Annotated in this window: 348 protein-coding genes, 9 tRNA genes and 2 pseudogenes; 215 read left to right on the forward strand and 144 right to left on the reverse strand. The window is 50.9% G+C overall.

Translation table 11 applies throughout. The features are described from left to right. From ACSTTO_RS07300 to ACSTTO_RS07310, 3 genes are all read left to right on the forward strand, one after another. On the forward strand, positions 1 to 1,137 hold a 1,137-nt coding region (locus tag ACSTTO_RS07300; protein ID WP_439272505.1), incomplete at its 5' end, for a porin. A 288-nt stretch (positions 1,138 to 1,425) separates the two neighbouring features. Further along, on the forward strand, positions 1,426 to 2,352 hold the full coding sequence (locus ACSTTO_RS07305) for a tyrosine-type recombinase/integrase (RefSeq protein WP_439272831.1): 927 nt from the start codon (positions 1,426 to 1,428) through the stop codon (positions 2,350 to 2,352). Between the two features lie 219 nt (positions 2,353 to 2,571). Continuing rightward, positions 2,572 to 2,931 (forward strand): DUF423 domain-containing protein, encoded by a 360-nt coding sequence (locus tag ACSTTO_RS07310; protein WP_439272506.1) that lies wholly within the window; start codon positions 2,572 to 2,574, stop codon positions 2,929 to 2,931. A gap of 228 nt (positions 2,932 to 3,159) precedes the next feature. Here ACSTTO_RS07310 and smpB read toward each other — a convergent pair whose 3' ends face one another. Both smpB and dapA read right to left on the reverse strand, forming a co-directional pair. Next, entirely contained in the window at positions 3,160 to 3,636 is a 477-nt protein-coding gene (gene smpB, locus ACSTTO_RS07315) for an SsrA-binding protein SmpB (RefSeq protein WP_439272507.1), read from the reverse strand. Positions 3,637 to 3,940: 304 nt separating this feature from the next. Beyond that, positions 3,941 to 4,822, reverse strand: coding sequence for a 4-hydroxy-tetrahydrodipicolinate synthase (gene dapA, locus ACSTTO_RS07320; protein WP_439272508.1), 882 nt, complete (start codon positions 4,820 to 4,822; stop codon positions 3,941 to 3,943). A gap of 613 nt (positions 4,823 to 5,435) precedes the next feature. Between dapA and ACSTTO_RS07325 the strand changes: the two genes are divergently transcribed. Further along, complete coding sequence (locus ACSTTO_RS07325) at positions 5,436 to 7,550, forward strand: lytic transglycosylase domain-containing protein (RefSeq protein ID WP_439272509.1); 2,115 nt, start codon at positions 5,436 to 5,438, stop codon at positions 7,548 to 7,550. Between the two features lie 43 nt (positions 7,551 to 7,593). Here the strand turns inward: ACSTTO_RS07325 and ACSTTO_RS07330 are convergent, their stop codons facing one another. Next, the gene (locus ACSTTO_RS07330) at positions 7,594 to 8,289 is read right to left on the reverse strand and encodes a uracil-DNA glycosylase (protein WP_439272833.1); all 696 of its coding nucleotides are present in this window, start codon (positions 8,287 to 8,289) and stop codon (positions 7,594 to 7,596) included. A 37-nt stretch (positions 8,290 to 8,326) separates the two neighbouring features. Beyond that, positions 8,327 to 8,899 carry a LabA-like NYN domain-containing protein gene (locus ACSTTO_RS07335; protein ID WP_439272510.1) on the reverse strand — a complete coding sequence of 191 codons (573 nt, stop codon included), beginning with the start codon at positions 8,897 to 8,899 and terminating at the stop codon, positions 8,327 to 8,329. Positions 8,900 to 9,630: 731 nt separating this feature from the next. On the opposite strand from ACSTTO_RS07335, the gene rpoZ reads away from it, so the two are divergent. The 11 genes from rpoZ (at position 9,631) to acpS (ending at position 21,726) form a co-directional block, all read left to right on the forward strand. Further along, positions 9,631 to 10,026 (forward strand): DNA-directed RNA polymerase subunit omega, encoded by a 396-nt coding sequence (gene rpoZ, locus ACSTTO_RS07340; protein ID WP_439272511.1) that lies wholly within the window; start codon positions 9,631 to 9,633, stop codon positions 10,024 to 10,026. A gap of 272 nt (positions 10,027 to 10,298) precedes the next feature. Then, positions 10,299 to 12,539 carry a RelA/SpoT family protein gene (locus ACSTTO_RS07345; protein ID WP_439272512.1) on the forward strand — a complete coding sequence of 747 codons (2,241 nt, stop codon included), beginning with the start codon at positions 10,299 to 10,301 and terminating at the stop codon, positions 12,537 to 12,539. Positions 12,540 to 12,547: 8 nt separating this feature from the next. Continuing rightward, a complete protein-coding gene (pyrE, locus tag ACSTTO_RS07350; RefSeq protein ID WP_439272513.1) occupies positions 12,548 to 13,126 on the forward strand; it encodes an orotate phosphoribosyltransferase in 579 nt (192 codons plus the stop codon). 269 nt (positions 13,127 to 13,395) lie between these two features. Continuing rightward, positions 13,396 to 14,058: a helix-turn-helix domain-containing protein gene (locus ACSTTO_RS07355; protein WP_439272514.1), complete on the forward strand. Its 663-nt coding sequence runs from the start codon at positions 13,396 to 13,398 to the stop codon at positions 14,056 to 14,058. 110 nt (positions 14,059 to 14,168) lie between these two features. After that, a complete protein-coding gene (locus tag ACSTTO_RS07360) occupies positions 14,169 to 15,752 on the forward strand; it encodes a peptide ABC transporter substrate-binding protein (protein WP_439272515.1) in 1,584 nt (527 codons plus the stop codon). 307 nt (positions 15,753 to 16,059) lie between these two features. Continuing rightward, positions 16,060 to 17,628 (forward strand): cytochrome ubiquinol oxidase subunit I, encoded by a 1,569-nt coding sequence (locus ACSTTO_RS07365; protein WP_439272834.1) that lies wholly within the window; start codon positions 16,060 to 16,062, stop codon positions 17,626 to 17,628. A gap of 21 nt (positions 17,629 to 17,649) precedes the next feature. Then, the gene (gene cydB / locus ACSTTO_RS07370) at positions 17,650 to 18,798 is read left to right on the forward strand and encodes a cytochrome d ubiquinol oxidase subunit II (RefSeq protein ID WP_439272516.1); all 1,149 of its coding nucleotides are present in this window, start codon (positions 17,650 to 17,652) and stop codon (positions 18,796 to 18,798) included. 33 nt (positions 18,799 to 18,831) lie between these two features. Then, entirely contained in the window at positions 18,832 to 19,002 is a 171-nt protein-coding gene (gene cydX / locus ACSTTO_RS07375) for a cytochrome bd-I oxidase subunit CydX (protein ID WP_439272517.1), read from the forward strand. After that, a complete protein-coding gene (gene hemN, locus ACSTTO_RS07380; protein ID WP_439272518.1) occupies positions 18,999 to 20,336 on the forward strand; it encodes an oxygen-independent coproporphyrinogen III oxidase in 1,338 nt (445 codons plus the stop codon). The genes cydX and hemN overlap by 4 nt, the downstream gene beginning before the upstream one ends. Positions 20,337 to 20,748: 412 nt before the next feature. Beyond that, positions 20,749 to 21,315 (forward strand): DUF2062 domain-containing protein, encoded by a 567-nt coding sequence (locus ACSTTO_RS07385; RefSeq protein ID WP_439272519.1) that lies wholly within the window; start codon positions 20,749 to 20,751, stop codon positions 21,313 to 21,315. Between the two features lie 12 nt (positions 21,316 to 21,327). Further along, complete coding sequence (acpS, locus tag ACSTTO_RS07390; protein ID WP_439272520.1) at positions 21,328 to 21,726, forward strand: holo-ACP synthase; 399 nt, start codon at positions 21,328 to 21,330, stop codon at positions 21,724 to 21,726. 20 nt (positions 21,727 to 21,746) lie between these two features. Here acpS and ACSTTO_RS07395 read toward each other — a convergent pair whose 3' ends face one another. After that, positions 21,747 to 22,196, reverse strand: coding sequence for a GNAT family N-acetyltransferase (locus ACSTTO_RS07395; RefSeq protein WP_439272521.1), 450 nt, complete (start codon positions 22,194 to 22,196; stop codon positions 21,747 to 21,749). A gap of 312 nt (positions 22,197 to 22,508) precedes the next feature. Here ACSTTO_RS07395 and lepB point away from each other — a divergent pair, with 312 nt between their 5' ends. From lepB to recO, 4 genes are all read left to right on the forward strand, one after another. Continuing rightward, a complete protein-coding gene (lepB, locus tag ACSTTO_RS07400) occupies positions 22,509 to 23,300 on the forward strand; it encodes a signal peptidase I (protein WP_439272835.1) in 792 nt (263 codons plus the stop codon). 54 nt (positions 23,301 to 23,354) lie between these two features. Beyond that, positions 23,355 to 24,059, forward strand: coding sequence for a ribonuclease III (gene rnc, locus ACSTTO_RS07405; RefSeq protein ID WP_439272522.1), 705 nt, complete (start codon positions 23,355 to 23,357; stop codon positions 24,057 to 24,059). A 70-nt stretch (positions 24,060 to 24,129) separates the two neighbouring features. Next, complete coding sequence (gene era, locus ACSTTO_RS07410; RefSeq protein ID WP_439272523.1) at positions 24,130 to 25,074, forward strand: GTPase Era; 945 nt, start codon at positions 24,130 to 24,132, stop codon at positions 25,072 to 25,074. A 13-nt stretch (positions 25,075 to 25,087) separates the two neighbouring features. Beyond that, positions 25,088 to 25,816, forward strand: a complete 729-nt coding sequence (gene recO, locus ACSTTO_RS07415) for a DNA repair protein RecO (protein WP_439272524.1) — start codon at positions 25,088 to 25,090, stop codon at positions 25,814 to 25,816. Positions 25,817 to 25,825: 9 nt separating this feature from the next. Here recO and ACSTTO_RS07420 read toward each other — a convergent pair whose 3' ends face one another. Further along, entirely contained in the window at positions 25,826 to 27,058 is a 1,233-nt protein-coding gene (locus ACSTTO_RS07420) for an MFS transporter (protein ID WP_439272525.1), read from the reverse strand. 369 nt (positions 27,059 to 27,427) lie between these two features. Between ACSTTO_RS07420 and nadA the strand changes: the two genes are divergently transcribed. From nadA to panB, 5 genes are read left to right on the forward strand one after another with little or no spacing between them, the layout of a single operon-like run. Beyond that, complete coding sequence (gene nadA, locus ACSTTO_RS07425) at positions 27,428 to 28,504, forward strand: quinolinate synthase NadA (RefSeq protein WP_439272526.1); 1,077 nt, start codon at positions 27,428 to 27,430, stop codon at positions 28,502 to 28,504. 10 nt (positions 28,505 to 28,514) lie between these two features. After that, entirely contained in the window at positions 28,515 to 30,065 is a 1,551-nt protein-coding gene (locus ACSTTO_RS07430; protein ID WP_439272527.1) for an L-aspartate oxidase, read from the forward strand. After that, complete coding sequence (nadC, locus tag ACSTTO_RS07435) at positions 30,065 to 30,925, forward strand: carboxylating nicotinate-nucleotide diphosphorylase (RefSeq protein WP_439272528.1); 861 nt, start codon at positions 30,065 to 30,067, stop codon at positions 30,923 to 30,925. Before ACSTTO_RS07430 ends, nadC begins: the two co-directional genes overlap by 1 nt. Before the next feature lie 41 nt (positions 30,926 to 30,966). Continuing rightward, positions 30,967 to 31,824: a pantoate--beta-alanine ligase gene (gene panC, locus ACSTTO_RS07440; RefSeq protein ID WP_439272529.1), complete on the forward strand. Its 858-nt coding sequence runs from the start codon at positions 30,967 to 30,969 to the stop codon at positions 31,822 to 31,824. A gap of 48 nt (positions 31,825 to 31,872) precedes the next feature. Further along, entirely contained in the window at positions 31,873 to 32,682 is an 810-nt protein-coding gene (gene panB / locus ACSTTO_RS07445) for a 3-methyl-2-oxobutanoate hydroxymethyltransferase (protein WP_439272530.1), read from the forward strand. A 5-nt stretch (positions 32,683 to 32,687) separates the two neighbouring features. Here the strand turns inward: panB and ACSTTO_RS07450 are convergent, their stop codons facing one another. Genes ACSTTO_RS07450 through ygfZ form a run of 3 tightly spaced genes read right to left on the reverse strand, consistent with a single transcriptional unit; the run spans position 32,688 to position 35,219 of the window. Beyond that, entirely contained in the window at positions 32,688 to 33,692 is a 1,005-nt protein-coding gene (locus ACSTTO_RS07450; protein ID WP_439272531.1) for an NUDIX hydrolase, read from the reverse strand. Next, the gene (locus ACSTTO_RS07455; protein ID WP_439272532.1) at positions 33,685 to 34,305 is read right to left on the reverse strand and encodes a YfbR-like 5'-deoxynucleotidase; all 621 of its coding nucleotides are present in this window, start codon (positions 34,303 to 34,305) and stop codon (positions 33,685 to 33,687) included. Before ACSTTO_RS07455 ends, ACSTTO_RS07450 begins: the two co-directional genes overlap by 8 nt. Then, positions 34,305 to 35,219: a CAF17-like 4Fe-4S cluster assembly/insertion protein YgfZ gene (gene ygfZ, locus ACSTTO_RS07460; protein WP_439272533.1), complete on the reverse strand. Its 915-nt coding sequence runs from the start codon at positions 35,217 to 35,219 to the stop codon at positions 34,305 to 34,307. The genes ACSTTO_RS07455 and ygfZ overlap by 1 nt, the downstream gene beginning before the upstream one ends. A gap of 104 nt (positions 35,220 to 35,323) precedes the next feature. Here ygfZ and ACSTTO_RS07465 point away from each other — a divergent pair, with 104 nt between their 5' ends. After that, positions 35,324 to 36,658 carry a dihydroorotase gene (locus ACSTTO_RS07465; protein ID WP_439272534.1) on the forward strand — a complete coding sequence of 445 codons (1,335 nt, stop codon included), beginning with the start codon at positions 35,324 to 35,326 and terminating at the stop codon, positions 36,656 to 36,658. A 90-nt stretch (positions 36,659 to 36,748) separates the two neighbouring features. On the opposite strand, the gene ACSTTO_RS07470 is transcribed toward ACSTTO_RS07465, so the two are convergent. The 4 genes from ACSTTO_RS07470 to ACSTTO_RS07485 all read right to left on the reverse strand — a co-directional run bounded on the left by ACSTTO_RS07470 (position 36,749) and on the right by ACSTTO_RS07485 (position 39,134). Then, a complete protein-coding gene (locus tag ACSTTO_RS07470) occupies positions 36,749 to 37,585 on the reverse strand; it encodes a hypothetical protein (RefSeq protein WP_439272535.1) in 837 nt (278 codons plus the stop codon). A gap of 93 nt (positions 37,586 to 37,678) precedes the next feature. Then, the gene (locus tag ACSTTO_RS07475) at positions 37,679 to 37,936 is read right to left on the reverse strand and encodes a hypothetical protein (protein ID WP_439272536.1); all 258 of its coding nucleotides are present in this window, start codon (positions 37,934 to 37,936) and stop codon (positions 37,679 to 37,681) included. Between the two features lie 329 nt (positions 37,937 to 38,265). Beyond that, positions 38,266 to 38,661 carry a TIGR02301 family protein gene (locus ACSTTO_RS07480; protein WP_439272537.1) on the reverse strand — a complete coding sequence of 132 codons (396 nt, stop codon included), beginning with the start codon at positions 38,659 to 38,661 and terminating at the stop codon, positions 38,266 to 38,268. Positions 38,662 to 38,708: 47 nt separating this feature from the next. Then, complete coding sequence (locus tag ACSTTO_RS07485) at positions 38,709 to 39,134, reverse strand: NUDIX hydrolase (protein WP_439272538.1); 426 nt, start codon at positions 39,132 to 39,134, stop codon at positions 38,709 to 38,711. A gap of 90 nt (positions 39,135 to 39,224) precedes the next feature. Here ACSTTO_RS07485 and ACSTTO_RS07490 point away from each other — a divergent pair, with 90 nt between their 5' ends. From ACSTTO_RS07490 to rarD, 6 genes are all read left to right on the forward strand, one after another. Continuing rightward, positions 39,225 to 40,013: an SOS response-associated peptidase gene (locus tag ACSTTO_RS07490; RefSeq protein WP_439272837.1), complete on the forward strand. Its 789-nt coding sequence runs from the start codon at positions 39,225 to 39,227 to the stop codon at positions 40,011 to 40,013. A 39-nt stretch (positions 40,014 to 40,052) separates the two neighbouring features. Beyond that, positions 40,053 to 40,667 carry a LysE/ArgO family amino acid transporter gene (locus tag ACSTTO_RS07495; RefSeq protein ID WP_439272539.1) on the forward strand — a complete coding sequence of 205 codons (615 nt, stop codon included), beginning with the start codon at positions 40,053 to 40,055 and terminating at the stop codon, positions 40,665 to 40,667. A 539-nt stretch (positions 40,668 to 41,206) separates the two neighbouring features. Then, positions 41,207 to 42,721, forward strand: a complete 1,515-nt coding sequence (cysS, locus tag ACSTTO_RS07500; protein WP_439272540.1) for a cysteine--tRNA ligase — start codon at positions 41,207 to 41,209, stop codon at positions 42,719 to 42,721. Further along, entirely contained in the window at positions 42,703 to 43,200 is a 498-nt protein-coding gene (locus ACSTTO_RS07505; protein WP_439272541.1) for a GFA family protein, read from the forward strand. The genes cysS and ACSTTO_RS07505 overlap by 19 nt, the downstream gene beginning before the upstream one ends. Before the next feature lie 25 nt (positions 43,201 to 43,225). Further along, positions 43,226 to 44,839 carry a citramalate synthase gene (gene cimA, locus ACSTTO_RS07510; protein WP_439272542.1) on the forward strand — a complete coding sequence of 538 codons (1,614 nt, stop codon included), beginning with the start codon at positions 43,226 to 43,228 and terminating at the stop codon, positions 44,837 to 44,839. Between the two features lie 120 nt (positions 44,840 to 44,959). Then, a complete protein-coding gene (gene rarD, locus ACSTTO_RS07515; RefSeq protein ID WP_439272543.1) occupies positions 44,960 to 45,898 on the forward strand; it encodes an EamA family transporter RarD in 939 nt (312 codons plus the stop codon). Between the two features lie 88 nt (positions 45,899 to 45,986). Here the strand turns inward: rarD and ACSTTO_RS07520 are convergent, their stop codons facing one another. After that, positions 45,987 to 46,592, reverse strand: coding sequence for an LOG family protein (locus ACSTTO_RS07520; RefSeq protein ID WP_439272544.1), 606 nt, complete (start codon positions 46,590 to 46,592; stop codon positions 45,987 to 45,989). A gap of 343 nt (positions 46,593 to 46,935) precedes the next feature. On the opposite strand from ACSTTO_RS07520, the gene ACSTTO_RS07525 reads away from it, so the two are divergent. The 5 genes from ACSTTO_RS07525 (at position 46,936) to ACSTTO_RS07545 (ending at position 52,741) form a co-directional block, all read left to right on the forward strand. Then, the gene (locus ACSTTO_RS07525; RefSeq protein ID WP_439272545.1) at positions 46,936 to 48,315 is read left to right on the forward strand and encodes an Ig-like domain-containing protein; all 1,380 of its coding nucleotides are present in this window, start codon (positions 46,936 to 46,938) and stop codon (positions 48,313 to 48,315) included. Between the two features lie 279 nt (positions 48,316 to 48,594). Beyond that, complete coding sequence (locus tag ACSTTO_RS07530; RefSeq protein ID WP_439272546.1) at positions 48,595 to 50,481, forward strand: ABCB family ABC transporter ATP-binding protein/permease; 1,887 nt, start codon at positions 48,595 to 48,597, stop codon at positions 50,479 to 50,481. A 302-nt stretch (positions 50,482 to 50,783) separates the two neighbouring features. Next, entirely contained in the window at positions 50,784 to 51,482 is a 699-nt protein-coding gene (locus ACSTTO_RS07535; protein WP_439272547.1) for a phosphatidylserine decarboxylase, read from the forward strand. Next, complete coding sequence (pssA, locus tag ACSTTO_RS07540) at positions 51,482 to 52,306, forward strand: CDP-diacylglycerol--serine O-phosphatidyltransferase (protein ID WP_439272548.1); 825 nt, start codon at positions 51,482 to 51,484, stop codon at positions 52,304 to 52,306. The genes ACSTTO_RS07535 and pssA overlap by 1 nt, the downstream gene beginning before the upstream one ends. A 240-nt stretch (positions 52,307 to 52,546) precedes the next feature. After that, on the forward strand, positions 52,547 to 52,741 hold the full coding sequence (locus ACSTTO_RS07545) for a hypothetical protein (RefSeq protein ID WP_439272549.1): 195 nt from the start codon (positions 52,547 to 52,549) through the stop codon (positions 52,739 to 52,741). Positions 52,742 to 53,287: 546 nt separating this feature from the next. On the opposite strand, the gene ACSTTO_RS07550 is transcribed toward ACSTTO_RS07545, so the two are convergent. The 14 genes from ACSTTO_RS07550 to rpsF form a co-directional block, all read right to left on the reverse strand. Continuing rightward, positions 53,288 to 53,722, reverse strand: coding sequence for a VirK family protein (locus ACSTTO_RS07550; RefSeq protein ID WP_439272550.1), 435 nt, complete (start codon positions 53,720 to 53,722; stop codon positions 53,288 to 53,290). Positions 53,723 to 54,256: 534 nt separating this feature from the next. Beyond that, positions 54,257 to 54,658 (reverse strand): transposase, encoded by a 402-nt coding sequence (locus ACSTTO_RS07555; RefSeq protein ID WP_439272551.1) that lies wholly within the window; start codon positions 54,656 to 54,658, stop codon positions 54,257 to 54,259. Between the two features lie 165 nt (positions 54,659 to 54,823). Beyond that, a complete protein-coding gene (locus tag ACSTTO_RS07560; protein ID WP_439272552.1) occupies positions 54,824 to 55,372 on the reverse strand; it encodes an AAA family ATPase in 549 nt (182 codons plus the stop codon). Between the two features lie 351 nt (positions 55,373 to 55,723). After that, positions 55,724 to 56,464: an SDR family NAD(P)-dependent oxidoreductase gene (locus ACSTTO_RS07565; protein WP_439272553.1), complete on the reverse strand. Its 741-nt coding sequence runs from the start codon at positions 56,462 to 56,464 to the stop codon at positions 55,724 to 55,726. Between the two features lie 185 nt (positions 56,465 to 56,649). Next, positions 56,650 to 58,224, reverse strand: a complete 1,575-nt coding sequence (gene purF, locus ACSTTO_RS07570; protein ID WP_439272838.1) for an amidophosphoribosyltransferase — start codon at positions 58,222 to 58,224, stop codon at positions 56,650 to 56,652. Between the two features lie 180 nt (positions 58,225 to 58,404). Continuing rightward, positions 58,405 to 58,968: a CvpA family protein gene (locus ACSTTO_RS07575; protein WP_439272554.1), complete on the reverse strand. Its 564-nt coding sequence runs from the start codon at positions 58,966 to 58,968 to the stop codon at positions 58,405 to 58,407. A gap of 346 nt (positions 58,969 to 59,314) precedes the next feature. Then, positions 59,315 to 60,715, reverse strand: coding sequence for a DNA repair protein RadA (gene radA / locus ACSTTO_RS07580; RefSeq protein WP_439272555.1), 1,401 nt, complete (start codon positions 60,713 to 60,715; stop codon positions 59,315 to 59,317). A gap of 45 nt (positions 60,716 to 60,760) precedes the next feature. After that, positions 60,761 to 62,266: a replicative DNA helicase gene (locus ACSTTO_RS07585; RefSeq protein WP_439272556.1), complete on the reverse strand. Its 1,506-nt coding sequence runs from the start codon at positions 62,264 to 62,266 to the stop codon at positions 60,761 to 60,763. Between the two features lie 324 nt (positions 62,267 to 62,590). Then, positions 62,591 to 63,289, reverse strand: a complete 699-nt coding sequence (locus tag ACSTTO_RS07590) for a hypothetical protein (RefSeq protein WP_439272557.1) — start codon at positions 63,287 to 63,289, stop codon at positions 62,591 to 62,593. A gap of 189 nt (positions 63,290 to 63,478) precedes the next feature. Next, entirely contained in the window at positions 63,479 to 64,765 is a 1,287-nt protein-coding gene (locus ACSTTO_RS07595) for a cyclopropane fatty acid synthase (protein WP_439272558.1), read from the reverse strand. A gap of 374 nt (positions 64,766 to 65,139) precedes the next feature. Further along, the gene (rplI, locus tag ACSTTO_RS07600; RefSeq protein ID WP_439272559.1) at positions 65,140 to 65,709 is read right to left on the reverse strand and encodes a 50S ribosomal protein L9; all 570 of its coding nucleotides are present in this window, start codon (positions 65,707 to 65,709) and stop codon (positions 65,140 to 65,142) included. Positions 65,710 to 65,751: 42 nt separating this feature from the next. After that, a complete protein-coding gene (locus ACSTTO_RS07605; protein WP_439272560.1) occupies positions 65,752 to 66,711 on the reverse strand; it encodes a DUF2232 domain-containing protein in 960 nt (319 codons plus the stop codon). Positions 66,712 to 66,918: 207 nt separating this feature from the next. Next, entirely contained in the window at positions 66,919 to 67,167 is a 249-nt protein-coding gene (gene rpsR / locus ACSTTO_RS07610; RefSeq protein WP_022712184.1) for a 30S ribosomal protein S18, read from the reverse strand. Then, complete coding sequence (rpsF, locus tag ACSTTO_RS07615; protein WP_439272561.1) at positions 67,167 to 67,592, reverse strand: 30S ribosomal protein S6; 426 nt, start codon at positions 67,590 to 67,592, stop codon at positions 67,167 to 67,169. Before rpsF ends, rpsR begins: the two co-directional genes overlap by 1 nt. 487 nt (positions 67,593 to 68,079) lie before the next feature. On the opposite strand from rpsF, the gene fabD reads away from it, so the two are divergent. From fabD to gmk, 7 genes are all read left to right on the forward strand, one after another. Further along, positions 68,080 to 69,024 (forward strand): ACP S-malonyltransferase, encoded by a 945-nt coding sequence (gene fabD / locus ACSTTO_RS07620; RefSeq protein WP_439272562.1) that lies wholly within the window; start codon positions 68,080 to 68,082, stop codon positions 69,022 to 69,024. An 86-nt stretch (positions 69,025 to 69,110) separates the two neighbouring features. Continuing rightward, positions 69,111 to 69,848 (forward strand): 3-oxoacyl-[acyl-carrier-protein] reductase, encoded by a 738-nt coding sequence (gene fabG / locus ACSTTO_RS07625; RefSeq protein WP_439272563.1) that lies wholly within the window; start codon positions 69,111 to 69,113, stop codon positions 69,846 to 69,848. A 539-nt stretch (positions 69,849 to 70,387) separates the two neighbouring features. Continuing rightward, positions 70,388 to 70,624 (forward strand): acyl carrier protein, encoded by a 237-nt coding sequence (locus tag ACSTTO_RS07630; protein ID WP_002963616.1) that lies wholly within the window; start codon positions 70,388 to 70,390, stop codon positions 70,622 to 70,624. Positions 70,625 to 70,975: 351 nt separating this feature from the next. Beyond that, positions 70,976 to 72,238 (forward strand): beta-ketoacyl-ACP synthase II, encoded by a 1,263-nt coding sequence (fabF, locus tag ACSTTO_RS07635; protein WP_439272564.1) that lies wholly within the window; start codon positions 70,976 to 70,978, stop codon positions 72,236 to 72,238. A 669-nt stretch (positions 72,239 to 72,907) separates the two neighbouring features. Further along, entirely contained in the window at positions 72,908 to 74,092 is a 1,185-nt protein-coding gene (gene mltG / locus ACSTTO_RS07640; protein ID WP_439272839.1) for an endolytic transglycosylase MltG, read from the forward strand. A gap of 121 nt (positions 74,093 to 74,213) precedes the next feature. Further along, a complete protein-coding gene (locus tag ACSTTO_RS07645; protein ID WP_439272565.1) occupies positions 74,214 to 75,146 on the forward strand; it encodes a YicC/YloC family endoribonuclease in 933 nt (310 codons plus the stop codon). Positions 75,147 to 75,425: 279 nt separating this feature from the next. Beyond that, complete coding sequence (gene gmk, locus ACSTTO_RS07650) at positions 75,426 to 76,085, forward strand: guanylate kinase (protein WP_439272566.1); 660 nt, start codon at positions 75,426 to 75,428, stop codon at positions 76,083 to 76,085. Between the two features lie 43 nt (positions 76,086 to 76,128). Here gmk and rsmA read toward each other — a convergent pair whose 3' ends face one another. The 6 genes from rsmA to lptF all read right to left on the reverse strand — a co-directional run bounded on the left by rsmA (position 76,129) and on the right by lptF (position 84,476). Then, entirely contained in the window at positions 76,129 to 76,956 is an 828-nt protein-coding gene (gene rsmA, locus ACSTTO_RS07655) for a 16S rRNA (adenine(1518)-N(6)/adenine(1519)-N(6))-dimethyltransferase RsmA (RefSeq protein WP_439272567.1), read from the reverse strand. Between the two features lie 90 nt (positions 76,957 to 77,046). Further along, the gene (pdxA, locus tag ACSTTO_RS07660; RefSeq protein WP_439272568.1) at positions 77,047 to 78,093 is read right to left on the reverse strand and encodes a 4-hydroxythreonine-4-phosphate dehydrogenase PdxA; all 1,047 of its coding nucleotides are present in this window, start codon (positions 78,091 to 78,093) and stop codon (positions 77,047 to 77,049) included. Positions 78,094 to 78,292: 199 nt separating this feature from the next. Beyond that, the gene (locus ACSTTO_RS07665) at positions 78,293 to 79,252 is read right to left on the reverse strand and encodes a SurA N-terminal domain-containing protein (protein WP_439272840.1); all 960 of its coding nucleotides are present in this window, start codon (positions 79,250 to 79,252) and stop codon (positions 78,293 to 78,295) included. A gap of 549 nt (positions 79,253 to 79,801) precedes the next feature. Next, the gene (locus ACSTTO_RS07670; protein ID WP_439272569.1) at positions 79,802 to 82,186 is read right to left on the reverse strand and encodes an LPS-assembly protein LptD; all 2,385 of its coding nucleotides are present in this window, start codon (positions 82,184 to 82,186) and stop codon (positions 79,802 to 79,804) included. Further along, positions 82,186 to 83,274, reverse strand: coding sequence for an LPS export ABC transporter permease LptG (gene lptG / locus ACSTTO_RS07675; protein WP_439272570.1), 1,089 nt, complete (start codon positions 83,272 to 83,274; stop codon positions 82,186 to 82,188). The genes ACSTTO_RS07670 and lptG overlap by 1 nt, the downstream gene beginning before the upstream one ends. Continuing rightward, positions 83,271 to 84,476 carry an LPS export ABC transporter permease LptF gene (gene lptF, locus ACSTTO_RS07680; RefSeq protein ID WP_439272571.1) on the reverse strand — a complete coding sequence of 402 codons (1,206 nt, stop codon included), beginning with the start codon at positions 84,474 to 84,476 and terminating at the stop codon, positions 83,271 to 83,273. The genes lptG and lptF overlap by 4 nt, the downstream gene beginning before the upstream one ends. 278 nt (positions 84,477 to 84,754) lie before the next feature. Here lptF and ACSTTO_RS07685 point away from each other — a divergent pair, with 278 nt between their 5' ends. The 4 genes from ACSTTO_RS07685 to ACSTTO_RS07700 all read left to right on the forward strand — a co-directional run bounded on the left by ACSTTO_RS07685 (position 84,755) and on the right by ACSTTO_RS07700 (position 88,176). After that, positions 84,755 to 86,242: a leucyl aminopeptidase gene (locus ACSTTO_RS07685; RefSeq protein ID WP_439272572.1), complete on the forward strand. Its 1,488-nt coding sequence runs from the start codon at positions 84,755 to 84,757 to the stop codon at positions 86,240 to 86,242. A gap of 204 nt (positions 86,243 to 86,446) precedes the next feature. Next, positions 86,447 to 87,052, forward strand: coding sequence for a hypothetical protein (locus ACSTTO_RS07690; protein WP_439272573.1), 606 nt, complete (start codon positions 86,447 to 86,449; stop codon positions 87,050 to 87,052). 123 nt (positions 87,053 to 87,175) lie between these two features. After that, positions 87,176 to 87,625 carry a DNA polymerase III subunit chi gene (locus tag ACSTTO_RS07695; protein WP_439272574.1) on the forward strand — a complete coding sequence of 150 codons (450 nt, stop codon included), beginning with the start codon at positions 87,176 to 87,178 and terminating at the stop codon, positions 87,623 to 87,625. Then, positions 87,625 to 88,176: a type IV secretion system effector BspB gene (locus tag ACSTTO_RS07700; RefSeq protein ID WP_439272575.1), complete on the forward strand. Its 552-nt coding sequence runs from the start codon at positions 87,625 to 87,627 to the stop codon at positions 88,174 to 88,176. Before ACSTTO_RS07695 ends, ACSTTO_RS07700 begins: the two co-directional genes overlap by 1 nt. 107 nt (positions 88,177 to 88,283) lie before the next feature. Here the strand turns inward: ACSTTO_RS07700 and ACSTTO_RS07705 are convergent, their stop codons facing one another. Both ACSTTO_RS07705 and ACSTTO_RS07710 read right to left on the reverse strand, forming a co-directional pair. Beyond that, the gene (locus ACSTTO_RS07705; RefSeq protein ID WP_439272576.1) at positions 88,284 to 90,191 is read right to left on the reverse strand and encodes an ABC-F family ATP-binding cassette domain-containing protein; all 1,908 of its coding nucleotides are present in this window, start codon (positions 90,189 to 90,191) and stop codon (positions 88,284 to 88,286) included. Between the two features lie 89 nt (positions 90,192 to 90,280). Beyond that, entirely contained in the window at positions 90,281 to 90,793 is a 513-nt protein-coding gene (locus tag ACSTTO_RS07710; RefSeq protein ID WP_439272841.1) for a DinB family protein, read from the reverse strand. Between the two features lie 373 nt (positions 90,794 to 91,166). Between ACSTTO_RS07710 and ndk the strand changes: the two genes are divergently transcribed. Next, positions 91,167 to 91,589, forward strand: a complete 423-nt coding sequence (gene ndk, locus ACSTTO_RS07715) for a nucleoside-diphosphate kinase (protein WP_439272577.1) — start codon at positions 91,167 to 91,169, stop codon at positions 91,587 to 91,589. Between the two features lie 94 nt (positions 91,590 to 91,683). Here the strand turns inward: ndk and ACSTTO_RS07720 are convergent, their stop codons facing one another. The 6 genes from ACSTTO_RS07720 to ACSTTO_RS07745 form a co-directional block, all read right to left on the reverse strand. Next, the gene (locus tag ACSTTO_RS07720) at positions 91,684 to 92,475 is read right to left on the reverse strand and encodes a YbaY family lipoprotein (protein WP_439272578.1); all 792 of its coding nucleotides are present in this window, start codon (positions 92,473 to 92,475) and stop codon (positions 91,684 to 91,686) included. 400 nt (positions 92,476 to 92,875) lie between these two features. Beyond that, entirely contained in the window at positions 92,876 to 93,394 is a 519-nt protein-coding gene (locus ACSTTO_RS07725) for a molybdenum cofactor biosynthesis protein MoaE (protein WP_439272579.1), read from the reverse strand. 4 nt (positions 93,395 to 93,398) lie between these two features. Continuing rightward, entirely contained in the window at positions 93,399 to 93,656 is a 258-nt protein-coding gene (gene moaD / locus ACSTTO_RS07730) for a molybdopterin converting factor subunit 1 (protein WP_439272580.1), read from the reverse strand. Between the two features lie 12 nt (positions 93,657 to 93,668). Continuing rightward, a complete protein-coding gene (pgsA, locus tag ACSTTO_RS07735; protein WP_439272581.1) occupies positions 93,669 to 94,244 on the reverse strand; it encodes a CDP-diacylglycerol--glycerol-3-phosphate 3-phosphatidyltransferase in 576 nt (191 codons plus the stop codon). A 408-nt stretch (positions 94,245 to 94,652) separates the two neighbouring features. Next, positions 94,653 to 96,701: an excinuclease ABC subunit UvrC gene (gene uvrC / locus ACSTTO_RS07740; protein ID WP_439272843.1), complete on the reverse strand. Its 2,049-nt coding sequence runs from the start codon at positions 96,699 to 96,701 to the stop codon at positions 94,653 to 94,655. A 32-nt stretch (positions 96,702 to 96,733) separates the two neighbouring features. Continuing rightward, positions 96,734 to 97,516 (reverse strand): SDR family oxidoreductase, encoded by a 783-nt coding sequence (locus ACSTTO_RS07745; RefSeq protein WP_439272582.1) that lies wholly within the window; start codon positions 97,514 to 97,516, stop codon positions 96,734 to 96,736. Between the two features lie 435 nt (positions 97,517 to 97,951). On the opposite strand from ACSTTO_RS07745, the gene ACSTTO_RS07750 reads away from it, so the two are divergent. Next, positions 97,952 to 98,602, forward strand: coding sequence for an outer membrane protein (locus ACSTTO_RS07750; RefSeq protein WP_439272583.1), 651 nt, complete (start codon positions 97,952 to 97,954; stop codon positions 98,600 to 98,602). Between the two features lie 396 nt (positions 98,603 to 98,998). Continuing rightward, entirely contained in the window at positions 98,999 to 99,649 is a 651-nt protein-coding gene (locus tag ACSTTO_RS07755) for an outer membrane protein (RefSeq protein WP_439272584.1), read from the forward strand. A 70-nt stretch (positions 99,650 to 99,719) separates the two neighbouring features. On the opposite strand, the gene ACSTTO_RS07760 is transcribed toward ACSTTO_RS07755, so the two are convergent. From ACSTTO_RS07760 to ACSTTO_RS07775, 4 genes are all read right to left on the reverse strand, one after another. Further along, positions 99,720 to 100,322 carry a glutathione S-transferase family protein gene (locus tag ACSTTO_RS07760; protein WP_439272585.1) on the reverse strand — a complete coding sequence of 201 codons (603 nt, stop codon included), beginning with the start codon at positions 100,320 to 100,322 and terminating at the stop codon, positions 99,720 to 99,722. Positions 100,323 to 100,363: 41 nt separating this feature from the next. Continuing rightward, positions 100,364 to 101,203, reverse strand: coding sequence for a ribonuclease T2 family protein (locus ACSTTO_RS07765; protein WP_439272586.1), 840 nt, complete (start codon positions 101,201 to 101,203; stop codon positions 100,364 to 100,366). 5 nt (positions 101,204 to 101,208) lie between these two features. Next, on the reverse strand, positions 101,209 to 101,646 hold the full coding sequence (locus ACSTTO_RS07770; RefSeq protein ID WP_439272587.1) for a phage portal protein: 438 nt from the start codon (positions 101,644 to 101,646) through the stop codon (positions 101,209 to 101,211). 151 nt (positions 101,647 to 101,797) lie between these two features. Then, entirely contained in the window at positions 101,798 to 102,667 is an 870-nt protein-coding gene (locus tag ACSTTO_RS07775) for a 23S rRNA (adenine(2030)-N(6))-methyltransferase RlmJ (RefSeq protein WP_439272588.1), read from the reverse strand. Between the two features lie 188 nt (positions 102,668 to 102,855). Here ACSTTO_RS07775 and ACSTTO_RS07780 point away from each other — a divergent pair, with 188 nt between their 5' ends. Next, on the forward strand, positions 102,856 to 103,707 hold the full coding sequence (locus ACSTTO_RS07780; protein ID WP_439272589.1) for an EamA family transporter: 852 nt from the start codon (positions 102,856 to 102,858) through the stop codon (positions 103,705 to 103,707). A gap of 118 nt (positions 103,708 to 103,825) precedes the next feature. After that, positions 103,826 to 105,982, forward strand: a complete 2,157-nt coding sequence (locus ACSTTO_RS07785) for a molybdopterin oxidoreductase family protein (protein WP_439272590.1) — start codon at positions 103,826 to 103,828, stop codon at positions 105,980 to 105,982. Between the two features lie 93 nt (positions 105,983 to 106,075). Here the strand turns inward: ACSTTO_RS07785 and ACSTTO_RS07790 are convergent, their stop codons facing one another. The 3 genes from ACSTTO_RS07790 to purM all read right to left on the reverse strand — a co-directional run bounded on the left by ACSTTO_RS07790 (position 106,076) and on the right by purM (position 108,657). Next, the gene (locus ACSTTO_RS07790) at positions 106,076 to 106,588 is read right to left on the reverse strand and encodes a DUF992 domain-containing protein (protein WP_439272591.1); all 513 of its coding nucleotides are present in this window, start codon (positions 106,586 to 106,588) and stop codon (positions 106,076 to 106,078) included. A gap of 260 nt (positions 106,589 to 106,848) precedes the next feature. Next, positions 106,849 to 107,517: a phosphoribosylglycinamide formyltransferase gene (gene purN, locus ACSTTO_RS07795; protein ID WP_439272844.1), complete on the reverse strand. Its 669-nt coding sequence runs from the start codon at positions 107,515 to 107,517 to the stop codon at positions 106,849 to 106,851. Positions 107,518 to 107,550: 33 nt separating this feature from the next. Then, a complete protein-coding gene (gene purM / locus ACSTTO_RS07800; protein ID WP_439272592.1) occupies positions 107,551 to 108,657 on the reverse strand; it encodes a phosphoribosylformylglycinamidine cyclo-ligase in 1,107 nt (368 codons plus the stop codon). A gap of 380 nt (positions 108,658 to 109,037) precedes the next feature. On the opposite strand from purM, the gene ACSTTO_RS07805 reads away from it, so the two are divergent. Further along, positions 109,038 to 110,162: an AI-2E family transporter gene (locus ACSTTO_RS07805; RefSeq protein ID WP_439272845.1), complete on the forward strand. Its 1,125-nt coding sequence runs from the start codon at positions 109,038 to 109,040 to the stop codon at positions 110,160 to 110,162. A 204-nt stretch (positions 110,163 to 110,366) separates the two neighbouring features. Next, on the forward strand, positions 110,367 to 111,101 hold the full coding sequence (gene hdaA / locus ACSTTO_RS07810; RefSeq protein WP_439272593.1) for a DnaA regulatory inactivator HdaA: 735 nt from the start codon (positions 110,367 to 110,369) through the stop codon (positions 111,099 to 111,101). A 1-nt stretch (position 111,102) separates the two neighbouring features. On the opposite strand, the gene ACSTTO_RS07815 is transcribed toward hdaA, so the two are convergent. Continuing rightward, the gene (locus ACSTTO_RS07815; RefSeq protein ID WP_439272594.1) at positions 111,103 to 112,062 is read right to left on the reverse strand and encodes a hypothetical protein; all 960 of its coding nucleotides are present in this window, start codon (positions 112,060 to 112,062) and stop codon (positions 111,103 to 111,105) included. Positions 112,063 to 112,518: 456 nt separating this feature from the next. Here ACSTTO_RS07815 and ACSTTO_RS07820 point away from each other — a divergent pair, with 456 nt between their 5' ends. Further along, positions 112,519 to 112,857 carry a COG4315 family predicted lipoprotein gene (locus tag ACSTTO_RS07820; RefSeq protein WP_439272846.1) on the forward strand — a complete coding sequence of 113 codons (339 nt, stop codon included), beginning with the start codon at positions 112,519 to 112,521 and terminating at the stop codon, positions 112,855 to 112,857. Positions 112,858 to 112,949: 92 nt separating this feature from the next. Here ACSTTO_RS07820 and ACSTTO_RS07825 read toward each other — a convergent pair whose 3' ends face one another. Continuing rightward, on the reverse strand, positions 112,950 to 113,564 hold the full coding sequence (locus tag ACSTTO_RS07825; RefSeq protein WP_439272595.1) for a methyltransferase family protein: 615 nt from the start codon (positions 113,562 to 113,564) through the stop codon (positions 112,950 to 112,952). Between the two features lie 463 nt (positions 113,565 to 114,027). On the opposite strand from ACSTTO_RS07825, the gene ACSTTO_RS07830 reads away from it, so the two are divergent. Further along, positions 114,028 to 114,588: a hypothetical protein gene (locus tag ACSTTO_RS07830; RefSeq protein WP_439272596.1), complete on the forward strand. Its 561-nt coding sequence runs from the start codon at positions 114,028 to 114,030 to the stop codon at positions 114,586 to 114,588. A 68-nt stretch (positions 114,589 to 114,656) separates the two neighbouring features. On the opposite strand, the gene ACSTTO_RS07835 is transcribed toward ACSTTO_RS07830, so the two are convergent. Beyond that, positions 114,657 to 114,920 (reverse strand): hypothetical protein, encoded by a 264-nt coding sequence (locus ACSTTO_RS07835; protein WP_439272597.1) that lies wholly within the window; start codon positions 114,918 to 114,920, stop codon positions 114,657 to 114,659. Positions 114,921 to 115,707: 787 nt separating this feature from the next. After that, complete coding sequence (locus ACSTTO_RS07840; RefSeq protein WP_439272598.1) at positions 115,708 to 116,100, reverse strand: GFA family protein; 393 nt, start codon at positions 116,098 to 116,100, stop codon at positions 115,708 to 115,710. 195 nt (positions 116,101 to 116,295) lie between these two features. On the opposite strand from ACSTTO_RS07840, the gene ACSTTO_RS07845 reads away from it, so the two are divergent. After that, the gene (locus ACSTTO_RS07845) at positions 116,296 to 116,493 is read left to right on the forward strand and encodes a hypothetical protein (RefSeq protein ID WP_439272599.1); all 198 of its coding nucleotides are present in this window, start codon (positions 116,296 to 116,298) and stop codon (positions 116,491 to 116,493) included. A gap of 587 nt (positions 116,494 to 117,080) precedes the next feature. Here ACSTTO_RS07845 and ACSTTO_RS07850 read toward each other — a convergent pair. The 4 genes from ACSTTO_RS07850 to ACSTTO_RS07865 form a co-directional block, all read right to left on the reverse strand. Further along, positions 117,081 to 117,157: transfer RNA gene (locus ACSTTO_RS07850), tRNA-Arg, on the reverse strand. Positions 117,158 to 117,180: 23 nt separating this feature from the next. Beyond that, positions 117,181 to 117,486 carry an ETC complex I subunit gene (locus ACSTTO_RS07855; RefSeq protein WP_439272600.1) on the reverse strand — a complete coding sequence of 102 codons (306 nt, stop codon included), beginning with the start codon at positions 117,484 to 117,486 and terminating at the stop codon, positions 117,181 to 117,183. A gap of 109 nt (positions 117,487 to 117,595) precedes the next feature. Further along, positions 117,596 to 117,672: transfer RNA gene (locus tag ACSTTO_RS07860), tRNA-Pro, on the reverse strand. Between the two features lie 154 nt (positions 117,673 to 117,826). Further along, positions 117,827 to 119,005, reverse strand: a complete 1,179-nt coding sequence (locus ACSTTO_RS07865; protein ID WP_439272601.1) for a cystathionine beta-lyase — start codon at positions 119,003 to 119,005, stop codon at positions 117,827 to 117,829. Positions 119,006 to 119,093: 88 nt separating this feature from the next. Here ACSTTO_RS07865 and ACSTTO_RS07870 point away from each other — a divergent pair, with 88 nt between their 5' ends. The 6 genes from ACSTTO_RS07870 (at position 119,094) to ACSTTO_RS07895 (ending at position 124,960) form a co-directional block, all read left to right on the forward strand. After that, positions 119,094 to 119,282 carry a hypothetical protein gene (locus tag ACSTTO_RS07870; RefSeq protein WP_439272602.1) on the forward strand — a complete coding sequence of 63 codons (189 nt, stop codon included), beginning with the start codon at positions 119,094 to 119,096 and terminating at the stop codon, positions 119,280 to 119,282. Between the two features lie 17 nt (positions 119,283 to 119,299). Beyond that, positions 119,300 to 120,076, forward strand: coding sequence for a phosphatase PAP2 family protein (locus ACSTTO_RS07875; protein WP_439272603.1), 777 nt, complete (start codon positions 119,300 to 119,302; stop codon positions 120,074 to 120,076). A gap of 281 nt (positions 120,077 to 120,357) precedes the next feature. Continuing rightward, on the forward strand, positions 120,358 to 121,389 hold the full coding sequence (locus ACSTTO_RS07880; protein WP_439272604.1) for an amino acid ABC transporter substrate-binding protein: 1,032 nt from the start codon (positions 120,358 to 120,360) through the stop codon (positions 121,387 to 121,389). Between the two features lie 366 nt (positions 121,390 to 121,755). Beyond that, positions 121,756 to 122,949 (forward strand): amino acid ABC transporter permease, encoded by a 1,194-nt coding sequence (locus ACSTTO_RS07885; RefSeq protein WP_439272605.1) that lies wholly within the window; start codon positions 121,756 to 121,758, stop codon positions 122,947 to 122,949. A 1-nt stretch (position 122,950) separates the two neighbouring features. Continuing rightward, complete coding sequence (locus ACSTTO_RS07890; protein ID WP_439272606.1) at positions 122,951 to 124,105, forward strand: amino acid ABC transporter permease; 1,155 nt, start codon at positions 122,951 to 122,953, stop codon at positions 124,103 to 124,105. A 48-nt stretch (positions 124,106 to 124,153) separates the two neighbouring features. Then, positions 124,154 to 124,960, forward strand: a complete 807-nt coding sequence (locus ACSTTO_RS07895; protein WP_439272607.1) for an amino acid ABC transporter ATP-binding protein — start codon at positions 124,154 to 124,156, stop codon at positions 124,958 to 124,960. A gap of 207 nt (positions 124,961 to 125,167) precedes the next feature. On the opposite strand, the gene ACSTTO_RS07900 is transcribed toward ACSTTO_RS07895, so the two are convergent. The 3 genes from ACSTTO_RS07900 to ACSTTO_RS07910 all read right to left on the reverse strand — a co-directional run bounded on the left by ACSTTO_RS07900 (position 125,168) and on the right by ACSTTO_RS07910 (position 127,226). Further along, entirely contained in the window at positions 125,168 to 125,530 is a 363-nt protein-coding gene (locus tag ACSTTO_RS07900) for a VOC family protein (RefSeq protein WP_439272608.1), read from the reverse strand. A 110-nt stretch (positions 125,531 to 125,640) separates the two neighbouring features. Beyond that, positions 125,641 to 126,861 (reverse strand): FAD-binding protein, encoded by a 1,221-nt coding sequence (locus ACSTTO_RS07905; RefSeq protein ID WP_439272609.1) that lies wholly within the window; start codon positions 126,859 to 126,861, stop codon positions 125,641 to 125,643. A gap of 104 nt (positions 126,862 to 126,965) precedes the next feature. Continuing rightward, on the reverse strand, positions 126,966 to 127,226 hold the full coding sequence (locus tag ACSTTO_RS07910) for a zinc-finger domain-containing protein (RefSeq protein WP_439272610.1): 261 nt from the start codon (positions 127,224 to 127,226) through the stop codon (positions 126,966 to 126,968). Positions 127,227 to 127,717: 491 nt separating this feature from the next. On the opposite strand from ACSTTO_RS07910, the gene ACSTTO_RS07915 reads away from it, so the two are divergent. Both ACSTTO_RS07915 and ppx read left to right on the forward strand, forming a co-directional pair. After that, positions 127,718 to 129,901: an RNA degradosome polyphosphate kinase gene (locus ACSTTO_RS07915; protein WP_439272847.1), complete on the forward strand. Its 2,184-nt coding sequence runs from the start codon at positions 127,718 to 127,720 to the stop codon at positions 129,899 to 129,901. Next, positions 129,898 to 131,433 (forward strand): exopolyphosphatase, encoded by a 1,536-nt coding sequence (gene ppx / locus ACSTTO_RS07920; RefSeq protein ID WP_439272611.1) that lies wholly within the window; start codon positions 129,898 to 129,900, stop codon positions 131,431 to 131,433. The genes ACSTTO_RS07915 and ppx overlap by 4 nt, the downstream gene beginning before the upstream one ends. Positions 131,434 to 131,491: 58 nt before the next feature. Here ppx and rnd read toward each other — a convergent pair whose 3' ends face one another. Next, entirely contained in the window at positions 131,492 to 132,646 is a 1,155-nt protein-coding gene (gene rnd / locus ACSTTO_RS07925) for a ribonuclease D (protein WP_439272612.1), read from the reverse strand. Between the two features lie 269 nt (positions 132,647 to 132,915). Here rnd and aspS point away from each other — a divergent pair, with 269 nt between their 5' ends. Further along, positions 132,916 to 134,703, forward strand: coding sequence for an aspartate--tRNA ligase (gene aspS, locus ACSTTO_RS07930; RefSeq protein WP_439272613.1), 1,788 nt, complete (start codon positions 132,916 to 132,918; stop codon positions 134,701 to 134,703). A gap of 136 nt (positions 134,704 to 134,839) precedes the next feature. Here aspS and ACSTTO_RS07935 read toward each other — a convergent pair whose 3' ends face one another. Further along, positions 134,840 to 136,069, reverse strand: coding sequence for an aq_1923 C-terminal domain (locus ACSTTO_RS07935; protein WP_439272614.1), 1,230 nt, complete (start codon positions 136,067 to 136,069; stop codon positions 134,840 to 134,842). 257 nt (positions 136,070 to 136,326) lie between these two features. On the opposite strand from ACSTTO_RS07935, the gene parC reads away from it, so the two are divergent. Beyond that, a complete protein-coding gene (parC, locus tag ACSTTO_RS07940) occupies positions 136,327 to 138,582 on the forward strand; it encodes a DNA topoisomerase IV subunit A (protein WP_439272615.1) in 2,256 nt (751 codons plus the stop codon). A 186-nt stretch (positions 138,583 to 138,768) separates the two neighbouring features. On the opposite strand, the gene ACSTTO_RS07945 is transcribed toward parC, so the two are convergent. The 3 genes from ACSTTO_RS07945 to hemB form a co-directional block, all read right to left on the reverse strand. Then, positions 138,769 to 139,530, reverse strand: coding sequence for an arginyltransferase (locus ACSTTO_RS07945; RefSeq protein ID WP_439272616.1), 762 nt, complete (start codon positions 139,528 to 139,530; stop codon positions 138,769 to 138,771). 241 nt (positions 139,531 to 139,771) lie between these two features. After that, positions 139,772 to 140,242, reverse strand: a complete 471-nt coding sequence (locus tag ACSTTO_RS07950; RefSeq protein ID WP_439272617.1) for an RDD family protein — start codon at positions 140,240 to 140,242, stop codon at positions 139,772 to 139,774. A 174-nt stretch (positions 140,243 to 140,416) separates the two neighbouring features. Further along, a complete protein-coding gene (hemB, locus tag ACSTTO_RS07955) occupies positions 140,417 to 141,421 on the reverse strand; it encodes a porphobilinogen synthase (protein WP_439272618.1) in 1,005 nt (334 codons plus the stop codon). A 195-nt stretch (positions 141,422 to 141,616) separates the two neighbouring features. Here hemB and ACSTTO_RS07960 point away from each other — a divergent pair, with 195 nt between their 5' ends. The 11 genes from ACSTTO_RS07960 to ACSTTO_RS08010 all read left to right on the forward strand — a co-directional run bounded on the left by ACSTTO_RS07960 (position 141,617) and on the right by ACSTTO_RS08010 (position 154,024). Then, complete coding sequence (locus tag ACSTTO_RS07960) at positions 141,617 to 142,702, forward strand: enoyl-CoA hydratase/isomerase family protein (RefSeq protein ID WP_439272848.1); 1,086 nt, start codon at positions 141,617 to 141,619, stop codon at positions 142,700 to 142,702. Positions 142,703 to 142,752: 50 nt separating this feature from the next. After that, positions 142,753 to 143,184: a DUF6163 family protein gene (locus ACSTTO_RS07965; RefSeq protein WP_439272619.1), complete on the forward strand. Its 432-nt coding sequence runs from the start codon at positions 142,753 to 142,755 to the stop codon at positions 143,182 to 143,184. A 164-nt stretch (positions 143,185 to 143,348) separates the two neighbouring features. Continuing rightward, on the forward strand, positions 143,349 to 143,948 hold the full coding sequence (locus ACSTTO_RS07970) for a hypothetical protein (RefSeq protein ID WP_439272620.1): 600 nt from the start codon (positions 143,349 to 143,351) through the stop codon (positions 143,946 to 143,948). Positions 143,949 to 144,221: 273 nt separating this feature from the next. Further along, positions 144,222 to 145,529 carry a L,D-transpeptidase family protein gene (locus ACSTTO_RS07975; RefSeq protein ID WP_439272621.1) on the forward strand — a complete coding sequence of 436 codons (1,308 nt, stop codon included), beginning with the start codon at positions 144,222 to 144,224 and terminating at the stop codon, positions 145,527 to 145,529. 481 nt (positions 145,530 to 146,010) lie between these two features. Beyond that, positions 146,011 to 147,318 carry a serine hydroxymethyltransferase gene (gene glyA, locus ACSTTO_RS07980; protein ID WP_439272622.1) on the forward strand — a complete coding sequence of 436 codons (1,308 nt, stop codon included), beginning with the start codon at positions 146,011 to 146,013 and terminating at the stop codon, positions 147,316 to 147,318. 250 nt (positions 147,319 to 147,568) lie between these two features. After that, complete coding sequence (gene nrdR / locus ACSTTO_RS07985) at positions 147,569 to 148,078, forward strand: transcriptional regulator NrdR (protein WP_439272849.1); 510 nt, start codon at positions 147,569 to 147,571, stop codon at positions 148,076 to 148,078. Between the two features lie 117 nt (positions 148,079 to 148,195). Further along, positions 148,196 to 149,359, forward strand: a complete 1,164-nt coding sequence (gene ribD / locus ACSTTO_RS07990) for a bifunctional diaminohydroxyphosphoribosylaminopyrimidine deaminase/5-amino-6-(5-phosphoribosylamino)uracil reductase RibD (protein WP_439272623.1) — start codon at positions 148,196 to 148,198, stop codon at positions 149,357 to 149,359. 119 nt (positions 149,360 to 149,478) lie between these two features. Beyond that, positions 149,479 to 150,087 (forward strand): riboflavin synthase, encoded by a 609-nt coding sequence (locus tag ACSTTO_RS07995; RefSeq protein ID WP_439272624.1) that lies wholly within the window; start codon positions 149,479 to 149,481, stop codon positions 150,085 to 150,087. Between the two features lie 361 nt (positions 150,088 to 150,448). Continuing rightward, a complete protein-coding gene (locus tag ACSTTO_RS08000) occupies positions 150,449 to 150,910 on the forward strand; it encodes a 6,7-dimethyl-8-ribityllumazine synthase (protein ID WP_439272625.1) in 462 nt (153 codons plus the stop codon). A gap of 1 nt (position 150,911) precedes the next feature. Further along, positions 150,912 to 151,418: a transcription antitermination factor NusB gene (gene nusB / locus ACSTTO_RS08005; RefSeq protein ID WP_439272626.1), complete on the forward strand. Its 507-nt coding sequence runs from the start codon at positions 150,912 to 150,914 to the stop codon at positions 151,416 to 151,418. A 374-nt stretch (positions 151,419 to 151,792) separates the two neighbouring features. Next, complete coding sequence (locus ACSTTO_RS08010) at positions 151,793 to 154,024, forward strand: sodium-translocating pyrophosphatase (protein ID WP_439272850.1); 2,232 nt, start codon at positions 151,793 to 151,795, stop codon at positions 154,022 to 154,024. Positions 154,025 to 154,164: 140 nt separating this feature from the next. Here ACSTTO_RS08010 and ACSTTO_RS08015 read toward each other — a convergent pair whose 3' ends face one another. After that, positions 154,165 to 154,677: an outer membrane protein assembly factor BamE gene (locus ACSTTO_RS08015; RefSeq protein WP_439272627.1), complete on the reverse strand. Its 513-nt coding sequence runs from the start codon at positions 154,675 to 154,677 to the stop codon at positions 154,165 to 154,167. Positions 154,678 to 154,766: 89 nt separating this feature from the next. On the opposite strand from ACSTTO_RS08015, the gene ACSTTO_RS08020 reads away from it, so the two are divergent. The 5 genes from ACSTTO_RS08020 (at position 154,767) to ACSTTO_RS08040 (ending at position 159,233) form a co-directional block, all read left to right on the forward strand. Beyond that, entirely contained in the window at positions 154,767 to 155,306 is a 540-nt protein-coding gene (locus tag ACSTTO_RS08020; protein WP_439272628.1) for a ubiquinol-cytochrome C chaperone family protein, read from the forward strand. A 188-nt stretch (positions 155,307 to 155,494) separates the two neighbouring features. After that, positions 155,495 to 156,055 carry a YceD family protein gene (locus ACSTTO_RS08025; RefSeq protein WP_439272851.1) on the forward strand — a complete coding sequence of 187 codons (561 nt, stop codon included), beginning with the start codon at positions 155,495 to 155,497 and terminating at the stop codon, positions 156,053 to 156,055. A gap of 327 nt (positions 156,056 to 156,382) precedes the next feature. Further along, a complete protein-coding gene (plsX, locus tag ACSTTO_RS08030; protein ID WP_439272629.1) occupies positions 156,383 to 157,489 on the forward strand; it encodes a phosphate acyltransferase PlsX in 1,107 nt (368 codons plus the stop codon). 299 nt (positions 157,490 to 157,788) lie between these two features. After that, on the forward strand, positions 157,789 to 158,760 hold the full coding sequence (locus ACSTTO_RS08035) for a beta-ketoacyl-ACP synthase III (RefSeq protein ID WP_439272630.1): 972 nt from the start codon (positions 157,789 to 157,791) through the stop codon (positions 158,758 to 158,760). Positions 158,761 to 158,906: 146 nt separating this feature from the next. Beyond that, positions 158,907 to 159,233, forward strand: coding sequence for an integration host factor subunit alpha (locus ACSTTO_RS08040; protein ID WP_439272631.1), 327 nt, complete (start codon positions 158,907 to 158,909; stop codon positions 159,231 to 159,233). A gap of 136 nt (positions 159,234 to 159,369) precedes the next feature. Here the strand turns inward: ACSTTO_RS08040 and ACSTTO_RS08045 are convergent, their stop codons facing one another. Next, on the reverse strand, positions 159,370 to 159,639 hold the full coding sequence (locus ACSTTO_RS08045) for a hypothetical protein (RefSeq protein WP_439272632.1): 270 nt from the start codon (positions 159,637 to 159,639) through the stop codon (positions 159,370 to 159,372). A gap of 203 nt (positions 159,640 to 159,842) precedes the next feature. On the opposite strand from ACSTTO_RS08045, the gene ACSTTO_RS08050 reads away from it, so the two are divergent. Beyond that, on the forward strand, positions 159,843 to 160,367 hold the full coding sequence (locus ACSTTO_RS08050; RefSeq protein ID WP_439272633.1) for a MerR family transcriptional regulator: 525 nt from the start codon (positions 159,843 to 159,845) through the stop codon (positions 160,365 to 160,367). 93 nt (positions 160,368 to 160,460) lie between these two features. Here the strand turns inward: ACSTTO_RS08050 and ACSTTO_RS08055 are convergent, their stop codons facing one another. Then, positions 160,461 to 160,880: an META domain-containing protein gene (locus ACSTTO_RS08055; RefSeq protein WP_439272634.1), complete on the reverse strand. Its 420-nt coding sequence runs from the start codon at positions 160,878 to 160,880 to the stop codon at positions 160,461 to 160,463. Positions 160,881 to 161,013: 133 nt separating this feature from the next. On the opposite strand from ACSTTO_RS08055, the gene ACSTTO_RS08060 reads away from it, so the two are divergent. The 8 genes from ACSTTO_RS08060 (at position 161,014) to ACSTTO_RS08095 (ending at position 169,330) form a co-directional block, all read left to right on the forward strand. Continuing rightward, the gene (locus ACSTTO_RS08060; protein WP_439272635.1) at positions 161,014 to 161,448 is read left to right on the forward strand and encodes a MarR family winged helix-turn-helix transcriptional regulator; all 435 of its coding nucleotides are present in this window, start codon (positions 161,014 to 161,016) and stop codon (positions 161,446 to 161,448) included. A gap of 205 nt (positions 161,449 to 161,653) precedes the next feature. Further along, a complete protein-coding gene (locus ACSTTO_RS08065) occupies positions 161,654 to 163,330 on the forward strand; it encodes an MFS transporter (protein WP_439272852.1) in 1,677 nt (558 codons plus the stop codon). A gap of 24 nt (positions 163,331 to 163,354) precedes the next feature. Then, a complete protein-coding gene (locus ACSTTO_RS08070) occupies positions 163,355 to 164,401 on the forward strand; it encodes an HlyD family secretion protein (RefSeq protein WP_439272636.1) in 1,047 nt (348 codons plus the stop codon). Positions 164,402 to 164,703: 302 nt separating this feature from the next. Further along, entirely contained in the window at positions 164,704 to 165,306 is a 603-nt protein-coding gene (locus ACSTTO_RS08075) for a hypothetical protein (RefSeq protein ID WP_439272637.1), read from the forward strand. A 249-nt stretch (positions 165,307 to 165,555) separates the two neighbouring features. Next, positions 165,556 to 167,136, forward strand: coding sequence for a sulfatase-like hydrolase/transferase (locus tag ACSTTO_RS08080; RefSeq protein WP_439272638.1), 1,581 nt, complete (start codon positions 165,556 to 165,558; stop codon positions 167,134 to 167,136). A 487-nt stretch (positions 167,137 to 167,623) separates the two neighbouring features. Then, the gene (locus tag ACSTTO_RS08085; RefSeq protein WP_439272639.1) at positions 167,624 to 168,175 is read left to right on the forward strand and encodes an invasion associated locus B family protein; all 552 of its coding nucleotides are present in this window, start codon (positions 167,624 to 167,626) and stop codon (positions 168,173 to 168,175) included. A 143-nt stretch (positions 168,176 to 168,318) separates the two neighbouring features. Next, the gene (locus ACSTTO_RS08090; RefSeq protein WP_439272640.1) at positions 168,319 to 169,029 is read left to right on the forward strand and encodes a GGDEF domain-containing protein; all 711 of its coding nucleotides are present in this window, start codon (positions 168,319 to 168,321) and stop codon (positions 169,027 to 169,029) included. Between the two features lie 224 nt (positions 169,030 to 169,253). Then, a tRNA-Pro gene (locus ACSTTO_RS08095) sits at positions 169,254 to 169,330 on the forward strand. Between the two features lie 176 nt (positions 169,331 to 169,506). On the opposite strand, the gene ACSTTO_RS08100 is transcribed toward ACSTTO_RS08095, so the two are convergent. Beyond that, positions 169,507 to 169,806, reverse strand: a complete 300-nt coding sequence (locus ACSTTO_RS08100) for an XRE family transcriptional regulator (RefSeq protein ID WP_439272641.1) — start codon at positions 169,804 to 169,806, stop codon at positions 169,507 to 169,509. Positions 169,807 to 170,224: 418 nt separating this feature from the next. Here ACSTTO_RS08100 and ACSTTO_RS08105 point away from each other — a divergent pair, with 418 nt between their 5' ends. Continuing rightward, complete coding sequence (locus ACSTTO_RS08105) at positions 170,225 to 171,859, forward strand: phosphoethanolamine transferase (protein WP_439272642.1); 1,635 nt, start codon at positions 170,225 to 170,227, stop codon at positions 171,857 to 171,859. A gap of 267 nt (positions 171,860 to 172,126) precedes the next feature. Here the strand turns inward: ACSTTO_RS08105 and ACSTTO_RS08110 are convergent, their stop codons facing one another. From ACSTTO_RS08110 to ACSTTO_RS08125, 4 genes are all read right to left on the reverse strand, one after another. Next, a complete protein-coding gene (locus ACSTTO_RS08110) occupies positions 172,127 to 173,392 on the reverse strand; it encodes an O-antigen ligase family protein (RefSeq protein WP_439272643.1) in 1,266 nt (421 codons plus the stop codon). 2 nt (positions 173,393 to 173,394) lie between these two features. Next, positions 173,395 to 174,939, reverse strand: a complete 1,545-nt coding sequence (locus ACSTTO_RS08115) for an undecaprenyl-phosphate glucose phosphotransferase (RefSeq protein ID WP_439272644.1) — start codon at positions 174,937 to 174,939, stop codon at positions 173,395 to 173,397. A gap of 263 nt (positions 174,940 to 175,202) precedes the next feature. After that, complete coding sequence (locus ACSTTO_RS08120; protein ID WP_439272645.1) at positions 175,203 to 176,345, reverse strand: glycosyltransferase family 4 protein; 1,143 nt, start codon at positions 176,343 to 176,345, stop codon at positions 175,203 to 175,205. 127 nt (positions 176,346 to 176,472) lie between these two features. After that, on the reverse strand, positions 176,473 to 177,036 hold the full coding sequence (locus ACSTTO_RS08125; protein WP_439272646.1) for a polysaccharide biosynthesis/export family protein: 564 nt from the start codon (positions 177,034 to 177,036) through the stop codon (positions 176,473 to 176,475). A 414-nt stretch (positions 177,037 to 177,450) separates the two neighbouring features. Between ACSTTO_RS08125 and ACSTTO_RS08130 the strand changes: the two genes are divergently transcribed. After that, positions 177,451 to 179,709 carry a Wzz/FepE/Etk N-terminal domain-containing protein gene (locus ACSTTO_RS08130; protein ID WP_439272647.1) on the forward strand — a complete coding sequence of 753 codons (2,259 nt, stop codon included), beginning with the start codon at positions 177,451 to 177,453 and terminating at the stop codon, positions 179,707 to 179,709. A 33-nt stretch (positions 179,710 to 179,742) separates the two neighbouring features. Here ACSTTO_RS08130 and ACSTTO_RS08135 read toward each other — a convergent pair whose 3' ends face one another. Next, entirely contained in the window at positions 179,743 to 180,891 is a 1,149-nt protein-coding gene (locus ACSTTO_RS08135; protein ID WP_439272648.1) for a GNAT family N-acetyltransferase, read from the reverse strand. A 3-nt stretch (positions 180,892 to 180,894) separates the two neighbouring features. Further along, positions 180,895 to 181,107 (reverse strand): DUF2842 domain-containing protein, encoded by a 213-nt coding sequence (locus tag ACSTTO_RS08140; RefSeq protein ID WP_439272649.1) that lies wholly within the window; start codon positions 181,105 to 181,107, stop codon positions 180,895 to 180,897. Positions 181,108 to 181,304: 197 nt separating this feature from the next. Between ACSTTO_RS08140 and ACSTTO_RS08145 the strand changes: the two genes are divergently transcribed. Continuing rightward, positions 181,305 to 182,384, forward strand: a complete 1,080-nt coding sequence (locus ACSTTO_RS08145; RefSeq protein ID WP_439272650.1) for a COX15/CtaA family protein — start codon at positions 181,305 to 181,307, stop codon at positions 182,382 to 182,384. 30 nt (positions 182,385 to 182,414) lie between these two features. On the opposite strand, the gene ACSTTO_RS08150 is transcribed toward ACSTTO_RS08145, so the two are convergent. Beyond that, complete coding sequence (locus ACSTTO_RS08150) at positions 182,415 to 183,251, reverse strand: aminoglycoside phosphotransferase family protein (RefSeq protein ID WP_439272651.1); 837 nt, start codon at positions 183,249 to 183,251, stop codon at positions 182,415 to 182,417. A 21-nt stretch (positions 183,252 to 183,272) separates the two neighbouring features. Continuing rightward, a complete protein-coding gene (gene argC / locus ACSTTO_RS08155) occupies positions 183,273 to 184,205 on the reverse strand; it encodes an N-acetyl-gamma-glutamyl-phosphate reductase (RefSeq protein ID WP_439272652.1) in 933 nt (310 codons plus the stop codon). A 293-nt stretch (positions 184,206 to 184,498) separates the two neighbouring features. Here argC and ACSTTO_RS08160 point away from each other — a divergent pair, with 293 nt between their 5' ends. Then, the gene (locus tag ACSTTO_RS08160; protein ID WP_439272653.1) at positions 184,499 to 185,305 is read left to right on the forward strand and encodes a 5'-nucleotidase, lipoprotein e(P4) family; all 807 of its coding nucleotides are present in this window, start codon (positions 184,499 to 184,501) and stop codon (positions 185,303 to 185,305) included. Between the two features lie 2 nt (positions 185,306 to 185,307). Here the strand turns inward: ACSTTO_RS08160 and ACSTTO_RS08165 are convergent, their stop codons facing one another. The 3 genes from ACSTTO_RS08165 to rplM all read right to left on the reverse strand — a co-directional run bounded on the left by ACSTTO_RS08165 (position 185,308) and on the right by rplM (position 186,973). Next, complete coding sequence (locus tag ACSTTO_RS08165; RefSeq protein ID WP_439272654.1) at positions 185,308 to 185,775, reverse strand: GNAT family N-acetyltransferase; 468 nt, start codon at positions 185,773 to 185,775, stop codon at positions 185,308 to 185,310. Positions 185,776 to 186,029: 254 nt separating this feature from the next. Next, the gene (rpsI, locus tag ACSTTO_RS08170; protein ID WP_439272655.1) at positions 186,030 to 186,509 is read right to left on the reverse strand and encodes a 30S ribosomal protein S9; all 480 of its coding nucleotides are present in this window, start codon (positions 186,507 to 186,509) and stop codon (positions 186,030 to 186,032) included. Beyond that, positions 186,509 to 186,973, reverse strand: coding sequence for a 50S ribosomal protein L13 (rplM, locus tag ACSTTO_RS08175; RefSeq protein ID WP_439272656.1), 465 nt, complete (start codon positions 186,971 to 186,973; stop codon positions 186,509 to 186,511). The genes rpsI and rplM overlap by 1 nt, the downstream gene beginning before the upstream one ends. Positions 186,974 to 187,350: 377 nt before the next feature. Between rplM and ACSTTO_RS08180 the strand changes: the two genes are divergently transcribed. Both ACSTTO_RS08180 and ACSTTO_RS08185 read left to right on the forward strand, forming a co-directional pair. Continuing rightward, a complete protein-coding gene (locus ACSTTO_RS08180) occupies positions 187,351 to 187,767 on the forward strand; it encodes a CoA-binding protein (RefSeq protein ID WP_439272657.1) in 417 nt (138 codons plus the stop codon). A 192-nt stretch (positions 187,768 to 187,959) separates the two neighbouring features. Continuing rightward, positions 187,960 to 189,246, forward strand: a complete 1,287-nt coding sequence (locus tag ACSTTO_RS08185; RefSeq protein ID WP_439272658.1) for an O-acetylhomoserine aminocarboxypropyltransferase — start codon at positions 187,960 to 187,962, stop codon at positions 189,244 to 189,246. Positions 189,247 to 189,373: 127 nt separating this feature from the next. Here ACSTTO_RS08185 and ACSTTO_RS08190 read toward each other — a convergent pair whose 3' ends face one another. The 7 genes from ACSTTO_RS08190 to ACSTTO_RS08220 all read right to left on the reverse strand — a co-directional run bounded on the left by ACSTTO_RS08190 (position 189,374) and on the right by ACSTTO_RS08220 (position 196,961). Further along, complete coding sequence (locus ACSTTO_RS08190; protein ID WP_439272659.1) at positions 189,374 to 190,630, reverse strand: cytochrome P450; 1,257 nt, start codon at positions 190,628 to 190,630, stop codon at positions 189,374 to 189,376. Positions 190,631 to 190,897: 267 nt separating this feature from the next. Next, positions 190,898 to 191,872 carry a class 1b ribonucleoside-diphosphate reductase subunit beta gene (nrdF, locus tag ACSTTO_RS08195; protein WP_439272660.1) on the reverse strand — a complete coding sequence of 325 codons (975 nt, stop codon included), beginning with the start codon at positions 191,870 to 191,872 and terminating at the stop codon, positions 190,898 to 190,900. A gap of 69 nt (positions 191,873 to 191,941) precedes the next feature. Further along, a complete protein-coding gene (nrdE, locus tag ACSTTO_RS08200) occupies positions 191,942 to 194,047 on the reverse strand; it encodes a class 1b ribonucleoside-diphosphate reductase subunit alpha (RefSeq protein ID WP_439272661.1) in 2,106 nt (701 codons plus the stop codon). Between the two features lie 227 nt (positions 194,048 to 194,274). Next, on the reverse strand, positions 194,275 to 194,676 hold the full coding sequence (gene nrdI / locus ACSTTO_RS08205) for a class Ib ribonucleoside-diphosphate reductase assembly flavoprotein NrdI (RefSeq protein ID WP_439272662.1): 402 nt from the start codon (positions 194,674 to 194,676) through the stop codon (positions 194,275 to 194,277). Positions 194,677 to 194,970: 294 nt separating this feature from the next. Next, on the reverse strand, positions 194,971 to 195,192 hold the full coding sequence (gene nrdH, locus ACSTTO_RS08210; protein ID WP_439272663.1) for a glutaredoxin-like protein NrdH: 222 nt from the start codon (positions 195,190 to 195,192) through the stop codon (positions 194,971 to 194,973). 1,546 nt (positions 195,193 to 196,738) lie between these two features. After that, positions 196,739 to 196,814, reverse strand: a tRNA-Val gene (locus ACSTTO_RS08215). Positions 196,815 to 196,885: 71 nt separating this feature from the next. Further along, a tRNA-Val gene (locus ACSTTO_RS08220) sits at positions 196,886 to 196,961 on the reverse strand. A gap of 514 nt (positions 196,962 to 197,475) precedes the next feature. Between ACSTTO_RS08220 and ACSTTO_RS08225 the strand changes: the two genes are divergently transcribed. The 29 genes and pseudogenes from ACSTTO_RS08225 to gltX all read left to right on the forward strand — a co-directional run bounded on the left by ACSTTO_RS08225 (position 197,476) and on the right by gltX (position 233,254). After that, positions 197,476 to 197,552: transfer RNA gene (locus ACSTTO_RS08225), tRNA-Asp, on the forward strand. A 175-nt stretch (positions 197,553 to 197,727) separates the two neighbouring features. Further along, positions 197,728 to 197,804, forward strand: a tRNA-Asp gene (locus tag ACSTTO_RS08230). 645 nt (positions 197,805 to 198,449) lie between these two features. Then, a complete protein-coding gene (locus ACSTTO_RS08235) occupies positions 198,450 to 198,815 on the forward strand; it encodes an NADH-quinone oxidoreductase subunit A (RefSeq protein ID WP_439272664.1) in 366 nt (121 codons plus the stop codon). Continuing rightward, positions 198,806 to 199,417 (forward strand): NuoB/complex I 20 kDa subunit family protein, encoded by a 612-nt coding sequence (locus tag ACSTTO_RS08240; RefSeq protein ID WP_439272665.1) that lies wholly within the window; start codon positions 198,806 to 198,808, stop codon positions 199,415 to 199,417. Before ACSTTO_RS08235 ends, ACSTTO_RS08240 begins: the two co-directional genes overlap by 10 nt. A gap of 14 nt (positions 199,418 to 199,431) precedes the next feature. Further along, positions 199,432 to 200,040 carry an NADH-quinone oxidoreductase subunit C gene (locus ACSTTO_RS08245; RefSeq protein ID WP_439272666.1) on the forward strand — a complete coding sequence of 203 codons (609 nt, stop codon included), beginning with the start codon at positions 199,432 to 199,434 and terminating at the stop codon, positions 200,038 to 200,040. A gap of 29 nt (positions 200,041 to 200,069) precedes the next feature. After that, a complete protein-coding gene (locus ACSTTO_RS08250) occupies positions 200,070 to 200,510 on the forward strand; it encodes a GFA family protein (RefSeq protein ID WP_439272667.1) in 441 nt (146 codons plus the stop codon). After that, entirely contained in the window at positions 200,503 to 201,693 is a 1,191-nt protein-coding gene (locus tag ACSTTO_RS08255; protein WP_439272668.1) for an NADH-quinone oxidoreductase subunit D, read from the forward strand. Before ACSTTO_RS08250 ends, ACSTTO_RS08255 begins: the two co-directional genes overlap by 8 nt. Further along, positions 201,693 to 202,292, forward strand: a pseudogene (gene nuoE / locus ACSTTO_RS08260) (NADH-quinone oxidoreductase subunit NuoE); the annotation flags it as partial. The gene ACSTTO_RS08255 and the pseudogene nuoE, both read left to right, overlap by 1 nt. Positions 202,293 to 202,325: 33 nt before the next feature. Beyond that, a complete protein-coding gene (gene nuoF / locus ACSTTO_RS08265) occupies positions 202,326 to 203,633 on the forward strand; it encodes an NADH-quinone oxidoreductase subunit NuoF (RefSeq protein WP_439272669.1) in 1,308 nt (435 codons plus the stop codon). A 132-nt stretch (positions 203,634 to 203,765) separates the two neighbouring features. Beyond that, positions 203,766 to 205,847: an NADH-quinone oxidoreductase subunit NuoG gene (gene nuoG / locus ACSTTO_RS08270; RefSeq protein ID WP_439272670.1), complete on the forward strand. Its 2,082-nt coding sequence runs from the start codon at positions 203,766 to 203,768 to the stop codon at positions 205,845 to 205,847. An 18-nt stretch (positions 205,848 to 205,865) separates the two neighbouring features. Beyond that, entirely contained in the window at positions 205,866 to 206,912 is a 1,047-nt protein-coding gene (gene nuoH, locus ACSTTO_RS08275; protein WP_439272671.1) for an NADH-quinone oxidoreductase subunit NuoH, read from the forward strand. An 11-nt stretch (positions 206,913 to 206,923) separates the two neighbouring features. Beyond that, on the forward strand, positions 206,924 to 207,412 hold the full coding sequence (gene nuoI / locus ACSTTO_RS08280) for an NADH-quinone oxidoreductase subunit NuoI (protein WP_439272672.1): 489 nt from the start codon (positions 206,924 to 206,926) through the stop codon (positions 207,410 to 207,412). A 210-nt stretch (positions 207,413 to 207,622) separates the two neighbouring features. Continuing rightward, positions 207,623 to 208,243, forward strand: a complete 621-nt coding sequence (locus tag ACSTTO_RS08285; RefSeq protein ID WP_439272673.1) for an NADH-quinone oxidoreductase subunit J — start codon at positions 207,623 to 207,625, stop codon at positions 208,241 to 208,243. Between the two features lie 13 nt (positions 208,244 to 208,256). Then, on the forward strand, positions 208,257 to 208,565 hold the full coding sequence (gene nuoK / locus ACSTTO_RS08290; protein WP_439272853.1) for an NADH-quinone oxidoreductase subunit NuoK: 309 nt from the start codon (positions 208,257 to 208,259) through the stop codon (positions 208,563 to 208,565). A 7-nt stretch (positions 208,566 to 208,572) separates the two neighbouring features. Beyond that, positions 208,573 to 210,555 (forward strand): NADH-quinone oxidoreductase subunit L, encoded by a 1,983-nt coding sequence (nuoL, locus tag ACSTTO_RS08295; RefSeq protein WP_439272674.1) that lies wholly within the window; start codon positions 208,573 to 208,575, stop codon positions 210,553 to 210,555. Next, positions 210,555 to 212,060: an NADH-quinone oxidoreductase subunit M gene (locus tag ACSTTO_RS08300; protein WP_439272675.1), complete on the forward strand. Its 1,506-nt coding sequence runs from the start codon at positions 210,555 to 210,557 to the stop codon at positions 212,058 to 212,060. The genes nuoL and ACSTTO_RS08300 overlap by 1 nt, the downstream gene beginning before the upstream one ends. Positions 212,061 to 212,077: 17 nt before the next feature. Beyond that, positions 212,078 to 213,526 (forward strand): NADH-quinone oxidoreductase subunit NuoN, encoded by a 1,449-nt coding sequence (gene nuoN / locus ACSTTO_RS08305; RefSeq protein ID WP_439272676.1) that lies wholly within the window; start codon positions 212,078 to 212,080, stop codon positions 213,524 to 213,526. An 89-nt stretch (positions 213,527 to 213,615) separates the two neighbouring features. After that, the gene (locus ACSTTO_RS08310; RefSeq protein WP_439272677.1) at positions 213,616 to 214,422 is read left to right on the forward strand and encodes a biotin--[acetyl-CoA-carboxylase] ligase; all 807 of its coding nucleotides are present in this window, start codon (positions 213,616 to 213,618) and stop codon (positions 214,420 to 214,422) included. A gap of 286 nt (positions 214,423 to 214,708) precedes the next feature. Further along, complete coding sequence (locus tag ACSTTO_RS08315; protein WP_439272678.1) at positions 214,709 to 216,418, forward strand: ribonuclease J; 1,710 nt, start codon at positions 214,709 to 214,711, stop codon at positions 216,416 to 216,418. A gap of 216 nt (positions 216,419 to 216,634) precedes the next feature. After that, the gene (locus ACSTTO_RS08320) at positions 216,635 to 216,901 is read left to right on the forward strand and encodes a DUF1467 family protein (RefSeq protein ID WP_439272679.1); all 267 of its coding nucleotides are present in this window, start codon (positions 216,635 to 216,637) and stop codon (positions 216,899 to 216,901) included. Positions 216,902 to 218,104: 1,203 nt separating this feature from the next. Further along, entirely contained in the window at positions 218,105 to 219,433 is a 1,329-nt protein-coding gene (gene proS / locus ACSTTO_RS08325; protein WP_439272680.1) for a proline--tRNA ligase, read from the forward strand. A 143-nt stretch (positions 219,434 to 219,576) separates the two neighbouring features. Continuing rightward, positions 219,577 to 220,803, forward strand: a complete 1,227-nt coding sequence (locus ACSTTO_RS08330) for a lipoprotein-releasing ABC transporter permease subunit (RefSeq protein ID WP_439272855.1) — start codon at positions 219,577 to 219,579, stop codon at positions 220,801 to 220,803. Next, positions 220,803 to 221,516, forward strand: coding sequence for an ABC transporter ATP-binding protein (locus ACSTTO_RS08335; RefSeq protein WP_439272681.1), 714 nt, complete (start codon positions 220,803 to 220,805; stop codon positions 221,514 to 221,516). Before ACSTTO_RS08330 ends, ACSTTO_RS08335 begins: the two co-directional genes overlap by 1 nt. A gap of 1,115 nt (positions 221,517 to 222,631) precedes the next feature. After that, complete coding sequence (gene dnaE / locus ACSTTO_RS08340; RefSeq protein ID WP_439272682.1) at positions 222,632 to 226,132, forward strand: DNA polymerase III subunit alpha; 3,501 nt, start codon at positions 222,632 to 222,634, stop codon at positions 226,130 to 226,132. Between the two features lie 510 nt (positions 226,133 to 226,642). Further along, complete coding sequence (gor, locus tag ACSTTO_RS08345) at positions 226,643 to 228,037, forward strand: glutathione-disulfide reductase (RefSeq protein WP_439272683.1); 1,395 nt, start codon at positions 226,643 to 226,645, stop codon at positions 228,035 to 228,037. 242 nt (positions 228,038 to 228,279) lie between these two features. After that, on the forward strand, positions 228,280 to 229,659 hold the full coding sequence (locus ACSTTO_RS08350) for a class II 3-deoxy-7-phosphoheptulonate synthase (protein WP_439272684.1): 1,380 nt from the start codon (positions 228,280 to 228,282) through the stop codon (positions 229,657 to 229,659). An 81-nt stretch (positions 229,660 to 229,740) separates the two neighbouring features. Further along, positions 229,741 to 230,094, forward strand: a complete 354-nt coding sequence (locus ACSTTO_RS08355) for a diacylglycerol kinase (protein WP_439272685.1) — start codon at positions 229,741 to 229,743, stop codon at positions 230,092 to 230,094. A 79-nt stretch (positions 230,095 to 230,173) separates the two neighbouring features. Then, complete coding sequence (locus ACSTTO_RS08360; RefSeq protein WP_439272686.1) at positions 230,174 to 231,856, forward strand: NAD+ synthase; 1,683 nt, start codon at positions 230,174 to 230,176, stop codon at positions 231,854 to 231,856. 24 nt (positions 231,857 to 231,880) lie between these two features. Then, on the forward strand, positions 231,881 to 233,254 hold the full coding sequence (gene gltX / locus ACSTTO_RS08365; protein ID WP_439272687.1) for a glutamate--tRNA ligase: 1,374 nt from the start codon (positions 231,881 to 231,883) through the stop codon (positions 233,252 to 233,254). Here the strand turns inward: gltX and ACSTTO_RS08370 are convergent. The 3 genes from ACSTTO_RS08370 to dgcA all read right to left on the reverse strand — a co-directional run bounded on the left by ACSTTO_RS08370 (position 233,217) and on the right by dgcA (position 237,983). Continuing rightward, on the reverse strand, positions 233,217 to 233,912 hold the full coding sequence (locus ACSTTO_RS08370) for a hypothetical protein (RefSeq protein WP_439272688.1): 696 nt from the start codon (positions 233,910 to 233,912) through the stop codon (positions 233,217 to 233,219). The genes gltX and ACSTTO_RS08370 overlap by 38 nt on opposite strands. Positions 233,913 to 234,198: 286 nt before the next feature. After that, a complete protein-coding gene (locus ACSTTO_RS08375; protein ID WP_439272689.1) occupies positions 234,199 to 236,547 on the reverse strand; it encodes an NADP-dependent malic enzyme in 2,349 nt (782 codons plus the stop codon). 443 nt (positions 236,548 to 236,990) lie between these two features. Beyond that, a complete protein-coding gene (gene dgcA / locus ACSTTO_RS08380) occupies positions 236,991 to 237,983 on the reverse strand; it encodes an N-acetyl-D-Glu racemase DgcA (RefSeq protein WP_439272690.1) in 993 nt (330 codons plus the stop codon). Between the two features lie 190 nt (positions 237,984 to 238,173). Between dgcA and ACSTTO_RS08385 the strand changes: the two genes are divergently transcribed. The 7 genes from ACSTTO_RS08385 to ACSTTO_RS08415 all read left to right on the forward strand — a co-directional run bounded on the left by ACSTTO_RS08385 (position 238,174) and on the right by ACSTTO_RS08415 (position 245,250). Continuing rightward, positions 238,174 to 239,361 (forward strand): ABC transporter permease, encoded by a 1,188-nt coding sequence (locus tag ACSTTO_RS08385; RefSeq protein ID WP_439272691.1) that lies wholly within the window; start codon positions 238,174 to 238,176, stop codon positions 239,359 to 239,361. Positions 239,362 to 239,431: 70 nt separating this feature from the next. After that, positions 239,432 to 240,328 (forward strand): ABC transporter ATP-binding protein, encoded by an 897-nt coding sequence (locus tag ACSTTO_RS08390; RefSeq protein WP_439272692.1) that lies wholly within the window; start codon positions 239,432 to 239,434, stop codon positions 240,326 to 240,328. Then, a complete protein-coding gene (locus ACSTTO_RS08395) occupies positions 240,328 to 241,323 on the forward strand; it encodes an MlaD family protein (RefSeq protein ID WP_439272693.1) in 996 nt (331 codons plus the stop codon). The genes ACSTTO_RS08390 and ACSTTO_RS08395 overlap by 1 nt, the downstream gene beginning before the upstream one ends. Further along, on the forward strand, positions 241,323 to 241,910 hold the full coding sequence (locus ACSTTO_RS08400; protein ID WP_439272694.1) for an ABC-type transport auxiliary lipoprotein family protein: 588 nt from the start codon (positions 241,323 to 241,325) through the stop codon (positions 241,908 to 241,910). Before ACSTTO_RS08395 ends, ACSTTO_RS08400 begins: the two co-directional genes overlap by 1 nt. Positions 241,911 to 242,190: 280 nt before the next feature. After that, positions 242,191 to 243,963, forward strand: a complete 1,773-nt coding sequence (locus tag ACSTTO_RS08405) for an SLC13 family permease (protein WP_439272695.1) — start codon at positions 242,191 to 242,193, stop codon at positions 243,961 to 243,963. Positions 243,964 to 244,168: 205 nt separating this feature from the next. Further along, positions 244,169 to 244,564, forward strand: coding sequence for an NADH:ubiquinone oxidoreductase subunit NDUFA12 (locus tag ACSTTO_RS08410; RefSeq protein ID WP_439272696.1), 396 nt, complete (start codon positions 244,169 to 244,171; stop codon positions 244,562 to 244,564). Positions 244,565 to 244,860: 296 nt separating this feature from the next. After that, complete coding sequence (locus ACSTTO_RS08415) at positions 244,861 to 245,250, forward strand: DUF2155 domain-containing protein (RefSeq protein WP_439272856.1); 390 nt, start codon at positions 244,861 to 244,863, stop codon at positions 245,248 to 245,250. A 120-nt stretch (positions 245,251 to 245,370) separates the two neighbouring features. On the opposite strand, the gene aat is transcribed toward ACSTTO_RS08415, so the two are convergent. From aat to ACSTTO_RS08445, 6 genes are all read right to left on the reverse strand, one after another. Beyond that, positions 245,371 to 245,985: a leucyl/phenylalanyl-tRNA--protein transferase gene (gene aat / locus ACSTTO_RS08420; RefSeq protein WP_439272697.1), complete on the reverse strand. Its 615-nt coding sequence runs from the start codon at positions 245,983 to 245,985 to the stop codon at positions 245,371 to 245,373. 5 nt (positions 245,986 to 245,990) lie between these two features. Continuing rightward, positions 245,991 to 247,346 carry an acetyl-CoA carboxylase biotin carboxylase subunit gene (gene accC, locus ACSTTO_RS08425; RefSeq protein WP_439272699.1) on the reverse strand — a complete coding sequence of 452 codons (1,356 nt, stop codon included), beginning with the start codon at positions 247,344 to 247,346 and terminating at the stop codon, positions 245,991 to 245,993. 102 nt (positions 247,347 to 247,448) lie between these two features. Continuing rightward, positions 247,449 to 247,925: an acetyl-CoA carboxylase biotin carboxyl carrier protein gene (accB, locus tag ACSTTO_RS08430; protein WP_439272700.1), complete on the reverse strand. Its 477-nt coding sequence runs from the start codon at positions 247,923 to 247,925 to the stop codon at positions 247,449 to 247,451. 197 nt (positions 247,926 to 248,122) lie between these two features. Beyond that, positions 248,123 to 248,572 (reverse strand): type II 3-dehydroquinate dehydratase, encoded by a 450-nt coding sequence (gene aroQ, locus ACSTTO_RS08435; protein ID WP_439272702.1) that lies wholly within the window; start codon positions 248,570 to 248,572, stop codon positions 248,123 to 248,125. 194 nt (positions 248,573 to 248,766) lie between these two features. Further along, a complete protein-coding gene (locus ACSTTO_RS08440; RefSeq protein WP_439272703.1) occupies positions 248,767 to 249,540 on the reverse strand; it encodes a DsbA family protein in 774 nt (257 codons plus the stop codon). A gap of 83 nt (positions 249,541 to 249,623) precedes the next feature. Beyond that, positions 249,624 to 250,946, reverse strand: coding sequence for a M48 family metalloprotease (locus ACSTTO_RS08445; protein WP_439272857.1), 1,323 nt, complete (start codon positions 250,944 to 250,946; stop codon positions 249,624 to 249,626). A 455-nt stretch (positions 250,947 to 251,401) separates the two neighbouring features. Here ACSTTO_RS08445 and ACSTTO_RS08450 point away from each other — a divergent pair, with 455 nt between their 5' ends. Further along, the gene (locus ACSTTO_RS08450) at positions 251,402 to 252,586 is read left to right on the forward strand and encodes a pyridoxal phosphate-dependent aminotransferase (protein ID WP_439272858.1); all 1,185 of its coding nucleotides are present in this window, start codon (positions 251,402 to 251,404) and stop codon (positions 252,584 to 252,586) included. 360 nt (positions 252,587 to 252,946) lie between these two features. Here ACSTTO_RS08450 and ACSTTO_RS08455 read toward each other — a convergent pair. Continuing rightward, positions 252,947 to 255,802 (reverse strand): annotated as a pseudogene (locus ACSTTO_RS08455) (Rne/Rng family ribonuclease); the annotation flags it as partial. A 1,097-nt stretch (positions 255,803 to 256,899) separates the two neighbouring features. Between ACSTTO_RS08455 and ACSTTO_RS08460 the strand changes: the two are divergent. The 3 genes from ACSTTO_RS08460 (at position 256,900) to prfB (ending at position 262,435) form a co-directional block, all read left to right on the forward strand. Then, positions 256,900 to 258,162: an N-acetylmuramoyl-L-alanine amidase gene (locus tag ACSTTO_RS08460; RefSeq protein WP_439272859.1), complete on the forward strand. Its 1,263-nt coding sequence runs from the start codon at positions 256,900 to 256,902 to the stop codon at positions 258,160 to 258,162. Positions 258,163 to 258,597: 435 nt separating this feature from the next. Continuing rightward, positions 258,598 to 261,066 carry a penicillin-binding protein 1A gene (locus ACSTTO_RS08465; RefSeq protein ID WP_439272704.1) on the forward strand — a complete coding sequence of 823 codons (2,469 nt, stop codon included), beginning with the start codon at positions 258,598 to 258,600 and terminating at the stop codon, positions 261,064 to 261,066. A gap of 240 nt (positions 261,067 to 261,306) precedes the next feature. Next, a protein-coding gene (prfB, locus tag ACSTTO_RS08470; RefSeq protein ID WP_439272705.1) for a peptide chain release factor 2 occupies positions 261,307 to 262,435 on the forward strand; the annotation gives its coding sequence in 2 pieces (ribosomal slippage) (positions 261,307 to 261,375 and positions 261,377 to 262,435; 1,128 coding nt in all). A gap of 115 nt (positions 262,436 to 262,550) precedes the next feature. Here the strand turns inward: prfB and ACSTTO_RS08475 are convergent. Both ACSTTO_RS08475 and bcp read right to left on the reverse strand, forming a co-directional pair. Next, positions 262,551 to 262,889, reverse strand: coding sequence for a hypothetical protein (locus ACSTTO_RS08475; protein ID WP_439272706.1), 339 nt, complete (start codon positions 262,887 to 262,889; stop codon positions 262,551 to 262,553). Between the two features lie 286 nt (positions 262,890 to 263,175). Then, positions 263,176 to 263,685 (reverse strand): thioredoxin-dependent thiol peroxidase, encoded by a 510-nt coding sequence (gene bcp / locus ACSTTO_RS08480; RefSeq protein WP_439272707.1) that lies wholly within the window; start codon positions 263,683 to 263,685, stop codon positions 263,176 to 263,178. Positions 263,686 to 264,093: 408 nt separating this feature from the next. Here bcp and ACSTTO_RS08485 point away from each other — a divergent pair, with 408 nt between their 5' ends. Then, entirely contained in the window at positions 264,094 to 267,531 is a 3,438-nt protein-coding gene (locus tag ACSTTO_RS08485) for a YhdP family protein (protein WP_439272709.1), read from the forward strand. A gap of 54 nt (positions 267,532 to 267,585) precedes the next feature. Here the strand turns inward: ACSTTO_RS08485 and tyrS are convergent, their stop codons facing one another. Beyond that, positions 267,586 to 268,839 carry a tyrosine--tRNA ligase gene (tyrS, locus tag ACSTTO_RS08490; RefSeq protein ID WP_439272711.1) on the reverse strand — a complete coding sequence of 418 codons (1,254 nt, stop codon included), beginning with the start codon at positions 268,837 to 268,839 and terminating at the stop codon, positions 267,586 to 267,588. Positions 268,840 to 269,090: 251 nt separating this feature from the next. Between tyrS and ACSTTO_RS08495 the strand changes: the two genes are divergently transcribed. Next, entirely contained in the window at positions 269,091 to 270,227 is a 1,137-nt protein-coding gene (locus ACSTTO_RS08495; RefSeq protein ID WP_439272712.1) for an anhydro-N-acetylmuramic acid kinase, read from the forward strand. Positions 270,228 to 270,264: 37 nt separating this feature from the next. Here the strand turns inward: ACSTTO_RS08495 and ACSTTO_RS08500 are convergent, their stop codons facing one another. Then, the gene (locus ACSTTO_RS08500) at positions 270,265 to 270,939 is read right to left on the reverse strand and encodes an alpha/beta hydrolase (protein WP_439272714.1); all 675 of its coding nucleotides are present in this window, start codon (positions 270,937 to 270,939) and stop codon (positions 270,265 to 270,267) included. A gap of 280 nt (positions 270,940 to 271,219) precedes the next feature. Between ACSTTO_RS08500 and ACSTTO_RS08505 the strand changes: the two genes are divergently transcribed. The 6 genes from ACSTTO_RS08505 (at position 271,220) to ACSTTO_RS08530 (ending at position 278,097) form a co-directional block, all read left to right on the forward strand. Then, positions 271,220 to 272,434, forward strand: coding sequence for a cysteine desulfurase family protein (locus tag ACSTTO_RS08505; RefSeq protein WP_439272715.1), 1,215 nt, complete (start codon positions 271,220 to 271,222; stop codon positions 272,432 to 272,434). Positions 272,435 to 272,669: 235 nt separating this feature from the next. Then, a complete protein-coding gene (gene sufB / locus ACSTTO_RS08510; RefSeq protein ID WP_439272716.1) occupies positions 272,670 to 274,193 on the forward strand; it encodes a Fe-S cluster assembly protein SufB in 1,524 nt (507 codons plus the stop codon). A 90-nt stretch (positions 274,194 to 274,283) separates the two neighbouring features. Further along, positions 274,284 to 275,039 carry a Fe-S cluster assembly ATPase SufC gene (gene sufC, locus ACSTTO_RS08515; protein WP_439272718.1) on the forward strand — a complete coding sequence of 252 codons (756 nt, stop codon included), beginning with the start codon at positions 274,284 to 274,286 and terminating at the stop codon, positions 275,037 to 275,039. Between the two features lie 15 nt (positions 275,040 to 275,054). After that, positions 275,055 to 276,341 (forward strand): Fe-S cluster assembly protein SufD, encoded by a 1,287-nt coding sequence (gene sufD / locus ACSTTO_RS08520; RefSeq protein WP_439272719.1) that lies wholly within the window; start codon positions 275,055 to 275,057, stop codon positions 276,339 to 276,341. A 104-nt stretch (positions 276,342 to 276,445) separates the two neighbouring features. Next, the gene (locus tag ACSTTO_RS08525; RefSeq protein WP_439272721.1) at positions 276,446 to 277,690 is read left to right on the forward strand and encodes a cysteine desulfurase; all 1,245 of its coding nucleotides are present in this window, start codon (positions 276,446 to 276,448) and stop codon (positions 277,688 to 277,690) included. Positions 277,691 to 277,695: 5 nt separating this feature from the next. After that, complete coding sequence (locus tag ACSTTO_RS08530) at positions 277,696 to 278,097, forward strand: SUF system Fe-S cluster assembly protein (protein WP_439272723.1); 402 nt, start codon at positions 277,696 to 277,698, stop codon at positions 278,095 to 278,097. A 71-nt stretch (positions 278,098 to 278,168) separates the two neighbouring features. On the opposite strand, the gene ACSTTO_RS08535 is transcribed toward ACSTTO_RS08530, so the two are convergent. Beyond that, positions 278,169 to 278,957 carry a hypothetical protein gene (locus tag ACSTTO_RS08535; RefSeq protein ID WP_439272725.1) on the reverse strand — a complete coding sequence of 263 codons (789 nt, stop codon included), beginning with the start codon at positions 278,955 to 278,957 and terminating at the stop codon, positions 278,169 to 278,171. A 276-nt stretch (positions 278,958 to 279,233) separates the two neighbouring features. Here ACSTTO_RS08535 and sufA point away from each other — a divergent pair, with 276 nt between their 5' ends. From sufA to clpA, 3 genes are all read left to right on the forward strand, one after another. Further along, positions 279,234 to 279,614: a Fe-S cluster assembly scaffold SufA gene (gene sufA, locus ACSTTO_RS08540; RefSeq protein ID WP_439272726.1), complete on the forward strand. Its 381-nt coding sequence runs from the start codon at positions 279,234 to 279,236 to the stop codon at positions 279,612 to 279,614. Positions 279,615 to 279,983: 369 nt separating this feature from the next. Further along, positions 279,984 to 280,355 carry an ATP-dependent Clp protease adapter ClpS gene (gene clpS / locus ACSTTO_RS08545; RefSeq protein WP_439272727.1) on the forward strand — a complete coding sequence of 124 codons (372 nt, stop codon included), beginning with the start codon at positions 279,984 to 279,986 and terminating at the stop codon, positions 280,353 to 280,355. A gap of 6 nt (positions 280,356 to 280,361) precedes the next feature. Next, complete coding sequence (gene clpA / locus ACSTTO_RS08550; RefSeq protein WP_439272728.1) at positions 280,362 to 282,812, forward strand: ATP-dependent Clp protease ATP-binding subunit ClpA; 2,451 nt, start codon at positions 280,362 to 280,364, stop codon at positions 282,810 to 282,812. A 77-nt stretch (positions 282,813 to 282,889) separates the two neighbouring features. Here clpA and ACSTTO_RS08555 read toward each other — a convergent pair whose 3' ends face one another. Further along, positions 282,890 to 283,288 carry a BspC domain-containing protein gene (locus tag ACSTTO_RS08555; RefSeq protein WP_439272729.1) on the reverse strand — a complete coding sequence of 133 codons (399 nt, stop codon included), beginning with the start codon at positions 283,286 to 283,288 and terminating at the stop codon, positions 282,890 to 282,892. 379 nt (positions 283,289 to 283,667) lie between these two features. Between ACSTTO_RS08555 and rpsD the strand changes: the two genes are divergently transcribed. Beyond that, complete coding sequence (gene rpsD, locus ACSTTO_RS08560) at positions 283,668 to 284,285, forward strand: 30S ribosomal protein S4 (RefSeq protein WP_439272730.1); 618 nt, start codon at positions 283,668 to 283,670, stop codon at positions 284,283 to 284,285. Positions 284,286 to 284,439: 154 nt separating this feature from the next. Then, positions 284,440 to 284,955: a single-stranded DNA-binding protein gene (locus ACSTTO_RS08565; protein WP_439272731.1), complete on the forward strand. Its 516-nt coding sequence runs from the start codon at positions 284,440 to 284,442 to the stop codon at positions 284,953 to 284,955. Positions 284,956 to 285,071: 116 nt separating this feature from the next. On the opposite strand, the gene ACSTTO_RS08570 is transcribed toward ACSTTO_RS08565, so the two are convergent. After that, positions 285,072 to 285,704, reverse strand: a complete 633-nt coding sequence (locus ACSTTO_RS08570; protein ID WP_439272732.1) for a MarC family protein — start codon at positions 285,702 to 285,704, stop codon at positions 285,072 to 285,074. A 448-nt stretch (positions 285,705 to 286,152) separates the two neighbouring features. On the opposite strand from ACSTTO_RS08570, the gene gyrA reads away from it, so the two are divergent. Next, the gene (gyrA, locus tag ACSTTO_RS08575; protein WP_439272860.1) at positions 286,153 to 288,876 is read left to right on the forward strand and encodes a DNA gyrase subunit A; all 2,724 of its coding nucleotides are present in this window, start codon (positions 286,153 to 286,155) and stop codon (positions 288,874 to 288,876) included. Positions 288,877 to 289,179: 303 nt separating this feature from the next. Here the strand turns inward: gyrA and ACSTTO_RS08580 are convergent, their stop codons facing one another. Continuing rightward, positions 289,180 to 289,359, reverse strand: coding sequence for a hypothetical protein (locus tag ACSTTO_RS08580; RefSeq protein ID WP_439272733.1), 180 nt, complete (start codon positions 289,357 to 289,359; stop codon positions 289,180 to 289,182). A gap of 297 nt (positions 289,360 to 289,656) precedes the next feature. On the opposite strand from ACSTTO_RS08580, the gene coaD reads away from it, so the two are divergent. The 5 genes from coaD (at position 289,657) to tgt (ending at position 293,695) form a co-directional block, all read left to right on the forward strand. After that, the gene (gene coaD, locus ACSTTO_RS08585) at positions 289,657 to 290,151 is read left to right on the forward strand and encodes a pantetheine-phosphate adenylyltransferase (protein WP_439272734.1); all 495 of its coding nucleotides are present in this window, start codon (positions 289,657 to 289,659) and stop codon (positions 290,149 to 290,151) included. A 25-nt stretch (positions 290,152 to 290,176) separates the two neighbouring features. Continuing rightward, positions 290,177 to 290,776, forward strand: a complete 600-nt coding sequence (locus tag ACSTTO_RS08590; RefSeq protein ID WP_439272735.1) for a peptidylprolyl isomerase — start codon at positions 290,177 to 290,179, stop codon at positions 290,774 to 290,776. A gap of 54 nt (positions 290,777 to 290,830) precedes the next feature. Next, positions 290,831 to 291,337: a peptidylprolyl isomerase gene (locus ACSTTO_RS08595; RefSeq protein ID WP_439272736.1), complete on the forward strand. Its 507-nt coding sequence runs from the start codon at positions 290,831 to 290,833 to the stop codon at positions 291,335 to 291,337. A 136-nt stretch (positions 291,338 to 291,473) separates the two neighbouring features. After that, complete coding sequence (queA, locus tag ACSTTO_RS08600; RefSeq protein ID WP_439272737.1) at positions 291,474 to 292,547, forward strand: tRNA preQ1(34) S-adenosylmethionine ribosyltransferase-isomerase QueA; 1,074 nt, start codon at positions 291,474 to 291,476, stop codon at positions 292,545 to 292,547. 14 nt (positions 292,548 to 292,561) lie between these two features. After that, entirely contained in the window at positions 292,562 to 293,695 is a 1,134-nt protein-coding gene (gene tgt / locus ACSTTO_RS08605) for a tRNA guanosine(34) transglycosylase Tgt (protein WP_439272738.1), read from the forward strand. Between the two features lie 146 nt (positions 293,696 to 293,841). Here tgt and amaB read toward each other — a convergent pair whose 3' ends face one another. Both amaB and hglS read right to left on the reverse strand, forming a co-directional pair. Continuing rightward, positions 293,842 to 295,377, reverse strand: coding sequence for an L-piperidine-6-carboxylate dehydrogenase (gene amaB, locus ACSTTO_RS08610; RefSeq protein ID WP_439272740.1), 1,536 nt, complete (start codon positions 295,375 to 295,377; stop codon positions 293,842 to 293,844). Between the two features lie 260 nt (positions 295,378 to 295,637). Beyond that, positions 295,638 to 297,029: a 2-oxoadipate dioxygenase/decarboxylase HglS gene (gene hglS, locus ACSTTO_RS08615; RefSeq protein ID WP_439272741.1), complete on the reverse strand. Its 1,392-nt coding sequence runs from the start codon at positions 297,027 to 297,029 to the stop codon at positions 295,638 to 295,640. Between the two features lie 330 nt (positions 297,030 to 297,359). On the opposite strand from hglS, the gene ACSTTO_RS08620 reads away from it, so the two are divergent. From ACSTTO_RS08620 to ACSTTO_RS08650, 7 genes are all read left to right on the forward strand, one after another. Next, positions 297,360 to 298,292, forward strand: a complete 933-nt coding sequence (locus ACSTTO_RS08620; protein WP_439272742.1) for a LysR family transcriptional regulator — start codon at positions 297,360 to 297,362, stop codon at positions 298,290 to 298,292. 411 nt (positions 298,293 to 298,703) lie between these two features. Further along, a complete protein-coding gene (locus ACSTTO_RS08625) occupies positions 298,704 to 299,987 on the forward strand; it encodes an NAD(P)/FAD-dependent oxidoreductase (RefSeq protein ID WP_439272743.1) in 1,284 nt (427 codons plus the stop codon). A gap of 378 nt (positions 299,988 to 300,365) precedes the next feature. Further along, on the forward strand, positions 300,366 to 301,355 hold the full coding sequence (locus ACSTTO_RS08630) for an ABC transporter substrate-binding protein (RefSeq protein WP_439272745.1): 990 nt from the start codon (positions 300,366 to 300,368) through the stop codon (positions 301,353 to 301,355). 11 nt (positions 301,356 to 301,366) lie between these two features. Next, entirely contained in the window at positions 301,367 to 303,067 is a 1,701-nt protein-coding gene (locus ACSTTO_RS08635; protein WP_439272746.1) for an ABC transporter permease, read from the forward strand. Then, positions 303,055 to 304,137, forward strand: coding sequence for an ABC transporter ATP-binding protein (locus tag ACSTTO_RS08640; protein WP_439272748.1), 1,083 nt, complete (start codon positions 303,055 to 303,057; stop codon positions 304,135 to 304,137). The genes ACSTTO_RS08635 and ACSTTO_RS08640 overlap by 13 nt, the downstream gene beginning before the upstream one ends. Next, positions 304,134 to 305,306 (forward strand): MBL fold metallo-hydrolase, encoded by a 1,173-nt coding sequence (locus ACSTTO_RS08645; RefSeq protein WP_439272749.1) that lies wholly within the window; start codon positions 304,134 to 304,136, stop codon positions 305,304 to 305,306. The genes ACSTTO_RS08640 and ACSTTO_RS08645 overlap by 4 nt, the downstream gene beginning before the upstream one ends. After that, positions 305,306 to 306,052 (forward strand): 5'/3'-nucleotidase SurE, encoded by a 747-nt coding sequence (locus ACSTTO_RS08650; RefSeq protein WP_439272861.1) that lies wholly within the window; start codon positions 305,306 to 305,308, stop codon positions 306,050 to 306,052. Before ACSTTO_RS08645 ends, ACSTTO_RS08650 begins: the two co-directional genes overlap by 1 nt. Positions 306,053 to 306,112: 60 nt before the next feature. Here the strand turns inward: ACSTTO_RS08650 and ACSTTO_RS08655 are convergent, their stop codons facing one another. Next, entirely contained in the window at positions 306,113 to 306,832 is a 720-nt protein-coding gene (locus tag ACSTTO_RS08655; protein ID WP_439272750.1) for an HAD family hydrolase, read from the reverse strand. Positions 306,833 to 307,145: 313 nt separating this feature from the next. Between ACSTTO_RS08655 and rpiA the strand changes: the two genes are divergently transcribed. Together rpiA and ACSTTO_RS08665 are read left to right on the forward strand one after the other, a co-directional pair. Further along, positions 307,146 to 307,856 carry a ribose-5-phosphate isomerase RpiA gene (rpiA, locus tag ACSTTO_RS08660; protein WP_439272751.1) on the forward strand — a complete coding sequence of 237 codons (711 nt, stop codon included), beginning with the start codon at positions 307,146 to 307,148 and terminating at the stop codon, positions 307,854 to 307,856. A 183-nt stretch (positions 307,857 to 308,039) separates the two neighbouring features. Next, positions 308,040 to 308,567: a DUF2059 domain-containing protein gene (locus ACSTTO_RS08665; RefSeq protein ID WP_439272752.1), complete on the forward strand. Its 528-nt coding sequence runs from the start codon at positions 308,040 to 308,042 to the stop codon at positions 308,565 to 308,567. Positions 308,568 to 308,707: 140 nt separating this feature from the next. On the opposite strand, the gene scpC is transcribed toward ACSTTO_RS08665, so the two are convergent. Next, the gene (scpC, locus tag ACSTTO_RS08670) at positions 308,708 to 310,201 is read right to left on the reverse strand and encodes a succinyl-CoA:acetate CoA-transferase ScpC (protein ID WP_439272753.1); all 1,494 of its coding nucleotides are present in this window, start codon (positions 310,199 to 310,201) and stop codon (positions 308,708 to 308,710) included. A gap of 454 nt (positions 310,202 to 310,655) precedes the next feature. On the opposite strand from scpC, the gene ACSTTO_RS08675 reads away from it, so the two are divergent. Both ACSTTO_RS08675 and ACSTTO_RS08680 read left to right on the forward strand, forming a co-directional pair. Then, entirely contained in the window at positions 310,656 to 311,426 is a 771-nt protein-coding gene (locus tag ACSTTO_RS08675) for an AzlC family ABC transporter permease (RefSeq protein ID WP_439272754.1), read from the forward strand. Then, a complete protein-coding gene (locus tag ACSTTO_RS08680) occupies positions 311,423 to 311,770 on the forward strand; it encodes an AzlD domain-containing protein (protein ID WP_439272755.1) in 348 nt (115 codons plus the stop codon). Before ACSTTO_RS08675 ends, ACSTTO_RS08680 begins: the two co-directional genes overlap by 4 nt. A gap of 45 nt (positions 311,771 to 311,815) precedes the next feature. Here the strand turns inward: ACSTTO_RS08680 and ACSTTO_RS08685 are convergent, their stop codons facing one another. From ACSTTO_RS08685 to ACSTTO_RS08700, 4 genes are all read right to left on the reverse strand, one after another. Beyond that, positions 311,816 to 312,250: an HIT family protein gene (locus ACSTTO_RS08685; RefSeq protein WP_439272756.1), complete on the reverse strand. Its 435-nt coding sequence runs from the start codon at positions 312,248 to 312,250 to the stop codon at positions 311,816 to 311,818. Continuing rightward, positions 312,240 to 313,424 (reverse strand): GNAT family N-acetyltransferase, encoded by a 1,185-nt coding sequence (locus ACSTTO_RS08690; protein ID WP_439272862.1) that lies wholly within the window; start codon positions 313,422 to 313,424, stop codon positions 312,240 to 312,242. Before ACSTTO_RS08690 ends, ACSTTO_RS08685 begins: the two co-directional genes overlap by 11 nt. Before the next feature lie 196 nt (positions 313,425 to 313,620). Beyond that, entirely contained in the window at positions 313,621 to 314,361 is a 741-nt protein-coding gene (locus ACSTTO_RS08695) for a glycerophosphodiester phosphodiesterase (protein ID WP_439272757.1), read from the reverse strand. Between the two features lie 2 nt (positions 314,362 to 314,363). After that, entirely contained in the window at positions 314,364 to 314,831 is a 468-nt protein-coding gene (locus ACSTTO_RS08700) for a RidA family protein (protein WP_439272758.1), read from the reverse strand. Positions 314,832 to 315,151: 320 nt separating this feature from the next. Here ACSTTO_RS08700 and ACSTTO_RS08705 point away from each other — a divergent pair, with 320 nt between their 5' ends. The 14 genes from ACSTTO_RS08705 (at position 315,152) to lpxB (ending at position 330,773) form a co-directional block, all read left to right on the forward strand. Further along, positions 315,152 to 316,012 carry a cell envelope integrity EipB family protein gene (locus ACSTTO_RS08705; RefSeq protein WP_439272759.1) on the forward strand — a complete coding sequence of 287 codons (861 nt, stop codon included), beginning with the start codon at positions 315,152 to 315,154 and terminating at the stop codon, positions 316,010 to 316,012. A 194-nt stretch (positions 316,013 to 316,206) separates the two neighbouring features. After that, positions 316,207 to 316,974, forward strand: coding sequence for a 30S ribosomal protein S2 (gene rpsB / locus ACSTTO_RS08710; protein WP_439272760.1), 768 nt, complete (start codon positions 316,207 to 316,209; stop codon positions 316,972 to 316,974). 356 nt (positions 316,975 to 317,330) lie between these two features. Continuing rightward, complete coding sequence (gene tsf, locus ACSTTO_RS08715) at positions 317,331 to 318,254, forward strand: translation elongation factor Ts (protein ID WP_439272761.1); 924 nt, start codon at positions 317,331 to 317,333, stop codon at positions 318,252 to 318,254. 426 nt (positions 318,255 to 318,680) lie between these two features. Continuing rightward, complete coding sequence (gene pyrH, locus ACSTTO_RS08720) at positions 318,681 to 319,403, forward strand: UMP kinase (RefSeq protein ID WP_439272762.1); 723 nt, start codon at positions 318,681 to 318,683, stop codon at positions 319,401 to 319,403. Between the two features lie 281 nt (positions 319,404 to 319,684). Continuing rightward, positions 319,685 to 320,245 carry a ribosome recycling factor gene (gene frr / locus ACSTTO_RS08725; protein WP_439272763.1) on the forward strand — a complete coding sequence of 187 codons (561 nt, stop codon included), beginning with the start codon at positions 319,685 to 319,687 and terminating at the stop codon, positions 320,243 to 320,245. A 208-nt stretch (positions 320,246 to 320,453) separates the two neighbouring features. After that, a complete protein-coding gene (locus ACSTTO_RS08730) occupies positions 320,454 to 321,224 on the forward strand; it encodes an isoprenyl transferase (protein ID WP_439272764.1) in 771 nt (256 codons plus the stop codon). A gap of 68 nt (positions 321,225 to 321,292) precedes the next feature. Beyond that, positions 321,293 to 322,105, forward strand: a complete 813-nt coding sequence (locus ACSTTO_RS08735) for a phosphatidate cytidylyltransferase (protein ID WP_439272765.1) — start codon at positions 321,293 to 321,295, stop codon at positions 322,103 to 322,105. Positions 322,106 to 322,138: 33 nt separating this feature from the next. Then, a complete protein-coding gene (rseP, locus tag ACSTTO_RS08740; protein ID WP_439272766.1) occupies positions 322,139 to 323,278 on the forward strand; it encodes an RIP metalloprotease RseP in 1,140 nt (379 codons plus the stop codon). 432 nt (positions 323,279 to 323,710) lie between these two features. Further along, positions 323,711 to 326,053, forward strand: a complete 2,343-nt coding sequence (bamA, locus tag ACSTTO_RS08745; protein ID WP_439272767.1) for an outer membrane protein assembly factor BamA — start codon at positions 323,711 to 323,713, stop codon at positions 326,051 to 326,053. 67 nt (positions 326,054 to 326,120) lie between these two features. Beyond that, on the forward strand, positions 326,121 to 327,167 hold the full coding sequence (gene lpxD / locus ACSTTO_RS08750) for a UDP-3-O-(3-hydroxymyristoyl)glucosamine N-acyltransferase (protein ID WP_439272768.1): 1,047 nt from the start codon (positions 326,121 to 326,123) through the stop codon (positions 327,165 to 327,167). A gap of 1 nt (position 327,168) precedes the next feature. After that, positions 327,169 to 327,630, forward strand: a complete 462-nt coding sequence (gene fabZ, locus ACSTTO_RS08755) for a 3-hydroxyacyl-ACP dehydratase FabZ (protein WP_439272769.1) — start codon at positions 327,169 to 327,171, stop codon at positions 327,628 to 327,630. 92 nt (positions 327,631 to 327,722) lie between these two features. Then, a complete protein-coding gene (gene lpxA, locus ACSTTO_RS08760) occupies positions 327,723 to 328,553 on the forward strand; it encodes an acyl-ACP--UDP-N-acetylglucosamine O-acyltransferase (protein ID WP_439272770.1) in 831 nt (276 codons plus the stop codon). Position 328,554: 1 nt separating this feature from the next. Next, positions 328,555 to 329,448: an LpxI family protein gene (locus tag ACSTTO_RS08765; RefSeq protein WP_439272771.1), complete on the forward strand. Its 894-nt coding sequence runs from the start codon at positions 328,555 to 328,557 to the stop codon at positions 329,446 to 329,448. A 134-nt stretch (positions 329,449 to 329,582) separates the two neighbouring features. After that, a complete protein-coding gene (gene lpxB, locus ACSTTO_RS08770) occupies positions 329,583 to 330,773 on the forward strand; it encodes a lipid-A-disaccharide synthase (RefSeq protein ID WP_439272772.1) in 1,191 nt (396 codons plus the stop codon). Positions 330,774 to 330,856: 83 nt separating this feature from the next. Here lpxB and ACSTTO_RS08775 read toward each other — a convergent pair whose 3' ends face one another. The 8 genes from ACSTTO_RS08775 to moaA all read right to left on the reverse strand — a co-directional run bounded on the left by ACSTTO_RS08775 (position 330,857) and on the right by moaA (position 338,172). Next, a complete protein-coding gene (locus ACSTTO_RS08775; protein WP_439272773.1) occupies positions 330,857 to 331,684 on the reverse strand; it encodes an ABC transporter permease in 828 nt (275 codons plus the stop codon). Between the two features lie 2 nt (positions 331,685 to 331,686). Then, positions 331,687 to 332,421 carry an ABC transporter permease gene (locus ACSTTO_RS08780; RefSeq protein ID WP_439272774.1) on the reverse strand — a complete coding sequence of 245 codons (735 nt, stop codon included), beginning with the start codon at positions 332,419 to 332,421 and terminating at the stop codon, positions 331,687 to 331,689. A gap of 99 nt (positions 332,422 to 332,520) precedes the next feature. After that, complete coding sequence (locus ACSTTO_RS08785; RefSeq protein WP_439272863.1) at positions 332,521 to 333,279, reverse strand: transporter substrate-binding domain-containing protein; 759 nt, start codon at positions 333,277 to 333,279, stop codon at positions 332,521 to 332,523. A 484-nt stretch (positions 333,280 to 333,763) separates the two neighbouring features. Then, positions 333,764 to 334,498 carry an ABC transporter substrate-binding protein gene (locus ACSTTO_RS08790; protein ID WP_439272864.1) on the reverse strand — a complete coding sequence of 245 codons (735 nt, stop codon included), beginning with the start codon at positions 334,496 to 334,498 and terminating at the stop codon, positions 333,764 to 333,766. Positions 334,499 to 334,862: 364 nt separating this feature from the next. After that, positions 334,863 to 335,375, reverse strand: coding sequence for a molybdopterin-guanine dinucleotide biosynthesis protein B (gene mobB, locus ACSTTO_RS08795; RefSeq protein ID WP_439272775.1), 513 nt, complete (start codon positions 335,373 to 335,375; stop codon positions 334,863 to 334,865). 3 nt (positions 335,376 to 335,378) lie between these two features. Further along, on the reverse strand, positions 335,379 to 336,020 hold the full coding sequence (gene mobA / locus ACSTTO_RS08800; protein WP_439272776.1) for a molybdenum cofactor guanylyltransferase MobA: 642 nt from the start codon (positions 336,018 to 336,020) through the stop codon (positions 335,379 to 335,381). A 50-nt stretch (positions 336,021 to 336,070) separates the two neighbouring features. Further along, positions 336,071 to 336,994, reverse strand: coding sequence for a DMT family transporter (locus ACSTTO_RS08805; protein WP_439272777.1), 924 nt, complete (start codon positions 336,992 to 336,994; stop codon positions 336,071 to 336,073). 152 nt (positions 336,995 to 337,146) lie between these two features. Then, a complete protein-coding gene (gene moaA / locus ACSTTO_RS08810; RefSeq protein WP_439272778.1) occupies positions 337,147 to 338,172 on the reverse strand; it encodes a GTP 3',8-cyclase MoaA in 1,026 nt (341 codons plus the stop codon). A gap of 167 nt (positions 338,173 to 338,339) precedes the next feature. On the opposite strand from moaA, the gene ACSTTO_RS08815 reads away from it, so the two are divergent. After that, positions 338,340 to 338,705 carry a gamma-butyrobetaine hydroxylase family protein gene (locus tag ACSTTO_RS08815; protein WP_439272779.1) on the forward strand — a complete coding sequence of 122 codons (366 nt, stop codon included), beginning with the start codon at positions 338,340 to 338,342 and terminating at the stop codon, positions 338,703 to 338,705. Positions 338,706 to 338,797: 92 nt separating this feature from the next. On the opposite strand, the gene ACSTTO_RS08820 is transcribed toward ACSTTO_RS08815, so the two are convergent. After that, positions 338,798 to 340,417 (reverse strand): fumarate hydratase, encoded by a 1,620-nt coding sequence (locus tag ACSTTO_RS08820; RefSeq protein ID WP_439272780.1) that lies wholly within the window; start codon positions 340,415 to 340,417, stop codon positions 338,798 to 338,800. A gap of 332 nt (positions 340,418 to 340,749) precedes the next feature. On the opposite strand from ACSTTO_RS08820, the gene ACSTTO_RS08825 reads away from it, so the two are divergent. From ACSTTO_RS08825 to ACSTTO_RS08875, 11 genes are all read left to right on the forward strand, one after another. Then, positions 340,750 to 342,897 (forward strand): L,D-transpeptidase family protein, encoded by a 2,148-nt coding sequence (locus tag ACSTTO_RS08825; protein ID WP_439272781.1) that lies wholly within the window; start codon positions 340,750 to 340,752, stop codon positions 342,895 to 342,897. A gap of 374 nt (positions 342,898 to 343,271) precedes the next feature. Further along, a complete protein-coding gene (eno, locus tag ACSTTO_RS08830) occupies positions 343,272 to 344,549 on the forward strand; it encodes a phosphopyruvate hydratase (RefSeq protein ID WP_439272782.1) in 1,278 nt (425 codons plus the stop codon). 293 nt (positions 344,550 to 344,842) lie between these two features. Continuing rightward, the gene (locus ACSTTO_RS08835; protein ID WP_439272783.1) at positions 344,843 to 345,172 is read left to right on the forward strand and encodes an FtsB family cell division protein; all 330 of its coding nucleotides are present in this window, start codon (positions 344,843 to 344,845) and stop codon (positions 345,170 to 345,172) included. A gap of 131 nt (positions 345,173 to 345,303) precedes the next feature. After that, the gene (pdhA, locus tag ACSTTO_RS08840) at positions 345,304 to 346,344 is read left to right on the forward strand and encodes a pyruvate dehydrogenase (acetyl-transferring) E1 component subunit alpha (RefSeq protein WP_439272784.1); all 1,041 of its coding nucleotides are present in this window, start codon (positions 345,304 to 345,306) and stop codon (positions 346,342 to 346,344) included. Positions 346,345 to 346,356: 12 nt separating this feature from the next. Further along, positions 346,357 to 347,742 carry a pyruvate dehydrogenase complex E1 component subunit beta gene (locus tag ACSTTO_RS08845; protein ID WP_439272785.1) on the forward strand — a complete coding sequence of 462 codons (1,386 nt, stop codon included), beginning with the start codon at positions 346,357 to 346,359 and terminating at the stop codon, positions 347,740 to 347,742. A 16-nt stretch (positions 347,743 to 347,758) separates the two neighbouring features. Beyond that, the gene (locus ACSTTO_RS08850; RefSeq protein ID WP_439272786.1) at positions 347,759 to 349,102 is read left to right on the forward strand and encodes a pyruvate dehydrogenase complex dihydrolipoamide acetyltransferase; all 1,344 of its coding nucleotides are present in this window, start codon (positions 347,759 to 347,761) and stop codon (positions 349,100 to 349,102) included. Positions 349,103 to 349,161: 59 nt separating this feature from the next. Beyond that, positions 349,162 to 349,800 (forward strand): SGNH/GDSL hydrolase family protein, encoded by a 639-nt coding sequence (locus tag ACSTTO_RS08855; protein ID WP_439272787.1) that lies wholly within the window; start codon positions 349,162 to 349,164, stop codon positions 349,798 to 349,800. A gap of 58 nt (positions 349,801 to 349,858) precedes the next feature. Then, complete coding sequence (gene lpdA, locus ACSTTO_RS08860) at positions 349,859 to 351,328, forward strand: dihydrolipoyl dehydrogenase (protein ID WP_439272788.1); 1,470 nt, start codon at positions 349,859 to 349,861, stop codon at positions 351,326 to 351,328. Positions 351,329 to 351,461: 133 nt separating this feature from the next. Continuing rightward, positions 351,462 to 351,659: a hypothetical protein gene (locus ACSTTO_RS08865; RefSeq protein ID WP_439272865.1), complete on the forward strand. Its 198-nt coding sequence runs from the start codon at positions 351,462 to 351,464 to the stop codon at positions 351,657 to 351,659. Positions 351,660 to 351,862: 203 nt separating this feature from the next. After that, positions 351,863 to 352,828, forward strand: coding sequence for a lipoyl synthase (lipA, locus tag ACSTTO_RS08870; protein ID WP_439272789.1), 966 nt, complete (start codon positions 351,863 to 351,865; stop codon positions 352,826 to 352,828). Between the two features lie 23 nt (positions 352,829 to 352,851). Continuing rightward, positions 352,852 to 353,310, forward strand: a complete 459-nt coding sequence (locus ACSTTO_RS08875) for a type II toxin-antitoxin system RatA family toxin (RefSeq protein ID WP_439272790.1) — start codon at positions 352,852 to 352,854, stop codon at positions 353,308 to 353,310. 119 nt (positions 353,311 to 353,429) lie between these two features. Here the strand turns inward: ACSTTO_RS08875 and ACSTTO_RS08880 are convergent, their stop codons facing one another. From ACSTTO_RS08880 to ACSTTO_RS08890, 3 genes are all read right to left on the reverse strand, one after another. Next, positions 353,430 to 354,164: an SDR family NAD(P)-dependent oxidoreductase gene (locus tag ACSTTO_RS08880; RefSeq protein WP_439272791.1), complete on the reverse strand. Its 735-nt coding sequence runs from the start codon at positions 354,162 to 354,164 to the stop codon at positions 353,430 to 353,432. 71 nt (positions 354,165 to 354,235) lie between these two features. Continuing rightward, the gene (locus ACSTTO_RS08885; protein WP_439272866.1) at positions 354,236 to 354,733 is read right to left on the reverse strand and encodes a CinA family protein; all 498 of its coding nucleotides are present in this window, start codon (positions 354,731 to 354,733) and stop codon (positions 354,236 to 354,238) included. A 17-nt stretch (positions 354,734 to 354,750) separates the two neighbouring features. After that, positions 354,751 to 355,995, reverse strand: coding sequence for a bifunctional 2-C-methyl-D-erythritol 4-phosphate cytidylyltransferase/2-C-methyl-D-erythritol 2,4-cyclodiphosphate synthase (locus ACSTTO_RS08890; protein WP_439272867.1), 1,245 nt, complete (start codon positions 355,993 to 355,995; stop codon positions 354,751 to 354,753). A gap of 183 nt (positions 355,996 to 356,178) precedes the next feature. Here ACSTTO_RS08890 and dusB point away from each other — a divergent pair, with 183 nt between their 5' ends. The 12 genes from dusB (at position 356,179) to lon (ending at position 373,464) form a co-directional block, all read left to right on the forward strand. After that, positions 356,179 to 357,201 (forward strand): tRNA dihydrouridine synthase DusB, encoded by a 1,023-nt coding sequence (gene dusB, locus ACSTTO_RS08895; RefSeq protein WP_439272792.1) that lies wholly within the window; start codon positions 356,179 to 356,181, stop codon positions 357,199 to 357,201. Then, positions 357,201 to 358,316 carry a two-component system sensor histidine kinase NtrB gene (locus tag ACSTTO_RS08900; protein WP_439272793.1) on the forward strand — a complete coding sequence of 372 codons (1,116 nt, stop codon included), beginning with the start codon at positions 357,201 to 357,203 and terminating at the stop codon, positions 358,314 to 358,316. The genes dusB and ACSTTO_RS08900 overlap by 1 nt, the downstream gene beginning before the upstream one ends. A gap of 111 nt (positions 358,317 to 358,427) precedes the next feature. Then, on the forward strand, positions 358,428 to 359,837 hold the full coding sequence (ntrC, locus tag ACSTTO_RS08905) for a nitrogen regulation protein NR(I) (protein WP_439272868.1): 1,410 nt from the start codon (positions 358,428 to 358,430) through the stop codon (positions 359,835 to 359,837). Between the two features lie 101 nt (positions 359,838 to 359,938). Further along, the gene (locus ACSTTO_RS08910) at positions 359,939 to 362,164 is read left to right on the forward strand and encodes a sensor histidine kinase NtrY-like (RefSeq protein WP_439272794.1); all 2,226 of its coding nucleotides are present in this window, start codon (positions 359,939 to 359,941) and stop codon (positions 362,162 to 362,164) included. Positions 362,165 to 362,280: 116 nt separating this feature from the next. Further along, positions 362,281 to 363,642 carry a nitrogen assimilation response regulator NtrX gene (gene ntrX / locus ACSTTO_RS08915; protein ID WP_439272795.1) on the forward strand — a complete coding sequence of 454 codons (1,362 nt, stop codon included), beginning with the start codon at positions 362,281 to 362,283 and terminating at the stop codon, positions 363,640 to 363,642. A 2-nt stretch (positions 363,643 to 363,644) separates the two neighbouring features. Beyond that, positions 363,645 to 365,021, forward strand: a complete 1,377-nt coding sequence (gene trkA, locus ACSTTO_RS08920) for a Trk system potassium transporter TrkA (RefSeq protein ID WP_439272796.1) — start codon at positions 363,645 to 363,647, stop codon at positions 365,019 to 365,021. 50 nt (positions 365,022 to 365,071) lie between these two features. Then, positions 365,072 to 365,872 (forward strand): glycosyltransferase family 32 protein, encoded by an 801-nt coding sequence (locus ACSTTO_RS08925; protein WP_439272797.1) that lies wholly within the window; start codon positions 365,072 to 365,074, stop codon positions 365,870 to 365,872. Positions 365,873 to 366,225: 353 nt separating this feature from the next. Beyond that, complete coding sequence (hfq, locus tag ACSTTO_RS08930; protein WP_022712353.1) at positions 366,226 to 366,462, forward strand: RNA chaperone Hfq; 237 nt, start codon at positions 366,226 to 366,228, stop codon at positions 366,460 to 366,462. Positions 366,463 to 366,713: 251 nt separating this feature from the next. Beyond that, on the forward strand, positions 366,714 to 368,144 hold the full coding sequence (hflX, locus tag ACSTTO_RS08935; RefSeq protein WP_439272869.1) for a GTPase HflX: 1,431 nt from the start codon (positions 366,714 to 366,716) through the stop codon (positions 368,142 to 368,144). 181 nt (positions 368,145 to 368,325) lie between these two features. After that, the gene (locus ACSTTO_RS08940) at positions 368,326 to 368,952 is read left to right on the forward strand and encodes an ATP-dependent Clp protease proteolytic subunit (protein ID WP_439272799.1); all 627 of its coding nucleotides are present in this window, start codon (positions 368,326 to 368,328) and stop codon (positions 368,950 to 368,952) included. Positions 368,953 to 369,453: 501 nt separating this feature from the next. Continuing rightward, entirely contained in the window at positions 369,454 to 370,728 is a 1,275-nt protein-coding gene (clpX, locus tag ACSTTO_RS08945) for an ATP-dependent Clp protease ATP-binding subunit ClpX (protein ID WP_439272800.1), read from the forward strand. A gap of 315 nt (positions 370,729 to 371,043) precedes the next feature. Then, the gene (gene lon / locus ACSTTO_RS08950) at positions 371,044 to 373,464 is read left to right on the forward strand and encodes an endopeptidase La (RefSeq protein ID WP_439272802.1); all 2,421 of its coding nucleotides are present in this window, start codon (positions 371,044 to 371,046) and stop codon (positions 373,462 to 373,464) included. A gap of 83 nt (positions 373,465 to 373,547) precedes the next feature. Here the strand turns inward: lon and ACSTTO_RS08955 are convergent, their stop codons facing one another. Continuing rightward, a complete protein-coding gene (locus ACSTTO_RS08955; protein WP_439272803.1) occupies positions 373,548 to 374,771 on the reverse strand; it encodes a hypothetical protein in 1,224 nt (407 codons plus the stop codon). A 534-nt stretch (positions 374,772 to 375,305) separates the two neighbouring features. On the opposite strand from ACSTTO_RS08955, the gene ACSTTO_RS08960 reads away from it, so the two are divergent. Further along, a complete protein-coding gene (locus ACSTTO_RS08960; protein WP_439272804.1) occupies positions 375,306 to 376,151 on the forward strand; it encodes a fumarylacetoacetate hydrolase family protein in 846 nt (281 codons plus the stop codon). A 149-nt stretch (positions 376,152 to 376,300) separates the two neighbouring features. Here the strand turns inward: ACSTTO_RS08960 and ACSTTO_RS08965 are convergent, their stop codons facing one another. After that, positions 376,301 to 376,552, reverse strand: a complete 252-nt coding sequence (locus ACSTTO_RS08965; RefSeq protein ID WP_439272805.1) for a hypothetical protein — start codon at positions 376,550 to 376,552, stop codon at positions 376,301 to 376,303. 84 nt (positions 376,553 to 376,636) lie between these two features. Further along, positions 376,637 to 377,263, reverse strand: coding sequence for a TetR/AcrR family transcriptional regulator (locus ACSTTO_RS08970; protein ID WP_439272806.1), 627 nt, complete (start codon positions 377,261 to 377,263; stop codon positions 376,637 to 376,639). A 153-nt stretch (positions 377,264 to 377,416) separates the two neighbouring features. Here ACSTTO_RS08970 and ACSTTO_RS08975 point away from each other — a divergent pair, with 153 nt between their 5' ends. After that, positions 377,417 to 377,779, forward strand: a complete 363-nt coding sequence (locus ACSTTO_RS08975; RefSeq protein ID WP_439272807.1) for a DoxX family protein — start codon at positions 377,417 to 377,419, stop codon at positions 377,777 to 377,779. Between the two features lie 20 nt (positions 377,780 to 377,799). After that, the gene (locus tag ACSTTO_RS08980; RefSeq protein WP_439272808.1) at positions 377,800 to 379,212 is read left to right on the forward strand and encodes an MFS transporter; all 1,413 of its coding nucleotides are present in this window, start codon (positions 377,800 to 377,802) and stop codon (positions 379,210 to 379,212) included. Between the two features lie 267 nt (positions 379,213 to 379,479). Here the strand turns inward: ACSTTO_RS08980 and ACSTTO_RS08985 are convergent, their stop codons facing one another. Both ACSTTO_RS08985 and ACSTTO_RS08990 read right to left on the reverse strand, forming a co-directional pair. Beyond that, entirely contained in the window at positions 379,480 to 380,778 is a 1,299-nt protein-coding gene (locus ACSTTO_RS08985) for a glycosyltransferase (protein WP_439272809.1), read from the reverse strand. 305 nt (positions 380,779 to 381,083) lie between these two features. After that, positions 381,084 to 381,159 (reverse strand) — tRNA-Lys (locus ACSTTO_RS08990). Positions 381,160 to 381,789: 630 nt separating this feature from the next. On the opposite strand from ACSTTO_RS08990, the gene ACSTTO_RS08995 reads away from it, so the two are divergent. The 3 genes from ACSTTO_RS08995 to glmS all read left to right on the forward strand — a co-directional run bounded on the left by ACSTTO_RS08995 (position 381,790) and on the right by glmS (position 386,000). After that, a complete protein-coding gene (locus ACSTTO_RS08995; RefSeq protein WP_439272810.1) occupies positions 381,790 to 382,536 on the forward strand; it encodes a cytochrome c biogenesis CcdA family protein in 747 nt (248 codons plus the stop codon). Between the two features lie 150 nt (positions 382,537 to 382,686). Next, positions 382,687 to 384,057: a bifunctional UDP-N-acetylglucosamine diphosphorylase/glucosamine-1-phosphate N-acetyltransferase GlmU gene (gene glmU / locus ACSTTO_RS09000; RefSeq protein ID WP_439272811.1), complete on the forward strand. Its 1,371-nt coding sequence runs from the start codon at positions 382,687 to 382,689 to the stop codon at positions 384,055 to 384,057. 119 nt (positions 384,058 to 384,176) lie between these two features. Then, a complete protein-coding gene (glmS, locus tag ACSTTO_RS09005) occupies positions 384,177 to 386,000 on the forward strand; it encodes a glutamine--fructose-6-phosphate transaminase (isomerizing) (protein WP_439272812.1) in 1,824 nt (607 codons plus the stop codon). Positions 386,001 to 386,056: 56 nt separating this feature from the next. Here the strand turns inward: glmS and ACSTTO_RS09010 are convergent, their stop codons facing one another. Both ACSTTO_RS09010 and recG read right to left on the reverse strand, forming a co-directional pair. Then, the gene (locus tag ACSTTO_RS09010) at positions 386,057 to 386,497 is read right to left on the reverse strand and encodes a universal stress protein (protein ID WP_439272813.1); all 441 of its coding nucleotides are present in this window, start codon (positions 386,495 to 386,497) and stop codon (positions 386,057 to 386,059) included. A gap of 101 nt (positions 386,498 to 386,598) precedes the next feature. Beyond that, a complete protein-coding gene (gene recG, locus ACSTTO_RS09015; RefSeq protein ID WP_439272814.1) occupies positions 386,599 to 388,731 on the reverse strand; it encodes an ATP-dependent DNA helicase RecG in 2,133 nt (710 codons plus the stop codon). 135 nt (positions 388,732 to 388,866) lie between these two features. On the opposite strand from recG, the gene ACSTTO_RS09020 reads away from it, so the two are divergent. Then, positions 388,867 to 389,169 (forward strand): FAD assembly factor SdhE, encoded by a 303-nt coding sequence (locus ACSTTO_RS09020; RefSeq protein ID WP_439272815.1) that lies wholly within the window; start codon positions 388,867 to 388,869, stop codon positions 389,167 to 389,169. Between the two features lie 95 nt (positions 389,170 to 389,264). After that, a complete protein-coding gene (gene mfd, locus ACSTTO_RS09025) occupies positions 389,265 to 392,762 on the forward strand; it encodes a transcription-repair coupling factor (RefSeq protein WP_439272816.1) in 3,498 nt (1,165 codons plus the stop codon). Positions 392,763 to 393,060: 298 nt separating this feature from the next. On the opposite strand, the gene ACSTTO_RS09030 is transcribed toward mfd, so the two are convergent. Next, a tRNA-OTHER gene (locus ACSTTO_RS09030) sits at positions 393,061 to 393,154 on the reverse strand. A 131-nt stretch (positions 393,155 to 393,285) separates the two neighbouring features. On the opposite strand from ACSTTO_RS09030, the gene ACSTTO_RS09035 reads away from it, so the two are divergent. Then, a complete protein-coding gene (locus tag ACSTTO_RS09035) occupies positions 393,286 to 394,602 on the forward strand; it encodes a tyrosine-type recombinase/integrase (RefSeq protein WP_439272817.1) in 1,317 nt (438 codons plus the stop codon). Between the two features lie 87 nt (positions 394,603 to 394,689). Here the strand turns inward: ACSTTO_RS09035 and ACSTTO_RS09040 are convergent, their stop codons facing one another. From ACSTTO_RS09040 to ACSTTO_RS09090, 11 genes are all read right to left on the reverse strand, one after another. After that, positions 394,690 to 396,507 (reverse strand): UvrD-helicase domain-containing protein, encoded by a 1,818-nt coding sequence (locus ACSTTO_RS09040; RefSeq protein WP_439272818.1) that lies wholly within the window; start codon positions 396,505 to 396,507, stop codon positions 394,690 to 394,692. Then, positions 396,494 to 398,044: an ATP-dependent nuclease gene (locus ACSTTO_RS09045; protein WP_439272820.1), complete on the reverse strand. Its 1,551-nt coding sequence runs from the start codon at positions 398,042 to 398,044 to the stop codon at positions 396,494 to 396,496. Before ACSTTO_RS09045 ends, ACSTTO_RS09040 begins: the two co-directional genes overlap by 14 nt. Then, positions 398,041 to 398,349 carry an AAA family ATPase gene (locus ACSTTO_RS09050; protein WP_439272821.1) on the reverse strand — a complete coding sequence of 103 codons (309 nt, stop codon included), beginning with the start codon at positions 398,347 to 398,349 and terminating at the stop codon, positions 398,041 to 398,043. The genes ACSTTO_RS09045 and ACSTTO_RS09050 overlap by 4 nt, the downstream gene beginning before the upstream one ends. Before the next feature lie 137 nt (positions 398,350 to 398,486). Beyond that, positions 398,487 to 400,568 carry a BREX system Lon protease-like protein BrxL gene (gene brxL, locus ACSTTO_RS09055; protein ID WP_439272822.1) on the reverse strand — a complete coding sequence of 694 codons (2,082 nt, stop codon included), beginning with the start codon at positions 400,566 to 400,568 and terminating at the stop codon, positions 398,487 to 398,489. Between the two features lie 7 nt (positions 400,569 to 400,575). Next, complete coding sequence (gene pglZ, locus ACSTTO_RS09060) at positions 400,576 to 403,083, reverse strand: BREX-1 system phosphatase PglZ type A (protein WP_439272824.1); 2,508 nt, start codon at positions 403,081 to 403,083, stop codon at positions 400,576 to 400,578. After that, a complete protein-coding gene (pglX, locus tag ACSTTO_RS09065) occupies positions 403,076 to 406,570 on the reverse strand; it encodes a BREX-1 system adenine-specific DNA-methyltransferase PglX (protein WP_439272825.1) in 3,495 nt (1,164 codons plus the stop codon). The genes pglZ and pglX overlap by 8 nt, the downstream gene beginning before the upstream one ends. Then, positions 406,570 to 407,994: a hypothetical protein gene (locus ACSTTO_RS09070; RefSeq protein WP_439272826.1), complete on the reverse strand. Its 1,425-nt coding sequence runs from the start codon at positions 407,992 to 407,994 to the stop codon at positions 406,570 to 406,572. The genes pglX and ACSTTO_RS09070 overlap by 1 nt, the downstream gene beginning before the upstream one ends. After that, positions 407,879 to 410,110, reverse strand: a complete 2,232-nt coding sequence (gene brxC, locus ACSTTO_RS09075; protein ID WP_439272827.1) for a BREX system P-loop protein BrxC — start codon at positions 410,108 to 410,110, stop codon at positions 407,879 to 407,881. The genes ACSTTO_RS09070 and brxC overlap by 116 nt, the downstream gene beginning before the upstream one ends. Before the next feature lie 3 nt (positions 410,111 to 410,113). Further along, positions 410,114 to 410,719, reverse strand: a complete 606-nt coding sequence (locus tag ACSTTO_RS09080) for a DUF1788 domain-containing protein (RefSeq protein WP_439272828.1) — start codon at positions 410,717 to 410,719, stop codon at positions 410,114 to 410,116. Next, entirely contained in the window at positions 410,700 to 411,320 is a 621-nt protein-coding gene (locus ACSTTO_RS09085; protein WP_439272829.1) for a DUF1819 family protein, read from the reverse strand. Before ACSTTO_RS09085 ends, ACSTTO_RS09080 begins: the two co-directional genes overlap by 20 nt. A 13-nt stretch (positions 411,321 to 411,333) precedes the next feature. Continuing rightward, a partial coding sequence (locus ACSTTO_RS09090) for a transposase (RefSeq protein WP_439271086.1) occupies positions 411,334 to 411,459 on the reverse strand: 126 nt, incomplete at its 5' end.

Consider the following 411,459-nt stretch of genomic DNA (forward strand, 5'->3'; position numbering starts at 1 on the left):
GGCGCTCAGGCTGCCGATGCCATCGTTGCACCAGAACCAGAAGCTGTTGAATATGTACGCGTTTGCGATGCTTACGGCGCTGGTTACTTCTATATTCCTGGCACTGAAACCTGCCTGCGCATCTCCGGTTACGTTCGTTACCAGGCTGCTGCCGGCCGTGATGCTTATACCGCTGAAAAATACGGCTATAAGCGCATTACCGACATTAAAGAAGACGGTGAAGTAACTAAAGAACATAAAGATACCTGGGATAAGCTGGCCCGCTTCACCCTGCGCACCCACACCGCTTCTGAAACCGAACTCGGTACTCTGAAAACCTTCACAGAAAACCGTTTCAACTTCTCAAACGGTTCTCAGGGTTCGCACACGCTGAACTTTGCTTATATTCAGCTCGGCGGTCTGCGCATGGGTCTGGATGAATCCGCATTCCACACCTTCACCGGCTATCTCGGCGATGTGATCAATGATGATGTTGTTGCTGCTGGCGAATACCGCACCAACATGATCAGCTACACCTTCTCCGCAGGCAATGGTTTCTCGGCCGTTATCTCTGCTGAACAGGGCAGTGGCAGCTATGCTGTGCTTGGCAGCAATGGCAATTATGTTGAGTATTATGATCCTGATGCTAACTTCGGTAACGGTGACTTTGTAAAAGCTAAGTTCAGCAACCGTATCGACAGCTATATGCCGCATGTTGTCGCCGGTCTGAAATTTGAACAGGCCTGGGGTTCGATCGCCGGTGTTGCAGCTTACGATTCCAATCTTGAAGAATGGGCCGGTAAGGTTCGCCTCGATGTAAACGTAACTGACCAGTTCTCCGTATGGGTACAGGGCGGCTATGCTTCTTATGAAGAAGCTGTTGGCATGTACGGCAACTGGGGCGGCGATTGGGCTGTCTGGGGCGGTGCCAAGTTCAAGGCAACCGAAAAGGCTACCTTCAACGTACAGGCTGCTTACGAAGATTGGGGTAAAACCGCTGTTGCTGCTAACGTAGCTTACAATCTGGTTCCTGGCTTCACCATCACTCCGGAAGTAACTTACACCAAGTGGAAGAACAGCCATCCTGCACGCCTTGCTAAGGATGTTGAAAACAAAGATGCATGGGGCGCTACAATCCGCTTCCAGCGTTCTTTCTAAGCCATTGGTTTAGTTTAAATAAGTACCAGCGGGTTTTCCCGCTGGTATTATCGTCTCTGATGAGGCGCTCAAGCGGGGACCATCTTTTAAAAAAGATGCGCTTATAACTGATAAATTTGAAATTTTGTAACGGGAAAAGGCGGATTGAGTATCGAAAGGGGGCAGTAAAAGCATTTAAACAGAGTAGTTTTCCCCTATGTTGATTGATCGATTTCACATCCGGCACTTGTTTTATTTTTCTATAAGCTCTAATTTTCTCAGTCATTCTGACGGCTGGGGGGCCTTATGATGGAGCTGAAGAGGGATATTTCTGCTGCGAATGCAGATATTTTCACACCTGTTACCGGTTATAATCTGAGTTTTACATCTGCGAATGTAAAAACACATCGTCTGGTACAGCAATATTCCGTTACTGAATTATCCGAACGCTATCTCAATATTTTGTGGGACGAGGGGTCTCATAAATATAATGTGAGATTGTTTTTGGGTGAGATAAACGAAATTCTGCAAGGCGAGCGTTTCAGTGGCTTCAGCCAGGAAATGCTGGACAGAATTATCGGTACCCTGCGCGAGCGCAATAACAGCAACGCCACCATTAACAGGAAAATGGCGGCGCTAAGCAAGTTACTGCGAAAGGCGTATAAGATGGGGGACATCTTCAGCCTGCCTGAATTTATTCGTCAAAAAGAGCGGGCAGGGCGGATTCGTTTTCTGGAGCTTGATGAAGAAGCGCGGTTATTTGCTGCAATCAAAGCGCGCTGCGAGCATAGCTACAGGCTGGCTGTTTTTCTTGTTGATACCGGCTGCCGCCTTGGTGAGGCAATTGGCCTGACATGGAATGATCTGCAAGATCAGCGGGTTACATTCTGGCTCACCAAATCCAATCGCAGCCGCACTGTGCCGCTCACCAAGCGCGCGCAAAAAAGCTGCCGCATTGCTGCGGAGCGCCATAAGGGGCCGTTTTCTATGCTCACACAAGTGGCCTTTCGCGCCGTGTGGAATGAAGCAAAAATCGAGGTTGGTCTTGGCACAGATGCACAGGTTGTGCCCCATATTCTGCGCCATACCTGCGCCTCTCGTCTCGTGCGTGGCGGCATTGATATCAGGCGCGTGCAGATGTGGCTCGGGCATCAGACCTTGCAGATGACAATGCGCTATGCACATCTTGCGACGAATGATCTGGATAGCTGCGTGAAGGTGCTGGAGATTCGCTGATATTTCCTGTTCAGGCATTTTAGCCTTTCATGAAAATGCTGAAATGCCCCATGTTTTTGTTGTTATGCATTATATTGCATACAAAAAAACTCACATTTTTGCCGGTAATGTTCTTAAAGCTGGTAATGTTCTTAAAATTGCACATTATAAATCTCAGCGCGATTATTGGCCAAAATATCGCGCTGATAAAAGGGTGAAGAATATTACCGGGAACGGGATATGACAGCAAATATTAATCGTTTTTTCGTGTTTTTTGCCGGGCTTTCCGGTGCCGTGGCCATGGCTTCCTATGCGGCTTCTGCCCATGGCGATCATATTTATCTTGGGATTGCTGCGCCGATCTTGCTTGGCCATGCGGCAGCATTTCTGGGTTTTGCATCTCTTGCCGGCCGCAATCGCGCATATTTCTGGTCTGCAATTTTGGTAATGGCCGGTCTTTCTCTTTTTTGCGGTGATCTGATTCTGCGCGATTTTACCGGCCATCGCCTGTTCCCTATGGCCGCACCGCTTGGCGGTTCTGCAATGATCGGCGGCTGGCTGATGACAGCACTTTGCGCCTTCATTACGCAGAAGAAATGATAAAAAATATATTCCGGAGCGGTTCCGCCAAAGCGTATCCGGAAAAATGTGAAGCGGTTTTGAGATGAGATACACGTCAAAACAAAAACAGAGCATTTCTATAATTAAAATTAAACCGGAAATGCTCTGAAAGGCCGGAACCGCTCTGATTATTTGGTTTCTAAATTAGTTTACGAAAACCAATTCATGTTTCTTGTGCGCAAATGCCAAAGATAAGGATAACCGGATTCATCCGCGTTCACGCAGCAGGCGTGATTTTTCACGGTTCCAGTCGCGTTTCTTTTCGGTTTCGCGTTTGTCATGCAGTTTTTTACCGCGGGCAAGGGCAAGTTCCAGCTTGGCTCTGCCGCGCTCATTAAAATAGAGTTTTAGCGGCACAACAGTCATGCCCTCTCGCGCAATGGCATTGGCAAGCCGCACAATTTCGCGGCGGCTGAGCAGAAGTTTGCGCAACCGGCGCGGATCATGATTAAAACGATTGCCTTGCGTATATTCAGGAATATAGGAGTTGATCAGCCAGAAAGCATCATTCTCAAAACTGGCATAACTCTCCGCAATATTGACCTGATTGGAACGTAGTGATTTAACTTCAGTTCCCGATAGCACAAGGCCAGCCTCAATCACATCAAGGATCTCATAATTATAACGCGCTTTGCGGTTATCAGCGATGATTTTGCGCGCAGGCGCGTTTTTTTTCGTGTTCATGGTAGCAATATATATCTGATCCGCATCTTTGCCAGTAGGGCTTGTAAAATTTTCACAATTTCCCGTAATCGCTTGCAGGTCCTGGCATTTTTGCGGGGATAATACAAAAGCCTCAATGCTTTTTCCAGACTATATCGCGCTTTAATCCACCTGTTCAAAACCTGCTGAGGGGCAATCGAAGCGGTGGCTAAAAACAGCCCGATATAATTGCAAGAATAAAGCGCGGCGGATAATCCGCCGTGATTTCAAACAGATAAAAGCGCGTTGTCCGGCCAAAATCTTTATCGGCCGGACATTGCGCATTTTATTTCAATAAACCTGCATGGCGCATGGCCTGATCAATTTTCTCTGCGGTTTCCGCCTCAATCGGCACCAATGGCAGGCGCAGGTGATTTCTGATCAATCCCAGCCGCGAAAGCGCATATTTCGGGCCTGATGGATTGGGCTCAAGAAACAGTGCCTTATGCAATGGCAGCAGGCGATCCTGAATATTGAGCGCAGTTGTATAATCCCCTTTAAGGCAGGCATCCTGAAATGCAGCACAAAGGCGCGGCGCAATATTGGATGTAACAGAAATGCAGCCGCGACCGCCATGGGCGTTAAAGCCAAGCGCCGTGGCATCCTCGCCGGAAAGCTGAATAAAATCTGTGCCGCATGTTATGCGTTGCTCAGAAACGCGCTCAATTTTTCCGGTGGCATCTTTTACCCCGATAATATTTTTATGATCATGCACCAGCCTGCCCATGGTTTCCGGCGTCATATCAATGATTGAGCGCCCGGGAATATTATATATCACCACAGGGATGGAGACCGCTTTGGCAACGGCAGAAAAATGCGCATAAAGCCCGCGTTGATTTGGCTTGTTATAATAAGGGGTTACCACCAGAACGGCATCCGCGCCGGCATTTTCGGCATGCTGTGCCAGTTCAATGGCTTCCACAGTATTATTAGAGCCTGCGCCGGCGATCACCGGCACCCGTTTTTTTGTTTCCTCCACGCAAACTTCAATCACCCGTTTATGTTCATCATGAGACAGCGTCGGCGTCTCACCGGTTGTGCCCACAGGCACAAAACCATGAGTTCCTTCTTCTATCTGCCAGTTTACAAGGCTACGGAACGCTTTTTCGTCAAAGGCACCTTGCTCGGTAAAAGGTGTGACGATAGCCGTGATTGAGCCCTTAAGCATCGGGTACTCCCAAAAAGTTTGCCGTAATAATGTAAAATATTATGCAGCCGGTGAAGCCATCGGCACATAACTGGTTCGGTTTCTGTTTCCGCTTGTCAACAGCTGTGATAATGCGCTGAATAAAGTGGTATGCTGGTGCATTGCCGTTTTGGCGGCAGATGCGGTAATGTTTAATAAGATTATTTAGATTGTCGCGGAGTACAGCTTTTTATATCAGTGCCCCCTTAACAAACTGGCACAGATGTGAGATTGACTTTCTCCCCTGTGCAAGCCGCCGCACCATAATCCTGCTTATTTGTACGGGCAAGCAAATTTATACATATTTACCGGATAATCATCGCAATGCCGTGAATGAAAGGGTTTTTCGGCATATTGACGATATTTTTTAAGCAAAATGCTGATTTTTGAATTATGGGTGATTTGCCTCCCCATGATAGACAACAGCCAATAGCGACAAAATTTTGTTCATGAATATTCAAGGTAAGGCTTCATTAACAATGCCTTCATTGATGTGAAATAAGATCGGCGCATCATAAGCAATCAGGTATCGGGCAAAGTGTTTCTCACAGGCTGCGCCTTAAATTTGCTTCATCATGACTTTAACGGGTTTGTAATGCGTAAATTTGTACTTTTCAGGCAGGGGCCGGTTAAAAAACATGTTCTTTTGCTGGCCGGCGCGGTTTTGTCTGTTGCGGCACCGTCAGCGATTGCCCAGCAGATTGAGAATGTGCCCACACCTTTGCTGCGCCCTTTTGCGCCTCAAGTTTTGCGCACGCCGCCGCCAATGATGCGGCCAGACCCGACCATAACCGCAACAATACCACGCGCGCAGGCGCCTGCTGCTGTTAATGGCAGCCTGAAAACGGCTCTTGATGCGCTTTCATCCAGAGATGCAGGCCGTGCATTGGCCGTTCGCAATTCAATGCCTGCCAATGATCTTGATCGCCATATTCTCACATGGGTGCTCGCGCTTTCTGGTGCGGAGGGGCTGCCAAGTTCAGAAATTGCCCGTGCAGCCGGCGAGCTTGGCGGCTGGCCGGGTATGCCAGCCATTCAGCGCAATGTTGAGCGCGCGCTTTATCGCGAAAATGCGCCGGCAAAAGCTGTTGTCTCCTATCTTGGCAAGCGCCGGCCGCAAACCACTGAAGGCATGGTGCTGCTTGCGCGTGCTTATCTTGCCGGCGGCGATCGCACCATTGCGCGCCGGTTACTGGCGCCATGGTGGGCTAATGCGCGGCTGGATGCCAAGGATGAAACGCTGATATTACGTGAGTTTTCCGGTGTGTTGACGCGCGAGGATCATCAGGCGCGTTTTATACGCATGCTTTATAAGAACCGTCAGCAATCAGCGGCACGCATAGCAGCGCTTGCAGGGGCGGAGTCTTTATACGCAGCCTATGCGGCCGTAAATAAACGTGCGCCGGATGCGGCGCGCAAACTCAATGGCGTGCATCGCACATGGCAGGCCAATCCGGCTTATCTGTTTTTGAAAATTCAGTATCTGCGCCGTTCCGAAAAATTTACCGAAGCTGCGCAATTAATGATGAAGGCGCCACGGGATGCCGCATCACTGGTTGATCCGGATGCCTGGTGGGTGGAGCGCCGTGTTTTATCACGTGAATTGCTGGATATAGACAAGCCGCAGCTGGCCTATCGCCTTGCGGCCGCTCATAGTGCAGAAACGCCGGCAATGGCCGCCGATGCCGAGTTTCATGCTGGCTGGTATGCGCTGCGTGCGTTGAATAATGCAGGTTTGGCGCAAAAGCATTTTGCCCGTATCGCGCAGATTTCATCACGGCCTGTGTCTGCATCGCGTGCTTATTACTGGATGGGGCGGGCAGCCGAGGCTGGCGGCGGCGGTAATGCACGGCAGTTTTTCCAGCGGGCATCATATTACGGTACTGCATTTTATGGGCAGCTGGCGGCGGCGCGGCTGGGCAATGGCGCATTGCAGCTGCCTTATCCAAAGCCAACTGTTGAAGATCGCGCACGTTTTGATTCCCGCGAGCCGGTGCGGGCAATCCGCCGCCTTGAGGCAATTGGCTATGGCAATCGTGCCCAGAGCCTTTATATCAATCTTGCGCAGGAGCTGAGCAGCGTGGGAGAGCTTGCCTTGCTGGCGGTGATGGCCGAGCGTAACAGCAATCATTATCTGGCGCTGCGTGTGGGCAAGATTGCTGCCGGCCGCGGGCTTGATGTGGGGGCGCTTTCTCACCCGATCGGCGCTATTCCTGCCAATGCCAATATCAAGGGCTCAGGTGCAGCACTTGCCTATGCTATTGCCCGTCAGGAGAGTGAGTTTAATGTTTCGGCGGTTTCCGGTGCCGGTGCGCGTGGTCTGCTGCAATTATTGCCGGGCACGGCCAAGGGGGTGGCGCAACGGGCAGGGCTGGCTTATTCTGCCAGCCGCCTGACAACAGATGCCGCATATAATGCAACCCTTGGCGCGCATTATCTGGCTGAGCAGATTGAACGCTTTAACGGTTCCTATATTCTCACCTTTGCCGGATATAATGCCGGCCCGCGGCGGGCGAGTGAGTGGGTTGCCCGTTACGGTGATCCGCGTGGCCGTAATATTGATGAGGTTGTCGATTGGATTGAGCGCATTCCTTATACCGAAACCCGCAATTATGTGCAGCGCGTGATGGAAAATTATGCAGTTTATAAATCACGCCTTTATGGCAAGGCCAATATCCAGCAGGATCTGGTAAGCGGTCGCCGGGGGTAATTTTCAGAGCGGTTCCGGCATATTTATCCTTGCCGGAGCCGCACTATACTGTCTCCAGATATTGCCGCACATTTTTAAACACATCGTGGAACATTGCCTCGGTCAATACGCCTGTATTGGTATTGTAACGCGAGCAGTGATAGCTGGAAAAAATCCGCAAATGGCCGATTTGTGTTTGTGCGCCGTGGCCAAATTTGTGCCGTGATACCGGCTGGCCGAGCGCGCGGATGGCGGATTGATGGGCAATGGTGCCAAGTGTGACAATGGCCTGCAAATTGGGTAAGCCATTGATTACCGGTGTCAGAAATTGCCGGCAATGATTGATTTCAGCGCCGGTTGGCTTGTTTTCCGGAGGCACGCAGCGCACCGCATTGACAATAGCGCAATCATTCAGCGTTAACGTGTCATCGGGCCGCGCCTCAAACAGGCCGGAGGCAAAACCATAAATTTTGAGTGTGGAATAAAGCAGATCACCCGCATAATCGCCGGTAAAAGGGCGGCCGGTGCGGTTGGCGCCGCGCAAGCCCGGTGCAAGGCCGATAATTAACAGGCGCGCCCGCTCCGCAAAGGCGGGCAGGCTGTTTGTATTGACAGATGTTAGGGGATTATCCTGCTGGTCTGTTGGCAGAAAAACCGGAACCGGCGCATTGAACCATGACGGTTCGCGTCCGCGCCAGCCTTTGATAAAATCATGCAGGCGCGGACAGATTGTGCAATCATGAGGCGGTTGCGACTTCAGTGCCATGACAGCTTAAATCTTAATGGCAGTTTAAATCTCAATAGAGGTCTTCTTCCTCATCAAAACGGCGGGCAGGGCGCTCATTGGTATCGCGGCTGATTTCAGGCTTTAATGTCATGAGATCAAGGAAATGATCGGCTTGACGACGCAATTCATCCGAAATCATTGGCGGCTGGGTTGTCAGGGTTGAAACAACGCTCACTTTACGGCCGCGACGCTGCAAAGCTTCTACGAGGCAGCGGAAATCACCATCGCCCGAGAAGATCACGAAATGATCAACGGTTTCTGTAAGCTGCATGGCATCCACGGCCAGTTCAATATCCATATTGCCTTTGACCTTACGGCGGCCTGTGGCATCCATGAATTCCTTGGCGGCTTTGGTAATCACTTTATAGCCGTTATAGTCCAGCCAGTCGATCAGCGGGCGGATGGAGGAATATTCCTGATCTTCCACCAATGCTGTATAATAATAAGCGCGCAACAAATAACCGCGCTTCTGAAAGGCTTTTAACAATTTGCGGTAGTCAATATCAAAGCCCAGGGTCTTCGAAGCAGCGTAAAGATTTGCGCCGTCTATAAAAAGCGCGATTTTTTCGCGTGAATCAAACATTTTGATAATTATCCATTCTTCAGCAAAGTAATATTCAGCTGATTAATTGTCTGTGCTTTTCAATTTTTTAATTTGAAAAAAGCCTCTCCTCATTTGCGTTCTAAGGCTCGCCCACAGAAAGGCAAGCAATCACAGGTTGTTTTTGTTGTTCTTTTTGTAGATATTGAATAAAATTTTTGTTTAAGATATCATAAATATCAAATAAATGAAATATGCCGGCTTTTTGTTGATAAGTATAAACGATTTAAAAGACTTGGTTTTTAAGTTTACAGCGCCCTGAAACATAAAAAGCATTTTCTAATATAATCTGATTCTATGGAAATTTTTATTTGTGTTATGGCCTGAAAATAAACGGCAGAGTTGTGCAAAGGCGTAAATTGATGAAAATTGACCGAAGCTTTAAATTTCTCTGCGGCCATTCCCTGTTTGTATTTTCATATCTGCTAAAGTATAGACGAAGAATTAAGTATTACGAAAACGATATTGCCGGTCGTCAAATTGCTTGTGATCTTGCAGTGTGTAATGCCGGGGAAATGCAGCTTTGCCGATATGTTTGGCGGTGTTGAACGCTTTTCTGTTATGGTGATCAGGCGGGATTTGATGTACTTATACGGGATAATGTGCGAGTTTCATGCTCTTTATGTGCGCTTTTGCTTGTTTTTTGCTGCAACTAGCGTTATTGAAACCGTGAATTCCTGAATTGATTTTTTGAGATATGAAAGGGGCGCTCTATGGCCCGCGTTACCGTTGAGGATTGCGTTGACAAGGTGGATAACCGCTTTGAGCTGGTTCTGCTTGCCAGCCATCGGGCACGTCAGATCTCACAGGGCGGTCAGATTACGGTTGATCGCGACAATGATAAAAACCCGGTTGTTGCGCTGCGTGAAATTGCTGATGAGACCCTGTCGCCTGGTGATCTGAAAGAAGACCTGATCCACTCGCTGCAGAAACATGTTGAAATTGATGAGCCGGAAGCACCTGCGCCATTGCAGATCAGCGGCGCTGTTGATGAGCTGACAGGTGAGCCTGTTGCCGAAGATATTGTGACTTTTGACAGTATGAGTGAAGAAGAGCTGCTTGCTGGTATTGAAGGTCTTGTGGCACCTGAAAAAAGCGACGATTACTGATTGTAATTGAAGCGGCGGCGCTTCTGCTGCCGGCAGAATGTTACCAGCTTGTCTGATTGGCAAGGCGCTGCGGGCTCCGCCTGCGGCGCTTTGTTTTATATATGCCGGCAATTTAATCTTGTCTTTGCTGAAATGTCGCATAAAAAATACCGGAAGATATTGAAATATTGTATGGTTTCAGGGCAGTACCTGTTTTTGTCTGTTGAATGCTTGTGGCAGATCGGCGGCAGGTGCCGCTGGCAGATGAATATGGGTAAGGGGAGTGCAGGCTGATGATGCGCCAATATGAGCTGGTTGAGCGGGTGCAGCACTATAAGCCTGATGTGAATGAGGCGCTGCTGAACAAGGCTTATGTCTATGCGATGCAAAAGCATGGCAGCCAGAAACGCGCCTCCGGCGATCCTTATTTTTCGCATCCTCTGGAAGTTGCGGCCATTCTCACTGATATGCGCCTTGATGAGGCGACAATCGCCATTGCGCTCTTGCATGATACGATTGAAGATACTGATGCCACGCGTGCCGAGATTGATCAGCTTTTCGGGCCGGAAATCGGCAAGCTGGTGGAGGGGCTGACCAAGCTTAAAAAACTCGATCTTGTTTCCAAAAAGGCGGTGCAGGCAGAGAATTTGCGCAAGCTTTTGCTGGCAATTTCTGATGATGTGCGCGTGCTGCTGGTTAAACTTGCTGATCGTTTGCATAATATGCGCACCCTCGGCGTGATGCGTGAGGATAAACGCCGCCGCATTGCCGAAGAGACGATGGATATTTATGCGCCGCTTGCCGGCCGCATGGGCATGCAGGATATGCGCGAGGAGCTGGAGGAGCTGGCTTTTCGTTATATTAATCCGGAAGCATGGCGCGCGGTTACAGACCGGCTTGCCGAATTGATGGAAAAAAACCGCGGCCTTCTTGGTAAGATTGAAGCGGATCTGGCTGCATTATTTGAAGAAAAGGGCCTGAAGGCCAGTGTATCCAGCCGCCAGAAAAAGCCGTGGTCGGTTTTTCGCAAGATGGAAACCAAGGGGCTGTCTTTTGAGCAATTGTCGGATATTTTCGGCTTTCGTGTGATTGTTGATAATGTGGATGATTGTTATAAGGCGCTTGGCATCATTCACCGTACATGGTCCATGGTGCCGGGGCGCTTTAAGGATTATATTTCCACGCCCAAGCAAAATGATTACCGCTCCATTCATACCACGATTATCGGCCCCTCGCGCCAGCGTGTGGAATTACAGATCCGCACCCACGCCATGGATGATGTGGCTGAATATGGTGTGGCCGCCCATTCAATCTATAAAGATGGCCGCAGCAATAATGCGCCAACGGCAATTTCAACGGAATCCAATGCCTATGCATGGCTGCGCCGTACGATTGAAGCCCTGTCTGAAGGGGATAATCCGGAAGAGTTTCTGGAACATACCAAGCTGGAATTATTTCAGGATCAGGTGTTTTGCTTCACACCAAAAGGCCGTTTGATTGCGCTGCCGCGTGGTGCAACCCCGATTGATTTTGCCTATGCGGTGCATACGGATATCGGGGATTCAACAGTGGGCGTTAAAATTAACGGCCGCATGATGCCGCTGATGACCGAGCTTAAAAACGGTGATGAGGTGGATATTATCCGCTCCAAATCACAAGTGCCGCCAGCGGCATGGGAATCGCTGGTGATAACCGGCAAGGCGCGTTCTGCCATTCGCCGGGCAACACGTGCTGCGGTGCGCAAGCAATATTCCGGCCTTGGTATGCGCATTCTGGAACGCGCCTTTGAGCGCAGCGGCAAGGCTTTCACCAAGGATTTGCTGAAGCCGGTGCTGGCGCGTTTGGCGCGCAAGGATGTTGAGGATGTTTTTGCCGCGGTGGGGCGTGGTGAACTGGCATCGGCAGATGTGCTCAAGGCGGTTTATCCTGATTATCAGGATACCCGCATTACCCAGAACAGTCCGGCCAAAAGCGGAGAAAAAGGCTGGTTTAATATTCAGAATGCTGCAGGCATGATTTTCAAGGTGCCTGAAGGCAGCGGCGGTGATGACGAGGGCAAGGCGAAAACCGCACCCGTAAACCGTCAGGCGGTGCCTATTCGTGGTGCCAATTCTGATTTGCCGGTGCGGTTTGCACCCGAGGGCGCGGTGCCGGGAGATCGTATTGTCGGTATTTTGCAGCCGGGTGTTGGTATTACCATTTATCCGATCCAGTCTTCGGCGCTGACTGCCTATGATGATCAGCCGGAACGCTGGATTGATGTGCGCTGGGATATTGACAGTGAAATGCATGAGCGTTTTCCTGCCCGCGTTATGGTATCTGCCATCAATTCACCGGGGTCTCTGGCAGAAATAGCGCAGGTTATTTCTGTCAATGATACGAATATTCACAATTTGTCGATGGTGCGCACCGCGCCTGATTTTACTGAAATGATCATTGATCTTGAGGTGTGGGATCTTAAACATCTCAACCGCATCATCACGCAATTGAAAGAGAGCGCCTGTGTCAGCGATGCGCAGCGCGTTAACGGATAGGGGTTTTTATGAATACGGAAGAAGTGCTGGGCGTGTTTCGAGAGGCAGGTGCCATTCTTGAGGGGCATTTTATTCTCACATCCGGCCGCCGCAGCCCGGTTTTTTTGCAAAAAGCACGGGTATTCATGCATGCGGATAAAACAGAAAAGCTGTGCAAGGCATTAGCTGAAAAGATAAAAGCTGCCAATCTCGGTACAATTGATTATGTGGTGGGGCCGGCGATTGGCGGTTTGATCCCCGCCTATGAGACTTCGCGTCATCTGGGTGTGCCGTCAATCTGGGTGGAGCGTGAAAACGGCGAGTTCAGGTTGCGCCGCTTTGAGCTGCCTGAAGGTTCGCGTGTTGTGATTGTGGAAGATATTGTCACCACCGGCCTGTCAATCCGCGAGACGATTGCGACATTGCGCGATCTTAAGGCGGAGGTTGTGGCCGCCGCCTGTATTGTTGACCGCTCCGCCGGCAAGGCGGATGTTGGTACCAGGCTGATTGCGCTGGCAGAATATGAAGTCCCTTCCTATGATAAGGACGATCTGCCGCCTGAGCTGGCTGCAATTCCTGCTGTTAAACCCGGCAGCCGCAATATTTGATTGTCATATTAAAATCTGGCGTTATTTGACGCAGGCAAGCATGTTATATGGTAATTACAGGCTGTCTATGGCATTACGTAAACGTAAATATGCTGTATTTCTTTCGGTGTATGCTTATATTTACTTATGTTATAACAGAATAATCAACGGCACGCCCGATCGGGCAATAACAGGGCATTATTGTGGTTTCAGTTTTAACTGCTCAGGCATTGCAAAATCAGCACTATCGCACAGCTTGCGGAGCGTGTGCAGATTGCGAAGTCCGTAAAATGGCAATTTGCGCTGCCTTGCAGGGCGAGGAGCTGGCAGCGTTGGAGGCTATCATGTCTTCACGCAAGCTTGAGGCCAATGAGATGCTGGTTGAGGAGGGGGCACGCAAGCTGAAAGTTTTCAGCCTCACCGCCGGTTTGCTGCGCCTTTTCACATTATTGCCTGACGGGCGGCGTCAGATTTCCGGTTTTCTGTATCCTGGCGATTATCTTGGCCTTGCAGATGATGAAACCTATTCGCAAACTGCGGAAGCGGTGGTGCCTTCCACCCTGTGTTGTTTTTCTGTGAGCGAGATGGACGGGCTGATGGCGCATTATCCGGCTCTTAAGGACAGGCTCTATGTCATGACCCGCGAGGCTTTGCGTAAATCGCGGGATAATCAGCTGGTGCTGGGGCGCTTGGCTCCGGTTGAAAAACTGGCTTCGTTTTTATTGGTTTTGTCAGCTCAGGCGGTGCGTATCGGCCATAGCGGCAATCCGGTGCACTTGCCGATGAACCGCACGGATATTGCCGATTATCTTGGCCTGACAATTGAGACTGTCAGCCGCTGTTTTACCAAATTACGCGTGCAGGGGCTGATTCAGCTGCCCGATGCCAATACGGTTAGTATTTTGTCTCATCGTTCGCTTGCTGCGGTGGCCGGCACGGATTTCAGTGCCTGAGCTGCCTTTGCTTGCCGGCATTTGTGGCCTGTATTCTCTTTTTTGTTAGTATTTACTTATTTCAGTGTTAACTTAAATTATGCCTCGTAAATTTTATAATTTAGGAGGCAATGATGTTTCGCCTTGCATTTATTTCCTGTTTTTTGATGTTGTTTTCGCAATTAGCAGCAGCACAAACGGTTCTCAATCGTGGCAATGATGGTGATCCGTCCTCACTTGATCCGCAAATGATTGTAACGGTCGGGGAGGGTAATCTGGTTTCTGACCTGTTTCAGGGATTGGTGGCCTATAACGGAGCGGGCAAGATTATTCCGGCTGTTGCCACGTCATGGGAGATTTCGCCGGATCACAAGTCTTATACATTTAAATTGCGTGATGATGCGCGCTGGTCAAACGGGGATTTTGTTACCGCGCAGGATTTTCTTTTTGCACTGCACCGGATTGTTGACCCCAAAACAGCAGCGCCTTATGTGAGCGTTTTATTTCCTATCAAAAATGCCGAGGCTATAGCGGCCGGCAAATTGCCGGTGGATCAGCTGGGTGTTGAGGCGCCTGATGACCACACATTAAAATTTACCCTGAAAGCGCCAACGCCATATTTTTTGCAATTGCTGACCCATAACACAGCGCTTCCCCTGCATCGTAAATCCGTGGAGAAATACGGAGATAAATTCACTGTCCCCGGCAATCTGGTGAGCAATGGCGCTTATCAATTGGTCAGTTTCACTCCCAATGACAAAATCGTCATGAAGAAAAATCCTTATTATTATAATGCCGATAAGGTGAAGATTGATGTGGTGAACTGGCTGCCTTTTGAAAACCGCGCCAGTTGCATGCGCCGGTTTGAGGCGCGGGAGGTGTTGATTTGCTCTGATGTGTCTGCCGATCAGATGGATTATGTGCGCAAGGCATTTGGCAGCCAGCTGCATATTGCGCCCCAGCTTGGCAGTTACTTTCTGGATGTTAAGGGAGAGAAAAACAGCCCGCTGAAAGACCCGCGTGTACGCCGCGCGATTTCTATGGTGATTGATCGTGAATTTATCGCCCGTGAAGTATGGCGGGGTACAATGCTGCCTTCGTTTTCCATGGTGCCGCCTGGTGTGGATAATTATGTCAAGGGTGGTGTCAAACAGGATTATGCCAATAAGGACATTTTTGAGCGTGAGGACGAGGCAAAGGCGCTTTTGAAAGAAGCAGGCGTTGCGCCCGGCACTCTGACAGTGCAGCTTTATTACAATACTTCAGAAAACCACAAGAATGTTATGGCGGCCATATCCGATATGCTTAAAAATATCGGTATCACTGCAAAACTGAATGAAATGGAAGGCACAACCTATTTTAATTATTTGCGTGATGACGGGAAATTTGACCTTGCCCGTGATGGCTGGATTGCCGATTATTCAGACCCGCAGAGTTTTCTTTTTCTTTATAAAACCGGCAGCAATTTCAATTATGGCAAATGGTCAAATAAGACCTATGATGCATTGCTGGAAAAGGCATCGGTCACCGCTGATATAGCTGTGCGTGCTGCAATTTTGGCAGATGCGGAAAAAATATTATTGCGCGAACAAGCAGTTATCCCGCTTTTAACCTATGCCTCCCGTGCGCTGGTATCAAACCGTGTGGCGGGCTGGCAGGATAATATTGTCAATAGTCATGCAACGCAGTGGCTGTCTCTCAAACCGGCGGGTTGAAGCTGCCTGATCTGCTTAATTTAAAAGACACGCATAATGATATGCGCAGACCGGCAGGCAGTTTTGCCTGCCGGTTTTTGTTTTTTAAAGCGTTGATCACAATCAATGCGCTTGATTCCGGCCTGTTGCATAAAACTGTACGGGGAGGTGAGGCCGCAGGAGGTGCGGTTTCAAAAGAACAAAGGGAATAACCGTTTATTGCAACTCTTTTAGAATAAAAGCATGGAATAAATCTTATCTCGGGAATCCGCAGATAATAATGCAAGTAAAAATGCGGTTTTCCTTATGATAAAAGGCTGGAAATATGATTGACTTTACTGTCGTTGATTTATCAAGATTGCAGTTCGCTGCAACAGCTATGTACCATTTTATCTTTGTTCCCCTGACTCTTGGCTTGTCTTTGCTTATGGCAATTATGGAAACCGTCTATGTAATGACGGGGCGCGATATCTGGCGCCGCATGACCATGTTTTGGGGTGTTCTCTTTGGCATCAATTTTGCAGTGGGTGTTGCCACCGGGATTGTGATGGAATTTCAGTTCGGCATGAACTGGAGCTATTACAGCCATTATGTGGGCGATATTTTTGGCGCGCCTCTGGCTATTGAAGGGCTGATGGCCTTCTTCCTTGAAGCGACTTTTATCGGCCTGTTCTTCTTTGGCTGGGAGCGCATGTCCAAAGTGGGGCATCTTATTGTAACCTGGCTGACCGGCCTTGGCGCAAATTTCTCGGCATTGTGGATTTTGATCGCCAATGGCTGGATGCAAAATCCGGTGGGCTCAACTTTCAATCCCGATACGATGCGCATGGAAGTTACGGATTTTACGGCCGTGCTGTTCAATCCTGTGGCACAGGCAAAATTTGTTCACACGGTCAGTGCCGGTTATGTAACGGGCGCAATGTTTATTATTGCCATCAGCAGCATCTATTTATTACGCGGCAAATATGTGGAAATGGCGCGCCGCTCTGTTGCTGTTGCGGCCTCATTCGGCCTTGCTGCTGCATTGTCTGTTGTGGTGTTGGGGGATGAGAGCGGTTATATCGCAACCGAACATCAGAAGATGAAAATCGCCGCCATGGAAGCCATGTGGGAAACAGAGCCTGCACCTGCCGGTTTCAACCTGTTTGCAATTCCGGGTGATGGCAAAAACAGCTATGAAATCCGCATTCCCTATGTGCTGGGTCTGATTACCACGCGCAGCCTCAATACAGAACTGCCGGGCATTCATGAGCTGGTTGATTTGGCTGAAAAGCGCATTGAAAACGGTATCAGGGCCGCTGAGGAGCTGGATCGCATTCGCGCCAATCCGCAGGATGCGCAAGCCCGTGAAGCATTTAAAAATAACTGGGAAGACCTTGGCTACGGCCTGCTTTTAAAACGCTATCGTGAAGATATCCGCAATGCAACGCCGCAAGAAATCCGCAAGGCCGCTGAAGATACAATCCCGAGCGTTGGCACCTTGTTCTGGTCTTTCCGCATCATGGTGGCACTGGGCTTTTACTTTATTGCTTTCTTTGCCGTTGCCTTTGTACTTTCGAGCATGCAGCGCATCAACGAAAAGACCAATCGCATCTTGCTTAAAATCGCTGCTTTCTCGCTGCCTTTGCCGTGGATTGCCATTGAGGCCGGTTGGATCGTGGCAGAATATGGCCGGCAGCCCTGGGCGATTGAAGGCGTATTGCCGACATTCTATGCGGCTTCCAATCTGAGCATGGCTGATTTGACGATCAGTCTTGGTTTCTTCCTCACTGTCTATACCGCTTTGCTGGTGATCATGATCTGGCTGATGGTGCGTACCGTCAAGGCAGGTCCGAAAGAACCGGCGCGTCCGGATCTTGATCTGGCGCCGGCAGCACTGGCGCACAATAACGGTTAATCGGGCGAAGGAAACAGAAGAATGATGAATATTCCGTTGGATTATGAAACAATGCGCCTGATCTGGTGGCTGCTGCTTGGCATTTTGCTGATCGGTTTTGCTATCATGGACGGCTTTGATCTTGGTGTTGCGGCACTGTTGCCTTTCGCAGCCCGCACAGATGAAGAGCGGCGGATGCTTATCAACCTGATTGGCCCGACATGGGAAGGCAATCAGGTTTGGCTGATCCTTGGCGGTGGTGCGATTTTTGCCGCATGGCCTGCACTTTATGCCGTGTCTTTCTCTGGTTTTTATCTGGCAATGATTGCCATTTTGCTGGCGCTGATCTTGCGTCCTGTCGGCTTTAAATTCCGCAGCAAGGTGGAAAACACCAAATGGCGCTCCACCTGGGACTGGGCTTTGTTTATTGGCGGTTTTGTGCCGGCGCTGATCTTCGGCGTTGCCGTGGGCAATGTGCTGCTTGGCGTGCCGTTTCGTTTTGATGATGTGATGCGCATTTATTATGACGGCAATTTCTTTGGCTTGCTGACACCTTTTGCACTGCTTTGCGGTCTGGTCAGCCTGTTTATGCTGGCTGCGCATGGGGCAACGGTTATTGTTGCCCGTGTTCCGGGTGCGGTTGGTGAGCGTGCGCGCAGTTTTGGCAAAATATCTGCCCTTATCAGTGTGGTGCTGTTTGGCTTGGCGGGTATCTGGCTTGCCTATGGTATTGACGGATATGTGGTCACATCCGTTCAGGATACCGCAGGCCCGTCCAATCCGGTGTTGAAAAGCGTTACCACCGCATCCGGCGCCTGGCTTGAAAATTACAGCAAACACAGCTGGATGATTGTGGCGCCGGTTCTTGGCCTTGCCGGTATGGCGCTGAGCTTTGTGGCCATGCATTGCCGCAAGGGCACGCTGGCTTTCCTGTGCAGCAGCCTTGGTATTTTCGGCATTATCAGCACAGCCGGGGTTTCCCTGTTCCCGTTCTTGCTGCCAAGCTCGATCATGCCGGATGCCAGCCTGACCGTTTGGGATGCATCTTCAAGCCATCTGACCCTGTTTATCATGCTGATTGCAACTGTGATCTTCATGCCCCTGATCCTTGCCTATACGGGCTGGGTCTACAGCGTGATGCGCGGTCCGATCACCAAAGAGAGTGTCGGTAAAACGCCAAATGCTTATTAATTATTTGAAAATAAAAGAAAAAGGAACGTTAGAATGTGGTACTTTTCCTGGATTCTCGGATTGGGACTTGCCTGTTCCTTCGCAATTTTCAATGCCATGTGGCTTGAATTGCGCAACGACATGCTGGTGCGCGCCAAGGCGCCGGCGTCTCAGGCACAAAAAGATGTAAGTCTTCAGGATAGCGGAAAAGGACAACAGATATGACAGAGGTTGCGGCAAGACATTATGCATCTCTTGCCGTACCCCGCTACACATCCTATCCGACCGCTGCAGATTTTACCGCGGCAGTCGGACGGGAACAGTATGAAGCGTGGTTGCGGCGGCTGCGGCAGGGGGAGGCAGTCTCACTTTATCTTCACGTGCCTTATTGCCGTGACCTTTGCTATTATTGCGGCTGTCATGCCAAGATTGCCCGTCGCGATACAGTGATTGAGGATTATGCTGATACGCTGATCCGGGAGATCCGGCAGGCCGGTCAATATCTTACAGAGCGGCCGCAAGCTGTGCATCTGCATTGGGGCGGCGGCACGCCGAGCATTCTGGGCGGTGAGGGGCTGGCGCGTGTAACGCAGGTTTTACGCGAATATTTCGATTTTTCCGATAATATGGAACATGCCATTGAGCTTGATCCGCGCAAGGTGGATAAAAAACTGGCCCGGGATCTGGCGCGGATTGGGGTAAACCGTGCAAGCCTTGGTGTGCAGGATTTTAATCCGGCAGTGCAGGCGGCGATCGGGCGCATACAACCGGTTGAACAGGTGGAGGCAACGGTTAATGCGCTGTGGCAGGCGGGCATTACCAGCCTGAATTTTGATCTTATCTATGGTTTGCCTTTGCAAACAGCAGAAAGCTTGCGCGAGACATGTGAGCGTGTGGGCATGTTTCGGCCAAGCCGCATTGCCTGTTATGGCTATGCGCATTTGCCTGCACGGCGCGCCAATCAAAAGCTGATTGATCCGGCAACATTGCCCGATGCCGATGCCCGTTTTGAACAGGCGCATAGTGTTGGCGAGGCCTTTCTGGCGATGGGCTATGAGCCGGTCGGGATCGACCATTATGCCCTGCCGCAGGATACTCTGGCTGTGGCTGCCCGCAATGGCAGACTGCGGCGTAATTTTCAGGGCTATACTGATGATGACTGCCCGACTTTGCTTGGTTTCGGTGCTTCTTCAATTTCCCAGTTTCGGGAAGGTTATACGCAGAATATTGCGGATATTCGTCAATATGGGGCACATGTTGCAGAAGGCCATGCGCCGGTTATGCGCGGCTATGCTTTCAATGATTCAGATCGCTTGCGGGCGCGGATTATTGAAAAGCTGATGTGTGATTTCAGTGTTGATTTGAATGAATTTGCACCAGCGGCACAGTTTTCTGATGAACTGGCATTGCTGCGCCCTTTGACGGCCGATGGCATTGTAACCGTGCAGGACGGGGTGATTGCCATGGTGCCGCAGCATAAGACGCTGGTGCGGCTGGTGGCTGCGGTGTTTGATGAATTCCGCAGGGAAACGGCACATAGTTTCAGCATGGCTATATGATATCTGCCGCCAGAGCATTGGCGGCGGTGAAATCTTCGCAGAACTGTGTTTGGGTGCAGTTTGTTGCGAAGCAGGCAGAGCGGGGTTGAAGGGGTAAGCTTCAACATAAATCTGCCTTGAAAGAGCATCGCCTGATCTTCACGGGGGCGCGGAGATCAGTGCGATGCTTCTTGTTTCCGGTTTTATGAATAATGTCGCATAAATGGCTGCGGCTATTCAAACTGTTAAAAAAACCTTAATTCTGTATTATGATGATAGCTTCATGGGCAAATTATGCTTATGAAGCGGTTTTGTACTGCCTTTCAGCCTGCCGGTATTCCGGCAGTCTGTTAATATAATGAAAAGATGGCCGGATAAATGGCAGGCAACATAGGCAAGATATGATTGAGATCAGGATGGTGACAGTAGAGTAATGTTGTTCAGACGCAGAGAACCCTTGAGCTTCAGGGAGCGCCTTCGTACAATGATCTGGCCGCGCCGTTCTTTTTCGCGCTCGCTGCGCTATATGGGCAAGCGGATTACCCGCATTACAGCAAGCCCTCATGCTGTGGCGGCGGGGTTGGCTGTGGGTGTTTTTGCAGCTTTCACGCCATTTTTTGGTTTTCATCTCATTTTGGCGGTGGTGCTGGCTTATCTTATCGCCGGCAATATTGCGGCTGCGGCCATCGGCACAGCACTTGCTAATCCGCTGACCATTCCTTTTATCTGGGGCGGCACCTACGAGCTGGGGCGCATGCTTGTGGAAAAACATGCGCATGTTAAGCCTGTGCCGCTGACCGGCCTGCTTGAGAGTGAAGTGTTGCGCCAGATGAGTTTTACCGAGCTGTGGCAGCCGGTTCTCAAGCCGATGCTGCTTGGCTCTCTTGTTATGGGGCTTGGATGCGCGCTGGCTGTCTATGTTGTGACACGTTGGGCAACAATGAATTACCGCCACAGACGCTTGCAGCGTATCAGCATGAGAAAAGTGCAAATCAAATAAAGGCGGGGAATTATGATTATCGGCATCGGCAGTGACCTGATAGATATCCGCCGTATTGAAAAAACGCTGGCCCGCCATGGCAGTCGCTTTACCGAACGGGTTTTTACAGAAAAAGAACGCGCCAAGGCCGAAAGCCGCAAGCTTAAAGCGGCAACTTATGCCAAGCGTTTTGCTGCCAAGGAGGCCTGTTCAAAGGCGCTTGGCACCGGCTTGTCTCAAGGAGTGTTCTGGCGGGATATGGAGGTGGTCAATCTGCCTTCCGGCAAGCCGGCCATGCAGCTAACCAACGGCGCTGCCGCGCGCGTGCAATCCATGCTGCCTGCAGGTATGCAGGCTGTTATTCATTTAAGCATTACCGATGATTATCCGCTGGCGCAGGCCTTTGTCATTATCGAGGCTGTGCCGGCCTGACAGCAGATCAAACGGCAAGGCTAGAGCAATTTGCGATATTGCACAAAGCCGGTTTTATCTGCGATACGGTCATAGAGCTGCATGGCATCATGATTGGTTTCATGTGTCAGCCAGTAAACGCGTGAGCATTTCTGTGCTTTGGCTGCTTTATAAACATGCCCGATCAATGCGCGGCCAAGGCCTTTGCCGCGCATGGCAGGGCTGACATAAAGATCCTGCAAATAGCAATATTGGCCGGTCGTCCATGTGGTGCGGTGATAAATATAATGGACAAAGCCTGCGGCTTGTCCGTCAATCAGGGCGAAAGCGCCGTTCACCGGCTCATTTTCATCCAATATCCTTTTCCAGGTCACATCGCTGACATGACCGGCAATTTCTGTCTTGTAAAACGCCTGATAACCCTTCCATAAAGGCAGCCATGCGGCTTTATCCTGCAGCGTGAATAAACGGATTTCCGGGGAGTGTGTCATGCTTTATGTGCTTCCGTTTTTTGTATTCTCTTCCCGCCTCAAGGCCGGATTGCCCGGCAGCAGGCACAAATTGTGTTTCGATGTAATAATTTGAACAAGTTTCAGGATCAAAACGGCTCGTCTTTTAAGTCATGAAATGCGGGGTGCAAAAGCAAGAGCCGGTATGCCGGTTTCTGTTTAAAAACCGGCATAGTTGCGGGTTTTCTGCATCATTGCAGGGATAGCAGATCATTGTCTGCGAGTTCTTGATTGCTTCATGGCTTTTGAGGCGTTAAGAGTTGCATGATAAAACGCGCACGAAAGCGGAGAAAAATCAGCTTGTCCAGCAAAAGCGAAGTTAAAAAATCAGGCGGTGTCGGCGAACTCGTCAGTATCATTGTGCAGGCATTATTGCTGGCACTGGTCATCCGCACCTTATTGTTTCAGCCTTTCAGTATTCCGTCGGGCTCCATGCGCCCAACCCTTCTTGAGGGTGATTATCTGTTTGTTTCCAAATATGCCTATGGCTATTCGAAATATTCGCTTCCCCTCTCGCCGGATCTGTTTGAAGGCCGCATCTGGGGCGCAGAGCCAAAACGCGGCGATGTGGTCGTGTTTAAACTGCCAAGTGATACCAGCATTGATTATATCAAACGCGTTGTCGGCTTGCCGGGGGATCGTATCCAGATGCGTGATGGCGTGCTCTATATCAATGATGTTGCGGTCAAGCGCGAAAAGGTGGGCGAAATCAATAATCCGGATGTAACAGAGCAGAACCGTCCGGTTGAAGTTTATCGCGAAACCCTGCCAAACGGCATTTCCTATGATACGCTTGATCTGGTGCCCAATGGTGTTGGCGATAATACCCGTGTGTTTGAGGTGCCTGCCGGGCATTATTTTATGATGGGGGATAATCGCGATAATTCACTCGATAGCCGTTTTTCGGTGGGCTATGTGCCTTATGAAAATCTGGTAGGCCGTGCCAATGTGATTTTCTTCTCGATTTCCGGCAAATACAGTCCGCTGGAAATCTGGCGCTGGCCGGAGCATCTGCGTTTCAACCGCCTGTTTGATTGGGTAGGCGCCACGGAAAATCCTAAATCTGCTGTAGCAACAAATAATTGATGTGTGTTTTGACTGATCTGAACGCTGTAAATGCTGCTGGTCGGGAGCTTGCCAATGGTTTCTGAGCAGCAGCGCATAAAAATATTGCAGGAAAAAACCGGCCATATTTTTATTGATCATGCGCGTCTTGCGCGGGCTTTGACGCATTCAAGCGCGCGCCCGCAATCGGGGGCGAATTATGAGCGGCTGGAATTTCTGGGTGACAGGGTGCTCGGGCTGATTGTGGCTGAAATGCTGTTTTCTGCTTTCCCTGATGCGCCGGAAGGTGAGTTATCGGTGCGTCTTAACGCGCTGGTCAGTGCAGAAGGTTGCGCCTCTGTTGCCGATGAAATCGGGCTTGGCGATTTGATTGAGACCGGGTCAGATATTAAAAGCCTGAATGACAAGCGCCTGCTTAATGTGCGAGCCGATGTGATTGAGGCGCTGATTGCTACAATTTATCTGGATGGCGGGCTGGAAGCGGCACGCGGATTTGTGCTTAAATATTGGCAGCCCCGCTCTATGGTGAGCGATGCGGCACGCCGCGATGCCAAAACAGAATTGCAGGAATGGGCGCATCAACAGGGCAAACAACAGGGTAAATTGCAGCCTATCTATACTATTATCAGCCGCTCAGGCCCCGATCATGAGCCTGTTTTTGTGGTTGAGGTGGTGATAGACGGATTTCAGCCGGCCAGGGGCACAGGCCGCTCCAAGCGGATTGCCGAGCAAAATGCGGCGGAAATCATGCTGTGCCGTGAAGGTGTGTGGCAGAAATAACGGTTCACCGGATAGGAAAGCCTGATTGATGCAGGCTTTTGATACAGCATCTGCTTAAAAAGAGATAAAAATGACAGAGATAAACCATCCGCAGGGTGATAAGGCCACAGGTGCAGATGCGCAAACCCGTTCAGGTTTTGTGGCGTTGATTGGTGCGCCGAATGCAGGAAAATCCACCTTGGTGAACCGCCTTGTCGGCACCAAGGTTTCAATTGTGACGCATAAAGTGCAAACAACCCGCGCCTTGGTGCGCGGTATCGTCACCGAGGATCAGACCCAGATCGTGCTGGTGGATACGCCGGGCATTTTCAAGCCGAAGCGCCGCCTTGACCGCGCCATGGTTACAACGGCCTGGGGCGGTGCGCGTGATGCGGATGTGCTGCTGATTTTGCTTGATGCACAGGGCGGATTGAATGAGCAGGCAGCAACCTTGCTGGCCGGCCTTGAAAATATCCGCCAGCCTAAAGTGCTGATCCTTAACAAGGTTGATCGTGTTGATCCGCCAAAATTGCTTGATCTGGCGCAAAAAGCCAATGAGAAAGTCAAGTTTGACAGCACATTCATGATCTCGGCGCTGACGGGCTCAGGTTGCGGGGATTTGTTGAAATATCTGGTTGGCAGAATGCCTTATGGTCCGTGGTATTATCCTGAAGATCAGATATCCGATATGCCAATGCGCCAGCTGGCTGCGGAAGTGACCCGTGAGAAGCTTTATCTGCGCCTGCATGAGGAGCTGCCTTATTCCTCAACGGTGGAAACCGAAAAATGGGAAGAGCGCAAGGACGGATCGGTGCGCATTGAGCAGGTGATATATGTGGAGCGCGACAGCCAGAAAAAAATTGTGCTTGGAGCAAAGGGCGAGACAATCAAGGCAATAGGTCAGGCTGCACGCAAGGAAATTTCAGAAATTCTTGAACAGCCTGTGCATCTGTTTTTATTTGTTAAAGTGCGCGATAATTGGGGCAATGATCCTGAGCGTTACCGTGAGATGGGGCTGGAATTTCCTAATTCCTGAAGGATAGCAGATTATGGAGTGGCGTGACGAGGGCATTATTCTCGGCACAAGGCGGCATGGCGAGACCAGTGCCATTGTGGAGGTAATGACCCGCGCCCATGGCCGCCATCTGGGGGTGGTGCGCGGCGGACGCTCCAAACGCATGCAGCCGATGCTTCAGGTTGGCAATCATGTATCCTTGCACTGGTGGGCGCGTCTTGATGAGCATCTGGGCTCCTATCAGATTGAGCCATTAAATTTTTCTGCCGCACGGTTGATTGATCTTCCGGTGGCGCTGTTTGGTATCCAGCTGGCGGCTGCTCATTTGCGGCTGTTGCCGGAGCGTGACCCGCATGAAAGTCTTTATGAAACCTTGCAGCTTTTGCTTGAGCATTGCGATGCTCCCTTTTCTGCAGGGGAGCTGGTGCTGCGTTTTGAGCTGATATTGCTGGAAGAACTGGGCTTTGGCCTTGACCTTAAAAGCTGTGCGGCCACCGGCGCAACAGAGGATCTTATTTATGTTTCTCCCAAGAGCGGCCGCGCTGTCAGCCGCTCTGCCGGTGCGCCATGGGCAGACAGATTGCTGCCAATGCCGCAATTTGTGCGCAATACACGGCTGCGGGCGGAAAATTTGGATGATATATATGCGGCTTTCCGGCTGACAGGTTTTTTCTTTGCCCGCCATGTCTGGGAGCCGCGCGGGCTGGGGCAGCCGGAGGCGCGCTCCGGCTTTATCGCGGCTCTGAGCCGCGCTGTTTCCTGAATTTTAAAATCATGCTGCGGCCAGTGCAGGGCGCTGCACTGCAACCTCACGGATTGGCAAGTGGATAAGAGCCGCAAACAGGCCAAGTATGATGCTCAGCCACCACACTGCATCATAGCTGTTATAAAGCTGATAGAGTGTGCCGCCGAGCCAGACGCCGATGAATGAGCCGATCTGATGCGAGAAAAACACCATGCCGCCGAGCATTCCCAGATGGCGGGTGCCAAACATGGTGGCAACAAGACCATTGGTTGGCGGAACAGTAGAGAGCCATAGCAAGCCCATAATAGCTGAAAAAATCAGCACGCTGGTGCCTGATTGCGGCAGCAGGATAAAGCCGGCAACCAAAATTGAGCGCAGAAAATAGATCAGCGCCAGCATTTTGGGCTTGGAACTGGTCTGACCAAGAATGCCGGAACCGAGCGAGCCGATAATATTGAAAAAGCCGATCAGCGCCAATCCCCAGACCGCATAATGTTTATCCACGCCGATATCGGAAATATAGGCAGGAAAATGCGTGGTGATAAAAGCAACCTGAAAGCCGCAGACAAAAAAACCGGCAGTGAGAAACAAATAGCTTTTATGGCTCAGGGCTTCTTTAAGCGCCTCAAAAACTGTTTGCGTGCTATGGGTATCCGGCAGGCTGGCATTGGCCGCATTGCCGCGCAGCGGAATGGCAAGCAGCGGCACCAAAAGCATGGCGGCGCTAAGCCAGACCAGAGCATCTGACCAGCCAAACCGCTCAATCAAGCCCAGCGAGACCGGCGCAAAGGCAAACATTCCGGCAGAACCGGCTGCCGTGCCAAGGCCAAAAACAAGGCTGCGTTGCTGTGCGCTGACATGGCGTGCAAAGGCAGAGAGCACAATGCCGTAAGAGCCGGCGGCAACACCAAGGCCAACCAGCACGCCGCCGCCGATATGCAGGGCAAGCGGGGTATCGGCATAAGCCATCAGCAACAGGCCTGCGGCATAAAACAAGCCCGACATCAAAAGCACCCGCCATGAGCCGTATTTATCGGCAATAATGCCAAACAGCGGCTGGCCTGCGCCCCAGAACAGGTTTTGCAAAGCCATTGCCAGGCCGAAAGTGCTGCGATCCCAGCCCTTGTCACCGATCATGGGCAGTTGAAAAAAACCCATTGCCGAGCGGGGGCCGAAGGTGAGAAAGGTGATGAGGCAGCCTGCAATGATGATCAGCCATGGCATGGAAGGACTGCGATAATTTTGCTGTGGTGATGACATGCTGTACGTACTTTCAGCGGATATGCCGATAAAAATATTGTGTAATAGCGATTACAATATTTTTTCTCCGCTTGAAAGACCTTTGATAAAAAATGCTTTTTTCATAGAGCTTAATTATTGATTTTAAAGTCTTATCATAAACTATCAGCTTTCCGATCCTCATCGGATATTATATCACGCAGATTAATTTTGCTCTGTTTGAGCAAAATAATTTCTTGTCATAAAACCGTAAAGGAATTAAAGATTCGCGCCACGGTTCAACTGCTTTATTTTTTACAGGTTCTTTATGCTCTGTTTGAGTATAAATAAGGACAAGCAGTTTCAGGGAAGAGGAGAGGGCAGCTTTGCCGCTGCTTTATGAGGCGCAAAATGACAATAGCTACCAGCGGGGATAATTTGAATGCGGGGGAAATCCGCAGCGCGGCAGAGCGTTTTGGCATTCTGGAAATGCCGTCTCTGGAATATACGCCGCAGATTGCAGCGGAGACCGAGCATCTCTATCAGCGCGTGGCGCATCATATTCCGCGCATTGAATGGCCTGCCTATGCACCTTATGTGGCAGCGATTAACCGTATCAAAAAACAGCGCAATGCGGTTATCCTCGCCCATAATTATCAGACACCGGAAATTTTTCATTGTGTTGCGGATATTGTCGGCGACAGCCTGCAACTGGCGCGGGAGGCTGCCCGTGTTGATGCTGATATTATTGTGCAATGCGGCGTGCATTTCATGGCTGAGACCTCAAAACTGCTCAGCCCCGAAAAAACAGTATTGATGCCGGATATGAAGGCGGGCTGTTCGCTGGCTGAATCCATCACCGGTGCTGATGTGCGCCTGCTGCGTGAGACCTATCCGGGCGTGCCGATTGTGACCTATGTCAACACCTCCGCCGAGGTGAAGGCCGAGAGCGATATTTGCTGCACCTCCGCCAATGCCGTGCAGGTGGTGGAGAGTTTTGGCGCAGATCGTGTGCTTTGCATTCCCGATGAATTTCTGGCGCAGAATGTGGCAGCGCAAACCTCTGTTAAAGTGCTGACATGGAAAGGCCGGTGCGAGGTGCATGAGCGCTTTACAGCGGATGAGTTGCTGGCCTATCGCGCCGGTGATCCGGCAATCCGCATCATTGCCCATCCGGAGTGCCCGCCGGAAGTGGTGGCTGTGGCTGACTTTGCCGGCTCCACCAAGGGTATGATTGATTATGTGCGTGACAATCGTCCAGCCAAGGTGATGTTGGTGACAGAATGCTCAATGGCCGCCAATATTGCAGCAGAAGTGCCGGAGGTTGAATTTGTCAAACCCTGCAATCTCTGCCCGCATATGAAGCGTATTACCCTGCCGAAAATTCTTGATACGCTGGTGAATATGAGCGGTGAAATTTTGGTGGATGCCACTGTGGCTGCCAAAGCACGGCAGGCGGTGGAACGCATGATCAACCTCAAAAACTGACGGCATGATGATGAGCACAAAACCCGACCGGATTATTATTGTCGGCGGCGGGCTGGCAGGGCTTTTTTGCGCTCTGCAACTTCAGCCTTTACCGGTAACGGTGATTGCGGCGGCGCCCGTCGGGCAGGGGGCATCCTCTGCATGGGCGCAGGCCGGTATTGCTGCCGCTGTGTCATCTGACGATACGGTGGAAAACCATGTGCGGGATACGCTGATGGCCGGTGATGGTATTGTGGATGAGGATATTATCCGCATGATGGCGTCATCCGCCTCAGCCCGTGTGCATGATCTTTTGCAGCTTGGCGTGCCGTTTGACCGCGATCTGGCCGGCCGGTTGCAGGTCTCGCGTGAGGCCGCACACAGCCATAACCGTATTGTGCGGGTGCGCGGTGATATGGCAGGGCGGGCTATTATGCAGGCGCTGGTTGCCAAAGTGCGGCAAACCCCATCTGTAACATTGATTGAAAATGCCTGCGCCTATCAGCTGTTAGCGGATGCCAATACTGTCAACGGGCTTATCATCCGCCATGCGGATGGCCGGGATCAGATTTTGCCTGCCCGTCATGTGGTGATTGCCACTGGCGGTATTGGCCATCTCTATCAGGTCACAACCAATCCGGCTGAGGCCAGCGGATCCGGTATTGGTATGGCGGCGCAAGCCGGCGCGCTTCTGGCGGATATGGAATTTGTGCAGTTTCACCCGACAGCATTGGATGTAAAAGCCGATCCGGCGCCATTGGCAACTGAAGCTTTGCGCGGCCACGGCGCACATCTTGTCAATAAGGCCGGTGAACGTTTTATGCTGCGTCATGATCCTGCCGCCGAAATGGCGCCGCGTGATGTGGTGGCGCGCGGTATTTATGAAGAGGTTATGAGCGGGCGCGGCGCCTATCTTGATTGCACAAGGGCAATTGGCAAGAATTTTGCGCAGGAGTTCCCGACAGTTTATGCCTATTGTCAGGCCGCCGGTATTGATCCGGCATATGATCTCATCCCCGTTGTGCCGGCAGCGCATTATTTTATGGGGGGTATTTTGACCGATATGGATGGCCGCACAACGGTTAATGGCCTGTGGGCTTGCGGCGAGGCGGCATCCACCGGCGCGCATGGCGCCAATCGGCTGGCGTCAAACTCCTTGCTTGAGGCCGTGGTATTTGCCGCACGGGTGGCTGATGCGATCAGGCAATTGCCGCAGGGCACATCTGTGTCACAACCTGATATAATGCTTTGCAAGGTGCGGAGCCGGCCGGATTATACAGCCGCAATGCAGCAATTGCGCTCTGTTATGAGCCGCAGTTTTGGCGTTATACGCAGGCAGGATCAGATGTTGCAGGGGCTGCAACAGATCCGGCAGCTGGCACGGCATAATGATAATCCGGTTTTTGCCAATTGTCTTGCCACTGCGGAAGTACTTGCTGTGTCTGCCCTTGCACGCAAAGAAAGCCGTGGCGGGCATTATCGCAGCGATTATCCTGAAAGCTCAGTCATCTGGCAGCATCGCTCGATGATGACACTGGAAGATGCCAGACACACATATAATTTTTTAGCGGAAACTGCCTGATGAAAACTGTTTATCCTTCTGTTCTGCCGCGCCCGCTGGTTGAAGAGGCTGTGCGCCATGCGCTGCTTGAAGATCTGGGGCGCGCAGGTGATATGACCAGCCATGCCACAATTGCTCCGGATAAACAGGCAATAGCAGTTTTGAGCAGCCGTGAGGACGGTGTGCTTGCCGGTCTGGATTTTGTGCGCACTGCTTTCACACAGATTGATCCGTCTCTGGATGTTGCAATTATGGTTGCAGATGCAACCCGCATTAAAAAGGGGCAGGAGATTGCCCGTATCAGCGGCAATGCGCGTGCCATTCTTTCGGCTGAGCGTGTGGCACTTAATTATCTTATGGTTTTATCCGGCATTGCCACTTATACAGCCCGTTTTGCTGATAAGATTGCCCATACGCGGGCAAAAATTTGCGATACGCGCAAAACCATGCCGGGCATGCGCGCCTTTGCCAAATATGCGGTGCGATGCGGCGGCGGTGCCAATCACCGTTTCGGGCTGGATGATGCGGTGCTGATCAAAGATAATCATATTGCTGTTGCAGGCGGGGTTAAACAGGCTGTTGAGGCTGCGCGCGGCTTTGTCGGCCATCTGGTGAAGATCGAGGTTGAGGTTGATACGCTTGAGCAGATGAAGGAAGCCCTTTGCGTGCAGGCTGATGTGATTCTTCTTGATAATATGCCGCCGCAAATGCTTGTTAAAGCAGTGGAAATTAATGCCGGACGTGCAAAACTTGAGGCATCAGGCAATATTAATTTCGATACGGTAAAGGCTGTGGCCGAGAGTGGGGTTGACTATATTTCAACATCAAAAATCACGATGTCTGCACCAACTCTGGATGTTGGGCTGGATATTGTTGTCTGAATGATTAGGCATAGCTGCCATGATGATCAGGAAGTGAACCTATGCAACTGATAAGCAGGATTGCAGATTTACGTGCGGCGCTGCGCGCCGAACGCATAAGCGGCAGGAGCATTGGCTTTGTGCCGACAATGGGTTATTTGCATATTGGTCATCTCACATTGGTTAAAAAAAGCCAGCAGCAATGTGACGTGTCTGTGGTGTCGATTTTTGTCAACCCCACGCAGTTTGCACCCAATGAAGACCTGGCGCAATATCCGCGTGATCTGCCCCGCGATCTGCAATTGCTGGAACAGCAGGGCTGTGATTATGTTTTTGCGCCCGATGTGGATGAGATGTATCCCGATGGCAACGGTAAAACCTCCGCTTATGTGGATGCGGGAGAGCTTTCTTCCATCCTGATGGGACGATTGCGCCCGCATCATTTTCGTGGTGTGGCAACAGTGGTGAGCAAATTGTTCAACATTGTGCAACCGGATAAAGCCTATTTCGGCGAGAAAGATTATCAGCAACTGGCCGTTATTAAACGCATGGTGGCAGATCTCAATCAGCCGGTGGAGGTGATCGGTGTGCCAACCGTGCGTGAGGCTGACGGGCTTGCCTGCTCATCACGCAACACGCTTTTGAGTGCGCAAGACCGCGCTGCTGCGGTTATTCTGTCGCAGGCGCTGCAATTGGCGCAAGTTTTGGTCAATCAGGGTGAGCGTTCGGTTTTTGCATTGCGCGAGGCTGTGATTAATAAATTGCAGCAGGAACCGCGCGGGCAAATTGAGGCGGTAGATATTCGTGATGCTGAAACACTGGCTGAAATTGCGGAGCAACTCACCGCGCCGGCTGTGCTGTTGCTTACTGTGCGTTTTGGCAACACCCGCCTGATTGATCAGCATGTGCTGCGCCTTTAACGCACAGAGAGCAAAGAGGGCAGGCGGGAAAGGCCTGAGGAGAAAAGCATGAGTGTTCAAAAAGAAATTCGCCGCATGACAGTGCCGGAAATCCGCGCCCGTAAAGGTGGTGTGCCGCTGGTATCCCTCACAGCCTATCATGCCCACACGGCTGCAATTGTTGACCGCTATACGGATTTTATGCTGGTGGGTGATAGTGTCGGCATGGTGATGCATGGCATGGAATCAACCATCGGCGTAACTCTGGAAATGATGATTATGCATGGGCAGGCGGTGATGCGTGGCTCATCGCGTGCTCTGGTTGTGGTGGATATGCCTTTCGGCTCCTATGAGGAGAGCCCGCAGGTTGCTTTTCGTAATGCCGCACGCATTATGGCGCAAACCGGCTGCGGTGCGGTCAAGCTTGAGGGCGGCGTGCAAATGGCTGAGACGATCAGCTTCTTGACCAAGCGCGGCATTCCGGTGCTGGCGCATATTGGCCTCACGCCGCAGGCTGTGCATGTGATGGGCGGCTATAAGGTGCAGGGGCGTGATCAGGCGCTGCGGGATTTGCTGCGGCAAGATGCGCAGGCGGTTGCCGATGCCGGCGCTTTCGGCATTGTGCTGGAAGGCATTGTTGAGCCGCTGGCGCGGGAGATTACGGCACAGGTTAATGTGCCGACTATCGGTATCGGCGCATCAGCGGCATGTGACGGGCAAATTCTGGTGCTGGAAGATATGCTGGGTCTGAACGAGAAGCCTGCAAAATTTGTTCGTCAATATGGCGCTGTTGGCGCAGCCATTGATGAGGCGGTAAAGGCTTATGCAGAAGATGTGAAAAGCCGCAATTTTCCCGATGAACGGCATATCTACCGTTGAACCGGTTATCTCTGGGAGAGCGTTACCTTTAATCCCGGTGCGGGGCGCTCTTCCAGAACCGCGCGGCGGAAGCGGTAAAGTGCAGCCGGCCGTCCGCGCTGCTGGCTGAGGCTGGCGCCGGTTGGCTCCACCAGTTCGGCATTTTCTACCAGACGGCGAAAATTCTGCTTGTGCAGGTGGCGGCCGGAAATTGCCTCAACAGCTTCCTGCAAGGCAGTGAGGGTAAAGCAATCGGGCATCAGCTCAAAAATGACTGGCCGGTATTTCAGCTTGGCGCGCAGGCGGGCAATCGCGGTTGCGAGAATACGGCGATGGTCAAACACCATGGCCTTGCCGGTATGGCGTTGCAATGCTTCCAGTCGCGCTGTTGCGCTGACTGTACCGTCAATGGTTGCCTCGCGCACCAAACCTGCTTCATAAAGCAGCTCATAGCGTTCCAGCACCCGCTCTTCATCCCATTGAATGCCATCCGTGCCAAAGGCAAGGCGCAAGCGCGTCAGGCGCGGCAATTGGTGCAGCTCATAGGCAGGGCGGCTGCGCTTGTCGCTTTGCGCCCATTCACGCAAGGCGGGGATAATAAGCTGGTCGATCAATGCAGGCTTGCCATTGCGCCAGTCTTCCCATGGCAAAAAATCATACCAATATTGCCAGTCATTTTCCGGCTGTTCACCACTTTGACGGGTGAGCGCCAGATAGCCGACAGAGATGACATGAATATCATCGCTTGGCGTGGAGGATTTGGCACGGCCGCGATCGCCAAAAGTATAGAGTTGCTCCACATAGCCAAGGCGCAAGGCTGTCTGCGCCTCAACCCATAAGCGCAGCCCCGTCTCCAATGTACGGTGCTTCAGCGGATCAAACCGCCCGTAGGGCAGCGAAAGCGCGGTTGAAACCTCATGGGCAGCGGGCATTTCATGATCATCCGAGCAGAGAATAACCGGCCGGTTATTGCTGATCGTCACAATCGCAGCACTTAAACCCACCTCAACAACAGCGGAAACATCAGCCATGAATTTGTGTCTCCAATGCGTTGAAACGGTTGATAAAAGCCTGTTCTATTTCAGCAGTAGGCCGTGGCGATAAATCAAACTGTCCGGCATGGAAACCGCGTGGACGGCCAAAAAACTCTGCGGCTTCTGCCATGCTGAAACCGGCAAGCTCTGTAGCCTCAAAATAAGCGGCAATAATGTCTGCCTTTTTAATCGCTTTTTTTAAAACTGCAGGAATGTTTGCAGGCAGGGAAAAGCGCAGATGAATAGCAGCTTCCAGCCGCGCTTCAATCTGCTTATAGGCACCGCCCATCACCGCTTTGAAAGGGGATATCATATCGCCGATCACATATTCCGGTGCGTCATGCAAAAGCGCCGATAGCTGATGCTGCAAAGGCGCACCCGGATTTTGCTCGCGGAAAATCTGCTCCACCAAAAGCGAATGCTGCGCCACGGAATAGGCATGTTCACCACAGGTCTGGCCATTCCAGCGCGCAACGCGCGCCAGACCGTGGGCAATATCGCTGATTTCAATATCCAGCGGCGAGGGATCAAGCAGATCCAGCCTGCGGCCGGACAGCATACGCTGCCATGCCCGCACCGGCCTTGTTTTGGAACCGCCGGATAGTGCCATTACTCTGCCGCTCCTTCAGGAAAGCTGAATTTAGCATAGGCAGGGATGGCAAGTTTCACTTCCCTGTCACCGGCCAAAAGCGGAATATTCTTGTCCAGCGCATCTTTGACGCGGTCAATGCGCACAAGAGCAAGCCCGTTGCTGCCATGAACACTGCGCAAGGTTCCTATCTCCTTGCCGTCTGCGGTAATCGGCGTATCGGCATCAGGAAGGGTGGCCGGTGCTGTTGCCTGCAAAATCCGGCGCCGCGCAGTGCCGCGATGCTGCATACGGGAGACAACTTCCTGCCCCACAAAACACCCCTTTTTGAAAGAGACACCGTTAAATTGCTCAAGATTGATATCATGCGGAAAAACATCATTCATGATAAAATCCGCCCCGCCTTCGGCAATGCCGTAGCGGATACGTAACGCTGTCCATGCATCGCGCTCACATTGTGTGGCGGGTGCCGCATTGCCGCTCTCGGCATAATAGCGCAAAACACGGGCTTCTTGCGGGAAGCGTTCATCACGCATGACCTGATAAGTTTCACGGGCAATTGAATCAATTTCTGAAGTGGTTGAATCAGTTTTCCAACCTGTTCTGATAATTGATTCATTTAAAACGATAATTTCCGCTTTGGCACGCAGGCGATAAAGCGTGAGGCGCTTGGCAAAAGCCTCTGCCATATCTTTGGTAATATCAATACGAAAGCCATTTTCCGTCCGCGAGATCAGAAAATCAAACTGGATCTTGCCTTGCGGGCTGAGCAGTGCCGATGCACGCACAATGTTATTTTCAAGAGAAGTCAGATCAGCGGTGAAGATGGCTTGCAGAAAATGTTCTGCATCAGGCCCGCGCACAAGGATTTGCGTGCGGTTGTCAAAATTTCCGGTTATTCCGGTAAACAGAGGTAAAGGTTCTGTCGTTGTCATATCAACTTTCCGGTTTATAAAGCAGTGCAGATGCAATTATCTTGCTATTCGTCATTTTGTTACGTAAGCCGCAGCGCGAGTAATCGCAAGACAGGAGAGCGCGAATGACCACAACATTCGATACGATTTTCAAAGGCGCAACCGTTGTCAATCATGATGGCAGCGCCGTGCGTGATATTGGTGTTAAAAATGGTCGTATCACGGCTATAGGTTTCCTGTCAGAAAATGCTGCTGGCGAGGTTATCAATTGCGCAGGCCTGCATATTTTGCCGGGCGTTGTGGATAGTCAGGTGCATTTTCGCGAGCCGGGGCTGGAGCATAAGGAAGATTTGCAAACCGGTTCGCTTGCCGCTGTGCTCGGCGGGGTGACCTCAGTGTTTGAGATGCCCAATACCAAGCCCTTGACAACCTCAGCGGAAGCACTGGCCGATAAGGTGAAGCGCGGCACGCATCGCATGCATTGCGATTTTGCCTTCTGGGTTGGCGGCACGCGTGACAATGCCAAAGATGTGGCAGAGCTTGAGCGCCTGCCGGGTGCTGCAGGCATCAAGGTCTTTATGGGTTCTTCAACCGGAGATCTTCTGGTGGAGGATGATGAGGGGGTTGCATCCATCCTGCGCAATACACGCCGCCGCGCGGCATTTCACTCGGAGGATGAGTTCCGCCTGCGTGAGCGTGAAGGGCTGCGTGTTGAAAATGATCCGTCCAGCCATCCGCTCTGGCGTGATGAGGTTGCGGCATTAACCTGCACGCAGCGTTTGGTGCGCATTGCCCGAAAAACCGGTGCGCGCATTCATGTGCTGCATATTTCTACCGCTGAAGAAATTGAATTTCTTAAAGATTATAAGGATGTGGCCACCTGCGAGGCAACCCCGCATCACCTGACATTATGCTCAGAAGATTATAAAACACTTGGCAATCTTATTCAGATGAACCCGCCGGTGCGCGATGCACGCCACCGTGATGGCATCTGGCAGGGGATCGGGCAGGGTGTTGTGGATGTTCTCGGCTCTGACCATGCGCCCCATACATTGCAGGAAAAGCAGAAGCCTTATCCCGCCTCACCATCCGGCATGACCGGTGTGCAGACATTGGTGCCGGTCATGCTTGACCATGTCAATGCGGGCCGTCTGTCGCTGGAGCGTTTTGTTGATCTGTCATCCCATGGCCCGAACCGCATTTTCGGCATGGCGCGCAAGGGGCGTATTGCCGTTGGCTATGATGCGGATCTGACAATTGTGGATATGAAGTGCAGCGTGACAATTACCCATGAACAGGCTGGCTCCAAAGCAGGCTGGACACCTTATCACGGCAAAAAGGTAACCGGCTGGCCGGTTGGCACAATTGTGCGCGGGCATAAGGTGATGTGGGAAGGCGAGATTGTTAATCCGGCACTGGGTGAGCCGGTTGAATTTATTGAAGCACTGCCGGCACGATAAAACGGCAGCGGCCAAAGCATCCGGAAGGGTGAAACTTGTTGAATAAAACGAAAACGCCGGAAATTCCGGCGTTTTTATTGTGGTCATTTTTTAGTCGCCGGCCACGAAAAACTTCCACGAGCCATCGGGAGTAATGCCGATGCGGTAGAAAATATAGGCGCCGACGCCTTTCATTTCCTCAAAATCACCGGCGGTGATAATCTGATAAAGCTCAACCATTTGCCGGTCATCCAGCTTGTCCAGCGGATAGGCAAAGAAATATGGCCAGACATACACTTCATTTGGTGTGCCGGCATCAAGATGCACATAGCCGGATTCCAGAAGGTCAACAAGAATAGCCAGCAATTCCTGCCCGTTACTGTCACCGGACAGGCTTTTTAAATAATCCAGCGGTGTGCCGTCATATTCACCAAGCGAGAGCAGAGGCCCTGTCTCACCGCCGTCGCCGAGCAGTGGTTTCAGCGCGTCAATCTTGCCGGATTTGGCAATTTCGAGAATTTTCTTGCGCGTATCCTGCACGGGCTGCGGCAGTTTTGAATAATCATAAAACACTTGCGGAACTGCGCCATCGGCAGAAATATGCGGACGGGTGATATCGCGCTGAACATCCTCATTTTGCTGCGCAGCGCCGGCCTCCGGCGCAGGTTTGAAACTTTCTGTCGGCACCTGCCGGATCGGGCCCGGCAATGGCACCAGTGCCGGATTGGCATTGCTGTCATCATTGCCTGCCGGCACTTCGCTTAAAGCAAGGATTTGCGGGGCGGATATTTGCGGGGCATTGGCGCGCATATCTGCATAGGCGGGCGCAGTGGCAGATGTTACAATTGCTGTAAAAGCCGCTGCAAAAGCTGGCCGGCTGAAAAAAGATGCGCTTAAGGCGCTGCTTGAAGCCGGCACGCCTGCCTTGCGGGAGAAAAAAAGCAACATCGGAAACTCCGGAGCCTGAAATTGAAACCTGCAAATAGCAGTTTTTCCGCACATTATGCTAAATACGGCATCTGGTGCCTAATATGCCGCAGCTTACTGTAAAATACGGTTTGGCAAAAACTCGCCGGCAACAATCCGGTCACGCAGCTTGTCGAGCAGGCTCAGCGCCGCATCCTCGTCACTGCTGCGCAGCAATTCTGTCAGTGCATTGGTAAAAGCGGCTTCCGCAAGAATTTCCGGTTCAATACCTTCTGAAATTCCGTCTGCCCATGCCTCATGCTGATACTCAATCGCTGCCTGTTTTTTCTCATGGGCGATGAGTTCATCAAGATCTGTCGGAATATGATTCATAAAATATCACCTTGGCTACAGGCCGCTTTTTACTTTCAGAACATTTCCGGCAAAGCTGCGGGGCAGTTTTGTATCAGATAATGCAATAACACTCATACACAGAGCGGTTGCAATATTTCTGTTTTAACCGGAACTGCTCCAGACAGAAGACGGGCAGAACATGGAATATTGGACTGACACGGCATCATTCAGGGTAAAACGGCCATTTCAAGGCCGCTTCTTACACTATCATAGCCCGCATCACCATCAATAATTTAATCTCTTGTTAACAGATTGCGAGAGTTTTTGAATGATTGATTGTGGTTTTATTGCAATGAATGAATCTTTGGTTAATTGCCATAATGGGAAATCAGCTCAGCCGAGAGTTGCTCGCCCTGAATTTTAAACCGCTCAATTGCTTTCAGCGCCTGAGATGTGCATTGGTTGTAATTATCCGCATAGGCACGGTAACTGTTATTAAAACCGGAAACCAGATTCTTGCGCCGGTTGGCATCAACTTTTTCAGTGGTGAGCAGCATAGTCATCGCATCACGCCACTGGCTGGTTTTATCGCCGCAGAGATTGCTCAGATAATGCAGGGAGCCCAGTGTTTCTGCCAGAAGGATCATTTTGCTTTCATAGGGCGGGCCGCTGATCTCCTGTACCTGTGTCTGCGCTTGTGCCGCCGCTGTGCCAAGGCCTGCCCAAAACACCACAGGCAGCAGTTTTGCAAAAAATCCGGTCATTCCCGCGCTCCGCATCTGAAACATAAATGTGCAATAATCCGGCAGTTTCAAGTTTCTTCCTGCAAAATACGGCGGGCAAAAGCCAGCGTGCTGGCCGTGACAGTGTGATGGAGCATATCTTCAACAGAGAGCCAGTGCAGCGATACGGCATCATCGCCGGCCTGTTCCTTGCCGCTCAGATCAAAAGCGCGGAAAATACTGAGATTGTAAACCTTGCCATATAGCCCTTCTTTGGAGAGGTCGATCGTCTCGACAAGCCGCAAAGAGGCGCAATGCAGGCCGGTTTCTTCCAGCAATTCGCGCCGTGCCGCTTGTTCTGCCTGTTCACCGCGCTCAACGCTGCCCCCCGGAAATGCAAGCGAACCCTTGAGCGGCTCCTTGCCTCGCCTGACAAGCAAAAAGCGATTTTCCCGGCGGCAGATCAGGGAAACACCATGAGCGATAACGGGATGGAGAGAGGCTGGCTGTGACATAAATTGAGTGGTAGAAACTTGCCGGCTGATTTGCAAGCCTTGTTTGTCAGACGCCTTGACCTTTACGCTAAAAAACGCGACACGGAAAAGATGTGTGGACGTTTTGCATTATTGGCAACAATTGATGAGGTGGAGGCGCATTTTGGCGTGATCGTCGATGCGGCTTTTCCGCCGCGTTATAATATTTCGCCCACGCAGCCGGTTATGATCGTTATGGCGGGGGAAACACCGGCGCCCGGCAGCAACCGGCCAGAGCGCCTTGCCATGCTGGTGCGCTGGGGCTTTGTGCCTTCCTGGACAAAAGATCCGCTGAATTTTCCGCTGATGATCAATGCACGCTCTGAAACAGCGCATGAGAAACCCTCTTTCCGCACGGCTATGGAACACCGGCGCAGCCTTTTGCCGGCCTCCGGCTTTTATGAATGGCGCAAAGCGGGCAATGGCCGCAAACAGGCTTACTGGATCAGACCGCGCAATGGCGGCATGGTTGCCTTTGGCGCATTGATGGAAACATGGGTGAGCGGTGACGGCTCGCAAATGGATACGGCAGCCATTCTGACAACGGCATCCAATGCTGCCTTGTCACATATTCATGCGCGCCTGCCGCTGGTAATCCGGCCTGAGGATTATCAGCAATGGCTGGATTGTAAACGCAATCGTGCAAAGGATGTGCGGCATTTGCTCAAGCCTGTGCAGGACGATTTTTTTGAAGCAATTCCCGTATCGGATAAAATCAATAATGCTCGTTATTTCGGCGCGGATGTTCATGAGCGGGCAGAGGAATTACCGTTGCAACCGGTTAAAGATGCCGCACAGGCCGGAAAAGCCGCAAGCAGAAAGAAAGCGGATGACAATGATGATCAACTCTGTATGTTTTGAGCAAAATTATCGAAAAACATAAAAAGAATCAGGTTCATTATGGGAGCAGCCGCAGTTTCGGGTTTTTTGCTTGGCTTATCGCTTATTGTCGCCATTGGTGCGCAAAATGCGTATATTTTAAGACAGGGGCTGTTGCGCAGGCATGTTTTCATCCTCTGCCTGATTTGCGCGCTGTCGGATGCCGTGCTGATTGCAGCCGGTGTTGCCGGACTTGGCACATTGATTGCACAGTCGCCATCCTTAATTGTTCTTGTAACTGTTGCCGGTGCGGCTTTTTTGCTTTGGTATGGGTTTTCTGCCTTTCGCCGCGCCATGCATCCGGATGGTCTGAAGGCAGACGGCTCCGGTGCAGTGAGCCTTAAGGCGGCGGTTGCAACCTGTCTGGCGCTCACTTTTCTCAATCCGCATGTTTATCTTGATACGGTTGTGCTTCTTGGCAGCCTGTCTGCCCGTTTTGACGGGCAGGCGCGCCTTGCCTATGGCGCCGGTGCGGCGCTGGCTTCTTTCCTGTGGTTTTTCACCCTTGGTTATGGTGCCAGATTATTGCAACCGTTTTTTGCCAAACCTTTTGCCTGGCGTGTGCTTGATTGCCTGATCGGCATTATCATGTGGATGATCGCCCTGAGCCTGCTTGGCCGTTTGCTGTGGCCGTAGAGCTTGCTGCGGCATATAGGAAGTATGCCTGTTCTGGCAGGCGCTGCGTTTGCGCATTGCCATAAGGGCGGCAACAAGTGCTGCCGGGCCGATTGCTCCGTATTGGCCGGTCAGCTGGTCTTTGGGAGCCGGCTGGTTCTTTGGGGGCAAATGGTCTTTTGAGTATGTGTGATATGTCTGTGCCATAATGTTTCCTTCCCTGTGCTGAGCTTTTATTCTCCGCATAAATTGGGACTGAAGCATGGCTGCACAATGCATAAATCAGGGAATTGTTGGGGCATATATATTCTGCTTGTAATGTGACAGAAGATAAAAATATGCAGCCGCTCTCTTGACGTGAGGCAGGATCAGGGAGATAAGTGTGCGCATGAAAACATCATTCGCAACCATCATTTGTATTATTGCGATTATTATTCGCTAGCAGATTGCTGGCTCGGATGTTTTCGTCTTCCCTTTACTTTTGAAGCAGACAGATGCACCGGCCAGCAGGCTGCGCAAATATTGTCTGTTTTTTAGAGCCATAGCTAAAGGGAAGCCAGATGTCTGCCACGCCATTGCGTTTATATAATACGCTGACCCGCAGGAAAGAGGATTTTGTTCCGATTGATCCTGACCATGTGCGCATGTATGTCTGCGGCCCCACAGTTTATGATTTTGCCCATATCGGCAATGCGCGTCCGGTAATTGTGTTTGACGTGCTGTTTCGTCTTCTGCGCCATATTTATGGTGAGGCGCATGTTACCTATGCGCGCAATCTCACCGATGTTGACGATAAGATCAATGCCCGCGCTATGCGTGATTATCCTGATCTGCCGCTCAATGAGGCAATCCGCAAAGTCACCGAGAGCACCAATGCGCAATTTCAAAGCGATGTGAAGGCGCTGGGTAATCTTGAACCTTCAACCCAGCCGCGCGCAACTGAACATTTGCAGGAAATGCGCCAGCTGATCGAGCGGCTGATTGAGCGCGGCCATGCCTATGTGGCTGATGATCACGTGTTGTTTGCTGTTAAAACCATGAATGGTGAACATGGCCCCCGTTATGGTGCGCTTGCCCGCCGCTCACTGGATGAGATGATTGCCGGTGCGCGTGTGGATGTGGCTTCTTACAAGCGCGATGAAATGGATTTTGTGCTGTGGAAACCATCAAAAGATAATGAGCCGGGCTGGCCGTCGCCGGCCGGTATTGCGGTTCACGGCCGCCCGGGTTGGCATATTGAATGCTCGGCCATGTCAATGGCCAAATTACTGGAGCCGTTTGGCGGCGGGCTTAAATGTGAAGATCCGCTGAAGAATATGTTTGATATTCATGGCGGTGGTATTGATCTGGTCTTTCCGCATCATGAAAACGAGATTGCCCAGTCATGCTGCGCTTTTGGCACTGACCGCATGGCCAATATCTGGATGCATAATGGTTTTCTGCAGGTCGAAGGGCAGAAAATGTCCAAATCGCTGGGTAATTTCATCACGATTGATGATGTGCTGAAAACGGACTTGCCGCAATTATCCGCCACAGATGCGCCGGAAGATTTCCGCCGCCATTGGATTGGTCTGGCGGTGCGCTTTTCTATGTTGCAAACCCATTACCGCGAGCCGGTTAACTGGACACAGCAGCGTTTGGGTGAATCGGCTGAGGAGCTGGCAAAATGGTATCAGCTCATATCCGCGCAGCCGGCGAAGCCGGATGCCGGCAAGGCCGCGGTTTTTGCAAAATTGCTGGCTGATGATCTCAACAGCTGGGCTGCAATCACGCAATTGCGCAAGGCCTGTAAGCAGGGTGATGTGGCGGCGCTGGTATCCGGCCTTGATCTGCTTGGTCTTTATAATGCGCAACTGCTTGACGAGGCCGCAGCTTATTTGTTCGGCACACCGGCGGATATTGATACCGCGGCAATCGAGCAACAGATTGCTGAGCGCCTTGCCTTTATCAATGCAAAGAACTGGGCAGAGGCTGATCGTATTCGTGACTTATTATTGGCGCAGAATATTCAGCTCAAGGATGGAAAGGATCCGGCTTCGGGAGAGCGGGTTACAACATGGCAGATAAAACGCTGAATGAAGAACAGGTGCAAAGCGGCGGATGCCAATGCGGCGCTGTACGCTTTCGGGTGAGAGGGGCATTAGGCAAGGCTTCTGTTTGTCATTGCCGCATGTGCCAGAAAGCTTATGGCAATTATTTTGCGCCGCTGGTCTCCGTAAAAAAAGGCACATTGGAATGGACGCGCGGAACGCGCAAATTATTTCGCTCTTCCAACCATGTTGAACGCGGTTTTTGTGCCGGTTGCGGCACACCGCTGACCTATGAGGCAATGGGCGGCATGGCCTTGTCTATTGCCGCTTTTGATCATCCGCAAAACATTGTTCCGGTTTTGCAATGGGGGATGCAATATAAATTGCCCTATCTGGCGCAACTTGATGCCTTGCCGGTTGATCAGGCCGATAGCGAGCCTGAAAATATAGAGTTTTTGCGCACAATGGTGTCTTTTCAGCACCCTGATCACGATACGGAAAACTGGCCGCTGCCGCAGAAATAAATACGGATATGGAGGAAGAACAACAATGAAAAAAGAGCGTATCTATATTTATGATACCACCTTGCGCGATGGTCAGCAGACCCCGGGGATTGATTTTTCCGTAGCCGACAAGAAAGCCATTGCAGCGATGCTGGATGATTTTGGTATGGATTATATCGAGGGTGGTTATCCGGGTGCCAATCCCACAGATACGGCTTTTTTTCAGCGTAAACATACGGCACGCGCAAAATTTGCCGCTTTTGGCATGACAAAACGCCCCGGTGTTTCCACTTCCAATGATCCGGGCATGTCAGTGCTGCTGCAGGCGTCAAGCGACGTGGTGACCTATGTTGCCAAAAGCTGGGATTATCATGTGCATCTGGCATTGGGGTGCACTGAGCAGGATAATCTTGAATCAATCACGTCTTCTGTTACCGCTGCCCGTATGGCGGGCAAAGAATGCATAGTTGATTGTGAACATTTTTTTGACGGATTCAAGGCCAATCCGGATTTTGCGCTGGCTTGTGCCAGGGCAGCCTATAGCGCGGGCGCGCGCTGGGTGGTGCTGTGTGATACCAATGGCGGCACGCAACCGGCCGAGGTGGGCGCTATTATTCGTGCGGTCAAGGCTGTGGTGCCGGGGGAATGTCTGGGTATTCATGCTCATAATGATACGGAGCAGGCTGTTGCCGTGTCGCTTGCGGCTATTGATGCCGGTGTGCGGCAGGTGCAGGGCACGCTTAACGGCATTGGCGAGCGTTGCGGCAATGCCAATCTTGTCACCCTGATCCCGACCCTGATGCTCAAACCTTACTGGTCGGAGCGGTTTGAGCTTGGTATTTCCATGGATGCGCTGGCAGGGATTACAAGATTATCGCGTACTTTTGACGATATTCTCAACCGCGCGCCCGATGATCAGGCGGCTTTTACCGGCAGTTCCGCTTTTGCAACCAAGGCAGGTATTCATGCTTCCGCTTTGTTGAAAGAGCCGAAAACCTATGAACATGTGCCGCCGGAAACGGTGGGCAATCATCGCCGTGTTATGGTATCTGATCAGGGAGGCAAATCCAATTTTATCGCAGAGCTTAAAAAGCGCGGTATCGAGGTTGCCAAAGATGACCGGCATCTCGATACTTTGATTGCGCTGGTTAAGGAGCGTGAGGCGCAGGGCTATGCCTATGAGAGCGCCGATGCGAGTTTTGAACTATTGGCGCGCCAGCAATTGGGAACTGTGCCGCAATTTTTCCGTGTTGAGGCCTTTCGCTGTATGGTTGAGCGCCGCTATGACAGCAATGGCCGCCTGAAAACGGTTTCAGAGGCGATTGTCAAAATTATTATTGACGGCGAGGAACACTTGTCGGTGGCGGAAGGCCACGGCCCTGTTAATGCGCTTGATCTTGCATTGCGCAAGGATCTGGGGCGCTATCAGGAAGAACTGGCTGATCTGGAACTGGTGGATTTTAAGGTCCGCATTCTCAATGGCGGTACAGAGGCAATCACCCGCGTGCTGATTGAGTCGCATGATGCAAGCGGCCGGCGCTGGCGCACGGTCGGCGTGTCAGATAATATTATTGATGCGTCCTTTCAGGCATTGATGGATTCTGTGGTCTATAAGCTGATGAAAAACCGTGAATTGGCGGGGCATATTGCAGCAGAATAGAATTTGTCGTTTGCGGTCATGCGGAAACGGGAGTACCGCTTGTTACTGACATGATTATAAAAAACGGCTCCCGCTTTTTTTTGAAAAAAGCCGAGACCGGAAATCTGAGGATGAGCAATAATGAGTGACCGGTCTCAAACGGGGAAGCCGGAGGCGATGCGCGGATTTATGTTTGCGCTGTTTGCCTATTTGTTCTGGGGGTTGTTTCCATTTTATATGAAGGCGGTTGCGCATATTCCGGTTGTGGAAGTGCTGGCCCATCGCGTTCTCTGGTCCTTGCCGGTTGCCGCAATTATTTTGCTGTTTATGGGGCGCACCAGAGATATCAGCGCTGCATTGCGCAATCCGCATACATTGCTGATGGCTTGCCTCACGGCCTCGTTGATTACGGTTAACTGGGGCGTTTATGTCTGGGCGATTTTTAATGATCATGCGCTGGATGCAGCACTTGGCTATTATATCAATCCGCTGGTTAATGTGCTGCTTGGCGCTGTCTTTCTCAAAGAGCGGCTGACAAAGGCGCAATTGCTGGCTGTGTTTCTGGCGGCTGCCGCTGTGGTGCTGCTCACGGTGGAGCAGGGCGGTTTGCCCTGGGTTTCCATTGTGCTGCCGCTATCCTTCGGCTTTTATGGCTTTTTCCGCAAATCGCTGCCAATCGGCCCTTCGCAGGGTTTCATGCTGGAGGTGATTATTCTGTTTATCCCTGCTTGTGCCTATGCCATCTGGCTTTATTGGCACGGGCAGGATCATTTTGTGGCCGGCACCTCTGCGGATATCATGTTGCTGATGCTGGCAGGGGTGGTCACGGCAGTGCCGTTGATTATGTATGCAACAGGGGCAAAATTGCTGCGCTATACCACGCTGGGGCTGATGCAGTATATTACGCCGACCATGCTGTTCCTGATTGCGGTTTTTGCCTTCAGGGAGCCGTTTAACATGATACAGCTCTATGCTTTTGGTCTGATTTGGGCCGGTTTGATTATCTATACCGGCTCTATCCTTAAAGAAGGGCGCGCAGAGAAGAATATCAGCGTCAAGGCTGAAGCTTCATCAATGTAATGCGCGGATCAAATAATAGAGTGATAATTTAAAACATAAAAACCGCCGGCATTACCGGCGGTTTTTATATATCGTCATTTAAAAATATTTACATACGGGTGATGATGGATTCATCGCCGGCGGCATCACCATTGGCCGCCGTTTCAAGAATATAGGGCAGAATATCTTCCACATGGTCAATCATTTTTGGCTGTACGCGGTGGCCGCTATGGATAAAACCTTCTGCGCGCATATGATCGAGCATGGCAATCATCGGCTGCCAGAACTGATTAATATTGGCAAAAACCATTGGTTTTTTATGATGCCCGAGCTGTGCCCAGGTCATCATTTCCACGATTTCCTCTACCGAGCCAATGCCGCCGGGCAGTGTAACAAAAGCATCCGAACGTTCAAACATCAGCTGTTTGCGCTGATGCATATTTTCAGTGATGATTTGCTCATCCAGAAAGTCGTTTTTCTTGCCATCGGCTTCTTTGTCGAGAAGGAAAGTCGGAATAATGCCGGTGACCTTGCCGCCTGCTTTATAGACACCTTCTGCAACTGCACCCATTATTCCTTTTGTACCACCGCCATAAACAAGGCGAAGGTTATTTTCTGCAATGGCACGGCCAAGCGCCAGCCCTGCCTGCCGGTAAACCGGATTGTTGCCGGTTGAAGAACCGCAATAAACACATATGGATCGAATCTTGCTCATAATTGTTTTTTCGCGCTTCAGGCAATTGTCGTCAAGCGTATATCAACATGCAGCAAGCTATAATTCGCTTTCTCGTTCTGCTTTTTGCGGCTATGATGGAAAACAGAGCTTTTTCTTGGTAACTTTATGAAAATAATCGATAATTTTTAACATATCGCATATTTATAAAAAATATGGCAAATGGCGATTGCGGCTTTCTTTTGCCTGTTGAGTGTTCTTCTTGCTGTTATAATAAAAAAAAGATAATTCTTGTTACATGCCTGCCTGTAAGGGCGATTTTTAAAGCAGGCATAACATGTTATAAAGGTTTTTTAAGGTCAGGGTAAAAGGGAACATACCCGATATGAACAATAGTCGTTACGCATTTGCCGGTTTTGCTGCCATTATTATTGCCGGCGGCCTGTTTGCCTATTACAGCCAGACAGCGCAAAAACCGCAGCCTCAGCCGCAAGCACCGGTACAAAACACAGAACCTGCAGCGGATAAACCCGCACAGGGCGCTGCGCAAACGGCTATAAAAACCAAGAATGAGGCACAGCCTTCTGCGGGACAGCAGCCTGCACCTGCCAATACCGGCCAAGAGCCTGCGGGCGCGCAACAAGAGCCTGCTGGCACACAGCAGGAGCCTGAGGGCGCGCAAAAGGCAGAGGTTACCGTGCCGGTTTTTGATGTTTTGCGCCTTGAGGGGGATGGCTCTCTAGTTGTTGCCGGTAAGGCCTCTCCCGGTGCTGAGGTTGATGTAATTTCCAAAACCCGTGTGCTGGGTTCGGCAAAGGCTGGTGAAAATGGCGATTTTGCCATTGTTCTCGATCAGGTATTAAAGGCAGGTGATTATCAGCTGGTGTTGCGTGCCACGGGCGAGGATAATTCCGTTGCCACATCGCAGCAAACGGCAATTTTATCGGTGCCGGAAAAGCCGGATGGCCAGCTGTTGGCACTGGTGGAAGAGCCGGGGCAGGCCAGCCGTATGATTACTCTGCCCCATGCCGCTAAAGCGGGCGCAATGTCTCATACCGCTAAAGCGGGTACAATGCCCGATGCCGCTAAAGCGGATACTATGCCGCAGGATAAGGAGCCGCAAGCTGATAATAACGGCAATGCTGCCGCAGTTTTGCCGCCTGCATCCGCACAGGGCGGTGCAACATCAGCACATGTTCAGGATAATGTGAGCATTGCTGTTGAGGCAGTGGAGATTGAAGGCAACAAGGTTTTTGTCGCAGGCCATGCCCGCGGCGGGCAATCTGTTAATGTTTATGCCAATGAGACTCAGCTTGGCACCTCACTTGTTACAGCAGAGGGGCGTTATCTGGTGCAGAGTCAGCAGCCGCTGGCGGTGGGCGATTATATTATTCGTGCGGAATTGCTGGGTGAGGGCGGCAAGGTGCTGGCTACAGCGCGTGTTCCGTTCCGCCGCGAGCAGGGTGATAATATTGCAGCTGTTGCCCCTGCAATTGGCGGGCAGGCAGAATTACAGGCCGGTAACAGCAAAGAGGGCGCGGCGGCGCAGCCGCTGGAAAAGGCCGATGGCTCGGTTATCATCCGCAAGGGGGATAATCTCTGGACAATTTCCAAACGCACTTATGGCAGCGGCTTGCGCTATACCACAATTTATCTGGCAAACAGGGATCAGATAAAAAATCCGGATCTTATCTGGCCCGGGCAGGTTTTTGTTATGCCAAAACAACCGCTTAGCGATCAGGATGTTAAACAGAGACTCCGCTGAACAGAGCGGATCGCACAATAAAGTCTGGCGCAATTATCAAGCCTGTAACGGATGAAAAAATTTTGAGCTTGCAGAGGAGGCTTTTTGTCATCCTCACAATATTGTGTGACTGTTTTATGCATATTAGGCGCAAGGTCATGGTAAGACGCCATATCCGGCCTTAATGGCGCATGATATGAGAACAGTCAGACAAAGAGTTTCAGCTGGATTAATTAAAGCGGATGGCTCTGGCAAAATAAAGGCGGCGACTGACAGATCGCCTGTGCGTTAAAGAGAATTATGAGAAAACAGAAAACAGTCTCGGCAGAATCCGGTCAGACCCTGAAAACACTGGCAAAATTGTGGCCGTATATGTGGCCGGCAGAGCGCCATGATTTGAAAATGCGGGTTGTCTGGGCCACTTTTTATCTGGTGATTGCCAAATTTGTGCTGATGCTGGTGCCTTATTTTTTTAAATGGGCAACAAATGCGCTGGATGGATCTTTTAAACCTGACGACTGGGTGCCGCAAATATTTGTCGGCAGCCTGATGCTGGTCGTGGCCTATAATCTGGCACGCATTGTTCAGGCCGGGCTTAACCAGTTGCGTGATGCGCTGTTTGCCAGTGTCGGCCAGTATGCGGTGCGTCAGCTGGCCTATCGCACATTTGTGCATATGCACAAATTATCTTTGCGTTTTCACCTGGAGCGGCGCACCGGCGGCTTGTCCCGTGTGATTGAGCGCGGGGTAAAAGGCATTGAAACCATTGTGCGTTTTACCATTCTCAGCTCTGTGCCGACCTTGCTGGAATTTGCCCTCACGGCTGCGATTTTCTGGTTTGTTTACGGCATAAGCTATTTGATTGTGGTGGCGGTAACCGTCTGGCTTTATATGTGGTTTACAGTCAAGGCCAGCGACTGGCGCATCAATATCCGCCGCGAGATGAATGAATCCGATACAGATGCCAATACCAAGGCGATCGACTCGCTGCTCAATTTTGAGACGGTAAAATATTTTGGCAATGAAGCGATGGAGGCCGAGCGTTATGACCGCTCCATGGCGCGTTATGAGAAGGCCGCAACCCAGACATGGACATCGCTTGGCTGGCTGAATTTCGGGCAGGCGGTGATCTTTGGCGCCGGCATGATGATTTTGATGGTGATGTCTGCCCGCGAGGTACAGGCCGGCACCCATACGCTTGGCGATTTTGTTTTTATCAATGCGCTGTTGATGCAATTATCGCTGCCGCTGAATATGATTGGCTTTATTTATCGTGAAATTCGTCAGGGTCTTACCGATATTGAGCAGATGTTTGATCTTCTGGAGGTGGAGGAAGAGGTAAAGGATAAGCCGGATGCACCGGCCTTGGCCGTTTCCCAAGGGGCAATCCGTTTCAATAATGTCAGCTTTGCCTATGATCCGTCCCGCCCGATCCTGCGTAATATCAGCTTTGAGGTGCCTTCCGGCAAAACAATTGCCATTGTGGGGCCTTCGGGAGCCGGCAAATCAACCATATCCCGTTTGCTTTACCGGTTTTATGATGTGCAGCAAGGCTCTGTAACCATTGACGGGCAGGATATTCGTGATGTGACGCAGGAGAGCCTGCGCCGCGCTATTGGCATGGTGCCGCAGGATACGGTGCTGTTTAATGATACAATCTGCTACAATATTCGCTATGGCCGTCCGGATGCCACAGAAAAAGAAGTGGAGCAGGCTGCAAAACTGGCGCAGATTGACCGTTTTATTCAGCTGTTGCCTGAAGGCTATCAATCGATGGTTGGTGAGCGTGGCCTTAAGCTTTCCGGCGGGGAAAAGCAGCGCGTAGCCATTGCCCGCACCATTCTGAAAGCGCCGCCTATCCTTATTCTTGATGAGGCGACATCGGCACTGGATACGGCAACGGAGCAGGATATTCAGCAATCGCTGGATATGGTCAGCCGCGATCGTACAACGCTGGTTATCGCGCATCGCCTGTCTACGGTAATCGGCGCTGATGAGATTATTGTGTTGAAAGACGGGCAGATTGCCGAGCGTGGCACCCATCGCGCATTATTGCTGGAGGGCGGCCTTTATGCTTCAATGTGGGATCGTCAGCGCGAGGCTGACGAGGCAGAAGCACGCCTGCGTCAGGTTCGTGAAAATGATGAATTGGGCGTGGTTACCCGCGGTGCGCCGGCAGGAGAATAGAGGGTTCAGCCTGCACATATAACAGGATATATGACAGGGTGGTTCTTATCCTTTATGCTGCAGGCTGTATCTGGCCGGTAAAAACAGCTGCCGGCGATAAAAACGGTTGCCCGCGATAAAAACGGCTGGCAATGAGAGCATAGCATCATTTTCCGTAAAAAATGACATGCTTTCATGCTGATCTTCTGTCTGCTTTTTGTCAGGAACAGATGAAATATTGTTTTTTTGTGATGTTGATTGCGCTTAATCATTTTAAACGCGGTTATTTTGCGTTATTGAAACGGAAAATCTGAGGAAAACCGATGAGCTTGTCCGATACTATTCGCAATACTTTTGTCCCTATCCATCAGGAAGGCTACCTGTTTATTGCAGGTTTTTTTGTGGCCTCGCTGTTGCTGGGCTGGTTATGGGCGCCATTGTTCTGGCTGGGGATGGTTTTGACCATCTGGTGCGTTTATTTTTATCGTGATCCCCGGCGTATCACGCCGCTGGATGATAATCTGGTCATCAGTTCGGCCGATGGCAAGGTCTCATCGGTCGGTATGAGTATTCCGCCGGCTGAGCTTGATCTTGGCACTGATCCGATGTTGCGCATCTGTGTGTTTATGAATGTGTTTTCAGTGCATATCAACCGCGCGCCGGTACGTGGCAAAATCACCACGATCATGCATCGCCCGGGAAAATTTCTGAATGCAGAGCTGGATAAGGCCAGCACAGAAAATGAGCGTAACAGCCTGTTGCTCGACAGCACCCATGGCACCGTGGCTGTGGTGCAGATTGCAGGTCTTGTGGCGCGCCGTATTGTGTGCTGGTCAAAGGCCGGTGATGATCTTTCAACGGGTGAGCGTTTTGGCCTGATCCGCTTTGGTTCACGCGTTGATATTTATCTGCCCAAAGGCTTTGCCGCCCGCGTTGCCGTGGGGCAGACAGCTGTTGCCGGTGAAACTGTTCTGGCTGTTTATGATGAAGCGGCAAATGCGCCGACCGTGCGGATTTCCTGATGCTTGAGGCTCCGTTTCCGCCACTTGATCCCAATGGCAATACAGAAGGGCGCGGTCCGCGTCTTTCTGAAATTCCTATGCGGATTATTATTCCCAACCTTATCACGGTTCTTGCCATTTGTGCCGGATTAAGCGGCATCCGGCTTGCAGTGGAGCACCGTTTTGAGCAGGCGGTTGCCATGGTGCTGCTTGCTGCATTTCTCGACGGGATTGACGGGCGTGTGGCGCGTCTTTTGAAAGGCTCATCCAAATTCGGCGCGCAGATGGATTCCCTTGCCGATATTGTTAATTTTGGCGTGGCGCCGGCATTGGTTCTTTATTTATACATGCTTGATCAGGCCGGATCGTTTGGCTGGATTGCGGCGCTGATTTATACAATTGCCTGCTGCTTGCGTCTGGCGCGTTTTAATGTGATGCTGGAAGATCCAAACCGGCCTGCATGGCAGGGTAATTATTTTGTTGGCGTTCCGGCACCTGCCGGTGCAATGCTGGTTTTACTGCCGGTCTATTCCGGTTTTCTCGGCGTGGTGCCTGGCAAAATGCTGGCTTATGGCACATCAGTCTTCACAATTGTGATTGCCTTTTTGCTGGTGAGCCGCCTGCCGGTTTATAATGGCAAGACGGCAGGCAGCTTTATCCGCCGTGATTTTGTGGTTCCGCTTATTCTCGGCGTGGTAATTTATGCCGGTTTTCTTATGAGCTTTACATGGCAGACATTAACATTAACAGCACTTGCCTATCTTATTTTCCTGCCTTTCAGTGCCATGGCATGGAAGCGCCGCTCTGTGGCCGAAGAAAATAAAGCTGCTAAAAATCAGCTTTAATCTCTTCAAATTTGTATGATGCGGTCACATTTATGGAGAAAATCAGCATTTTTTGCATAATATCTAATATATTCATAAGTAAAATTATGTGTTATGTAGTTATGCTTTATTCTAAGATGTAATTGTGGCGTGTTGAAATCAATTATTTATAAGGAGTAAGAATGTTAAATATTTAATTTTTCTCAATACCTTATAATGAACAAGCAGACACAATTAAAAATATTACAACAGGGGCGAGGCTTGGCTGCTATGGCGGTTGTTGCCTTTCATCTTTTCTTATTGCATGGCAATTCCCGCTATTTAAATGATGCCGTTTTTTTAAATTTCACACATCGCGGCAATTTAGGTGTAGATTTTTTCTTTGTTTTATCTGTGTGGCTGATCATCGGAGGATTTATTTTCAATATGCCGATGAGGGATCAAGGTCACCTTTAACAACGTATTTTTCGCTCGCGCCGCAGGCTGTGTACTGTCTTGTATTTGTTTTAACCATTATTTGCGGCTGCCTTGTTTATATATTTGTTGAGCGGCCATTATTGCAATATGGCAGAAAAATGGTTGCTAATAACAACCCTAAGCTTTCTTATCCAAAATGAATTGAGTGATTTCAGTCCGCTTTGTTTCAATCGGATTATTTGGAATTGATGGAGATCAAAAGGGTTTGAACTGAAATCAGCCGGCGACGACATGCGCGAAATGTTCTAGGCTAGACAAATGACATGGCAAAAGCAGGAATAGTATCTTGCTTTTGCTACTTCTGCCATCCTTCAAGCGGATTGGCTATCCGCGCCAAAAGAATATTCAAAAAGTGGTCAGTGCGCTTTATATATTGGGTCGACGGGCAGTCAGTGACAATTTCTGCTCAAGGAGTTTCCGCTGTTCTCTGCTGTACAAAAATACTTCTATCGGTGACGCTACGAAAAAAACATTGCATGCGGCCAATAATACGCTTGTGATGGCTGCACAGGTTCAGGTATTTCACTAAGGCTTTATTTCAATGCCTTCCCCGAGACGACACGCAAAAATCATAGAAGGTGATAATTGCTTGTAGGTCACTGGAGATAACCTGTTCACCGTTACGGTTGCTTCTTCGTTTGATTTAACTCTGTATTGAGTAAACTCAAGTACAGGAGTGCCATCTGGCATTATTGTAAAATGTTTATTTGCATAGGCAATATAAGACTTAGGGCTCGGCAAAATCATAAAATCAGAAATCTTATTACCCCCAGTAGGATTTATTTTCAGCGTTGTTTTTCCTGATTTAATTTTGCACTTACCTATATGTAAGATAGAGACAAGTGGCTCACCTGATGACAGCCGCTGGATTATTTTATCATAGCGTGGCGTGGCAAGAGCATAATTTGCCGTAACAAGAAGCAAGGTTGCAACTAAGGTAGGCTTAATTATATTGTTCATTGTAAATACTCTCTCTTTATGGTGAGAGCATTCTTTTCATAATGATTTGAATTGCTATTCCAATATATAGGTTACTAAAACTGATATTGCACGTTAACGGCTGACATTATTCCGCTTCCTGCTATCGCGTACATATCCAAATTTGCCTTTAAGTTACTGTGAGCTCCGCAGACCTCTTTCCAGTGTGGTCCGGCACGGCCTATCGGTTGAAGAAGAGAGATGCCTGTCTTGAAGAGGGGGGGCTTCGTTTCTGGCGCTTATCACAAGAAGTCAATCAACCTTCAGCCCAGTTCAAACCGGTATTCAAAACGGCCATCTGTCGTTATATTCGCTATAAGCATCTTGCTCGGAAGTCATCTTATCAATAATCCAGCAGATGCCGTTCTCTTTTAACTGGTACATTAAGTAATATATTCGATTGAAAACATCATGATTATATTTAAAATCTTTGCTGCAGTCATCCTTTGAGAGCACGTCTCAAGATTCTAACCTTGCGATACGGCGTGTCATTCTCCTGATCGATGAGATGACCATTCAGGCTTCTGGTGATGCGATCAAGGCTCCCAATTCTTTGCCGGATGGCGGCAAGGGGTGAACCGGACAAAGGTTTGTCCCAAAGGCGCGCCTGGCGCTTTTGATCGTCAGCGCCTCAATAGCGTCACGGCCATCGCCGGTTTTGTGCCAGCATATCCGCCATCGGCAAAGAGTCTCACCATGGTGGGATAGGCTTGGCAATTGCGCCCATTGGCATCCCGTTACTGCGATGTATTGGATTGTGTTCCACAGTTTGCACGGATCATGTTCGCATGGATGGCCGCTTTTACTCATTAGCTGCAAAAGCGGCGCAATGATAACCCATTTATCGTCGGTGCAATCGCTTGTATAGCGCAAACCCTGTCTGGAATAGCTACATCGAACGGTTTCAGTCCAGACCATGGGTCCGAGTGTCTTTGATAATTTCCGGATTAGGCAAGATAGATGAAAAATCCAAAGAACTTCCGAATACTACTTCAAGATTAATGTTTTAAATGGGTGCAACATCCATGATTTTTTACTCTTTCTTTGTTTGATGAGTTTAAATATCATTTGCAATGTTTCTTATTATTTAATGTTTTTAATATTGCCAAGCACAAAATCAGCGCGGGTTTGCACATCACTTTTGGGCAGTTCCAGCAGGCAAAAGCCATAGTTCTGGTAAACCTCCGTCATTGCATAAAAAGTGCGCTCAGCCTCATCTGCCGATTGCTTTCGTTCTTCATCCTGCCGGTAAATCTCCGGCCAGTGTGGCGCGATAAAGACAGTTTTATTATAGGCATATTGGCGGATAGCCTGTTGCACATGGTCAGGAACCGGCAGCCCTGACAGTGTGAGATAGCCTGCAATATCGGCCATGCCGCGATCAAAAAAATAGGGTTTTTCCGAAGAAGTTTCAGTGGCCAATAAATGCGAGCGCATCTCCCATGTCAGCATCATCTCCGCAAAGAGTTGCGGGTTAAGCCAGGGCAAAGCCTTGCCGCCGATTTTTACCTGATCCTGAATAATATACCGGCCGGCTTCCTGGCTATGGTTGCAGCCGCGTGCCCTGAGGGCATTGAGAAGCGTGGTTTTTCCGGAGCCGGGGCCGCCGGTGAGAATATAAAAATGATCCATCACAGATCCTTCTGTTTCATAAAAATTGAGATTTATGATCGTTCAGGGAGGGGAAATGCGGCGGGATAAAAAAGAACCGTGCTTTGCTGCAGGCGAATAAACGAAGCCGCGGGGAAAAATAAATGCTGAAAATGCTTTGACAGGAAAATGCTTTTAAAAAACCGGCAACAGGGCAATTGTTTTTTACAGAAGTGATGCAAATGCCCTGATTTAAATATTTTAGCCCTGATTTTAACATTTACGCATGATAGGCAGGCAAAAACACTTTGCAATCTTATCTTGCTATCATTGCAGAGTAAACATCCTGCCGCAAAATATAATCCGGCCGGATGTTTTTTAAAAAACCTGTAATCAGTCCGGCAGATGATATTTCAAAAACCGGTTTTGGCGCACATCATAAAGCTGGCCGGTAATGGTCAGGGCAGGGTCTGCCAGCCTGACAATTTTAGCAGCAACATCTGCCGGATGGGGCAGGGTTTCCGGATCTTCGCCGGGCATGGCTTTGGCGCGCATCGCCGTGCGTGTGGCGCCCGGATTAACAGAATTAATGCGCAGCGGCATCTGGCGGGTTTCCTCCGCCCAGGAGCGTGCCAGCACCTCCAGCGCGGCTTTGGAGGCGGCATAAGGCCCCCAGAACGCGCGGGCAGTATGGGCAACACCCGATGACATGAGAATGGCACGCCCCGCATCCGAAAGGCGCAGCAGCGGATCAACCGAGCGGATCAGCCGCCAGATACTGGTGAGATTGGTGCTGATGACATTTTCAAACACTTTGGCTTCCACATGGCCAAGCGGTGAAATTGTGCCGAGCACGCCGGCATTGGCAACCAGAATATCCAGCTTGCCCCAGCGGTCATTGATGGAAGAGCCGAGCCGGTCAAGGGCTGGCATATCATTGAGATCAAGCGGCACAAGGGTGGCTTTATTTCCCATGGCCTGAATTTCATCATCCAGCTCTTCAAGCCCGCCAACAGTGCGGGCAACAGCAATTACATGTGCGCCGCGTTTTGCCAGTTCCAGCGCCAGAAAATAGCCGATGCCGCGTGATGCGCCGGTAACCAGTGCTGTGCGTCCGGTCAGGTCAAAGCTCATTGAATTTCACCCGTCTCAATCTTTGATGATGAAAAGTGTCCGGCAGCTGTGTTGCAGCCGCTCCGGCCTGCTACAGCCGCCTTATGTGAGACTAGAGCGGTTTGCCTGTCTTTTGAACTGCTTAAACCGCTTTTGCCTTTTTCATATTGTCGCATACACACCGGCTCTAAGCCAGTGCGCGGCCATCAGCCATTGCTGGAGAGCAGAGCGAAATTGTGAATATTGGATAATTCTTCCCGGTCAACAAGGCGGGTCGGATAATCACCGGTGAAATAGTGATCGGTAAATTGCGGGGCTTTGGGGTTGCGTTTCTCGCCGCCTACAGCCTCATAAAGCCCGTCAATGGAGAGAAACTCCAGTGAATCCGCTCCGATATAACCACACATAGCCTGAAGATCAGGATATTGATTGGCCAGAAGCTTATCAGCATCGGGCGTATCAATACCGTAAAAATCCGGATGATGGATCATTGGCGAGGCAACGCGTATATGCACTTCTTTCGCGCCTGCATCACGGATCATGCGCACAATTTTCATGGATGTGGTGCCGCGCACAATAGAATCATCCACCAGCACAATGCGCTTACCCTCAATGATGGCGCGGTTTGCTGAATGTTTCAGCTTCACGCCGAATGCGCGGATTTGCTGTGTCGGTTCAATAAAGGTGCGGCCGACATAATGATTGCGGATAATACCAAGCTCAAACGGAATGCCGCTGGCCTGTGCATAGCCAATGGCCGCCGGTGTGCCGCCATCAGGAACCGGCACAACCACATCAGCCTCAACCGGCGCTTCCTTTGCCAGATTGATACCCATATTTTTGCGGGCGCTATAAACATTGCGGCCGCCGACAACCGAGTCAGGACGGGCAAAATAAACATATTCAAACAGGCAGAGGCGCTCAGGCTTAGGTTTTGATGCCTTGATGGATGTGGTGGTGATAGAGCCATCAGCCTGTATTTCGCAGATGATGACCTCGCCATTTTCCACATCGCGGATATATTTGGCACCAATAATATCCAGTGCGCATGTTTCTGAACAGAAAATCGGCTTGCCATCAAGCTCACCCATCACCAGCGGGCGGATGCCAACCGGATCACGCGCGGCAATCAGCTTGGTGCGTGTAATGGCGAGAATGGCATAGCCGCCCTCAACCTGACGAATGGCATCCACAAAACGGTCGCTTGAAGAGGCAAGGCGCGAGCGGGCAATGAGATGCAGCACCACTTCGGAATCGGACGTGGACTGGCAGATCGCACCGGATGCAATAAGATGGCGGCGCAGGCTCAAACCATTGGTGAAATTACCGTTATGCGCAATGGCAATCCCCCCCACCTCCAGCTCGGCAAACAGCGGCTGCACATTGCGCAGCGCGGTTTCACCCGTGGTGGAATAGCGCACATGGCCGATAGAAAGATTGCCCGGCAACTGCTTCAGCGTGGCGGGATTGGTAAAATGATCGCCAACCAGCCCCATATGACGTTCTGAATAAAACCGCCCGTCATGAAAGGAAACAATACCGGCAGCCTCCTGCCCGCGATGCTGCAGGGCATGCAGGCCAAGGGCGGTCAGTGTGGCGGCATCCTCATGGCCGAGAATACCGAAAATACCGCATTCTTCATGCAGGGCATCTTCATCAATAGAAAAGGAGAGGGAATTATGAAGTGGTTCCGTGCCACCGTTCTTTGCACGCTCATCAGAGCGGATCATTTGAAAATGATCGGATGAAGACGAGGCGTTTTCACCGGAATGACTGGTCATAGCCGCAGGGCCTTTCGATTGCAGAGCAACAAAAATGCTCTCTATCATAGGAGCCCTTTTGCTGCATAGTCCAAAATCACCGATTTTTGCCGTTTCCGGCTCTGGTAAGTTCATATAATCAGCAAACCCGCCGCAGTTTGTGTGCGACGGGTTTTTAAATTTTGCCCGGTTTTCGTGTTGTTAATTGGCTGGCTGTGTCGGCGCTTCATTTTCCGGAACATCCTGTCCGGCTTTATGGGCTTTAATCCGGTCGATAATAGCACTTTCAGGATCTTCCGGCAGCATATCCACCAATTGCTGGCCAAGCGAATCCAGCATCGGCTTGGATTTGGCATTGGTGATCCAGCCTGGCTGATCGGTTGTTACCAGCCAGTTGAAAAACAGCATGGCAACCACCACCAGCAGCACACCGCGCGCCGCGCCAAAGATAAAACCAAGTGTGCGGTCAAGCGCACCAATGCGGCTGTCTATAATGAAATCGGCAATTTTCATGGTAATGATTGAAACAACAATCAGCGTGACCAGAAAAACCGAACCGGCAGCAGCAATACTCAAAATGGTTTCATTGCTGATATAAGGTTGCAGATAGGGTGTGACAGGCTTGTAGAAAAAATAGGCCGCAAGCGCCGCGGCTGCCCAGGAGGCAACCGAGAGCACTTCGCGTGAAAATCCGCGTACCATGGCCAGAATTGCCGATACAAGCGTTACCCCGATAAGAATTCCGTCAAGCAATGTAATCGGCATACTGCCTTTATCCTCTGTGTCGCTATGTCCGTGCGGACAAATTATTCCATGCAGTTTATGAGAAGACCGATTGTTTATGAAGGATTATCTTCAAACCATTCTATAATATCTGCCGCTTTTGCGACAGGGAAGGTCTCTCAGTTGTGAAAAAATAATCCGGATTTGTTTCACAGATCACTCATTGCCGGAATATTGGCAATACAAACTGTGTTTGCTGTTGCAATAAAAACGGCTTTTCCGCCGGTCTGATAACATAGCGCATTTTTCAGTCAAGCCGCATCGGTATGATAAATGTTATAATATGGGCGGATAAAATACGGGATGATGTAAACAGCCGGTTTGCTCCTTAACCTTTTGAGCGTGAAAGCCCGGTGCCGGAAGCGGCAATACGCGCTACCAGATCGGGCAGGGAGGCGGTTTCAGTCAGCCTAAAATTACGCGGCCTTGAAAGCTCTCCGCCGCCGGCAGGTACAACCGCCTGCCTGAAGCCGAGCTTCTCAGCCTCCTTGATGCGCTGCACCGCATGGGCAACGGCACGCACCGCACCTGACAGGCTGACCTCGCCGAAATAGACGCTATCGGCTGGCAGCGCAATGCCGGCAATGGAAGAGACGAGTGCTGCGGCAACAGCCATATCCGCCGCCGGTTCAGAAATGCGATAACCGCCAGCCACATTGAGATACACATCATGCTGCCCGAAGCGCACCCCGCAATGGGCTTCCAGCACGGCAAGCGTCATGGAAAGGCGGCTATTATCCCAGCCCACCACCGCACGGCGCGGTGTGCCGAGCGTGGAAGGGGCAACAAGTGCCTGAATTTCCACCAGAACAGGGCGCGTGCCCTCCATGCCGGCAAAAACCGCGGCACCGGGTGCTTTCTCATTGCGCTCGCCGAGAAAAAGCTCAGACGGATTGGAAACCTCCCGCAGGCCTTTATCCGACATTTCAAACACGCCGATTTCATCTGTCGGGCCAAAACGGTTTTTAACGGTGCGCAGGATGCGGTAATGATGGCCGCCTTCACCTTCAAAATATAAAACGCCATCCACCATATGTTCAACAACGCGCGGGCCTGCAATCTGCCCTTCTTTGGTGACATGGCCAACCAGCACCACGGCAGCGCCGGTCTGCTTGGCATAGCGGATCATGGCCTGCGCGCCGGCGCGCACCTGCGTAACCGAACCAGGCGCACTGTCGGCCGTATCTGTCCATAATGTCTGGATGGAATCAATAATCACCAGATCAGGGCGCGGCTTGGTATCAATCGTGGCCAGAATATCTTCAACATTGGTTTCTGCAGCCAGTTCCACCGATGTATCAGCAGCCTGCAGGCGTTGCGCCCGCAGGCGGATCTGCGCCACGGCCTCTTCTCCGGATACATAGATGATGCGGCTGCCGCGCCGCGCCAATGCGGCGGCGGCCTGAGTGAGAAGGGTGGATTTGCCAATGCCCGGATCCCCGCCGACCAGCAAGGCGGAACCGCGCACAAAACCGCCGCCGGTCACACGATCCAGCTCGCCAATGCCGGATTGGATGCGTGGCGCATCCTCAATCTCGCCAGAGAGCGTGGTGAGTGCAACAGCACGGCCCTTGCGCATGGCCATCTTGCCGGGTCCGGAGCCGATGCCGCCGGACGTGCCTTCTTCCACAATGGTGTTCCACTCGCCACAACTGTCACATTTTCCTGCCCAGCGTGCATGAACAGCGCCGCAATTCTGGCAGATGAACTGGATACGGTTTTTGGCCAAGTGAAACTCTTTCGCTCATGATTGCAGCCCTGACACAGTCAGGAATTATTCATATTGCTCCGGCAGGTAGGAACTGTCTGCCAGATCGGTGAAACGTGTGAATTCGGATTGGAAGGCAAGTTTGACTGTGCCGGTAGGGCCATGGCGCTGCTTGGCAATAATCACATCTGCCGTGCCCTTGACCTTTTCATAATGCATTTTCCATTCATCATATTTGGGGTCAAACTCATCACGTGGTTCAAGGTTTTTAACGTAATATTCCTCACGAAACACGAAAAGCACCACGTCGGCATCCTGCTCAATGGAGCCCGATTCACGAAGATCGGAGAGCTGCGGGCGTTTGTCATCGCGGCTTTCCACCTGACGGGAGAGCTGAGACAATGCAATGATCGGCACATTGAGCTCTTTGCCCAGCGCCTTAAGGCCCGTGGTGATTTCAGTAATTTCCTGCACGCGGTTTTGTGATGAGGTTTTGGAAGAGCCGGTCATCAGCTGCACATAGTCGATCACCAGACAGTCAAGCCCCCGTTGCCGCTTGAGGCGGCGGGCGCGCGCTGCAAGCTGGGCAATGGAAATACCACCGGTCTGGTCAATATAAAGCGGAATGCGCTGCATGGTCTGGGTGCAGGCAATCAGTTTTTCAAAATCGGTCTCTGAAATATCACCGCGGCGGATTTTGGAGGAGGAAACCTCCGTCTGTTCAGAAATAATACGGGTGGCCAGCTGTTCAGCCGACATTTCCAGCGAGAAAAACCCAACCACACCGCCATTGACGGCTTTCATAGAGCCGTCAGCCTGCTGCTCGCCCTGATAGGCCGCAGCAATATTGAACGCAATATTGGTGGCAAGGGAGGTTTTACCCATACCCGGACGACCGGCCAGAATAATCAAATCGGAAGATTGCAAACCGCCCATTTTGGCATCCAGCGAGTGAATGCCCGTGGAAATACCGGAAAGATGCCCCTCCCGCTGAAAAGCCACGCCAGCCAGATCAATCGCGGTTTTTACCGCTTCATTAAAGGGCTGGAAGCCGCCGTCATAACGGCCGGTTTCCGCCAGTTCAAACAGGCGGCGCTCGGCATCCTCAATCTGTTCACGCGGGGCAAGATCCACCGGTGCATCATAGGCAGCATTGACCATCTCCTCGCCAATGCCGATCAGCGCACGACGTGTGGCCAGATCATAAATGGCGCGGCCATAATCTTCAGCATTGATAACGGTCACCGCCTCTGCGGCAAGGCGCACCACATATTGAAACACCGTCATATCGCCGACTTTGTCATCTGCCGGTAAAAAGGTTTTCATTGTTACGGGATTGGCCATTTTGCCCACACGGATAAGCTCCGAGGCCAGTTCATAAATACGGCGGTGTAACGGATCGTAAAAATGCGGCGGCTTCAGAAAATCCGAAACGCGGTAGAACGCATCATTATTGATCAGGATCGCGCCCAGCAGCGCCTGTTCTGCTTCGATATTATTCGGGGCTTCGCGGTACAGCGTATTTTGAGTGTCCCGTGTATCGTCCAGTTTGTGAACAGCTGCATCTGCCATAAAAAATCTCAAACCTTTATCCGCAGCATTGCGGAATTATCAGGAAGCCGTGTTTCTCTTGCCAAAAAAACCGCCCCCATCAATTATTGCGCCACAATATAAGGCAAATAACAGCCGGAGCCGGCATAAAGCCCGCCGGAATGTTGGTTGCGGATTCTGATCTTGTAACTCTACTCAATCTGTGAGGGCAGTTGAAGGGCTGTTAAGGCACCTGTAACATGATTCACATTTATTCACAGGCTACCGGTACTGACAGCCTGTGAGGAGATGCGTTTTTTCGCAAAAAACCGGTATTTGCGGATTCAAAAAGCCGGTATTTGCCGATTAATGTATTTGAGAACTTGTCTGCGTAAATTTATTGGCCGTTGCCTGAGGGATAAAATGCAGCACCTCATGATAGTGCAGCCGCAATTGCGCGGAAAACAGAAAAATATAGGCCGCCAGTTCACTCAGCTCTTCCAGATTTTGTGCTGCCGCACCCTGCAGGCCGGTTGTCAGCCCCAGATGTTCTTCCGCCGCGGTGGAAATCATCATGCAAAGCGTGGCCAGCAAAAATTCTGTCCAGGGCAGACCGCCTGTGCGCTGTAGCGGCTGCAGCAATTTATGGGAGCCGTTTTTTAGCATAAAAATTGCAAAAAACAGGATAGAACCAATCAGGGCTGGCATAATGGCCGGTTTATACCATAATTGGCGCGAGGAGAAAAACGGCCCTTCATCCGACATGCTGATTGGCTCAAGAAAGACTGCGCCCCAGCTTAGTTCCCGCGCAAAACAGATAAACCAGATCAACGCCGCACCGCGCCAAAGCCATTTCCATTGTTTTGTACCCGATCTTTGATAAAGCAGCGCCTGTATCATGCCCCATAGCAGAACCAATGCCTGAAGATTCTCCACAGGGCCGTTTTCCCATGATACCCAGGATGGCAATATCAGTGCCAGCGGGTAGGCGGCAACAAGGATGATTAAACCGGTAAACAGCGTATAAGATGCGGATTTATCCCGACGCGATAAGATTTTAGACATAGGCGGATATCCCGATAATAATGCGCATTATTGGCCGCTGAATGCAGCAATGCGCCCTTGCCCGTGATATATCTGGCTGCAGCCAGTGCCGGGCAAATGCTTCTTGCGGGATAAGTCTTCCAAAGTGATTGTAATAACAATCAGTAAAACTTCACAATAATTTGATAATATATTTATAAGGGAAAATTTTTAAGCAAAATTTCCGCTTGGCTGATGCTCGGAAGCGATGTTTTTATTGATAGCGAATTTGCGCATTTCCAGTTTTTTCAATCGCTTCTCTTCCTGCTCAATATAATTGCGGGTAAGGGGCACGGCGGTTTGCTTATGTGCCAGCTGGATTTGAAACACCATCATATTCTGCCAGCGGAATGCAGATTCGGAAGCAGCAAGATAGAATTCCCACATCCGGCAAAAACGCTCATCATAAATAGCCTTGGCCTGATCGCGATGTGCCATAAAGGCACTGCGCCAGGCTTTTAATGTTTCAGCATAATGCAGGCGCAGAATTTCAATATCGGTGATAATCAGGCCGGAATTTTCAATATGCGGCAAAACTTCCGACAGGGAGGGAATATATCCGCCGGGAAAAATATATTTGCGGATAAAAGGATTGGTAACAGAAGGCTCATCACTGCGGCCAATAGAATGCAGCAACATCGTGCCATCCGGCTTTAACAGCCGCGCTGCCTGCTGAAAAAACTCTGCATAATGGGGCACACCCACATGTTCAAACATGCCGACAGAGCTGATCCGGTCAAACTGCCTGTCGAGCTTGCGGTAATCCTGCAGCAAAAAACGCGCCTGATGATCCAGCCCGCGTTCTCTGGCGCGCTGATTGGCAATCTGATATTGCTCTTCGGACAGGGTGACGCCGGTCACATCCGCATCCAGAAAATCAGCAAAATACAGGCCAAGCCCGCCCCAGCCGCAGCCGATATCCAGCAATGTATCTTCCGGCCGGACTTGTAATTTGGCGGCAATATGCCGTTTTTTGGCAAGCTGTGCCTCAGCAAGGCTTGATTGCGGGGTTTCAAAATAGGCGCAGGAATATTGCTTGTCCGGATCAAGAAACAGATCATAAAGCGCGCCGCTCAGATCATAATGATGCTGCACATTTCTGGATGAGCGCGATAGTGTATTCATCTGTTGAAAAGAGCGGAACAGCCGGCGTAAACGGTTCAGTGCTCGCATCCATGGTTCTTTGGCGGCGGTTGCACCGGTATTTTCAAAAATCAGCTGCAAAAATGTATAAATATCGCCTTTGGTAAAATCAATTTCACCATCCATGAAACATTCGCCAAGTTTCAGTTCGGGGTCAAATAAGAGCGCGCGTTCAGCCTGTTTGCTGCGTATGATAAGTGACACATGCGGCGGCGCGCCATTGCCGTAGGATCGCACTTGCTCATTGGCATAATGCACATTGAGATTGCCGGTTTTGATCATCCGGTTCAGAACGGAATGCAATATACGGCTCATCGCTCATTATCCTCCAATATGGCAAGAACCGGCAGAAAAAGCGGAAATAAACAGCAAAACCATGCCGCATCCGCTTCAACCACGGTAATTTCGCAGCATTATCCGGCAAAATAGCAGTGATCCCGCCCGTGATAATGCACGAAACAAAGAAAACAGAGTGCTTCCGGTAAGCTCTTTTCAAAATGGAGCAGCTCAAATCAGAATAGTGCTTTTTTCTGATCTGGAAAGAGTTGAGCAAAAAATATTAGATGAGGACAATCATTTTCGTGTGATATGCGGCTGTGTTAATATACGAAAAAAAGCCGCACCGTTTCATACGGTGCGGCCTGGCAATATTTGTCAGAAGAGCAGAAATATCTGCCTGAAAAAGCCGATCAGGCGTTTTCTTCTTCTGCGAAATCTTCGTCGTCAATTTCTTCCGACAATGGCTGTTCTTCAATACCATAGATTGCAGCAGCGGAGGAAAGATCTTCGCCCTGTTCCTGACGCACAGCTTCTTCGGCCGTACGGGCAATATTGATGCTGATGGCAACGGTAACTTCAGGATGCAGAACAATGGAAATCGGATGAATGCCGATTGTCTTGATCGCATGGTTGAGGTCAACCTGATTGCGATGCACGGAGAAGCCTTCAGCTGTTACCACTTCAGCAATGTCACGCGTGGAGACCGAACCGTAGAGCTGGCCGGTTTCGCCGGCAGAGCGAACAACGATAAAGCTCTTGCCGTCCAGCTTGTCAGCAATGGCCTGTGCTTCGGTCTTGCGTTCCAGATCACGTGCTTCAAGCTGCGCGCGCTGGGCTTCAAAACGAGCCATATTGGCTTCATTGGCGCGCAATGCCTTGCCCTGTGGCAACAGGAAGTTGCGGGCAAAACCATCTTTAACATTTACAGTATCACCCATCTGGCCAAGGCGGGCAATGCGTTCAAGCAGGATAACTTTCATGGGACTGTTCCTTGATGTGTTTAAATTCTGAACGGGTCGGGTTTATGTGTTCTGCGGCGGTTTTTGGGAAAGCGGCGCGCCGCGTGATGTATCAAGCAGGCCGAAAACCAGAAAAACCACCGCAGAAAATGCGAAAAGAATAAGCAGAAAATAGGCAAGCCACAGGGCAAGCGGACGCCATGCGGCACCGCGAGTGCGCCAGTGAATAATGGCAAGGCCGGCCATGATGAAACCGGCAGCCAGCGCACCGGCAAAGGTGGTGGCAATCATGCCCGCATAGCCGGAAAGAAACATGGAGCCTGCAAAAGCCAGTGCAAAAACCGCAAGCGCAGGGCGCGGCATCCGCAATGTTGCAGGCCAGTTATCCCGCGGGCGGCGCAAAATACCGGAGCGTTCCGTGATGCGCAAGGCGAGATAAAAATTGCCGGTCAGGAATATCAGGCTGGTGGCGGCCTGTACGGCTGGCAGACCCGTCAGCAGAAAATGCTGCAACATATTGCGCAATTCATCACTTGCTGTGAATGCCGGGTCTGAAGCCTGCAGGCTGGCGATAAGGGCAGCGGTGATCTCACGTATCATATCTTCGCCATAGCCGATCAGCGCACCAACAGCCACAAAGCTTGCAGCAATGAGCAGGGCAAGGCGAAACAGAAGATCAGGCAGCGGATACCAAACCAGCGCATCCTGCGGGCCGCCAAGCTCCTGCGCGGGGCGTGCAAGGCCGGCAAGATAGGCGCCGGTTGCCGCGGGAATAAAACTGGTAAGTGCAATCAGCACCGCCACCATCGGCGCTGCAAAAACAGCAACGGCAATGCTGGCCGTTACGGCGGCAACAAGGCTGGCAACAGTGCCCCAGCCAAGCGCGGCAATAAAAATGGGAAGCGGCGTGAGCACATAGAGAACCATAGCAAGGCCGGATTGAACCAGCACGCCGGATGCGAGCAGCGCGGCTGCAAGCCCCGCCAATATTCCGCTGCCGATATATTTGCTATTGTAATTCATCTTGATCCTGCTGTCCTGCCAGAGTGTTTTTTAAAAACCCTGATGCAGTTAGAGAAAGCCGTTAAAAAAAACGATCACTTCCCAACCTGGCCTTGCGGCCATATTGTCTTTTAATCACGTGTTTCCGGTTTAACCGCTCCGGTGCGGAAAATATGAAATGAAAAGCTGAAAGACGGGGTGTATATGCATACACCCCGAATCAGAATTTTATTTTACCACATATGGCAGCAGGCCGAGGAAACGTGCACGCTTGATCGCCTTGGCGAGTTCACGCTGTTTCTTCTGGCTTACCGCGGTGATGCGGGAAGGAACAATCTTGCCGCGTTCAGAAATATAACGCTGCAGAAGCTTGATATCCTTATAATCAATCTTTGGCGCGTTAGGACCTGTGAACGGGCAGGTCTTGCGGCGGCGATGGAACGGACGGCGGGTCGGGATCTGATTGATATCAACCATTATTCTTCTCCTTCACCGGCTGCATCATTATCGCGGTTGCGGCGTGGACGACGCGGACGTTCCTCATCACGGCCGAAACGGTCTTCACGGTCACGACGATCATCGCGGCGGCTCAGCATGGCTGACTGGCCTTCTTCGTGTTCTTCAACGCGGATGGTGAGGAAACGAAGGATGTCTTCGTTAATACGCATCTGACGTTCCATTTCAGCAACTGCCTGCGCAGGAGCATCAATGTTGAGCAGAGTGTAATAAGCCTTGCGGTTCTTTTTGATACGATAAGTCAGAGGACGCAGCCCCCAGCTTTCAATTTTCCCGACTTTACCGCCATTTGCTTCAAGAACGCCCTTGTACTGTTCTACCAGAGCGTCAACCTGCTGCTGCGAAATATCCTGTCGGGCAAGGATCACATGTTCATAAAGAGCCATTGTCTTTGCCTTTCTTCCAAAATCCATTCTCCGTATCAGCGGCTAAGCCTCTGCGACTTGTCTATATCCGTTGAATACGGAGAAGAAAGGACGCTGGTCGAGACGATCGAGAGCGGAGACACGGGAGGCAGAAATAGTTATATTTCTCCGGAAAAATATCCGGCCTCCGTTCAGCCCCCGGCTGATACCGGACAATGACACTGCGCCTCTTAGTGGGTTTTTTCCTGTTTTGCAACCGCCAAAAGAAAAATGCCAAACCTGCCGCACAGGGCAAGGCAGGAGCTTACACGGCTATTGCAGACGAAAATCACATGAATAAAATGTTTTTCAGAGCATAAATGATGCTTTTTTTAGCGCATACTTGACTTGAAACGCGCTGAAAGGCACAGCTTTGCACAATTATAGATAATTTTTATCGTAACTGCCTGATCATTCTTATATAGAGACGGGCATCAAGGATATGACGAACATTCAGAAAGAGGCTTTCATGACTGTAGCATTTACATTTCCGGGGCAGGGCAGTCAGGCTGTTGGCATGGGCAAGGCGCTGGCCGAAACATATCCGCAAGCCCGCGCGGTATTTGAAGAAGTTGATGATGCGCTCGGTCAAAAGCTCTCAACCCTGATGTTTGAAGGGCCGGAAGACCAATTGACGCTTACCGCCAATGCCCAGCCGGCATTGATGGCGGTTTCCATGGCTGTCATGCGTGTGCTGGAATCACAAGGGCTGAAGCTGCAGGATAAAGTTGCCTATGTGGCCGGTCATTCACTCGGGGAATATTCGGCGCTTTGTGCCGCGGGCACATTCACCATTGCCGATACGGCAAGGCTTTTGCGCATTCGCGGCAATGCCATGCAGGCAGCGGTGCCGGTGGGCGAGGGGGCAATGGCTGCAATTATCGGCCTTGAACATGCGGATGTTTTTGCCGTTTGCGAGCAGGCTTGCGCTGAAGGCCCCTGCCAGATTGCCAATGATAACGGCGGCGGGCAGCTGGTGATTTCCGGCGCAAAACCTGCCGTTGAACTGGCAGCCAGACTGGCTTCGGAGCGGGGCGCAAAGCGTGCTATCATGCTGCCTGTTTCAGCGCCGTTCCATTCTGCGCTGATGGCACCGGCCGCCAATGCTATGCGTGAAGCACTGGCAACAGTGCATAAACAGGCGCCGGTTGTGCCGGTTATTGCCAATGTGCGCGTGGCTCCGGTTCAGGATCCTGCTGAAGTGGCGGATCTTCTGGTTGAGCAGGTGACAGGTCAGGTGCGCTGGCGTGAAACCGTGGAATGGTTTGCCGGCCATGGTGTGACAACACTTTATGAAATTGGCTCCGGCAAGGTGTTGACTGGCCTTGCACGCCGCATCTCTAAAGATGTGAGCGGGGTGACTGTTGGCACAGCTGAAGAGATTGATGCAGCCCTTCAGGCATTGCTTGGTTAAAGCAGCTGATTTTGATGTGCTGAAAATGATGGTATAAAAGCGGGCAATATTGAAAATTATCCGCATAGCAGATTCAAGGGGATTTTATGTTTGATCTGTCTGGCCGTAAGGCTCTTGTAACCGGTGCCACCGGCGGAATTGGTGAAGAAGTGGCGCGTGCACTGCATGCGCAGGGGGCAATTGTTGCCCTGCATGGCACCCGTGTTGAAAAGCTGGAGGCTCTGGCCGGAGAACTCGGTGAACGCGTTCACATCTTTCCTGCCAATCTGTCCAGCCGTGAGGAAGTGAAGGCACTTGGTCAGGCCGTGGAAAAACAGCTCGAAGGCGTCGATATTCTTGTCAATAATGCCGGCATCACCCGCGATGGCCTGTTTGTGCGCATGAGTGATGAAGACTGGGATGCGGTTCTGGAAATTAACCTGACCTCCGTGTTTGGCCTCACCCGGGAATTGACACATCCGATGATGCGCCGCCGCTTTGGCCGCATTATCAATATCACCTCGATTGTGGGCGTTACCGGCAATCCGGGGCAGGCCAATTATTGCGCTGCAAAGGCCGGTCTTATCGGCTTCTCCAAATCGTTGGCACAGGAAATTGCCTCGCGCAATGTAACGGTAAACTGCGTGGCGCCGGGCTTTATTGAGTCGGCAATGACCGATAAGCTCAATGACAAGCAGAAAGACACCATCATGTCGGCCATTCCGATGAAACGTATGGGTAAGGGCGCGGAAATTGCCGCAGCGGTGGTTTATCTGGCAAGCGATGAGGCCGCCTATGTGACAGGCCAGACCCTGCATGTGAATGGCGGCATGGCAATGATTTGATAAATCGGGATTTGATAAATCGGGATTTGATAAACGGGGATTTGATCGGCCTGAGAGCCGGTAAGCCCGGAATTTAACAAATCAGCCGGCCTGATAGAATCCGTGGTGTGTTTTAGTGGGCTGGTGGTTGCGAAAAAGGGGAGCAGACGCGCCTGATAAACAGCAAAAATGTTCTTTTTGCTATTATTTTTCAGGCTTTGATGCAGATTTGCAGCACCAGTCCGGCAAAATAGACTTTGCCAAACAGCCGAACCGTGATAATGCCCCGAATGTTGTTGCGCTGCACATTTTTTGTGTCGCGTAACGTGGCTGCGATAAAATGGGATTGCGCTTGTGCTGCGCAGCAGTTAAATCGCAGCGATGAAAATATATTGTATAATTTGCCTGTAACGCATTCCGGTTTCAGGCATTATGCAGTAGAAATATCCACAGGATGCTTCGTCTTGTAATAATTGTTACAAAGGCAGGCTATCTTAACACTTGATTACAATCAGCCATGCCGCTACCAAGGCTATGGTATTAACAGGTCGAGGTCCGACATGAGCGACACCGCAGAACGCGTCAAGAAAATCGTTGTTGAACATCTGGGCGTAGATGCCGATAAAGTAACCGAGGGTGCAAGCTTCATTGATGATCTGGGTGCAGACAGCCTGGACACCGTTGAGCTGGTAATGGCTTTCGAAGAAGAATTCGGCGTGGAAATTCCGGATGATGCAGCTGAAACCATCCTGACGGTCGGCGATGCTGTTAAGTTCATCGACAAGGCATCTGCTTGATAAATCCTTGATGCAGTTTCAGGAAAAGTGCTTGCCGGTTTTCCGTTTGAAGCTGTGTCAGGTTTAAACAGCAGTCAGATATCGGGCCGGAAGATCATATCTTCCGGCCCTTATCATATGCAGCTTTTGCAGGGATATGCTTGCTGATATGAAGCTGTTTTGATGAAATCTGAGCCGGTCAAACAGAGTATTGTGTGCGGTAATAATTAAATACTCCACAAATACGCTGTAACCATCTAATAATTCCGCGTTATTGGAACCCTTGATCGATTCCGGTTGAGATATGCGGTTGATTAATCTGCGTCTTGTTGCTGAAAGAAATTGAATGATAAGGCGCGGGGAAGGATACATATGAGAAGAGTCGTCATTACCGGCCTTGGTCTGGTATCACCCTTGGCAAATGGTGTTGAAGAAACATGGAAGCGTCTGCTCGCCGGCCAGAGCGCGGCACGCCGTGTAACTGAGTTCGAAGTTGACGACCTTGCCTGCCAGATTGCCTGCCGTATTCCTGTCGGCGATGGCGCGGATGGTACATTCAATCCCGATATTTATATGGAGCAGAAGGAACAGCGCAAGGTTGATCCTTTTATCGTCTATGCGGTGGCTGCTGCTGATCAGGCATTGGATGATGCCAACTGGCATCCGGAAAGTGATGAGGATCAGATTCGCACCGGTGTGCTTATTGGCTCCGGCATTGGCGGTATCGAGGGGATTGTGGAGGCCGGTTACACGCTGCGTGATAAGGGGCCGCGCCGCATTTCGCCATTCTTTATCCCCGGGCGCCTGATCAATCTGGCTGGCGGTCATGTATCAATCAAGCACAAGCTGCGCGGCCCCAACCATTCCGTGGTTACAGCCTGCGCAACCGGCACCCATGCGATTGGCGATGCCGCGCGTATGGTTGGCCTGGGTGATGCCGATGTGATGGTGGCCGGCGGCACGGAATCACCGATCAGCCGCATTTCACTGGCCGGTTTTGCCGCCTGCAAGGCGCTCTCCACCAAGCGCAATGATGACCCTGCAGCGGCTTCGCGCCCTTATGATGAGGATCGCGACGGTTTTGTGATGGGGGAAGGTGCCGGCATTGTTGTTCTGGAAGAGCTGGAACATGCGCTGGCACGTGGTGCTAAAATTTATGCGGAAGTAATCGGCTATGGCATGTCGGGTGATGCCTATCACATTACCGCGCCAAGTGAGAATGGCGAAGGCGCACAACGCTGCATGGAAGCGGCGCTGAAAAATGCAAAAATTGCGCCGGATGCCATTGATTACATCAATGCGCATGGCACTTCCACAATGGCAGATACACTTGAACTGGCAGCAGTTGAACGCGTTGTCGGTGCGGCTGCCGGCAAGGTGTCAATGTCATCGACCAAATCTTCAATCGGCCATTTGCTTGGTGCGGCCGGCGCTGCGGAAGCAATTTTCTCAACTCTGGCAATTCGCGATAATATTGCGCCTGCCACACTCAATCTTGACAATCCTTCGGTGGAAACCAAAATTGATCTGGTGCCGCACAAGCCGCGCGCCCGTCAGATTGATGTTGCCGTGTCGAATTCTTTCGGCTTTGGCGGCACCAATGCATCACTGGTACTGCGCCGTTATCAGGCTTGAAAATGCACAAAGCCGGAACAGTGATTATACTGTTCCGGCTTTGATTTTTATCGGCATTTATAGGTTTGATGCGCGGGGCAATGTATAATAGGGCGTTTCATCGTTTTTATGAAAAACTGAAATAATCTTGAATGGCCGCTTTTATATAAGCGGCTCTTTTTATAGGATATTGCCGCAACCATGTCTGTGATAATAAGGAACAGGCGGGGAAGTTGGATTCTTTCTGTCGAAAGCCTTGTTCACGGGTTGCGGCGCCCGTGTTTTTGCCGCAATTATTGTGCCCAGTTATTGCAGATATTATATGCTGCCAAAAACCGCGCTATGGCCTGTTTGTTACTCTAAAACGGGAATGATTAAAACAGCAGCGGTTTTGTGCGGCATCTGGCAGTCTAAAGAGCCGGCGCTAGCTGCCGGAAGAGCGAGTTGAACCGGAGTGAGAGTGTGACATCGGATCCGTCATCAGAAAAGAAATCTGCGCATAAGCCTGTTACCTCTGATGAGGCTGTTACGGTTGCCCCTGTTGCGCCGCAAATTGCCGCTGCGCCGGCCAGCCCGATGCATGGTGCCGCAGCGGATGAAGCAGCGCATGATCAGGCAGATCAAAAGGCGGTGCAGCATGGTGCCGGATCCGCGACACAAAATGCAGCTTCTGAAGCGGAGCCGCAACAAATGCCGGCGGCAGAGGCTGCACATACAGAGCAATCGCCGCAGCAACCTGCCAAAGGCCCGCTGGTGCTGAAATCGGCAAGTGAGGCCTTGCGCCCTGAGCCCGGCACCCCGCCACCGCCCAAAAAGCGCAAACGCTCCCGCCATGCACGCAGCCAGATTGTGGTTTTTGCCAATTTTATGATGTCGCTGCTGGTTTTTATTGTTATCGGTCTCGGCGCCTTGTTATATTTCGGCAAGGTGCAATTTACCGGTGCAGGCCCCTTGCAGCAGGAGACAACATTTTTTGTCCGGCGTGGCAGCGGTATTCCGGAAATATCGGAACAGCTTGAGCGTGCAAATCTTATCACCGATGCGCGGATTTTTCGTTATGGCGCGCGTGCCTACGGGCTGGAAAAGAGCATGAAAGCCGGGGAATATGCTATTCCCGCCCAAGCATCCATGCGCGATATTCTCAATATTTTTGTTGAGGGTAAGTCCATCATGCATTCGGTTACCATTCCTGAAGGGCTGACAGTGCAGCAGGTTTTTGACCGTATTGCCAATAATGATCTGCTTTCGGGTGATTTGCCTTCAGAATTGCCGCCGGAAGGCAGCTTGATTGCCGACACGCTGAGCTTTACCCGCGGCACGCCGCGTGAAGAAGTGGTGGCACGTCTTAAAAATGCACAGGCCAAACTGGTGGATGAAATCTGGGCAAAACGCCGGGATGGCCTGCCGGTCAAAGACAAAAATGAATTTGTAACATTGGCTTCGATTGTGGAAAAGGAAACCGGCATTGCTTCCGAACGTCCGCATGTGGCTTCTGTTTTTGTAAATCGCCTTAAACAGGGTATGCGCCTGCAATCTGACCCTACAATTATTTATGGTATTTTCGGCGGGCGCGGCAAACCTTCTGACCGGCCGATCTATAAATCGGATATTGAGAAAGATACGCCTTATAATACCTATATTATCAAGGGTTTGCCGCCAACACCAATCGCCAATCCGGGGCGTGATGCGCTGGAGGCCGTGGCTAATCCGCTGGATACGAAGGATATCTATTTTGTTGCAGACGGCACAGGCGGGCATGTTTTCTCAGCAACGCTGAAAGAGCATAATGAAAATGTGCGTAAATGGCGTGAAACTGAACGCCAGCGCAAGGACAAGCCGGCAGAAACAGGGGCTGGCCCATCGCCTGCTCCTTGATCCAGCTCCCTGATAGTGGTTGCAGCGATGCTGTTTTGACTTAAAAAATGCTTACCAAAAAACCGCCCGGCCATATTGGGCAGTTTTTATCAAAATACGCAGATTGATACGGAACTTATTGATGACAGTACAAAGTATGACCGGCTTTGCCCGTCACATAGTTAATTATACGCCGCAGGCAGGCGCAAGCGGTGCGGCCGCGCGTATCAACTGGGAAATTCGTAGTGTCAACGGCAAGGGGCTGGATATAAGGTTTCGCATTCCCCATGGCTTTGATGATCTGGAACAGCAATTGCGCGCCAGCCTTGGCCGTGTATTTTCACGCGGTTCTTTTCAGGTCAGCCTTACCATTGATGAAACGGAAAATCGTGCAGATTTTATTATCAATGAGGCATTGCTGCATCAGGTGTTGCAAACTGCCAAACAGCTTGAGACGCAATATGGCCTTCGTCCTCCAAGTCTTGACGGATTGCTGAATCTGCGCGGTATTCTGGAGCAGCCGCAAGCTTTGCCGGATGATGAGGCCGGAAACGCGTTGAAAACCGTGTTGCTTGCCTCGTTTGAAGAGGTGCTTGGCAATTTGCAGGCAATGCGCCGGCAGGAAGGCAAGCATCTCGCCAATTTGCTTGGCACGCATGTGGACAAAATTGCGGAGCTCGCACAACAGGCGCGTAATGATGCCTCGCGCTCGGCAGAGGCAATCCGGCAGCGTCTGGCAGGGCAGGTGGCGCTGCTGCTGGAAGCGGTCAATGGCAATGGCTCTTCTGGTGTTGTGCTGGATGAGCAGCGTCTGCATATGGAGGCGGCTTTTCTGGCAACCAGAGCCGATATTCAGGAAGAGCTCGACAGGCTGGATATGCATGTGGCAGCTGCGCGCAAATTGCTGGCAGAGGGTGGCGTGATCGGGCGCAAGCTTGATTTTCTTTCGCAGGAATTTAACCGCGAAACCAACACGCTATGCTCAAAATCCAATGCGGCTTCAATCACTGCCATCGGTCTTGAGCTGAAATCTGTTGTCGATCAGTTTCGTGAACAGGTGCAAAATCTGGAATAGTTTCCGGCAGGTGCAAAGCTTGTCAAATTTGACAAAACCGCAAAGTAGAGAATTGCGTTTCAGGTAATGTTTTAATAACTAAGACCATGTTCTGTCCGGTTTGGTGCCGGAATGGCGAAGACATCAGAAAAATCCGGTGTTATCAATCGGCTATTCTGTCATCGTCCATAGCGATTCCGTCTGGCTGCACTATATAATGATGATCATTGCGGGAACGAAACCGCATATTGGCGGGTTATGTACGATCCGGCAGTTTTAAAATTTGGAGCAAAAGAGATTATGGCCATTTCCTTCGTGGAAAACACTGTTGCGCGTCGCGGCCTTATGCTGGTTATTTCTTCTCCCTCCGGCGCGGGTAAATCCACCATAGCACGGTTATTGCTGGAAGACCGGGAAATGGATCTGTCTCTTTCCGTGAGTGTAACGACCCGTCAGCGTCGTGCAAGCGAGATTGAAGGGGTGCATTATCATTTCAAATCCGTGCGTGAATTTGAGCGCCTGCGTGATAGTGATGCGCTGATTGAATGGGCGCAAGTGCATGGCAATTATTACGGCACATTGCGTGAGACGGCGGAAAATGCTCTGGCCGATGGCCGCGATATGCTGTTTGATATTGATTGGCAGGGCGCTGAGCAGCTGCAGGCCAAAATGCCGGCTGATGTGGTTTCAATTTTCATTCTGCCGCCAACCATGAAAGAATTGCAGATGCGCCTCAACCGCCGCGCTGAAGATGCGCCGGAGGTGATAGAGACACGCCTGAACAATGCCCGTTTTGAAATTCAGAAATGGAGCAAATATGATTATATCGTCATTAATGAGGATTTGAACAAATCCTATGCGGCGGTAAAATCAATTGTGATGGCAGAGCGTCTGCGCCGTGATCGCCGCCCCGGCCTGTTTGAATTTGTTAATGGCCTTCTGGAAGAAAAACAGGTTTGACCTTGTTGCAAAAAAACCGCCCTGAGGCGGTTTTTTTATGCCGTTACAGCTGATTGGCCAGATGAACAAACTCTTCAACACTTAAAGTTTCTGCACGGCGTGTCGGGTCAATACCGGCCTTGTTAAGCAAGGCTTCGCCGCCAAGGGGCTTCAGGCTTTGGCGCAGCATTTTGCGGCGCTGGCCAAAGGCTGCCTGTGTTACCCTTTCCAGCATTTGCGGCTGGCAGGGCAATGGTTTTGCGCGTGGCACAATATGCACCACGGCAGAGGTAACTTTTGGGGGCGGGGTAAAAGCCTGCGGCGGTAAATCAAAAGCAATTTTTGCGTTTGTGCGCCATCCGGCAAGCACACCAAGGCGGCCATAGCTGTCATCGCCGGCTTTGGCAACAATACGTTCTGCCACTTCTTTTTGAAACATCAGCGTCATGGAATCATAAAAAGGTGGCCACGGTTCGCTCAGCAGCCAGCCGATCAGCAATTGCGTGCCAACATTATAGGGCAGATTAGCGATAATCTTTGGCTTTTTTGCAGGATCAGGAAAAAGTGCGGCAAAATCCTGCTGCAATGCATCGCCGGAAATAATCTGCAGCCGCCCCGGATATTCTGCGGCAATCTCCTCCAATGCAGGCAGGCAGCGTTCATCACGTTCAATTGCAGTCACAATGCCGCCTTGCGCAAGAATGGCGCGGGTTAACCCGCCGGGGCCAGGCCCCACTTCAATAACCGGCTGATCCTGCAATGCACCAGCCTGACGGGCAATTTTGGCGGTCAGGTTAAGATCCAGCAGAAAATTCTGGCCAAGGGATTTTTTGGCATTGAGTTCGTGACGTTCGATCACATCACGCAGTGGCGGCAGATTATCAATTTGCATTGTTATTTTGTCCAAAGCGCATTTGGCCAGTTATGGTCAGCTCTTAGAAAAATGCGCGGTAAGAAATAAGATCAGAATTTCAGGTCGGGCTCAATTGTTGAAATTGCTCCGGTGCCGGCCAGCCAGCATTGCAGCCAGTTTGAGAGCGGCAATCAGGCTGTCTGCACGGGCAATGCCGCGTCCGGCAATATCAAAAGCTGTGCCATGATCAGGCGAGGTGCGGATAAATGGCAGGCCAAGGGTAACATTCACTGTTTCATCAAAAGCCAGAGCTTTGGCCGGTATCAAAGCCTGATCGTGATACATGCAAATAGCGGCATCATAAGTTGTCAGTGCCTGCCTGTGAAACATGGTATCAGCAGGTAACGGGCCGCGAATATTCATGCCTTCTGCTTGCAAAAGTTCCACGGCAGGGCGGATAACAGCATCATCCTCATGGCCGAGTGCGCCGCCTTCACCGGCATGGGGGTTAAGGCCGGAGACCGCAATGCGCGGATTGCCTATACCAAAACGGTTGCGCAAATCATGTTCTGTAATGCGCACGGTTTCAATAATCATCTCTGTTGTCAGAGCCTGCGGCACCTGATGCAGCGGTATATGAATAGTAACCGGCACGGCACGCAATTGTGGTCCGGCCAGCATCATGACCGGTTGCACAATGCGCCCCAGATGGCGCGATGCGAGATGAGCGAGAAATTCCGTATGCCCGGGAAAATTAAAGCCGGCTTCATAGAGCGGCTTTTTTGAAATAGGGCAGGTGGTGAGGGCACAGGCCTGTCCGGCCAGCACATATTGCACCGCCCGTTCAATGGCCTCAACAATACCGGCGGCATTGGCGGCCTGCGGTACACCGGGCTTGTCGCTCAGACGGTTTTTAAGCGGTACAACCGGCATATAACGGGAGAAACGCTGCAGCACTTGCGCAGGCTGGCAAACAGAAAGAGGAATATCAAGGCCAAGCTGCCGCGCTCTTGCGATAAGCAGAGACGGATCGCCAAGGATAAAAAACGGCGGTAAACTGTGCTTTTCGCGCATTATCCATGCCGACAGAGCGATATCGGGGCCGATACCGGAAGGATCGCCGATACTGAGCGCAATCGGAGCCGGACAAGCTTCACCATGCTGAGGAAAAACCATAGAGGGCTCCGTTTGGCAGTTAGGCAGATAAAAATATCAAAAAGTCAGGGAAGCAAAAGCGGTCTTTTGCAAAATATAAATCAACATGAGGCCGTCATATACACTGTTTTAAGAGCACTTCAGTGTTTTACAGCAAGACTGAAGCGCTCTCTTTTGTTACGCATTTACAAAACAGGCCTTGCACCGGTTTGTGAATGCGTCAGCGATTAATGATCTTGGCCTTTTCACGCAGTTCCTTAAGATATTTCTTGCTGATTTCTTCAGCCTTTTTTTCCTGATCAGAGCTGCTGCCGGTGCCCTCCATCGAGAAGGTCAGCTGGGCTACGCGGTCATCAGAAACTGTGCGCTTGGCGCAGACAGCAAGAAATTCAACCCCTTTATCCGTATCCTGCACCGCAGTCGGGCGGCCCACAGGTGTGGCTTTAACCTGTTTTGACCATTCCGGCGGCAATTGAAGCTCCAGATGCTTACCAAGATCACGCACAGTCACATCCAATATGCCTTTGGTCAGGCTGCGGGTGTTCTGACAGCTTGAAAAACGGTTGCGCAAGGCATTGGCTTCCGCACGGCGTTTGGCCATGGTGGCGGCAGAGCGATTAGCGGCCGGCACAACAAAAATCACTTGTTGCAGGGTATATTCATTGGTGGATGGCTTTTTGCCGCCGTCTTTCAGCATGCGCTGCACGGCATCCTGCTCACTTATCAGCCCTTCTGAACGGAAGCGCGCGCCTATGGCACGGCTCCAGCCCATCTGCACCATGATAAATGTCTTGAAATGTTTAGGCGTGATGCCGGCTTGATTCATCAATTGGTTAAGTTGTGCAACGCTCATCTTGTTGCGCGCGGCAAAACCGGCATAGGCATTGTCAATCTCCTGATCAGACACCACAATGCCGCGTGTTTTCATCTCCACACGCTTGAGCATTTCTTCAACCAGCTCATCCCTGGCAATCTTGTTGAGATTGCCGCCGCGGCGCTGCAATTTAAGAAATGCCACACGATGGGCAATATCAACATTGGTGATTGCATTATTGTTGACGATCACCTTGATCTCGGCAGCATGGGCAGAGCCGGTATAGGCGCCGCTGCCAAGGGCAGTCATGGCAATTGTGCCGGTTAATAATGCTGCAAAGACATGCTTGCTGAATTTTATGCTCATGGTGGTAAAATTCATACCTGTTTCCCGTTGCGCGTTTCAGGACGCGTAAATCTCCGTATATCCGGATGAATAATAAAACAAATTGACTTTGTATCTATCATATTCCGCGAGGATTTCCATTCTTGTATAAATGAGCATCTTGCATGAAACAATGTCTCATCTGTAGCAGAATATGGTTAAACCGGCGATTTTATTCCTGTAATATCTTAAATTGGCACAAATGAGCAGATTTATGTGTCATCTTTGCGGCTATGTATTATTTATTCTGATGAGCCTTGCTGCTTTGCAAGCGGTTTACCGGCCCGATATCGTCAAGCTGATAGGATTAGGCCGATATTGTCACAATAGCCGGATGTCACACAAAATTATGATATTTTCAGGCTGATTATGCGAAAAATTTGCGGCATGCTTCCATTAAAAAGCATCATAACAGATGCTCCGGCCTCTCAATCTGTCAGCCCTTTATCTGCGCATTTTCCTGCCTGTAACGCGATAAGGATGAAGTTTTAAAAAAATCCGGCTTATAAAAAGCCGGATTTTAAATCTGTATCAGAAAGAGCGCCCCGCACTTATATTGCTGCCAATATCCCCCAAGGTGCGGAAGGAAATATTAAAGCCGACTGAATGGGATATTTTATCCTGACCGGGGCTGCGGGTTTGTGTATAAGCCATTGAATATGTGAAACATTCATCATCATAAGCAAGGCCGGACTGGGCACGCACCAGAGTTTCAGAAACAATATCATATGTGCCGGAGCCAAAAACACGCCAGTTTTCCTTAAATCGTGTTGAGGCACTCAGGCTGATTTCCTGACGGTTTTTCTCATAGCCATAATTGGGCTGCTTGGTAATATAGGCATATTTCAATGATGCCTGCACAGTCTGGCCTATATGGCTTGCTTCAACCTCGCCGCGTTTGACATCAAGATTATCCTTGTCAAAACGGCCGCGTGCGGCAAAGGCAAGGCCGGAATCATTGGAAAGGCCAAGCATGGCAACATAATCGGAGCGTCTGCCCTCAAGGCCGGAATCAGCGCCGGCACCAACAAAATCGGCAGCGTCAAACGAATTCAGGCCGCCAAGATGGAAGGACTGGCCGGCAAGACCATGAATCGACCAGCCATTATTCATATTACCGGAATAACGCAGGCCAAAATTGGCGCGGGTGCCGCCTTCAACACGGTCATAACCGGAAAATTTATCACGGGTGAACAGGTTGGTGGCATCAAAGACAAAGCTCTGCGCATCTTCATTAGGCAGACGACCGGCATAAGGCTCATTATTGCGCACAAAAATCTGGGCTGTCGGCTCCAGAATTTGGGTCATACTGGTTGATGAAAACAGAATCGGCCAGCGCAATTCCAGACCGGCCGTTGCCATGCCGCGGAAAGCCTGTGAGCGGATCTCATTGGCGGTGCCAAACGGATCCTGATAGGTATTACTGGTGCTGATGCCGATTGCATCACCGCGCAAGGCGAGCAATGGTGTGATAACCAGCCCCTGTTCAGTAATAAAAGTGCGCTTCCATTCCGCTTCGCTGGTCAGACGGCCGCTGGTACCTTTGATACCCCGCAGAAACTGGCGCATGGTGCCGTTATTATTCAGCAGAAAACTGTCCGAAGTCTCGCGGTAAATCCCTTGCAGATTGGTGGTCAGCGTCAGTTCACCGCCATAAACCGGCTCTGGCACAGTATAGAGATAATCCACACTTGGCAGAACCCATGGTTGTTTGCTGTCCACCGCATTTGCGCTGCCTTTCAGCACATCTTCCTGAACATTGAACTTGTAAAAATTAATATTCAGGTGATTGCGTCCGGACAGACCGCGCAAATAAATATTGGATGTCAGCGTTTCACCGCTATAATCGCTGATCGCATAGGTGCGGCTGAAATTCTTGTCTGTCTGGGCAATAATATCCCAGCCAAAACTCCAGCGCGGATTGATTTTGAAATCACCTTTGGTGGCGATCATGGCGCGGCTATGTTTCTGGGCATCAACTGTTGTGGAGCTGAAAGCGCCGGGGCGCAGCTGATAAATACCGGCCGCGCGGATATTATAGCTGCCGTTTTCAAGACGGTGCCGCCATTCGGTTTCACTCAGGAAACCCTGTTTGCTCATAACAGTGCCGTAAGTGGTGATGTCGTAATTAGGCGCCAGATTCCAGAAATAGCCGCCTCTCACGCCTCCGCCAAGCTCATCCTTATAGAGGAAAGAGGGGAACAAAAAGCCGCTTTTGCGCTTGATGGTCGGATCGGCAATTTCAAAGGCCGGCAGGGCAAACAGTGATTTGCCGAACATTTCAAAGCGCCCGCCTTCAAAGCGCACTGTCTTTTTGGCGCCGTTCCAGATAATTTTCTTTGCTTTTACCTGCCATAGAACAGGCTTGTCAGGATTGCTGGCACAGGCATGACAGGCTGTATAAACACCATTGTTGAAAGTGGTGATTTCGCCATTGCTGCGCTCGGCGCTTTCTGCGGCAAAACGTGTGTCATCCGTGGTTTCCACGCGCAGGCCATTAACAAAACCATCGCGGAAATCGTCCGTCACATCAATTTCATCGGAATAAATCCGGTTGCCGTCCCGCTCAACAATTTCAACATTGCCCTTGGCAATCATGCGCTTGGTGGACTGGTTATAGACAACCTGACGGGCAACAAGGCGGTTGCCGTCATATTCTATCTGCACATTACCGGCGGCGGTAACGGTGTTGCTGTCACGGTCAACAATAAGATTGTCCGCCTGCAACAGCATTTTGGCATCAGGATTGGTCTGATACTGGCTGCCAAAATCATCAGAAGGAGCGGCCGTCTGACTATGGGCGGCAGAGGGCAGGGACAATATAACAGAAGTGGAAAAAATGCACGCAAGAGCAGTCCCGCGTGCAAGACGCGTGATATACTCGGACACAACCGTGCGGGAGCTACTCAATCCCACTAACCATCCTCCTTATGAAGCAAAAAGGAGATTCCAAAAAATGTTGCAATCAATACCGGTACCCATGCCGCCACAAAAGGCGGCACGAATCCCGCCGTACCAAAAGCTTTGGCAAGTACTGTTACGACATAAAGCACGAAGCCGGCAATGATGCCACCCAGAATCATCGTTCCGGACTGCCCGGAACGCACAAATTTTAATGATACTGTTGCCGCAATCAGGGTCATGGCCATCAAAAGAGCGGGCAAAGCCAGCAAAGACTGAAACTGCATCTCAAAAGCATTGGCGGAGAACCCGAAAGAACGGGCAATTTCTATTTTGCGCGGCAATTGAATAAAAGGAACCGTTTCCGGTGAGGAAAGCTTTTCTTCAACATATTCCGGTTTCAACTGAGTCGGAATTTGTTTGGCCAGAAGTTTTTGCGGCTCCTGTCCTTCCCGGATAAGGGTTACATCGGTGAGGTTCCAGTAGCCATCTTCCAGCACCGCATCGCGCGCATCAAAGCGTTCCTTGATTGTTTTGTCCGGATTGAAAACAAAAAAGCTGACATCAGTGAGATGGGAGCCCTGACCAAGAATGCCCTTGGCGCCGATAATTGTTTCATGATCATTTGATTTCTGCCGCAGCCACGGGTCACGTATTGTACTGATTTCATTAACATTGCCGTTGCGCCACAGGGTTGTGATCTCTTCCGATTTGGCAAAGCCGTAGGCCGCCAGCGGATTGATTGCAAAAATAGTAATCAGCCCGAATAAAAATGCGCCAAGGCAGGCCGGCAGCAAAAATTGCCAGGCAGAAACCCCGACAGAGCGGGCAACCACCAACTCATAGCGCCGGTTGAGCGAAATCAGCGTGGCCATGGCAGCGAAAAGCGCCACAAACGGAATGACCTGCTGCATGATGAAAGGAATACGCATGGCAGAAAGGCCAAGTGCCGCCCATGCGGTATAATCCGGCAGATTGGCAAGCCGGCTGGCATTTTCAGTAAAATCAAGCAGCAATGATAAGGCAAAAATCCCCGCCAGAAAATATAGCGTGGTTTTTACATAACGCATGAAAAAATAGCGCCCAAGAGTCCAGCCGATCATGAGCCGCCTCCTGAAGAGCTTCTTTTGCCTGTCAGACGTTGATAAATGCCGCTGAAGCGTTGCAAAACCTGTTCTGTCATATCCTGCAATTTATCATTCCATGAGGCGGGCAGACTGAGTGACTTGCCGCTGAACAGGGCATAGACGCAAACGGCAATCACGCCAAGCGGAATAAGATACATAACCGGCACAAAAGCGGCTTCTTTCTCTGCACGGTCAGAGACAAAATAACCCGCCCAATATACCAGCAGCGACAGGGAAATGGCCGAAAATGACGCCGAAACCCGCGCCTCGCGATGTGAGCGGGCATCACCGGCCAAAACAATCGCAATCATGGCAAAAACAAAAGGATAAAGCCAGCTTGTCAGGCGTTTGTGCAGCTCTGCGCGATATTGTTGCGGTTTGGTCTGATAGATCGGGTCATTTTTATCCGGATTGAGCAGATAGGACAGATGCCGGTCTTTGGCATAAAGAACCATATCGCCGCCTGAATCGGTAAACTGGCTTAAGTCAAAAGCATATTGATCGAATTTAATAATGGAAACGCTGCCGGTCTTGACATCGCGGCGCTGGATTTCACCATTATTCATCAACAGCACATCCCTGCCGTTATTATTGGCAATGGCGCCATTGAGCGCATAATAAACCAGATCCGTATTGGCATCTCTGGAATCGGCAATAAACATGCCGCCAATGCTGCCATCCGCATTACGCTCGGCAATCTGCACATAGAGATTATCGGATAATTTACGGAAACTGCCTTCCTGTATCACCACATTGAGAAGATCCGCACTGGCCTCTGCCAGCATGGAGCGCATATTGTGGCGGGCATAAGGATCCACAAAATTAGCCACCAGAAAAGATGTGACCGAGAGTGCGGCTGCAAACAATAATATCGGGCGGATAATTGCCGTGCGCGGGCTGCCGGAGGCATTGATCACCACCAGTTCTGAATCCTGATTCATGGTGGAGAGCGTCTGTGTGATGGCAATCACCAGCGCAAAGGGCATAACCAGCGGAATGACCGAAGGGATAAACAGTGAAAAAAACTGGATGGCAGCACTGAGGGACTGCCCGCTGGAGGTGAGAAAATTAATGCGCTGCAATACCTGAACCGTCCAGGTAATGCCGATAGCGGCACAAAACACCCCTAAAAACATAATTCCCACGCGGCGCAGGATGTATCGCTCGATCAGTTTCATACGCTGAATTTACACCCTGAAGCCTCGTACAGAACCTGTCATAAATTAATCAATCCGATACCGCTAATATAGCATTTATAACCGGCTCATGATGATTAGCAAATATTTGCCCGGATTTAATATGTTTATAGCGTTGTTCTGGCTAAAAATAGCCCAATAAATACGGTTAACAAAACACTTATTCGTCAAAATCAGTGTTTTTCATCTTGTGGTTTGTGTCGGTTAGCGCCACACAATGATGCAGTGTTGCGACTCTGTTTTTATCTATTGGAGTTATTATGTCGAAAAATCCAGTCATCAAATTCGCGAATTTTTCAGAAAAGCTGAAAAATGTCGTGATCGTTCCGGTTGCCAAAGATGGTTCGGTTGCTGCTCAGGCAAGTCATATCGGCGGTGAGGGCTATATTGCCGGCCTTATTGGCAAGGCGGGTTTCAAAGGCAAGCTTGGCGCAACACTTGAAACTTATTTGAGCGGTGATAGCGGCGCAGAGCGTTTGATTCTCGTTGGTATTGGCGATCCTGCCAAACTGAAAAATGATGACTGGCTGAAAATTGGCGGTACGGCATTTGCCAAAATCGGCAAGAGCAGTGAGGCCAATGCGATTCTGGCGGTCGAGGGGCTGGATATTGCGGCAGATGCCGCAGCTGAATTTGCCCTTGGCGCACAATTGCGTGCTTATCGTTTTGATAAATACAAAACCAAAAAGAATGACGACAAGGCTGAGGCCGGAGATGTCAGGCTGGCCATTTATGTGGCCGATGTATCGGCGGCAGAAAAAGCCTTTGAAGCATTGCAAGAAGTTGGCGAAGGCGTGCAGCTTGCCCGTAATCTGGTGAATGAGCCGGCCAATATTCTGGGCCCTGTTGAATTTGCCGCTGAAGCGGAAAAACTGGAAAAGCTTGGCGTCAAAATCACAGTTCTTAATGAAAAAGATCTGAAGAAACTCGGCATGGGTGCGCTTCTTGGTGTTGCGCAAGGCTCTGTGCGCCCGCCGCGTATGGTGGTGATGGAGTGGAATGGCGGCAAGGCGAAAGACAAGCCTGTTGCTTTTGTCGGCAAGGGTGTGGTTTTTGATACCGGCGGCATTTCCCTCAAGCCCGGCCTTGGTATGGAGGATATGAAAGGCGATATGGGCGGCGCGGCTGCCGTAACCGGCCTGATGCGGGCTCTGGCAGGCCGCAAGGCTAAAGTGAATGTTGTTGGCGTTATCGGCCTTGTTGAAAATATGCCTGATGGCAATGCACAGCGCCCTGGCGATATTGTCACCTCCATGTCCGGTCAGACAATTGAAGTGATCAATACCGATGCTGAAGGCCGCCTTGTGCTGGCAGATGCCCTTTATTATACCGCCAAAACCCACAAGCCGCGCTTTATGATCAATCTGGCAACGCTGACCGGCGCCATTGTTGTGGCACTTGGTACGGAACATGCCGGCTTGTTCTCCAATGACGATGAATTGGCAGGGCGCTTGTTTGAGGCAGGGCAAAAAAGCGGTGAAAAACTGTGGCGCATGCCGCTCACCAAGGAATATGACAAGATTATTGATTCCAAATTTGCCGATATGCGCAATTCATCCGGCCGCCCCGCCGGTTCCATCACCGCAGCGCAATTTCTCAAGCGTTTCGTAGGGGATACACCTTGGGCGCATCTGGATATTGCCGGCACCGCAATGGATTCACCGGCCGGTGATTATAATGAATCCTGGGGCTCCGGCTTTGGTGTGCGCTTGCTGGATCGCTTGGTGCGTGATCACTACGAAGACTGATCCTTATTGCTAAGAGTGGTTTTGATATATGTTGAAAAGCCGGTGCCTGCACCGGCTTTTTATATGTTATCAATATAATTTGATATGTGCCGGGATAATGGTTGTGACTCTTAAATAATTTTATGTTACAGAATTATATCCCGTTAAAAAATCTCCTGTGCCTGCCTTTAAAGGGCACAAATATTGCGCCAGCCGGAAAAATCAGTGTTTCAGTCTTATACCTCCCGCAGCTTTATCAGGCTGTCCTTTGTGCTGCTATTGATTAATGCCATTGTTTTTTATTGCGTGACAGATCTCAACAACCTCGCAGCCGAGATGGGTGAGGAAGGGCTGCTGGAGAATTTGCAGCTGGTTTATCTCGGGCTGGCTGCACTGGCTTTTTTTGTTGCGGGCTTGCGTGATGAAGGGCCGGAGCGCATGTTTGCCATTGGCATGTGTGTGTTAATGCTCATTTTCTTCTTCCGCGAATTAGAGGTTGAGCCCGATGGCCTTTTGACCGGTTATATAAAGTCCCGTGCCTTTCGCTGGCATGAAGCATTTGTGGTGATTGCTGTGGCGGCATTTTATATTTTCCGGCATAAAAACTATGTGCGTCCGGTTATGCATTTTATTCTGAGCGGCAAGGCCTGGCCTTTTTATCTGGCGGCAATGCTTTTGCTGCTGGGCGAGGTGTTTGAAAGAATGGACGGCTTTGCCTATAATGAGTTTCTGGAAGAAGTGTTTGAAAGTTTAAGTTATTTTCTGCTGCTTTGCCTTGGTGTGCGCAGCATTATCTGTGCAAGGGCAACGCATAATTCGATCCCTGCTTGAACTGTGGCCTTTCTGTCTTATTGTGTGGCGGCTTGTCTTATCGGCAGGCCGTTTTGTTTCTGGTTTAAGTTTTAGGGCAAATTGTGCAAAAAAGAGGTTCGGGAGCATTTTCCTGAAATACAGATGGCGGAAATCCTGTTTTATCATCTGACGGAATCGGTGCTTGATGAGGCTTTGCCGGGGCTGGTTGAACGCTCGCTTGAGCGCGGCTGGCGTGTGGTGATTCAAGCCGCATCGGAAGAGCGGCGCGATGAGCTGGATCGGTTATTATGGACATGGAACAACACGTCTTTTCTGGCACATGGCACCGATGTGCAGCCCTATGCCGAGCATCAGCCGGCGCTGATCACTGTCAATGACAGCAATCCCAATGGCGCAACCGTGCGGTTTCTGGTGGAGGGGGCGCCAGTTTCAGAGGCAGAAAACTATGCGCGCCTTGTGATAATGTTTGACGGGCATAATGCCGGACAACTTGCCACCGCACGCGAGCAGTGGAAGGTGCTGAAAGCTGCCGGACATCAGCTTACCTATTGGCAGCAAAATGCCGATCGTCGCTGGGAGAAAAAAGGCTGATGCGTATTTTATGTATCCTGTTATTTGTTGCCGGTCTGGCTGTTGGTGTGATTTGGCCCTGGGCGCAACGCAATTTCAGCGGGCAGCAACTTGGCACATGGGCACTTTATCAGCGTGATAAGGGCTATCAAACAGCGCATGTGCCGCTTGAAGCCGGTGATGCGCTTGTGCGGATTTTTGTGGATGTTGCGCCGGTTCAGGGCACAACCGGCAAACAGCAAGCCACTGTGCTTAATCTGGCTGTGAGCCGTGATGGCGTGCCGGTATTGGCAAAACGGCTGGCTTATAGCCCTAAAAGCGGCAGTGAATTGCGCGATCAGCCGCAAAATGGCGGCATCATTCGCCAGAGTGCGGATTGGCCGGTGGTGAAAACCGGTATTTATGAATTCAGTGTCCGCGCGGTTGAGGATGGCTTGTCATTGCGCCGTGCCGATCTGGTTTTGCGCCGTGGTGCAGAGCCGGTGGATGAAAATATTGTAACCGCAGGCGTGGTGGCTATGGTGGCTGGTCTTTATGGTTTTATGCGCCTGCGCCGCCGTTCCAAGGCCTAGGGAATTTGCATACAAGCCCGAGAATTTGCGCATTAAAAAGAGAATTTGCGCATCAAAAAATGTGAAATCGTTTTGATGCGCCAATATCCCGTTTTTTACTGAAATTGCTATTCAGCCATAGCCTCTTCATATTCGGCAGAATAGGTCAGCCATTTTTCTTCCGCATCATTCAGCTTGCTTTCGGCGGCCTTCAGGTCAATATTGAGCTGCACAGCCTTCTGGGCATCCTTGGTATAGAGTTCAGGGTCTTCCAGTTTGCTCTTCAGAACCTGAATCTCTTTCTGCAGTTTTTGCATTAAAGATTCGGAATCATTAATCTTTTTCTGTAATGGCTTAAGTTGTTCGCGCTTTTGTGCAGCGCGTTTGCGCTGGTCAGCCTTGCTCAGTTTGGGCCCTTCATCTACGGCCAAAGCTACCTGTTGATGGTCTTGCATACTCTCGGGCGAGCTTTTATCGCCCAAAACCAGAGCACGATAATCGTCCAGATCACCATCATAGGGCTGCACAGTGCCGTTGCGCACCAGCCAGAGCCTGTCCATCGTTGCCTCGATCAGGTGGCGATCATGAGCAATGAGTATAACAGCGCCTTTAAAATCATTAAGCGCATGAACAAGTTCTTCACGGCTGTCAATATCCAGATGGTTGGTGGGCTCGTCGAGAATCAGCAAATTAGGGCCGTGAAAAGTTGCAAGCCCCATCAACAGACGCGCCTTTTCACCACCGGAAAGATCTCTGGCCTTGGTCTGCATTTTCTCTGTTGCAAGCCCCATTTGGGCAACACGGGTGCGCACCTTGGCTTCCGGTGCATCGGGCATGAGTTTGCGCACATGCTCAATAGCATTCTCTTCCGGTACCAGATCATCCAGCTGATGCTGGGCAAAAAAAGCCACTTTCAGAGCCGGTGATAAAGTGAGTGTGCCGCTTTGCGGTTTAAGCCGTGCGGAGATCAGCTTGGCCAGTGTGGATTTACCGTTACCATTGGAGCCGAGCAGGGCAATACGGTCATCATGGTCAATGCGTAAGGTAAGATTGCGCAGCACAGCTTTGCTCGGCTCATAGCCAACCTCGGCATTTTCCAGCGCAATGATCGGGGAGGCGGCAACCTTTTCCGCATCCGGAAAGCGAAACGGCTGCACATGCTCGTCATAATGTATGGCAATCGGCTGTAATTTCTGTAAAGCCTTGAGGCGCGATTGCGCCTGCCGCGCCTTGGATGCCTTGGCGCGGAACCGCTCCACAAAGGATTCCATATGTTTGCGGTGCGCTTCCTGCTTGGCGCGCTGTTTTTGTTGTAATTCCAGCATTTCGGCACGCTGGCGTTCAAACTGGTCGTAATTGCCTTTCCAGAACGTCAGCTTCTTGTTCTCCAGATGCATGATTGAACTGGTTGCCGAATTGAGCAAATCGCGGTCATGGCTGATGATGATCACTGTATAGGGATAGCGTTTGATATAATCCACCAGCCATAACACACCTTCAAGATCAAGATAGTTGGTCGGCTCATCAAGCAGCAGCAGATCAGGCTGGGCAAACAGCACGGCAGCCAGAGCAACACGCATGCGCCAGCCGCCGGAAAAGGAAGAGGCTGGGCGCAATTGTGCTTGCGCATCAAAACCAAGGCCGGAAAGAATGGCGCTGGCGCGTGCTTCAGCTGAATGCGCCTCAATATCGGCAAGCCTGATATGAATTTCGGCGATGCGCTCCGGATCTGTTGCGGTTTCTGCCTCGCGCAGCAGTGCCAGCCGCTCCTTATCGGCTTGCAGCACAATCTCGATCAGGGATTCTTCTGTGCCGGGCGCTTCCTGTGCAACCTGCCCGATACGGGTATTGCGCGGCATGGAAATATCGCCGGTATCCGATGATAATTCACCGGTGATAACCTTGAACAGGGTTGATTTGCCCGTGCCGTTACGGCCGACAAAACCCGTTTTCGAACCCGATGGCAGCGTAACACTGGCATGGTCGATGAGGACGCGTCCGGCCATGCGGACAGTTATATCATTAATGATCAGCATAAGCCGGTTTTGCACCGGTTGCAGCCATTGTGCAAGAGGCAAAAACGGCGAAGAATAATCTGTTTGCCGCTTTATTATATCTGCCTATATCAGATAAACGGCCGGCCGGCTTCCGATTTATGGAAGCTGATCATATCGAGATCCGGCGCTTTCTGTTTCAACATGCTGAGAGCTGCATGAACCTGCCCGCGATAATGGGTTTGATGGTTAAACATATGTGCAAGGGCAGGGGCAAGCCGCTGGCTGATAGTGCGCATATCGTTCATATTGAGAAACACAAAACGCCCGCCAAGATCAGCTGGCGAAAGCCCCTCAAGCCATTGAAAAATCCGCATATCCTCCTCAAAACGTGCAGCGCGCAGATCGGCCTGCGCCAGATAGAGAATGGCATCAGCAGATTTGGGGTGATCTCCCGCACCGGTAAAACGCTTCATCCATAAGCGATCATTGCCAAGGATATGGTTGAGCGTGGCATGGATAGATTTGTAATAAAGCCCCGCATCCTGCCTGTATTCGCTCTCGCTCAAACAGGGCAGGGCGCTGAAAAGCTGTTTATTGGCCCAGCTGTTATAGGCGGCAAGCATCAGAAAATGTTGCTTCATCATCACGCTCTCTTCAAATCGGCATATTAAAACCGCCTCAGGCAGAATTTTCTGCCTGATCTGTGGAATCGCAAAATCCTGCCTGCAGGATAACCGGTATTCTCACTGAAAAACTGAAATATCCCCATATGTCAGCTATAATCTACCCTGAAAGACAAGGAGAATAAATAACTCGCATTTTCAGTACCTTGTCATGAAAATGCAGTATCAATTTGCTATCGGGTTCTTATCTGTGAAAACCCATACGGGTTAAAAGGAGCGCTCTTGTCTTTTCTCTTGCATTTTAATGCGCGGTTTTACGATCATATTTGACTGCAAAAGGCTGTGAGGGTATAGAACGGCACCTTTCCTCAAAATATAAACAGGATTACCGATGGCCATCGAACGTACTTTTTCCATGATCAAGCCTGATGCAACCAAGCGCAACCTCACCGGTGCAATCACCGCCAAGCTTGAAGAAGCTGGTCTGCGTGTTGTTGCTTCCAAGCGCGTATGGATGAGCAAGCGTGAAGCAGAAGGCTTCTACGCTGTACATAAAGAGCGCCCTTTCTTCGGTGAGCTGGTTGAAACCATGACATCCGGCCCAACCGTTGTTCAGGTTCTGGAAGGCGAAAACGCCATCCTGAAAAACCGTGAAATTATGGGTGCAACCAATCCTGCCGATGCTGCAGAAGGCACCATTCGTAAGACTTTTGCCCTGTCGATCGGTGAAAATTCCGTTCACGGTTCCGATGCTCCTGAAACCGCTGCTCAGGAAATCGCCTATTGGTTCTCTGCAACTGAAATCGTTGGCTGATTAACAGCATTTTTCTTAATTGAAAAAGGCGCTGCAAAATTTGCAGCGCCTTTTTTAGTCTGTTCGGAAGAAAATTTGATAATCCCGTTAATATTCAGTCACTGGCAAGGCGTGCCAGTTCCAGGCCGTTTTCTCCCAGCAAATACAGCTTGCCATTGGTGATGCTGAAGCGGCGCGTTTGTTTTAACACATCAAGAAACTTGGTTTCCTGATCCATCAGCGCCGGCGGGCATTGCATGAAGGTGGAGCCTATTGTGCCGAAGCTGATTGTCTCGCCGGTAATTGTTGCCTTGCCAAAATAACGGTTGCAGCCACCCGAGCCCGAGACATCGCCGCTTGCTGCAATATTCAATGTGGTCTGTGCATAATCAATCACGCCGGCACCGCGGATATCCTCGGTCAGCCATTCATGGTTTTCCAATGTCAGCGGGGTTTGAATCGCTGCATTTTTGCGCACATTAACCACGCGGATTTCGTAGGATGGTTCAAATTTTTCCGGATCAAAATTATGTCTGGTATCATTGATGAACCATAAAGTGTCGCCCGCACTGATGCGCGCCTGCAAGGCATAGCTGTGGCCGGGGAGCAATTTTGCCTGATCAAACTTCAGGGTAAACGGCACCGGAGAAGATTTGAGATGTTCGATATATTTTTCAGCAATAATCTCCGCCGGTGCATCGGCGAGGGAGACATCAAGCAACTGAACGGAAAGGCCTGCCTCCGGCGGCAATGCAATGCGCTCGCGATAAACGACTGTGCCGCGAATGGTCTTTTCTGATGCCACGCTTTGTGTTGGTATGGTTGAGGAAAGGATCAATGCGCCACCGCCAAGGATGACAAGCCCCAGACAGGCCGCTGCAAAAATCCGTGCTTTACCAATCAACATATTTTGTCCTGTTTATTGCAATAGCTTTAGCCAGCCGTCTTTAGCTGTCATATATTAAAGGCAAATGACTGCTGAGCCATTTTATAATCCTGCCCTTCAATATTGCGTTGCGCACCGGCTGTTTTGTATTTTAGCTTGATGGCGACCTGTCACTTATCGTTTCCGGCCTGCATCAGGCGCGGCTGTTATGCGCAGATCTGTCTGCCCCCTGTGAAACATATATACTGTCTGAACTGATTTTATGGTTTCCTTATGGCAATGCAAGCCTTGGTAAATTATTTAATAAGTTTTTTGTAAGCCTATATTCTTAAACAATAAAACTCTGTCGGCCGGGCAGGTGAAAACTGTTTCGCAAGGCTGCACAGCCGGTAAGGTTTCCTGTAATTTTTCAAGAAGATATTTATTCCGCGTCCCAGCGTTTTTTCATGTCAGAATCGCTGTTTCTGGCTTCCACCCAACTGCTCCGGCCTGTCATGGAGGCGATGGGGCCGGTGATAGAGCCTGCAATGGGAGAGGTGCCGGCAACGGGTTGCACGGGGTGTTCTTTTTTCCAGAATGGCACATCACTTTTAAGATGATCCATCAGAAAGGATGCGGCATCAAATGCTGCCTGCCTGTGGCGGCTTGCTGTTGCCACAAAAACAATTTGTCTGCCAGCCTCAATCCTGCCGGTGCGATGCACAATAATAATGCCCTGTAACGGCCAGCGCGCGGCAGCTTTTCCGGCAATTTGTGCAAGCTGCTTTTCTGCCATGCCTGGATAATGTTCCAGTTCCAGCGCCTGCAAGGTCTGGTTTTCATCGCGGCAATAGCCGATAAAACTCACCGTGGCACCAATATCTGTGCGCCCGCCTGTAAGACGTGCAAGCAAAGCCGCTGCATCAAAATCCTCATGACTGATCAGGATATAGGGCCTCATAAGCCTATCCCCCTGTCATTGGCGGAAAGAGGGCAATCTCTTGCGCATCATGCAGCGGGGCATCATGATCAGCAAGTTCCTGATTGATGGCCACGCGAATAACATCGGAAAAGCGCAGTGCCTCGGCATAGTTCTCACCACGCGAGGCCAGATAGGTTAAAAGTGCGGATACGGTTGTAACATTGGCTGGCAGATCCAGCATTTCACCGGATTTGCCAATTTGTTCCCGCACCCATGCAAAATAAACGAGTTTTACCGGCATAGAGGCATTATATCATATATGTTTGATACCGGCGCGGAAATAATCCCAGCCGGTGTAAAGGGTAAGAAGCGCCGCCACCCACAGCAGCAGAAGGCCTGTTTCTGTGGTATAGGGCAGGATTTTATCCCCCGCAGGTCCGGCCAGAAGAAAGGCCAGCGCAATCATCTGGATTGTGGTTTTCCATTTGGCAAGGCGCGAGACCGGCACGCTCACTTTGAGATCCGCCAGATATTCCCGCAAGCCCGACACCAGAATTTCGCGGCACAAAATGATAATCGCTGCCCAGAGTGTCCAGCCGGCAATGGTGCCGTCGGCGGCAAGCAGCAATAAAATGGCAGAGACCAGCAGCTTATCTGCAATAGGGTCGAGCATCCGGCCGATATTGGATGTTTGTTTCCATATCCGCGCCAGATAGCCGTCAAAAAAATCGGTAATACTGGCTGCGGCAAACAGGCCGAGAGACCACCAGCGGGCAGTATCGCTGCTTTTCAGATGCCCCTCCAGAAAGAAGCATAAAACCACAAGGGGCACAGCGACGATACGTGCATAGGTCAGGATGTTGGGCAGTGATAATGTATGTTTACTCATGGTTCCCTGAAATCCGTATGAAACCCGTATTGCGGATAATTTATCCGCAGGTTGAGCCCGAAGGTCGAGCCGGTAACAGGCGCGGCCGCAGCCGGCATTGGCTCTGTTTAACATTGCGTCCTGCAAAATTGCAGGCAATGTCTCTTTTCTTTTAGAGTATTTCCTGCCGATATTGAATGGCGGAAATACCCTGTCTCTTTGTTCTGTGCATATCTTATGCAAAAGCGTTTTGCATTGTTTCCAATACGCTTAGCTATCATCAACCTTGCAATAATGTAAAAAGCAACATGATCTTGGACTTTTTACGTCTAATTATGTGCATATCGCGCTTTCGTGAATTTTAAATGCAAAAATTCAGCAATCACGGCGTGTGATTGTTTTTATAAAAGCATTGGCCGGCGGTTTTGCTCATTGTTCGCGGAAATGATCATAGATAACTTGTGCCAGTGCTTCAGAAATTCCCTCAACCTTCATCAGGTCGGAAAGAGCAGCCTGGGAAACGGCTTTGGCTGTGCCAAATTGATGCAGCAGTGCTTTTTTGCGTGAGGGGCCAATGCCCGCAATCTCATCAAGCGGGCTTTTGATCATTTCCTTTTTACGTTTGGCTCTGTGGGTGCCAATGGCAAAACGATGCGCCTCATCACGCAGCCGCTGGATAAAATAAAGCACGGGATCACGCGGCGGCAGGGTGAAGGCCGGCTTGCCGCTGACAAAGAAACGCTCGCGTCCGGCATCGCGGTCAACGCCTTTGGCAATGCCGATGGAAATAACATGATCCCCAAGCCCCAGTTGCGCAAGAATTTTCCGCACCGCTGAAACCTGCCCCTGACCGCCATCAATAAAGATCACATCCGGCCATGCAGGAAAAGCATCATCCGGCACGTCCTGTTCAATATGATCCTCTGCCGCAAGAGCTTTTTTCGGCAATGCATGTTCCCTGATCAACCGCCCAAAGCGGCGCTCAATCACTTCACGCATCATGCCAAAATCATCGCCGGGGGTGATGTCTTTTGAGCGTATATTGAATTTGCGATACTGGTTTTTCACAAAGCCTTCCGGCCCTGCCACAATCATGCCGCCCACGGCATTGGTGCCCATAATATGCGAATTATCATAAACCTCGATACGGCGCGGCACCCGCGGCAGTTCAAATGTTTCTGCCATAGCCTTGAGCAGGCGTGCCTGCGAGGAGGTTTCTGCCAAACGGCGCCCCAAAGTTTCGCGGGCATTGGTCATGGCGTGGTCGATCAGGTCTTTTTTCTCGCCCCGTTGCGGAACAATGATCTGCACTTTATGGCCGGCACTGGCTGACAATGCCTCATGGAGCAATTGCTGCTCCTCAACCGGCTCTGACAGCAGGATCAATCGGGGGCAGGGCTTGTTATCATAAAACTGGCTGATGAAGGCTCCCAGAACTTCCGCCGCTGAAAGTGAGGGATCTGCCTTGGGGAAATAGGCGCGATTGCCCCAGTTTTGGCCGGTGCGGAAGAAAAAGACCTGAATACAGGCCATTCCGCCTTCCTGCTGGATGGCAAAAACATCGGCTTCATCAACTGTTTGCGGGTTAATACCCTGATGGGATTGAATATGGGAAAGCGCGGCAAGCCTGTCGCGGTAGATTGCCGCCCGTTCAAAATCGAGCGCTTCGGCTGCCGCAGTCATTTTATCGCGTATTTGTTCCTGAACAGCCTTGCTGCGGCCGGAGAGAAATGCTTTTGCCTGTGTGACGAGGGCTGTATAATCCGCACCACTGATCTCATGGGTGCAGGGGGCGGCACAGCGTTTGATTTGATGCAGAAGGCAGGGGCGGGTGCGGCTTTCAAACATGGAATCACTGCAACTGCGCAACAAGAAAGCGCGCTCCAGCACATTGATCGTGCGTGTTACCGCACCGGCAGAAGCAAAGGGGCCGTAATAATCACCTTTTCCCGAACGTGCGCCGCGATGTTTGAAAATGCCGGGCGCGCGCGTATCACCGGAAATAAGAATATAGGGGAAGGATTTGTCATCACGCAAAAGCACATTAAAACGCGGGCGCAGGCGTTTGATCAGATTTGCTTCCAGCAGCAATGCTTCTGTCTCGGTGCGGGTAACCACAAATTCCATGGTTGCGGTTTCGCGGATCATGCGGGTAATGCGGTTGCTGTGCCCCTGACCGCGCGCATAATTGCTTACCCGTTTTTTGAGATTGCGCGCTTTGCCCACATAAAGCACATCCCCCTCACGGTTGAACATGCGATAAACGCCCGGGCTGTTGGGCAGTTTTTTTACAAAGGCGCTGATCACCTCGGCGCCGGACAGCCCGCTGGCTGCGGCATCAAATTCCGACAGGGCTGAATCCCATCTTATGCTGTCGGCAAGTTTTGCCGCAAGCCCGCTTTGCTCTGCCGCCACTTCATCAGAAGGCGCATTCTCAGCATCAAAATTATGATCAGGGTCAATATCGGGTAAGGGCAGATCAGCGCCGCCTGCACCGCCGGTTATATGTGTCATTCAGAAATACCTGCAATATCCGGCGTTTCCCATGCCAGATGCTGCCCGCCATCAAGGGCAATCATTTGCCCTGTCACTGAGCGTGCATGCCATAGATAATCAATTGTTGCGGCAAATTCATCCAGTGCCGGCGCTTTTTTTAATAATAATGCATCGACCTGTTTTTGAAAATCTTCCGGATTTTGGCGCTCGCTTGGCAGGGTTGGCCCCGGGGCTATGGCATTGACGCGAATATCCGGCGCCAATGCCTGCGCCAAAGTGCGTGTGGCATTCCACAGGGCGGATTTGGACAATGTATAGGAGAGAAATTGCGGATTGAGCTTCCATACCCGCTGATCTGTAATATTGATAATCAGCCCCTGACATTCTTGCGGCAGGGCTTCTGCCATTGCCTGCGCTAAAAATACCGGCGCCTTGAGATGAATGGCAAAATGCTGATCCCATAAATCACCGGTCAGGCTGCCGATGCGGTCATCCTCAAATAGGGAGGCATTGTTGACAAGTAGTTCAACCGGGCCAAAATGCGCCTGCGCAGCCTGCGCCATAGCTGCAAGCTGTGCGCTGTCAGCAAGATCGGCGGCAACGGTTTGGGCTTTCCCGCCCTGATCACGGATGCGCTGCGCCAGTTCCTGCGCCTGACGGGCAGAGCGGTGATAATGGATAATGACCGGATAACCCCGCGCCGCAAGGCCTTGCGCAATATGGCTGCCAATACGTCTTGCGCCGCCCGTGATCAGGGTGACAGGCAAATTTGCAGATTGCATCCGTTTGGCGCTCATGGATAACAGTCTCCTCTTTATCGGCATCCGGCTCTTCCTGCCTGTAGATATGGGGCAAATCAGTTGCAGGGCAACCGATTGTAACACGGAACAGGTCATCCCGATGGATGTGCTTTTAACTTGTAATAAAATTTATAAGTGCAAATTTGATTTTTGTTTTGTGAAATTGAAATTTGCAAAAATTTGGCACATTTTAAAATTTAATTTATATATTTATCTAACTTATTAATATTAAAAGAAATGTTGCCCTTTTGCATCATCATTTTTTGCCCATTTTTATGTCGTTTTTTGATCAAACTTTATGGTTTAAAAGCGGCACTCTTATCAGCTATTGCTGCTTGGGTTTTATGCTTGATAAGGCATTTTATCCGCCTGCAGGCTCTTATTTTGCCTGTGTGGCCGTATATGAACGAGTTAATTTTGCAAGGAAGTTTCATGTCTTATTTTAAAACTTTGCTATTGGTTCCTGCCGTTTTGATGCCAACCGCGGCAACGGCTTTTGCAGCGGATGCAATCCGCTTGCAGCCTGTAGCGCCTGCGCCGGTTGTTGATATTGCACCGCAGGATAGCTGGGCAGGCGGCTATACCGGTCTGTATCTTGGCGGGGCTGCCAATAAATTTCAGACCGGCACAGATGCCGGCACTTTGAAAAATAACAATGCTAAATTCGGTGCCTATGCCGGCTGGAATTTTCAGAATGATAAGATTGTTTACGGTGTTGAAGGTGATGCCGGTTACAATAAGGCCAAAAAAACCAGTGACGGCCTGACCGCCAAAAGCGGCTTTGACGGTTCGCTTCGTGGTCGCCTTGGCTATGACCTTGGAACTTTCATGCCTTATGTAACCGCTGGTATTGCCGGCACACAGCTGCGCTACAGCGATGATGCGGATTCGGCTAAAAAGTTTCGCGTTGGCTGGACAGCAGGTACCGGTGTAGAGGCGCTTCTTACATCAAATGTTACAGCGCGGGTTGAATATCGTTATTCCGATTTTGGCAAGACGAATTTTTCTTTGGGCAACACAGAATTGAATGACAGCAAATTGCAAAGCCATGATGTGCGCCTCGGCGTTGCCTATAAATTTTGAGTTTGCCAATAATAAAATCACACTGTTGTGATTTTTAAAATCTTGGCATACTTTTCAATATTAACTTTGAAAGCCGGAGTCCGCTCCGGCTTTTTATTGTTTTAAATTATATATTTATGCGCGTTTATAACCGCTGTTAAAGCGCATTTTTCAGGCAGGGGATTAACCTTGTCATTTTTCCGACATAATAAGGTCAGGGTTTTTCCATTGTTATGCATTTGTGCTGCCTTATTTTAGCGTCATCTTTTTCTCCGTCAGGCAATCTTCTTTCTTTAAAATAATAAGATTGAAGAGAGGGCGTTATGCGGTCAATTCAGTTGCGGGTCTTGATGAGCCTGCAGGCTGATTTGCAAGCGGCGCTGTTCGATGTTTTAAAAAATTATAAGGACGATGTGTATGCGCACTATCAAATCTATGGCACTTGGCACTGTTGCGTTGCTGCCGTTTTCGGTTGCTGCTTTTGCTGCCGATGCGATCCAGCCACAGCCATATGAGCCGGCACCGGTGGTTGCGGCAGCGCCGCAGAGCAGTTGGGCCGGCGGTTACACAGGTCTGTATCTGGGTTATGGCTTCAACAAATTCAAAACCGACAATACTGTTGGTGACCTGAAAGATGATACAGCCAAATTTGGCGCCTATGGCGGCTGGAACTTCCAGAGCGATAATATTGTTTATGGTCTGGAAGGTGATGCCGGTTACAACTGGGCGAAAAAGGAAGAGCTTGGTCTGACAGCCAAAAGCGGTTTTGACGGCTCGCTGCGCGCCCGCCTTGGTGCTGATATGGGACCGGTTATGCCTTATGTAACCGCTGGTGTTGCCGGAACACAGGTAAAGTTTTCTGATGCCACATCATCGGCAAGCAAGTTCCGCGTTGGCTGGACAGCCGGTGCCGGTGCAGAAACCTTCCTGACCGATAATATCACAGCCCGTCTTGAATATCGTTATTCTGATTTCGGTAAAAAAGACTACCAGCTGGATAGCGGCACCGTTAAGGATGGCGGCCTTCAGACCCATGATATCCGCCTCGGCGTTGGCTACAAGTTCTGAGAACCGCAATATTGCGTTTGAAAAAAGCCGGGCTGTATGCAGCCCGGCTTTTTGTTGTTTTAAAAAAATTTTAAGCGGGTCTTGGCAGTTGTGCGGCAAGCGCCGGATGCAGTTCCGCAAAGCGTTTGAACCAGCGTTTCAGCTTCGGCCGGCCACGCTCCCAGTCATTGCCAAAACGTATATTGAGATAACCGAGCACGGCGGCAATCGCTATATGTCCGCAATGAATTTTGGCGCCAAGACGCGGCGCCGTCTCATTGAGCAGATCAAGCGCGCGTTCAGCCTTTTTCCAGTGCCAGTCGAGTATCGGCTGATATATAATCTCTTGCGGGCGTTTAGTGCGCTCATAAACATGGGCAACCAGCGCATCCGCCAGCCCGTCTGCAAGGGCCTCATATTTTTCCGCATCCAGACGTTTCTCCGCATTGCGCGGAAACAGTTTATTAGCAGAAAGACGGTTGAAATACTGGGTGATAACCCGGCTGTCAAAAACCGCTTTTCCCTCAGGCGTTATCACCGTAGGGATCTTGCCAAGCGGATTGGCGGCAATCAGTTCCGCCGGTTCGTCGCTGGTAACAACCATGTGCTTTTCCAGTTCAATACCGGCATAGACCGCAGCCATGCGCACCTTGGCTGAGAAGGGAGAGGCAGGGGATGTATAAAGTTTGTGCATGTGTGAGATCCTAAAAAAACTATGAGTAACTTGAAAAGTTATCAGTGATTGGGAAGCAGCATAACCGAGCGGCTGTGGCAGGAATTGCGGTCAACCTCGTTGCAGGCGCGGAATTTCAGATTTTTATCCATGCAGATACGCACTTCTTGCAAATGGTTGCGGCTGCAGGTTATGGCAATGGCATTGGCAGGCAGGGCGGGATTGGCGGCGATAAAGGCTTTTTCAATCAGTTGCGGATCAGCGCGGCGCGGTGTCGCAACATTGCGCAGTGCCGGCGGTATGGTAACGGCCTGATAGGCCATGCGCAGCGTGGCAAAATAATCACGCTGGTTTAAACCGCTGCAAGTGCCGTGTTTGCGCCATTCATGGCGCATCAGACCGGCAGAAGGCATAATATCCGAAAGAGCGGAAACCACATCACGCGGTACCAGATCATTGGCCTGATGGTGATTGCAGCTTTGCGGATAGCCACGTTCATATTGCGGCCACAGGCCATGTGCCACAAAGCCATAGGCGCGGCCGGTGCCGCATTGCTGGCGGGCATTGCCGCGGCTGCCATTTTCAGCGCAAAAGCTTGGCGACCAGCTAAGAGACAGCACATAAAAATCAAAATCCGCATCGGATGCACTGGGTATTTCCTGTTGCAATTCCCGGGGAAGGCGCAACGGGGCATGTTGCGGAATTTTATTTTCAGGCCGCAAGGCCGGCTGCTCTTTTTGCAGGGGCGAGAGTTTGTGCAGATCTTTTGCCATATCCTGCAGCAGTTTGTCACTCAAAGGCTGTGCGGTGGCAGCAACAGGAATGGCAAGAGACAACGCTGCAAAACCTGCCGCCCTGCGCAGCATCAACAGCAAGAATTTAAACATCTGGTGCAGAGGCATATTTATCAGCGCAACACGCGGCAGCGGCCATCATAGATAAACCACTTGTCAAAACCATCCACACAGGATTCCACATTGCGCCCGACAGAGGCAAAACCCTGACGATTTTCCACCATATACCACATGGTGCGGTTTTCACCATTGGAGAGCACCGCTGTGGCGCGGCAATAATGGCGCTCAATGCCTGACGGATAGGTTTTTGCTTCAAAATGCGTCGCGCTTACATTGCCGACAGCATTGATGCTGACAGCAGGCATATCCGGAACGCCATGCACCATACGGGAAAATTGCGCAACGGCACTGTTGATCACCCCTTGTTTGTGGCACACGGAATCACCTGCAACCGGTGCGGTTGCGATAAAATCAGCAGCCTGTGCCTGTGAAAGAGAACCGGCAGAGAGGCCTGCAAACAGTGCAAAGGCAAAAGCAATACGTAATGACATGAATCTGTCCCCGTTAAAGATGGTGCTCAGTTTTTGCTTTAATCCTGTTGCGGGTCAAGCCTCAGCTGCGCACAAGAGAGTGATCCGGCTTTAAACACTATGCCTGCAACACTTTGCCTGCCATGGTGCCAATATGAGAATTACATTGTTTCTACTCGCCGGCAATCCATTCAATACCATATCCGCCCTGATTGTTCTCACCAAGGATTTTTGCAAGCCATGGCAAGATTACAGCCATCTCCTGCGGCAAAATATAGGGCGGGTTGACAATAATCATGCCGGTGCCGTCAAGGCGCGGCTCTTGTGAAGGCAGGCGAACGGAAAGCTCAAGGCGCAGAATTTTTGGCAGGCCGGTTTCCTTGAGAGCGGTGATAAAGCGATTGACCTCGCGCCGGTCTTTAACCGGATACCACAGTGCATAGGTGCCGGTGGCAAAGCGGCGATGGGCTTTTACCAAACCTTCAACAAGGCGCTCAAACTCGCCGGCAATTTCAAATGGCGGGTCAACCAGCACCAGTCCGCGCTTTTCTTTCGGCGGAAGATGCGCACCAAGCGCCAGCCAGCCGTTCAGTTCAGTCACGCGGGTCTGGTAATCACCTTCAAACAATGCCGCCAGAGTTTGCACATCCTGCGGGTGCAGCTCCAGTGCCGAAAGGCGGTCCTGCGGACGCATCAAATGGCGTGTCAGCAAAGGCGAACCCGGATAATAACGCAATACCTTATCTTTACAGGTGCTGTTTTCAGCGTCAATCACATCAAGATAAGGCGCAATAAGCGCCAATATTGCAGGGGGAATCTGCCCTTTGCTTCTGGCAGTAATAATCTGTTCAATACCGCTGCGCCATTCCAGTGTTTTGCCGGCCTCCACGCTTTCAAGGTCATAACGGCCAATGCCTGCATGTGTGTCGACCACGCGCAAGGCTGCCTCTTTGTGCTGCATATAAAGCAGCACGCGGGTGAGAACGATATGTTTGAACACATCAGCAAAATTTCCGGCGTGATAAGCGTGGCGGTAATTCATAATCAGTGTGTTCCGGCATTGTTGAAATGGGCAGCTTTGCCAGCAGAATATGCAGGTGAAACTGTGTTGTCACAGCCCTATACCTGTTCACGGATGATTATGCCATAACCTGCAGGGCGGATAGGAAGATCAATCTGATTCCGCTTTGGATCCTGTTCGGTGACAGGCTGATAATGGCCGGTGGTGATATGTCTGGTTTTGTTGTTTTAATTGTGCTTTTTGGCGCTTTGCTGCATGCCGGCTGGAATGTGATCGTCAAATCAGGCACGGATAAATATTTGAATGCTGTGCTGGTATGCGGTGGCGCTGGCGTGATGGCACTGATATTCATACCCTTCATACCGCTGCCTCTGCCGGCAAGCTGGCCGTTTATACTCACCTCCACAATATTGCAGACCATCTATCTGTTTCTTGTCGCTGCAGCCTATAGCAGCGGCGATATGAGCCTTGCCTATCCGCTGATGCGCGGCACGCCGCCCTTGCTGGTGGCGCTGGTTTCCGCACCGCTGATCGGTGAGGTTTTGACTGTCGCGCAATGGCTGGCTGTGGGGTTGATTTGCGGTGGTGTTCTGGTGATGGCTCTGGGCAATCTGCGCCGTCTGGGTGGCGGGCAGGGCGCATCCCGCACGGTGCTGATCGCGCTGACCAATGCCCTGTTTATTGCAGCTTATACCCTTGTTGACGGCATGGGCGTGCGCGCTTCCGGCAATGCGGTCTCCTATATATTATGGACATTCTTTTTCAATGCCATTCCGGTGGTGCTCTGGGCTGTATGGAACTATGGCGCAGGGCTTGGCGCGGCAATCAGACTGCGCGCAAAACTGGCTGTTATCGGAGGAGCCGGCACACTCGGCTCCTACGGGCTGGCTTTATGGGCAATGACCATGGCACCGGTGGCGATGGTGGCGGCACTGCGTGAAACCTCAATTTTGTTTGGTGTTATTTTATCGCTGTTCTTATTGCGGGAACATATCAGCATACAACGCTTGTTTGGCGCAGTGCTGATTGTTGGCGGCACAGTGCTGATGCGGCTTGCGTGAGCAAAAACACCGGATAAAGCACATAATTGTGCAGAATTAAGATTGTGCGGAATTTAGCTTTAGCGCAGCCTGATATTTGTTATATTCTGCACAGTAATGATTTTTCAGGAATATTTTCATGACACTGCGTCTGACACCGCAAATCGGCCATTCTGCCTGCCCGCATGATTGCCCTTCCACCTGTGCGCTGGATGTGGAGCTTCTCGACAGCCATACGATCGGGCGTATTCGCGGTGCCAGGGATAACAGCTATACGGCGGGGGTGATTTGCGCCAAGGTTGCCCGCTATGCCGAGCGTGTACATCACCCCGATCGCTTGCTGAAGCCGCTTTTGCGCAAAGGCGCAAAAGGTGATGGCCGCTGGCAGGAAATTTCATGGGCGGATGCGCTGGATCTGGCGGCGGAAAAATTTTTGCAGGCTGAGCAGAAATACGGCTCTGAAACAGTCTGGCCGAATTATTATGCAGGCACAATGGGGCTGGTGCAGCGTGATTCCATTAACCGCCTGCGCCATGCCAAAAAATATTCCAATATGTTTTCCAGTTTCTGCACCAATCTGGCATGGACAGGCTATATGGCCGGCACAGGTGCCTTGCGCGGCCCTGATCCGCGCGAGATAGCCAAATCTGATTGTGTGGTGATCTGGGGCACCAATGCCGCAGCCACGCAGGTCAATGTGATGACCCATGCGGCGCGCGCCCGCAAGGAGCGCGGCGCAAAGATTGTGGCGATTGATGTGTATGAAACCGCTACAATCCGGCAGGCAGATGTCGGTATTGTACTGAAACCCGGCAGCGACGGCGCCTTTGCCTGCGCGGTCATGCATGTGTTGTTTCGTGATGGTCTGGCCGATTGGGATTATCTCAACCGCTATACGGATGCGCCCAAACAGCTGGAAGAACATTTGCGCAGCCGCACCCCGCAATGGGCAGAGGCGATTACCGGTGTTGCGGTTGCCGATATTGAGGCTTTTGCGCATTTGGTGGGAACAACAAAGCGCACTTATTTTCGCCTTGGCTATGGTTTTGCGCGCCAGCGCAACGGTGCGGTCAATATGCATGCCGCATCCTGTATTGCTGCGGTTACCGGCGCATGGACAGTTGAGGGCGGCGGGGCGTTTCATTCCAATTCCGGCATTTTTGCCATGGATAAAGCAGAGATTGAGGGCGATTCTTATGCAGATCCCGCTATAAGATCGCTTGATCAGTCGAAAATCGGCCGGATTTTAACCGGTGGTAAGCAGGCGCTTTATGACGGGCCGCCGGTAACAGCCATGCTGATCCAGAATACCAATCCTGCCAATGTGGCGCCGGAGCAGCGGCTTGTTCGCCAGGGCTTTATGCGGGATGATCTTTTTACGGTTGTGCATGAGCAGTTCATGACAGATACGGCAAAAATGGCTGATCTGGTGCTGCCTGCCACAATGTTTCTGGAGCATGATGATATATATCGCGGCGGCGGTCAGCAGCATGTGCTGCTTGGCGCTAAATTGATTGAACCGGCTGGTGAAGCGCGCGAGAATATCTATGTTATCAATGAGCTGGCCAATCGTTTAGGCGTTGGCCATCTGCCCGGTTTTAACCTCACAGCCCGTGAACTGGTGAATAATCTGCTCATCAGAAGCAATATGCCGGATTTTGAAACCATGCGTCAGCGGCGCTGGTTGGATAAACAGCCGGATTTTGTAAAATCGCATTATCTTGACGGTTTTGACTGGGAGGACGGTAAATTCCGCTTTCGTGTTGACTGGAAAAAACAGACCTCACCGGATCGCCCGCCCGAGACAATGGGATTGCAGGGGCCGTTTGATACAATGCCGGAATTTCCCGATCACTGGGCGGTTAATGAGGCGGCTGATCCGCAGCATCCGTTCAAGCTTACCACATCGCCGGCGCATAATTTTCTTAATTCCACTTTCACGGAAACGCCAACCTCAAGGACGAAGGAAATGCGCCCGCAATTGCTGATCCGTGATGATGATGCGGCTGAACTGGGGCTGGAGGACGGCGCCCGTGTGCAGATAGGCAATGAGCGCGGCGCATTGATCCTGCATGTTAAAATCCAGCATGCGGGTGATGCATCGGGCGGCAGCAAAAAATTACGGCGCGGTGTGGTTGTTTCAGAAGGCTTGTTCCCGAATTCCGCATTTGAGGGCGGAGAGGGAATTAATATTCTCACCGGTGCCGATGCTGCGGCTCCCCATGGGGGAACAGCTTTTCATGATATAAAAATCTGGATACGCGCCTGTAAGGATAATGTGGTGCAGGCTGCATAATTGAGCGCATAGGTGACCCCGCTTGTATATGCTCTGTACAAACATAAAAAGCCGGTCTTTGACCGGCTTTTTATATATTTCTATGCGGATTAATCAGCCTTCATATTTCAGGCGCAGATTGGACAGGCCGAGTGCTGCATTCAGCCCTTTCTGCCCCTGCAGGGAGATTGGCTGCAGGGAAATATTTTTCCATGTGCCGCCGGTCAGAACATTGGTGCCGATGCCAATACCCACTGTGGCATTGGTGGAGGCGCCGACATAGCTGCCGCGCAGCGCGCCTTCAGGGCGCACGGTTGGTGCCCATACAGCCCAGGCAAGCTGACCGCCATTATAAAAACCAATATCAACGCCGATTTTGGTGATCTGGCCGGAATAACGCTCGGCAGGCGCGCCGCGTTTTGCAGGCTGGAACACGCAATCCATATCCTGACGGCTGCCGATAATGACACCGATTGACGGCTGGAAATCACAGGTGAGAACGCCGACCTCAGAGCGTGGCTGGGTGACTGCGCTGCGGGAAGATGCCAGATCGGCAGCAGATGCGGAAACGGCAAAACTACCGGCGGCAAAAGCGGCCATAAGTGCAACAGATTTACGGAGAGACATAATTATCTTCCTTTTCTTTTTTAAAGCACAGCCTGAAAAACCATAGGCTTATCGGGCAAAATGCATGTTGTGTTATAAATTTAAAGCGTTTTACCGCTTAAAAACCTGTCTGCCGGAATGATGGGCATCATGCGTGCAAAGCCCCGATGGGCATTTTGCCGGAATCAACCGCTCACTTCATGCAGTGCAAAATTGCAATAGAAAGCTATTTAGGGTTTTATCATGGCAGATTAAGGGAAAATTAATAATTCGTTATTTTCTCACAGGCTGATCAGTGCATGTGTTGTTGATTTGCCATGATGCCTTACACAATGATCCCCCGTATCATGATGCGCCGCACCATGATTTGCAGCTGTTTTGCCTTCAGCAAAGCGCCGCAGTGCCTGCGGATAAAGCTGGTGCTCTGCGCCAAGAACCCGTGCCGCCAGCGTTTCTGCCGTATCGCTGTCCTCAATCACAACGGCGGCCTGTGCCAAAATCGGGCCTTCATCCATGCCTTCTGTTACCAGATGCACGGTGCAGCCTGCCAGTTTCATGCCGGCATCAAGGGCGCGCTGGTGGGTATGCAACCCGGGAAATAAGGGGAGCAATGAGGGATGAATATTGAGAATGCGCCCTGCAAAAGGTGCAATAAACCGGCCGGACAGCAGCCGCATATAACCGGCAAGGCAGATTATATCCGGTGCAATTGCTGCCAGTTGTGCAAGGATGGCCTCTTCATGCGCTTCCTTGGAGGCAAAGTCTTTGCGGGCGAAAATATAGGTTTTAATGCCCGCTGCTTCTGCCTTTGCAAGGCCGCCTGCCTGCGCCTTGTCAGAAAACACGCCAACAATCTGCGCCGGATAATCCGGCATTTGTGCAGCGCGGATCAGCGCCTCCATATTGGAGCCGCCGCCGGAAATAAAAATAACAACGCGCTTGCGGGTTATGGTTGCACCGGACAAGGCAATGTCTCCTACTTTTTAAAAAGAAAGTGCGCCCTTATAAACCACGCCCTCATTTTTCTCATGGCTGCGGGCAACCATGCGCCCGAGGGTGACCACGTTTTCACCTTCCGCCTTCAGCGCGTCGGCAACGGTTGCAGCTTTGTCTGCGCCAACAACAACAATCATGCCGATGCCGCAATTGAAGGTGCGCAGCATTTCCGATGCATCCACGCCGCCGGTTTTGGCCAGCCATGAGAAGACCGCAGGCACTGCAATGGCGTCAAGATCAATCTCGGCAGCCAGTGTCTTTGGCAAAACACGCGGAATATTATCAGGAAAACCGCCGCCGGTAATATGTGCCAGCGCCTTGATTGCGCCGGTTGAGCGGATAACCGAGAGCAGGGATTTGACATAAATACGGGTTGGGGTGAGCAGTGCTTCGCCAAGGGTTTTATCATCAGCAAAAGGTGCCGGATCCTGCCAGTTGAGGCTGGATCGCTCAACAATGCGGCGCACCAGAGAAAAACCATTGGAGTGAATGCCGGAAGAGCCAAGCCCCAGAATAACATCGCCCGCCTCAATATCACCGGCAGGCAATAGCTGGCCGCGTTCTGCCGCGCCAACGGCAAAACCCGCAAGATCATAATCGCCTTTCGCATACATGCCCGGCATTTCTGCGGTTTCACCGCCGATCAGCGCACAGCCGGATTGCTGGCAGCCCTCGGCAATGCCCCTGACAATGGCGGCTCCCTGTTCAGGGTCAAGTTTGCCGGTGGCAAAATAATCAAGGAAGAACAGCGGCTCTGCCCCCTGTACCACAAGATCATTCACACACATGGCCACCAGATCAATGCCCACAGTGTCATGGCGGTCGGCATCAATGGCGATTTTCAGCTTGGTGCCCACACCATCATTGGCGGCAACCAGCACCGGATCTTTGAAACCCGCGGCTTTGAGATCAAACAAACCGCCAAAACCGCCAATCTCGCCATCAGCGCCGGGGCGGCGTGTTGAGCGCACCAAAGGCTTGATCTTGTCAACCATGCTGTTGCCTGCATCAATATCCACGCCGGCATCGGCGTAAGTGAGGCCGTTTTTATCTGAACCGGCGGATGGGGCGGATGGGCTTTTTGACTGCGGCATTGGCGGCTCCCGATACACAGCACAACCATCACCCTGTATTGATAAGAAAATGGCAGGGCAGGCTGCTATTAATGCTTGTATTGGGCGCAATGACACGAGAATGCTTTATCCGCAAGCATCTTTCGTCATTTTTAACCGATAAAGCTCATGTTATACCAATATTCAACGCCTGCGCAGCCATATATCATGCCGGATCTGTATTAAACGGGCTATACAGGGGCTTGATCGCGCATGGCAGGGCACCATATTCAGAATTCATCAAGTCAAGGGCGGTTTATATGAGCAAATCCGGAACAAACCCGTCGCAATCGCCTGCCTCGCCGGCCGCCGGAAGTGGCGATGGCAAAATTCTTGTTCAGCAGGTGGTTATACCTGCTGATATGGCAGATGGTAAAAATGACATTCACGTCAATATTCTGGTCAATGGCTTTGGTTCTGCCATGCGCAAACAGGCCATGTTCTGGGTGATTGCCACTCTATTGCTTGTTGTTTTTCTGATTGTTTTCAGTTCCATTCTCCTGCCGTTTGTGGCGGGCATTGCACTGGCTTATTTTCTTGATCCGGTGGCAGATCGCCTTGAGCGTTTCGGCATGTCGCGTTTTGTGGCAACGGTGGCTATTCTCATAGCCTTTGTTTTGGTGCTGGTATTGGGTCTGATCATTATCGTGCCGATTCTGGTAACCCAGCTTGCAGAGTTTATTGCCAAATTTCCGGGTTATTTCACGCAGCTGCAATCTTTGGTTGCGCATCAGGATTCTGAATGGCTGAAAAAATATCTCGGCATGAACAGCACTGTCATTCAGGATAATTTGAGCGGCTTCCTTAAGCAGGGCGCAAGTTTTCTGAGTTCTCTCCTGCAATCCTTGTGGAATTCCGGCAAATCCCTGATTGATCTTGCAGGGCTGTTTGTGGTCACGCCGGTTGTGGCTTTTTACATGTTGCTGGATTGGGATCGCATGGTCAGCAGTATTGATTCATGGATCCCGCGTGATCATCTCAAATCCGTGCGCCAGATTGCACAGGAGATGAATGCCTCTGTTGCCGGATTTATCCGCGGGCAGGGCACATTGTGCCTTATCCTTGGCACTTATTATGCAATCGGCCTGACATTGACAGGTTTGAATTTTGGCTTGCTGATCGGGCTTTTTGCCGGTCTTATCAGTTTCATTCCTTATGTCGGCTCAATTGTGGGGCTTGTGCTGGCTGTTGGCGTGGCGCTGGTGCAGTTCTGGCCGGACTGGATTATGGTTTGTATTGTGGCTGTGGTTTTCTTTGTCGGGCAATTTATTGAAGGCAATATTCTGCAACCCAAGCTGGTTGGCTCATCGGTTGGGTTGCATCCGGTCTGGCTGATGTTTGCATTATTTGCCTTTGGTGCGCTGTTTGGCTTTACAGGGATGTTGATTGCGGTTCCCGCTGCGGCGGCTGTTGGCGTGCTGGTGCGTTTTGCATTGCACCGCTATCTGGATTCACCCATGTATAAAAGCCGCAACCATGAGGGGTAGCCGCAGCCGGCCCTGTATTTTTCAACAGCTTTGTCCACAGGGTTGTGTGTCACGGGGATAAGGGCAGACAAGCGGTGTATTCGTTTCAGGCATACTTTTCTAAAGAAGTAAAAACAGTTACTGCATCGGGAAATGACTTCTGCAGCTTGCGCTCTTGTCTGAAATCATGTGATCTTATGACCGGGTTGGAAATTTTGGGAAATTATGTCTGCTGAGCACCGACAAATGCCGCTCATTCTTCAGCATGAGCCGGGCTTGACGCGAGATGATCTGGTTGTCACCGGATCCAATCGTGCGGCGGTTGATCTGATCAATCGCTGGCCGGAATGGCCGTCGCCTGTGGCGCTGCTTGTGGGGCCTGCAGGGGCAGGCAAGACACATCTGGCGGCAATCTGGTGCAGCCAGAATGATGCGGAAATTCTGGATCCGGGCAATATTGATGCGCAGGCATTGGAAATTGCCAGGCAACGCCCTGTATTGATTGATGATATCGGCGCTGAGCCTTTTGATGAAACCGGCCTGTTCCATCTTATCAATACTATCCGCCAAACTGCCGGCAGTTGTGAAAACGGTCAGTCACAGGCATCCTTGCTGATGACCTCGCAATTGCAGCCGGTGCAATGGAATGTCACTTTGCCGGATCTGGTCTCGCGCCTCAAGGCTGTAACAATTGTTAATATTGCCGAGCCGGATGATTATCTTCTCAGCACGGTGATTTATAAACTGTTTGCTGACCGGCAGGTGAGCGTTGACCCGTCTGTGATCAGCTATATTGTCAGCCGTGTGGAACGCTCGCTGGATAGTGTGATTGTGCTGGTTGACTTGTTGGATCATATGGCTTTGCAGCAAAAAAGCCGCATTACCAAAACACTGGCCACACAGGCATTGCAGGCAATGGCCAGAGCCCTGCCTGATCGTGAGCCACAGGGGCAAGCCTGATTTATTTTTTCGCAACCGGTTGTTGCGGATAAACAGGGGCGACAAGGCTGCTGTTTCGTGGCTTGCCTGTTGTTTGCGCAGGCAGGGCTGATGAATGCCTGCTGACCGGTTGTTTGCTGGCTGGTTGTTTATTGGCGGGATGTTTATTGACAGAGCCGGTGGTAAATGGCGCGTTTCTTGCCGATGCTGAGCGTGCAGGCATCACACCATTTTGCTGGTTTTTGAAAATCAACTGATCTTCCTGCACCCAGCCGATTATATTGGTGGAAGGCACAACCACACGGTGCCAGCGCCCGACCTTGGCATAAGAGCGCATTTCGCGCCCCTTTTCCACCGTGCCCACGCTTTTAGCCTTATCCCATGCTGTTTCGCGTATGGTCAGGGCTTGTCTGGCAATGATCGCTTTGGGTATTTTAAAGGCGCCATTGGCATGGCGGCTGTTATCTGCGGCCGGCTTTCCGGCAGGAGGGGGGAGCGGTTCCGCATGGCTTGCATCCGCTTTTGCTGCAGGCTGGTGCATTGGTTTTGGCACAATGCGCGCTGCAGGCTGAGGCGCTGCCATGGCAAGCTGTTTTTCAGATATTTTGTTTTCAGCCCCTTGTGATTGCCCGATATTAAGCGGCGGCCGGCGCAAAGGAGCCGGTGCAGCCTGTGCCTGTTGCGGTGTCTTTTGCACTTGCGAACGCGCTGGTGCGGTGTTGTGCGGGCGGTTTTGTATCTGTTTTTTATCGTGTGAGGCGGCAGCCCCGCTGCCGGAACCGGCCTTTGAACCGGAACCTGCGGCATTACTGAGTAGCGCCGTTACACTGGATGACGGGCTTTTGCCTTGTGATGTGGCCCAAAGAGCTGTCGCCCCGAATATGAGAATAGCGCCCACTGTAAGCGTGGCTGCCGCTGAATTGCCGGAGTTTTTGCTGCGGGTTGAGCGTTTTTTTCGGGAGGTGGTTTTTCTCGGAGCCATATTATACGCCTTTATAGCGGCGGGTTTGGAAATTGCTGATGCCTGTAATCTGCCGCGCTATGTTTCGAATCTTTTGCTGGTCAGGCTACAGGCCGAATCTTCGTAATTGGTTACTATGCTCACCTTTTGTTCTTTTGAATGGCCAAGGCGGTATCCGGACAGGTTTTACGGGTTATTATATTGGGAGCTGTTTTTATAAAAAACTTATTTTGGGCACAAATCCGGCCAGAAACAGTCTTGATGCAGGTGCAGCATTTGCTTGCGGCTACTATGGCCGTTTTAAGAATTCACGCGGCCTTCTGTTTGCGGGCTTTGTGCCTGCATCAGGGCAGAAGCAATGAGGAGCACATGAAGCCAATGAAAAAGCTTGTTTTAGCATTCAGTGTTTTAATCCTGTCTGCTGCGCCGGTTCTGGCATCGCAGACAGGAACTGCTGCCAGCAAAACCGATGCGCAGATGCAAAAAGTTGCCGAGAAGCTGGCCGGAGGCCCGGGTAAAATGCGGCAAACAGCCAGTGGTAAAATTCTTGTCACGGCAACCGGCCACACGCTTTATACTTTTGATAAGGATAGCAACGGCGTTTCTGCCTGTGATGCTGCATGTCTGAAAAAATGGCCGGCTTATCATGCCTCAGCCAAAGTAAAGGCCGTTGCGCCATGGTCGAAAGTCAAAGCCACCAATGGCAAGGATATGTGGGCTTATGACGGCAAACCGGTCTATACTTTTTTCAAGGATAAAAAGCCCGGTGATGTGAACGGGGATGGTGTTGGCGGTGTCTGGCACATTGTAAAATAAAAACCGGTTGAGATAAAATATTCGCGGCTCCGGTATTGGCCGGTAATGGCAATGCCGGCGCCGCAGAATGATAATTTGCGCAAAGCAATAATTTAATAAATATGCAGCAAAACAGGGATAAAACCTGTGCTCTGCAGATATTCCACCAGTTCAAAAACCGGATAGGCGATAAAAAAGACAAGCCCGTCAACAAAGGTGTTATACAATGTTTTGGGGCGTATAGTCAGGGTCTCCACATCTTGATAACCGCTTATGCGCGGGAAAAAGCGCGGTACTTCCGCTTTATAAGCGCGATATGGCTGGCCGAAACTGTTTTCCAGATAAGTTTCCTCTGCAAGAATAACAAAAAGAAAAGTTATGTAGCATGCAATGGCAAGCAAGAGCGCAATACCAAGGCTGCCGGTCATGCAGCCAATGCCGAAAGCGCCGATGGTACTGAATACATAAAGCGGATTGCGGCTGAGCGAATAAGGGCCGGTGCGGATAATCTGTGCACCTTTATGCCCGCCAATATGTAATGTGCACCACATGCGGCCAAGAATAGCCATAACGATAAAGCCCAGACCGAAAGCCTCAATATATTCATGAATCCCGTGCGGCCACGCAGAACGGATAAAAAGCAGGGCAAGAAAAAGCAGGGCGATAATGACAGCAACCGCCACACGCCTGCGGGCTTGGTAGCGGCTCATTTCTTTCATGGTTTTCATACGGATGACCCGTTATGATAGAAATTGTATTAAACACAACAAATGTTATGCGGCGGGAAGGGAGAACCTGCTGTGTGTTTAACATACGGGAATAATGATCCTAATAATTTTTGCAATATTTTTGCGAGAAAACAGTAATTTTACATTCACAATCATGAGAGGTGATAAAGAAAATTGCGCGATAAAGCGCAGCCGTCACCCTTATGAATTATGGCTCACACACAGGCTGATATTTTGTGCTTTAAACCGGGAGTTTTACTGTATCCGCTATGAGCGGGATATTCATTTTTCGTTCAACTGCAATATTTTATAACAGAAATGAAATTTGATGCTGTGTAATTCAGGCAGCATTATATGATCATAATCCATGCAGAAAATCCGCTATGTTGAAAGCACAGGAGTGAACGGATTTTTTGCTTGAAGAGCAGTCGGCCGGTAACAGGCCTGATAATGAGGAACAAAAATGAAAATAACAGTTTCAGGCAGATATTTTTCCCGTATCCTGCTGCTCGCGGCTGGTATTGCCGGCTTTCATGCCGCTGCCCCTGCAGAGGCTTTTGCGCAGCAATATCAGCGTTGTGCAGCAGAGAATGGCATTTGCCGCCTGCCATATCCGACCGAGGTTATTTATGGCGCGGGGCATCGTGTAACCTCACGTTTTATCAATCAGCCTGCCGTGCGCTGTTCTAACTCGGTCTTTGGTGATCCGGCACGGGGTACTGCAAAAAGCTGTGCTTTTGTTGTGCGTCGCGAATATGAACGCTATGGCCGCTACGACCCTTATGATGGTTATGAGCGCAGGCCGCATGGCCGTTATGGCCGCGATCATGATTATGGCCGCCGGCAATGGGTGCATTGTGCAAAAGAGGGGCAATATTGCGATTTTCAGGGGCGCAAACAGGTGCGTTATGGCACGCGGAGCCGCTTTGTGGAGCGGGCTTTCCGTAATGGAGTGCGCTGTGATAACCGCGTCTTTGGAGATCCGGATCGCGGCGTGGGCAAAAACTGCTTTGTGCTTGAATAAATACCGGCACGCTTTGATTGCTCAAATCTGATCGGGCGGGTTCCGGCTGATGCGGAACCCGCTTTTTATCAGCCTTTGATAATGGCAATCAGCTCATCATAGGCTTTGCAAGCCTGTGAATCATCCTTGCCCTGATATTTGCTGGCAAGCTCCTGAACTTTGGAGGAAAGCTCCTGCATTTTTGCCGGATCTTTGATCATGGCATTTTGCATGGCAGCACCAAGCTCCTGTCCTTTTTGGGACAATAATTCAGGTGTGCATTCCGGCTCCTTGGAGCAACCGGCTATCATGGCTGTTGCAACAACAAGAGCAAGAGTTAAAGCGCCTTTCATTGGCGATCTCCTTAAAAAATACACGCTCTCAAACTTATAAAAGAGGGGCATATAAAGCGGATTGAATTTGATATCTGCCGTTATGCAGCGCTTCATTCAAAGGCCGGAATAATGCACATGGCAAAAATTATATGCAGAATATTTTTAAAAATACTGCATAACAATTCTGTTGTTAAAACATTATTCCATATAAAGATTGTTGCTGCCTGTAGCCATAAATACTTAGTCGAAATTTTAATTTTTCGTCAAGATATATTCCGTCTTGATGTTGTATAAATCATCATGATGTCAATAATTTATATTAAAACTATGCAATATTTGTTACTGCTTTGATGGCGAGGCATATAAAAACCGGCTCTATGCAGCAATTTTCCGCTAAAAAACAAGTAACGATGCGTTAGTTCAGTTTCAAACGCTCACATGCATGAGCGAGCCGGTATTTGCCGCGCTCAACGCGGATGAAAAGCGCCTCATTCTCAGATTTATTATCTGAGCAATTATAGGCCAGATAAGTAAAATATCGGGGATATGACCAGCCGCGTGCAATGCGCCTTACATCTTTGGGAGTAAAAGGCTCTTTTAATGTTCCGTGGATTCTGACCGCATCCCTGATAAGGGGGTAAATGTTTATCTTATCCATATAGGCATTATAAAACTTTAGTATAATGAATGATATCCCCGTAAATAAGGGATATTTTATAATTAAATAATTTTTATGATTTAATCTTTTATATATTTAAATTTATTATTAATGTATATATAAATATAATATATTATTATATTTACTTTATTTTTCGTATCGCGTTTTATTTTCTCTGTTATATGTATAGCGGGTTTTTACCGGAAATTCCGGCAGCCATGATTCACGTCGCGCGGTCCATAATTCATAGCTTGGTACAAACTGATCCGGCTGGTCGAGTGAGCCTAGATTGATTTCAATTTCATCGCCGGTGCAGGAAAAAACAGATGAGCCGCAATGCGGGCAAAAATGGCGGCCTGCATAATCGCGTGTTTCACCGTTAATATATACGTCTTGTTTGGAAAAGATGGCAGAGGCATGAAAAAGCGCACCGTGATGTTTGCGGCAATCTATGCAATGGCAAATGCCGACACGCCAGGGCAGGGCATTTGTTTCTATGCGCACTTTGCCGCACAGGCATCCGCCTTTAACAGGATTCATAGAGTATTCCTCCGCCGTACTTAAGCATAATCTGTAATGTAAATAATATTTTGTTATCAGCAAACGGGCAATTTTATAGGATATGATAATTTCGAGATATTGTTTGTTAGCTGTAAGTGGTAATTGATTACCTTTTAAAGCAATGCATTATGTAAGAGTGAGGTCATATTAGGTTGTAATTTTAAAGAGTTTATTGTGGGGTTTGATTGTGAAAAAATTATTTTTATGGTGGCTGTAATTTTTGGTCTTAGTGCTGGCATAACAACTGGTGCTTATGCGGAAGGGCAAAATGCATCTAGCCAAAATAAAAGTATAGTTGAATTATGTATTAGTGTTTTGGGTTTTAAATGTTGTTTGAATGAACAGCTTCGTTTTGAATGTGGTTCAGTATAGTTTTATTTTTCTGTATTTTATTATGTCCTGCAACTTGAGCCTGTTTCTGTTTATCTGATTTTGTTCAGTCGCGCTAGTATAATACACAAGGGTGAAGTGTTTATGCGGAGCCCTTGTTGTTACTGAACTCTTTATTTGAGCGGTGGCCACGCATTTATTGGGTAAAGTGATTATCTGCTTTTGTTGAAGAGTGGTCTGCTTACCGGATATTGTGCAGGCAGGGGCAGGGGGTGATTTTTAAGTGCAATCAACAAAAAATGATCTGCCTGATTTAAATTGTTTTGCTAATGCACCATGCATAAATAATAGCATGGGAAAATTCATAGCATGGACTGGGTTCCTGTAATTTTCGGAGCATTCAAAGTTATCGTATTGGGAATATGTATGTTCTTCGCCATTAAATGGCATTACGATAAGGATAAGGAAGCAAAAGAGAAAAAAGAAAAAGCGTCGGAATAACCGGCGCTTTTGCGCTTATGGCGACAGGACAAAGCGACCGGCTGTGTGGATGCAGGATAATTTTGCGCTCTGCGAATGAAACATTGCAGATCCGGCTTTTTATAAATTCAAATGCTTGTTGATTTTATTGGCGATCCCGACAGGATTCGAACCTGTGACCATCGGCTTAGAAGGCCGGTGCTCTATCCAGCTGAGCTACGGGACCGCAATGCGATATCTTAAACTGTTTTAATGTGTCCAGGGTTGCTGGCGATCTGCGCGAAAATTATCCGTATAGGAAATCTTCCGGCGTCTTGCTTCTTTCGGCTCCTGCACACGATAAGGGATGCCATATTTCTGCACATAGGCAAGGGCATCTTCCAGATTTTCGAAATTGATGCGGATCTGGCTTTTCATATCACGGGAGGACGTATAACCCATCAAGGGTTCGATCTTGCGGGCGACCTCAGGTTCATATTCCAGAACCCATGTTTCAGTTTTGGCTTTGCCGGACTGCATGGCAGTCTTGGTTGGACGATAAATACGGGCGACCATATTCATAAACCTCGGACATAAAAGCGACCGTAAATCACACGATTCACCGGTCTGTTAAATCTGAGACAGAGCTCACTGAAAACCTTCAGGCCATTATCAATAATTGACATGGTCGGAGCGAGAGGATTCGAACCTCCGACCCCCTGATCCCAAATCAGGTGCGCTACCAGACTGCGCTACGCTCCGTTATCCCGCAAAGGATAGCCCGTGTCTAGAATTTTCGCAGCCCGAGTGCAAGAGGCAAATATGCGATTACACCTGAAAATGCACTTGTGCCGCATGATAAAAACGGCAGCAAACACTTTGTTTTGCCGCCGTTTTAAAAATAGCAATAATTTTGTTATGATACAGCGATTGCTGCCAGCGCCTGTTTCAGGTCATTGATAAGATCCTGAGTATCCTCAAGGCCGATTTGCAGGCGGATAACAGGGCCCTCATATGCCTGTGCGGCTACGGTTCTGTCTGCAAGCCGCACATGAACGGCAAGGCTTTCATACCCGCCCCATGAATAGCCAAGGCCGAAGAATTGCAGATTATCAAGAAATTTACGTGCTTCTTCTGCCCCGCCAGAGGCCAGAACAATGGAGAAAACGCCGCTTGAACCTTTAAAATCACGTTTCCACAATGCATGATCAGGGTGGCTTTCAAGGGCAGGGTGCAGAACGCGCGCAACTTGCGGCTGTTGTTCCAGCCAGCGGGCAATTGTCAGTGCGCTTTGCTGGTGATGGTTAAGGCGCAGCCCCATGCTCCGCAGGCCGCGCAGGATCTGATAGGCATCATCAGAATTTACGCACATGCCAAGTACCGTATTGGCGTCATAAAGGCGCTGCCAGCATTTTTCATTGGCGGAAACCATGCCCATAAGAATATCTGAATGGCCGGAAGGATATTTGGTGGCTGCATGAATGGAAATATCCACACCAAAATCCAGCGCCTTGAAATAAAGCGGCGTTGCCCAGGTATTATCCATCATCACGATAACATCATGCGCATGAGCGGCTTTAACAATGGCCGGAATATCCTGAATCTCAAATGTATTGGAGCCGGGTGATTCTGTGAAAATCACCCGTGTATTGGGGCGGATCAGCCGTGCAATATCCGCACCGATATGCGGAGGGTAATATTCTGCTTCAATGCCCATTTTTTTCAGCATTGTATCGGCAAAACGGCGGGTGGGAAAATAGATTGTATCAACAAAAAGAACGTGATCGCCTTTTTCAAGAAAAGCAAGCAAAGGCAGCGTAACCGCCGAAAGGCCGGAAGATGTCAGCAATGTGCCTGCCGAGCCTTCCAGCCTGTCTATGGCCTTGCATAAAGCGTCTGTTGTCGGGGTGCCGTGGGTGCCATAGGTATAGGGCTGATTATCTGTGGCCATGCTATGCGCATCCTTGAACAAAACTGTGGAGGCGCGGACAACCGGCGGATTAACAAAGCCATAATATTCATGCGGATCATTGCCGCAATGTGTAAGCAATGTGTTGATTCCCGGCTCTTTTGCTGATTTTTCCGACCCGACCATAAAAATGCCTCCTGCAGCCTGTTAAGGCTTTGTTGTTCCGGTGCTTGTTAAAGCTTGTATGTGATGTGAATCTGTAATGCAGACTTGTGTGTTACTGAAACAAGTCATTGCAAAATATGCAACCGGACGAAATGAAAAAAAACGGCTTGCCGAAGCTGGTTATGACAGGGAAAACCGTGAAATTTACTTTTTAAAAGATGTGCCGGTTAATAAAAATGCATCGGCGCAGCCTGCCATGAATACGGATTTCCTGACAGGCGATAAGGGTAAATATTGATAAATATATGAGGTTTGATGTTTTTGAAGAAAGAAATTGCGGATTTATATCTTGTTGTTCAAAACAGTCTGGCTCTGCGCCGGCTGAAACAGGCAGAAAACAGACAAAATCCGCTCTGGCTGCCCGCTATGACGCGGATGGTGATCGGCGTGATTGTGGCAGCCCTGCTGCTCTTGCCATTTGACGGGCAGATTTCGCGTGCGGCGGTTGCGGCGCATATTCTGCCCCGTCATATTCTGAAGATTATGACCGATCTGGTGTTGGCAGCGCCTTATATTATTTTGTTTTCCGTTACTGTTATTGCAGCGCTTATAATGCGCAACAGAATAAGAAAGACCAATATTTACAGCAAGAGCTATCAATACTGGGCAGATATTGCCGGTTATAGCCTGTTTGCAATCTTGTCCCTTTTAAGTGCCGGCCTGATTGTGAATATTGTTAAATATATTATTGGCCGCCCGCGCCCTGTCCTGCTTGATATTGCCGGGCCTTATGCATTGAAGCCTTTTGACTTCACCTATGCTTATGTAAGTTTTCCGTCCGGCCATGCCTGCACGGCGGGCGTGCTGGCAACGCTGCTTGCCCTGTGGTTTCCGCGTTGCCGGTTTGTTGCCTGTGCCGTGTTTGCGGCCATTGCCTGTATCCGCATATTGGTGCAGGCGCATTATCCGACAGATGTATTGATTGGTTTTTTTATTGGTATGTGCACAACCCTGATCCTGGCGCGCGGCTTTGCACAAGGCGGTTTATTATATCGTTTTTACGGCTCGCAAATCTTTCCTGTTCGCCATTGAGAGTATATCTCATTAAAGTAATTTATTATATTTTACGATAATAAAGAGGATTTTTTTCTAAATTGATTGGCATATTTTGCGCTTGTTCAGACTTGACCTTCGCAGAATAATAGCTTTCGATAGGCGCAGGTTGGAAAAGGGGGATTATTTTACAAAAATTACAGCCCTGTGCAAAACAGGCTTACCGGAATGGTAGGGCTGCTTTATCGGGGCGATTGCGCGATTTGCGCAATGAACAGCAATATTGATAATGCGTTTAACGATAAAAGGGTGAGCATCACATGAGAAAGTCCACTTTACTCAAACTGGCCGGTATGGTTGCCGTAACCTTTGCCGCTTCCTCTGCATTTGCAGGCACATTGGATGATGTGAAGAAGAAGGGTTTTGTACAGTGCGGTACCAATACGGGGCTGCCGGGTTTTGCTGCGCCGAATGACAAGGGGGAATGGTCCGGTTTTGATATCGACTATTGCCGCGCTGTGGCATCAGCTATTTTTGGTGACAAAAATAAAGCGAAATTTACGCCGCTTAATGCAAAAGAGCGTTTTACAGCACTGCAATCCGGTGAAATTGATATTCTGATTCGCAATACCACCTGGACAATCAGCCGTGATACATCACTTGGTCTCGAATTTGCCGGTGTGAATTATTATGACGGTCAGGGCTTTATGGTAAACACCAAAAAGCTGCCGGATATCAAATCTGCCTTGCAGCTCTCCGGCGCCTCGATTTGTGTGCAGGCCGGCACCACAACCGAGATGAATATGGCCGATTATTTCAAAGCCAATAAGATGGAATATAATCCTATCGTCTTTGAAAAAATTGAAGAGGCCAATGCCGCTTATGACAGTGGCCGTTGTGATGCCTATACGACAGACCAATCCAGCCTTTATGGGGTGCGTCTGGCGCTTTCCAATCCGGATGATCATGTTGTTTTGCCGGAAATTATCTCCAAGGAGCCATTCGGTATTGTTGTCCGTCAGGGTGATCCGAAATGGGCAGATGTGGCGCGCTGGGTGCATAATGCGCTGCTCAATGCCGAAGAAGCCGGCATTACACAGGCAAATGTTGAAGATATGAAAAAATCTGATTCGCCTGAAATCAAGCGTCTGCTCGGCACTGAGCCGGATACAAAAATCGGCACGGATCTGGGGCTTGATAATGACTGGGTTGTAAAGATTATCAAGAATGTCGGTAATTACGGCGAAATTTTTGATCGCAATATCGGCGCAAACAGCCCGCTGAAAATTTCTCGCGGTATCAATGCCCTGTGGACCAAGGGCGGTCTGCAATACGGTATTCCGATCCGTTAATCAGTTATAGTGTCAAAACATATGCCTGCATCACATCGGGTGATGCAGGCCGGTTTCGTGTAATTTATTTTTAGTTTTATGCCGGAGCATGAGTGTACAAATTGTTTGAGTGTGTAAACTGGTATTGTGCCGCTCCGTGTTCTTTCTTCCGCCGGATGATCGTAATGTGCGCAAAGCCCTGACGGGCAATTCAATAGAGAAAATATTGTACTGCGATCATGTTGCGCCGCTGCGTCTCGCAGCGGCAACTGGCAGCAGAATATCCCTGTTTTCCGGTTTGGTCGGATATCAGGCTTTTATACGGGCAGGGTTACAGGGGGCATTTAAAATAATCCGGTCATAATGGCCGTATATAACGAGGTGCGCATGGCATATCGCAGTGCCGAAACAGGCAGGGGGCAGGAAGCGCAGGCTTCTATCATTCATAATCCGAAAATACGCGGGCTGTTTTATCAGTTTGTTGTATTCTTTGCTGTTTTTATGCTGGTCTACTGGATTATAGGAAATACGGCCGCAAATCTGCAAAAACTCAACATTGCTTCGGGATTTGACTTTTTGAAAAGCCGTGCAGGCTTTGATATCAGCCAGACGCTGATTTCCTATGACGCGGATTCTAATTATGCCCGTGCTTTTGTCGTCGGGTTGCTGAATACGCTTTATGTGGCCGTTCTTGGCATTATTACCGCATCGGCCATTGGTTTTCTGGTTGGTATCGGCCGGTTGTCGTCAAACTGGCTGATTGCAAAAATCTGCACAATCTATGTCGAGGTTTTTCGTAATATTCCGCCGCTTCTGGTAATTTTCTTCTGGTATTTCGGGGTGTTGGCCGTTTTGCCGGAAGTGCGTGGCAGCTATGCCCTGCCATTTGGCAGTTATTTGAACAAGCGCGGCTTTTTCTTTCCGTCCGCTGTTTGGGGCGATAAGGCATGGCTGACACTGGCCGCATTTGCAGTGGCTGTTATTGCTGCCTTTATCCTCCACCGCTGGGCGCGTGTCCGTCAGGCTGCAACAGGGCAGATTTTTCCTTTCTGGCGGGTGGCTGTTGCCTTAATCCTTGGTTTGCCTTTGCTCACATTTTTGGCCACAGGCATGCCGGTCACTTTTGATATGCCAAAACTCGGGTCATTCAACCTGTCTGGCGGCACACAGATAAAGCCGGAGTTTCTGGCGCTCTATCTTGCCCTGTCTTTCTATACGGCATCCTTTATCGCTGAAATTGTGCGCGGTGGTATCAAGGGGGTCAGCAAGGGTCAGTCTGAGGCGGCTTTTGCACTGGGGTTGAGAGCGCCGCAAACCATGCGTCTGGTTGTGGTGCCGCAGGCCATGCGGATTATTATTCCGCCATTATCCAGCCAATATCTTAACCTGACCAAAAACTCCTCTCTGGCTATTGCCATTGGCTATCCTGATTTGATGGCGGTTGGCGGTACCGTGCTTAATCAGACAGGGCAGGCCGTGGAGGTCGTGGCAATCTGGATGGTGGTCTATCTCGGGCTCAGCCTTATCACATCCGGCCTCATGAACTGGTTTAATGCAAAAATGGCATTGGTGGAGCGTTAAGATGAGTAATACGGATCTGCATTATATCCGCTCGCAAATGGTAGCGCCAATGCCTGCACCTGACGGGCGCAAGGGCATTACAGGCTGGCTGCGGGAAAAGCTGTTTTCCTCGGTTAAGGATACGATCCTTACAGTTTTGAGCGTGGCTTTGATTGTCTGGTTCTTACCGGGATTGATTGAATGGCTGTTTATCAATGCGGTCTGGACAGGGCCGGACCGCAGCGTGTGCAGCACAGTGGTGCAGGGCGGTATTCAGCCGGAAGGCTGGTCAGGTGCCTGCTGGGCTTTTGTGGATGCCAAATTCCAGCAATTTCTCTATGGCCGTTATCCGGTTGACGAGCGTTGGCGTGTGCAGCTTGTGGCGTTGGTTTTTGTATTGCTTTTAGCGCCGTTATTGATACGCAAATTACCTTATAAATCATTGAATGCGATATTGCTGTTCATTGTGTTTCCGGTTTTTGCCTATCTGTTTCTGGTCGGCGGCTCTTTCGGGCTGGCACGGGTGGAAACCCCGCTCTGGGGCGGCCTGCTGGTTACGCTCATCCTCTCGGTCGTAGGCATTACAGTCTCCCTGCCCATGGGGGTGTTGCTGGCTCTGGGGCGGCGCTCCAATATGCCGGTGATCAAGGCGCTATGTGTTATTTTCATTGAGGTTATCCGCGGTGTGCCGCTGGTTGCCCTCTTGTTTATGGCCAGTGTTATGTTGCCTTTGTTTATGCCGCCGGGCACGACTTTCGACAAGTTTTTGCGTGCGCTGGTCGGGGTGTCCCTGTTTGCGTCTGCCTATATGGCAGAGGTTATCCGCGGGGGCTTGCAGGCTATTCCCAAAGGGCAATATGAGGGGGCAGATTCACTGGGTTTAAGCTATTGGCAGAAAACCTTGTTTATTATTCTGCCGCAAAGCCTGAAAATTTCTCTGCCGGGGATTGTAAACACATTTATCGGCTTGTTCAAAGATACCAGCCTTGTGTACATTATCGGCATGTTCGACCTGCTTGGAATCGTCAGGCAGAACTTTTCGGATGCCAGTTGGGCAACAGCGCAAACACCTGCAACGGGTTTGGTCTTTGCCGGATTTGTATTTTGGATTTTCTGTTTCTGTATGTCCCGATATTCGCTATATATGGAACGAAGGTTGGATACGAGCCGGAAATAAATTGGGAAATCATCTGCCATAAAATGCGGATGAGAGTGAGGAATAAAAATGAGTATGCAATCGGGCGCTTTGCTGAAACCGACGGCTGAAGAAACGGGAGCAATTATGGAAGTATCCAAGACCGATGTCGCAGTGGACATTGTAGGCATGCATAAATGGTATGGCGAGTTCCATGTGCTGCGCGATGTTAATCTGCGGGTTATGCGTGGTGAGCGTATTGTTGTTGCAGGGCCTTCCGGTTCGGGAAAATCCACAATGATCCGCTGTATCAACCGTCTGGAAGAACATCAGAAAGGGCAGATCATTGTTGATGGCATTGAACTGACCAATGATCTGAAGCGCATTGATGAAGTGCGCCGTGAAGTGGGAATGGTGTTCCAGCATTTCAATCTTTTCCCGCATCTGACTATTCTGGAAAACTGTACCCTGGCACCGATCTGGGTACGCAAAATGCCCAAAAAACAGGCAGAAGAAATTGCGATGCACTATCTGGAGCGCGTCAAGATTCCTGAGCAGGCCAATAAATATCCGGGGCAGCTCTCCGGCGGGCAGCAGCAGCGTGTGGCCATTGCCCGTTCATTGTGCATGAAGCCGCGCATCATGCTGTTTGACGAGCCAACCTCGGCGCTTGACCCTGAAATGGTCAAGGAAGTGCTGGATACAATGGTTAGCCTTGCTGAAGAAGGCATGACGATGATCTGTGTAACCCATGAAATGGGTTTTGCCCGTCAGGTTGCCAATCGTGTGATCTTTATGGATCAGGGGCAGATTGTTGAGCAGAATTCACCGGCTGAATTCTTCGATAATCCGCAGCATGAACGCACCAAGCTGTTTCTCAGCCAGATTTTGCACTGATTTTATTTTCATGCAGAGAAAATACCCGCAGTTCCGGCTGCGGGTATTTTTGTTTATTACAGAGATATTTGCGGGTGATACGCACCGGTATATGCGTTTTTTAAATATTAACTTAAGCCGCAATAATGTGATTAGTTTGATAAGGCGGGGGCAGAAAAGGGGCGCTTTATCTGCGCATTGCAGAGATACGATTATATTTTCCGGTGATCACAGTTTCTGCATCAGTTCAATGCGGTTGCCGAACGGATCTTGAATATAAGCCCGCAAATAGCCGGCCAAAGGTTCGTCCTCGGTTATTGGGATATCATGCTTCGCTAATATTTTCAGAAATGCAGCGAGATCATCAATAAGAAAAGCTGGATGCGCTTTTAAAGCAGGGGAGAAGCTGTGCTCTGTACCAAGATGCAGTTTAATTGCACCATGTTCAAACCAGCAGCCACCGCGTTTTATCAGATTATCGGGTTTTGGCACTTCCCTGAAGCCGAGAATTTGGCCGTAAAATCCGCGTGCTGTGTCTTCACTGTTTGGAGGTATGGCAAGTTGAATATGATCCAATCCGATAATTGGCATCGTATACTCCTGTTTTTGAGACAATCAGAGGCGGTTATATTCAGGCATTTGTGCGCCCAAGCGGTACAAGGCCTGGTATATATGAAATTTTAAAACAAAAGCAGGGGCTTTCAGGCCGCTATATTTGCCGCATCATATTGATAGAGCCAATCGAGATCACGCAGAAAATCTTCCGGCTTGCGCAATTTAAACAGCAGGTTTCTGCCCAGGGCCACAGGCCCGCCGGCATGATAGGCAAAGCGGTTGAGCTTGCCGCGCCGTGCCACTTGTGCAATGCGTGCAAGCCTTTGTTTTTCAAAAGTGTCAAGGGCGGCGCTGTGGTCAGTATTGCGGGGAGAAAGATGCGCGGCAAGACAGGCGGCATCTTCAATGGCCATTGCAGCACCCTGTGCGGCAAAAGGTGTCATGGCGTGCGAGGCATCGCCCAGCAGCACAAAGCGGTTATTGAGCACCAGCCTCGGCTCCGGCATTTCAAACATTGGCCAGAATGTCCATTGCGGGGCGGTTTTCAGCACATCAATCACCGCATCTGACCAGCCTTTAAAACCGCGGATCAGCGCCGCGCTGTCGCCCTTCAAATCCCAGCTGGTGCCGATATCATCACCATTGGTAATAGCCACAAAATTATAGGCTGTGCCACTTTTGATAGGATAGGCAACCATATGTGCACCCTGACCAAGCCATGCGGAGACGGCCTGTTTATCCTGCAAGGCTGAGGTAAAGGATGCTGGCAGCTTTTCTGCAGCCAGAGTTGTGCGCCATGCAATATGGTCGGTAAACCGGGCTCGCTTTTGATCTTGCACGGCACTGCGCTGCGCAGACCACACACCATCACAGCCAAGCAGCATCTGCCCGCTGTAATCACTGATCTGGTCATCCATATCCACACGGATGGTCACCTGATCCTTGCCGATATGATGCGAAAGCACATTGGCGCTAAGATGCAGGGTAATCCGCGGATGATCACGGACAGCTTTGAGAAGGGCAGCCTGCAAATCTGCACGATGGCAGGTAAGATAAGGGGCTTGCCAGCGTTGTGTTGCCGCTGAGCCAAGCTCCATGCGCATTAACGGTTTTGCCTTAACACCATCCATCAGACAGAGCGCATCGGGGGCAACGGCTTTTGCGCTGAGCGCATCCAGAATACCAAACCGCGCCAGAAGTCTGGTTGCATTGGGTGCCAGTTGCAGGCCGGCGCCAACCTCCGACAAAGCCGGTGATTTTTCCAGTATCAGTACATAAAAGCCGCGCTCTGCCAGCACCAGTGCCGCAGCCAGACCGGCAATGCCGGCTCCGGCTATCAGAATTTTCTGCTCATCTGTCTTGTGCATGATTGCCCTTCCCGAAATCCGCCCCAAAACAAAAAATCGTTTTCAGGGCGGCTATATCAATGGTGGATGACGGGGCATTTTCCACCATTGATAGCTTGTACGGCTTATAAGCCAGCAACCGCAACCTGCGGCTCATGATAGGCACAGCCGGCCGGCACGGTCTGATCGGCGCTCAGGGATGCATTATAGCGATAGAGCGTGGAGCAATAAGGGCAGACAACTTCCTCGGCATCTCCCATATCGAGAAAAATGTGCGGGTGATCGAAAGGCGGATTTGCGCCGACACACATAAATTCCTTGACGCCGATCTCAATAGCATTGTGGCCGGCATCATTTTGAAAATGAGGGGTGATATGGTCTGACATGTGACAACTCCAGTGATGGCATCACCTTAATAATATTCATCCGCAGAGGCAAATCCTCCGGCGCATGATTGCGGTAACATAGAAGCGGGAGCGGAAGACATTTGCAGTTCGTTCTGCCGCGCCGGTGCATATTCGGGCTCTGATGTATCGCGAATAAAGCGGGAGCGGAAGTGTTTTTTATCGATTATGCTGTAATCTCTGTTTTGTTATTAAAATGTCATACAGAATACATAAAAAAAACATAACGCAAATATGGCCGGCAAGAATTGCACGGGCTTTGGAGCATAGAGGATAAGGGAGCGGCTGCTTGGCGTCGGCACGGGTTTGCCACACAAAAGCAACTGCTTTGAAACTGTTTTAGGCAATTTCAGAAGGGGGTTGCTGTGGCAAATAAAAAACCGCATGATCAGGTGAGAGAGGCCGAGCCGGTGGGAGGACCGCTGGAAGGAATTGCCACACTGCTTGCCGGAGCGGAAACCGCATCTGCGCATATGGCTGCAATAGCGGCCAATGCAAATGCGCTGCCTGATCTGCGTGAAAGCCCTGAACGGTTTGTAAATCGTGAATTTTCCTGGCTGCAATTCAATAAGCGCGTATTGGCAGAGGCGGTTAACAAGAAGCAACCGCTTTTGGAGCGTGTACGTTTTCTTTCAATTTCTGCAGCCAATCTTGATGAGTTTTTTATGGTGCGCATTGCCGGCCTTGCGGGGCAGGTGCGCGCCGGCGTTGCAACCCGCGCCGCTGATGGCCGCACCCCGCAGGAGCAGCTGGAATTCGTGCTGGCTGAAGTTGCAACATTGCAAGCAGCCCAGCAGGAAACATTGCAAATGCTGCGCCGTGAACTGGCGCAGGAAAATATTGAGATTATCCGCCCCGACCGCCTGAAAAAACAGGACAGAAAATGGCTTGAGCATCATTTTCTGGAGACGATTTTTCCGGTTCTCACGCCTTTGTCGCTGGATCCGGCGCATCCGTTTCCGTTTATACCCAATCTCGGTTTTTCCATGGCGCTGCAATTGTCGCGGATTACCGATAAACATTCAATGGTTGCGCTGCTGCGTTTGCCGGTGGCGCTGAATCGCTTTGTCGAAGTGCCCTCAGCAAGCGGCACTTATCGCTTTATCACGCTGGAAGATGTGGTGAGTCTGTTTATTGAGCGCCTGTTCCCCGGCTATGAGGTGCGGGGAGCAGGGACATTTCGCATTATCCGCGATAGTGATATTGAAGTGGAGGAAGATGCGGAAGATCTGGTGCGTCATTTTGAAACCGCTTTGAAGCGCCGCCGCCGCGGCCGTGTCATCAGCATTGAGTTTGACAGCGATATGCCCGAGGCGTTGCGGGTTTTCATGACAATGGAACTTGGCGTTTCAGAAAGCCGGGTGAGCGTGCTGCCGGGGCTTCTGGCGCTGAATATGATGTCGGAAATTGTCAATATTGCCCGTGATGATTTAAAATTTGTACCCTATAATCCGCGTTTTCCGGAGCGCATCCGCGAGCATGGCGGGGATTGCCTTGCCGCAATCCGCGAGAAGGATATTGTTGTCCATCATCCTTATGAATCTTTTGATGTGGTGGTGCAGTTTTTGCGGCAGGCGGCACTTGATCCCAATGTGCTGGCAATCAAGCAGACGCTTTATCGCACATCGAATAATTCGCCGATTGTGCGCGCGCTGATTGATGCGGCCGAGGCGGGAAAATCAGTGACGGCACTGGTGGAGTTGAAAGCTCGCTTTGATGAAGAAGCAAATATTCGCTGGGCGCGTGATCTGGAACGCGCCGGCGTGCAGGTTGTATTTGGCTTTATCGAGCTGAAAACACATGCAAAAATGTCGCTTGTTGTGCGCCGTGAGGATGAAAGGCTGCGCTCCTATGTGCATCTTGGCACCGGCAATTATCATCCTATCACGGCCAAGATTTATACCGACCTGTCGTTTTTCACATCCGATCCGGAAACCGCGCAGGATGTGGCGCATATTTTCAATTTTATCACCGGCTATGCCCAGCCTGCCGATGGTATGAAACTGGCAATCTCGCCTTTTACTTTGCGCCGCCGCATTCTCAAGCATATTGAAGATGAGATTGAGCATGCAAAATCCGGCCGTCCGGCAGCAATCTGGATGAAGATGAATTCGCTGGTTGATCCGCAGATTATTGATGCGTTGTACAAAGCGAGTGCCGCAGGTGTGCAGATTGATTTGGTGGTGCGCGGTATTTGTTGCCTGCGCCCGCAGGTGCTGGGTTTGTCGGAGAATATCCGTGCCAAATCCATTGTCGGGCGTTTTCTGGAGCATTCGCGTATTTATTGCTTTGGCAACGGGCAGGATCTGCCTTCAAAACATGCGATTGTTTATATCAGCTCGGCTGATATGATGCCGAGAAATCTTGATCGTCGCGTTGAAACATTGGTGCCCATCACCAATGAGACAGTGCATCAACAGGTTTTATCACAGATTATGCTTGCAAATCTCTACGATAATCAACAAAGCTTTGAGCTATTATCAGACGGAACCTCAAAACGGATGAAACCCGTTGACGGGGAAGAAGCCTTTAACGCTCAGGAATATTTCATGACAAATCCCAGCCTGTCCGGTCGCGGCAAGTCTCTGAAATCATCAGCACCGCGTTTGATTGCACGCCATAACCGCGTGCGCGCAGAGCGAAACCGCAACGCATGACTTTATCTTTGGCACAAGGCCGTATCAAAGGTCTGGAACCGGTCGCAGTGATTGATATCGGTTCCAACTCGGTGCGTATGGTGGTTTATGAAGGTATCGTACGCTCGCCTACAATATTTTTCAATGAAAAGATTCTCTGCGGCCTTGGCAAGGGGCTGGCGCAGACCGGACGCCTGAATGATAAATCGGTGGCCAGCGCCCTTGAGGCGCTGCGGCGGTTTCGTGCTTTGGCGCGGCAGGCTGGAGCGGGCAAGATTTACACGATTGCCACCGCTGCTGCCCGCGAGGCGGAAAACGGCCCGGATTTTATCGCGCGGGCTGAGGAGATTCTTGGCGAAAACATCCAGATACTTTCCGGCAGGGAAGAGGCTTATTATTCGGCCATGGGGATCATCTCCGGCTTTCATAATCCGGATGGTATTGCCGGCGACCTTGGTGGCGGCAGCCTTGAACTGGTGGATGTGCATGGCAAAAACTGGGCGGAGCAGCCCGATAAGGCAATTGGCAGCGGCATTACCTTGCCGCTTGGTGGTCTGCGCTTGCAGGATCTGTCCGGCGGCAAAATTACAGAAGCCGCCAAGATCACCCGTAAATATATCGGCACAGTTCCTTTTCTGAAAGAGGGCAAAGGGCGCAATTTTTATGCGGTGGGCGGCACATGGCGAAATCTCGCCAAATTGCATATGAATGCCAAACATTATCCGCTGCATGTGATGCATGGCTATGCCATGGATGCGGAAGATGCCTATAACTTCCTTTATCGTGTGGCGCGTTTTGATCTTAATCATATGCGCGGCATTGAGGCTGTATCCAAAAATCGCCGCCAGCTTTTATCCTATGGTGCCACCGTGTTGATGGAAGTGGTCAAACGCATGGAACCTGCGCAGATTATCTTTTCAGCACTTGGCGTGCGGGAGGGTTATCTTTTCTCATTGCTGAAGAAAAAGGAGCAGCGGCTTGATCCGCTTCTGGCTGCGGCAGAGGAACTGGCGGTTTTGCGTTCACGTTCGCCGCGCCATGCCCATGAACTGGCCGAGTGGACGGGCTATGCTTTCAGTGAGCTTGGCTATGATGAGACGGAGGATGAAAGCCGCGACCGCCGCGCGGCCTGTCTGATGGCTGATATAAGCTGGCGTGCGCATCCTGATTATCGCGGGCCGCAGGCGCTGAATATTATTGCCCATGGTTCATTTATCGGCATTGACCATCCGGGGCGGGCTTATATGGCGCTGGCCAATTATTACCGCCATGAGGGCGTGATGGAGGATGATGCCGCGCCGGAAATTATCCGCATTGCCACGCCGCGCTTGCGCGAAAGGGCGCGGGTGCTTGGCGCCTTGTTGCGGGTGGTTTATCTGCTGTCTGCCTCAATGCCGGATGTTATTCCGCAGCTTAAATGGCGCAAACAAGGCGAGGCGCTGGCATTGGTGGTGCCGCAAGCCTATCGTGATCTGGTTTCCGAGCGGCTTGAAAACCGCCTGAATGTGCTGGCAAAAGTAACAAAAAGGCAGCTGTGTTTCATTGTGGAATAGGCTGATTTTGCTTCAGGATAAGTAAAAGGCCGGATCAGATGATCCGGCCTGATTATATTTAATCCAGTTGCACAGTCTTGATTTTACGGTTTTCAAATTTGATGCCGATTTTGCCATCAATCATTTGCAGGGCCTTTTCACCAAACAGCTCGCGCCGCCACCCCTGCAGTGCCGGTACATTGGCAGCATCGCCTTTAAGCGCAATCTGCTCAATATCATCGGAGGAGGCAATAACTTTGGCCGCCACACCATGATCTTCAGCAATAATCTTGAGCAGCAGTTTCAGCACATCGGCAGCAGCACCTGTGCCTTCCGGCGCATTATGATGTTTGGGCAAGCGCGGCAAATTTTCTTTAGGAATATTGAGGGCCTCATTGATTGCCTCCACCAAACCTTGCGCATGAGAGGAACGCTCCCAGCCTTTGGGGATGGTGCGCAGCCGCGATAAAGCCTCGGCATCGCGCGGCTGTTGCTGGGCAATTTCCTGAATCGTATCATCCTTGAGCACGCGGCCGCGCGGCACATTGCGCTCACGCGCGGCGCGTTCCCGCCAAGCGGCAACTTTTTGCAGCACTGCCAGCTCAACAGGTTTGCGCAAGCGGATTTTCAGCCGTTTCCATGCATCATCAGGATGCGTGTCATAGGTCTCTCGGGCGGTGAGAATGCGAATTTCCTCACCCACCCAATCTGTACGGCCTTCCTGTTGCAGACGACTTTGCAAATAAAGATAGACATCACGCAGATGGGTAACATCGGCCAAGGCATAGTCCAGCTGTTTTTCACTTAATGGGCGGCGGCGCCAATCGGTAAAGCGGGAAGATTTATCCAAATGCACGCCGGTGATGCGGGCAACAAGCTGGTCGTAGGAAATTGCATCGCCAAAACCGCAAACCATTGCGGCAATCTGGGTATCAAAAACCGGCTCCGGTATGAGATTGCCAAGATGAAAGATAATTTCAATATCCTGCCGCGCGGCATGAAACACCTTGGTAATACCGGTATCAGCCATTAGGGTAAAAAAAGGCGCAAGATCGATTCCCGGCGCCAATGCATCCACCAGGGCTGTCGTGCCTGCACTGGCCATTTGTATCAGGCAGAGCTCCGGCCAGAAGGTGGTTTCGCGGATGAATTCAGTATCAACAGTCACAAAATCGGACTTTGACAGCTGTGCTACGGCCTCTTCAAGGCCTTGTGTTGTGGTAATCAGGTTCATTTTTTTTATATAACCAATAGGAAAAGCTTTGTCGCGGGGGGTAAAAGCCTAAATTGCGCATATATTGTAACTTTGCAGTTATGATCTGCGTTTTGTTGGCTGTTTCTGGGCGTTATGACGGGTTATAGGTGTTTTACGCGGAATCAATTTTGGTGAAAATAGCTCTGACCCTTGACTTTTGGCAGCCAAAATGCGCTTGTCCGACAACATAAAAATCAGATTTTCTCTGTGGAATTACGTTAATTTACACTCTTCTGAAGGCAGAAATCATGCATCGTTACCGCAGCCATACCTGCGCAGCCCTCCGCAAGTCGGATGTCGGCCAGACAGTTCGTCTCTCCGGCTGGGTTCATCGTGTCCGCGATCATGGCGGAATTCTCTTTATTGATATTCGTGACCATTACGGCCTGACCCAGATTGTTGCGGATCCGGAAAGTCCGGCATTTAAAATTGCTGAAACCGTGCGCGGTGAATGGGTTATCCGTGTTGATGGTGAGGTGACAGCCCGCAGCGATGATGCCGTAAATCCCGCTTTGCCAACCGGTGAGATCGAAGTGGTTGCTAAGGAAATCGAGGTGCTGGCCGCTGCCAAGGAATTGCCGCTGCCGGTGTTTGGTGAGCCGGACTATCCCGAAGATATCCGCCTTAAATATCGTTTCCTCGACCTGCGCCGTGATACTCTGCACAAGAATATTATGAAGCGCACCAGAATTATCGCTGCCATGCGCCGTCGTATGAGCGAGATCGGTTTCAATGAATTTACAACGCCTATCCTGACGGCTTCTTCGCCGGAGGGTGCGCGTGACTTTCTGGTGCCAAGCCGCTTGCATGAAGGCCAGTTCTATGCATTGCCGCAAGCGCCGCAGCAATATAAGCAGTTGCTGATGGTGGCTGGTTTCGACCGTTATTTCCAGATTGCACCTTGCTTCCGCGATGAAGATCCGCGGGCAGACCGCCTGCCTGGTGAATTCTATCAGCTTGATCTTGAAATGAGCTTTGTCACTCAGGAAGAGGTCTGGGAGACTATGGAACCGGTTATGCGCGGCATTTTTGAAGAATTTGCTGAAGGCAAGCCGGTAACACAGAAATTCCGCCGCATTGCCTATGATGATGCCATTCGCACCTATGGTTCAGATAAGCCAGATCTGCGCAATCCTATTGAAATGCAGGCGGTGACCGGTCATTTTGCGGATTCCGGTTTCAAGGTTTTTGCCAATATGATTGCCAATGACCCCAAGGTGGAAGTGTGGGCTATTCCCGCTAAAACCGGCGGATCACGCGCATTTTGTGACCGGATGAATTCATGGGCACAGGGTGAGGGGCAGCCGGGGCTTGGCTATATTTTCTGGCGTAAAGAGGGGGATAAGCTGGAAGGCGCAGGCCCGATTGCCAAGAATATCGGCGAGGAGCGTACGGAAGCAATCCGCCGGCAACTTGGTCTGGAAGATGGCGATGCCTGTTTCTTCGTTGCCGGTCTGCCATCAAAATTCTATAAATTTGCCGGCGATGCCCGCAATCGCGCCGGTGAGGAGTTGAACCTCATTGATCGTGACCGGTTTGAGCTGGCATGGATTATCGACTTCCCGTTCTATGAGTGGGATGAAGATAACAAAAAGCTCGAATTTGCCCATAACCCGTTCTCTATGCCGCAGGGCGGGCTGGAAGCACTGGAAAATCAGGATCCGCTGAGCATCAAGGCCTATCAATATGATCTGGTTTGTAACGGTTTTGAAATTGCCTCCGGTTCAATCCGTAACCAGCTGCCGGAAGTGATGGTCAAGGCTTTTGAAAAAGTTGGCCTGAGCCGTGAGGATGTGGAAGAGCGTTTTGGTGGTTTGTACCGCGCATTCCAGTATGGTGCGCCGCCCCATGGCGGCATGGCTGCCGGTATTGACCGCGTTGTGATGCTGCTTGTTGGGGCAAAGAATCTGCGGGATATTTCGCTGTTCCCGATGAACCAGCAGGCGGTTGACCTGCTGATGGGCGCTCCGGCTGAAGTAACACCGGCGCAATTGCGCGATCTGCATATTCGCGTAAATCCGCTCAAAAAAGACTGATCTTTTTTAACGCTTAGTAAGTTGCTAAATGCCGCATATTGCAAAATATGCGGCATTTTTATTCAGGCATTTCATATCAGCAATAAAAAACCCGGCCTTAAAAGCCGGGTTTTTAAAATCTGCATATAGTAAATGCTTACTGGTTGGCAGTTACCTTGACCGCCAGAAGGTCAAGCAGTTTTTTAGGATCAGCCGTCGCCGTTGCTGCAATCAGGGCAAAGGAAACAGGCGCTTTGGGCTCGGCTGCAATTTCCAGCGATTTTGGATCATCCAGATAGGCGTTGATTGCGTTTGTTGCCTGCATGGCAAATTCCGCATTTCCGAGATAGCCCACCATCAAAGGTGCAACAGCCTTGATCTGGTTAATCATATCTTCCTTGCTGATGCTTTGTTGCTTGGCATAATAATCCAGCAATTTAGGGGTGAGGGAAGCATCATTATAGCTGAAGGAAATACCGCCGAGAGAAAGCTGCTGGAGCAAGCCCAATATGGCCATTTCGGTTGTATCTTTGTTTTCTTTATCTTCACGCAGCTTTTTATTGGCTTCCATCATGGATTTGATGAATTTTAAATCATAGCCGCCAAGTTTAAGCGTGGTGTCAAACTTGCCAAGATCCGCAATGTCAAATTCAAACTTATCCATCAGGATATCGCCTTTGGCAATATCGAGGCTGCCTTCAGAGTTGATGGTCATTTTCAGTTGTTTATAGCCAAGATCCAGCATCGGATTGGATTCAGAGCTGTCTTCTTCCGTCGCTGATTTTTTGCGCAGTTCATCCATTTTCTCAATATCGAGATCAACGGATTTTACGCCGAATTTATAGGTCAGCGGTGCGCCCTTGCTATATTCCGATGAATTGGCGGCAATATCCTTGATATTCACCAGTTGCTGGCCATCCTCAGCAATGGTCAGGCTGTCAATTTTGATGTCACGATAGAGCATCATCTTGGCAATGATATCTTCTTCATTATCTGCCGCGAGATAGATTTTGCCGATCTCGATGCCCTTGACGTCAATTTTGGTTTTGTCGTCCGTTTTTGAATAATCCTGCAATGTTGCGGTTTCTGCGTTATAGCCGCCTTTGCCATCTTCCGTAACATTGTGCAGCACAATGTCGCCGGCAACCAGCTCGCCGATTTCCGAACTTGGAATGGAAATTTTGGCATCATGCAGGGTGACCGTTGTACCATCTGTATCAACGGTACCAAAGCCTACCACAATATCCTGCTCCGCAAGGCGAGCCTGCAGACGTTTGGCCACGTCATTGCCATCCAGCGCATAGGCGGAACCAGCAAAAATGACAGTAAGGGCTGTGGCAACAGATAACGTGCGTGCAACAGTAAAAAGCGGTTTCATAACCGGCATCAGAGGCTCCTTGGGTGTTTTGCCTGTATTGATAAGCGAAATACTTTTATTGCCCGTATCCTATCGGGCAGTTTTATCTTTTCGTAACAGCCTGTTTCTTTATCGGCAAGTCATGATTGATCAGCGGCGGGTAATGGATGGAAATTTCGTTGTATTTTTGACGAAATAACGAAAATAATGCGGAAAACCCGGCGGATTGATCTGCCGCAAACGCATCTTGACTTGCCGCAGAATCAGCCGCTTGCTAACCATGGCATATGGGAAAAAATCTGATTCCGCCTTCTGGCGGCGATGAACACGTCGAAAAAGTTGATCTTAAATCGGCGCTTGAAGAGCGCTATCTGGCTTATGCCTTGTCCACGATTATGCATCGTGCGCTGCCGGATGTGCGCGATGGTTTGAAGCCTGTGCACCGCCGCATTATGCATGCCATGCGCCTGCTACGGCTTAATCCGGGCAGTGCCTATGCAAAATGTGCGCGTATTGTCGGCGATGTGATGGGTAAGTTCCATCCGCATGGCGATCAGGCGATTTATGATGCATTGGTGCGTCTGGCGCAGGATTTTGCCGTGCGTTATCCGCTTGTTGATGGGCAGGGCAATTTCGGAAATATTGACGGCGATAATGCCGCTGCCATGCGTTATACGGAAGCACGCATGACCGATGTGGCTTCATTGCTGCTGGAAGGCATTACTGAAAATGCCATTGATTTTCGCCCCACCTATAATGAGGAGGATGAGGAGCCGGTGGTTTTGCCGGGGGCTTTTCCCAATCTTCTGGCTAACGGGGCATCGGGCATTGCGGTTGGTATGGCCACCAATATTCCGCCGCATAATGTGGCAGAGCTGTGCGATGCAGCGCTGTTGCTGATCCGCAATCCGCAGGCAAGTGTGGAGGAGCTGGTGCAACTGGTTCCCGGGCCTGATCTGCCCACCGGCGGTGTGCTGGTTGAACCGCAGGAGAATATTCTTGAAGCCTACCGCACCGGACGCGGTGCTTTCCGCGTGCGGGCAAAATGGCAAAAGGAAGAGCAGGGGCGCGGCACATGGGTGGTGGTGATCACTGAAATACCGTATCAGGTGCAGAAATCCCGCCTGATCGAGAAGATTGCAGAATTGCTGCTGGCTAAGAAATTGCCGCTGCTTGATGATATCCGCGATGAATCAGCCGAAGATATCCGCATTGTTCTGGAGCCGAAAAACCGCTCTGTTGATCCTGAATTGCTGATGGAATCGCTTTTCAAGCTTACTGAACTTGAAAGCCGTATCTCACTTAATATGAATGTGCTTTCACACGGCAAGGTGCCCAATGTGTTATCGCTGGGCGAGGTGTTGAAAGAATGGCTGGAGCACCGCAAGGAGGTGTTGCTGCGCCGCTCGCAATTCCGGCTGGATGAAATTGAAAAGCGCCTGGAAATCCTGAGTGGTTATCTTATCGCCTATCTCAATCTTGATGAGGTTATCCGCATCATCCGTGAAGAGGATGAGCCGAAACAGGAATTGATGCGCACATTCAGCCTTAGCGATATGCAGGCAGAATCCATCCTGAATATGCGCCTGCGCTCGCTGCGCAAGCTGGAAGAGTTTGAGATTCGCAAGGAGTTTGACGGGCTTACGGCTGAAAAGGCACAGCTTGAAGAATTGCTTGGCTCCGAGATAAAGCAATGGAAGGCAATCAGCGGCGAAATTAAAAAAGTCCGGGAGGCTTACGGGCCTGAAACAGCTTTGGGCAAGCGCCGCACACAATTTGCTGAGGCGCCCAATCATGATCTGGAAGATATTCAACAGGCCATGATCGAGCGTGAGCCGGTGACGATTGTCGTGTCTGAAAAAGGCTGGCTGCGCGCTATGAAGGGGCATCTGGCAGATTTCTCCGGCCTGTCTTTCAAGGAGGGGGATAAGCTGCATCTGGCATTCCATGCCGAGACCACAGACAAGATCATTGTGGCAACCACGGGCGGAAAATTCTTCACCATCGGCGCCAATACGCTGCCGGGCGGCCGCGGCCATGGCGAGCCGATCCGCATCATGGTTGATATGGATAACGATCAGGATATTCTGACAGCCTTTGTGCATGATGCAACGGCAAAGCTGCTTCTGGCCTCTCATGAGGGCTATGGTTTCATAGTCAATGAGAGTGAGGTGGTTGCCAATACCCGCAAGGGTAAGCAGATCATGAATGTGAAATTGCCGGATGAAATGAAGATTTGCCAGCCAGTAGCCGGCGATACGGTGGCTGTTGTTGGCGAAAACCGTAAAATGCTTGTCTTCCCGCTGGCAGATTTGCCGGAGCTTTCCCGCGGCAAGGGTGTGCGGTTGCAGAAATATAAAGACGGCGGTGTGTCTGATATCCGCACTTTTGCAATCGGGCAGGGGCTGACCTGGCAGGATTCCGCCGATCGCACATTCACCCGCAGCAAGGAAGAATTGCTGGAATGGACGGGCGCGCGCGCTTCTGCCGGCCGCATGGTGCCGAAAGGCTTCCCGCGTAGCGGTAAATTCTCTGCCCAATAATATATTCAGGCGGTGGAAAGCCATCGCCTGAAATCAAAAATATCAGCCTTCCGCGGGTTGCCGGTTTTGCGGCAGATTTGTGAGATAAAGCGCGGTTTAATATGAATCTCTTTAAGAGATTTTTCGTATAAAATATTGAAATTATTATTGTAATATAGTTTTTATATAGTTGTAGCGGAAGCTGGTTTACGCTTTTTCGGTAAGATTTACACGTTGCCAGCCATTGGCTGTCAAATGTTCCTGCGGCTGATAGCGGGTTTTATAGCTCATTTTTTCTGAGCCATTAACCCAATAGCCAAGATAGACATGGGGCAACCCCAGCGCATTGCAGCGCATAATGTGATCGAGAATAATATAGGTGCCGAGCGAGCGGTTGGTAAGCTCCGGCCGGAAGAAGGAATAGACCATCGACACACCATCGCTCATCACATCAGTGAGGGCGGCGGCAATCAGCGGGCCTTCGCCCTTGCCGGTAATCATCGTATTGGCGCCGCGCATCCGGTATTCAATAATCTGCGTGTTGACATGGCTGTCCTCTACCATCATCGCATAATCCAGCACCGACATATCAGACATGCCGCCATTCCGGTGCCGGTGGTTGAGATAATCATGAAACAGCGCATATTGCTCTGAACTTGGCTCTGCCTTGCTGGCAAAGCCGACCAGATCCTGATTGCGTTGCCAGACGCGGCGCATTGAGCGGCTCATTTTAAACTCACCGGCAAGAATGCGCACCGAGACACAGGCTGAGCAATGTTCACAGGCGGGGCGATAGGCAATATTTTGTGAGCGCCGGAAACCGGCCTGTGTGAGAAGATCATTCAGCTCCGGAGCGCGGCTGCCGAGTAAATGGGTAAAAACCTTGCGCTCAACATGATTGTCGAGATAAGGGCACTCACTTGGTGCGGTAAGATAAAATTGCTGTGGCTGCGGCTGATGCTGTGTCATGATTTGCCCTCAAAAACAGCGGGAGTGATAATGTATGCTGCTCCTTGAAAACCTGTTCATTTAAATGTAGCCGGACAGAAAACGGAAAGCCCTGCCATCCATTATGCAACTGAAAATGCTGCGCAATGCTTAATGATAATAGAAAATGCGCTTGTGGCAAATGCTGAATTATAATTGCAGCCGGCGCATAAACCACGCCGGCGCTTATATTAATAATTGTCAGGCCGGTCTGCAGGCCGGATTACAGATTTGTGCGCACAATAACCGCACCAAGCAGCAAATCATGCACGGCACGCTTATATTCCAGAAACAGCGTTGCCAGCAGGATCAGCGGCGTGAGCAGCACATTGGCAGCCCAGAACAATATAGTGTGCACCACAGCATAAATACCATCAACCGGCTTGCCATCCAGCCGCTCAATGCGGATATCCATCATCCGCATACCCAATGTGGCTTTGCGCCGGCCGCCAACGGTGCAATAAACATAAGGCAGCGCCACCAGCGGCAGCAAAATACTATAGAGCATCCAGCCCAGCCCAAATGTGATGATACCCAGTAAAGCGATGATAATCGCAACCGGTATGCACAAAAGCAGCACAATAAAATAATCGATCAAAAAGGCAAAGATACGTCTGGTACGCACACCTTCATAAAGGCGGCGGTCTTCATAGCGTGGCAGAACAATATCATATTTGATTGTCCGGTCGGTCATCAGCCTATGGTTACTCCTTGTCACCTGAAGCTGTGAAATAGGAAGTCCGCTTGCTAAATTCAAGGTTGTATAAGGCGTGCCTTAAATAAAAGGCGCATTTACCGGTGCTGACAGTGTTCACAATGAACACGCATGTTCCGGCAAATGCGCCCTGATTAAGATGAAGAGAGACGTTTAGGCGTTTTTCAGTTTTTCGGCAACATCCAGTGCAAAATAGGTGAGAATACCGTCACAACCGGCTCGCTTGAAGGCCAGCAGGCTTTCCAGAATAATTTTTTCCTCATCAATCCAGCCATTTTGCCCTGCAGCCTTGATCATCGCATATTCACCGGAGACCTGATAGGCAAAGGTAGGCAGTGCAAATTGATTTTTCAGCCGCTGGATAATGTCGAGATAAGGCATACCGGGTTTAACCATCAGCATATCTGCGCCTTCCAGCACATCCTGTTCAGCTTCCCGCACGGCTTCATCCGTATTGGCGGGGTCAAGATAATAGGTTTTTTTGTCCCCCTTCAGCACGCCTGCCGTGCCGATTGCCTCGCGATAAGGGCCATAAAAGGCAGAAGCAAATTTGGTGGCATAAGACATGATCGGCAAATGCTGGAAGCCATTGGCATCCAGCGCATCGCGGATTGCGCCAATGCGGCCGTCCATCATATCCGATGGCGCAATGATATCGGCGCCGGCCTCGGCCTGCGCCAATGCCCCGCGCACCACAACCTCAACGGATTCATCATTGAGAATAATGCCATCGCGCAAAATGCCGTCATGGCCATCTGTTGTAAAAGGATCGAGCGCGGCATCGGTGATAATGCCGATTTCCGGCACTTCCCTTTTGATCGCGCGGGTGACGGAATTGATCAGATTATCCGGATTGGCTATATAGGAGCCGTCCGGTGTTTTGATATGTGCCGGTTCATTTGGAAAAGGCGCAACAGCAGGAATGCCAAGCTTTGCGGCCTTTTCTGCCTGACGCACTGCCATATCCACAGAATAGCGGTCTACGCCGGGCATAGCGGCAACAGGTGAGGCTATATTGCTGCCCTCACATACAAAGAACGGCCAGATCAGATCATTCACGCTCAAACTGTTTTCCTGCACCATGCGGCGCGACCAGTCTGTGCGGCGGGTACGGCGCAGGCGGCGGCTTTGGGTGATTTCGTCAATATTACGCATCATATCTATTCCGTTTTCGGCATATGGCTGCTCTTAAGGCAGCGCAGAATTTGATGAGCGAGCCTTACCACCCAAATGATGATCGGGGGCGAGAAAAACAGTTTTTAGGGTGTGAAACATTGCCGCGCTCAAATTACTCTTTTAGAGTAAGCCGTTGATGGGCATTTTCAATATGGATGAGGAAGACCGGTGAACAGGATGCATCAGGACGCAAAAAACAATAGCGCAGTGCTCAATTTTGGCGGTGATGATGAAATTTCTTTTGCTATTGAGGGGGCTGCAGGGCTGATCCGCCTGACCCGCCCGAAGGCGCTCAATGCCCTGACACATAAAATGGTGCTGGCAATGGAGCGCGCCTTGCTGCATTTTGCTGATCATCCTCAGGTAAAAACTGTGATTGTTGAGGGGGAAGGCCGCGCTTTTTGTGCCGGCGGAGATGTGGTGGCAGCCTATCATGCAGGGCGCAGCGGCGCGCCGGCATATGCGTTTTTTCAGGATGAATACCGGCTCAACCGGTTGATATCAGCCTGTCAAAAACCTTATGTGGCGCTGCTTGATGGCATTACCATGGGCGGCGGCGCCGGCATTTCCGTGCATGGCTCGCATCGCATTGTTACCCAGAACACATTATTTGCTATGCCGGAGAGCGGTATCGGCTTTTTTACCGATGTTGGCGGCAGTGCTTTTTTACCGGCCTTGCCGGAAAAATTCGGCTTTTATCTTGGTTTGACGGGTAATGCTATCCGCTGGGGCGATTGTTTGCGCAGCGGCATTGCCACCCATGCGCTGGAAGCGCCGGCACTGGAAATATTGCGCAAAAGGTTGATTGAAGGTGAGGCGCCTGATGATGTGCTGGCAAGCCTGCCGCTTGCCCGGCCCGATTGGGAAACTTCGGAGGAAAGCCGCAAAATGATTGCCCGCTGCTGCGCTGCCGACAGGGTTGAAGATGTGCTGCAAGCCTTTGATAAGGCCGGTGAGGCAGGTGATGAAAAAGCGGCAGAAATTGCGCAATTGCTGAAGCGCCGCTCCCCCACCAGCCTTAAGGCGATTTTCAAGCTTTTTTGCGATGCAGAGGCATTTATGCGTGCAAAGAGCGGGCTTGGCTACAGCGCGCGCTTGGATAGGCAGTTGCAAATAGAGTACGCTCTGGCGGAGATTCTGTTGCAGGGGCATGATTTTTATGCCGGTGTCGGTGCGGTTTTGATTGATAAAACCGGCAATCCGCAATGGCAGCCTGCCACTTTGGCTGATGTTCATCTGCCGGATTTTATTGGCGAGAAATAATTGCTGCTTATTGATGAGCCGCAGCTGATGCAAAAGGAAAAGAGAGCCGCATGACGGATGATCAGTTGAAACTGCGCACAGGGGAAACCGCCCTGAATGACTGGTTTGTGCTGTTTATTCGAATTGTGGCACTGCTTTGCCTTGCCGGTGGCGTTTATTACTGGTTGCGGCTGATCGGGCTTTACCCCGGGCTGTTATGGCGTTTTGATCTTATGCCCTGGCAATGGCAGGCCGCATGTGTGAGCCTGGCTGTTGCTTTGCCTGTTGTGTCAACAGGTTTGTGGATACGCGCATCATGGGGGGCTGTTTTGTGGGTATTCACTGCAATTGCACAGGCGCTGATCTATACGGTTTTTGCGCGTTTTTTTGAATATTCTCCGGCGCTGGCAGGCTTCAATATTGTACTCTTAATCATTTATACAGTCTTTCGTATTGGCTTGTATTTGCAAGGTAAAAGGCAATTGGCTGCACCGGCGCGTTAAAAATTACCGTTCAGTCTTTTTACGTTCCGGCGATTAATAGCGTGATAAATCTTTGTTAACCCTATGATTTAAGCGGAACTTCACGGCTCTTTTCTAAACTCGCCGCTGCACAGCCTTTATTTCAGCAATTGGATTGTGCGTTTAACAAGGCGGAGACCAGCCGGATGCAATTGCACAAGCCGTTTCAGACAAAACAATGCACAGCAGGGCATAAATATGCCCGTACAGGATGTGATGCCGCACAAAATGCGGATCATAATTCCGGCCTGCAAATATTATGTCTTGAAGTTGAGAGGCAGTTAAACCGGCATTATCGGCGCTTGCTGGGGTTTTTCAGCAGTGCTTTTACTGACAGGCGCGATTATCCGTTAAGTGCCGCTCAGGCCTTGTTGCTGTTTTGTGTTAACAATGGCCTGCGTGATATGGCGCAGCTTTGCCGCACTGCCGAGCCGGTAACCGGACAAGCTGAGATTATTCTCGCAGGTCTTTGCGTGCAGGGCTATATTTCCTGCGCTGCCGATGGCAGCGCGGCTGCGCCGGCAGATCTTATGATGACGGGGAACAGGGGGGCAGATAATGCCGGCCATCATGTGCAGCTTACTGCCAAGGGGCAGGCTGTGGCTGATAGGCTGCATGATTTGTATCATCATGTTTTTATGGAATATACGGGCAGAAATGCTCCGGATGCGGCGCGGCTTGCGGCAATGCATGTTTCGCTGGCACGTTTGCAAGATTACCATGACCGGCAGCATCATCTGGCATGAGTGCCGGAGCGGCGCAGCGAATAGCGGGTATGGTAACTGTTGTAAATTGGCAACAATTGCTGGTCAGGCGCGTTGCTGTCAGTCATTTTTAATCATTGGATAACTATAATCGGCGCGCTGTGATGGCGGCAGACATGTTTAAGCCACAAAACTGTTTATAGCGGTTATTTCAGCAAATATTGCCTGTATCAGGATATTGCTCAGTCCGGCCCGGGCTGGACAATTCTGCCTGCTGGCTGCGCAGCACTGTTGCGATGGATTGAGGATGGGAGAATGAAGCGAAGTGTGAAAGACAGCAAACAGCATAAAACGCCGGATCGCCGGTCGTTTTTGCGTGGAGTCGCCGGCCTCGGGCTTAGTGCTTTGTCGGTTCCGGCAATTTCTTCAGGTGCTTTTGCGCAAGCAGTCGGCCTTAATGAAGTGCTATCCTCCGGCCGCCGTGGCAACTGGAGCGATACTTTTGATGCGCGCGGCAGCGGCGGGGTAAAGGCGGTTGCCACCAATCAGCCGATTATGAGCCCGCCGACACTCAATTATATCACCAGCGCAATTAACCAATATAATATGATTGTTGCCAATGGCGGCTGGCCGGTTGTGCCGGGCAATGAGCCGTTGCGCATTGGTATGAAAAGTCAGGTTGTGCCGGTTTTGCGCCAGCGGCTGATGATCTCCGGCGATCTGCCACAGGGGATTGGCTCTTCTCCCGCTTTTGATACCTATGTTGATGTTGCAGTAAAACGCTTTCAGGCACGCCATGGCTTGCCCGCTGATGGTGTGATGGGCGCAATGACCTATAAGGCGCTCAATGTCAGCGCCGATGTGCGTCTTGGCCAGTTGCAAACCAATCTGCAGCGCCTCTCTTCTCTCGCCAATGTCGATCAGACACGCTTTGTTATGGTGAATATTCCGGCTGCCCAGATTGAGGCGGTTGAGAATGGCCGCGTGGTGCAGCGCCATACGGCTGTTGTTGGCAAAATTGATCGTCAGACCCCGATTTTGACATCTAAAATCCATGAAGTAATTTTGAATCCCTATTGGACTGCGCCAAAATCAATTATCCGCAAGGATATTATTCCTTTAATGCGCAAGGATCCGCAATATCTTACCAAGAATAAGATCCGCCTTTATAACGGGCAGGGGCAGGAAGTGCCACCGGAAAGCGTGGACTGGAATACAGAAGATGCTGTGAAGCTGATGTTCCGTCAGGATCCGGGCAAGATCAATGCCATGGCATCAACCAAGATCAATTTCCACAACAGCCATGCGGTTTATATGCATGATACGCCGCAAAAGGGCACTTTCAATAATTTGATGCGTTTTGATTCATCCGGTTGTATCCGGGTGCAGAATATTCGTGATCTTGATGTGTGGCTGTTGAAAAACACGCCGGGCTGGGATCGTGATACGATTGAGCAGACCATTAAAAGCGGGCAGAACCATCCGGTTCAGCTGGTTGATCCGGTGCCGCTATATTTTGTTTATATCTCCGCATGGTCAACCAGCGATGGTATTCCGCAATTCCGTGATGATATTTACAAGATGGATGGTGCAGCTGAACTGGCCATCGGTACAGCAATTTAAAGCCTCTTATCAGTCAGTTTTTTAAAAAAAAAGCCGCCTTCGGGCGGCTTTTTATATACAGGCCGGCAGATGGGAATATATTGGCCATGAGATTGCTGCAAATGCTGCAAAGAGCCGGATAAAATATAATTTGGCTGTTTTACGTCATCTTATATCGCCTGCTGGCAATGGAGATGCCTTGCCAAATGTGATACTGCCCCAAACAGGCAGTCACAAAACAAGATATTTACAGGCTGAATTATACGTGATTTCTGTGTCGCATTTTGCTATGCGGGCAGGGGGTGCATCCTGTTTCGCCGCAGTGGTTGTGCCGGCGGGCAGGCAGGATGCATATAACAGGCCGGACAGAGATAAACAGCAGGCTTAGGCTTTTGTTTTGCTGTTTATGTCTTTGTGGTGAGAAATTCCATCTGCGCTGCAAATGGGGCGGTGCAAAATGGTGCTGACAGACTTTTGACCGGAAACCGGAAGGGAATAGGATATGTCGCAGGCAAACAGTGCTTCTCTTGAAGCATTCTTTAATAAAAGTCTTGAAGAAGCGGATGCTGAAATTTTTGGCGCAATCCGCAAGGAGCTTGGCCGTCAGCGTCACGAAATTGAGCTGATTGCATCGGAAAACATTGTTTCCCGTGCGGTATTGGAAGCTCAAGGGTCGATCCTCACCAATAAATATGCGGAGGGTTATCCGGGTAAACGCTATTATGGCGGTTGCCAGTATGTTGATATTGTCGAAGAACTGGCAATTGAGCGTGCAAAGAAACTGTTTGGCGCTGAATTTGCCAATGTGCAGCCAAATTCCGGCAGCCAGATGAACCAGGCCGTTTTCCTTGCTCTGCTGCAGCCGGGTGATACATTTATGGGGCTTGATCTCAATTCCGGTGGTCACCTGACCCATGGTTCGCCGGTTAATATGTCGGGCAAATGGTTTAATGTGGTTTCTTACGGTGTGCGTAAGGATGATCATTTGCTGGATATGGATGAGGTTGCCCGTCTGGCGCGTGAGCATAAGCCAAAACTGATTCTTGCAGGCGGCACGGCCTATTCCCGTATCTGGGATTGGAAACGCTTCCGTGAGATTGCTGATGAAATCGGCGCTTATTTGATGGTGGATATGGCGCATATTGCCGGTCTGGTTGCTGCCGGTGTGCATCCTTCACCGGTGCCGCATGCCCATGTTTGCACCACAACCACCCATAAATCGCTGCGCGGCCCGCGCGGCGGTATGATTCTCACCAATGATGGTGATCTGGCCAAAAAGTTTAATTCGGCTGTATTCCCGGGCTTGCAGGGCGGGCCGTTGATGCATGTCATTGCCGGCAAGGCCGTGGCGCTTGCAGAGGCATTGAAGCCTGAATTCAAGCTCTATGCGCAAAATATTGTGGCCAATGCCAAGGCGCTTTCGGCTAACTTGCAGAAAAACGGCCTGGATATTGTTTCCGGCGGTACCGACAACCACCTGATGCTGGTTGACCTGCGTCCGAAAAACGCAACCGGCAAACGCGCTGAGGCAGCTCTTGGCCGCGCCAATATCACCACCAATAAAAACGGTATTCCGTTTGATCCTGAAAAGCCGTTTATCACTTCCGGTATCCGCCTTGGCACACCGGCCGGTACAACCCGCGGTTTCGGCGTCAAGGAATTTGAGCAGATTGGCGATATGATCACCGAAGTGCTTGATGGCCTGAAGGCAGCCAATTCCGATGAAGGTAATGCTGCGGTTGAAGCAGCGGTACAGAAAAAAGTGATTGAGCTGACCGAAGCATTCCCGATGTATTCCTATCTCGGATAAGCTTTGGGCTGCTTAAAAAAATAAGAATGCCGCGCTGCAGATGATGTTGCGCGGCATTTTTGCTAAAAGCCGGTTTATAAACTTTTTGGGCGGGGATAGCCGGACATATATAATGACAAAGCGGTTTATCTGCTTTAGATAATCCTTGTCTGATGAGTTTTCTGATTTTACTGCCGTAAAGCACGGCGCGGGGCGCATTATCTGTGCCATTATGCGCCAGAGTAATGTGCTAGCAAGTGAGAATTTAGCCATGCGCTGTCCGTTTTGTCAGTCTGAAGATACGCAGGTTAAGGATTCCCGTCCGGCGGAGGATGGCTCCGTTATTCGCAGGCGGCGGGTCTGCAGTGTGTGTGGCGGGCGCTTTACCACTTTTGAGCGTGTGCAGCTGCGTGAATTGATGGTGGTAAAAAAGAGTGGCCGCCGCGTGCCTTTTGATCGTGATAAGCTGATGCATTCGGTGCAGGTTGCCTTGCGCAAGCGCGAGGTGGATGGCGAGCGTGTGGAGCGGGCGGTATCGGGCATTGTGCGCCAATTGGAGAGTTCCGGCGAGGTTGAAATTCCTTCTGAAGAAATTGGCCGTCTGGCAATGGAGGCGCTGAAAGGCGTGGATGATATTGCCTATATCCGGTTTGCTTCTGTTTATCGCAATTTCAGCAAGGCGCGCGATTTTCACAATGTTATTGATGAGTTGGGCGCACCGGATAGCGGTACAGAAACGCCACCGGCAGAAACTGAGGATGAAAAACCGTTCAGGGAATAGCCGTGGCGCCAGCCTGCACGAGTGAGACCTGCATGAGTGAAATATGGGTGAAAAAACATTGATTGCTGCTCAGGCTCTGCACAGGTTTTGCGAGCAGTTCGTATTGGAATATGCATTATGAATGAATCCCACAACGCAATAGCCGGAAGCGCCCCTTCCGGTGACGGACATGTTTCGGAACTGGATAAGCGGTATATGGCGGCGGCTATTCGCTTTTCGCGCCGTCATCTTGGCATTACCGGCACCAATCCTTCTGTTGCGACGCTGATTGTGGCGGATAATGGCTTTGGTCCGGTAATTGTCGGGCGCGGTGTAACGGCAGAAGGCGGGCGCCCTCATGCGGAAACGCAAGCCCTCGCAGAGGCCGGCGAACTGGCAAAAGGCGCCACGGCCTATGTAACACTTGAGCCATGCGCCCATCATGGCCACACGCCGCCTTGCGCAATGGCGCTGGTGAATGCGGGGATCAGGCGCGTTGTGGCAGCATCGAGTGATCCGGATCCGCGGGTGGCAGGACGTGGCTATCAGATTTTGCGTGATGCCGGTATTGAGGTTGTAACCGGTGTTTGCCGCGAGCAGGGCGATGATGAACTGGCGGGCTATTTGTCACGTTCATTCCGCAAGCGGCCGGAGGTGATGCTTAAGCTTGCTTTGTCTGTGGATGGTTACGTGGGCTGTGTCGGCCGCGGGCAGATTGCCATAACCGGTGCGGTCAGCATTGCGCAGGTGCATATGCGCCGTGCACAGACGGATGCAATTCTTATTGGCGCGGGAACAGTGATTGCCGATGATCCGGTGTTGAATTGCCGTTTGCCGGGCTTGCAGGATCGTTCACCGATACGCATTATTCTGGACAGCGATCTGCGCATTCCGCTGACCTCCAAACTCGTGCGCTCGGCACGGCAGTTTCCCCTGTGGATTGCTGCCAATAATGATGCCGATCCGGCCAAACGCCGGCAATTGATTGAGGCCGGCTGCCGTATTCTGGCAACGGAATGCGAGAATGATAAAATCGCTCTGCCCGAATTGCTGGATGATCTTGCTGCACAAGGCATTGCCACTGTGATGGTGGAGGGCGGCGCGGTGGTTGCAGGCGCGTTTCTGGCGCAGGGGCTGGTTGACCGGCTGATGATCTTTGACGGGCCAAACCCGATCCTGCCTAATGGTGACGGGCAGGCTTTGGCGGTTGAGGGGTTACAGGCCTTTATTGCGGCAGATTTTGTCAAGACCGGCGAGATGCATTTTGCTTCCGATGTTTTGAGTGAATATAAACGCCGCTGAAATAGATCGCGAAAAGCATGATGCGGTTTTGCGGGCGGATGATGCGTGAAAAATGATCCGGCTGTTTCAGCTCTTGTTAAAAGCTGACAGCCTGTTGCGGTTGAGCGGAGTTAGGCGGAATGTTTACGGGCATTGTAACGGATATTGGCGAAGTTTCAGAAGTGAAAGAGCTGGATGAAGGTATCAGTTTGCGGATTGAGACTAATTATGATCCGAAGACGATTGAAATCGGCGCCTCTATTGCCTGTTCCGGCGTATGCCTGACAGTAACCCGTCTTCCGGATACGGAGAGCAATGCACGCTGGTTTGAGGTGGAGGCCTGGGAAGAGGCTTTGCGGCTGACAACAATCGGTGCATGGAAAGCCGGGCAAAAAATCAATCTTGAGCGCTCTTTAAAGCTTGGTGATGAAATGGGCGGCCATCTGGTTTCCGGCCATGTTGATGCCATGGCCGAGATTGTGCGCGTTGAGCCGGAGGGCGAGGCGGTGCGCTTTACCATCTGCGCGCCGGAGGCATTGGCGCCATTTATTGCACAGAAAGGCTCTGTCGCACTTGATGGCACATCGCTGACTGTTAATGGTGTGAATGGCAATGAATTTGATGTCCTGCTGATCCGCCATTCGCTGGAGGTAACCACATGGGGCATGCGCAAGGCCGGCGACAAGATCAATATCGAGATTGATCAGCTTGCCCGTTATGCTGCCCGTCTGGCTCAGTTCAAAGGCTGAATTTTTTGCCCTGAAAACTTCCCGCAGCTGCATTTTCCCGCTATCGGGCGATAAAAATACCAAAATTCTGCAAAGAGGGCTTACTTTTTTGCGCGGATGCTGTAGAGCAGCATTTCTGCCTTTTCTGCATTGCCTGCCGGCAATGCAGGGGTGGATTTTATAATTATGAAAATCGGCTGAAATAATCAAAAATGTGCCGGTGCTTACATTGTAAGTGCCGCAAGTTTCTATAGAATATATTCCGTGTCTTTTTTCCTGTTACAGGCGTGGCTTGCAGGAAAAATATACGGAAATATATACAGTGTTTTGATCAATAATCGTGGGTACATCCGGCTTGTTGCCGCTGATTATGGAGATTGAGATGACAGGAAATCTGGCTTATCCGCCGCATATTCTGATTGTTGAAGCCCGTTTTTACGATGCGCTTTCGGATGCACTTCTTGATGGTGCCAGGGCGGCACTGGATGAAGCCGGCGCTACCTATGATATTGTGACAGTTCCGGGCGCTTTGGAAGTGCCGGCTGCAATTTCTTTTGCGCTGGATGCCGAGGCCGGCGGCGGCACTGAATATGATGGCTATGTGGCTTTGGGCACGGTTATTCGTGGTGAGACATATCATTTTGATATTGTCGCCAATGAATCCTGCCGTGCGCTGACGGATCTTGCTGTGGCCGAGAGCATTGCGATTGGCAACGGCATTCTCACCGTTGAGAATGAGACACAGGCCTGGACGCGCGCAAGGCGCAGTGAAAAGGACAAGGGCGGGTTTGCCGCGCGCGCCGCCCTGACGATGATTGAATTACAAAGAAAGCTTGGAGTCTGATATGACCGCCTCCCATGCGACGCCGCAAAATGCGCCGCGCACCGCCAATAAGCGAGGCGTAGCCCGCCTCGCTGCCGTTCAGGCACTGTATCAGATGGAAGTGACCGGCACGGGTGTGCTGGATATTGCTGCGGAATATGAGAATTTCCGTCTTGGCAAGGATATAGACGGCGATCAGTATCTGGATGCTGACCCGCAATGGTTCCGCGCTATTATTGCCGGCGTGGTTGCAGACCAGCGCGTGCTTGATCCGATGATTCATCAATCCCTTACCGAGGATTGGCCGCTTTCGCGTATTGATTCGACCCTGCGGGCGATCTTGAGGGCAGGCATCTGGGAATTGCGCAGCAAAAAAGATGTGCCTGTGGCTGTCATTGTTTCTGAATATGTTGATATTGCCAAAGCCTTTTATTCTGAGGATGAGCCCAAGCTGGTCAATGCAATTCTGGACCGGTTGGCTTTTGAAATTCGCGGGGAAAGCCGCGGAGCCGGGCGAAAACCACGCTGATTATGACTGTGCGCCGGCGTTTTTGTTAAAAACCGGCCTGCTTTAAAAACGGTGCATTTTGCACCGTTTTTTATAGGAGGATATGGGTTATTTTCCTGATTTTAAAACAGATGCTTGACCTTTGTCCCGGGCTTTCGCATCCTTCTCAAAGAATACCGGAAGAGAGCCTGAAGCATGCTGATCAGACAGATGCTGAATTGATACCGGACTTCTGAATTAAATTATATTTTTATTGTCTTCTGTTTCTGTCTGGGCAGAGTGAAAATATTTTAAAAAATGCACAGCTGTTTCCTCTGATTGCTGTGGCGTGCTTTGTGCCGTTTTCCGTTTTTAGCATGGTCATTGTCCTCACGGGCTTTGGCGCCATAGAGCAGATGCAGAAATCCGGAACACAGCCAGCAACATCATCCTGCGCGATAGGTTCCGGCAATCCGGTTAAAACCGGAACAACAAGGGGAAGTCGCATGGCAGTTCTTATTTTTATTCTTATCTGCGGGGTGCTGGCATTGATCTATGCCGGCTGGGCAATCCGCTCGGTTATGGCGGCAGATGCGGGAAATGCGCGGATGCAGGAAATCGCCGGAGCCATTCGTGAAGGTGCGCAGGCTTATCTGGCAAGGCAATATATCACGATATTCTTTGTTGGCGCGGCAGTCTTTGCCGTTACATGGTGGCTGCTTGGCGTTTATGCGGCTTTTGGTTTTCTGATCGGCGCTGTTTTATCCGGTGCGGCCGGTTTTATTGGTATGCATGTTTCAGTGCGTGCCAATGTGCGCACGGCACAGGCGGCAAGTCTGAGCCTTGCAGGCGGGCTGGAGATTGCTTTTCGCGCCGGCGCGGTTACCGGTCTTCTGGTGGCTGGTCTCGCACTGCTTGGCGTGGCGGGATATTATACATTGCTCACAGCGGGCATGGGCTATGGCGCGGGAGAGCGCGTGGTGATTGATGCGCTGGTGGCGCTCGGTTTTGGCGCTTCACTGATCTCGATTTTTGCCCGTCTTGGCGGGGGTATTTTCACCAAGGGGGCAGATGTCGGGGGCGATCTTGTCGGCAAGGTTGAGGCCGGTATTCCTGAGGATGATCCGCGCAATCCGGCAACGATTGCCGATAATGTGGGAGATAATGTTGGCGATTGTGCCGGCATGGCTGCAGATTTGTTTGAGACCTATGCAGTCACTGTTGTTGCCACCATGGTGCTTGCCGCAATTTTCTTTACCAATAATGCAATCCTGCCCACAATCATTCTTTATCCTTTGGCTATTTGCGGTTTTTGTATTCTCACATCCGTTGCGGGCACATTTTTTGTGCGTTTAGGCACGGATAATTCAATTATGGGCGCTCTTTATAAAGGGCTTGTTGCCACCGGCTTATTGTCGGTCGCCGGTTTGGCGCTCGCCACCACATTTACCACCGGCTGGGGTGATATCGGCATGGCAGGCGGTGTTCCTGTGAGCGGCACCAGCCTGTTTCTGTGCGGGGTGATCGGGCTGATTGTGACCGGTCTGATTGTGGTTATTACTGAATATTATACCGGCACCAATAAAAGGCCGGTCAATTCTATCGCTCAGGCATCTGTGAGCGGCCACGGCACCAATGTTATTCAGGGGCTGGCTGTCTCGCTGGAATCCACTGCTCTGCCGGCCATAGTGATTGTTTTTGGTATTATCACCACCTATCAGCTGGCCGGCCTTTTCGGCACTGCCATTGCCGTAACCGCCATGCTTGGCATTGCCGGCATGATCGTGGCACTTGATGCCTTTGGCCCTGTTACCGATAATGCCGGCGGCATTGCGGAAATGTCCGGCCTTGATGCGCAGGTGCGCAAGGCAACCGATGCGCTGGATGCCGTTGGTAACACCACCAAGGCGGTAACAAAAGGCTATGCTATCGGCTCGGCAGGGCTTGGCGCTCTGGTGCTTTTTGCTGCTTATTCCAATGATCTGAGTTATTTTGCCGCCAATAGCGAATCCTATCCTTATTTCAGCAATATGGGGGATGTGTCTTTTGATCTCTCCAATCCTTATGTGGTGGCGGGGCTGATTTTTGGCGGGCTTATTCCCTATCTTTTTGGCGGTATTGCCATGACGGCTGTGGGGCGTGCTGCCGGATCTGTGGTGGAAGAGGTGCGCCGCCAGTTCCGTGAAAAGCCGGGCATTATGAGTGGCAAGGAGCGCCCTGATTATGCCCGCGCAGTGGATATTCTGACCAAAGCGGCGATTCGGGAAATGATTGTGCCGTCCTTGTTGCCGGTGCTGGCGCCGCTGGTGGTTTATTTTGGTGTCTTGCTGATTTCCGGTTCCAGAGCCTCAGCCTTTGCCGCGCTTGGCGCTTCTTTGCTGGGAGTGATAGTGAACGGGCTTTTTGTAGCAATCTCCATGACTTCAGGCGGCGGCGCCTGGGATAATGCCAAGAAAAGCTTTGAAGATGGCTTTACCGATGCCGCAGGCGTGAAACATGTGAAAGGCTCTGAGGCGCATAAGGCTTCTGTCACCGGTGATACGGTGGGGGATCCTTATAAGGATACGGCAGGGCCTGCGGTTAATCCGGCAATCAAGATCACCAATATTGTGGCGCTTTTGCTGCTGGCTGTTCTGGCGCATCAATAAAGCGGTTGCGGGGTCTTGAGGCAAAAGCTGTTTTGCCGGAAATGCATAAAACAGACACAAAACAAAAATGCCGGTGAGGTTGCTCACCGGCATTTTGAAGGTTTGGCCTTGCAAATTGCTTTATCTTACATTGTTTTATCTTACATGGCGCCCGGCAGGGAGGTCGGCATTTTGCCAACACCCTGAATAAGCTGGCCGATAAAGCTCTGATCCTTGCCGCCTGTTGGTGTGGTGCGGGAGATAAAATCAAAAACTTTACCATCCTGCAGGCCGTAATGGGCGATTTTCTCAACCTTGCCATTCTTGTTGAAGTAAACAGCAAGAATGCGGCGGTCGATGATTTTGGGCGTCATGAATTGTGCCACACGATAACGCTTCTGCGAAATATAGTAGAAGACTTCATTATCGAATGTGGCGGTTGTTGACGGTGTGCCGAGCGTCAGCAGAACCTGCTCACGGCTGGAACCGACAGGAACAGAATCAAGCGCCTGTTCATCTAGGACGTACCCTTCAGTAAAAACTTCTGAAGGGTTGAGTGTGCTTGCGGCATTGCAACCGGCAAGCGTGAGCGAAAAAAGCATGATTGCGCCTGTGGCGAACAAGCTTTTGCTGCGGTTTTTTGCGAAAATACGCTGCAACGACGACATCTCCATAACCAAAATCCCAACGGTACTTCCGTATCCTGATGAACTTGGGTAAACCACCTTGCATCCGGATGCAACAAAAGCATGGGCGTAAAATAATGATTCTTAATTTATTAAGGCGCAAATCCCGAGTAAATGAAGCAATTACATTGTCCGTTTATGAAAAAATCGTGGCGGCAGCACGACAAAAGCTCCTTTATGCATCGTTTTTTGTGCCCGATACCCCGATCGGCCGTTATGAAATGCTGTCCTTGCATGTTTTTTTATTGATGCACCGGCTGAAATCAGAAAAGCCGGCGCTGAAACAGCTGGCACAGGATATAGCTGAAGAATTCTTCAAGGATGTGGATCATTCCCTGCGTGAACTGGGTATCGGGGATCAGGCTGTGCCCAAACGGATGAAGAAGCTGGCGCGGATGTATTATGGCCGCGTGCTGGCCTATGAAGAGGGGCTGGATGGCGATAATTTACAGGCTCTGGCTGCCGCGCTAACCCGCAATATACGCCCCGATCTGGCAGAAGCAGGCGAAAACTGGCCGCAAAGCCATAATCTGGCTGTTTATATTGTGCAAATGCGCGATCATCTGCATGCACAGCCGGATAGCAGTTACCTTGATGGCAGTTTTGTGTTTTCATAAAATCGGGCTGGATAAATTAAGAAATAAACAGTGCCGGAAAATTGCGCAGTTCTTTGCGAAACATACCGGTGCATCCTAAATATATATAGGCGCATCATAAATATTGTATTATTAACCCCTTAAATTGCGGGCTGATATTGCTGAAATGTCCGTTAGACAGAACTGGAACTGACATGATAAAACATAATGTGCCGGACAAAACAGCATTGGTGTTTCCGGTTTCGGTGGTGCATGTGCCGCCAAAAGGCATTAGCGTTAAACTTGAGGCCAATGACAGGGAGCTGATGCAGCTTGCTGAAAATCATGGCTTATTGTCAGTTGCGTCTTTTGCGGCGGATTTTTTGATTACACCGTGGAAAAAAGACGGAATCAGATTGCGCGGCCATATTAATGCACAGATTGTGCAGGCTTGTGTGGCCACGCTGGAGCCGGTTGATGCGGTGATTGCGCAGGAGGTGGACACTGTTTTTGTTCCGGAGAACTCGCGCCTTGCCCGTATCCGTGTGGATGAAAGCGGTGAAATGCTGATTGACGCGGAAGGGCCGGATATGCCGGAGACTTTTTCCGGAGACAAGATTGATCTTGGTGCGGTTGCTGAGGAGTTTTTTGAACTGGCGATTGATCCTTATCCGCGTAAAAGCGATGCAGATTATATTGAAATGATCGAAGATGAGCATGAGGGGGAGGCAGAAATTATTCGTCCGGATTCGCCTTTTGCCGGCCTTGCAAAATTACGCGATAAAAACTGATATCTTTGTTTGCCCTTTGTCTGCCTGCGCTGCGGCGCGGTGGCGGAAGGCTTAAAGTGCTTTATAATCAAGAACATGGTTTGTGAGCTGCAAGCTGATGAGATAGAAAATAAAAATAAAGTTGTGCGAGCAGGCAAAAAGGCTATTTTGCGCACTTTAAGGGCAGGTTGCTGAGAAAAAAGCGGCAGCACTGCAAATTCTATAACAAGGAATATATTCATTGCGGGCTGTATGGCTTGCGGAATATATATTTTTAAAACATGCCGGCAGGCAGACTTTTTCGGCAAATCCGCTGTGGTTTGCAACAGACCGGTACAGGACGATCAAGTGGTCACAATTTCTATTGACGCTATGGGCGGGGATTTCGGCCCCGAAGTGGTAATTCCGGCTGCAGCCAACGCGCTGGAGCGTCACCCCGATATGCGATTTGTTTTTTACGGGCTTTCAGGGCAGGTTGAGCCCTTTCTTGATAAATTTCCCAAGCTGAAAGCAGCTTCCGTCCTGCATATCTGTGAAATGGCTGTGCAGATGGATGATAAGCCAAGTCAGGCGCTGCGCAATGGTCGTGGCAAATCCACCATGTGGCAGGCAATCGCTGCTGTTAAAAATGGCGAGGCGGATGTGTGCGTCTCTGCCGGTAATACCGGCGCATTGATGGCTATGGCCAAATTCTGCCTGCGCATGATCGCCAATGTAGAGCGCCCGGCCATTGCGGCAATCTGGCCAACCGCACGCGGTGAAAGCATTGTGCTGGATGTGGGGGCAAGCATTGGTGCAGATGCCCGCCAGTTGATTGATTATTCGGTTATGGGCGCCGGCATGGCGCGCGCCTTGTTTGAAATCAAACGCCCGACCGTGGGGCTTCTTAATATTGGCGTGGAAGAGGTGAAGGGTCTTGATGCCATTAAGGAGGCCGGCGCGGCGCTGAAAGCCACACCATTGCCCGGGCTTGAATATAGCGGTTTTGTCGAGGGTAATGATATTGGCAAGGGTACAGTGGATGTTGTGGTTACGGAGGGTTTTTCCGGCAATATCGCGCTGAAAACCGCAGAAGGAACGGCAAAACAGATAGCCTCTTATTTGCGCGCTGCAATGAGCCGTACATGGATGGCACGCCTTGGCTATATTTTTGCTAAAGGCGCTTTTGACCGCCTGCGTGAGAAGATGGATCCGAACAAGGTCAATGGCGGTGTATTTCTGGGGCTGAATGGCGTGGTTATCAAAAGCCATGGCGGTGCGGATGCTGAAGGGGTCTGTTCGGCAATCGAGGTTGGCTATGATATGGTGCGCAACAGCTTATTACAGAAAATCGAGGCTGATCTGACAGCTTTTTACAGCCATTATAATATTGACAGTGCCGCTATTGACGGCACCGCCGGCACCCCAAAGCAAGACCAGACAGGAAAAGACAGGCCGGGACCGTGTGATAGGTGAGGCAATCCGCACGGTGTAAATAAGGGAAGAACCGGCATAGAGGCTTGCAAATGCAGGTGGTGTCTGTTCCAAAATTCGCCATATATGATTTTCATATAAGCGATTATTCTGTCAGCTATCGCCGAACCGGTAGGGTTTTGTTATGACTGACAGAATATATAATATTTTAAACATCAGGCATTTAGAATGATGCGCAATGTTTTGGTATTATAAATGAAGATTCAATCTATGTATCCGGCAATATAAACAGCGCAGCCAATCGCTGGTCTTGGCCGATATGTCAGACAGGAAAATTGTTGATGATCAGATCCGTCGTAAAAGGCATTGGTGCGGCAACACCGGAACGTATTGTAAAAAATGCCGAGCTGGAAGGTGTTGTTGATACATCGGACGAATGGATCATTCAGCGCACCGGCATCCGCCAGCGTTATATTGCCGGTGAGGGTGAAACCACGGTCTCACTGGGCACAAGGGCTGCGCAGGCGGCACTGGATAATGCCGGCCTGACTGCTGCCGATATTGATCTGATCATCCTTGCCACTTCCACGCCCAATCATACTTTTCCTGCAAGTGCGGTCGAAATTCAGAATGCATTGGGCATGAGGCATGGTTTTGCCTTTGATATGCAAGCCGTTTGCAGTGGTTTTGTCTATGCTGTCACCACGGCAGATATGTATATTCGCGGCGGCATGGCACGGCGCGTGCTGGTGATTGGTGCAGAAACATTTTCCCGTATCCTTGATTGGAAAGACCGTACAACCTGTGTTTTGTTTGGCGATGGCGCAGGCGCAATTATTCTAGAAGCCGCTGAAGGCAACGGCCTGACATCCGACCGCGGTGTATTGACAGCAAATCTGCGCTCTGATGGTGACCATCGGGAAAAGCTCTATGTGGATGGTGGCCCCTCAACCACGCAGACGGTTGGCCATTTGCGTATGGAAGGCCGTGAAGTGTTTAAACATGCCGTGGGCATGATCACTGATGTGATTGAGGCATCTTTTGCCACGACCGGCCTGACCGCAGAAGATATTGACTGGTTTGTGCCGCATCAGGCCAATAAGCGTATTATTGATGCCTCCGCCAAGAAATTGAATATTGCTGAACATAAAGTGGTGATCACGGTTGACCGTCATGGCAACACTTCCGCAGCCTCTGTTCCGTTGGCGTTGGCAACAGCAGTGCAGGACGGGCGCATCAAAAAAGGCGATCTGATTTTGCTTGAGGCAATGGGGGGTGGCTTTACATGGGGTGCGGTTTTGCTGCGCTGGTAAAGAGTAAAAAAGCTTTTTAACGGTTTGACAGGGCGAAAGAATAGCAAAACAAGACAAAAGTCTGCTTGACCATCGGCATTGCATCTGTGTAACCTGTTGCACATACAAGAGATTATCACCTTTAACGCTAGCCGAGTAGGTTCATCATGGGGGGTAAGACTGTCACGCGTGCCGATCTGGCTGAAGCTGTCTATCGCAAGGTAGGGCTGTCACGCACTGAATCCGCATCGCTTGTTGAAATGATTCTTGACGAAGTCTGTGATGCCATTGTGAATGGTGAAACGGTTAAGCTCTCATCTTTTGCTACTTTTCAGGTACGCGACAAGAATGAGCGCATTGGCCGTAATCCTAAAACCGGCGAGGAGGTGCCGATCCTCCCGCGCAGGGTTATAACTTTCAAGGCATCCAATGTGCTCAAGCAACGTATTTTGGATCAGCATCTTGCCCGTCTGGGCAAAAAGGCCAAAGCCTGATTGTTGCCTGAGGATAAATATTGCCTGATAATGAATAAGGCGCCGGTTTATTGATAGCCGGTGCCGGTTCATGATCTATATGGTTTGAGATTTTATGGTTTAAAAATTTGGCGCGCAGGCGGGCTCGCTGCCTGTTTTATGTCTGCGGTTTTATCATATTGTGGCGGAATATTTGAAAGCTAAAACAGCATGGCAGCGCTGGCCTTGCATTTTCAATGGTCGTGCCCTGTATAACAGGCCTGCGCTGTTCCTGCTCTAATTCCTGACATTGGGTTTCTTCAGCCTCAGCTTCAGAAAACTGTATATTATCAGCTGCGATGGCAAAAATCGCGCTGAAATCCCTTTTTATGTAATTTATTATACAGTTTAGGCGTTTTGCCTTATGCTTTACAAGAACAAGAATCATTGCTTCTGCTGAACTTTATCCGGCTGAAAGCCGCATAATCCCTGTTGCTGTCAGAATATATCCTTAATTTTACGGCTATAGGGCGTAAGTTCTTGTTTGGAAAAAAACAATGAACCCAGAATTATGACGGCTGACTGATGAGGGTGCGGCTGTTTATAATAGAGTGTGAGTGATCCTCCTTTATAACCGGAAAGGGGCAGTGCATGAATAAAAGTCCTGATGCGTTTAAAACGATCAGTGAGGTGGCAGATGATCTGGATTTGCCGCAACATGTGCTGCGTTTCTGGGAGACGCGCTTTACACAAATCAAGCCGATGAAACGCGGTGGCGGGCGGCGTTATTATCGCCCTCATGATGTGGAATTGCTGAAAGGCATACGTCATCTGCTGTATGATCAGGGCTATACAATCAAGGGTGTGCAGCGTTTATTGCGTGAAAATAATGCGCAATTTATCATCGCGCTCGGCAATGGCGATGTGGCGGCCGTTGAGGCGATAACCCGTCAAAAACAGGCTGCTACAGCGCAAAATGCCGCAATTGAAGATTATGATCCGGAAACGCCGCGCCAGTCTTCCGGCGGGCGCAAATTGTTTGGCCTTTTGCGCGGGGATGAAGAGGGGCCGGTGGGGCTGGATGCCAAACGCCTGAATAAAGATAGCCGCACATTATTGCAGGAGGCGTTGTTTGACCTGTTGGAATGCAAACGCCTGCTTGATCAGGTGCGCTGACATATTTTTCTGAAATAGTATTTCGCAAAAATGGCGGGTTTTACCGCCATTTTTATGCATCGAGGGCAATTTGCCTTTAGCTTTCACGTGTATTCAGCCACGTTTCAGGCGCAAAACCTCGCGGTTTTGGGCATCTGTCAGAATCAGATGATTGCGTTTGATTTTCCAGCTGGTCACCAGCCGCAATGCTGCATGAAAACGGGCATCCTGCTTCATTATTTCTGGCGGGCAGGCCATCATGGTTGCACCTGCCGGTAAAACCCTGATCCTATCGCCTTTGATTTCCATACTGCCCATATAGCGATTGCAACCGCCGGTGCCGGAAATTTTATTGTCATCAGCAATATCCAGTGTGGATCGGGTTTCGCCCTTAATCCTGTGGCCTTGAATACGCTCAACTATCCAGTTGCCATGAATATCCGTATCAGCCGCGGATGCGACGCCGGCGCCGCTGATAATAAGCCCTGCAATTACCGGTGCTGATTTGATAAAAGATCTGAGTTTGGCTGACATTCTATCCTCATGACAAAAAATTGAACATGTGGACGCAGTTTATATGAATAGCCGCTGATTGTAATGAAACAAAAAATATTTTATAGGTCGAATAATTGTTAGCATCCTACTTATTTGTGTGCTTATGGAACATATGATTGCCAGAAAACGGGCGGACTTGCTCACAGATATGTCAGTGGTGGGGCGCAAATTGCGCCGCCTGTTTGATATATTTGCCAAAGAACATGATATGACATTGCCGCGGGCGCGTGCATTATTTCTGCTCTCCAATCATCAATGCATGACACAGACTGAGCTTGCCGCCGCTTTGGAGATTGAAACCCCCACATTGGTGCGTTTGCTGGACGGGCTTGAAAAACAAGGGCTTGTTATTCGCAGTCATGTGGAGGGCGACAGGCGCGCCAAGCATATCAGCCTCACGGAAACAGCCCATGAACAGGTTGCGGAACTGCAGCAGGTGGCTGAAGTTTTGCGCATTCGTATTCTTGAGGGGCTGGGTGAGGAGGATCTGGATGTGGGGCTGCGTATTTTACGCATCATTTTAAAAAATATGGATGCCATCAGTTAGGGCGTGTGGTTGCAGGGCGATGGCGGCTTTTTGCAATTATATCCGGTGTTAGCAGTGTTTTGAGTGGAAAAGAATGGCAGAAACAACCGGTAAAACGGATGGGCGCATTGGCGCCAAGGATGATAGTGACGCAGAGCTGAACCACACCCCGCAAACTATACCAGATGCGGGGCAGGCTGTTGCGCAACCGGAAAAACACAATGCAATGCAAGAGGGGGTGCAGGGCGAAGCGCCGCAGGAAACCGCAGCCCCCACGGAAAAAACGCCGCCCGCAGCTCCTGCGCCATTACCGCCGGCCAAGCCGTTTTTGCTCTCCGCAGCCTTTGTTGCCGCATCTTTTTTGATGTGGATTACCCAGGGTATCGGCATGAATATGGTTGCCGTTAATATTCCGCAATTGCAGGGCGGGCTTGGTGCAACTGCGGCTGAAACCACATGGCTGCTGGCAGCCTATATGGCGCCTAATGTGAGCCTGACCCTGTTTTTGATGAAAATCCGCACACAATATGGCTTGCGCAAATTTACCGAACTTGGGCTTCTGACCTTTGTGATCGCCACATCCCTGCACTGGTTTATTCATGATTTGAATTCAGCATTGATTGTGCGCTTCTTTTCGGGTGCTGCAGCATCGCCCATGTCAACACTTGGCTTTTTCTATATGATTGAGGCTTTTCCGCCGAGCAAGAAGATGAGCTGGGGGCTGTGTCTGGCTTTAACGGGCACAACACTTGGTGCGCCGCTGGCACGGATTATCTCACCCGCATTGCTGGATATGGGATTGTGGAAACAGCTTTACATGCTGGAAATTGGCCTGGCGATGATATGTTTTGCAACAGTCTATACGCTGAAACTCACGCCCATTCCTCATGAAAAAGTATTGGAAAAACTGGATTTTATCAGTTATCCGCTGATCGCGATCGGCTTTGGCCTTCTGGCAATGATGCTGGTGGTCGGGCGGCTATATTGGTGGCTGGAAGCGCCGTGGGTCGGCATCTGCCTTGCTGTTTCTTTTGGCGCGCTGGCACTGGCTGCGGCTATTGAGATAAACCGAGAAAATCCCCTGATCAATATTCGCTGGCTGACAAGCCGCCAAACCTTGACTTTTGCCGGTATGTTGCTGGTTTTTCGTGTGGTTTTGTCCGAGCAGACTGCCGGTGCAACGGGGATGTTTCAGGCGCTTGGTATATATAACGAACAAAGCACCGGCCTCTATTGGGTACTTATTATAGCTTCGCTGGCAGGTGGTATGATCTGCGCAATGGTGATCCGCCCGGGGCGGGAATTTTATATTTATTCAATTGCCCTGCTGCTTATTATCACCGGCGCATATATGGACGGGCATGCCAATAATCTGACACGGCCGCAGATGATGTATCTCAGTCAGGCGATGATATCTTTTGGCGGGGCGTTGTTTTTGCCGCCGGCAATGGCCGCAGGGCTGATGAGCGCACTGAAAAACGGCCCTGCCTATATAACCAGCTTTATTGTGATTTTCATTTTTACCCAAAGTGTGGGCGGACTGTTTGGTTCGGCACTTTTTGGCAGCTTCGTAACATGGCGGCAGCAATTTCATCTGCGTGCGCTTTACGATCAGATTGTGCTTAGCGATCCGGTGGTGGCGCAGCGCATTGCCGCCCTTGCCGGCGCAACGGCCAAGGTCATAACCGATCCGGTTTATGTGCAGGCCGAAGGGGTGGCGTTACTGGGGCGGCAGGTGATGCAGGAGGCAACTGTGCTTTCCTATAATGATTTGTTTTTGCTGGTGGCGGCACTGGCTGCAACCGCGCTGGCCATTCTGGTTGGCCGCCGTGTGGTGCTGCCGGTTCTGGCGGCATGCCGGCACTTTTTATGCAGGCGCAGTTTTGTGCCGGCTAATGGTTGATTTGTTTTTTGGAACACTCTGGAAATGCTAAAAATTTTTCGTAATTCAGCCAATCTTGTTATTTTTGCAATAGGCTTGTGCGGTGTTTTGCTTATTCTTTATGCATGGCAATTGCCGCCGTTCCGCTCTTCAGTTGAGATGACGGAAAATGCCTATATACGCGGGCAGGTTACAATAATCAGTCCGCAGCTTGGTGGTTATATCAAGCAAGTGCCGCAGCGCGATTATCTGCATGTTAAAAAAGGCGATGTGCTGTTTACATTGGATGACCGTATCTATGTGCAAAAGCTCAAACAGGCGCAAGCCATGCTGGAAACCCAGAAAGCAGCCCTGGCCAATTCTGAGCAGGACCGGCTTTCGGCTGAAGCGCGAACACGCGCCGCAGAAGCAGCCCTCAACAGTGCCAAAGCTGCATTGGTGGTGGCTGAGGCCAATTATAACCGTGTCACTCCATTGCGCAAAAGCGGGGTGATGACCCAGAGCAATGAGGATCAGTCCCTGTCTGTACTGGAGCAGGCACGAGGCGCTGTCAGTCAGGCCGAGGCTGCGCTGGATGTGAATAGGCAGGAAGTGCGGGCTATTATTGTGCGCCGTCACTCGCTGGAGGCAGCGGTAACCAGCGCCGAAGCGGCGGTTGATCTCGCAAAAATTGATCTGAGTAATACAAAAATTCTTGCGCCGCAGGATGGTATATTGGGCGAAATTGGCGCAAAACCCGGCCAATATGTGAATATAGGGGCGCAGCTGACGGCACTGGTTCCGGATAAAAAATGGGTGGTGGCCAATTTCAAGGAAACCCAGCTTCATGGCATGAGGATAGGACAGCCGGTTCAGTTCATGGTTGATGCGCTGGAACATGCATCATTGACAGGCCATATTGAGGCGTTCTCACCGGCAACAGGCTCTGAATTCAGCGTGCTTAAGGCTGATAATGCGAGTGGTAATTTTATCAAGGTAACACAACGTTTGCCGGTGCGCATTGCTATTGATGCCGGCCAGCCGGAGGCAGAGCGCCTTGCGCCCGGCATGTCGGTTGTGGTGAAGGTGAATACCGCCGCTTCCGCAGGTTGAATTTTGCAGAGCTTGTAACTTTTGCACGAATTTTTGAAGTGCTGCTATATTGTTTTTGCATAAATATCCGTTGCCGGATCTATGCGGGAATAGCTGGCTATAATGATGTATTCTTAATAGAATAGGTTTATTTTTTGTCTTTAAACGTGCAATAAAAAGAAGATGAGCGGATAAGTAAATATCTGCTCATCCTGTTAATACCGATTAATGCAGCTTGGCTATGTAATACTGGCTGTTGTGCAATAAAAGGGTCTGGCAAAGCCCGCTCGGATTATTGATGAAAGGTATAAAAGGGGGGGGCAATGCAACAGGCTCTGGAAACCGTATCGCATCCGGCAGAGGCTTTTACGCATGTGCGGATGATTATTGGTATTATATTGGGGCTTTGCATTTCGCGTTTGCTGACCGGTGCCGCCCGTTTTATCCAGCATCCGGATAAACACAAAATTTATCTTGTTCATCTGGCCTGGGTTGGCTTTCTGCTGTTATCGGTGGTGCATTTCTGGTGGATGGAATTCGGATTGCGCTCTGTTCCGGTCTGGACATTTGAAAAATATTTATTCGTGATTTTCTATGCAGGGCTTTATTTTATGCTCTGCACATTATTATTTCCCGATAATATTGAGGAATATAGCGGTTATCGGGATTATTTTATCTCACGAAGAAGATGGTTTTTTGGATTATTGGCAGTGCTTTATCTGACCGATATTGGCGATACCTTGCTGAAGGGCTGGAGCCATTATGAATTATATGGTCTGGAATATCCGATACAGGCGGCTGCGTTTATTTTTCTGAGCCTCATTGCAGCAATTACACCCAGCTTAAAATTTCATACATGCTTTGCGCTGGGAGGTTTTTTGTATCAGCTGGGATTTACCTTCAGGCATTTTGTAGTGCTGATTTAATGGTTTCCGCAGATGTAATTGGTTTATTATTTATATAATATAAATACTCATTGCTCAATTACATTTTATTTAAGTAAAATAAATTAGTTTAAAAGATTAAATTTTTTAATTCCGCACAATCTGCGCATGAAATAAAATTGTAACATTTTTGTCATAATTGTCGTTCTTAGAATGTGAGTTGTCGCTTTTCGCGTTGTTTGAATAGAGGGAATTGATAATTGAATTTTTATCAATTTCTTGGGGCGACATATGAGAAAAATTCTCCGCAATATTAGAGATTATTCATATATATCATTACTTTCTGTTTTTAGTCTTTCATTTTCTTTTGCCTATATTGTAAGGCAAGCAGCTCAGTTGCCGAGACCAAGCTGGTGGATATTGGGAATTTTATTTTCTTTTTTGCTGGTCGCTTTTAATGTTCCGTCTAATAATAAAGATAAAAGACCTGTGAGATTTATAATGTCTGCCATACCTATTTTGTGTATGGTGTTCTATATCTGGTTTGAGAAGTCCTTTGGCCAGTTTGATATTGGATCTATATTATTTCATATAGAAATGGGGGTTGAGAATACTGCAGAAGATAATATTTACAGGATTAGTGTGAAATATTTGTTTATTGCATCTATTATCTTGCTTTCTCTTGGGTATTTGGTGCGATATGATGATCGGATAAAGTTGTGTGATCGTTTATTGGCACTGCCGATATTTTGCATGACGCCATTTTTTACTTATTTTGCGGGAAGTATTTTTTATAAAGAAGATAATGCGGCTTTGATGCAATATTATATTCAGCCGGCTTATGGTGAAAACTCACCGCAACTAAACAATAAAAATATTATATTGATTTATGCTGAAAGTACAGAATGGACTTTTGCTGAATTGGAGGGGTCGTCTGATTTCTTTCAGGGAATGATAAATATTGCCTCTCAGGGTATGCATATTAAAGGTATCGGACAGGTTGCTAATACCGGGTGGACAGTTGCCGGATTGATATCATCGCAATGTGGTGTGCCGTTGCAGCCGTTGGGACTCATGAAGGGAAACCGGTTTGAGGCACGTAAAGCGTTTCTGCCGGGAACTGTATGTTTGAGCGATATTGCAAATAGAAATGGCTATAATACCGAGTTTTTGAATGGCTCAAGTCTTGGTTTTGCCGGAATGAAGCGTTTCCTTACCCAGCATGGTTATCATCATACAGGTGCTTATGAGCAAATGATTGCCAAAGTGGGGAGTTATAATAATAGCTGGGGGCTCTATGATGATACTTTATTGGAATATGCCACGCAGCGGATTGAATATCTTCAAGGGCAGGATAAGCCTTTTTTGCTGACGCTAATGACAATCGGCGGACATTTTCCAGAGGGGTATCCAACGCAGACATGTCTGGATGATTTGGGAGAGATAAAGACTGAGAAAATTTTATATGCTGCTAAATGTACCGGATATCACATTGAAAGTTTTATAAAAAAACTCAAAGAAACTGGTCTGCTAAACAATACAATTGTGGTTGTTATGAGTGATCATCTGGCCATGAAAAATTCAGCAACGCCAAGGTTGGAGCAGCATGAAAGAATAAATTTTTTCACAATTCTGGCAGATGATATTACGCCACAAATTGTGACGAAGCAGGCTGCAATGTTTGATGTTTTTCCCACTGTTCTGCAACTGATGGGGTACGCTTTGCCTCAGGAGAGCATGGGGCTGGGTGTTTCGCTTTTTTCAGAAAAGCCTGGTTTAATAAAGGTTTTAGGCGTAGAAAAGCTGAATCAATATATAAAATATGACAGGGCACTCAGCAAAAGAATCTGGAGTTCTCCCGATGCTGTGTAACTTTTAATAAATATCACAAGTGCTGGCAGTTTTGGCCCGGGCAAAAAATGCCCGGGCTTTATGCTTTGATTGATACGGGGGATTCAATCTTGCATAAAATATAATAATACGATGAATATGACTACCAATCCCGTATTTACGGGGGAGGGTGGTAAAATTGTGAGATTTTATAATTTTTTATAAAATTATTTTATTTATAATCTTAATATTTAAAATTTAGTTTCTAAAATATATAATATTATTAAATTTTAATATTATTAATTAAATCTATGAATCTTGATAATTATGTCAGTATCTTTTGCAATAATATTCATGTTTTTTTGCAATGTTTCATGTTTGCAAGCGATAATTGTAATTTTGATCGGTTTTTAAATGGTTCAATTTCAAATTGAACTGCAAAGCCGCGATAAATATTTATTTTATTTAATTATAAATCCACAACCGTTTCATAGTTTTGGTTCGGTAATGTTTGATAGGGAATGCGAATTTGATATATTCTTTTAAATATTACGCATTATTCTCAACTGTTGCTTTGGGCAGTCTGTTCTCATGTTTTTCTGTTTCATCAGTACAAGCCGCAACCACTCTGCCTGGCGGGGCATCAACACTCACAGAAACTTTTTCTAACTGGACTGTTTCCTGCCGTGTTGTGACAAATGCTGATGCAAAAAATGTGGTATGCACCATGCTGCAACAGCAGATTGATGAAAATGGAAGGCGCGCATTAACGGCTGAATTCACACCGGCAAAAAGCGGCCTTGCCGGTGCGTTTTTATTACCTTTTGGCCTTGATCTTAAGGCAGCCCCCCTGTTTCAGGTTGATGAAAACAAGGCAGGGGTAAAAAGCGCATTTTCCACTTGTATGCCGGCGGGTTGCCTTGTTCCGGTCAATTTTGATGTAGCGCAGAGCGATGCGATGTATAAAGGCAAGGCTTTAATTATATCGACCAAATCGTTGGATGGTCAGGAGTTTAAATTTAATGTGCCTCTTGATGGATTTGCAGCGGCATCAAAGAGAATTCAGGAGCTGACAAAATAATGGCAATGGGCTGGTTTTGAGAGATTTTTTTGAACAGACAAAGCCCGATTGTTGAGATTGGTTGTGCACAGATTATAGTTTATTTAAAAAATATGGAATATAGATCCGCTATCAGGAGATGTGTTTAAAACGGGGCGGAGTTGGTGCGGTTTTTTACCAGATTTGTATTGAGGCGCACTGTAATTGTTGTTGTGTGTGCAGTTGTGATATCCGTCCTGATATCCACGGGTGTGAGAGTGATCACCGGCGTAAGGTCTGATGCAATAACTATTGTTCTCAGGCTTATATTACCATTTTTGATTGCCACGCCTATTTGTCTGTTCTGGTTTGCCAGTCTTGAAAGGCTTGAGCATGCTTATCGCAAGGCAATCCGCCGCGCCAATGAGCTGGCACGCATAGCCAGTGTTGATCCTTTGACCGGGCTTCTCAACAGGCGCAGCTTTATTGAACAATTTGATACAGTAAGTTCCGCCGGTGTACGCGGCTGGTTCATTTTGGCTGATATTGATTATCTGAAGATGATCAATGATCAATATGGTCATATTGTTGGTGATGATGCGGTAATTGCAGTTGCTGGAGCCTTGGTAAAAGAATTGCCGGAAGATAGTCTGATAGCGCGTATTGGTGGCGATGAATTTTGTGCATTCATACCTAAATCAGAGAATATTGATATCAGCCAGATCAAAGAACGGCTGAATAAAACCGCCGGGAGTATGTTTCAGCAAAAGCAGCCGTCTGTGCCACATGGCCTTGCATTAACGATCGGCAAAATAGTGCTTAAGCCAAAACAGTCATTTAAGGAAGTTATGTCCGGCGCCGATGAAAATTTGTATCGCAAGAAAAAAGCCAGATAATTACAGCCTATATTATCCGGCGCACTGCTGTTTATGATTGGGATGCCGGTACCTCCGGTCAATGCAAGCATTTCTGATGTCGCTAAATAAAGAAACATTATGGGGCTTTGTGCGGCTGTTTACATTTGGGGCAGTTTCACCATGGCATTTGTGTTTCATATATTCTTTTCACCGTAAAATGGGGCTTGCCAAAAAAGCCTTTATATTCTAGGGGTTCATGTATTCGGAACGTAGCGCAGCCAGGTAGCGCACTTGACTGGGGGTCAAGGGGTCGTGGGTTCGAATCCCGCCGTTCCGACCATGAAAACAATAGCTTAGCTAGATATAGAATTATCACAGCTTTAATGCCGGTTTACAGTTCTGGTTCTGTTTTCTATCCTGTCAACAGCCGCGCTTGATACCAAATAGTGCTTCCTAATTATTGTTTCTGCGTCTTTTTCAGAATGGCCGGAAAAATGCCTCTGTTGCGGCAGGCAATCACGGCACTTCATCATAGGCCGCAATGCCGCCCTCGCTCTCCAGCGTGGAGATGCGCCGCGCTTCGGAGCGGGGGAATTTGAGCCGCACACCAATGCCGCCGCCATTTTCCGGTATAAGAACGGCACCGGCGCGCGCAAGAGCTTGTTCCAGTGCTGCAAGAACCGCAGCATCCGGCGTGCTGAGCTTGCGTTCAAAATTTTGAATAATCTCCACACTGATGCCGGAGAAAGAGGAAAGTCTTTCCCTGCTCAGCTCAATCAGCGCGCGGGCTGCTTTGCATTGTGGTCCGGTAATCATCGCAGCACTCCTCTCCATAAAGTCTGAGCCATATTGGCTGTGATTGACAAAATACAGGCAGAGCCGGTGTTTTACGCTGAATATCAACGGCTTTTACATATGATATTATAGCTCTTGTGCCGCCCGATATGGCAAGGGCTTTTATTGTTGTCTGCCAAATATCTTTATGGCATTTTTTTAGCTTGGTGGGCGGAAAATTTATTCATGGTCATAATTTTGTCCAGAAACAAGTATTGCGCTGAATGGCGCAGACAAATTTTCTGTTCTGAAAATGTAAGGGGCTTGTCTGAAACTTTGACAGGTTTTGTTGTTTTGTGCGTGCAGTAAACTGCATTTTTGCTGAAAACAAATATAAAACACATTATATCTTGATATTTTTGATCAAGATATGCGTTTTAAATATCGCATCAGGTGAACGATGAAGTTCAAAAAAATTTCCGTAAGCAGTAATCTATTATGCCTTATTGTTTCGATATATATAGTCGCACTTTTTAACAGGACTGTTTTTTCTTTTATTTTTAATTACTTATCAGGGGATATCCTGAATACGGCTATTCTCATTGTGGTTATGCTGCTTCTCACATTCAGCCTGACTGTTTTATTTTCCGCGCCTTATCTGATGAAGCCGGCACTGATATTCTTTATCATTGTCTCTTCAGTATCTGCTTATTTCATTGATCATTTTGGTATTATTATTACGCCAAATATGATTGAGAATGCCGCCACAACAACACAGGCAGAATCCGGACATCTTATAACCGGGCAATTTGTTCTTTATGTTTTGCTCTTTGCAATTGTGCCATCCCTGCTGATTGGTCTGGTGCGTATCAAACATCGCCCTTTCTTGCAAAAATTGTGGGTTAACACATTGGTGATCAGCGGCAGCCTGTTGCTTGGTCTTATATTGACGTTGAGTAATTTTGGCACTTTTTCTTCCATGTTCCGTGAGAAGAAGGAAGAGATTGTCGGCCGTCTTAATCCGCTTGCGCCGATCAGCAGCACAATCCGCTATTTTGTGCGCGCGAATATGGAGCGCAATTATGTGGCCGCACCGCTTGGCACCGATGCTGTGCAGCTTCATCCCTATAATGCCGGCGGCGGCGCTAAAAAGCGTTTGACGGTGATTGTGGTAGGGGAGACAGCGCGCGGCCAGAATTATAATTTTAACGGTTATGAGCGCGATACCAATCCGCTGGTGCGTGAGCGTGGCGTGTTTAATTTTTCCGATACATCCAGTTGCGGCACAGAAACCGCAGTTTCCGTGCCTTGCATGTTTTCGCCTTTTCCGCGCACGGAATATAGCAGCAGCAAGTTTCGCCAGTCAGAAAACCTGATGGATGTGCTCAAACATGCCGGCATTCAAACCCTTTGGATAGAGAATAATACCGGCAGCAAACGTGTTGCTGATCGTATGGAATATATTGATCTCAGCCAGCATCAGGCCGGTAATCCGAATTGCGAGGGCGGGGAGTGCTACGATCAGGTTCTGGTCGATACACTTGCATCCCGCCTTGATGGTTTTACCACAAATACGGTGGTGGTATTACATATGCTTGGCAGCCATGGCCCTGCCTATTACCGGCGCTATCCGCAGGATCAGGAGGTTTTCAAGCCAGCCTGCCGCACATCCAATTTTGCAGATTGCACCCACGAGGAAATTGTCAATGCCTATGATAATTCAATCCTTTATACGGATAAAATTCTGGCCGAAGTGATTGATCTTCTGAAATCGAGGGAAAATGAGTTTGCGTCTTCTATGATCTATATGTCCGATCACGGGGAGTCGCTCGGTGAAAAGGGGCTTTATCTGCATGCCATGCCATATTTTCTGGCGCCGCGTGAGCAGACCTATATACCGTTTATCAGCTGGTTTGCTCCGGATTTTCTGAAACAAGACGGCCTGACAGCGGCCTGTATCAGCAGCCTGACGGACAAGCCGGCCTCACATGATAATCTGTTTCATACAGTGCTTGGTTTGATGGGGGTAAAAACCTCGGTCTATGATAATAAGCTGGATATTTTCAGCGCTTGCCGGGCACAGGCTTCAAGTTGACAATGCAAAAGCTTACGCGCTCAAAAGGCGCGTGAGCTGTAAATAGGGCGCGTGCGCTGTAACAGGAGTGCTGAGAGGTGCCGTTTAATCCGGCAATGGGCTAGAAGAAAAAATACCAGATCAGCAGCACAACAAAAATCGGCACGCCCATCATCCACAAAATACCGGCTCGCAGCATAGTTTCCTCCCTTGTTTGATATAGGAAGAAACGCACAGGCAGATGTCAGGGTTCCGCATGATGTCGAGTAAAAAATATGATGCGGTGTTTTATCTTATCTGGCGGCGCTGACGGCGTTGGTAACGGTGCTCCAGGCCGGCGCAGCCCCAGATGATGCCGATGATAAGATAAAAATGACGCCAGTGATCAATATCAATCACATTGCCGATCATGATATGGCCGAGAAGGGCAATATAACTGCATAAAAGATAAGGCTGCCACGGCCTTTGGCGGAACATCAGGCGAAAGCCGAAGGCAAGCGTTAAAACAATCAGGATGAAAAAGGCGATAAAGCCAAGCCAGCCATAATCAAGCAAGGCCTTTAGCCAGATATTATGGGTATCCTCGCCAAACATGGGGCCAAACTCAAGCGGGCCGATGCCAAATGGCTTTTCCATTGCCAGCAGAAAACCCAGCCAGTGGCGGGCAAAGCGCCCGTTGCGTGCACTGTCATAATCCTGCTCAAGGCGGGCGCGCTGCGCGAAGAGATCGGCAATTTGCGGAATTTGCAGGGCGATAAAAAGAATAATGGCCAATACGAGTAATGCACCAATGCTGATCAGCAAAATTTTTCCGCGAAATTGCGTGCTGTTGCTGCGCAAAAACAACAAGGCCGGCACCAGCAGCAACGACAGGGCAAACATGCCCCATCCGGCACGTGAAAACGATAATAATACCCCGAGTGATAAAACAGGCAGCAAAAGCCAATAGAACAGGGCACCTGAAAACGGACGGGTAAAGACCTGATAGATGCACCAGGTGAGCGGCAGGATCAGAAAGGGCGCAAAAACATTGGGATCCTGAAAAGCACCCTTGGCACGGCCATAAAGCGTGAACAGGTCTGAAGCGGGAATGAGGCTGAAATAGCCGGCAATGCCAAGCAGGCTGGTGAGAACCGCTGCGGCCATATAGCCGGAGAAGAGCGGCTGCAATCTGCGCCAGTCACTCTCAATAACAGCCGTGAAAAAAACACTGGTTAAAGCCAGAAAATAGGATATCGCAATATAAAGCGGTGCTTTTTTAAGATCAGCCATCTGGAAGACAGACAGAACACCGCCAATATTGAACAGCGTAAACAGCAATAACAGAGTTAGTGCATAGGTGCTTAGCCGCAAGCCGAATAATGCCCAAATGCTTATCAGTCCGAGCATAAGAATTTCATAAGGCCCGGGCTCAAACAGCACAAAACCGCTGAAAAACACCCCGCTTGCCAGCGAAAAACGCACAATCAATTGCACCAAAGCCCGCTGCCGGTCAAAGGCAGCAGGACTTATATGTGCGGATGCCGTGGAGATCGCAGCGTTTTTAACCGGCATAATCAATAGGCATTTTCCGTGTTCAACAAACGCACAGGGGTGAGAAACAGAATTTTGAGATCAAGCCATAAAGACCAGTTTTCAATATAGCTGAGATCGTATTCCGTGCGCATGACAATCTTTTCCGGCTTGTCAATCTCACCGCGCCAGCCATTGATCTGCGCCCATCCGGTAACGCCGGGCTTGACTTTGTGGCGGGCAAAATAGCCATCAACAACGTCATTATAGAGCATATTGTTGGAATTGGCGCTGACTGCATGCGGGCGCGGCCCCACAAGGGAAAGACTGCCGCCTAAAACATTGAAAAATTGCGGCAATTCATCAATCGATGTTTTGCGGATAAAACGTCCGACACGGGTAACACGCTTGTCATTTTTGGTAACAGCCAGTCTGGCAGTCGGGTCGCACTGATCGCTATACATGGAGCGGAATTTCCAGACATTAATAACTTCATTATTAAAGCCATGGCGCTTTTGTTTGAAGATAACAGGGCCCTTGCTGTCCAGCTTGATGGCAATGGCGGTTATCAGCATTAATGGCGAAAACAGCACAATGCCGAGCAGGCTGAAGACAATATCAAAAATACGTTTTGCGATAGCATCCCAATCATTGATCGGCTTATCAAGAATATCCAGCATCGGCACAGAACCGATATAGGAATAGGTGCGCGGGCTAAGACGCATATTGGCGGCAAGGGCGGAAAGACGGATATCCACCGGCAGCACCCATAATTTCTGCATCAGCGTCAGCACACGCTCTTCCGCTGTAACAGGCAGAGAAACAATGAGCATATCAATATGGGCAATGCGTGCAAATTCAATAAGTTCGGAAATATTGCCAAGTTTGGGATAGCCGGCCACAATCGGCGGTGAGCGCCGGTCACCACGATCATCGAAAATGCCGCATATGCGGATGTCATTATCCGGCTGCTCTTTGAGAGCGAGAATCAGGTCTTCAGCATTTTTGCCGCCGCCGACAATAACAGCGCGGCGCTCCATGCGGCCGCTGCGGGCAAGCAGGCGCATCAGGCGGGCGGCAAGCAGACGCGATATGGTGAGGGCGATAAAACCGATAATCGCAAAACTACTGAACCAGATGCGGGAATAGATTGCCGAAATCTTGAGCAAAAAGGCCGTTATGGCCATCACCGCAAAAACCGCCGCCCATGCAACCAGCAGGCGGCTGATATAACGCAAAGGCTTGCGCAAGGTTGAAGGGCGATAGCCGGAGATGAATTGCGCAAAAACCACATAAACCGTTGCAGCCAGAAGATTGGCCAGCACATATTCGGTTAAATGCACACTATGCAGGCCGACATAGCCAAGATAAACGGCCATGCCGCAAAATACGACCAGCACAAATTCCCACAGCCGCATGAGACCGGTGAATAAAGCGGGAGAAATACTCTCGCTCCGGTAATGGTCTGCAACCTGCAGCGCAAGCGGGCTTAGTGTAACCTTTTCACCAGAGGCAAAATGTGCGTTTTCAGAGGAAGGTTTTTGCAAAATCTTCCTGTCAAGATTTCTTGTGTGTTTTTTCTCAGTCATTGGCTTACCGGCATCATTAAAGCTGTTGCTTATAAGAAAACATCAGCAAACTATCCGTTATGAGAGTTGTGAATTTCTTATTATTTGCAAAAAATAGGGAGTTTCAGCCATTTATAGGGCTGATTTCATATTTCTTGGTTGCCGGAACGTAAATATATTATCCGGAATCCCATGATTTTCATGTTTTACTATTATAGCTCATAAAGATGTTATGGCGATAATTAAATTTTGTAACAAAATTGTTTTAAAGCTGCCGGAGAGGTTTATCCGCTGCGATAAAACTTCTCTGTTGCATGAGCCATGGCTTCCCGGCTGAATTTTTTGCGCAAGTCTGTCTGATTGGGCATAAGCCGGTGAAAGCGGGCCGGGTCACTCAATGCTGCCTGCATGGCAAGGGCAAGTGAGCCTGCATCCGGCTCGCACAGCGCCTTATTGGCATGGCCGAATATTTCTGCAAGCCCGCCCACATTGGTGGCAATAACATTGCGTTGTGCAGCCAGCACTTCCAGCACAATATAGGGCAGGGATTCTGCACGCGACGGCAGAACAAAAATTTTACCAAATGCCAATGCCTCACGCACCGGCATTGCCGGATAAAAGCGAATATTCTCTGCAAGACCAAGCTGTGCAGCCAATGTGATACAGGCCTGTTTTTGTGCGCCATCTCCCACTATTGCAGCCGTTGCCGGTGTTAATCCCTGTGCTTTCTGGCTTATATGCAGCTTGGCCAGCGCCTGAATAAAAAGATCCGGCCCTTTCAGATCGCGCATTGTGCCGGTAAAGAGAAAATCAGCTGCATCCGGTGCAGGTGCAACCGGTGCAAATTCTTCTTCGCTTATGCCGTTGCGGATAATAGCTGTGCGGCAGCGGGGAAGCCCGACCTTGCTGAGATAGGTTTTTTGCTCATAGGCGGAGATAAAAATCAGACCGCTGGTCAGGTTTTCCTGAAAGCGTTCTGCCGTAAACATGACTTTTCCCGCTAGGGTGCCGGCATCATAATGCAGGCTGCCGCCATGGGGGGAGTAAAAGCTTTTGATATATTGGCGCTGTTTCTGTTTGCCGGCAAGGCGGGTACCGATGCGGGCATAGGTGCCGCCTTTGGCGCCGTGGCCGTGCACAATATCCGGTTTGAGTGAGGCAAGCAGCCGTCTTGTGGCCAATAGGGCGCTGATATCGCCAAGCCCGATTTGACGGGCTATAGGAAAACGGTGCAGGCCAAGAGCAAGATCCGGCAGCATGGATGTAAATTGCTGCCGCTCCAATGCGCCATCCTCACATAATTCGCAAATCACGCCCACCTGATGGCCGGCGGCATTCTGCATGGCGGCCAGATCGCGGATATGACGAAACACGCCGCCGACTGGGGCGCGAAAGCAATGAATAATCCGCAAGCTTTGTTGCTGCACAATTGCCCCGCAGATGATTTGAAATAGATCCTGAAAAATTATGAGAATTGTTCAGGATTATGCGAAAAACAAATGATCATAGCGGTTCCGGTACATAAATTTGTCCGGAACCATATAAGAAAGCGGATCAGAACAGCCGCTCACGAACATAAATCGTATCCCCCGGCAGGATTGGATCGGTAATACGCACCCGTCCGGTAAAGATTTTGCCGTTGATCTGGCGGGTGATATCCACGCTTTCCTGATTGGCGCGCGGGGTGAAGCCGCCGGAAGCGGCAATAGCGGTCTGGGCTGTCATGCCGGGCACATAGGAATATTGCCCCGCGCCGCCAACTTCACCCATGATGAAGACCGGGCGGTAACGCGCCACTTCCACGCTGACATCAGGATTGCGGATATAACCGGAGCGCAGCTTGGCAGCAATACTTGCCTCAAGCTGCTTAACGGTTTTGCCGCGCGCAGGCAGGCTGCCCACCAAAGGGAAGGCGATATAGCCGGATTGATCAACAGAATAGGTGTTGCTCAGGCCGGCCTGCTCAAAAACCGTGATGCGCAACTGATCGCCGGAACCAAGAATATAAGGCTGGTTAAGCGCCTCATGAAAGGCAGGCGGAGCAGGACGATAGCCGGAGCAACCCGCCAATGTCAGACAGGCAACACCCAAAGCTGCCATAAAAACACGTGTTTTCATTCTGCTTGATTCCTTATCCGCTTATCCGGCGCGTGCGGCCGCCTGCCGCATATGCCGGATATAAACATCATCCTGAAACAGATGATGTTTTTGCTATCCCGTTTGAAGGAATTATTGAATTGTTAGGGTTAACATGACGTAAAGAATGACCGGCAGATGCATCGCTTTGTTAAAAAAAACTGCGCATTAATATGCGTATTTTATAATATATAATCTTGTTCTAGCCTGATTTATTGCAATTTCAGATACCATTGCTTTTAACGCCGGCAGATCTGCAAGGCTGTTTTACAGCGCGGTTATATAGAGCGGCGAGGGGGCGATAAGCTACAGGGGAGAAATTTATTATTTAACTCTCTGGTTACCTTACTGATTTACCATATTGTCAGGGTCTGGAATATTGGGGTCAGTTTATTCATGCGCGCTGAGGCTGAAAATACGGATATTGATATCGGGGCGTTGTTTGGCGCGCTGAAACGCAATTGGGTGTTCATTTTTCTGGGCGCTTTGCTGTTTGCTGTGGCCGCATGGGGTGTGGCGCAGCTTCTGACGCCTTATTACCGTTCTGAAGCGCGCATACTTATTGAAATGCGGGAGACGGTTTTTACCCGCCCCAATGGTGTATCCGAGGCTGACCGGCCATTGCTTGATCCTGAGGCGGTGAAAAGTCAGGTGGAGCTGATTGGCTCAACGCAGATTCTTTCCAAAGTTGCCGATGATCTTAAACTGGTGGATGATGCGGAATTCCATCCCAAAACCATGTCGCCGGTAAAACAGATATTGGTTGCCCTTGGTTTGCGCCCTGATCCGCGCACAATTCCGGCAATTGATCAGGTGCTTACGCGGATGCGTGAGAATTTGCAGGTTTATAATGTTGCCGGATCACGCGTGATTGTGGTGGAATTTGTTGCAAAAAATCCGCAAACAGCGGCTGATGTCGCCAACAAAATTGCCGATGAATATATTGCCGCACAGGCTGCTGCCAAGCGCCAGCTGACCGGTGAAGCCGCCAACTGGCTTGCACCGGAAATTGAGCGGCTGACAAAAAAGGTACGTGAAGCGGAAACAAAGGTTGCCGATTTTCGTGCAACGAGCGATTTGCTCAATACCAGCAATAATACTTCGCTTGCCACGCAGCAAATGTCAGATATTTCTGCTGAATTGTCCCGGATAAGAGCTGAGCGTGCGGCCAGTGAAGCCAAGGCGGAGAGCATCCGTACGGCGCTTAAAAATGGTGTGCCGGTCAACAGCTTGCCGGATGTGATGTCGTCAGGCATTATGATGCAGCTTAATGAGCGGCGCGGTGCCCTGATGGCCGAGATTGCCAATCTGTCCACAACCCTGCTGGACGGACATCCGCGGCTGCAGGCGCTGCGGGCGCAATTGGCCGATATTGATCGGCAAATCCGCCAGGAAGGCAATACAGTTCTTAAAAGCCTTGATAATGAGGTGATTGCTGCCCGCAACCGTGAGGAAGAGCAAAATCGTGAGCTGAACCGCCTGAAGGCACAGGCCGCGCAGGCCGGCAGTCAGGAAGTGGAACTGCGCGCATTGGAACGCGAAGCGGCAGCCCAACGTGATTTGCTGCAATCCTATCTGGCGCGTTTTCGTGAGGCCTCCAGTGTTGAGGATCGTGCAAATCAGCCGGCAGATGCCCGTATTTTTTCACCCGCCCGTGTGGCCGCAGCGCCGTATTTTCCCAAAGTTTTGCCAATGGTTGGCATGAGTTTTGCTGGCGGCTTGTTGTTTTTGTCGGTTTTTGTGTTGCTGCGTGAGTTGTTCAGCGGCCGCGCATTCGTGCCTGCGGCACCGGCCAGAGCCAGATCAATCTGGGGCGATGACGATGAAATTGCCGCGCAGAGCCCGTCTCTTGCCCGAAATGATATATATGATATATCAGGTAGTGCAAAGCCGGATAATGCGGAAAAGCCGGCACAGCCGGCTGAGGCGGTTAGTGCTGATAAAATGCCGTTTGCCGATACTCCTGAAACAAGTGAGCACCAGATGAAACGTGCCGATATTGATATTGAGACGATCCAGCGTATTTATGACAGCTATACACATAGCACAGTTGCGGAGCCGTCCGGTCAGGCAGTTGAGGCTGCGGATGATCTTTATGCGCCCAACGGCATTGCCACAATTGCCAGCCGCCTCATGTTGCAGGAGCGCCGCCGTATCGTGCTGATTTCACCGGAGGGGGATTCCGGCTCTGTTGGCAGTGTGCATCTCTTGCGCGAACTGGCAGATCGCAGCCTGCGCGTATTGCTGGTCGATCTTACAGGCACCGGCGCAGTGAGCACAGCTATGCTGGATGGCCGCAAGCCGGCCGGCATTACTGATCTTCTGTTAAGTGTCAAACAATTTACCGATGTTATACATCACGATCTTTATTCTGAAGCCGATGTGATCCCTGCAGGTCATTGCGATCCGCGTGAGGCAATGGCTTTGGCCGAGCGTTTGCCGGTGATATTTGAGGCGCTGGAAACGGCCTATGATTTTGTGCTGGTGGAAACCGGTGCGGCAACTGCGAAACAGGTGCTTAATCTTGATAGTGATGAGACTGTGTTCATCATGAATGTTTTTGACAGTGAAAATCAGGATGTGGCGCAAACCGCACTGGCCTTGCATGAAGAAGGGCAGGAAGATGTGATCATTCTGATGGTGCCGCAATCCTGAACCGCCCGCGATCCTGAAACATCAAAGACCTTATCAGGATTTGCGGCGCAGCTTCCGGCGCAGTTTTTTGGCCAATCCCCACAGATGCGGATTGTTTTTAATGCGATAGATGAGTTCTGAGCGTATCCGGCTGAGTGCGGCGTTTATCTGCCCGCTAAAACGCAAGGCGATGTGGCTGTCATAAAGCGCCTGTTCAATATCGCACCAGTCACGCTTGTATTTTTCCTCACCGATGCCGAAGCTGAAATAATCAAGTTTTTCAGCAATGGCCGCGGTGATCATCTCATAAAATAAAAACTCGCCGGGGCTTGCCGTTACCAGATCATCATTGGCAAAAGCGCCAAATTCCACAGTGAGGCCGCGCTGTATGCGGCCTTGCGCATCCGGCACACCTTGCCAATAGGCGCAGCCGGTTATAGCACGCGGTTTTTCTGCCACTTCCAGCACTTGCAGGCGGTATTGCCGGTTTTTCTCATTTTGCGGGTCGGCAAATAACCGGCGAAAAAAATCCTGCACCTTATCTTCAGCAAAACTGTTATCTATGCCCTGCATGGCAAAGCGTTCGCTTTTCATGGCGTAAAATGCATCAAATGCTGCAATATTTTCCGCTTCACCTTGTGCTGTATAAATGCGCCATGAGCCGGCCTCATCATAACGGCGGCCATGCTGGCGGTGTTTCTTGCGTTTGCGTGCAGGGTTGCTGCGCGCCAGAACCGCATCAAAATTATCGGGCAGGGAGGCGATAAGCGCAGGGTTGGGATTACGCTGGTGCTTCAAAGCCATAAGCGGATTGTCAAAGCCAGCCCAGTTGGTTATCTGCCGGGTGAGGGAGAGCAATGCAATATCAGGCCGCTGTTGTTTAAGGCAGTTTATCAGGGCCTCAATATGTGTTTGGTCAATTGCCTCTGCACGGGGTGTAAACAATACCGGAAAATTGCAATTAGCATGGGAACCGCCGGTAAAACGGGCAATCTTTTTGCGTTTATGCCACACAATTTCAAGCGGCAACAGCAAGGCAGGTTGCTCATCAATAAACAACGCCAGAACAATACAATCCTGATTAACGGTCTTTTGCCAGTGTTTGATCCATAATGCGGATTGCGCCACACCATGCACAACAGCTTCATGCTGCCATAGCGGCAGTGCATCTTCTATTGCATTGTAACATGTAACACGAAACATGGCTTAGCGGGCTTTAGGTGGCTGCACCATCCACCATAACAGATACATAGCGGGCAAAATCCATAAAAAGCCGGTAAAAAAGAAATAGGCAAGCTGCACCCATACGGAGCTTTGTCCAAGATGCGCCACGGCAATAATTGTAGCCAGCAGGGCATAAACCGCAATCAGAATGACAAGCAACACGGTTCCGATCAGTTTTTTCAGGCGTACAGGCATATTTTCCTCCGTCTTTGTCGTCTTACAACAAGCTGTTGTGAAACTGAACCTTAAATTGTGCTATTCTTGCATCAGGCACGCAGCCACAGAAAATTGAATGGTCGCGGCTGCTTGTCGCGCGGGGGTTACCTTGTTTTCACCACCTGCATGCGGCATGTATCGCAGATATCATTTTTATCACATAGGCGGAGTTTATCATGATGACGGATTATGCCGCATCTGCAAATCAGGCTGCATTTGCCATGCAGGATAAAAACCGCAAACTGGTGCGCTGGTGGCTTTACGCTGTTTTTATAGTCTTGATCACCATTGTTATGGTGGGCGGCGCCACCCGTATGACCGGTTCCGGCTTGTCTATTACCGAGTGGAAACCAATCCACGGGGTTATTCCGCCGCTTAACCATGCACAATGGCTGGAAGAATTTGATAAATACCGCCAGATCCCGCAATATCAGCAGATTAATAAAGGCATGTCGCTGGAAGAATTCCGGTTCATTTTCTGGTGGGAATGGGCGCATCGTTTACTGGCGCGTTTTGTTGGTTTTCTGGTGGCAATCCCGTTGATTTTTTTCTGGGCAACCGGTCGCTTGCAAGGCGGGTTGAAAGCGCGAATGCTTGCCATTCTGGCGCTGGGCGGCCTGCAAGGGGCAATCGGCTGGTGGATGGTGGCATCAGGTTTAAGTGTTTTAACCTCGGTCAGCCAATATCGTCTGGCTGTGCATCTTACCATGGCCTGTATTATTATGACTGCCGTTCTTTATGTGGCGCGCGGTCTTGCGGAATATACGCAGCAACCAGCCCAAAAGAATATCCAGCGTTTTGCCGGATGGCTGGTTTTTGCCGTGCTGGTGCAGATTTATCTCGGCGGGCTGGTGGCCGGGCTTCATGCCGGATTGACCTATAATACATGGCCGCTGATGGATGGTGCAATTATTCCGGCAGATATGTTTACGCATCAGCCATTATGGCGCAACCTGTTTGAAAATCCTAAGACCGTGCAGTTTATCCATCGTATGTTTGCTTATACGGTGCTGGTGCTGGCTGTTTTACATGTGGTGCAGACACAGCGCCATGCCGCCGGCACAACCCATGCCCGCCGCGCTCTGGTGCTTGCGGGGCTTATGCTGTTGCAGGCGGTTATTGGTATTATAACACTTCTCTCCATGGTGCCGATCCAATGGGGTCTGTTGCATCAGGGTTTTGCGCTGGTGGTGCTAAGCTTTGCTGTCGCTCATTGGCGCGGCTGTAAAGGCGCTTATGCCGTATGTAGTGTTTAAAACATAAAAGCTCGCAATATGCGGGCTTTTTTATGGATAGGCTTCAAAACGTAATTTACGTAAAGCTGATGCTATTTTCAGTTCTCTTGCTTCGTCTTTCGCATTGGCGTCCTCGTGGTGCCATGCGGCAGAAAGACAACCATAGCAAAAGGCATAATCGAGAATATAGGAAGCAGGCTTGCCGGTAGTTTCTGAGAAAATCTCGGCCATGGCCAAAGCCCTGCGGCCATCAAGGCACAGATCATCGCGGTCAAGCGGGTTATAAAACAGATTGGCGCAGTCAAAAGCCGCATCGCCGCATAACCCGTGCGAATCAATGGCCAGCCAGCCACGTGTGCCGCGGATGATATTTTCATGATGCAGATCGCCATGCAGGGCAATTACCTCATGCGGCTGATCGAGCAAATGTAGTGCCAGCTTTGCGGCATCTGCGTAAATGCTATGCACCACCCCGGCCAGATCGAACAGGCTTCTGAAATGTTTGCGCAAAGGCTGTAACTGAGCGGGCAGTGTCTGACCGGAAGGGCGGTGCAAGTCACGGAGCACATCAGCAGTTATACGGATTGCCTGCATATCATGGCCAGCATCAAGATGCGCTTGAAGGTCGTAGTTGCCGGCATATTCCATCAGCATCATGGCTGGTTCAAGGTGGAGGTCATGGAGCCGGATAGCTCCGAGACCGTTTCGTTCTTGCAGATAATAAGCACCGCGCAGTTCTTCATGGCCTGCGGGTTTGAGTATTTTCACAATCACCGGAGTGTTTTCATCTCCGGTGATTGTTGCTTTCCAGATATGGCTGGAATTGGTGTCAGCTAGCAATGTTGCAGAATCAAGCTGCCAATGTGCCGGAAAATCCGGTAGGGTCATTTGCAACTGCTGCATCTGCGCTTAGCTGAGCCCCAGCATCAGGTTCATATTTTGCACCGCAGCGCCGGACGCACCTTTGCCAAGATTATCCAGAACCGCGACGAGATTAACCTGTCCGCTCTCCTCAGAGCCAAAAACACAGAGATTCATGCCATCGGTGCCGGCCAGCAATTCGGCATCAATAAGCGGTAGCGCGGCACTCTCTTCCAGCGGCACAACGCGCACAATCTTCTGGCCGGAATAATGCGCAGCCAATGCCTGATGAACCTCATGCAGTGTCGGTTTGCCGTTGAGAAGGCCAAGATAAAGCGGCACCTGCACAATCATGCCCTGGGGGAAGCGCCCGACACTTGGCGCAAAAATCGGCGCATGATCAAGCCTGCCGTAAAGCTTCATTTCCGGCAGATGTTTGTGCTTGAGTGACAAACCATAGAGAAAATGATTTTCCGCCATATGCTCGGGATGGGTTGCATCTTCCATCCGGGCAATCATCTGTTTACCGCCGCCGGTATAGCCGGAAACAGCATTGACGGTGACAGGATAATCGCTGTTCAGCAGCCCTGCATCACGCAGCGGGCGGATGAGGGAGATGGCGCCGGTCGGATAACAGCCCGGATTGGCCACCAGCCGCGCCTCACGAATGCGTTGCGCCTGCATGGGCTCCAGCTCGGCAAAACCATAGACCCAATCGGCATGGGTGCGGTGCGCGGTTGATGTGTCAATGATGCGGGTCTTATGGCCTTCTAGCAAGGCTGCCGCCTCGCGCGAGGCATCATCGGGCAGGCAGAGAATGGCAATATCTGCCGCGCGCAGCAATTCAGCGCGCAGATCCTTATTGCGTCGCTCTTCTTCCGGAATAGACAGGATTTCCAGATCAGTGCGTCCGGCAAGACGTGTGCGGATCTGCAGACCCGTTGTGCCATGCTCGCCGTCAATAAAGATTTTCGGTTTCATTTGAATTTTGCCTTAATGAATAGAATTCATATGGTTACAGGTTATTGATGAATCAATCTCTAAAGCAGTTGATTCATTCTGTCAGGTATAATTTTCTGGTCTGCTTTCTGGCATCGCAATTTTAATAATGCCTGCCACAGGCAAGAACTGCAATGGTTGATGCGAGCGCTTAATGATGATTTGTGTCTGGCGTTTTGCCGGCTGATTAGCGCAGGATTATCGGGCGCAAAATTGCGGTTGTGAAATTTGTCTTTTTACTCGCAGATAAGTTTTTGTTTATCTGAGGGGATAAGATGAAAAAAACTTTGCGTCGATTTTTTATATTTTCAGGTTTAGCCGTTTTTATGGCAGGTTGTGCAACAGACCAGAAACTGGCGCAGCGGGAACTGGAACAGCAGGCAGTACGCGGGCTGAACTGGGTGCAGCAATCGGGTGAGTATCGGGCGCTTGCCTATCAGGCTTTTAATGCCGCACGTCATGCATTTGACAGAGCAAACATATCTGCCGGGCGCAAAAAAGCAGTTATTGTTGATCTGGATGAAACGATGATTGACAATTCCGCCTATGCGGCCTGGCGTGCGGAGCAGGGCGCCCCCTTTACAAAACCGTCATGGGCACGCTGGATGGCGGCAGAACAGGCTGTTGCCATTGATGGCGCTGTGGCTTTTGCCCGCTATGTGAATACACATAATGGCCGGATTTTTTATGTTTCCAACCGCGATGATACTTCATTTGCGGCAACATTACGCAATCTTAAAAAGCTTGGTTTTCCGGGAGTATCGCGGGAGACGGTTCTTTTGCGCACAACCCAGTCTGATAAGCAGGCGCGTTTTGATAAGATTAAATCCGAAGGCTATGATGTGGTGGTTTATATTGGCGATAATCTCAGTGATTTTGGCAACCAATATTACGGCAAAAATAATAGCGAACGCCGCATGCAGGTTGCGCAAGACCGCAATAAGTTTGGCTCTAAATTCATAATTCTTCCCAATCCTGATTATGGGGATTGGATTAGCGGACTGGCTGCCGGTTATTACGGCCAGACAGCTGCACGGCAATTGGAGATTAACCGGAAGAGTTTGCGCGCCTGGAAGGGGTGAATTTATTTAAAATCAGGAGCCGGAATTTTGTATTCATAACGCATATCCGGTTCCTTTTCCTCGTTGCGGCTGCCGTCACTTGTTTCAACGGCAATGAAATTATGCTTTTCATAAAATTTCCGCGCCTGCATATTGCGCTGAAAGGTCCATAATTGCAGATGTGAAAAACGGTTCAGCGCCTGTTTGAGCAGGGCTGAGCCGATGCCATGCCCTTGAAACCCGGGCAGAATATAGAGCTGTTCTATCCAGCCTTGTTTAAAAGCAATAATGCCGGCCATTTCCGGTGCAAAGGCCGCCCAGACCTCACATTGCGGAAAGATACAGTTTTCATAAAACCATTGATCTTCTTGCGGTGTGTGCAGTCCTTTGAGCCATGGCAGACGATCATCAAATGATGCCCGATGAATACGGGAAGCCTGCGCCATTTCCTGCAAGTCCAGTTGCCGGAGCGTAAAGCTGATTGCCGCCATATATTTAAAAAATCCTGCTAAGCTGAATTGCGGATGAGAAAACACAGGCGTGACCTTATCAGGACAAGCGGTAATAAATACCGGCCATGCTGTCGCAGAAAATAAAAAAGCGGATCCGAAGATCCGCTTTTTTGTCGTTTGTAAGCGATAAAAGATTAGCGCTTGGAGAACGAGGCCCCAGAGCGCGATTAGCGCTTGGAGAACTAGGCCCCAGAGCGCGATTAGCGCTTGGAGAACTAGGCCCCAGAGCGCGATTAGCGCTTGGAGAACTGGAAAGAACGACGGGCTTTCGCCTTACCGTATTTCTTACGTTCTACAACGCGGCTGTCGCGTGTCAGGAAGCCGCCTTTTTTCAGAACAGCGCGCAGGGCAGGTTCGTAATAGGTCAGGGCTTTTGAAATGCCGTGACGAACCGCACCAGCCTGACCGGACAGACCGCCGCCAGCAACAGTTGCAATAATGTCAAACTGACCGGCGCGGTTTGCTGCAACGATTGGCTGCTGCAGAATCATCTGCAGAACCGGACGGGCAAAATATGCGTTGAACTCTTTACCGTTCACAACAATCTTGCCGGTGCCTGGCTTTACCCAGACGCGTGCAATTGCATCTTTACGCTTGCCGGTTGCATAGGAGCGACCCAGAGCGTCGATTTTCTGTACGTGAACCGGAGCTTCAGGGGCAGCGGCTGCTGCAACTGTGCCAAGTTCTTCAAGCGAGTTGAGCTGCTCAGCCATTATGCGTTCCTCTTATTTTTGCTGTTCAGAGCGCCGATGTCGAGGACTTCTGGCTGCTGTGCTTCATGATGATGTTCAGCGCCTGCATAAACGCGCAGGTTTTTCATCTGGCGGCGGCCGAGAGGGCCACGCGGAACCATGCGTTCAATTGCTTTCTCGACAACACGTTCCGGAAAACGGCCTTCGAGGATCTGGCGGGCTGTGCGCTCTTTGATACCGCCCGGATGGCCGGTGTGCCAGTAATATTTCTTGTCGGTATATTTCTTGCCGGTCAGAACAACCTTATCGGCATTGATGATGATAACATTGTCACCGTCGTCAACATGCGGTGTAAAGGTTGGTTTGTTCTTACCGCGCAGAATATTGGCGACCTGAGTGGCGAGACGACCAAGAACAACGCCTTCAGCGTCGATCAGGATCCATTTTTTTACCACTTCTGCCGGCTTCTGGGAAAAAGTTGCCATTGAAGTCAATCCTTGGAATAATCCTTAGTGCTCAGAAAATTCTGAACCAAGGCGTTTTTTGTTGCTTGTGTTCCCCTCAAATGAATGAAAAGAACAGGTAAGCCCTGATATGCATATGCAGGCAGGCTTGCGGCATTGCATTACAGTGTCTTTGGCAGGGCGTCAAGCGTGGTATTTTTGATTTCTTTAAAAATTATCATTTAAAATCAATAATTTAAAATTATGGTATTATATTACCGTATAAAATACCGCCTTTTGCCGCTGTTTTTATCGCTTCTTTACAGGCGTATCGGCTATGCGTTTGGATTGTGCTTGCTTTTAACGGAAAGAAATTGCCCTATATAATAACCAAAGCATAAAAATGAACGGGTGCCCTGATGAATGACAGTGAAATCAAATCCATTTTGCAAAAAACAAAGGTAATTGCTCTTGTGGGAGCCTCTCCCAGAGAGGAGCGGCCAAGCTATGGTGTGATGCAATATTTGCTGGCGCATGGTTATCAGGTTATTCCGGTTAATCCCGGGCAGGCGGGCAAGAAAATTCTCGGGCAAGCGGTTTATGCCTCACTGTCGGATATTCCGCAGAAAATTGATATGGTGGATGTATTCCGCACATCTGAGGCTGTACCTGCCATTGTGGATGAGATTTTAACATTGCCTCACAGGCCGGATATTTTGTGGCTGCAGCTTGAAATCAGCCATCCGGTGGCCGAGGCAAAAGCGCGTGAAGCCGGATTGCAGGTTGTGCATAATCTTTGCACCAAACAGCAGCACCAGCGCCTGATTGGCAAATAACCTGCATCACGGGCAGATAAGGCAGGCAGCATTGCGCAGCACAAGCTGACCTGCCTTTTGCTTGTTATGATATATCCTGTTTTTAAAAGGGTAATTATTTGCGCATATTATCGGTATAAACGGAATTTTTTCTTTGCTTAGCCAGAAGTAACATTCTAACCTGAGCCAAATTTTCTAGTTTGGGAGCAGAGAATGTCTAAGCGCAGCCCTGGTTTTGATACACTTGCCATTCACGCAGGCGCAAAACCAGATCCGACCACCGGTGCACGCACAACGCCGATTTATCAAACCGCTTCTTATGTTTTTGATGATGTTGACCATGCTGCGGCCCTTTTCGGCCTGCAGGCTTTCGGCAATATCTATACCCGTCTGACCAACCCGACCACCGCGGTTCTGGAGGAGCGTGTGGCAGCCCTTGAGGGTGGTACTGCGGCTGTTGCCACAGCATCCGGCCATGCCGCGCAATTGCTGGTTTTTCACAATCTTCTGCGCACGGGTGATAATTTTATTGCTGCAAACAAGCTTTATGGCGGCTCAATCAACCAGTTCGGCAATGCGTTTAAATCTTTTGGCTGGGAAGTGCGCTGGGGCGATGTGGATGATCTTGCCAGCTTTGAAAATCAGATTGATGATAAGACCCGCGCCATATTTATTGAAAGCCTGGCCAATCCGGGCGGCATCGTGGTTGATATTGCGGCAATTGCCGCCATTGCCCATAAACATGGCTTGCCGCTGATTGTTGATAATACGCTGGCCTCGCCCTATCTGATCCGCCCGATTGAGCATGGCGCGGATATTGTTGTGCATTCGCTGACCAAATTTATCGGCGGCCACGGTAATTCCATGGGCGGCATATTGGTTGATGGCGGCACATTCGACTGGTCAAAATCCGGCAATTATCCGATGCTGAGTGAGCCGCGCCCTGAATATGCAGGAGCACAGCTGCATAAGACATTTGGCAATATTGCCTTTGCCATTGCCGCGCGCACATTGGGGCTGCGTGATTTTGGTCCGGCACTTTCACCTTTCAATGCGTTCCAGATTCTCACCGGTATCGAAACCCTGCCGCTGCGTATGCAGCGCCATTGTGATAATGCGCTCAAAGTCGCCCGGTGGCTGGAACAACATGAGAAAGTTTCCTGGGTGCGTTATTCCGCATTGCCAACGGATAAATATCACGCATTGCAGCAGAAATATGCGCCCAAAGGTGGCGGTGCTGTTTTCACTTTCGGTCTTAAAGGTGGTTATGAGGCAGGCAAGATATTTGCCAATTCGCTGGAGATGTTCTCGCTGCTGGCCAATATTGGCGATACCCGTTCGCTGGTGATTCATCCGGCATCAACCACGCATCGTCAGTTGACGGATGAGCAGAAAATTGCTGCCGGAGCAGGGCCTGAAGTGGTGCGTCTGTCAATCGGCATTGAAGATGCAGATGATATTATTGCCGATATTGAACAGGCTCTTGCAAAAATCGCCTGATGGGCTTGCGTGCCTGTTGCGATAAAACAAATATTTGCAACTGTTTTATTGCGATAAACGGCTTTGTATTGCAAAAGACCGCATATTGAAAAATGCCGCGCTTTTATAAAAGCGCGGCATTTTTAATTCACCATTCCAGTTTCAGCGTTTTCATGCCGTGGAAGTGATAGGTATCACTATAGTGCGGCGGCTCGGCAAAGCGGATATTGGGCAGACGCTTGAACAGGGTTGCCAATGAAACCTGCATTTCCAGACGTGCCAGCGGCGCGCCAATGCAGAAATGAATGCCGGCGCCAAATGTTACATTTTTCTGATCATTCCGCTCTGGCCAGAAACGTTCTGCCTGCTCAAAAGCCTGATAATCACGGTTGCCGCAACCAAGCAGCAAGCCCAGCTGCTCACCGGCTTTAAGGGTAACGCCTTCTGCAATTTCGGCCTCTTCATAGGCATAGCGGGTGAACATGTGCAGCGGAGCATCAAAACGCAGGCACTCTTCAACCGTTGCAGCCGTTGCCTGCGGTGTGGCAAACAGGCTGCGGTGATCGAGGCCGCTTTGCAGAATCGTTTTAACTGCATTACCGGTCTGGTTAACCGTTGCCTCATGGCCGGCATTGAGCAACAGGATACAAGTGGTAATCAGCTCATCTTCCGAGAGTTTGGCGCCGTCTTCCTCTGCGGCAAGCAGCAGGCTTAACAGATCATCCCCCGGATTTTTGCGGCGCTGATTGGCATAATCGCGCAAATAATCAGAAAATTCCCGCGCCGCCTGATTGGCGCTGTCTTCCACCTCCCTTGTGGCATTGTGCATATACATATTGACCATGCGATGTGACCAGTCGAGCAATTGCGGTGCATTTTCAACGGGAACACCCAGCATTTCCGCAATTACCACCACCGGAATGGGGGTGGCATAGGCCGGCATCAGGTCAACATGTCCCTGATGTTCAAAACCGTCAATCAGTTCATGGCTGAGTTTTTCAATACGCGGGCGCAGCCGCTCAACCTGACGGGAGACAAAAGCGCGGTTAACGAGCGTGCGCAAACGGGTATGCACCGGTGGTTCCAGCTCCAGCATGGAGTGACGCTCAACGCCGTCAAAATCTTTCAGATGCTCACGATTGGCGGCGTTGGCGCGATAGCCGCCGGGTTCTTCACGGCCAAAGCGGCGGTCACGCAGCAGCTTGTTGATATCGTCGTAACCGGCAAAACACCAGAAGCCATAATCTTCCCAGAAAAATACCCGTGCATTGTGGTGCAGCCATGTATAGGCAGCATAAGGATCTTGCACAAAGTGATGATTATGCGGATCAATCCGCACATGGCGGGTGGCGGGATCAAAATGAAGATAATCGGGTTTGACAGGGGTGGTATGTGGAGTGCTCATAAGATATTTATCGCATTGAATAACTGTTGGGGTGCAGTTGCAGCATTGCAGCTTTTTACAAAAACCATGAACTGTTGCGGTTCGTTGTTTTTCGCATGACAGCATGCAAAACCGTTGCACATTTTGGGCTCATAAAGACTTATACTGACAGCCAATAAAAATTGGCAGCGTGACAAAGCGTGGCACAACACTAAAAAACCCTCCGCAGATCAGGCGGAGGGTTTTGTTTATGCACTGATTTACGGCAGAAAATCTCTGCTTCTTTGATCAGAAATCCCAGTCATCATCTTCCGTGGCCACAGCCTTGCCAATAACATAGCTGGAGCCAGAGCCGGAGAAGAAATCATGATTTTCATCCGCATTGGGTGAAAGCGAAGACAGAATCGCCGGATTGACATTGGTTACAGTGCTCGGGAACAGCGGCTCATAGCCAAGATTCATCAATGCCTTGTTCGCATTATAATGCAGGAACTTTTTAACATCTTCCGTCAGGCCGGTGCCGTCATAAAGCGCTTCCGTATATTTGCTTTCAACATCATAGAGGTCGAGCAGCATGGAGAAGGCAAAATCTTTCAGCTCCTGTTTGCGCTCTTCGCTCTCTTTTTCCAGCGCAACCTGATATTTATAGCCGATATAATAGCCATGCACGGCCTCATCACGGATGATCAGGCGGATAAGGTCGGCTGTATTGGTGAGTTTGGCGCGGCTTGACCAATGCATTGGCAAATAAAAGCCGGAATAAAACAGAAAGCTTTCCAGATAAACACTGGCGATTTTGCGTTTCAGCGGATCATCAGCTTTATATTCATTCACAATCAATGCGGCTTTGTGCTGCAAATGCGGATTTTCTTCACTCCAGCGATAGGCATCATCCACATCCGGTGTGGAGCAGAGTGTGGAGAAAATTGAAGAATAGGAACGCGCATGAACCGCTTCCATAAAGCTGATATTAGAGAGGACAGCCTCTTCATGCGGGGTAACTGCATCAGCCATCAGGCTGATGGAGCCAATAGTATTCTGAATGGTATCAAGCAGGGTCAGGCCGGTGAAAACGCGGATTGTCAGCGTTTTTTCCGCCGGTGTCAGCGTGCCCCAGGACGGGATATCATTGGACAGCGGAACTTTTTCCGGCAACCAGAAATTTCCGGTCAGGCGGTTCCATACTTCCAGATCCTTATCATCCTCAATACGGTTCCAGTTAACAGCCTTGGTGGCGCAGATCAGTTTTGGTTGGGCGTTCATAGCATGCTCTGAATTTGTGATACAGGCCGCCTGCCGCAGGGCAGACGGCGCGGGGGAAAATAAAACGTGTTACAGGGTACAGGAAACGCAGCCTTCAACCTGCGTGCCTTCCAGAGCCATCTGGCGCAGACGGATATAATAGATTGTCTTGATACCTTTGCGCCATGCATAGATCTGTGCCTTGTTGATATCGCGCGTGGTGGCAGTATCACGGAAGAACAGCGTGAGCGATAATCCCTGATCAACATGCTGGGTTGCGGCGGCATAGGTATCAATGATTTTTTCTGCGCCGATTTCATAGGCATCCTGATAATATTCAAGATTATCATTGGTCATGAACGGGGCAGGGTAATAGACACGGCCGATCTTGCCTTCCTTGCGGATCTCAATTTTCGACGCAATCGGATGGATCGAGGAGGTCGAGTTGTTGATATAGGAGATCGAGCCGGTTGGCGGTACAGCCTGCAGATTGCGGTTATACATACCGTATTTCATCACGGATTTGCGCAACTCCTCCCAGTCGGCCTGTGTGGGAATGGCAATACCCGCTTTGGCAAACAGTTCACGCACGCGCTCGGTTTCCGGCTGCCAGAGCTTATCCGTATATTTATCAAAATAGCTGCCATCGGCATATTTGGAATCTTCAAAGCCGACAAAGCTTGTTTTGCGCTCCCTGGCAATATTATTGGAAGCTTTGATGGCGTGATAAGTGACGGTGTAGAAATAGATATTGGTAAAATCAATACCCTCACTGCTGCCGTAGAAAATCCGCTCCCGTGCCAGATAGCCATGCAAATTCATCTGCCCCAGGCCAATGGCATGGCTCTCATCATTGCCGCGGACAATGGAGGGCACAGAATTGATCTTGCTCATATCGGAAACGGCGGTCAATGCACGAATGGCCGTCTCAACAGTTTTGCCGAAATCGGGAGAATCCATAGTCATCGCAATATTGAGCGAGCCGAGATTGCAGGAAATATCCTTGCCGATATGTTCGTAATTCAGATCATCTTTATAGATGCTGGCTTCACTGACCTGCAAAATCTCCGAGCACAGATTGCTCATGGTGATGCGGCCGGCAATAGGATTGGCAGCATTCACCGTATCCTCAAACATAATATACGGATAGCCGGATTCAAACTGGATTTCCGCCAATGTCTGGAAGAAGGCGCGCGCCTTGATTTTCTGTTTGCGGATACGGCCGTCATCAACCATTTCGCGGTATTTTTCAGTGACGGAAATCTCTGTGAAAGGCACACCATAGACGCGCTCCACATCATAGGGCGAGAACAGATACATATCCTCGTCATTTTTGGCCAGTTCAAAGGTGATATCCGGAATTACCACGCCGAGAGACAGGGTTTTGATGCGGATTTTCTCATCGGCATTTTCGCGCTTTGTGTCGAGAAAGCGCATAATATCAGGATGGTGCGCATTGAGATAAACCGCACCCGCGCCCTGACGCGCGCCAAGCTGGTTCGCATAGGAAAATGCATCTTCCAGCAGTTTCATGATTGGAATAATACCGGAAGACTGGTTCTCGATCATTTTGATCGGCGCGCCATGCTCGCGGATATTGGTGAGCGAGAAAGCCACGCCGCCGCCGCGCTTGGAAAGCTGCAGCGCCGAATTGATCGAGCGGCCGATCGATTCCATATTATCTTCCATGCGCAGCAGGAAGCAGGAAACCAGCTCGCCGCGCTGTTTTTTGCCGGCATTGAGGAAGGTTGGCGTTGCAGGCTGGAAACGGCCGGACAGCACTTCTTCCATAATGGATATGGCAAGCGCCTCATTGCCGCGTGCCAGTGCCAGCGCCACCATACAGACACGATCTTCATAGCGTTCCAGATAGCGCAAACCGTCAAATGTCTTCAGCGTATAGCTTGTGTAATATTTGAAGGCGCCAAGAAAGGTCGGGAAGCGAAATTTCTTTTTATAGGCAAGGTTGAAGAGCTCTTGCACGAATTCAAAGGAATACTGATCCAGAACCTCTTTTTCATAATAATTCTGGGTGACCAGATAATCGAGTTTTTCCTCCAGATTATGGAAAAATACAGTATTCTGGTTCACATGCTGCAGAAAATACTGACGGACGGCCTTGCGATCCATGTCAAACTGGATCTCACCATTGGGGCCGAACAGATTCAGCATGGCATTCAGTGCATGATAGTCCATTGCCGGAGTGTCCTTTTTAGAACTCCCGTTGTTTGAACCGAGATTGTTGTTCTTTTCTGTGCGTTCAAGCTCAAGAGTCGCCACGGTTTTTTCCAATTCATTCCTTCGGGGCGTGAGGCGGGATGTATTATTCCCTGTCAGCCCTGTTCATAATATTAGCGGTTTGGCATTATGGTTTATCAAACCTGCCATTTATTTTTGCCATGCCCTTCTGGCGGCTGCAGGCTTCAGGCCGCAGCCCAGAATTTTTGCAGGCCGGTGCGCACATTCATGACATCATCTTCCGTGCCGGCAAGCTCATAGCGATAGAGAAACGGCACCTGACATTTTTCTGCAATTACATTGCCGGCAAGGCAATAAGTGGCACCAAAATTGCGGTTGCCGCTGGCAATAACGCCGCGAATCAATGAGCGGTTGGCACTGTCATTGAGAAAACGGATCACCGGCTTGGCCACAGCCCCGCGGCCGTCACCGCCGGCATAAGTGGCCACCACCAAAACAAAAGGCTGCGTTACCTGCAATAAATCAGCTTTCATGCTGCACGGAATACGCAAGGCAGGCAGGCCTGTCTTGGTGATAAAACGATGCGTGTTCTGCGTGCCGCTAGAAAAATAGACGAGCAGGCTCATTGCCTTTTCCCTTTCGCAACATCACCGGTGAAACACTCAAACACGAACACTTCCTCAATATATAAGATCGTCCTGATATAAATGCAGCGCCGCTATGCGGCTTTGGCATATTATCGTTTTGGAAGGACAGGCACCAAACGATGATCACTGATGGTTTTATATAAAGAGGCGTGTGGTGTGCGGATAATCTGATCAGCTTGTTCACCAGCTGCCCGCTATTTTTAAAGAAAACGGGCAACCGGCAGAGCAAAACCTGAATTACAGGCTCTTTTGATCATTATCCCTTGCGGCTGATCAGGACAGGGCGCTGATCATATCCGGACGGAAACCCGCCCAATGGGTATCACCTGCAACCACAACCGGCACCTGCATATAACCAAGACGCTTTACAGTATCGAGACCTTCCGCATCTGCAGAAATATCAATAATATTGAAATCGATCCCCTGGCGCTCCAGAGCGCGATAGGTGGCGGTGCACTGAACGCAGGCTGGCTTGCTGTAAACGGTAATGGACATCGGCTTCCTCATTTCTTAAGCGGCCAGATTTGCAGTGCTGCACATCTGTGGCCTTCTATGTGTTAAATGCCTGTAATCATGGCCATAATGGCCTTGAATGCAGACATCGCAGCGGGGCTGCTTGCCCGTAAGGGCGTCATGCGGAGCACTTTGCAGTGCTTTATAAATTGCATCTGACGATGCGTTATTTGTTACGCCGGCTGGCGCCTTTTCATTCAGCGCCTTGCGGCACCGGCTGATCTCGCACCCCTTCGCTTTACAGCCCGGGCGCTGTGATTTCTGACGCACAAGGCGCAGATATTGATGTCGTGCCTGTTTGGCACTTATCGGTTTCGGAGCGTTGTGCCCTCAAAACCCTGATTGTGGCGCTACCCTGTTATCTTTCCAGCTTGGCCCGGCTTTTGTTTTCAGAGAGCCGGCAGGCTGAGTTCAAACCCGAATCTTTAAATCGCCTTTGTATTTTGCGCTGATCCGCGCGGCTGTTCTGAAAGCCCAGCCGGCAAAGCCGCACTTTAAATTGCTCGGCAAAGCCGCACTTGAAACAGCCCGGCAAGCCGCACTTGAAACTTCGATGTGAAAATTGCGGCAAACCGCAAAACGCATTTCGAACTTGAAAAACTGTATAACTATTAAGGGCACTAAAGGACGGATATGCCCTTTTACGGAGCGGTCGCTCTGCGAAACAGCCGATCAGGGCTGGTCGTACAGCGCCATCGGCCGCAGATTCGCCGCGGGCGGATGATCTGCCCGCAATAATGCACATGAAGCAGAGATTGCCGCTGCAGGGCGGATGGCTGAACAGGATACTGCGTGTTTCCCGAATGATTGAAAAGCAGCTCTGACCTTGCTCATGATCTGATTCCTGTAGCCTTTAAGATGCATTTTGCAGTGTGAAACGCCTGACCAGCTTGCAGTGTGAAACGCCTGACCAGCACATCTGCCTCACGCATCTTTTCCCGTCTTCAATATTCCGGCGCTTGTTTTTGTTAAACAGGCACCAAATTCCGTACAGGAAATCAGAAAGCCTGAATTCCTGTAAAAAAGACCAGAGCATTGAATGCAATGAGAGCTTTGCATGGGGCGCCTGATCATGCTGTTTCTCCTCTTTTCGGTGCTGTTTTATACAGAATCGAAAATGCGTCAGAAGCACTATATATGGTATATGTTATGAATTTTTCGTCAATACCTATGGTGTTTGATAAAGATTTTTACCCGCTATACACAGCCCTGAAATGACACGGGGAAAGAAAGGGAAAAAACACGCATAGGGCGGCGGAAATTATGCCGCCACTCATATTGATTCTTGCCCCGATCATATAAGATATGAGCGGTTTGGGGGCGGAAACTTTTTTGTTTTTAGAAAATTCTCCGCTTTACAACACAGGAGAAAGCCGGATGTGTGATTCTTTTTTTCACGCAATTGGCCGGATCAGTGTAGAGGAAGGAGAGGTGATTCCGCCCGCGGGAAATATCATGCGCGAAAGATGCCCGTACGTAGGCGTGATTAATCGTTAATACTATATATAGTAGCCGTGAGAAGGTGGGATGGTGGGCGATGAGAGACTCGAACTCCCGACATCTTCGGTGTAAACGAAGCGCTCTACCAACTGAGCTAATCGCCCGCTTGCTTTCGAAGCGGTAAAACTGCCTGAAATCATTTTTTATAAGGCCGGATACAAAGCCTTTAAAAAAATGGTGGGCGATGAGAGACTCGAACTCCCGACATCTTCGGTGTAAACGAAGCGCTCTACCAACTGAGCTAATCGCCCGCTCGCTTTCGAAGCGGCTGTGAGGCTCGTTTAAGGAATTCTTGCTCTGAGTGCAAGAGCAAAAAACAAAAATAAATCAGATTTGTGAATTAAATTATCTGCATATGGCGCTGATGGGGTGTTTAGCCCTTATCAAAATATGATTCTTTGAATTCAGACGCTTAAACTGTGTTTGAAAAAAGCGTTTGTGAATCACTCATTCAGCAGGGCTTGGCCGGTGCGTTGTGCTATGGATGGCCCCCATGCTTTTGATGTGCCGTGAAAGGCATGGAAAAACGGGCACGAACCACTCAGTGCGTTATTCTTATATGTCGCCCTTATATATAAAGTGCGGTATATTATTTTTCGTAGGGTTGTTCCGGATATTATGTGAAAAACTTTTAAAAGCTCGCTTGACAGTTCTCTGTGAACACATTAGACAGCGCCCATACCGGAACAAGAGCCGGTTTCCTGAACGCAGCAGCGTTTCAGGATAGGATAAAAGGTCTGATTGCAGACCATATCTGATCAATGCGCGGGTGTAGCTCAGTTGGTTAGAGTGCCGGCCTGTCACGCCGGAGGTCGCGGGTTCGAGCCCCGTCACTCGCGCCACTTTCTCTTTAAAATTTCGTTTTGGGAAAGTGGCGCTCCCGCTTTTATCTTCCTTGTATTTTTCCTGAAATATTTACTGAAAAGAATTTTATTCAGGCTGTAAAAAACTTTTTAAAACCCTTTGATTTTAAAAAGGAATCGCGATACATACCAATTCGCTTCCTGTAAGCAATGCGCGGGTGTAGCTCAGTTGGTTAGAGTGCCGGCCTGTCACGCCGGAGGTCGCGGGTTCGAGCCCCGTCACTCGCGCCACTTTCTCTTTAAAATTTAGTTTGAGAGAGTGGCGCTCCCGCTTTTTATTTTTCCTGTGATGATTTAACCGGTTTCGGAGCTGGTAATAACTCCTGAGAATTTTGCCTGTATTTGTATGCAAAAGCGGATGCGGTTATTCATGTTCAGCGGATGAATTTTGATATCGGCATCCTAATCATCGGGAGGGTGCTTGGTATCTGATAATTTTGCCTGTTATATGTGATGAAAGCGCAATCTGTAGAGAATATGCGCAGGCTGCTTCATGATGCGCGGTGCTTTTTTTGATTCTTTTTGTATAATAGTGAAGGCGTTTGCGTGCGGATCAGGTTTCGGAGAATCTGATTTTGCACTGTGTCTGCATTGAGAATGCGTTTTTCTGTGTGGTTTTGCAGGCCGGAAAACTTATTAATAAGTGGTTTTTATTAATCATAACCATGTGAGCGCATGGCAGTCATGCACTATAAAGACTTGCGCAATCGGGTTGACTGCGATAACCGTCCCCACACGAACGACTATATTCGCACGGCACGCCATTTGAAGCTGTTTGGGCGAGATTGTATGTAAGGCGCAATGTGTCACATGGCTGTAGCCGTCAAATGGCTTATGTAGTGCACAACTTTACATCTTGAAGCCGGAAATAGGATAATGAACGAGCTTTTAAGTTCCTATCTGCCTATCGTCATTTTTATTGGCGTGGCAATGGTGATCGGAATTGCGTTGCTGGTAGCGCCGTTCCTGGTCGCATACAGACAGCCGGATCCAGAGAAACTCTCTGCATATGAGTGCGGATTTAACGCATTTGACGATGCGCGTATGAAATTCGACGTACGTTTTTATCTGGTATCCATTCTTTTCATCATCTTTGACCTTGAAGTCGCCTTCCTGTTCCCGTGGGCAGTATCTTTCGGTTCTGTCGGTATGTTCGGCTTCTGGTCCATGATGGTCTTCCTAGGTGTGTTGACCATCGGCTTCATCTATGAGTGGAAGAAGGGAGCCCTCGAATGGGATTGACCTCTGACCCGAATAAAATTTCCTCTGGTGCCAATACGGGCGGGACGCTGATTGCTCCCCGTCCAAAGGGCATTATTGATCCTAATACCGGCAAGCCAATCGGTTCGGATGATGCCTTTTTCGGCGAGCTTAACAATGAGCTTTCCGATAAGGGTTTTATTGTTACTTCCGCGGATGCGCTGATTACCTGGGCGCGCACCGGCTCGCTGATGTGGATGACCTTTGGTCTGGCCTGCTGTGCGGTGGAAATGATGCATATTTCCATGCCGCGCTATGATGCTGAGCGGTTTGGTATTGCACCGCGCGCTTCCCCGCGCCAGTCGGATGTGATGATTGTGGCCGGTACGCTGACCAATAAAATGGCACCCGCTCTGCGTAAGGTGTATGACCAGATGCCGGAGCCGCGCTATGTGATCTCGATGGGATCCTGCGCCAATGGCGGCGGTTATTATCATTATTCCTATTCTGTTGTGCGCGGTTGTGACCGTGTGGTGCCGGTGGATATTTATGTGCCGGGTTGCCCGCCCACCGCAGAGGCGCTTCTTTACGGCATTTTGATGCTGCAGAAGAAAATCCGCCGCACCGGTACAATTGAGCGTTAAGGGGGCCTGCAAAGATGAATGAGGAAGCTCTCAACGAACTCGCGGCCTATCTGACGGAAAGCCTTGGATCGAAGATTGAAGATTCGGCGCTGCGTTATGGTGAGCTGAGCATTACCGTGCCGGCATCGCAGATTGTTTCAGTGCTGACATTTCTGCGTGATGATGTGCAGTGTCAGTTTGTTAATCTGACGGATATCAGCGGTGTGGATTATCCGAGCCGCGCCAACCGTTTTGATGTTGTATATCAGTTGCTGTCGCCGCGCCTTAACTTGCGTATGCGTGTTCGTGTTATCACGGATGAGGATGCGTCTGTGCCGTCTGTAACCGGTGTTTATGCCGGTGCATTATGGTATGAGCGTGAAGCATATGACATGTATGGCATTCTGTTTTCCGGTCATCCGGATCTGCGTCGTATTCTGACCGATTATGGTTTTGAAGGGCATCCGCTGCGCAAGGATTTCCCGCTGACCGGTTTTGTTGAAGTGCGTTATGATGATCAGGTCAAGCGCGTGGTTTATGAGCCGGTTGAGCTGCGTCAGGAGTTCCGCAATTTTGACTTCTTATCCCCGTGGGAAGCGACAGATTATGTGCTGCCCGGCGATGAAAAGGCCAAAACCAATTAATTAGCCTGCATTAAATGTGAGGATTGAAAATGTCTGATAGTGCTAAGTTGGAAGGTCGCTGCCTGTGTGGCTCGGTGCGCTTTTCGGCGAAGCCTGTAAATAATGAGATGGGGGCATGCCATTGCTCAATGTGCCGTCAATGGACTGGCGGTGTGTTTTTGAGCGTGGATTGCGGTGACAGTCTTGAGATTACCAATGGCGATGATCTTGCCTTTTATCGCTCTTCTGAATGGGGTGAGCGTGGTTTCTGCAAAGCTTGCGGCGCGTCATTGATGTGGCGCATGCAGGATGGCTCTCATAATGTTGTTTCCATTCAGGCATTTGAAAATCCGGCACAATTCAGGTTCGGAACAGAAATCTACATTGACAAGAAACCTGATAATTACGCTTTTGCCAATCATACGCGCAAAATGACGGAAGCAGAGTTTCTGGCAGCTTATGCCTCTACACAGGATGCCGACAATGGCTGAGACACAAGTAAGAAATTTTAATATCAACTTCGGCCCGCAGCATCCGGCGGCGCACGGCGTTTTGCGTCTGGTGCTGGAGCTGGATGGTGAAGTGGTGGCGCGTGTTGATCCGCATATCGGCTTGCTGCATCGCGGCACAGAAAAGCTGATGGAAGCCAAAACCTATTTGCAGGCCGTGCCTTATCTCGACCGCCTTGATTATGTGGCGCCGATGAATCAGGAACATGCCTATGCACTGGCTGTTGAGCGTCTGCTTGGTATTACCGTACCAAAGCGCGGCCAGCTGATCCGCGTGCTTTATTCAGAAATCGGCCGTATTCTCAATCATCTTCTCAACGTCACCACACAAGCCATGGACGTTGGTGCGCTGACACCGCCGCTCTGGGGCTTTGAGGAACGTGAAAAGCTGATGGTGTTTTATGAACGCGCCTGCGGTGCGCGTATGCACGCAGCCTATTTCCGCCCCGGCGGTGTGCATCAGGATTTGCCGGAACAGCTGGTGCAGGATATTGCCAACTGGATTGATCCGTTCTTCAAAACACTGGAAAATCTAGATAATCTGATTACACCAAACCGTATTTTCAAACAGCGTAATGTTGATATCGGCGTTGTATCTTTGGAAGATGCATGGAACTGGGGCTTCTCCGGTGTGATGGTGCGCGGCTCGGGCGCTGCATGGGATCTGCGCAAAAGCCAGCCTTATGAATGCTATTCCGAAATGGAATTTGATATTCCTGTCGGCAAAAACGGCGATTGCTATGACCGTTATCTGATCCGCATGGAAGAAATGCGCCAGTCGGCATATATCATGCGTCAATGCTGTGAATTGCTGCTCGGAAAAGAGCGCGTCGGGCCGGTATCCAATATGGATAATAAAATTGTTCCGCCCAAACGCGGCGAAATGAAACGCTCGATGGAAGCTCTCATCCATCATTTCAAGCTTTACACTGAAGGTTACCATGTGCCGGAAGGCGAGGTCTATGCCGCAGTGGAAGCGCCCAAGGGTGAATTCGGTGTTTATCTGGTGTCAGACGGCTCCAATAAACCATATCGTTGCAAATTACGCGCACCGGGTTTTGCTCATCTTCAGGCCATGGATTTCCTGTGCCGCGGTCATATGCTGGCCGACGTTTCCGCAATCCTTGGCTCGCTCGATATTGTGTTTGGTGAGGTAGACCGCTGATGTCCGTCCGTCGTCTCGCAGATGATTCTGTTCAGCCTGCCGGTTTTTCGTTTAATGCGGAAAATCTGGCCTGGGCTGAAAAAACGATCAAGAAATTTCCTGAAGGCCGCCAGCAATCGGCAGTGATTCCGCTATTGATGCGTGCACAGGAGCAGGAGGGCTGGGTTACCAAAGCTGCCATTGAATATGTGGCGGCCATGCTGGATATGCCGCTGATCCGCGTTTTGGAAGTGGCAACATTCTATACCCAGTTCCAGCTGAAGCCTGTTGGCACCCGTGCCCATATTCAGGTTTGCGGCACCACACCTTGCATGTTGCGTGGCGCGGAAGAACTGATGAAAGTGTGCAAGCACAAAATCCATCATGATCCGCTCACACCAAATGCCGATGGCACTTTGTCCTGGGAAGAGGTGGAGTGTCAGGGGGCTTGCGTCAATGCGCCGATGGTCATGATCTTCAAAGATGCTTATGAAGATCTGACGCCTGAGCGTCTGGAAGAGATTATTGATGCTTTTGCGGCAGGCAAGGGCGATACAATCAAGCCGGGGCCGCAGATTGATCGTCATTTCTCGGCGCCTGAGGGTGGTTTGACATCGTTGAAAACAAGCAATCCGAAAGCGGAGGGCTGATTGATGCTGGCTGATGAGAATCGCATCTTTACCAATATTTATGGCTTGAAAGATAAGTCGCTTAAAGGTGCCATGTCGCGAGGGGCTTGGGATAATACCCGTGGCCTTATTGAAAAGGGACGCGACTGGATCATCAATGAGATGAAGGCTTCCGGCCTTCGTGGCCGCGGCGGCGCGGGCTTCCCCACCGGTATGAAATGGTCTTTCATGCCAAAGGAAAGCGATGGCCGTCCGCATTATCTTGTTGTCAATGCGGATGAATCGGAGCCGGGCACCTGTAAGGACCGTGATATTATGCGCCACGATCCGCACACGCTGATTGAAGGTTGCGTGATTGCCGGTTGCGCTATGGGCGCCCATACCGCCTATATTTATATCCGCGGTGAATTCATGCGCGAGCGTGAAGCCCTGCAAGCCGCGATTGATGAATGCTATGAAGCAGGTCTTTTAGGCAAAAATAACAAGTGCGGCTGGGATATGGATGTGTTCGTCTCCCACGGTGCCGGCGCTTATATCTGCGGTGAGGAAACCGCACTGCTGGAAAGCCTTGAAGGCAAAAAAGGGCAACCGCGTCTGAAGCCGCCGTTTCCGGCGAATATGGGGCTTTATGGCTGCCCGACCACTGTGAATAATGTGGAATCCATTGCGGTTTCGCCAACAATCCTGCGCCGCGGCGGCGCATGGTTCTCCTCCATTGGCCGCCCCAACAATGTGGGCACCAAGCTGTTCCAGATTTCCGGCCATGTGAACACGCCCTGCACCGTGGAAGAGGCGCTTGGCATTCCGTTCCGTGAACTGATTGAAAAACATGCCGGCGGTATTCGCGGCGGCTGGGATAATCTTCTGGCGGTTATTCCCGGCGGCGCATCCTGTCCTGTGGTCAAGGCAGAGGATATGATGGATGCCGTTATGGATTTTGATGGCATGCGCGAGGTTAAATCTTCCTTCGGCACCGGCGGTCTTATCGTAATGGATAAGTCTACTGATATTATCAAGGCGATTGCCCGTCTTTCGGCTTTCTTCAAGCATGAGAGCTGCGGCCAGTGCACGCCTTGCCGCGAGGGAACCGGCTGGATGTGGCGCGTGATGCAGCGCATGGTGACCGGTAATGCGCAAAAGCGCGAGATTGATATGCTGCTTGATGTGACCAAGCAGGTTGAAGGGCATACAATCTGTGCGCTTGGCGATGCTGCGGCATGGCCTATTCAGGGGCTTATTCGTAATTTTCGCCCTGAGATTGAAAAGCGCATTGATGAATATACCCGCAATGCTGTCCAAAGCCGTAATATCGCTTTGGAAGCAGCGGAATAAAAAGGCAGCGCCGGATTATTCCGGCCTGTCCTTGTTTTAGGAATATGCGGCTCAGGCCGCGGGTTTAAAATATGCGGCTTATGCCGCGGGGTTTAAAAATTATGCGGCAAATGCCGCAGGTTTGGACAAGCGATGGCAAAGATCAAAGTTGACGGTAACGAGATCGAAGTACCCGATCACTACACGCTTCTTCAGGCAGCCGAAGAGGCTGGCGCTACCGTGCCGCGTTTCTGTTTCCATGAACGCCTCTCCATTGCCGGCAATTGCCGCATGTGCCTGGTTGAAGTGAAGGGGGGGCCGCCAAAGCCGGCTGCATCCTGTGCCATGGGTGTACGTGATCTACGTCCCGGCCCGAATGGTGAGACGCCTGAAATTTTCACCAACACGCCGATGGTTAAAAAAGCGCGTGAAGGTGTGATGGAATTCCTGCTGATCAATCACCCGCTGGATTGCCCGATCTGCGATCAGGGCGGTGAGTGTGATCTTCAGGATCAGGCCATGGCTTTCGGCACAGATGGCTCGCGGTTCCGTGAAAATAAGCGCGCGGTTGAAAATAAATATATCGGCCCTCTGGTCAAAACGATCATGACACGCTGCATTCACTGCACGCGCTGTGTTCGTTTCACCACGGAAGTTGCCGGTATTTCTGAACTGGGGCTCATCGGCCGCGGTGAGGATGCGGAAATCACCACCTATCTTGAGCGCGCAATGACCTCGGAATTACAGGGCAATGTGATTGATCTTTGCCCGGTCGGCGCACTGACTTCACGCCCTTATGCGTTTCAGGCACGCCCTTGGGAGCTCACCAAGACAGAATCCATTGATGTGATGGATGCTGTAGGCTCTGCAATTCGTGTGGATACACGCGGCCGTGAAGTGATGCGCATTATGCCGCGCCTTAACGAGCAGGTGAATGAAGAGTGGATTTCCGATAAAACCCGCTTTATCTGGGATGGTCTGCGCACCCAGCGTCTTGATCGTCCGTATGTTCGCGTCAATGGCCGTTTGCAGCCTGCAAGCTGGGCGGAAGCCTTTGCCGCTGTTAAGGCTGCAATTGCCAAAGCCAAGGCGGATAAAATCGGCGCCATTGCCGGTGATCTGGCAAGCGTTGAAGAAATTTACGCATTGAAAAGCCTGATGACATCGCTTGGTTCGGTCAATATTGATTGCCGTCAGGATGGCGCAGAGCTCAATCCGGCTTTAGGGCGTGCTTCCTATATTTTCAATCCGACGATTGAGGGTATTGAACAGGCTGACGCGCTGCTGATTATCGGTTCCAATCCGCGCTTTGAGGCATCGGTTCTCAATGCACGTATCCGCAAACGTCAGCGTCAGGGTGGTTTCCCGATTGCCCTGATCGGTGAACAGGCAGATCTGCGCTATCCGTATACTTATCTGGGCAATGGCTCTGATACGCTGGCTGAACTTGCAAGCGGCAAGAATGCGTTTTTTGACATTTTGAAAAATGCCAAACATCCGCTGATCCTGATTGGTCAGGGAGCCTTGACCGGTGCGAAGGGAGCCGCTGTTCTGGCACAGGCCGCAGCCCTTGCTAATGCTGTTGGTGCGCTGACAGAAGAGTGGAACGGTTTCGGTGTTCTGCACACGGCTGCAGCCCGCGTTGGTGCGCTGGATCTTGGCTTTGTGCCGGGTGAGGGCGGTGTCAAGGCAACCGATATGGTCGGCCGGATGGATGTGCTGTTCCTTGCCGGCGCTGATGAGCTGGATTTGTCCAATAAAGGTTCGAGCTTTGTGGTTTATATCGGCACCCATGGTGATGCCGGTGCCCATGCGGCTGATGTGATCCTGCCAGGTTCCACCTATACCGAAAAATCCGCCACTTATGTCAATACGGAAGGCCGTGTTCAATTGGCCAACCGTGCCGGTTTTGCTCCGGGTGAGGCAAAGGAAGACTGGGCGATCCTGCGGGCATTGTCGGAAGTACTGGGTGCAAAACTGCCCTTTGATTCATTGGCGCAGCTGCGTGACAAACTTTATGCGGATTATCCGCATATGGCGGCAATTGATGAGATTGCGGCAGGCAAAGCGGCTGATATTGCCGCCCTTGGTGCCAAGACTTCAGCGGTTAAAGGTGTTGCCTTTACCTCGCCGGTAACGGATTTTTATCTGACAAACCCGATTGCCCGTGCGTCTGCCGTGATGGCTGAATGTTCTGCACTGGCTAAAAATCAGTTTGTGCAGGCGGCAGAGTAAAGCGAGAGAGACGGAAAAATGGACGAAATTTTTGCAACTTACGTCTTGCCCGCGCTGATCATTGCGCTGAAGTCAGTCGTTTTGCTCGTCGTATTGTTGATTGTTGTGGCCTATCTGCTTTATGCGGATCGTAAAATCTGGGCTGCGGTGCAATTGCGCCGCGGGCCAAACGTTGTGGGGCCCTGGGGGTTGTTTCAGGCTTTTGCGGATTTGTTGAAATTCGTATTCAAGGAGCCGATCATTCCTTCAGGCGCAAACAAGGCGGTGTTCCTGCTGGCGCCGTTTATTTCGGCCTTGCTGGCATTGGCCACATGGGCGGTTGTTCCGGTCAGTGAGGGCTGGGCGATTGCCAATATCAATGTCGGTATTCTTTATATTCTCGCTATATCTTCGCTGGAAGTTTATGGCGTTATTATGGGCGGCTGGGCTTCAAATTCGAAATATCCGTTTCTTGGCGCCCTGCGCTCTGCGGCGCAGATGGTTTCTTATGAAGTATCAATCGGCTTTGTGATTGTTACAGTGCTTCTGGTTGCAGGTTCCTTGAACCTGACCGATATTGTGCTGTCACAAACCACCGGTCTTGGCACATTGCTTGGTCTGCCAAACTCGTTCCTTGACTGGAACTGGCTCGTATTGTTCCCGATGTTTGTGATTTTCTTTATCTCGGCATTGGCTGAAACCAACCGTCCGCCTTTTGATCTGGTGGAAGCAGAATCCGAGCTGGTTGCCGGTCATATGATCGAATATTCGTCAACACCGTTCCTGCTGTTCTTCCTTGGTGAATATGTTGCCATCACTTTGATGTGTGCCTTAATGACCATTCTGTTCCTCGGCGGCTGGCTGCCGATTGTGGATGTATGGTTCTTAAATTGGGTGCCGGGCATTGTCTGGTTCATGCTGAAACTTTGCCTGTGCTTCTTCATGTTTGCGATGGTTAAGGCATTTGTTCCGCGTTACCGTTATGATCAGCTGATGCGTCTTGGCTGGAAAGTATTTCTGCCGATCTCGCTCTTCATGGTTGTGGCAACCGCCGCATTTCTCAAATTCACCGGTCTTGCAGGTTAAGGAGACATAACATGGCTCTTGCTCAAGCCGCCAAATCATTGCTCTTGAAAGAATTTGTCGGAGCATTCTTTCTCTCTATGCGTCAGTTCTTTGCGCCCAAGGCAACATTGAACTATCCGCATGAAAAAGGCCCTGTTTCACCGCGTTTTCGCGGTGAACATGCACTGCGCCGTTATCCTAATGGTGAGGAACGCTGCATTGCCTGCAAGCTTTGCGAAGCGATCTGCCCTGCACAGGCAATTACTATTGAGGCCGGCCCGCGCCGCAATGACGGAACCCGTCGCACTGTGCGTTATGACATTGATATGGTCAAATGCATTTATTGCGGCTTTTGTCAGGAAGCCTGTCCGGTGGATGCGATTGTTGAAGGGCCGAATTTTGAATTCGCCACGGAGACCCGCGAAGAGCTTTACTATGATAAGGAAAAGCTGCTCGCCAATGGTGACCGTTGGGAGCGTGAAATTGCACGCAATATCGCGATGGATGCGCCTTATCGTTAAGGTGGGCAGGGCTCACCGGACCGTTACGGTGTATTGCCTGCCTTAAAAGGGCAGGGCGGAATTTTTAAGTTGGTGCAAATGCCGGAGCCTTTTGACGCTTTTGGTATATGTGCTTGAAGTTTTGCCGCATAAACCTGCACATGGTTGCAGGATATGAGGTGGTCGGACAGGCAAGTTGCCTTGCCAAGTTAAAGGATATTGGGGAACCCCATGCTGACAGGTATAGCGGCGGCGTTTTTCTATTTATTCGCCTTCATCATGATTGCGAGTGCGCTGATGGTCATCACCGCGCGCAATCCCGTTCACTCGGTCTTGTTTCTCATTTTGGCTTTCTTCAACGCAGCCGCATTGTTTCTGCTGACAGGGGCTGAATTTCTGGCCATGATCCTTGTGGTTGTCTATGTCGGCGCGGTGGCGGTTCTTTTCCTCTTCGTTGTCATGATGCTGGATGTGGATTTTGCAGAGCTCAAACAAGGCGCATTGAAACATGCCCCCGTAGGCGCTCTGGTCGGTGTGGTTCTTCTGGCCGAGCTGATTCTGGTCTTCTCTTCCTCGATCTTTTCGCCAAAGATTGCCGACAATGCTGCCTATCCCATCCCTGATGCAGCAACACGCCATAACACAGCGGCTCTGGGCGATATTCTCTACACGGATTTTGTTTTCTACTTTGAAGTTGCCGGTCTTGTTCTGCTGGTGGCGATGATCGGTGCGATTGTGCTGACACTGCGCCATAAGGAGGGCGTGAAGCGTCAGTCGATCCCTGCACAGGTTGCCCGTACGCCGGAAACCGCGATCGAGATCAAAAAAGTGGAAACAGGCAAGGGTATTTAACAGGAGCCTTATGATGGTAGTCGGTATTGAACATTATCTGACCGTGTCGGCAATCCTGTTTACGCTCGGCGTTTTCGGGGTTTTCCTCAACCGCAAGAATGTGATCGTCATTTTGATGTCGGTCGAGCTTATTCTTCTTTCGGTCAATCTTAATTTTATTGCGTTTTCCTCCACGCTCGGCGATCTGGTCGGGCAGGTTTTCGCACTCTTCGTCCTGACTGTTGCAGCTGCTGAAGCGGCGATCGGTCTTGCTATTCTTGTCGTGTTCTTCCGCAACCGCGGTTCCATCGCGGTGGAAGATGTCAATGTCATGAAAGGTTGACGGGCAGATGCTCTATTACGCGATCGTCTTCCTTCCGCTGCTTGGTTTTCTTATTGCCGGTCTTTATGGCAATAAGATTGGCGCCAAGGCCAGCGAATATATTACTTCCGGCTTTCTTGTGATTGCCGCAGTGCTGTCATGGGTTGTATTTTTTAATATTGCGCTTGGCTCATCCGAGCCTGTGCGTGTGCCTGTGTTGCACTGGCTCACCTCTGGCACGCTGGCTTTTGACTGGGCTATCCGTGTAGATACGCTGACCGCGATTATGCTTGTTGTTATCAACAGCGTATCGGCGCTCGTGCATATCTATTCGATCGGCTATATGCATCATGATCCGCACCGCCCGCGTTTCTTCGCCTATTTGTCACTGTTCACCTTTGCAATGCTGATGCTGGTGACCTCCGATAATCTGGTGCAGATGTTCTTTGGCTGGGAAGGCGTTGGCCTTGCATCTTATTTGCTGATTGGCTTCTGGTTTAAAAAACCATCGGCCAACGCGGCAGCGATGAAGGCTTTTGTGGTCAACCGTGTTGGTGATTTTGGCTTCCTGCTTGGTATTTTTGGTATTTTTGTGCTGTTTGGCGCGGTGGATTACACCACGATTTTTGCCACAGCGCAAAATTATGCCGCCGGTGAAAATGCTTCGCAGATTGTCCTGAATTTCCTTGGCTTCCAGCTTGACCGTCAGGGCGCGCTGACCATTGTTGCCCTGCTGCTCTTTACGGGTGCCATGGGTAAATCGGCGCAGTTTTTGCTGCATACATGGCTGCCCGATGCGATGGAAGGCCCGACCCCTGTATCGGCTCTGATCCACGCGGCAACCATGGTGACCGCAGGTGTGTTCATGGTTGCGCGCATGTCGCCGATCTTTGAACAATCTGAAACAGCCTTGCTGGTTGTCACCATTATCGGCGCGATTACGGCGTTTTTTGCCGCAACCGTAGGTCTGGTGCAAAACGACATAAAGCGCGTGATTGCTTATTCCACCTGTTCGCAGTTGGGCTATATGTTTGTGGCGCTTGGCGTTGGCGCTTATGGCGCGGCTGTTTTCCACCTGTTCACGCACGCTTTCTTTAAAGCACTTTTGTTCCTTGGTGCGGGTTCGGTGATCCATGCCGTATCGGATGAACAGGATATGCGCCGCATGGGTGGTTTGCGCAAACTCATCCCAACCACCTATTGGATGATGATCATTGGTACAGTAGCGCTGACAGGGCTTGGCATTCCGGGCACTGTTATCGGTACGGCCGGTTTCTTCTCCAAGGATGCGATTATTGAATCGGCTTTTGCTTCCCACAGCATTGCATCGGGCTTTGCCTTTACATTGCTGGTGGTGGCTGCTGCCTTTACCTCTTTCTATTCATGGCGTCTGATTTTCATGACCTTCCACGGCAAGCCGCGCGCTACTGCCGAGGTTATGCATCATGTTCATGAATCCGGAGCTGTCATGCTGGTACCGCTGTTTATTCTGGCTGTCGGTGCGTTGTTTGCAGGCTTTGTGTTCCACGATTATTTCTTCGGCGAACATTATGATGCTTTCTGGAAGGGGGCCTTGTTCACCGGTGCGCATAATGAACTCCTGCATGAGTATCATCATGTACCGGTATGGGTTAAGTTCTCTCCGTTTATTGCAATGATCCTTGGTTTTGTTGTTGCCTGGGGGTTCTATATCCGCTCGCCGGAAACACCAAAGGCAATCGCCGCACGTCATCCGGGGCTTTACCAGTTCCTGCTCAATAAATGGTATTTTGACGAACTTTACGATTTCCTGTTTGTTCGTCCGGCCATGGCTCTGGGGCGTTTCTTCTGGAAAACCGGTGATGTGAAGATTATTGACGGCCTGGGGCCCAATGGTGTTGCGGCCCGTGTGGTCGACATTACCAACCGCGTTGTTAAATTGCAGAGCGGTTATCTTTATCACTACGCATTCGCGATGCTTATCGGTGTCGCCGCGCTCGTCACCTGGATGATGATCGGGAGCTCTTTCTGATGACCGACTGGCCAATTCTCTCAACGGTCACGTTTCTGCCGCTCGTTGGCGCGTTCCTGATCCTTCTGATCAGGGACGACAGCGAGGCAGCGCGCCGCAATATCCGCAATGTTGCATTGCTGACCACTCTTTTTGTTTTTGTATTGTCTCTTATTGTCTGGGCAGGCTTTGATAATTCTGATGCCGGTTTCCAGATGGTTGAGAAACATGCATGGTTCGGTGAAGGTATTACCTATCACATGGGCGTGGATGGTATCTCCATGCTGTTTGTGGTGCTGACTGCCTTCCTGATGCCGTTCTGTATCCTTGCCAGCTGGAAATCGGTCGATTTCCGCGTCAAGGAATATATGATCGCATTCCTCATTCTGGAAGCTCTGGTTATCGGCGTGTTCTGCGCACTGGATATGTTCCTGTTTTACGTATTCTTCGAGGCCAGCCTTATTCCGATGTTCATCATCATCGGTGTATGGGGTGGTCCGCGCCGCGTCTATGCCAGTATCAAATTCTTCCTTTATACGCTTCTGGGCTCGGTTTTGATGCTCATTGCCATGATGGCAATGTATTTCACAGCCGGTACAATGGATATTCCGACTCTTCTGGCCTATGATTTCCCGGCCTCGATGCAGACATGGCTGTGGCTTGCCTTCTTTGCATCCTTTGCGGTTAAAATGCCGATGTGGCCGGTGCATACATGGTTGCCTGATGCGCATGTGGAAGCACCAACAGCCGGTTCGGTTATTCTGGCGGGTATTTTGCTGAAACTTGGCGGTTATGGTTTCCTGCGTTTCTCGCTGCCAATGTTCCCGCTCGCTTCAGCCGATTTTGCGCCTTTCATATTCTGGCTCTCGGTTATCGCCATTGTTTATACCTCTCTGGTGGCTCTGGTGCAGACCGATATCAAAAAGCTGATTGCCTATTCGTCCGTTGCGCATATGGGCTATGTGACCATGGGTATTTTTGCAGCCAATGTGCAGGGTGTGCAGGGTGCGTTGTTCCAGATGCTGTCACACGGTATCGTTTCCGGCGCACTGTTCCTCTGTGTGGGCGTGGTTTATGACCGTATGCACACGCGTGAAATTGCGGCTTATGGCGGTCTGGTCAACAATATGCCGAAATATGCAGTCGTGTTCCTGATCTTCACCATGGCCAATGTCGGCCTGCCTGGCACATCCGGCTTTATTGGTGAATTTCTGACATTGTTCGGTGTTTTCCAGGCCAATACATGGATCGCCGTGATCGCAACAACCGGTGTTATCCTGTCGGCTTCCTATGCGCTTTATCTGTACCGCCGCGTTATTTTTGGTGCGCTGGATAAGGAAAGCCTTAAGGCGCTGCTGGATCTCTCCGTGCGTGAAAAGCTGATCCTGTATCCGCTCGTCATTTTGACGATCTTCTTCGGTGTCTATCCGGTTCCGGTCTTTGACGCGACTGCGAGTGCCGTTGACGCTCTGGTCAACAACTACAATGCGGCTGTGGCAGCAATTGCCATGCCGATTGCAAATTAAGACGAAGGCATCGAGCGATGTATACCGATTTGATTGCCCATCTTACCCTTGCTGCTCCTGAAGTGCTGCTTACCCTGGGGGCATTGGTGCTGCTGATGGTAGGGGTATTTTCCGGCGAACGCGCCAGCACAATCGTCACAGGTCTTTCTGTGGCGTTGCTTCTGGGTGCGCTCGCGCTTCTTCTGGTTTTCCCGTCTGAAGGCAACGCCTTTGGTTCGGCGCTTGTCAACAACAGCTTCACCCGCTTCATGAAGGTGCTGACATTGATCGGTTCGGTTGTCACACTGATCATGTCTGTGGGCTTTGCAAGAGATCAGAAAATCAACAAGTTTGAATTTCCGGTTCTGGTGGTGCTGTCCACGGTTGGCATGCTGCTGATGGTGTCAGCCAATAATATGCTGGCACTTTATCTCGGCCTTGAAATGTCGTCTCTGGCGCTTTATGTGCTGGCGGCTTTCAACCGCGACAGTGTTCGCTCCACAGAAGCCGGCTTGAAATATTTTGTCCTCGGCGCATTGTCTTCGGGTATGCTTCTTTATGGTATTTCACTGGTCTATGGCTATACCGGCACAATCAATTTTGCCGATATTGCAGCAAGCGTTACCGGTGGTGCCGAAGCGGGGGCAAGACAGCTGGGGCTGGTCTTTGGTCTGGTCTTTATTCTGGCTGGTCTGGCCTTTAAAATCTCCGCTGTTCCGTTCCATATGTGGACACCGGATGTCTATGAGGGTGCGCCAACGCCTGTGACCGCATTTTTTGCCGCTGCTCCCAAAATGGCTGCCATGGCATTGCTGGTACGGGTAACGATGGGGGCATTTGCACCGCTCACTCATGATTGGCAGCAGATTATTGTCTTTGTGGCGCTGGCTTCAATGATACTTGGTGCTTTTGCTGCAATCGGGCAGAAGAATATCAAGCGTCTGATGGCTTATTCCTCAATCAGCCATGTGGGTTATGCTCTGGTTGGTCTGGCCGCCGGAACAGTTGACGGCGTGCGCGGCGTTGCCATTTATATGCTGATCTATCTGGTGATGACACTGGGATCTTTTGCTTTCATTCTGGCAATGCGCAATAAGAACGGCAATCTTGAGGAAATCAGTGATCTGGCCGGTCTGTCCCGCACCAATCCGGTGATGGCAACCATCATGACAATTTTTATGTTCTCGCTTGCCGGTATTCCGCCGCTGGCTGGTTTCTTTGCAAAATGGTACACATTCCTTGCCGCTGTGCAGGCCGGCCTCATTCCGCTGGCAGTTATTGGTATTGTGGCCTCGGTTGTTGGTGCTTTCTATTATCTGCGCGTTATCAAGGTCATGTGGTTTGATGAACCCGCCGGTGGCCTTGAGGCACCTGCCGGTGAATTGAAACTGGTCATGGGCGTTTCAGCAGCCTTTGTTCTGTTTTATGCGCTGATTGCCACGCCGGTTGGCATTTGGGCAGCCAATGCCGCCAGAGCATTTTTCTGACAGGTTGTGGATTAGATATGCTATAAACGCCCGGTTCTGCACCGGGCGTTTTTGTTTTGCAGGCGCAGTTGATAAAAAACGGATAGAGAATGACTTTTGTGTTGAGTGAAAAAACAATTGCTGCCGGTTACAGGGTAAAGGAATTTGAGACAATAGGTTCCACCAATACACAAGCCTTGGCTGATGCGCAGACAGGCGCTGAAAATGCTGTCTGGTATGTCACCAAGGATCAGCGTTCCGGCCGTGGCCGCCGCGGAAGGGAATGGTCAACACAGGCCGGAAATCTGGCGGCAACATTGCTGCTTGTTCATGATTATTCGCTGGAGGTTGCGGCGACTTTAAGTTTTGTGGCCGGGCTCTCCCTTGTGCAGGCGGTTGAAACATTATTGCCGCATAGTAAAACATGTTTTCAGCTCAAATGGCCGAATGACGTGCTGGCCGATGGCGCAAAACTCTCAGGTATTTTGCTGGAATCGGCATTTCTTAAAGACGGACGCAAGGCTTTGGCAATTGGTATCGGCGTTAATGTGCTGCATAGTCCGCTAGGCTTGCCCTATGCGGTTACCAGCTTGCGGCAATGCGGTTACAGGCAGCAAGCCGAACAGGTGCTGCATATGCTCGCAGAGCGTTTTGCGCAAAATTTTGACATATGGAATGGCGATGCAGGGAACGACGGTGCAGAGAATAGCGGTGCAGGCATTGATATTATTCGCACCAATTGGCTGAAATATGCTGCGCGGCTGGGGGAGGTGATCCGCGTGCAAAGCGGCGCGGAATTGTTTGAAGGCACTTTTACAACAATTGACAGTCAGGGACATTTGGTGCTGAGCCTGCCGCAGGGACGCAAACAGATTATCACTGCCGGTGAGGTTTTCTTCAATTCTGCTGCAGTCTGATAATATGCCTTGATAAGAACAGTCCTAAAAGACGGATTAAGCCGCTTGTTATGTGGCATATACACAATAATGCCCGGAATTGGCCATTAAAATTCAGTTTTCTTTTTGTAAGTGGGGAATTTTATACAACTATTCTTGCTTCTCATCTCTTTAGAGGTCATGAAATTAATGAAGTTGAATTTGCATTGCCAAAAGCGGCTCAATGCCTTGCCCTTGCTGTTGACAGCAAGTCGGGGCAGCGATGCTGCTGGCAATGATGTGCGTTAAATTTTTTTGAGGAGGGGGAATGCCCCAGTCCCATCTGGATGACCTGCAACAGGAAGCAGGTAAAGCCGAGCTGGTTTTTCTGCCGTTAGGCGGTGTTGGTGAAATTGGTATGAATCTCGCAATGTATGGCTATGGGCCCGAACATGCGCGGGAATGGATTATTGTTGATATGGGCGTGAGTTTTGCAGGCCCTGAATTGCCGGGCGCAGATCTTATTTTGCCCGATATCCGCTATCTGGAGGCTGAGCGTAATAATATCCGCGCTATCATTATCACGCATGCCCATGAAGATCATTTTGGCTCTCTTCTGGATTTGTGGCCGCGTTTGCGTCTGCCGGTTTATGCCACGCCTTTCACAGCCGGCTTGCTCGAAGCCAAACGGCAGGCGGAATATAATGCGCCGGAAATTCCGGTTACTGTGTTTCGTGCCGGTGAACGTTTTGAGATTGGCGCTTTTCAGATTGAGGCACTGGCAGTTACCCATTCCATTCCCGAGCCGGTATCACTGGCAATTACCACGCCGCTTGGCCGTGTCATTCATACCGGTGACTGGAAAATTGATCCTGAACCGTCGCTGGGCGCGGTGCTGGATGCACAACGCTTTGAACAATTGGGTGATGAGGGCGTGCTGGCTCTGGTTTGCGACAGCACCAATGCAATGCGTGACGGGGAATCGCCGTCCGAACGTCAGGTTTCCCAAAGCCTGCGTGAATTGATTGAAAATGCCAGCGGGCGGGTGGCAATCACCACTTTTTCTTCCAATGTCGGGCGTATTCGTTCCATTGCAGAGGCCGCGCGTGATGCCGGCCGTCAGGTTTTGGTGGTTGGCCGCTCGATGAAGCGTTGCATCTCTGTGGCAACGGAACTTGGAATGATGGAAGGGCTGCCGGAATTTCTCTCCGAAGAGGATTATGGCTATATCCCGCGCGAAAATGTGGTGATGATTTTAACCGGCAGTCAGGGGGAGCCGCGCGCGGCATTGGCCAAACTGGCGCGGGATGAAATGCGCTCACTGGCCCTGACAGCGGGCGATACGGTGATTTTCTCATCGCGTACCATTCCGGGCAATGAAAAATCCATTATTGAAATTAAAAACCTTTTGATTGATCAGGGGATCCGGATCATCACTGATGAGGATGCGCTTGTGCATGTTTCAGGCCATCCGCGCCGCAATGAGCTTAAGCGTATGTATGCATGGGTGCGCCCGCAAATTCTGGTGCCGGTTCATGGCGAGGCCGCTCATCTGACGGCGCAAGCTGCGCTGGGCATGCAGGCCGGTATCCCCGAGGTTGTGCAAATCCGCAATGGCGATATATTGCGCCTTGCACCGGCTGCGCCAAAAATTATTGATGAGGCTCCCTATGGCCGCATCTATAAAGATGGCCGCCTGATCGGCGATGAAGACGAAATGGGCATTACCGAGCGCCGCAAACTGGCTTATGTGGGCCATGTGGCGGTTTCTATCCTGCTGGACAGCCAGTGCAAAATTTATGACGAGCCGGAGATTGTAACTTTTGGCTTGCCGGAAGAAGATGCACAGCGCAATTTGATTGAAGATTTGCTCTATGATGCGGCTGTCAACGCGGTTGAAAGCATTCCGCGTGTGCGACGCAAGGATATTGAACTGGTGCGTGAAGCCGCACGCCGTGCCGTGCGTGCCGCAGCCAATGAAGTCTGGGGCAAAAAGCCGGTAACAACCGTTTTTATAACCCGTCTGACGGATGTTTAAATCTTGTATCAAACATAAATGAACCGCCGGTGTGATATTTACCGGCGGTTTTATTTTGCTTTTAACAAATTTAGCAAACGGTTTTACAGGCTGTATGTGCTTCTGATGCGGGTGTGAAGAAAAGGCCTCGCCAAACTTGTGCCATTTGCTGCGCTGGCATATAGTTTGCGCAAGGGCAGGAGAAATAAAATATAAACGCCCTTGCGAGGAGGAAAAATGTCTGTTGTTTCCGCTATGGCTATTTATTTCATTATCTGGTGGATAAGCCTGTTTGCAATGCTGCCCTTTGGCCTGAGAACACAGGCGGAAGAAAATTATATTGTGCCCGGCACAGTAGCAAGCGCACCGGCGCGCGCACGTATCTGGCTGGCTTTTCTGCGTACCACAATTTTGGCCAGTATCATTTTCGGCCTGTTCTGGTTTATTACGCAGAAATTAGGCTTTGGGCTGGATGACATCCCGCATTTTTTCCCTGAATTATGAATCTATACATAAAGTTTTTTATATAACATATTGAAATAACATAATTATACTAAAAATCTTGACAGGGTTGCCTTGGTATTTCGCAATCGGAACGGCATGGTTTATATCTGTAATAATGCGATAAAATAAAGGAATGAGAGGCAATAAGAATAAGGGCATCGCATTGCTGCAGTGAAAAAAGAGAAATGCTCTTAAAAAAACGATGCAGCGCAAGCCAAACTGAGCGCTGATGCGAGCCGATCCTAACGCGAACCAATCTTAACATTGTGCTCCGTGAAAATATAATCAGCAGAAATTGCAAAGTCAGGCCTGCAGCCTGGTTAAACGAAAGCCTGTTTTATATGTAAGAATAAAAAACTCTTATAATCACACTATATTTGTACTATTAAGATATAAAAAAAAGCAAGGCTGGTGCCTTGCTGATAAAATACGCGTCCAACTCGTATCCTTATTACAGGCGGCAGCGAGAAAACCGCGCCAGAGTTGCATCCTCCCAAGACTTTGACCGCGTGTGAGAGTAGTTAAACCTGCTCTCTGTTGTCGTTACTTAAATGTAGAATGAGAAATATCAGTTGTCACGCATTTTTTTGGCAAAGACACAAAAATGCCATAAGATTTTTAATTTAACGGCTGTTTTGCGGAATTTTAAGCCGGTTCAGGCCGGATTTCGTACCTTGGAGCGATGTTTTTGCGGTTTTTATCAAAAAACTGCATTGATAAAAATTTGTCACAAAGCTGTAAAAATCAGCTGATTCTTATCATTGGTTATAAGTTTTCAGGTTGCAAATTCCTGAAAATATCATTGATCACGATATTTTGAAGCGGGTTCTGCGCGTTTTATAGAATCACACAAGGATAAAATATTGGAGCGCGGTGCGCGCAATAACCTCCTGAAGACTTTGTTTTCAGCCTGTTTGTCGCAAGAACGGACGCTTAATCTTCCGTGCCATAATTTGGTATGTTTTGTTGTTCATGGTTGGCTTTTCCTTGCGTGTATGTTTTTTTACTGGTCTTGTGCAGGCGAAATAAAAAAGAACAGCCACTGAACATAATTTGGGCAGGCTTGCTATGGTGCAAGGCAACAAAGCAGCGCCATGTGAAACGGGTTTTCATTGCCGGGATTAGTGGTTAATAAGCACGGGAGATTTTATGTGTTTTTTCCTGATTCTTTGGGGTCGGGAATAATTTCCGGTGGTTTTTCCCATGCGTATGTCCCGCTTCTTTTTGCCAATCCTTAAAGAAAATCCCAAAGAGGCAGAAATTGTCTCTCATCGCCTGATGTTGCGTGCAGGGATGATCCGCCAGCAATCAGCCGGTATTTATACATGGCTGCCGCTGGGTCTGAAGGTGCTTAACAAGGTCAATACGATTATCCGTGAAGAGCAGAACAGGGCAGGCGGCAATGAAATCCTCATGCCGACCATTCAGTCTGCCGATTTGTGGCGGGAAAGCGGCCGTTATGATGCCTATGGCAAGGAAATGCTGCGCATTAAAGACCGCTCCGAGCGTGAAATGTTGTTTGGCCCGACCAATGAGGAAATGGTCACGGATATTTTCCGCTCTTATGTGCGCTCTTATAAGGATCTGCCGCTTAATCTCTATCACATCCAGTGGAAATTCCGCGATGAGGTGCGCCCGCGTTTTGGTGTGATGCGCTCGCGTGAATTCTTGATGAAGGATGCCTATTCCTTTGATCTTGATTATGAGGGCGCCAAGGCCGCCTATTACCGTATGTTCGTGTCTTATCTGCGCACATTCTCACGCATTGGCGTGCAGGTTGTGCCGATGCGTGCGGATACCGGCCCGATTGGCGGTGATCTGAGCCATGAATTTATCATTTTGGCTGAAACCGGTGAGAGTCAGGTTTTCTGTGATCGCGCTTATCTTGATCTGCCGGTGCCCGGTGCGGATATTGATTTCTTTGATGATGCAGCCATAGCAACCGTTGTTGACCAGTGGACAAAACCCTATGCCGCAACGGAAGAGATGCATGATGAAGCCGCATGGGCAAAAGTGGATGCGGAAAGTCAGGTTGCAGCGCGTGGCATTGAGGTTGGCCACATCTTCCATTTTGGCACCAAATATTCCGAGCCGATGGGGGCAAAGGTGCAAGGGCCTGATGGCAAGGAGCATCTGGTTTCCATGGGCTCTTACGGCATTGGCCCTTCACGCGTGGTTGCCGCAACGATTGAGGCATTCCATGATGAAAACGGCATCATCTGGCCAAAGGCCATTGCACCGTTTGGCGCAGGCATTGTTAATATGAAGCCAGGTGATGCAGCGTGTGATGCCGCTTGCGAAAAGCTTTATGAAGCCCTGACCAATGCCGGTCTTGATCCGCTTCTGGATGATACGGATGAGCGCGCCGGTTCAAAATTTGCCACTATGGATCTGATAGGCGTGCCGGTTCAGATTATTGCCGGGCCGCGCAGTGTTGCCAATGGTGAGGTGGAGATCAAGGATCGCAAGACCGGTGAACGCAAAACCATGACGGTTGAAGCCGCAATCAATTTCCTGACAACGGAGCAGTAATGTTTAAAAAGCCTGCGACAGCTGGAACTCAGGGCAACGGAGGTGTGCAATTGCTTAAGAAATTGCCCAGGAAACAGCCGGAAAAACAGCCTGCCGCACAAGGCAGGCGTTCGGGCACCGGGCCGTTTTCCAGGCTGGAACGCATGATCGCATGGCGTTATCTGCGTTCACGCCGTCGTGAGGCTTTTATTTCCGTGATTGCCGGTTTTTCATTCACCGGCATCATGCTTGGTGTGGCAACGCTTATCATCGTTATGGCGGTGATGAATGGCTTCCGCACTGAATTGCTCAATCGTATTCTTGGCATTAACGGCCATTTGATTGTTGCGCCGATTGATAGCCCGCTGGAAGATTATGACCATATTGTTAAGCGCATGGATGCTTTGCCGGGGGTGAATTTTGCCATTCCGGTGGTTGAGGGGCAGGCGCTTGTGCAAGGCGCAATTGGCGCTGGCACCGGTGCATTGGTGCGCGGTTTGCGTGAGCAGGATATTGAGAAGCTTAAGCTGATCTCGCAAAATGTGAAATCGGGTACTTTTGCCAATTTTGATACTTCTGACGGTGTGGCAATCGGCACGCGCATGGCGCAAAATCTGGGGCTGGCCGTGGGGGATGACATTAAAATCATCTCACCTGATGGCGATGTCACGCCTTTTGGCGTTAATGCCCGTACCAAAGCCTATCCGGTCAAGGCAATTTTTGAAATCGGCATGTCGGAATATGATGCCTCTATTGTGCTGATGCCCCTGTCGGAAGCGCAGTTATTCTTCAATCAGGAGGGGCGTGTACAGTCGATTGAGGTTTTTGCTGATAATCCGGACAAGGTTGATGAGTTGCGCGCCGGTGTGGAAGAGGCGGCAGAGCGCCCTGTGATGCTGACTGATTGGCGCCAGCGCAATGCCACATTCTTCTCCGCCCTGCAGGTTGAGCGCAATGTGATGTTTATGATCCTGACTTTGATCGTGCTGGTTGCTGCGCTCAATATTATTTCCGGCCTCATCATGCTGGTAAAGGATAAGGGGCGTGACATTGCAATCCTGCGCACAATGGGGGCAACACGGGGTGCGGTTATGCGCATCTTTTTGATGACAGGCGCTGCCATTGGTGTGGCCGGCACGCTGGCGGGCGTGGTGCTTGGCGTTGTGGTTTGCCTGAATGTGGAGCGCATTCGTGCGTTTTTTTCATGGCTTTCAGGCACAACCCTGTTTAATCCCGAGCTTTATTTCCTGAGCCAGCTGCCGGCAAAAATGAATCTGGGAGAGACGCTTTCTGTTATCGGTATGGCGTTATTCCTGTCATTTATCGCCACAATTTTTCCGGCATGGCGTGCTGCCAAACTCGATCCTGTTGATGCGCTGAGGTATGAATAATGAGCCGCCAGCCTAATGAACCAATTCTGCAATTGAAAAATGTCTGCCGCAGCTATCATGAGGCAGACCGTGAACTGGTCATTCTCAAGGATGCGAATTTCAGCCTGATGCGTGGTGAAATGGTAGCGCTTGTGGCGCCGTCAGGGGCGGGCAAATCCACTTTGCTGCATACGGCCGGCTTGCTTGAAAAGCCGGATTCCGGCGATGTGATCCTTGGCAAAACCTCTTGTGCGCAGCTCGATGATGACCGGCGCACCGCCATGCGCCGCAATGATCTGGGCTTTGTCTATCAGTTTCATCATTTGCTGCCGGAATTTACAGCATTGGAAAATGTGATGATCCCGCAAATGTTGCGCGGCCTCTCATCCGGGCTTGCTGCACAACGGGCACAAAATTTGCTTGATTATATGCGCATAGGGCCGCGCTCCTCACATCGTCCCTCGGAGCTTTCAGGCGGGGAACAGCAACGTGTGGCCATTGCCCGCGCTGTGGCCAATGCGCCGCTGGTGCTGTTTGCTGATGAGCCAACCGGCAATCTTGATCCTTCCACATCATCTTATGTGTTTCAGGCTTTGGAAGCATTGGTGCGCCAGTCCGGCCTGTCAGCGCTGATCGCAACCCATAATCATGATCTGGCGCGGCGTATGGATCGCTGCGTAACATTAAAGGATGGCAAGATCATTGATCTTGATCTGAAAAAAGCCACGGCCTGATATTGAACTTGTAAGCTTTTCTGGCAGACAAATCATCAGGATGCCGTATGCTGGCTGCATGCGGCATTTTTATATTTTGAGAAAAAGTGTTTGTCCTGAACAGAGCAAAAAAGCCTTGTTCGCTTTATCAGGCATACTGCCAAATTTAAATTGGGCGATTGCCTCTCTTATGCAGGGTTAAGGAACTGCGCTTGCTGCTTCTGTACAAAGGCAAGGCCTTTTCACGGGCGGATATTGATAAAGCCTGAGCGAATTAAGGGGCAAATAATATAAAAACCATGAGGCTGATTGTAATGGCCTCACTCTTTTTTCGCGCCGGCTTGATTCAGAAGGGCAGTAAAGACCGGTGCGCGAACAAAGCCCCTCATTGCGCATAAAAACATCTCACCTTACTTGCACATATCAATGAAATCAGGCCGATTGTTGTAGCAGTTTTTAGTCATGGCAGGCGGGAAGCCGCCCAATCTGTCCACTGCTGGATAGAGGCCGAAAACGCACTGCTTCTTTAGTCTTTGATGTAAAATATTGATATTTAAGCGCATTATTTATTCTTGTTTTGTTCTTGTCTTCTCTGTGATGTGATGATTCATATTTCACTAACTATAGATATTTTTTCGCCGCAATTTAGGGCTTGACTGCAGAACGACAATAGAACAAATTACAAACATACAAGAACATATGGAGTTCAAAACATGTCTGATCTGGTTCGTGATGTTATGTCTTTCATTTCCATCGGTTTGTTTGTAGCAACATTTGCATTATGGCTCAGCGCCTTTTGAAAAGACTGATATGCAGCGTCGCGATAGCCACAATGCCGTCAGATAATTTATGATGCGGCAACAGCCTTTAAAAACATCACAGGCGGCATAACTGCCTGTGTAAGAGCGGTGGATTATGTGCTTATAGCTGGACATTCCCGCGCCATTGCGGGAAAAAGATATTTGTTTCGGCACTTTGCCAGAAGGATGTTTTAAGCGCATCCCGCCTTGCTGGCTGGCTCTGGTTGGCTCAGTTCTGCCGCGATAAAAGGTAATGGCTGCATTTGCAGGCTGTTGCAGTGATATTTTGAAATATAGCGATTTTCCGGCTTTTGCCGCGCCGGTATTATGGTTGCAATGACGGAGAATATACCTTTGTCTTCTGATCTGTCTGCAGTTGGGGCGAATGCGCCGGTTTTTATTCATTTGCGGGTGCATTCTGCCTATTCACTTCTTGAGGGTGCATTGCAGATTGGTAAGATTATCGGTCACGCTAAGGATGATAATGCGCCTGCAATTGCGGTAACCGATACGAATAATCTGTTCGGGGCGCTGGAATTTGCACAAAAAGCCTCGAAAGATGGCGTGCAGCCGATTATTGGCTGCACGGTTGATCTGGCTTTCGGTGATCATGAGGTGGAAGGGCGCGCGGTGAACCGCCGTGATGCACTGGATCTTGCGCCGGTGGTTATGCTGGCCTGTAGTGAAGAGGGCTATGCCAATATGGTGCGGCTTGTCAGCCGCTCCTATCTTGAAACCGAGCCCGGTGATCCGGTGCATATTTGTGCCGGCTGGCTGCCGGATCTTGCAGAGGGCATTATTCTGCTGACCGGCGGAGAGAACGGCCCCGTTGCCCGTGCCTTGAGCAGTGATCATGAAATGCGCGCGCGCAGCCGGCTGGAATTTCTTAAAAATGCCTTTGGTGACAGGCTCTATGTCGAACTGCACCGCCATCGTGGCTATAATCGCGCGCTTGAGGCAAAACTGGTGGAGCTGGCTTATGAATATGAGCTGCCGCTGGTTGCCACCAATGAGGCATTTTTCAAACAAAGCGATGATTATGAGGCTCATGATGCGCTTTTGGCTATTGCCGAGGGGCAGGTCATTGCTTCTGATGATCGCCGCCGGCTTACACCGGACCATTATCTAAAAAGCCAGAGCGAGATGGCAGCATTATTTGCCGATTTGCCGGAAGCTTTGGAAAATACGGTTGAAATTGCCCGTCGCTGCCATTGGTTTACCCAGACCCGCGCGCCGATCTTGCCGCGATTTACAGGGGAGTCGGATGATCCGGAAACTGCCTTGCAGGCAGAGGCTGATGAAATGGCGCGTCAGGCACGGGAGGGGCTTGAGCGCCGTCTCAAGCTCTTTGGCATGGCAGAAGGGCATAGTTATGAGGATTATGTCAAACGGCTGGATTATGAGATTTCGATCATCGTCCGGATGAAGTTTCCGGGCTATTTTCTGATCGTTTCTGACTTTATCAAATGGGCTAAATCACAGGATATTCCGGTGGGTCCCGGCCGCGGCTCCGGTGCGGGCTCTCTTGTTGCCTATGCGTTGACGATCACAGATGTTGATCCTTTGCGTTTTTCCCTGCTGTTTGAGCGTTTTCTCAATCCGGATCGTGTTTCGATGCCGGACTTTGATATTGATTTCTGTCAGGATCGCCGTGAAGAGGTGATCCGCTATGTGCAGGCCAAATATGGGCGTGATCAGGTTGCCCAGATCATTACTTTTGGTACCTTGCAGGCGCGCGCTGTTTTGCGTGATGTTGGCCGCGTTTTGCAAATGCCCTATGGTCAGGTTGACAGATTATGCAAACTTGTTCCCTCCAATCCCGCCAATCCGGTCTCACTTGGCAAGGCAATTGAGGAGGAACCACGCATCAATGAAGAGCGTGAGAAAGAGCCTGTTGTTGGGCGCTTGCTTGACATTTCATTGAAGCTGGAAGGTCTCTATCGCCATGCCTCCACCCATGCCGCGGGGATTGTGATTGGTGACAGGCCATTATCGGAACTGGTGCCGATGTATCGCGATCCGCGCTCGGATATGCCGGTTACCCAGTTTAATATGAAATGGGTTGAGCAGGCAGGTCTGGTGAAATTCGACTTTCTCGGCCTTAAAACCCTGACAGTTCTCAACACCGCCGTTAAACTGATTGCCCGCAAAGGCATCAAGATTGATCTGCAGACACTGCCTTTCGATGATAAGACAACTTATGAAATGTTGTCGCGCGGTGAGACGGTTGGCGTGTTTCAGGTGGAATCTGTGGGTATGCGTAAGGCGCTTATCGGGATGAAGCCTGACCGGATTGAGGATATTATTGCGCTTGTGGCGCTTTATCGGCCGGGGCCGATGGAGAATATTCCAACCTATAATGCGCGCAAACACGGTGAGGAGGAAATAGCCTCCATCCACCCTAAGATCGACCATTTGGTGAAGGAAACGCAAGGCGTTATCGTTTATCAGGAACAGGTGATGCAGATTGCGCAGGTGCTTTCCGGCTATTCGCTCGGGGAAGCGGATTTGCTGCGCCGCGCGATGGGTAAAAAAATCCGTGAAGAAATGGATAAGCAGCGTGTCCGCTTTGTTGATGGCGCGGTGGAGGGCGGGGTCAGCAAGGCGCAGGCCAATACGATTTTTGACCTGCTTGCCAAATTTGCTGATTATGGTTTCAACAAATCCCACGCCGCTGCCTATGCAATTGTATCTTATCACACGGCTTATCTGAAGGCGCATTATCCGGCGGAGTTTCTGGCCGCCTCTATGACCTATGATATGAATAACACGGAAAAACTTAATGATTTCCGGCGTGATGCCATGCGTCTTGGCATTGAGGTTGTGCTGCCATCCGTTATGACATCCTATCGTCCGTTTGAGGTGGGCGATGGCAAGATTTTTTATTCTCTTGCGGCAATCAAGGGGGTTGGTGATGCTGCGGTTGAGCATATTGTTGAAAAACGGAACGAAAAACCGTTTGAAAGTTTAGAGGATTTCTGTGAGCGGGTTGATCCGCGTCTGGTGAACCGCCGCGTGTTTGAAAGCTTGATTAATGCCGGCGCCCTGGATTGTTTTGGCGTTGACCGCTCGGCATTGAGTTCCGGTATAGACAGGCTTATGGCTTATAGCCAGCGCACGCAGGAAAATGCCAATAGCGGGCAGGCGGATATTTTCGGCTCTGGCCTGGTGCCAAAGGAAAAGTTGCAATTACCGGTTGTTACCCCCTGGACTTCGGCAGAAAAACTGCATCGTGAATTGCAGGCTGCGGGTTTTTATCTTTCTGCGCATCCGCTGGATGATTATGCGGATGTTTTGCAAAAAATGCGTGTGCAGAGCTGGGCGGATTTTTCCAATGCCGTGAAAAAGGGAGCCACACATGGCCGCCTTGCCGGAACTGTGATCAGCAAGCAGGAGCGCAAAACCAAAACCGGCAACAAGATGGGCATTATTGCGTTTTCTGATGCAACCGGACAATTCGAATCCGTGCTGTTTTCAGAGGCTTTGCAGCAGTTTCGTGATCTTTTGGAGCCGGGTCGTTCGGTTGTCATCACCGTTTCGGCGGAAAACCGGCCCGAGGGGATCAGTTTGCGGATAGCAACGGTTGTCTCTCTGGAGGATGAAGCCAGCCGTTTGCAAAAGGCTTTGCGGCTTTATTTGCGCAATTGTGAAGCTTTGGATCAGATCGCCCCTTATTTTTCTGCGCGCGGGGATGGTGAGGTCAGCTTTATTGTTATTAAAGATAATGGCCAGCGTGAAATTGAAGTGATGCTGCCGGATCGTTACCGCATCAGCCCGCAAATTGCCGGTGCTATGAAGGCGATTGACGGTGTGGTGGATGTGGAACTGGTCAGTTGACGGGGAGTTGCAATACAATATTCAATAAGGCTGTGATTTTTATGTAATGGCCTGATATGCAGCCGGATGCTCCGCCTTATCTGGTCGTATGCTTTGTCTGGCTGTTTTACATGGCTATAGGATGCTGTGTTTTGGCTGCATTGCAAGCTGATAATGTGAAAGGATTTTTGCGGGTAAATTCTGTCTGTGTAAATTCTGTCTGTGTAAATTCTGTCCAGACGGCGATGAAGCAAAGTTTCGCGTGGTTTCAGCACCGTATTTTATTGCTGCCGCCTTTGGACATTAAACGGATTCGGCTTTGTTCTGGCAGCTATGGTGCATGGTCTTGGCATTTTGCGAAAAGGTTTAAATCGGGGAGATTTAAATTGATATTGCTCAGCTTGTCTTAATTTGTTTCTGCCAAAGAGAAATATACACAAATCATGCTGATTATGCACAGATAGGGTGCTTGTTAAGCAGGGCTTGCAGATTACATTTATCGCAATGCAGGCTGATGAATCGGAGAAAATGATGACCAGTTACGACTATGACCTGTTTGTTATCGGCGGCGGCTCCGGCGGGGTGCGGGCAGGGCGTCTTGCCGGATCTATGGGCAAGCGGGTCGGGCTGGCTGAGGAATTTCGTATGGGGGGCACCTGTGTGATTCGCGGTTGTGTGCCCAAAAAACTTTATGTTTATGCTTCACAATTTCCGGAGCATTTCAGCGATGCGGCCGGTTATGGCTGGACAGTCGGAGAAAGAAGTTTTGATTGGTCTCGTCTGGTCGCCAATAAAGAAGCGGAAATCACCCGCCTTGAAGGCCTCTATACCAAGGGGCTGAATAATGCGAAAACCGAAATTCTGCCTTATCGCGCGGTGCTGAAAGATGCCCATACGGTCGAGCTTGTCGGCAGCGGTAAAACGGTTACAGCCGAGACTGTTTTGATTGCCACGGGCGGGCGTCCGTTTATGGATGAAACTATGCCCGGCCATGAGTTATGCATCAGCTCCAATGATGTTTTTGATTTGAAAACCCTGCCAAAATCCATTGTTATTCAGGGTGGCGGTTATATCGCGGTTGAGTTTGCCGGCATTTTCAACGGCCTCGGCGTGAACACCACGCTGGTCTATCGTGGTAAACAGATTTTGCACCGTTTTGATAGTGATCTGTATCGTCTGGTCAGCGAGGCAATGGCTGAAAAAGGTATTCGCATTGTAACGGAAGCGCAGATAACCGCTGTGGCACAGGCACAGGGGGAAAGTCGCCTTGCTGTCAGCTTGGACAATGGGGAAGTTCTGGCGGCAGATCAGGTTTTGCAGGCCATTGGCCGTGTGCCGAATACCAGAGGCATGGGGCTGGAAAATGCCGGTGTGAAACTGGCCGCTGACGGTTCGGTGATTGTGGATGAATATTCACGCAGCAGTGTGAAGAATATCTGGGCTGTAGGCGATATTACCAATCGTGCGCAGCTCACCCCCGTGGCTATTCATGAGGCCATGTGCTTTATAGAAACTGCATTTAAAAACAATCCGGTGCGCCCTGATCATGAGCTGATCCCGACGGCGGTTTTCTCCCAGCCGGAAATCGGCACTGTAGGCATGTCGGAGGAGGAGGCTGCAAAGCATTATACGAATGTTGAGATCTATCGTGCGCATTTTCGTCCGATGCGTAACACGCTTGCAGGCCGGCAGGATAAAATGCTGACCAAGCTGGTGGTTGATGGTGATAGCCGTAAAGTGCTTGGCGCCCATGTTTTGGGGCCGGATGCTGGAGAGATGGCGCAATTGCTGGGTATCGCTTTGAAGGCCAATGCAAGTAAGGATGATTTTGACCGCACAATGGCCTTGCATCCTTCTGCCGCAGAAGAATTCGTGACCATGTATACACCAAGCTATCGTTTGGTGAATGGTATGCGTGAAGGCTGACGGTTGAAACGCAAATACTTGGCAAAAAAGCACCGGCCGGCAATGGTAAATGCCGGCTTTTATGTTTTAAAATTACAAAAAAGGCCAAAAATCTTGGCAAAAATGACAGCGGAGGCTGTATAGTCTGAATTGCGGCTGGTTAATTGCTTTGCAGTGGACTATATACGCAAGGCTGTTGCCGCAATGGTGTGGCGCAGCAGGGGATAATTTACCAAGATTTTGAAAATAACACAGGTGCTATAATGACGAAGAACTGGACACCGCAATCCTGGAGAGGCATGCCGATACGCCAAGTGCCTTCTTATCCGGACGCGCAGGCTTTGGCCGATGTCGAGGCTCGTCTGCGTACATATCCGCCTTTGGTTTTTGCGGGGGAGGCACGCAAGCTTACCCGGCAGCTGGCCGAAGTGGCTGAGGGGCGCGCCTTCCTGTTGCAGGGGGGTGATTGTGCAGAAAGCTTTGCGGAACATGGCGCGGACAATATCCGCGACTTTTTCCGCGTATTTTTGCAAATGGCCGTTGTGCTTACTTTTGGCGGATCACAGCCTGTTGTTAAGGTTGGCCGTATTGCCGGCCAGTTCGCCAAGCCGCGCTCCAGCGATACGGAGACGGTAGATGGCGTGGCGCTGCCATCTTACCGCGGCGATATTATTAATGGTATTGAGTTCAGCGAAAGCTCGCGTATTCCTGATCCGAACCGCCAGGAAATGGTCTATCGCCAATCGGCGGCCACGCTCAATTTGTTGCGTGCTTTTGCTCAGGGCGGCTATGCCAATCTGGAAAATGTGCACAAATGGACGCTCGGCTTTGTGTCTGACAGCCCGCAGAGCGAACGTTATGCCGCGCTTGCCAATCGTATTTCCGAGACGATGGATTTCATGCGTTCCATCGGCATTACGGCAGAGAGCAACCATGTCTTGCGTGAAACGGATTTTTACACCAGCCATGAAGCCCTGCTGCTTGGCTATGAGGAGGCGCTGACCCGTATCGATTCCACATCAGGCGATTGGTATGGTACATCCGGCCATATGATGTGGATTGGTGACCGCACGCGCCAGATCGACCATGCCCATGTTGAATATTGCCGCGGCATTAAAAACCCGATCGGCATGAAATGCGGCCCGTCTCTGGAGAGCGATGATCTTATCCGTTTGATTGATAAGCTTAATCCGGAAAATGAGGCCGGACGGCTCACCCTGATTGCACGTTTTGGCTATGACAAGGTGGAAGAGCATCTGCCGCGTCTTATCCGTGCGGTTGAGAAAGAAGGGCGCAAGGTTGTCTGGTCGTGTGATCCTATGCACGGCAATACCATCACCGCTGCGGGCTACAAGACCCGTCCGTTTGATCGTGTGCTGAAAGAAGTGCAGAGTTTTTTTGCGGTGCATCAGGCAGAAGGTACCCATGCCGGTGGTATTCATATTGAAATGACCGGTAAAAATGTCACCGAATGCACCGGTGGCGCTCGTGCTATTTCCGCAGAGGAATTGTCCAATCGCTATCACACTCATTGCGATCCGCGCCTCAATGCGGATCAGGCGTTGGAGTTGGCGTTTCTTGTTGCAGAGCTTTTGAAAAAAGACCGTGATTCACATTCTCAAAAAATTGCGGCAACTGCATGATTTTTAATGTATAAAGATATTTTCGGGCGGGATATTTTCCCGCCCGTTTTCTGTTTTTAAATCACATTATTGCGGGGCAATATGGAGCGTCTCTATAAGGCTTTTATCAATTCCATGCGGGCACTGGGGCATCTGGCGCGTCATGAAAAGCCGGTGCAGCAGGAGCTGGTTTTGTTGCTGGTTGCATTGCCTGTGGCATGGTTTGTGGCGGCGGATATGGCGGCCTATATGCTGTTGGTTGGTGCGGTTTTGTTTCTTCTGCTTGTGGAAATTATCAATACGTCTGTGGAGGCCGCCTGCAATGCAATCAGCCGTGATTTTAAGAAAGATATCCAGATTGCCAAGGATTGCGGCTCCTTGGCTGTGCTGATTGCCTCTGTTATATGTGCTGCCATCTGGATCTATCATCTCTGGCCGCTGGTTTTTACCGCCTGAACAGATATCATGCGTTGTGCCATGTTGATTTTGCCCGTTTTGAATTGCAAGAAAATGGCAGGCACGGTAAGGCTTATGCATGAGCACACAAACCACATCACCCGATAAATTACGCATCGCAATTGCCCAGCTGAACCCGGTTATGGGCGATTTGCAGGGCAATCTTGCCAAGGCGCGTGCAGCCCGTAAAACCGCGGCTGAAGCGCAGGCCGATCTTATTCTGTTTACGGAACTGTTTATTTGCGGCTATCCGCCTGAGGATCTGGTCTCCAAGCCGGCATTTGTAAAAGCCTGCGAATCGACTGTGCGGCAATTGGCGCTGGATACGGGCGATAACGGGCCCGGAATAATTATCGGCACACCATTGCAGCGTGAAACCGGATTGCATAATGCGGTAATGGTGCTGGATGGCGGCAAAGTGATTGCCGAACGCTATAAGGTTGATCTGCCCAATTATGGTGAATTTGACGAGCAGCGCAATTTTCAGGCCGGCGCCATGCCGGGGCCGGTGAATTTTCGCGGTGTGCGGCTTGGTATTCCTGTTTGCGAGGATATTTGGGGCGATCTCGGCGTATGTGAAACACTGGCCGAGAGCGGGGCTGAAATTCTTCTCGTGCCAAATGGTTCTCCCTATCATCGTGCCAAGATGGAAGTGCGCCATCAGGTGGTTGCGCGTCAGGTGGCGGAAACCGGCCTGCCGGTGATCTATCTCAACCAGACCGGCGGTCAGGATGAGCTGCTGTTTGACGGCGGCTCATTTGTAATGAACAGCAATTATCATCTGGCAGTGCAGCTTAGGCAGTTTGAGGAACAGACAGAACTGACTGTATGGACGCGTGGTGATGATGGCTGGGTTTGCGCAGATGGTGAACGTAATTGGTTGCCGGAAGGTGCGGAGGCGGATTATCTGGCCTGCATGCATGGCCTGCGTGATTATGTGAATAAAAATGGCTTTAAAAGCGTTGTGCTTGGCCTGTCCGGCGGTCTGGACTCTGCCATTTGCGCGGCATTGGCGGTGGATGCGCTGGGTAAAGAGCGCGTGCATACGGTGATGCTGCCTTATCGCTACACATCTGAAACTTCGCTGAAAGATGCAAAGGATTGCGCTGAAGCACTGGGCTGCCGTTATGATATTGTGCCGATTGCAGCGCCTGTTGAGGGCTTTCTCAATGTGCTGCATCCTTTGTTTGAAGGTACAGACAGCGGTGTGACAGAAGAAAATCTGCAAAGCCGCGCCCGTGGCGTTATTTTGATGGCTATTTCCAACAAATTCGGCTCCATGGTTGTCACAACCGGCAACAAGTCGGAAATGGCTGTTGGCTATGCCACACTTTACGGCGATATGAACGGCGGCTTCAACCCGATCAAGGATCTTTACAAGATGCAGGTCTATGCGCTGGCAGACTGGCGCAACCGGCACTGGCCTGAAGGGGCGCTGGGGCCGGAGGGTGTGGTTGTGCCGCAAAATATTATCGACAAGGCGCCAAGTGCGGAGCTGCGCGATAATCAGACCGATCAGGATTCACTGCCGCCATATCCGGTGCTGGATGCAATTCTGGAGGCACTGGTGGAGCATGAGCGCAGCGTGGATGAGATTGTGGCTGAGGGCTATGAGCGTGATGTGGTGGAACGTGTGGAGCATCTGCTCTATATCGCTGAATATAAACGCCGCCAATCAGCCCCGGGGGTGAAGATTACGACCCGAAATTTTGGCCGCGACCGGCGCTATCCCATCACCAACCGCTTTCGCGACCGGCATTAAACAAAACCAATAAAGAAGAAAATCATGACTGTCATCGTACGTTTTGCACCGTCTCCAACCGGCTATATCCATATTGGTAATGCCCGTCCGGCACTTTATAACTGGTTGTTTGCCTTAAAGCATAAGGGGCAATTCATCCTGCGTTATGATGATACGGATGTGGAGCGCTCCAAAACAGAATATGCGCAGGCTATCGCCCGCGATATTGACTGGCTGGGCATCAAGCCCTCACGTGTTGAATATCAATCGAGACGTTTTGCAATTTATGATGCAGCGGTTGAAAAGCTTAAACAAGCCGGTTTGCTCTACCCCTGTTATGAAACGGCGGAAGAGCTGGAACTGCGCCGGAAAATGCGCCTGACCCGCCGTCTGCCGCCGGTTTATGGGCGGGATGCGCTGAAGCTGACCGATGAGCAAAAGGCCGCCTATGAGGCGCAGGGCCGGAAAGCCCATTGGCGTTTTCTGCTGCCTAATTTCAAAACCTCACCATTTGAGACAGAGCGCACTGAAGTGCATTGGGATGATCTGGTGCGCGGTCCGCAGACTGTTGATCTGGCCTCGATGTCTGATCCGGTACTGGTGCGTGAGGATGGCACCTATCTCTACACGCTGCCATCGGTGGTGGATGATATTGATATGGGTATCACCCATATTATCCGCGGTGATGACCATGTAACCAATACCGGTGCGCAAATTGCGATTTTTCGTGCGTTGAGTGATACTGTGCCGGTTTTTGGTCATCACAATCTGCTCACCACCACCAGCGGCGAGGGGCTGTCCAAACGTTCCGGCGCCTTGTCTGTGGGCTCTTTGCGCGATGCAGGGGTTGAGCCGATGGCGGTTGCATCCTTGGCGGTGCTCACCGGCACATCTGATAATGTTGAGCCGGTTGCAACAATGGAAGAACTGGCAGAGCGTTATGAGCCCTCTCATGCATCAAAATCCAATGCCAAATTTGATCCGGCTGATCTGACCGGCCTCAACCGCACTTTGATCCATCATCTGGATTATGCGGATATTGCTGAGCGTTTGGAAGCACTTGGTATTGCCGGCGATAAGGCTGAAGCTTTCTGGGCGGCTGTACGCGGCAATATTGATTATGTGAAAGATGCAGCCCAATGGTGGGGCATTATCAATCATACAGCACCTTTTTCTGATGCTGTGGCTGATGAGGATAAGGATTTTATTGCGCAGGCTTTTGATCTTTTGCCCGCAGAGCCATGGGGTAAAGATGTCTGGAAAGTCTGGACAGAGGCTGTAAAGGCTGCAACCGGCCGCAAGGGCAAGGCTTTGTTCATGCCTTTGCGCCTTGCATTGACCGGAGTGGCCTCCGGCCCTGAACTGGCCGATTTGCTGCCGCTTATCGGGCGGGATAATACTCTGGCCCGACGCGTCTGATCTTTGGATCCGGCACATAATCAACAGGCTCCGGCATAGGCGGCGGGGGGGTCTCCGCCGTTTTTGTAAAGTTCATAGCCGGTGATGGCGGAATGGTGAGGGCAGAATTATTCTCACCGGCATTGGCCTTGATCGGTAAAATATCTGCTTCTTGTACCGGCATGGGAGATGCAGGCCTTTGACCGGCTTCTTGTACCGGAAGGGGTGCAACCGGTTTTTGCAGGGCAGCCTGCTTTATCGGTTGCGGCTTTTTATAGGTTTGCTTGGTGCGTTTACGCGCTGGTTGCCGTGTTTTGTTGCGGTTTTCTGCTATCAGCCGGTCAAGAGCCTGCGGGCTGCGGCATTTGTAATATTGCATATCTTTATAGATCATTTGCCGCATTCGCTTTTGCTGTGCTGTGGCGGCCTGTGTGCCAAGCATATTCATTGCAGTTTCCAGCCTTTGTTGTGCATGGCGGATATAGCGGCATTCTTCAGAATTTGAGCCTTTGCCAAACAAGCCGGCATGACAGCCAAAACGGGCAGCATCGCGGCGTGCCTGTTGCTGCATTTGCGCTAATTGCTGATAGCGTGCAACCTGATATTTATTAAGCCGGATTGCCTGGTTGATATCTTGCAACTGCTGTTCATAGAGCCGGCATTGACTGTTATCTGCCATTATTTGGGCGCTTGCCGGCAAATAGAAAAACAGAAAAAAACAAGCTGCCAGTAATATATGACAGATAATTCTGTAAAAAATATTATTTGAAAAATAACAGGCAAAAGCCATAAAAATACTCCGCAAATATGGTTTAAAATATAATGCGGAAAGTATGAATAAATTTGGTAAAATACTTGTAAATTATTGATTTAATAGATTTTTATATATTTTAACTAAATTTTTCTGTCATTAAAAAAGCCGCATATCACCTGATATGCGGCTTGTTATTTTTATACATGCATGATTATGCCGTGGTGCGCTGGGCTGCCTCAACCACGGCCAGAGCGGTCATATTAACAATACCGCGCGAAGTGACAGAAGGTGTGAGAATATGCGCAGGGCGCGCTGCACCAAGCAGGATCGGGCCCACATGCAGGGCATCGGTCACAGTTTTAACCACATTCATGGTGATATTGGCTGCGTCCAGATTTGGGAAAACCAGCAGATTGGCTTCCCCTTTCAGGCGTGAATTGGGGAAAACGCGGTCACGCTGCAACTGCGATAAGGCTGCATCACCATGCATTTCACCATCCACTTCCAGATCAGGAAAGCGCTCCTGCAACAGGGCGCAGGCGTCACGCATTTTGGCAGCACTTTTTGAATCGCGCGAGCCAAAATTGGAATGAGAGAGCAGGGCGGCTTTGGGCTCAATGCCGAAGCGGCGGATTTCATTGGCGGCCAGAATGGTCATTTCCGCAATTTCTTCGGCACTCGGATCAAGATTCACATAAGTGTCCGTGAAGAAAAGCGTGCCGCGGCTGGAGATCAGCAGACTGAGGGTTGAAAGATCACGCAGCCCTTCCTGCACGCCGAGAATTTGTTTGACAAGTGTCAGATGGCGTTCAAACCGGCCTTCCAGACCGCAAATCATGGCATCAGCTTCATTGCGCACAATCGCCAGAGCGGCAATCACAGTCGGGTTGGTGCGCACAATGGAACGTGCGGCTTCCGGTGTCATGCCCTGTCTGCCAGTGAGCTTGTGCATAAGATCAACATAATCGCGATAGCGCGGATCATCCTCCGGATTGATGATTTCAAAATCTGTACCGGGGCGGATTTTCAGCGCATAGCGTTTCAGGCGCGTTTCAATCACATTCGGCCGGCCGATCAGAATCGGCTGGGCGATGCCTTCTTCCAGCACCACCTGTGCGGCGCGCAAGACGCGCTCTTCTTCGCCATTGGCATAGATCACGCGTTTCTTTTCAGCCAGGCGCCGGGCAGCGGCAAAAACCGGCTTCATGATCATGCCGGAACGGAACACAAAGCGGTTCAACCGGTCAATATAGGCTTCCATATCCGTGATCGGGCGGGTTGCCACACCGGTATCCATAGCGGCCTGTGCCACGGCAGGCGCAATACGCAGAATCAGACGCGGATCAAATGGCGAGGGGATCACATAATTGGCACCGAAAACCGGAGTATCGCCGGAATAGGCGCGGGCTGCCACATCAGACACTTCCTCGCGCGCAAGGGCGGCAATTGCCTTTACCGCTGCCATTTTCATTTCTTCATTAATGGCTGTTGCCCCCACATCCAGCGCACCGCGGAAAATATAAGGGAAGCACAACACATTATTGACCTGATTGGGATAATCCGACCGGCCGGTGCAAATAATCGCATCTTCACGAACAGCGCGCGCTTCTTCCGGCATAATTTCCGGCTTTGGATTGGCAAGCGCCATGATCAGCGGCGAGGGTGCCATTTTGGCAACCATTTCCGGTTTCAGCACACCAGCCGCCGACACGCCGAGAAACACATCGGCATTATCAATAATATCATTCAGCGTGCGGGCATCGGTATCCTGTGCATAGACCTCTTTCCAGCGATCCATCAATTCGTTGCGGCCTTTATAGACCACGCCTTCCAGATCGCTGACCCAGATATTTTTGCGATCCGCGCCAAGGCTGACAAGCAGGTTAAGGCAGGCAAGGGCGGCAGCGCCGGCACCTGATACAGCGATTTTTGCGGTTTTGATATCTTTTCCGGCCAGCTCAAGGCCATTGAGAACAGCGGCAGCCACAATAATAGCCGTGCCGTGCTGGTCATCATGAAACACCGGAATATTCATTTTTTCGCGCAGTTGTTCCTCAACCTCGAAACATTCCGGCGCTTTAATATCTTCCAGATTGATACCGCCAAAAGTCGGCTCCAATGCCGAGACCACATTAACCATGCGGTTTACATCCAACGTATCCACCTCAATATCAAAAACATCAATATCGGCAAATTTTTTAAACAGGACAGCCTTGCCCTCCATAACCGGTTTGGAGGCAAGCGGGCCGATATGCCCCAGACCCAGAACGGCAGTGCCGTTGGAGATGACAGCAACAAGATTGGCGCGCGCCGTATAATCTGCCGCCAGCGACGGATCATCCTGAATGGCAAGGCAGGGCGCAGCCACACCGGGGGAATAGGCCAGTGCAAGATCGCGCTGGTTGCCGAGGGTTTTGGTGGGTTGAATCTCCAGTTTGCCCGGTTTTGGTGAGCGGTGATAAAACAGCGCCGCTTCTTCAAAATCTGAAAATTGTCTTGCTGCTGGTTTTGCAGGGGCAGTTGCAGCCTTGGTAGTGTCGGCGGATGATTTTTTGGTCATGTATATTTGTCCATTCAGACGATTGGCAGCCGCTATATATGTGCTGAAAAAACCAGGTTTTATACAGGATAATGCGGTTGATATAAATCCTATGAATATTTCAATGTCTTAATCCGGACAGAAAATGTCCGGAGGGGGATAAAAACCTATATGAGATATTCTGTTAACATACAAATCACGACTGTTTTGCAACAGACAAAAAGAACAGGAAATTATGTATTTTTTCAGGTTTTGAGCGCGGATAAAAATTGTACCGGGCTGTAATTATTAGTTTCAAATCAGCCTTGAGAATTATAGGGAATTTTAAAAAAAATCTTAAAAATCAATGAATAAGGGCGGTTTCTTATGCTTCTTCCGCAAAGAATTCCGCCCCTTATTTAAAGCCATGCTGGCAGCGCGATTATGTCTCACATTATGAAATATCGCACTTAACTAAAAACCGGTTAACCCCACAATTCCGGCAATGGCGGTGTTACGGTTGTGCCATCATAATGCAGGGCCGGCTCACGGTCTTTCGCCAATAATAACGGGCCGTCAAGATCGACAAAATCGGCATCTTGCGCAACCATCAGGGCTGGTGCCATTGCAAGGGATGAACCAACCATGCAGCCGGTCATGATTTGCAGGCCAAGGCTGCGCGCTTTGCGCTGCATGATCAGGGCTTCTGTCAGGCCGCCGGTCTTATCCAGTTTGATATTGACAGCATCATAGCGATCTTTCAGCTTTTCCAGCCCTTCCGCTGTATGGGCGCTTTCATCGGCGCAAACCGGCACAAGCCGTTTTGCCTGTGCCAGATAGCTGTCATCAGAGGCTGGCAGCGGTTGCTCAATCAGGCTGATACCGCATTGCGCGGCAACCTGAATATTCTCGTTAAAATTATCTGTGTTCCAGCCCTCATTGGCATCCAGAATAATCTGCGCCTGCGGTGCTGCGGCGCGTACTGCACGGATGCGCTCTGCATCATTATCGCCGCCGATTTTGACCTTGATCAGCGGATTCTTGGCAAGTTTGGCAGTAGCTGCGGCCATTGCTTCAGGTGTATCAATAGAAACGGTAATGGCGGTAATGAGCGGGCGCGGAGAAATGCCGAGCAATCCGGCAACAGTTGTGCCGGATTGTTTGGCCTGTAAATCCCACAAGGCGCAGTCTACCGCATTGCGGGCTGCACCTGCAGGCATGGCGCTTTGCAATTTATGACGCAGAGCCTCTGCCGTGCCGCCTTGTTGTAATAAAGTTTCAACAGCGCGAATTTGTCCGCTCACTGATTCGATGGTTTCACCATAGCGGGCATAGGGCACACATTCCCCGCGGCCCGTGTGAATACCGTTACCCAATTCACACACTATAACAACAGCTTCGGTTTTAGAGCCGCGTGAGATTGTAAATTTTCCCGCTATCGGGTAGCGCTCAACAAGCAGATTGAGATTATATTGCATTGTCAGTGTCCGGTGTTGTGTTAATCGCATAATATTAGATAGTACTAATAAGGCGATTCTCACCTTGGCAGGCGTATGATTGCGTTATGTCTGAAGTCTTGAGCCGGATATGTTTCTGGGAAGCTTTATCGGTATTACCGGAATTGGCTATTGCAGCGAAGGGCAGACAGACTCAAACAATGGAAGATGCATGTTGACCGATAAAACGGCGAAAACAAGTGGCTCTCCGGTTTCAGTTCCGGAAATTACTGTAACTGCTGATGAAAGCGGTGCAGTTATTGCTCTGTCCGGCCGCTGGACATCTTTAAGCATTGCCCGTGTTGATAACCGGATGCGCAAGCTGGAAACTGATCTTGCAAAAAATATCAAGGCGCAGGCCGTGCGGCTGGATATGGCTGCAATTTCCGGTCTTGATACAGCCGGTGCATGGCTTATCGAGCGGCTGCGTGTGGCGCTCAGCAAACAGCAGATCTCAGTTTATATTGAAAATATTCGTCCAAGCTGGGCGCCGCTTCTTGAAGAAGTGGGCGCGGCGGTTGAGCGTTACAAACTGCCGGAAAAGGCGCAGCATCCGTTTTTTCTGCTGGCGTTTCTGGATAAGCTTGGCCGCGCCACCCTTGCGGCACGGGATGATTTTTTGCTTGCCATGCATATTCTGGGGGCAACAATCCGTGGCGCGCAGTTGAAATCCGGCCGAGGCAACGGCATCAGCTATGCGGCGATTGTTAATCAGATTGACCGCATGGGCGTGGGAGCGATCCCTGTCGTATTATTGATGTCTACCATTATCGGCGCAATTATTGCGCAGCAGGGGGCTTTTCAGCTGCGTTATTTTGGTGCGGAAATTTTCGTTGTTGATCTTGTCGGCATTCTGGTGCTGCGTGAAATTGGCGTGCTGCTAACGGCGATCATGATTGCAGGGCGCTCAGGCAGCGCGATAACCGCGGAAATCGGCTCTATGAAAATGCGTGAGGAGACAGATGCGCTGACGGTTATAGGGCTAAATCCGGTGGGGGTTCTGGTTTTTCCCCGTCTGGTTGCGCTGGTGATTGTTTTGCCGCTTCTCACCATTGTGGCTGATCTTGCAGCCCTTGCCGGTGCGGGTTTTGTGGCATGGACCTATTCCGGCATTCCGCCGGAGGCATTTCTCAGCCGCCTGCGTGACGCAATTGTGACCTCAACCTATCTTGCGGGGCTGATCAAGGCGCCGTTTATGGCGATGATCATTGGTATTCTGGCTTCTGTTGAGGGGTTGAAGGTAAAAGGCAGTGCGGAATCACTTGGCCGCCGTGTGACTGCGGCAGTGGTGAAGTCGATTTTTGTGGTGATTGTTGTGGATGGTTTGTTTGCAATTTTCTATGCGGCGATCAATTTCTGAAATATTCATTGTCACGGCAGCCGTGCAGATAAAACGGTTGTTTTAAAAATTCTAACCGGTGCGGATGATTATGGAAGCAAAAGACAAACAGCAGCCTGTATCGCAAAACTCAGGGAAAACGGTGCCTGAAACCGTTATTTCCGTGCGCGATGTAACTGTTGCTTTTGGCCGTAATGTTATTCTGGACAAGCTTGATCTGGATATTCGCCGCGGTGAGGTTCTGGGCTTTATCGGGCCGTCAGGCTCCGGAAAATCCGTTTTGATGCGCACCATTCTGGGGCTTAACCAGAAGCGGTCCGGCCTGATTGATATTTTTGGTCAGGATATAGACAAGGTGAATGAGCGCCAGAAAATGGCCATTGATATGCGCATGGGGGTGCTGTTTCAGCAGGGGGCGCTGTTTTCATCGCTTAATGTGCTTGAGAATATTCAGGTGCCGATGCGTGAATATTTAAATCTTTCGCCTAAACTCATGAATGAGCTGGCACGGCTCAAGATTGATCTGGTGGGCTTGAAACCCGATACGGCGGAGAAATATCCCTCAGAACTTTCAGGCGGTATGATCAAGCGTGCCGCACTTGCCCGTGCCTTGGCGCTTGATCCTGAAGTGGTGTTTCTGGATGAGCCGACCTCCGGGCTTGATCCGATTGGCGCGGCCGATTTTGATGATTTGATCGCGAATTTGCGCGATACAATGGGATTGACAGTTTATATGGTGACCCACGATCTGGATAGTCTTTTTGCAATTTGCGACCGGATTGCGGTGTTGGGGCAAAAGAAGGTGTTGGTAGACGGCACTGTTGAAGAGCTGTTGAAATTTGATGATCCGTGGGTTCAGTCTTATTTTAACGGTAAAAGAGCAAGGCAGATTGATCCGAAGGCCGCTAACCGGCGCCGGAAATCTGTTGAAACAACAGGCCCTGATCTGATGGGAAATAAAGGCCAAGATATGGAACTGGATCGATAATGGAAACAAAAGCCAATTATGTTCTGGTTGGGATTTTTACGCTTGTTATAACGCTGGCTGCTTTTGGCTTTGTTTACTGGGCAGCGCGTTTTGGCGATAAAAATGATACTTTACCGCTGGAAATTCGGATTCCGGGGTCAGTGACCGGCCTGTCAAAAGGCAGTCAGGTATTGTTCAACGGTATCAAGGTTGGCGATGTGCGCCAGCTTTTTCTTGATCCGTTGAATCCTAATATGGTGATTGTACAGACTGAGGTAAACCGCACCACGCCGATTACCCGCTCCACAAAGGCTGAATTATCATCGCAAGGGCTTACCGGTATAAGCTTTGTTGAGCTTAAAGGCGGCAGCCTGATGGAGCCGAATTTGATGGAAGTTGCTGAAAAGGCCGGTTATGTGGCACGTATCAACGCTGATCCGTCGATTTTTACCGACCTTATGGCAACGGCCAAGGATATTTTTGGGCGTACCGAGCGGGTGCTGAACGGGCTGGAAGGCTTTGTGAATGATGCGCGCGGGCCTTTGACTGATACTGTTAACAATGCCAAGACCTTTACTGATGCCCTGGCCAAAAATGCCGATGTGATCAGCGCATTGGGCGATAATGCCCCTGAAGTGCAAAAAACAATTCTGGAAGCGCGGGAAATGATGAGCCGTCTGAATGAGGCCTCCAAACGGGTTGACGGCATTATGGCCAAACTTGATCAGATGCTCTCACCGGAGGATAAAAACGGTGTTGTGGCGCAGGCTCGAGCCACATTATCCTCAATCCAGAAAACTTCAGATAATCTGAATAACCGGCTGGGGCCGATTACAGATAATCTGGCGCGGTTCTCTGGCAAGGGATTGACGGATCTTCAGTCCGTTGTCGTTGACAGCAGCCGCTCAATCCAGCGTATTGAACGCGCTATTACTGATTTGGAACGTGATCCGCAGCGTATTATTTTTGGCGGCTCCGGCACTGTGCCGCAATATGACGGAAGGAAACGTCACTAATGCTGAAGCTGAATTCCCATATGACTTTTTTGGGGCTGGTTGCGCTGCTGGCCGGCTGTACTTCTGTGCCGCTTGATACATACAGCCTCAGCACTGTGCCGCAAATGCAGGTGGCGAAAAAGCGCAAAAATGTGCAAATTCTGGTGCCAACGCCGGCAGCTCTTAAGGCGCTGGACAGTGAAAATATCGTTGTGCACAATGCACCGGGTTCAATCACTTATCTTAAAGGCGCACAATGGGGCGATCGTCTTACCAATCTGGTACAGGCGCGGCTGGTGCAGGCTTTTGAGAACAGCAATGCCATTGGCGGTGTTGGCCGCCCTGGTGACGGGCTGGCAATCAATTATCAGGTTCAGGCGGAGTTGCGCCAATTTGGCATTAATGCCGCCTCATCTCCGCAAACAGGCGTAGTGGAACTGGCTGTGCGTGTGCTGAATGATAAAACCGGCGAGGTGCGGGCAATGCGTGTGTTCAGTGCAACCGCACCTGTTGGCGGGGCAGGGAACAATGCCTATATCCGCGCTCTTGATGCCGGTTTCAACGATGTGACAAAGCAGATTGTGAGCTGGGTTGTCTCGGTAATATGATAGGCTGCCCATAAAACCATGAGCGAAAAAAGGCGGCTTTCAGCTGCCTTTTTTGTTGTATTTATTGTTTGGAGAAAATAATCCTTTTACAAAAGCGATATTTACTCTGATTGGCGCATATTCTCTTTTCTGGATAGCAGGATAAAAATCAGTGCAGGGCTCATTTTATGGCAATTCATGCCCGCACTTTCCCGGACGCGCGCATAGGCCGGTTTGCCAAGTTCAAACCATTATTATAACAGCTCCGGCAGCTGTGGTTTAAACAGGGAGACATCATCATATGACATTGCAGCAAATGCTGGCGCTGGCAGTTATCATTTTGATGATGGCGGTCTTTATCTGGGGGCGTTTTCGCTATGATGTGGTTGCCCTGTGTTCCTTGCTTGTTGCAGTGGGGTTGGGGCTTGTGCCTTATGATCAGGCCTTTTCAGGTTTTAGTGATGATATTGTTATCATTGTCGGCAGTGCGCTGATTGTCAGTGCCGGTGTGGCGCGTTCCGGCTTGATGGAGGCCGCAGTGCAGCGTTTTGTGCCGCAGCTTGAGGCTGTGCGCCTGCAAATCATTCTGCTTGTCAGCGTGGTTACAATCTTGTCTGCCTTTGTAAAAAATGTCGGCGCGCTGGCGATTATGATTCCCGTTGCCATACAATTTGCGCGCCGCTCTGCTGTTTCCCCTTCGGTGTTTCTTATGCCGATGGCCTTTGGCGCCTTGCTTGGCGGTTTGATGACACAGGTTGGCACTTCACCTAATATTGTGGTCTCACGCGTGCGGGCGGAAATGGTGGGCGAGAGTTTCACCATGTTTGATTTCACGCCGGTTGGCGCTGTGCTGGCCATTGCCGGCGTGCTTTATCTGGCGCTGTTCTACAGATTGGTGCCGGAACGCCGGCGTGAGCAGGTCAGTGTTGATGAGGCGATTGAGATCCGCAATTATGTGTCGGAAGCGCGGGTGCCTGAAGGTGTGGCGATCATTGGAAAAAAGGTTACAGACCTGATCAAGCCGGCAGAAGGCAATGCAATGGTAACCTCGATTCTGCGCGGCAAGAAGCGTGTCTCACCGTTGCCGGATATGGTGATTGCTGCCGGTGATGTGATTTTGCTGGAGGGGGATCCGAAGGCGCTGGATGCTGTGGTTAATAATGCGCGTTTGCAGCTTACCGGTGATCGCGTATTGGCTGAAAATGCCGGTTCAGCGGAAATTGAGGCGGTAGAGGCGGTTATTGGCAAAAATTCAGCACTTATAGGCACTTCGGCGCGGCGTATAAATCTTTATGAAAATTATGCCGTTAATCTTTTGGCAGTCAGCCGTCAGGGCGAGCGTATCAGTGAGCGGCTTGGTGAGGTTATACTGCATCAGGGGGATGTGGTGGTATTGCAGGGGCAGCAAGGCATTCTGCCGCCGCTATTGCGCGAGCTTGGCTGTTTGCCGCTGGCGCGGCGCACTATTTTGCTTGGCAGTGTGCGGCGCGGTCTTATCCCGCTGTCTGTTCTTCTTGCGGCAATCATGGCAACGGCTTTGGGCATGGTGCCGGTATCGGTTGCTTTTTTTGCCGCAGCCGTTGCTATGGTGATTTTTCGCGCCATTCCGGTGAGTGAGGTTTATTCTGCCATTGACGGGCCGATTTTGGTGATGTTGGCCGCTCTTATTCCGGTGAGTGATGCATTGCGCACCACCGGCGCCACAGATGTGATTGCCCAATGGCTGACTGTTCTTGCCAGCCAGATGCCGCCCGCAGGCGCGCTGGCGCTCATTCTGGTAACGGCAATGGCGGTAACACCATTTCTTAATAATGCGGCAACAGTGCTGGTTATGGCGCCGATTGCCACCAGCTTTGCTTCGGGGCTTGGTTTCAGACCGGAGGCTTTTCTGATGGCGGTGGCCATCGGAGCCGGTTGTGATTTTCTCTCACCGGTTGGTCATCAATGCAACACGCTGGTGATGGGGCCTGGCGGCTATCGTTTCAGCGATTATCCGCGCCTTGGCCTGCCTTTATCATTAATTATCATTGTGGTGGCCATACCGGCTTTGATGTTCTGGTGGCCATTGCAATAAAAACCTTGCGCCATATCTGCCGAAAAATTGAATATTGCAGGTTTGCAATCTGCAGACAGGGCAAAAATAAGCCAGGCAAGCATGTTCATCTGTTCAAGAGCGTCAACATGACCCTTGCCATCAGCCGCGGATAAGGCCATAAGCAGAAAATAATCTGCATGATCCTTTCCCTTTCGGGCAGGATAGTTCAGGATCTGGAAGTGCTATGAAGAAATTTATCATCCAAGTATTCACCTGGTGGAACAGCCAGACTATCGGCACACGTTTTCATACCTGGCGCAAGGGCAAGCGCGTTGGTGAGGATGAATTTGGCAATGTCTATTACACCGGCGGCAAGGATTCTGAAGGCCGCACCCGCCGTTGGGTGATCTATAATGGCTATAGCGAGGCCAGCGCCATTCCGGCTGGCTGGCATGGATGGATGCATCACCGCACGGATACCCCGCCAAGTGAAGAAAATTATCAGCCGCGGGAATGGCAAAAGCCGCATCAACCTAATCTGACAGGCACACCTTATGCCTATCGCCCGCAGGGTGCGCTTGCTGCTTCAGGCCAGCGGCCTAAAGTAGGCGGCGATTATGATGCCTGGACTCCAAACTGAGTTTTGATGGCAGATATTAACAAGCGGTACAGCTTTTGCTGTACCGTTTTGTTGTGTCCGGTTCTGTTATCCGCATCTTAAGATGGTCTGACTTGGGGAAAACCATGTCCGGAATCGTTTTTTCTTACAAAAGCCGTAAATAACAGGCTAATTTTACGCAAAAGCCGCTTGCGGCTCTTTTTTCAGGCAACCAACCCAAGGGCGTAATACGTATGAATGTTTCTGACAAGGGACGTTTCAGCCAGAAAAAATCAGGCAGGGGGCGCTCTGGCTGCAAGGGATTGGGGGCAAAATGCCTGTTGATTGCGGGGCTCGCTTTAGCCGGCTTTAATGGTGCGCCTTCAGCTTATGCCGAGCGCATTTCCAATAAGGTTGCCGAGTTCTCAGGGCTTGATAAAATTACCGGACGCATCACAACTTTTGATGTCTATATCAATGAGACCGTGCAATTTGGCGCATTGCAGGTAACGCCGCGCGTTTGCTACAGCCGCTCGGATAATGAAGCGCCGCGCACTGACAGTTTTGTGCAGGTGGATGAGATCACCCTTGACCGCAAAATCCGCCGCATTTTCTCCGGCTGGATGTTTGCCGACAGTCCGGGTCTTAATGCGGTGGATCATCCGGTCTATGATATCTGGTTGAAAGATTGCAAGCAAAGCTCAAACGTGCCTGCACCAAAGCAATGATTTAAAAACATTTTCAGGTAAAACTGTAAGACGGTTCCGGTGTTTATAATGTGATAAAACCGGGCTTTGGGGGCACTTGCAGCGATTTTGTTCCGATAAGGGTTTTCCGGCAAATATCGGTTAAAATTCTGCCGGCGCCAAAATGGCTGGCAGGAGAAGATCCTCATAGGCACTGGCAGGAATTTCAATAGCGCCAAAACGTTTCAGATGATCGGTGATAAATTGTGTATCCAGTAACTGAAAGCCACGTTTGCGCAAATGCATAACAAGATGCACAAGGCAGATTTTGGAGGCATCCGTGACATGGCTGAACATGCTCTCGCCAAAAAACGCCCCGCCCAGCGAGACACCGTAAAGACCGCCGACAAGCCTGCCATCCTGCCATGCCTCAACAGAATGGCAATGTCCGGCTTCATAAAGGCTTATATAGGCGTTGCGGATCGTCTGGTTTATCCATGTGCCCACATCGGGATCAAGCCGGTTTGCGCAGCCCTCCAGCACCTGTTCAAAGGCGGTATCCATGCGGATGTCAAACGGGGAGCGTTCGAGTGTTTTTTTCAGGCTGCGGGGGATATGAAAACCATCCAGCGGAATAATACCGCGTAATTCCGGCCGCACCCAGAATATTTCAGGATCATCGGCGCTTTCTGACATGGGGAAAATGCCGGTTGCATAAGCCCGAAGCAAAAGCTCCGGGCTTAAATTATTGGCAGATGTGGCGTTGTTTCCCGCCATGGAATTTACTGACCGCTGGCGGTTTTCTTTTCCAGATATTTTTCAAGCCAGTGAATATCATAATCACCATTGGCAATATCCGGATTGGCGATCAAATCCTGAAAAAGCGGCAGGGTTGTATCAATGCCGTCAACCACAAACTCATTCAGGGCGCGGCGCAGGCGCATCAGGCATTCCACGCGATTGCGGCCGTGAACAATGAGTTTGCCGATCAGGCTGTCATAATATGGCGGAATTTTATACCCGCTATAAACGCCGGAATCGACACGAACACCCAGACCGCCCGGCGTATGAAAATGGCTGATTGTGCCGGGAGACGGTGTGAAAGTGCGGGCATTTTCTGCATTGATGCGGCATTCAATGGCATGACCGGAGAAGCGGATATCTTCCTGCCGGACAGACAGGCCAAGGCCGGCTGCAATGCGAATTTGTTCATGCACCAGATCAATGCCGGTAATGGCCTCGGTAATCGGATGTTCCACCTGAAGACGGGTGTTCATTTCGATGAAATAGAACTCGCCGTTTTCATAAAGGAACTCGATTGTTCCGGCACCGCGATAGCCAAGCTCTGCGCAGGCTCTTGCACAGATCATGCCGATGCGGTCGCGTGCTTCTGCATTAAGGGCAGGGGAATTGGCCTCTTCCCAAACCTTTTGGTGGCGGCGCTGCAGCGAGCAGTCACGTTCACCAAGATGCACGGCCTTGCCGGCGCCATCACCCACAATCTGCACTTCGATATGGCGCGGTTTTTCGAGATATTTCTCAATATAAACCGCATCATCACCAAAAGCAGCGCCGGCTTCTGAGCGGGCAGTATTATAGGCAACAGATATATCTTCTGCTGATTTGGCAACCTTCATTCCGCGGCCGCCGCCGCCCGATGATGCCTTGATGATAACCGGATAGCCGATTTCAGCAGCAATGCGAATAGCTTCCTGTTCGCTGGTCACGCCGCCGTCAGAGCCCGGCACCACCGGAATGCCAAGCCGTTTTGCGGTTTTCTTGGCTTCAATCTTGTCACCCATAATGCGGATATGCTCCGCGGTAGGGCCGATGAAGGTGATGTTATGCGCCTCAAGAATTTCAGCAAATTTTGCATTTTCCGAGAGGAAGCCATAGCCCGGATGAATGGCATCCGCGCCGGTAATTTCACAGGCAGCAACAATCTGATGAATATTCAGATAGCTGTCGCGCGATGGCGGCGGGCCGATACAAACGCTTTCATCTGCAAGGCGCACATGCATGGCATCGGCATCGGCAGTGGAGTGAACGGCAACAGTCTTGATGCCAAGCTCCTTACAGGCGCGCAGCACCCGCAGGGCAATTTCGCCGCGATTGGCTATGAGGATTTTCTGAAACATCGTTGCTCCTGCCTCAGTATAGTCTGACGGGCAAACTATTTATTACGATAAATTGGTAAGCAACGGCTGTGCCGGCCGGCTCCAGCCGCAGTCAGCCGGCAATTATTCGATGATAAGAAGCGGTTCGCCAAATTCCACCGGCTGGCTGTCACTGACAAGAACAGCTTTGACGGTGCCGGAACGCGGCGCGGCAATCTGGTTCATGGTTTTCATCGCTTCGATGATCATGACCGTCTGGCCTTCCTTGACGCTTTGGCCCACTTCCACAAATGGCTTTGCGCCCGGAGCCGGTGCAAGATAGGCTGTGCCAACCATAGGGGAAGGGACGGCATTCTTGGAATTGTCCGCAGCTTTTGGCGCCTCGGCGGCAGGAGCGGGCGCAGCAGCGGCAACAGGTGCTGCGGCAGCCGGTGCCGGAGCATAATATTGCTGAGGCGCAGCCTGCACAGAGAGATTGCGTGAAACGCGGATGCGCAGATCATCCTGTTCGACTTCAATTTCGGTCAGATCGGTATCTTTGAGGATATTCGCAAGATCACGAATAATCGCCTGATCAATACCGGAGCTTTTATTTGTCATGGGTCTGGCCCCTTTACCGCTGATATTATGTGTTTGTTTGCAAGCATATTCCTTGCCGGAAATGCTCAATTTTATTTGCCGCAGTCGCGTTTTAACAGGTTTGCGTCCTGCTCCAACTGCAGTGCAGCATATGCCTGACGGTCAGGGCTCAATATGCTGGTTTATTATGCGTGGCATAATCCACTCTGAAAATCCGGTCAACTTTCAGAGCTTTTTTGAAAACCCGCAAGTGCACGCAGCCCCATCAGATAGCCTTCTGCGCCAAAGCCGCATAAAACAGCTTTGGCAACAGGTGAGACAAAAGATTTGTGGCGGAACGCTTCACGGGCGTGAATATTGGACAGATGCACCTCAACCACAGTAACCTGCGCGGCGCGTATGGCATCAAGCAGGGCGATTGAACTATGTGTATAGGCAGCCGGATTGATCAGAACCTGCGCATTCTGCTGACCAGCCTCCTGAATCCAGTCTACCAGATCACCTTCATGATTGGACTGGCGAAACTCGATCTCAACCCCAAGGCGCTGTGCTTCCTTGCGGCAGTTTTCCGCAATATCATCAAGCGTCAGCGCACCGTAAATCTCCGGTTCCCGCTTGCCGAGCATATTGAGGTTTGGGCCGTTCAGAATAAATATCTTTTGTACCATTGGTTGCGTTGTCGCTTTGTGGTTTCTCTAGATGTTTCTCTGGGCTCTTTCCGGCATTGGCCGGACAGGCTGAATTCTTGTTTCTAATCCCTATAATCGGGAAAGCAGCACTGTTAAAGCCCGTATTTGCTCTTCATACAGGCTTTAACCGCATTTTTGCTACAAATTCCGGATTTTATAGATAAAATTGCGACTTATTTTGTGCCGGATTGTAATTTGCGCTGTTCGGCAATTTGGGCAGCCAGTATATTATGCCCGACTGCACCCGGAACCAGCTCATTGCCAATAATATAAGACGGCGTTCCTGAAATATTAAGCGCCTGTGCAATTGTATAGGCATTCTGGAATGAGGCGATAACCTCCTGACTTTTCATCAACTCGCGCAGTTTTGTCTCATCAGCGCCGAGTTTTTTGGCTGCCGCAATCGCGCTTTCCTCTGTGGAGCTTTTAGGTTCTGACATAAGAATTTCATGCAGCTCCATATATTTTTCAGGCATCATTTTTTTGAAAGCCTGCGCCACAAGGTGGGTGCGCATGGAATCAGGGCCAAGGATCGGGAACTCCTTAAGCACAAAACGTATATTCGGATCTGCCTTCAGCAAGGCCTGCATATCCGGCATGGCGCGTTTGCAATAGCCGCAATTATAATCATAGAATTCAACGATCGTGACATCGCCTTTCGGATTGCCATAAACGGCATCATTGGCATCGTTGAAAATCTTGTCATGATTATCAGCAATGAATTTGGATTGCGTTTCCCGGGCTGCGATGGTTTGTTTTTCTTCCAGCGCATCCTGCACTTCAATAAGCAGTTCAGGATTTTTCAAAAGATAGTCACGGATAATCGCTTCCACCGCGGCCTTGTCGAGCGGTTTGGCTTCCTCGGCACCGGCGGCGGGCAGGGTGGTGAGAATGGCGGCTGCGCTGAACAAGGAGGCAGCAAGGCTGCGCCTGATAATATGAGACATGAATATTTCCGGTTATTTTGGCCTTGTCTGGCCGCTATGAGTAATCATATGGCTGTTATTGTTTATAAAACAACAAAAGCCGGTTATCTGTTTCTGGTTTTGGTGTTGATAATATCCTGTGCGCGCAGCCAGTCCGGCGAGCCGGATTTCAGGCGGGTTTGCGCACGGGTGGCAAAGATCTTTGCTTCATTGATACGGCCTGCATAATAATGCTGATCTGCCGTTGCCAGATCTGCGAGCCCGATCTGGCCGGATTGACCATAGGCTTGCGCAAGATAGCCATAGCCTTCTGAAAATTCCGGATCACGGGCTATGCCGGCTTTCAGTTCACGTATCGCGGTTTCCATATTGGCCTTGTTGCCGGTAAGCATCAGGGCGCGGCCATAGCTCATCCGGATCAGGCTGGATTTGCGCGGATCAAGCGCCGCAGCCTGTTTGAACGCTGCTGCCGCACCTGCAGGATTATTGGCCTTGATCAGTATCTCCCCCTTCATTTCATGAAAATAGGGGTTTTTCGGCTGTTCTTTAATCAAAGCATCAATTTTGGGAATAGCATTGCGGGCATTGCCGTTAAGATAGGTATAGATTGCATCGCCGTAACGTGCGCCCAAACCGCGCGGATTGTTGCGGAATATGCGCTGCAAAGAACCAAGGCCACCGGAATAGGCGGCAATCTTGGCGCGCATCAGATCATGGCGGATTTGCAGGCTTTCGGGGTCTTTCTTATCAAAATAGGGGCTTTGATGGGCAAGTGTCGAGAGATTGGCGATGCGCTCCCGCGGCAGCGGATGGCTGATACGATAGGCATCAACCTGTGTGCCGCTGATCGACAATGCTGTGGCAAAACGCTCAAATGTGGTGAGCATACCCTTGGCGGATTGTTTGGTTTTGTTGAGATAATTGATAGCGGAACGATCAGCCGCCGCTTCTTCTGTACGTTGATAGGAAAGCAGGCTGCGCATGGCCACTTCACCGCCGCCGGCAGCTATGCCACCACCGGCGCCGGCAATGGCGCTGTTGCGGGTGGCAGCACCGGCAATGCCGGCACCAAGGCCAAGCAACGTGCCGATAACCGCCATGGTTTTTGCCTGTTTGAGCTGTTCACGCAGCCTGTCCTGATGGCCGCCTGCAAGGTGGCCGGTCTCATGGGCAATTACGCCAATAATCTCATTGGGGGTTTCTGATTGAAGCAGGGCGCCGGTATTGATGAAAATGCGCCGCCCGTCAACAAAGGCGTTGAAACTCGGACTATTGACAATAATCGTGCCGATGCGTTTTTTGCCAAGCCCTGCCGCACTGAGAATGGGTGTTGTATAATCACTGACAAGTGCTTCAATCTCGGCATCACGTACAACGGGTACAGAGCGCGACTGGGCTGACGCCGTAAAAACTGAAGCCGTCAGCATTGCGGCAGAGATTGTTAAGGCAAGCGGCAGGTTAACCGATTGTGCAAACAGCAGGCGCAGGCTTTTGCGGGCTGTTACCGGAGCCGGTGCAGCCGGTTGCGGCGCAGGGGCTGTGCAGGGAAGAGCGGTTTCGGCCATCAATAAAATCCTGTTTTTCAAAAAACTTATTCAGGCGTGAATCAGCTGTATTGTTATAGCTTTGTTTTGCGCCTCAGAGCCAACAAAATAAGATCATGCAGTTTTTTCAGTGTGTTTTGCAGCTGTTGCGGCATGATGATCCGCATGTTTCAAGCCTTTTTATGGCTTGATTTATTCAAAAATATAATAATTCGCCGTCCAAACACAGTTTTACTGCTTTTTGGCCGGCAAACGGCAATTCTGTCATTTCCTGATTGTCTTCATTGTCTGCTTCGGGCTATGCAGACCTGATCCGGCAAATGGCTGTTATCCGGCAAATGGCTGTTATCCGGAAATATATTTCAGAGGATGCAATTGTGAGAGCTTTTTCCTGTCGTAGTGAGGTTGATCCGTTTCATGCCATGGATGTTCTGGCAGAGGCGAACAGACGCCGCGCCAATGGTGCGCCGATGATTTCCATGGCTGTGGGGCAACCTGCGGATCCTGCACCTTTGCGGGTGCGGGAGGCTGCGCAAAAAGCCCTGATTGATGGCCGTATCGGCTATACGGATGCGCTGGGGCTGATCGGCTTGCGTGAGGCCATTGCTGCCCATTATGCCGATCATTATGGCGTTGAGGTGAGCCCGCAGCGCATTGCGGTAACAACCGGCTCTTCGGCGGCATTTAATCTGGTGTTTCTGAGTTATTTTGATGCAGGTGATCGCGTGGCCATTACCCGCCCCGGTTATCCGGCCTATCGCAATATTCTCAAAACACTTGGTGTGGAAGTGGTTGAAATCGGCACCGAAGGGGCAGACGCCAATCTGACGGCAGAGAGCCTGATTGCCGCCCATGCGGAAAAGCCGCTGAAAGGTGTGCTGTTTGCAAGTCCGGCCAATCCGACAGGTGCGCTTATAGCTGAAACAGAGCTGAAGGCCATTCTGGAAGCCGCGCGGGAGCGCAATATTCGCGTTATTTCTGATGAGATTTATCACCGCCTGACTTATGATCGTCCGGATCAGACGGCATTGGCCTTTGATGATCAGGTTACAGTGATCAATTCTTTCTCCAAATATTATTGCATGACGGGGTGGCGCATTGGCTGGATGGTGCTGCCGGAAGATGCTGTGCGCCCTAATGAGCGCATTGCGCAGAGCCTGTATATTTCAGCGCCGGAATTATCGCAGATTGCAGCCATTGAAGCCTTTAACGCCTCTGACGAACTTGATGTGATTAAAGAGCGTTATGCGCTGAACCGTTCTATTCTTGCCGAGCATCTGCCAAAAATGGGGCTGACATTGGCTGCCCCTATGGATGGCGCTTTCTATGCCTATTGTGATGTGTCGCGCTTTACCAATGACAGCATGGCTTTTGCCCGCAAAATGATTGCCGAGATCAATGTTGCAGCCACGCCGGGGCTGGATTTTGATCCGCTTGAAGGGCATCGCACCATGCGCTTTTCCTATGCCGGTACGGCGGATGAAATGCGCGAAGCCATGCGCCGCCTTGCAGACTGGCTTTGATTTTAAATAAATAATTAAAAAAACCGCGGGAACTCCGCGGTTTTTTTTATAATTGGCATTAAAAATGATTTACGCTTTTGTAGCGTAAAAATTTTAGAAAAAGCCTTTTTTCTGCCACCAGCCGCCACGCTTTGGCTGTTCTGCAGGCTCATCAGACGGGTTGGTCTTGCTGATTTGCGAGGTAACAACCGGTTTGGATGCGGCAGGCGAGGATGTCCTGCGTATGCGGGCAGGTTTTTCATCCTGCGTTTGTGCTGCAGCTTCCGTTGCGGTTTCAGCCTTTTGCGGGGCAGGTTGTGCTGCCGGGGCATCTGCTGTTGCTTCTGCCGTCACAGCTTCTGGCGTGTGCGGCTGTGTGTCTTCAGCTGGTGCGGCTGCTTTTTTGGCACGCGGCTTGCGCGCCGGTTTTTCGGCCTTGGCGGCAGCTTTTTTACGTGCCGGTTTTGCCGGTGCGGCAGCTTTTTCTTCTGCGGCAGTTTCTGTCACGGTTTCACTGGTCGCCGGAGCCGGTTCAGCAACCGGTTGCGGGGCTTCCTCTTCCTGTTTTTTGGCTTTTGTGCTGCGGGGTTTGGCCGCTTTTTTACGTGCCGGTTTGGCGGTTTTTTCTTCTGCCTGTGCGGGCAGGGCGCTATCAGGCGTTGCAGGCGCTTCAACCGGTGTTGCCGTTTCGGTCAAGATTTCAGCTTTTGCGGGTGCTGTTGCCGCGGGCTTTTCAGCCGGCTGTTGAGGTGTAACCGGCGCCGCTGTTTTTTGCGGCTGATAGCCAACAAATTCAGGCGCAGGCAGCGGCATGGCAGCTTTCAGTGCTGCCTGTTTGGCGGCATTCAGGCGAATCAAAGCCTCATCGCGGCTGAAACCGACAAATTCCGCCGCTGGCAGACGGTTTTCATTATCATATTCCCCGCGGCGGTTTTTGCGCCCGCCACGGCGGCCGCGGCGGCGTTTTTTGCGGCGATCATCGGCCGCTTCACCGGCTGAAGCTTCTGCTGCTTCAGCGCCATCGTCTTTATCATCGCTTTCTTCGCCTGTGGCTGCATCATTTTGTGCATCTGTATTGTCGCGCTCGCGCCCGCCACGGCGGCGGCGGCGGCGGCGGCTGCGTTTGCCGCGTTCATCCGTGCTGTCTTCCCGTGCAGTTTCATCGCCTGCGGGAAGATTTTCCTGATCGGTCTCATCTTCAATATCAATGATTTCCGGATCATTTTCCTCATCATAAGGCATGAACTGGATGGTCTGCGGCACAGGATTGACCGGCCCTGCGGCAGGGGTTCCCTTATCAATTGCCAGATGCTGGTGGCCAACGCTTTCATCAATCTGCAATTCAATTGTCAGACCAAAACGGTTTTCCATTTCTGTCAGCAGATTACGCTTATGGTTAAGCACATAAAGCGCCGTGGCCTGCGGTGTGCGCACGGTAATATTATTCTGCGAATTGCGCTGCAAATATTCTTCAATCGAGCGTATCACATAGAGCGCCATTGATGAATCCGAGCGGATAAGGCCGGTGCCCGCACAATGCGGGCAGGGCTGCATGGTGCTCTCAAGCACGGATGCGCGGATGCGCTGACGCGACATTTCCAGAAGGCCGAAATGCGAGATGCGGCCAACCTGAATGCGCGCGCGGTCATCTTTCAGGCAATCTTTCATGCGTTTTTCAACAGCACGATTATTGCGCTTTTCTTCCATATCAATAAAGTCAACCACAACCAGACCGGCAAGGTCGCGCAGGCGCAATTGGCGCGCCACTTCCTCTGCGGCCTCCAGATTGGTTTGCAGAGCGGTTTCCTCAATCGAATTTTCACGGGTTGAACGGCCTGAATTGACATCAATCGCCACCAGGGCTTCCGTCTGGTTGATGATGATATAACCGCCGGATTTCAGCGTGACATGCGGATGCAGCATACGGTCGAGTTGCGCTTCAATGCCATTGCGTGCAAAAATCGGCGTGGTTTCGCGGTAGGGTTGCACAACGCGCGCATGGGTGGGCATGAGCATGCGCATAAAGTCTTTGGCTTCACGATATCCGGCTTCACCGGCCACAAGAATATCCGTAATATCCTTATTATAAAGATCGCGGATTGAGCGCTTGATAAGATTGCCTTCCTCATAAACAAGGGCAGGCGCATGCGATTGCATGGTGAGCTGGCGCACATTATCCCACATGCGCATAAGATATTCATAATCGCGGCGGATCTCGGCCTTGGTGCGGTTGGCACCGGCTGTGCGCAGAATAACGCCCATGCCCTGCGGCACCTCAAGCTCCTTGACAATATCTTTAAGGCGCTTGCGATCCTGAATATTGGTGATTTTGCGTGAAATGCCGCCGCCACGCGCGGTATTGGGCATCAAAACAGAGTAGCGGCCGGCCAGCGACAGATAGGTGGTGAGGGCAGCGCCCTTATTGCCGCGTTCTTCCTTAACCACCTGCACCAGAAGAATCTGGCGGCGCTTGATCACTTCCTGAATCTTGTAATGTTTGCGATTGGCCCGGTTAGCGCCCGGCAATTCTTCCAGCGCATCCTCAGCGCCGATGGATTCAACCTGATCATCCTCTTCATCATGGTCGTCATCATCATCGTCATCATTATCGCTATCGGCGCTGTTGTGGTTTTGCGGCGCTTTTTCACGAATAACAGCCTGATCGGTGGTGGCAGCCATATTGATGCTGTCTTCTGCCATGTCAGCCACAGCCTCATCATGAGCTGCCTCATCACGGGCTGGCTCCTGTTCGGCTTTAAGCTTCGCCTTGGCATAGGCCTCTTGTGCCTGTGCTGCAAAATCACCCACAAATTCAGGATCAGGAAGTTGTGCAACCCTGTCCTTGCTGTTTCTGTGATGGCGATGGCGGCCTGAGCCGCGGCGTTCATTATGGCCGCGGCGGTTGCGGCGCGGGGCTTCCTCACGCTCTTCTTCATCTTCATCACGTGCGGCGCGGGCTTCAGCCTCAAGAAGGGCTTTGCGGTCAGCCTCCGGAATTTGATAATAATCCGGATGGATTTCAGAAAAAGCAAGGAAACCGTGGCGATTACCGCCATATTCCACAAAGGCTGCCTGCAAGGATGGCTCTACGCGGGTGACGCGCGCCAGATAGACATTGCCCTTTAATTGTTTTTTATGCTCAGATTCAAAATCGAATTCTTCGATCTTATTACCGCGCACCACAACAACGCGCGTTTCCTCCGGGTGGGAGGCATCGATAAGCATTTTGTTCGACATATGTGTTTTTCCTTCCGGCGGAAAAACGCAAACCAAGAGGAACTACAGATGCAGCCACAGGAATGCCATGGGCACCGGTTCGTATATTTTTGCGTATGCCGGATAAATTAAGGTTCGCCGGAACATAAAGTGCAGGCTTCACGCGCTGATGCCTTGCGGCAATCGCGATCTTCAGGCCGGCAATGGTCAACATTTCATGACCCATAATGGTTCCGATCGAAACGACCTCGAAAGACCTGTTCAACAGGCCGATTATAACGCCGCATAAACCCCTTGGAAGGCAATATACGGCAATTCAGGAATGTTGCAGCGTCTTTGAACTGTTTCTCAAACAACGCGCGACACCGTGGATAACAGCTTGCGCATTATGATTTCTCACATAATCCGCAATCTTGATAAGCCGTGGGGGGGTAAACCACACCCAGAGCTGAATTCTTTTTCAGTTACATGCCGGTCAATTTTATAAGCCGCTACGGGCGGGATAGTATTGACCTTTGCAACAGGCAGCTATTGCCTGCACCGGTTGCTGTGCTGACCTGCCACGATAAGAGCCTGCGCGTGGGGAAGACATGTTCATATGTCTTGACGCCGGCAGGGAATGATTCCGATGGCGGATCTGTAACCTGATAATGCTTTTAGGACCTCATTTGCCACATGACAAGCAGAATATCATAATGTCTTTTGTGCAGCGGTCGGGCTATGATGCAAAAAACAATGTTATTTCAAGTGTTTCAGTGAAAAACTATTATATTTTTATGATCCTGCGGCTAAAACCTGTTGTTTTGCATATATAGCCGGATAACAGGCATTCAGTGAGCAGAATTTAAGAAATGCGCTTCTGCCCCTTGCTTTATAACCGGCAGCACTAAGATATCTGTTTTATCAATATGGGGATTTGTTGTCTTTTTGCCAAAGCTTCGTTAACCCTGAAAACATATTCTGCTTTAAAGCGGATTTTATAAATACTGCCTGTCATAGCAGCGGCAATGCCGCTGTGTTGCCGCAAAGATAATGGTAAAAGCTATATGGCTGCCATTGCAGGCGGTGCAGTGCGGCAGAAAATTGTGAAAGATAATGTGCGGCATTTGATCGGAATAATGATTTTTCAGCTTAAACAAATAAAAATCAAACTGACAGGCCTGTTGTGCCGCCGCTATTTTGCTGTTGCGGCCTGTTTATTGCTGGCGGCAGCCATGTTCACAAATGTTGCCAGGGCAGAGGGCGGGGCTCAGCCTCAACTCACCGCACTGACTTTTAAAATGGCGGGCGATGATTTGCGTAACCGCGTTGTGGTTATGTTTGACCGCAAACCGGAGGTAAAAACACATCTTCTGGAGCATCCGCACCGCCTGATAATTGATATGCCGGAAGCAAGCTTTGGCTTTGATAAGGAATCGCTGAAGTCGCGCGGCCTTGTTACGGAAGTGCGCTATGGCCTGATTGCGCCGGATAAATCGCGGCTGATCCTCAATGCCAAAGGCCCTTTCAAGGTTGAAAAGCTGGAAGTTTTAAAAAATGAAACATCCGCCGGTTACCGCATGGTTATTGATATTGTGGCCGGCTCGGAACGGGAATTTGCCCGCATGGTGGCCGCACAGGGTGAGGTTGCAGTGGCAAATGCGGGGGAGGCGGCGCCAGCCATCAGCGACAAACCGCAAACAGCGCATCAATTTACAATCATGATTGATCCGGGGCATGGCGGTATTGATAGCGGTGCGGAAAGTGCAGGCGGCACGCTGGAAAAAAATGTCACGCTCGCCTTTGGCCGGGAACTGCGTGATGTTTTGATGAAGAATAAAGACTTTAATGTGCTGATGACGCGTGAGGATGATACATTTTTGCGCCTTGGTGAGCGGGTGCGGCTTGCACGCCAGCACGAGGCTGATCTGTTTATCTCCCTTCACGCCGACACAATTCGCTATAAGGATATACGCGGCGCAACGGTTTATACCCTGTCCGACAAGGCCTCGGATGATGTGGCCAGGGCGATGGCCGAGCGTGAGAACAGTTCCGATGCCAGTGCCGGCATTTATAATGAGGAAGAGCCGGTGGTGCATGATATTCTCATGGAACTGACCCAGCGCGAGACCCATAGTTTTTCTCTCAGCTTTGCCGATAAACTGATCCGCTCACTGCAGGGCGAGGTTAATCTTATCAATAATCCGCATCGTTTTGCCGGATTTCAGGTTTTGCGTGCACCGGATGTGCCCTCCGTTTTGGTAGAGATCGGCTATTTATCCAATAAAGAGGATGAGAAACTCTTGAAAGATGCCGCATGGCGCAAACGCGCGGCAGAGCGTATTTCAGCCGCAGTTATTCATTATTACAGGCTGCGTAATAATTTGCAGGCTGCCCAATAGCCAGTTTTGCCGGCAGACAGGGGCAAGGCCGCAGGGTTTGCGCATTATTTGTACTAAATTAATGAGCCCGTGCCTTAATAGGCCCGTGCCTTAATAGGAATGCAGATTATGGACAGGGCATGTGTATAACGGGGTATGGAACAGTGATAATTGCGTTAAAACCGCCACAGGAATGAATAAAAGATTAAAAATCTTAAAATCATCTTGTCTTTGACGTATTTGCTGTTCACTACCCGCAGAAGTGTTTTTTGCCATGCAGGGGGCAGGTGCAGAATCAGCCGCTTACAAGGTGAAAAATTTTGAAATGATATGTTGTGATAAAGCATGTTAACCGGCAGGCATAGGATAATAGCAGAATTTGCTAAAATGGCCTGTTAAACCTTGCATTGTAATGACATATAAAGCGGATAATCTGAAACGGACACCGGATAAAATATGGTACGGCTCATCGGATATTTTTTCGGCATCGGTACGGTGCTCTTGTTGCTCGTGGCAGGGGGCGCGGCCTTTTATGTCAGCAGCATTAGCAAGGATGTGCCTGATTATGAGGTGCTGGCCAAATATGAGCCGCCGGTAACAACGCGTGTGCATGCGGCAGATGGCAGCCTGATGGCTGAATATTACCGCCAGCGCCGCATGTTCCTGCCGATTCAGGCTGTGCCTGACCGGGTAAAAGCCGCGTTCGTTTCCGCTGAAGATAAAACATTTTATCAGCATCACGGGCTGGATTATCTTGGCCTTGCGCGTGCCATGAGCACCAATATTATCAACAAGCTCACCGGCAATGACCGCCGCCCTGTGGGGGCATCAACAATCACTCAGCAGGTGGCCAAGAATATGCTGCTCACCTCAGAGCAGACCTATGACCGCAAAATCAAGGAAGCCATAGTTGCGCTGCGCATGGAGCGCACTTTTACCAAGGATCAGATTCTTGAGCTTTATCTCAACGAAATGTTTTTTGGCATGGGAGCTTATGGCATTGCCGGCGCGGCGCTGACCTATTTTGATAAATCCGTTAATGAGCTCACGATTGCTGAATCTGCCTATCTTGCTGCCTTGTTGAAAGGCCCTGCCAATTATCACCCCTACCGCTATGCCGACCGCGCGATTGAGCGCCGCAACTGGGTGATCGACCGTATGCAGGAAAATGGCTATATCAGCGCCGAAGATGCGCAGGAGGCCAAGGCTTCGCCGCTTGGTGTCAAGCCGCATAATCCTGACGGGCGTCTGTTTGCCAGCGAGTATTTTGCCGAGGAGGTGCGCCGGCAGATTGTGGCGCGCTATGGCAATGATGCCCTGCTTGAGGGCGGCCTTTCAGTGCGCACAACGCTTGATCCGGATTTGCAGATCAAGGCGCGCAAGGCCTTGCAGACGGGGCTTATCCGCTATGATGAGGCGCGCGGCTATCGCGGCCCTGTAAAACATCTTAATCTTGGTGCGGATTGGGGCGCGCAGCTTGGCGAGGTGCCTGCACTTTCCGATGTGCCGGAATGGCGGCTTGCTGTGGTGCTGGATGCAACGCCGAACGGGCTGGAAATCGGCCTGCAGCCGGGGCGGGATCCGTCAGGCAAGATTAGTGATGTGCGGGAAACTGCCGCAATTGCCACGGCCGATATGAAATGGGCGCTGCGCATGGATATGAATGGCAAGCGTTCCACGGCCAAATCACCTGCAGGTGTTCTGGAAGTCGGCGATGTGATCTATGTGGAGAAAAAAGCCGATGATGGTAATGCCTATCGTCTGCGGCAGATTCCGAAAATTTCCGGTGCGCTGGTTGTAATGGATCCGCATACGGGGCGTGTTCTGGCTATGGTTGGCGGTTTCTCCTATGCGCAATCAGAGTTTAACCGCGCCACGCAGGCCTATCGTCAGCCCGGCTCTTCTTTTAAGCCTTTTGTTTATGCTGCGGCGCTGGATAATGGTTATACACCTGCTTCCGTTGTGCTCGACGGCCCTATCTCTGTTGATCAGGGCGGTTCGCTTGGCGTGTGGAGCCCCAAAAACTATTCCGGTAAATTTGCCGGCCCTTCAACGCTGCGTTACGGCATTGAGCAATCCCGTAACCTGATGACGGTGCGTCTGGCGCAGGATATGGGCATGAAAACCGTTGCTGAATATGCCGAGCGTTTTGGCATTTATGACAAGATGATGCCGGTTCTCTCCATGTCGCTTGGTGCGGGTGAAACCACAGTCTTGCGCATGGTCACCGGCTATTCCATCATGGCCAATGGCGGGCGTTCCATCACACCTTCCATGATCGACCGTGTGCAGGATCGCTATGGTAAGACAATTTTCAAACATGACATGCGCCAATGCCAGAATTGTAATGCCCCTGAATGGAATAATCAGGAAGAGCCTGAACTGATTGACGAGCGCGATCAGGTGCTTGATCCGATGACAGCCTATCAGATCACCTCGATGATGGAAGGTGTGATACAGCGCGGCACTGCACGTATGCTGCAAAGCCTCAATCGGCCGCTGGCTGGTAAAACCGGCACAACCAATGATGAAAAGGATGCGTGGTTTGTTGGTTATACGCCGGATATGGTTGTGGGGCTTTACCTTGGCATGGATCAGCCAAAGCCGCTTGGCCGTGGTGCCACCGGTTCCGGTCTTGCTGTGCCCGTGTTCAAGGATTTTATGACTGTTGCGCTGAAAGGCCGGCCAAAAGTTGATTTTCGGGTGCCGGAAGGCATGACGATGATTGCAATTAACCGGCGCACCGGTATGCGTGCCACACCGGGCGGGCCTGATGTGATTATGGAAGCCTTCAAACCGGGAACCGGCCCTGCCGATACCTATTCGGTGATTGGCGCGGATACCTTCCAGGAAGGTTCACCCGTGCAGCCGCAATCGCCTCAGGCAAATAAAGCCATCAATTCCGGAGCAGGCGGCCTGTATTAAGGCTTGTATTAAGGTTTCTCTTAAAGTCTGTTAATCAGATTACGGATGAGCGCGTCAAAAATATTGACAGGCTTAGTCATAATCTCCATACAGCAGCCAAAGCATAGCCATATTGCATGGCCTGACTGGCAGGGCTGGTGGTGCGTGCTGTGTAAAAAATATTGTGGTGCTGATGATTGAAATCCGGCACTGCATAAACCGGCAAGAGTGCTGAACAGGAATAATAAAGGAGCCGCGATAATGCGTGCCGAGATTGAGAACTTGGTTGATGAAATCAAGCAGGCCATAAGCCTGCTGAGGAGGCATCTTTGACTGGGATCAGTCACTGAAAAAGCTTGAATATCTGAACAGCCGTGCCGAGGATCCGGCCTTGTGGAATGATCCGCAGGAAGCACAAAAGCTGATGCGTGAGCGCCAGCAACTGGATGACAGTATTAATGCTATCCTGAATCTGACCCGCTCGCTCGATGATAATATTGAGCTGATTGCCATGGGCGAGGAAGAGGGCGACAAGTCGATTATTGCTGATGCTGAAAACAGTATCCGCGCGATCAAGGCAGAGCTCGATAAACGCCAGATTGATATGCTGCTCAGCGGTGAGGCAGATGCCAATGATGCCTATCTGGAAGTGCATGCTGGTGCCGGCGGTACGGAAAGCCAGGACTGGGCATCTATTCTGCTGCGTATGTATAGCCGCTGGGGTGAGCGCGACGGCCGCAAGGTGGAAGTGCTGGAAGTGCAGGACGGGGAAGAAGCCGGTATCAAATCCGCTACGATCCTTGTTAAAGGTCACAATACCTATGGTATGTTGAAAACGGAATCAGGCGTGCACCGTCTGGTGCGTATTTCTCCTTTTGATTCCAATGCCCGCCGCCATACTTCTTTTGCCAGTATCTGGGTCTATCCGGTTATTGATGATAATATTGAGGTTGCGGTTTCTGAATCTGATGTGCGCATTGATACCTATCGCGCTTCCGGCGCGGGCGGGCAGCATGTTAACACCACAGATTCGGCAGTGCGCATCACCCATCTTGCCACCGGCATTGTGGTGCAGTGCCAGACACAGCGTTCCCAGCATAAAAACCGTGAACAGGCATGGGCAATGCTCCGTGCCCGTCTTTATGAGGAAGAGCTGAAAAAACGTGAAGAAGCCGCCAATGAGGTTAATTCCTCAAAAACAGATATTGGCTGGGGGCATCAGATCCGCTCTTATGTTCTTCAGCCTTATCAGCTGGTCAAGGATCTTCGCACCGGTGTTGAGAGCACAAGCCCTGATGATGTGCTGGATGGTGATCTGGATGAGTTCATGGAAGCTGCATTGGCGCAGCGTGTTCATGGCACCACAGCCGATATACAGGATATTGACTGATTTTTGAGATTGTTTGAGTGAATAAAAGCCGCCTGCAGGAGCCTGCAAGGCGGCTTTTTATTGAATAAACAGAGCGGTTACAGCGACTTTTTTTAACCACAGCCGCTTTAAAAAATCATCTTGGAACCGGTCCGGTGATAAAAGGGTCAATTCCGGCAATGTTTTCAGGGTTGTTCAAATCGGCCAGACCGTCATGCAATTGCGGATTGTAAGCCTGATCCGGCAGCGGTGGCATTGGTTGCGCTTCTGCGAGGCTTTCTGCTGCGGAAATTTTCAGGCCGGGTTTTGTCAGCGGAGCTTGCGCCGGTAAAAAGGAAGCAGCAAAGGCACCGGCAGAAAGGCCTGAGCCAAGCAAACAGGCAAGAAGCAAAGAACCGGTGCGCTGCGGCAGGCGCTTGGCAGAGGCGGCGATCTGCGCAAGAAAACGGGCGGTATTGTGAAATAGTGCCGGCATTGCCTTACCCCGTAAAACCTGTTGCTATATTCCGCAGCTCATAAAAATTGCTGTAATGCATCATTTTTATGATCGTAACAGTAAGATTGCGTGTTTTTAATGGCAGGCAGGCCATGTTTTCTGCAACGCTCTTTCTGTTCATGCGGAGCATATTTTAACTATAACAAACTGTGAAGAGAAGCAAAACAGTCCTGTCCTGTTGCGCAGATCATACACTGTATCATAGTTAAAAAACTCTTGCTGTTTGCCTCCCTTTTTGTGTGCAGCGCAGTTTGCTTATATAAAATTATTTCTCCATAAGGGCGCGGGCGGCTTCCAGAACGGCTTGCGCATGGCCTGCCACTTTTACCTTGCGCCAGACCTGTGCAATTTTGCCATCCTGCGCAATCAAAAAAGTGGAGCGCTCAATGCCCATATATTTGCGGCCATACATGGTTTTTTCTGTCCAGACACCATAAGCAATGCTGAGCGTTTTTTCTTCATCCGCCAGCAATGCAAGGCTTAGTTCGTGTTTGTTGATAAACTTGTCATGTTTTGCAACACTATCAGGCGATACACCGATGACCTTTACGCCAATGGCGTCAAACTCAGGTTTTAGTGCTGTAAAATCAATGGCCTCACGGGTGCATCCTGATGTGTCGTCTTTCGGGTAAAAATAAAGAACATAGGCTTTCCCCGCAAGGTTTGATGAAGAAAATGTGCCGTTGCCACTCTGCGGCAGGCTGAAAGCCGGTGCCTGATCGCCGGCTTGCAGCGGGTTTGTTTGAGCGGGGGCTTGCTGTGCGGTGCCGGTCATATGTCATCCTTTATCATATGTCGTTCTTTAATTGTGCGGAAACGGTGGCGCACGGGAGAATTTGCGAAAAAGGGCAGGCGCAATGATTGACTGCGGCATCCGCCCCATTGATAACATATAAATGTTTTCACCTTGTGATTCAAAGTGATGATGTGATTATACAGGGAGTGTTTACAGGCGCGGCCCTGTATCGGTATTCTTATTCCTGATTTTAAAAAAGAACACCTGATGAATCCTGCACAAATCAGGTGCAGCCAGACCGGATAGCGATTTAATTTATTGAAGGAAAAGCCAGCAAAAATCCGCTTCAGAAAAAGCGGAATTCAATGCCTTGATCAGTATCCGTCATCAGCCGCGGATGCTGATAATCATGCTGTGTTGAAGTCTTGTCCGGATTATCAGGGTTTGTTGAAGGAGAAGTCTGCATCTGCGTCACAGCGCAGGCAGCGGGTTTTTTTTGCCCGCTGCGGGCGTGTATTGTGCTGGGCTGTTGCGGTGCTGACAATTGTGGCACTTGCCGGTTTTGCCGTTTTGCGGGCAGGCATCAACAGCGATTTTCTGCGGGATGAGGTTCATCAAAGATTGCAGGAAATTTTAGGGCCGGAGGCAGGGCTCAGCATTCATAAAACGCAGATTTCGCTTGATGCCAGCCACCATCTGGCGCTTGAGGCGCAGGATGTGGCTTTGACGGGCGGTTCGCAGGATATTGCCGTTGAAAAACTCGGTGTTGTAAAACTTGGTCTGGCTCCTTTGCCGCTGATAACCGGCTCTGTGCAGGTGGCGCGGGTGGAAATCGGCGATGCTTTTATCCGCATTCAGGAAAATAAGAACCGCGCAAAGCCCTTGATAGAATTGCCGTTTAACGACAGGGGGCTGGTTGATTTTAAGCTTTTGTCACGGGAGATTTTTGCCGGTATTGATCAGTCGCTGGCGCTTCTCGATATGCGCAGCACCAAAACAATTGCGCTGAAAGATGTGACATTGGCATTTCGCGCAATGGATGCAGAACATGAAGTGCTGATCCGTAAAGCGAAAATGCGCAGACGCAACAAAAAGGTAACCCTGAGCGCGGAACTGCTCTGGCAGGGCAGGCCGGTTATGCTGAGCGCTGAGATGATCCGTGCGGATGCTGCTGCAAAGGTTTCGTCTTTTTCTGTGCGGCTTGATGATGTGCCGCTGAACCTCGGCTCGCCGGAGATTGTGCAGCCGCAAATTGCTGACAACCGGCCAAATCCGGCCTATTTGCATATTCGTGGTTCTGCATCGCTGGTGCTTTCCGGTCAGGCAGAAATGGGCGGGCACAGGGAGGTGCTTTCCGGCCGGTTGATTGTGCGTGATGCTGTTACCGATATGGGGCGCGAACGCGGCATAAAGGGTAATCTTGATCTTGCAATTGAGCATGTTGCTGATACGGAAAAGCTGGAAATAAAAGAGCTGAAAATCAATTTCGGCGGATTGAACACGATTTATGAAGGGGCATTCGGCGCCGAGCCGCAAACAACAAATAAATTGCAGATGATTGAAGGGGGCGGGCAAAATGCACAGCCTGAACAGGGCAAAAAAGCAGATATTGCCGCCTTGCCAGCCTATCGTTTTGAGCTTGTCACCAAAATGGCGGTAAGTGCGCCACAAAATTCTGCTGAAGCCGCGTTGCCCTTTGCGGTTAAAATTGCCGGACGGTTCATGCAGGATGCAAGCCGCATAGATTTTAATGATCTTAAAGTTAAAACCGATCAGGGAGAACTTTACGGGCAGGGCAGGATGATTTTTGGCCATGGGTCTCCGGCCATGATTTTTTTGCTGCGTATTCCCTCAATGCCGGTGGCACAAGCCAAACAGCTCTGGCCGCTTAATGTGGCTGATGGTGCGCGCGACTGGGTATTGAAAAACCTTTTTGGTGGTCAGCTTATTGATGGACGGATTGATATTGCCTTGCCTGCAGGGCATTTCAACGGCCCCGGCCTGCCGCCGGATCTTACAGAATCCGATGTCAGGGCGGATTTCAGGGTTGAGGGCACCAGATTTGATGTTGTGGGGGAAATTCCGCCGGTCCGTGATGCAACCGGCACAATTGCGGTACGTGGCGCGCATACGACAATTTTTCTGGAAAAAGGTACCGCTTTTACACAGGCCAACCGCCGTGTGATGGTGGATAGTGGCAGGCTTTTTATTCCATGGGGGCGGCAACGGCCGGTGATTGCCGGTCTTGATCTTGATTTGAGCGGTGAGGCTTCGGCCATAACCGAGCTGGTGGGCTATAAGCCGATTGATGCGGTGCGCAAATTGCCCTTTACCGCTGATGATTTGAGCGGCCATGTGAATGCCAGGGTAAAAGTGGCTTTTTCCGTTACAAAAAACGCACCAAAAGACACGCTGCAATGGCAGGCTGATCTGAATTTTACCAATCTGGCGCTGAAAAAACCATTTAACGGCCAGATGGTTACGCAGGCCAAAGGGAACCTTAAAATTGATGATGATCAGGCAAAAATTGAAGCCAGCGCAAGGCTGAACAATATTCCGGCGCGGCTTTCCTTGATTGAGCCTTTGGGCAACAGCACCGTCAGGCGGCAACAATCTGTGAAACTGGAACTGGATGATAAAACAAGGGCGGCTTTTTATCCGGCGCTTAATGAGATTTTTAAAGGGTCGCTGATCCTTGATCTGGGAGAAGAGCAGGGCGATACGCGCAAAGTCACAGCGGACCTTGGTAAGACAATCGTCAGCCTGCCATGGCTCGGCTGGCAAAAAGGGGCGGGTATTCCGGCAAAATTAACGCTGGAGATAAAACAGCCCAAAGATGGCAAAGGGCCGGTTGCTGTGCGCAATTTTACCTTTGCCGGCAGCGGTTTTCACATCAATGGCGATCTGCTGATTGAAAATAATGAATTATTAAGCGCCACAATCCGCAAGCTTAATCTCACGCGCACTGATGATCTGCGCCTGGATGTGCGCAAATCCGGCGATGGCTATCGTGCTGATGTGCGTGGCAGTGCTTTTGATGCGCGTGCATTGATCCGGCATGCGGTTTCTGGCAATGCGGATGAAAAAAAGGCCGTGCGCAACAAGGCCGGCATTATCCCGCGTATTGTGGTGAATGCGCAGATTGATGAGGTAAAAGGCTTTTATGATGAGAGCTTGCGCAATGTGACTGTGTCTTACGAAGCTGCAGGCGCAAGGCTGTCCGGTATTTCTCTCAATGCCGTAACCGGTGACGGGGCGCAGGTCAGTGCCACATCAAGCAGCCAGAAAGGGGCAAGCTCGCTGGCGTTAAATTCAGCCAATGCAGGAGCTGTGCTGCGGTTTTTTGATTTTTACGACAAGATGCGCGGCGGAAAAATCAGTGTCAACCTGACCTCGCAAGGCGCAGGCCCGCTTTATGGCAATATTGATGCGCGTAATTTTTCTGTCATTAATGAGCCGCGTCTGGACAAGCTGGTCTCAAGCCGCAGCAATGGCGGAAAAAGCCTCAATCAGGCAGTGCATCGCAATATTGATGTTTCCCGCGTTGATTTTGATCGCGGTTTTGCGCAGGTTGAAAAAGGCGCCGGTTATATGACACTTAAAAACGGCGTTATTCGCGGGCCGCTTATTGGCACAACTTTTCAGGGCGTTCTCTATGATCGCAACGGCAATATGTCGGTAACCGGCACATTTATGCCGGCTTACGGGCTCAATCGCCTGTTTGGTGAATTGCCGCTTTTGGGCGCTATTCTTGGTAATGGCCGTGATCGCGGTTTGATTGGCATCACCTATAAGCTGGAAGGAAATGCCAGACAGCCGAATATTATCGTCAATCCGATTTCGGTGATTGCGCCGGGTATTTTCCGCTCGATTTTTGAATTTTGATAATAAAAAGCGCGGATTGCTCCGCGCTTTTTATTCTTTTAACGGGGGTGGCACTTATTCCGGGCGCACCAGAATGTGCTTTTTCTTGCCAAGTGACAATTTAATAATGCCGTCTTCCGTTAGATCAGCGGCAGAGATGCCGGCGCGTTCATCTTTCACGGCGACATCATTAATGCGCACAGCCCCCCCCTGAATGTGGCGGCGGGCTTCGCCATTGGATGAGGCAAGGCCGGCTTTTACCAGCAATGCCTGAACGCCGAGACCGGCAGACAACTCGTCTTTGCCAATGTTCAGGCTTGGCAGATTATCGGAAATTGCACCTTCCTCAAAAGTTTTACGTGCTGTTTCCGCAGCCTGTTCCGCAGCTTCACGGCCATGGAGCATGGCGGTGATTTCAGTGGCCAGAATCTTCTTGGTCTCGTTGATTTCCGAGCCGCCAAGTGCTGCAAGACGCGCAATCTCATCCATTGGCATGGTGGTGTAGAGCTTGAGGAAGCGTTCTACGTCAGCATCCTCCGTATTGCGCCAATATTGCCAGAAATCATAGGCGCTCAGGAGGTCGGCATTGAGCCAGACTGCACCATTGAGCGATTTGCCCATTTTCTGGCCGGATGCGGTGGTCAGCAGCGGCGAGGTGAGGGCATAAAGCTGCGGCGTGCCCATGCGGTGGCCAAGATCAATACCATTGATGATATTGCCCCATTGGTCGGAACCGCCCATTTGCAGGCGCATATCATAGCGCTTATTGAGCTCTACAAAATCATAGGCCTGCAGGATCATATAGTTGAATTCAAGGAAGGACAGCGACTGCTCACGGTCAAGGCGCAGTTTTACCGAGTCAAAGGACAGCATGCGGTTGACCGAGAAATGACGGCCGACATCACGCAGAAACTCCAGATAATTGAGACCGGTTAGCCAATCCGCATTATTAACCATCAAGGCATCGGTTTTACCCTCACCAAAGGTGAGATAATTGGTGAAAACCTTTTTGATGCCGGCAATATTGTCGGCAATGGTTTCAACCGTCATCAATTTACGGGCTTCTTCTTTAAAGGACGGATCGCCGATCATGCCGGTGCCGCCGCCCATCAGCGCAACCGGACGATGGCCGGTTTTTTGCATCCAGTGCAGCATCATAATCTGAATGAGGCCGCCTGCATGCAGACTGGATGCTGTCGGGTCGAAGCCAATATACGCAGTTACAGTTTCCTTGGCGAAGAGTTCATCCAGGCCCTTTTCATCGGAAATCTGATGAATGAAGCCGCGTTCGGAAAGTATGCGTAAAAAATCGGACTTAAAGCCGGACATTGATTTTTCCTGTCTGACAAAGGATTTGTATTAGGGGAAGGCCCCAGAGAGCAGGCCGCGAATATTATTCCGGTGACTGACACAACTGAGCCTTTAACATTATTGCAGGGCAAATCACAATAAAGGTAATGCAGGGCAAAAGATGATTTTAGCGTAAATTGCTGCCATTTTGTGCCATTTGTGTGCTTTATGTAACCTGTTGGCCTCTGCCGCGCGGTTAAAATGCAAAATGCTGGAAACGGAAAATAAAAATGACTGCATTATATCACGCCGTCGGATTGATGAGCGGTACCTCTATGGATGGTATTGATCTGGCGCTGATCCGCACAGATGGTGAGAGGTTTGTTGAGCGGCTTGGTTCCGGCAATATGGCTTATTCCGGGGCTTTTCGCGCCCGTTTGCAACAAGGGCTTACGGATGCGCGCGCCATCACGCAGCGCGATGAGCGCAATGGCATTCTTAAACAACTGGAGCATGACCTGACATTGCTCCATGCGGTGGCTGTGCAGGATTTTCTCTTTGCCAATGGCTTGCAGGCGCAAGATGTGGATGTGATCGGCTTTCACGGGCAGACAGTGCTGCACCGCCCCGATGAGGCGCTGACGGTGCAGATTGGCGACGGTGCATTGCTGGCGCGCGAAACCGGAATAGATGTGGTTTATGATATGCGGGCACAGGATATGCGCTATGGCGGTCAGGGTGCGCCTCTTATTCCGGCCTATCATGCCGCTTTGGCATATAATCTGCCTGAAAAACCGCAAATGCCCGTGGTTCAAATGCCTGTGGTTCTTGTCAATATTGGCGGTATTTCCAATCTCACTTATATTGATGAGGAGGGGCGGCTGGCAGCTTTTGACAGCGGCCCCGGCAATATGCTGATTGACCAGTGGATGGAACTGCACGAGCTGGGGCATTTTGATGCCGGTGGTGCAGTGGCGATGACAGGGCAGACAAATGCGGCACTGGCAGCGCATTATCTTGATCATGTGTTTTTTACCGGAAATCAGCGCCGTTCACTGGATCGCGGAGATTTTACCATACCGGAGAAAAACAGTGTCTCGGTTGCTGACGGTGCCCGCACACTGGCTTATGTGGCGGCGGCTTCCATTGTGCGTTCAGCCGCATATCTGCCGCAAAAACCACGGACTTATGTGGTAAGCGGCGGCGGGCGTAAAAATGCAGCCATTATGACAGAACTGAAAAATCTGGCTGCAACCGGCGGCGCAGTGGTGATTGATGCAGATGAGGCGGGGCTTGATGGCGATTCCATGGAGGCGGAAGCCTGGGGCTATCTTGCTGTGCGCAGCCTTAAAAATCTGCCGCTGACCTACCCCACAACAACCGGTTGCAGGCAGCCGGTAAGCGGCGGTGTTTTGGTGAAGGCATAAAAAAAGACCGGCCGTGAGCCGGTCTTGAGATGTTATATCAGCGCAGGCGCTTCTGGCGAACTTCTGCCAGTTCCCCCATCAAACGGCGGTCGAGATATTCTGAACATTCCGCAATCAACTGATCCCCCATGCCGGAGAAAAAGTGATTGGCGCCTTCCATGATATTCTGGGTGATGGTGATGCCTTTTTGGGTTTTCAGCTTGTCAACCAGAATTTGCACATCCTTTGGCGGGGCTACTTTATCCTGATCGCCATGAATAATAAGGCCGGATGAAGGGCAGGGTGCAAGGAATGAGAAATCATATGTATTTGGTTGCGGCGCGATTGAAATAAATCCTTCAATTTCAGGCCGGCGCATCAAAAGTTGCATGCCGATCCACGCGCCGAAGGAATAGCCGGCAACCCAACAATTTTTAGAATCAGGATGCAGGGATTGCACCCAGTCCAGCGCACTGGCAGCATCCGATAACTCACCTGTGCCGTGGTCAAATTCGCCCTGACTGCGGCCGATGCCGCGGAAATTAAAACGCAGCGTGGTGAAATTGCGGCTCTGGAACATGTAAAACAGATCATAGACGATCTTGTTATTCATGGTGCCGCCAAATTGCGGATGCGGATGCAGGATGATGGCGATTGGTGCATTTTTTTCACTTGAAGGCTGATAGCGCCCCTCAAGGCGCCCCGCAGGGCCGTTAAAGATAACTTCTGGCATATATACTCCGCTATAACCGCCGGCGTGCCCGGCCGGATGGCTCGTGCAGCGCCTCTGTGTTCCTGTTTATATCATAACCTTCTGCAGGCTATGTTTTTACGGCAGAAAAGATGAGCAAATCCTTGACTGTTTCGCTCATAAATCCTAAAACCGTTTTTAGAATCTTTCAAAACTGGAGGGTGTAAAAAACACTCATGCAGCTTAATAGGCTGCTCAGGCCTGAAATTTCAAGATAATTGCGCTTTTAACGCAAATATGGTGCTTTGTGAAAGAGTCTGCAATGGCTAAGTCGCGTCTGTATTTTGATTATAATGCCAGCGCACCGCTGTGTGAAGCGGCGCGTGAGGCTGTGATTGCGGCTTTGCAGATTGCGGGCAATCCCTCTTCCGTGCATCAGGAGGGGCGTGCGGCGCGGGCTTTGATTGAAGCGGCGCGCCGCGATGTGGCGGCACTTTGCAATGCAAAGCCGGAACATGTGTTTTTCACTTCCGGCGCTACAGAGGCGGCCAATACGCTGCTGACGCCATGTTACAAAATGGGGCGCTCGGATTTGCGCCTGTCGCATCTTTATGTTTCAGCAACCGAGCATCCGTGTATGTTATCCGGCGGGCGTTTTGATGCGCAAAATATCACTGTGCTGCCGGTGGATCGTCAGGGTCTTGCAGATCTGCAGGTGCTGGAACAGGCATTAAACGCCCATGATAAATCAAAAGGTTTGCCGCTTGTTGCCGTGCAATGGGCAAATAATGAGACCGGCATTATTCAGCCGGTGGAGAAAATTGGCGCGCTGGTTAAACTGGCCGGTGGCCTGTTTATTGTTGATGCCGTGCAGGCGGCAGGGCGTATTCCTGTTGATATTACAAAAGCATTAGCTGATTATTTAATTATTTCCTCGCACAAGATAGGCGGGCCCAAAGGTGCCGGTGCTGTTGTTGCAGTGTCTGATCTGGTTATGCCTTCGGCATTGATGCGTGGCGGCGGGCAGGAGAAGGGCCATCGTGCCGGTACGGAGGCATTGCCGCTGATTGCCGGTTTTGGCGCTGCCGCGCAGGCGGCGTTGCAGGCGCAGGCTGCAAGTGCAGCAGATGGCAGCAATCAGCCTTTTTGGCCGGATGTGGTGCGCACAGCCATTGAGGAGGGCGTGCGCAAACTTGCTGATGATGTGATTGTGCATGGCGCAGCGGTGGAACGCCTGCCTAATACCAGTTTTATCTCTTTGCCCGGCATGAAGGCCGAGACAATGCAGATTGCGTTTGATCTTGGCGGGATTGCGCTTTCTGCCGGTTCTGCCTGTTCATCCGGCAAGGTGGGGCCAAGCCATGTGCTGGCTGCCATGGGTTATGATGATGAATGCGGTGCGCTGCGGATTTCCACTGAAAGATCGGCAACATTGCAGGACGCTGAAGAATTCCTGAAGATTTTTGCAGGCCTTGTGAAGCGGCGTGATCAGACGCGCCGGCAAGCCGGGGATTCAGCAGGAAAAAGCGCTGCCTGAACGGGCGGCTCTTGAAATTAACATTCTGTCCGGAGGGCGGGCAGCAAAGAGCACACAATAATGTGTTGCAAACCGGGCGGAATGGCAGGTGAAAGTGATGCCGGTCTGAAAAAAAGAGCCACTGGCGCACTTTCACAGCGCAATAGTGCGCATTATATGTTTATGGCAGCAAAATTTTGCTGACATAGCGTTTTTAACTGTCGGGCCTTGACCCTGACCAGGATGGAGAACGAATATGCCTGCAGTGCAGGAGACGATCGATCAGGTCGCCACGCTTGACGTGGATCAGTATAAATATGGTTTTGAAACAACCATTGAGATGGATAAAGCCCCGAAGGGGTTGAATGAAGATATTATCCGTTTCATTTCTGCAAAAAAAGCTGAGCCGGAATGGATGCTGGAATGGCGTCTTGACGCCTATCGCCGCTGGCTCACTATGGAAGAGCCGAAATGGGCGCGCGTTGATTATCCGGAAATTGATTTTCAGGATATTCGCTATTTTGCAGCGCCAAAAAACCAGACCGGACCTAAGTCTCTGGATGAAGTTGATCCGGAATTGCTGCGCACATATGAGAAACTCGGCATTCCTTTGCGTGAGCAGGAAATTCTGGCCGGTGTGCGCAAACAGGGCGAGCCGAGCGAGATTGACGGCAATCCGGCAGATAATGTCTATGCTTCCGGCCGTGTGGCTGTTGATGCGGTGTTTGACAGTGTTTCTGTTGTCACCACTTTCAAGGAAGAGCTTGCCAAAGCCGGCGTTATTTTTTGCTCGATTTCTGAGGCAATTCGTGAATATCCGGATATTGTAAAGAAGTATCTGGCAAGTGTTGTGCCGGTTTCCGACAATTATTACGCGACATTGAATTCAGCGGTTTTCACGGATGGATCATTTGTCTATGTGCCAAAGGGCGTACGCTGCCCGATGGAATTGTCAACTTATTTCCGCATTAATGAGAAAGATACCGGCCAGTTTGAGCGCACATTGATCATTGCCGAAGAGGGTGCCTATGTATCCTATCTGGAAGGTTGCACAGCGCCGCAGCGTGATGATAATCAGCTTCATGCAGCCGTTGTTGAATTGATTGCGCTTGATGATGCGGAGATTAAATATTCCACCGTTCAGAACTGGTATCCGGGCGATAAGGACGGCAAGGGCGGGATTTATAATTTCGTGACCAAGCGCGGTGATTGCCGTGGCAAAAACTCCAAAATTTCCTGGACGCAGGTGGAAACCGGCTCGGCAATTACGTGGAAATATCCGTCCTGCATTTTGCGTGGCGATAATTCCCGCGGCGAATTCTATTCGATTGCTGTTTCCAATGGCCATCAGCAGATTGATAGTGGCACCAAGATGATTCATCTTGGCAAAAATACTTCAAGCCGCATTATCTCCAAGGGTATTTCAGCAGGGCGCTCCAACAACACCTATCGCGGCCAGGTCTCTGCCCATCGCAAGGCTACCAATGCCCGCAATTTCACCCAATGTGACAGCCTGTTGATCGGCAATGACTGCGGCGCGCATACAGTGCCTTATATTGAGGCGAAAAATGCAACGGCACAGTTTGAGCATGAAGCAACCACTTCAAAAATCTCTGAAGATCAGCTGTTTTATGTGATGCAGCGCGGTATTCCGGAGGAAGAGGCGATTGCGCTGATTGTCAATGGCTTTGTTAAGGATGTGATTCAGGAATTGCCGATGGAATTTGCCGTGGAAGCCCAGAAGCTTATCGGCATCTCACTTGAGGGATCGGTTGGTTAAAGGCACAGGCGGAGACGGAACAGCGCCCTTTTAATCAATCTCAACAGAATTTTTCGGATCCTGCGTGATCCGGTATAAAAGGTTATATTCATGTTAGAAATTATCAATCTGCACGCAAAAATCGCTGATACGGATACGGAAATCATTCGCGGTTTAAACCTCACCGTAAAAGCCGGTGAAGTGGCTGCGATTATGGGGCCTAATGGTTCTGGCAAGTCTACCTTGTCCTATATTCTCGCCGGTCGTGATGATTATGAAGTGACGGAAGGCGATATTCTCTATAATGGCGAAAGCATTCTGGAGCTGGATCCGGCAGAGCGTGCCGCTAAGGGCATTTTCCTTGCATTTCAGTATCCGCTGGAAATTCCGGGCGTTGCCACGATGGAGTTTCTCAAGGTTGCAATGAATGCCCAGCGCAAGGCGCGCGGGGAAGAAGAGCTGAAAATTCCTGAATTGCTGCGCCGTGTGAAAGAAGCAGCCGGCGGCCTGAATATGGATATGGCCATGTTGAAGCGCCCGCTCAATGTCGGCTTTTCCGGCGGCGAGAAGAAGCGCGCGGAAATTTTGCAGATGCAATTGCTGGAGCCATCGCTTTGCGTGCTTGATGAAACCGATTCAGGGCTGGATATTGATGCGCTCAAGATTGTTGCCGATGGTGTGAATGCCCTGCGTTCACCTGATCGGGCTGTGATTGTGATCACGCATTATCAGCGTCTGCTTGAATATATTGTGCCTGACAGTGTTCATGTTCTCTATAAAGGGCAGGTGATTAAATCCGGCGACAAGAGCCTTGCACTGCATCTGGAGGAAAATGGTTACGCTGAAATTATCGGCGCAGCTGCTTGACGGGGGAGGATGGTTATGAATGTCCTTTCTCCAAAACCACAGGTGGCCAAGGTCAGAACACCGGCTGAAACCGCATTGATTGATGCATTTGCCGGCCGCGCGGCGGATTTGCCGGGCAATACGGAAGTTCTCAGTGCCCGTGATGACGCGCTTGAAGCATTGAAGGTCAATGGTCTGCCCGGGCGTCGTATTGAAAGCTGGCATTATACGGATATGCGCACATTGCTGCGCTCTGTTGCGCCATTTGATGCAAATGTGCGTGCAAAACCGGTGGCGCCGCTTCTGGATCACGCGCATGTGTTGACCGTTGTTAATGGTGTTGCGCAAAAACCTGCCAAGATAGAAAATGTGCGCATTGAGGCGGTTCGCGATGTTTTAGGCGAGGGTATTGCTGCCCATACGCTGAAAACCCGCGGCTATGATGATGCAATCGGCCAGATCAATGCAGCCTATGTGAGCGATGGTTTTGCATTGTTGATTGCAGATGGCGCTGCGCCTGATCATGCTATTGAACTGCAGAATCTGCAGCCTTCCGGCCAATCGCATGTGCGGTTCCCGGTGCGTATCGGCTCTGATGTTAAGGCAACAATCATTGAGCGTCAGCTCGGCGGCGAGGGCGAGACCTTTGCCACCAGTGTGAGCCATGTGTCTATTGCTGATAATTCAGAGATTGTCTGGGTGATCCTGCGTGAACATACACAACTTTCGACACAGCTTTCACAGATTAATGTGACGCTTGGCGAAAATTCCAGGCTGATCCTGTTTGTAATGAATGCCGGCGGCAAGCTGGTGCGTCAGGAAGTAAATGTGGATGTGAAGGGCAAAGGCTCTGATTTCCAGCTGCGCGGCCTGAACCTGCTTGGCGGGGATACAATGACCGATGTGACAATGAATGTCGGTCATCTGGTGGAAAACACCACCTCCACGGAAATTGTGCGCAATGTGGTGACCGACAAGGCGCGCGGCGTGTTTCAGGGTATGATCCGCGTTGCGCAAGTAGCCCAGAAAACCGATGCGAAAATGGCCTGTAACTCGCTGCTTTTATCGGATGATGCTGAGTTTTCTGCCAAGCCTGAGCTGGAAATTTTTGCTGATGACGTAGCCTGCGGCCATGGCGCTACAGTGCGTGAGATTGAAAAATCGCATCTTTTCTATCTTATGGCGCGCGGTATTCCTGAAAATGAAGCGCGCGGTCTGCTGATCAAGGCGTTTATTGCGGAAGTGATTGAAGAGCTGGAAAACGAAGAACTCGTTGAAAAGCTTGAAGATGTTCTGCAAATCTGGCTTGAAAAACACGCCTGATCCAAAAGGCGCTATGCTTTGTTGCAAATAGGCGCTTTTTGATGCCGAAATCAAAAAGCGGGGTATTTGACCCCGCTTTTAAACGGCCGTTCAAGGATTTAGCTATGAATCAATCACTGTCTGTCCTGCCAAATTATGATGTTGAGGCGATCCGTCGTGATTTTCCTATCCTCTCGCGTGAGGTATATGGCAAACCGCTGATTTATCTTGACAATGGTGCATCAGCGCAGAAACCGCAGGCGGTTATTGATGCTGTGACCCATGCCTATGCCAATGAATATGCCAATGTGCATCGCGGCCTGCATTTTCTCTCCAATGCGGCAACCGATGCCTATGAGCGCGCACGTGAGAAGGTGCGCAGTTTCATCAATGCCGCCTCGGTTGATGAGGTGGTTTTTACCAAGTCAGCCACAGAAGCAATCAATACGGTTGCCTATGGCTATGCGATGCCCAAAATCGGCGAGGGCGATGAAATTCTGCTCTCTGTTCTGGAGCATCACTCCAATATTGTGCCGTGGCATTTTATCCGTGAGCGGCAGGGAGCCAAACTGGTTTTTGCGCCGGTGGATGATGAAGGCGTTTTTCATCTCGATGAATTTGAAAAATGCATTACGCCAAAAACCAGACTGATTGCGCTCACTCATATGTCCAATGTAACCGGTACGGTTCTGCCGATTAAAAAAATCGTGGAACTTGCCCATGCCCGTGGCATTCCGGTGCTGGTGGATGGCTCGCAAGGGGCTGTGCATATGCCGGTTGATGTGCGCGATCTTGGTTGTGACTGGTATATTATGACCGGTCACAAGCTCTATGGTCCCTCCGGTATCGGCGTGCTTTACGGCCGCATGGAAATGCTGGATGAAATGCGCCCCTTTATGGGCGGGGGTGAAATGATTGAAGAGGTGACACTTGAACATGTGACCTATAATCATCCGCCGCATCGTTTTGAGGCCGGCACACCGCCAATTGTGCAGGCTATTGGGCTGGGCGTGGCGCTTGACTATATAAACAGCATCGGGCGTGAGAAAATTGCGGCGCATGAGGCCGATTTGCGCAGCTATGCACATCAGGCGCTTGCGGGTATAAATTCGCTGCGCATTATCGGCAATGCGCCGGATAAGGGGGCGATTATTGCCTTTGAGATGGCGGGCGTTCATGCGCATGATATTTCAACATTGATTGACCGTTCCGGCATTGCGGTGCGTGCGGGCACTCATTGCGCCCAGCCCCTGCTGCAGCGTTTCGGGGTAACATCAACCTGCCGCGCCTCATTTGGCATGTATAATACCCGCTCGGAAGTGGATGCCCTGGTGGCTGCGCTTGAGAAGGCACGACAGTTTTTTGGATGAAAAGAATGGATACCAAACAGCATACGCAGCCGGACGCTGCACCGGATGAAGAAAACGGCGTTTCGAAGGTGTTTTCCGCCTCCGCAATTCCTGAAGAGGAGTTGCTGCGCCTGACGGATGATATTATTGCCGCACTTAAAACTGTCTATGATCCGGAAATTCCGGCAGATATTTATGAGCTTGGCCTGATTTATAAAGTGGATATTGAAGATGACCGCACGGTCAAAATTGATATGACACTAACAGCACCGGGCTGCCCTGTTGCAGGTGAAATGCCGGGCTGGGTGGAAAATGCCGTTGGCGCGGTTGAGGGGGTCTCCCATGTGGAGGTGACCATGACATTTGATCCGCCATGGACACCGGATCGCATGTCTGAAGAAGCGCAGGTTGCTGTGGGCTGGTATTGATTGCAGAGCATTCAGCTTTTTTTTAAAAAAACTGAATGCTCTGCAAATGCCTTGTTTTAAAAAAACGGAATTTACGGAGCGCCGCATTCCTCCGGTACGCTTTTTTCAAGCGATAGCGGTGATTTGGATAAGGTGCCGGCCATAATGGCCATGGGCTTGAATGGCGGCTCGGCCTGCATGGCAGGGTTGCTCATGCTCACCGTGTAGCAACCGGTATAAACCTGCGATTTGCCGTTTTCCAGCTTGGCTTCAATGGCAATCGGCACAGACCAGTAGATCTGGCCGGCACCGGGATCGGGCTGGCTTTCACCCAGTTTTATATTGACAGACTGGGTGTTGGCATAGCCCTTGGCATATTTTTCAAAATCATCGCCTTGCTGGCCTTTGGCATAATAGCTGTAAGCGCGGGCATATTCCTTGCGGTTAATCGCATTATAATAGGATTCCAGCAACTTTTGCGGTGTGCTGCGATCATCCTGATAATCGGGGATAAGCAAGCCTTCAGCGGCCTCTTTGGTGGCTTCCGGTGCAACGGTCTCCGGCTTTTTCACTACAGCATCGTTTTTTTCAGAACCGGCTTTGGCTTTTTCAGCCTTGAGCTTCTCTTCCTCTGAATCTTTGGTGGCAGCTTCTCCTGCTTTTTTCAGTGCTTCCGGTTTTACTTTCTGCTGGCTTGCGGTTTTAACGGGCGTTGCATTTTCTGCCCTTGCATAAAAGACACTGCCGCTGAGAAGGGCAGCACTGATAAGGGTGGTTGCCATAAGGCGCATCAGTATGAGGCGCTGTTGCTGTTTGTGGCTGATCGCGCGGGCAATAGCAGTGGGCGGGGCGGGGTTATGACGGGAAATATGGATAGTCATTTAAATCTCCGCTTGGTTTAAACAGGAAGTCAGTGCAGTGCATCAGAAGGTATGATGATGCCGCTTCTGCGGTTAAGAGTGCAAACAGAAAATGGCAATTTTAAGCGCCGTTTCACCGAGTTTACTTGCAGAGCGGATTGTGCAAGACTAGATAGGAAGAATATGACAGCTGGTTGAAAGCTTTTTTGAAGAAAATTTATACCGGCCGTTATAATGTTCTAATATGTTGAAACTACACGGCCTTGAACCGTGTAACAGATACAAGTGAGAGAATTTATGGGACGCTTTGCCGTAATAACCCTGACGGATGCCGCTGTGGAACGGGTGCGTGAAATTCTGGCAGAACATGAGGATGCTGCGGGGATTCGCGTAGGGGTTAAAAAAGGCGGTTGCGCCGGAATGGAATATACAGTCGCACTGGTAACAGAGCCTAATGCCGCGGATGATCTGGTTGAGCGGGACGGGGCAAAGGTTTATGTCGCGCCGGAGGCGGCTTTGTTCCTGCTTGGCACACAAATGGATTTTGAAGTGACAACACTGCGAACCGGCTTTGTCTTCAATAATCCCAATCAGTCTTCGGCCTGCGGCTGTGGTGAATCGGTTGAACTGACGCCGGTTTCACAGGAGGCGCTCGATGCGGCGCATCGTGCGGCCTGATTTCAGTTATTTACGTAACAAGCTGAAAAATCACTATAATCACCCCGATAGCCGACCAAAGCCGGATTTCGGGGTTTTTATATGATTAGAACCGTATTATTGCGGATAGCTGCCGAATTGCGTTTTCTTTCTGTGCGGGCGCGTGAGGGGCTGAACTTTTTGGAATTAATTCATTTTTTGCTGCTGGCTTTTTGTTGCAGGCGTTATACTCTGTCAAAACGGAGGCGCGGAAATGAACCTGTCAGCTTATTTATTTGCGGGGCTTAACATTGCCGCGTTTCAACCTACATAATAATCTGCAAGCTGCGGCAGAAGCTGCGCTTCAGAATTTGAGAAATACCAATGAGATCAGGACGGATGTGATCGGGAATGTGGGCAGCAGATCATTTTATAAAAGCCAGGCTTTCTGCAGGGGAAGAGGGTGAAGGTGATCATCAGGGAACCGGAAATGGTACAGCTGTTATTACGCGGACAAAAACCCGCCTGAAACGGCCGAGCCTGTACCGCGTCCTGTTGCTGAATGACGATTACACCCCGATGGATTTCGTCATTCATGTACTGGAGAGATTTTTTCAGAAGAACCGTGAGGATGCGACACGCATTATGCTGCATGTTCATAATCACGGGGTCGGTGAGTGCGGTATCTATACATATGAAGTAGCAGAAACTAAAGTAACACAGGTGATGGATTTCGCCCGTCAACATCAGCATCCGCTGCAATGCGTGATGGAGAAAAAGTGAGGTACTATGCCAACATTCTCCCAAAGCCTAGAAAAAGCTCTTCATCAGGCGCTGACCATCGCCAATGAGCGTCACCATGAATATGCAACGCTTGAGCATCTTTTGCTGGCGTTGATTGATGACCGCGATGCCGGTGCGGTGATGCGCGCCTGCAATGTGGATATTGCACAGCTCAGAAAAACCGTGACCGATTATATTGACCGCGAGCTGGATAATCTGGTGACCGGTTATGATGAGGATTCCAAGCCGACGGCTGCTTTTCAGCGGGTGATCCAACGCTCGGTTATCCATGTGCAGTCATCCAACCGCGATGAGGTGACCGGCGCAAATGTGCTGGTGGCAATTTTTGCCGAGCGGGAAAGCCATGCGGCCTATTTCCTGCAGGAACAGCAGATGACGCGCTATGATGCCGTTAATTATATTTCGCATGGTATTTCCAAACGTCCCGGTGCCGGTGATGATCTGGCAACAGGCAAGGCGCATGAGGCCGATGAAACGGCGGCGCCGGAAAATGAAGAAAACAGCAAGAAAAAAATTGATGCGCTGACGGCCTATTGTGTCAATCTTAACGAAAAAGCACGTGCCGGCAAGATTGACCGGCTGATCGGACGGGACAGCGAGATTAACCGCACCATTCAGGTTCTGTGCCGCCGCTCCAAGAATAACCCGCTTTATGTGGGGGATCCGGGCGTGGGTAAAACCGCGATTGCTGAGGGGCTCGCCAAGCGCATTGTGGATGGCGATGTGCCGGAAGTGTTGCGCAATGACACGATCTTTTCGCTGGATATGGGCAGTCTGCTTGCTGGCACCCGTTATCGCGGCGATTTTGAAGAGCGGCTGAAACAAGTTGTCAAAGAGCTGGAAGAATATCCGGGCGCCGTGTTGTTCATTGATGAAATTCACACTGTAATCGGTGCAGGCGCCACATCGGGCGGCTCGATGGATGCCTCCAATTTGTTAAAGCCTGCCTTGTCTTCAGGGCAGATCCGCTGCATCGGCTCTACAACCTATAAAGAGTTCCGCCAGTTTTTTGAAAAGGACAGGGCGCTTGTGCGCCGCTTTCAAAAAATCGACGTGGCAGAACCAAGTATTCCCGATGCTATTGAGATTATGCGCGGGCTCAAACCTTATTTTGAAGACTTCCATAAAGTGAAGTTCTCCAATGATGCTCTGACCGCTGCGGTGGAGCTTTCTGCCCGCTACATTACCGACCGTAAATTGCCGGATAAGGCAATTGATGTGGTGGACGAAAGCGGAGCAGCCCAGATGCTGCTGCCGGAGGATAAGCGCAAAAAGGTAATTGGCGTTAAGGAGATTGAGGCAACCATTGCCACAATGGCGCGTATTCCGCCAAAATCAGTTTCCAAGGATGATGAGCAGGTGCTTGCCAGCCTGGAAAAGGATCTCAAACGGGTGGTCTATGGGCAGGAACTGGCGATTGAAGCACTCAGCTCTGCGATCAAGCTGGCGCGTGCGGGGCTGCGTGAGCCGGATAAGCCGATTGGCTCTTATCTGTTTTCAGGGCCGACAGGCGTGGGCAAGACAGAGGTTGCGCGACAGCTTGCCAGCACTCTGGGCGTGCAGTTGCTGCGCTTTGATATGTCGGAATATATGGAGCGCCATACTGTCTCCCGTCTGATTGGCGCACCTCCGGGTTATGTTGGTTTTGAACAGGGCGGTCTTTTGACCGATGGTGTTGACCAGCATCCGCATTGCGTGTTGCTGCTCGATGAAATTGAAAAAGCCCACCCGGATTTGTTCAATATTTTGTTGCAGGTGATGGATCATGGCCGCCTGACAGATCATAATGGCAAGCAGATTGATTTCCGCAATGTTATTCTGATTATGACAACCAATGCGGGTGCGGCAGATATGGCAAAGGCTGCGATTGGTTTTGGCTCCGCCCGCCGCGAGGGCGATGATATGGAGGCAATCAATCGTCTGTTCACGCCGGAATTCCGCAACCGTCTGGATGCGATTATTCCGTTTGGTCCGTTGCCGGTACCGGTTATTCACAAAGTGGTGCAGAAATTTATCATGCAACTGGAAGCCCAGTTGGCCGACCGCGGCGTGACTTTTGAACTGGATAAAAAATCAATCAGTTGGCTGGCCGATAAAGGCTATGATGAGCGTATGGGCGCTCGACCTCTGGCGCGTGTTATTCAGGAATATATCAAAAAGCCGCTGGCTGATGAATTGCTGTTTGGCAAGCTTAAACATGGCGGTACGGTAAAAGTCACAACCGGCGAAAAACCGGATGGAAAAACTGGTCTGGTGCTGGATGTGGTGAAGGCCAGACCGGTGAAACCGCAGAAGGAAAAAACGGAAGACGAAGCGGAAGAAACAGCAAAAACTGACAACAGGCCGGTCAAGGTTACGGCCGGAGCCGGTTCGGCGGCGGCAGAGCCAAAGCGCAAATCGGCATCCGTGCCAAAAGTGCCGCGCAATAAAGAATAAAGCGTGGTTTTAAAATTAAATTTGCAAAATAACGGCGCTCAACATAGAGCGCCGTTATTTTTTATGATGCGTCAACCTTATTTTTTGAGACTTACGGAAATGGAGCGCACCTTGTTTTTGCTGACAGTGCATTCAACCGTAACGGAATCCCATCCTGTGTCACCACTGCGTTGGCGTGCCTCACCGCTTAGTTTGACAGTGGTGGTGCCATTGGCGTTGCGGCTGGTTTTTACCGCGTCATAATCTCCCTGAGTAAAACCAAACCGGTCATATTTATAGGTTTTGTTTCTGGTCAGGTCATGTGTGGTTGCTGAACAGAGCGCAACCGCCGGTGCAGCCTTGTTATCATTGATGGCAATTTTATAATTGGCTTTGAAATCAGGGCTTTGCTTTGGCAATGTCTCAGCAGCTGCAAGGGTGGAAAGACCAAGGAGCATAAAAAATACAGCTGAACTTTTATAGGTTGTTTTTAACATGAAAAATTCCTGTTTGTTAGCTATAGGTGTTTTTAGCATCGGATTATGGGCAATTTCAGCCTGAACAATGTTGAAAAAGCGTGAAACTATTATGTTTTGTATAATATTGCGCCGGATTTTTGTGCCGGAGCGATGAAATGCGGGCAACTTATATAGCGGGGCTTGACAAGACATGCCTTCACTCCTTAAAAGCCGCCCATGATTTCGGGGCATCCTGCCGGATTCCCTGCGTCTGTTGACGTGTCCCGTGAATAATTGCGGCTTTCGCTGTAGCATTATTCTGTCAGTCTTTCTGAAAAGAAAGGCAGAGGAGGGCGCGTTTCCTTCAGCATGGCGGAGAGGCTGCCATGCGGCTAACATTTATTTTAAGGGAAATGCGATGAGTAAGCGCGAATCTTCCAAATATAAAATTGACCGCCGTCTTGGCGAAAATATCTGGGGTCGCCCTAAATCCCCGGTTAATCGCCGTGAATATGGCCCTGGTCAGCATGGTCAGCGCCGCAAGGGCAAATTGTCTGACTTTGCTATTCAGCTGCGTGCAAAGCAGAAGCTGAAAGGCTTCTATGGCGATATTTCTGAAAAGCAGTTCCGTAAAACTTACGAGGAAGCTGCACGCCGCAAGGGTGATACCGGTGAAAACCTGATCGGTCTGCTGGAAAGCCGTCTGGATGCAGTTGTTTACCGCGCAAAATTCGTGCCAACCATTTTTGCTGCCCGTCAGTTTATCAACCACGGCCATGTTAATGTGAATGGTCGTCGCGTTAATATTCAGTCTTACCGCCTCAAGGCCGGTGATGTTGTTGAAGTTCGTGAAAAGTCGAAGCAGCTGGTTATTGTTCTGGAAGCTGTTCAGCTCGCAGAGCGTGATGTGCCGGATTATATCGTGGCAGACCACAATAAGATGACCGCAACCTACAGCCGTGTTCCTTCCCTGTCTGATGTGCCATATGCCGTTCAGATGGAGCCAAATCTGGTTGTTGAATATTACTCCCGTTAATCCGGAGTATGGCGGTGTTACCGCTATAGGCAATATAGCCGCTGCGAATTATCGCGGCGGCTTTTTTGTTGTGGAAAATTCTATGCAGGCAGGCATAGTTTGCCATGCTTCTGTATGGTAGCGTAAAATATTGAAAAATGCGGAGTGCAGATCTATGGCAGGCTCAGTTAATAAAGTTATTCTTGTCGGCAATCTTGGTGCGGATCCTGAAATCCGGCGCCTGAATTCCGGCGAGCCGGTTGCAAATCTGCGTATTGCAACATCGGAAAGCTGGCGCGACCGCCAGACAGGTGAGCGCAAGGACAGAACCGAATGGCACAGTGTTGTGATTTTCAATGAAAATCTGGCCAAGATTGCCGAGCAATATCTTAAAAAAGGCGCCAAGGTTTATATTGAGGGGCAGTTGCAAACCCGTAAATGGCAGGATCAGAACGGGAATGACCGTTATACAACGGAAGTGGTGCTGCAAAAATTTCGCGGTGAGCTGCAAATGCTTGATAGCCGCGGCGAGGGTGGCAGCCGTTTTGAAGGCGGTTCATCACGCGGCAGTTTTGAAGGCGGCTCATCACGCGGCGGCGATTATGGCAGCAGCAATGATTTTGGCCGTACAAGCCCGCAACAGCAGTCCGGCGGTTTCTCCCATGATCTGGATGATGATATTCCGTTTTAAGGATTGTATGAGATTGCCGGCCTGATGGCAGATTGCTGATTTGCCGGCACTTTGTTTGCAGATTTATATAGTGAGATAAAGCCCGCATCAGTTCAGGTTGCGGGCTTTTTAACCTTTCAGGCGCTGCCAACCAGTGAGCGTACGCCATCTGCCACAAATTGCACCGCAAGCGCGGCAAGGATCACGCCGAGCAGACGGGTGAGGATGGAGCGGCCTGTTTCTCCTAAAAAGCGATCAACGCGCTCAGCCAGCAAAAACACAATATAGGAAATGAGGATACAGGCGAGCAGAATGCCAAGCAGGGCAAGGCGGGTGCTGATTGTGGGAAATGTTCCGCCAAGCAGTACCGTTGCCGAGATGGCGCCGGGGCCTGCAATCAGCGGAATGGCCAGCGGAAAAGCTGCAACATTGCGGATATGATCTTTAGTGATTGCAACCGTGGCGCTTTTTTCATGGCGCTCCTGACGGCGCTCAAAAATCATTTCAAAGGCAATCCAGAACAGAAGCAGGCCGCCCGCCACGCGAAAAGCGCCAAGCGTAATGCCGAACATCATCAGAATTTGTGCGCCGGCAATGGCAAAAAGAGCAAGGATAATAAAACCGATAATACTGGCGCGCTTGGCAACCTGCGCGCGTTCGCGCCGGTCCATGCCCGTGGTGACTGCCAAAAACAGCGGCGCAAGCCCGGGCGGATCAATAGTGACAAGTAATGTAACAAAGGCGCTGAAAAGATTGTCAAAAAAACTCATATATAATTCCGCTCCGGTTTTCCCGTTCAGATTCTTATTGTTATAAATGCCGGGCTGCTTGTGCCGAAAATTTTTTGATATGGCATAGTATGCCTGCCTTTATTGTGAATGTGCAAGACAATGCAAAGGCATATGAACTGTTTTTAAGACAGATACTGATCTTGGTGCAGATTATCGCTCTGTTTTGCTGTGCCGGCACATAGAAAAGCAAAATTACCGTTTATTCTGCTGTACAGATTTTAAAACTGGTGATTTAACACGATTTGATGTGTATGAATGGCACTTGGAAACAGTCGAAATTTCGTGATTTTGATGTTATGCGATAGAGTGCAATCTATCAAAACTAATCGATTCTTTAACGAAAGATTTTTGAATAGTGACAGACCTTACTCCGCCGCCCGGTTCTGAAGATTCTAATGGCATTGAACCGATTTCCATTGTGGAGGAGATGCAGCGGTCATATCTCGATTATGCAATGAGTGTGATCGTCAGCCGTGCGCTTCCGGATGTTCGTGACGGGCTGAAACCGGTTCACCGGCGCATTCTCTATGCTATGAATGAGATGGGCCTTGCCTGGAACCGCTCCTACCGTAAATCTGCCGGTGTTGTCGGCGAGGTGATGGGTAAATACCACCCGCATGGCGATGCTTCGATCTATGACGCATTGGTGCGCATGGCGCAGGATTTCTCCATGCGTGAGCCGCTGGTGGACGGGCAGGGCAATTTCGGTTCCATTGATGGTGACGGCGCTGCGGCGATGCGTTACACCGAATGCCGCCTGGAAAAATTATCCTCCGTGCTGCTTGAGGATATTGATAAGGACACGGTTGATTTTCAGGATAATTATGACGGCCGCGAACAGGAGCCTAAAGTGCTGCCTGCGCGCTATCCTAACCTGCTGGTCAATGGTTCCGGCGGTATTGCCGTTGGTATGGCCACCAATATCCCACCGCATAATCTGGGTGAGGTGATCAATGGCTGTATCGCACTGATTGATAATCCGGATATGACGCTGGAAGAGATGATTGAGATCATTCCGGGGCCGGATTTTCCAACCGGCGGTTTGATTCTCGGCCGTTCCGGTATTTATTCCGCTTACAGCACCGGCCGCGGCTCTGTGCTGATGCGCGGCCGCGTGGCGATTGAGCCCATGCGCAATGAGCGTGAAGCCATTGTGATTACGGAAATTCCCTATCAGGTCAATAAAGCGACCATGATTGAGAAAATGGCCGAACTGGTGCGCGATAAGCGGATTGAGGGCATTTCTGATCTGCGTGACGAATCTGACCGTGAAGGTTACCGCGTGGTGATTGAGCTCAAGCGCGATGCCAATGCCGATGTGGTGCTCAACCAGCTTTATCGTTATACGCCGCTGCAAACTTCGTTTGGTTGCAATATGGTGGCGCTCAATGGCGGCAAGCCGCAGCTCATGACGCTGATGGAAGTGCTGGGTGCCTTTGTGCATTTCCGTGAGGAGGTTGTCAGCCGCCGCACCAAATTCCTGCTGAACAAGGCGCGTGAACGTGCGCATGTTTTGGTTGGTTTGGCCATTGCGGTTGCCAATATTGATGAGGTGATCGCGCTCATCCGTCGTGCGCCGGATCCTTCAGCCGCGCGGGAAGAACTGATGACGCGCCGCTGGCCTGCGGCGGATATCGCGCCGCTGATCCGCCTGATTGATGATCCGCGCCATGTGCTGAATGATGATAATACCTATAATCTTTCTGAAGAGCAGGCACGCGCTATTCTTGAACTGCGCCTGCAACGCCTGACAGCGCTGGGGCGTGATGAAATCGCCGACGAACTGTACAGGATTGGCGAGGAAATTCGCGATTATCTGGATATTTTGGCATCGCGTGAGCGTATTCTTGGCATTGTCAAGGATGAGCTTGCGGCTGTGCGCGATGAATTTGCCACGCCGCGCCGTACTGAACTGACCCTTGGCGGCGCTGAAATGGATGATGAAGACCTCATCGCCCGTGAAGATATGGTGGTGACTGTCAGCCATGCCGGTTATATCAAGCGTGTGCCGCTCAATACCTATCGTGCACAGCGCCGCGGCGGCAAGGGGCGTTCAGGCATGGCAACCAAGGATGAGGATTTTGTTACCCGCCTGTTTGTTGCCAATACACACACGCCGGTGCTGTTTTTCTCTTCACGCGGTATTGTCTATAAGGAAAAGGTCTGGCGCCTGCCGGTCGGCACGCCGCAATCCCGCGGCAAGGCATTGATTAATATGCTGCCCTTGCAGCAGGGTGAGCGTATTACCACAATCATGCCATTGCCGGAGGATGAGGCAAGCTGGGCAGAGCTTGATGTGATGTTTGCCACAACGCGTGGCACGGTGCGCCGTAACAAGCTGTCTGATTTTGTTCAGGTAAACCGCAATGGCAAGATTGCGATGAAACTGGATGAAGAGGGCGATGAAATTCTCTCGGTTGAGACCTGTACGGAAAATGATGATGTGCTGCTTACCGCTGCCGGCGGCCAGTGTATCCGTTTCCGTGTGGATGATGTTCGCGTCTTTGCCGGCCGCAACTCCATTGGTGTGCGCGGTATCAACCTTGCTGAAGGCGATAAGGTTATTTCCATGGCCATTCTGGCGCATGTGGAAGCAACACCGGCTGAGCGCACAGCCTATCTTAAGCGCGCTGTTGCTGAACGCCGCAGCCTTGGTTCCGATGATGTTGAGGATATTACCGTTGTCGGCGAGGAAATTGCGGAAGATGCCGAGCTTAATGATGAACGCTATGAGGAGCTGAAAGCACGTGAGCAGACTGTGCTGACAGTCAGTGAATTTGGCTATGGCAAACGTTCCTCATCGTATGAATTCCGCATTTCCGGCCGTGGCGGCAAGGGTATTCGTGCAACCGATACTTCCAAAACCGATGAGATCGGCAAACTTGTTGCCTTGTTCCCTGTTGAGGCGAATGACCAGATCTTGCTGGTATCTGATGGCGGCCAGCTGATCCGCGTGCCGGTTGACGGCATAAGGATTGCCGGCCGCTCTACTAAGGGTGTAACAATCTTTAATACTGCTGATGGTGAAAAGGTTGTTTCAGTCGAGCGTATTTCGGAAGCTGATGACGAGGAAGACGGTCAGGAGGATGCACCGGTTGCAGAAACTGCGGATGCTTCCCCTGATTTGCCGGAAGAAGGCGCAACAGAATAATCGCTGTTTAATGATTCACTAAGGTCATATCCCCCGCGGCTATCCGGTTGCGGGGGATATTTATTTGGGCAACAGGCGCAATATTGAGCGCGGCATAAATGCGCCACAGAAGATTGATAAAGTGCAGTTTTGATAAAGAACAGGCTGTGATAAAGAAAAAGGCGATGTCTTCTCACATCGCCTTTTAACAAGAGCCTGGACTGGAGGTTCCGGCTATATATATCCTCTTCATTAAAGAGGGATTTTGTATCTAATCGGGCCTGATTGGGGCAAAATCAGGAATTTATTTTACGCAGGCCATATTCAGGCATGCGTAATATGTTTTGTGCGGGGGCGGCTGGCAATGCGCCGCACCGTGCGCAGGTCAAAAGCGGATTGCTGATCATTCAGCCGCCTGGAGGCGCTTTCTTCGATCATCAGGATAATGGTTGCAAACATCATCGCAATGATCATTGAGACTGCGAGAAGAAATAGCATCATCATTTTATCCTTTCGCTTATAATACGCACAAGCGGGACAAAAGTTGCATAAAACAATAAAAGCCGCCGCGTTCAGACACTCCGCATAAATTTGATTTTCAGCCAATATAAAAGCTGTGGGGTGAATTGTTACTGAGTGTCCTATTCATGTTACGTTCATCTTTGCATGGCGTAAATTTATGCTTTTGATGTAAGTCCAAGGCATAAATTGCGTTTAATTGGCCTTGAACAGACTTGTTTATAGAGAATGAAAATGCTCAGGTGATTGAAATCCGTTGCTATAAAGATTAATTCAAAGCCTATGAAAACAGCTCTCTATGCAGGATCATTTGATCCGGCCACCAATGGCCATCTGGATGTTTTGCGCGGCGCGTTGCAACTGGCGGACCGGGTTATTGTTGCTATTGGCATACATCCTGGCAAAAACCCGCTTTTCAGCTTTGAAGAGCGCGTGGCGCTGTTGCGGGAGGCGGGGGCAGAGGCGTTTGGCAAGGATAACAGCCGTATTGATTATACCAGCTTCAGCGGATTGGTGGTGGAGACAGCCAGTGCATATAAAGCAGGCATTATGGTGCGCGGGCTGCGTGATGCCACAGATTTTGACTATGAAATGCATATGGCCGGTATGAATGCCGGGCTTGCACCGGCAATTCAGACCGTGTTTTTGCCGGCATCCCCGCCGGTGCGTTTTATTACTGCCACACTGGTGCGCCAGATTGCGGCAATGGGCGGCGATGTCAGTGCATTCGTGCCGCCTGCCGTTGCAAAAGCACTTGCAGCTAAGTTCAAAAAATAAATCTCACCTTCAAACAGGAAATATCATGTCCCTTTTGCGTAAATTTCTGGCTATCGCTGCCTTTGTCGCATTTTCCGCAACGGCCGCATTGCAGCCGCTCAATGCACAGGCCGCTGATCCTGAAAATACTGTGGTTCTGACCTTGAAAGACGGCGATGTTGTAATTGAGCTGCGCCCTGATCTGGCACCCAAACATGCCGAGCAGATCAAAAAACTGGTGCGTGACGGCGCTTATGACGGCGTTGTGTTCCACCGTGTGATTGATGGTTTCATGGCGCAGACCGGCGATGTGCAGTTTGGCAATGCCAATAAGGATTATAATCCGGGTCGTGTTGGCACCGGCGGTTCTTCCTATGGCAATCTTCCTGCAGAATTTTCCAAAGAGCCATTTGTGCGCGGCACAGTTGGCATGGCGCGCAGCTCGGCTCCGGATTCTGCCAATTCGCAGTTTTTTATCATGTTTGATGACGGTTCATTCCTCAACGGCCAGTATACAGTTATCGGTAAGGTAACAAGCGGCATGGAAATCGTCGATAAAATCAAAAAAGGCAGCAAATCTGCCAATGGTGCGGTTGATAATCCTGACCGTATTGTTAAAGCCGTCATATTGGCAGACCGCAAATAATTTATTTTCAAAAAGCTGCCTCATAGCAGCCTGAAACCCTACAGGAGAAGCCCGATGGCTTATAAAGACCCGGAAAACACATTGGTATTGGAAACCACCAAGGGGGCAGTTGTAATCGAACTCTATCCGGATCTGGCACCGGCGCATGTTGCCCGCATCAAGGAACTGGCACGTGAAGGCGCATATGATGGTGTTGTGTTTCACCGTGTGATTGATGGCTTCATGGCGCAGACCGGCGATGTGAAATTCGGCAAGCAGGGCGGTGCAAGCTTCAATCCTTCACGCGCTGGCATGGGCGGTTCTGACAAGCCTGACCTGAAGGCAGAATTCTCCAATACCAAACATGCCCGCGGCACTTGCTCTATGGCGCGCAGTCAGAATCCGAACTCTGCCAATTCACAGTTTTTCATCTGCTTTGCTGATGCCCCCTGGCTGGATCGCCAATATTCCGTATGGGGGCAGGTGATTGAAGGCATGGAAAATGTTGACAAGATCAAGCGCGGCGAGCCGGTAACCGATCCGGATTCAATCACGTCCGCCAAGATTGCCGCAGATCTTTAATTTATCATTTTGTTGCTTTAAAGGGCGTGTCAGGGCTAATAGCCGCAACACGCCCTTTATTTTTTGCCGGCTGTTCTGTAATGCAGGGCAATGTCAGGTTCTGAATATTTAAACTCCCTGAAATTTGAGGCTTTGGATGCGCGTTGATCTGTTTGATTTTGATCTGCCGGAAGAGCGTATTGCGCTGCGCCCTGTAACACCGCGTGATCATGCAAAATTGCTGCGCATTGTGCCGGATCAGCCCTTGCAGGATCTGCATGTGGGCGATTTGCCGGATTTGCTGCGTGAAGGCGATGCACTGGTCTTCAACGATACCAAGGTTATTCCCGCACAGCTGGAAGGCATGCGCGAGCGTGATGGCTCTGTTGCCTCGGTAAGCGCAACCCTGCATATGCGCACCGGCGCTGACCGCTGGAAAGCATTTTTGCGTCCGGCAAAGCGGGTAAAACAGGGGGAGCGTATTCGTTTTGGCCATTCCGGCTCCAGTTGTTTTCTTGGCACGCTGGATGCAACGGTTGCAGAGAAAAATGACAGTGGTGAAGTGCTGCTGGTGTTTGATGTGTCGGGCGCATTGCTGGATGAGGCTATTGCTGCTGTTGGCCATATTCCATTGCCGCCTTATATTGCATCCAAACGCGCGGAAGATGCGCAGGACAGGCAGGATTATCAAACGGTTTATGCCCGTGAAGAGGGGGCGGTGGCAGCACCAACTGCCGGCCTGCATTTTACGCCGCAGCTTCTGGATCGCATCCGCGCTAAAGGCGTGGAAGAGCATTTTGTAACATTGCATGTGGGGGCAGGCACATTTTTGCCGGTTAAGGTTGACGATACGGATGACCATAAAATGCATGCGGAAATCGGCTATGTCTCTGCGCAAACCGCAGCAGCACTCAACCATGTGCATGAGCGGGGCGGGCGGATTATCTCCATTGGCACCACATCTTTGCGTTTGATAGAAAGCGCGACCGGTGAAGATGGCATTATCCGGCCATGGTCAGGCGCGACAGATATTTTCATCACGCCTGGTTATAAATTCCGTGCGATTGATATGCTGATGACCAATTTCCATCTGCCGCGCTCGACATTGTTCATGCTGGTTTCAGCTTTCAGCGGTTTTGAGACAATGCAGGCGGCCTATGCCCATGCTATTGATGCCGGATACCGGTTTTATTCCTATGGTGATGCCAGCCTGTTAACGCGCCGTGATTAAAGAGTTTGTTTGATATGAGCAGTGAAAATTTTGAATTCAGGGTGCTGACAACAGACGGCAAGGCACGCCGCGGTGAAATTACCATGCCGCGCGGCACAATCCGCACACCGGCCTTTATGCCGGTTGGCACCGCCGGCACGGTCAAGGCTATGTATATGAGTCAGGTCAAAGAGCTTGGCGCAGATATTATTCTTGGCAATACCTATCACCTGATGCTGCGTCCGGGCGCCGAGCGCGTGGCACGCCTTGGCGGCTTGCATCAGTTTGGCGGCTGGCAAGGGCCTATTCTCACCGATTCCGGCGGGTTTCAGGTGATGTCACTGGCGCAATTGCGCAAGCTGACCGAGCAGGGGGTAACTTTCCGCTCTCATATTGACGGCAGGCCCTATGAAATGTCGCCGGAGCGTTCCATTGAAATTCAGGGGCTGCTTGACAGTGATATTCAGATGCAGCTGGATGAATGTACCGCGCTGCCGGCTTCTTTTAATGTGATGCAAAAGGCAATGGAGCTCTCACTGCGCTGGGCAGAGCGTTGCAAGGTGGCTTTTGGCAATCAGCCGGGCAAGGCAATGTTTGGTATTGTGCAGGGCGGCGACAATGCGCAATTGCGCGAACAGTCTGCGCTGGCTTTAAAAGCGATGGATCTTAAAGGCTATGCTGTTGGCGGTCTGGCGGTTGGCGAGCCGCAGGAAGTGATGCTGGATATTCTGGATATCACCTGTCCGTTGCTGCCTCATAACAAGCCGCGTTATCTTATGGGGGTTGGCACGCCGGATGATATGCTGAAATCCGTTGCCCGCGGTATTGATATGTTTGACTGTGTGATGCCAACCCGCGCCGGCCGCCATGGTCTGGCCTTCACCCGCCGCGGCAAGGTGAATTTGCGCAATGCACGCCATGCGGAGGATCATCGCCCGCTGGATGAAATGTCAAGCTGTCCGGCCGCGCGGGATTATAGCCGCGCTTATCTGCATCATTTGGTAAAATCCAATGAGGCGCTGGGCGGCATGCTGCTGACATGGAATAATCTGCATTATTACCAATATCTTATGCAGGGTATCCGCGATGCCATTGAGGCTGGCCGTTTCAATGATTTTTTTGAAGAGACAGTGGCGGAATGGGCCAGAGGAGATATATCTCCGCTATAACGGATATTGCGGATATATCCGCTCTGTCATTGGTAAATAAGGACAGGCTGCCCAAGTATAAGATGCCCGGGGATGAACTGCCATTGTAATAAATGCTGAAAAGCCCGCTCATTGAGCGGGCTTTCTTGTATGATTACTATCTGCAATCAGTCAATATCGAAGGATACGCCCTGTGCAAGCGGCAGTGCCTTGGAATAATTGATGGTGTTGGTTGCACGGCGCATATAGGCCTTCCATGCATCCGAGCCGGATTCACGGCCGCCGCCGGTTTCTTTCTCACCGCCAAATGCGCCGCCGATTTCAGCACCCGATGTGCCGATATTGACATTGGCAATACCGCAATCTGAGCCGGATGCAGAGAGGAAACGCTCAGCTTCCTGCAGGTTGAGTGTGAAGATCGATGATGACAGGCCGGCGCCAACCGCATTATGCAGTTCAAGAACCTTGTCGAAATCGCTATATTTCATCACATAGAGGATAGGCGCAAAAGTCTCTTCCAGAACCGGGCCTGTCTGTTCCGGCATTTCAACAATGGCCGGCTGTACATAATAGGCTGTATCCGGCCCTGCGGAAACACGGTCACCGCCAATAACCTTGCCGCCATGGGCTTTGGCTTCAGCAAGGGCTTTCTGCATACCGTCGAAAGAAGCCTTGTCGATCAGCGGGCCGATCAGTGCAGGGGTTTCCAGCGGATTGCCGATGGAAACGCTCTGATAGGCTTTGATCAGGCGTGGTACCAGCGTATCATATACGCTTTCATGGACAAACAGGCGGCGCAGGGTGGTGCAACGCTGGCCGGCAGTGCCCATGGCACCGAAGGCAATGGCGCGCAGAGCCATATCAAGATCAGCTGACGGGCAGACGATACCGGCATTATTGCCGCCAAGTTCGAGAATGGCGCGGGCAAAACGCTTGGCAAGACGCGGGCCGACATCACGCCCCATACGGGTGGAGCCGGTGGCTGAAACCAGCGGAACCTTAGGATGATCAACCAGAACTTCACCGATTGTGCGGTCGCCGATGAGCACGCAGGACAAACCTTTAGGGGCATCCGCGCCAAAACGGGCCGCGGCACGTTTGAAGATTGCCTCACAGGCGAGGGCTGTGAGCGGTGTTTTTTCTGATGGTTTCCACACAACCGCATCACCGGCAACCAGCGCCAGGGCTGCGTTCCACGACCATACGGCTACAGGGAAGTTGAAAGCGGAGATAACGCCAACAACGCCGAGCGGGTGCCAGGTTTCCATCATGCGGTGGCCGGCGCGTTCTGTTGCAATGGTCAGGCCGTAAAGCTGGCGGGACAGGCCGACCGCGAAATCGCAGATATCAATCATTTCCTGCACTTCGCCAAGGCCTTCAGAGATGATTTTACCTGCTTCGATGGAGACGAGACGGCCGAGGTCAGCCTTGGCCGCACGCAGCTCCTCGCCAAGCAGGCGGATCAGCTCGCCGCGGCGCGGAGCCGGCACTTCGCGCCATTGGCGGTAGGCAGCATCGGCTTCTTCAATCATGCGGGCAGCATCGGCAGCCGAATGAGTTTTGAGAGCGCCGATCTGTTCGCCGGTAACCGGGCTGAATGAGGCAAGATCGCCGCCTGTATAAGCGGCACTGTCAACGCCAAGCTTGGCCAGCAGATCGGCAGCTTCCTGTTTGACGTTCACTTTTTTGTTTTCGGTGCTCATAAATCGCATTCCCTATCTGTTTATCGTTCAGAGCATCGTGGTGAATTCCACCTCCTGTAGCGGGGCAGAATGATGCTCTATCTGGTGCCTGTCCCTGCAATGGCCGCTATGGCCTTTGGCTGCAAAGAAGGCGTTGTCTTGATACGGTTCGGGTTGCGGCCATAATTTAAAAAAACAAACGGCCGCAAGCCTGACCGGTATAAACAGTTTGGCGGCAAGCTGCGGTGAAAGGCAGCTTGCCGCTATATTTATTATTCTAGTTATTCTGCCGCAGCGGTAAAGGCGAGTGCCTTGAGAGCTGCTTCAACAGATTCGCGCTCAATGCGGGCATAATGCTCAAACTCATTGAGAACCTGTGCACCAAGATCAGCTTCAAATCGTTTCTGGTTCGGGCTTTCGGTGAATTCCTGTGTTTCGTCATCGCCCAGATTGGACTGGAAGATACCGGCCGCACTGACCGGCAGGAAATCTTCATAGATAATAGGATCAAACTGGATTGCGCCTTCGGCAATCAGCTTGTCGAGATTGGCGGCAGAAAGCTCGCTTTTGGCTTTGGAGCGGTCTGCTACACTATAGGCGAAATAGCCAAGACCTTGTTTGCGGATTTCTGCCCATGTGTCCGGAAACTCTGCAAAAACTTCGCTCAAAATACGCATATATTCGGCAGCATTTGAGCCATCCGGCGCCGGACGCACGCGCTCACGTGTTTTATTGAGCAGCTTATCATAAAGGCCGCGGCCTTTTGGTGTCAGCGCAATGCCGCGTTGTTCAATTTCGCCAAAACGGGCAGTGTGGGTGCCGGCTTTCCACGTGCCGGATGCATCAATGAAAGACACGGCTTCTTCCAGCGCCTTGAACGAGGTCTGACGCAGCAAAATGGCACATTTGCGGGTTGGCGGGCCTTCCACCACTGCTTTGGGCGAAATATTGCGTTCAGGCATTTGCACCTGCACGGCATCAATATCGAGGGTGCGCGGTGTGAGATGGTTGATATGCGGCCCCTTGAAGGACACAACATCAGCAATCAGGCGATGGGCATCATGCAGGCGCTGGTAAAGCTCTGCACTGACATTGGCCTTGTCATGCCAGCGGAAAGTTTCCAGAACTTCCGCAACAAACTGGTCAGCCTGTTCCTGAGTTAAGCCCCCTTGTTTTTCAGCGGTCTCAATCAGCTCAACCGCGCCGGCTGTGAAGATATTACGCTTGGCAAGGGTTTCTTCAGCCTCTTTGCGCAGGGCTTCATCGGCAATGAGATCAAGGCGCAACAGCGAGGTGAAAACGCGGAACGGATTGATTTTCAGCGAGGCATCCGCAACCGGACGGAAAGCGGTGGAATGCACAGGAACACCCGCGGCTGAAAGATCATAATAGCCGACAGGGAACATGCCCATAACCGCAAAGGCACGGCGCATCATGGAAAGTTCCGCAGCAGTGCCAAGACGAATTGCCCCGTGGCGCTCTTCAGAAATACGATCCAGAGAATCAGTTTCCTGCAGGCGTTCCAGCAATTGCGGCTGGGCTTTGAGGGTGGCAGCATTGACGTCTGCCACCAGTTCCATCAAAGTGCCGTAGGCGGGCACTTCTGTGCGGTACATGGCAGACATGGAAGCCGAAAACGCGGCGCGGATGCTGTCGGCTGATACGAAATTCATTGGGTTGCCTCCTTGGGGGCTTTCCGTGAGAGCGCGCTGCCATGCGGCGGCAGGCTCTGTTTTGTGCCAGTTTTTGCTCTTGTCGCGCTGCCATAAAACAGAATGTGTTTTACGCCTTGCATTGCGGCAAGCTTCAGGATGCGTTTTGCGCAGGCCTTCAGGGCGCACAAAACCATTCCGATGGTTTAAAATGATGCATAATTTCTTTTTAAATCGATTTCGATCGCCGGAAATTTGCATCAGATATTGATATCATGACTAAAATTGATCATATCAGCTCTGGTTACCGCATGATTGCGACGAAACAGACTATGTTTATGCGAGGCAGGAATGAAGCTTAGTCGCCGGCTGATACCGGATATCGCCATTTTGCAGGCTTTTGAATGCGCTGCACGTCACGGAAGTTTTACACAGGCAGCCCATGAGCTGAACCTGACGCAAAGCGCGGTCAGCCGCCAGATCAAGGATCTGGAGAGCCAGCTTGGTGTTTTGCTGTTTGAGCGGATTCGTCAGCGTATCCTGCTTTCTGATGCGGGACGCAAATTTTTGCCGGAGGTGCGCCGTCTTCTTAATCAGACGGAAGATACGATGTTGCGCGCCATGGCCTCGGCGCAATCGTCATCTGCTTTCAGCATTGCCACTTTGCCAACATTCGGCGCGCGCTGGCTGATGCCGCGTATTCCCAATTTTATTGAAGAAAATCCGGGCGTGGCTTTCAATGTCGGCTCCCGCACCGGCGTGTTTGATTTTGAGGAATATCCGTTTGATATGGCTATTCATTACGGCCAGCCGATATGGGCGCATGCGACCTGTAATTATCTGTGCAGTGAAATGGTGGTGCCGGTAGCAAGCAATGCGCTGATTGAAAGCCACCGCATCGTCGAGCCGGAAGATTTGCAAAAAGAGCCCTTGCTGCATCTGACCACACGCCCGAAAATGTGGACGCAATGGTTTGAACTTTGCGAGGTGGATGCGCGCAGTACTTATAGCGGTCATCGTTTTGATCAGTTTTCCATGGTAATTGAAGCGGCGGCTGCGGGGCTTGGCGTGGGGCTTCTTCCGGTTTATCTGATTGAACAGGAATTGCAGGACGGAAGACTGCGTATTTTATTTGACAAGCCGATGCGGACAGAAAATGATTATTATCTGGTTGTGCCTGAAGGCAAACATGAAAACCCGCTGATTCAGACATTTTCCAGCTGGATACGCGGGCAGGTCGGTCAGCATGATTATATGGCGCTGGTGCATCTGAACGCGGAATAACCTTGTAAGTCAGGGGCTAAAAATAAGGTGCGTATAACAGATCATTCCGGAAATGAATGATCTGTTGCGCAGAAATTGCTACATTTACCAAGGCTTTAAAGTATATGGCTTGGGATACGAGTCATAAGAAAAATACTGTTAAACTGACTGACAACATAGCGGATTTATTTTCCGTGTTGTGCTTCAAATTTCAAACACGCAGAGTGTTGTGTGTGTATCCGCATTATATATACGGCGCTCTTTATCTGTTTGGTCCGTTGATCTTTTATTTCGGCACGATTGCGTGATGTGCATTTTTCAGCGCGGTATAATCATATGCCGCAATGTGAAAAATGGTATGATTGTTGCAAGGCGTTTGGTGTCAACTTGCCCGATATAAATGACAGCGTCGTTTTTGAGAAATGAACTGACATGTTGAATAATCCCCGTTCACACGGTCTTTGGGAAAAATCTGCTCCGGCCGCGCCTGTTACCTTAGCTCTTAAAGGTGAAATAAGCGTGGATGTGGTTGTTGTCGGCGGCGGCTTTACCGGTCTTTCAACGGCATTGAATTTGAGTGAGCGCGGCACAAAAGTGGCTGTGCTTGAAGGTATTGAAATCGGTTTTGGCGGTTCCGGCCGCAATGTCGGTCTGGTTAATGCCGGCATGTGGGTGATGCCGGATGATCTGCCTGGTGTGCTTGGCCAAAAATATGGCGACCGTTTGCTGGAAGCACTCGGCAACGGCCCGAAAATGGTTTTTGAACGCATTGAAAAACACGGCATTGAATGTGAGGCAACACGCACGGGTACATTGCATTGTGCTGTTGGCCAAAAGGGCTTGCGTGAATTGCAGGATCGTGCGGAGCAGTGGCAGCGCCGCGGTGCGCCGGTGACATTGTTGAGCGCAGAAGAAACTGCCAAAAAAGTTGGCACCAAAGCTTATACAGGCTCACTTCTGGATATGCGTGCGGGCACAATTCAGCCATTGGCCTATGTGCGCGGCCTTGCCCATGCGGCTATTGCCGCCGGTGCGCAGATTTTTACCCGCTCACCTGTAATCGCAACAGAGCGGCAGGGCAATGACTGGGTGGTAAAAACAGTACAAGGCGCAGTGCGGGCGCAATGGATTGTTGTGGCAACCAATGCCTATACACAAGCGCCATGGCCGCAGATCCGGGCAGAAATTATGCATTTGCCTTATTTTAATCTGGCCACCAAACCACTGACCAAAGAACAACAGGCACAGATTTTGCCGGAACGTCAGGGAGCCTGGGATACCAGGCAGGTTTTGTCGTCTTATCGTTATGATAAATCCGGCCGTTTGGTATTTGGCAGTGTGGGCGCATTGCGCAATACCGGCACCGGCATTCACACTGCGTGGGCCAAGCGCGAGATGAAGCGTTTGTTCCCGCAGCTCGGAGCAGTTGAATTTGATTATGAGTGGTATGGCCTGATTGGTATGACCAATGACAGCCTGCCGAAATTCCACCGTTTTGACAAAAATGTGATCGGTTTCAGCGGTTATAACGGCCGCGGTATTGCCACCGGCACGGTTTTTGGCAATGTGCTGGCGCGTCATATTTGTGGTGAGATCAGCGAGGCTGATTTACCTCTGCCGGTCACTGATCCGGAAAGGCAATCTTTCCTTGGTATCCGCGAGGCTTATTATGAAGCCGGTGCACAGATTGCGCATTTTGCCGGCGCGAGATTTTGAGCGCCATTTGCTAAATGATGCGCGAGATTTTGAGCGCCATTTGCTAAATGATGCGCGAGATTTTGAGCGCCATTTGCTAAATGATGCGCGAGATTTTGAGCGCCATTAGCTGAATGATGCGCGAGATTTTGAGCGCCATTAGCTGAATGATGCGCGAGATTTTGAGCGCCATTAGCTAAATTATGCGCGAGATTTTGAGCGCGCTGAACAGAATTGAGTAAAATTCTCACAGGGCATTGTTGATTCAATGCCCTGTTTGCTTTTGTTTTCTGTGATGATTTTATGCTTTGTCATAAACTTGTAGTGTTCATTGAATAGATGGACGGCAGCACATCGGCTATCCGGTGTTGGGTAAATGCTTTTCAGGGATTAGGAATCATGGTGCAGAAACGCACATCGCAAAACACAGTTCTGGCTACGGCTCTGGCTTTTTTTATGGGGGCGGCAGCGGTAAATGCAGAAACGCTTAATCTTTATACCTCCCAGCCGGAAGCTGATGCGACAAAAACGGTAGAAGCATTCCGCAAGGCCAATCCCGATATTGATGTGCAGGTGTTTCGTTCCGGCACCAGCGATATTCTGAGCAAGCTGGCTGCAGAATTTGCTGCCGGCGCGCCGCAGCCGGATGTGCTGCTGATTGCCGATGCCGTGTCGATGGAGCTTCTGAAAAAAGATAATCGCTTGAAAGCCTATGAGGGTGCCAAAACAGAAGGTTTGGCAGAAGGATCTTTTGACAAGGACAAAACCTATTTCGGCTCCAAGCTTATCACCACTGGTATTGCCTATAATACACAGGCGAAAGCCAGGCCTGAGAGCTGGGCTGATCTTGGCGGGCAGGTATATAAAGGCCAGATCGTGATGCCAAGCCCGCTTTATTCAGGGGCTGCGGCCTATCTTTTATCCGGTTTTGCGCTTAGTCCTGAGCTTGGCTGGGATTATTTTGAAAAACTTAAAGCCAATGATCTTATCAGCGTGCGCGGCAATGGCGCGGTATTGAAATCTGTTGCCAGCGGCGAAAAACCTTATGGCATTCTGGTGGATTTTATGGCGCTTAATGCCAAGGCCAAGGGCTCGCCGGTGGAGTTTGTTTTCCCGAAAGAGGGCGTGCCTGCGGTGACTGAGCCGGTTGCAATCATGGCAACTGCCAAAAATGTTGCCGCGGCAGAAAAATTTGTTGATTTTATCCTTTCCGATGATGGCCAGAAGCTGGCGCTGGAGCAGGGTTATTTGCCCGCAAAAGAATCTGCCGGCCGCCCGAGCTGGTTGCCGGAGGGCACAAAAATTAACATTATGCCGATTGATACGCAGAAAGTACTTGGTGTAACTGAAGCCGATAAAAAGCGCTTTTCTGAGCTGTTTGGCGGTTAAGGCATTCGCAAATGATATTCAGAAAATCAGATCAGAGCCGGGATACGGCTCTGATTTTTCTTGTGGCGGCGGTTGTGTTCTTGCTGTCGCTATGGCCGATGCTGCGGCTGGCCGGTGAAATTATTATACCAAACGGACAGGTTGCAGACAGTGCGCTGCATTCCGCTTTATCCGCATCCTCCACATGGATTGCCACCCGTAATTCGCTGATCACCGGTTTTGGCGGTACTGCGCTTGCGGTTATTCTTGGCAGTGCGGTGGCATTGCTGGTCGGACTTACCAATATTCGCGGCCGCGGTATTTTTGTGTTGCTGTTTGTGGTGCCGCTGCTGATTGCGCCGCAGGTTACAGCTTTGGCATGGCTGCAGCTTTTTGGCCCCGCAAGCCCGTTTCTTAAATTGATTGGCATGGCGCCGGAGCTTGGCAGCCGTCATCCGCTATATTCCGCAACCGGCATTATTGTGTTGCTTGGCATTCAATATGCGCCGCTGGTGTTTTTAATTGTGCGGGCAGGCTTGCGCAAATTGCCGCGCGAGCTGGTTGAGGCGGCTTTAAGCAGCGGTGCCAGCAAATGGCAAGTGGTAACCACTATTATTATGCCGCTGATGACCCCTTCGGTCATTGGTGCTTCAGCGCTGGCTTTTGTCTCCTGTGTGGGTAATTTTGGCATTCCGGCATTTTTGGGCATTCCGGCAAATGTGCTGGTCTTGCCTACATTGATTTACCAAAAACTGGCTGGCAGCGGTCCTTCCGTTTTGTCGGAAGTGGCCGTGCTTTCCCTGCTGATCGGAATTATCGCCATGGCTGGCATTTTCTGTCAGGATTATATGGCGCGCCGCCGCGATTATCGCATTGCATCCACCTCACTGCCTGCGGCGCCTTTTGCGCTTGGGGCATGGCGGTTGGCGGTTGAACTGGCTTGCTGGCTGCTGATTGCCGTGGTGCTGGTGCTGCCAATGTTTGGCCTGCTTCTGACCGCGCTTGTGCCTGCTTTTGGCATTCCCCTGAGCCTGCAGACAGCAACATTGGATAATCTCAGATTTGTGCTGTTTGAGCATGCTGCGGTGCGGCGTGCATTGTTCAATTCTTTCATGCTGTCGCTTGCCGCTGCTGGTTTTGCGGTGCTGTTGGCCGTGCCGCTTGGCTATCTCATAACGTGGCGGGCGCGCTGGTGGACACGGCTGCTGAACCTTGCGGCAGAGCTGCCCTATGCCCTGCCGGGCGTGGTGCTCTCCATTGCGGCATTGCTGATGTTTCTCAAGCCTTTACCGGTTTTGGGGCTGCATCTCTATAATACAATCTGGATCATTCTTTATGCCTATCTGGCGCGGTTTCTGGTGTTGGCGCTGCGCCCCACCATAACCGGCCTGCATCAGATTGACCGCGCATTGGAGGAAGCCGCACAGGTGGCGGGTGCGGGGCTGATGACACGGTTGCGCAGCATTGTGTTTCCGCTGGTGGCACCGGCAACGCTGGCCGGTGGCGTGCTGATTTTTATGACTGCTTTTTCGGAGCTGACAGTTTCGGCGCTGTTATGGTCATCCGGATCGGAAACACTAGGTGTGGTGATTTTTTCTTTTGAGCAGGGTGGGGATTCACCCTATGCGGCGGCCGTTTCTGTGCTGGTCGTGCTGATTACATTCTTGCTGATGCTGGTGACCAATATGTTTGCCAGATATCTGCCTGACGGAGTTCTGCCATGGCGGGATTGAATATTTCACGGATTTCCAAGAGTTTTAACGGCACAAAAGTGCTGCAGGACGTGTCACTGGATATTGCCAACGGGGAGTTCATTGCGGTGCTCGGGCCTTCCGGCTGCGGCAAAACCACTTTGCTGCGCATGATAGCCGGTTTTGAACAGGCCGATGATGGCGTGATTTATGTTGGTGATACTCTGGTAACCGGAAAAGGGCAATTTGTACCGCCGGAAAAACGCCGTGTCGGGATTGTGTTTCAAAATTATGCCTTGTGGCCGCATATGACCGTGGCAGAAAATGTCGGTTACAGCCTGAAAATTACCGGAGTTGAAAAAGCCGAGCGTGCGCGCCGTGTGGAAGAGGCATTGAAACTGGTTGATCTGCAAGGCTATGGCACACGCCGTCCGGCCAATCTCTCCGGAGGGCAGCGCCAGCGTGTGGCCTTGGCGCGTTGTTTGGTTGCTGCGCCGTCATTGGTATTGTTTGATGAGCCGCTGGCCAATCTGGATGTGCATTTGCGCGCATCAATGGAAGATGAGTTTGCCCGTTTTCATAAGCGCACCGGCACAACTATTGTTTATATTACCCATGATCAGGCCGAGGCGATGGCTTTGGCCGATCGTATTGCCGTGATGGACAAGGGTAAGTTAGTGCAGTTTGCAACGCCGCAGACGCTTTATAATGAGCCTGCCAATGCAATGGTGGCCTCTTTTATTGCGCAAGGCATGGTGCTGCCAGCAGAAATTCTGAAGGTGAATGGCAGCGGAGCCTGCGAGGCGCTGGTGCTGGGTGAGCGGGTGCGCCTGCGCTGCCGGCCGGATGAGGTTGTGCGCAAAAATGCGCAAATCTGTGTGCGCGAGGATGATCTTGAAATGGTGCGGCAGGGTGGCTTTGCCGTGCGTGTGCGGCGTTCTGTTTATCAGGGCGGCGGCTCGCGTATTGAGGCATATGCCGTGCAGGCGCCGGAACTTAGCCTGCATTTCAAACGTGCAGATCCCTTTTATCTCAAGGCGGATGATGTTGCGCATTTAACCATCCGTTCCGGCTGGGTATTGCCGCAATCTGTTGCGCAGGCAGGTGCATGATGGAAATTAAACTTTATGGTGGTTTTGGCGAAAAGGGGCGCCTTGGTGCGGGGCTTGCTGCGGGGCAGACCCGGCTGTTGTTTGATATTGGTATCAAGGTCGGGGCAACAGGGCGCGATTATTATCCGCTGATTGAGGCAGATGATATTGCCGCACTGGATGCGGTGCTGCTTTCTCATGCTCATGAGGATCATGTGGGGGGCTTGCTGTGGCTGCTTGAACAGGGTTTTCAGGGGCGCATTTTCATGACTGCGGCAACCGTGGCAGAAACAGAACAGACCCTGAAAAACTATGCAGAACAACATCATCTGGTGCGGGTGGCATTGCCCCGTCAGCGCATTTCATTGTTTGAGGCCGGAGATATTCTGACCATTAAAGATGCACGGATTGCCACAGGCCGCTCCGGCCATGTGGCTGGAGGTGTGTGGTTTTGCACCAGTCTTGAAGGGCGCAGGATTATTTATAGCGGCGATGTGGTGCCGGACAGCCCTGTGCTGAAAATGGATGCTTTTCCGCAATGCGATTTGTTGCTGCTGGATGCCTCTTATGGCGCTGATCCGGTATCAGGGGCAATGCGTGCGCAGCAAGTCCGCGAATGGATTGTAAAAAATCGTGATGGCTGTTTGTTGCCAACCCCGCTTTCAGGCCGTTCACTGGAATTGCTGGCGCTTATGGCATCTGTATCCGGCAATTATGCCATTCACGCAGATATGCGTGCTGCACTGGCCGGCCAGATTGCACAAAGCGATGCGCTGCAGGATAATGCTGCGGTAAGGCTTAAACAATTTTTGCATCAGGCGCAGGATTGGCGGGAAGATCAGGCTTTGCCGCGTTGCCCGCTTTTGACCTTTGATGCTATGGGCCGGGCCGGGCCTTCCGTTTATGCCATGAACCGTGCGGTCAAAACCGGCTGGCCGGTATTGCTGACCGGCCATGTGCCGGAAGATACGCCGGCTCATGCAATGCTGCAGGATGAGCTGGCAGACTGGATACGCCTGCCGACACATCCGACCTTGAGCGGCATGGTGGAGTTGTGGGAACAGGCGGGCAGGCCTGTGCTCTATGGCCACTCCTGTTCTGCGCAATTGCTGGCAGAGCTCAAAGAGCATATAGCTGCCGTGCAGCAGAATGCAAAAAGCGGCGATATTATAAATCTGGGAGCGGTATGATGCGCATTCTTATTTGCAATGATGATGGTATTGATGCGCACGGGCTGACTTTTCTTGCACAAGCCGCCCGTTCTTTAAGCGATGATATTTGGGTGGTGGCACCCGATGGCAAGCGCACGGCTGCTGGGGCATCAATCACTATCGGCAAACCGCTGACATTGGTAAAGCGTGCAGAGCGGCAATATGCCTGCTCCGGCACACCGGCAGATTGTGTTGTCAGCGCAATGACATGGCTGTTTAAAGATCAGGCCAAACCCGATCTGGTTTTGGCAGGGATTAATGACGGGCGCAATGTTGCGGAAGATCTGGCCTATTCCGGCACGCTTGGCATTGCCCGTGAGGCGGCATTCTGGGGTATGGCCGCAATTGGTTTTTCACAGGTCAAGCAGCCGTGCCGCAATGAAGAGGACAGACAGGCGCTGGTGCATCTGTTACAGGAACTTTGGGCACAGCGTGGAGACTGGCACTGCGAAGGCCATTGGCTGAGCATCAATCTGCCCCACAGCCTGCCTGCACCGGTGGCACAACCGCGTATAGGACGGGATAAGATTGCCTCAACCGCAGATGTTATAAGCATGAAAGGTGATGAAACAGTGCTTATGGTGCCGCGCGGCCGCCCGCATTCCTCATCTGAAGGCGATGATAATGATGTGATAGATCGCGGTTTTATCTCTGTTAACCGGCTTAACTGGTTTGGCGGGACGCTGTTAGACGATCACTTTATTAAGGCCTTAGCGCCTGATTAAGGCTTTAGCCTCTGACTGAGAATAACCGCCTGATATAATTCAGGCGAGAAGCCGTTGTTATTATTCTGCTGCTTGTCTGGCCTGCGCCATAAGATCGTCTATCATATCCTGTGTCAGCTCATCATAATGCGAGATGATGCGGCTTGGTTCATAATGCGAGACATGAAGATCCGTATAGCCGAAATCCACCGCAATTACCGGAATACCGGCGGCTTTGGCCGCATCAATATCTGCGCGGCTGTCTCCCACCATAAGAGCCTGATGCGGGTTGCCTTGCGCCAGCGCAATGGTGCTGGTGATATGGCGCGGATCGGGCTTGCGATAGGGGAATGTATCCTGCCCGCAAATGGCGGCAAAACGGCGGGCTTCCCCCATGCTTTCGAGAAGTTTTTTGGCGCTGACTTCAAATTTATTGGTGCAGACGGCGAGAATATAACCTGCGGCATGCAACCGGTTGAGGCAGGCCGCAACACCGGGAAAATAGGCCGAGTGCCCGGGCATATTGCCGTTATAATGCTCCATGAAGAGGGCAAATAATTCCTGTAATTCTTCCCCGTTCAGTACTTTATTCTGTGCCTGACAGGCGCGTTCAATCATGACTTTTGCGCCCGAGCCGACAAATTTGCGCAAGGATACAGGATCTGCCGCTTGCAGGCCGCAGGCAATAAGGCAATGATTGAGGCTATCCAGCAAGTCGGGTGCGGTATCAACCAGCGTGCCGTCGAGGTCAAATACAATAATCGGCTTTGCTGTGGTTGCCGGCGCGGAAGAATGAGACATATCTGCCCCTCATGTCATATTCAATAATTGCTGCTGCATAATATGCAACTCGTTGTCAAACTTATCTGAAATTGCATTTATAGATAGTATTTTGTCATAAATAGGTGAACCATATGCAATATTATATTTGCCGTGCGTGGCGCTCGTGCTACATGCAAGGCAGAAATCACTGTACATTCTGAAAATGTGAAGCGATTTTTGGAAAAGATGCGCGTCGATACCGGAAGACAGGGCTTTGTCCGTGTATTTATATGGACGGAAAAAGCTTCTTAGCTTTTGTTGATGTTTTGCGCTTAGATACGGGAAGCAGATTATGAGTTCAGTTGATCCGCGTCAGTTGAAAATTGCCGCTGCCGCAGAGGCTTTGACCCATGTGAAAAGCGGTATGAAGCTTGGTATCGGCACCGGCTCCACAGCTGAGGAATTTGTGCGGTTACTGGCTGTAAAAGTGGCTGAGGGCTTTGATATTATCGGCGTGCCAACCTCGGAGCGCACTGCGGCATTGTGCCATGAGCTGGGCGTGCCGCTCACAACTCTGGAAGAAACCCCGCATCTTGATCTCACCATTGACGGCGCGGATGAAGTGGACAGCAAATTATCGCTGATCAAGGGCGGCGGCGGCGCTTTATTGCGTGAGAAAATTGTCGCTGCCGCATCCGATGCTATGATTGTGATTGCTGACGAATCAAAAATTGTGGAAACACTTGGCCGTTTTCCGCTGCCGGTGGAAGTGAATCGCTTTGGCCTTGCAGCGACAAAACTGGCTATTGAAAAGGCTGTTGCTGATCTGGGGCTTGAGGCACCGCTGGCCTTGCGCAAGCAGGGCGATGAAGTTTTTGTGACGGATGGCGGGCATTATATTCTGGATGCATCTTTTGGCCGCATTCCGGATACAGAAGCATTATCCGATGCGTTGTTTGCTATTCCGGGGGTTGTGGAACATGGTTTGTTTATCGGGCTTGCCCGTGCCGCAATCATTGCCGGAAAATCCGGCATACGCACCTTAACACCGGCGTGGAGATAAAGCACCAGCGTGAAATTGAGATGCCCGCTGTCTCATATTTGTCAGCGTGGCGGATAAGGATATTGAGCCTGTTCCGGAAAAAGCGCAGGTTTTGGTAATAATATTTCTGTCTGGCAACTGGCAGAACCTGATTTTGCACCGCTGAGCCGGTGCTGCTTGAATAGAAAACGGAGTATGAACCATATGACCAAGGCAATTGGGTATCGCCGTCTTTTTGCGCCGGCACTGGCGCTTACAATGCTGGCAGGTGTCAGTTTCGCACAGGCGCAGGAGGTTTCACAGTCGCATCTGGCTGCTGCGCGCGCTGCGATTTCAGCAATTGGCGCTACGGAGCAGTTTGATGGTATTCTGCCGCGCGCCGCACAGGCGCTGAAGGCAGAACTGATCCAGAAAGACCCGAACCTTGAAGCCATTATCACCAAGACCGTTGATGATAAGGCACTGGCTTTGGCATCACGCCGCGCGGATCTGGAAGCTGAGGCTGCCCGCGTTTATGCTAATTCCTTCACGGAAGATGAGCTGAAGGCGATCAGCACTTTTTACACATCGGAAGCAGGCAAGAAATTGATTGCCGAAGGCCCGATCGTTACCCGTGAAGTGCTGAAAGCTGCTGAAGTGTGGCAAAATGGCGTTGCCCGTGATCTGGCTGTGCAGGTGAGTGAAGTGCTCGCCAAGGCTGCAGGCAGTGCAGCACCGGCTGCCGCAGAATGAATATTTTCTTAAAGCCTGTATAAAGGCTTGAATATTATAGTATGAAAAGGCCGGCGCAGCATCATCCTGCGCCGGCCTTTTATGTGTTGAATATAGGGTGTAAGCCCGCCGGTCTTTTAGCCCGTCAATTTTTTAACCCGTCAACTTTTTAACATTGTGCCGGTTGCTTCACGCAGTGCATACCAGGACATGGCTTCTTCCAGAATATGCGGTGTTTGCCCGCCACGCGCACAGGCACGGGCAAAATAATCACGCAATTGCGGACGATAATCAGGATGCGCGCAGTTCTCAATCACCACAACCGCACGCTCGCGCGGAGCAAGGCCGCGCAGATCGGCAAGACCGTGCTCTGTTACCAGAATATCCACATCATGTTCCGTATGGTCAACATGGGGCACCATAGGCACAACCGAGGAAATTGTGCCGCCTTTGGCAACGGATTTGGTTACAAAAACCGAGAGAAAGGCATTGCGGGCAAAATCGCCTGAACCGCCTATGCCATTCATCATATGTGTGCCGGCCACATGGGTGGAATTGACATTGCCGTAAATATCAAATTCCAGCGCGGTATTGATGCCGATAATGCCAAGACGGCGGATAACCTCCGGATGATTGCTGATTTCTTGCGGGCGCAGGATCAGCCTGTCCTTATAGCGTTCAAAATTTCCGAAAACGCGTTCAGCACAAGCCTGACTCAGAGTGATGGAAGAGGCGGAGGCAAAGCTCAGCTTGCCTGCATCCATCAGGTCAAATGTACTGTCCTGCAGCACTTCGCTATACATGCGCAGGTCGTGAAAAGGGCTGTCCGTAAGGCCGGTCAGAACCGCATTGGCAATGGTACCAATTCCGGCCTGCAACGGGTTGAGCGACAGGTCAAGACGGCCTTTTTGAACCTCACTTTCCAAAAAACGGATAAGATGACCGGCAATAGCTGCGGTCTCGCTGTCTGCCGGCTCAATCAGCGAGGCGCTGTCTGATTGCTCGGTAATAACGATAGCGGCAATTTTTTCCGGCGGAATGGGAATATAAGGTGTGCCGATGCGGCTTTCACAGGAGACAACCGGTATAGGATCGCGGGAAGGGCGCTTGGTCGGAATATAGACATCATGCAAGCCCTCAAGCGTCAAGGGATGGCTGAGATTGATTTCCACAATCACTTTCTCGGCCAGAATGGCAAAGCTTGCTGAATTGCCGATTGAGGTTGTCGGAATAACACCGCCATCTTCATTAATGGCAATGGCCTCCACAATCGCATAATCAACCGGCCCGATCTGATTGGAGCGCAATTGCTCAACGGTTTCAGAAAGATGCTGGTCGATAAACATCACTTCACCGCGATTAATGGCAGCGCGCAATGTGCGGTCAACCTGAAACGGCATGCGGCGGGCAAGCACGCCGGCTTCAGTGAGAATCTTATCAACATCATGACCAAGCGATGCACCGGTGATCAAAGTGATTTTGAACGGGTTTTTGCCGGCCTGTTCGGCCATGGCAACAGGCACCGCCTTGGCATCACCTGCACGGGTAAAACCGCTCATGCCGATGGTCATTCCGTCTTTGATCAGGGCTGCGGCCTTTGCCGGCGTGACAACTTTTTCAAGCAGGGAGGAATTGCGGATACGATCTTCTAGCATGGTAAACCTGTATTCGAAGGATCTTTGACGGGAGGTTCAAAGACCGCACGTATAAGAACGCTGTTAATACGCAATCACGGCGTATTGATAGATGTTCAAAACTAACCTGTACGTAAACTGCGCTGAAATGCTTATCCCTTATCGCAGGCTTTGGCCAGTATTGCTGAAAGAGAAGACGGTTATTATCGAAGAAAAGGCATTTTGTCGCTATTTTACATCTGTTTGTCTTGATTTGAACAGATATAGCAGGATTGGCTGATGCAGTTCATGCCGGTTGGGAATGAATGCTTTTCACTGCGTTGCCAAGTGAGTTTGACGGGTTTAACAATACTGCCAATAAAATGAAACATGCAGCCTGAATGACAGACAGTGCCTTATGCCCGATCATCCGTCCCCGTTAACGCAAGCAACATCACCGGACGTTCAGCCGGCAGATCACTCTTTACAAACTTCTTTGCATAATTCTGGGCATAATGCTGGCCGCGATATCCAGACATCTTTTGCCTTGCGGTTGCGCTGGTTTGGCCGCGGAGCGCGTAATATTTTCAGCATACCGGCATTATTGCTGATCAGTTCTTTTATCGGCTTTGCCGGTGTGGCGATTGAGAGCGGCATCACCATAGGGCAGGCGGTGTTTATGACGCTGACCATCTGGGCTCTGCCGGCCAAAGTGGTGCTGATCGGCGCTATTTCTGCCGGCAGTTCCATTGCCGCAGCGGCGCTGGCGGTGGCTTTGTCTTCTGTGCGGCTGATGCCAATGGTGGTGGCTCTGCTGCCGGAGCTTAAAGGCACACGCTCACGCAAAATCACCTTGCTGCTGCTGTCGCATTTTGTGGCTGTAACCGCATGGGTTATGGCTATGGAGCAGTTGCGCCATATTCCGCGTGATTTGCGCACCAGCTATTTTGCAGGCATCGGCACAATACTGGTTCTAATCAATAGTGTTGTGGTGGCGCTGATCTATCTGTTATCGGCTGGCTTTCCGCCGTTTTTATTTGCGGCATTGTTTATGCTGACGCCCATGTATTTTCTCACCTCCCTGTGGCGCTCATCACGGGAGCAGGCGGGCAAGGCGGCCTTGCTCGGCGGCCTGCTGATTTTTCCGGTAATGCATGCATTCGCACCAGGTTATGATTTATTGCTCACCGGCCTTACCGGCGGCGCATTTGCATTCAGCTTTCATCTTTATGTGCAGCATCTGCGCCGCAAGGAGGCGCAATCATGAATTTTACCAGTTATGATACATGGTGGTGGCCATATTTATTCATCCTTATTGCCGGTGCGCTGGCAACGGATATATGGCGTTTTCTCGGTGTGCTGATTGGCGGTCGCATGAGCGAGGAATCGCAGGCTCTGGTGCTGGTGCGTTGCGTGGCAACAGCACTGGTGGCTGGCGTGATTGCCCAGCTTGTGCTTTATCCGACGGGGGAACTTGCCAATTCCCCGATGTGGCTGCGTGCAGGCTCTGCGGCAGCCGGCTTTGCGGCTTTTTTGCTGACAGGGCAGCGGATGCTTGTGGGAGTGCTTGTGGCAGAAGCCCTGTTAATGGCCGGGCTTCTGTTGTTATAGCAGGCTTTAAAAGCGCAATATAAGAAAAGATATAAACCTTATAAATTAAAGACTTGCGATAATTTTTTGACAATTATCCGCAAGAACAGCCGGATCTTCCATTTTGCCGGTATGGCCGGTAAGCGCAACGCCTTCAAAACGCGGAATAACGTGAAAATGCAGGTGGAAAACTGTCTGCCCCGCTGCCGGTTCATTAAATTGCATAATGGTTACACCATCTGCGTTAAAGGCCTTTTTCACTGCAACGGCAATTTTCTGTGTGGCGGCAATCAGTTTGGCTAAAACGGCGCTGTCCGCATCCAGAAGATTGCGTGACCCCTGTTTGGGGATCACAAGGCTGTGGCCTGTGCCCTGCGGCATCACATCCATAAAAGCATAGACATCATCATCTTCATAAATTTTATGGCTTGGAATCTCACCGCGCAAAATTTTTGCAAAAATATTATCGGCTGCATAAGCGGCTTGCTGATTATCTGGCATGTCTTGCTCCCTGATCCGGTTGATGAATTTTGCGGAACGGATTGTGTTCCGCATAATAATGGCGGGCCATTTCAACCTCCCTTGTTTCGCGGCGCAAATATTGCGCCACCGCATCACGAAAGGCCGGATGGCTGATATAATGCGCTGAATGGGTGGTAACCGGCTCATAGCCGCGGGCTAGTTTGTGCTCGCCCTGAGCACCGGCCTCCACCACAGATAATTTATGCGCTATGGCATAATCAATTGCCTGATGATAGCAAACCTCAAAATGCAAAAACGGATGATCTTCAATACAACCCCAGTGGCGGCCAAATAGCCTGTCGCCGCCAATAAAGTTAATGGCACCGGCAATATAGCGCCCGTTGCGTCTGGCCATGATCAGCACAATATCATCCGCCATACGCTCGCCGATCAGCGAATAAAATTTCCGGTTAAGATATGGCCGCCCCCATTTGCGGTTGCCGGTATCCATATAAAAGGCAAAGAACTGATCCCAGATATTTTCAGTAAGATCGCTGCCTGTCAGCCAGTCAATGCTGATATCATTGGCCAGCGCCTCGCGCCGCTCACGCTTCAGGACTTTACGTTTGCGGGAAACAAGTTCTTCCAAAAAGTCATCATAATTCTGGAATCCGTTGTTTATAAAGTGAAATTGCAAATCCTTGCGATGCAGAAAACCATGTGCTGTCAATGCCTGAATATCAGCCATTTCCGCAAATGTTACATGTGCGGATGAAAGGTGGTTCTGATCGGTAAATTGGGTAATCGCAGTGGCAAGCATTTGCTGCAATTGCGGGTTATGCCCGTTGGTGAGCAGGCGTGCGCCGGTTGCCGGTGTAAACGGAATGCCAAATTGCAGTTTGGGGTAATATTGGCCGCCGGCGCGCTCATAGGCTTCAGCCCAGCCGTGATCAAAAACATATTCGCCTTGACTGTGGGTTTTCAGATAGGCCGGAGCGGCGGCCAGCAAGTTACCTTGCGCGGTTTCAAGGCGCATATGGCAGGGCTCCCAGCCTGTATCGCCGCCAACACAGCCTGAATCCTCAAGCGCGGAGAGATAGGCATAGGATAAAAACGGATTATAGGCCTTGTTGATTTGGGGCGCAGAAGATGCGGGGATAAATTTGCGTGTGGCAGAAAACTGAGCCCATTCCTCACGGCTAAAATCCTGCATTGAGCTGATATTGCGCAAAATGATGCCGGCTTTTTCCTGTGCTTCCTCTTGCATGGCAAATAACCATTTCCGCCTGAAGGTTAACCTGTCTGTTCTCAGGGATTATGAGCACATATTGATAGCGGTTTATACCGGATGGCTCAAATTACGGGAAATGTTTCTGCCGGTCTTGATACACCGGCAGAAACTGCATTGATCAGGCAAATGCACTGTCGGGAATAAAGCCTTCAAAGGTGATTTGCCCGGCATGCAGGTCACTCACCGCCTTTTCTTCCTGATTGCGCACTGTCCATGTGATGACCGGGCGCTTTAATATATCGCGGAAAAAGGTGATGAACGGATTTGGCAAATGGTGGAAATTGTAGGAAACAAAATCCACATCATAAGCGAGCATGGCAAAGTGCTTTTCCATATCCGCTGCGTGAATGCCTTCCGCTGTCAAGCCTGCCGGAATGCCCGGTGCATCGCTGCGGAACCGGCGGATGAGATGGTGATCAAAGGACATGATTGCCGCTTGACCCTGATAATTTTCCAGCTCTTTTGCAACAGCAGCAACAAGGCCTTCATCCTGCCCCTGCACGCCTTTGAGCTCAATCACCAACGGCACGCGGCCGGCAACCAGATCAAGCATTTGCCGCAGCGACGGCGCGTGATCCTGCGTGGTGCCGATTGTCAATTGCTGTGCTTCTGCCAGTGTGAGATCGCAAATGCGGCCTTCACGGCCAGCCAGACGATCCAGCACATCATCATGAAAAACGATAACTCCGCCGTCTTTGGTCAGATGCACATCGCATTCAATGGCATAATTGCCCGCAATTGCTGCGCTGAAAGCCGGGAGCGTATTTTCCCAGACCTGTTTGTTCATATCATGCAGTCCGCGATGGGCGACGGGTCTGCGGGTCAGCCATTGCAGATCAGCTTGCTGCACTGCACTCATGATCAGGCGACCTCGATAACGGCTTCAATTTCAACCGGCGCATTGAGCGGCAGACCGGCCATGCCCACAGCGGAACGGGCATGTTTTCCGGCTTCACCCAGCACATCAATAAACAGCTGTGATCCGCCATTGGCAACCACGTGCTGATCGGTAAAATCAACAACGGAAGCAACAAAAACAGTAATTTTTACAATACGCTTGATGCGGGAAAGGTCGCCGTCAAGTGCTGCCTTTGCCTGTGCCAGCACATTGATGGCGCAATATTTTGCAGCTTCCTGTGCCTGTTCAATAGTTAGATCGCGGCCAACAAGACCGGTGGAAACGAGCTTGCCGTCTTTAAGTGGCAATTGGCCGGATGTGTAGAGCAGATTGCCGCTGCGCATAAATGGCAGATAGGCTGCAGCCGGTGCAGCTGAATCTGGAATGGTGATGCCGAGGTCTTTAAGGCGGGTTTCAATTGTTGAGGTCATGGCGCTCTTTCCGGTTTTTGCCGTCACCGCCTTTTTACGGGCATATGAACGGCAGGGTCATAAATGTGCGGTGATAAAACCGCAGGAATTCTTTATTCTGTTCCGGTTCATTCTATCTGACAGCGCCGGATATAACACGATTATAATATAGCCGGTGCTGCTGTTTTATGCATGGATAGGCTGTGCGTTTTCGGACACGCCAGACATAAAAAATAAACCGAAACGAATAGAATCAGTGGAGCATAGCAAAAGCTGTGATTTTTGCCTCGCTTCCGCCATGAGTTATTTTAACATGGCGATAAATTTATCGGAGAATCTCTATGCGTTTTTTGCAGGCTCTGTCGTTCAGGTCCGGTTTTATGTCTGTTGCGGTGTTTGGCGTTTCGGCTGTGAGTGTGGCGTTGTCGGTCACTGTGGCCAGAGCAGGCAGCACATTGCTGCCGCATCGTGCTGTTTATGACCTGACCCTGGAGCGCGCGGATGAGAAATCCGGTATTAATGGTGTCACAGGGCGCATGGTTTATGAGTTTAATGGTTCTGCCTGTGAGGGCTATACCACGAATTTTCGCTTTGTAACGCGCATCGATATGGAAGATCAGGAGCAGCGCATTACCGACCAGCAGGCAACCACTTTTGAGGCGGGTGACGGCAGCCGTTTTCGTTTTGTCAACAAAACCTTTGTGGATAAGGAACTGGTCAAAGAGGTGCGCGGCAATGCAGTGCTGACAGACAAGCAGACAGATGTTGTGCTGACAAAGCCGGAAAAGAAAAATCTTAAATTGGCGCTTTCGCAATTTCCGACCCATCACATGGAGGAAATGCTCAGAAAAATTGATGCAGGGGAAACCTTCTATCAAACCACACTTTTTGACGGTTCTGATGATGCTGATAAAATTATGGCGACAACAGCTGTAATTGGCAAGGGGCAGACTTTTCCGGCAGATGATGAAACCAAAATTATGGGCGAGGTGGCCAAACAGGAGAGCTGGCCGGTTACGGTTGCTTATTTTGATGATGAGGAAAATGTTGAAGGGCTGCCGGTCTACCGGATTAATTTCAAATTATACCGCAATGGCGTTACCCGTGACCTGAAAATGGACTATGGTGATTTTGCCATGAAAGGCACTCTGGTTAATCTGGAAATGTTCAAACCATCGCCTGATAATGCGCCCTGCAAATAAACCTTTTCCTTGTTGTAAATGGCAGAAGCCGGCCACAAGGCCAGATTGAGCTTGCATTTTGCGGCGATATGCGTTAATCGCCGCATCATTCCACACACGGGATTTGGGTTATGTGCGGGAGAAATCCGCACAACACCTCCGGTGGCACAATGTGCCTCAGCCCGTGGAGGTTCAACCGGAAAAGGAAAATTGACATGGCATTGCCTGAATTCAGCATGCGCCAGCTTCTGGAAGCTGGTGTTCACTTCGGTCACCAGACACATCGCTGGAACCCGAAAATGGCACCTTTTATCTATGGTGCGCGCAACAATATCCACATTCTTGATCTGGCTCAGACCGTTCCTTTGCTGCATAATGCGCTGAAAGTTGTTTCTGACACGGTTGCCCGTGGCGGCCGCGTGCTGTTTGTCGGCACCAAGCGTCAGGCTTCGGAAATTATTGCGGATGCAGCCGGCCGTTCGGCTCAGTATTATGTTAATTCCCGCTGGCTCGGCGGTATGATGACCAACTGGAAAACCATTTCCAACTCGATTCAGCGTCTGCGCAAGCTTGATGAATTACTGTCGGGTGAAGCGCAGGGTTATTCCAAGAAGGAACGCCTGACACTGGAACGTGAACGTGAAAAGCTCGATCGCGCTCTTGGTGGTATCAAGGATATGGGCGGCGTTCCAGATCTGATGTTCATCATCGATACCAATAAGGAAGCAATCGCCATTCAGGAAGCCAAGCGTCTTGGTATTCCGGTTGTTGCTATTATCGACAGCAATTGTAACCCTGATCAGATTGATTATCCGATCCCGGGCAATGATGATGCCGCACGCGCCATCTCGCTTTATTGCGATCTGGTTGCCAAGGCTGCGCTGGATGGCATTATGCGCCAGCAGGGCGCATTGGGCATTGATATTGGTGCGGCTGTTGAAGCGCCTGCAGAGCCGGCGATTGAAGCTGAAGAAAACGCTTAAGCTGTTTTTGATATCTTCCGGATCTTAAACCGGGTCCGGAAGATTTTTTCTTATAAAGACATGATTTGCCGGTGATGACAGGCCTTCAAAAAACTGAAGCTTTTAACCGGTAAACCGGAGCGGGAAAACCGTTTTTGATTCCCATAAATACCGGAATCCGTGTCTTGAATAATGAGAGTCTTTTACGACTCCTGCTATCCCGTTTGTAGAGGCCGGCGCAATGCAGTATATGCGGCGCGGGATGTAATGATTAATCGGTCATTGGTTGAAAAAGGACAGATCAGCTGTCTGCACAATGACCCGTGGCGGGCAGGCCGCTTTGCCGGATGTCTGCTGCTTATCTCAAAGAGGCGACAATGAGCATTACCGCAGCAATGGTTAAAGAACTTCGTGAACTCAGCGGCGCAGGCATGATGGACTGCAAGGCTGCCCTGAACGAAAATAATGGCGATATGGAAGCTGCCATGGACTGGCTGCGCAAAAAAGGTATTGCCAAAGCCGATAAAAAGGCTGGCCGCACTGCCGCAGAAGGACTGGTCAGTGTTGCGTCTGAAGGCAAAAAAGCTGTTGTTATTGAGGTTAACTCTGAAACAGACTTTGTTGCCCGTAATGCGGCTTTCCAGGAAATCGTTGCGAATGTAACCAAGGTTGCACTGGGTACTGATGGTTCAACCGATGCGGTTGCAAATGCTATTTATCCGGGTTCCGACAAAACAGTAACCGAAACCATCAAGGATGCTGTTGGCACGATTGGTGAAAATATGGCTTTCCGCCGTTCCGCTGCCCTGAGCGTGGAAAACGGTGTTGTTGCTTCTTATATCCATAATGGTGTTGCCGATGGCCTTGGCAAGCTTGGTGTTCTGGTTGCCATTGAAACCACTGGCGATGTGGAAGCTGCAGGCGCTATCGGCCGTCAGATTGCCATGCATGTTGCCGCAACCAATCCGCTTGCTCTGACCTCTGCTGATGTTGACCCTGCTGCGGTTGAACGTGAAAAGGCAATTTTTGCTGATCAGGCTCGCCAGTCCGGCAAGCCGGAAGAAATTATTGCCAAAATGGTTGACGGCCGCATGCGCAAATTCTTTGAAGAAGTTGTGCTGCTGTCGCAGGCTTTTGTTATTAATCCTGATCTGAGCGTTGAGGCTGCCCTGAAGGAAGCTGAAAAGGAAATCGGCGCACCAGCCAAGATCACCGGTTTCGTGCGTTTTGCACTGGGCGATGGCATTGAAAAAGAAGAAACAGACTTTGCGGCTGAAGTTGCAGCCGTTAACAAAGGCTGATTTTTTGTAATATGCCTTTCTGCATTTGCGGGGAGTGCAATTTGTAAAGCTTGTTTAAAACGAATGTTTTGCATTCAAAAATGCCGGTCTGGCTCTGTCAGGCCGGCATTTTTATTGTCTTTGCCACAAAACCTGTCAGTTATGCAGGCCGCGGCGTGACAATGGCGCGTCCTTGATGTATGCGGTGCATATTCATGCTTTTTCTTGTCATTTGCGCCGGTCATGCAATTATGCCTGACAACGGCTGCTTGCGGCGGAAAATCAACAGCCTGTTTCATGTTTTTTTTAAAACATTGAAATGCTCTTGAAATATCCGCGCTGCTGCCTGAAATGCCTGCGCAATGATGCAGTAAAAACGCAAAACTGTTTGAGGAACATGTCCGCTTGCCGGTGGGGCAGATCGGGCCGAAAATAAAAAGGGATCCCATGGCTGGTAAGACTTTATATAAACGGGTTCTTCTCAAGGCGTCAGGTGAGGCGCTGATGGGCGAGCAGGGCTTTGGTATTGATGTATCCGTTGCTGATCGTATCGCGGCCGATATTGCTCAGGCGCGGGCGCTTGGCGTTGAGGTGGGCGTGGTTATCGGCGGCGGCAATATTTTTCGCGGGCTTGCCGTGGCTTCCAAAGGCGGGGACCGCGTGACCGGTGATCATATGGGAATGCTCGCAACGGTGATTAACTCGCTGGCACTGCGCACATCTCTGGTTAAGCAGGGCGTTGATTCTGTGGTGCTGTCGGCGATTGCCATGCCGGAACTGTGCGAAAGTTTCTCGCAACGTCAGGCAACGGCCTATATGGATCAGGGCAAGGTTGTGATTTTTGCCGGCGGTACCGGTAATCCGTTTTTTACAACCGATTCTGCCGCCGCACTGCGCGCTGCGGAAATTGGCGCCGATGCCTTGTTTAAAGGAACGCAGGTTGATGGTATTTACAGTGCGGATCCTAAAAAAGACCCGTCGGCAACCCGTTTTGATCGTCTGACCCATAAGGAAGTGCTCGATAAGGGGCTGGCGGTGATGGATGTGACGGCTGTGGCTCTGGCGCGCGAAAATCACATTCCGATTGTGGTTTATTCGATCCATGAAGCAGGCGGTTTTGCGCAGATTTTGCAGGGCAAGGGCCGTTCCACTGTGGTAAGCGATGCCTGAAGATGAATGGCTTGATGGCGGGATAAGTCAATTCAATGCTGCGGGTGCTGCGTTTTTTGCTTATCATTTGCCTCAAGCTGTTTTAAACAAAAGATGAATTATGCGGATATGACCTGTAATCCGCACCATAAACATATCTCCGTTTGCCGGTATTTTGCGGGCGGCGGAGGCTGTGCAAAACGATAATCCGGAGCGGTTGAGATGATTGCTTGCTGTTTCGGCAGTGATAATGCATCCGGATGCTATGAGACGTAAGGCGTGCGTGCCCAAGGAGAAATGATATGAGCGACGCTCTGGATATAAATGATCTGAAACGCCGTATGGAAGGTGCTATTCAGTCCTTCAAGCATGATCTTGGTGGCCTGCGCACCGGCCGCGCTTCGGCAAGTCTTCTGGAGCCTCTGACAATTGAGGCCTATGGTTCGGTTATGCCGATCAATCAGGTTGCGCAGATTACTGTTCCTGAGGCGCGTATGCTTTCGGTTTCAGTTTGGGATAAAAGCATGGTTGGTGCGGTTGAGCGTGCTATTCGTGATAGCGGCCTTGGCCTTAACCCGATTACAGACGGCCAGACTTTGCGCGTGCCATTGCCGGAGCTGAATGAACAGCGCCGCAAGGAGCTGGTCAAGGTTGCAAGCCAATATGCGGAAGGCGCCAAAGTTGCGGCGCGCCACGTGCGCCGTGATGGAATGGATCAGCTGAAAAAGTTGGAAAAAGATGGCACAATCAGTCAGGATGACAGCCGTGTCTTGTCTGACAAGGTGCAGAAAATGACCGATGAGACAATTGCAGAGGTTGATAAGCTTCTGGCTGTGAAAGAAGCTGAAATCATGCAGGTATAATTCTGCATTTGCTTTATTTGCAAAAAATGCGGTTTGCACATCCTGTAAAGAATGTGCAAATCGTGTTCTTTTGTCTGAAAATCGTAACCTGTTGCCTTAAAATGTGACCGATTGCTTTTAAAATAGTGTTTGTGGTGCGACATTTCCGGTTTTAATAAACCATCCGGCGTTTTTGTTGCCCAGCTGCCAAGAAGAGGAAGTGTCCTGAATGTCCGATCCGCGCCACATCGCCATTATCATGGATGGCAATGGACGTTGGGCTGAAGCGCGTGGCTTGCCCCGTGTTGCAGGTCATAAAGCGGGCGTGGAGACGCTGCGTGATATTGTGCGTGCTGCCGGTGACAGCGGGCTGGATTTTTTGACGCTGTTTGCATTTTCTTCTGAAAACTGGTCGCGGCCGCAGTCTGAAGTCAGCGAGCTTCTGGGGCTTTTGAAATTGTTCATCCGTCGCGATCTGCACAAATTGCATAAAAGCAATGTGCGGGTGCGCATTATCGGTGCGCGTGCTGATCTGGCAGCGGATATACGGGCATTGCTATATGAGGCGGAGGCGTTAACCGCCGCCAATACCAGCCTGACATTGGTGATAGCCTTTAATTATGGCGCGCGGGATGAGTTGACGCGCGCCATGCAGGCGCTGGCGCAACAGGTGGCATCAGGAACATTGCTGCCGGAGGCGATAACGCCGGAGCGGATTGGCGCACAGCTTGATACGGCAGATATTCCTGATCCTGATCTGATTATCCGCACCAGCGGAGAAATGCGGCTTTCTAATTTTCTGTTATGGCAGGCGGCTTATTCTGAATTTTATTTTGTGTCGGACTATTGGCCGGATTTTAAACCGGTGCAGTTTTTTTCCGCAATTGAGGAATATCGCAAGCGTGTGCGCCGTTTCGGCGGCCTACCGGAAGAGAATATACCGGAATTTTCTGATAAAGCAGAGGCCGATATTGTGCCATTGCGTCATAGCGCGGGATAGAGGATATAGAAAATTTCAGGCTGCCGGATACTGGCAGATGACATGATATTTCAGGGGCGAGGGTATTTGTGTCCAATTTACAATTGCGTATCATAACGGCGGCTGTGCTGGCACCGGTTACGATTTTGCTGATCTGGCTCGGCGGTGTGAGTTTCCGCATTTTGGCGGTGGCAATCGGTTTTGCGATTTTTTATGAATGGACAACATTGAGCGCCTCAAAACAAACGCGCTCCGGCCTGATTACCGGCTGGGCGGTGCTGATTGTGGCGGCGGCTCTGCTGTTTATGAAAATGCCGGCCATTCAGGTGCTGGCACTTATTGCTGCCGGCAGTGTTTTTCTGGTTCAGCGTGCCAATTGGGCTGCAGGCGGGCTGCTTTATGCCGGCGTGCCAATGGTGTGTCTGGCTATGTTGCGCGGTGATACAACCACAGGCCTGATAGCAATTATTTATCTTTTTGCCCTTGTCTGGGCAACGGATATTGCAGCCTATTTTACGGGGCGCGCATTGGGCGGGCCCAAGCTTGCGCCGCGCTTTTCGCCTAATAAAACCTGGTCGGGCGCCATTGGCGGTGTTGTAGCAGCCATGATTGCCGGAGCTATGGTGAGTTATCTCAGCTTTGACCGCATCAAAATACCTATGATCATTCTGGCTGCCATGCTCTCTGTGGCCTCGCAGGTGGGTGATCTTGGAGAATCATGGGTAAAGCGGCGTTTTGGCGCCAAGGATTCCGGAAAATTGCTGCCGGGGCATGGCGGTGTGATGGATCGTGTGGACGGGCTGATTATTGCCGCTGTGATGCTTTATATTATCGGCGCTCTGGTTACCGGTGCTGATTCACCTGCAACCATGTTTGTCGGCGCGATCTTGCGGCCGCTGTAAGATTTTTGATTATTGAATGACGGGAGACGGATTTTGAGCGATCCCCTGGGATATTTATTCGGCAGTGAAAGCCTGCTGGTTGGTACATTGCTTCCGTTTATTCTGGTTCTGGCCGTAGTGGTTTTTGTCCATGAGATGGGGCATTTTCTGGTCGGGCGTTTGTGTGGCATTGGTGTGCAGGCCTTTTCTGTTGGCTTCGGGCCGGAGCTGTTTGGCTATACGGCACGCAATGGCACGCGCTGGAAAATCTGTGCGATTCCGCTTGGTGGTTATGTTAAATTTGTCGGCGATATCAACGCTGCAAGCGCGCCTGATGGTAAAGCCATATCATCTTTAAGTGAAGCCGATAGCAAGGTGGCATTCCATACGCAGGCCTTATGGAAACGCGCTGCCACGATTTTTGCAGGCCCTGCGTTTAATTTTCTGCTGACAATCGCGATTTTAAGCTTTTTCTTTGCCAGTTACGGGCGTGTGGTCGCTGATCCGACCATCGCGGAAGTGATGCCGGACAGCCCCGCAGCTGCGGCCGGTTTTAAGCCTGGCGACCGCTTTCTTGAAGTGGAAGGCACAAAGGTTGATACATTTTCCGATGTTCAGCGCATTGTAAATGGCCGCAGCGGCGATGAATTGTCATTTTTGATTGAGCGTGACGGACGCAGGATACAGCTCCATGCCGTGCCGGAAGTGAAGGAGCAGACCGATGCGCTCGGCAATAAAATCAGGATTGGCCTCATCGGTGTAACCATAACCAGAGACAGCGGTAATTATCGCCGTGTTGAATATACGCCGCTCGAATCGGTGGGGGCGGCAGTGGTTGAGACCGGTCATATTATCAGCCGCACCGGTACATTTTTAAAAAGAATGGTAATGGGGCGTGAGGATAAGTGTCAGTTAGGCGGGCCGGTAAAAATTGCTAATATGGCAGGGCAGGCCGCACAACACGGCTTTGAATGGCTGGTTCAATTGATTGCAATGCTGTCTGTTGGTATCGGCTTGTTTAATTTATTTCCGCTGCCCCCTCTTGATGGCGGGCATCTGGTGATCTATGCCGGTGAGGCTGTGTTGGGGCGTCCGGTTCCGGTTGCAATGCAGGAAATGTTCTTCCGGGTCGGTTTTTTTGTGGTGCTGGGCTTTATGGGATTCGTTTTCTACAACGATCTGTTTGCCTGCTGAGGCAAATTTGCACCAAAAGCCGGTTGATGGTTGAAGCATAGAGCTATTCATGTTTGCATAGGGCATGAATGCGGGAGATTAAGAGAATCTGCAGCTGTTTGCAGGATTGTGCGCCGGTTTTACTGAGGGCAAAGATGTAAAACCAATGGCAAAGATGCAAAAATGCAAAGCTTTGCGCTGGACACAGCCTATGCTGTTGAATTAAAAGATTAACAAACTGTGTAAACATATCGGGGGATTATACGGAAAGCGCAAGAATTTGTTTACCATAGTGTTGGATTTGCGTGGCAGCTGTGCCACGTTGGCAGATGAAGTAAACAGATTTTAATCGCGGCGCTTGCTTGTATATGAAAACCGGTTATTACAAAAAGCATTATGCACTATTTTCTCGGATTACGGGCCGGGACAACGAAACGAAGGTTAAATAGACCTATGACGGCAAATTCAAAGTTCTTTGGTGCTGCTTCTGCGGTCGCTATGTCGGTGGCAATGCTTGCTTCCGGTACGGCAGCGATCTCTTTTGCCACTGTCAGTGTTGCACAGGCAGCAGTCGTTAATCGTATTGATGTTCGCGGCAATAAGCGGGTGGATGCGGCGACAATTCGCGGTGCAATCAATATCAAGCCCGGCAAATCCTTCACCAATGCTGATATTGATGCGGCTGTTAAGAGCCTCTTCAATATGGGGTTGTTCTCTGATGTCCGTATTCGTCAGGCGGGCGGGGCGCTCATTGTTAATGTAACTGAATTTTCGGTTGTTAATAATGTGCTGTTTCAGGGGAATAAAAAGATCAAGGATGCTGATCTTGCCCGCGCTGTTGAGCTGAAGTCGCGCAGCCCGTTTGATCCGGCGCAGATGGAATCAGATCGTCAGGCTATTGTTGAGGCCTATCGCCATGTCGGCCGCAATGATGCGGTTGTAAATGCCCGTACCATTGATCTTGGTCAGGGGCGCGTTAATGTGGTTTATGAAATCACAGAGGGCGGCCGCACAAAAATCGCCAATATTGATTTTGTCGGCAATGAAGCCTTTGGCGGTCGTCGTCTGCGCGATGTTATTTCAACCAAACGCACCAATCCGCTGTCATGGCTGACCCGTGGCGATATTTATAGTGAAGATCGTCTGCAGGCTGATGAAGAGGCGCTGCGCCGTTTCTACTATAATCGCGGTTATGCGGATTTCCGCGTTGTTTCTTCTAATGCAACGCTTGATCCGGCAACCAATGCCTACACAATCACCTTCACGGTGGATGAGGGACAGCGCTATACTTTTGGTGATGTGCAGGTTGAGAGCTCTATTCCGGGTGTGGATACGCAGGCTCTTGACGGCATGCTGAAGACGCGTCCGGGCAAGGTTTACAGTGCGCGGGATGTTGAGCAGTCGGTTGAAGCTGTAACCGAGCGCGTGGCTGGCAGTGGTTATGCTTTTGCCAAGGTGGAGCCGCGCGGCGATCGTAATTTTGAGAATCATACAATCTCGGTTGTCTATAATGTGGAGGAAGGTCCGCGCGCTTATGTGCAGCGTATTGAAATCCGCGGCAATGATAAAACCCGTGATTATGTAATCCGCCGTGAATTTGATCTGAGTGAGGGGGATGCCTTCAATCAGGTGATGATCACCCGTGCAAAACGCCGTCTGGAGGCGCTGGATTTCTTCCAGACAGTCAATATTTCCACCGCACAGGGCTCTGAGCCGGATCAGGTTGTGCTGATTGTGGATGTGGTTGAAAAGCCGACAGGGGAATTCTCGATTGGTGCCGGCTATACATCAGGCGGTGAAACGCCGGGTGCTTCAGTTGAGGGCTCGGTTGCAGAGCGCAACTTCCTTGGTCGCGGCCAGTTCATTCGTCTGAGCGCAGGTGCCGGTCAGGATAGCGCACGTAACTATGGCTTCTCCTTTACCGAGCCATATTTCCTTGGTCAGCGTATTTCTGCGGGCTTTGATGTTTTCCGCAAATCCTACCGCGTCAAGGATCAGTATGACGTAGAGCAGACCGGCGGCACAATTCGCTTTGGCCTGCCAATTACCGATAATTTCGGTGCCAGCATTGGTTATAATCTGGTGCAGGAAAAATATAAGCTGAAGAGCAGTGATATGAATATCTATGCTCCGGCTTTGATTGAGGCTGCGGAATTTAGCCCGTGGCTGCGTTCCTCGATTTCCTATGCGCTGACCTATAACAATATCGACAATGTGAACAATCCGCATGATGGTCTTTTTGTGCGTTTTGGTCAGGAATTTGCCGGTCTTGGCGGCGATGCGAAATTTATGAAAACAACCGCAACAGCCAGCTATTACAAAACCTTGTTGCAGGAAGCTGATGTTGTAGGTCTGCTGCGCGCCGGCGGTGGTTATATCCATTCCTTCTCTGATGACGGCACCCGTATCTTCGATATGTTTAAAGGTAACACGGATATGATCCGCGGCTTTAAATATAATGGTATCGGTCCTTGGCAGAAGGCAAATAACGGTGACATGTACTGGATCGGCGGTACAACTTATTTCAACGCCAGTGCTGAAGTGCAGTTCCCGATGCCGGTTATTCCAGAGAGCCTTGGTATTCGCGGTGCCTTGTTTGCCGATGCGGCAACGCTCTATGGCACCAAATATGACGATGCTCACGGAACGGGCAGTGCATGGCGCGCTTCTGCCGGTGTGAGCCTGATGTGGGCTTCTCCGTTTGGCCCGCTGCGCTTTGATTATGCAGTGCCACTTAAGAAAGAAGATTCTGATAAGGTTCAGAACTTTAACTTTGGTATGTCGAGCAAGTTCTGATAACTTTGCTTTTTCCTGAGGCGGCTTCACAATCTGTGCCTTCCGCCTCAGGGCAGAAAGTATGTTGATGGCAGATCCTGTATTTTATACTCTGTCCTGCGCACTCAACGTCGCTGATATTGCTCAATTAACCGGTTCTGAATTGCTTACAAAGCAATATGCAGACCGGAAAATTGAGCATTTGGCGTCTTTGGACAATGCAACGCCGGGCTCACTTGTTTTTATTGAAGGCAAAAAGAGCGGCGTGGATCTGGGTTCACTGAAAGCTGCAGCGGTTTTATGTGCTCAGGCGCAGGCTTCCCAGATTCCTGATGGCGTGGCTGTGCTGGTGAGCAATGCGCCGCATCGCGATTTTGCTGCTATTGGCCGCAAATTATATATGCAGGCTGTGCATCCGCGCTCCTTGCTTGGCGTGCCGGGCATTTCCGAACACGCAACCATTCATCCCACAGCTGAAATCGAAGGCACGGTGACGATTGAGCCGGGCGCGGTTGTGGGCGCGCATGTGTCTGTCGGTTCCGGCACAACAATCAGCGCCGGCAGTGTGATCGGGGCAGGCTGCAAGATCGGACGGGATTGTATTATCGCGCCGCATGTTTCTCTCACTTATGCGCTGATTGGCAATCGCGTTTATTTGCATCCTGGCGTGCGCATTGGCCAGGATGGTTTTGGCTATGTGCCGGGGCCTGCGGGGCTTGAAAAAGTGCCGCAGCTTGGCCGCGTGATTATTCAGGATGATGTTGAGGTTGGCGCCAATACAACAATTGATCGCGGCTCATTGAGCGATACGGTGATCGGTGAGGGCACAAAAATCGATAATCAGGTGCATATTGCACATAATGTTAAAATCGGGCGGCATTGCATTATCGCCGGACATTGCGGCATTTCCGGCAGTGTGACTATTGGCGATATGACAATGCTGGGCGGGCGCGTTGGCCTTGCCGATCATATCAATATCGGATCGCGTGTGCAGATTGCTGCGGCAAGCGGCGTTATGAATGATATTCCCGATGGTGAAAGATGGGGCGGTCTGCCAGCCAGACCGCTGAAGCAGTGGTTCAGGGATATTGCGACCTTGCGCAGTATCGGACAATCTAAAAAGGAGAAATCCTGACATGAGTGAAAATGCTGAACGGAGTGCGCTTGGTGCTGCCGATATCCAGAAATTACTGGCAGTGCTTCCGCATCGCTATCCGTTTTTGCTGATTGACCGTATTGTTGATATTGATGGTGATGAATCGGCAACCGGTATCAAGAATGTTACTTTTAATGAACCGCATTTTACCGGACATTTTCCTGCGACGCCGATTATGCCGGGCGTGTTGATTCTTGAGGCTATGGCACAGACTGCCGGCGCAATTTCAATGATGAAACGTGGCCTTGAGGATACCGGTACTGTTTTTTTGCTGACAATTGATAATGCAAAATTCCGCCGTCCGGTTGTTCCCGGTGATCAGATGCTGCTGCGTGTTAAAAAGATGAAACAACGCGGCAATATTTCAAAATTTGCCTGTGTGGCCGAGGTTGATGGTGTTAAGGTCGCTGAAGCTGAAGTTTCTGCGATGACTGGTGAATAGCAGCTTAGTGCTCTGTGCTGCGGCATAATTTTTATAAATAAACCAGAGCTTGTATTTTTGCTCTGATGCAACCAAAGAAAAGCGTGATTTGAATGCGTGAAACCTTTATTCACCCGACAGCCTGTGTGGAAACGGGCGCAAAACTTGGTCAGGGGGTTTCCATCGGAGCGTTCTGCCATGTGGAGGCAGGAGCCGAGATCGGTGACAATTGTGAGCTGATGAGCCACGTTGTTGTGACCGGCTACACGACTTTGGGTGAGAATGCCAAGGTTTTCCCGCATGCCATTCTTGGCTGTGAGCCGCAGAACGGCAAACATAAAGGCGGCCATACCAAGCTGATAATCGGCAAAAACTGTATGATCCGTGAGGGGGTAACCATGCATCGCGGCTCAGATACCAGCCGTGGTTATACTCAGATTGGTGATAACAGCTCGTTTCTTGCCTATGCTCATGTGGCGCATGATTGCGATGTGGGCAATCATGTTACCTTTGCCAATAATGTGATGATTGGCGGCCATTGCGAGATTGGTGACTATGCTATTCTTGGCGGCGGTGCTGCGGTGCATCAATTTGTGCGCATCGGCCATCATGCATTTGTTGGCGGCATGGCTGCTGTTGTGCAGGATCTTATTCCGTTTGGTATGGCTATTGGCGTTCATGCCTATCTTGGCGGCCTCAATATTATTGGCATGAAGCGCTCCGGCCTGCCACGTCAGGAAATTCATGCGGTGCGTCGTGCAACGCGCATGTTGTTTGACCGCAGCAAACCTGTGAAGGATCGGGTGGAGGATCTGCGTGCGGAATTTGCAGATTCTGCCGCGGTCGGGGATATGATTGCGTTTATTACCGCAGATGCCAAACGCACATCATTCACAACGCCGCCTCTGCATGGCAAACATGCAAGCCCGGAAGATCAATCATAATATGATGACGACAGATGCCGTTCCCGCCAAGGCAATTGATGCCAAAGCCCGGACTGCTATTATTGCCGGGAACGGTCTTTTGCCGCAAGTGGTGGCAGAAGCCCTTGAAAAAAAAGGCAACCCGCCTTTTGTAATCTGCCTGAAAGGTGAGGCGGATGAGGCGCTTAAACGCTATGATCATGATACAATTTCGGTTGTGGAATTTTCCCGTCTGATCCGCTTGCTCAAACAGGCAAATATCAGCAATGTTGTTCTTGCCGGTGGCGTGCGTCAGCGGCCATTGCTCAGCGATATCCGGCTGGATATGACAACCTTGCGCGCCTTGCTGTATGTGTTTGGCGCTTTGGGCAAGGGTGATGACGCTCTGTTGCGCGCATTTATCAGGCTGCTGGAATCCTATGGTTTTCATATGGTCGGCGCTCATCAGATTGTGCCGGATATTCTGGCGCCCGCTGCATCGGTGCTGACATCCGTGAAGCCGGATAAAAAAGAACAGCATAATATTGATCTGGCACTTGAGGCCGCGGTGATGCTTGGCAAACTGGATGTCGGGCAGGGCGCGGTTGCTGTTGGCGGGCGTGTTGTGGCGTTGGAAGGCGTTGAAGGCACGGATAATATGCTGTTGCGTGTGCAGCAAATGCGTGGTGAAAAGCGCATTCCGCAGCATGGCGGTGTTTTGGTTAAATGCGCCAAGCCGGCGCAGGATGAACGTGCAGATTTGCCGACAATCGGTGTTGATACTGTGACGAATATTGCCGCTGCGGGGCTTGCAGGCATTGCGATTGAGGCCGGACGTACGGTTATGTTATCCTATCGCGAGACAATTGATGCCGCAAATGCGCAGGGTCTTTTTATTGTGACATTTAACAGTTCTCGCGTGGCGGATACTTTGTGAGTTTTGCGGACAATAAACAGGCCGGATTGGGTGCTGCAATAATGGCAGGCATGGTGCCGCAATATTGACAGGCCGGAAATGTGAAGCGGCTTGGGATGCCTGTAATGCGATAATCTAAAGCGCGGTGACACAAGATGAATGAGAATTTTCCATTAAAAATTGCGGTTGTCGCCGGTGAAGAATCGGGGGATTTGCTTGGTGCTGACCTTATTGACGCATTGCGGGCCGGCACAGATCGCCTTGTTGATCTTGTTGGTGTGGGCGGCGTGCATTTGCAGGAACGCGGCCTGAAAACCCTGTATAATCCTGATGAGATTGCATTGATGGGAATTGGTGCCGTGCTGGCACGATTGCCCAAATTGATGATGCGCATTCGCCAGACTGCCAAAGCCATTGTTGAAGCAAAGCCGGATTGTCTGTTGATTATTGACAGTCCGGATTTTACGCATCGCGTTGCCAAAAAAGTACGTCAGGCTGATCCGTCAATTCCGATTGTTAAATATATTGCGCCCAGTGTCTGGGCGTGGCGGCCGCAGCGCGCCAAGGAAATGCGCAAATTCATTGATCATGTGCTGACGGTGCTGCCTTTTGAGGTTGAGGTGATGGCGCGTCTTTCAGGGCCGCAATCCACCTATGTTGGCCATCGTCTGACAAGCTATGCCCCGTTGCTGGAAGTGGCAAAAGCGCGCAAAAACCGCAAGGCTCCGCATGCGGAAGCTGAAAAGACAGTGCTGTTGCTGCCGGGTTCGCGGCGTTCGGAAATCAATGCCCTGTTGAAAGAATTTGGCAAGACCCTGCAATTGCTTGATGAGAGATGCGGCTCGGTGCAGGCAATTTTGCCAACATTGGAGCGTCATGAACCTTTGATACAGGAATTGACAAAAGATTGGCCGCTAAGGCCGGTTATTGTAACCGGCGAGGATAAAAAATGGGAGGCTTTTGCCAAGGCTGATGCGGCACTGGCGGCATCGGGCACGGTTTCTCTGGAATTGGCGTTGGCAAAAATTCCTGCGGTGATTACCTATAAGGCTGATTTTGTCAGCCGTTTGCTGATCACGCGGCTGATCACAATCTGGAGTGCATCACTGCCCAATATTATTGATGACAGGCCGGTTATTCCGGAGTTTTTTAACGAGTTTGTGCGTGCAGGCATGTTGAGCCGCCAATTGGAGCAATTATTGCGGGAAGGGCCGGTGCGGCAGGCACAGATGGAAGGCTTTAAACGGATTGCAGAAAAAATGCATACCGATAAACCAGCCGGAGAGCTGGGTGCTGCAGTATTGCTGGAACTGGTTGAGAAACACAGAAAAGCACCCGCGCATTAATCAGCAAATTATTGCATATTCTGTTTTTACAAGGATACCGCCGTGGCGGTATCCTTTTTTGTAAAGCTTAGCGGATAAGGTGGCTAACGGATAAGATGGATTGTAATCCTGCGCTCAATCCATTCAATAATATTGCGCAGCACTTCCACAATCAGCAGATAAATGATTGCCGCCCACAGATAGGTCTGGAAATCAAAGGTGCGGGAATAGGCACGTCTTGTTTCCCCCATCAGGTCGTAAACAGTGATAATGGCAACAATAGCGGAGCCCTTAATCATCAAAATCACTTCATTGCCATAGGGGCGCAGCGCAACAACCAGAGCCTGAGGCAGGATGACTTTGCGAAAAGTCTGGATTTTTGACAGGCCGAGCGCATGAGCGCCTTCCCACTGGCCTTTGGGAACACTGAGAATGGCTCCGCGCAGAATTTCTGCCTGATAGGCTGCCGTATTAAGCGTAAAGGCCAGAATAGCGCAATACCATGCCTCGCGGAAAAAGCCCCACAGTCCCAGGCTCTCCAGAACCGGGCGGAATGTGCCGAAACCGTAATAGATCAGAAAAACCTGCGCCAGCAACGGTGTGCCACGGAAGAAGTAAACATAGGCATAGGCGATATTATTGATAAAACGATTATCCGACATACGCGCAAGCGCCACCGGTAATGAGAGCAGGGCACCAAGAAAAATGGATATAGCCACCAGTATCAGGGTGGTTTTTAAACCATTCCAGTAGCGCGGGCCGTAGGTCTCAATAAGGTCAATCTGCCATGCATTATACAGATAAATGGCCAGACCGGCGAACAGCACCAGCCAGAATGCCAGCAAAATATGGCCGGTTATGCGCGCACCTGTCCACGGGCGCGGAGGCTCGGCAGGGCGAAAAACCCGATCAGTCTGAGTATTGTTTGTCATGGTCATGAGCGCGCCACACTTGCTGTTGATTTTTTATTGCTGCCTTGTGCCCAGTTTTCAATCCGGCCGATGAAATAGGACGAGATGATTGCAAGGATAAGATAAAGCAGGCAGGCTACCCCGTAGAACAGAAACGGCTCTTTGGTAACGCGGGCGGCAACCGATGTCTGGCGCAGAATATCGGTGAGGCTGATCACCGAAACCAGTGATGTATCCTTTAAAAGAACCAGCCATAAATTAGCCAGACCCGGCAGGGCTATTTTGATCAGTTGCGGAAAAATGATTTTGCGCATCGTCTGGAAAGAGCTGAGACCAACGGCATAGGCGCCCTCATATTGCCCTTTGGGAATAGCGCGAAAGGCAGATAAAAAGACCTCACTTGAATAAGAGGAAAACACAAAGCCCAGCGCCAGCATACCGGCCGCAAAAGCATTAACCTCAACCGAGCCTTGTATGCCAATGGCGGCAAATAATTTTTGAATAGCCAGCGAACCACCGAAATAAACCAGAAACAGGGTGAGAAGCTCCGGAAGACCGCGAAATATTGTGGTATAGATATTAGAGGCCAGACGCAGGGAAGGTTCTGAGGACTGCTTACCCAAAGCAACAAGGAAACCAAGTAACAAACCGACAGGTAATGTGGCAAGCGCCAGCATAACGGTTGTTAAAAGTCCCCATGCTATGCTCAGCCCCCATCCCTCCGGACCAAAGCCAATCAACACAGCATATTTTTCCATATAATAAATCCCTGTAAGGACGGACAACAAAATGCACTTATAGCCCGTCGAAATCAGTATAAAACCGTATCAGGTAAAGCATATACGGTTTGCGGTTTGTTATTCGCCGTAAATATCGAAATCGAAATATTTATCGTTGATCGCCTGATATTTTCCGTTTTGTCGCAGAGCGATTATGGCCTGATTGAATTTTTCAACAAGATCGCCGCGGCCTTTTTTAACGGCAACACCCACACCAGGGCCGTGAATTTCAAGATCAGCCTTGACTGTGCCAATCAGCTTGCAGCACTCACCTTCCGGTGTTTTTAGCCAATCGGTGAGTGAAACCACATTATCATTCACGGCATCTATGCGGCCATTGGCCAAATCCATGCGTGCCTCATCCGCACTGCCATAGGATTTGATCGTGCTGTCTTTATAGGTATGTTCGGAATAAACAGCATGAATGGTTGATGATTGCACGCCGATGGTTTTGCCGGCCAGATCCTCTGCGGTTGTGCCTTTAAGATCAGAATCTTTAAGTGCGGCAATGCCCGCTGCCGGATTATAATATTTATTGCTGAAATCCACCTGTTCCTTGCGGGCAGGCGTGATGGACATGGAGGAGATCACAGCATCCAGCTTGCCCGATTGCAGGGCGGGGATCATGCCATCCCAATCCTGCACGATGATCTCACATTTTGCCTTCAGCTCCTCACAAAGAGCATTGGCAATATCAACCTCAAAACCGGCAACCGTGCCGTCAGACTTCACAAAATTATATGGAGGATATGCGCCTTCAGAGCCGATTTTCAGCACCAGCGGCTCCTGTGCGCGGGCAGGGGCAGACAGGCTGACCGCCGCGCAAAGCACCATCATGCCGGCTGCAGCAAAATTGTGCAGGACAGCGCGTGAATTGCGGGAAGTTCCCTCGCTTGTTCTCATTCCTTGTTAACCCCCATTATAAGAAACATTTATTTATTTTATCCGCCCGTTGCCCATTTTGTTATTTGTAGAGCGGAAATTGGTTGGCGGCGATAATTCCACTATTCCGGCTCTAAAGGCAAGCCTTGCAAGCAAATTGTACATACATAAAAATCTTGAAAACCGGACATGATATTGCTGAAACCAACTTGCACTCCATTTAAGGTTTTTTGTTTAAAAAATTATTCTATATTATTGTTTTTTATATATTTTAATGCTTTTCACGTTTATTTTCTTGTCATTTTTGGCAATGCTATATCATGCAATAAAGGAATAGGGCTATGATAAAGCATCACCGGACAGCGGCAAAGCCACATCCGGAAATTGTGGTTCAGAATGTGGCTTTGCCTGTTATTCTGCCGCTTTTAACGACAGGTAATCAGTTCTCGGCGCCATAGGCATCGAAATCAAAATATTTATCGTTGATTTCCTTATATTTGCCATTGGCACGGATAGCCTTGATCGCATCATTGAACTTGGCGATCAGCTCCGGATTGCCTTTTTTGAAAGCCACGCCGGCACCCGGGCCGTGAATTTCAGGAACCGGAGGCCATGTGCCAATCATTTTGCAACATGCGCCATCTTCGGTCTTGAGCCATTCAGACAGGGTCACACTGTCATCACTTGCCGCATCCAGCCGGCCATTGGCAAGATCAAGGCGATATTCCTCTGCTGTGGGATAGGCTTTGATCGTGCTGTCTGTGAAGGTCTTTTCGGCATAATTGGCATGTGTTGTGGAAATCTGAACGCCGATGGTTTTGCCTGCCAGATCAGCCTTGGTTATGCCTTTGATATCTGTATCCTTAGGCGCAACGAGCCCCGGAGGGGTATTGTAATATTTATCGCTGAAATCCACCTGTTTTTTGCGCTCATCGGTAATCGACATTGAGGCAATAAAGGCATCAAACTTACCGGCCTGAAGGCTTGGAATAGCGCCGTCCCACTCAATAGTGATGAATTTGCATTCGGCCTTCATCTCTTCACAAAGTGCCCGGCCAATATCAACATCAAAGCCTGAAAGTTCTCCGGAAGCGTTGATAAAATTAAACGGAGGGTAGGCGCCTTCTGTCGCGATTGTCAGTTTCAGAGGCTCCTGTGCCTGGGCAGCACTCATATCAAAAGTGGTTGCGCCCGCAGCAACGAATGCCGCCAGAGCAGATCCGGTAATCATTCTGGTAATTTTCATAGACTTCCTCACTCCGTTAACCCATTCAAGTAAAAATTACAGCCGAAGCGGAACCGGCATTATCTCGATAATTTTGCGCCGGATTCTGGCGTAATTATTGTGCGCAATGATAATCCCATCATTTTTGCGACAAAGGCAAGAACAAAAAATATTTTAAAATCCGGCAAGCTTGCAGAGATTGATAAACAAGGCCGGATTGCGTGTTTTATAAGAGTAATTTAATTTTAAAATATATATAAATCATATTGTTATGATTGTTTTTTTATTTTTTAATTTAATGATGATATAAAAATCATCCGGATTTCAACTGGCAGTAATCTTCCACAAAATCAGCAATTTTCTTAATGTCATCAAGATCAAAAACCGGTACGCTCTGGCCGCTCAATGGTTCATCACAGGTGATGGCGACAATGGAATATTGTTGCGGATCAAGCGGCAACTGTGTCGGGCTCTCTTTGCGGCGCACTTCAATTTTTGGGTGTTTGTCGTTTTTATACCCTTCCACAAGAACGAGATCGCAGGGTTGCATATGGCTGATTATTTCTTCCAGTGGGGGCTCTTCATCGCCGCGCAATTCATGCATCAGCGCCCAGCGGCTGAAAGAAACAATTGCAACTTCGCCGGCGCCGGCCGCGCGATGGCGGTAGGAATCTGTGCCTTCCTTATCAATGTCAAAACTGTGATGGGCATGTTTAACGGTCGAGATTTTATAGCTGCGTAGTGTAAGTTCACGCACCAGCCGTTCTGCCAAGGTGGTTTTACCGGCATTTTTCCAGCCGGTAATGCCAAAGATTTTTTGTGTCATCAGCTATTCCTCAAAATCTGCCGGCTGATGCAATTGCCATGCAGATCTTGCCTGTGCCAGCTCCTGATAGGTGTTGATGTTAAAAAACGGATCAAGTCCGCTGATTGCATCCGGCATATCAAAATCCGCATAGGCACAGCTGTGGCCGGCGGCGAATATGCGGATACTGCGTCTTTTGCTTTGTTGCAGCCAGCTTTCCAGCGGATTGGCTATGGCTGCCGGCCACAGGGCAAATGTTGGGTGTATTTCATTGCCGGAGCGGGCGAAGATAATTTCTGCATTGCTGTCCGTTTGTTTCTGAACCAGTTTTTGCAAAAGATCTTCAGGAAAAAATGGCGTATCAGCAGCAACACTTAATATATGGCTGTAGCCGTGTTGCGCGGCATGGCGGCAGCCGGCCAGAATGCCGGCCAGCGGGCCGCTGCCGTGCCATGCGCCATCATCAATCACAGGAAAGGCAAAACGAGAAAAAAATGCCGGCTCGCTGTTTGCGCTGATAATAATATCAGCAAGCTGTGCCTGCAGACGGGTGCATACCTGATGCAAAATGGAAGCATCGCCCAGCGGGCGCAGTGCTTTGTCGCCGCCGCCAAGCCGCCTGCTGTGGCCACCTGCCAGAATAAGCCCCAAAACCTTATGCTTCATTTCATATCTGCTCCGGAGTTTAAAAAAAGCCGGTTTTTGCAAGAATTGTTTTAATCCGGCGACGGCAGATCTATGGCATATTGCCTGCGTAATGCCCGTTTTTTACGATAGCCGGTGATAGCTTCACGATAAAGCATATAGCAGCCGCTGGCGACCACAATTGCAGAACCGGTTAATGTATTTTGATCCGGTATCTGGTTGAATACAACATAGCTTAAAGTAATAGCCCAAAGCAGGCTGGTATAACGAAAGGGTGAGGCAAAGGAGATATCACCGCTGCGGGTGGCCAGAATAATGCAGTGATAGCCAATAATCAGCAAAACTGCTGCAATGCTGACATGTATAATATCCTGCTTCTGTGGGGAGACCCAGCCGCTATCTGCCTGCATCATGATAAAGCCGGTGATGGTAATCATGGTTGAGGTGATGACAGAAATCAGCATGGTCGGGATGTGCGGATTGATGCGCCGCGTGCTCAGATCACGCAGGGCTGTAAAGCCGATGCCGATGAGAAGAAGCAGCGAATAGGCGCTCATGCCATCGCTTCCGGGGCGGATAATAATCAGCACCCCGATAAAACCCGCGGCAATGGACAGCCAGCGCCGCCAGCCGACCTTTTCCCCCAGAAACAGCACAGCGCCCAGCGTAACGGCCAGAGGCACTGCTTGATAAACGGAAGAGACAAAGGCAAGTGACAAATGGGTAAGGCCGATAAGATAGCAGGTGGTTGCGCCAACCTCGCCAAGGCCGCGCATCAATGTCATTCTGTCAAGCGCGCTGCGCCATTGCGATAATGCGCCCTGCCGCCCTGCCACAAACAGCAACAGGATGATGCACAACAAACCGCGCATAAAAATAAACTGGCCGAGATTAAGCGTTTGTGTGGAATATTTGGTCAGTGCATCACCAATGGTAAAAATTCCCATGCCGAGGCACATATAAAGAGCAGAGCGGATATTGGCTGAAAATGTCACGATGATGATCCTGTAAGGAAGCCGGATCAGGCTTCCTTTTGCCGGATAATGTAGCAATTATTTTTGCGACATGGTTACAGCTTTGCGTCATCTGCAGCCAAATAAATGATAATTTTTAGCGGAAAATCCGCTGCTTGCCATAAACAGGGGCTTTAGCCGCCTGTCACGCTCATATGGCGGGCAAGGGCAGGCGTTTTATTGCGCCGGTCGATGATAAAATCATGGCCTTTCGGCTTGCGCAGAATCGCCTGATCAATTGCTTCTGACAATAATTGATCATCTGCACTTGCACGTAGCGGCTTGCGCAGATCTGCGGCATCTTCCTGTCCGAGGCACATATAAAGCGTGCCGGTGCAGGTGACGCGCACACGGTTGCAGCTTTCACAGAAATTATGGGTCAGCGGGGTGATGAAGCCAAGCCGGCCGCCGGTTTCGGCAATTTGCACATAGCGGGCAGGGCCGCCGGTTTGCAGCGCAATATCTGTCATGGTGAACTGGCGCGCAAGAGCCGCCCGCAATATAGAGAGCGGCAAATATTGATCTGTACGATCATAATCAATCTCACCGAGCGGCATGGTTTCAATCAATGTCATATCCATGCCGCGGCCATGCGCCCAGCGCAGCATATCCGCAATTTCATGATCGTTAAAACCTTTTAGCGCAACAGCATTGATTTTAACCTGCAAGCCGGCATTTTGTGCGGCATCAATACCGCGCAAAACCTGCGCAAGCTCGCCCCAGCGGGTAACAGTTCTGAATTTTTGCGCATCCAGCGTATCGAGAGATACATTAATACGCCGCACGCCGTGTGCTGCCAGCTCATCTGCATAGCGCGCCAGTTGTGAGCCGTTGGTTGTCAGTGTCAGCTCATCCAGATTGCCGGCTTCAAGATGGCGCGCCAGATTGCCGATAAGATGCATAATATTTTTGCGTACCAGAGGCTCACCGCCGGTAAGGCGGATTTTACGCACGCCTTTTTTGATAAAACATGTACAGAGCCGGTCGAGCTCTTCAAGCGTGAGCAGTTCTTTTCTTGGCAGAAAGGTCATATGCTCGGCCATGCAATAGGTGCAGCGGAAATCGCAGCGATCTGTCACTGAAACGCGCAAATAGGTGATTGCCCTGCCAAAAGGGTCGATCATTGGCGGTCGCACATCTTCCATTTGGTTTTTCAGCATAATATTCCCGCCCTGCAACTGTTTGTTATTTTGGTTATCTCAGGAGATAAGATCAAGTTTGCGCTATGTCCAGTTTCATAATGTCACGCAGCCTTGATCTGCCTGTTAAATATTCTGACACAGGAATATACAAGGCATATGGTGCAAACTTATGGCAGGGCTGAATTATGGGTGATATCTGGCCGGAAGAGCTGCGGGTTTCCAAAGACCGCAAAACATTATCTGTAACATTTAATAACGGGCATAATTATTCATTTCCCGCCGAGATGCTGCGCGTCTTGTCACCTTCGGCAGAGGTGCAGGGGCATGCGCCTGAGCAGCGGGTAACTGTGCCGGGCAAGATCAATGTTGAAATTATGAAAATTGATCCGGTGGGTAATTATGCAGTACGCATCACATTTGATGATATGCATGATACAGGCCTTTATACATGGCCTTATTTGCATCAGCTGGGTGAGGAATATGAAACCCGCTGGCAGGCCTATCTGGATGAGCTGAAAGCCAAAAATCTCAGCCGTGAGTCCAAGTTTTAGCGATAGACTTATTAGCGATAGACCGGAAAAGTCGCGATAAAATGTGAGATGAAAGAAAAAGCCGGAGGCAACTCCGGCTTTTTTACAAGATCTTACGAGAGGTTCAGTTCCTTGAAAAAATCATTGCCCTTGTCGTCAATAACGATAAAGGCAGGGAAATCTTCCACTTCAATGCGCCAGATGGCTTCCATACCCAGTTCCGGATATTCAACCACCTCAACTTTTTTGATGCAGTCCTGCGCCAGACGGGCGGCAGGCCCGCCGATGGAGCCAAGATAGAAACCACCGTGTTTTGCGCAGGCATCGCGCACCTGACGGGAGCGGTTGCCTTTGGCCAGCATCACCATGGAGCCGCCAAAAGACTGGAACTGATCAACATAGGAATCCATGCGGCCTGCCGTTGTGGGGCCGAAAGAGCCGGAGGCGTAACCGGCCGGGGTTTTGGCAGGGCCTGCATAATAAATCGGATGATTTTTGAAATAATCCGGCATGGTTGCGCCATTTTCCAGCCGCTCACGGATCTTTGCATGTGCCAGATCGCGTGCCACAATGATGGAACCGGTTAATGAAAGGCGGGTCTTTACCGGATATTGCGACAAGGTCTTGAGGATCTGTTCCATCGGCTGGTTCAGATCAATCCGCACAACATTATCTGATAATCTGCTTTCATCAATATCCGGCATATATTTTGCGGGATTGGTTTCCAGCTGTTCAAGGAAAATGCCGTCTTTGGTGATTTTGCCCTTGGCCTGACGGTCTGCCGAGCAGGAAACGCCCATGCCGATCGGCAGGGATGCACCATGACGCGGCAGGCGGATAACCCGCACATCATGGCAGAAATATTTGCCGCCAAATTGCGCGCCCACACCCAGAGACTGCGTGAGTTTGTGGATTTCCTGCTCCATCTCCAGATCGCGGAAAGCATGGCCGTCCGGCGAGCCTTTTGTCGGCAGGCTGTCAAGATAGCGGGTGGAGGCCAGTTTGACGATTTTGAGGTTTTGCTCCGCCGATGTGCCGCCAATAGCAATAGCCAGATGATAGGGCGGGCAGGCTGCGGTACCGAGCGTCAGGATTTTTTCCTTAAGAAAAGCGATCATCCGGTCATGTGTCAGCAGCGATGGTGTGCCCTGAAACAAAAAAGTTTTATTGGCAGAGCCGCCGCCCTTGGCCACAAAAAGGAATTTATAGGCATCCTCGCCTTCCTGATAAATATCAATCTGGGCGGGCAGGTTATTTTTTGTGTTTTGCTCCTTGAACATTTCCAGCGGCGCAAGCTGCGAATAGCGCAGGTTCTTTTTATTATAAGCATCCATCACACCCTGACCGAGCGCATTTTCATCGCCGCCTTCAGTCCACACGCGGCGGCCTTTTTTGCCCATAATAATGGCCGTACCGGTATCTTGGCACATTGGCAGCACGCCGCCAGCGGCAATATTGGCATTTTTCAAAAGATCATAGGCAACAAAGCGGTCATTATCGGTTGCTTCCGGATCTTCCATAATCTTGGCCAGTTGTTGTAAATGGCCAGGGCGAAGCAAATGGTTGATATCCGCATAAGCGGTTTCAGCCAAAAGGCGCAAGCCTTCCGGTTCAACGGTCAAAATTTCCTGGCCTTTAAAAGTATCGACTGAGACATAGTCCGAGGTCAGTTTACGATAGGGGGTTGTGTCCTCACCAAGCGGAAACATATTGGTATTGATTTGCTCAGTCATTTGTCACCTTGATTTTTCCCTGCGCAATGCAGCAATTCCATGCCGCATCCGGATCAGTGTTTTAAAATAGGATGACCGGCTTTTACCCCTTGTGATCCGCCTTGCCACTGCGGCAGATTGCTCATCCGGCCTGTTTTTAACCGGCATTATGGCTTGTGAAGAAAACTTATGCTTATTGTTAAAAGTTTCTAAATCACCATGATGCATAATTTCTGGCAGTGGATCGCGCCAGAACCAGCCGGACAGCATGAGTCTGAAGCGATATCTTTGCCGGATACGCCGCGTATCCTGATCAATGGCTTTATATTGGGCTGATGAGCTACGGACAAATTATGACTTTTCCGCTGAAAACCCGCTACTCACTTATAACAGTTTCAAAGCGTAAGGCATGCCTTGCCACGGCGCTTGCGCTGATCGGGGCAATGGCCGTTCTGGCACCGGCGCAAGAGGCTGCGGCTGCAAGCAATTTGATGGAATTATTCCGCCAAAAACGGGAAGCCCGTCAACAGGCTCCCCGGCAGGAGATACAACCTGCACCAATGCCGCAGGGTGGCAATGCGGGGCAAAAGGCGCAAATATCCAGAACAGCACCGGCGCCAAAACCGGCAGCTCCTGTGAAGACGGTTACCGTGAAAGGCCCGCAATTTTATGATTATCGGCCGGAAAAGCTGGTCAGGATTGATTTTTCGCCGGTGGATATGCAGCTCACTTCCTCGGTTTCAGAGGATGAAGGGCATGTTGTGGCTGATCAGGCGGCGGCTGATAATGCGCCGCTGTTCTCGCCGGTGCGTATACTGGGTGAGGCCGGGCATCTGTTTGGTGATTTGCAACAACAAAGTGTAAAACTAATCAATCAGGCAGGTGTGCCTGCGCAAGCCGGCGGTTCAGATATTGTTGCGCCAAAGACAGGCGGCAAGATTGATCAGGCGCAGGTTAATGCCGTGCTGGAAGCGATGAAGCTCACCAATGTGCAGGCCGAGCAGCCGGTGGCCGAGGCTATTCTTGCTTTTTACGCAACAGAGCATAGGCTTTTATGGTCAGACGGGCTGCATGTATCGCAAAATGCTCAAAATGTGCTCAATCTGTTTGAGCGGGCTGAAGAGGACGGATTGTCTTCTGCCGAATATGCGGTGCGCGAGCCTGAAGCACAATTTGATATGGCAAATAAAGCGCAGCGTATCCGCGAAATGGCGGATTTTGAACTGCGCATGAGTGCCCGCGCCTTGCGCTATGCGCTGGATGCCGGAGAAGGGCGGGTGATCGCCAATCGCCTGAGTGGTTTTCATGATCTGCCGCGCAACAGGATTAAGCCGGATGTGATGCTGAAAGCTCTTGCTGATGATGCTGATCCGGCCGCAATATTGCGCGGACTTCACCCGCAAAGCCGCTATTACCAGCAATTGAAAGCGCAATTGGCAGCCATGAAACCGGCGCAGGCAGAGGATATCCGTATTGCACCGGATACGCTGATCAGACCCGGGCAGAGCAATCCGGAATTGCCGAAGATTCTGGCGCTGATTTCCAAAAAAGCGCCTGCCGGTTATCTTAATTCCTATCAGGAGATATTTGACCGCCATTATATGTCTGAGCTTTATGATCCGGAACTGGTGGCTGCGGTTAAGGATTATCAGAAGCTGATGGGCAAGACGCCGGATGGCATAATCGGCCGCGCAACCATTGCGGCTTTGCAGGGGGAGAGCCCTGCTGTCAGGCGTGAGCGTATTCTCTATGCCATGGAGCGGTTGCGCTGGCTGCCGCTCGATTTTGGTGAGCGTTATGTTTTTGTCAATCAGCCGGCTTATCGGGCGCAATATTTTAACAAAGGCAAAGAGCAGCTGGCGATGGATGTGGTGATCGGTTCACCACGCAATCAGACGCATTTTTTCTATGATACGATCAGCACTGTGGTGTTTAATCCGTCATGGGGCGTGCCACGCTCAATTGTGATGAATGAGATGATGCCGCGCATTATGGCTGATACAAATTATCTGAGCCGTAATAATTATGAGGTTATCTCCGGCGGAAAATCTGTGCCGGCATCAGCGGTTAACTGGTCGGCGGTGGCTCAGGGCAAGGCGCATGTCGGAATCAGGCAAAAACCTGGCCCCAATAATGCTTTGGGTGAGCTGAAGATCCTGTTTCCGAACAGCCATGATATTTATCTGCATGATACGCCGTCAAAGGCAACTTTTAAACGTGATATGCGTGCGGTAAGCCATGGCTGCATTCGTCTGGCAGATCCGCGCGCTATGGCATCTGCGGTTATGGGGACGGAACAGGAAAAGCTCAGCCGGTATTTTGGTAAAAGCGAGCGTGGAATCAAGGTGCCGCAAGGCGTGCCGATCTATCTGGCCTATTTTACGGCATGGCCGGATGAGGCAACGGGAAAAATCCGTTATTATGATGATGTTTATGGCCGTGATGCGGCACTTGCAAAAGCTTTTGCCAAAACAGGGCAAAGCCGCATGGCGGCAATGTGAACGCAATACGGTTTAAAAACAAAAGGGGCGGGCAATTGAACTGCCCCTTGAGGGCTGTATTGGTATCCGCCTATCAGGGGCAATGCAAACCGCCTCTTTTTTAATTTATGGGGTGTTTTAGTGCTGCAATATCAATGGCGGTTTTATTCTCCACTTTAATATCGTTTTAAATTGCGAAAAATTGCCGTTGTGGGGGCGCAAGGCCTTTGCGTCCGGCGGTATGATTGGTTATCAATAGCGCGAAATTTTTTGATCATGCCGTTTCTGCTGAGATAGTGGCGCGGTATTGGCTCTACCGTTTGTTTCACGCATTTGCTTATGTCCGGCAACTATGCAAACCGGCAGTGCAAATGCTTTATGGAAGGATACTCCCAATGACTGCGATCATCGATATTGTCGGTCGTGAAATTCTTGACAGCCGCGGTAATCCGACTGTTGAAGTTGACGTAACACTGGAAGACGGGTCTTTTGGCCGTGCGGCTGTGCCAAGCGGCGCTTCAACGGGCGCTCATGAGGCGGTGGAACTGCGCGATGGCGGCAGCCGTTATCTCGGCAAGGGGGTTGAGCAGGCTGTTGAAGCTGTAAATGGCGCAATTTTTGATGCCCTTGCCGGCCATGAGGCGGAATATCAGATTGAAATCGACCGGATCATGATTGATCTGGACGGCACGCCAAATAAGAGCCGCCTTGGCGCCAATGCAATTCTCGGCGTTTCCATGGCTGTTGCCAAGGCTGCGGCACAGGCTTCCGGCCAGCCGCTTTATCGCTATGTCGGCGGCGCCAATGCCCATATTTTGCCGGTACCGATGATGAATATTATCAATGGTGGCGCCCATGCGGATAATCCGATTGATTTCCAGGAATTCATGATTCTGCCTGTCGGGGCATCTTCCCTGCGTGAGGCTGTGCGCTATGGCGCGGAAGTGTTTCATACCTTGAAAAGCCGTCTGAAAGCAGCAGGGCACAATACCAATGTGGGGGATGAGGGAGGCTTTGCCCCTAACCTGCTCAGCGCGGAAGCTGCACTTGATTTTATTATGGAATCAATTGCCAAGGCTGGTTTCAAGGCCGGTGAGGAAGTGGCAATTGGTCTGGATTGTGCTGCCACTGAATTTTTTAAAAACGGCAATTATGTTTATGAAGGTGAGGGGATTACCCGCTCGCCGCAGCAGCAGGCTGAATATTTGGCCAAGCTGGTGAATGATTATCCTATCATCACGATTGAAGATGGTATGTCGGAAGATGACTGGGATGGCTGGAAAACCCTTACCGATCTTACCGGTAAAAAGGTTCAGCTTGTTGGTGATGATCTTTTTGTTACCAATTCCGCACGTCTGCGTGATGGTATCAAAATGGGTGTTGCCAATTCCATTCTGGTAAAAGTCAATCAGATCGGCACATTGTCAGAGACTATGGATGCGGTGGAAACCGCACATAAGGCCGGATACACCGCTGTTATGTCGCACCGCTCCGGTGAAACGGAAGATTCCACCATTGCCGATCTTGCTGTTGCCACCAATTGCGGACAGATCAAAACCGGTTCGCTTGCCCGTTCTGACCGGTTGGCAAAATATAACCAGCTGATCCGTATTGAGGAAGAGCTTGGTTCGCAGGCGCGCTATGCCGGTCGCTCGGCTTTCAAAGGGCTTTAATCAGCCTGTTTGCGCCAGCCTGAAAGCTTTGAGCCTTTGAATGGCAGACCCGCACATCTTGTGCGGGTCTTTTTTTATAGTGAAGGGGTGAATTGCAGGCATTTTGTAAGCCTCTGTTAAGCTTAAATATGCTTTAAGTGAAAATCGGATCAAATTTATTATAATCTGATATCTGGTCTGGTGTGTTGAGTATGGGTTTGAAGCAAATATCCGTTCAGGCGGCTCAGATATATGCTGATATAGCTGAATTTGCCCTGAAACTACGGATGCGTATTGCTTCTTGAGGTTTATCAATGTGGACAAAGCAAAAGCGTAAAAGCATCAAAGGTCAGCTGATAGTGCCCGCTCTGGCAGCTGCATTTTTGTCCTATTTCGGTTTTCATGCTTATAATGGTGCCTATGGCATTTATTCCAAGGAGCAGTTGCAGGTGCAGGCTGCGGCGCTCAGCCAGCAATTGGAGGATCTGCGTGAACAACGGGAGTCTCTGGAGCGTCAGGTTTCACAATTGCGTGACGGTTCGATTGATAAGGATATTCTGGATGAGCAGGCGCGCCGTGCGCTGAATCTGTCTCATGCGGATGAAGTCACGATTATTGTGAATCGTGACCAAAAGGCCGATTAACCAAATTCAGGTTAATCGTACGATTATTTATTGTTTTCAATAAGTTATATACTGTAAAATTAGCTGTTTTGCTATATTGTAACTTTGGCCGAGGCGGTTTATTCTGCGCCCACTATAACAGGGAGCAAAATATGGCACCTAGGGCTCAAAAAACTGCCGCGGGCAAATCGCAGGCAGCTCTGTCTAACACCCTCAAGGCACCCAAGCCTGCTGATTTTACCAAGGAAGAAGATCTTCACGCTTATCGTGAGATGTTGCTGATCCGTCGCTTTGAAGAAAAGGCCGGTCAGTTATACGGTATGGGTTTTATCGGCGGTTTTTGTCATCTTTATATCGGTCAGGAAGCTGTTGTTGTCGGCATGCAGAAAGCAATGCGTGAAGGCGACCAGACCATTACCGCTTATCGCGACCACGGCCATATGCTGGCTGCCGGTATGAGCGCGCGCGGGGTGATGGCTGAACTCACCGGACGCCGCGGCGGCTTGTCGAAAGGCAAGGGCGGCTCAATGCATATGTTCTCGAAAGAGAAGCATTTCTATGGCGGTCACGGTATTGTTGGTGCGCAGGTGCCGCTTGGCACCGGTCTGGCTTTTGCAAACCGCTATCGTGGCAATGATAATGTATCGGTAACCTATTTCGGCGACGGCGCTGCCAATCAGGGGCAGGTTTATGAAAGCTTCAACATGGCTTCGCTTTGGAAGCTGCCTGTTGTCTATGTGATTGAAAATAACCGCTATGCCATGGGGACTGCTGTTACCCGCGCTTCGGCTGAAACCGATTTCTCCCGCCGCGGCCTGTCCTTTAATATTCCCGGCATTCAGGTGGATGGCATGGATGTGCGTGCGGTAAACTCGGCCAGTGAGGAGGCGCTGGAATGGGCGCGTTCCGGCAAGGGGCCGATCATTCTGGAAATGCAGACCTATCGCTATCGCGGTCATTCCATGTCCGATCCTGCCAAATATCGCAGTAAGGATGAAGTGCAGAAAATGCGCTCCGAACATGATCCGATTGAGCAGGTTAAGCATCGTATGATGGATAATGGCTGGTTCACAGAAGACGAGCTGAAGGAAATTGACCGGCAAGTGCGCGATATTGTTGCTGATTCAGCTGATTTTGCGCAGGCCGATCCGGAGCCGGATGCATCTGAACTCTATACTGATATTCTGTTGTAAGGAGCGAGCGCCATGCCTGTTGAAATTCTTATGCCTGCGCTCTCTCCGACTATGGAAGAGGGCAAACTCTCCAAATGGCTCAAAAAGGAAGGTGACAAGGTCTCTTCCGGTGATGTGATTGCCGAGATTGAAACCGATAAGGCGACCATGGAAGTGGAAGCCGTTGATGAAGGTACAATCGGCAAGCTTGTGGTTGCGGAAGGTACTGAAGGCGTTAAGGTAAATGCTGTCATCGCCATTTTGCTGGAAGATGGTGAAACGGCTGATAATATTGGTTCAGCGCCAGCCGCCGCGCCGGCTGAAACACCTGCCGCTTCCGCTGAAAAACCGGCAGCATCCGCGCCTGTTGCAGCGGTGCCTGCCGCGCCTCAGCTTGAAATTGCCGGCGATCCCGATATTCCTGCTGGTACAAAAATGGTGCCGACAACCGTGCGTGATGCGCTTCGTGATGCCATGGCGGAGGAAATGCGCCGCGACCCGGACGTTTTTGTGATGGGTGAGGAAGTGGCTGAATATCAGGGCGCCTATAAGGTAACGCAGGGGCTTCTGGCAGAATTCGGCGATAAACGTGTTGTTGATACCCCGATTACCGAACATGGTTTTGCCGGTATTGGTGTCGGCGCGGCTTATACGGGCTTGCGTCCGATTGTTGAATTTATGACTTTCAACTTTGCCATGCAGGCGATTGACCAGATCATCAATTCTGCCGCCAAGACATTATATATGTCCGGTGGTCAGATGGGTGCGCCTATGGTATTCCGCGGCCCTTCGGGGGCGGCAGCGCGTGTTGGCGCGCAGCACTCCCAGTGCTATGCTGCATGGTACAGCCATATTCCGGGGCTGAAAGTTGTGATGCCATATACAGCAGCAGATGCCAAAGGCTTGCTGAAAGCGGCTATTCGTGATCCAAATCCGGTGATTTTCCTTGAAAATGAAATTCTCTATGGCCACACATTTGATGTGCCTGATCTGGAGGATTTTGTGTTGCCGATCGGCAAGGCCCGCATTCATAAAGTGGGCAAGGATGTTACCATTGTATCCTTTGGCATTGGTATGACCTATGCGGTCAAGGCTGCTGAAGAGCTGGCACAGATCGGTATTGATGCAGAAATTATTGATCTGCGCACCATCCGCCCGATGGATATGCCGACAGTGATTGAATCAGTCAAAAAAACCGGCCGCCTGGTGACCGTTGAGGAAGGTTTCCCGCAATCATCCGTTGGTACGGAAATTGCCACCCGCGTTATGCAGCAGGCTTTTGATTATCTTGACGCGCCGATCATGACCATTGCCGGCAAGGATGTGCCAATGCCATATGCTGCCAATCTTGAAAAGCTGGCATTGCCTTCGGTTGCGGAAGTGGTGGAAGCCGTTAAAACTGTTACCTACACAGGTTAAGGGGAAGGATAAAACCATGGCTATCAAAATTACGATGCCGGCTCTTTCTCCGACAATGGAAGAAGGCAAGCTGGCAAAGTGGCTGGTCAAGGAAGGCGATAAGGTTTCTTCCGGTGATGTGATTGCCGAGATCGAGACCGATAAGGCAACCATGGAAGTGGAGGCGGTTGACGAAGGTGTTGTGGCCAAAATTGTTGTGCCTGCGGGATCTGAAAATGTTAAGGTCAACAGCCTGATTGCCATTCTGGCAGAAGATGGTGAAGATATAGCAGAAGCAGCACAGGCTGCCTCAGGCAATGCCGCACCCGCTCCGGCTCCTGTTGCCCCTGCGGCAGCGCCAAAAGCTGAAGCTGCATCTGCCGCGGTTGCCCCCGCTCTGGCTTCTCAGCCGGCAGCGCCTGCGCCAAAGGCTGCGGGTGAGCGCCTGTTTGCCTCGCCGCTTGCACGCCGCATTGCTAAAAATGCCGGTGTGGAACTGGCTGCCGTTTCCGGCACAGGCCCGCATGGCCGCATTATTGCCAGGGATGTTGAGGCTGCGATCGCTTCTGGTGTTACATCGGCTGCCAAGCCGGCCGCCTCTGCGGCAGCGCCGCAGGCAGCCGTCTCCGGCCTTTCGGATGAGGCAACCCTTAAAATGTTTGAGGAAGGCTCCTATGAACTGGTGCCGCATGATGGTATGCGTAAAACCATTGCGCGCCGTCTGCTGGAATCCAAGCTCACGGTTCCGCATTTCTATTTAACGATTGATTGTGAGCTGGATGCACTTTTGGCGCTGCGCGCGCAGCTCAATGCGGCTGCACCTGTGGTCAGAACAGAGAAAGGCGAAGTGCCGGCCTATAAGCTTTCGGTCAATGATATGGTGATCAAGGCAACCGCTCTGGCACTGCGTGATGTTCCGGAAGCCAATGTTTCCTGGACGGATGCAGGCATGGTCAAGCATAAGCATTCAGATGTCGGCGTTGCTGTTTCCATTCCGGGCGGTTTGATCACACCAATTGTGCGTGGTGCAGAAGGCAAGGCGCTTTCCGCCATTTCCAATGAGATGAAAGATCTGGCCAGGCGCGCCCGTGACCGCAAGCTGAAGCCTCAGGAATATCAGGGCGGCACCACTTCGGTATCCAATCTTGGTATGTTTGGCGTCAAGGATTTCGCAGCCATTATCAATCCGCCGCATGCAACCATTTTTGCAGTCGGCGCGGGTGAACAGCGCGCTGTTGTGAAAAACGGCGAACTGGCGGTGGCAACCGTTATGTCTGTCACGCTTTCTACCGATCACCGTGCGGTGGATGGCGCACTGGCTGCGGAACTGGCTTCAGCCTTTAAAAACTATATTGAAAACCCGCTTGCCATGCTGGTTTAAGCCAGAACAGGCGCCTCATCATAACGGGGCGCCGGTGTTCTTTCACAAAAGGTGAAAATATGAAGTCTGTTCTGTGTTTTGGCGATTCCCTGACCTGGGGTTATCAAGCTCCGGATGGTTCACGTTTGCCACTGGAAGATCGCTGGCCGTCTGTCCTGCAAAAGGCTTTGGGCACTGGCGTGCAGGTGATTGCTGAAGGGTTGAACGGGCGTACAACTGCCTTTGATGATTATACCGCGCCGGAAGATCGCAACGGCGCGCGTATTTTGCCAACTTTGCTTGGCACACATGCCCCGCTTGATCTGGTGATCATTCTGCTTGGCACCAATGATATGAAGCCGCAGGTTGTGGGGGATGCCTTTTCCAGCAGTTGCGGTATTCGCAGGCTGATTGAAATTATCCGCAAACATCCCTGCCGCGAGGGTTATGATGTGCCGGATATTCTGCTTGTTGCACCACCGCATATTTGCGAAAGCGCGGATCCCTTTTTTGCATCCTTGTTTGCCGGCGGTGTTTCGCAATCGCGCAAGCTTGGCTTGTTGCTGGCTGATCTTGCTGATGAAGAAGAATGTAATTTTTTCGATGCTGCGGGTGTTGCCAAAACCACGCCGCTGGATGGTGTGCATCTGGATGCGGAAAATACGCGGGCGCTCGGGCAGGCGCTTGAGCCTGTTGTGCGCCTGATACTGGGTTTATGATTATAAAAGATAAAATGAATGATGCGCCGGTAACCGGCACAAAAAACATTCAAGGAGAATGAGCGTGTCCAACAATTACGATATTATCGTTGTCGGTTCCGGCCCCGGCGGTTATGTAACTGCAATTCGTGCCGCGCAGCTCGGGCTTAAAACCGCGATTGTTGAACGCGAACATCTGGGCGGTATCTGCCTCAATTGGGGTTGTATCCCGACCAAGGCTTTGCTTCGCTCTGCTGAAGTGCTGCATCTGGGCGAAAACGCCAAGGATTACGGCCTGAAGCTTGAAGGCAGGATTTCAGCCGATATTCAGGCGGTTGTTGCCCGCTCGCGGGGTGTTTCCGCGCGCCTTAATGGCGGCGTTGCCTTTTTGATGAAGAAAAACAAGATTGATGTGATCTGGGGTGAGGCCAAACTCACCAAAGGTGCAGCCGCCGGCAAGCCCGCTGAAATTGTGGTCTCCAAAACCGCCAAGCAGCCGATGCTGCCGCAAAATCCGGTACCCAAAGGCGTGCTGGGTGAGGGCACATATACAGCCAGACATATTATTCTGGCAACCGGTGCGCGCCCGCGTGCGCTGCCGGGCATTGAGCCTGATGGCAAGCTTATCTGGACTTATTTTGAGGCAATGGTGCCGCAGCAATTGCCAAAAAGCCTGCTGGTGATGGGCTCCGGCGCGATTGGAATTGAATTTGCCTCCTTCTATCATGATATGGGCGTTGATGTGACAGTGGTTGAGCTGATGCCACAGATCATGCCGGTGGAAGATGCGGAAATTTCTGCCTTTGCGCGCAAACGTCTTGAAAAGCGCGGTTTGAAAATCATCACCGATGCCAAGGTTGCCAAAGTGGAGAAGGGCGCGAACAATGTGACCGCGCATATTGAAACCAAAGACGGCAAATTACAGACCCTGACGGTTGACCGGATGATTTCTGCGGTTGGCGTTCAGGGCAATATCGAAAATCTCGGCCTTGAGAAACTCGGTGTTAAAACCGATCGCGGCTGTGTGGTGATTGATGGTTTTGGCAAAACCAATGTGGACGGTATTTATGCCATTGGCGATGTGGCAGGCCCGCCGATGCTCGCCCATAAGGCTGAGCATGAAGGGGTGATCTGCGTTGAAAAAATTGCCGGCGTGCCCAATGTTCACCCATTGGATAAGGGGATGATTCCGGGCTGCACCTATTGCAATCCGCAAGTGGCCTCTGTTGGCCTGACTGAGGCCAAAGCCAAAGAGCAGGGCTATGATATTCGCGTTGGCCGCTACCAGTTTGCCGCCAATGGCAAGGCCATTGCGCTTGGTGAGGATCAGGGGCTGGTGAAAACGATTTTTGACAAGAAAACCGGCCAGCTTCTCGGTGCGCATATGGTTGGTGCGGAAGTGACCGAGCTCATTCAGGGTTTTGTGATTGCGATGAATCTGGAGACCACGGAAGAAGAGCTGATGCACTCTGTTTTCCCACATCCGACCTTGTCAGAAATGATGAAGGAAAGCGTGCTGGATGCCTATGGCAAAGTGCTGAATGCCTGATATATCGCCGGCCTGACGGTATTCTGTCAGGCTGGTTTCTTTTCTGTTATTTTGAAAAGGAAACCTTGTGCCGCTGATTAAAGACGGAACAGCCTATCGCAAAGCCGCGCTCACAGTGCTGAAATATGCGACATTGACCGGTCTGGTTTCAGGTTTTGGTGTTTCTGTCTTGAGTTTTTTGTCGGGCAATGTGATTTCAATCAATGGCTATGCACTTTCCGGCTGGTATGGCGTGTGGATTGTGACAGCGGCGCTGGGGCTGGGCGGCTTTTTCTTTGGCTTGATCTGGGCACTGGTACTGAAGGCGATAGGAGAAGCAAGCCGCCGTTAACGGGGCATTTCAGAGTATTTTATTATTTTCACAAATGAAATGCTCCGGAACAAGCAGGTTTGATATGCGGCGTGTTTACCTTGACTGTCCTGCCTGCTATGCAGGCAAATAAAGGCAATCTGCTGCAAGGCGGATTATTCTGGCCGGATTTTCCGGTGAAATGAAATTAGAAAGGCCTCTTCAGGCCGTTTTGGGAAAGACATATGGTTACGCTTCTGGACACTGTTAATGACAGAAAACGCCTTCGTCATCCTGAGAAGGCCAACCGGCCTGATACAGCACTTCTTAAAAAGCCGGACTGGATTCGCGTCAAGGCGCCGGTCAGCAAAGGCTATAGCGAGACGCGTGATATTGTGCGTTCCAACAAGCTGGTAACCGTGTGCGAGGAGGCCGGCTGCCCGAATATTGGTGAATGCTGGGATAAGAAACACGCAACTTTCATGATTATGGGTGAAATCTGCACCCGCGCCTGCGCTTTCTGTAATGTGGCAACCGGTATTCCCACCGCGCTTGACCCAAATGAGCCGGAAAATGTGGCCAAGGCAGTCAAACAGATGGGGTTGACCCATGTGGTGATCACCTCTGTTGATCGCGATGATCTGGCTGACGGCGGCGCACAGCATTTTGCCGATGTTATTCATGCGATCCGTGCAGCCAGCCCGCAAACCACAATTGAAATTCTGACACCGGATTTCCTGCGCAAGGAGGGCGCTTTGGAAATTGTTGTAAAGGCACGTCCTGATGTGTTTAACCACAATCTGGAGACTGTGCCGTCCAACTATCTTAAAGTGCGCCCGGGTGCCCGTTATTTCCATTCTTTGCGGCTGTTGCAGCGTGTGAAAGAGCTGGATCCGTCCATTTTCACCAAATCCGGCATCATGGTTGGTCTGGGCGAAGAGCGCAATGAAGTGCTGCAATTGATGGATGATCTGCGTTCAGCCGATGTGGATTTTATGACAATTGGGCAATATTTGCAGCCAACCCGCAAGCATCATGCGGTTATCCGTTATGTAACGCCGGATGAGTTTAAATCTTTTGCAACGATTGGCAAAACCAAGGGCTTTTTGCTGGTGGCTTCCAGCCCGCTGACACGTTCTTCTCACCATGCGGGTGAGGATTTTGCCAGGCTGAAAGCCGCCCGTGAGGCGCTGATCGCCGGTCGTGCTTAAAAACGGGTATAACTGACAAGACTATGCCGCAATTTACCGCCACACGTCAGGTTAAGCACCGCGCTGAGGAGATGTTTGCCCTTGTCGCGGATATTGAGAATTATCCGCAATTTTTGCCGATGTGTGAGGCGCTGAGCGTGCGCACGCGCAAAGAGCGTGATGGTAAAACCCTGCTGGTGGCCGATATGACGGTTGGCTATAAGCTGATCCGCGAAACATTTACCACTCAGGTATTGCTCAAACCGGATGAGCAGGTGATTGAGGTTAAATATATCGACGGGCCGTTTCGCTATCTCGATAATCGCTGGATATTTGTGCCGGTGGGGGACGGGGCGCAAAGCGAGGTGGATTTTTTCATTGATTATGAATTTAAAAGCCGTGCGCTCGGCTTGCTGATGGGCTCAATGTTTGATCTGGCATTCCGCAAATTTGCTGATGCTTTTGAAAAACGCGCTGATCAGATCTATGGCGTAAAAGCCTGATCCCGTAATTTTTATCCCAAAATTCTTACCCTTGACCCAAAATTCTTACCCTTGAACAGGGATTGACAAAAAGCCGGACTGTTTTGCAAGTCCGGCTTTTTTGCCTCTATCTCTGTTTTTTACTGGGCTGTGTAGCCGCCATCAACCAGAAGTGATGAGCCGGTAACAAAAGATGCCTCATCACTGGCAAGGAACAATACGGCATTGGCCACTTCTTCAGCGCGGCCAAGGCGCCCCATCGGATGCAGGGCAATCAGCTTTTGTTTGGCTTCATCAGGAATATGGCTGAGCAGCGGCGTATCAATATAGCCGGGGCACACCGCATTAACGCGGATATTTTTTGCGCCGTAATCGGTCGCCAGAGTTTGGGTGAGCAGTTTCACGCCGCCCTTAGCAGCGGCATAGGCGGTAACGCCGCGCTTGCCGACATGGCTGTGAATGGAGCCGCAATTAACGATGACACCGCCACCCTGTTTGAGAAATTGCTCAATGGCATATTTATCGCAGAGATAAACACCGCTGAGATTGATATCAATGGTGCGCTGCCATGCGCTTTCATCCAGCTCATCAATAGGGGCATCGGCTGCAATGCCGGCATTGGCAAACATCACATCAAGCCGGCCGAATTTTGCAATTGTTTGTGCAATCATGGCCTGCACGGCGGTGCTGTCCGTCACATCGGTTTTGATGAACAGCGCCTTGTCTGCGCCAAGTTCATCGGCAAGCGCCTGTCCGTGATCGGCAAAATCGGCAATCACCACTTTTGCACCCTCGCGGGCAAAGGCACGCACGCTGGCTTCACCGATACCGCTTGCACCGCCGGTGACGATGACGACCTTATCTTTGAAACGCATGATACACTTCCTTGATCTGTGGGAGATGGATACTGGTTTAAACCCTGTGAACCGTGATGCATTGATGCAAATCAATGCTGCAATGCTTGCAGCACCAGCGCTAAGGCTGCCTGCACCGTGGCCAGCCGGATCGTTTCGCGCGGTTGTGCGCCGAAGCGGCATTCTTGATGCAGTGTGGCAAAACCCTGTCTGGCACAGGCTATATGAACAAGGCCAACCGGCTTTTCTGCTGTGCCGCCGTCCGGACCTGCAATACCGGTAACGGCAATGCTGATGCCCGCTTGCGGGGCATGTTTGAGCGCGCCTTCAGCCATGGCAATGGCAACAGGTTTGGAAACGGCACCAAAATCACGCAGCAGATTGTGCGCAACACCGATCAGGGCTGCCTTGGCCTCATTGCTATAGGTTACAAAACCACAATCCACCACATCCGATGAGCCGGCAATATCGGTGAGTGCTGCGGCAATCATGCCGCCGGTGCAGGATTCGGCAGTGGTTATCATAAGCTGCGCCTTGCGGCAGGCATCAAGAACGGCGTGCGCTTGTTCCTCTGCTATAAGGTGCATGATATTTTCCCTTTTACTTTTTATGCCGGCACTTCACCCGGATAGATGACGCTCACGGTGACAATTGAGGCTATGCCCTCCTTACGGCCGACAAAGCCCATTGTTTCATTGGTTGTTGCCTTGACCGAAATGCGATCGGCGCTGATGCCAAGCATTGCGGCAAGCTCTGCTGTCATGGCGGCGCGATGCGGACCAATTTTCGGCTCTTCGGCAATCAGTGTAATATCGGCATTGGCAATGCGTCCACCGGCTTCACGCACGGTTTTAACCGCAAATTCTACAAATTGCCGTGAGGCGGCACCTTTCCATTGCGGATCTGATGGCGGAAAATGCGTGCCGATATCACCGGCGCCACGGGTGGCAAGCAAAGCATCCGTCAGGGCATGCAGGGCGACATCGGCATCGGAATGGCCATTGAGCTTGTGGCTGTGCGGGATTTTTACACCACAAAGCCATAGATGATCGCCCGCTTCAAAACGATGAACATCATAACCATTGCCTGTGCGGATGTCTGGAAAAACAGCCATATCCTGACGCAAGCGCTGATCTGCCATTTCAATATCCTTTGCCCATGTAATTTTGGTGTTGCCGGCGGAGCCTTCAACTATATGAACGGGAATGCCCTGCCATTCTGCAAGTGCGGCATCATCGGTAAAATCGGTGCGCCCCAGCGCAAAAGCCGCATTATGCGCCTCCAATATTGGCGCAAAGGGAAAACTCTGCGGCGTTTGCGCCGCAAACAGGCCGGCACGCGGTATGGTTTTGATAACCAGAGCATCGCTATCGGCCTGTTTCAGCGTATCCGAGACGGCAAGGGCAGGGAGTATGCCGCTTTGCTGCCCCATGGATTGCCCTGCGGGAGCATTATGAGCGGCGATAATGCGTTTGAGCAGCTCCTGTGTGATAAACGGCCGCACGCCATCATGAATCATCACATAATCAGGTGCATCATCACAAAGAGCCAGAAGGCCGAGGCGCGTTGATTCCTGGCGGGTTGGCCCACCGGTAACAAGCCGTATGCGCGCGGCGTCAATATTGGCGCGCTCTAAGGCCGCATGATAAAGCGCATGGTCATCAGCATGGATGACCACGACAATAGATGATATCTGCCCGCAGGCGAGAAAGCTGCGCAATGTATGCGCCAGCACTGCCTGCCCGCCAATGCGGCGATATTGTTTGGGGCCTTCAATGCTTTGCCCGGCGCGTTCTCCGCGTCCGGCGGCGACTATGACTGCTGCTGTTTTCAAAGTTATATCGCTTTTAATTTAATTAAGCTTTTATAAGGGTTTAAAGCCTGTGCGCAAAAAATGCCAGCCAGAGAACGGATTTAAACTGATTTCTATGACTGTTTTTCAATTTCTGTGATTGTTTTATTGCGCTTAAACCGAGTATTGCTTAAATAATAGGCAATTTTAATTTGCACAAATAATAGGCAATTATCAACCGCGATGACGTCACTTCTCAATCAGCCGCTCTCTGTTGCAGGGGTTATACTGCCAAACCGCGTCTTTCTTGCGCCGATGTCGGGCGTGTCGGATTTGCCTTTTCGTCAACGCGCGGCGGCGGCAGGGGCTGGTGTGGTGGTGTCTGAAATGGTGGCCAGTGCGGAATTGTGCAATCATCATTGTGAGAGCCGCAAACGCATGGAGCGCGGAGCATTGCAAACCCATGTGGTGCAACTGGCCGGCCGTGAAGCGCATTGGATGGGCGAGGCGGCAAAAATTGCTGAGGGGGAAGGCGCCGATATTATTGATATCAATATGGGATGCCCTGCCAAAAAAGTGACGGGCGGCTATTCGGGCTCGGCCTTGATGCGTGATCTTGACCATGCGCTGACATTGATTGAGGCAACTGTTAATGCTGTTAAAGTGCCGGTAACGCTGAAAATGCGCCTTGGCTGGGATGAAAACAGCATCAATGCGCCGGAATTGGCGCGCCGTGCGGTGGATGCCGGTGTGCAGATGATTACTGTGCATGGCCGCACCCGCAATCAATTTTATGAAGGTCATGCGGATTGGGATGCGATTGCCGCAGTGCGGGCTGCCATTAAGGTGCCGCTTGTTGCCAATGGCGATGTTGGCAGTACTGCCGATGCGCAGGAGATTATGCGCCGCTCGGGAGCGGATGCGGTGATGATCGGACGCGCAAGCTACGGCCGGCCATGGCTGGCGGGGCAGATTGTTGAGGAATTGCGCGGCGGAACCGGCAGAACTGCCCCTGCGGATCTTGGTGATTATGTGCTTGGTCATTATCAGGCCATGCTGGAACATTACGGTGAAAAGACCGGTGTGCGCCATGCCCGCAAACATCTGGGCTGGTATATGGAGCGCCATGCGCCGCATGTGCCGGCAGCAATCAAAAAGGCGCTGATGACTTCTGTCAATGCGCAAGAAGTGTCAAATATTCTGGCAGATATTTTTACCGGCCTGTCACCCGTCTGTGGCGCTAGGAAGCTTAAGGATGCTGCTTGATGGCCGGGGATGTCTTGTCTTTATCAGATCATGTGCTCAACACTCTGCCGCAAGCGGTGATCATGGCAGGGCGCGATGGGCAGATCAGCTATGCCAATGCACAGGCCGAGGTGTTTTTTCGCTCCAGTGCCGCACTTATCAGGCGTCACGGGCTTGGCTATTTTTTGCCGCTTGGTTGCCCGTTAAACGGCCTGATTTCACAGGTTTTGCAAAGCGGCACCGCTGTTAATGAATATCATATTGATCTGTCATCGCCGCGCATGGGGGCAGAGCGTATGGTGGATGTGCAGGTAACACCTGTAAGCGAAATGCCGGATCAGGTTGTTATTCTGTTTAAAGAAACCGCCATGGCAGAAAAGCTCAACCGCCAGATGAACCACCGCGGTGCGGCTCGTTCGGTTACCGGCCTTGCAAGCATGCTGGCACATGAGATCAAAAATCCGCTCTCCGGCATACGTGGTGCCGCGCAATTACTGGAAATGTCCGCACGTGAGGCAGCCAATGAAGGGGATTGTGAACTGACAAGGCTGATTTGCGATGAGGCAGATCGTATTGTGGCTTTGGTTGACCGGATGAATGTGTTTTCTGATGAAAGGCCGATCGAACGTTCTGCCGTTAATCTTCACACTGTGCTTGGGCATGTCAGGGCATTGGCAAGCCATGGTTTTGCTTCGCATGTCACAATCCGCGAGGAGTATGATCCCTCATTGCCGCGGGTGTGGGGTAATCGCGATCAATTGGTGCAGGTTTTTCTCAACCTGATTAAAAATGCGGCCGAGGCTATTGAGCCGGAAGAATATTCAGGGCGCAAGGGCGAAATTTTACTGACCTCCGCCTATAAGGCCGGCATGTATATGACCGTGCCGGCAACCGGGGAGCGGCTTTCTCTGCCGCTGGAATTTTGTGTGATTGATAATGGCGGCGGCGTGGCACCGGATATTCTGCCGATTTTGTTTGATCCGTTTATCACAACAAAAACCAATGGATCGGGGCTTGGCTTGCCCTTGGTTGCCAAGATTATTGCCGATCATGGCGGCATGATTGAATGCGAAAGCTATTCAGGAAAAACTATTTTCCGCATTTTGCTGCCGGTTTGGAAAGAGGAGCAATCATAATATTAAATCTAAACATTATAAAACAAATATAACTATTTATAATGTAATATATTTATTGGAGATTTGGCTGTGAGTGAACCGGTGATTATTGTTGCTGAAGATGATGCAGCCATGCGCACAGTGCTGAGTCAGGCGCTGGCGAGGGCAGGTTTTACCGTGCGTCTTGCCAATAACCGTGCTGCGCTCTGGTCGCTGATTACGGGCGGTGAAGGCGAATTGGTCATCAGCGATGTGAATATGCCTGATGGTTCGGTTTTTGAGATTTTGCCGCGTATCCGCAAGGCGCGCCCTGATCTGCCTGTTGTGGTAATGAGCGCGCAAAACACATTTATGACTGCTATTCGCGCATCGGAGGCCGGCGCTTATGATTATCTGCCAAAGCCTTTTGATCTTGGTGAGATGATCAGCCTTTTGCGCCGTGCTTTATCTGAACCAAAGCCGGTTCATGCAAAAACCGGCAATGAGGAACAGGCAGAAAATATGCCGCTGGTTGGCCGCTCGGTTGCCATGCAGGATGTCTATCGCGTATTGGCGCGGATGATGCAGACCGATCTGACATTAATGATCACCGGTGAATCCGGCACCGGCAAGGAGCTTGTTGCCCGTGCGCTGCATGAATATGGCCGCCGCCGCAACGGCCCGTTTGTGGCGATTAATATGGCCGCCATTCCGCGTGATTTGATTGAATCTGAATTATTCGGCCATGAAAAAGGAGCGTTTACCGGTGCGCAGCAGCGTTTTTCCGGACGCTTTGAGCAGGCAAATAGCGGCACGCTGTTTCTTGATGAAATCGGCGATATGCCGATGGAGGCGCAGACACGTTTGCTGCGCGTGTTGCAGCAGGGGGAATATATGACGGTTGGCGGCCGCACGCCGATTAAAACCGATGTGCGGATTGTGGCTGCTACCAATAAGGATCTGCTCAGGCAAATTCATAAAGGCCAGTTTCGTGAAGATCTCTATTACCGGCTCAATGTGGTGCCGCTGCGTATGCCGCCCTTGCGTGAGCGCAGCGAGGATGTGCCGGATCTGGTGCAGCATTTTTTCCGGCTGGTGGAGAAGGAAGGCCTGCCGGCAAAGCAGATCAGTGCTGAAGGCTTTGCCGTTTTGCGCCATTATCCGTGGCCGGGCAATGTGCGTGAACTGGAAAATCTGGTGCGCAGGCTGGCAGCACTCTATCCGCAGGAAGAGATCAATGCGGAAATTATCCGCCATGAATTGCAACATCAGCAATCTTCTTCGTCAGCAGAGCACAGCGCGCTGAAAGCCGGCCGGGTCACCAGCCTGCGCGATGCGACAGAGCTGTATTTGCGCCGGTATTTTGCTTCCTTTAACGGGGAATTGCCGCCGCAGGGGCTTTATGAGCGGGTTTTGCGCGAAATTGAATATCCGCTTCTGGTTGCAAGTCTCACGGCCACATCAGGCAATCAGATCAGGGCGGCCGAGCTTCTGGGCTTAAACCGCAATACATTGCGCAAGAAGATCCGCGATCATGATCTTAATCTTTTTAAGAACAGCTGAATGGCCGGCCTCTGGGCGGGCGGTGATGGCGGGCAGTGATATCGTTGCATATGTGCAACAATCTGTTGCGCGGCGGCAACGCTTTATACTAGATTAACCATATGGATAAGACGAGTCTGCTTGAATGGTTGCGTGAGGTGAAGCCTGCGCGAGGAGGTGAACCGAGACGTTTGCTGGCCTTGCCGGGGGTGGTGGTCGTTGTTCTGTCCATCATTGCTTCGCTTGCATCTTTTCTGATTATGATCGGTGTTACGCCGATTGTGCCGGATCTGCGTGTGACGCTGATATTGATCATTATCAATATGGTGCTGGTGGTTATTCTGCTGGCGCTGATTGTGCGTGAGATTATCCGCATCACACAGGCGCGCCGCCATGGCCGCGCCGCTGCGCGCCTGCATGTGCGCATTGTGGCGCTGTTTTCGCTCATTGCCGCGGTGCCGGCAATTGTGGTGGCGATTGTTGCCAGTGTTACGCTCAATCTTGGCCTTGACCGCTGGTTTGAAACCAATACGCGCAATATTGTTAATTCGTCCATCAGCCTTGCCAACGGCTATATAAACGAGACTGCCCGCAACCTGCAGAGCACAACTTATTCCATGTTGCAGGATATGGATGGCCAGCGTACGCTCTATAGTCTTGATCGCAATGGTTTTGTGCAATTGATGACACTTCAGGCTTTGGGGCGCGGCCTGCTTGGCGCACAATTGCTGCGTGAGGATGGCTCGGTTGCGCTCCATAGCGAGCAGGGAGGCGCTAATCTGCCCCGGCCGCCGTCAGAAGCACTGGAAACCGCTCAGGACGGCAATCCGGTGATTATACCGCCAGGGCCGACCAGCAATTTTGTCGGGGCAATCATTAAAATGCGCGAGATACCCAATGTGTATCTCTATACGGTGCGCCGTGTTGATGCGCAGATTCTGGATTCCATGCGTTTGATGGAGGCCAATACCAAGCGCTATCAGGAGATGGAAGCCAACCGTATTCCAACGCAGGTGATTTTTGCACTGCTCTATTTTGGCCTGATGCTGATTGTGCTGTTGCCGGCAATCTGGACAGGGATTGCCGTTGCTGACCGTCTGGTGCGCCCGATCCGCCTGCTGATCGGGGCTGCAGATGAGGTAACGGCGGGCAATCTGGATGTTTCCGTGCCGGTGCGCTCCAGCGATGGTGATCTTGGAGCCTTATCAGGCACATTCAACAATATGGTTGCCGAGCTGAAAAGCCAGCGCACCGATCTTCTGGCAGCCAAGGATCAGATTGATGAACGCCGCCGCTTTTCCGAGGCGGTTCTCTCCGGCGTGACAGCGGCGGTGATCGGGGTGGATTCTCTGGGGCTGATTAATATTGTCAACCGCTCGGCAGAACAGATGTTTGGCCTTGAGGGAGCGGATGTGATCAGCACAAATCTCAGCGCCGATATTCCGGAGATCGGGCAGGTTTTTGAGGTTGCCCGTGATTCAGGCCGCGCGGTTTATCGCGAGCAGGTATCAATGATGCGCGGCGGGCTGACCCGCACTTTCAATGTGCAGATCACGATTGAGGATGGCACGGGGGAAGAGCGCTCCTATGTGGTGACGATTGATGATATTACCGATCTTGTGCAGGCGCAGCGTTCCACTGCATGGGCAGATGTGGCGCGCCGCATTGCCCATGAGATTAAGAACCCGCTGACGCCGATTCAGCTTTCTGCCGAGCGTATCCGCCGCCGCTATGGCAAGGTGATTACCGAGGACAGGGAGGTTTTTGACCAATGTGTTGAAACCATCATCCGTCAGGTGGGGGATATCGGTCATATGGTGGATGAATTTTCATCCTTTGCGCGGATGCCAAAACCGAAAATGGAGACGATTGATCTGCGCGACTCTCTTAAAGAAGCCGCATTTCTGGTGGAAGTCAGCCGCAGTGAAATCAATTTTGAACAGCGTCTGAGTGAAACGCCGCTTTACGGCCATTTTGACAGCCGTTTGCTGGGGCAGGCTTTCGGCAATATTATTAAAAATGCCAGTGAGGCAATTGAAGCGGTAACGGTGAGTGGTGAGGAAAATTATCACGGTCATATTTTGCTCAAGGCCTATCGGCAAAAAGATCAGCTGATTGTTGATGTGATTGATAATGGCAAGGGTTTGCCCGGCGATAACCGGCAACGTTTGCTTGAACCTTATATGACAACGCGGGAAAAAGGCACCGGACTTGGTCTCGCTATTGTGCGAAAAATTGTTGAGGATCATGGCGGACATATGGAACTGCATGATGCGCCGGCAGATTTTTATAATGGCCGGGGCGCAATGATACGCATGGTATTTCCGGCAACATCACCGGAAGGATGACCGGTGGCGGGGGCTTGGGAGACGTGAGCAGCGCGTTGAAATTAAATCGTAATATCCGCCGATATGGGTTTTTGCCTTTGCGCGGCAGGATAAAAGGAACAAGGCAGGTGGATTAAATGGCTTCTGATATTCTCGTCGTTGATGATGAAACGGACATCCGTGATCTGGTTGCTGGTATTTTGAGCGACGAAGGTCACGAAACACGGACAGCTTTTGATGCCGACAGCGCACTGGCAGCGATTAATGATCGTGTGCCGCGTCTGGTTTTTCTGGATATCTGGTTGCAGGGCAGCCGTCTGGACGGGCTGGCACTGCTGGATGAGATCAAGAAACTGCATCCGGATTTGCCGGTGGTGATGATCTCCGGCCATGGCAATATTGAAACAGCGGTTTCGGCTATTCGCCGCGGCGCCTATGATTTTATTGAAAAACCGTTCAAGGCTGATCGTCTCATTCTTGTGGCGGAGCGGGCGCTGGAAACCTCCAATCTCAAGCGTGAAGTATCCAATTTGCGCAAACGCTCGGGTGAGACATTTGAGCTGCTTGGCAATTCGCTGGCAATGAACCAGCTGCGCCAGACAATAGAACGAGTGGCGCCAACCAATAGCCGCATCATGATTACCGGTCCTTCCGGCTCCGGCAAGGAGATGGTGGCGCGTGCTATTCATGCGCAATCAAACCGGGCAAACGGCCCTTTTGTGACGGTTAATGCCGCGACAATCACGCCGGAACGCATGGAAATTGAGCTGTTTGGCACCGAGATGGATGGCGGTGAGCGCAAGGTGGGCGCATTGGAAGAGGCGCATGGCGGTATTCTCTATCTGGATGAGGTTGCCGATATGCCGCGCGAGACACAAAACAAGATTTTGCGTGTGCTGGTGGATCAGCAATTTGAGCGCGTTGGCGGCACCAAACGTGTGAAAGTGGATGTGCGTATTATTTCCTCTTCCGCACAAAATCTGGAAGGCATGATTGCGGAAGGCTTGTTCCGTGAAGATTTGTTCCACCGTCTGGCAGTGGTGCCGGTGCAGGTGCCGCCTCTGGCGCAGCGCCGTGATGATATTCCCGCATTGGTGGCATTTTTTATGAACCAGATTGCCGAGCAGGCGGGTATCCGGCCACGCCGTATCAGTGATGATGCCATGGCGGTTCTGCAATCACATAGCTGGCCGGGCAATGTGCGCCAGTTGCGCAATAATGTTGAGCGTTTGATGATCCTTGCCCGGGGTGATGATGCGGATGCGCCGGTAACAGCCGATCTTTTGCCGGCGGAAATCGGCGATACGCTGCCGCGCACGCCAACGGATTCCGATCAGCATATTATGGCGCTGCCACTGCGCGAGGCGCGTGAAATGTTTGAGAAGGAATATCTGGTGGCGCAGATCAATCGTTTCAGCGGCAATATTTCACGTACGGCTGAATTTGTGGGGATGGAGCGTTCAGCACTGCACCGCAAGCTTAAGTCCCTCGGAGTCTGATTATGCGCGTTATTATCTGTGGTGCCGGTCAGGTGGGCTTTGGCATTGCCGAGCGGCTGGCCGCCGAGCAGAATGATGTGTCAGTTATTGATACATCAGAAAAACTGATTCATGCCGTGCGCGATCTTTTGGATGTGCGCGGTTTTGTTGGCCATGGCTCGCATCCTGATGTTTTGCAGGCAGCCGGCGCTGATGAAGCGGATATGATCATAGCGGTCACGTTATATGATGAGATTAATATGGTGGCCTGTCAGGTTGCCCATTCGCTGTTTAATGTGCCGACCAAGATTGCGCGTATCCGCGCGCAAACCTATTTGCAGGAGCAATATCGAGAGATGTTCTCCCGCGATAATATGCCGATTGATGTGGTGATTTCGCCTGAGCTGGAAGTGGGCGATATGGTGCTGCGGCGCATTGCCTTGCCCGGTGCCACGGATGTTTTGCGCTTTGCTGATGATAAAGTGGTGGCATTTGCCATTGAATGTCTGGAAGACTGCCCGATTATCAACACCCCGTTAAAGCAGCTTACAGACCTGTTTCCGGATCTGCCGTCAACAGTGGTGGGCGTGGTGCGCAATGATAAATTATTTGTCCCGCATTCTGAGGATCATCTTCTGGCCGGTGATCTGGCCTATGTGGTGACAACGAGTGAGCAGGTGCGCCGCACACTTGGCCTGTTTGGCCATGATAAGCCGGAGGCGCGGCGCATTATCATTGCCGGCGGGGGGAATATCGGCCTTTATGTTGCCAAAAAAATGGAAGAGCGCCAGCCCTATAGCCGCTTGAAAATTATAGAGCATAATCGTGAGCGCGCTGCTTTTGTGGCTGATGAGCTGAACAGGACCGTGGTGCTGAACGGCAGTGCTCTGGATCAGGAATTGCTGCGCGAGGCGGAAGTGCAGGAGGCAGATTTGCTTGTCGCGCTGACCAATCAGGATCAGGCCAATATCTTGTCAGGCATTATGGCCAAGCGTCTTGGCTGCAAATCCAATATGGTTTTGATCAATAATTCCGCCTATCAGGAATTTATTCACACCGTGGGTATTGATTCCTATGTCAGTCCGAAAAATGTGACAATTTCCAAGATTTTGCAGCAGGTACGCCGCGGACGCATACGCCTGGTGCACAGTGTTTATGACGGACGGGCAGAGCTTATTGAGGCCGAGGCGCTGGAAACATCGCCTCTGGTGGGGGCTCCTTTGCGCAATATTGACCTGCCGGCGGGTTTGCGTGTCGGTGCGGTTTATCGTGAGGGCAAGGTGCTCAAACCCCATGGCGACCTGCATATCCGCCGCAATGACCGTGTGGTGATGTTTGCAACCAGTGAAGCGGTTAAATATGTGGAGCAGATGTTCCGCGTCAGTCTGGATTTCTTTTAAAAAGCCGGTTTTTCAGTTTTGTCTATGCCGCTGCCATCGGGGTGAATGAAATGGATATTTGCACATTCTGGTATGGTACAAAATTACGGCCGGTTGATCATATGTGTCTGATTTCCATGGTCAGAACAGGCCAGAGGGTTAAATTATTCAGCTATCAGCCGGTGGAAAACCTGCCTGAAGGTGTGGAACAGCATGATGCCGCATCTATTCTGCCGGCCGAGGCCTTCCGCAGGCTGGATCCCGCTTATCCCGAGTTGAAGGAATATGTGACAATTGTCCAGTTCAGCGATGTTTTTCGCATCAATCTGATGAAGAAAAAACAGGGCGTTTGGCTGGATACGGATGTTTATCTGCACAAACAGTTTCATCCCGATCCGTCCAGACCTTATCTGGCGCGGGAAAATAAAGATCGTGTTGGTGTTTCTGCCTTGTATTTTCCCTCTGATCATCCGGTGATTGCAGAATTTGATGCCTATATGGCAGGCTCTTATCCGCTGCCGCAATGGCTGGGGCTGCGCCGTCGCGTGCTGCGCCCGCTTTGGTTTCGTCTGACCGGCAAAGAGGTAACACCTGCAGCCATTGGCATTACGATTTTTGGCAATGACGGCATATCAAGACTGGCTAAAAAATATGGTTGTTTTGAAACATCCGCGCCGAAAGAAAGTTTCTATTACTGGACGGCGCGCGATTGTTTGAAGATTTTTGAGCCGCAATACGGGCTTGAACCGCTGAACCATCCTGAATTTATCGGTTTTCATATTCACCGTAAAAGTCCGGATGTGCTGGTGGCGCGCAAGGGCAGCTTTTATGAATGGATGCTCAAACAGACCGGAGAACAATCTGCCGAATAGTTGTAATTGCATATTGGCAGTGCATATGTGAGAAAGTTTTTGTTTATAAATATATAAACTATTGTTGAATTTGTATGTGTTTTGGCTGTGTGGCATTTTGTTATTGCGGAAAAAATAGCGGCCTGTTAACCCATTGCAAAATGTGGGATTATCCCCGCAAATATTGATTCTATATCAGGATGCGGGTGCAGTATCAGAGTCAGATGTTGAAACCGGATAAACAGGATATATATCCTGAACCGGCGTTTTGAATTGATCCGTTTATAAAATAATCTGTATTCAGGTTTGTTTTATCAATGGGTTTGCTTATTTATATATCTGTACCGGCTGCGGATCGAATAAAGGAATAAAAAATGGCTGAACGATCGCAAAACCTTCAGGATCTTTTTCTGAATTCTGTACGCAAACAGAAAATTTCTCTGACAATTTTTCTTATTAACGGCGTAAAGCTGACAGGTATTGTGACATCCTTTGATAATTTCTGTGTATTGCTGCGCCGCGACGGGCATTCGCAACTGGTTTATAAACATGCTATTTCAACCATTATGCCAAGCCAGCCAGTGCAGATGTTTGAGGGCGAAGAAGAATAATATCTTCAGGTTTTTACAGCAAATTTTTGAAGTTTTGATTGCGTCTGTATCCGCAGTGCCTTCGGGTCTGCGGATATATTTGTTTGTAAATACGCCAATAATTATCTGCGCTGCGTGCATTGATGCAGGCCGGATTGATGATTATCTGGTGAGTGCAGGGCGGGCTTAAAAGCTTTGCCGTTATATTGAGATGAAATCAGGATATACATTTGAAAAAACGCAATGATCCCGCAGCTGACCAGGCGACAGAGATGAACAGGGCGGAGCGGTATGAATTATCAGCTGATGATAATGGCAGGGAGACTGCCGCTGTAAAAGGCAATAGAAAGCCTTTTACAACAAAAATAGCGCAAACGCGGGCTTTTGTTGTGGTGCCGGTTTTGCCGGAGCGTTATGCACTGGTAACGGATCAGGATGAGAGTGAGCGCCCGAAATATCGCCGCAGTGATGAGGCGCGCCTTGAAGAGGCCGCGGGTTTGGCGCGGGCAATTGATCTCAATATTATTGACAGTTTTTTGGTGCAGACAGCGCAGCCGCGCCCGGCCACTTTGCTTGGCAGCGGCAAGGTTGAAGAAATTGCAGAACGCATTGAGCAGCAGGAAATTGAGCTGGTGATTGTTGATCATCCGCTGACGCCGGTGCAACAGCGCAATCTGGAGCGCGAGTGGAAGGTTAAGGTGATTGACCGTACCGGCCTGATTCTGGAAATTTTTGGCCGCCGTGCGCAAACCCGTGAAGGGAGCTTGCAGGTGGAGCTGGCGCATCTGAATTATCAGAAAGGGCGTTTGGTTCGCAGCTGGACGCACCTTGAGCGTCAGCGTGGCGGCGGCGGCTTTATGGGCGGGCCCGGTGAAACCCAGATTGAGGCTGACCGGCGCATGCTGCAGGAGAAAATCCTGCGTATCAGGCGTGAGCTGGATACGGTTGTGCGCACGCGCCAGCTGCATCGCAGTAAGCGGCGCAAGGTGCCGCATCCGGTGGTGGCTCTGGTTGGTTATACCAATGCGGGCAAGTCAACCCTGTTCAATCGTCTGACCGGCGCGGATGTGCTGGCCGAGGATATGTTGTTTGCCACGCTTGACCCGACATTGCGCCGTTTGCGCCTGCCGCATGGTGATCTTGTTATCCTGTCTGATACGGTTGGTTTCATCTCCAATCTGCCGCACCATCTGGTTGCTGCGTTCAAGGCAACGCTGGAAGAGGTGGTGGAGGCAGATCTTATCCTGCATGTGCGTGACATGTCTGATCCTGATAATGCGGCCCAGGCTGAGGATGTGGAGGCCATACTTGCAGGGCTTGGCATCAAAAAAGGCGATGAACGGGTGATTGAAGTCTGGAACAAGATCGACCGGCTGAGCGCATCAATGCAGGACAGTGCCGAAAATTTAAGCAGCGGCAGCCATGAGAATGTGCGCCCCGTTCCGCTTTCTGCCCTCACCGGACAAGGCACGAAAGAATTGCTGGCTCTGGTTGAAAGCCGCATTTCCGGCGCTATGGAAAAGCTGCAGGTCAGCCTGCGTCCCGGGCAATTCGGCCTGATTGACTGGATTTATCGTCATGGCAGCAATGTGCGCCGTCAGGATGAGGAAGACGGTACGGTCATTATCAATGCCGATATGACTGCCGGTTCAGCGCAGAAATTCCGCGATAAATATGCTTCTGTGGCCAAACGCGGATTGTAATACATAAAAAAGCTGAAATTGTTTAGATTTCAGTAAGTATGAAACAGGAGACTGCTGCGGGCTAGTATGTTTGCGTTTCAACATCTTGCGAAACGGGGCTGCCTCGCCCTATGTATGGAATATTCACGAATCCTGACGGCAGTGCTTTGCTGCGTTCTCCGATAGCCAAAGGCAGTTAATGATGAGAGATCCAATTGAAACCGTTATGAATCTGGTCCCGATGGTGGTTGAGCAGACTGCACGCGGCGAGCGGGCCTATGATATTTTTTCGCGTCTTCTCAAAGAGCGCGTTATTTTTGTCAACGGGCCGGTTGAAGATAATATGGCTATGCTAATCTGTGCGCAGCTGTTGTTTCTTGAGGCGGAAAATCCGAACAAGCCGATTGAAATGTATATTAATTCTCCGGGCGGTGTGGTGACATCCGGTATGGCAATTTATGATACGATGCAGTTTATCAAGCCGCCGGTTTCCACACTCTGCATGGGGCAGGCGGCATCTATGGGCTCGCTGTTGCTGACAGCAGGCGCCACTGGCCAGCGTCTGGCGCTGCCAAATGCCCGCATCATGGTGCACCAGCCATCTGGCGGTTTTCAGGGGCAGGCTTCTGATATTGAGCGCCATGCGCAGGATATTATCAAGATGAAGCGCCGCCTCAATGAAATCTATGTCAAACATACCGGCCGTGATTATGACACGATTGAGCGCACACTCGACCGTGATCACTTTATGACAGCGCAGGAAGCACTGGAATTCGGCCTTATTGATAAGGTGATCGAATCACGTGATATGGGCGAAAAGAAGGATTGAGCAGCCCGAAATCATCTGTTTTGCATAAAACAGATAGGTTTTTAGGATGTCGGGAAAGCAAAAATAAGGATTAATGGCAGAATAAAGCGGCTTTGTATCATTTTGGCCATATTTTATCTGCCATTAGCATTCCTTAACAGCGGACAGGCTGAAACAATGTGTTGTGCAGCTTGTAAAAGCGTCTTTTGCCTGTTTATGTTGTATGCGCGTTAAGTGATTGTTTGGGTCTTGTGCTTAGAAAATATATGACGGATTTTGCGGCTGGCTGGGCGATATCGGGTTTGTCTGCCGCTGCAAATCGGGCGGGCCGGCCTTACTGAATGCCAAAATACAGGCGTAGCGTACCATAGCCGCGTAAGTTTCTGGCGATCAATGAGCGATTCCGCTATCGGATAAAGCATGACGACTGCCGTTTATGTCGGTTTCGGTCGGGAAGACGTAACGGTTAGAACTTGGCGCCTGCCGTTTGAAACAGGTGGCCATTACTGAAAGGAAACTGCGATGAGCAAAGTCAGCAACGGCAGTGGCGATTCAAAGAATACGCTCTATTGCTCCTTTTGCGGAAAAAGCCAGCACGAGGTGCGCAAGCTGATTGCGGGGCCGACCGTTTTTATCTGCGATGAGTGTGTCGAGCTGTGTATGGATATCATCCGTGAGGAAAATAAATCCTCTATGGTGAAATCACGTGAAGGTGTGCCCACGCCGCAGGAGATTATGGCGGTGCTGGATGATTATGTTATCGGTCAGGCACATGCCAAGCGTGTTCTCTCGGTTGCGGTTCATAATCATTATAAGCGTCTGGCCAATCAGCCAAAAAGCGGTGATGTTGAACTGGCAAAATCCAATATTCTACTTGTAGGGCCTACCGGTTGCGGCAAGACCTATCTGGCACAGACCTTGGCGCGTATTATTGATGTGCCGTTTACCATGGCAGATGCCACAACACTGACCGAGGCCGGCTATGTGGGTGAGGATGTTGAAAATATCATCCTTAAACTGTTGCAGGCTGCTGATTATAATGTTGAACGGGCGCAGCGCGGCATTGTTTATATTGATGAGGTGGATAAAATCAGCCGCAAGGCCGATAATCCGTCGATCACCCGCGATGTGTCAGGTGAGGGTGTGCAGCAGGCCTTGCTGAAAATTATGGAAGGCACTGTGGCTTCCGTGCCGCCACAGGGCGGGCGCAAACATCCGCAGCAGGAATTCCTGCAGGTGGATACAACCAATATCTTGTTTATCTGCGGCGGTGCCTTTGCCGGCCTTGATAAAATCATTTCATCACGCGGTGAAAAAACTTCCATCGGCTTCAGCGCCACGGTTAAAGCACCCGATGAGCGCCGGATCGGGGCAATTTTCCATGAGCTGGAGCCGGAAGATCTGGTGAAGTTCGGCCTTATTCCGGAATTTGTTGGCCGTTTGCCGGTTATTGCAACGCTGGAAGATCTGGATATTGCCTCTCTGGTCAAGATTCTGTCCGAGCCGAAAAATGCTCTGGTCAAGCAATATCAGCGCCTGTTTGAGATGGAAGATGTGCAGCTGACATTCCATGACGAGGCTTTGCAGGCGATTGCCGCAAAGGCTGTGGAACGTAAGACCGGTGCCCGCGGATTGCGGTCAATTATGGAAAAAATTCTGCTGGATACCATGTTTGATCTACCAACACTGGAAGGTGTGCGTGAAGTTGTCATCTCCGGTGAGGTTGTGGATGGCAAGGCGCAGCCCCTTTATATCTACAGCGACCGCAAGGATGAGAAGGGAACGGTTTCGGCATAAAATGCCGGAACTTTCCTGATAATTCTTTTGTTAAATTTTAAAGGCGCTCAGGAGAAGTTCTGGGTGCTTTTAATATTCAGCATTGATAATATGAATGTTTTGCGCCCCGTAAAATGCACGGGCAAAACAAATACGGAAATTGCAGTTTGGCTGCAGGGGTATAAATGCGCTGATTTATTCTGCTGTATGAAGCGTAAACAGTGCTTGAAATAGCTGCACCGCGTGGCCAATTATATAGTCGATGCACATAGTGATTTGCTGGTGAACGGGGGTCATTATGGGGCGATCGGGCACTTGCCCGGGAAAGGACTTGAAATGACGGATACAGAGTTGAAGACACCGGACGGGCAGGACGGGCTCTATGCCGTATTGCCGTTGCGCGATATTGTTGTCTTCCCGCATATGATTGTGCCGCTTTTTGTCGGCCGTGAAAGATCAATCCGTGCGCTTGAAGAAGTGATGGGTGTTGACAAGCAGATATTGCTGGCCACCCAGAAAAATGCGGCTGATGATGAGCCGGCCAATGATGCGATTTATGAAATCGGCACCGTGGCCAATGTTTTACAGCTGCTGAAATTGCCTGACGGCACGGTAAAAGTGTTGGTGGAAGGCGTTGCCCGTGCCAGAATTACGCAATTCAGTGCACGTGAAGATTATCATGAAGCCTATGCCACAATATTGGATCTGCCGGAAGAAGAGCCGGTAGAGATTGAAGCGCTGGCGCGCTCTGTAATGAGCGATTTTGAAAATTATGTGAAACTGAACAAGAAGATCTCGCCGGAGGTTGTCAGTGCAGCCAGCCAGATTGATGATCCTTCAAAACTGGCTGATACGGTGGCTTCACACCTGGCTGTCAAGATTGCGGAAAAGCAGGAAATGCTTTCGATCCTGTCGGTTCGTGAGCGTCTTGAAAAAGCTCTGGAATATATGGAATCGGAAATTTCCGTTCTTCAGGTTGAAAAGCGCATCCGTTCGCGTGTCAAACGCCAGATGGAGAAGACCCAGCGCGAATATTATCTGAATGAGCAGATGAAGGCGATTCAGAAAGAGCTGGGCGATGGTGAGGATGGCCGTGATGAACTGGCCGAGCTGGAAGATCGCATCGCCAAGACAAAACTGAGCAAGGAAGCGGCGGAAAAAGCGCAGGCAGAGATGAAAAAGCTGCGCTCGATGAGCCCGATGTCTGCTGAAGCCACGGTGGTGCGCAATTATCTTGACTGGCTTTTGTCCCTGCCATGGGGCAAAAAATCCAAGGTTAAAACCGATCTGGCCTTTGCTGAAGAGGTGCTGGATACGGAACATTATGGCCTTGAAAAAGTTAAGGAGCGTATTGTCGAATATCTTGCCGTACAATCGCGCGCTTCCAAGATCAAAGGCCCGATCATTTGTCTTGTCGGCCCTCCGGGAGTGGGTAAAACCTCGCTGGCGCGCTCCATTGCCAAGGCAACGGGGCGTGAATATGTGCGCATGTCGCTTGGCGGTGTGCGTGATGAAGCTGAAATTCGCGGCCATCGCAGAACCTATATCGGCTCCATGCCGGGCAAGGTTATCCAGTCGATGAAAAAGGCCGGAAAATCCAACCCGCTGTTCCTTCTCGATGAGATTGACAAGATGGGGCAGGATTTTCGCGGTGATCCGGCATCAGCCATGTTGGAAGTGCTGGACCCGGAGCAGAATGCAACCTTTATGGATCACTATCTGGAGGTGGAATATGACCTCTCCAATGTGATGTTTGTGACAACAGCAAATTCGCTCAATATTCCGGGGCCTCTGCTCGACCGTATGGAGATCATCCGTATTGCCGGCTATACCGAGGATGAGAAACTGGAAATCGTCAAACGGCACTTGCTGCCAAAGGCAATCAAGGAACATGCCTTGCAGCCGAAAGAATTTTCGGTTGATGAAGGCGCTATCCTCAGCATTATCCAGCATTACACCCGCGAAGCCGGCGTGCGCAGCCTTGAGCGTGAGATAATGAAGCTGGCGCGTAAGGCTGTTACGGAAATTGCGCGTAAAAAGGCTAAATCTGTACATGTAACACGGGATAATATTGCCGATTATCTTGGCGTGATGAAGTTCCGCTACGGGCAGATTGACGGTGAGGATCAGGTGGGCGTTGTTACCGGACTGGCATGGACGGAAGTGGGCGGTGAATTGCTGACCATTGAAGGCGTGATGATGCCGGGTAAGGGTCGCATGACTGTTACCGGTAATTTGCGCGATGTGATGAAGGAGTCCATTTCGGCTGCTGCATCCTATGTGCGCTCCCGTGCGGTGGATTTTGGCATTGAGCCGCCATTGTTTGATAAGCGCGACATTCACGTGCATGTGCCGGAAGGCGCAACGCCGAAGGATGGTCCTTCTGCCGGTACGGCCATGGTTACGGCAATTGTTTCTGTATTAACCGGTATTCCGGTGCGCAAGGATGTTGCCATGACCGGTGAGGTCACACTGCGCGGCCGTGTTCTGCCAATTGGCGGATTGAAGGAAAAACTGCTGGCGGCCTTGCGCGGTGGCATTAAAAAAGTGCTGATTCCGGAAGAAAATGCCAAGGATCTGGCCGAGATTCCGGATAATGTGAAAAATGCCTTGGAGATTATTCCGGTTTCCTTTGTCGGCGAGGTGCTTGATCATGCGCTGACACGCCAGCCGGAACCTATCGACTGGGTTGAACCGGAAACACCGATTATCACCAATGCCGGTGATGATGATGCGGTTGTGGGAACAGCGCATTGATCATCTGAAATAGTGCAGAAGAAAAGCCCCGCAAGCTCAATTTGCGGGGCTTGTTTTTTAAGCTTCAGCAAAGTGAAAACAGCTTAATGCTGTGCGCCGGAACCGCCAACGGCAACAATACTGAAAGGTTGATCCGGCACTGCAATGGTGCGCTCTTCCTTAAAGTTTTCAATATTGATCAGTCTTATCAGGCTGTGGCGGGGATCGGTAATGGCAATATGATCTCCGGCAACGGCAAGGCGCGGGCGCGGATCACGCCAATGACCATCCTTGCTATAGGGCTCGGTCACTTTTTCAGTGCGGGTAATTGTGCCGTCAAGAATATTGATGAGATGAAGATTGCCATCTTCTGTCAGCACATAGGCATTTTTCAGACGGGCAGAATCAAGGGCAAAGTCCACGCGGCGTGTTGGCAGATCAACCAGCCGGTAAGGCGTTTCACTTTCCGGATCAATCAGTGCAATTTTGTCTTCACCATAATTGCCGAGGAAAAATTGCATAGCCTTGCTGCCAAGCAATGTGGAGACCTTACCTTTTGGCAAATCATCGCCATAGTTAAGCATTTTGAGGGCGGCTTTTTTATCTTTTGCGGGGCTGGCAATCAGCACGCCTTCTTCACAGCCAAAAGCCACAAGGCTGGCAGATGTGGCTTCACCATGCAAGGCTGTGCAGGTGGCGACATCACCGCTCTGCGTGCCATCGGCCTCCAGAACACGCAGGCCAAGGCGCGGGGGCAGGGCATCCGGTTTGGTTTCTGCCTCAAGATTGGGCACAGAAACCAGATATTGCGCGCCAAAAGGCACCACAACTCCGTGGTGCGGGGCGGTGGCTTCAATAATTTTTACCTCTGCCTTGCCCTGCAAAACATCTTGTTCAGACAGTTGCTGTGCTTTGCCTTCACGGTCAAAAAACAGCACAGCCTTATCACCATGCATCACCGCATGAACCGGCCGTTTGCCCTCAAATTTTTGTTCCAGCAAAGCCGCATCAGATATTTCCAGATCGCGGTGATCACCATGATCAGAAAGACGAATGCCGGTTTTAATCACATTTACCACATCATCTTCTGTTTGCACGGCAAAGACGGTTTCGCCGGATGTGCTGCCGGTAAGAGCGGCATAGCCTTTCAGATCAAATTTTCCAAGTTCTTTCCCGCTTTCCAGATCAAGCGCACGCACAACCGGTTTGGTATGATCTGCAACAAATAGGCGCCAGATTTGTTTGTGTTCGTCTGCATTGGCATGGCCTGCTGCCAGCATGGAGCCTAATAACCCGAGCGCAGTTGCGCATTTTAGCCGTTTCAGCATCATTAACCTCAATTTGATATGTAATAACGTAACAATGAATAAATATATTCAGGTCTGTTGTCTACTGCTGCGGAGATAATAACTGTTATTATATAACATTATAATGTTGCATTGAGGGTTGAGAATAAAAAAAGACCCCGTTTGAATCCAAACGGGGTGAATAGTGAATAGGTATCATGAGGAGTTCAATCTGAGATATGTGCGCAATGTCACATCGCCTATGCTTGCTCCGGCATATATTAAGCTGAAGCAATATCATCATAGGCTTATCATGTTATTTCGAAAGTCCAATTATGTGGGATGCATGATGCGGTGCAGATCAGAAGAATAATGATGTCCGGGTGCGACTGTAAAAAATATGTGATTTGCTTTGTTGCATATGTGATAGCGGTTAAAACTGGCAGGATCTGCCAGATACCGGTAATAAATGTAAAGATATTTTACCGGATATTTTATCGGCTCAGGCGGCCAAGGCGGAATGTGCGGTTTTAAATAAAGGTGGTGTAAAAGCCGCCGCAATGCGGAGTGGGATATATGAAATTGCTGCGTTACGGGGAGAAGGGACAGGAGAAGCCTGCTGTTCTGGATGGTGAGGGATACATCCGCGATCTTGGTGGTCTTATTACGGATATTGCCGGTGATAATCTGGCGCCCGCAGCCTTGGCGCAACTGGCAAAGACCGACCTGACAAAACTGCCGCGGGTGGAGGGGCAGCCACGTATCGGGCCTTGTGTGGGCGGCACGGGTAAATTTATTTGCATCGGGCTAAATTATTCTGACCATGCGGAGGAGACCGGGGCCTCAGTGCCGCCGGAGCCGATTATTTTTATGAAAGCCACCTCGGCCATTAACGGGCCTTATGATGATGTGATTATACCGCGCGGCTCACAAAAAACAGATTGGGAGGCGGAGCTTGGCATTGTCATTGGCAAAAGTGCAAAATATGTCAATGTGGCGGAGGCATTAGATTATGTGGCCGGCTATTGCGTGGTGCATGATGTGTCGGAACGATCATTTCAGACAGAGCGGCAAGGGCAGTGGACTAAGGGAAAATCCTGCGACACATTCGGCCCGGTTGGCCCCTGGCTTGTTACAAAAGATGAGATTGCCGATCCGCAAAATCTCGATATTTGGTTGAAGGTTAACGGTGCAGTGATGCAGCGCGGCTCCAGCAATACCATGATTTACGGAGTTGCATATCTTGTCTCTTATCTCTCGCAATTTATGTCACTGCATCCGGGCGATATTATTGCAACCGGCACACCGCCCGGCGTGGGCATGGGGATGAAACCGCCGCGCTATCTCAAGGCGGGGGATGTGGTGGAACTTGGAATTACCGGCCTTGGCGCGCAAAAACAAATTATCCGCGCTGATATTTAAAGGCTGTCCGTATCTGCTCCATATTAAAAATTTCAATCAAAAACCTATGCAAAAATTATGAGCCCTGAGGAATTATGAGGCCTTGAGGAGGGAAATCAGTCTGATGGACTGATTTCCTGTTTCACTTAAACAAGGTTGAAATAAAGCGATTAATCTTCACTCATTTCAGCAACAGAGCCAAATTTTACAAGCAGGCGCGGCTCATTCATATCGCCGCTTTCCTCATCAACCTGCACGGCATAGGCTGCAACACCGGCAAATCTTGCTGCCATGGATGTTGCAATTTTTATTGCGCCTGCCTCGCTGGAGGCCGGACGCATCTCCGCCGCAACCAGCTTTTTCTTGTTCTGGCGATAGGGGATGATAATAAATTTTTCTTCCGGTTTTTTCGCGATCAACATTAGCAGAACCTCACGTTTGTTCACTTAATGTTCTTTTTATTTTCTGCCAAAGTCAAGCCTTTAAAAACGTGTTTCAAATATTTTTTAAAGCGGCGTTGCAGATGTTTGCGCAGATGTTTGCGGCTGTAAAAAACGGCGTATCATTGTGGTGATAATCCGGCGGCATTGCTCAAAATCCATACCCGGAGCCATAAGCGGCAGCATAGGTGCGGCATCAAGCACGGCAATAAGCACAGCGCCGGTTTGCTCCGGATCAAGGCTTTTATCAATCTGCCCTTTCTCTTGTGCTGTTTTAAGGGTTTCTACCAGCATATGTCGGATTCCGGTGGTGTTTTCACGTAATATTTCCCGCACGCGGTCATTGCGGCCGGCTTCTGCCAGAAGCTCAAAGAGAATCCGGCAATGATCAAGGTCATCCCAGCCTTCCATACTCCACAATTCAGAAAGCAATATGGTTGCTGTGTCCTGTCCTTCAGGGTGGTTGTGAAAATGGCTGTGCAATTGCTGCAGATAATCCTGCGCCATTTGCTCCACAATCGCCTCTTTATTGGCAAAATAATGATAAAGATGCCCGGGGCTGATTGCAGCCTCCTTGCAAATCATTGCAATTGATGCCCCCTGCAACCCATGGCGCAGAAAACAGCGATGCGCAGCCTCCAGAATTTCCAGACGTTTTTCCTCGTGCTTGTCCGGATTGATTTTTCTCGCCATAGCTTCACCAAAATTATTAGAATAATCACTCTAATTATGATTGACCTGAGTGAAATTTATAAATAGAGTGATCATACTATTTACGGCAATGCAGCATTTTTGTCGAGCCGTTTGATAGTTTTCAAATGAAAATTCAGATTTTTGCGAGGTTTCGTGTCTGACTTGCAATCCACATTAAGCCGGATTCTCGGCTCGCTTCTGGCTGCCTTTTTTTTATACGGAGCCTACGGAAATATCATCATTTCTCCGGAAAATGCCGCAGCCTATGCCAATTGGGGTTACCCCTCATGGTTCCATTATGTGACAGGAGTTTTGGAGTTTATCGCTGCTATCTTGTTGTTTTTCCGCAGTTTGAGAGCTTATGGCGCAATGCTTGCTTCGCTGATTATGGCAGCCGCTTCCCTGACAACACTGATTAACGGCGATTACGGCCATGCCGTTGCGCCTGTGATTGTTTTGTTATTCGCGCTCATCGTTCTGGCTCTGTCCTGCATAAACCGGCGCAGTGCTTTCTAACCTCTTTCAGGAGATATTCCGTGACCAAATCTTCGGTAAAAACAGACCATACCGGCGCAGCTGTTGCGCATGGAGGCTGGTCTGACCTGTTTTCCGGCCGCAATCTGGCTGTGGTGCTGGTTTTGGCAGGCGGCGTGCTGCTTTATGCCATGAACTTGTATTTCACAGCAGCTTTGATGCCCTCCATCGTGGCCGATATAGGCGGCCAGCAATATTATGCCTGGGTCACCACATCCTTTGTGATTGCAGCTATTATTGCCTCGCTTTTTGTGAGCCGTGTGCTGGAATGGAAAGGGCCCACATTTGCCTATCTTATTGCATTTATAGTGTTTGCACTTGGCGCAATCTTCAATGCAGCCAGCGCCAATATGGAGTTTTTAATCATTGGCCGCATAGTGCAGGGGCTTGGTGGCGGTTTGCTGGCCGGTCTCGGCTATGCGGTAATCCGCTCATCATTGCCGGAAGCCCTATGGGCAAAAGCAACCGGAGCGGTTTCAGCAATGTGGGGGCTTGGCACGCTTTTTGGCCCTGCACTTGGCGGAATATTCGCTGAATTCGGCCTGTGGCGCTGGGCTTATGGTGCGCTTGCCATTGCATCTTTGTTGCTGATTACGATTTCACAACGTTCTTTCCGCGGGGTTAAAATTGCCGGCTACAAATCACCATTGCCGCTTGCATCCTTGCTGCCGCTGCTATTGGCAATTGTAGCAATCAGTGTCAGTTCCATTTTACCTATTGGCTGGCCCACTTTGATTGCCATCGGCATTGGTATTGTCTTTTTGATTGCATTTGTCTCTATTGAGAGGAAATCCTCCAATACGATTTTGCCGCGCATTACCTATAAACGCGGCAATCCGTTAAAATGGGTTTATCTCACAGTTGCAGCATTGAGTGCCGGTGTAATGGTGGAAAATTTTATACCGCTTTTTGGCCAGCAACTGGCTGGTCTTTCTCCGCTTATTGCCGGTTTTCTTGGCGCAGTCCTGTCACTGGCCTGGGTGATTGCGCAATTGTTTGTAGTATCCGTTGAGGGGCAGGCGGCAAGAAAACGCGCTATACGCATGGGGCCTGTATTGTTAACAATCGGGCTTGTGGCTTATGGTTTGCTGCAGGCAGAAAATGCAAACCTGTTTACCGTTGGCACATGGGCGGTTGCGCTTTTTGTGGCCGGTGCGGGCATTGGCATTGCATGGCCGCTGCTTGGTGTGGCTGCAATGAGCAGCACCACAGATCCGGCGGAAGGTGGCAAGGCTGCGGCGGCAATTACCACCACACAATTGATTGCGTTTTCAGTCACATCCGCACTGGCCGGCACATTGATGACAGCAGGCGGTGAATCACTTGCAACGGCTGCCGCTTATGTTGCTTTAGGCATTGGCGTACTGTGCCTGCTGGGTATTATGGCTGCCTTTATGGCGACCGGAAAACAATAAACAGCAGACGGCAAAACGGCACATTTTGCATTACCGGCGGCGTTTTAAGACCGCTGCCGGTATCGATATGTGTATCTGCAGAGGGGCATTTATATACTTGCCGCAGCCTTTATATTGCTTGCCATTTCCTTTGTCTGTGTAATTTTTTGATAAATTCGTTTTAGTTCAGCAATATGCTCTTCCATAGTTATGGGGCGCATCGTTTTAATCCAATAATTTTCTTGCGTAATTCCGGTTTTGAGGATTTCTGTCAGTTTTTGCAAAAAATCATTTATTGAGCCGGCCTGAAAGGTAAATAACGGATTCCTGCCGGTAATCTCTGCAGCCCCCCCCCTTATCGCTGCAAAAAAGTGGTACATTGTGGCAGTTGGCCTCTATGGCAACCTGAGGAAGATTATCTTCCCATAGGGGAGGGATCACGACAAGGTCGGTCATAGCCAGCAGCTTTTCCTGGCTGGCAGCATTGTATCCATCAGCAAAAATGACATTGTCAAATTTTTGAGTAAGATCGCGTATTTGTACAAAGGCATGGTGATCCGTATTTTTGGCGGCAATAATTACACTCATATGTTTTGCCAGATCATCAGGAATTCTTTTTAAAACTTTCAGAAAGAAATAGAAACCTTTATCCCGTCGCATATAACCATAATAACCTATACTCCGGACTTTGCGGTTATTTCGATGATTTGTATTGAAATATTTGGCATGATCAGTACCGATATAACATGTATGTAACAGTTGATCTTCAAGTCCGTATTGCAGGCAAATTTCCCGAACCCGCTCTGAAACTGGGAGAATAATATCACAATATTTATTGATTGTATTGACGAATATTGGGCGTCTTTCTGTAAAATAATCGTAATTTTGTGAAAAATTAATATAATCTTGACATGTTTTCTTTTCAGGAAGAATTATTTTTTTGAATTTGTTGAAAACAGTATTAGAAGTAACAGCCGTTTGCCATATTCTTGAAAATGTTTTTGTATCTTCTTTTATACCTATATTATGAAGCTTTTCACTCAGTGAGTAAGCCTTACGGATGCTTTCAGGATAAGGGTGTTCACTGATACAGTTAATACAGGCTTTTCCTCCGTTAAATTCGTCACAATGCCGTTTTTCTCTGTTCCATAGATTAACCTGAGGACAGAAGGCATAATAATTATGTACTGAAAAAACGATTTTCGTATTGGGAAATTCCTTTTTAATCTCAGGTAATATGCTGACAGGGATACCTTCCAGATTATTGAAGTGAATAATATTCGGATTGCCTATATGCGTGAGAGCCTCAATAAAAATTTTGCTTGTTTGATCATCGGATAACTGAGCCCTTGCTGAAAAGGAAAAATGAGATGGAGCAAGTGCGGCAGAGTTTTGTATATAAAATTTATTTCTTTTGCGGATAAGCCGGGGTGTTCTGTCAAACGGATCGTAATAAACACCTGATGATATGTAATAAACCTTATCATGGCCAAGGCTGGATGCGACATTTTTTTGATAAATACTTACACCGCCGCCACGCTTTTGAATATCATCATGATCAACCCAGTTATAATAGACAATTTTCATCATTTTTCCCAAATAGTGAGTAAATATCATGGAATGGAGTATGTTATTGCATTTTCAAACGAGGCAAACTGTCAGAACTTATTGCTTGCGCTTCAATAATTGAAAACACATATTTATAATTTATTTTATACGAAAATTATAATAAAGTGATAAGATCGTAGCTGCTTTGCAATATGTGTGTCGGTTAACAAATATTTAAATGCAGTGTTTGCAGCCAGACAAGGCATAGTAACCAAAATAGAAAAAGCCTGCAAAGCAAGCTGTGTAAAAATATTATATGCTTTTGTTTGGAGAGATGAAGGAATTGGTGAGCGCGCACGGGTTCGAACCGTGGACCTACTGATTAAAAGTCAGTTGCTCTACCGGCTGAGCTACGCGCTCTTGCAATTCTTGAGACCTTGTGGTCTTCTCAGGAGCACCTCGGTAATGCTCTGCAAGTGCGGCGATACATAGGGGGGGATGACGCGATCGTCAACACCCAAAATCACTGTTTTGATGCAGAACAGCTGTTTTTTTCATATTTTTTGAGTTTTTCCCCAGATGCAGGCAAAAAATACAACTTATAAGTGTGTAATATATTTGTTTTCACGTTTAAGTTTATGTCAGCTTGCATAATCTGAGGCGTATGAAGAGTATAATTTTTATAAAACGATTCATCCAAGCCATTGTTTGTACGATTGATTCTTGAATCAGTAGGTTTTGTCAGCCTGAAAATTCCCTTGCATAAGCGGATGCGCCTGTTGTGATGCGCATTATGGTTTCTCTTCGCTGTTTTTATGGCTATAAGGCTGGCTTGAAGAATAATATTGTTTCGGGTTGAAGGCATATTAAAACAAAACCGTGAAGCGGTTTTGCGTATACACAATATGATAATCCGGATCAGGAGGGTGACCGCTCTATGGTTGAAAAAACATATGAGGCAAAATGAGCGATGGTGCATTTTCTTTAATTATAGAGAAAAGGTTACCGGATATAGCTCCAGCTACCAGCGCGATATGACAGGGCAGGATGATGGCAATTGATATTTCTTATCTGACAGCTTTGGGAGCAGGTGCATTGTCATTTTTGTCACCCTGTGTGCTGCCTTTGGTGCCGCCCTATCTTTGTTATATGGCGGGTGTGAGTGTGGATGATTTTCGCAAAGGCGGCGATGCAGAGGAAGCTGCACATAACCGCATGCGCCTGTTGCTCACATCTTTTGCCTTTGTGCTTGGTTTTACCACTGTTTTTGTAGCACTTGGCGCCAGCGCGTCGTCAATCGGTGCGTTTCTTCGTCAGTGGCAGGCGGAAATTGCTGTTCTTGCAGGTCTGGTCATTATTGTAATGGGACTTAATTTTCTCGGGCTTGTGCGGTTGTCCTTTTTATCACGCGAGGCGCGTTTTCAGGCGCGATCGGCTCCCGCCACACCACTCGGCGCTTATATTATGGGGCTGGCCTTTGCCTTTGGCTGGACACCCTGTATAGGCCCTGTATTAGGGCCAATTCTTACACTGGCAGGCTCTAAAGCTTCCGTACTTGATGGTGCGGTATTGCTTGCAGTCTATTCTCTCGGGCTTGGCATTCCTTTTATAATCGCTGCCATGTTCTCCGGTGCATTCATGCAGTTTTTGTCACGTTTTCGTGTGCATATGGGCAAGGTGGAAAAGCTGATGGGCTTGTTGCTTGTTGCTGCCGGAATTCTGTTTCTTAGCGGCGGCATGCAGTCTTTTGCTTTCTGGCTGCTGGAAACATTTCCGATTCTTGGCAAGATTGGCTGATGGCAATAAGCATTACAAGCTGTGCCCAAATGTTACCCTTACGCTGTTTTTCATAAAAATATCGTATCGCCATGACGGGTAAATAAATCTATACGTTTTGCAAATATAAAGTGGTTCTGAATTTTCAGACCGGAATTATACGGAAAAACTATGCGTTCAAGATCCTGCCTGACTATCATCCTTGCTGCCGGCGAGGGCACCCGTATGAAATCAGCCATATCCAAGGTGCTGCATCCCATTGCCGGCCTGCCGCTTGTGGGGCATGTGGTCAAGGCGGTGCAGGGTGCTTGTCTGGAAAATGAAAAAAGCAGCCTTGCCGTTGTTGTTGGCCGCGGTGCGGAAGATGTGAAGAAAGCTGTTGCCGGAATTAATGATGCTGCGCGGTTTTTTACGCAAAGCGAGCGTCTTGGCACGGCTCATGCTGTTTTGGCAGCACGCGAGGCACTGGCTGACAGTTATGATGATGTGCTGGTGGTTTTTGGTGATACGCCGCTGATTGAAGAGACATCGCTGCGTGCCGCGCGTGAAAAGCTTGCACAAGGCGCGGATATTGTGGTGATGGGCTTTCGCCCGGAAAATCCGGCAGGCTATGGCCGCCTGATTGAGGAAAACGGCAAGCTTGTTGCGATTATTGAAGAAAAAGATGCGAGCGAGGAGCAGCGCAAAATCAATTTTTGCAATGGCGGGTTGATGGCACTGAGCGGCAAAGTTGCACTGCAATTAATTTCCGCCGTCAAAAACGATAATGCAAAAGGTGAATATTATCTCACTGATGTGGTGAAGCTGGCACATGCGCAAGGGCTGAATGTTATTGCTATTGAAGTGCCGGTTGAAAATGTGATCGGTATTAATAACCGCGCAGAACTGGCTGAGGCTGAAAACCTGTGGCAGGCACGCAAGCGCCGTGAGGTTATGCTCTCCGGCGTAACGCTAATTGCACCGGAAACGGTGTTTTTTGCCCATGATACGCAGATTGAGCCGGATGTGCTGATTGAGCCGAATGTGTTTTTTGGTGCAAAAGTGCATGTGGCTTCCGGTGCGGTGATCCATGCATTTTCCCATATTGAAGGTGCACAGATCGGCGCCAATACCAGTATCGGCCCGTTTGCGCGTTTGCGCCCGGGGGCAAAATTGGCGGAAAAAGCCAAGGTCGGCAATTTCTGCGAGGTGAAAAATGCCGATATCGGTGCAGGCGCAAAAGTTAATCATTTATCCTATATCGGTGATGCAAGCGTGGGTGAGGGCAGCAATATCGGCGCCGGAGTGATCACCTGCAATTATGATGGCTATAACAAGTTCAGAACTATTATCGGGAGCAATGCCTTTATCGGCTCCAATGCGGCTTTGGTGGCACCACTGACAATTGGCAATGGCGTTTATGTGGCGTCCGGCAGCGTGATCACGGATGAAGTGCCGGAAAATGCACTGGCGCTCGGGCGGGCAAGGCAGATCAATAAAGAAGGGCGGGCACAAGTTCTTCGCGAGAAATACAAGGCCATTAAAGCCAATAAAAATAAATAATTATCGCTGAAGATTCATTTTTTAATTTAAGATGGTTGGTAATCTGTGCCTATAGGGCTGATAAGCCAAACCTGAATCAGCGACGCAACAGAAACAAACTGGCAACAGGAACAAACTCTATGTGCGGAATTATTGGTATTGTCGGCAAACAGCCGGTTGCAATGCGGCTTGTGGATGCATTGAAGCGACTTGAATATCGCGGTTATGATTCTGCCGGTATTGCCACATTGGTGCATGATCAGATTGAGCGCCGCCGCGCTGAAGGCAAGCTGGTTAATCTGGAAAATCGCCTCAATGCTGAGCCTTTGAGTGGTAATATCGGCATTGGCCACACACGCTGGGCCACCCATGGCGCACCAACCGAGCGCAATGCCCATCCGCATTCCACAGAGCAGGTTGCGATTGTTCATAACGGCATTATCGAGAATTTTGCCGAATTGCGCACAGAGCTTGAAGCCCAGGGTGTGCGGTTTCAGTCTGATACGGATACGGAAACCGTAGCGCAACTGGTCTCCCGTTATATCTGTGCCGGTGATGCACCGGTGGAGGCCGTGCGCAAGGTACTTGGCCGTTTGCGCGGTGCATTTGCGCTGGCCTTTTTATTTAAAGGCGAAAATGAAATGCTGGTTGCCGCCCGCCGCGGCTCGCCATTGGCTATTGGCTATGGCGAGGGGGAAATGTTTCTCGGTTCCGATGCTATCGCGCTTGCCCCTTTTACAGATAAAATCACCTATCTGGAGGATGGTGACTGGGCGGTGCTGACCCGCAACAGCGTTATTTTTTATGATGAGGGAAATAATCCGGTACGCCGCGCTGTGCAGCAATCCGCCAGCGGTGCCTATATTGTCAATAAAGGCAATTATAAGCACTTCATGGAAAAGGAGATTTATGAACAACCGGAGGTAATCTCCCGCACGCTGGCGCATTATCTGGATTTTACCTCTGCGTCAATTCGCGATGATGTCACTGAAATTGATTGGTCGAAAATCAACCGTATGGCAATTTCTGCCTGTGGCACCGCCTATTATGCTGCAACAATCGGCAAATACTGGCTGGAGCACTATGCCCGTTTGCCGGTGGAAATTGATATTGCTTCTGAATTTCGCTACCGTGAAATGCCGCTTTCAACCGATACGCTGGCATTATTTGTATCACAATCGGGGGAAACTGCCGATACGCTGGCTTCATTGCGCTATTGCCGCTCACAGGGCTTGCCGATTGCGGCCATAGTTAATGTGCGGGAATCTACCATCGCCCGTGAATCGGATATTGTGCTGCCCACATTGGCAGGGCCTGAAATCGGCGTTGCCTCAACCAAGGCTTTCACATGTCAGCTTTCTGTTCTGGCCTCGCTGGCGTTGTCGGCAGCGCGTGCTCGCGGCACAATTTCCCCGCAGGAGGAAAAGCAGCTGGTGCAGCAGCTGGCAGGGCTCAACAGCTATTTGCATCAGGCGCTTAAACTGGCACCGAAAGTGGAGGCCATCTGCCGCGAATTAATGAATGTCAAACATGCGCTTTATCTTGGTCGCGGCACATCTTTTCCGCTGGCATTGGAAGGTGCGCTGAAGCTGAAGGAAATTTCCTATATTCATGCGGAAGGCTATGCTGCCGGTGAGCTGAAACACGGGCCGATTGCATTGATTGACGAAACCATGCCGGTGATTGTGATTGCGCCATTTGATCGCCTTTATGAGAAGACTGTGTCCAATATGCAGGAAGTGGCGGCGCGTGGCGGACGGATTATTCTGATTACCGATAAAAAAGGCGCGGAACATGCCAATATTGATACGCTCTCAACATTGATCATGCCGGATGTGCCTGAATTTATTGCGCCATTGGTCTATGCACTGCCAATCCAGATGCTGGCTTATTACACAGCTGTATTTATGGGTACGGATGTGGATCAGCCGCGCAATCTGGCAAAATCCGTGACAGTTGAATAAGCGCGGTTCTTTATTAGCAAAAAACCCCCGCTGCTAATTTTAGGCGGGGGTTTTTATTATTTAACAACCAGAACCGGAATTTTGCTCAATTGCAATACTTCATTGGCCTGGCTGCCAAGCAGCAGGCGTTTCATACCGCGCCGGCCATGGGAGCCCATAATAATAAGGTCGCAGCCATAGTCCTCAGCGGTTTCAATGATAATACTGGCAGGCGAAATGCCGGTTTGATGAAGCGTTTTAATTTGGACATTTGCTGCATCAGCGGTTTTTTGTGCGGCGGATAAAATTGCCGCGGCAAATTCTTTCCACTCATTATTATAGTCTTCCACGCTTTGCTCACTGATGCGTGTGCCGGTCAGCCCTGACAGGGAATATGGTTTGGTAACTGTCATAACCGTCACATCGCAGCCGGTGGATTTTGCAATGCCAAGGCCATGTTCAAGGCTTTTTGCAGAAAAGTCCGAGCCATCTGTAGCGATAAGAATGTGCTTATACATATTTTATCCTCATTCAGTTTCAGCTTTTCCTATCACCGCAAAGAATTTTCCGCATTGATACTAATCAAAGCGGAGCCGTTTTGAAAAAAGAGAGGAATATATTATCCGGCGCGCAGCAGCCTGATGGCCTCATCCCGGCCAAAAATATAGAGCAGAAGACGTAAAGCCTGCCCGCGTTCGCTTTGCAGGTTAATATCGCGCTCCAATATCAGGCGGGCATCTTTACGGGCTGTTTCCAGCAAATCTGCATGGGCTTCAACAGAAGCGAGTTTAAAGCCCGGCGTGCCGGATTGGCGGGTGCCGAGCAATTCGCCCTCGCCACGCAGTTTAAGATCTTCCTCAGCAATGCGAAAACCGTCTTCTGTCTCGCGCATGACCTGCAAACGTGCTTTGGCGATTTCCCCTAAAGGGCCTTTATAGAGCAGCAGGCAGGTTGATGGCTTGTCGCCACGCCCGACACGGCCGCGCAACTGGTGCAATTGTGACAGGCCGAAACGTTCTGCATGTTCAATCACAATCACTGTGGCATCGGGCACATCCACGCCAACCTCAATCACCGTTGTGGCAATCAAAAGGCGGGTATCCCCGCGTTTGAAAGCCAGCATGGCCTCATCCTTTTCCTGCCCGCTCATGCGGCCATGTATAAGGCCGAGTTTGTTGCCAAAAATTGGCAGAAAGCTTTGAAAACGCTCTTCGGCGGAAGTTAGCTCAACATGTTCCGATTCCTCCACCAGCGGGCAGATCCAATAGATTTTCTGTCCTTGCTTAATGGCGTTTTTCATACGCTCCACAATTTCATTCAGCCGTTCAACCGGCACAATCGCGGTAGTTACCGGCTGGCGGCCGGCGGGTTTTTCAGTGAGTTTGGAAACATCCATATCGCCAAAAGCGGTCAGCACCAGCGTGCGCGGAATTGGCGTTGCCGTCATCACCAGCATATCCGGCGCAGTGCCCTTGGCGGTGAGCTGCAGGCGCTGATGCACGCCAAAACGGTGCTGCTCATCAATAATCACCAATACCAGATCGTTATAATCAACCTTCTCCTGAAACAGCGCATGGGTGCCAATGATTATATGGATCGTACCATCGGCCAGTGCGGTGAGAATGCGCTGGCGTTCCTTGCCTTTTTCACGTCCTGTCAGCAATGCGGTTTTTAATCCGGCTTTTTCAGCCAAGGGGGCAATGGTTGCAAAATGCTGGCGTGCCAGCACTTCCGTCGGGGCCATCAGGGCAGATTGTCCGCCGGATTCTGCCGCATGCGCCATGGCTAAAAGGCCAACCACGGTTTTTCCGGAGCCAACATCGCCCTGCAGCAGGCGCAACATGCGCTCCGGTGCTTTAAGATCGCGGATAATATCCTTAACCGCCTGTTCCTGCCCTTTTGTCAAGCGGTAGGGCAGGTTGGCCAGAATTTGTGTAATGATCCTGCCGGTGCCCATAAGCGGCCTGCCGGAGAGGCGTCTGGTTTTGGCGCGCACCAGCGCCAGCGCCATTTGTCCGGCAAGAAATTCATCATAAGCAAGACGGCGGCGCGCAGGGCTGTTTTCTGCAATATCTTCCGGTTCTTGCGGCATATGCAGATGATGCAGCCCTTGAGAAAAAGTCGGAAAATTCTCCCGCGCCATCAGCGTCTTATCCTGCCATTCCGGCAGATCGGGAATGCGTGTCAGTGCATCGCGCATGGCGCGTGCCAAAGTTTTTGGGGAAAGCCCTGCGGTTAACGGATAGACCGGCTCAATCAGGGGCAGATCTTCACTGCCATCAACAGGCGCTATATGATCCGGATGCACCATGGAGGCGCGGCCATTGAACCATTCCACCTTGCCGGAAACGATAACCTTTTCGCCCAAAGGCAGGCTTTTTTCCAGCCAGGCACGCTGTGCGTGAAAAAAAACCAGCGTTACTTCCCCCGTATCATCATGGGCAAAAACACGATGCGGCACAGAACCGCGCATAAACGCACCGGTTTTGGTTGCAGAGGGAGAAAATTGATAGTGATCAATAGTCACTTCCAGCGTAACAATGGCACCGGCTTCGGCAAAAGCCACGCCCGGGCGGTTGCGCCGGTCAATCACGCTGGCGGGGGGCAAAAACAGCAATTGCCCCACGCGCGGCTCAAGCATATTTGCGCTTTCTGCGCCAAGCAGCTTCAAAAGCAGGGCAGAAATTTTGGGCCCCACACCGGCGAGGGTGCGGACAGAGGCAAACAGGGGATCAAGCAGACTTGGACGCATAAAGGCAAACTGACCCAGATCTTGTCAACTTGCAAGGCTGACAATGTGCTCATCCCGCGTTATATGGCTGCAAACACTATTGAATATACGGGCTTATATTTATAGCTGTGTGTAAATGATAATTCGGAGAATGATATGAGCACAGGCAGTAAACTGGCAGCAACTGAGGCCGGAGCGCAACTGGATGCGCGCCGCCGTAAACTCCTGTTCCGCTCCTGGCATCGCGGCATGAAGGAAATGGATCTGATCTTTGGCCAATATGCTGATAAGCATATTGCCACAATGGATGAGGATACATTAAACGAATTTGAGCGCCTGCTTGAGGTGCTGGATCGCGATCTTTTCAAATGGATTACCGGTGAAGATAAAATACCGGAAGCTTTTGACACTGCTTTGTTCCGCGATCTTATTTTGTTTCGCGATAAAATCGAATATTAAATCACCTCAAAATCTTATAAGCCCATGTTCTGCAGATCATGTGGCGCATAAGAGGCGCTGAGCCAAAAGCCTGAACATATTAGCAGAGTCCCGCAATGCCCGTATTTTCCAAACTTGGTCTGAAACCGGTTCTCGTCGATCATGTCCTGATTGACGGTGTGGCCGATGGTTATGAAGCTTTTGTGCTGGCCAAAATTCTGGAAGAAGCGGGCGATAAGGGGCCGATATTATTCATCGCGCGTGACGGCCAGCGCGTGGCCGATATTGAGCAGGTGATTGGTTTTATCATGCCGGAACTGCCGGTTTTGCATATCCCCGCATGGGATTGCCTGCCTTATGATCGTGTCTCTCCCGGTGCAGCTGTTTCTGCCAGACGGCTGAATGCGTTGAGCCGCCTCAGCGCCTTGCGTGAACAGAAACATCCGGCGCTGATTATTGCCACCGCCAATGCGGTATTGCAGAAATTGCCGCCGCGCTCTGTTCTGGCTGAGCAGACTTTTTCTGCGCGTCCGGGCAATCGTGTCAATATGGATGAACTGGCACAACGGCTTGAGCGCAACGGTTTTGAACGTGTGCCAACAGTGCGCGATATTGGTGAATTTGCTGTGCGCGGCGGTATTCTTGATCTGTTTGCGCCAGGGGCTGATGAGCCGCTTCGTCTGGATTTTTTTGGCGATACGCTGGAGAGTATCCGCGCCTTTGATCCGGCCTCGCAACGCACAACCGAGGCGCGTAAGGAATTTACGCTTCAGCCCATGAGCGAAATTACGCTGACAGCGGAGATGATCAGCCGTTTTCGTAAAAATTATATTGCTGCCTTTGGTGCGCCTTCCCGCGATGATGCGCTTTATACAGCAATTTCCGAAGGCCGTCGTTTTGCCGGTATGGAGCATTGGCTGCCGTTATTTTATGATGAGCTGGAAACCCTGTTTGACCATACGGGGCCAATGCCGGTTGTGTTTGATCATCTGGTGCCGGAGGCTATTGCCGAGCGTCATAAGCTGGTGCTTGATCATTATAACGCCCGCCAGCAACAGGCAGAAGGCAAAGAAGCGGCCGATACCATTCCTTATAAGCCGGTTGCACCAAGCCAGCTTTATATGTCGCTGCGTTTGGTGGAAAAGGCGGCCAGTGCCAATGGCAAACGCTATGATCTCACACCTTTTGAGGCGCCGGAAACCAGTGACCGGCATATTATCCATGCCGCATCGCATAAAGGGCGCAATTTTACCGAGGAGCGCGCCGCCAAAGATGTTAATTTGTTTGAGGCGGTAACCAGATATATTGCTGAGCTGCGCGCCAGCGGCAAAAAGATCATGCTTGCCGCCTGGACAGAAGGCTCGCTTGACCGCCTGTTGCAGGTGCTGGATGAACATGGCCTTGAAAAAATTGAAACGGTCAAGGATCTCCGCACAGTTAAGGCCTTATCGCGCGACAAGATCACGGCGGCTGTTCTGGCTGTTGAAAGCGGCTTTGATGCCGGTGATCTGGTTGTGGTGGCTGAGCAGGATATTCTCGGCGACCGCCTGATTCGCCGCAGCAAGAAACGCAAACGTGATGCGGATTTTATCTCTGAGGCCGGCAGCCTGACGGCAGGCGATATTGTTGTGCATGTCGATCACGGTATTGGCAAATTTGTGGGGCTGCGCACCATTACCGCTGCCGGCGCGCCGCATGATTGCCTTGAGCTGCATTATGCCGGTGATGATCGTCTGTTCTTGCCTGTTGAAAATATTGAGCTTTTGTCGCGCTATGGTTCTGAAGGTTCAGCAGCCGTGCTGGATAAACTTGGCGGCGGCGCATGGCAGGCGCGCAAGGCAAAGCTTAAAAAACAGCTTCTGGAGATGGCCGGTCAGCTGATCCGCATTGCGGCGGAGCGCGCCATGCGCGGCGCACCGGTGCTCAATCCGCCGGATGGTATCTATGCGGAATTTGCAGCGCGTTTTCCCTATGATGAAACGGAAGATCAGCAACGCGCAATTGATGCGATTTTTGATGATTTAAGTGATGGCAAGCCGATGGATCGTCTGGTTTGCGGTGATGTTGGCTTTGGCAAAACCGAAGTGGCATTGCGTGCGGCTTTTGTGGCTGCACTGAACGGCTATCAGGTGGCTGTTGTGGTGCCAACCACGCTGCTGTCACGTCAGCATTTTAAAACCTTTTCCACGCGTTTTAATGGTTTGCCGGTTAATGTGGCCCATGCTTCACGGCTTGTCGGTGCAAAAGAACTGGCGCAAACCAAAAAAGATGTGGCGGAAGGCAAGGTGGATATTGTCGTCGGCACCCACGCATTGCTTGGCAATAGTATCAAATTCAAAAATCTCGGCCTGCTGATTATTGACGAGGAGCAGCATTTTGGCGTGAAACATAAAGAACGCCTGAAAGAGCTGAAATCCGATATCCATGTGCTGACACTGACAGCAACGCCGATCCCGCGTACCTTGCAATTGGCGCTTACAGGTGTGCGTGAATTGTCGCTGATTACCACGCCGCCGGTTGACCGCATGGCGGTGCGTACCTTTATTTCGCCTTTTGATGCACTGGTCATCCGTGAAACCCTGATGCGCGAGCGTTATCGTGGCGGACAGAGTTTTTATGTCTGCCCGCGTATTTCCGATCTTGCCGAGATTAAGGAGTTTCTTGACAGCCATGTACCGGAGCTGAAAGTTGCAGTGGCCTATGGCCAGATGCCGGCAGGCGAGCTGGAAGATATTATGAATGCCTTTTATGAAGGCCAGTATGATGTGCTGCTCTCCACTACAATTGTGGAATCTGGGCTGGATATTCCAACCGCCAATACTATGATTGTGCATCGTGCGGATATGTTTGGCCTTGCGCAGCTCTATCAGTTGCGCGGCCGTGTCGGGCGTTCAAAACAGCGGGCTTTTGCGCTGTTTACACTGCCTGCAGGCAAGATTTTAACCCAGACCGCTGAGCGCCGTCTTAAAGTGCTGCAATCGCTGGATACGCTTGGCGCCGGCTTTCAGCTTGCCAGCCACGATATGGATATTCGCGGGGCGGGTAATCTTCTTGGTGATGAACAATCCGGTCATATTAAGGAAGTTGGTTTTGAACTTTATCAGCAAATGCTGGAAGAGGCGGTTGCCGAGCTGAAATCTGAAGGACCGGTCGCAGATAGTCATTGGTCACCGCAGATTGCGATTGGCACGGCAGTGATGATACCGGAAACCTATGTGCCGGATCTGCAATTGCGGCTCGGGCTTTATCGCCGTCTGGCTGATCTGGATACGCCGGAAGAAATTGATGGTTTTGGTGCAGAACTGATCGACCGTTTTGGTCCGTTGCCGGAAGAAGTGCAGCATCTGCTCAAAATCGTGTTTATCAAGGCGCTGTGCCGCAAGGCCAATGTGGAGAAGTTGGATGCAGGGCCGAAGGGCATTGTTATTCAGTTCCGTGAGAAAACCTTCCCAAATCCGGCTGGTCTGGTGCAGATGATTGCGGCGCAGGGATCCTTGGCAAAAATCCGGCCGGATCAGAGTATTGTCTTTATCCGCGATTACCCAACGCCAGAAAAACGCCTGACAGGCTCTGCTGTTATCATGACGCAGCTGGCAAAGATTGCCGGAGAATAAAACCTTATTCTCCGGTAAGTTTGATGTCCTGAAAATTATTTCCGGTTAAAACATTGTCACTGATGAGCCGGATAATCAGATTGCTTCATTGCTTACCCTGATAATAGTGAAATGAACCACCGGAAATTTGCAGTGCCTCATGCGAGCATAGTTTTTATATCAATATCTGAAAGGAGAATGATTTATCCGGCATCATGCTTAAATACGAGCAATACTTTTAATGCCCGCAGCAAGAGAATTATTTAATGTAGCCGATAAAAAGCGACATCACTATAACCATTTGATTTTTTATGAAAATTGGCGCACCCGACAGGATTCGAACCTGTGACCTCTGCCTTCGGAGCAATTATTAGCAGTCTATCCGAAATGTGCGATGGACTACGCTACAGTGCGATAAAACACTGAAATAACTTTACTTTCCAGCGCATCACGACGGAAAAACATAACCGGCTTTACGCTGTGGTTTTCCCCCAAGTGCTTACGTGGTGCTTACGCGAGAGCCCGACTGGAAAGGATAAATTCCATGCCAAAGATATCGAAACGGCTTGTTGAGAGCGCCATAACCAAGCCCAACGACTACGTCATCTGGGACGATGATCTACCCGGTTTCGGGTTGAGAGTCTTCGCGTCGGGCAAGCGCAGCTATGTGATCCAATATCAAAGCAACGGATCTTCCCGGCGCTTCACTATCGGCCTTCACGGTATCTGGACGCCCGAGACTGCACGACGCGAGGCGAAGGCACAACTCGGGCGCGTGGCTCAAGGCGACGATCCGGCTGAAGAAAAGCTGGAGGACCGAAATGCCATGACGATCAAGGAGCTTTGCGAACGCTATATCGGCGATCTCCATGCGGGTCTTATCCAGGGTAAACGCGGTCGGCCCAAGAAGCCAGCAACAATCACTACCGATATCGGCAGAATCAATGGCCACATCATCCCGATCCTTGGGAAAAAGCGCGTGCGCGATCTGAGTAAGGCGGACGTGACGAAGATGATGAACGACATTCTGATCGGGAAAACGCGCGCGGTCAGGAAGACCAAGAACCTTCGCGGAAAATCCATTCTTCGCGGCGGACCAGGGGCAGCAAGTCGTACTGTCGGCTTACTTGGCGGGATTCTTACCTATGCGAATGACGCCGGGATCGTGGATCGAAATGTTGCCCATGGCATCAAGAAACCAAAGGATCAGGTTCGAAACCGGCGCCTATGCACCGCTGAATATCGGGATATGGGTGAGGCGCTGAAGCGTGCGGCAACAGACCCCGATCTTGCTATGATGGCCGACATAGCGCGTCAGATTGCTCTGACCGGCTGTCGGCGCAGCGAAATCATTGGTCTGCGGTGGAGCGACGTGGACCTCTCGAACAGTTGCCTACGACTGTCGGATTCAAAGGAAGGCGCGTCGATCCGCCCGATTGACCTTCCGGTGGTCGAGTTCCTGGAGATGCAGCGCGAAGTTGCTGCGGGAGATTACGTGTTTCCTGGATCGCGGGGTGGCAAGGCGTATAGCGCCTTTCCCAACAAGTGGAAGAAGATCTTCGCCGGGACTGCACTTGAGACGATCACAGCCCATGTCCTTCGGCACAGTTTTGCGAGCATTGCCAATGATCTTGGCCTCAGTGAGATCACAATTGCAGCACTCCTTGGCCATGCCAACAGTTTGGTGACCAGTAGATATGTCCATACGCTGGACAACACACTCGTCATGGCGGCCGACACTGTCTCGGGGTATATTCAAGGCCTACTGGACGGCAAGGAATTCAAACAAACTGCCTATGCCTTTGACAGATTTGCGAGAAAGGCATCTCTTGAGCAGTTTCTTCAGAACGCCATTGAGTAGTTATCCCGGGTCCGCGTTAGTTTGGGCCACTATATAAGACTGAGCATAACTTGCGCTTCTGGATTCAGGCATGCGATAGAGTGCCATCTAACTATTGTCTCCCAGAAGAAGAACGCAGGGATCGCTTTTTGGGGTCAAAATGGTCGTCTGCCGCTTGCCTCTGGTCACGCTGACACGGAAATTCTGCCGCGCCTGATCATCGATCTGCTCCTTGGAGTTGAAGCGCACGATCCTGTCGCCATTGTAGGGCGGCTGCCCCTTTCGCTTGATCGGCCAGTGTTCAAAGATGATGACCTCATCAAACTGCTTTCCCTTCGCCTTGTGCATATTCATCACGACGACCCCGGATTCGGGCTTCGCGTTCGTCGAGAAGTGCTCCTGAATGAAAGCCTGCCGCGTAATAGCTAGGGCATTGCGATAGCCGCCACTGTCACGCCAATCCTGGGACAGCTCCTGACGAAGCTGGGTGCCGCGTTCCAGAATGCGGAGATTGCGCACCTCTTGCCCAATCTTCTTCAGGCGCGCGCAGCCCCCATCCTCCAGAACACGACGCACAGCGCGCCAATCCTCGTCGGGATCACCCGTCAACATAACGGCACGGGCCTGCTCGTAGACGGCAATCATGTTGACGAGGATGCTGTTTTTGCGGATCGCCTTGCCTGCCGTCTGACAGGTCAGCCACTCGTCGTAGGCCTTGCGGATGTTCGCGGCTTCCTTGAGCGCCTCCTGTGTCGGCCCATCGCCGCCCTTGCCCTGAAAGTAGTTGCACATCAGGTCGATGAACTGGCCGAAATGCTGGTCGACGCCTGGCTGCATGAGAAGAGCGATGATTTCCGCGCCGAGAATGGCGGCTTCCAGTTCGATGACTGCCGAGTGGGGCACCTCGGCCATGCCGGCAGGAGGCTGGCGGAAGGCATCGGATACCAGGCGCGTCATCCTTTTTGTCGGCACCAGAACGGCCAGTGACCAATTGACGACGCCCGCATCCACGAGACGCTTCCGCGCCTTGTAAACCGTCGTCACGAGCTTGGTCTTCGCCGGATCGGGAAACGGGTCGAAGACATCTAACTTGATGCCCTTATAGGAATCCTGCCGGAATTTCCCGGTGAGCACGTCATTGCCGAACAGAGCGATCTCGGTTCCGGCGCTACGGTGATTGTCTGTGCTCAGATCCACTTCTGTCGGCTTGAAGGCTTCCCGGAAATGGTCGAGTCGGGCAGGATCGGCGCCGATCCAGTCGTAAATGCGTTGCTCCGGATCCGCCAAGGCGATCAGGCGGCAGACTTCGCCCAGCGCCTGGACAACACGCCACTGCGCCTCGTTGGTGTCCTGGAACTCATCGAGGATGATGACAGGGTACATGCTGGCGATAAGGCGTCGGATACGCGCGCTGCCATGGAGAAGGTCGCCCACATAGGGGGCATAAAGATCAAAGCACACGCGGCCATCTTCCGTTGCAAGGCGGGCGCGTTCCGTCTCTTCCGCGGTCTTTTTTGCTGCTTTCTGCGCGTCCGTTAGATTCCGGACGGGGAAGCCTGATCGGGCGGCCGAGAGCGCGATAGCCTCACCGGGCGGCGTGAGAATGAAGAGTCGCCGCGGCAGCCCGATGAGATAGCCGTGCGCCTTAAGGATGCGCCAGAAAAAGGAATGGTAGGTTTCCACGTCGATGAGGCGCTTCTGAGCGGGCGGGATCTGCTGCTCGTACTCGATCGCCTCGACCACGCGGGAAACCGTGGCGCGGGCAAAGCTGAGGAACAGGACCTTCTGACCGGGGCGAAGGTCCCACTCGGCAATCTGCGCCGCCTTGAGGATGGAGATGGTGGTCTTGCCGGAGCCCGGCCCGCCTGTGACCAGGAGATGACCGCCCGACTCCATGATATCCTGTTGGCCCTTAGTCAGTTCCATGTACGACCGCTTCCAGGTGCTCCTCCGCAGCGACGGGTGCGGCAGGTTGGTCACCGCCCGCAGGCGCAGGAAGACAAGCATCCTTCAACTTGACCGCCGCATGCCGGAGCCATTGGGGAATCTCAGCCTCGCTGCATTGCGCGAGAAAATCGGCAATGCCCCAGCTCCCCTTCGACTTGGCGAAATAGTCCGTCAGGGCGGCAGCGGCCTGCGCCTCCGGATCGGGATATTTCTGAGCCAAGTCTTGGGGCCAGTCGATCAGCTTGGTGAACCGCTTCAAGACGGCCTCCGTGGTGCCTTTCAGCACCATGGCCTCAAAGCCTTTTTCGTCGTGCATCAAGAGCAGATCGACCTGCGCCTCAATGAGGTCCTTGTTGGCGTCGCTCTGCTTGTCGCAGATCGCGAAAGCCCGTTTTCCGAGGTCTCGGTAGAGCTTGGCCATGCCCGGGATGTCGGTTTCACCGCCGGCATCAACAATGCAGACGCCGAGCGCCTCAAGGGATGCGTAGGAATCGGGTTTGAGCTCCGCCAGGCGGCGGCACGCGACGGGGAAGGCCGAGGTTTCTGTGGCGCCTTCCGCCACAAGAACACGACGGGCAAGCAATCCTTCGCAGAAGCGCGTACGAAACTGCTGCCGATAGCGTTTCAGCTTCACATTATCCGGGAGGATAATTGCCTTTTGTCCCAGTACCCCTTCTCCATCGCGCCCGAGCACCACAGTCTCCTCGACCGCAAACTCCTCCAAAACATAGGGGGAGTGAGACGTGAAGAGCGTCTGTGACGCAAGCTTCCGCACCTCGTGAACGATACGCTTCTGCGCGTAGGGCGGGATTGCAGTCTCTGGCTCCTCCATGGCGAAGATGACATTCTGTTTGTCTTGGGCAATCTGGGAGAGCATTGCCAGGACGAGCATGTTGATGGTGCCCGTGCCTTGTCGATAGAACGGCGCCGCATGGTCTCCGTCACCCGTAGCGATGAAGGCCGTGATCACCTTGCGCAGATGCTCGCGGGTGAGATTAGAGACCTTGAGATGGGGCTCCACGCCCCACTCTTTTGGCACGTACTTCTTCAGCGCCGTGTTGATGCTCTCGAGCACGGGCGAGATGCCCAGCTTCGGATCGCTCGCGACCGAGATGCCCGCCAGGGTGCCGAGGGTGGCCTCCCACATCTGTGGTCTGACTTCCTTGAGGCGCAGGATGATGTCGAGCAGACTGCCTCTCTCCAGGCTCAGTGCGCGTGAACCTGTGCGAAGGGAGCGCAGGTAGAGGAAGCCGCACACCTGCTTGTGTTTCCTGGAGAACGGCTCGGGTCGGTCGCTCTCGGTCAGGCTGCGGGTGAAATAGGTCTTCCCCTCGAAATCGTCCTCCTCGGCATCGTACCAGCCGAGGAACGTGACACGCAGTGCTTCGGTGATGGTGGCGGCATCCACACCGGCCGGATTCGGCTCGTCGTAGAAGGTGTCGGTCGCTCCGTCCCAAAATTCGGTGTAGTCTCCGAATTTCCCTTTTTGCTCGTCGGTCAGGTCGGCAACGGTCACCTCGATCTCGATCCTCGGTGGTTCGACGTCGGTTTCCGGTGCCGGAAGCTCCCCATCGCCGCCGTCAATATCCGCTTCGGCCGCTGGCGCAGCAGGCGCGAGAAGATACGTCCCCGGAAGAAATCGTGTTCATCGATAGGCGGCTGACGATTGAGCCGGTCAGGCCCAAGGACCAGATCAAGCGCTTCGAGTATGGTCGTCTTGCCGGTGTTATTGTCACCGATAAGCACACCATGCTGCGGCAGCAGCAAAGTCGCGGATTTAACGCCCCTGAAGTTATTTATCGTTATCCGACAAGCCCTCACATCTACCCCCTTTGCTTGGGCTCTCCTTGAAACCCGATGCTAAACCTCACTTCTATCTCGAGCGGCCACTGTTCACGCAAATTGACCCATCATGGTTGGACAAAGACGCGACGTCAGCGATGCTGTAGACTACAATTTTATTCATCTTTGACATAGGTCACGTAGAAACCCTTGAGCATCCGATGCTCCTGCATTCGTTCTCCGAGCGAGAAGCCGTTCATCTTGCGAGGCGTTGGCTGGAAAATATCCAACCCGCGATCCAGAACCATCTTCCAGCCGGTATCCGTCGTGATGTCCCGTGCATGGAGCGTTCCGCTCCCATCAAAGGCCCATGTGAAATCGACGCCCGTGCCTGTGCAGGCTTCAGCAATCCCGTCGAGGCACTCTCGCTGCTCCTGAATGTTCCCATCGTCCGGAGCCGTGACAAGATGCACAGCGATCTGATCCTCGGGCTGCTTACGCCGGATCAGCATCTCAATCAATTCCATGACGTTGCGCGCCTGATGGAACTTCCGAATATAAGGATCGGTGATGATGATCCGCGTCGCACCATCCGTCCAGGGACCAAATATCTTGTCGAAGCTGATGCCCTTGCGGTTCTCTGTGAAAACGACGTGGCCAGGCTTCGGGACAAACGCAGGGGCAGCTGACACAACAGGTGCGGCAGAAGACGAAGCCACTACAGCCGGCGCTGCCGCAATCGGTACGGTCTCATGTTCCGCTCCACCGTCCCCCCCATCGCCGGCCGATCGGCGATGGTAGAACTGGGGAAACTCTTCTTCCTCCAACGTGGTGATGGCGCGCTTTGCCCCATCCGAGGCGATGTAATGGAAATCTGCTGCCTCAAAGGTGCTGTCGATCCGAAGAAGCTGATCCTTCACCCGCTTGCGGCATTCAATCGCAAATCGCAGCAGCTCTTCGACCTCAGCTTCCGTCTCGCCTCCATTCGGGAAGATCAGCTTCAGCAGGCCTGACATGGTCTTGTTGATCGCCGCACGGTCCCGGATATGGGTCTGAACCGGAATGGTGAAATAGCGGTCTGGCCGGTGCGAGAAGTCCTCCGCACGCAGATGGCGCAGGATTTCGGCGAGATAGTCAACAATGAACCCATAGCCAGATGTGAACATCTCACCGCGGATGATGTCGACCTCCCATCCGGGCAGATAGGCATGCAATCGATCAATAAAGGCGCTGTCGTGGAACTGCGGCGGCAGAGCTTCGAACAGGTCGGTATTTTTCAGCATCCAAGGCACGTTATGGTCCGTGTTGCCGACGAAGGCGAAGCTGGCCTCGGCGCCCATCGGGTTTACACCACGAGAGAACTGCTTGTTTGCCATGTAGTTCTTCATGATATCGACAAGCGCCTTGTTGGCCGTCTTCTCGCGGCCAGCAAATTCGTCAAAGGCCACGACATCCCAAAAGCCGACCAATCCGATCCGGCCATTGGAATTGTTCACGAAAAGCTTGGGAACCGTGATTTCGCCGCCCGAGATCAGCTGACCATGTGGTGAAAACTCGGAATAGATATGAGATTTGCCCGTGCCCTTGGGACCAAGCTCGATGAGGTTGTAGTTGCGCTCAACAAATGGGACCAGGCGCAACAGTTGCAAAAGTTTTGACCTGCGCCCGAACAGTGACGGATCAAAGCCGATGCTCTGCATCAGCAGATCGATCCATTCTTCGGTGGTGAACTTATCCCGCGTCTCGCGATAGCCGTCATAGTCCACACGGGCGATCTGGATCGGTTTCAGCGTGTCGATGATCCAGGGAGAGATCCGGCTGTCTTCCGAGAATTCGTACTGCACATCGGCGATGCACCAAATACCGGTAACCAGCAGTTTCGGGTGCGCCTTGACCGTGGCGCTGTCGATGGCAACCCGCTTGATACCGAGGTTTTCAAAGACCGCCTCATAGGCATCGGTCTTTTCATTCAGCGCCACGCTAACCTGATCGATGACCTTGTAGCGGCCACGCTCCTTGATCGTTGATTGTACCAACCCCGCTTCGGAACGATGGACGTAGTGCTTGCGCAGGATGTCCTTGACCGTTTCAATGCCTGTCGCAATCGATGCTTCGTCATCGGTCGCGCAATATTGGCCGAGAAGGTATTCGAGCACATAAGTGGGGACAATGGCGTTCCCCTTCACGGCCTTCACCAGGTCCTTACGGACCACGAAACCGGCAAAATGCTCATTGATCTTGTCATCAAGGGTCGACATCGGCACCTCAGAAATCGAAATCTGTACTGATCCCGCGCTTCAGCAGCAGCGGCTGCGAAGCGTGATCTTCGAAATGGCTGGTCTTGCCGATGCGCGTACGCAGCTTCAGGAAGACTGTCTGATTGTTATAGGCGTCTGCCGCCTTGGACAGCAGGAAGCTCCGCGACAGCTCGCGCTCACGCGGGTTCTCAGACGTGAAATCGAATTCCAACTCGGCTTCGTCAGAGATGAGTGTTCCATCGTCAGCAAAGATGGCTGCATGCACCTGCCGGGGCTGCTGCTTGTCGGTCACTGGCTCCGCCTGATAGAAGGTGACCTGGATCTGGCCCGTGGTGATCTGAGCACGGGGTGGCGGAATGATCTGCACCGAAACCTGTCCGACATCCTCCTTACGCTGCTTGCCGACACGCAGGACCGGTAGGACGATCTCCTGCAGGCTCGCCCCGCCATGGACAAAGCGGCTGCCCGATCCCTTCACACGCAGGCGGTTGATCGAGTTCGGGATCAGTATGTCCTGATCACCTTCCAGGCCAAGCTGCGCGGCCGTGAACTTCTTCATGCCGCCACTGCTGTTGAGGCCCCGGCCGATCACGAAGCGCCGGTTTCGTGTAACGATCTCGCCTTCCGGCTCGCTCAGCGCGAAGCCGCTCTCTTCCAGTGCCTTGTGCTGCCACAGGAAGCCGTGATCGGCGGTGATCAGGATGTTCGAGAAGTTGGCCGAGGTCAGCTTCCGCACCAGCTTCACCAAATCCTCGATGGCATCCTCTGCCGCAGCGGGGACATTTTCCTCGGTAGTGAGCTTATCGCCAATCGCATCGATCTGGTTGTGATACAGATAGAGGACGTCATGATCCCGGAAGAGGTCTTTGCCCTCCGATGATCCCAGATTCATGAAATCCTTCGCCGCAAGAACCTTTACCCGGTCTCCAGCCCGGCCCGCAGCAAGCGCCTTTTCACGAGCGGCGGCCCCCATGGTGCTTTCACCGTCCAGCAGTACCAGATCATTGTCGTCGCGGATCGCCAGTTGCCGGTGCGGCAAGAGCGCCGCCATGCCAAGCTGGGTATAGCTCGGCAAAACCCCGATCATTGGTTTCAACTCGGCATCGAACCGATTGAGCTTGCGGATCTCCCGCAGCGCCTCTTCGGCCACCTCATAGCGCAGCGCATCCGAGATGATGACAACGACCTTTTGATCCTTGCGCCGGTATTCAGCGGCCTGTTCCCGGTAGAAATCCACCTGACGCGGAAAGCCCGGAACCGCCCAGTCCGTCAGGCGGGCCACCTGATCCTGCCAGGCATCGTTCAGTTTCAGCACGAAATTCGTGGTGTAGCGGTTCTCAACCGCCTCATAGAGCGCGGATAGCAGCCCTGACTGTCCACTCTTCTGCATATGATAGATGAACTTGCGATAAAGCTGGTCCAGTCGGAACCAGCTTGCGGAATAGCGCTTCACACCATCGGACAGGCTGGTCATCGTCAGATCAGCCTCGGCCAGCGCCTGCTGAAACTCGGTCGCATAGCCAATGGCCTGATAGACATCCGCGTAACGGCTATACCAATGGCTCTGGCGGCGATCGCGCACCCATTTCAGCACATCTGTCGCGGGCAGGCTCTGCCGGGCCAGCCCCTCAACGATGGCGACAACGATCCTCCGGTCCACTTCCTCGAAGTGATCATGCGGCATCAGGGTGCGGAAATCGCGGGAGGCGAGATTGTCCCTGATCTTCAGCACCTCCTGATAATCGCCCGACAGCTTCTCGAACGCCTCACCCCACCGGCGCGAGGCGCTCCAGCGGCGGAACATCAGCGCGGCATCCGTATTCAGGGCGGCAGCCTCTCCCATGGCCCGCGCCCAGGCGCTGGAGAACAGAGTGATGGCGAAATCCTGAAAATCCGGCGCATCCACCGCATAGCCATAACGCGCCGCGACCTCTTTCCAGAAGAACTCCGCTAACCCGACCCGATCCACCAGCTTCAGCGCGTCATCACGGTCTTCCGCCAGTTCGGCCAACAATGCCTCGATCACCGTATCGAGATCGCCATCCGCACCAGCGCAGACCGCCAGCATCTTGCGGCGGACATCGTTGGCGCTTTGAGATGGCCGCTCGCGCTCGATCGCGCGAAGCGCTTCCAGCCGCTTGCCGGAACGGTAAAATTCGGCGTGGTCGCGGACGGCGGCTTCGTATTTCGTCGGAATGCCAAGATCAGCCACCCAGATCGCCGCCTGATCGGCGCGGAACACGGCGCTGGCAAGTTGCACATCCAGCAGCCAGTTCTCAGGCATCGGTGGCTCGGGGCCGTCCTTATAGAGCAGGAACCGCGCCTTCGGCTCCTGCCGCAGCATGCGGTATTTCAGGCCGAATTCGTTGTTGGCGATCTCCACCTTGGTCACGCCGGGCAGGTTAACCGCATCGAAAGCCCCGCGCAGGTCGCGGGCAGCGTCATACCAGAAGACGATGCGGTGCCCCTGATCCTCATAAAGGCGCATCAGGCCGGCGGTGATGCGGTCAGTCATCCGCAGCCTCCAGCCCCTTGATCGGCTTCAGCGCACCGGCGAACAGCGGATAGTTGCGCTTCACCCCGTCATCCAGATCGATGGCGATCTTCTGCTGCGCCATCGGATAGACGACTTCGCGCTCCCATTCGGTCAGCTCAGCGATCTGCTTGATGACCGTGGCTGTTTCCTTCTGCGCCTTTGTTTGCTGGGCGGGCGTGGCGGCAGGATCGACGGCCAGCTTTTCCAGCCGGGTGCGCTCCACCTCCAACTTATGGATGAATTCGCGCACATATTGGTTCAGCACGACCGAGACGGTGTCGGACCGGTAGCGGTGCATATAGATCAGCGCATTGAAGCTGCCCTTGGGGCTGGAGAACATCCAATAGATCGGGCGCTTCTTGTAGCGGCGCACATGATAGTCGAAGAAGTCCCTGGTGAACCACTTGCGCAGATCCTTGCCGAGGGCGGCTTCGATGAAGGCGAGGTTTTCGCGGAACTTTGCCTCGCCAAAGGTGACGCGCAGGAAATCGCGGGCGCGGGTGACGATGTCATCGGCGAACCAGTCAGCATCCAGCACCGGGATGACATTGTCGCGGTCGGGGGCAAACGTCGGCTCTGGCACGCGGGCTAGATACTCCTCGATCCCTTCGCCCTGATTGGCAAGGATCAGGCCGGGCGCGTCGAGACTATAGCGCCCGAACATGCAGCCCACGGCATAGTGGAGGAATTCGGATACCGTATCCTCGCGCAGCCGAGCCTCGCGGTCCTCTTCCGAACCCTTCACGCCATAGCGATAGGCCGGGTTGCAGGTGAGGGTGATGTCCTCGATCGGCACCTCGGGGGTGAGTTCGTCAGCCAAGCCATAGGCGTCGATGAAGATGCGGTTATTCTCTTCCTCCAACCGTTGCATTTCATCCGTCATGCCCTGCCAGTGGGCGCGGAGGGTGGCATAGCTGTCCGCCAGCGTCTCGCCACGATGATCGAGTGAGAGCAGCGGGAGCCTCGTGAAATCCCAGGAGGTTTCATAGGCGTTCCAGTCGTCACGCGCGAGGTCAATCATCCTATTACAAAGCGTAGGAATGTCTGTGTGAACATGTTTTGCGGGAGCAATTGGAATATTGCCAAAATCTCCCGGATTGAAGTTCAGTGTGGGGTTCAGCGTTTGAATAATAGGGCGTGCAACCTTAGAGTTAACCGCCAGTAGCACCTCAAACATGACGTCTCTCTCATCGAAAAATGCCGTCGGCGCTGCATTGTTGAACGTGAGTCCTGCCGGCGAGTAACGGAAAGAGGTGACGTCCGAGGATATACCGGACCAAGATAGGCCTTCGCGGAAGAAAAAGTCTTTCCCATCGTGTCTGAACCCTTTTTCTTTTCCCATGCGATGTAGGAAATTTCGATCATACCCCATCAGGTATTCGAGGTTTCCAAACCACTTCCGTGCGTCTCCCCCTTTTGCGTGTGGGAAGAAACGCTTGCTATCATCGGTGCCAGAAAATCCTATGGTTCCGCGGCTGCATTCCCAATGGAAGCGAAGGTACAGGTCGTTGTTGCCAGTCGTCGTTCCCTTCTTCGCATTGCAATGCGAGGATGTGCTTGGAAACTTAGCAAAAGCGTCAATGAGAGGCTCAGGAAGGTCAAAGCTCAATGGCGCCCCTGGAATGCTCCTAAAACGCTCCAGCTCGAAGTCAAAGCGCCATTCAACCGAAGGGTTTTTAGTAGCCTCCAAAAGTTTGGGGGCTTGCACGTCCGCACCATAGAAATTTTGGAGGTCGATAAACACTGAACGCCGCCCCCCTGAACTTTTCTTAGACAAGCAGAAGGCACAGATAGGAACGTATGCGCTTTCAAAAAACGCATGATATTCAGGTCTAACCAAAGAATTCAGGTGAAAATCAGTTAATATGGTTTCTCTGAGGTGCTGAAAGTTTCCGATAAACATCCAGACGAAGGGCGTCATGAATCCAAGCTGTGCGCCTCGTATAGCCAAATTTGTATTGCGCAACATAAATGCGCCAAACAGGTCGGACTTTACTGAAAAAAAGTGCTCCCTGAGGAAGTCACCCAGTTTCCCGTTCATCCCTTTCCCACCCATGTAAGGCGGGTTGGCGACCACCACGTGATATTTCGGCGACAGCGCCTCAGCCATGCGCAGCACGGCGATAACGCGCTCCTGCACCTCCTTCAGCAGCAGGTCAGAACCGAAATCCCGTGCCTCAACCACCCGGAGTGCCTCGGCCGGATCGCGCAGCTTCGGCACGATCAGCGAGCCGAAGTTCTTGGCCTGCTCAAACTGCCCCAGCGTCTCGCGCAGTTCATCGGTGAACAGATCCTTGCCCACCACGGCGGCTACGTCCTGCATCTCGGCGGGCGTGAAGCGCATATCCTGCAACACGACGATGTCGGGCTTCGCCTCCATCCGCAGGAACCGCCGCCGCCCCAGCCTTGCCGCCGCCTTCATCGACAGCGCGAACGCCGCCAAGGCACCGGCGCGGTCGTCAATCTCGATGCCGGTCAGGTTATGCTTCAGGATCAGACCGGGAATCTCGGCCGCGTCATGGCCTTCCTCGGCATAGATTTCATAGAGCAGGTCAAACGCATAGGTCAGCATATGGCCCGAGCCGCAGGCCGGATCGCAGATGCGGATATCTTCGGCCCGCGCGATCTTCAGGAAATCCGTCTCCGGCTCTTCCGGCGCGATGTAATAGTCCATCTTCGCCGCCAGCTTCGATTGCGGGCGATTCAGCAGCCACAGCCGCCCCAGCGAGTTTTCCACCAGATAGCGGACGATCCAGTGCGGGGTGAACAGCTGTGTCGCGGCAGGGATGTTCTCGGCCGTGATCTTCTGGTTCTTCTTCAGGCCCGCGAAGACCTGATCCTTCTTCTCGCTGATATAGAACTGGTAGAGCCAGCCGATGATCTCGACATCCTGACATGCCTCTTCCGTCATCACCTCACGCAGGCGTGCAAGGATGCTGTCCGGCGACAGAAGATCGTCGGGGATAAGCAGTTCGGTATAATCCTCGGCCCGGTCGAGCATATCGGCGCGCTCAAACATATAGGGCATCGCGCCGTGCCATTCGTTGCAGGCATGAATCAGCAGCAGCCGATAGGCCTCCGCCTGCCCATCATGGGCGGGGCGTGTGCCGTTCAGATATTCGGTGATCTCGGGCCGGGCGCGATCCGGCAGGTTGCCCGCCATCGCCTCGGCCAATATCTCGGGCCGGGTGGCACCATCGGCGGGCGAGACCACGCGCGGGTTGGTCAGGCCCGTGACATCCATAAAGCGCAACGCGGTGAAGCGGTTGAACCAGGTATAGGCTGCTTGCTCGATGACACGGGCGCGGTTGCTGTTGGCGGCGGCCTCCAGCTTAGCAATTGCCTTGGGGTGTTCGCGGCGCGCCGCCGCGCCATCGGCCAGCACCATGTCCAGCCGGGCAGTGACCTGATCGATCAGCAGGTTGCGCGCGCTTTGCGCAAATTTCTTCAGGGCGTTGGTATCCATCAGACAATCACTTTCTTGCCCGCGCCGATCTCGGCCAGCAGGGTCTTTTTCATCTCATCAAGGTAGCGGGTCACATCGTCCTCATCTTCGAGATAGGTTTTCGCGAACGAAACGATGATCGACTGCGCCTTGATATATTGGGGCTTGGCCGGTGCCGGTGGCACATATGGTTTAGCCGGAGCTTCAGCCATGCCACCGGAAGGTGCGGGCTGTGGCGCGGGAACCGGTGCGGGTGCAGGCGTCAGCTCCGCAATGCGGGTCAGCGTGTCTGCCAGAAGATTGGAACGCACCTCGGTCGCCAGATTGCGCAAGGCCGGGATCAGGCCCTGTGCGGCAAGGCCCGGTTTCCGCGCAGCAAGCTCTTCGCGAATGCGTACCTGCTGCTCGGGCGGCAGTGCGCCAAACTCCGAAGTCTGGACGACTTTTTCGGCAACCTCGTCAATCGCCGTGATGACAGCGTTGCGCTCAGCCAGAACGGTTTGCTCGATACGCTCCTTCAGGGCGTAGAAATCCGTCTTCAGTTCCTGAATCGCGGTGCCCTTGTAGCACTGCGGATCCTCAAGAACCTGACGCAGCTTGTCGGCGGCAGCACCTTCGGAATAGCCAAGGTTCTGATCCTGCCTGGTCAGGAAAGAACGCACCTCATCGTAGATGACTTTTTGCGGCCCGCGCATGAAGCTGCGGACTTTGTCGAAGACATCCTCTTTTGCATCAAGAAGCTGGTCTTCCTGCCCGATCGGGCCGGTGATGAACCAGGTCGCCGACTGGTCGCGCATCCCATCCAGCATGGTGCGCAAGGGATCGAGGGCGGCGGCAAAGGGATAGGCTGCAATGGCGCGACTCTCCTGCTCGACATCACCAAGCAGCTTGCGCAGTTGCGTCTGCCACTCCGCCCCCAGACTGCGCGCGTCATTCCCCGACGCGGGAAGATCGAACAGCTCCTGAAACAGTTCGCGCGATTTGCGGATCTGGGCGGCAGTGAACTCAATCTGCGGAGAAAGCAGAATATTGCCAAGGGCATGGCTGTTGCGCAGCCCCTGTATCAGCGCATCGCCCTCCAGGAGAGCGCTGTCGACCCGAGCCTCGAGCTTGCCCCGCGCGACAAGGCTCGCGGTCAGGCAGAGAACCGCGATGGCGGGCCAGCCATAAGGTTTTGCTCCGAACTTCTCGACCAAAGCCTTGACCGAGACCCGCGTGCCCAGACGCATCTGGGACTGAGCGTGATTTAGCACATCCTGCTCAGCTTCGGTCAGGCCGCTGCCTTCGCCGCCGAAAAGCCCGCCATCGACACGACCGGCTCGCCCAAGATCAGCTTCGGTATAGGTAGCGCCACGCAGAACAGGCAGGCTGGTGTAGACCTTGTCGACGAGGATCTGGAAACCTTTGACCAGCCGTTCCTGCGGGTCTTCGCCACCGATTTCCAACTCGGCCCCCCCGCACGAAAAGGCGGGCATCCGCAATTAGAGTGCGGAGACGCTGCACCAGCTCTTTTTCACGGCGCGTGTTCTGATCACGCTTTTCCGCGATGATACGATCACGGCCGGGCTGGGCGTCGCCGCTGGTGACCTGACGCGCAAATTTTACAGTCTGGAGCCAGAGGACGAGATCGCGCGTGAAACGCACATCCCGCCCAAGCAGGACAACCATCTCATCGCTTGCCATGCTGTTCGAACGAACCACGTCCGGCGCATCAGAATCGTCGCTGAAAGGTGAGATGATGTTCACCGACAGCTCGTGCTCCCGGTTCAGGCTGTGGTTGTCGAGTTTGCGGGTGAAAGCGTAATCGACACCCGTGCCGGCATGCTTGATCTTGCCGTGACGTAGGATCGCGCCGAACACCAGTTCATCAAGCTGCCGTTCTATCTCGGCGGGATCGACGGCGATTGCCTTGATCTCAGCCTCGACGTCCTTTTCCTCATTGGTGAGGAATTCATAGACCTCGCCGTTGCGCTGGATCAGCGTCTGGCGTTCCAGAAGCGACAAAGCCTTCTCGATATTGCGGCGCTGCTCGGTCTGATCCGCCTCGAACCGGGACAAAAGGAGGGTCGATATGTTGCGGGCAGTCGGTTTGAATTCCTTGACGTATTTCACAAGGAACAGCACTTTCAGAACCCGAACAGCGAAATCATCACCAAGGTTTCTCTCGGCCAGTTGGATTGACTGCTGAACCGATGATTTCAGGGCGGTGCGAATCCCCTCAAACATCAGGTCAAAGGTCGCCAGCCCCCCGACCGGCGTATCCGCCAGCTTTTTGGCCACCTCCTGAAAAACCCCCAACATAGAGCGTTCGCCGACCGAGCTGTGTTTGCCCTCAAACGCGTTATGCTGCGAGAGGCCCATGATCGCGCGCTGGAACAGGTCATACTGGTAGTTCGGGAACGGGTAGCTCGCGACGAACTGGTCTTTTCCGGAGAAATTCCTGAACTTGAAGGAATTATCTCCAAAATCGAACAGAGTGCGCAGGTTGTTTTCCTCAGCATCATAAAGATTGCCAAGGGTGATCTGACCAGCCTCGGTCTTGGCCAGCAGACGGCGCTGGATGACTTCGGCCACATCCTGAGAGTTCAGCGGCATCCGGTTGGCAAAGCGCGCCTGGATTTTCGAGAAGTCATTCTCCTGCTGCGCCGTCAGATCCCCGATGACCGAACCCATGTCCTGCTGGGCGGTGACGACAATCCAGGCCTGCCCCTTGCATTTCGTGTTCAGGCTTTCGGCAATAGTTTGCAGGTTCGTCATGAGCTTGACGTTGTCGGCGATATACTGCCCCACCTCATCGACGAAGAAATTCAGCCGGAACTTCGGCCCCTGCGCATCGATCCACGACTTCACCATATTGGCAAAATCTTCGATCGAGACCTTCGTATCCTTACGATACTGGCCAAGAATATCCTTGACCTCATCGCCCGTGACCTCGGCAAAGGCGGCGGTAATGTGCTTGCCTTCCATCAGAGCCTGTTCGCGCCCGCGCTCCCAAGGCTTTCCGGAAGACTGCGCAAAGGCCGCTTTGAAGGCATCGAGCTTGCCGCGGCTGTCCAGATCACGCTCGAACTGTGCGATATGCGGGAGCTTGCCATAATAGCCGCACATCTCGTCAAAGACCTTCTGGAAGACGGCGAGAAGCGCATCGACATCCGTCTTCGAGATCACATCCGCCTTCTGGTCTATATTGAACAAGACCGACCGGGACGGGATCGACACTGCCTTGCGCAAGGCCCCCGCCAGCATCGGGTTGCCCGCGAGCTTGCGCTCAAATATCTCGATGGCGCGCTGCCCCTCGACCTCGTCATTCTCCAGCAGAAGAGCGAGCATCTTCAGCAGGTGAGACTTACCTGATCCGAAGAAGCCCGAAATCCACACGCCGTTCGCGGTATCGTAATTGTTGTAGGCGTCGAGGAATTGCTCCAGTCGGGCGCCGATCTCGTTGGTGATGACATATTCATCAAGCTCGGTCAGGAGGCTGGCCTTGTCGTCAGCCTTGATCACCCCATCGATCGAACGGTCGACCGGCTTGGCAAAGATATCACGCAGAAAAGTAGCCATCGGTCAGACCTCGTAATTCATGATATTGAACGCGCGGTAGTATTTGTCGTCATGGAGCAAGCCGAACAATTCCAGCGATGCTCCTGTCGCCAGCGCGTGTGTGTATTTTCCCGGAAAGAACATAACCGTCGGGCGATCTTTCGCGGTGCTTTGCAGGTTGTTGAGTACGTTGTGCGACCGCAGGTAGGGGTAAACCTCGCCTACGCCTGACAGGAAGATCACGTCGTGCGGGACTTCTTCGATGCGCCGCGCAATCTCTGGAATGAGGTGTGCCTGCGGGTCCAGAACCCCCTGCAACAGTTCCTTGAGCTCCGCCTTTTCCGTTTCGGCTTCAACCTCAAGGATCTGCTCGAAGATACCCCGGTCTTCGAGGATCCTGATCGAAAGGTCATAGAGATCAATATCAAGTACGCGCACACCGGCGTGGCTCAGCCGGGCGATCAGATCCTCACGATCCTCGCCCAGGCTCAGTCCATCTTCGGCATCAAAAGCGCAGATGAAAAAGGGAACCTCGTTTCCCAGCCCTTGCTTTTGCAAGAACCGATCGCTGGAAACTACCCTGAATAGGTGCTCGGCGCGGACGCGCCGATCAGTCTTCGTGCCCACCATTACCCCCATTTCCGGGAAAGACCCGCAAGTCCGCCGGATTACTCTCCTCAATCAGCCGCTTCATGCGCCCCGACAACCAGATCGGCTGAATTCTGCCCTCGACACTTCTCAAGCCAGCTTCACGCAATATCCGAAACAAGACCTGACGCAATTTCGCGCAGGTTGAAGCTGAAAGAGCGGAGAGGCCGGGATCGCTTTCAGCCTTCTCCGCGAGAAAGCGGTCAAAAACCTCATGGCCCAGGTCGAGCCGCCATGATTGGTAGCGTTCGCTGATCACCTCGATTGCGAATTCGTGGACAAAACGATAGGTCCGGCAGACCGCCAGCCACATCATCGCCTGCTGCTCGGCGCGGTCAGCCTCTACCGACAGGTAATGACGTTCGGCATCGGAGAGATGGCCTATCCGGTCGTACACTTCACGAAGCGCGCGGGTTTGCGAGGCCAGTTTGGGTAAGGATGACGCGCCCTGGGCCAGCAAACGCTCACGAGCAGACGCCCAGTTCTCACCGGGTTGATAAGCTTGAGCAATCACGATGCTCTCATTGAGCATCAGCCCGCCCACGCCAAAGGACATCCGATATTTCGCTGCGGCCACCATCATTTAAGCTCAGGACTCATTGATTTAGCCAGAAGATGACGGTTGCAGCGATGCAGATGGCGGAGAAGAAGGTGTGCGCGCATCGGTCGTAGCGAGTATGGATGCGTCGCCAGTCTTTGAGTTTTCCGAACATATTCTCAAT

The sequence above is a fragment of the Pseudochrobactrum albidum genome (assembly GCF_051851455.1).
In the GTDB taxonomy this organism is placed as follows: Bacteria; Pseudomonadota; Alphaproteobacteria; order Rhizobiales; family Rhizobiaceae; genus Pseudochrobactrum.

Excerpts from the sequence above, each read along its gene's own strand:
- ACSTTO_RS07305 (WP_439272831.1), top strand. The coding sequence starts at position 1,426 with ATGGAGCTGAAGAGGGATATTTCTGCTGCGAATGCAGATATTTTCACA.
- ACSTTO_RS07310 (WP_439272506.1), top strand. The coding sequence starts at position 2,572 with ATGACAGCAAATATTAATCGTTTTTTCGTGTTTTTTGCCGGGCTTTCC.
- smpB (WP_439272507.1), bottom strand. The coding sequence starts at position 3,636 with ATGAACACGAAAAAAAACGCGCCTGCGCGCAAAATCATCGCTGATAAC.
- dapA (WP_439272508.1), bottom strand. The coding sequence starts at position 4,822 with ATGCTTAAGGGCTCAATCACGGCTATCGTCACACCTTTTACCGAGCAA.
- ACSTTO_RS07325 (WP_439272509.1), top strand. The coding sequence starts at position 5,436 with ATGCGTAAATTTGTACTTTTCAGGCAGGGGCCGGTTAAAAAACATGTT.
- ACSTTO_RS07335 (WP_439272510.1), bottom strand. The coding sequence starts at position 8,899 with ATGTTTGATTCACGCGAAAAAATCGCGCTTTTTATAGACGGCGCAAAT.
- rpoZ (WP_439272511.1), top strand. The coding sequence starts at position 9,631 with ATGGCCCGCGTTACCGTTGAGGATTGCGTTGACAAGGTGGATAACCGC.
- ACSTTO_RS07345 (WP_439272512.1), top strand. The coding sequence starts at position 10,299 with ATGATGCGCCAATATGAGCTGGTTGAGCGGGTGCAGCACTATAAGCCT.
- pyrE (WP_439272513.1), top strand. The coding sequence starts at position 12,548 with ATGAATACGGAAGAAGTGCTGGGCGTGTTTCGAGAGGCAGGTGCCATT.
- ACSTTO_RS07355 (WP_439272514.1), top strand. The coding sequence starts at position 13,396 with ATGGCAATTTGCGCTGCCTTGCAGGGCGAGGAGCTGGCAGCGTTGGAG.
- ACSTTO_RS07360 (WP_439272515.1), top strand. The coding sequence starts at position 14,169 with ATGATGTTTCGCCTTGCATTTATTTCCTGTTTTTTGATGTTGTTTTCG.
- cydB (WP_439272516.1), top strand. The coding sequence starts at position 17,650 with ATGATGAATATTCCGTTGGATTATGAAACAATGCGCCTGATCTGGTGG.
- cydX (WP_439272517.1), top strand. The coding sequence starts at position 18,832 with ATGTGGTACTTTTCCTGGATTCTCGGATTGGGACTTGCCTGTTCCTTC.
- hemN (WP_439272518.1), top strand. The coding sequence starts at position 18,999 with ATGACAGAGGTTGCGGCAAGACATTATGCATCTCTTGCCGTACCCCGC.
- ACSTTO_RS07385 (WP_439272519.1), top strand. The coding sequence starts at position 20,749 with ATGTTGTTCAGACGCAGAGAACCCTTGAGCTTCAGGGAGCGCCTTCGT.
- acpS (WP_439272520.1), top strand. The coding sequence starts at position 21,328 with ATGATTATCGGCATCGGCAGTGACCTGATAGATATCCGCCGTATTGAA.
- ACSTTO_RS07395 (WP_439272521.1), bottom strand. The coding sequence starts at position 22,196 with ATGACACACTCCCCGGAAATCCGTTTATTCACGCTGCAGGATAAAGCC.
- rnc (WP_439272522.1), top strand. The coding sequence starts at position 23,355 with ATGGTTTCTGAGCAGCAGCGCATAAAAATATTGCAGGAAAAAACCGGC.
- era (WP_439272523.1), top strand. The coding sequence starts at position 24,130 with ATGACAGAGATAAACCATCCGCAGGGTGATAAGGCCACAGGTGCAGAT.
- recO (WP_439272524.1), top strand. The coding sequence starts at position 25,088 with ATGGAGTGGCGTGACGAGGGCATTATTCTCGGCACAAGGCGGCATGGC.
- ACSTTO_RS07420 (WP_439272525.1), bottom strand. The coding sequence starts at position 27,058 with ATGTCATCACCACAGCAAAATTATCGCAGTCCTTCCATGCCATGGCTG.
- nadA (WP_439272526.1), top strand. The coding sequence starts at position 27,428 with ATGACAATAGCTACCAGCGGGGATAATTTGAATGCGGGGGAAATCCGC.
- ACSTTO_RS07430 (WP_439272527.1), top strand. The coding sequence starts at position 28,515 with ATGAGCACAAAACCCGACCGGATTATTATTGTCGGCGGCGGGCTGGCA.
- nadC (WP_439272528.1), top strand. The coding sequence starts at position 30,065 with ATGAAAACTGTTTATCCTTCTGTTCTGCCGCGCCCGCTGGTTGAAGAG.
- panC (WP_439272529.1), top strand. The coding sequence starts at position 30,967 with ATGCAACTGATAAGCAGGATTGCAGATTTACGTGCGGCGCTGCGCGCC.
- panB (WP_439272530.1), top strand. The coding sequence starts at position 31,873 with ATGAGTGTTCAAAAAGAAATTCGCCGCATGACAGTGCCGGAAATCCGC.
- ACSTTO_RS07450 (WP_439272531.1), bottom strand. The coding sequence starts at position 33,692 with ATGGCTGATGTTTCCGCTGTTGTTGAGGTGGGTTTAAGTGCTGCGATT.
- ACSTTO_RS07455 (WP_439272532.1), bottom strand. The coding sequence starts at position 34,305 with ATGGCACTATCCGGCGGTTCCAAAACAAGGCCGGTGCGGGCATGGCAG.
- ygfZ (WP_439272533.1), bottom strand. The coding sequence starts at position 35,219 with ATGACAACGACAGAACCTTTACCTCTGTTTACCGGAATAACCGGAAAT.
- ACSTTO_RS07465 (WP_439272534.1), top strand. The coding sequence starts at position 35,324 with ATGACCACAACATTCGATACGATTTTCAAAGGCGCAACCGTTGTCAAT.
- ACSTTO_RS07470 (WP_439272535.1), bottom strand. The coding sequence starts at position 37,585 with ATGTTGCTTTTTTTCTCCCGCAAGGCAGGCGTGCCGGCTTCAAGCAGC.
- ACSTTO_RS07475 (WP_439272536.1), bottom strand. The coding sequence starts at position 37,936 with ATGAATCATATTCCGACAGATCTTGATGAACTCATCGCCCATGAGAAA.
- ACSTTO_RS07480 (WP_439272537.1), bottom strand. The coding sequence starts at position 38,661 with ATGACCGGATTTTTTGCAAAACTGCTGCCTGTGGTGTTTTGGGCAGGC.
- ACSTTO_RS07485 (WP_439272538.1), bottom strand. The coding sequence starts at position 39,134 with ATGTCACAGCCAGCCTCTCTCCATCCCGTTATCGCTCATGGTGTTTCC.
- ACSTTO_RS07490 (WP_439272837.1), top strand. The coding sequence starts at position 39,225 with ATGTGTGGACGTTTTGCATTATTGGCAACAATTGATGAGGTGGAGGCG.
- ACSTTO_RS07495 (WP_439272539.1), top strand. The coding sequence starts at position 40,053 with ATGGGAGCAGCCGCAGTTTCGGGTTTTTTGCTTGGCTTATCGCTTATT.
- cysS (WP_439272540.1), top strand. The coding sequence starts at position 41,207 with ATGTCTGCCACGCCATTGCGTTTATATAATACGCTGACCCGCAGGAAA.
- ACSTTO_RS07505 (WP_439272541.1), top strand. The coding sequence starts at position 42,703 with ATGGCAGATAAAACGCTGAATGAAGAACAGGTGCAAAGCGGCGGATGC.
- cimA (WP_439272542.1), top strand. The coding sequence starts at position 43,226 with ATGAAAAAAGAGCGTATCTATATTTATGATACCACCTTGCGCGATGGT.
- rarD (WP_439272543.1), top strand. The coding sequence starts at position 44,960 with ATGAGTGACCGGTCTCAAACGGGGAAGCCGGAGGCGATGCGCGGATTT.
- ACSTTO_RS07520 (WP_439272544.1), bottom strand. The coding sequence starts at position 46,592 with ATGAGCAAGATTCGATCCATATGTGTTTATTGCGGTTCTTCAACCGGC.
- ACSTTO_RS07525 (WP_439272545.1), top strand. The coding sequence starts at position 46,936 with ATGAACAATAGTCGTTACGCATTTGCCGGTTTTGCTGCCATTATTATT.
- ACSTTO_RS07530 (WP_439272546.1), top strand. The coding sequence starts at position 48,595 with ATGAGAAAACAGAAAACAGTCTCGGCAGAATCCGGTCAGACCCTGAAA.
- ACSTTO_RS07535 (WP_439272547.1), top strand. The coding sequence starts at position 50,784 with ATGAGCTTGTCCGATACTATTCGCAATACTTTTGTCCCTATCCATCAG.
- pssA (WP_439272548.1), top strand. The coding sequence starts at position 51,482 with ATGCTTGAGGCTCCGTTTCCGCCACTTGATCCCAATGGCAATACAGAA.
- ACSTTO_RS07550 (WP_439272550.1), bottom strand. The coding sequence starts at position 53,722 with ATGAACAATATAATTAAGCCTACCTTAGTTGCAACCTTGCTTCTTGTT.
- ACSTTO_RS07555 (WP_439272551.1), bottom strand. The coding sequence starts at position 54,658 with ATGGTCTGGACTGAAACCGTTCGATGTAGCTATTCCAGACAGGGTTTG.
- ACSTTO_RS07560 (WP_439272552.1), bottom strand. The coding sequence starts at position 55,372 with ATGGATCATTTTTATATTCTCACCGGCGGCCCCGGCTCCGGAAAAACC.
- ACSTTO_RS07565 (WP_439272553.1), bottom strand. The coding sequence starts at position 56,464 with ATGAGCTTTGACCTGACCGGACGCACAGCACTGGTTACCGGCGCATCA.
- purF (WP_439272838.1), bottom strand. The coding sequence starts at position 58,224 with ATGACCAGTCATTCCGGTGAAAACGCCTCGTCTTCATCCGATCATTTT.
- ACSTTO_RS07575 (WP_439272554.1), bottom strand. The coding sequence starts at position 58,968 with ATGCCGATTACATTGCTTGACGGAATTCTTATCGGGGTAACGCTTGTA.
- ACSTTO_RS07585 (WP_439272556.1), bottom strand. The coding sequence starts at position 62,266 with ATGGCAGATGCAGCTGTTCACAAACTGGACGATACACGGGACACTCAA.
- ACSTTO_RS07590 (WP_439272557.1), bottom strand. The coding sequence starts at position 63,289 with ATGTCTAAAATCTTATCGCGTCGGGATAAATCCGCATCTTATACGCTG.
- ACSTTO_RS07595 (WP_439272558.1), bottom strand. The coding sequence starts at position 64,765 with ATGAGCCGTATATTGCATTCCGTTCTGAACCGGATGATCAAAACCGGC.
- rplI (WP_439272559.1), bottom strand. The coding sequence starts at position 65,709 with ATGAAAGTTATCCTGCTTGAACGCATTGCCCGCCTTGGCCAGATGGGT.
- ACSTTO_RS07605 (WP_439272560.1), bottom strand. The coding sequence starts at position 66,711 with ATGAATTACAATAGCAAATATATCGGCAGCGGAATATTGGCGGGGCTT.
- rpsR (WP_022712184.1), bottom strand. The coding sequence starts at position 67,167 with ATGGTTGATATCAATCAGATCCCGACCCGCCGTCCGTTCCATCGCCGC.
- rpsF (WP_439272561.1), bottom strand. The coding sequence starts at position 67,592 with ATGGCTCTTTATGAACATGTGATCCTTGCCCGACAGGATATTTCGCAG.
- fabD (WP_439272562.1), top strand. The coding sequence starts at position 68,080 with ATGACTGTAGCATTTACATTTCCGGGGCAGGGCAGTCAGGCTGTTGGC.
- fabG (WP_439272563.1), top strand. The coding sequence starts at position 69,111 with ATGTTTGATCTGTCTGGCCGTAAGGCTCTTGTAACCGGTGCCACCGGC.
- ACSTTO_RS07630 (WP_002963616.1), top strand. The coding sequence starts at position 70,388 with ATGAGCGACACCGCAGAACGCGTCAAGAAAATCGTTGTTGAACATCTG.
- fabF (WP_439272564.1), top strand. The coding sequence starts at position 70,976 with ATGAGAAGAGTCGTCATTACCGGCCTTGGTCTGGTATCACCCTTGGCA.
- mltG (WP_439272839.1), top strand. The coding sequence starts at position 72,908 with ATGCCGGCGGCAGAGGCTGCACATACAGAGCAATCGCCGCAGCAACCT.
- ACSTTO_RS07645 (WP_439272565.1), top strand. The coding sequence starts at position 74,214 with ATGACAGTACAAAGTATGACCGGCTTTGCCCGTCACATAGTTAATTAT.
- gmk (WP_439272566.1), top strand. The coding sequence starts at position 75,426 with ATGGCCATTTCCTTCGTGGAAAACACTGTTGCGCGTCGCGGCCTTATG.
- rsmA (WP_439272567.1), bottom strand. The coding sequence starts at position 76,956 with ATGCAAATTGATAATCTGCCGCCACTGCGTGATGTGATCGAACGTCAC.
- pdxA (WP_439272568.1), bottom strand. The coding sequence starts at position 78,093 with ATGGTTTTTCCTCAGCATGGTGAAGCTTGTCCGGCTCCGATTGCGCTC.
- ACSTTO_RS07665 (WP_439272840.1), bottom strand. The coding sequence starts at position 79,252 with ATGAGCATAAAATTCAGCAAGCATGTCTTTGCAGCATTATTAACCGGC.
- lptG (WP_439272570.1), bottom strand. The coding sequence starts at position 83,274 with ATGATCGGCTGGACTCTTGGGCGCTATTTTTTCATGCGTTATGTAAAA.
- lptF (WP_439272571.1), bottom strand. The coding sequence starts at position 84,476 with ATGAAACTGATCGAGCGATACATCCTGCGCCGCGTGGGAATTATGTTT.
- ACSTTO_RS07685 (WP_439272572.1), top strand. The coding sequence starts at position 84,755 with ATGTCGAAAAATCCAGTCATCAAATTCGCGAATTTTTCAGAAAAGCTG.
- ACSTTO_RS07695 (WP_439272574.1), top strand. The coding sequence starts at position 87,176 with ATGGCGGAAATCCTGTTTTATCATCTGACGGAATCGGTGCTTGATGAG.
- ACSTTO_RS07700 (WP_439272575.1), top strand. The coding sequence starts at position 87,625 with ATGCGTATTTTATGTATCCTGTTATTTGTTGCCGGTCTGGCTGTTGGT.
- ACSTTO_RS07705 (WP_439272576.1), bottom strand. The coding sequence starts at position 90,191 with ATGCTGATCATTAATGATATAACTGTCCGCATGGCCGGACGCGTCCTC.
- ACSTTO_RS07710 (WP_439272841.1), bottom strand. The coding sequence starts at position 90,793 with ATGAAGCAACATTTTCTGATGCTTGCCGCCTATAACAGCTGGGCCAAT.
- ndk (WP_439272577.1), top strand. The coding sequence starts at position 91,167 with ATGGCCATCGAACGTACTTTTTCCATGATCAAGCCTGATGCAACCAAG.
- ACSTTO_RS07720 (WP_439272578.1), bottom strand. The coding sequence starts at position 92,475 with ATGTTGATTGGTAAAGCACGGATTTTTGCAGCGGCCTGTCTGGGGCTT.
- ACSTTO_RS07725 (WP_439272579.1), bottom strand. The coding sequence starts at position 93,394 with ATGAGGCCCTATATCCTGATCAGTCATGAGGATTTTGATGCAGCGGCT.
- moaD (WP_439272580.1), bottom strand. The coding sequence starts at position 93,656 with ATGCCGGTAAAACTCGTTTATTTTGCATGGGTGCGGGAACAAATTGGC.
- pgsA (WP_439272581.1), bottom strand. The coding sequence starts at position 94,244 with ATGAGTAAACATACATTATCACTGCCCAACATCCTGACCTATGCACGT.
- ACSTTO_RS07745 (WP_439272582.1), bottom strand. The coding sequence starts at position 97,516 with ATGAGCGCCAAACGGATGCAATCTGCAAATTTGCCTGTCACCCTGATC.
- ACSTTO_RS07750 (WP_439272583.1), top strand. The coding sequence starts at position 97,952 with ATGTCTTATTTTAAAACTTTGCTATTGGTTCCTGCCGTTTTGATGCCA.
- ACSTTO_RS07755 (WP_439272584.1), top strand. The coding sequence starts at position 98,999 with ATGCGCACTATCAAATCTATGGCACTTGGCACTGTTGCGTTGCTGCCG.
- ACSTTO_RS07760 (WP_439272585.1), bottom strand. The coding sequence starts at position 100,322 with ATGCACAAACTTTATACATCCCCTGCCTCTCCCTTCTCAGCCAAGGTG.
- ACSTTO_RS07765 (WP_439272586.1), bottom strand. The coding sequence starts at position 101,203 with ATGCCTCTGCACCAGATGTTTAAATTCTTGCTGTTGATGCTGCGCAGG.
- ACSTTO_RS07770 (WP_439272587.1), bottom strand. The coding sequence starts at position 101,646 with ATGTCATTACGTATTGCTTTTGCCTTTGCACTGTTTGCAGGCCTCTCT.
- ACSTTO_RS07775 (WP_439272588.1), bottom strand. The coding sequence starts at position 102,667 with ATGAATTACCGCCACGCTTATCACGCCGGAAATTTTGCTGATGTGTTC.
- ACSTTO_RS07780 (WP_439272589.1), top strand. The coding sequence starts at position 102,856 with ATGTCTGGTTTTGTTGTTTTAATTGTGCTTTTTGGCGCTTTGCTGCAT.
- ACSTTO_RS07785 (WP_439272590.1), top strand. The coding sequence starts at position 103,826 with ATGACACTGCGTCTGACACCGCAAATCGGCCATTCTGCCTGCCCGCAT.
- ACSTTO_RS07790 (WP_439272591.1), bottom strand. The coding sequence starts at position 106,588 with ATGTCTCTCCGTAAATCTGTTGCACTTATGGCCGCTTTTGCCGCCGGT.
- purM (WP_439272592.1), bottom strand. The coding sequence starts at position 108,657 with ATGCCGCAGTCAAAAAGCCCATCCGCCCCATCCGCCGGTTCAGATAAA.
- ACSTTO_RS07805 (WP_439272845.1), top strand. The coding sequence starts at position 109,038 with ATGGCAGATGGTAAAAATGACATTCACGTCAATATTCTGGTCAATGGC.
- hdaA (WP_439272593.1), top strand. The coding sequence starts at position 110,367 with ATGTCTGCTGAGCACCGACAAATGCCGCTCATTCTTCAGCATGAGCCG.
- ACSTTO_RS07815 (WP_439272594.1), bottom strand. The coding sequence starts at position 112,062 with ATGGCTCCGAGAAAAACCACCTCCCGAAAAAAACGCTCAACCCGCAGC.
- ACSTTO_RS07820 (WP_439272846.1), top strand. The coding sequence starts at position 112,519 with ATGCAAAAAGTTGCCGAGAAGCTGGCCGGAGGCCCGGGTAAAATGCGG.
- ACSTTO_RS07825 (WP_439272595.1), bottom strand. The coding sequence starts at position 113,564 with ATGAAAACCATGAAAGAAATGAGCCGCTACCAAGCCCGCAGGCGTGTG.
- ACSTTO_RS07830 (WP_439272596.1), top strand. The coding sequence starts at position 114,028 with ATGAAAATAACAGTTTCAGGCAGATATTTTTCCCGTATCCTGCTGCTC.
- ACSTTO_RS07835 (WP_439272597.1), bottom strand. The coding sequence starts at position 114,920 with ATGAAAGGCGCTTTAACTCTTGCTCTTGTTGTTGCAACAGCCATGATA.
- ACSTTO_RS07840 (WP_439272598.1), bottom strand. The coding sequence starts at position 116,100 with ATGAATCCTGTTAAAGGCGGATGCCTGTGCGGCAAAGTGCGCATAGAA.
- ACSTTO_RS07855 (WP_439272600.1), bottom strand. The coding sequence starts at position 117,486 with ATGGTCGCCCGTATTTATCGTCCAACCAAGACTGCCATGCAGTCCGGC.
- ACSTTO_RS07865 (WP_439272601.1), bottom strand. The coding sequence starts at position 119,005 with ATGGTCGGGTCGGAAAAATCAGCAAAAGAGCCGGGAATCAACACATTG.
- ACSTTO_RS07875 (WP_439272603.1), top strand. The coding sequence starts at position 119,300 with ATGTTTTTGAAGAAAGAAATTGCGGATTTATATCTTGTTGTTCAAAAC.
- ACSTTO_RS07880 (WP_439272604.1), top strand. The coding sequence starts at position 120,358 with ATGAGAAAGTCCACTTTACTCAAACTGGCCGGTATGGTTGCCGTAACC.
- ACSTTO_RS07885 (WP_439272605.1), top strand. The coding sequence starts at position 121,756 with ATGGCATATCGCAGTGCCGAAACAGGCAGGGGGCAGGAAGCGCAGGCT.
- ACSTTO_RS07890 (WP_439272606.1), top strand. The coding sequence starts at position 122,951 with ATGAGTAATACGGATCTGCATTATATCCGCTCGCAAATGGTAGCGCCA.
- ACSTTO_RS07895 (WP_439272607.1), top strand. The coding sequence starts at position 124,154 with ATGAGTATGCAATCGGGCGCTTTGCTGAAACCGACGGCTGAAGAAACG.
- ACSTTO_RS07900 (WP_439272608.1), bottom strand. The coding sequence starts at position 125,530 with ATGCCAATTATCGGATTGGATCATATTCAACTTGCCATACCTCCAAAC.
- ACSTTO_RS07905 (WP_439272609.1), bottom strand. The coding sequence starts at position 126,861 with ATGCACAAGACAGATGAGCAGAAAATTCTGATAGCCGGAGCCGGCATT.
- ACSTTO_RS07910 (WP_439272610.1), bottom strand. The coding sequence starts at position 127,226 with ATGTCAGACCATATCACCCCTCATTTTCAAAATGATGCCGGCCACAAT.
- ACSTTO_RS07915 (WP_439272847.1), top strand. The coding sequence starts at position 127,718 with ATGGCTGCAATAGCGGCCAATGCAAATGCGCTGCCTGATCTGCGTGAA.
- ppx (WP_439272611.1), top strand. The coding sequence starts at position 129,898 with ATGACTTTATCTTTGGCACAAGGCCGTATCAAAGGTCTGGAACCGGTC.
- rnd (WP_439272612.1), bottom strand. The coding sequence starts at position 132,646 with ATGAACCTGATTACCACAACACAAGGCCTTGAAGAGGCCGTAGCACAG.
- aspS (WP_439272613.1), top strand. The coding sequence starts at position 132,916 with ATGCATCGTTACCGCAGCCATACCTGCGCAGCCCTCCGCAAGTCGGAT.
- ACSTTO_RS07935 (WP_439272614.1), bottom strand. The coding sequence starts at position 136,069 with ATGCCGGTTATGAAACCGCTTTTTACTGTTGCACGCACGTTATCTGTT.
- parC (WP_439272615.1), top strand. The coding sequence starts at position 136,327 with ATGGGAAAAAATCTGATTCCGCCTTCTGGCGGCGATGAACACGTCGAA.
- ACSTTO_RS07945 (WP_439272616.1), bottom strand. The coding sequence starts at position 139,530 with ATGACACAGCATCAGCCGCAGCCACAGCAATTTTATCTTACCGCACCA.
- ACSTTO_RS07950 (WP_439272617.1), bottom strand. The coding sequence starts at position 140,242 with ATGACCGACCGGACAATCAAATATGATATTGTTCTGCCACGCTATGAA.
- hemB (WP_439272618.1), bottom strand. The coding sequence starts at position 141,421 with ATGATGCGTAATATTGACGAAATCACCCAAAGCCGCCGCCTGCGCCGT.
- ACSTTO_RS07960 (WP_439272848.1), top strand. The coding sequence starts at position 141,617 with ATGCATCAGGACGCAAAAAACAATAGCGCAGTGCTCAATTTTGGCGGT.
- ACSTTO_RS07965 (WP_439272619.1), top strand. The coding sequence starts at position 142,753 with ATGACGGATGATCAGTTGAAACTGCGCACAGGGGAAACCGCCCTGAAT.
- ACSTTO_RS07970 (WP_439272620.1), top strand. The coding sequence starts at position 143,349 with ATGCAATTGCACAAGCCGTTTCAGACAAAACAATGCACAGCAGGGCAT.
- ACSTTO_RS07975 (WP_439272621.1), top strand. The coding sequence starts at position 144,222 with ATGAAGCGAAGTGTGAAAGACAGCAAACAGCATAAAACGCCGGATCGC.
- glyA (WP_439272622.1), top strand. The coding sequence starts at position 146,011 with ATGTCGCAGGCAAACAGTGCTTCTCTTGAAGCATTCTTTAATAAAAGT.
- nrdR (WP_439272849.1), top strand. The coding sequence starts at position 147,569 with ATGCGCTGTCCGTTTTGTCAGTCTGAAGATACGCAGGTTAAGGATTCC.
- ribD (WP_439272623.1), top strand. The coding sequence starts at position 148,196 with ATGAATGAATCCCACAACGCAATAGCCGGAAGCGCCCCTTCCGGTGAC.
- ACSTTO_RS07995 (WP_439272624.1), top strand. The coding sequence starts at position 149,479 with ATGTTTACGGGCATTGTAACGGATATTGGCGAAGTTTCAGAAGTGAAA.
- ACSTTO_RS08000 (WP_439272625.1), top strand. The coding sequence starts at position 150,449 with ATGACAGGAAATCTGGCTTATCCGCCGCATATTCTGATTGTTGAAGCC.
- nusB (WP_439272626.1), top strand. The coding sequence starts at position 150,912 with ATGACCGCCTCCCATGCGACGCCGCAAAATGCGCCGCGCACCGCCAAT.
- ACSTTO_RS08010 (WP_439272850.1), top strand. The coding sequence starts at position 151,793 with ATGCAGAAATCCGGAACACAGCCAGCAACATCATCCTGCGCGATAGGT.
- ACSTTO_RS08015 (WP_439272627.1), bottom strand. The coding sequence starts at position 154,677 with ATGGAGATGTCGTCGTTGCAGCGTATTTTCGCAAAAAACCGCAGCAAA.
- ACSTTO_RS08020 (WP_439272628.1), top strand. The coding sequence starts at position 154,767 with ATGATTCTTAATTTATTAAGGCGCAAATCCCGAGTAAATGAAGCAATT.
- ACSTTO_RS08035 (WP_439272630.1), top strand. The coding sequence starts at position 157,789 with ATGATCAGATCCGTCGTAAAAGGCATTGGTGCGGCAACACCGGAACGT.
- ACSTTO_RS08040 (WP_439272631.1), top strand. The coding sequence starts at position 158,907 with ATGGGGGGTAAGACTGTCACGCGTGCCGATCTGGCTGAAGCTGTCTAT.
- ACSTTO_RS08045 (WP_439272632.1), bottom strand. The coding sequence starts at position 159,639 with ATGATTCTTGTTCTTGTAAAGCATAAGGCAAAACGCCTAAACTGTATA.
- ACSTTO_RS08050 (WP_439272633.1), top strand. The coding sequence starts at position 159,843 with ATGAATAAAAGTCCTGATGCGTTTAAAACGATCAGTGAGGTGGCAGAT.
- ACSTTO_RS08055 (WP_439272634.1), bottom strand. The coding sequence starts at position 160,880 with ATGTCAGCCAAACTCAGATCTTTTATCAAATCAGCACCGGTAATTGCA.
- ACSTTO_RS08060 (WP_439272635.1), top strand. The coding sequence starts at position 161,014 with ATGATTGCCAGAAAACGGGCGGACTTGCTCACAGATATGTCAGTGGTG.
- ACSTTO_RS08065 (WP_439272852.1), top strand. The coding sequence starts at position 161,654 with ATGCAAGAGGGGGTGCAGGGCGAAGCGCCGCAGGAAACCGCAGCCCCC.
- ACSTTO_RS08070 (WP_439272636.1), top strand. The coding sequence starts at position 163,355 with ATGCTAAAAATTTTTCGTAATTCAGCCAATCTTGTTATTTTTGCAATA.
- ACSTTO_RS08075 (WP_439272637.1), top strand. The coding sequence starts at position 164,704 with ATGCAACAGGCTCTGGAAACCGTATCGCATCCGGCAGAGGCTTTTACG.
- ACSTTO_RS08080 (WP_439272638.1), top strand. The coding sequence starts at position 165,556 with ATGAGAAAAATTCTCCGCAATATTAGAGATTATTCATATATATCATTA.
- ACSTTO_RS08100 (WP_439272641.1), bottom strand. The coding sequence starts at position 169,806 with ATGATTACCGGACCACAATGCAAAGCAGCCCGCGCGCTGATTGAGCTG.
- ACSTTO_RS08105 (WP_439272642.1), top strand. The coding sequence starts at position 170,225 with ATGAAGTTCAAAAAAATTTCCGTAAGCAGTAATCTATTATGCCTTATT.
- ACSTTO_RS08110 (WP_439272643.1), bottom strand. The coding sequence starts at position 173,392 with ATGCCGGTTAAAAACGCTGCGATCTCCACGGCATCCGCACATATAAGT.
- ACSTTO_RS08115 (WP_439272644.1), bottom strand. The coding sequence starts at position 174,939 with ATGACTGAGAAAAAACACACAAGAAATCTTGACAGGAAGATTTTGCAA.
- ACSTTO_RS08125 (WP_439272646.1), bottom strand. The coding sequence starts at position 177,036 with ATGAAAACACGTGTTTTTATGGCAGCTTTGGGTGTTGCCTGTCTGACA.
- ACSTTO_RS08130 (WP_439272647.1), top strand. The coding sequence starts at position 177,451 with ATGCGCGCTGAGGCTGAAAATACGGATATTGATATCGGGGCGTTGTTT.
- ACSTTO_RS08135 (WP_439272648.1), bottom strand. The coding sequence starts at position 180,891 with ATGTTTCGTGTTACATGTTACAATGCAATAGAAGATGCACTGCCGCTA.
- ACSTTO_RS08140 (WP_439272649.1), bottom strand. The coding sequence starts at position 181,107 with ATGCCTGTACGCCTGAAAAAACTGATCGGAACCGTGTTGCTTGTCATT.
- ACSTTO_RS08145 (WP_439272650.1), top strand. The coding sequence starts at position 181,305 with ATGATGACGGATTATGCCGCATCTGCAAATCAGGCTGCATTTGCCATG.
- ACSTTO_RS08150 (WP_439272651.1), bottom strand. The coding sequence starts at position 183,251 with ATGACCCTACCGGATTTTCCGGCACATTGGCAGCTTGATTCTGCAACA.
- argC (WP_439272652.1), bottom strand. The coding sequence starts at position 184,205 with ATGAAACCGAAAATCTTTATTGACGGCGAGCATGGCACAACGGGTCTG.
- ACSTTO_RS08160 (WP_439272653.1), top strand. The coding sequence starts at position 184,499 with ATGAAAAAAACTTTGCGTCGATTTTTTATATTTTCAGGTTTAGCCGTT.
- ACSTTO_RS08165 (WP_439272654.1), bottom strand. The coding sequence starts at position 185,775 with ATGGCGGCAATCAGCTTTACGCTCCGGCAACTGGACTTGCAGGAAATG.
- rpsI (WP_439272655.1), bottom strand. The coding sequence starts at position 186,509 with ATGGCTGAGCAGCTCAACTCGCTTGAAGAACTTGGCACAGTTGCAGCA.
- rplM (WP_439272656.1), bottom strand. The coding sequence starts at position 186,973 with ATGGCAACTTTTTCCCAGAAGCCGGCAGAAGTGGTAAAAAAATGGATC.
- ACSTTO_RS08180 (WP_439272657.1), top strand. The coding sequence starts at position 187,351 with ATGAATGACAGTGAAATCAAATCCATTTTGCAAAAAACAAAGGTAATT.
- ACSTTO_RS08185 (WP_439272658.1), top strand. The coding sequence starts at position 187,960 with ATGTCTAAGCGCAGCCCTGGTTTTGATACACTTGCCATTCACGCAGGC.
- ACSTTO_RS08190 (WP_439272659.1), bottom strand. The coding sequence starts at position 190,630 with ATGAGCACTCCACATACCACCCCTGTCAAACCCGATTATCTTCATTTT.
- nrdF (WP_439272660.1), bottom strand. The coding sequence starts at position 191,872 with ATGAACGCCCAACCAAAACTGATCTGCGCCACCAAGGCTGTTAACTGG.
- nrdE (WP_439272661.1), bottom strand. The coding sequence starts at position 194,047 with ATGGACTATCATGCACTGAATGCCATGCTGAATCTGTTCGGCCCCAAT.
- nrdI (WP_439272662.1), bottom strand. The coding sequence starts at position 194,676 with ATGAGCCTGCTCGTCTATTTTTCTAGCGGCACGCAGAACACGCATCGT.
- nrdH (WP_439272663.1), bottom strand. The coding sequence starts at position 195,192 with ATGTCCATTACCGTTTACAGCAAGCCAGCCTGCGTTCAGTGCACCGCC.
- ACSTTO_RS08235 (WP_439272664.1), top strand. The coding sequence starts at position 198,450 with ATGAACGAGCTTTTAAGTTCCTATCTGCCTATCGTCATTTTTATTGGC.
- ACSTTO_RS08240 (WP_439272665.1), top strand. The coding sequence starts at position 198,806 with ATGGGATTGACCTCTGACCCGAATAAAATTTCCTCTGGTGCCAATACG.
- ACSTTO_RS08245 (WP_439272666.1), top strand. The coding sequence starts at position 199,432 with ATGAATGAGGAAGCTCTCAACGAACTCGCGGCCTATCTGACGGAAAGC.
- ACSTTO_RS08250 (WP_439272667.1), top strand. The coding sequence starts at position 200,070 with ATGTCTGATAGTGCTAAGTTGGAAGGTCGCTGCCTGTGTGGCTCGGTG.
- ACSTTO_RS08255 (WP_439272668.1), top strand. The coding sequence starts at position 200,503 with ATGGCTGAGACACAAGTAAGAAATTTTAATATCAACTTCGGCCCGCAG.
- nuoF (WP_439272669.1), top strand. The coding sequence starts at position 202,326 with ATGCTGGCTGATGAGAATCGCATCTTTACCAATATTTATGGCTTGAAA.
- nuoG (WP_439272670.1), top strand. The coding sequence starts at position 203,766 with ATGGCAAAGATCAAAGTTGACGGTAACGAGATCGAAGTACCCGATCAC.
- nuoH (WP_439272671.1), top strand. The coding sequence starts at position 205,866 with ATGGACGAAATTTTTGCAACTTACGTCTTGCCCGCGCTGATCATTGCG.
- nuoI (WP_439272672.1), top strand. The coding sequence starts at position 206,924 with ATGGCTCTTGCTCAAGCCGCCAAATCATTGCTCTTGAAAGAATTTGTC.
- ACSTTO_RS08285 (WP_439272673.1), top strand. The coding sequence starts at position 207,623 with ATGCTGACAGGTATAGCGGCGGCGTTTTTCTATTTATTCGCCTTCATC.
- nuoK (WP_439272853.1), top strand. The coding sequence starts at position 208,257 with ATGGTAGTCGGTATTGAACATTATCTGACCGTGTCGGCAATCCTGTTT.
- nuoL (WP_439272674.1), top strand. The coding sequence starts at position 208,573 with ATGCTCTATTACGCGATCGTCTTCCTTCCGCTGCTTGGTTTTCTTATT.
- ACSTTO_RS08300 (WP_439272675.1), top strand. The coding sequence starts at position 210,555 with ATGACCGACTGGCCAATTCTCTCAACGGTCACGTTTCTGCCGCTCGTT.
- nuoN (WP_439272676.1), top strand. The coding sequence starts at position 212,078 with ATGTATACCGATTTGATTGCCCATCTTACCCTTGCTGCTCCTGAAGTG.
- ACSTTO_RS08310 (WP_439272677.1), top strand. The coding sequence starts at position 213,616 with ATGACTTTTGTGTTGAGTGAAAAAACAATTGCTGCCGGTTACAGGGTA.
- ACSTTO_RS08315 (WP_439272678.1), top strand. The coding sequence starts at position 214,709 with ATGCCCCAGTCCCATCTGGATGACCTGCAACAGGAAGCAGGTAAAGCC.
- ACSTTO_RS08320 (WP_439272679.1), top strand. The coding sequence starts at position 216,635 with ATGTCTGTTGTTTCCGCTATGGCTATTTATTTCATTATCTGGTGGATA.
- proS (WP_439272680.1), top strand. The coding sequence starts at position 218,105 with ATGCGTATGTCCCGCTTCTTTTTGCCAATCCTTAAAGAAAATCCCAAA.
- ACSTTO_RS08330 (WP_439272855.1), top strand. The coding sequence starts at position 219,577 with ATGATCGCATGGCGTTATCTGCGTTCACGCCGTCGTGAGGCTTTTATT.
- ACSTTO_RS08335 (WP_439272681.1), top strand. The coding sequence starts at position 220,803 with ATGAGCCGCCAGCCTAATGAACCAATTCTGCAATTGAAAAATGTCTGC.
- dnaE (WP_439272682.1), top strand. The coding sequence starts at position 222,632 with ATGACGGAGAATATACCTTTGTCTTCTGATCTGTCTGCAGTTGGGGCG.
- gor (WP_439272683.1), top strand. The coding sequence starts at position 226,643 with ATGACCAGTTACGACTATGACCTGTTTGTTATCGGCGGCGGCTCCGGC.
- ACSTTO_RS08350 (WP_439272684.1), top strand. The coding sequence starts at position 228,280 with ATGACGAAGAACTGGACACCGCAATCCTGGAGAGGCATGCCGATACGC.
- ACSTTO_RS08355 (WP_439272685.1), top strand. The coding sequence starts at position 229,741 with ATGGAGCGTCTCTATAAGGCTTTTATCAATTCCATGCGGGCACTGGGG.
- ACSTTO_RS08360 (WP_439272686.1), top strand. The coding sequence starts at position 230,174 with ATGAGCACACAAACCACATCACCCGATAAATTACGCATCGCAATTGCC.
- gltX (WP_439272687.1), top strand. The coding sequence starts at position 231,881 with ATGACTGTCATCGTACGTTTTGCACCGTCTCCAACCGGCTATATCCAT.
- ACSTTO_RS08370 (WP_439272688.1), bottom strand. The coding sequence starts at position 233,912 with ATGGCAGATAACAGTCAATGCCGGCTCTATGAACAGCAGTTGCAAGAT.
- ACSTTO_RS08375 (WP_439272689.1), bottom strand. The coding sequence starts at position 236,547 with ATGACCAAAAAATCATCCGCCGACACTACCAAGGCTGCAACTGCCCCT.
- dgcA (WP_439272690.1), bottom strand. The coding sequence starts at position 237,983 with ATGCAATATAATCTCAATCTGCTTGTTGAGCGCTACCCGATAGCGGGA.
- ACSTTO_RS08385 (WP_439272691.1), top strand. The coding sequence starts at position 238,174 with ATGTTGACCGATAAAACGGCGAAAACAAGTGGCTCTCCGGTTTCAGTT.
- ACSTTO_RS08390 (WP_439272692.1), top strand. The coding sequence starts at position 239,432 with ATGGAAGCAAAAGACAAACAGCAGCCTGTATCGCAAAACTCAGGGAAA.
- ACSTTO_RS08395 (WP_439272693.1), top strand. The coding sequence starts at position 240,328 with ATGGAAACAAAAGCCAATTATGTTCTGGTTGGGATTTTTACGCTTGTT.
- ACSTTO_RS08400 (WP_439272694.1), top strand. The coding sequence starts at position 241,323 with ATGCTGAAGCTGAATTCCCATATGACTTTTTTGGGGCTGGTTGCGCTG.
- ACSTTO_RS08405 (WP_439272695.1), top strand. The coding sequence starts at position 242,191 with ATGACATTGCAGCAAATGCTGGCGCTGGCAGTTATCATTTTGATGATG.
- ACSTTO_RS08410 (WP_439272696.1), top strand. The coding sequence starts at position 244,169 with ATGAAGAAATTTATCATCCAAGTATTCACCTGGTGGAACAGCCAGACT.
- aat (WP_439272697.1), bottom strand. The coding sequence starts at position 245,985 with ATGGCGGGAAACAACGCCACATCTGCCAATAATTTAAGCCCGGAGCTT.
- accC (WP_439272699.1), bottom strand. The coding sequence starts at position 247,346 with ATGTTTCAGAAAATCCTCATAGCCAATCGCGGCGAAATTGCCCTGCGG.
- accB (WP_439272700.1), bottom strand. The coding sequence starts at position 247,925 with ATGACAAATAAAAGCTCCGGTATTGATCAGGCGATTATTCGTGATCTT.
- aroQ (WP_439272702.1), bottom strand. The coding sequence starts at position 248,572 with ATGGTACAAAAGATATTTATTCTGAACGGCCCAAACCTCAATATGCTC.
- ACSTTO_RS08440 (WP_439272703.1), bottom strand. The coding sequence starts at position 249,540 with ATGTCTCATATTATCAGGCGCAGCCTTGCTGCCTCCTTGTTCAGCGCA.
- ACSTTO_RS08445 (WP_439272857.1), bottom strand. The coding sequence starts at position 250,946 with ATGCTGACGGCTTCAGTTTTTACGGCGTCAGCCCAGTCGCGCTCTGTA.
- ACSTTO_RS08450 (WP_439272858.1), top strand. The coding sequence starts at position 251,402 with ATGGCTGTTATCCGGAAATATATTTCAGAGGATGCAATTGTGAGAGCT.
- ACSTTO_RS08460 (WP_439272859.1), top strand. The coding sequence starts at position 256,900 with ATGATTTTTCAGCTTAAACAAATAAAAATCAAACTGACAGGCCTGTTG.
- ACSTTO_RS08465 (WP_439272704.1), top strand. The coding sequence starts at position 258,598 with ATGGTACGGCTCATCGGATATTTTTTCGGCATCGGTACGGTGCTCTTG.
- ACSTTO_RS08475 (WP_439272706.1), bottom strand. The coding sequence starts at position 262,889 with ATGCCGGCACTATTTCACAATACCGCCCGTTTTCTTGCGCAGATCGCC.
- bcp (WP_439272707.1), bottom strand. The coding sequence starts at position 263,685 with ATGACCGGCACCGCACAGCAAGCCCCCGCTCAAACAAACCCGCTGCAA.
- tyrS (WP_439272711.1), bottom strand. The coding sequence starts at position 268,839 with ATGTCCGGCTTTAAGTCCGATTTTTTACGCATACTTTCCGAACGCGGC.
- ACSTTO_RS08495 (WP_439272712.1), top strand. The coding sequence starts at position 269,091 with ATGACTGCATTATATCACGCCGTCGGATTGATGAGCGGTACCTCTATG.
- ACSTTO_RS08500 (WP_439272714.1), bottom strand. The coding sequence starts at position 270,939 with ATGCCAGAAGTTATCTTTAACGGCCCTGCGGGGCGCCTTGAGGGGCGC.
- ACSTTO_RS08505 (WP_439272715.1), top strand. The coding sequence starts at position 271,220 with ATGGCTAAGTCGCGTCTGTATTTTGATTATAATGCCAGCGCACCGCTG.
- sufB (WP_439272716.1), top strand. The coding sequence starts at position 272,670 with ATGCCTGCAGTGCAGGAGACGATCGATCAGGTCGCCACGCTTGACGTG.
- sufC (WP_439272718.1), top strand. The coding sequence starts at position 274,284 with ATGTTAGAAATTATCAATCTGCACGCAAAAATCGCTGATACGGATACG.
- sufD (WP_439272719.1), top strand. The coding sequence starts at position 275,055 with ATGAATGTCCTTTCTCCAAAACCACAGGTGGCCAAGGTCAGAACACCG.
- ACSTTO_RS08525 (WP_439272721.1), top strand. The coding sequence starts at position 276,446 with ATGAATCAATCACTGTCTGTCCTGCCAAATTATGATGTTGAGGCGATC.
- ACSTTO_RS08530 (WP_439272723.1), top strand. The coding sequence starts at position 277,696 with ATGGATACCAAACAGCATACGCAGCCGGACGCTGCACCGGATGAAGAA.
- ACSTTO_RS08535 (WP_439272725.1), bottom strand. The coding sequence starts at position 278,957 with ATGACTATCCATATTTCCCGTCATAACCCCGCCCCGCCCACTGCTATT.
- sufA (WP_439272726.1), top strand. The coding sequence starts at position 279,234 with ATGGGACGCTTTGCCGTAATAACCCTGACGGATGCCGCTGTGGAACGG.
- clpS (WP_439272727.1), top strand. The coding sequence starts at position 279,984 with ATGTGGGCAGCAGATCATTTTATAAAAGCCAGGCTTTCTGCAGGGGAA.
- clpA (WP_439272728.1), top strand. The coding sequence starts at position 280,362 with ATGCCAACATTCTCCCAAAGCCTAGAAAAAGCTCTTCATCAGGCGCTG.
- ACSTTO_RS08555 (WP_439272729.1), bottom strand. The coding sequence starts at position 283,288 with ATGTTAAAAACAACCTATAAAAGTTCAGCTGTATTTTTTATGCTCCTT.
- rpsD (WP_439272730.1), top strand. The coding sequence starts at position 283,668 with ATGAGTAAGCGCGAATCTTCCAAATATAAAATTGACCGCCGTCTTGGC.
- ACSTTO_RS08565 (WP_439272731.1), top strand. The coding sequence starts at position 284,440 with ATGGCAGGCTCAGTTAATAAAGTTATTCTTGTCGGCAATCTTGGTGCG.
- ACSTTO_RS08570 (WP_439272732.1), bottom strand. The coding sequence starts at position 285,704 with ATGAGTTTTTTTGACAATCTTTTCAGCGCCTTTGTTACATTACTTGTC.
- gyrA (WP_439272860.1), top strand. The coding sequence starts at position 286,153 with ATGCAGCGGTCATATCTCGATTATGCAATGAGTGTGATCGTCAGCCGT.
- ACSTTO_RS08580 (WP_439272733.1), bottom strand. The coding sequence starts at position 289,359 with ATGATGATGCTATTTCTTCTCGCAGTCTCAATGATCATTGCGATGATG.
- coaD (WP_439272734.1), top strand. The coding sequence starts at position 289,657 with ATGAAAACAGCTCTCTATGCAGGATCATTTGATCCGGCCACCAATGGC.
- ACSTTO_RS08590 (WP_439272735.1), top strand. The coding sequence starts at position 290,177 with ATGTCCCTTTTGCGTAAATTTCTGGCTATCGCTGCCTTTGTCGCATTT.
- ACSTTO_RS08595 (WP_439272736.1), top strand. The coding sequence starts at position 290,831 with ATGGCTTATAAAGACCCGGAAAACACATTGGTATTGGAAACCACCAAG.
- queA (WP_439272737.1), top strand. The coding sequence starts at position 291,474 with ATGCGCGTTGATCTGTTTGATTTTGATCTGCCGGAAGAGCGTATTGCG.
- tgt (WP_439272738.1), top strand. The coding sequence starts at position 292,562 with ATGAGCAGTGAAAATTTTGAATTCAGGGTGCTGACAACAGACGGCAAG.
- amaB (WP_439272740.1), bottom strand. The coding sequence starts at position 295,377 with ATGAGCACCGAAAACAAAAAAGTGAACGTCAAACAGGAAGCTGCCGAT.
- hglS (WP_439272741.1), bottom strand. The coding sequence starts at position 297,029 with ATGAATTTCGTATCAGCCGACAGCATCCGCGCCGCGTTTTCGGCTTCC.
- ACSTTO_RS08620 (WP_439272742.1), top strand. The coding sequence starts at position 297,360 with ATGAAGCTTAGTCGCCGGCTGATACCGGATATCGCCATTTTGCAGGCT.
- ACSTTO_RS08625 (WP_439272743.1), top strand. The coding sequence starts at position 298,704 with ATGTTGAATAATCCCCGTTCACACGGTCTTTGGGAAAAATCTGCTCCG.
- ACSTTO_RS08630 (WP_439272745.1), top strand. The coding sequence starts at position 300,366 with ATGGTGCAGAAACGCACATCGCAAAACACAGTTCTGGCTACGGCTCTG.
- ACSTTO_RS08635 (WP_439272746.1), top strand. The coding sequence starts at position 301,367 with ATGATATTCAGAAAATCAGATCAGAGCCGGGATACGGCTCTGATTTTT.
- ACSTTO_RS08640 (WP_439272748.1), top strand. The coding sequence starts at position 303,055 with ATGGCGGGATTGAATATTTCACGGATTTCCAAGAGTTTTAACGGCACA.
- ACSTTO_RS08645 (WP_439272749.1), top strand. The coding sequence starts at position 304,134 with ATGATGGAAATTAAACTTTATGGTGGTTTTGGCGAAAAGGGGCGCCTT.
- ACSTTO_RS08650 (WP_439272861.1), top strand. The coding sequence starts at position 305,306 with ATGCGCATTCTTATTTGCAATGATGATGGTATTGATGCGCACGGGCTG.
- ACSTTO_RS08655 (WP_439272750.1), bottom strand. The coding sequence starts at position 306,832 with ATGTCTCATTCTTCCGCGCCGGCAACCACAGCAAAGCCGATTATTGTA.
- rpiA (WP_439272751.1), top strand. The coding sequence starts at position 307,146 with ATGAGTTCAGTTGATCCGCGTCAGTTGAAAATTGCCGCTGCCGCAGAG.
- ACSTTO_RS08665 (WP_439272752.1), top strand. The coding sequence starts at position 308,040 with ATGACCAAGGCAATTGGGTATCGCCGTCTTTTTGCGCCGGCACTGGCG.
- scpC (WP_439272753.1), bottom strand. The coding sequence starts at position 310,201 with ATGCTAGAAGATCGTATCCGCAATTCCTCCCTGCTTGAAAAAGTTGTC.
- ACSTTO_RS08680 (WP_439272755.1), top strand. The coding sequence starts at position 311,423 with ATGAATTTTACCAGTTATGATACATGGTGGTGGCCATATTTATTCATC.
- ACSTTO_RS08685 (WP_439272756.1), bottom strand. The coding sequence starts at position 312,250 with ATGCCAGATAATCAGCAAGCCGCTTATGCAGCCGATAATATTTTTGCA.
- ACSTTO_RS08690 (WP_439272862.1), bottom strand. The coding sequence starts at position 313,424 with ATGCAGGATTTTAGCCGTGAGGAATGGGCTCAGTTTTCTGCCACACGC.
- ACSTTO_RS08695 (WP_439272757.1), bottom strand. The coding sequence starts at position 314,361 with ATGAGTGCAGTGCAGCAAGCTGATCTGCAATGGCTGACCCGCAGACCC.
- ACSTTO_RS08700 (WP_439272758.1), bottom strand. The coding sequence starts at position 314,831 with ATGACCTCAACAATTGAAACCCGCCTTAAAGACCTCGGCATCACCATT.
- ACSTTO_RS08705 (WP_439272759.1), top strand. The coding sequence starts at position 315,152 with ATGCGTTTTTTGCAGGCTCTGTCGTTCAGGTCCGGTTTTATGTCTGTT.
- rpsB (WP_439272760.1), top strand. The coding sequence starts at position 316,207 with ATGGCATTGCCTGAATTCAGCATGCGCCAGCTTCTGGAAGCTGGTGTT.
- tsf (WP_439272761.1), top strand. The coding sequence starts at position 317,331 with ATGAGCATTACCGCAGCAATGGTTAAAGAACTTCGTGAACTCAGCGGC.
- pyrH (WP_439272762.1), top strand. The coding sequence starts at position 318,681 with ATGGCTGGTAAGACTTTATATAAACGGGTTCTTCTCAAGGCGTCAGGT.
- frr (WP_439272763.1), top strand. The coding sequence starts at position 319,685 with ATGAGCGACGCTCTGGATATAAATGATCTGAAACGCCGTATGGAAGGT.
- ACSTTO_RS08730 (WP_439272764.1), top strand. The coding sequence starts at position 320,454 with ATGTCCGATCCGCGCCACATCGCCATTATCATGGATGGCAATGGACGT.
- bamA (WP_439272767.1), top strand. The coding sequence starts at position 323,711 with ATGACGGCAAATTCAAAGTTCTTTGGTGCTGCTTCTGCGGTCGCTATG.
- lpxD (WP_439272768.1), top strand. The coding sequence starts at position 326,121 with ATGGCAGATCCTGTATTTTATACTCTGTCCTGCGCACTCAACGTCGCT.
- fabZ (WP_439272769.1), top strand. The coding sequence starts at position 327,169 with ATGAGTGAAAATGCTGAACGGAGTGCGCTTGGTGCTGCCGATATCCAG.
- lpxA (WP_439272770.1), top strand. The coding sequence starts at position 327,723 with ATGCGTGAAACCTTTATTCACCCGACAGCCTGTGTGGAAACGGGCGCA.
- ACSTTO_RS08765 (WP_439272771.1), top strand. The coding sequence starts at position 328,555 with ATGATGACGACAGATGCCGTTCCCGCCAAGGCAATTGATGCCAAAGCC.
- lpxB (WP_439272772.1), top strand. The coding sequence starts at position 329,583 with ATGAATGAGAATTTTCCATTAAAAATTGCGGTTGTCGCCGGTGAAGAA.
- ACSTTO_RS08775 (WP_439272773.1), bottom strand. The coding sequence starts at position 331,684 with ATGACAAACAATACTCAGACTGATCGGGTTTTTCGCCCTGCCGAGCCT.
- ACSTTO_RS08780 (WP_439272774.1), bottom strand. The coding sequence starts at position 332,421 with ATGGAAAAATATGCTGTGTTGATTGGCTTTGGTCCGGAGGGATGGGGG.
- ACSTTO_RS08785 (WP_439272863.1), bottom strand. The coding sequence starts at position 333,279 with ATGATGGTGCTTTGCGCGGCGGTCAGCCTGTCTGCCCCTGCCCGCGCA.
- ACSTTO_RS08790 (WP_439272864.1), bottom strand. The coding sequence starts at position 334,498 with ATGAGTGCTGCCCAGGCACAGGAGCCTCTGAAACTGACAATCGCGACA.
- mobB (WP_439272775.1), bottom strand. The coding sequence starts at position 335,375 with ATGACACAAAAAATCTTTGGCATTACCGGCTGGAAAAATGCCGGTAAA.
- mobA (WP_439272776.1), bottom strand. The coding sequence starts at position 336,020 with ATGAAGCATAAGGTTTTGGGGCTTATTCTGGCAGGTGGCCACAGCAGG.
- moaA (WP_439272778.1), bottom strand. The coding sequence starts at position 338,172 with ATGCTGAAAAACCAAATGGAAGATGTGCGACCGCCAATGATCGACCCT.
- ACSTTO_RS08815 (WP_439272779.1), top strand. The coding sequence starts at position 338,340 with ATGGGTGATATCTGGCCGGAAGAGCTGCGGGTTTCCAAAGACCGCAAA.
- ACSTTO_RS08820 (WP_439272780.1), bottom strand. The coding sequence starts at position 340,417 with ATGACTGAGCAAATCAATACCAATATGTTTCCGCTTGGTGAGGACACA.
- ACSTTO_RS08825 (WP_439272781.1), top strand. The coding sequence starts at position 340,750 with ATGACTTTTCCGCTGAAAACCCGCTACTCACTTATAACAGTTTCAAAG.
- eno (WP_439272782.1), top strand. The coding sequence starts at position 343,272 with ATGACTGCGATCATCGATATTGTCGGTCGTGAAATTCTTGACAGCCGC.
- ACSTTO_RS08835 (WP_439272783.1), top strand. The coding sequence starts at position 344,843 with ATGTGGACAAAGCAAAAGCGTAAAAGCATCAAAGGTCAGCTGATAGTG.
- pdhA (WP_439272784.1), top strand. The coding sequence starts at position 345,304 with ATGGCACCTAGGGCTCAAAAAACTGCCGCGGGCAAATCGCAGGCAGCT.
- ACSTTO_RS08845 (WP_439272785.1), top strand. The coding sequence starts at position 346,357 with ATGCCTGTTGAAATTCTTATGCCTGCGCTCTCTCCGACTATGGAAGAG.
- ACSTTO_RS08850 (WP_439272786.1), top strand. The coding sequence starts at position 347,759 with ATGGCTATCAAAATTACGATGCCGGCTCTTTCTCCGACAATGGAAGAA.
- ACSTTO_RS08855 (WP_439272787.1), top strand. The coding sequence starts at position 349,162 with ATGAAGTCTGTTCTGTGTTTTGGCGATTCCCTGACCTGGGGTTATCAA.
- lpdA (WP_439272788.1), top strand. The coding sequence starts at position 349,859 with ATGAGCGTGTCCAACAATTACGATATTATCGTTGTCGGTTCCGGCCCC.
- lipA (WP_439272789.1), top strand. The coding sequence starts at position 351,863 with ATGGTTACGCTTCTGGACACTGTTAATGACAGAAAACGCCTTCGTCAT.
- ACSTTO_RS08875 (WP_439272790.1), top strand. The coding sequence starts at position 352,852 with ATGCCGCAATTTACCGCCACACGTCAGGTTAAGCACCGCGCTGAGGAG.
- ACSTTO_RS08880 (WP_439272791.1), bottom strand. The coding sequence starts at position 354,164 with ATGCGTTTCAAAGATAAGGTCGTCATCGTCACCGGCGGTGCAAGCGGT.
- dusB (WP_439272792.1), top strand. The coding sequence starts at position 356,179 with ATGACGTCACTTCTCAATCAGCCGCTCTCTGTTGCAGGGGTTATACTG.
- ACSTTO_RS08900 (WP_439272793.1), top strand. The coding sequence starts at position 357,201 with ATGGCCGGGGATGTCTTGTCTTTATCAGATCATGTGCTCAACACTCTG.
- ntrC (WP_439272868.1), top strand. The coding sequence starts at position 358,428 with ATGCGCACAGTGCTGAGTCAGGCGCTGGCGAGGGCAGGTTTTACCGTG.
- ACSTTO_RS08910 (WP_439272794.1), top strand. The coding sequence starts at position 359,939 with ATGGATAAGACGAGTCTGCTTGAATGGTTGCGTGAGGTGAAGCCTGCG.
- ntrX (WP_439272795.1), top strand. The coding sequence starts at position 362,281 with ATGGCTTCTGATATTCTCGTCGTTGATGATGAAACGGACATCCGTGAT.
- trkA (WP_439272796.1), top strand. The coding sequence starts at position 363,645 with ATGCGCGTTATTATCTGTGGTGCCGGTCAGGTGGGCTTTGGCATTGCC.
- ACSTTO_RS08925 (WP_439272797.1), top strand. The coding sequence starts at position 365,072 with ATGGATATTTGCACATTCTGGTATGGTACAAAATTACGGCCGGTTGAT.
- hfq (WP_022712353.1), top strand. The coding sequence starts at position 366,226 with ATGGCTGAACGATCGCAAAACCTTCAGGATCTTTTTCTGAATTCTGTA.
- hflX (WP_439272869.1), top strand. The coding sequence starts at position 366,714 with ATGAACAGGGCGGAGCGGTATGAATTATCAGCTGATGATAATGGCAGG.
- ACSTTO_RS08940 (WP_439272799.1), top strand. The coding sequence starts at position 368,326 with ATGAGAGATCCAATTGAAACCGTTATGAATCTGGTCCCGATGGTGGTT.
- clpX (WP_439272800.1), top strand. The coding sequence starts at position 369,454 with ATGAGCAAAGTCAGCAACGGCAGTGGCGATTCAAAGAATACGCTCTAT.
- lon (WP_439272802.1), top strand. The coding sequence starts at position 371,044 with ATGACGGATACAGAGTTGAAGACACCGGACGGGCAGGACGGGCTCTAT.
- ACSTTO_RS08955 (WP_439272803.1), bottom strand. The coding sequence starts at position 374,771 with ATGCTGAAACGGCTAAAATGCGCAACTGCGCTCGGGTTATTAGGCTCC.
- ACSTTO_RS08960 (WP_439272804.1), top strand. The coding sequence starts at position 375,306 with ATGAAATTGCTGCGTTACGGGGAGAAGGGACAGGAGAAGCCTGCTGTT.
- ACSTTO_RS08965 (WP_439272805.1), bottom strand. The coding sequence starts at position 376,552 with ATGTTGATCGCGAAAAAACCGGAAGAAAAATTTATTATCATCCCCTAT.
- ACSTTO_RS08970 (WP_439272806.1), bottom strand. The coding sequence starts at position 377,263 with ATGGCGAGAAAAATCAATCCGGACAAGCACGAGGAAAAACGTCTGGAA.
- ACSTTO_RS08985 (WP_439272809.1), bottom strand. The coding sequence starts at position 380,778 with ATGAAAATTGTCTATTATAACTGGGTTGATCATGATGATATTCAAAAG.
- ACSTTO_RS08995 (WP_439272810.1), top strand. The coding sequence starts at position 381,790 with ATGGCAATTGATATTTCTTATCTGACAGCTTTGGGAGCAGGTGCATTG.
- glmU (WP_439272811.1), top strand. The coding sequence starts at position 382,687 with ATGCGTTCAAGATCCTGCCTGACTATCATCCTTGCTGCCGGCGAGGGC.
- glmS (WP_439272812.1), top strand. The coding sequence starts at position 384,177 with ATGTGCGGAATTATTGGTATTGTCGGCAAACAGCCGGTTGCAATGCGG.
- ACSTTO_RS09010 (WP_439272813.1), bottom strand. The coding sequence starts at position 386,497 with ATGTATAAGCACATTCTTATCGCTACAGATGGCTCGGACTTTTCTGCA.
- recG (WP_439272814.1), bottom strand. The coding sequence starts at position 388,731 with ATGCGTCCAAGTCTGCTTGATCCCCTGTTTGCCTCTGTCCGCACCCTC.
- ACSTTO_RS09020 (WP_439272815.1), top strand. The coding sequence starts at position 388,867 with ATGAGCACAGGCAGTAAACTGGCAGCAACTGAGGCCGGAGCGCAACTG.
- mfd (WP_439272816.1), top strand. The coding sequence starts at position 389,265 with ATGCCCGTATTTTCCAAACTTGGTCTGAAACCGGTTCTCGTCGATCAT.
- ACSTTO_RS09035 (WP_439272817.1), top strand. The coding sequence starts at position 393,286 with ATGCCAAAGATATCGAAACGGCTTGTTGAGAGCGCCATAACCAAGCCC.
- ACSTTO_RS09040 (WP_439272818.1), bottom strand. The coding sequence starts at position 396,507 with ATGGAACTGACTAAGGGCCAACAGGATATCATGGAGTCGGGCGGTCAT.
- brxL (WP_439272822.1), bottom strand. The coding sequence starts at position 400,568 with ATGTCGACCCTTGATGACAAGATCAATGAGCATTTTGCCGGTTTCGTG.
- pglZ (WP_439272824.1), bottom strand. The coding sequence starts at position 403,083 with ATGACTGACCGCATCACCGCCGGCCTGATGCGCCTTTATGAGGATCAG.
- pglX (WP_439272825.1), bottom strand. The coding sequence starts at position 406,570 with ATGGATACCAACGCCCTGAAGAAATTTGCGCAAAGCGCGCGCAACCTG.
- brxC (WP_439272827.1), bottom strand. The coding sequence starts at position 410,110 with ATGGCTACTTTTCTGCGTGATATCTTTGCCAAGCCGGTCGACCGTTCG.
- ACSTTO_RS09080 (WP_439272828.1), bottom strand. The coding sequence starts at position 410,719 with ATGGTGGGCACGAAGACTGATCGGCGCGTCCGCGCCGAGCACCTATTC.
- ACSTTO_RS09085 (WP_439272829.1), bottom strand. The coding sequence starts at position 411,320 with ATGATGGTGGCCGCAGCGAAATATCGGATGTCCTTTGGCGTGGGCGGG.